The sequence below is a fragment of the Azospirillum sp. UENF 111221 genome (assembly GCF_058780625.1).
Map to the genome: position 1 here is coordinate 504,935 of NZ_JBSNCH010000005.1, position 455,135 is coordinate 960,069.

Annotated in this window: 405 protein-coding genes, 8 tRNA genes, 1 other RNA gene, 24 pseudogenes and 1 riboswitch (2 of these 439 running past the window's edge); of the genes and pseudogenes, 190 read left to right on the forward strand and 248 right to left on the reverse strand. The window is 67.1% G+C overall.

The features are described from left to right. On the reverse strand, positions 1-1,299 hold the beginning of the coding sequence (locus ACWPN3_RS16800) for a serine/threonine-protein kinase (RefSeq protein WP_492240555.1). 1,389 nt of this gene lie to the left of the window's left edge; the window shows 1,299 of its 2,688 coding nt (coding positions 1-1,299); its start codon is at positions 1,297-1,299; its stop codon lies off the left edge, out of view. 298 nt (positions 1,300-1,597) lie between these two features. Between ACWPN3_RS16800 and ACWPN3_RS16805 the strand changes: the two genes are divergently transcribed. Then, a complete protein-coding gene (locus ACWPN3_RS16805) occupies positions 1,598-2,494 on the forward strand; it encodes an aldose 1-epimerase (protein WP_492240556.1) in 897 nt (298 codons plus the stop codon). Here ACWPN3_RS16805 and ACWPN3_RS16810 read toward each other — a convergent pair. Together ACWPN3_RS16810 and ACWPN3_RS16815 are read right to left on the reverse strand one after the other, a co-directional pair. Beyond that, positions 2,491-3,348, reverse strand: coding sequence for a lysozyme inhibitor LprI family protein (locus ACWPN3_RS16810; RefSeq protein WP_492261598.1), 858 nt, complete (start codon positions 3,346-3,348; stop codon positions 2,491-2,493). The two genes, ACWPN3_RS16805 and ACWPN3_RS16810, sit on opposite strands and share 4 nt — an antisense overlap. Positions 3,349-3,464: 116 nt before the next feature. Beyond that, complete coding sequence (locus tag ACWPN3_RS16815) at positions 3,465-4,268, reverse strand: hypothetical protein (RefSeq protein WP_492261599.1); 804 nt, start codon at positions 4,266-4,268, stop codon at positions 3,465-3,467. A 291-nt stretch (positions 4,269-4,559) separates the two neighbouring features. Here ACWPN3_RS16815 and ACWPN3_RS16820 point away from each other — a divergent pair, with 291 nt between their 5' ends. The 3 genes from ACWPN3_RS16820 (at position 4,560) to ACWPN3_RS16830 (ending at position 11,701) form a co-directional block, all read left to right on the forward strand. Continuing rightward, positions 4,560-7,913, forward strand: coding sequence for a transglutaminase family protein (locus ACWPN3_RS16820; protein WP_492240559.1), 3,354 nt, complete (start codon positions 4,560-4,562; stop codon positions 7,911-7,913). 292 nt (positions 7,914-8,205) lie between these two features. Then, the gene (locus tag ACWPN3_RS16825; protein WP_109446268.1) at positions 8,206-10,764 is read left to right on the forward strand and encodes a circularly permuted type 2 ATP-grasp protein; all 2,559 of its coding nucleotides are present in this window, start codon (positions 8,206-8,208) and stop codon (positions 10,762-10,764) included. Between the two features lie 4 nt (positions 10,765-10,768). Further along, positions 10,769-11,701: a transglutaminase family protein gene (locus tag ACWPN3_RS16830; RefSeq protein ID WP_492240560.1), complete on the forward strand. Its 933-nt coding sequence runs from the start codon at positions 10,769-10,771 to the stop codon at positions 11,699-11,701. Positions 11,702-11,737: 36 nt separating this feature from the next. Here ACWPN3_RS16830 and ACWPN3_RS16835 read toward each other — a convergent pair. From ACWPN3_RS16835 to ACWPN3_RS16860, 6 genes are all read right to left on the reverse strand, one after another. Continuing rightward, positions 11,738-12,495 (reverse strand): IS5 family transposase gene (locus tag ACWPN3_RS16835; protein WP_492241372.1). Its coding sequence is split into 2 segments (ribosomal slippage): positions 11,738-12,171 and positions 12,171-12,495, totalling 759 coding nucleotides; the frame shifts between segments, so codons are not numbered across the junction. 43 nt (positions 12,496-12,538) lie between these two features. Next, a complete protein-coding gene (locus ACWPN3_RS16840) occupies positions 12,539-12,946 on the reverse strand; it encodes a response regulator (protein ID WP_492240561.1) in 408 nt (135 codons plus the stop codon). Continuing rightward, positions 12,939-14,510: a sensor histidine kinase gene (locus ACWPN3_RS16845; protein ID WP_492240562.1), complete on the reverse strand. Its 1,572-nt coding sequence runs from the start codon at positions 14,508-14,510 to the stop codon at positions 12,939-12,941. The genes ACWPN3_RS16840 and ACWPN3_RS16845 overlap by 8 nt, the downstream gene beginning before the upstream one ends. A gap of 194 nt (positions 14,511-14,704) precedes the next feature. After that, positions 14,705-16,312, reverse strand: coding sequence for a peptide chain release factor 3 (locus tag ACWPN3_RS16850; protein WP_109051546.1), 1,608 nt, complete (start codon positions 16,310-16,312; stop codon positions 14,705-14,707). 160 nt (positions 16,313-16,472) lie between these two features. Further along, positions 16,473-17,513: an aspartate-semialdehyde dehydrogenase gene (locus ACWPN3_RS16855; RefSeq protein WP_492240563.1), complete on the reverse strand. Its 1,041-nt coding sequence runs from the start codon at positions 17,511-17,513 to the stop codon at positions 16,473-16,475. A gap of 287 nt (positions 17,514-17,800) precedes the next feature. After that, positions 17,801-20,299, reverse strand: a complete 2,499-nt coding sequence (locus tag ACWPN3_RS16860; protein ID WP_492240564.1) for a glycogen/starch/alpha-glucan phosphorylase — start codon at positions 20,297-20,299, stop codon at positions 17,801-17,803. A gap of 241 nt (positions 20,300-20,540) precedes the next feature. On the opposite strand from ACWPN3_RS16860, the gene ACWPN3_RS16865 reads away from it, so the two are divergent. Beyond that, positions 20,541-21,017: a GNAT family N-acetyltransferase gene (locus tag ACWPN3_RS16865; RefSeq protein ID WP_492261600.1), complete on the forward strand. Its 477-nt coding sequence runs from the start codon at positions 20,541-20,543 to the stop codon at positions 21,015-21,017. A gap of 481 nt (positions 21,018-21,498) precedes the next feature. Next, entirely contained in the window at positions 21,499-21,972 is a 474-nt protein-coding gene (locus tag ACWPN3_RS16870) for a sigma-70 family RNA polymerase sigma factor (protein WP_085089358.1), read from the forward strand. 180 nt (positions 21,973-22,152) lie between these two features. Here the strand turns inward: ACWPN3_RS16870 and ACWPN3_RS16875 are convergent, their stop codons facing one another. Then, positions 22,153-23,013, reverse strand: a complete 861-nt coding sequence (locus tag ACWPN3_RS16875; RefSeq protein ID WP_492240566.1) for an SDR family oxidoreductase — start codon at positions 23,011-23,013, stop codon at positions 22,153-22,155. Between the two features lie 365 nt (positions 23,014-23,378). Here ACWPN3_RS16875 and ACWPN3_RS16880 point away from each other — a divergent pair, with 365 nt between their 5' ends. Together ACWPN3_RS16880 and ACWPN3_RS16885 are read left to right on the forward strand one after the other, a co-directional pair. Next, positions 23,379-23,588: an anti-sigma factor family protein gene (locus ACWPN3_RS16880; RefSeq protein ID WP_247872967.1), complete on the forward strand. Its 210-nt coding sequence runs from the start codon at positions 23,379-23,381 to the stop codon at positions 23,586-23,588. 109 nt (positions 23,589-23,697) lie between these two features. Further along, positions 23,698-25,185 carry a hypothetical protein gene (locus ACWPN3_RS16885; protein WP_492240567.1) on the forward strand — a complete coding sequence of 496 codons (1,488 nt, stop codon included), beginning with the start codon at positions 23,698-23,700 and terminating at the stop codon, positions 25,183-25,185. A gap of 46 nt (positions 25,186-25,231) precedes the next feature. Here the strand turns inward: ACWPN3_RS16885 and ACWPN3_RS16890 are convergent, their stop codons facing one another. After that, on the reverse strand, positions 25,232-25,960 hold the full coding sequence (locus ACWPN3_RS16890) for a class I SAM-dependent DNA methyltransferase (RefSeq protein ID WP_492261601.1): 729 nt from the start codon (positions 25,958-25,960) through the stop codon (positions 25,232-25,234). A 55-nt stretch (positions 25,961-26,015) separates the two neighbouring features. Next, positions 26,016-26,699: pseudogene (locus ACWPN3_RS16895) on the reverse strand (tetratricopeptide repeat protein); the annotation flags it as partial. Positions 26,700-27,245: 546 nt separating this feature from the next. Here ACWPN3_RS16895 and ACWPN3_RS16900 point away from each other — a divergent pair. Beyond that, positions 27,246-27,857: a lytic transglycosylase domain-containing protein gene (locus ACWPN3_RS16900; protein ID WP_247872968.1), complete on the forward strand. Its 612-nt coding sequence runs from the start codon at positions 27,246-27,248 to the stop codon at positions 27,855-27,857. A gap of 85 nt (positions 27,858-27,942) precedes the next feature. Then, a complete protein-coding gene (locus ACWPN3_RS16905; RefSeq protein ID WP_109446294.1) occupies positions 27,943-28,785 on the forward strand; it encodes a 23S rRNA (adenine(2030)-N(6))-methyltransferase RlmJ in 843 nt (280 codons plus the stop codon). A 124-nt stretch (positions 28,786-28,909) separates the two neighbouring features. On the opposite strand, the gene ACWPN3_RS16910 is transcribed toward ACWPN3_RS16905, so the two are convergent. The 7 genes and pseudogenes from ACWPN3_RS16910 to ACWPN3_RS16940 all read right to left on the reverse strand — a co-directional run bounded on the left by ACWPN3_RS16910 (position 28,910) and on the right by ACWPN3_RS16940 (position 36,603). After that, complete coding sequence (locus tag ACWPN3_RS16910) at positions 28,910-29,572, reverse strand: phasin family protein (RefSeq protein WP_109446296.1); 663 nt, start codon at positions 29,570-29,572, stop codon at positions 28,910-28,912. Between the two features lie 237 nt (positions 29,573-29,809). After that, positions 29,810-30,805, reverse strand: a complete 996-nt coding sequence (locus ACWPN3_RS16915; RefSeq protein ID WP_109446298.1) for a branched-chain amino acid ABC transporter permease — start codon at positions 30,803-30,805, stop codon at positions 29,810-29,812. Positions 30,806-30,809: 4 nt separating this feature from the next. Then, positions 30,810-31,697, reverse strand: a complete 888-nt coding sequence (locus ACWPN3_RS16920; RefSeq protein ID WP_109452701.1) for a branched-chain amino acid ABC transporter permease — start codon at positions 31,695-31,697, stop codon at positions 30,810-30,812. 119 nt (positions 31,698-31,816) lie between these two features. Beyond that, a pseudogene (locus ACWPN3_RS16925) lies at positions 31,817-33,048 on the reverse strand (ABC transporter substrate-binding protein). Between the two features lie 224 nt (positions 33,049-33,272). Next, positions 33,273-34,565 carry a cation:proton antiporter gene (locus tag ACWPN3_RS16930; protein WP_492240570.1) on the reverse strand — a complete coding sequence of 431 codons (1,293 nt, stop codon included), beginning with the start codon at positions 34,563-34,565 and terminating at the stop codon, positions 33,273-33,275. A 244-nt stretch (positions 34,566-34,809) separates the two neighbouring features. Next, positions 34,810-35,284, reverse strand: a pseudogene (locus ACWPN3_RS16935) (MarR family winged helix-turn-helix transcriptional regulator). A 257-nt stretch (positions 35,285-35,541) separates the two neighbouring features. After that, the gene (locus ACWPN3_RS16940; protein ID WP_492240571.1) at positions 35,542-36,603 is read right to left on the reverse strand and encodes an enoyl-CoA hydratase/isomerase family protein; all 1,062 of its coding nucleotides are present in this window, start codon (positions 36,601-36,603) and stop codon (positions 35,542-35,544) included. A 307-nt stretch (positions 36,604-36,910) separates the two neighbouring features. Between ACWPN3_RS16940 and ACWPN3_RS16945 the strand changes: the two genes are divergently transcribed. The 5 genes from ACWPN3_RS16945 to ACWPN3_RS16965 all read left to right on the forward strand — a co-directional run bounded on the left by ACWPN3_RS16945 (position 36,911) and on the right by ACWPN3_RS16965 (position 41,431). After that, positions 36,911-37,804, forward strand: coding sequence for a diacylglycerol/lipid kinase family protein (locus ACWPN3_RS16945; RefSeq protein ID WP_492261602.1), 894 nt, complete (start codon positions 36,911-36,913; stop codon positions 37,802-37,804). Positions 37,805-37,823: 19 nt separating this feature from the next. Continuing rightward, on the forward strand, positions 37,824-38,750 hold the full coding sequence (locus ACWPN3_RS16950; protein ID WP_492240573.1) for a metallophosphoesterase family protein: 927 nt from the start codon (positions 37,824-37,826) through the stop codon (positions 38,748-38,750). A 116-nt stretch (positions 38,751-38,866) separates the two neighbouring features. Then, positions 38,867-39,871, forward strand: a complete 1,005-nt coding sequence (gene hemB / locus ACWPN3_RS16955) for a porphobilinogen synthase (RefSeq protein ID WP_492240574.1) — start codon at positions 38,867-38,869, stop codon at positions 39,869-39,871. Between the two features lie 90 nt (positions 39,872-39,961). Beyond that, a complete protein-coding gene (locus tag ACWPN3_RS16960) occupies positions 39,962-40,519 on the forward strand; it encodes a YbhB/YbcL family Raf kinase inhibitor-like protein (protein ID WP_492240575.1) in 558 nt (185 codons plus the stop codon). A gap of 51 nt (positions 40,520-40,570) precedes the next feature. Continuing rightward, entirely contained in the window at positions 40,571-41,431 is an 861-nt protein-coding gene (locus ACWPN3_RS16965; RefSeq protein ID WP_492240576.1) for a helix-turn-helix transcriptional regulator, read from the forward strand. On the opposite strand, the gene ACWPN3_RS16970 is transcribed toward ACWPN3_RS16965, so the two are convergent. After that, positions 41,403-42,053: a TetR/AcrR family transcriptional regulator gene (locus tag ACWPN3_RS16970; protein WP_492261603.1), complete on the reverse strand. Its 651-nt coding sequence runs from the start codon at positions 42,051-42,053 to the stop codon at positions 41,403-41,405. The two genes, ACWPN3_RS16965 and ACWPN3_RS16970, sit on opposite strands and share 29 nt — an antisense overlap. A gap of 95 nt (positions 42,054-42,148) precedes the next feature. On the opposite strand from ACWPN3_RS16970, the gene ACWPN3_RS16975 reads away from it, so the two are divergent. Continuing rightward, complete coding sequence (locus ACWPN3_RS16975; protein ID WP_492240577.1) at positions 42,149-43,132, forward strand: aldo/keto reductase; 984 nt, start codon at positions 42,149-42,151, stop codon at positions 43,130-43,132. 58 nt (positions 43,133-43,190) lie between these two features. Here ACWPN3_RS16975 and ACWPN3_RS16980 read toward each other — a convergent pair whose 3' ends face one another. Genes ACWPN3_RS16980 through dapA form a run of 3 tightly spaced genes read right to left on the reverse strand, consistent with a single transcriptional unit; the run spans position 43,191 to position 45,597 of the window. Then, positions 43,191-44,213 (reverse strand): class I SAM-dependent methyltransferase, encoded by a 1,023-nt coding sequence (locus ACWPN3_RS16980; protein ID WP_492240578.1) that lies wholly within the window; start codon positions 44,211-44,213, stop codon positions 43,191-43,193. Between the two features lie 4 nt (positions 44,214-44,217). Continuing rightward, entirely contained in the window at positions 44,218-44,691 is a 474-nt protein-coding gene (gene smpB, locus ACWPN3_RS16985) for an SsrA-binding protein SmpB (protein WP_042704640.1), read from the reverse strand. A 30-nt stretch (positions 44,692-44,721) separates the two neighbouring features. Continuing rightward, positions 44,722-45,597: a 4-hydroxy-tetrahydrodipicolinate synthase gene (gene dapA, locus ACWPN3_RS16990; RefSeq protein ID WP_174472517.1), complete on the reverse strand. Its 876-nt coding sequence runs from the start codon at positions 45,595-45,597 to the stop codon at positions 44,722-44,724. Positions 45,598-45,633: 36 nt separating this feature from the next. Between dapA and ACWPN3_RS16995 the strand changes: the two genes are divergently transcribed. Continuing rightward, complete coding sequence (locus ACWPN3_RS16995; RefSeq protein WP_492240579.1) at positions 45,634-47,619, forward strand: lytic transglycosylase domain-containing protein; 1,986 nt, start codon at positions 45,634-45,636, stop codon at positions 47,617-47,619. Positions 47,620-47,690: 71 nt separating this feature from the next. On the opposite strand, the gene ACWPN3_RS17000 is transcribed toward ACWPN3_RS16995, so the two are convergent. Both ACWPN3_RS17000 and ACWPN3_RS17005 read right to left on the reverse strand, forming a co-directional pair. Continuing rightward, positions 47,691-47,879: a hypothetical protein gene (locus ACWPN3_RS17000; RefSeq protein ID WP_014247578.1), complete on the reverse strand. Its 189-nt coding sequence runs from the start codon at positions 47,877-47,879 to the stop codon at positions 47,691-47,693. Between the two features lie 51 nt (positions 47,880-47,930). Beyond that, entirely contained in the window at positions 47,931-48,116 is a 186-nt protein-coding gene (locus ACWPN3_RS17005) for an entericidin A/B family lipoprotein (protein WP_098739779.1), read from the reverse strand. Between the two features lie 304 nt (positions 48,117-48,420). Between ACWPN3_RS17005 and ACWPN3_RS17010 the strand changes: the two genes are divergently transcribed. From ACWPN3_RS17010 to ACWPN3_RS17030, 5 genes and pseudogenes are all read left to right on the forward strand, one after another. After that, a complete protein-coding gene (locus ACWPN3_RS17010; RefSeq protein WP_492240580.1) occupies positions 48,421-49,779 on the forward strand; it encodes an MATE family efflux transporter in 1,359 nt (452 codons plus the stop codon). A gap of 137 nt (positions 49,780-49,916) precedes the next feature. After that, positions 49,917-52,719: pseudogene (gyrA, locus tag ACWPN3_RS17015) on the forward strand (DNA gyrase subunit A). 23 nt (positions 52,720-52,742) lie between these two features. Beyond that, a complete protein-coding gene (gene coaD / locus ACWPN3_RS17020) occupies positions 52,743-53,321 on the forward strand; it encodes a pantetheine-phosphate adenylyltransferase (RefSeq protein ID WP_109446331.1) in 579 nt (192 codons plus the stop codon). Between the two features lie 128 nt (positions 53,322-53,449). Continuing rightward, positions 53,450-53,525: transfer RNA gene (locus tag ACWPN3_RS17025), tRNA-Lys, on the forward strand. 220 nt (positions 53,526-53,745) lie between these two features. Beyond that, positions 53,746-55,425, forward strand: a complete 1,680-nt coding sequence (locus tag ACWPN3_RS17030; RefSeq protein WP_492261604.1) for a methyl-accepting chemotaxis protein — start codon at positions 53,746-53,748, stop codon at positions 55,423-55,425. Positions 55,426-55,501: 76 nt separating this feature from the next. On the opposite strand, the gene ACWPN3_RS17035 is transcribed toward ACWPN3_RS17030, so the two are convergent. The 3 genes from ACWPN3_RS17035 to ACWPN3_RS17045 all read right to left on the reverse strand — a co-directional run bounded on the left by ACWPN3_RS17035 (position 55,502) and on the right by ACWPN3_RS17045 (position 56,093). Beyond that, positions 55,502-55,578, reverse strand: a tRNA-Arg gene (locus tag ACWPN3_RS17035). A 65-nt stretch (positions 55,579-55,643) separates the two neighbouring features. Then, positions 55,644-55,940 carry an ETC complex I subunit gene (locus ACWPN3_RS17040; protein ID WP_492240583.1) on the reverse strand — a complete coding sequence of 99 codons (297 nt, stop codon included), beginning with the start codon at positions 55,938-55,940 and terminating at the stop codon, positions 55,644-55,646. A 75-nt stretch (positions 55,941-56,015) separates the two neighbouring features. Continuing rightward, a tRNA-Pro gene (locus ACWPN3_RS17045) sits at positions 56,016-56,093 on the reverse strand. Between the two features lie 154 nt (positions 56,094-56,247). Here ACWPN3_RS17045 and ACWPN3_RS17050 point away from each other — a divergent pair. Next, entirely contained in the window at positions 56,248-56,652 is a 405-nt protein-coding gene (locus tag ACWPN3_RS17050; RefSeq protein WP_492240584.1) for a hypothetical protein, read from the forward strand. On the opposite strand, the gene ACWPN3_RS17055 is transcribed toward ACWPN3_RS17050, so the two are convergent. The 10 genes and pseudogenes from ACWPN3_RS17055 to tpiA form a co-directional block, all read right to left on the reverse strand. Further along, entirely contained in the window at positions 56,621-57,853 is a 1,233-nt protein-coding gene (locus ACWPN3_RS17055) for an ABC transporter permease (RefSeq protein WP_492261605.1), read from the reverse strand. The genes ACWPN3_RS17050 and ACWPN3_RS17055 overlap by 32 nt on opposite strands. Continuing rightward, complete coding sequence (locus ACWPN3_RS17060; RefSeq protein ID WP_492240586.1) at positions 57,850-58,563, reverse strand: ABC transporter ATP-binding protein; 714 nt, start codon at positions 58,561-58,563, stop codon at positions 57,850-57,852. The genes ACWPN3_RS17055 and ACWPN3_RS17060 overlap by 4 nt, the downstream gene beginning before the upstream one ends. Positions 58,564-58,582: 19 nt before the next feature. Beyond that, positions 58,583-60,217, reverse strand: coding sequence for an efflux RND transporter periplasmic adaptor subunit (locus ACWPN3_RS17065; protein ID WP_492240587.1), 1,635 nt, complete (start codon positions 60,215-60,217; stop codon positions 58,583-58,585). A 98-nt stretch (positions 60,218-60,315) separates the two neighbouring features. Beyond that, positions 60,316-60,759, reverse strand: a complete 444-nt coding sequence (locus tag ACWPN3_RS17070; RefSeq protein WP_247873133.1) for a DUF192 domain-containing protein — start codon at positions 60,757-60,759, stop codon at positions 60,316-60,318. 114 nt (positions 60,760-60,873) lie between these two features. Continuing rightward, positions 60,874-61,702 (reverse strand): annotated as a pseudogene (gene kdsA, locus ACWPN3_RS17075) (3-deoxy-8-phosphooctulonate synthase). Positions 61,703-61,829: 127 nt separating this feature from the next. Further along, positions 61,830-62,525 carry a dienelactone hydrolase family protein gene (locus tag ACWPN3_RS17080; RefSeq protein ID WP_109449124.1) on the reverse strand — a complete coding sequence of 232 codons (696 nt, stop codon included), beginning with the start codon at positions 62,523-62,525 and terminating at the stop codon, positions 61,830-61,832. Positions 62,526-62,598: 73 nt separating this feature from the next. Continuing rightward, positions 62,599-64,428: an autotransporter domain-containing protein gene (locus tag ACWPN3_RS17085; protein ID WP_492261606.1), complete on the reverse strand. Its 1,830-nt coding sequence runs from the start codon at positions 64,426-64,428 to the stop codon at positions 62,599-62,601. 166 nt (positions 64,429-64,594) lie between these two features. Continuing rightward, entirely contained in the window at positions 64,595-66,226 is a 1,632-nt protein-coding gene (gene pyrG, locus ACWPN3_RS17090) for a CTP synthase (RefSeq protein ID WP_109449128.1), read from the reverse strand. 222 nt (positions 66,227-66,448) lie between these two features. Next, positions 66,449-66,781 carry a preprotein translocase subunit SecG gene (secG, locus tag ACWPN3_RS17095; RefSeq protein ID WP_492261607.1) on the reverse strand — a complete coding sequence of 111 codons (333 nt, stop codon included), beginning with the start codon at positions 66,779-66,781 and terminating at the stop codon, positions 66,449-66,451. Positions 66,782-66,969: 188 nt separating this feature from the next. Then, positions 66,970-67,725 carry a triose-phosphate isomerase gene (gene tpiA, locus ACWPN3_RS17100; RefSeq protein WP_492240589.1) on the reverse strand — a complete coding sequence of 252 codons (756 nt, stop codon included), beginning with the start codon at positions 67,723-67,725 and terminating at the stop codon, positions 66,970-66,972. Between the two features lie 304 nt (positions 67,726-68,029). Between tpiA and mbfA the strand changes: the two genes are divergently transcribed. Then, positions 68,030-68,986: an iron exporter MbfA gene (gene mbfA / locus ACWPN3_RS17105; RefSeq protein WP_492261608.1), complete on the forward strand. Its 957-nt coding sequence runs from the start codon at positions 68,030-68,032 to the stop codon at positions 68,984-68,986. Positions 68,987-69,099: 113 nt separating this feature from the next. Further along, entirely contained in the window at positions 69,100-69,612 is a 513-nt protein-coding gene (locus ACWPN3_RS17110) for a MarR family winged helix-turn-helix transcriptional regulator (protein ID WP_098739700.1), read from the forward strand. 21 nt (positions 69,613-69,633) lie between these two features. Here ACWPN3_RS17110 and ACWPN3_RS17115 read toward each other — a convergent pair whose 3' ends face one another. Beyond that, entirely contained in the window at positions 69,634-69,924 is a 291-nt protein-coding gene (locus ACWPN3_RS17115; protein ID WP_247873134.1) for a hypothetical protein, read from the reverse strand. 168 nt (positions 69,925-70,092) lie between these two features. Between ACWPN3_RS17115 and ACWPN3_RS17120 the strand changes: the two genes are divergently transcribed. Then, a complete protein-coding gene (locus ACWPN3_RS17120) occupies positions 70,093-70,794 on the forward strand; it encodes a response regulator (protein WP_492240591.1) in 702 nt (233 codons plus the stop codon). Next, positions 70,791-72,203, forward strand: a complete 1,413-nt coding sequence (locus ACWPN3_RS17125) for an ATP-binding protein (RefSeq protein WP_109449136.1) — start codon at positions 70,791-70,793, stop codon at positions 72,201-72,203. Before ACWPN3_RS17120 ends, ACWPN3_RS17125 begins: the two co-directional genes overlap by 4 nt. A gap of 147 nt (positions 72,204-72,350) precedes the next feature. Here the strand turns inward: ACWPN3_RS17125 and ACWPN3_RS17130 are convergent, their stop codons facing one another. Next, positions 72,351-73,040, reverse strand: coding sequence for a LuxR C-terminal-related transcriptional regulator (locus ACWPN3_RS17130; protein ID WP_492261609.1), 690 nt, complete (start codon positions 73,038-73,040; stop codon positions 72,351-72,353). A 524-nt stretch (positions 73,041-73,564) separates the two neighbouring features. Between ACWPN3_RS17130 and ACWPN3_RS17135 the strand changes: the two genes are divergently transcribed. Further along, positions 73,565-73,738: a hypothetical protein gene (locus ACWPN3_RS17135; protein WP_492240592.1), complete on the forward strand. Its 174-nt coding sequence runs from the start codon at positions 73,565-73,567 to the stop codon at positions 73,736-73,738. 89 nt (positions 73,739-73,827) lie between these two features. Here ACWPN3_RS17135 and ACWPN3_RS17140 read toward each other — a convergent pair whose 3' ends face one another. From ACWPN3_RS17140 to hflK, 3 genes and pseudogenes are all read right to left on the reverse strand, one after another. Beyond that, on the reverse strand, positions 73,828-75,477 hold the full coding sequence (locus tag ACWPN3_RS17140) for a DegQ family serine endoprotease (RefSeq protein WP_247872838.1): 1,650 nt from the start codon (positions 75,475-75,477) through the stop codon (positions 73,828-73,830). Positions 75,478-75,677: 200 nt separating this feature from the next. Next, positions 75,678-76,614, reverse strand: a pseudogene (hflC, locus tag ACWPN3_RS17145) (protease modulator HflC). Next, complete coding sequence (hflK, locus tag ACWPN3_RS17150; RefSeq protein WP_492261610.1) at positions 76,611-77,870, reverse strand: FtsH protease activity modulator HflK; 1,260 nt, start codon at positions 77,868-77,870, stop codon at positions 76,611-76,613. Before hflK ends, hflC begins: the two are co-directional and overlap by 4 nt. 172 nt (positions 77,871-78,042) lie before the next feature. Here hflK and apbC point away from each other — a divergent pair, with 172 nt between their 5' ends. Then, entirely contained in the window at positions 78,043-79,215 is a 1,173-nt protein-coding gene (gene apbC / locus ACWPN3_RS17155; protein WP_492240593.1) for an iron-sulfur cluster carrier protein ApbC, read from the forward strand. A 39-nt stretch (positions 79,216-79,254) separates the two neighbouring features. On the opposite strand, the gene ACWPN3_RS17160 is transcribed toward apbC, so the two are convergent. Both ACWPN3_RS17160 and ACWPN3_RS17165 read right to left on the reverse strand, forming a co-directional pair. Then, positions 79,255-80,505, reverse strand: a complete 1,251-nt coding sequence (locus tag ACWPN3_RS17160; protein ID WP_492261611.1) for an Hsp70 family protein — start codon at positions 80,503-80,505, stop codon at positions 79,255-79,257. Between the two features lie 107 nt (positions 80,506-80,612). Further along, positions 80,613-81,653 carry an SDR family oxidoreductase gene (locus tag ACWPN3_RS17165; RefSeq protein ID WP_492261612.1) on the reverse strand — a complete coding sequence of 347 codons (1,041 nt, stop codon included), beginning with the start codon at positions 81,651-81,653 and terminating at the stop codon, positions 80,613-80,615. A gap of 206 nt (positions 81,654-81,859) precedes the next feature. Here ACWPN3_RS17165 and ACWPN3_RS17170 point away from each other — a divergent pair, with 206 nt between their 5' ends. From ACWPN3_RS17170 to ACWPN3_RS17180, 3 genes are read left to right on the forward strand one after another with little or no spacing between them, the layout of a single operon-like run. Next, positions 81,860-82,102, forward strand: a complete 243-nt coding sequence (locus ACWPN3_RS17170) for a sulfurtransferase TusA family protein (RefSeq protein WP_109096606.1) — start codon at positions 81,860-81,862, stop codon at positions 82,100-82,102. Positions 82,103-82,150: 48 nt separating this feature from the next. Next, positions 82,151-83,401: a DUF2478 domain-containing protein gene (locus tag ACWPN3_RS17175; protein WP_109096607.1), complete on the forward strand. Its 1,251-nt coding sequence runs from the start codon at positions 82,151-82,153 to the stop codon at positions 83,399-83,401. Positions 83,402-83,433: 32 nt separating this feature from the next. Then, positions 83,434-83,760: a DUF1244 domain-containing protein gene (locus tag ACWPN3_RS17180; RefSeq protein WP_109096608.1), complete on the forward strand. Its 327-nt coding sequence runs from the start codon at positions 83,434-83,436 to the stop codon at positions 83,758-83,760. A gap of 61 nt (positions 83,761-83,821) precedes the next feature. Here ACWPN3_RS17180 and ACWPN3_RS17185 read toward each other — a convergent pair whose 3' ends face one another. Together ACWPN3_RS17185 and ACWPN3_RS17190 are read right to left on the reverse strand one after the other, a co-directional pair. Continuing rightward, positions 83,822-84,430: a glutathione S-transferase family protein gene (locus ACWPN3_RS17185; protein ID WP_492261613.1), complete on the reverse strand. Its 609-nt coding sequence runs from the start codon at positions 84,428-84,430 to the stop codon at positions 83,822-83,824. A gap of 137 nt (positions 84,431-84,567) precedes the next feature. Next, positions 84,568-85,377, reverse strand: a complete 810-nt coding sequence (locus tag ACWPN3_RS17190; protein WP_492240597.1) for a substrate-binding periplasmic protein — start codon at positions 85,375-85,377, stop codon at positions 84,568-84,570. A gap of 400 nt (positions 85,378-85,777) precedes the next feature. On the opposite strand from ACWPN3_RS17190, the gene ACWPN3_RS17195 reads away from it, so the two are divergent. The 3 genes from ACWPN3_RS17195 (at position 85,778) to ACWPN3_RS17205 (ending at position 90,279) form a co-directional block, all read left to right on the forward strand. Beyond that, positions 85,778-88,759, forward strand: a complete 2,982-nt coding sequence (locus ACWPN3_RS17195) for an ATP-binding protein (protein ID WP_492261614.1) — start codon at positions 85,778-85,780, stop codon at positions 88,757-88,759. Then, on the forward strand, positions 88,695-89,237 hold the full coding sequence (locus tag ACWPN3_RS17200) for an Hpt domain-containing protein (protein ID WP_492261615.1): 543 nt from the start codon (positions 88,695-88,697) through the stop codon (positions 89,235-89,237). The genes ACWPN3_RS17195 and ACWPN3_RS17200 overlap by 65 nt, the downstream gene beginning before the upstream one ends. Before the next feature lie 73 nt (positions 89,238-89,310). Then, positions 89,311-90,279 carry a response regulator gene (locus ACWPN3_RS17205; protein ID WP_492240599.1) on the forward strand — a complete coding sequence of 323 codons (969 nt, stop codon included), beginning with the start codon at positions 89,311-89,313 and terminating at the stop codon, positions 90,277-90,279. Here ACWPN3_RS17205 and ACWPN3_RS17210 read toward each other — a convergent pair. From ACWPN3_RS17210 to cobD, 4 genes are all read right to left on the reverse strand, one after another. Continuing rightward, entirely contained in the window at positions 90,242-91,438 is a 1,197-nt protein-coding gene (locus ACWPN3_RS17210; RefSeq protein WP_492240600.1) for a PP2C family protein-serine/threonine phosphatase, read from the reverse strand. The two genes, ACWPN3_RS17205 and ACWPN3_RS17210, sit on opposite strands and share 38 nt — an antisense overlap. Before the next feature lie 3 nt (positions 91,439-91,441). After that, positions 91,442-91,747, reverse strand: a complete 306-nt coding sequence (locus ACWPN3_RS17215) for an STAS domain-containing protein (RefSeq protein WP_109096612.1) — start codon at positions 91,745-91,747, stop codon at positions 91,442-91,444. 101 nt (positions 91,748-91,848) lie between these two features. Further along, a complete protein-coding gene (locus tag ACWPN3_RS17220) occupies positions 91,849-93,129 on the reverse strand; it encodes a GGDEF domain-containing protein (RefSeq protein ID WP_492240601.1) in 1,281 nt (426 codons plus the stop codon). A 310-nt stretch (positions 93,130-93,439) separates the two neighbouring features. Further along, on the reverse strand, positions 93,440-94,558 hold the full coding sequence (gene cobD, locus ACWPN3_RS17225; protein WP_492240602.1) for a threonine-phosphate decarboxylase CobD: 1,119 nt from the start codon (positions 94,556-94,558) through the stop codon (positions 93,440-93,442). A 65-nt stretch (positions 94,559-94,623) separates the two neighbouring features. Between cobD and cbiB the strand changes: the two genes are divergently transcribed. Further along, positions 94,624-95,586: an adenosylcobinamide-phosphate synthase CbiB gene (cbiB, locus tag ACWPN3_RS17230; RefSeq protein ID WP_492240603.1), complete on the forward strand. Its 963-nt coding sequence runs from the start codon at positions 94,624-94,626 to the stop codon at positions 95,584-95,586. Positions 95,587-95,590: 4 nt separating this feature from the next. Here cbiB and ACWPN3_RS17235 read toward each other — a convergent pair whose 3' ends face one another. Beyond that, a complete protein-coding gene (locus ACWPN3_RS17235) occupies positions 95,591-96,202 on the reverse strand; it encodes a hypothetical protein (RefSeq protein ID WP_492240604.1) in 612 nt (203 codons plus the stop codon). Between the two features lie 199 nt (positions 96,203-96,401). On the opposite strand from ACWPN3_RS17235, the gene ACWPN3_RS17240 reads away from it, so the two are divergent. From ACWPN3_RS17240 to ACWPN3_RS17250, 3 genes are all read left to right on the forward strand, one after another. Further along, complete coding sequence (locus ACWPN3_RS17240; RefSeq protein ID WP_492240605.1) at positions 96,402-98,729, forward strand: hybrid sensor histidine kinase/response regulator; 2,328 nt, start codon at positions 96,402-96,404, stop codon at positions 98,727-98,729. A gap of 167 nt (positions 98,730-98,896) precedes the next feature. Next, positions 98,897-101,728, forward strand: coding sequence for a penicillin acylase family protein (locus ACWPN3_RS17245; protein WP_492240606.1), 2,832 nt, complete (start codon positions 98,897-98,899; stop codon positions 101,726-101,728). Beyond that, on the forward strand, positions 101,725-102,939 hold the full coding sequence (locus ACWPN3_RS17250; protein ID WP_492261616.1) for a threonine ammonia-lyase: 1,215 nt from the start codon (positions 101,725-101,727) through the stop codon (positions 102,937-102,939). Before ACWPN3_RS17245 ends, ACWPN3_RS17250 begins: the two co-directional genes overlap by 4 nt. Positions 102,940-102,951: 12 nt before the next feature. Here the strand turns inward: ACWPN3_RS17250 and ACWPN3_RS17255 are convergent, their stop codons facing one another. The 8 genes from ACWPN3_RS17255 to ACWPN3_RS17290 form a co-directional block, all read right to left on the reverse strand. Further along, positions 102,952-103,719 (reverse strand): ABC transporter ATP-binding protein, encoded by a 768-nt coding sequence (locus ACWPN3_RS17255; RefSeq protein ID WP_109096620.1) that lies wholly within the window; start codon positions 103,717-103,719, stop codon positions 102,952-102,954. Next, positions 103,707-104,459, reverse strand: coding sequence for an ABC transporter permease (locus ACWPN3_RS17260; RefSeq protein WP_492240608.1), 753 nt, complete (start codon positions 104,457-104,459; stop codon positions 103,707-103,709). The genes ACWPN3_RS17255 and ACWPN3_RS17260 overlap by 13 nt, the downstream gene beginning before the upstream one ends. Before the next feature lie 30 nt (positions 104,460-104,489). Continuing rightward, complete coding sequence (locus tag ACWPN3_RS17265; RefSeq protein ID WP_492240609.1) at positions 104,490-105,530, reverse strand: ABC transporter substrate-binding protein; 1,041 nt, start codon at positions 105,528-105,530, stop codon at positions 104,490-104,492. A 106-nt stretch (positions 105,531-105,636) separates the two neighbouring features. Next, positions 105,637-105,843, reverse strand: a complete 207-nt coding sequence (locus ACWPN3_RS17270) for a hypothetical protein (RefSeq protein WP_492261617.1) — start codon at positions 105,841-105,843, stop codon at positions 105,637-105,639. Between the two features lie 155 nt (positions 105,844-105,998). Further along, on the reverse strand, positions 105,999-106,286 hold the full coding sequence (locus tag ACWPN3_RS17275) for a DUF1330 domain-containing protein (protein ID WP_109096623.1): 288 nt from the start codon (positions 106,284-106,286) through the stop codon (positions 105,999-106,001). Between the two features lie 99 nt (positions 106,287-106,385). Next, positions 106,386-107,780, reverse strand: coding sequence for an NAD(P)(+) transhydrogenase (Re/Si-specific) subunit beta (locus tag ACWPN3_RS17280; RefSeq protein WP_492240610.1), 1,395 nt, complete (start codon positions 107,778-107,780; stop codon positions 106,386-106,388). 4 nt (positions 107,781-107,784) lie between these two features. Continuing rightward, complete coding sequence (locus ACWPN3_RS17285; RefSeq protein WP_045582195.1) at positions 107,785-108,204, reverse strand: NAD(P) transhydrogenase subunit alpha part 2; 420 nt, start codon at positions 108,202-108,204, stop codon at positions 107,785-107,787. Between the two features lie 26 nt (positions 108,205-108,230). Next, the gene (locus tag ACWPN3_RS17290) at positions 108,231-109,379 is read right to left on the reverse strand and encodes a Re/Si-specific NAD(P)(+) transhydrogenase subunit alpha (protein WP_492240611.1); all 1,149 of its coding nucleotides are present in this window, start codon (positions 109,377-109,379) and stop codon (positions 108,231-108,233) included. Between the two features lie 385 nt (positions 109,380-109,764). On the opposite strand from ACWPN3_RS17290, the gene ACWPN3_RS17295 reads away from it, so the two are divergent. Continuing rightward, the gene (locus ACWPN3_RS17295; RefSeq protein ID WP_012973951.1) at positions 109,765-110,013 is read left to right on the forward strand and encodes a DUF2312 domain-containing protein; all 249 of its coding nucleotides are present in this window, start codon (positions 109,765-109,767) and stop codon (positions 110,011-110,013) included. Positions 110,014-110,065: 52 nt separating this feature from the next. Here ACWPN3_RS17295 and ACWPN3_RS17300 read toward each other — a convergent pair whose 3' ends face one another. Both ACWPN3_RS17300 and phoU read right to left on the reverse strand, forming a co-directional pair. Then, the gene (locus tag ACWPN3_RS17300) at positions 110,066-112,303 is read right to left on the reverse strand and encodes an anthranilate synthase (RefSeq protein WP_492240612.1); all 2,238 of its coding nucleotides are present in this window, start codon (positions 112,301-112,303) and stop codon (positions 110,066-110,068) included. A gap of 290 nt (positions 112,304-112,593) precedes the next feature. Continuing rightward, a complete protein-coding gene (phoU, locus tag ACWPN3_RS17305; protein WP_109452707.1) occupies positions 112,594-113,313 on the reverse strand; it encodes a phosphate signaling complex protein PhoU in 720 nt (239 codons plus the stop codon). A 188-nt stretch (positions 113,314-113,501) separates the two neighbouring features. Here phoU and ACWPN3_RS17310 point away from each other — a divergent pair, with 188 nt between their 5' ends. Beyond that, complete coding sequence (locus ACWPN3_RS17310) at positions 113,502-114,815, forward strand: pentapeptide repeat-containing protein (protein WP_492240613.1); 1,314 nt, start codon at positions 113,502-113,504, stop codon at positions 114,813-114,815. Positions 114,816-114,914: 99 nt separating this feature from the next. Here ACWPN3_RS17310 and ACWPN3_RS17315 read toward each other — a convergent pair whose 3' ends face one another. Beyond that, positions 114,915-115,448: a MarR family winged helix-turn-helix transcriptional regulator gene (locus ACWPN3_RS17315; protein WP_109446337.1), complete on the reverse strand. Its 534-nt coding sequence runs from the start codon at positions 115,446-115,448 to the stop codon at positions 114,915-114,917. 535 nt (positions 115,449-115,983) lie between these two features. Between ACWPN3_RS17315 and aguB the strand changes: the two genes are divergently transcribed. Continuing rightward, entirely contained in the window at positions 115,984-116,892 is a 909-nt protein-coding gene (gene aguB, locus ACWPN3_RS17320; protein WP_492240614.1) for an N-carbamoylputrescine amidase, read from the forward strand. Positions 116,893-116,942: 50 nt separating this feature from the next. Here the strand turns inward: aguB and ACWPN3_RS17325 are convergent, their stop codons facing one another. Beyond that, positions 116,943-117,539, reverse strand: a complete 597-nt coding sequence (locus ACWPN3_RS17325) for a putative metalloprotease CJM1_0395 family protein (protein ID WP_492240615.1) — start codon at positions 117,537-117,539, stop codon at positions 116,943-116,945. Positions 117,540-117,628: 89 nt separating this feature from the next. Next, positions 117,629-118,746: pseudogene (locus ACWPN3_RS17330) on the reverse strand (histone deacetylase family protein). Positions 118,747-119,053: 307 nt separating this feature from the next. Between ACWPN3_RS17330 and ACWPN3_RS17335 the strand changes: the two are divergent. The 3 genes from ACWPN3_RS17335 to ACWPN3_RS17345 all read left to right on the forward strand — a co-directional run bounded on the left by ACWPN3_RS17335 (position 119,054) and on the right by ACWPN3_RS17345 (position 123,197). Further along, positions 119,054-121,804, forward strand: coding sequence for a polysaccharide biosynthesis/export family protein (locus ACWPN3_RS17335; protein ID WP_492261618.1), 2,751 nt, complete (start codon positions 119,054-119,056; stop codon positions 121,802-121,804). Next, entirely contained in the window at positions 121,801-122,595 is a 795-nt protein-coding gene (locus tag ACWPN3_RS17340) for a glycosyltransferase (protein ID WP_492261619.1), read from the forward strand. Before ACWPN3_RS17335 ends, ACWPN3_RS17340 begins: the two co-directional genes overlap by 4 nt. A 134-nt stretch (positions 122,596-122,729) precedes the next feature. Next, entirely contained in the window at positions 122,730-123,197 is a 468-nt protein-coding gene (locus tag ACWPN3_RS17345; RefSeq protein WP_492240617.1) for a helix-turn-helix domain-containing protein, read from the forward strand. Here ACWPN3_RS17345 and ACWPN3_RS17350 read toward each other — a convergent pair. The 5 genes from ACWPN3_RS17350 to ACWPN3_RS17370 form a co-directional block, all read right to left on the reverse strand. Beyond that, complete coding sequence (locus ACWPN3_RS17350; protein ID WP_492261620.1) at positions 123,107-124,156, reverse strand: glycosyltransferase family 2 protein; 1,050 nt, start codon at positions 124,154-124,156, stop codon at positions 123,107-123,109. The genes ACWPN3_RS17345 and ACWPN3_RS17350 overlap by 91 nt on opposite strands. Positions 124,157-124,167: 11 nt before the next feature. After that, positions 124,168-125,169, reverse strand: coding sequence for a hypothetical protein (locus ACWPN3_RS17355; RefSeq protein ID WP_492240619.1), 1,002 nt, complete (start codon positions 125,167-125,169; stop codon positions 124,168-124,170). Beyond that, the gene (locus tag ACWPN3_RS17360) at positions 125,162-126,199 is read right to left on the reverse strand and encodes a glycosyltransferase family 4 protein (protein WP_492261621.1); all 1,038 of its coding nucleotides are present in this window, start codon (positions 126,197-126,199) and stop codon (positions 125,162-125,164) included. Before ACWPN3_RS17360 ends, ACWPN3_RS17355 begins: the two co-directional genes overlap by 8 nt. 263 nt (positions 126,200-126,462) lie before the next feature. Further along, a complete protein-coding gene (locus ACWPN3_RS17365) occupies positions 126,463-127,701 on the reverse strand; it encodes a hypothetical protein (RefSeq protein ID WP_492240621.1) in 1,239 nt (412 codons plus the stop codon). Positions 127,702-127,732: 31 nt separating this feature from the next. Further along, positions 127,733-128,236, reverse strand: coding sequence for a hypothetical protein (locus ACWPN3_RS17370; protein ID WP_492240622.1), 504 nt, complete (start codon positions 128,234-128,236; stop codon positions 127,733-127,735). Positions 128,237-128,616: 380 nt separating this feature from the next. Here ACWPN3_RS17370 and hutG point away from each other — a divergent pair, with 380 nt between their 5' ends. Continuing rightward, entirely contained in the window at positions 128,617-129,441 is an 825-nt protein-coding gene (hutG, locus tag ACWPN3_RS17375; RefSeq protein WP_109446355.1) for an N-formylglutamate deformylase, read from the forward strand. A 108-nt stretch (positions 129,442-129,549) separates the two neighbouring features. Here hutG and ACWPN3_RS17380 read toward each other — a convergent pair whose 3' ends face one another. The 7 genes from ACWPN3_RS17380 to ACWPN3_RS17410 form a co-directional block, all read right to left on the reverse strand. Continuing rightward, on the reverse strand, positions 129,550-131,187 hold the full coding sequence (locus ACWPN3_RS17380; protein WP_492261622.1) for an ATP-binding protein: 1,638 nt from the start codon (positions 131,185-131,187) through the stop codon (positions 129,550-129,552). A 483-nt stretch (positions 131,188-131,670) separates the two neighbouring features. Continuing rightward, entirely contained in the window at positions 131,671-132,153 is a 483-nt protein-coding gene (locus tag ACWPN3_RS17385) for a MarR family winged helix-turn-helix transcriptional regulator (protein ID WP_492240624.1), read from the reverse strand. 223 nt (positions 132,154-132,376) lie between these two features. After that, positions 132,377-133,156: an SDR family oxidoreductase gene (locus ACWPN3_RS17390; protein ID WP_109446359.1), complete on the reverse strand. Its 780-nt coding sequence runs from the start codon at positions 133,154-133,156 to the stop codon at positions 132,377-132,379. 23 nt (positions 133,157-133,179) lie between these two features. Beyond that, entirely contained in the window at positions 133,180-133,902 is a 723-nt protein-coding gene (locus ACWPN3_RS17395; RefSeq protein WP_492240625.1) for an HdaA/DnaA family protein, read from the reverse strand. Positions 133,903-133,915: 13 nt separating this feature from the next. After that, positions 133,916-134,983 carry an AI-2E family transporter gene (locus tag ACWPN3_RS17400; RefSeq protein WP_492261623.1) on the reverse strand — a complete coding sequence of 356 codons (1,068 nt, stop codon included), beginning with the start codon at positions 134,981-134,983 and terminating at the stop codon, positions 133,916-133,918. Continuing rightward, positions 134,980-135,540 (reverse strand): CDP-alcohol phosphatidyltransferase family protein, encoded by a 561-nt coding sequence (locus tag ACWPN3_RS17405; RefSeq protein ID WP_109446365.1) that lies wholly within the window; start codon positions 135,538-135,540, stop codon positions 134,980-134,982. Before ACWPN3_RS17405 ends, ACWPN3_RS17400 begins: the two co-directional genes overlap by 4 nt. Beyond that, entirely contained in the window at positions 135,537-136,862 is a 1,326-nt protein-coding gene (locus tag ACWPN3_RS17410; protein ID WP_492261624.1) for a DUF2066 domain-containing protein, read from the reverse strand. Before ACWPN3_RS17410 ends, ACWPN3_RS17405 begins: the two co-directional genes overlap by 4 nt. Positions 136,863-137,004: 142 nt before the next feature. On the opposite strand from ACWPN3_RS17410, the gene purM reads away from it, so the two are divergent. From purM to ACWPN3_RS17425, 3 genes are all read left to right on the forward strand, one after another. Then, the gene (gene purM / locus ACWPN3_RS17415) at positions 137,005-138,066 is read left to right on the forward strand and encodes a phosphoribosylformylglycinamidine cyclo-ligase (RefSeq protein ID WP_492240628.1); all 1,062 of its coding nucleotides are present in this window, start codon (positions 137,005-137,007) and stop codon (positions 138,064-138,066) included. A gap of 22 nt (positions 138,067-138,088) precedes the next feature. Beyond that, on the forward strand, positions 138,089-138,742 hold the full coding sequence (purN, locus tag ACWPN3_RS17420) for a phosphoribosylglycinamide formyltransferase (RefSeq protein ID WP_109446371.1): 654 nt from the start codon (positions 138,089-138,091) through the stop codon (positions 138,740-138,742). 124 nt (positions 138,743-138,866) lie between these two features. Further along, positions 138,867-139,010, forward strand: coding sequence for an aa3-type cytochrome c oxidase subunit IV (locus tag ACWPN3_RS17425; protein ID WP_109051686.1), 144 nt, complete (start codon positions 138,867-138,869; stop codon positions 139,008-139,010). Between the two features lie 47 nt (positions 139,011-139,057). Here the strand turns inward: ACWPN3_RS17425 and ACWPN3_RS17430 are convergent. The 5 genes and pseudogenes from ACWPN3_RS17430 to ACWPN3_RS17450 all read right to left on the reverse strand — a co-directional run bounded on the left by ACWPN3_RS17430 (position 139,058) and on the right by ACWPN3_RS17450 (position 145,054). Then, positions 139,058-141,707: pseudogene (locus tag ACWPN3_RS17430) on the reverse strand (valine--tRNA ligase). 66 nt (positions 141,708-141,773) lie between these two features. Then, positions 141,774-142,466 (reverse strand): DUF2497 domain-containing protein, encoded by a 693-nt coding sequence (locus tag ACWPN3_RS17435; RefSeq protein ID WP_109446375.1) that lies wholly within the window; start codon positions 142,464-142,466, stop codon positions 141,774-141,776. A 96-nt stretch (positions 142,467-142,562) separates the two neighbouring features. Beyond that, the gene (locus ACWPN3_RS17440) at positions 142,563-143,966 is read right to left on the reverse strand and encodes a TolC family outer membrane protein (RefSeq protein WP_109446377.1); all 1,404 of its coding nucleotides are present in this window, start codon (positions 143,964-143,966) and stop codon (positions 142,563-142,565) included. A 2-nt stretch (positions 143,967-143,968) separates the two neighbouring features. Further along, the gene (locus ACWPN3_RS17445; protein WP_492240629.1) at positions 143,969-144,295 is read right to left on the reverse strand and encodes a rhodanese-like domain-containing protein; all 327 of its coding nucleotides are present in this window, start codon (positions 144,293-144,295) and stop codon (positions 143,969-143,971) included. Between the two features lie 102 nt (positions 144,296-144,397). After that, positions 144,398-145,054, reverse strand: coding sequence for a protein-L-isoaspartate O-methyltransferase family protein (locus ACWPN3_RS17450; protein ID WP_492261625.1), 657 nt, complete (start codon positions 145,052-145,054; stop codon positions 144,398-144,400). A gap of 306 nt (positions 145,055-145,360) precedes the next feature. Here ACWPN3_RS17450 and ACWPN3_RS17455 point away from each other — a divergent pair. The 3 genes from ACWPN3_RS17455 (at position 145,361) to ACWPN3_RS17465 (ending at position 146,256) form a co-directional block, all read left to right on the forward strand. Next, positions 145,361-145,434, forward strand: a tRNA-Cys gene (locus ACWPN3_RS17455). A 231-nt stretch (positions 145,435-145,665) separates the two neighbouring features. After that, a tRNA-Asn gene (locus ACWPN3_RS17460) sits at positions 145,666-145,741 on the forward strand. Between the two features lie 263 nt (positions 145,742-146,004). Continuing rightward, positions 146,005-146,256, forward strand: coding sequence for a hypothetical protein (locus tag ACWPN3_RS17465; protein ID WP_109446383.1), 252 nt, complete (start codon positions 146,005-146,007; stop codon positions 146,254-146,256). Between the two features lie 35 nt (positions 146,257-146,291). On the opposite strand, the gene ACWPN3_RS17470 is transcribed toward ACWPN3_RS17465, so the two are convergent. Continuing rightward, entirely contained in the window at positions 146,292-146,534 is a 243-nt protein-coding gene (locus tag ACWPN3_RS17470; protein ID WP_492240631.1) for a hypothetical protein, read from the reverse strand. A gap of 69 nt (positions 146,535-146,603) precedes the next feature. Continuing rightward, positions 146,604-146,783, reverse strand: a complete 180-nt coding sequence (locus ACWPN3_RS17475; RefSeq protein ID WP_098739756.1) for a hypothetical protein — start codon at positions 146,781-146,783, stop codon at positions 146,604-146,606. A gap of 227 nt (positions 146,784-147,010) precedes the next feature. Between ACWPN3_RS17475 and ACWPN3_RS17480 the strand changes: the two genes are divergently transcribed. From ACWPN3_RS17480 to ACWPN3_RS17515, 8 genes are all read left to right on the forward strand, one after another. Continuing rightward, on the forward strand, positions 147,011-148,039 hold the full coding sequence (locus ACWPN3_RS17480) for a S1C family serine protease (protein WP_492261626.1): 1,029 nt from the start codon (positions 147,011-147,013) through the stop codon (positions 148,037-148,039). A 112-nt stretch (positions 148,040-148,151) separates the two neighbouring features. Then, on the forward strand, positions 148,152-148,763 hold the full coding sequence (locus ACWPN3_RS17485) for an NUDIX domain-containing protein (RefSeq protein WP_492261627.1): 612 nt from the start codon (positions 148,152-148,154) through the stop codon (positions 148,761-148,763). Positions 148,764-148,915: 152 nt separating this feature from the next. After that, positions 148,916-149,917 (forward strand): cysteine synthase A, encoded by a 1,002-nt coding sequence (locus tag ACWPN3_RS17490; RefSeq protein WP_109446393.1) that lies wholly within the window; start codon positions 148,916-148,918, stop codon positions 149,915-149,917. Positions 149,918-149,934: 17 nt separating this feature from the next. Then, on the forward strand, positions 149,935-150,642 hold the full coding sequence (locus tag ACWPN3_RS17495) for an alanyl-tRNA editing protein (RefSeq protein WP_109446395.1): 708 nt from the start codon (positions 149,935-149,937) through the stop codon (positions 150,640-150,642). A 52-nt stretch (positions 150,643-150,694) separates the two neighbouring features. Continuing rightward, positions 150,695-151,582, forward strand: a complete 888-nt coding sequence (locus tag ACWPN3_RS17500) for a rhodanese-like domain-containing protein (protein ID WP_492240634.1) — start codon at positions 150,695-150,697, stop codon at positions 151,580-151,582. After that, positions 151,579-152,013 carry a GNAT family acetyltransferase gene (locus ACWPN3_RS17505; protein ID WP_492240635.1) on the forward strand — a complete coding sequence of 145 codons (435 nt, stop codon included), beginning with the start codon at positions 151,579-151,581 and terminating at the stop codon, positions 152,011-152,013. The genes ACWPN3_RS17500 and ACWPN3_RS17505 overlap by 4 nt, the downstream gene beginning before the upstream one ends. Then, on the forward strand, positions 151,989-152,606 hold the full coding sequence (locus ACWPN3_RS17510) for a GNAT family N-acetyltransferase (protein ID WP_492240636.1): 618 nt from the start codon (positions 151,989-151,991) through the stop codon (positions 152,604-152,606). Before ACWPN3_RS17505 ends, ACWPN3_RS17510 begins: the two co-directional genes overlap by 25 nt. Positions 152,607-152,752: 146 nt before the next feature. After that, positions 152,753-152,995 carry a hypothetical protein gene (locus tag ACWPN3_RS17515; protein WP_246307237.1) on the forward strand — a complete coding sequence of 81 codons (243 nt, stop codon included), beginning with the start codon at positions 152,753-152,755 and terminating at the stop codon, positions 152,993-152,995. 319 nt (positions 152,996-153,314) lie between these two features. On the opposite strand, the gene ACWPN3_RS17520 is transcribed toward ACWPN3_RS17515, so the two are convergent. The 5 genes from ACWPN3_RS17520 to ACWPN3_RS17540 all read right to left on the reverse strand — a co-directional run bounded on the left by ACWPN3_RS17520 (position 153,315) and on the right by ACWPN3_RS17540 (position 158,925). After that, positions 153,315-154,400 carry a pyridoxal phosphate-dependent aminotransferase gene (locus tag ACWPN3_RS17520; protein ID WP_492240637.1) on the reverse strand — a complete coding sequence of 362 codons (1,086 nt, stop codon included), beginning with the start codon at positions 154,398-154,400 and terminating at the stop codon, positions 153,315-153,317. 162 nt (positions 154,401-154,562) lie between these two features. After that, a complete protein-coding gene (locus ACWPN3_RS17525; protein WP_098739765.1) occupies positions 154,563-155,348 on the reverse strand; it encodes an amino acid ABC transporter ATP-binding protein in 786 nt (261 codons plus the stop codon). 30 nt (positions 155,349-155,378) lie between these two features. Continuing rightward, positions 155,379-156,485, reverse strand: coding sequence for an amino acid ABC transporter permease (locus ACWPN3_RS17530; protein ID WP_098739766.1), 1,107 nt, complete (start codon positions 156,483-156,485; stop codon positions 155,379-155,381). A gap of 5 nt (positions 156,486-156,490) precedes the next feature. Beyond that, on the reverse strand, positions 156,491-157,690 hold the full coding sequence (locus ACWPN3_RS17535; RefSeq protein ID WP_109446407.1) for an amino acid ABC transporter permease: 1,200 nt from the start codon (positions 157,688-157,690) through the stop codon (positions 156,491-156,493). 215 nt (positions 157,691-157,905) lie between these two features. Next, positions 157,906-158,925: an amino acid ABC transporter substrate-binding protein gene (locus ACWPN3_RS17540; RefSeq protein ID WP_109047534.1), complete on the reverse strand. Its 1,020-nt coding sequence runs from the start codon at positions 158,923-158,925 to the stop codon at positions 157,906-157,908. A 403-nt stretch (positions 158,926-159,328) separates the two neighbouring features. On the opposite strand from ACWPN3_RS17540, the gene metC reads away from it, so the two are divergent. The 5 genes and pseudogenes from metC (at position 159,329) to ACWPN3_RS17565 (ending at position 162,857) form a co-directional block, all read left to right on the forward strand. After that, positions 159,329-160,507, forward strand: coding sequence for a cystathionine beta-lyase (metC, locus tag ACWPN3_RS17545; protein WP_109446409.1), 1,179 nt, complete (start codon positions 159,329-159,331; stop codon positions 160,505-160,507). Positions 160,508-160,537: 30 nt separating this feature from the next. Beyond that, a complete protein-coding gene (hisI, locus tag ACWPN3_RS17550; RefSeq protein ID WP_109446411.1) occupies positions 160,538-160,972 on the forward strand; it encodes a phosphoribosyl-AMP cyclohydrolase in 435 nt (144 codons plus the stop codon). Between the two features lie 612 nt (positions 160,973-161,584). Continuing rightward, positions 161,585-161,641, forward strand: a pseudogene (locus ACWPN3_RS17555) (hypothetical protein); the annotation flags it as partial. Positions 161,642-161,669: 28 nt separating this feature from the next. Then, positions 161,670-162,233: a calcium-binding protein gene (locus ACWPN3_RS17560; protein WP_492261628.1), complete on the forward strand. Its 564-nt coding sequence runs from the start codon at positions 161,670-161,672 to the stop codon at positions 162,231-162,233. Between the two features lie 138 nt (positions 162,234-162,371). Continuing rightward, positions 162,372-162,857 carry a PRC-barrel domain-containing protein gene (locus ACWPN3_RS17565; RefSeq protein ID WP_109446414.1) on the forward strand — a complete coding sequence of 162 codons (486 nt, stop codon included), beginning with the start codon at positions 162,372-162,374 and terminating at the stop codon, positions 162,855-162,857. Between the two features lie 101 nt (positions 162,858-162,958). Here the strand turns inward: ACWPN3_RS17565 and ACWPN3_RS17570 are convergent, their stop codons facing one another. Together ACWPN3_RS17570 and ACWPN3_RS17575 are read right to left on the reverse strand one after the other, a co-directional pair. Further along, positions 162,959-164,470 (reverse strand): TRAP transporter large permease, encoded by a 1,512-nt coding sequence (locus tag ACWPN3_RS17570; RefSeq protein ID WP_109446416.1) that lies wholly within the window; start codon positions 164,468-164,470, stop codon positions 162,959-162,961. 20 nt (positions 164,471-164,490) lie between these two features. Continuing rightward, positions 164,491-165,030, reverse strand: coding sequence for a TRAP transporter small permease subunit (locus tag ACWPN3_RS17575; protein ID WP_109446418.1), 540 nt, complete (start codon positions 165,028-165,030; stop codon positions 164,491-164,493). A gap of 511 nt (positions 165,031-165,541) precedes the next feature. Between ACWPN3_RS17575 and ACWPN3_RS17580 the strand changes: the two genes are divergently transcribed. Continuing rightward, the gene (locus tag ACWPN3_RS17580) at positions 165,542-167,233 is read left to right on the forward strand and encodes a methyl-accepting chemotaxis protein (protein ID WP_492240638.1); all 1,692 of its coding nucleotides are present in this window, start codon (positions 165,542-165,544) and stop codon (positions 167,231-167,233) included. A 59-nt stretch (positions 167,234-167,292) separates the two neighbouring features. On the opposite strand, the gene ACWPN3_RS17585 is transcribed toward ACWPN3_RS17580, so the two are convergent. From ACWPN3_RS17585 to ACWPN3_RS17600, 4 genes are all read right to left on the reverse strand, one after another. After that, complete coding sequence (locus tag ACWPN3_RS17585) at positions 167,293-168,033, reverse strand: arginyltransferase (RefSeq protein ID WP_492261629.1); 741 nt, start codon at positions 168,031-168,033, stop codon at positions 167,293-167,295. A 70-nt stretch (positions 168,034-168,103) separates the two neighbouring features. Further along, a complete protein-coding gene (locus tag ACWPN3_RS17590) occupies positions 168,104-169,081 on the reverse strand; it encodes an alpha-E domain-containing protein (RefSeq protein WP_109445340.1) in 978 nt (325 codons plus the stop codon). Then, positions 169,078-170,460, reverse strand: a complete 1,383-nt coding sequence (locus tag ACWPN3_RS17595; RefSeq protein ID WP_247872903.1) for a circularly permuted type 2 ATP-grasp protein — start codon at positions 170,458-170,460, stop codon at positions 169,078-169,080. Before ACWPN3_RS17595 ends, ACWPN3_RS17590 begins: the two co-directional genes overlap by 4 nt. Before the next feature lie 257 nt (positions 170,461-170,717). Continuing rightward, complete coding sequence (locus tag ACWPN3_RS17600) at positions 170,718-171,884, reverse strand: flagellar motor protein MotB (RefSeq protein WP_492261630.1); 1,167 nt, start codon at positions 171,882-171,884, stop codon at positions 170,718-170,720. A gap of 344 nt (positions 171,885-172,228) precedes the next feature. Between ACWPN3_RS17600 and ACWPN3_RS17605 the strand changes: the two genes are divergently transcribed. Beyond that, complete coding sequence (locus ACWPN3_RS17605; protein WP_109445343.1) at positions 172,229-172,720, forward strand: flavin reductase family protein; 492 nt, start codon at positions 172,229-172,231, stop codon at positions 172,718-172,720. A 24-nt stretch (positions 172,721-172,744) separates the two neighbouring features. Here the strand turns inward: ACWPN3_RS17605 and ACWPN3_RS17610 are convergent, their stop codons facing one another. Genes ACWPN3_RS17610 through ACWPN3_RS17620 form a run of 3 tightly spaced genes read right to left on the reverse strand, consistent with a single transcriptional unit; the run spans position 172,745 to position 174,059 of the window. Continuing rightward, positions 172,745-173,029 (reverse strand): DUF1488 family protein, encoded by a 285-nt coding sequence (locus ACWPN3_RS17610; RefSeq protein ID WP_492240640.1) that lies wholly within the window; start codon positions 173,027-173,029, stop codon positions 172,745-172,747. A gap of 21 nt (positions 173,030-173,050) precedes the next feature. Continuing rightward, the gene (locus ACWPN3_RS17615) at positions 173,051-173,710 is read right to left on the reverse strand and encodes a DUF6134 family protein (RefSeq protein WP_492240641.1); all 660 of its coding nucleotides are present in this window, start codon (positions 173,708-173,710) and stop codon (positions 173,051-173,053) included. A gap of 46 nt (positions 173,711-173,756) precedes the next feature. Further along, positions 173,757-174,059, reverse strand: coding sequence for an SCP2 sterol-binding domain-containing protein (locus ACWPN3_RS17620; RefSeq protein ID WP_174471972.1), 303 nt, complete (start codon positions 174,057-174,059; stop codon positions 173,757-173,759). A gap of 170 nt (positions 174,060-174,229) precedes the next feature. On the opposite strand from ACWPN3_RS17620, the gene ACWPN3_RS17625 reads away from it, so the two are divergent. The 7 genes from ACWPN3_RS17625 (at position 174,230) to ACWPN3_RS17655 (ending at position 181,976) form a co-directional block, all read left to right on the forward strand. Further along, positions 174,230-175,975 (forward strand): long-chain-fatty-acid--CoA ligase, encoded by a 1,746-nt coding sequence (locus ACWPN3_RS17625; protein WP_492261631.1) that lies wholly within the window; start codon positions 174,230-174,232, stop codon positions 175,973-175,975. A gap of 126 nt (positions 175,976-176,101) precedes the next feature. Next, positions 176,102-176,494, forward strand: a complete 393-nt coding sequence (locus ACWPN3_RS17630) for a MerR family transcriptional regulator (protein ID WP_109445348.1) — start codon at positions 176,102-176,104, stop codon at positions 176,492-176,494. 325 nt (positions 176,495-176,819) lie between these two features. Beyond that, positions 176,820-177,161 carry a thioesterase family protein gene (locus tag ACWPN3_RS17635; protein ID WP_492261632.1) on the forward strand — a complete coding sequence of 114 codons (342 nt, stop codon included), beginning with the start codon at positions 176,820-176,822 and terminating at the stop codon, positions 177,159-177,161. A gap of 39 nt (positions 177,162-177,200) precedes the next feature. Continuing rightward, positions 177,201-177,950, forward strand: a complete 750-nt coding sequence (locus ACWPN3_RS17640) for an electron transfer flavoprotein subunit beta/FixA family protein (RefSeq protein WP_492240644.1) — start codon at positions 177,201-177,203, stop codon at positions 177,948-177,950. Between the two features lie 16 nt (positions 177,951-177,966). Further along, positions 177,967-178,914, forward strand: a complete 948-nt coding sequence (locus tag ACWPN3_RS17645) for an electron transfer flavoprotein subunit alpha/FixB family protein (RefSeq protein ID WP_492240645.1) — start codon at positions 177,967-177,969, stop codon at positions 178,912-178,914. A 108-nt stretch (positions 178,915-179,022) separates the two neighbouring features. Next, positions 179,023-179,913 carry a VOC family protein gene (locus ACWPN3_RS17650; RefSeq protein WP_492240646.1) on the forward strand — a complete coding sequence of 297 codons (891 nt, stop codon included), beginning with the start codon at positions 179,023-179,025 and terminating at the stop codon, positions 179,911-179,913. Positions 179,914-180,020: 107 nt separating this feature from the next. Continuing rightward, entirely contained in the window at positions 180,021-181,976 is a 1,956-nt protein-coding gene (locus ACWPN3_RS17655) for a PAS domain-containing sensor histidine kinase (RefSeq protein ID WP_492240647.1), read from the forward strand. A 23-nt stretch (positions 181,977-181,999) separates the two neighbouring features. Here the strand turns inward: ACWPN3_RS17655 and ACWPN3_RS17660 are convergent, their stop codons facing one another. Continuing rightward, positions 182,000-184,489 (reverse strand): hybrid sensor histidine kinase/response regulator, encoded by a 2,490-nt coding sequence (locus ACWPN3_RS17660; RefSeq protein WP_492261633.1) that lies wholly within the window; start codon positions 184,487-184,489, stop codon positions 182,000-182,002. Positions 184,490-184,790: 301 nt separating this feature from the next. Between ACWPN3_RS17660 and murJ the strand changes: the two genes are divergently transcribed. From murJ to ACWPN3_RS17675, 3 genes and pseudogenes are all read left to right on the forward strand, one after another. After that, on the forward strand, positions 184,791-186,377 hold the full coding sequence (gene murJ, locus ACWPN3_RS17665) for a murein biosynthesis integral membrane protein MurJ (RefSeq protein WP_492240649.1): 1,587 nt from the start codon (positions 184,791-184,793) through the stop codon (positions 186,375-186,377). A gap of 34 nt (positions 186,378-186,411) precedes the next feature. Next, positions 186,412-186,491, forward strand: a riboswitch (SAM riboswitch). Positions 186,492-186,572: 81 nt separating this feature from the next. Next, positions 186,573-187,782: pseudogene (gene metZ, locus ACWPN3_RS17670) on the forward strand (O-succinylhomoserine sulfhydrylase). 84 nt (positions 187,783-187,866) lie between these two features. Next, positions 187,867-188,382 (forward strand): phasin family protein, encoded by a 516-nt coding sequence (locus tag ACWPN3_RS17675; protein ID WP_109096783.1) that lies wholly within the window; start codon positions 187,867-187,869, stop codon positions 188,380-188,382. Between the two features lie 4 nt (positions 188,383-188,386). On the opposite strand, the gene ACWPN3_RS17680 is transcribed toward ACWPN3_RS17675, so the two are convergent. Further along, positions 188,387-189,379 (reverse strand): cation diffusion facilitator family transporter, encoded by a 993-nt coding sequence (locus ACWPN3_RS17680; RefSeq protein WP_492261634.1) that lies wholly within the window; start codon positions 189,377-189,379, stop codon positions 188,387-188,389. A 193-nt stretch (positions 189,380-189,572) separates the two neighbouring features. On the opposite strand from ACWPN3_RS17680, the gene ACWPN3_RS17685 reads away from it, so the two are divergent. The 3 genes and pseudogenes from ACWPN3_RS17685 to ACWPN3_RS17695 all read left to right on the forward strand — a co-directional run bounded on the left by ACWPN3_RS17685 (position 189,573) and on the right by ACWPN3_RS17695 (position 192,153). Continuing rightward, positions 189,573-189,992 carry an OsmC family protein gene (locus ACWPN3_RS17685; RefSeq protein ID WP_492240651.1) on the forward strand — a complete coding sequence of 140 codons (420 nt, stop codon included), beginning with the start codon at positions 189,573-189,575 and terminating at the stop codon, positions 189,990-189,992. 210 nt (positions 189,993-190,202) lie between these two features. Next, a pseudogene (locus ACWPN3_RS17690) lies at positions 190,203-191,198 on the forward strand (YjbH domain-containing protein); the annotation flags it as partial. Positions 191,199-191,364: 166 nt separating this feature from the next. Beyond that, positions 191,365-192,153 (forward strand): YjbH domain-containing protein, encoded by a 789-nt coding sequence (locus ACWPN3_RS17695; RefSeq protein ID WP_492261635.1) that lies wholly within the window; start codon positions 191,365-191,367, stop codon positions 192,151-192,153. Position 192,154: 1 nt separating this feature from the next. On the opposite strand, the gene ACWPN3_RS17700 is transcribed toward ACWPN3_RS17695, so the two are convergent. After that, complete coding sequence (locus ACWPN3_RS17700) at positions 192,155-192,574, reverse strand: hypothetical protein (RefSeq protein WP_492240653.1); 420 nt, start codon at positions 192,572-192,574, stop codon at positions 192,155-192,157. A gap of 344 nt (positions 192,575-192,918) precedes the next feature. Between ACWPN3_RS17700 and ACWPN3_RS17705 the strand changes: the two genes are divergently transcribed. Continuing rightward, complete coding sequence (locus tag ACWPN3_RS17705) at positions 192,919-193,083, forward strand: DUF1328 domain-containing protein (RefSeq protein ID WP_042689062.1); 165 nt, start codon at positions 192,919-192,921, stop codon at positions 193,081-193,083. A 356-nt stretch (positions 193,084-193,439) separates the two neighbouring features. On the opposite strand, the gene ACWPN3_RS17710 is transcribed toward ACWPN3_RS17705, so the two are convergent. Continuing rightward, positions 193,440-194,255, reverse strand: coding sequence for an RNA polymerase sigma factor (locus tag ACWPN3_RS17710; RefSeq protein WP_492240654.1), 816 nt, complete (start codon positions 194,253-194,255; stop codon positions 193,440-193,442). A 666-nt stretch (positions 194,256-194,921) separates the two neighbouring features. On the opposite strand from ACWPN3_RS17710, the gene ACWPN3_RS17715 reads away from it, so the two are divergent. The 4 genes from ACWPN3_RS17715 to ACWPN3_RS17730 all read left to right on the forward strand — a co-directional run bounded on the left by ACWPN3_RS17715 (position 194,922) and on the right by ACWPN3_RS17730 (position 197,671). Beyond that, positions 194,922-195,848 (forward strand): lytic transglycosylase domain-containing protein, encoded by a 927-nt coding sequence (locus ACWPN3_RS17715; RefSeq protein WP_492240655.1) that lies wholly within the window; start codon positions 194,922-194,924, stop codon positions 195,846-195,848. A gap of 201 nt (positions 195,849-196,049) precedes the next feature. Then, positions 196,050-196,385 (forward strand): hypothetical protein, encoded by a 336-nt coding sequence (locus tag ACWPN3_RS17720; RefSeq protein WP_109096787.1) that lies wholly within the window; start codon positions 196,050-196,052, stop codon positions 196,383-196,385. 126 nt (positions 196,386-196,511) lie between these two features. Beyond that, positions 196,512-196,823, forward strand: a complete 312-nt coding sequence (locus ACWPN3_RS17725; RefSeq protein WP_492240656.1) for a hypothetical protein — start codon at positions 196,512-196,514, stop codon at positions 196,821-196,823. After that, positions 196,820-197,671: a methyltransferase domain-containing protein gene (locus ACWPN3_RS17730; protein ID WP_492240657.1), complete on the forward strand. Its 852-nt coding sequence runs from the start codon at positions 196,820-196,822 to the stop codon at positions 197,669-197,671. The genes ACWPN3_RS17725 and ACWPN3_RS17730 overlap by 4 nt, the downstream gene beginning before the upstream one ends. Positions 197,672-197,686: 15 nt before the next feature. On the opposite strand, the gene ACWPN3_RS17735 is transcribed toward ACWPN3_RS17730, so the two are convergent. The 4 genes from ACWPN3_RS17735 to ACWPN3_RS17750 form a co-directional block, all read right to left on the reverse strand. Beyond that, complete coding sequence (locus ACWPN3_RS17735; RefSeq protein WP_492261636.1) at positions 197,687-201,994, reverse strand: translocation/assembly module TamB domain-containing protein; 4,308 nt, start codon at positions 201,992-201,994, stop codon at positions 197,687-197,689. A gap of 104 nt (positions 201,995-202,098) precedes the next feature. Beyond that, a complete protein-coding gene (locus tag ACWPN3_RS17740) occupies positions 202,099-203,166 on the reverse strand; it encodes an autotransporter assembly complex protein TamA (RefSeq protein WP_492261888.1) in 1,068 nt (355 codons plus the stop codon). Then, on the reverse strand, positions 203,111-203,707 hold the full coding sequence (locus tag ACWPN3_RS17745; RefSeq protein WP_492261637.1) for a POTRA domain-containing protein: 597 nt from the start codon (positions 203,705-203,707) through the stop codon (positions 203,111-203,113). The genes ACWPN3_RS17740 and ACWPN3_RS17745 overlap by 56 nt, the downstream gene beginning before the upstream one ends. Before the next feature lie 189 nt (positions 203,708-203,896). Next, positions 203,897-204,151: a hypothetical protein gene (locus ACWPN3_RS17750; RefSeq protein WP_492261638.1), complete on the reverse strand. Its 255-nt coding sequence runs from the start codon at positions 204,149-204,151 to the stop codon at positions 203,897-203,899. A 194-nt stretch (positions 204,152-204,345) separates the two neighbouring features. On the opposite strand from ACWPN3_RS17750, the gene typA reads away from it, so the two are divergent. Then, a complete protein-coding gene (gene typA / locus ACWPN3_RS17755) occupies positions 204,346-206,172 on the forward strand; it encodes a translational GTPase TypA (protein WP_109096791.1) in 1,827 nt (608 codons plus the stop codon). Positions 206,173-206,284: 112 nt separating this feature from the next. After that, positions 206,285-207,958 carry an ABC transporter permease gene (locus ACWPN3_RS17760; RefSeq protein WP_492240660.1) on the forward strand — a complete coding sequence of 558 codons (1,674 nt, stop codon included), beginning with the start codon at positions 206,285-206,287 and terminating at the stop codon, positions 207,956-207,958. Positions 207,959-207,961: 3 nt separating this feature from the next. Here the strand turns inward: ACWPN3_RS17760 and ACWPN3_RS17765 are convergent, their stop codons facing one another. Then, positions 207,962-209,851, reverse strand: coding sequence for a potassium/proton antiporter (locus tag ACWPN3_RS17765; RefSeq protein ID WP_492240661.1), 1,890 nt, complete (start codon positions 209,849-209,851; stop codon positions 207,962-207,964). Between the two features lie 119 nt (positions 209,852-209,970). Beyond that, entirely contained in the window at positions 209,971-210,477 is a 507-nt protein-coding gene (locus ACWPN3_RS17770; RefSeq protein ID WP_109096794.1) for an RT0821/Lpp0805 family surface protein, read from the reverse strand. A gap of 161 nt (positions 210,478-210,638) precedes the next feature. Between ACWPN3_RS17770 and ACWPN3_RS17775 the strand changes: the two genes are divergently transcribed. Beyond that, positions 210,639-210,821, forward strand: a complete 183-nt coding sequence (locus ACWPN3_RS17775; RefSeq protein WP_085089555.1) for a hypothetical protein — start codon at positions 210,639-210,641, stop codon at positions 210,819-210,821. A gap of 19 nt (positions 210,822-210,840) precedes the next feature. On the opposite strand, the gene ACWPN3_RS17780 is transcribed toward ACWPN3_RS17775, so the two are convergent. Continuing rightward, entirely contained in the window at positions 210,841-211,878 is a 1,038-nt protein-coding gene (locus tag ACWPN3_RS17780) for a patatin-like phospholipase family protein (protein WP_492240663.1), read from the reverse strand. A gap of 177 nt (positions 211,879-212,055) precedes the next feature. On the opposite strand from ACWPN3_RS17780, the gene ACWPN3_RS17785 reads away from it, so the two are divergent. Beyond that, a complete protein-coding gene (locus ACWPN3_RS17785; RefSeq protein ID WP_492261639.1) occupies positions 212,056-213,843 on the forward strand; it encodes an ABC transporter ATP-binding protein in 1,788 nt (595 codons plus the stop codon). Here the strand turns inward: ACWPN3_RS17785 and ACWPN3_RS17790 are convergent. The 7 genes and pseudogenes from ACWPN3_RS17790 to ACWPN3_RS17820 all read right to left on the reverse strand — a co-directional run bounded on the left by ACWPN3_RS17790 (position 213,740) and on the right by ACWPN3_RS17820 (position 220,870). Continuing rightward, entirely contained in the window at positions 213,740-214,948 is a 1,209-nt protein-coding gene (locus tag ACWPN3_RS17790; protein WP_492261640.1) for an ABC transporter ATP-binding protein, read from the reverse strand. The two genes, ACWPN3_RS17785 and ACWPN3_RS17790, sit on opposite strands and share 104 nt — an antisense overlap. 1 nt (position 214,949) lies before the next feature. Then, a complete protein-coding gene (locus tag ACWPN3_RS17795) occupies positions 214,950-215,972 on the reverse strand; it encodes a Fe(3+) ABC transporter substrate-binding protein (RefSeq protein ID WP_492240666.1) in 1,023 nt (340 codons plus the stop codon). A gap of 471 nt (positions 215,973-216,443) precedes the next feature. After that, positions 216,444-217,838, reverse strand: coding sequence for a ribosome biogenesis GTPase Der (der, locus tag ACWPN3_RS17800; RefSeq protein WP_109096799.1), 1,395 nt, complete (start codon positions 217,836-217,838; stop codon positions 216,444-216,446). A 41-nt stretch (positions 217,839-217,879) separates the two neighbouring features. After that, positions 217,880-218,305, reverse strand: coding sequence for an outer membrane protein assembly factor BamB family protein (locus tag ACWPN3_RS17805; protein ID WP_492261889.1), 426 nt, complete (start codon positions 218,303-218,305; stop codon positions 217,880-217,882). Then, positions 218,268-219,263, reverse strand: a pseudogene (locus tag ACWPN3_RS17810) (PQQ-binding-like beta-propeller repeat protein); the annotation flags it as partial. The pseudogene ACWPN3_RS17810 and the gene ACWPN3_RS17805, both read right to left, overlap by 38 nt. Before the next feature lie 8 nt (positions 219,264-219,271). After that, positions 219,272-219,916, reverse strand: coding sequence for a tetratricopeptide repeat protein (locus ACWPN3_RS17815; protein WP_492240668.1), 645 nt, complete (start codon positions 219,914-219,916; stop codon positions 219,272-219,274). Positions 219,917-220,228: 312 nt separating this feature from the next. Further along, the gene (locus ACWPN3_RS17820) at positions 220,229-220,870 is read right to left on the reverse strand and encodes a response regulator transcription factor (protein ID WP_109096802.1); all 642 of its coding nucleotides are present in this window, start codon (positions 220,868-220,870) and stop codon (positions 220,229-220,231) included. A 951-nt stretch (positions 220,871-221,821) separates the two neighbouring features. Between ACWPN3_RS17820 and ACWPN3_RS17825 the strand changes: the two genes are divergently transcribed. Beyond that, complete coding sequence (locus ACWPN3_RS17825; protein ID WP_247872880.1) at positions 221,822-222,559, forward strand: response regulator transcription factor; 738 nt, start codon at positions 221,822-221,824, stop codon at positions 222,557-222,559. Between the two features lie 97 nt (positions 222,560-222,656). On the opposite strand, the gene ACWPN3_RS17830 is transcribed toward ACWPN3_RS17825, so the two are convergent. From ACWPN3_RS17830 to ACWPN3_RS17880, 11 genes and pseudogenes are all read right to left on the reverse strand, one after another. Next, positions 222,657-223,466: a methyl-accepting chemotaxis protein gene (locus ACWPN3_RS17830; protein ID WP_492261641.1), complete on the reverse strand. Its 810-nt coding sequence runs from the start codon at positions 223,464-223,466 to the stop codon at positions 222,657-222,659. 1 nt (position 223,467) lies between these two features. After that, on the reverse strand, positions 223,468-224,604 hold the full coding sequence (locus ACWPN3_RS17835) for a cache domain-containing protein (protein WP_492261642.1): 1,137 nt from the start codon (positions 224,602-224,604) through the stop codon (positions 223,468-223,470). Between the two features lie 252 nt (positions 224,605-224,856). Next, positions 224,857-225,192 (reverse strand): tRNA-binding protein, encoded by a 336-nt coding sequence (locus ACWPN3_RS17840; protein ID WP_109452528.1) that lies wholly within the window; start codon positions 225,190-225,192, stop codon positions 224,857-224,859. A gap of 184 nt (positions 225,193-225,376) precedes the next feature. Continuing rightward, positions 225,377-225,811: a phasin family protein gene (locus ACWPN3_RS17845; RefSeq protein ID WP_109096805.1), complete on the reverse strand. Its 435-nt coding sequence runs from the start codon at positions 225,809-225,811 to the stop codon at positions 225,377-225,379. Positions 225,812-225,984: 173 nt separating this feature from the next. Then, the gene (locus ACWPN3_RS17850) at positions 225,985-226,683 is read right to left on the reverse strand and encodes a TetR family transcriptional regulator (RefSeq protein ID WP_109096806.1); all 699 of its coding nucleotides are present in this window, start codon (positions 226,681-226,683) and stop codon (positions 225,985-225,987) included. Between the two features lie 78 nt (positions 226,684-226,761). Further along, on the reverse strand, positions 226,762-227,244 hold the full coding sequence (locus ACWPN3_RS17855; protein WP_492261643.1) for a YbaK/EbsC family protein: 483 nt from the start codon (positions 227,242-227,244) through the stop codon (positions 226,762-226,764). Between the two features lie 11 nt (positions 227,245-227,255). Further along, positions 227,256-228,080 (reverse strand): pyrroline-5-carboxylate reductase, encoded by an 825-nt coding sequence (proC, locus tag ACWPN3_RS17860; protein WP_492240672.1) that lies wholly within the window; start codon positions 228,078-228,080, stop codon positions 227,256-227,258. A 55-nt stretch (positions 228,081-228,135) separates the two neighbouring features. Then, a pseudogene (locus ACWPN3_RS17865) lies at positions 228,136-228,640 on the reverse strand (type III secretion system chaperone family protein). 223 nt (positions 228,641-228,863) lie between these two features. Further along, on the reverse strand, positions 228,864-229,241 hold the full coding sequence (locus ACWPN3_RS17870; RefSeq protein ID WP_492240673.1) for an accessory factor UbiK family protein: 378 nt from the start codon (positions 229,239-229,241) through the stop codon (positions 228,864-228,866). 115 nt (positions 229,242-229,356) lie between these two features. Further along, complete coding sequence (locus ACWPN3_RS17875; protein ID WP_492261890.1) at positions 229,357-230,889, reverse strand: AsmA family protein; 1,533 nt, start codon at positions 230,887-230,889, stop codon at positions 229,357-229,359. Next, a complete protein-coding gene (locus ACWPN3_RS17880) occupies positions 230,886-232,634 on the reverse strand; it encodes an AsmA family protein (RefSeq protein WP_492261644.1) in 1,749 nt (582 codons plus the stop codon). Before ACWPN3_RS17880 ends, ACWPN3_RS17875 begins: the two co-directional genes overlap by 4 nt. A gap of 276 nt (positions 232,635-232,910) precedes the next feature. Between ACWPN3_RS17880 and ACWPN3_RS17885 the strand changes: the two genes are divergently transcribed. After that, entirely contained in the window at positions 232,911-233,093 is a 183-nt protein-coding gene (locus ACWPN3_RS17885; RefSeq protein ID WP_109096811.1) for a DUF4169 family protein, read from the forward strand. A gap of 177 nt (positions 233,094-233,270) precedes the next feature. Further along, positions 233,271-234,083 (forward strand): DUF2189 domain-containing protein, encoded by an 813-nt coding sequence (locus tag ACWPN3_RS17890; protein ID WP_109096812.1) that lies wholly within the window; start codon positions 233,271-233,273, stop codon positions 234,081-234,083. Between the two features lie 63 nt (positions 234,084-234,146). On the opposite strand, the gene ACWPN3_RS17895 is transcribed toward ACWPN3_RS17890, so the two are convergent. Then, positions 234,147-234,344: a DUF1192 family protein gene (locus ACWPN3_RS17895; protein WP_109096813.1), complete on the reverse strand. Its 198-nt coding sequence runs from the start codon at positions 234,342-234,344 to the stop codon at positions 234,147-234,149. Between the two features lie 120 nt (positions 234,345-234,464). Here ACWPN3_RS17895 and ACWPN3_RS17900 point away from each other — a divergent pair, with 120 nt between their 5' ends. The 5 genes from ACWPN3_RS17900 (at position 234,465) to ACWPN3_RS17920 (ending at position 238,234) form a co-directional block, all read left to right on the forward strand. Beyond that, positions 234,465-235,481 (forward strand): NAD(P)H-quinone oxidoreductase, encoded by a 1,017-nt coding sequence (locus tag ACWPN3_RS17900; RefSeq protein WP_109096814.1) that lies wholly within the window; start codon positions 234,465-234,467, stop codon positions 235,479-235,481. A gap of 284 nt (positions 235,482-235,765) precedes the next feature. Further along, the gene (locus ACWPN3_RS17905; RefSeq protein WP_109452530.1) at positions 235,766-236,380 is read left to right on the forward strand and encodes a DUF1013 domain-containing protein; all 615 of its coding nucleotides are present in this window, start codon (positions 235,766-235,768) and stop codon (positions 236,378-236,380) included. 64 nt (positions 236,381-236,444) lie between these two features. Continuing rightward, positions 236,445-237,026, forward strand: a complete 582-nt coding sequence (locus ACWPN3_RS17910) for a UbiX family flavin prenyltransferase (protein ID WP_492240675.1) — start codon at positions 236,445-236,447, stop codon at positions 237,024-237,026. Between the two features lie 135 nt (positions 237,027-237,161). Beyond that, complete coding sequence (locus ACWPN3_RS17915; protein WP_109452532.1) at positions 237,162-237,842, forward strand: carbonic anhydrase; 681 nt, start codon at positions 237,162-237,164, stop codon at positions 237,840-237,842. 131 nt (positions 237,843-237,973) lie between these two features. After that, on the forward strand, positions 237,974-238,234 hold the full coding sequence (locus ACWPN3_RS17920; protein ID WP_098739639.1) for a hypothetical protein: 261 nt from the start codon (positions 237,974-237,976) through the stop codon (positions 238,232-238,234). On the opposite strand, the gene ACWPN3_RS17925 is transcribed toward ACWPN3_RS17920, so the two are convergent. Next, positions 238,210-239,985: a tetratricopeptide repeat protein gene (locus tag ACWPN3_RS17925; RefSeq protein ID WP_492240676.1), complete on the reverse strand. Its 1,776-nt coding sequence runs from the start codon at positions 239,983-239,985 to the stop codon at positions 238,210-238,212. The two genes, ACWPN3_RS17920 and ACWPN3_RS17925, sit on opposite strands and share 25 nt — an antisense overlap. Positions 239,986-240,168: 183 nt before the next feature. Here ACWPN3_RS17925 and ACWPN3_RS17930 point away from each other — a divergent pair, with 183 nt between their 5' ends. After that, positions 240,169-240,582 carry a hypothetical protein gene (locus ACWPN3_RS17930; RefSeq protein ID WP_109452534.1) on the forward strand — a complete coding sequence of 138 codons (414 nt, stop codon included), beginning with the start codon at positions 240,169-240,171 and terminating at the stop codon, positions 240,580-240,582. Between the two features lies 1 nt (position 240,583). Here the strand turns inward: ACWPN3_RS17930 and ACWPN3_RS17935 are convergent, their stop codons facing one another. After that, complete coding sequence (locus tag ACWPN3_RS17935; RefSeq protein ID WP_492240677.1) at positions 240,584-241,030, reverse strand: TIGR02444 family protein; 447 nt, start codon at positions 241,028-241,030, stop codon at positions 240,584-240,586. Positions 241,031-241,050: 20 nt separating this feature from the next. Beyond that, on the reverse strand, positions 241,051-242,145 hold the full coding sequence (locus tag ACWPN3_RS17940) for an ATP-dependent 6-phosphofructokinase (RefSeq protein WP_109096817.1): 1,095 nt from the start codon (positions 242,143-242,145) through the stop codon (positions 241,051-241,053). Positions 242,146-242,418: 273 nt separating this feature from the next. On the opposite strand from ACWPN3_RS17940, the gene ACWPN3_RS17945 reads away from it, so the two are divergent. Beyond that, positions 242,419-242,619 (forward strand): YdcH family protein, encoded by a 201-nt coding sequence (locus tag ACWPN3_RS17945; RefSeq protein ID WP_085089646.1) that lies wholly within the window; start codon positions 242,419-242,421, stop codon positions 242,617-242,619. A 37-nt stretch (positions 242,620-242,656) separates the two neighbouring features. On the opposite strand, the gene ACWPN3_RS17950 is transcribed toward ACWPN3_RS17945, so the two are convergent. Further along, complete coding sequence (locus ACWPN3_RS17950; protein WP_247872882.1) at positions 242,657-243,121, reverse strand: group III truncated hemoglobin; 465 nt, start codon at positions 243,119-243,121, stop codon at positions 242,657-242,659. 216 nt (positions 243,122-243,337) lie between these two features. On the opposite strand from ACWPN3_RS17950, the gene purE reads away from it, so the two are divergent. From purE to ACWPN3_RS17970, 4 genes are all read left to right on the forward strand, one after another. After that, the gene (purE, locus tag ACWPN3_RS17955) at positions 243,338-243,874 is read left to right on the forward strand and encodes a 5-(carboxyamino)imidazole ribonucleotide mutase (protein WP_492240678.1); all 537 of its coding nucleotides are present in this window, start codon (positions 243,338-243,340) and stop codon (positions 243,872-243,874) included. A gap of 46 nt (positions 243,875-243,920) precedes the next feature. Then, the gene (locus ACWPN3_RS17960) at positions 243,921-245,045 is read left to right on the forward strand and encodes a 5-(carboxyamino)imidazole ribonucleotide synthase (protein ID WP_492240679.1); all 1,125 of its coding nucleotides are present in this window, start codon (positions 243,921-243,923) and stop codon (positions 245,043-245,045) included. Positions 245,046-245,600: 555 nt separating this feature from the next. Then, complete coding sequence (locus ACWPN3_RS17965) at positions 245,601-246,791, forward strand: acyltransferase family protein (protein ID WP_492240680.1); 1,191 nt, start codon at positions 245,601-245,603, stop codon at positions 246,789-246,791. A gap of 333 nt (positions 246,792-247,124) precedes the next feature. Further along, positions 247,125-248,876: an EAL domain-containing protein gene (locus ACWPN3_RS17970; protein ID WP_492240681.1), complete on the forward strand. Its 1,752-nt coding sequence runs from the start codon at positions 247,125-247,127 to the stop codon at positions 248,874-248,876. A gap of 47 nt (positions 248,877-248,923) precedes the next feature. On the opposite strand, the gene ACWPN3_RS17975 is transcribed toward ACWPN3_RS17970, so the two are convergent. The 4 genes from ACWPN3_RS17975 to fumC all read right to left on the reverse strand — a co-directional run bounded on the left by ACWPN3_RS17975 (position 248,924) and on the right by fumC (position 251,781). Beyond that, a complete protein-coding gene (locus ACWPN3_RS17975; RefSeq protein WP_492240682.1) occupies positions 248,924-249,139 on the reverse strand; it encodes a hypothetical protein in 216 nt (71 codons plus the stop codon). Between the two features lie 137 nt (positions 249,140-249,276). Beyond that, positions 249,277-249,999: a DUF599 domain-containing protein gene (locus ACWPN3_RS17980; protein WP_492240683.1), complete on the reverse strand. Its 723-nt coding sequence runs from the start codon at positions 249,997-249,999 to the stop codon at positions 249,277-249,279. A 94-nt stretch (positions 250,000-250,093) separates the two neighbouring features. Continuing rightward, positions 250,094-250,300 (reverse strand): ribbon-helix-helix domain-containing protein, encoded by a 207-nt coding sequence (locus tag ACWPN3_RS17985; protein ID WP_109096824.1) that lies wholly within the window; start codon positions 250,298-250,300, stop codon positions 250,094-250,096. A gap of 89 nt (positions 250,301-250,389) precedes the next feature. Next, positions 250,390-251,781 carry a class II fumarate hydratase gene (gene fumC, locus ACWPN3_RS17990; protein WP_492261645.1) on the reverse strand — a complete coding sequence of 464 codons (1,392 nt, stop codon included), beginning with the start codon at positions 251,779-251,781 and terminating at the stop codon, positions 250,390-250,392. Between the two features lie 268 nt (positions 251,782-252,049). On the opposite strand from fumC, the gene ACWPN3_RS17995 reads away from it, so the two are divergent. Next, complete coding sequence (locus ACWPN3_RS17995; RefSeq protein ID WP_492240685.1) at positions 252,050-252,298, forward strand: hypothetical protein; 249 nt, start codon at positions 252,050-252,052, stop codon at positions 252,296-252,298. A gap of 364 nt (positions 252,299-252,662) precedes the next feature. Then, positions 252,663-252,878: a hypothetical protein gene (locus tag ACWPN3_RS18000; protein ID WP_109048389.1), complete on the forward strand. Its 216-nt coding sequence runs from the start codon at positions 252,663-252,665 to the stop codon at positions 252,876-252,878. A 10-nt stretch (positions 252,879-252,888) separates the two neighbouring features. Here the strand turns inward: ACWPN3_RS18000 and ACWPN3_RS18005 are convergent, their stop codons facing one another. Further along, a complete protein-coding gene (locus ACWPN3_RS18005; protein ID WP_492261646.1) occupies positions 252,889-253,398 on the reverse strand; it encodes a GNAT family N-acetyltransferase in 510 nt (169 codons plus the stop codon). Positions 253,399-253,509: 111 nt separating this feature from the next. Next, positions 253,510-254,520 (reverse strand): glycosyltransferase family protein, encoded by a 1,011-nt coding sequence (locus ACWPN3_RS18010; RefSeq protein ID WP_492261647.1) that lies wholly within the window; start codon positions 254,518-254,520, stop codon positions 253,510-253,512. A gap of 446 nt (positions 254,521-254,966) precedes the next feature. Here ACWPN3_RS18010 and ACWPN3_RS18015 point away from each other — a divergent pair, with 446 nt between their 5' ends. Further along, positions 254,967-256,247, forward strand: coding sequence for a lytic murein transglycosylase (locus ACWPN3_RS18015; protein WP_492261648.1), 1,281 nt, complete (start codon positions 254,967-254,969; stop codon positions 256,245-256,247). A 27-nt stretch (positions 256,248-256,274) separates the two neighbouring features. On the opposite strand, the gene ACWPN3_RS18020 is transcribed toward ACWPN3_RS18015, so the two are convergent. Then, entirely contained in the window at positions 256,275-256,829 is a 555-nt protein-coding gene (locus ACWPN3_RS18020; RefSeq protein WP_492240689.1) for a hypothetical protein, read from the reverse strand. A gap of 361 nt (positions 256,830-257,190) precedes the next feature. Between ACWPN3_RS18020 and ACWPN3_RS18025 the strand changes: the two genes are divergently transcribed. The 4 genes from ACWPN3_RS18025 to ACWPN3_RS18040 all read left to right on the forward strand — a co-directional run bounded on the left by ACWPN3_RS18025 (position 257,191) and on the right by ACWPN3_RS18040 (position 266,501). After that, the gene (locus ACWPN3_RS18025; protein WP_492240690.1) at positions 257,191-258,270 is read left to right on the forward strand and encodes a response regulator; all 1,080 of its coding nucleotides are present in this window, start codon (positions 257,191-257,193) and stop codon (positions 258,268-258,270) included. A 259-nt stretch (positions 258,271-258,529) separates the two neighbouring features. After that, positions 258,530-262,033 (forward strand): indolepyruvate ferredoxin oxidoreductase family protein, encoded by a 3,504-nt coding sequence (locus tag ACWPN3_RS18030; RefSeq protein ID WP_492261649.1) that lies wholly within the window; start codon positions 258,530-258,532, stop codon positions 262,031-262,033. 364 nt (positions 262,034-262,397) lie between these two features. Continuing rightward, positions 262,398-264,089, forward strand: coding sequence for a methyl-accepting chemotaxis protein (locus tag ACWPN3_RS18035; RefSeq protein WP_492240693.1), 1,692 nt, complete (start codon positions 262,398-262,400; stop codon positions 264,087-264,089). Positions 264,090-264,449: 360 nt separating this feature from the next. After that, positions 264,450-266,501 (forward strand): ATP-binding protein, encoded by a 2,052-nt coding sequence (locus tag ACWPN3_RS18040; protein ID WP_492240695.1) that lies wholly within the window; start codon positions 264,450-264,452, stop codon positions 266,499-266,501. 13 nt (positions 266,502-266,514) lie between these two features. Here the strand turns inward: ACWPN3_RS18040 and ACWPN3_RS18045 are convergent, their stop codons facing one another. Together ACWPN3_RS18045 and ACWPN3_RS18050 are read right to left on the reverse strand one after the other, a co-directional pair. Next, entirely contained in the window at positions 266,515-268,044 is a 1,530-nt protein-coding gene (locus ACWPN3_RS18045; protein WP_492240696.1) for a sensor domain-containing diguanylate cyclase, read from the reverse strand. 396 nt (positions 268,045-268,440) lie between these two features. Beyond that, positions 268,441-270,330 carry a PAS-domain containing protein gene (locus tag ACWPN3_RS18050; RefSeq protein ID WP_492240697.1) on the reverse strand — a complete coding sequence of 630 codons (1,890 nt, stop codon included), beginning with the start codon at positions 270,328-270,330 and terminating at the stop codon, positions 268,441-268,443. Between the two features lie 393 nt (positions 270,331-270,723). On the opposite strand from ACWPN3_RS18050, the gene ACWPN3_RS18055 reads away from it, so the two are divergent. Further along, on the forward strand, positions 270,724-271,149 hold the full coding sequence (locus tag ACWPN3_RS18055; protein WP_492240698.1) for a hypothetical protein: 426 nt from the start codon (positions 270,724-270,726) through the stop codon (positions 271,147-271,149). Between the two features lie 42 nt (positions 271,150-271,191). On the opposite strand, the gene ACWPN3_RS18060 is transcribed toward ACWPN3_RS18055, so the two are convergent. From ACWPN3_RS18060 to ACWPN3_RS18095, 8 genes are all read right to left on the reverse strand, one after another. Beyond that, on the reverse strand, positions 271,192-274,311 hold the full coding sequence (locus tag ACWPN3_RS18060) for an efflux RND transporter permease subunit (protein ID WP_492240699.1): 3,120 nt from the start codon (positions 274,309-274,311) through the stop codon (positions 271,192-271,194). After that, positions 274,308-275,642 (reverse strand): efflux RND transporter periplasmic adaptor subunit, encoded by a 1,335-nt coding sequence (locus ACWPN3_RS18065; protein ID WP_492261650.1) that lies wholly within the window; start codon positions 275,640-275,642, stop codon positions 274,308-274,310. The genes ACWPN3_RS18060 and ACWPN3_RS18065 overlap by 4 nt, the downstream gene beginning before the upstream one ends. A 42-nt stretch (positions 275,643-275,684) precedes the next feature. Then, a complete protein-coding gene (locus ACWPN3_RS18070; RefSeq protein WP_098739613.1) occupies positions 275,685-276,293 on the reverse strand; it encodes a TetR/AcrR family transcriptional regulator in 609 nt (202 codons plus the stop codon). A gap of 241 nt (positions 276,294-276,534) precedes the next feature. Continuing rightward, a complete protein-coding gene (locus ACWPN3_RS18075) occupies positions 276,535-277,953 on the reverse strand; it encodes a BON domain-containing protein (protein ID WP_492261651.1) in 1,419 nt (472 codons plus the stop codon). Positions 277,954-278,220: 267 nt separating this feature from the next. Continuing rightward, complete coding sequence (locus ACWPN3_RS18080; protein ID WP_098739611.1) at positions 278,221-278,622, reverse strand: response regulator; 402 nt, start codon at positions 278,620-278,622, stop codon at positions 278,221-278,223. Between the two features lie 71 nt (positions 278,623-278,693). Then, complete coding sequence (locus ACWPN3_RS18085) at positions 278,694-279,032, reverse strand: STAS domain-containing protein (RefSeq protein ID WP_492240704.1); 339 nt, start codon at positions 279,030-279,032, stop codon at positions 278,694-278,696. 126 nt (positions 279,033-279,158) lie between these two features. Continuing rightward, positions 279,159-280,340, reverse strand: a complete 1,182-nt coding sequence (locus tag ACWPN3_RS18090) for an ABC transporter substrate-binding protein (protein WP_492261652.1) — start codon at positions 280,338-280,340, stop codon at positions 279,159-279,161. Between the two features lie 242 nt (positions 280,341-280,582). Beyond that, positions 280,583-281,365 (reverse strand): tetratricopeptide repeat protein, encoded by a 783-nt coding sequence (locus tag ACWPN3_RS18095; protein ID WP_247872888.1) that lies wholly within the window; start codon positions 281,363-281,365, stop codon positions 280,583-280,585. 258 nt (positions 281,366-281,623) lie between these two features. On the opposite strand from ACWPN3_RS18095, the gene ACWPN3_RS18100 reads away from it, so the two are divergent. Further along, positions 281,624-282,055 (forward strand): ATP-binding protein, encoded by a 432-nt coding sequence (locus tag ACWPN3_RS18100; protein WP_492240708.1) that lies wholly within the window; start codon positions 281,624-281,626, stop codon positions 282,053-282,055. Positions 282,056-282,434: 379 nt separating this feature from the next. Beyond that, positions 282,435-282,620, forward strand: a complete 186-nt coding sequence (locus ACWPN3_RS18105) for a hypothetical protein (protein ID WP_143273396.1) — start codon at positions 282,435-282,437, stop codon at positions 282,618-282,620. A 60-nt stretch (positions 282,621-282,680) separates the two neighbouring features. Here ACWPN3_RS18105 and ACWPN3_RS18110 read toward each other — a convergent pair whose 3' ends face one another. Further along, positions 282,681-282,863 (reverse strand): hypothetical protein, encoded by a 183-nt coding sequence (locus tag ACWPN3_RS18110; RefSeq protein WP_109096841.1) that lies wholly within the window; start codon positions 282,861-282,863, stop codon positions 282,681-282,683. Between the two features lie 184 nt (positions 282,864-283,047). Between ACWPN3_RS18110 and ACWPN3_RS18115 the strand changes: the two genes are divergently transcribed. Further along, positions 283,048-283,455 (forward strand): RcnB family protein, encoded by a 408-nt coding sequence (locus ACWPN3_RS18115; protein ID WP_492240710.1) that lies wholly within the window; start codon positions 283,048-283,050, stop codon positions 283,453-283,455. Positions 283,456-283,470: 15 nt separating this feature from the next. Here the strand turns inward: ACWPN3_RS18115 and ACWPN3_RS18120 are convergent, their stop codons facing one another. Continuing rightward, on the reverse strand, positions 283,471-285,357 hold the full coding sequence (locus ACWPN3_RS18120) for a response regulator (RefSeq protein WP_109096842.1): 1,887 nt from the start codon (positions 285,355-285,357) through the stop codon (positions 283,471-283,473). Between the two features lie 8 nt (positions 285,358-285,365). Continuing rightward, positions 285,366-287,957, reverse strand: a complete 2,592-nt coding sequence (locus tag ACWPN3_RS18125; RefSeq protein WP_492240711.1) for a response regulator — start codon at positions 287,955-287,957, stop codon at positions 285,366-285,368. 283 nt (positions 287,958-288,240) lie between these two features. Here ACWPN3_RS18125 and ACWPN3_RS18130 point away from each other — a divergent pair, with 283 nt between their 5' ends. Then, a complete protein-coding gene (locus ACWPN3_RS18130; RefSeq protein ID WP_199237541.1) occupies positions 288,241-288,543 on the forward strand; it encodes a cupin domain-containing protein in 303 nt (100 codons plus the stop codon). Between the two features lie 2 nt (positions 288,544-288,545). On the opposite strand, the gene ACWPN3_RS18135 is transcribed toward ACWPN3_RS18130, so the two are convergent. The 7 genes and pseudogenes from ACWPN3_RS18135 to ACWPN3_RS18165 all read right to left on the reverse strand — a co-directional run. Beyond that, positions 288,546-289,058 (reverse strand): hypothetical protein, encoded by a 513-nt coding sequence (locus ACWPN3_RS18135; RefSeq protein ID WP_109096844.1) that lies wholly within the window; start codon positions 289,056-289,058, stop codon positions 288,546-288,548. A gap of 157 nt (positions 289,059-289,215) precedes the next feature. Beyond that, positions 289,216-289,638: a nucleoside-diphosphate kinase gene (gene ndk, locus ACWPN3_RS18140; protein WP_012974418.1), complete on the reverse strand. Its 423-nt coding sequence runs from the start codon at positions 289,636-289,638 to the stop codon at positions 289,216-289,218. A 219-nt stretch (positions 289,639-289,857) separates the two neighbouring features. Then, positions 289,858-290,412 (reverse strand): glycine betaine ABC transporter substrate-binding protein, encoded by a 555-nt coding sequence (locus ACWPN3_RS18145; protein ID WP_492261891.1) that lies wholly within the window; start codon positions 290,410-290,412, stop codon positions 289,858-289,860. Between the two features lie 61 nt (positions 290,413-290,473). Further along, positions 290,474-290,866: pseudogene (locus ACWPN3_RS18150) on the reverse strand (glycine betaine ABC transporter substrate-binding protein); the annotation flags it as partial. A gap of 59 nt (positions 290,867-290,925) precedes the next feature. Continuing rightward, positions 290,926-292,701 carry a choline dehydrogenase gene (betA, locus tag ACWPN3_RS18155; RefSeq protein WP_492261653.1) on the reverse strand — a complete coding sequence of 592 codons (1,776 nt, stop codon included), beginning with the start codon at positions 292,699-292,701 and terminating at the stop codon, positions 290,926-290,928. 44 nt (positions 292,702-292,745) lie between these two features. Continuing rightward, on the reverse strand, positions 292,746-293,873 hold the full coding sequence (gene betB / locus ACWPN3_RS18160) for a betaine-aldehyde dehydrogenase (RefSeq protein WP_492261892.1): 1,128 nt from the start codon (positions 293,871-293,873) through the stop codon (positions 292,746-292,748). Positions 293,874-293,886: 13 nt separating this feature from the next. Next, positions 293,887-294,216 (reverse strand): annotated as a pseudogene (locus ACWPN3_RS18165) (aldehyde dehydrogenase family protein); the annotation flags it as partial. Positions 294,217-294,496: 280 nt separating this feature from the next. Between ACWPN3_RS18165 and abc-f the strand changes: the two are divergent. The 12 genes from abc-f (at position 294,497) to ACWPN3_RS18225 (ending at position 306,500) form a co-directional block, all read left to right on the forward strand. Continuing rightward, complete coding sequence (gene abc-f, locus ACWPN3_RS18170) at positions 294,497-296,392, forward strand: ribosomal protection-like ABC-F family protein (RefSeq protein ID WP_109096847.1); 1,896 nt, start codon at positions 294,497-294,499, stop codon at positions 296,390-296,392. Next, the gene (locus tag ACWPN3_RS18175) at positions 296,389-297,108 is read left to right on the forward strand and encodes an exopolysaccharide biosynthesis protein (protein WP_247872889.1); all 720 of its coding nucleotides are present in this window, start codon (positions 296,389-296,391) and stop codon (positions 297,106-297,108) included. The genes abc-f and ACWPN3_RS18175 overlap by 4 nt, the downstream gene beginning before the upstream one ends. Positions 297,109-297,160: 52 nt before the next feature. After that, on the forward strand, positions 297,161-297,748 hold the full coding sequence (locus tag ACWPN3_RS18180; RefSeq protein WP_492240715.1) for a class I SAM-dependent methyltransferase: 588 nt from the start codon (positions 297,161-297,163) through the stop codon (positions 297,746-297,748). Between the two features lie 42 nt (positions 297,749-297,790). Next, entirely contained in the window at positions 297,791-298,183 is a 393-nt protein-coding gene (locus tag ACWPN3_RS18185) for a VOC family protein (RefSeq protein WP_109096849.1), read from the forward strand. A 70-nt stretch (positions 298,184-298,253) separates the two neighbouring features. Further along, complete coding sequence (locus ACWPN3_RS18190; protein WP_492240717.1) at positions 298,254-299,060, forward strand: YdcF family protein; 807 nt, start codon at positions 298,254-298,256, stop codon at positions 299,058-299,060. A gap of 154 nt (positions 299,061-299,214) precedes the next feature. After that, positions 299,215-300,189 (forward strand): septal ring lytic transglycosylase RlpA family protein, encoded by a 975-nt coding sequence (locus tag ACWPN3_RS18195; RefSeq protein ID WP_109096851.1) that lies wholly within the window; start codon positions 299,215-299,217, stop codon positions 300,187-300,189. Positions 300,190-300,275: 86 nt separating this feature from the next. After that, a complete protein-coding gene (locus tag ACWPN3_RS18200; protein WP_492261654.1) occupies positions 300,276-301,478 on the forward strand; it encodes a D-alanyl-D-alanine carboxypeptidase family protein in 1,203 nt (400 codons plus the stop codon). A gap of 11 nt (positions 301,479-301,489) precedes the next feature. After that, on the forward strand, positions 301,490-302,173 hold the full coding sequence (tmk, locus tag ACWPN3_RS18205; RefSeq protein ID WP_109452556.1) for a dTMP kinase: 684 nt from the start codon (positions 301,490-301,492) through the stop codon (positions 302,171-302,173). After that, positions 302,170-303,288, forward strand: coding sequence for a DNA polymerase III subunit delta' (locus tag ACWPN3_RS18210; protein ID WP_492240720.1), 1,119 nt, complete (start codon positions 302,170-302,172; stop codon positions 303,286-303,288). The genes tmk and ACWPN3_RS18210 overlap by 4 nt, the downstream gene beginning before the upstream one ends. Positions 303,289-303,339: 51 nt before the next feature. Next, positions 303,340-304,890, forward strand: coding sequence for a methionine--tRNA ligase (gene metG, locus ACWPN3_RS18215; protein WP_492240721.1), 1,551 nt, complete (start codon positions 303,340-303,342; stop codon positions 304,888-304,890). Positions 304,891-304,899: 9 nt separating this feature from the next. Continuing rightward, positions 304,900-305,694: a TatD family hydrolase gene (locus ACWPN3_RS18220; RefSeq protein ID WP_492240722.1), complete on the forward strand. Its 795-nt coding sequence runs from the start codon at positions 304,900-304,902 to the stop codon at positions 305,692-305,694. Next, positions 305,691-306,500 (forward strand): MBL fold metallo-hydrolase, encoded by an 810-nt coding sequence (locus tag ACWPN3_RS18225; RefSeq protein WP_492240723.1) that lies wholly within the window; start codon positions 305,691-305,693, stop codon positions 306,498-306,500. The genes ACWPN3_RS18220 and ACWPN3_RS18225 overlap by 4 nt, the downstream gene beginning before the upstream one ends. A 45-nt stretch (positions 306,501-306,545) precedes the next feature. Here the strand turns inward: ACWPN3_RS18225 and ACWPN3_RS18230 are convergent. After that, positions 306,546-307,644: pseudogene (locus ACWPN3_RS18230) on the reverse strand (TRAP transporter substrate-binding protein). A gap of 610 nt (positions 307,645-308,254) precedes the next feature. Here ACWPN3_RS18230 and ACWPN3_RS18235 point away from each other — a divergent pair. The 4 genes and pseudogenes from ACWPN3_RS18235 to ACWPN3_RS18250 all read left to right on the forward strand — a co-directional run bounded on the left by ACWPN3_RS18235 (position 308,255) and on the right by ACWPN3_RS18250 (position 311,063). After that, positions 308,255-309,427 (forward strand): OpgC family protein, encoded by a 1,173-nt coding sequence (locus ACWPN3_RS18235; RefSeq protein ID WP_492240724.1) that lies wholly within the window; start codon positions 308,255-308,257, stop codon positions 309,425-309,427. A 7-nt stretch (positions 309,428-309,434) separates the two neighbouring features. Then, entirely contained in the window at positions 309,435-310,253 is an 819-nt protein-coding gene (locus ACWPN3_RS18240) for an SGNH/GDSL hydrolase family protein (RefSeq protein WP_146208019.1), read from the forward strand. A gap of 26 nt (positions 310,254-310,279) precedes the next feature. Further along, positions 310,280-310,897 (forward strand): annotated as a pseudogene (locus ACWPN3_RS18245) (SGNH/GDSL hydrolase family protein); the annotation flags it as partial. 34 nt (positions 310,898-310,931) lie between these two features. Then, the gene (locus ACWPN3_RS18250; protein ID WP_492261910.1) at positions 310,932-311,063 is read left to right on the forward strand and encodes a hypothetical protein; all 132 of its coding nucleotides are present in this window, start codon (positions 310,932-310,934) and stop codon (positions 311,061-311,063) included. A 39-nt stretch (positions 311,064-311,102) separates the two neighbouring features. Here ACWPN3_RS18250 and ACWPN3_RS18255 read toward each other — a convergent pair whose 3' ends face one another. Both ACWPN3_RS18255 and ACWPN3_RS18260 read right to left on the reverse strand, forming a co-directional pair. Then, positions 311,103-311,486, reverse strand: a complete 384-nt coding sequence (locus ACWPN3_RS18255) for a hypothetical protein (RefSeq protein ID WP_109096859.1) — start codon at positions 311,484-311,486, stop codon at positions 311,103-311,105. Between the two features lie 36 nt (positions 311,487-311,522). Then, positions 311,523-314,063, reverse strand: a complete 2,541-nt coding sequence (locus tag ACWPN3_RS18260; RefSeq protein ID WP_492261655.1) for a sensor domain-containing protein — start codon at positions 314,061-314,063, stop codon at positions 311,523-311,525. A gap of 193 nt (positions 314,064-314,256) precedes the next feature. Between ACWPN3_RS18260 and recO the strand changes: the two genes are divergently transcribed. Together recO and parC are read left to right on the forward strand one after the other, a co-directional pair. After that, positions 314,257-314,979: a DNA repair protein RecO gene (gene recO / locus ACWPN3_RS18265; protein WP_492240727.1), complete on the forward strand. Its 723-nt coding sequence runs from the start codon at positions 314,257-314,259 to the stop codon at positions 314,977-314,979. A 20-nt stretch (positions 314,980-314,999) separates the two neighbouring features. Next, positions 315,000-317,225: a DNA topoisomerase IV subunit A gene (gene parC / locus ACWPN3_RS18270; RefSeq protein ID WP_492240728.1), complete on the forward strand. Its 2,226-nt coding sequence runs from the start codon at positions 315,000-315,002 to the stop codon at positions 317,223-317,225. 56 nt (positions 317,226-317,281) lie between these two features. On the opposite strand, the gene ACWPN3_RS18275 is transcribed toward parC, so the two are convergent. The 4 genes from ACWPN3_RS18275 to ACWPN3_RS18290 are packed head-to-tail and all read right to left on the reverse strand — an operon-like array spanning position 317,282 to position 320,598. After that, a complete protein-coding gene (locus ACWPN3_RS18275) occupies positions 317,282-318,280 on the reverse strand; it encodes a MotE family protein (protein ID WP_492240729.1) in 999 nt (332 codons plus the stop codon). After that, positions 318,277-318,945, reverse strand: coding sequence for a DUF6468 domain-containing protein (locus ACWPN3_RS18280; protein ID WP_109096864.1), 669 nt, complete (start codon positions 318,943-318,945; stop codon positions 318,277-318,279). Before ACWPN3_RS18280 ends, ACWPN3_RS18275 begins: the two co-directional genes overlap by 4 nt. Then, entirely contained in the window at positions 318,942-320,015 is a 1,074-nt protein-coding gene (gene fliM, locus ACWPN3_RS18285; protein ID WP_085089732.1) for a flagellar motor switch protein FliM, read from the reverse strand. The genes ACWPN3_RS18280 and fliM overlap by 4 nt, the downstream gene beginning before the upstream one ends. 28 nt (positions 320,016-320,043) lie before the next feature. Further along, a complete protein-coding gene (locus tag ACWPN3_RS18290; protein WP_492240730.1) occupies positions 320,044-320,598 on the reverse strand; it encodes a flagellar basal body-associated FliL family protein in 555 nt (184 codons plus the stop codon). A 538-nt stretch (positions 320,599-321,136) separates the two neighbouring features. On the opposite strand from ACWPN3_RS18290, the gene flgF reads away from it, so the two are divergent. From flgF to flgH, 4 genes are read left to right on the forward strand one after another with little or no spacing between them, the layout of a single operon-like run. After that, a complete protein-coding gene (flgF, locus tag ACWPN3_RS18295) occupies positions 321,137-321,859 on the forward strand; it encodes a flagellar basal-body rod protein FlgF (protein WP_098739578.1) in 723 nt (240 codons plus the stop codon). A gap of 31 nt (positions 321,860-321,890) precedes the next feature. Beyond that, positions 321,891-322,676 (forward strand): flagellar basal-body rod protein FlgG, encoded by a 786-nt coding sequence (gene flgG, locus ACWPN3_RS18300; protein WP_042700394.1) that lies wholly within the window; start codon positions 321,891-321,893, stop codon positions 322,674-322,676. 54 nt (positions 322,677-322,730) lie between these two features. After that, positions 322,731-323,522: a flagellar basal body P-ring formation chaperone FlgA gene (flgA, locus tag ACWPN3_RS18305; protein ID WP_492240731.1), complete on the forward strand. Its 792-nt coding sequence runs from the start codon at positions 322,731-322,733 to the stop codon at positions 323,520-323,522. Between the two features lie 13 nt (positions 323,523-323,535). Then, positions 323,536-324,300 carry a flagellar basal body L-ring protein FlgH gene (gene flgH, locus ACWPN3_RS18310; protein ID WP_109096866.1) on the forward strand — a complete coding sequence of 255 codons (765 nt, stop codon included), beginning with the start codon at positions 323,536-323,538 and terminating at the stop codon, positions 324,298-324,300. Positions 324,301-324,496: 196 nt separating this feature from the next. On the opposite strand, the gene ACWPN3_RS18315 is transcribed toward flgH, so the two are convergent. The 3 genes from ACWPN3_RS18315 to ACWPN3_RS18325 form a co-directional block, all read right to left on the reverse strand. Beyond that, positions 324,497-324,688, reverse strand: coding sequence for a hypothetical protein (locus tag ACWPN3_RS18315; protein ID WP_492240732.1), 192 nt, complete (start codon positions 324,686-324,688; stop codon positions 324,497-324,499). Between the two features lie 164 nt (positions 324,689-324,852). Beyond that, positions 324,853-325,017: a hypothetical protein gene (locus tag ACWPN3_RS18320; RefSeq protein WP_158285367.1), complete on the reverse strand. Its 165-nt coding sequence runs from the start codon at positions 325,015-325,017 to the stop codon at positions 324,853-324,855. A gap of 85 nt (positions 325,018-325,102) precedes the next feature. Next, on the reverse strand, positions 325,103-325,255 hold the full coding sequence (locus tag ACWPN3_RS18325; RefSeq protein WP_492240733.1) for a DUF1289 domain-containing protein: 153 nt from the start codon (positions 325,253-325,255) through the stop codon (positions 325,103-325,105). A gap of 240 nt (positions 325,256-325,495) precedes the next feature. Between ACWPN3_RS18325 and ACWPN3_RS18330 the strand changes: the two genes are divergently transcribed. Beyond that, the gene (locus tag ACWPN3_RS18330) at positions 325,496-326,641 is read left to right on the forward strand and encodes an ATP-grasp domain-containing protein (protein WP_492261893.1); all 1,146 of its coding nucleotides are present in this window, start codon (positions 325,496-325,498) and stop codon (positions 326,639-326,641) included. Here the strand turns inward: ACWPN3_RS18330 and ACWPN3_RS18335 are convergent. The 3 genes from ACWPN3_RS18335 to ACWPN3_RS18345 form a co-directional block, all read right to left on the reverse strand. Beyond that, positions 326,604-326,822: a DUF6494 family protein gene (locus ACWPN3_RS18335; RefSeq protein ID WP_109096870.1), complete on the reverse strand. Its 219-nt coding sequence runs from the start codon at positions 326,820-326,822 to the stop codon at positions 326,604-326,606. The two genes, ACWPN3_RS18330 and ACWPN3_RS18335, sit on opposite strands and share 38 nt — an antisense overlap. Before the next feature lie 260 nt (positions 326,823-327,082). After that, positions 327,083-327,502, reverse strand: coding sequence for an RNA polymerase-binding protein DksA (gene dksA, locus ACWPN3_RS18340; protein ID WP_012974451.1), 420 nt, complete (start codon positions 327,500-327,502; stop codon positions 327,083-327,085). Positions 327,503-327,775: 273 nt separating this feature from the next. Continuing rightward, positions 327,776-328,201 carry a flagellar assembly protein FliX gene (locus ACWPN3_RS18345; protein WP_109096871.1) on the reverse strand — a complete coding sequence of 142 codons (426 nt, stop codon included), beginning with the start codon at positions 328,199-328,201 and terminating at the stop codon, positions 327,776-327,778. A gap of 230 nt (positions 328,202-328,431) precedes the next feature. On the opposite strand from ACWPN3_RS18345, the gene ACWPN3_RS18350 reads away from it, so the two are divergent. The 6 genes from ACWPN3_RS18350 (at position 328,432) to sciP (ending at position 333,969) form a co-directional block, all read left to right on the forward strand. After that, positions 328,432-329,574, forward strand: coding sequence for a flagellar basal body P-ring protein FlgI (locus ACWPN3_RS18350; RefSeq protein ID WP_109096872.1), 1,143 nt, complete (start codon positions 328,432-328,434; stop codon positions 329,572-329,574). 5 nt (positions 329,575-329,579) lie between these two features. After that, on the forward strand, positions 329,580-329,963 hold the full coding sequence (locus tag ACWPN3_RS18355) for a rod-binding protein (protein ID WP_455177929.1): 384 nt from the start codon (positions 329,580-329,582) through the stop codon (positions 329,961-329,963). Next, entirely contained in the window at positions 329,956-330,465 is a 510-nt protein-coding gene (locus ACWPN3_RS18360) for a flagellar basal-body protein (RefSeq protein WP_492240735.1), read from the forward strand. Before ACWPN3_RS18355 ends, ACWPN3_RS18360 begins: the two co-directional genes overlap by 8 nt. A gap of 271 nt (positions 330,466-330,736) precedes the next feature. Next, complete coding sequence (locus ACWPN3_RS18365) at positions 330,737-332,623, forward strand: flagellar hook-length control protein FliK (protein WP_492240736.1); 1,887 nt, start codon at positions 330,737-330,739, stop codon at positions 332,621-332,623. Between the two features lie 77 nt (positions 332,624-332,700). Further along, entirely contained in the window at positions 332,701-333,453 is a 753-nt protein-coding gene (locus ACWPN3_RS18370; RefSeq protein WP_109096875.1) for a flagellar hook assembly protein FlgD, read from the forward strand. Between the two features lie 189 nt (positions 333,454-333,642). After that, complete coding sequence (gene sciP, locus ACWPN3_RS18375) at positions 333,643-333,969, forward strand: CtrA inhibitor SciP (protein WP_109096876.1); 327 nt, start codon at positions 333,643-333,645, stop codon at positions 333,967-333,969. Between the two features lie 83 nt (positions 333,970-334,052). Here sciP and ACWPN3_RS18380 read toward each other — a convergent pair whose 3' ends face one another. Further along, positions 334,053-334,640: a TetR/AcrR family transcriptional regulator gene (locus tag ACWPN3_RS18380; protein ID WP_492240738.1), complete on the reverse strand. Its 588-nt coding sequence runs from the start codon at positions 334,638-334,640 to the stop codon at positions 334,053-334,055. A 122-nt stretch (positions 334,641-334,762) separates the two neighbouring features. Between ACWPN3_RS18380 and ACWPN3_RS18385 the strand changes: the two genes are divergently transcribed. Next, a complete protein-coding gene (locus ACWPN3_RS18385; RefSeq protein WP_109452562.1) occupies positions 334,763-335,206 on the forward strand; it encodes a MaoC family dehydratase in 444 nt (147 codons plus the stop codon). Between the two features lie 85 nt (positions 335,207-335,291). Here ACWPN3_RS18385 and ACWPN3_RS18390 read toward each other — a convergent pair whose 3' ends face one another. Continuing rightward, entirely contained in the window at positions 335,292-336,380 is a 1,089-nt protein-coding gene (locus ACWPN3_RS18390) for a TRAP transporter substrate-binding protein (protein ID WP_109096878.1), read from the reverse strand. Positions 336,381-336,886: 506 nt separating this feature from the next. On the opposite strand from ACWPN3_RS18390, the gene ACWPN3_RS18395 reads away from it, so the two are divergent. After that, positions 336,887-337,033 (forward strand): hypothetical protein, encoded by a 147-nt coding sequence (locus tag ACWPN3_RS18395; protein ID WP_158285369.1) that lies wholly within the window; start codon positions 336,887-336,889, stop codon positions 337,031-337,033. 83 nt (positions 337,034-337,116) lie between these two features. Here ACWPN3_RS18395 and ACWPN3_RS18400 read toward each other — a convergent pair whose 3' ends face one another. After that, positions 337,117-338,004 (reverse strand): S-methyl-5'-thioadenosine phosphorylase, encoded by an 888-nt coding sequence (locus ACWPN3_RS18400; RefSeq protein ID WP_109096879.1) that lies wholly within the window; start codon positions 338,002-338,004, stop codon positions 337,117-337,119. 75 nt (positions 338,005-338,079) lie between these two features. Then, positions 338,080-338,706, reverse strand: coding sequence for a rhomboid family intramembrane serine protease (locus tag ACWPN3_RS18405; protein WP_492240739.1), 627 nt, complete (start codon positions 338,704-338,706; stop codon positions 338,080-338,082). Positions 338,707-339,000: 294 nt separating this feature from the next. Here ACWPN3_RS18405 and ACWPN3_RS18410 point away from each other — a divergent pair, with 294 nt between their 5' ends. Continuing rightward, positions 339,001-339,798, forward strand: a complete 798-nt coding sequence (locus ACWPN3_RS18410) for an oxepin-CoA hydrolase, alternative type (RefSeq protein ID WP_109096881.1) — start codon at positions 339,001-339,003, stop codon at positions 339,796-339,798. 68 nt (positions 339,799-339,866) lie between these two features. On the opposite strand, the gene ACWPN3_RS18415 is transcribed toward ACWPN3_RS18410, so the two are convergent. Continuing rightward, positions 339,867-341,345: a methyl-accepting chemotaxis protein gene (locus tag ACWPN3_RS18415; protein WP_492261656.1), complete on the reverse strand. Its 1,479-nt coding sequence runs from the start codon at positions 341,343-341,345 to the stop codon at positions 339,867-339,869. Positions 341,346-341,729: 384 nt separating this feature from the next. Between ACWPN3_RS18415 and dprA the strand changes: the two genes are divergently transcribed. From dprA to ACWPN3_RS18455, 8 genes and pseudogenes are all read left to right on the forward strand, one after another. Next, positions 341,730-342,866: a DNA-processing protein DprA gene (gene dprA / locus ACWPN3_RS18420; RefSeq protein WP_492240742.1), complete on the forward strand. Its 1,137-nt coding sequence runs from the start codon at positions 341,730-341,732 to the stop codon at positions 342,864-342,866. Positions 342,867-342,912: 46 nt separating this feature from the next. Then, positions 342,913-345,718, forward strand: a pseudogene (gene topA / locus ACWPN3_RS18425) (type I DNA topoisomerase). Positions 345,719-345,935: 217 nt separating this feature from the next. Next, entirely contained in the window at positions 345,936-346,802 is an 867-nt protein-coding gene (locus ACWPN3_RS18430) for a helix-turn-helix domain-containing protein (protein WP_492240744.1), read from the forward strand. 22 nt (positions 346,803-346,824) lie between these two features. Further along, the gene (locus ACWPN3_RS18435) at positions 346,825-347,547 is read left to right on the forward strand and encodes an AzlC family ABC transporter permease (RefSeq protein WP_492240746.1); all 723 of its coding nucleotides are present in this window, start codon (positions 346,825-346,827) and stop codon (positions 347,545-347,547) included. Then, entirely contained in the window at positions 347,540-347,848 is a 309-nt protein-coding gene (locus tag ACWPN3_RS18440) for an AzlD family protein (protein WP_492240747.1), read from the forward strand. Before ACWPN3_RS18435 ends, ACWPN3_RS18440 begins: the two co-directional genes overlap by 8 nt. A 68-nt stretch (positions 347,849-347,916) precedes the next feature. After that, positions 347,917-348,813 carry a 16S rRNA (adenine(1518)-N(6)/adenine(1519)-N(6))-dimethyltransferase RsmA gene (rsmA, locus tag ACWPN3_RS18445; RefSeq protein WP_492240748.1) on the forward strand — a complete coding sequence of 299 codons (897 nt, stop codon included), beginning with the start codon at positions 347,917-347,919 and terminating at the stop codon, positions 348,811-348,813. Next, positions 348,810-349,229 carry an alternative ribosome rescue aminoacyl-tRNA hydrolase ArfB gene (arfB, locus tag ACWPN3_RS18450; protein WP_109049835.1) on the forward strand — a complete coding sequence of 140 codons (420 nt, stop codon included), beginning with the start codon at positions 348,810-348,812 and terminating at the stop codon, positions 349,227-349,229. The genes rsmA and arfB overlap by 4 nt, the downstream gene beginning before the upstream one ends. 221 nt (positions 349,230-349,450) lie before the next feature. Next, positions 349,451-350,605, forward strand: a complete 1,155-nt coding sequence (locus ACWPN3_RS18455; RefSeq protein ID WP_492261657.1) for an MFS transporter — start codon at positions 349,451-349,453, stop codon at positions 350,603-350,605. A 21-nt stretch (positions 350,606-350,626) separates the two neighbouring features. On the opposite strand, the gene ACWPN3_RS18460 is transcribed toward ACWPN3_RS18455, so the two are convergent. From ACWPN3_RS18460 to ACWPN3_RS18500, 9 genes are all read right to left on the reverse strand, one after another. Further along, positions 350,627-351,922, reverse strand: coding sequence for an O-acetylhomoserine aminocarboxypropyltransferase (locus ACWPN3_RS18460; protein ID WP_492261658.1), 1,296 nt, complete (start codon positions 351,920-351,922; stop codon positions 350,627-350,629). 21 nt (positions 351,923-351,943) lie between these two features. Further along, a complete protein-coding gene (locus ACWPN3_RS18465; RefSeq protein ID WP_492240751.1) occupies positions 351,944-352,465 on the reverse strand; it encodes a CoA-binding protein in 522 nt (173 codons plus the stop codon). Beyond that, positions 352,462-353,268 (reverse strand): enoyl-CoA hydratase, encoded by an 807-nt coding sequence (locus ACWPN3_RS18470; RefSeq protein WP_492240752.1) that lies wholly within the window; start codon positions 353,266-353,268, stop codon positions 352,462-352,464. Before ACWPN3_RS18470 ends, ACWPN3_RS18465 begins: the two co-directional genes overlap by 4 nt. 224 nt (positions 353,269-353,492) lie before the next feature. Continuing rightward, positions 353,493-357,011, reverse strand: coding sequence for a DEAD/DEAH box helicase (locus ACWPN3_RS18475; protein WP_492240753.1), 3,519 nt, complete (start codon positions 357,009-357,011; stop codon positions 353,493-353,495). A 204-nt stretch (positions 357,012-357,215) separates the two neighbouring features. Further along, positions 357,216-357,881, reverse strand: coding sequence for a phosphatase PAP2 family protein (locus tag ACWPN3_RS18480; protein ID WP_492261659.1), 666 nt, complete (start codon positions 357,879-357,881; stop codon positions 357,216-357,218). Positions 357,882-357,987: 106 nt separating this feature from the next. After that, the gene (locus ACWPN3_RS18485; RefSeq protein WP_109449256.1) at positions 357,988-359,382 is read right to left on the reverse strand and encodes a PleD family two-component system response regulator; all 1,395 of its coding nucleotides are present in this window, start codon (positions 359,380-359,382) and stop codon (positions 357,988-357,990) included. Positions 359,383-359,423: 41 nt separating this feature from the next. After that, positions 359,424-359,831, reverse strand: coding sequence for a response regulator (locus ACWPN3_RS18490; protein WP_098739544.1), 408 nt, complete (start codon positions 359,829-359,831; stop codon positions 359,424-359,426). Positions 359,832-360,131: 300 nt separating this feature from the next. Then, positions 360,132-360,848 carry a GGDEF domain-containing protein gene (locus ACWPN3_RS18495; protein ID WP_109449254.1) on the reverse strand — a complete coding sequence of 239 codons (717 nt, stop codon included), beginning with the start codon at positions 360,846-360,848 and terminating at the stop codon, positions 360,132-360,134. 297 nt (positions 360,849-361,145) lie between these two features. Next, positions 361,146-362,174: a 2-hydroxyacid dehydrogenase gene (locus ACWPN3_RS18500; protein WP_492240754.1), complete on the reverse strand. Its 1,029-nt coding sequence runs from the start codon at positions 362,172-362,174 to the stop codon at positions 361,146-361,148. Between the two features lie 108 nt (positions 362,175-362,282). Between ACWPN3_RS18500 and ACWPN3_RS18505 the strand changes: the two genes are divergently transcribed. Continuing rightward, positions 362,283-363,140 carry a cell envelope integrity EipB family protein gene (locus ACWPN3_RS18505; RefSeq protein ID WP_109453023.1) on the forward strand — a complete coding sequence of 286 codons (858 nt, stop codon included), beginning with the start codon at positions 362,283-362,285 and terminating at the stop codon, positions 363,138-363,140. 176 nt (positions 363,141-363,316) lie between these two features. Next, a complete protein-coding gene (locus ACWPN3_RS18510) occupies positions 363,317-363,544 on the forward strand; it encodes a hypothetical protein (RefSeq protein ID WP_109449252.1) in 228 nt (75 codons plus the stop codon). A 73-nt stretch (positions 363,545-363,617) separates the two neighbouring features. Here the strand turns inward: ACWPN3_RS18510 and ACWPN3_RS18515 are convergent. Both ACWPN3_RS18515 and ACWPN3_RS18520 read right to left on the reverse strand, forming a co-directional pair. Continuing rightward, a pseudogene (locus tag ACWPN3_RS18515) lies at positions 363,618-364,902 on the reverse strand (replication-associated recombination protein A). Beyond that, on the reverse strand, positions 364,815-365,315 hold the full coding sequence (locus ACWPN3_RS18520) for a hypothetical protein (protein WP_492261911.1): 501 nt from the start codon (positions 365,313-365,315) through the stop codon (positions 364,815-364,817). Before ACWPN3_RS18520 ends, ACWPN3_RS18515 begins: the two are co-directional and overlap by 88 nt. Positions 365,316-365,439: 124 nt before the next feature. Here ACWPN3_RS18520 and ACWPN3_RS18525 point away from each other — a divergent pair, with 124 nt between their 5' ends. Beyond that, positions 365,440-365,712: a hypothetical protein gene (locus ACWPN3_RS18525; protein ID WP_146208067.1), complete on the forward strand. Its 273-nt coding sequence runs from the start codon at positions 365,440-365,442 to the stop codon at positions 365,710-365,712. Between the two features lie 28 nt (positions 365,713-365,740). On the opposite strand, the gene ACWPN3_RS18530 is transcribed toward ACWPN3_RS18525, so the two are convergent. The 9 genes from ACWPN3_RS18530 to ACWPN3_RS18570 all read right to left on the reverse strand — a co-directional run bounded on the left by ACWPN3_RS18530 (position 365,741) and on the right by ACWPN3_RS18570 (position 373,704). Then, entirely contained in the window at positions 365,741-366,319 is a 579-nt protein-coding gene (locus tag ACWPN3_RS18530) for a YqaA family protein (RefSeq protein WP_492261660.1), read from the reverse strand. 151 nt (positions 366,320-366,470) lie between these two features. Beyond that, complete coding sequence (gene rplQ / locus ACWPN3_RS18535; RefSeq protein WP_109049822.1) at positions 366,471-366,899, reverse strand: 50S ribosomal protein L17; 429 nt, start codon at positions 366,897-366,899, stop codon at positions 366,471-366,473. Between the two features lie 161 nt (positions 366,900-367,060). Continuing rightward, on the reverse strand, positions 367,061-368,077 hold the full coding sequence (locus ACWPN3_RS18540; RefSeq protein ID WP_098739536.1) for a DNA-directed RNA polymerase subunit alpha: 1,017 nt from the start codon (positions 368,075-368,077) through the stop codon (positions 367,061-367,063). 135 nt (positions 368,078-368,212) lie between these two features. Then, positions 368,213-368,611, reverse strand: coding sequence for a 30S ribosomal protein S11 (gene rpsK, locus ACWPN3_RS18545; RefSeq protein ID WP_012974490.1), 399 nt, complete (start codon positions 368,609-368,611; stop codon positions 368,213-368,215). A 15-nt stretch (positions 368,612-368,626) separates the two neighbouring features. Further along, on the reverse strand, positions 368,627-368,995 hold the full coding sequence (gene rpsM / locus ACWPN3_RS18550) for a 30S ribosomal protein S13 (RefSeq protein WP_012974491.1): 369 nt from the start codon (positions 368,993-368,995) through the stop codon (positions 368,627-368,629). Between the two features lie 282 nt (positions 368,996-369,277). Further along, positions 369,278-369,754: a tetratricopeptide repeat protein gene (locus ACWPN3_RS18555; RefSeq protein ID WP_247873140.1), complete on the reverse strand. Its 477-nt coding sequence runs from the start codon at positions 369,752-369,754 to the stop codon at positions 369,278-369,280. 362 nt (positions 369,755-370,116) lie between these two features. Then, complete coding sequence (fusA, locus tag ACWPN3_RS18560; RefSeq protein WP_492240757.1) at positions 370,117-372,258, reverse strand: elongation factor G; 2,142 nt, start codon at positions 372,256-372,258, stop codon at positions 370,117-370,119. Positions 372,259-372,487: 229 nt separating this feature from the next. Continuing rightward, positions 372,488-372,835: a RidA family protein gene (locus tag ACWPN3_RS18565; RefSeq protein ID WP_063634880.1), complete on the reverse strand. Its 348-nt coding sequence runs from the start codon at positions 372,833-372,835 to the stop codon at positions 372,488-372,490. Positions 372,836-372,930: 95 nt separating this feature from the next. Beyond that, complete coding sequence (locus ACWPN3_RS18570) at positions 372,931-373,704, reverse strand: trypsin-like serine peptidase (protein WP_247873139.1); 774 nt, start codon at positions 373,702-373,704, stop codon at positions 372,931-372,933. A gap of 87 nt (positions 373,705-373,791) precedes the next feature. Here ACWPN3_RS18570 and ACWPN3_RS18575 point away from each other — a divergent pair. After that, a pseudogene (locus ACWPN3_RS18575) lies at positions 373,792-374,061 on the forward strand (toprim domain-containing protein); the annotation flags it as partial. A 361-nt stretch (positions 374,062-374,422) separates the two neighbouring features. After that, the gene (locus ACWPN3_RS18580; RefSeq protein WP_492261661.1) at positions 374,423-376,057 is read left to right on the forward strand and encodes a DNA topoisomerase; all 1,635 of its coding nucleotides are present in this window, start codon (positions 374,423-374,425) and stop codon (positions 376,055-376,057) included. Between the two features lie 240 nt (positions 376,058-376,297). On the opposite strand, the gene ACWPN3_RS18585 is transcribed toward ACWPN3_RS18580, so the two are convergent. The 5 genes from ACWPN3_RS18585 to ACWPN3_RS18605 all read right to left on the reverse strand — a co-directional run bounded on the left by ACWPN3_RS18585 (position 376,298) and on the right by ACWPN3_RS18605 (position 378,741). Then, positions 376,298-376,618 (reverse strand): response regulator transcription factor, encoded by a 321-nt coding sequence (locus ACWPN3_RS18585; protein ID WP_492240758.1) that lies wholly within the window; start codon positions 376,616-376,618, stop codon positions 376,298-376,300. After that, on the reverse strand, positions 376,618-377,148 hold the full coding sequence (locus tag ACWPN3_RS18590) for a hypothetical protein (protein WP_492240759.1): 531 nt from the start codon (positions 377,146-377,148) through the stop codon (positions 376,618-376,620). Before ACWPN3_RS18590 ends, ACWPN3_RS18585 begins: the two co-directional genes overlap by 1 nt. A gap of 97 nt (positions 377,149-377,245) precedes the next feature. Beyond that, on the reverse strand, positions 377,246-377,716 hold the full coding sequence (locus ACWPN3_RS18595) for a glycine-rich domain-containing protein (protein ID WP_492240760.1): 471 nt from the start codon (positions 377,714-377,716) through the stop codon (positions 377,246-377,248). Positions 377,717-377,726: 10 nt separating this feature from the next. Further along, complete coding sequence (locus ACWPN3_RS18600) at positions 377,727-378,362, reverse strand: helix-turn-helix transcriptional regulator (protein WP_492261662.1); 636 nt, start codon at positions 378,360-378,362, stop codon at positions 377,727-377,729. After that, on the reverse strand, positions 378,355-378,741 hold the full coding sequence (locus ACWPN3_RS18605; protein ID WP_492261663.1) for a hypothetical protein: 387 nt from the start codon (positions 378,739-378,741) through the stop codon (positions 378,355-378,357). The genes ACWPN3_RS18600 and ACWPN3_RS18605 overlap by 8 nt, the downstream gene beginning before the upstream one ends. A gap of 215 nt (positions 378,742-378,956) precedes the next feature. Here ACWPN3_RS18605 and ACWPN3_RS18610 point away from each other — a divergent pair, with 215 nt between their 5' ends. Then, positions 378,957-379,859, forward strand: a complete 903-nt coding sequence (locus ACWPN3_RS18610; RefSeq protein WP_492240762.1) for a DMT family transporter — start codon at positions 378,957-378,959, stop codon at positions 379,857-379,859. 98 nt (positions 379,860-379,957) lie between these two features. Here ACWPN3_RS18610 and ACWPN3_RS18615 read toward each other — a convergent pair. From ACWPN3_RS18615 to ACWPN3_RS18665, 11 genes are all read right to left on the reverse strand, one after another. Beyond that, positions 379,958-380,032, reverse strand: a tRNA-Val gene (locus ACWPN3_RS18615). A gap of 103 nt (positions 380,033-380,135) precedes the next feature. Then, complete coding sequence (locus ACWPN3_RS18620; RefSeq protein ID WP_492261664.1) at positions 380,136-380,408, reverse strand: HU family DNA-binding protein; 273 nt, start codon at positions 380,406-380,408, stop codon at positions 380,136-380,138. Positions 380,409-380,606: 198 nt separating this feature from the next. Then, on the reverse strand, positions 380,607-383,021 hold the full coding sequence (lon, locus tag ACWPN3_RS18625) for an endopeptidase La (protein ID WP_492240763.1): 2,415 nt from the start codon (positions 383,019-383,021) through the stop codon (positions 380,607-380,609). A 206-nt stretch (positions 383,022-383,227) separates the two neighbouring features. Beyond that, positions 383,228-385,255 carry a methyl-accepting chemotaxis protein gene (locus tag ACWPN3_RS18630; protein WP_492240764.1) on the reverse strand — a complete coding sequence of 676 codons (2,028 nt, stop codon included), beginning with the start codon at positions 385,253-385,255 and terminating at the stop codon, positions 383,228-383,230. Between the two features lie 331 nt (positions 385,256-385,586). Continuing rightward, positions 385,587-386,849 (reverse strand): ATP-dependent Clp protease ATP-binding subunit ClpX, encoded by a 1,263-nt coding sequence (gene clpX / locus ACWPN3_RS18635; protein WP_012974526.1) that lies wholly within the window; start codon positions 386,847-386,849, stop codon positions 385,587-385,589. Between the two features lie 286 nt (positions 386,850-387,135). After that, a complete protein-coding gene (gene clpP / locus ACWPN3_RS18640; RefSeq protein ID WP_098739527.1) occupies positions 387,136-387,762 on the reverse strand; it encodes an ATP-dependent Clp endopeptidase proteolytic subunit ClpP in 627 nt (208 codons plus the stop codon). A gap of 112 nt (positions 387,763-387,874) precedes the next feature. Continuing rightward, complete coding sequence (tig, locus tag ACWPN3_RS18645; protein ID WP_492261665.1) at positions 387,875-389,218, reverse strand: trigger factor; 1,344 nt, start codon at positions 389,216-389,218, stop codon at positions 387,875-387,877. 91 nt (positions 389,219-389,309) lie between these two features. Further along, positions 389,310-389,394, reverse strand: a tRNA-Leu gene (locus ACWPN3_RS18650). Positions 389,395-389,531: 137 nt separating this feature from the next. Next, positions 389,532-391,085: a malonyl-CoA decarboxylase gene (locus ACWPN3_RS18655; RefSeq protein ID WP_492240765.1), complete on the reverse strand. Its 1,554-nt coding sequence runs from the start codon at positions 391,083-391,085 to the stop codon at positions 389,532-389,534. Positions 391,086-391,198: 113 nt separating this feature from the next. Then, complete coding sequence (locus ACWPN3_RS18660; RefSeq protein WP_492240766.1) at positions 391,199-392,662, reverse strand: NAD(P)H-hydrate dehydratase; 1,464 nt, start codon at positions 392,660-392,662, stop codon at positions 391,199-391,201. 199 nt (positions 392,663-392,861) lie between these two features. Further along, positions 392,862-392,937, reverse strand: a tRNA-His gene (locus tag ACWPN3_RS18665). Positions 392,938-393,305: 368 nt separating this feature from the next. Here ACWPN3_RS18665 and ACWPN3_RS18670 point away from each other — a divergent pair. Both ACWPN3_RS18670 and glnA read left to right on the forward strand, forming a co-directional pair. Then, on the forward strand, positions 393,306-393,644 hold the full coding sequence (locus ACWPN3_RS18670) for a P-II family nitrogen regulator (protein ID WP_492261666.1): 339 nt from the start codon (positions 393,306-393,308) through the stop codon (positions 393,642-393,644). A gap of 294 nt (positions 393,645-393,938) precedes the next feature. Next, positions 393,939-395,348: a type I glutamate--ammonia ligase gene (glnA, locus tag ACWPN3_RS18675; protein WP_109050284.1), complete on the forward strand. Its 1,410-nt coding sequence runs from the start codon at positions 393,939-393,941 to the stop codon at positions 395,346-395,348. Positions 395,349-395,394: 46 nt separating this feature from the next. Here glnA and ACWPN3_RS18680 read toward each other — a convergent pair whose 3' ends face one another. Then, entirely contained in the window at positions 395,395-395,718 is a 324-nt protein-coding gene (locus ACWPN3_RS18680) for a hypothetical protein (protein WP_492240767.1), read from the reverse strand. Positions 395,719-395,860: 142 nt separating this feature from the next. Between ACWPN3_RS18680 and ACWPN3_RS18685 the strand changes: the two genes are divergently transcribed. Next, positions 395,861-396,055 (forward strand): hypothetical protein, encoded by a 195-nt coding sequence (locus ACWPN3_RS18685; protein WP_376959702.1) that lies wholly within the window; start codon positions 395,861-395,863, stop codon positions 396,053-396,055. 76 nt (positions 396,056-396,131) lie between these two features. Next, positions 396,132-396,332 (forward strand): hypothetical protein, encoded by a 201-nt coding sequence (locus ACWPN3_RS18690; RefSeq protein ID WP_109449213.1) that lies wholly within the window; start codon positions 396,132-396,134, stop codon positions 396,330-396,332. Positions 396,333-396,415: 83 nt separating this feature from the next. Here the strand turns inward: ACWPN3_RS18690 and gatA are convergent, their stop codons facing one another. From gatA to ACWPN3_RS18710, 4 genes are all read right to left on the reverse strand, one after another. After that, a complete protein-coding gene (gene gatA / locus ACWPN3_RS18695) occupies positions 396,416-397,897 on the reverse strand; it encodes an Asp-tRNA(Asn)/Glu-tRNA(Gln) amidotransferase subunit GatA (protein ID WP_492261667.1) in 1,482 nt (493 codons plus the stop codon). Continuing rightward, entirely contained in the window at positions 397,897-398,184 is a 288-nt protein-coding gene (gatC, locus tag ACWPN3_RS18700) for an Asp-tRNA(Asn)/Glu-tRNA(Gln) amidotransferase subunit GatC (RefSeq protein ID WP_042691134.1), read from the reverse strand. The genes gatA and gatC overlap by 1 nt, the downstream gene beginning before the upstream one ends. 88 nt (positions 398,185-398,272) lie before the next feature. Continuing rightward, on the reverse strand, positions 398,273-398,590 hold the full coding sequence (locus ACWPN3_RS18705) for a hypothetical protein (RefSeq protein ID WP_492240769.1): 318 nt from the start codon (positions 398,588-398,590) through the stop codon (positions 398,273-398,275). Positions 398,591-398,716: 126 nt separating this feature from the next. Then, on the reverse strand, positions 398,717-399,259 hold the full coding sequence (locus ACWPN3_RS18710) for a GNAT family N-acetyltransferase (protein ID WP_492240770.1): 543 nt from the start codon (positions 399,257-399,259) through the stop codon (positions 398,717-398,719). Positions 399,260-399,335: 76 nt separating this feature from the next. Between ACWPN3_RS18710 and ruvX the strand changes: the two genes are divergently transcribed. Then, positions 399,336-399,878, forward strand: a complete 543-nt coding sequence (gene ruvX / locus ACWPN3_RS18715) for a Holliday junction resolvase RuvX (protein ID WP_109449204.1) — start codon at positions 399,336-399,338, stop codon at positions 399,876-399,878. 23 nt (positions 399,879-399,901) lie between these two features. Here ruvX and thyX read toward each other — a convergent pair whose 3' ends face one another. Continuing rightward, the gene (gene thyX / locus ACWPN3_RS18720) at positions 399,902-401,296 is read right to left on the reverse strand and encodes an FAD-dependent thymidylate synthase (RefSeq protein WP_492261668.1); all 1,395 of its coding nucleotides are present in this window, start codon (positions 401,294-401,296) and stop codon (positions 399,902-399,904) included. A gap of 115 nt (positions 401,297-401,411) precedes the next feature. Here thyX and ssrA point away from each other — a divergent pair. The 3 genes from ssrA (at position 401,412) to ACWPN3_RS18735 (ending at position 402,722) form a co-directional block, all read left to right on the forward strand. Next, positions 401,412-401,772: a transfer-messenger RNA gene (gene ssrA, locus ACWPN3_RS18725) on the forward strand. A 77-nt stretch (positions 401,773-401,849) separates the two neighbouring features. Then, entirely contained in the window at positions 401,850-402,347 is a 498-nt protein-coding gene (locus tag ACWPN3_RS18730; RefSeq protein ID WP_109050291.1) for an SspB family protein, read from the forward strand. Between the two features lie 12 nt (positions 402,348-402,359). Continuing rightward, the gene (locus tag ACWPN3_RS18735; protein WP_492240772.1) at positions 402,360-402,722 is read left to right on the forward strand and encodes a TfoX/Sxy family protein; all 363 of its coding nucleotides are present in this window, start codon (positions 402,360-402,362) and stop codon (positions 402,720-402,722) included. A gap of 37 nt (positions 402,723-402,759) precedes the next feature. Here the strand turns inward: ACWPN3_RS18735 and ACWPN3_RS18740 are convergent, their stop codons facing one another. Next, on the reverse strand, positions 402,760-403,455 hold the full coding sequence (locus tag ACWPN3_RS18740; RefSeq protein ID WP_492240773.1) for a COQ9 family protein: 696 nt from the start codon (positions 403,453-403,455) through the stop codon (positions 402,760-402,762). A 24-nt stretch (positions 403,456-403,479) separates the two neighbouring features. Then, complete coding sequence (gene def, locus ACWPN3_RS18745; RefSeq protein ID WP_492240774.1) at positions 403,480-404,040, reverse strand: peptide deformylase; 561 nt, start codon at positions 404,038-404,040, stop codon at positions 403,480-403,482. A gap of 216 nt (positions 404,041-404,256) precedes the next feature. Between def and rpsU the strand changes: the two genes are divergently transcribed. From rpsU to ACWPN3_RS18760, 3 genes are all read left to right on the forward strand, one after another. Beyond that, on the forward strand, positions 404,257-404,460 hold the full coding sequence (rpsU, locus tag ACWPN3_RS18750; RefSeq protein ID WP_012974546.1) for a 30S ribosomal protein S21: 204 nt from the start codon (positions 404,257-404,259) through the stop codon (positions 404,458-404,460). 220 nt (positions 404,461-404,680) lie between these two features. After that, positions 404,681-405,514 (forward strand): 3-methyl-2-oxobutanoate hydroxymethyltransferase, encoded by an 834-nt coding sequence (gene panB, locus ACWPN3_RS18755; RefSeq protein ID WP_109449194.1) that lies wholly within the window; start codon positions 404,681-404,683, stop codon positions 405,512-405,514. Positions 405,515-405,575: 61 nt separating this feature from the next. Next, the gene (locus ACWPN3_RS18760; RefSeq protein ID WP_492261669.1) at positions 405,576-408,077 is read left to right on the forward strand and encodes a ligase-associated DNA damage response DEXH box helicase; all 2,502 of its coding nucleotides are present in this window, start codon (positions 405,576-405,578) and stop codon (positions 408,075-408,077) included. A 23-nt stretch (positions 408,078-408,100) separates the two neighbouring features. Here ACWPN3_RS18760 and ACWPN3_RS18765 read toward each other — a convergent pair whose 3' ends face one another. Beyond that, positions 408,101-408,484, reverse strand: coding sequence for a 2Fe-2S iron-sulfur cluster-binding protein (locus ACWPN3_RS18765; RefSeq protein ID WP_109449190.1), 384 nt, complete (start codon positions 408,482-408,484; stop codon positions 408,101-408,103). 124 nt (positions 408,485-408,608) lie between these two features. Between ACWPN3_RS18765 and pdeM the strand changes: the two genes are divergently transcribed. The 4 genes from pdeM (at position 408,609) to ACWPN3_RS18785 (ending at position 412,810) form a co-directional block, all read left to right on the forward strand. Then, positions 408,609-409,346: a ligase-associated DNA damage response endonuclease PdeM gene (gene pdeM / locus ACWPN3_RS18770; RefSeq protein WP_492261670.1), complete on the forward strand. Its 738-nt coding sequence runs from the start codon at positions 408,609-408,611 to the stop codon at positions 409,344-409,346. Positions 409,347-409,423: 77 nt separating this feature from the next. Next, positions 409,424-410,896 carry a cryptochrome/photolyase family protein gene (locus ACWPN3_RS18775; protein ID WP_492240778.1) on the forward strand — a complete coding sequence of 491 codons (1,473 nt, stop codon included), beginning with the start codon at positions 409,424-409,426 and terminating at the stop codon, positions 410,894-410,896. A 277-nt stretch (positions 410,897-411,173) separates the two neighbouring features. Next, positions 411,174-411,644, forward strand: a complete 471-nt coding sequence (locus ACWPN3_RS18780) for a Fur family transcriptional regulator (RefSeq protein WP_098739505.1) — start codon at positions 411,174-411,176, stop codon at positions 411,642-411,644. Then, positions 411,614-412,810, forward strand: a complete 1,197-nt coding sequence (locus tag ACWPN3_RS18785) for a CobW family GTP-binding protein (protein WP_492240779.1) — start codon at positions 411,614-411,616, stop codon at positions 412,808-412,810. Before ACWPN3_RS18780 ends, ACWPN3_RS18785 begins: the two co-directional genes overlap by 31 nt. Positions 412,811-412,862: 52 nt before the next feature. Here ACWPN3_RS18785 and ACWPN3_RS18790 read toward each other — a convergent pair whose 3' ends face one another. After that, on the reverse strand, positions 412,863-414,866 hold the full coding sequence (locus tag ACWPN3_RS18790) for a M1 family metallopeptidase (RefSeq protein WP_492240780.1): 2,004 nt from the start codon (positions 414,864-414,866) through the stop codon (positions 412,863-412,865). A 37-nt stretch (positions 414,867-414,903) separates the two neighbouring features. Next, positions 414,904-415,521 carry a gamma-glutamylcyclotransferase gene (locus ACWPN3_RS18795; RefSeq protein ID WP_492240781.1) on the reverse strand — a complete coding sequence of 206 codons (618 nt, stop codon included), beginning with the start codon at positions 415,519-415,521 and terminating at the stop codon, positions 414,904-414,906. Between the two features lie 121 nt (positions 415,522-415,642). Here ACWPN3_RS18795 and ACWPN3_RS18800 point away from each other — a divergent pair, with 121 nt between their 5' ends. Both ACWPN3_RS18800 and ACWPN3_RS18805 read left to right on the forward strand, forming a co-directional pair. After that, positions 415,643-416,707: a DUF2125 domain-containing protein gene (locus ACWPN3_RS18800; RefSeq protein ID WP_109449180.1), complete on the forward strand. Its 1,065-nt coding sequence runs from the start codon at positions 415,643-415,645 to the stop codon at positions 416,705-416,707. A 148-nt stretch (positions 416,708-416,855) separates the two neighbouring features. Next, positions 416,856-417,623: a class II glutamine amidotransferase gene (locus tag ACWPN3_RS18805; protein WP_109449178.1), complete on the forward strand. Its 768-nt coding sequence runs from the start codon at positions 416,856-416,858 to the stop codon at positions 417,621-417,623. Positions 417,624-417,668: 45 nt separating this feature from the next. Here the strand turns inward: ACWPN3_RS18805 and ACWPN3_RS18810 are convergent, their stop codons facing one another. The 4 genes from ACWPN3_RS18810 to ACWPN3_RS18825 form a co-directional block, all read right to left on the reverse strand. Beyond that, positions 417,669-418,880, reverse strand: coding sequence for an ATP-binding response regulator (locus tag ACWPN3_RS18810; RefSeq protein ID WP_109449176.1), 1,212 nt, complete (start codon positions 418,878-418,880; stop codon positions 417,669-417,671). A 99-nt stretch (positions 418,881-418,979) separates the two neighbouring features. Continuing rightward, on the reverse strand, positions 418,980-419,429 hold the full coding sequence (locus ACWPN3_RS18815; RefSeq protein WP_455178465.1) for a DNA polymerase III subunit chi: 450 nt from the start codon (positions 419,427-419,429) through the stop codon (positions 418,980-418,982). 32 nt (positions 419,430-419,461) lie between these two features. Continuing rightward, complete coding sequence (locus tag ACWPN3_RS18820; RefSeq protein WP_492240782.1) at positions 419,462-420,970, reverse strand: leucyl aminopeptidase; 1,509 nt, start codon at positions 420,968-420,970, stop codon at positions 419,462-419,464. A gap of 128 nt (positions 420,971-421,098) precedes the next feature. After that, entirely contained in the window at positions 421,099-422,499 is a 1,401-nt protein-coding gene (locus ACWPN3_RS18825; protein WP_492240783.1) for an RsmB/NOP family class I SAM-dependent RNA methyltransferase, read from the reverse strand. Between the two features lie 355 nt (positions 422,500-422,854). Between ACWPN3_RS18825 and mltA the strand changes: the two genes are divergently transcribed. From mltA to ACWPN3_RS18840, 3 genes are read left to right on the forward strand one after another with little or no spacing between them, the layout of a single operon-like run. Further along, positions 422,855-424,054 (forward strand): murein transglycosylase A, encoded by a 1,200-nt coding sequence (mltA, locus tag ACWPN3_RS18830; RefSeq protein WP_492261671.1) that lies wholly within the window; start codon positions 422,855-422,857, stop codon positions 424,052-424,054. Further along, entirely contained in the window at positions 424,051-424,593 is a 543-nt protein-coding gene (locus tag ACWPN3_RS18835) for a GNAT family N-acetyltransferase (protein WP_109449166.1), read from the forward strand. The genes mltA and ACWPN3_RS18835 overlap by 4 nt, the downstream gene beginning before the upstream one ends. A 57-nt stretch (positions 424,594-424,650) precedes the next feature. After that, complete coding sequence (locus tag ACWPN3_RS18840) at positions 424,651-425,415, forward strand: TrmH family RNA methyltransferase (RefSeq protein WP_492240785.1); 765 nt, start codon at positions 424,651-424,653, stop codon at positions 425,413-425,415. 46 nt (positions 425,416-425,461) lie between these two features. Here the strand turns inward: ACWPN3_RS18840 and ACWPN3_RS18845 are convergent, their stop codons facing one another. Further along, positions 425,462-427,993, reverse strand: coding sequence for an HWE histidine kinase domain-containing protein (locus tag ACWPN3_RS18845; RefSeq protein ID WP_492261672.1), 2,532 nt, complete (start codon positions 427,991-427,993; stop codon positions 425,462-425,464). 412 nt (positions 427,994-428,405) lie between these two features. Here ACWPN3_RS18845 and ACWPN3_RS18850 point away from each other — a divergent pair, with 412 nt between their 5' ends. Further along, a complete protein-coding gene (locus ACWPN3_RS18850; RefSeq protein WP_492261673.1) occupies positions 428,406-428,915 on the forward strand; it encodes an NUDIX domain-containing protein in 510 nt (169 codons plus the stop codon). A 166-nt stretch (positions 428,916-429,081) separates the two neighbouring features. Continuing rightward, the gene (locus ACWPN3_RS18855; protein ID WP_492240788.1) at positions 429,082-429,975 is read left to right on the forward strand and encodes a LysR family transcriptional regulator; all 894 of its coding nucleotides are present in this window, start codon (positions 429,082-429,084) and stop codon (positions 429,973-429,975) included. A gap of 32 nt (positions 429,976-430,007) precedes the next feature. On the opposite strand, the gene recN is transcribed toward ACWPN3_RS18855, so the two are convergent. The 12 genes and pseudogenes from recN to ACWPN3_RS18915 all read right to left on the reverse strand — a co-directional run. Beyond that, the gene (recN, locus tag ACWPN3_RS18860) at positions 430,008-431,684 is read right to left on the reverse strand and encodes a DNA repair protein RecN (RefSeq protein WP_492240789.1); all 1,677 of its coding nucleotides are present in this window, start codon (positions 431,682-431,684) and stop codon (positions 430,008-430,010) included. Between the two features lie 8 nt (positions 431,685-431,692). Next, positions 431,693-432,509: pseudogene (locus tag ACWPN3_RS18865) on the reverse strand (outer membrane protein assembly factor BamD). A gap of 126 nt (positions 432,510-432,635) precedes the next feature. Continuing rightward, a complete protein-coding gene (locus tag ACWPN3_RS18870) occupies positions 432,636-433,361 on the reverse strand; it encodes a protein phosphatase CheZ (protein ID WP_247873135.1) in 726 nt (241 codons plus the stop codon). Positions 433,362-433,567: 206 nt separating this feature from the next. Beyond that, complete coding sequence (locus ACWPN3_RS18875) at positions 433,568-434,656, reverse strand: protein phosphatase CheZ (RefSeq protein WP_492240790.1); 1,089 nt, start codon at positions 434,654-434,656, stop codon at positions 433,568-433,570. 113 nt (positions 434,657-434,769) lie between these two features. Next, a complete protein-coding gene (locus ACWPN3_RS18880) occupies positions 434,770-435,135 on the reverse strand; it encodes a chemotaxis response regulator CheY (RefSeq protein ID WP_012974572.1) in 366 nt (121 codons plus the stop codon). Between the two features lie 245 nt (positions 435,136-435,380). Beyond that, positions 435,381-437,432: an aminopeptidase P family protein gene (locus tag ACWPN3_RS18885; RefSeq protein WP_492240791.1), complete on the reverse strand. Its 2,052-nt coding sequence runs from the start codon at positions 437,430-437,432 to the stop codon at positions 435,381-435,383. A 170-nt stretch (positions 437,433-437,602) separates the two neighbouring features. Continuing rightward, complete coding sequence (locus ACWPN3_RS18890) at positions 437,603-438,076, reverse strand: tellurite resistance TerB family protein (RefSeq protein ID WP_109449146.1); 474 nt, start codon at positions 438,074-438,076, stop codon at positions 437,603-437,605. Between the two features lie 65 nt (positions 438,077-438,141). Beyond that, entirely contained in the window at positions 438,142-439,032 is an 891-nt protein-coding gene (locus tag ACWPN3_RS18895) for a 50S ribosomal protein L11 methyltransferase (protein ID WP_492240792.1), read from the reverse strand. A gap of 120 nt (positions 439,033-439,152) precedes the next feature. Further along, positions 439,153-440,349, reverse strand: a complete 1,197-nt coding sequence (locus tag ACWPN3_RS18900) for a hypothetical protein (RefSeq protein ID WP_492240793.1) — start codon at positions 440,347-440,349, stop codon at positions 439,153-439,155. A 178-nt stretch (positions 440,350-440,527) separates the two neighbouring features. Beyond that, complete coding sequence (locus ACWPN3_RS18905) at positions 440,528-440,707, reverse strand: hypothetical protein (protein ID WP_492261674.1); 180 nt, start codon at positions 440,705-440,707, stop codon at positions 440,528-440,530. 302 nt (positions 440,708-441,009) lie between these two features. Beyond that, positions 441,010-441,357: pseudogene (locus tag ACWPN3_RS18910) on the reverse strand (3'-5' exonuclease); the annotation flags it as partial. 157 nt (positions 441,358-441,514) lie between these two features. Continuing rightward, positions 441,515-443,062, reverse strand: a pseudogene (locus ACWPN3_RS18915) (ATP-dependent helicase); the annotation flags it as partial. A 387-nt stretch (positions 443,063-443,449) separates the two neighbouring features. Here ACWPN3_RS18915 and ACWPN3_RS18920 point away from each other — a divergent pair. Together ACWPN3_RS18920 and ACWPN3_RS18925 are read left to right on the forward strand one after the other, a co-directional pair. Next, complete coding sequence (locus tag ACWPN3_RS18920; RefSeq protein WP_492240794.1) at positions 443,450-444,130, forward strand: LuxR C-terminal-related transcriptional regulator; 681 nt, start codon at positions 443,450-443,452, stop codon at positions 444,128-444,130. 325 nt (positions 444,131-444,455) lie between these two features. Continuing rightward, positions 444,456-445,128, forward strand: a pseudogene (locus ACWPN3_RS18925) (LuxR C-terminal-related transcriptional regulator). Positions 445,129-445,138: 10 nt separating this feature from the next. On the opposite strand, the gene ACWPN3_RS18930 reads toward ACWPN3_RS18925, so the two are convergent. Next, a complete protein-coding gene (locus ACWPN3_RS18930; protein ID WP_492240795.1) occupies positions 445,139-445,855 on the reverse strand; it encodes an alpha/beta fold hydrolase in 717 nt (238 codons plus the stop codon). Positions 445,856-446,164: 309 nt separating this feature from the next. Continuing rightward, entirely contained in the window at positions 446,165-446,713 is a 549-nt protein-coding gene (locus tag ACWPN3_RS18935; RefSeq protein WP_492261675.1) for a hypothetical protein, read from the reverse strand. Between the two features lie 266 nt (positions 446,714-446,979). Between ACWPN3_RS18935 and ACWPN3_RS18940 the strand changes: the two genes are divergently transcribed. After that, positions 446,980-447,417 (forward strand): YccF domain-containing protein, encoded by a 438-nt coding sequence (locus tag ACWPN3_RS18940; protein ID WP_109096596.1) that lies wholly within the window; start codon positions 446,980-446,982, stop codon positions 447,415-447,417. A gap of 260 nt (positions 447,418-447,677) precedes the next feature. Here ACWPN3_RS18940 and ACWPN3_RS18945 read toward each other — a convergent pair whose 3' ends face one another. After that, positions 447,678-447,827, reverse strand: coding sequence for a hypothetical protein (locus tag ACWPN3_RS18945; protein ID WP_492261676.1), 150 nt, complete (start codon positions 447,825-447,827; stop codon positions 447,678-447,680). 233 nt (positions 447,828-448,060) lie between these two features. Here ACWPN3_RS18945 and ACWPN3_RS18950 point away from each other — a divergent pair, with 233 nt between their 5' ends. Continuing rightward, on the forward strand, positions 448,061-448,249 hold the full coding sequence (locus tag ACWPN3_RS18950) for a hypothetical protein (RefSeq protein ID WP_492261677.1): 189 nt from the start codon (positions 448,061-448,063) through the stop codon (positions 448,247-448,249). A 9-nt stretch (positions 448,250-448,258) separates the two neighbouring features. On the opposite strand, the gene ACWPN3_RS18955 is transcribed toward ACWPN3_RS18950, so the two are convergent. After that, the gene (locus tag ACWPN3_RS18955) at positions 448,259-449,476 is read right to left on the reverse strand and encodes a DUF3095 family protein (protein WP_492240798.1); all 1,218 of its coding nucleotides are present in this window, start codon (positions 449,474-449,476) and stop codon (positions 448,259-448,261) included. Positions 449,477-449,735: 259 nt separating this feature from the next. Here ACWPN3_RS18955 and ACWPN3_RS18960 point away from each other — a divergent pair, with 259 nt between their 5' ends. Together ACWPN3_RS18960 and mutL are read left to right on the forward strand one after the other, a co-directional pair. Continuing rightward, positions 449,736-450,101, forward strand: coding sequence for a hypothetical protein (locus ACWPN3_RS18960; protein ID WP_109096593.1), 366 nt, complete (start codon positions 449,736-449,738; stop codon positions 450,099-450,101). A 61-nt stretch (positions 450,102-450,162) separates the two neighbouring features. Continuing rightward, the gene (mutL, locus tag ACWPN3_RS18965; RefSeq protein WP_492240799.1) at positions 450,163-452,079 is read left to right on the forward strand and encodes a DNA mismatch repair endonuclease MutL; all 1,917 of its coding nucleotides are present in this window, start codon (positions 450,163-450,165) and stop codon (positions 452,077-452,079) included. A 37-nt stretch (positions 452,080-452,116) separates the two neighbouring features. On the opposite strand, the gene ACWPN3_RS18970 is transcribed toward mutL, so the two are convergent. Both ACWPN3_RS18970 and ACWPN3_RS18975 read right to left on the reverse strand, forming a co-directional pair. Then, positions 452,117-452,356: a hypothetical protein gene (locus ACWPN3_RS18970; RefSeq protein WP_109096592.1), complete on the reverse strand. Its 240-nt coding sequence runs from the start codon at positions 452,354-452,356 to the stop codon at positions 452,117-452,119. A gap of 123 nt (positions 452,357-452,479) precedes the next feature. Next, positions 452,480-453,091, reverse strand: coding sequence for an NAD(P)-dependent oxidoreductase (locus ACWPN3_RS18975; protein WP_492240800.1), 612 nt, complete (start codon positions 453,089-453,091; stop codon positions 452,480-452,482). Between the two features lie 125 nt (positions 453,092-453,216). On the opposite strand from ACWPN3_RS18975, the gene ACWPN3_RS18980 reads away from it, so the two are divergent. Then, positions 453,217-453,654, forward strand: coding sequence for a winged helix-turn-helix transcriptional regulator (locus ACWPN3_RS18980; RefSeq protein WP_492240801.1), 438 nt, complete (start codon positions 453,217-453,219; stop codon positions 453,652-453,654). Here the strand turns inward: ACWPN3_RS18980 and ACWPN3_RS18985 are convergent. Beyond that, on the reverse strand, positions 453,651-455,135 hold the 3' portion of the coding sequence (locus ACWPN3_RS18985; RefSeq protein ID WP_492240802.1) for an alpha-amylase family protein. The gene runs 201 nt beyond the window's last position; only the last 1,485 of its 1,686 coding nucleotides appear in the window; the start codon falls outside the window, past its right edge; the stop codon is at positions 453,651-453,653. The two genes, ACWPN3_RS18980 and ACWPN3_RS18985, sit on opposite strands and share 4 nt — an antisense overlap.

Genomic DNA, 455,135 nt, shown 5'->3' on the forward strand with positions numbered 1-455,135 from the left:
CGGTTCCACCTGCCTCAGGCGGACGGCGAGCTGGCCGGTCTTCACATAATCGTCCACCGCCCGTTCGGCCCTTGCGGCGATCCGCTCGCAGGTGTCGGCCGGCAGCGGAGCGGAGCGGATCGCCGCCAGAGCACGGAGGAAGTCCCGCTCCAGCAGAGCCGTGTCGGGCGTCTGCACCAGCATGTTCTCGATCAGCAGCTCGTTGCAGACGGCGGCCTCCAGCGAGGCGAGGATCTCGTCGGCATGCCGTTCGGCGGCGGAGACCGCGGCGACGCGGGTCAGGTAATGGATGCGGCAGATCAGGTCCGATTGCCCCTCGCCAAGCCCGACGATCGACCGGCGATAGGCGCTGGCTCCCCCCTGCTCCAGCCGGCGCGAATAGCGTACAGTCAATGCATCGGCCATCGCCGCGCCGCCGATCAGCCCGTCGCGGGTCAGCAGATGGCCGACCAGCGTCTTCAGCATCTCCGCCTCCTGATCGAAGGCGCCACGTCCCAGCGGCTGGGGCGCCTTCAACTGGCGGCGGATGCGGTCGAGCACCGCGGCCTTCGCCTGGGGAAGCTTGTTCTGGCGGAACAGGGCGTTCAGCACGCCGACGCGGTTCGGTCCGATGGCTTCCATGCCGATCCGGCCGAACAGCAGGTCGCACAGGGTTCCCAACAGCGCGCCGGGCAGCAGGTTGGAGCCGAACAGCTCCGCACCCGCCGCGGACGAGGCCAGGATGTCGCCGATCACCCCATCGACCGCCGCGGCCAGCCGTTCATCCCGATCCCGCTGGTGCAGTTCCAGCAGCCGGTCCAACTTGCCGTTCCAGCTCTTGAGCTCGACAAGCTCCAGGCCGATGGCGACGCGCAGGTCATAATCCGCATCGCCGGTTGGTGTCTTGCTCCCCTGGGACAGCAGCCAGTCGACGGAGGTGCGGCCGCGCGGCATGGCGGCGAAGGCAACCTGGGCGACCCGGGCTTTTGCCCAGCTCTCGTCCACCGCGGCACGGATGGCGCGGCGGCGAACCTGAAGATCCTGCCCCGGCGAGCGTGCCTGGATCGTCGCGATCCTGGTGATGGCCGCCTCGACCAGGGAGCCCTGCTCCAGGCAGGATTTCAGTGGCTTGGCGAGATGGATCAGCTCCGTCGGCGTCAGAAGCAGCGGGTCCAGATACGACCGCATCGCCACCCCGATCACCAGACGCGCCGGCAGCGCATGGTAATCCGCCAGCGCGCCGCACAGCTCCGCCTCATCGAGCATGGCCATGGCCGGCTGGGGTGTCGGCGTTGCGCGGCTGAGCTGGGGACTGGACACTCAGGGCCTTTCCATCAGATGGCGGATGGTTGCAGCCGGGACGCAACAACAGCGCCGCGCCTGCGTTGTCGATCGAACCGGCGCGCCGCGCCGGTCAGGGCACACCGCCGGAACATACCGCCCGGGAAGCATGGTTGCGCAGCGAGTGTAAATGACGGGTGTACGATACCTGCATTTTTCATCAAAAACACAAGAGTTGTGTCAGCATTGCGCCATGCTGGCCGTTGACTGCGGGGGCCGTTCCCTTCGCTCTTCGCATGTGCGATAAAAAATGGAACGCTGACGATGGGGGAAACGCATGATCCGGAACGGCACCATCATCGCGTTGCGACACGGGCCGATGACTCTCACGGCGGCCCCCCACTGCGGTGGCTCGCTGGCGAGTTGGAGCCTGTCCACCGCCGATGGTCCGGTAGAGCTGTTCCGTCGGGCGTCCGACCAGGCGCTGGCCGGCGATTTCGCCCCCGACATGGCCTGTTTTCCCCTGGTTCCCTTTTCCAACCGCATCGGCGGCGGCCGGTTCGTCTTCCAGGGGCGCGAGGTGAGACTGGCGACCGATCCCGGATCGCCGCACCGCATCCACGGCCATGGCTGGTCCACCCCGTGGAGTGTCGAGGCTGTGACCGACGATGCCTTGCGGATGGGCTTCACCCACCGGGCGGACGATTGGCCCTGGAGCTATCGCGCGGCGCAAACGGTGGCGCTGGACGGCGAGGGCTTGACCGTCACCTTGGATCTCATCAACGAGGCCGACAGCGACATGCCGGCCGGACTGGGGCTGCACCCCTATTTCGTCAAGACGCCGGGCAGCCGGGTGACCGCCGATGTGAATGGCGTGTGGGAGAATGACGAGACCATCCTGCCCTGCCGCAAGCGCCCGCTGCCCCCGGCCTGGGATTTCCGCCACGGCGTGACGATGGACCGTGTGGCGCTGGACAATGGCTTCACCGGTTGGAGCGGTTCGGCGACGCTCGACCGCCCGCAGGAGCGGCTGCGCCTGACCATGCTCGCCGACGGGCCGGCCGCCCACCTGATCGTCTATGTTCCGGCGGAAGAGCCTTACCTGTGCCTGGAGCCGGTCACCCACATGACCGATGCGCTGAATCATCCGCAGGAGCCCGATGCCGGCGTCATCGCCCTGCCGCCGGGCGAACGGCTGTCCCTGACCGTCCGCTTCCTGCTGTCGCGGCTTTAGCGGCAGCGCACGAATTCTGCGGCGAAGGTCGCCGGCGGCTGCATGCGCAGGACCAGCCGGTCGAGGCGCGGCGAATCGGCCGGCAACAGACGCAAGGTCGCCAGGGGTGCCGGTGTGCCTTCCGCCGGACCGGCGGGCAGGAGTGCCACCCCCCGGAGCGGATCGCCGTCGGTCGCCAGCGTACCGTTCAGCGGAAACTGCGGCAGCCGCGCATCCACCGCGTGCAGGCCGCGATCTGCCCCGATCTCCAGATAGGAGCTGCGGCAATCGTCGATGGCGGCGCGGTCGGTCGGATCGGCCTTGGCCCAGCGCCCGGTGAGTGTCGACAGCGCCACCTTGCGGCTGAAGGGCGGGAGGTGCGGCTCGGGTGGGTCGAACCGGCGGGCGGCGGCACCGGCGACGGACAGCGGCAGGTCGCCGACCGGATGCGAGCGCGCCTGCCGCTCCGTCTCCAGCGCGGCCGTGCGCTGGCGAAGAACGCGCAACAGGCAGTCGCTGCGGGTCTTGCCGGCCTTCGAGTTGGCAAGATCGGCCGCGGTCACCTGACAGGCCTCGTCCCGGCGCGCCCGCCAGACGGTCTGGGCGTCCGCAATTGCCGCACGCCCGGTGTCGTCGGTGGTGGCCCCCAGCGCCGCCAGCGCGGCGTCCATCGCCGCACTGGCCTCCGCAAGCTTCGGATCGCGACAGGTCAGCTGCGCCACCGGCGTCTCCGCCGTTTCGCAGCCGGGCGCAGCCGGCGCCGCCGCTTCGGGCGACGGGGTATCCGCCGAAGCCGAAAGGGCGGGGACCGCGGTCATGACCGAGAGCAGGGAGCCGGCAGCCAGAAAACCGCCAACCAGGGACAGGGCGCGCATCGCAGGAAACCTTGGATGGGGAAACGGGACGTCACGAAGCGGGGAAAGCCTCCAGCACGGCCTTGACCTGACGCTGGAAATCCTGGTCGGTGCGATAGCGCGTCACGACCGACTTGTCACGCTCCACGAAAAACAGCATGTCGTCGCGGCTGGGCAGCATGCGCGGGTTGGGCTTGTCCAGCAGCTCGCCATTCCAGTCGAACTCGGGCCATGAAATAGACGGCTCGGGCGAACAGCATGAACAGCTTGTTGTCGGGCGCCAGCTTTTCCCGCCGCAGCAGAGCGAAATAGTAGTAATTGCGTCCGTGGAAATAGCTGGTGTGGATGGCTTGCAACGCGGCGAAGCGCTCGTCGGGACTGTTGACCTTCTTGATCTGCTTTTCCAGCCGGAAGCCGGCGAAAAAGTATTCTCGCGCCTCATGCTCGAAGGAGAAGGGGCTGCCTTTGATCAGCGCCATCTGCTCACCGTAGCGCTTCAGCGCACGGGTCATCAGCAACTCGAGAAAACGCCGTTCCGCCGCATGGGTGTCGGGGATGTTCGGCAGCATCTCGAACACATGGCGCAGATGATAGGGGTGGCGCACGACGACGATGGGAACCGACAGCGTCTTGCTCTTTGCCGGCGCCCGCTTCTCCGCAACCAGCGTGACGGCGGGCGACAGCGACGCCATCGTCGCCTGGATGGTGTCGTACAGTTTCCAGCGTAGGCGGGTCTCCGCCGACTGGCTTCCCAGATTCATCCGGGCAAGAAACCGCTTCACCCGGCTGCCGAAGGTCTCCTTCGGCAGCTTGTGCGTCGGCAGGTTGGGTACGACCAGCGGGTTGCCGAGGATGTCGGCCGGAGGAGGCAGCGGCTTGAAGTTGAAGTATTTGCCGGTGACGACGCCCCGCCCGGCGCCGCCCAAGCCTGCGTCGCCCATACCGCCGGACCCCCGGTTGCTGCCCGTTGATGAAAAAGCCGCCACCGACACCATCCAGACGCGAATCCCCGCCGCAACGCCAGCCCGTTCGCTTAGGATATAAAGGGTAACGCGAACGGAAGAAAGCCGCAGCGCGCGTCACAGGCAACTTCGTGACTTTTTCGCAACTGCGGTAGGGTCGGCGCCGGGGCACCCTGTCGGGGCGGATTTATCGGTGTTACCGTTGCGGTGGCGACCCTGGACCTAACCATGGCGCGAACATCATCGAACAGGCATGAGGCGGGGTTTTCAATGGCGATCCACGTCGCGCTGAACCACAAGACGATCTATCGCTACGACCGGCCGGTCTCCCTCGGCCCTCAGATCATCCGGCTGCGCCCGGCGCCCCATTGCCGGACACCGATCCTCAGCTATTCCCTGAAGGTCACGCCCAAGCAGCATTTCCTGAACTGGCAGCAGGACCCGCAATCGAATTTCCAGGCCCGATTCGTTTTCCCGGAAAAGACCCGCGAGTTCGTTGTCGAAGTCGATCTCGTCGCCGAGATCGCCGCGATCAACCCGTTCGACTTTTTCCTTGAGGAGAAGGCGAGCCACATCCCCTTCGCCTACGAGGACTGGCTGCAGCGCGAGTTGCGCCCCTATCTGGAGACGGAGGTGCCGGGTCCCGAGCTGGCCGCCTACCTGACGGACATCCCGCGGGACAAGACGCCGACTATCGACTTCCTGGTGGCGGTGAACCAGCGGCTTCAGCAGGACATCGGCTACGTCATCCGGCTGGAGCCCGGCATCCAGAGCTGTGAGGAAACGCTGACCAAGCGCACCGGGTCCTGCCGCGATTCGGCATGGCTGCTGGTGCAGATTCTGCGTCACCTGGGGCTGGCCACCCGCTTCGTCTCCGGCTACCTGATCCAGCTGACCGCCGACCAGAAGGCGCTGGACGGCCCGTCCGGTCCGGAAAGCGACTTCACCGACCTGCATGCCTGGGTGGAGGTGTTCCTCCCCGGCGCCGGCTGGGTCGGGCTCGATCCCACCTCCGGCCTGCTGGCGGGCGAAGGGCACATCCCGCTGGCCTGCACCCCCGATGCGTCTTCCGCCGCCCCCATCTCCGGCCTCGTCGACGAGGCGGAGGTCGAGTTCGGCCATGAGATGTCGGTCACCCGCATCTACGAGGCGCCGCGCGTCACCAAGCCCTACAGCCCCCATCAATGGGCGGCCATCGAGGCGCTGGGCCACCGCGTCGACGAGGTTCTGAAGGCCGAGGATGTCCGCCTGACCATGGGCGGCGAGCCGACCTTCGTGTCCATCGACGACATGGACGGCGCCGAGTGGAACACGACGGCGCTCGGTCCGCAAAAGCGCAGGATGGCCGCCGACCTGATCCATCGGCTGATGGCGCGCTTCGCCCCCGGGGGCCTCCTGCATTTCGGCCAGGGCAAATGGTATCCCGGCGAATCGCTGCCGCGCTGGGCGATGACCGTCTATTGGCGCCGCGACGGCGAGGCGCTGTGGGCGAACAGCGACCTGCTGGCGCGCGAGGACACCGATTACGGCCACACGGCGCAGGATGCCGGCGTCTTCCTGATGGCGCTGGCAAAGCGGCTGGGCCTCGACCCGAACCTCGTGCTCGGCGCCTATGAGGATCCCTGGCACTACCTGCGCAAGGAATCGCAGCTTCCCATCAATGTCGATCCACTGAACAGCAGGCTGGAGGACAAGGAGGAGCGAGAGCGGCTGGCGCATGTCTTCACCCGCGGCTTGGCGGAGCCGGTTGGCTTCGTCCTGCCGATCAACCGGCGCATGACCCAGCAGGGCCCGGTCTGGCTCTCCAGCACATGGCCGCTGCGCCAGGAAAAGCTGCTGCTGATCCCCGGCGACAGCCCGGTCGGCTACCGCCTGCCGCTGGGGTCCCTGCCCTGGGTGTCCAAGACCGACTATCCCTATGCCTGGGAAACCGACCCGTTCGAGGATCGCGGCCCCTTGCCGCCGCATCCGGTGCAGCGCCGGCAGGAGATCCGCGGCGCCGTTCAGGAATCCGACCGCGGCGTCCATACCGACAAGCGGATCGCGCAACGCCAGCGCATCATGGCGGAAATCCGCGACGAACTGCCGGAGGACGGCAAGTCGGCCTGGTGGGTGGTGCGCACCGCCCTGAGCTGCGAGGCTCGCAACGGGCGCCTGCACCTGTTCATGCCGCCGATGAGCACGCTGGAAGACTATCTGGCGATGCTGGCGGAGATCGAGGCGACGGCGGTCGAGTTGGACATGCCGGTGGTCATCGAGGGTTACCAGCCGCCGAAGGACCCGCGGCTGAACTCGCTGGCCGTCACCCCGGACCCCGGTGTGATCGAGGTGAACATCCACCCGGCCCACAGCTGGGACGATCTGGTGCGCAACACCGTCACCCTGTACGAGGATGCGCGCCAGTCCCGCCTGGGTGCAGAGAAGTTCATGATCGACGGGCGCCATTGCGGCACCGGCGGCGGCAACCATGTGGTGATGGGCGGCGCCACCGCGGCCGACAGCCCCTTCCTGCGCCGCCCCGACCTGCTGCGCAGCCTGATCACCTACTGGCAGAACCACCCTGCCCTGTCCTACGTCTTCTCCGGCCTGTTCATCGGCCCGACCAGCCAGGCGCCGCGGGTGGACGAGGCGCGCGACGACCAGCTCTATGAGCTGGAGATCGCCTTCAACCAGATCGATCAGGCGGCGGCGAGCGGCAATTGCCCGCCCTGGCTGGTCGACCGGGTGCTGCGCAACCTGCTGGTCGACGTGCAGGGCAACACCCACCGGGCGGAGTTCTGCATCGACAAGCTCTATTCGCCTGACAGCTCCACCGGCCGCCTCGGCCTTGTCGAGTTCCGCGCCTTCGAGATGCCGCCGCATGCGGAGATGAGCCTGACCCAGCAGCTTCTGATGCGGGCGCTGGTCGCACGCTTCTGGAAGCACCCCTACAAAGGCCGTCTGGTGCGCTGGGGCACCGACCTGCACGATCGCTTCATGCTGCCGCACTTCCTCCAGCAGGACATGGCCGACGTGCTTCTGGATCTGCGCGACCATGGCTATCCGCTGGAGGACAGCTGGTTCGCGCCGCACTTCAACTTCCGCTTCCCGGTCTACGGACATGTCAACCAGCGCGGCATCACCATGGAACTGCGCATGGCGCTGGAGCCCTGGCACGTCCTGGGCGAGGAACCGGGCGGCGGCGGCACGGTGCGCTATGTCGACAGCTCGGTGGAGCGGGTGCAGGTCCGCGTCACCGGCCTGATCGACGCCCGCCATGTCATCACCTGCAACGGCCGGCGCGTGCCGCTGATCCCGACCGGGGTGGAGGGCGAGTTCGTCGGCGGCGTGCGGTACCGCGCGTGGCAACCGCCCTCCTGTCTGCATCCGACGATCCCGGTCCATACCCCGCTGATCTTCGACATCCTGGACAGCTGGGCCGGCCGGTCCATCGGCGGCTGCACCTATCACGTCATGCATCCGGGCGGACGCAACTACGAGACCTTCCCGGTCAATGCCAACGAGGCGGAGGGGCGCCGTCTGGCCCGCTTCTTCCCCTTCGGCCACACCCCCGGCCCGATGGACAGCCCGGCGGAGGAACGCAACCCGCAATTCCCGATGACGCTGGATCTGCGGCGGGGCTGAGTCCCGACGACCCGACGGCGTCGGATCGGTCTGCAATTTCCGGCAAGCCGGAGCGTCGCATTGCGCGGCGCTCCGGTTTTTTCGTTTCAGGACATCGGCCTGCGATCATCCATCAATGACGGGATCGCCACGGAATCTTTCCTCTTTCGGATGGATCCCCGGCCCACCGGCCTTGCATCGACGGGCTGGGACGTTCAGACTGTTGCTTCCTTCATAGGCAATACGCACCAGTCAGACCTTGTCCCAGCCCGATCAGCCATTCCGCGCGCCGGCATCCGTGGTCCCGTCCGGGATGCCGCCGGTCCCTTTCACCCAGGGATCGCTGTTCGGCGAGGCCGATGCCATCGGCTATGGTTCCGGACAGGTCTATGACGAGATGGTGAACGGCCAGGGCCGGCTGCGGCCGCACTGGCAGACCTTCATGAGTTCGCTGGGGCCGCTCGATTCCGAACAGATGGCGCAACGCTGGGAGGAAGCGCGGCGGCTTCTGCACCAGAACGGCGTCACCTACAACATCTACGGCGATCCCAACGGGATGGAGCGGCCCTGGCCGCTCGACATGATGCCGCTTCTGCTGCCGGCCCATGAATGGAAGGCCATCGAATCGGGGCTGATCCAGCGGGCGTCGCTGCTGAACGCCATCCTGACCGACATCTATGGACCGCAGACGCTGACCCGCTATGGCCGGCTGCCGCCGTCGGTAATCCATGCCGACCCCGGCTTCCGCCGCGCGGTCCATGGCATCCGGGTTCCGAACGACGTCCATCTGCATTTCTACGCCGTCGACCTCGCCCGTGCACCCGACGGTCGCTGGTGGGTGCTGTCCGACCGTACCCAGGCACCGAGCGGCAGCGGCTATGCGCTGGAAAACCGCGCGGTGATCGCCAAGGTCCTGCCCGACAGCTTCCGCCATTGCCAGGTGGAGCGGCTGAGCGGATTCTTCGACACCTTCAAGGAAACGCTTTTCTCCATCGCGCCGCGGACCAGCGCCGCTGGGCGGTTGCCGCGCGTGGTGCTGCTGACCCCCGGCCCCTACAACGAAACCTACTTCGAGCATGTCTATCTCGCCCGCTATCTCGGCCTGACCCTGGTGGAAGGGGCGGACCTGACGGTGCGCGACCGGACGGTCTATCTGAAGACTTTGTCCGGGCTGGAGCAGGTGGACGTGATCCTGCGCCGGCTCGACGCCGATTTCGCCGACCCGCTGGAGATGCGCGCCGACAGTTCGCTCGGCGTCGCCGGGCTGATCGAGGCGGTTCGGGCCGGCACCGTCGTGATGGCCAATGCGCTCGGCTCCGGCCTGATGGAATCGATGGCGATGAAATCGTCGCTGCCAACGCTGTGCCGCCATCTGCTGGGGGAAGAGCTGCGGTTGCCCGGCGTCGCCAGCTGGTGGTGCGGCAACGATGCGGAACGCGCCTACGTCATCGACCATCTCGACGGCCTGGTGATCAAGCCGGCTTTCCCATCGCTGTCCTTCGAGCCGATCTTCGGCGCCCAGCTGTCGGCCGCCGAACGCTCCGCCCTGACCGAGCGGATCAAGCGCCGCCCCTGGTATTTCGTGGCGCAGGAGCAGATGGCGCTCTCCACCGCCCCGGTCTGGCAGGATGGCCGGCTCCAGCCGCGCCCGCTGGTGCTGCGCGTCTTCCTCTGCGCCACCCCCAGCGGCGGCTATGCGGTGATGCCCGGCGGCCTGACCCGCGTGTCCAGCGAATCGGGACGGCTGGTCGTGTCGATGCAGAGCGGCGGCGGCAGCAAGGATACCTGGATCCTGGCGCCGCGGCGTGCCGACGTGGCAGCCAACCAACCTCGTCCGTCGGCGCTGGCAATGGAGCCGACGGCAAGCGGTGCGCGACCGTCCGCCAACGACTTGCCCAGCCGCGTCGCCGATGGCCTCTATTGGCTCGGCCGCTATGCCGAACGGGCGGAGGGGGCGCTGCGCCTGCTGCGCGCGACGCAAAGCCGTCTGATCGACAGCAACATGCCGGGCGCCACCTTGCAGCAACGCCCGCTGCTCGACCTGCTCGGCTCGCTCGGCATGATCCCCGCGGAACTGGCGCGGGTGACGGAAAGCGGCACCAGCCGCGGCCTGCGCGACGCGCTGCACGCGGCGGTGACGGACCCGGACCATCCGAACAGCCTGCGCGCCCAGGTTCTGAGGCTGCACCGCACCGCCTATTCGGTGCGCGACCGTCTGTCGATGGACATGTGGCGGGTGGTGTCGGCAATCGACCGCCAGACCCAGCAGCCGAAGGGACGCATGGACGCGGCCTCGCTGCTACTGCGGCTGGACGACGCGATGATCATGCTGGCCGCCTTCTCCGGCCTTGAACAGGATAGCATGACGCGGGGGGCCGGCTGGCGCTTCCTCGACATCGGCCGGCGGATCGAGCGGTCGCTGCATATGGTCGCGCTGATGCGCGGGGTCCATGTCGCCGATCTCGACCGCCAGGACGAGCCAATGCAGGCCGCCACCCTGTCGGTGCTGCTGGAGTTGGGCGAGAGCGTGATGACCTATCGCGCCCGCCACCTGACCAGCGTGCTGCGCACGCCTGTGCTGGACCTGCTGTTGGGCGAAGAAGCCAATCCCCGCGCGCTGGCGTTCCAGCTGGCGGCACTCGACCGGCACATGCGGGCGCTGCCCAGCCAGGGCGTCGGCACCGGGACGGACCCGACCGGCGGCGCGCTGGCCATCGTCGCCGCCGCGCGCAACAGCCTGGAACGCACCGACGCCATGGCCTCCAGCGAGGCGCTGCGCACGCTGCTGGACACGTTGGCGATGACGCTGCCGGACGTGTCGAATTTCCTGGCTCACGCCTATTTCAGCCATGCCTTCGCAAGATCGGCCTGACGCGATGACGCCTCCGCCCTCCGCTCCCGCTTCCGGCAGCAGCGGTCTTTCCACCCGCTATCGCCTGCGCCATGCCACAGCCTACGACTATGGCGAGGATGTGCCGATCTCCCACCATCTGCTGCACCTGACCGCCCGGCCGCACCCGCGCCAGCGTATCCGGCGCAGCCTGATGACCATCGACCCGGTCCCGGCCGTGCGGACGGAGCGGGTCGATTATTTCGGCAACACCGTCACCTACGTCGCCGTGCAGGAGCCGCACCGGACTTTCTCCGTCATCGCCGAAAGCGAGGTGGAAGTGTTCGATCCGCCCGCATTGGTGCCCGACGATTCGCCAGCGTGGGAGCATGTGCGCGACAGCCTGCGTGGCCTGACCGGGCCGGACGACGGCGCGGAGATCACGCAATACTGCTTCGACAGCGCGCTGGTCGCTTCCAGCCCCGAACTGCTGGATTATGTCCGGGGCAGCTTCACGCCGGCCCGTCCGGCGGTCGCGGCGGCCATCAGCCTGATGAACCGCATCAACCATGAGTTCGCCTTCGATCCCACGGCCACGACGGTCGCGACTCCGCTGGCGGCCGTGATGCGCAACCGCCGCGGCGTCTGCCAGGACTTCGCCCATATCGCCGTCGGCTGCGCCCGCGCCATCGGATTGCCGGCGCGCTATGTCTCGGGTTATTTGCGCACCCTGCCCCCGCCCGGCCAGCCGCGGCTGGTGGGCGCGGACGTCAGCCATGCCTGGGCCTCTGTCTGGTGCGGGGCAAGCGCCGGCTGGCTCGACATCTGCCCGACCAATGCCTGCGTCGCCAACCGCGACTTCATCACGATGGCCTGGGGACGCGATTACGACGATGTCAGCCCGGCCCGCGGCGTCCTGCTTGGCGGCGCCGGGCATGGCCTGACCGTCAGCGTGGACGTCGAACCGCTGGAAGACTGAAGGGAAACGCCTCAGGCCTCTAGGTCGGATCGACAATCACCTCAGCCAAATTGAGATGCTTGCGAGGCTGAGAAAGCCATTGAAGTGTATTTTCCTGCGGTCGTAGCGAGTGGCGAATCGCCTGAAGTGCTTGAGGCGGTTGAAACATCGCTCGATGCGGTTTCGATGTCTGTAGGCTTCGGCATCATGAGGAATGATGAGCTTGCGAGAGCGGTTGGAGGGGATGACGGCTTTGGCATTCATGGCGGCAATCGTCTCCCGCAAGGCATTGCTGTCATAGGCTTTGTCGGCGAGGACAGCGGCGCCGGACTGCCCTTCCAACAAGGCTTCGGCCTGAGTGATGTCGCCGACCTGTCCGGCGGTGACAATCAAGCGCAGAGGTCGGCCGAGCGCATCGGCCAGCATGTGGATCTTGGTGGTCAATCCTCCTCGGGAACGCCCCAGCGCCTGATCCTTGGCCCCCCTTTTCCGCTCGCCGCCTGCTGATGCGCACGCACGATCGTGCTATCGATCATCAGGTACTGGTTATCCCGGTCGGCAGTCAGCGCCTCGAACACCCGCTCCCAGACCCCGGCGTGGCACCAGCGGCTGAAACGGCGGTGGACCGTCTTCCACTTGCCATATCGTTCAGGCAGATCGCACCAGTGGGCGCCGGAACGGAGAACCCACAGGCAGCCATTGACGAACAGACGATTATCGCCACCCGAGCGGCCGGGATCGCCAACCTTGCCGGGCAGCAATCCTGAAATCCGTGCCCATTGGGAATCCGTCAGTTCGTAGCGTTTGATCCCCATCGACAGCTCCGCCTCAAAATAGCGGAAACCCATGAATCACAACTCAGTCCCGATGGGAACCATGAATGTCGATTGGGCCTAGCGGTATGCCCAGCATACGGTGCAGCGTGGTGCAGATGGTGCGCGGGTTGACCGGCTTGCTGAAGATCTCCAACGGCTTCCAGCGCTCCTGCTTCAGGTCGCTGTCCTCCGTCAGGTAGCCGGTCATCACCACCACCGGCAGGGTGGTGTCGCGTTCACGGATTTCCCGGATCAGCGTCTCGCCATCCATGCGCGGCATGCGCAGGTCGGTCACCAGCGCGTGGATCCGCTCGCTGGCAAAGCGCTCCAGCGCCTCCGCCCCATTGGCGGCGACGGTCACCCGGAAGCCCTTGAAGGACAGGAAGTCCTCCAGCGCCATGGCTGCCAGCACCTCGTCCTCCGCGATCAGGATATGGAACCGATCAGGCATGCGAGAACTCCCTGTCGACTGAGGAGACCGGCTGGCTCGGCAGCGTGATGGTGAAGCGGACGCCGCGGCCTCCCCCCTCCAGATCGACGTTGCGCGCTTCGATCCGCCCACCCATGCTGTCGATGATTCCATAGCCGATCGACAGCCCCAGGCCGGATCCCTTGCCGACCTCCTTGGTGGTGAAGAAGGGATCGAATATCTGTGGCAGCACCGCGGGATCGATCCCACCGCCATCGTCGGTCACCTGGATGACCACGCTATGCCCGTTGGGATCGTCGCCGACCGCCACCATGATGCGTCCCGCTGCTCCACCCGTTGCACGAAGCGCGATGATCGCATCGCGCGCGTTCGAAAACAGGTTGAGGATCACCTGCTCCAATTCAAGTGGCCGTCCGGATACCGCCAGTTGCGCCGCCCAGCCTTTCTCGACGATCTCGATGTCTTCCTGACGATATTGATGGCGGACAAGCTCGACCGCACTCTGAACGCAGTCGGCGGGATGGAAGGAGCGCATGCTGCCGCCGTCCCGCCGGCCAAAGGTGCGGACATGGTCGATCAGCTTGCCCATGCGCTCGGTCTGCTCGATCACCAGCTTCAACGCCTTCTCCGCGCGAGCGGGTTCGAGCAGATTGTCATGCAGCCGGGCCAGGGTGTTTTCCGTCCACAGACGGATGATGTTCAACGGCTGGCTCATCTCGTGCGCCATGCCGGCAGCCAGCGTGCCCAGCGTCGCCAGCTTGGAGGTTTGGATCACCTCTTCCTGCAAGCGCTTGCGTTCGGTCACGTCGCGGCCGCTGCCGAGGATCTGGACGACCCGGCCGGCGGCGTCCTTGACCGGCACCAGCATGGTGTGGAAGACGCGCTGGCCGGCCGGCATGTCCAGCGTCTCTTCGTAATCGATGGCTTTGCCGCTGTCGCGGCAGGAGGTGTAGCGGGGAATGACCAGATCGGCCAGTTCCGGCTTCACCGCATCCCGGACACGGCGATCGCGCATCTGTTCGGGGTCCAATCCGCCGATCCGCGCCAATGCCGGGTTGATGGCTTCATAGGCGAAGTCACCGTCGGGAAGAACCTGGACGATGAACAGCGCCTCGCCCAGGTTGTTGAAGAAGCCCGAATAGCGGGCCTCCATTTCGCGCCGGGTCGCCACCTCCAGCGCCAGCGCGCGGTTGCTGGCCTCAAGCTCCCGCGGGCTGGGCAGGGCCAGCAGGCGCGGCATCAACCACCAGAGCGCCGCCGCCGTCGCCAGCGACGCGAAGGCGGTAATCAGCTTCACCAGACCTTCGAGCACATAGTCGGGTGTCCACAAGGTCCAGACCGACAGGAAATGGGTGGTGCCGCAGGCGATGATGAACAGCGCAAACAGCAGCGCCATCCAGCCGAAGGCCACGTCGCGGCGGCGCATCACGAAATAGATCAGGGCCACCGGAATCGAGAAATAGGACAGGCCGATCAGTACATCCGACGCGACATGCAGCATCAGGATGTCGGGGCGCCAGAGCAGGCAGACCCCATGGGGAACGAAACCGCCGGTGTCCAGAAGCTCTTCCAATCCCACGGCCATGTCCGCCTCTTTCCCAACGGTGCCCGTCCGACGGAGGACGTTGATTATGCGTCGAAACCATCTGACACATCGGCACACGTTCCGCCACCGGACCGACTCCGTCAAGCCGTCAATCCGCTAGGGTGGGTCTTTGAGATTTCTCTACTGAAAGGACGCCCGCTCCGCGGCCAAGGCCACGTGAGCGGGCGTTCGCGTCACGCGGCGGTGTGGACCTTGCGGTTCTGCTCGCGTGTCTTCAGGAAGCGCAGCGCCGGGAAATCCTCCTGTGCGCGGTTCAGGTGCCAGGCGTTGCGGGCGAGGAACACCAGCGCGCCGTCATGGTCCTCGGCCAGGGCCGAGCGGTTCAGCTCGATGAACTTTTCCAGCTGAACCTTGTCGTCGGTCTCGACCCAGCGGGCGGCGTCCAGCCCGGCACCCTCGAATCGAGCGGCGATGCCGTACTCCGCCTCGATGCGCGAGGCCAGAACCTCGAACTGCAGCTGGCCGACGACACCGACGACCCAGTCGGCGCCGGTCAACGGCTTGAACACCTGCGACGCGCCCTCTTCGGCGAAATGCTCCAGCGCCTTGCGCAGGTGCTTCACCCGCATCGGATCGTCGGGGCGGACACGCTGCAACAGTTCCGGCGCGAAGCTCGGCACGCCGGTGAAGCGCAGATCCTCGCCCTCGGTCAGCGTATCGCCGATGCGAAGGCTGCCATGGTTGGGGATGCCCATGATGTCGCCGGGCCAAGCCTCCTCCGCAACCTCGCGGTCGCGGGCAAGGAACAGGACGGCGTTGTTCACCGCCATCAGCTTGCCGGAGCGGATGTGCTTCAGCTTGGCACCGCGCTTGTAACGGCCGGAGCAGAGACGGACGAAAGCAATGCGGTCGCGATGGTTCGGGTCCATGTTGGCCTGGACCTTGAACACGAAGCCGGTGACCTTCTCCTCGTCCGGCTCGACGGTGCGCGGATCGGCGGGCTGCGGGCGCGGCGGCGGGGCATTCTCCGCCAGGCCCGACAGCAGCTCGCGCACGCCGAAATTATTGATGGCGGAGCCGAAATAGATCGGAGTCAGATGGCCGGCGCGATAAGCCTCCAGATCGAAGGCCGGCATCAGGCCGCGCGCCATCTCCACCTCTTCGCGCAGCTTGGCGACGGCGTGGGCGGGAAGCAGTTCGTCCAGACGGGGATCGTCCAGGCCGTTGCACTCGATGCCCTCGTCGATCTCGTCGCCCTTGCTGCGGTCCATCAGGATCAGCCGGTCGCGGATCAGGTCGTAGCAGCCCAGGAAATCGCGGCCCATGCCGATGGGCCAGCTTGCCGGCGTGACCTCCAGCGCTAGCGCGCTCTCGATCTCCGAGATCAGGTCGAAGGGATCGCGCGCCTCGCGGTCCATCTTGTTGCAGAAGGTCATGATCGGCACGTCGCGCAGACGGCAGACCTCGAACAGCTTCAGCGTCTGCGCCTCGATGCCCTTCGCGCCGTCGATCACCATCACCGCACTGTCGACCGCGGTCAGCGTGCGGTAGGTGTCCTCCGAGAAGTCCTCGTGGCCCGGCGTGTCGAGCAGGTTGAATGTACGCCCGTCGAAATCGAATGTCATGACGGAGGCGGTCACCGAGATGCCGCGCTCGCGCTCCACCTTCATCCAGTCCGACTTGGCGCGCCGCTGCTCGCCGCGCGCCTTGACGGCACCGGCCATCTGGATGGCACCGCCGAACAGCAGCAGCTTTTCCGTGAGCGTGGTCTTACCGGCGTCGGGGTGCGCGATGATGGCGAAGGTCCGACGGCGGGAGACGGCGTCCTGAAGTTCGGACATGCGCAGAATCCCGTGACTTGAAGGCGTTATACGGTACGAACGGCGAAAGGGCCGGCAGGCGAAACACGCCCATCGGCCCCCGTCGCATTACATAGCAGTGACTGCCCTGGGATTCCAGAGCCTTGGGATCGGCCCCTGGGATCGACCTTGGCCGGTCGCCTTACAGCGCCAGCTCGGCGATCTGCACCGCGTTCAGGGCGGCGCCCTTCAGCAGCTGGTCGCCGCAGACGAACAGGTCCAGGCCATGGTCGCCGAAGACGATGTTGGTGCGGATGCGGCCGACCTCGACGTCATACTGGCCGGTGGCGTTCAGCGGCATCGGGTAGGCGCCGTTGGCCGGATCGTCCACCACCTTCACGCCGGCGGCATCGGCCAGGACGGCACGCGCGGCGTCGGGCGTGACCGGCTGGATGGTCTCCAGCGTGATGGCCTCGGAATGGGCGCGGTAGGTCGGGATGCGGACGGCGGTGCAGCTGAGCGGCAAATCCGGAACCTCCATGATCTTCCGCGTCTCCCACGTCACCTTCATCTCCTCCTTCGTGTAGCCGTTCTCCTGGAAGGCGTCGATCTGGGGGATCAGGTTGAAGGGGATCGGGTGGCGGAACACGCTGTTGGTGACCGGCTTGCCGTCCAGCTGGTTGCGCGTCTGCTCTTCCAGCTCGGCCATGCCCTCGGCGCCGGCGCCGCTGGTCGCCTGATAGGTGGAGACGATGGCGCGCTTGATGCCGAAGGCCTTGTGCAGCGGACCGAGCGCCACGACGGCGATGGCCGTGGTGCAGTTCGGGTTGGCGATCAGGCGCGACCCGGCGGCGTACGCCTCGCGGAAGACGTGGGCGTTGATTTCCGGAACGATCAGCGGGATGTCGGCGTCGTAGCGGAAGGCGGAGCTGTTGTCGATCACCAGCGCGCCGGCCGAGGCCAGATCCTTGGCATGCGCCTTGGCGAAATCGCCCGACACAGCCAGCAGGACAACGTCGTACCCCTTCACCACCGCGGCATCGAAAGCCGTCAGGGTCAGGGCGCCATAGGGGGTGTCCTGAACCTTGCCGGCGGACCGCTCGGAGGCGAACAGGCCGAGTTCGGCGACAGGGAAGTTGCGGTCGTGAAGGACCTTGACCATCTCGCGGCCGACGGCGCCGGTGGCGCCGACCACGGCGACGCGGAGGGACTTGGAAGAAGCGGAGGCGTTGCTGCTGCTCATGGCGGGGTTCCGTCCTGTCTATCGCACTGTTGATCGGACCGGCCTATCGGTCGTTCGGACAGCGGACCCCGGATACGACGAGGCCCCGTCCGTTGTCCGGCGGGGCCTGCCTCGTGGAAGAAACGCTGGTCGATCCGATCAGCACGCACCACGACGCTGCCCGCCGAAGCGAGTCGCTTTTTTGGTCGTAGTGGTGGTGATGGCCTTGCGGTTCATGACGCCTTCTTATCCGAACGCGCAGGCATTGTAAAGCGCCTGCGCGTTCGCCCTTTCAGAAATTACCGGCTTTACCGGAAGCCCTCGCCGTCATGGCTCGGCTTGACCGGGTGTACGTCCCAGACCTCTCCGGCATACTCGTTGACCGTACGGTCGGACGAGAACCAGCCCATGCTGGCGGTGTTCAGGATGGCCTTGCGGGTCCATTCCTCCGGGTCGCGGTACAGCTGCATCGCCGCGTCCTGCGCCCGGCAATAGTCGGCGAAGTCCGCCGTCACCAGGAAATGGTCGCCGCCGTCGGTCAGCGCCTGGACGATGGGGTGGTAGCGGTTGCGGTCGTCCGGCGAGAAGGCGCCGGTCGAGATCATGTCGAGCGCCCGCTTCAGGCTGGGGTTCGACGCGATCACCTCGCGCGGGTTGAAGCCGCCGCTGGCGCGCAGGTCGTTCACCTCATCCGCGGTCATGCCGAAGATGAAGATGTTGTCCGCCCCTACATGCTCGCGGATCTCGACGTTGGCGCCGTCCAGCGTGCCGATGGTCAGCGCGCCGTTCAGGGCCAGCTTCATGTTGCCGGTGCCCGACGCCTCCATGCCGGCGGTGGATATCTGCTCCGACAGGTCGGCGGCCGGGATGATGATTTCCGCTGCGGTGACGTTGTAGTTCGGCAGCAGCACGACCTTCAGGTTGTCGTGCACCGATGGGTCGTGGTTCACCACCTTGGCGACGTCGTTGATCAGTTTGATGATCAGCTTGGCCATGTGATAGGACGGCGCCGCCTTGCCGGCGAACACCTTGGTCACTGGAACCCAGCTGACCGTCGGATTGTCGCGCATCTCGTTGTAAAGCGCGATGGTGTGCAGCACGTTCAGCAGCTGGCGCTTGTACTCGTGCATGCGCTTGACCTGCACGTCGAAGATGCTGTCGACCAGCACCTCCTCGCCGGTCTGGCGGGCGATGTAGGCGGCCAGACGCTTCTTGTTCTTGCGCTTGGCCCGGCGGAATTCCTCGCGGAACACCATGTCGTCGGCCTTCTCGCGCAGTGCCGCGATCTGCGACAGGTCGGAGATCCAGCCCTCGCCGATGCGGGTGGTGATCAGCTCCGACAGGGCCGGGTTGGCCTGCTTCAGCCAGCGGCGCGGGGTGATGCCGTTGGTCTTGTTGTTGATGCGGTCCGGGAATTCCTCGTGGAAGTCGGCGAACACCGTCTGCTTCATCAGATCGGTGTGCAGGGCCGACACGCCGTTGACCTTGTGCGAACCGAGGAAGGCCAGGTTGCCCATGCGGACGCGGCGCTCGCCGCGCTCATCGATCAGCGACAGGCGCGACAGCTTGGCGTTGTCGCCTGCGGCCTTGGCCTTGGTGCGGTTCAGGAACTTGGCGTTGATCTCGTAGATGATCTGCATGTGGCGCGGCAGCACCCGCTCGATCATCCGCACCGGCCAGGCTTCCAGCGCCTCGGGCAGCAGCGTGTGGTTGGTGTAGGCAAAGGTGGCGCGGGTGATCTCCCACGCGTCGTCCCAGCGCAGGGCGTGCTGATCGACCAGCAGGCGCATCAGTTCGGCGATGCCAATGGCCGGGTGGGTGTCGTTCAGCTGGATCGCCGCCTTGTTGGGCAGGTTCTCGAAGGTGGTGTGGTGCTGCAGATAACGGCGCAGGATGTCCTGCAAGGACGCGGAGGTGAAGAAATACTCCTGCTTCAGCCGCAGTTCCTTGCCGGTCTCCGTCGCATCGTTGGGATAGAGGACGCGGCTGAGATTCTCCGACAGGATCTTCTGCTCGACCGCCTTCATATAGGCGCCGTCGTTGAAGTGGCCGAAGTTGAAGTCGCGGGTGGCGCGGGCCGACCACAGGCGCAGCGTGTTGATCGTCTCGCCGCCGAACCCGACGACCGGCGTGTCATAGGCCATCGCCAGCACGCGGTCGGCATCGACCCAGCGGTAGGCGCGCTCGCCGACGCTGTCGCGGAACTCCTCGACGCGGCCGTAGAACTGGACCGGATACAGCACCTCCGGACGGGCAAATTCCCAAGGGTTGCCGAATTGCAGCCACTGTTCGGGATATTCGACCTGCCAGCCGTTCTCGAAGCGCTGCTCGAACAGGCCGAACTCGTAGCGGATGCCGTAGCCGTAGCCCGGCAGGCCCTGCGAGGCCATGCTGTCGAGGAAACAGGCGGCCAGGCGGCCGAGGCCGCCGTTGCCGAGCGCCGCATCCGGCTCGGCGTCGACCACATCCTCCATCGACAGGCCGAGGCGGTCGAGCGCCTGACGGCACTCGTCCACGATTCCCAGGTTCGACAGGCTGTTGGTCAGCAGGCGCCCGATCAGGAATTCCAGGGAAAGGTAATAAACGCGCTTGGCGTCTTCATGGTAATAGCTGCGGGTCGTGTCCATCCAGCGGTCGACGACGCGGTCGCGCACGGCCAGCGCCACGGTGTGGAACCAGTCGCGGCGCGTGGCGGCGCGGGCATCCTTGCCGACCGAATAAACCAGCCATTCCAGGAACGACCGTTTGAGGCCATCGACATCAAGGCTGCGGCGTTCGATGTCGCGAGATTTGAACCGAGCGTCCATGTCCTGACTTTCTGCGTGAAAGGCCAATAGGAGCGGGCGGCTGGAAGGACGGCGCTCCGTATATGGGGGAAGTGTCTGCCCTGTTGGTTAAGCAAAGCTTTCCCAGATGGAGCATACCGTCGTTTCGCTGTGGTAAAAGGGAGTAGGTTGTCATCCCCTCCCCTATTTCCCACCAACGATGCGTCACGAATCCGATCCTGTCCACTGCGATGCAGCATGCATCGGCATCCGCCGCGCCGAAATGGCCGATATTCCTGCGCTGCTGGCGATCGAGGAGCAGAGCTTCGCGACCGACCGGATGACGCAGCGCAACTTCCGTTACGCGATCCGGCAAGCAAAAGGTATGGTGCTTGTGGCATACCGCCAAGTACCGAAGGTGCAGGAAGCGTCGCTTGCCCATCAGCCCGGTGACTATGGGCCCAGTGCCTATGGTGTTGTCGGTTTCCACGCCGGGACGCCCTTCGCCCGGCTGACCTCCTTCGCCGTGGCCCCCGACAAACGCGGGCAGGGACTCGGCCGCAGCCTGCTCGCCGCCCTGGAGAAAGCCACCGCCAACCATGGCTGCCGCGGCATGAGGCTGGAGGTGCGGGCGGACAATGCTGCGGCAATCGCCCTCTATACTGCCGCCGGCTACCGCCGTTTCTCCGTCTATCCGGATTATTACGAGGACGGAATGGCGGCGCTGCGCTTGGAAAAGCTGCTGAGTCCCGGCCACTGACTGTTGCAGGGTCGCACCGGCATCCGCATTCGATGGTGGTAAGCCCGGCAAGCTGAACCTGGACCGGAATCGCTGGATTCTGCCACCGATGTCACTCTTTCCGAATCCTGCGGTGGAACATCCCCGGCGCACGGTGCGTTTAGCTCCCGACACGATCAACGACGGGCAACAACGGGACCGCCTCAATGACGCCACCGCCGACCGGATCGTTCCGCAACACCCCGCAGGGGCAGCCGACCCGCGCCGGATGACGGGCCGGCCCCTGGGCAGCCGGGAGACCATCCCCAGGATGCCCTGAACGCCCGCACCCTGAACGCTCAAGATCGAAAAAGCACTGTCAGCCCTTCGAACCGGCGCCGCCGCCCGTGCGCGCCGGAAAGCCCAACGCCGTCCCCGCTCCGCGCCCCGCCTGACCGCGACGGGTGCCGCCGCCGACCAGGCCGGCGGGAGACGCACACAGACCGTGGAGGAAGGAAAGACCATGGCGTACTCGTTCGAGAACGAACTGATCCGCTGCATGCCGAACCTGCAGCGCTATGCCTGCAAACTGACCCGTGACGCCAACGCCGCAGAGGACCTGCTGCAGGACTGCTTGGCCCGCGCCTTGTCGCGCCAGCATCGTTTCGAACCCGGCACCAACATGCAGGCATGGCTGACCACCATGCTGAAGAACCTGCACTTCAACAACCTGCAGCGCGACCGCCATGTGACGAAGGTGGAGCTGTGGGACGGCGCCATGTCGGTCGATGCGGCGCAGATGTCGAGGTTGGTTTTCCGCGATGTCGACCGCGCTTTTTCCTCCCTCACCCCCAGCCAGCGCAAGGTCGTCAAGCTGGTCGCCATCGAAGGGCGTCCTTATCAGGAAGCGGCGGAGACGCTGAATGTGTCGATCGGCACCATCCGCTCGCGCCTGTGCCGGGCGCGGGAACGGTTGAACAACCTGATGACCGCCTGATCCACCGGAAATCCTCCACGTCGGCGCCACGTCAGCGCCAAATCGGTCATGAACGCCCTCCGCAGTCCCCTGCGGGGGGCGTTCGCGTATACCCGCCGGGGCCTGGAGACACCGACAGCGTCGGATGACCAGGGGGAAGCTCCGGTGCCGCTGGCGTCGAGGCCTTCCACCTGCTGTCCGTCAGCCATTCACAACGGTGCCGCCATTCGGGTGCAGCACCTGACCGGACATATAAGAAGAGTCATCGGACGCCAGGAACACATAAGCCGGCGCCACCTCGTCCGGTTGGCCGGCGCGCTTCATCGGCACGTTGCTGCCGAACTTCTCCACCTTCTCCTCGTCGAAGGTGGATGGGATCAGCGGGGTCCAGATCGGACCGGGCGCCACCGCGTTGACGCGGATGCCGCGGTCGGCCAGCGACATCGACAGCGACCGGGTGAAGGCGACGATGGCCCCCTTGGTCGCGGAGTAGTCCAGCAACTCCGGACTGCCCTTGTAGGCCGTGACCGACGTGGTGTTGATGATGCAGCCTCCCTCGCGCATGTGCGGCAGCGCGGCCTTCACCATATGGAATTGGCCGAAGATGTTGGTGCGGAAGGTGCGCTCCAGCTGTTCGGCGGTGATGTTCTCGATCGATTTCTGCGGATGCTGTTCGGCCGCGTTGTTGATGACGATGTCGATGCGGCCATGCTCGCCGACAAGCTGCTCCACCGCCTTGCGGCAGATCTCCTCGTCGCCGACGTCGCCGCTCAGGATGGTGCAGGGTTGACCTTCGGCTTCGACCAGCCGGCGGGTCTCACGGGCGTCGTCATCCTCGTTCAGGTACAGGATGCCGACCTTCGCACCCTCACGGGCGTACAGCACGGCGATGGCCCGTCCGATGCCGCTGTCGCCGCCGGTGATCAGCGCAACCTTGTCACGCAGCTTGCCACTGCCGCGATAGCCGGGCCGGGTTTCGGAGGGCTGCGGTACCATGGGACCTTGATGGCCGGGCCGGGTGTCCTGATGCTGGGGCGGCTGCCTGCTTTCCTGTTGAGCCATAGGGATTCTCCTTGGTTGGCAAGCCGTTCGGGTATGGATGGGATGAGTTGCACATTCACAACAAACCCCAATGCACGGCGTTCCTCACAGAAGAGCGCCGGAACAATCGGCGACATTGCCTTGTTACTTGGCCGGGCGACGCGAAAGAGGATGGCAGTGCCGGATTGCTCGCCTCGAAAGTGAGCAATGATCGCGCCGTTTGTCGGACTGGTATGGCGGAGGATCATGCCCATAAGATGGGATAGGGGTCCTTTCGGCCGAACCGTCCGCCAGCGGTGGAGCCACCGGACGTGTCACGGTTGATCGTGTCCCAGGGGAGAACCCCGGCGACCCATCCGGGAACGACAGAGATGAAGCGTGTAACGATGACCGATATAAACGCCTATCTGGACGGCGCCCTGGACGACCGGGAGCGTGCCGAATTCGAGAGCGTGGTCGAGAGCGATCCCGACGCCAAGGCGCTGCTCGCTCAGCATCGCCAGCATGTCGAGGAGCTTCATCGCCTTTACGACCCAGTCCTGAGCGAAGAGGTGCCCTCCCGAATGCTGGAGCTGCTGCGCAAGCGGAACGGCTGACGGCCCTCCGGCGCGCCCCGCGTTATTTTCTCTCCGTCCGGCAGCACATTGCGCTATTGCATGCGGCAGGCCCATCTTTGGGGGAGGGGCCGGTTCGGACGGATGAAGCATGGCGCCCAGACGAGCGGAGCCGAGCATCCTGCTCGGCCCAATCCTGTACTTCCGTGGAGAACAGCGCGACCGCTGGTGGCTGTCGGCGCTGTTCGTTCTGGATGGGGATGTCGAGCCCGACGATCTGCGGGTGGACGGTGTCACCCTGCCCGTCCCGCCGCGTCACCTGATGGTCTGGCGCCGCCGCCAAGTCTGGCGCTTCGACTTCGCCGTTCCCCGCGGCATGCGCGACACCGATGTCACATACGGTTTCCCTGGCGGTCCCCGCTGGAACGTGATCGTTCCGGGCCGTCATTCATTTCCCCGCCTCGCTATTCTTTACGGAAGCGGAACGAGTGAAGATGCCGGTCCCGACGCCAATGCGCCGACCGCTCTCTGGCCGGACCTGATCTCCCGGCATACCGCCGACCGCTATCACCTGTTGGTTCAGGCAGGCGGGCAGATCGATGGCGACGCGGTGATGTCAGCCTCCGCCCAGGCCCGGGGATTGCTGACGGATGCCTCCCGACGGCTCGGCCCCGCCCTGCCCGGTGTGGCGGAGGAGCTGATGACCGCCGGCTTCGACCGGATGCTTCGGGTCTGGAGCGGTGCCGCCGCGGCGTCGGCGCTGGCCTCCATTCCGTCGGTGATGATGTGGGATGGCGCCGATCTCGGCCGTCTGCTGGCGGGCGCCTGGAGCGGCCGGGATGAGGGCGACTCCACATCGCGCAGCCTGCGTCCGTTGCTGATGGCGGTGCGGCGTCAGGTCCAGCTGTTCCAGACCGGGTCGGTGGCGGACAACCCGCCGGATTGCCTGTGGGGGTCCGCCTGCGGAACGCTGGCGCAGGGCTTCGTCCTGGGCGAAGCCGGCCTTCTTGCCCTCGATCTGTGGACCGACCGCAACAGCCGGCGCCTGCTGTCCGAACGGGACTGGAGCCTGCTGCCCGATTGGCTCGACCGCTTCGCCGGATGCCGGCATCTGATCCTGGTCAGCGGTGGGCCGCTTTTGTCTCCAGCCGCCGCCTTGCTCGACCGCCTGGGAAGCGCAATCCCGGACCGGATGCGCAACCGACTTGGCGACCGGCTGGGAGACCGTTTGTCGTCGACCGGACGCCATGCCGATTGGGAGCGGATGCTGCGCACCCTGGGCGATTTTTCCCGGCGAAGTGGCTGCCGAATCACCGTCGCATCGCGTGGCCTTGCAGACGGAGCGGGAGCGCGGGGCGTGCTGCGCGGTGGCGGGCTGGAGATGTGGCAGCTCTTTACCCCCACATTCACCGCAACCGGCCGGCCGGTCGGCTGGCGCTCGCGGCTTGCGGAACCACTGGCGATCCGCCCCGACCATCCCCTGCCGGCCCACCGATTCGAGATGCCGCCCTTTGCGGAAAACGGGCGACGCCTGCTGCGGGGGGCCGGATGGATCGCATGCAGCTTCGATTCGAAGGGTCAGCTGCATGTCCGCTGGTGCCTGCCCGGCGATGGCGGCCGGTACACCCAAGCCATCTGATTAGGGGCATCCGCCAAAGAGAATGTCGAGGTTTGCGGCGCCTCTCCTACGGCGCCGCCCGCTCCACCACGAACAGCAGGCCGGGAACCGGCACGCCTTTCTCCCGGCGCGGAGTGCAGGACTCCATCAGGCGGATCGTGAACCCGGCCATGCCCGCAGTTTCCCGGACATAGCCCTCGGCATGGGCATACCGCCGGGTGGCGCCGAGGACAAAGGGATCGACCGCCGCTTCGTCGGCCAGACGCTCCACGGTCGCGGCGAAACGGCCTCCCGGCGCCAAAGCGCGGGCCGCCGCGGCGAAGACGGCTGCGAGATCGCCGATATAGACAAGGACATCGGCGGCGACCAGCAGGTCCCAGCCGCCGGGCGTCCGCTCCATCGCCTCCACCACGTCGCCGACACTCAACTCATCATAGAGCATGCGCTGGCGCGCCTTCTCGACCATCCTCGGCGACAGATCGACCCCGGCCAGATGTGCGGCAAGCGGTTTGAAGGTCACCCCCGCCAGCCCGGTGCCACAGCCGAGATCGAGAATCCGCAATGCCGCGGCCCCGGGCATCGCCCGGTCGACCGCAGAGCGCAGCAGGTCCGGCGCCGCATAACCGAGCTTGCCGACCAGAATCCTGATCGAAGCGGTCGGCATAGCGGTCGAACAGGGCGCGGACATAGGCGGCCGACAGGTCGGCTCCCTCCCCGGCTTCCAGGGCGGCGATCGACCGTTCGATCGCCGCCGCCTCTTCCCCCTCCGCGCGGTCCCGGGCGTGACGGAGGGCATCCAGGGCCTTCACCGGTTCACGAAGGACAAGCCAGCTGCGCCCCAACGCATGATGGACAGCCGGATCGCCCTCGTACCGGCGGGCGAGCGGCTGAAGCAGTTCGACCGCCGCCAGTGCATCGCCGGAAGCGGTCAGTGCGTCGGCCAGTGCCAGCACGGCATCGCGGTCGTTGGGGCGCAGAGCCACTGCCTCCCGGAACTCCTCCAACGCCTCGTCTGACCGGCCAAGTTCAGCGAGGCAGCGGCCGAGCCCGAGTCGGACCTGCGCCGAATCGCTGCGCTCCGCCGCCAGACTGTGGAAAAGCGCATGTGCAGCATTGATTTCGCCGCACTGCCGCAGCGCATCGGCAAGCATCGACCGCCATCCCCAGTTCCCCGGCTCAAGCGTGACGGCGCGCCGGAAACAGGCTGCGGCCTGCCCCGCCGGACCATGTCCGCCTTCGGCTTCGGCCAGTGCGGACCATGCTTCGCCGTTGGCGGGGTCGACAATGACGGTGGTACGGAATGCCAGCCCGGCACCGGCATGATCCCCGGCATAGAGCCGGTCATATCCATCCCGGAACATTTGATCGAGATTGTAGATTTGCGGCTCGTCGCCGAAGGAGGGATCCGCTGACACGGATGAATGTCCTCTGGTGTCGGGCTTCGGCCAGGGAGATGCCGCCGGCCCGGAGAACCCGCCTCCGCCCGCCATCGGGCCGTCCCGGGCGACGCTGCGGCTCCGCCAATCCCCAGGCATCCGAGTCCCGGGAAATAAGGCGGCGGAGTTTACTGCCGCAACATGCTGCGCTGCGCAAGGGGGGAACGAAAATCCTTCCGAAGTGTGATTCCGGCGACACGCGGTCGCAGTAGCCCTATTTGCGGACCCTGTTCAAAAGGATAGCGGACCCAGCTTGGCTAACCCTATCGTTATCGCCGGGAAATGTGGCAATTCAATGGCTTATTACCCATGTCGAAGGGCCTAAGCCGTCCGTTTCGGAGCCCGGCGTGACATCTGCCGGACGAAAGCTGTGGTATTACCAGGGTGCAAGCGGGTTGACGATGGATCAAATTTTTGGAAGTGTGGCCCCGGCGCCCAATTGGGAGGCGCTGAACATCTGGGTAGGAGGCGGTCGCCGTAAGCAACTCGGTGACCGGAACAACGGCCCCGCGCGGGGGGTCAAACAGCCGCCGTAGAACACGGGGCGACAGCAGAAGGAGGTTTGGGATGCGGGGACGAAATCAGCGCGTAGGCGCCACAGGGTGTGGACGCTTCGCACTGGCTGCGGGACTGCTGACGGCTTCCATGGCTGTCCTGACCGTTTCCGGCACGGCCCAGGCCCAAAGCGCGACCCAGTCGAAGGAAAGCTGCGTCACCCACGCAGTGGAAGCCGAGCAGAAGCTGGGCATTCCGTCCGGCATGCTGGTCGCCATCGCCCTGATTGAGAGCGGCCAGGACGGCGCGCCCCACCCCTTCGCGATGAGCGTCCAGGGTCGCCCCTATTATGCCCGCAACGTCAGCGACGCTGCCCGCCACCTGCGCGACCATCGCGGCCAGCTTCGCAGCAACACCTATGTCGGTTGCATGCAGCTTTCGGTCGCGTCTCACCGAGGCGAGTTCCAGCCGCTGGAAAAGATCGTCGAGCCGCGTGACAACGTGTTTTACGCCGGCCAGCTTCTCGTCCGCTTCCACGGCGAGGAAGGCAACTGGAAGACCGCGCTGACCCGCTACAACGGCAGCTCGGGCCGCCGCGCCCAGGCTTATGTCTGCAAGATCTGGCAGAGCCTGTCCGAACTGGACACGCAGAGCGCCAAGCTGCTCGCCTCCTCCCGTTGTGAAGACAGCGATCCCGTCAGTGTCGCCCCGCGCACCCGCCGCAGCTTCCGCAATGCCCAGCAGGTCGCGGCCATCAACTGACAGCCGACCAACCGATAGCCGTGCTGCGTGAAGGCAGCCGTGAGAGCGCTGGCGCGGCGCTGTCGGATCGGGTAAACCCCGACGCATGAACTACCGCCATATCTTCCACGCCGGCAACCCGGCCGACGTGATGAAGCACGCCGTCCTGGCGCTGATCCTGGATCATCTGCGCGCCAAGCCGGCGCCTTTCTGCGTGCTCGACACTCACGCCGGGATCGGCCGCTACGACCTGACGTCCGAAGCGGCCCGCAAGACGGCGGAGAGCGACGAGGGCATTGGCCGGCTGTTCGGCCATTCCCTTCCGCACCCTGCCCTGGCACCCTATCTCGGCGCCGTGCAGGCGCTGAACCCGGACGGGGCTCTGCGCTGGTACCCCGGTTCCCCCCGCGTCGCCCGCGCGGCCCTGCGCCCGCAGGACCGCATGGTGCTGGTGGAGCTGCACCCTGACGACGCCCACACACTGAAGGCCGAATTCGCCGGAGACCGCGCCGTCGCCGTCCATCAGTCGGATGCCTACGCAGCGCTGAAGGCCCATCTTCCGCCCAAGGAAAAGCGCGGGCTGGTCCTGATCGACCCGCCCTTCGAGCAGCCAGACGAGTTCGCCCGCATGGCGGAAGGGCTGGCGCTGGCGCACCGCCGCTGGTCCACCGGCATCTTCGCCCTGTGGTATCCGATCAAGGAACGCGCGGCTGTCTGGCGGTTCCAGGATGCGGTGGAGAAGACCGGCATTCCGAAAGTGCTGATCGCCGAACTGACCTGGCACCCCGAAGACACCCATCTTCGGCTGAACGGCTCCGGTCTCCTGATCGTCAATCCGCCCTGGCAACTCGACGAGACGCTCAAGGCGATGCTGCCGGCCCTGCACGACGCCCTGCCTTCCACCGGCGGCGGCACGGCGGTCAGCTGGCTGACGCCCGAGGCGTCGTAAGGAAAGCCAATTCGGGGGAAAGCCGGTCCAAGCGCAGAAAAAACCCCGGTCTTGTCGGGCCGGGGTTCAGTCAGGATGGAGACCGTTCGTTATCGATGACGTGCCGTCATCGGCGGCGCGGTGGTCAGAACCGGCGCTCCGCCTGCTGTGCCGCACCTTCCAGTCGGGCATTCAGCTTGCCGATGGCGGTGTTGGCGGTGTTGGCCGACAATTCGGAGATTTTCACGCTGCGGCTGAGGACCAGTTGCATGTTGTCCTTCAGCATGCGGCTCTGCGCGGCGTAGAAATCGGGGACGCTCCGGCTGCGCATCAGGGCGTTCATGCCCTCCGCGTTGCGGGAAGCGACCTCCTGGGCCAACCCCATCCATTCACGCCAGGCATTTTGGAGACCGTCGGCCAGCACGCTGCTGCACTGGGCCATGACGTCCATGGTCTCACGAGTCTGGCTCGCGACCTCGCCCTGGGCTTCCTTGGACAGGCCCAGAGCGCGCTGGAACTGCTCCGACGTACGGCCGGCGGCATCGGTGGCGGAACCCATCGCCGACCTGGCGGCTTCCGCGCCACGGCGGGTCATGTCGGCCCCGGCATCCATCGCCCTCTGTCCGGCATCCAGACCGGCATCGGCAGCGTGGACTCCCGTTTCCGTCGCGGCTCCACCGATCGAGCGCGCGGCATCGGCGGCGCGGCGGGTGGTGGTCTCGCCGGCGCGCGTCAGATCGTCGAGCGCGCCCCTCGCCAGATCGGCGGTGTCGCGCACACCGGGTGTGGTGTCCTTGTCCATAGCCATGCGGGATGCTCCTCGAATATTTTCGTCCGGGATGACGCTTCGTCCCATATCTCGCGTCGGCCATTTATGCTGCACCGCCGAACGAGTTCATTCCTATAACACCAGGAAAACAGAACGTTCCAGGACGCAAAATAATATCGCCGCACACTTTCTTTCGAGGTATGCGATATTTTGAAATCGAACTGTCTTTTGTGTGAAACAGTTCTTATTCGATTTGATCCATCTTAATCAGCGCCGTTATCCGGAGCGGCTCTGCTTTCCAAACCGCGCCTGAATTTCCCCGGCAATGCCGCGGCGGAAGACCAGCACGCAAACGACGAAGATGCAACCGATCACCACCGGCACGGGAAGGCTTGTCGCCGCCAGATAATTCTCCAGTGTCACCACCAGAGCAGCTCCGATCACCGGCCCGGTCAGCGTGCCCATGCCGCCCAGCAGCGTCATCAGCACCACCTCGCCCGACATCTGCCACGTGACGTCGGTCAGCGTCGCCAATTGGAACACAATCGCCTTGGTGCCACCGGCCAGCCCGGCCAGCGTCGCCGACAGGACGAAGGCCATCAGCTTGTAACGCTCGGTGCGGTAGCCCAGGGAAATCGCGCGCGGTTCGTTTTCGCGGATCGCCTTCAGCACCTGCCCGAAGGGCGAATGCACGGTCCGCCAGATGATGGCAAAGCCGATCAGGAAAACGCCCAGCACCGTATAGTACATCGCCAGCGGGTTGTTCAGGTCGAAGACTTCGAACAGCACGCCGCGCGGAACCGCCTGGATGCCATCCTCGCCATGGGTAAAGGGCAATTGCAGGGCGAGGAAGAACACCATCTGGCTCAGCGCCAGCGTGATCATGGCGAAATAGATGCCCTGGCGACGGATCGCGATGCTGCCGAACAGGATGCCGAGGAACGCCGAGGCCGCGGTGCCAAGCAGAATCCCCAGTTCCGGCGACAGTCCCCACACCTTTACCGTATGGGCTGTGACATAGGCGGCGCTTCCGAAGAAGGCGGCGTGACCGAAGCTGAGCAGACCGCCGAAGCCGATCAGCAGGTTGAAGGCACAGGCGAACAGGGCGAAACACAGCACCTTCATCAGGAAGACGGGATAGAGCAGAAAGGGAACCGCCAGCAGCGCCACCAGCACGGCAAGGGCGCCGACCCGCGCCAGCGTCGACCCTGCAGCCGGCGCATGCACGGCCTTCCCGGATGCCTGGACGCCGCTTTGCGAATGAAGGCTCATGCGCTCACCTCTCCCGTCCGAACAAGCCGGCTGGCTTGATCATCAGCACCACCGCCATGATGACGAAGACCACGATGTTGGAGGCCTCCGGGTAGAACACCTTGGTCAGCCCCTCCAGCAGGCCAAGCCCATAACCGGTCAGCACGGCACCCAGGATCGACCCCATGCCGCCGATCACCACCACGGCGAAGACCACGATGATCAGGTTCGATCCCATCAGCGGTGACACTTGGTAGATCGGCGCCGCCAGCACGCCGGCAAGCCCGGCCAACGCCACGCCGAAGGCGTAGGTCAGCGTGATCATCCGCGGGACATTGATGCCGAAGGCCTGGACCAGCACCGGATTTTCCGTCGCCGCGCGCAGATAGGCGCCCAGCTTCGTCTTCTCGATGGCGATCCAGGTGCTGATACAGACAATCAGGGAGGCGACGACCACCCAGCCGCGATAGTTGGGCAGGAACATGAAGCCGAGATTCTGCCCGCCCTTCAGCGCGTCGGGGATAGGGTAAGGCTGCCCCGAGACGCCATACTGGTGGCGGAACGCGCCCTCGACGATCAGCGCCAGCCCGAAGGTCAGCAGCAGGCCGTAGAGATGGTCCAGCTTGTAAAGCCGCGACAGCAGCGTTTTTTCCAGAACCACCCCGAACAGCCCGACGACAAGCGGCGCCAGCAGCAGCGCCCACCAGTAACCGATGCCAAGCTGGGTCAGCAGCAGCCACGCGACGAAAGCGCCCATCATATAAAGCGCGCCATGGGCGAAGTTGATGACGTTCAACATGCCGAAGATCACCGCCAGCCCAAGGCTGAGCAGCGCGTAAAACGATCCGTTGATCAACCCCAGCAGAAGCTGGCCGAACAGCGCCTGGGGCGGAATGCCGAAAATCGTTCCCATCATGAGCGTCGCTCTCCCCAACGGCATCCCCGCCGAACCGGTCCCCCAGGACCGCCGCGGCGGGGATCCCGCTCCGTCACGTCATGGCTTTGTACCGGCCGGCCATCAGTTCGGCACCGTCATTTCGGCAGCTTGCAGCCGCTCTCCTCGAAGCTTGCGAAGGCTTCCTTGCCGGGGATGGTGCGCAGGATTCTGGTAATAGTCCCAAGCACCCTTCGAATTCGGACGGCTTCTTCACGCGGGCCAGATACATATCGTGGACCATGCGGCCGTTCGGCAGGATGGTGCCGTTCTTGGCGAACATGTCGTTGACCGGCATCTCCTTCATCTTGGCGGCGACGGCCGGGCCGTCGTCGGTCCCTGCGGCCTCGATGGCTTTCAGATAATGACGGACGGCGGAATAGCTGCCGGCCTGCACCATCGTCGGCATCTTGCCGTAGCGGTCGAAGAACTTCTTGGACCAGGCGCGCGATTCGTCGTCGCGGTCCCAATAGAAGCCGGTGGTCAGCACCAGATCCTGGGCGACCTGAAGCCCCAGCGCGTGCACGTCGGACAGGAAGATCAGCAGGCCGGCAAGCTTCTGCTGGCCGCCCTGAGTCAGGCCGAACTCCGACGCCTGCTTGATCGAGGTGATGGTGTCGCCGCCGGCATTGGCGAGGCCGACGATCTTGGCGCCCGACGCCTGCGCCTGGAGCAGGAAGGAGGAGAAGTCGGCGGAGTTCAGCGGCGCCTTCACCGAACCGACCACCTTGCCGCCCGCCTTCTTCACCTCGACCGAGGTGTCGGCCTCCAGCTGATGGCCGAAGGCGTAATCGGCGGTGATGAAGAACCAGCTGTCGCCGCCTTCCTTCACCATCGCCTGACCGGTGCCGACGGCCAGAGCGTGGGTGTCGTAGGGCCAGTGGAAGCCGGTGGGGGAACAGGCGTCGCCGGTCAGACGCGAAGTGGCAGGACCTTCCATCAGGAAGATCTTCTTCTTCTCCTTGGTCACTTCCTGTACGGCCAGTGCCACGCCGGAATTGGGCACGTCGACGATCACATCGACGCCGTCCTGGTCGATCCATTGGCGGGCGAGGTTGGCACCGATGTCCGGCTTGTTCTGGTGGTCGGCAGAGATGATCTCGATGGGCTTTCCGAGAATCTTGTTGCCGAACTCCTCCGCCGCCATGCGGGCGGCAATGACCGATCCCTCACCGCCGAGGTCGGCATAGAGGCCCGAACGGTCATTCAGCACACCGATCTTGACCATGTCACCGGACAGCTTGCCCTGCTGGGCCAAGGCAGGCCCGGTGGACGCGACACCGATCGTCAGGGCAGCAAGGGCGGCACCGGCCAGAAGACGTGCGATCATGCGTGAATTCCTCCCCCTCAGCGTTGCATTGCGCATAGTGCGGGCGCCCGTCCGGATTGGATCGCTCGGATCTTTTTGTCCGGCGGGTCCCGGACGGTCGTTCCGGCCTGTCCATTTGGTTTCATCGGAAACCGTCAGACCGTGCGCGCCGTCCATTCCCGTCCACTATGCAGGGGCATCGTCTTGTACGGAAAGCTGAATTTCAGCTTCACAAACAATTTTCATCAAGGATCGGCCGAAACACCCGCTTTTTCCATTCGGCGGTGTATGGAGGCGTCCGGCGACGGTTCGGCGGACTGCCGGCGGCGGTCGATCCGCTGCATGATCGGCGTCACCGTGGTGCCGTGAACGAGAATCGAGAGCAGCACGATCAACCCGGTGATCGCCCACAGCGCGTTCGGCACATCGAATTCCGCAGCGTTCAGCGCATAGGCGATGTAATAGATGCTGCCCATGCCGCGGATGCCGAAGAAACCGATGGCCAGCTTCTCGCCGACCGGCATCTCCACGCCTGTCAGCCCGACCACCCCTGCCACCGGACGCACCAGAAGCAGGATGACCACCGCCGCACCCACGGCGCTCCAGGACAGGGCGTCGATCAGGCCATGCGCAATCGTCCCGCCGAACAGCACCAGCATGATCATCATCATAAGTCGCTCGGTCTGCTCGACGAAGTCGTGCAGGCGCTCGTGATATTCACTGTTGCGCTCCGCGTCGCGCAGGGCGAGCGCGGCGACGAAGACGGCGACGAAACCGTATCCGCTGGCCAGCTCCGTCAGGCCATAGGCGATCAGCGTGATGCCGAGCGATACGAACCCGTCACCGGTCCGTGACAGGTTGGCACGGTTCGGCACCCGAAAAGTGACATAGCCGAGGAACCGCCCGACCAGCCAACCGACACCGACTCCGGCAATCAGCTTCCAGATCACATCCAGCAGCACCCAATGTTCCAGCAGGTTCCAGGGCGGGTTCCCGTTGAGCAGAGCCACGCCGATGGCGAGATGGACGAAGGGAAAGGCCAGACCGTCATTCAGCCCGGCTTCGGACGTCAGGCTGAACCGGATCTCGTCCTCCTCCCCTGATTTCGGCGGGCCGACCTGGATGTCGGAGGCGAGGACCGGATCGGTCGGCGCCAAAGCCGCCCCCAGCAGAATCGAGGCCGGGAGTGGAAAATCGAGCCAGTACCAGCCGATCAGGGCGATCATGAGAATCGACAAGGGCATGGTGATGCCCAGCAGGCGCCACGTGATGATCCAGCGCCGCCAACCGATGCGGCGGTCCAGCTTCAGCCCCGCACCCATTAGGGAAATGATGACGATCAGTTCCGTCAGCCGCTCGGTCGCTTCCGGAAAGGCCAGCGGCTCGGGGTTTTCCAGTTCCAGCGTTCCGAAGACCAGAAAGCCCAAACCGACGCAGATGATCGGCAGGGAAAGCGGCAATTCCCTCAGGACCATCGGCAGCCACGCCACCAGCAGGATCAGGAATCCCAGCCCCACCAACATGACCGTGTAAGACATGCGCCGCCCATTGCCATGATCGCTCCGGCACGGCAAGAGGGCCGCGCCAAGGCCAATCCACGACAACGCATGAAGTCGCGAATGGGTTCAGCTCACACGCAAGAAGGCTTGCGGAATGGACGGTGAAGGTGCCGGCTCAATCGGTCTCGCTTCCCTGCCCCGACTGTAAGGCCGCAATGGGAAGCTTGAACCCGATGCCGCCCGCGGGAGCCGGAACCGCGGGGGCCGTCGCAAAATCGGCCGGTCAGGCCGCCGAGGTCATCGGAAAGCCGCTGTAGTCGAGCGAGGCCGACCAGAACCGTTCCAGCTTGCGCAGGGTCTCGTTCGCCTTGGTCAGTTCCTCGTCGCTGAAGCCGGCCTTTTCCAGGGCGGTCAGATGACGTTCAAACATGACGCTGATCTTCTCGCGCAGTATCCAGGCCCTTCTCCGACAGGCGGACACGGACCGAACGGCGGTCGTGCGGGGAGCGTTCCTGGCCGAGATAGCCGTTCTCGACCATCTTCTTGACGTTATAGGAGACGTTGGAGCCCAGATAGTAACCGCGCGCGGTCAGTTCGCCGACCGTCATCTCGTCTTCGCCGATGTTGTACAGGATCAGGCTCTGGACGTTGTTGATGTCCTGGATGCCGAGCCTGTCCAACTCAGTCTTGAGCACTTCAAGAAAGTGGCGGTGAAGCCGCTCGATCAACAGAATGCTCTCATAATAAGGTTTGCGCACCGCGGTCTCCTTTGGCTCTAACCGGCCGTTCCCCGCGCAAGGACGATACCGGGACCTTAAGGCGAGATTAACCGATCATTCGTCGGCAATCATCTTAATAATTCCAGAAAAAGTCTGGCACAACCCGTCTGTACAGGCCCCTTTCGCAGAGTGCCCCCGGCGAAAGGCTTTCTACCGGGCGGCAGGTCCCGCATAAGCAAAAAGGGGAAGACCACGCAATCGGTGCGTGACCTTCATCCCTTCGACATCGCCTATGGTCAGTCCCGGAACACGAGATCGCCGCCCGACGGTTCGGCGAAGTGACGCTCGACATCCGACGGACCCACATCGGTCAGTTCGGCCGGCTTCCATTTCGGGTTCTTGTCCTTGTCGACCAGGACGGCGCGGATGCCCTCATAGAAATCGTCGCCGGCCAGGCAGGCGAGGCTGAGGCGCAGTTCCTGCACCATGCAGCCTTCAAAATCCAATTTGGCGCCACGGCGCAGGGCAGCCAGCGTCACCTTCAGGCTGGTCGGCGACACCCGGCGCAGGATGGCGATCTGACCGGCCGCCCACTCGGTTCCCTCGGCTTCCAGTGCCTTGACGATGGCTTCGACGCTGTCGAAGGCGTAGCAGCGGTCGACCGCCGCGCGGATGCCGCTCACAGCCGCATCGCCCGCTTCGCCCCGGTGGGCGGCGACGGCTTCGTCGGCAGGGACTCCTGCCGCCAGATCGTCGATCAGCGCGTCGATCCGGGCGCTCGGCACGAAGGCGTCGGCGGCACCGATGGCAAGCAGGTCGGCCGCCTTCAGACGGTCGCCGGTCAGCCCCAGCCAGATGCCGACCTGCCCCGGCAGGCGCGGCAGGAAATAGGTGCCGCCGACGTCGGGATAGAGGCCGATGCCGGTCTCCGGCATGGCGAACAGGGTGCGCTCGGTGACGATGCGGTGGGTGCCGTGCACCGACAGTCCGACGCCGCCGCCCATCGAGATGCCGTCGATCAGCGCGACATAGGGCTTGGACAGGCGCTTGATCAGCCGGTTCAGCACATATTCCTCGCTGAAGAAGGCGCGGACCGGCCCGGTGTCGCCACGCCCCTCCCTGGCGGCCTTGCCAGCCTCATACAGGCTGACGACGTCGCCGCCGGCGCAGAAGGCCTTTTCGCCGGCACCGCGAATCACGACGGCCTTGACCTCCGGATCGGCGTTCCAGGCCCGCAACTGCGGATCGAACAGCCTGATCATGCCCAGCGTCAGCGCATTCAGCGCCTTGGGCCGGTTGAGCGTGACGAGGCCGATGGCGCCCCGACGTTCGAACAGAATCTCAGCAGCGTCGCTCATCGTCTTGTATTTTCTCAATTATCGTTACGAATCGGGCGGTGGCGGGCCTCCTGCGCCATCCCTGCCGTGCATCCTTTTGCGCGTCAGGACGGCAGCGTTGGCCAACAGCGATGATACGGGAGCGGGCGGCGCTGTCAAACCCACCATACGGATCCGGATGTTCGCCCGTGACGGTCCGGCACAGCCAATCAGGAACATCACCGCTCTTGGACCGTTGCGCTCACGCTCTCATCTGAAGACGAGACACCATTCGACTTCTCAGGGAAGGTTAGATGCCGATGCCGCTCAACAGCCTGCCGGGTGCGCCATGAAGATCGGAATCGTCCTGAACCGGCAGGCGGGCTCACTGGTCGATCGGCCTATCGACCGCGCCGAGGCGGCGATCCGCACGGCGTTCGAACGGCATGGTGCGACCGTAGACCTCCATACCGTCGACGGCGCGCAATGCACCGATACGATCCAACGGGTGCTGGACTTCGATGCCGAGGCCGTTGTGGTCGGCGGCGGCGACGGCACGCTGCACAGCGCGGCGAAGCTGGCACTCCCGAAGGGCAAGACGCTGGGCGTGATTCCGCTGGGCACTCTCAATCTATTGGCTCGTGATCTTCATGTTCCGCTGGAACTGGAGGATGCGGCGGAGGCACTGGCCGCGGGGCGAGTCCGCGCCATCGACATTGCCGAGGTGAACGGAGAGCCCTACCTCAACAGTTCGGTTCTGGGCTTCTATCCGCAGGTGGTCCAGGAACGTGAGCGCCAGCGCAAGCAGCACCGGCTGCTGAAATGGCCCGGTGCCGCCGTGGCCCTGGCGAAGACGCTGTACCGCCTTCCGATGCTGGATGTGCGGCTGGAGTGGGGCGAGGGTCCGCGGCGGATGCGCACGCCGATTCTGGTGGTTTCCAACAATGTCTATGACGACGGGTTCGGGCTGGTCCTCTCCCGCCAGGCGCTCGATGCCGGAAAACTCGGGGTTTATGTGGCCCGCGAACGGAACGCCTTTGCAATGTTGCGGTTGATGGGACGTCTGGTTGCGGGTTCGTGGAAGCAGGACGAAGGGCTGGAGACCTATGCGGTCACCAGCCTCACGGTCCACAGCCGCAGGCACCACCTGAAGATGGTCAACGATGGTGAGATCCGGAAACTGCACACCCCGCTGCATTATCGGATTCTCCCCGGTGCACTGAAGGTTCTGGCGCCCGGCTGAGAGAAAGGATGAGGATGGCGTGAAACGGCTCGCTCACATTTCCGACCTGCATTTCGGGCGGATCGATCCGCGCGTTGTCGATGGCCTGCTGGCCGACCTGACCATGCAGGCTCCCGACCTGATCGTCATTTCAGGCGACTTCGTCCAACGGGCCAAGCCGCGCCATTTCGAGGAGGCGCGGGCCTTCCTGCAGAAATTGCCGTTTCCCTACATGGCCGTACCGGGCAATCATGACATCCCGGTTTACAATGTGTTCAAGCGCTTCACCGACCCGTTCGGCCATTACCGGCGCTACATCACCAGCGACTTCAGTCCGCTGCACATCGACGACGAGATCGCGGTGCTGGGCATCAACACCGCCCGCCCCGTGATCATGGATTTTTCCGAAGGGAGGATGAACAAGCGGCAGATCGCGCGGGTCCGCGAGGTATTCTGCGGAATGCCGGACAGGATGTTCAAGGTGCTGTTCACTCACCATCCCTTCCTGCCGCCGCCCGACCTGCCCAAGACCCAGCTGGTCGGTCGCCACAAGCTGGCGCTGCCGGCGTTGGAAAGCTGCGGTGTCGACTTGCTGCTGGCCGGGCATCTGCACAAGGCCTATTCCGGCGACATCATGAGTTTTCACACCCAGGTCGCCCGGTCCATCCTGGTTGCGCAGGCCTCCACCGCCACCTCGACCCGTCTGCGGAACGAGGCGAACGCCTATAACCTGATCACCGTCGCCCATCCCAATGTGACGTTCGAAGTGCGGTCCTGGGAGGGCGCGGCCTTTACCGGCGGACTGGTGTCCAGTTACCGCAAGGAAGGCAATCGCTGGGCTCTACAGACACAGGACACCGGTTTCCGCCCGGTCGGCGCCGACGATTCCGCCGTTGCCGATCCGATGGCGGCGCAATGGGAGTCGGTTGCGCGACAGGCAGGCGGCGAAGCCCATGGCGGGGCATGAACCCTGCGCAAGGCTCATGCCCGGTCCCCAGGGACTGGAACGGCCCCCGCGGCTTGAGTTCACTATGAGGGAAGGCGTAGGATCGCCGCACTCGTTCTAAGTGCGTGGTTCTCCCGATGCCGATCACCCTGCCCGCCGCCTTCCCGCGCACCCGACTGCGCCGCAACCGCGCCGATGCCTGGACCCGCCGTCTGGTCGCCGAGAACACGCTGACCGCCGACGACCTGATCTGGCCGGTCTTCGTGATCGAAGGCGAGAACCGGCGGGAGCCGGTCGCCTCAATGCCCGGCGTGGAGCGCCTGACCATCGACCTGCTGTGCGAGGCAGTGGTGGAAGCCGGTGCGCTGGGCATTCCCTGCATTGCGCTGTTTCCGGTCGTCGGTTCGGAGGGCAAGTCGGAGGATGCGGCGGAAGCCTACAATCCCAAGAATCTGATGAACCGCGCCATCCGCGCGGTGAAGGCCGCCGCCCCCGATGTCGGCATCCTGGGCGACGTGGCGCTGGACCCCTACACGACGCATGGGCATGACGGCCTCCTGCGGAACGGTTACATCCAGAATGACGAAACGGTCGAGGTTCTGATCCGTCAGGCCCTGTCGCAGGCCGAGGCCGGTGTCGACATCGTCGCCCCGTCCGACATGATGGACGGCCGCATCGGCGCCATCCGCGACACGCTGGATGCGGAGGGGTATCAGCTGACCCGCGTCTGCTCCTACGCCGCCAAATATGCCTCCGCCTTCTATGGCCCGTTCCGCGACGCGGTGAATTCCGGCGGCTTCCTGAAGGGCGACAAGACCACCTACCAGATGGACCCCGCCAACACCGACGAGGCCCTGCGCGAGGTCGCCTGCGACCTGCAGGAGGGTGCGGACATGGTGATGGTGAAGCCGGGCCTGCCTTATCTCGACGTCATCCGGCGTGTGAAGGACCAGTTCGCGGTTCCGACCTTCGCCTACCACGTGTCGGGCGAATACGCGATGCTGCGCGCCGCGTCGGGCAACGGCTGGCTGAACTACGACAAGGCTCTGCTGGAAACGCTGATGGGTTTCAAGCGCGCCGGATGCGATGCCATCCTCACCTATGGCGCGGTGGATGCGGCGAGGCTGCTCAAGCAGGGCTGAGCAGGTCGGGATCGTCTTTGAGCCGTTCGGGGCCGCGGAGTGATCCGCGGCCCTTTATCGTCAGGGCATCCCGAACGACGGAGATGCCCGATGACCGCCAAATTTCCCGCCCGCATGGCTCTGCTGGCCGCCCTGCTGCTGGCCGCATCGCCCGCCGCGGCATTCGACCTGCACAGCCCCGACTTCACCGACAAGTCGCTGATCCCCGAGCGCAATGTCTTCGCCGGATTCGGCTGTACCGGCGGCAACCAGTCGCCGGCCTTGAGCTGGACGGCGCCGCCGGCCGGCACGCGCAGCCTGGCCGTCACCATCTACGATCCGGATGCGCCGACCGGCAGTGGCTGGTGGCATTGGCTGGTGTTCAATCTGCCGCCCGACAGCCGTGGCCTACCGGCCGGTGCCGGCGATGCTGCCAAGCCGAACCTGCCCGCCGGTGCCATGCAGAGCCGCACCGACTTCGGCATCTCCGGCTACGGTGGTCCCTGCCCGCCGCAGGGCGACAAGCCGCACCGCTATGTCGTCACCGTCCATGCGCTGAAGGTCGACAGCCTGCCCCTGCCCGCCGACGCATCGGGCGCCATGGTCGGCTTCAACCTGAACGCCGCCAGTTTGGGCAAGGCGACGCTGACGGCCCGTTACGGCCGTTGATCGCCCAAGCCGACCGGCCCTAGACTCGGCCGAGGCCGAAGGATGAATGCCATGGGTCCCGATCTGCTCGCCCGCCTGTCCCGCTTCGCCGCCCGCGATCTCCGTCCCGGCGGCGGCGATCGGCCACACCAGCCGGAACTGTGGGCCTTCATCGCCCACGACCGTGAGCGTCTGGCCGAGGTGCAAATCGAGCGCACCGCCCTGATCGCGGTGCTGGAAGGCACCAAGGAACTGACCGACCAATCCGGCGCAACCCACCGCTTCCCGGCCGGCAGCGCCATGCTGCTGCCGCCGGGCTGGTCCGGGGCGGTGGTGAACGATCCCAGCTACGGCGGACGTTACCGTGCGCTGGTGCTGGAGTTCCCGGCGGAGATGGTCCGGCGCCTTCTGCGTGCCCATGGCACGGACGGGCTGACGCAGCGCAGCCGGCCCGGCGATTGGCATGTCATCCTGACGCCATCCCTGACCGACGCCATCCACCATGCCGCCGCCGGTCTCACCGCCGACCCGCCACTCTCGCCCAAGCTGGCGGAGCATCGCTGCATGGAGGTGTTGCTGGCCTTGCTGGAGGATGGTGTCTGGTGGCTGGGACCGGTGGCGCCGACCGGGACCACCGACGCGGTGCGCCAGTTGCTGCGGACCCAGCCTGACATTCCCTGGACCGCGGAGCGTGTGGCCGGGGCGCTCAACCTCAGCACCGGCACGCTGCGCCGCCGCTTGAGCGATGAGGGGTGTTCGGTCCGCAGCATCCTGACGGAAGAACGGGTTGCCCATGCCCGCGACCTGCTGCAAAGCGAGGGACTGAGCGTGCAGGAAGCGGCGGAGGCCTGCGGTTATGCCAACCGCTCCCACTTCGCCCGCCGCATTAGGGAAGCGATGGGCGTCAATCCGTCGAACCTGCGGGGACGCTGATCGGCGCAGCACCGTAGGCGCGGATCAGGGCTGCGACCGAATTGGCGATCACCGTCTCCGGGTCGGCGGTGACCGGCAGGCCCAGCATGGTCGGCCAGAACAGAACCTCCTTCATGCCGCCCAGCAACTGGGTCGCCACCACATGCGGATCCGGCGCGTTCAATCGGCCGCGGGCATGCTGGGCGGCGATATAGTCGTCGAGCAGTGCATAGGCCTGGCTCTTGCCGCCCTCCAGATAGTCCTGCGACAGCTCGGGAAAGCGCTGGTGCTCGGCGATCACCAGGCGCAGGAGGCCACGCACCTCCGGCCGGCCGGTATGCACCAGCAAGGAGCGCAGGAAAGCCGGCAATGCCTTCTCCGGCGGTTGGTCGTGGCGCAGCAGGCTTTGTCCGTCCTCGCTGCGGAACCCCTCGTAGAGTTCCGATACAACGGCCTGGAACAGCTCCCGCTTGCCGGGAAAGTGGTTGTAAACGGTACGTTTCGACACATTGGCGTCAGCGGCGATGGCGTCCATCGACGAAGCCTCGTAGCCATGTGTGAGGAAAGCGCGTGTCGCCGCTTCCACCACCGCATCCCGTTTGACCGAACCGCGCGCGGCCCCCCCCGCCTGAGACGTTGACATTCCCCACCCTCAAAGTACACTGCACAGTGTAGTGTAGTTGTTGCCGCAGGCTTCCAGGGTAATCCGCCCGGCCGCGGCACGGGAGGGGTAAAGCGATGAAACAGCGCAACATCGGTGGCATTCTCTCGGTTTCCGAAATCGGCCTCGGTTGCATGGGCATGTCGGAGTTTTATGGCCCGACCGACGATGCCCAGTCGCTCACCACGCTGGACCGGGCATTGGAGCTTGGCGTCACCCACTACGACACCGCCGACATGTATGGCAGTGGACACAATGAAACGCTGCTCGCCCGTTTCCTGGCCGGCAAGCGCGACCGGGTGACGCTCGCCACCAAGTTCGGCATCGTCCGCCAGCCCGGCGAGTATGCCCGCCGGGTCGATACCAGCGCGGCTTATGTGGCCCAGGCCTGCGATGCTTCGCTGAAGCGGCTGGGGGTGGAGACCATCGACCTCTATTATGCGCACCGCATCAACCCGGACATTCCGGTGGAAGAGACGGTCGGCGCCATGGCCGATCTGGTCAAGGCGGGCAAGGTCCGCGCGCTCGGCCTGTCGGAGGTGTCCGCGGCCACCCTGCGCCGCGCACACGCCGTCCATCCCATTGCCGCGGTGCAGAGCGAATATTCGCTGTGGACCCGCGATGTGGAGGCTGGGGTGCTGCCGACCTGCCGCGAGTTGGGCGTCTCGCTGGTCGCCTACGCACCGCTCGGCCGCGGCATGTTAACCGGTGCGGTCAGCAGTCCCGACCAGTTTGCCGAGAACGATTTCCGCCGCGTGGCACCACGCTTTGCTGGAGACAATTTCGACCGCAATCTGGCGCTGGTCGAGCAGGTGAAGGCACTGGCGGCACAGAAGGGCTGCACCCCGGGACAAGTGGCGCTGGCATGGCTGCTGGCCCAGGGGCCAGACATTTTGCCGATTCCAGGCACCAAGCGGATCAAATATCTGGAGGAAAATGTCGGCGCCGCAGCGGTGACGCTGACCGTTGCGGAGGTCAAGGCGCTGAGCGATGCGCTGCCTCCGGGAGTGGCGGCAGGGGACCGCTATACAGCTGAAGGGATGCGCGGCGTGAATGTGTAGGACGCGATGACGGAAGATGGGAGGAGGCATCGTCTGCCGCCTCCCATGTCCACATGTCCTACTTCGGCGTTCCCGACCACACTTGGAACTGTGTGGTCTCCATCAACATGTCGCTGTGGCCGAACGCCGCCTTGAACAGCTTGCCGACGCCGGCAGTCCGTTGTGTCACCGCCACCAGGGTGCCGCGCAGCTTCAGATACTGCTTCGTCCCCGCCACCAGCGCGTCGAGCATGCCGAAATCCTCGTCCTTGCCGCGGTGGAGCGGCGGGTTGGACAGGATCAGGCCGAAACGTTCGCGGGCGCCCAGCCCGGCCAAGCCGTCGCTCAGCACCAGTTCGGCGTCCGGCACATTCTGACGGGCGGCGTGCAGGGCCACCGCGTCGATGTCCAGCAGGGTCAGCGGCGCGTCAGGCTGCTGCTCACGCACGGCCCGTGCGATCACCCCGGCGCCGCAGCCGAAATCCAGCACGCGGGTGCCGGCCGCCACCTCCGGCAGCACCTTCAGCAGGCATTCGGTGCCGGCATCCAGATGGCCGTGGGCGAACAGGCCCGGATAGGACACCAGCTCCAGCGTCCGGTCGGGCAGAGTGAGGGTGACGGTCTGCCGCCAATCCTCCAGGGCCCCTTTGGCCGGTGCATCGGTGCGCCGGGTCAGCAGCAGCCGGGCGCGCCGCTTGATGATCAGCGTTTCCGGCTCTTCCGCCAGCCCGTCCAGATGCTTCGCGGCACTGGTCACGCCTTCGTCGTTGCCGCCGGCGATCCACAGCGGGGCACCGGGGGCAAGGCGAGAGGCGAGCGCATGAAGCGCCATCTCGAATCCGGCCCAGCCGCGCGGCAGGCGCAGAACGGCGCCGTTGAACGGCCCCTCCGCCGGCCAGGGCGTGGCAGCCTGCCCGCCTGTGGCGAGACGGTTCCACACCACCACGTCCGCACCGCCATCACGGAGTGCGTCGGCGATGGCGCCGTCACTGTCGAAGGCGACGAGAATCCGGCCCTGCGGCCGGATTTCGGACAGGGCTTCGGCGGCCACGGCGGCGACGGTGGAGTCGCGGTCCGTGGCCCGATTGTCGAGGCGTGCCACCGTATCAACCCTTGTCGCGCATCAGCCGCGCCTTGTCGCGCTGCCAACTGCGTTCCTTCTCGCTCTCGCGCTTGTCATGTTTCTTCTTGCCGGTGGCGAGGCCGATCTCGACCTTGGCATAGCCGCGGTCGTTGAAATAGACCGACATCGGCACCAGCGTGACGCCCTTCTGCTTGATCCCGGCCGCGAGCTTGTCCAGCTCGCGGCGACGGACCAGCAGCTTGCGCGGCCGCTTCGGCTCGTGCTGATCGATGCGGCCGGCCTGGAGATATTCGGGGATGTACGCGTTGAACAGGTACAGCTCCCCGCCCTTCAGACCGGCATAGGCCTCGTTCACACTGGCGCGGCCGCCGCGCAACGACTTCACCTCCGACCCGGTCAACATGATCCCGGCTTCGAGGACATCATCGATGAAGAAGTCGAACCGCGCGCGGCGGTTCTGCGCCGCATATTTTTTTGCTTCCTCGCGCGTCGCCAAATCTCTCTCCTATACGGCCTGTTCCGTCACTCAGGACAACAGGCCGGCTTTGGTCATGGCTCCACGCACGGCGGTACGGGCGGTCTCGGTCGCCGGAACCAGCGGCAGGCGCACCTCGTCGCTGCCGAGGCCGAGCAGGCTGGCGGCGAACTTGACCGGCGCCGGGCTGGTCTCGACGAACATCGAATCGTGGACCGGCGACAGCACGTCGCGCAGGCGGAAGGCCTCCTTCAGGTCGCCCTTGGCCCAGGCGGTCTGCATGGCGGAGCACAGCGCGGGCGCGATGTTCGCGGTGACGGAGATGCACCCCACCCCACCCTGCGCGTTGAAGGCCAGAGCCGTGGCATCTTCGCCCGACAGCTGGATGAAGTCGGGACCGACCTCCTGCAGCAGGCGGGACGGGCGGGACAGATCGGCGGTCGCGTCCTTCACACCGACGATGTTGGGCAGCTTTGCAAGCCGCGCCATCGTCGCCACAGACATATCCACGACACTGCGGCCCGGAATGTTGTAAATGAAGATCGGCAAATCCGCCGCGTCATGGATCGCCTTGAAATGCTGGTACAGACCCTCTTGAGACGGCTTGTTGTAGTAGGGCGTGACCACGAGCGCCGCCTGCGCGCCAGCCTGCTTGGCATGGCGGGTCAGGGCGATGGCTTCGTCGGTCGAGTTGGAACCGGTTCCGGCCATCACCGGAACCTTGCCGCCGGCCGCCTCGATGCACAGCTCCACGACGCGGTTGTGTTCTTCATGGGACAGGGTCGGCGACTCGCCGGTGGTGCCGCAGGGCACAAGACCGTGCGTGCCCTGCGCGACCTGCCACTCCACGAAGGACTGGAAGGCCTTCTCGTCCACTTTCCCGCCCTTGAACGGAGTCAGAAGGGCGACGATGGAACCGTGGAACATGGCTGCCTCCTCAGTCGGCTTAGCTGGAAAAAAGAGTTGCGCACATTATCCCTCCCCGCCGCCCTCGGCAAGAGCGCCCGAACCTCTGTTTTCGCGGGTCTCCTCACCCTTTTCGCGGCGCTTCCCGGCGCCCTTCCCGCCGCGGCGCTGAGCCCGCAGGACATCGCGATCTACCGCGAGGCCTTCAGGCTCGCGAATGACGAGCGTCTTTCGGAAGCGCTAGCCTCGGCGTCGAGCGCGCAAGACCCGTTACCGGCGAAGGTTCTGCGCTGGATCGCGCTCGCCAACCCGGGCGGCGGCAGCTTCACCGACATCGCCGCCTTCATCCGCGAGAACCCGGACTGGCCGAACATGGCGGCGCTGCGCCGTCAGGCGGAAATGGCGATGCCCGACATCCCGCCGGCCGACGTGGTGGAGTGGTTTCGCCAGAGCCCGCCGCAGACCAACGACGGCTTCGTCCGCTATGCCGACGCGCTGATCGCGACCGGCAGCGTGGAGCGTGCGACCACCCTGATCCGCAAGCAGTGGGCCGACGCCACCTTCACGGCGGACGAGGAGGCCACCTTCCTCTCCCATTACACGCCTTATCTGCGCCAGCAGGACCATAAGGCGCGCATCGACCGGCTGCTCTGGGCCAAGCAGGAGGCTCCGGTCCGCCGGATGCTGCCCTTCTTCGACGAAGCCTATGACGCGCTGATCGAGGCGCGCATCGCGCTGGACGGCGACAGTGCGGGCGCCGAGGCGATCCTGTCGCGCGTGCCGCCCAGCCTGCTCAACGACCCGGGCCTGATGTTTGACCGTGCCCGCTATTTGCGGCGCAAGGGCGATGATGCCGGCGCGCTGGAAATCATCGCCCAGGCCGGCACCGACATGGGCCGTCCGCAATCCTGGTGGTCGGAACGGCATCTGCTGGCCCGCCGGGCCATGGAGCGCGGCGACTACAACCTCGCCTACCGGCTGGTCAGCGCCAACGGGATGAGCGAGGGCAGTTCCTTCGCCGATGCGGAGTTCCTGTCGGGCTTCCTGGCGCTCCGCTTCCTCGACAAGCCGTCGGAAGCGTTCACCCACTTCCACAAGCTGTACCGCTCCGTCACCGCGCCGATCAGCAAGGCGCGCGGCGCCTACTGGTGCGGCCGTGCCGCGGAGGCGCTGGGCCAGACCGGGCCGGCACGCGACTGGTACGCCAAGGCGGCGACCTACCCCACCACCTTCTACGGCCAGTTGGCCTTCCGCCATGTCTCCGGGGGTGCCGTAACCCTGCCGACGCCACCGACCGTGTCGAGCGCCGAGACGGCCGCCTTCAACAGGCGCGAGGTGGTGCGCGTTGCCCGCCTGCTGGCGGAGATCGGCGGCAACGCCTCCGATCAGGTGACCGGGTTCGTCCGCCGACTGAGCCTAGACGCCAAGACGCCTGCCGATTACGTGCTCACCGCCCGGCTGGCCAGCGACGTCGGCCGGCGCGATCTGGCCGTTGCCGCCGCCAAGGACGCTGCCCAGAACGAGGTGTTCCTGGTCGAGGCCGGCTATCCGATGATCGATGCCCGTCCGGCCGCACCGGAACTGGCACTGATCCACGGCATCATCCGGCAGGAAAGCACCTTCAACCCCACCATCGTCTCGTCCGCCGGTGCGCGCGGGTTGATGCAGCTGATGCCGACGACGGCGCAGCTGGTGGCGGGGAAGCTGGGGCTGAAGCACACCAACGCGCGGCTGACCTCCGACCCTGGCTACAACGTCACGCTGGGGTCGGCCTATCTGGCCGAGCTGATCGACCGCTTCAACGGATCGTGGGTGCTGGCCATCGCCGGCTACAACGCCGGTCCGAACCGGGTGCGCCAGTGGCTGCAGACCTATGGCGATCCCCGCACGGAGACCATCGACGTGGTCGATTGGATCGAACTGATTCCGATCTCCGAAACCCGCAACTATGTCCAGCGCGTGCTGGAGGCCGTGCAGGTCTATCGTGCCCGCCTGAACGGCGACCGGGCCGAGCCGAACCTGGACAAGGATCTGCGGCGGTAGGCAGGTTTCGTTCGGGGAGGGGAGCGGCGACAAGCCCCCTCCCCCGGACCTTTTACATTACAGCGACACCGTCACGCCGTCGTCGGGTTCGGCATGCCCGGCATCGGCTCGTCGGCCGGCGGAGGGACTTCCGGCAGGATGCCGGGGTTGTCGGGCACCGGATAGGGATCGGGCGTCGTCGGACGGTCGGGCTGCGGCGGGTTCGGGTTGGACGGCGGCGGAATCTCGCCGGGGGTGGACGGCTTCTGCGGTTCGCTCATACGGGAACTCCTTCGCGAGGGTGGTCCAGGGGGTGGCCCTGGGATAACGCGTCAGTCGACGGTCCGTTCAATCGCCCGGCCTCCGGCCTGGACGTCCTGCCCAGCGCCCTCGACCGTGTTGCAGCCGGTCAGCATGGCTGCCAGAGCCATAAGGAAAGTCAGGATCACCATCTCGCGCGCGGGGAACGGGATGGCGCGGGCGGTGGCGCGCTGCCGGCGGTTCTTGGCGTGCTGCATGGTGTCTCTCCGGTCTGGGATGGGGCTGGGAGAAGGGGATGAGCGATTGCGATTGGGCGATGGCCGGGGCGTCGTTGGTCTCTGTTTCTGACAACGCAATGACAGCGGCTTGGTTCCGCACCCCACCTCGCCGCCATGCAGTGAATGCAACCGTCCTTTCGAGGCGACCGAAAACCTTGACGCGGTACGCCCACCGGGCAAGATGACCAGCTTTTGCGCAGTCTGCCCGCTTTCCGGTCAAGCCTTACGGTCCGGCGGCATGGCTCAGGCCGCGACACCACCATCTTCCACCACAGGTTTCGTCATGAGCACCGCCACCCTGCCCGCCCCGGAGCCGTTGCGCGCGCGCCTTGCCGCCCACATCGGCGAACTGCTGCGGCTGGCGGCGCCGGTCATCGTTTCCCGAGCCGGACTGATGGTGATGATGGCGGTCGACACCGCCATCGTCGGCCGTTTCTCCGCCCAGGAACTGGCCTATTACGGGCTGGCCCACCTGCCCGGCAACATCATGGTCGGCACCGGGGTCGGGCTGCTGATGGGCACCGTGATGATCACCGCCCACGCCTTCGGCGCCGGCAGCGATGCAGACTGTGGGCGGGCATGGCGGCGGTCGGTCCCCTATGCACTGCTGCTGGGAGTGCTGTTCGCCCTGGTCTCGCTGCTGGGTGTTCCGCTCTTCCAGGCCGGCGGCCAGACCGCGGAGATGTCCGCCGGCGGCGCCCATGTGTTGGCGGTTCTGGGCCTTGGCGCGCCGGGCATGATGCTCTACATCACCACCGGATTCTTCCTGGAGGGCATCAAACGCCCATGGCCGGGCATGGTCGCCATGGTGATCGGCAACATCGTCAATGCGGCACTGGCCTGGGTGCTGGTGTGGGGCCATGTCGGGCTGGAGCCGCTGGGCGCGGTCGGCTCCGCCTGGGCGACCACCATCGTGCGCTGGGCCATGGGGCTGGGGCTCGTCGCCTATGTCTGGTGGATGCGCGACCATGACCGCTGGCAGGTCCGCCGGCCAGTCGCCGACTGGTGGAGCGGAGCCGCGCGCCAGCGTCACCTCGGCTATGCCGCCGGGCTCAGCATCGGGGTGGAGAGCGGGGCTTTCGGTGGGCTCGGCCTGTTCGCCGGCATGATCTCCCCGCTGGCGCTCGGTGCCTACACGGTCGGGCTGAACCTGACCGCCCTGCCCTTCATGGCGGCGGTCGGACTTGCCTCGGCCACCGCGGTGCGGGTCGGCGTCGCCTATGGCCGCGGCGACCGCAGCGACATGGCGCTGGCCGGCTGGACCGGCCTCGGCGTCACCAGCGCCATCCTGGCCTGCGTCGGCATTCTCTATCGCAGCGTGCCCGACGCGCTGGGGGCCATCTACTCCAACGATCCGCAGTTGCTGGAAGCGGTGGTGCCGCTGATCTCCTTCACCGCCTGGATCCTGATCGCCGACGGTGGGCAGACGGTGATGGCGAACGCGCTGCGCGGCCGGCACGACGCCTGGATCCCGACGGCGCTGCACTTCTTCTCCTACGCGGTGGTGATGATTCCGGTGTCGGCCTTCCTGGTCTTCGGTCTCGGCCACGGTGCCCACGGGCTGTTCGAGGGAATCCTGATCGCCAGTCTGGTATCGGTCACCATCCTCTCGCTCCGATTCGCGTATCTGAGCCGGGGCTGAGCCGGCTTTTCAGCCCCGAATCGTTGTGTGCAATTGCGAGAGTTGCTATATTTCCTGGGCAAAACCTTCGGCCCGCAAGGCCAGTGACTGCCGCGGATTCGTCAAGCGGCGGCGCATACGAAGAATGAGTGTCCTGCTTGAGCAATACGCCCCTTCCTCCCGCCTCCGACATCGCGCCGATCAACATCGAAGACGAGATGCGGAAATCGTATCTCGACTACGCGATGAGCGTGATCGTGAGCCGTGCCCTGCCCGACGTCCGCGACGGGCTGAAGCCGGTGCACCGGCGCATCCTCTACGCGATGAAGGAGGGCGGGTACGAACTCGACCAAGCCCTATAAGAAGTCGGCGCGCATCGTCGGCGACGTGATGGGTAAATACCATCCGCACGGCGACAGCGCGATCTACGACGCCATGGTCCGCATGGCGCAGGACTTCTCGATGCGCCTGCCGCTGATCGACGGCCAGGGCAATTTCGGTTCGATGGACGGCGATCCGCCGGCGGCGATGCGCTACACCGAGGCGCGTCTGGCCAAGGCGGCGGAAGCCCTGCTGGACGACATCGACAAGGACACCATCGACTTCCAGGCCAGCTACGACGATTCGGGCCGTGAGCCCACCGTCGTCCCGGCCCGCTTCCCGAACCTGCTGGTGAACGGCGCCGGCGGCATCGCCGTCGGCATGGCGACCAACATCCCGACCCACAATCTGGGTGAGGTGATCGACGCCTGCTGCGCCTACATCGACAATCCCGACGTCACGCTCGAAGAGCTGATGGAGCATGTGCCCGGCCCCGACTTCCCGACGGGCGGCCTGATCCTCGGCCGCTCGGGCAGCCGGGCGGCGCTGCAGACCGGGCGCGGCTCGATCATCCTGCGCGCCAAGACCCATTTCGAGGAGGTGCGCAAGGACCGCACCGCCATCGTCGCGACCGAGATCCCCTATCAGGTCAACAAGGCCAAGCTGATGGAGCGCATCGGCGAGGTCGTGAACGAAAAGATCATCGAGGGCATCGCCGACCTGCGCGACGAATCCGACCGCGACGGCGTCCGCGTGGTGGTCGAGCTGAAGCGCGACGCGGTACCAGACGTCGTGCTGGCGCAGCTGTTCCGCCACACCCAGCTCCAGACCTCCTTCGGCGTCAACATGCTGGCGCTGAACGGCGGACGTCCGGAGCTGATGCATCTGTTGCAGATCATCACCGCCTTCGTCCGCTTCCGTGAGCAGGTCATCACCCGCCGGACGGAGTTCCTGCTGGGCAAGGCCCGCGAGCGGGCGCACACCTTGGTCGGTCTGGCGGTTGCCGTCGCCAACCTGGATGCGATGATCGAGCTGATCCGCAGCGCCCCCGACCCGGTCTGGGCGCGCGAGGAGATGATGAACCGCGAGTGGCCGGTCCATGACGTCGGCCCGCTGATCGAACTGATCGACGAACCGGGCCGCGGCGTCAGCGAACAGGGCACCTACCGGCTGTCGGAAGTCCAGGCCCGCGCCATTCTCGACCTGCGCCTGCACCGCCTGACCGGGCTGGAGCGCGACAAGATCGGCGCCGAGCTGACCGACGTCACCGACCAGATCGCCGATTTCCTCGCCACGCTCGCCAACCGGCCGAAGCTGATGGGGATCCTGCGCGACGAACTGGTCGAGATGAAGGAGCGGTTCGGCACCCCGCGCCGCACCGAAATCCAGGATCTGGAATTCGAGGCCGACATCGAGGACCTGATCCAGCGCGAGGACATGGTCGTCACCGTCAGCCAGTCCGGCTATGTGAAGCGGGTACCGCTGTCGACCTATCGGGCGCAGAAGCGCGGCGGCAAGGGCCGTTCCGGCATGTCGATGAAGGCGGAAGATGCGGTCAGCGACCTGTTCGTCGCCAACACCCACACGCCGCTGCTGCTCTTCTCGAACCGCGGCATGGTCTACAAGCTGAAGGTCTACCGGCTGCCGCTGGGCAACCCGCAGGCGCGCGGCAAGGCCTTCGTCAACCTGCTGCCACTGATCGACGGCGAGACCATCACCACCGTCCTGCCGTTGCCGGAGGACGAGGCCGCCTGGTCCGACCTGCACGTCGTCTTCGCCACGTCGAAGGGCAACGTGCGCCGCAACCGTATGTCCGACTTCGCCAACATCCGCTCCAACGGCCTGATCGCCATGAAGCTGGAGGAAGAGGGCGAGCGGCTGATCGGTGTCCACACCTGTTCGGAAACCGACGACATCCTGCTGGCGACCCGCGGCGGCAAGTGCATCCGATTCCCGGTCGACGACGTGCGCGTCTTCGCCGGCCGCACCTCCACCGGCGTGCGCGGCATCAAGCTGGCCGACGGGGACGAGGTGGTGTCGCTGTCGATCCTGGCCCATGTCGACGCCACGCCCGAGGAACGCGCCGCCTTTTTCAAGATGAAGCGCGACGAAGGGCTGGAGATGGAGGGCGAGGCCGCTCCGGAAGCCGATGAGGTGCCGACCGACAGCGTCACCCTGTCGCAGGAGCGGTACGAGGATTTGAAACAAAAGGAACAGTATATTCTCACCGTCTCCGACCGCGGCTATGGCAAGCGCAGCTCGTCCTACGAGTATCGCACCGCCGGACGCGGGGGCCAGGGCATCTGGAACATGGAGATGGGCGAGCGTAACGGCTCCATCGTCGCCGCCTTCCCCGTCGAATCGAACCATCAGGTGATGATGGTCACCAACGGCGGCCAAGTGATCCGCATGCCGCTGCACGATGTGCGGGTGGCAGGCCGCAAGACGCTGGGCGTCACGCTGTTCCGCGTGGGGGCGGACGAGCGTGTGGTGTCCGTCGCCACCATCGCCGAGGAAGAAGGCGAGAATGGCGTGGGTGAGAACGGCGTCGGGGAGACTGGGGTCGAGGACGGCGGTGACGCCAACGGTTCGGTCGGGTCGGTCGGCGATGCTGGCGACGCTTCCGGGCCGAACGAATAACGGACGGGCCTAAAGGGGAACCCATGGCGACCAGCCAGACCGAGACCAGCAAGGCCGAGATCAGCAAGGGTCATCGAATTGGTGTCTATCCGGGCACCTTCGATCCGATCACCAACGGTCACATGGACATCATTCAGCGCGCCGCCCGACAGGTCGACCACCTGATCATCGGCGTCGCCCGGAATGCCGGCAAAGGGCCGCTCTATTCCACGGACGAGCGGGTCGCCATGGTTCGCGAGGATGTGGCCGCGCTGAATGCCGGCGGGGCCAGCATCGAGGTGCGGGCGTTCGACAATCTGCTGATGCATTTCGCCATCGAGATGAACGCCCGCGTCATCATCCGCGGCCTGCGCGCCGTCTCGGACTTCGAATATGAATTCCAGATGGCGGGCATGAATGCCCGGCTGAACCCGAAGGTCGAGACGATCTTCCTGATGTCGTCGGAGAAGCACCAGTTCATCTCCTCGCGCTTCGTCAAGGAGATCGGGCGCCTGGGCGGCGACATCCGCCACTTCGTATCTGCCCGTGTCGCCGAACGGCTGGCCGAACGCTTCGCTCTGGAGGCCGGCAACGGCACGGTTCCGACGACCAGCCAGACCTGAACCTTACGACCACGGGCTTGATGCAAAATCCTGCATTTTCCATCAAGCCCGTGGTTGACCTTTCAGGCGCGTCTTTCTATGGTGCGCCCACTTCCGGCGGGGGCCAGTTTCCCACCGCCGCGCTGGATGATCCGGTAGCTCAGTTGGTAGAGCACGTGACTTTTAATCATGTGGCCGTGGGTTCGAATCCCACCCGGATCACCACCCCTTGAAATTTTCATCATGCGCGATCACCGATTTCTCTCAAGCCACATAAACGTGGCATTTTGAGCCGCGCATCGGAAAAATTCGATCCCCCTTCCAGCGTTTCCCTTCATAGGCCATGAAAGGAAATCGATAAGGGTAAGCCCCAATTTAATCTCCTTGTGATTCTATTAAGACTCACAATGATTAGAGATTAAAGGGTTCAGCCATGGATCGGTTGGTGAACGCATCTGTCCGGACGAAGGTGATTGCGGCCTTCTTGGTGCTCTTGATCGGCACTGCGCTGCTTGGTCTGTTTGCGATCAACCGCATGTCATCGGTGAATGACGAAGCGGCGGAGATACGCGACAATTGGTTGCCTTCGGTCGTCGCCGTCTCCGATCTCTATTCGACCTTCTATTCCTACCGGACCGGTGAAGGCGCCTTGATTGCGGTACAGGACGAGTCCGAGATCCGCAAGGAAGAGGAAAGCCTGGAAAAAGTCATCCGATTGATCGAACAAAAGCGCTCAGTGTATGAGAGCATGCTGACACCGGGCTGGGAAACCGAGACCTATCGAAAGCTTGTCGATTCGTTCAATCGGTATTTCACCATCAGTCGGGACAGGTTGCGCCCTCTTGCGCGCAAGAACGACACGGTTGCGATCTCCGGACTGTTTATCGGTGAGTCGCGGCAGGAATTCCGCACTGCCGTGGCGATTCTGGAAGAGCTGGTGAACTTCAACCGGGTCGAGGGAGTGAAGGCTGCGGACAACGGCGCCAAGATTTACGACGTCTCCCGCAACTGGATCATCGCTGCAATCCTCGTGGCGGCTATGACCGGCGTCGGTGCTGCCCTGCTGATCCTCACCGCGGTCGTGAAGCCGCTCCACACGCTGACCGGCACCATGGGCCGGTTGGCGAACCGGGAGATGACCACCGAGATCCCCGGAACGGCCCGCCAGGACGAGTTGGGCTCCATGGCCCGCGCGGTCCAGGTGTTCAAGGACAACATGATCGAGGCCGACCGCCTCGCTGCCGTCGAAGCCGCCGAACAGCAGGCCAAGACACGCCGCGCCCAAGCCATCGAGCAATTGCTCACCGGCTTTGAGAATTCGTCGACCACCGCTTTGCGCACCGTGGCAGCGGCCGCTTCCGAACTGGACGCCACCGCGCACAGCATGTCGGCGATGGCGCAGCAGACCAGCACCCAGGCCACCGTCGTGGCGTCGGCCGCTGAACAGACCAGCGCCAATGTCCAGACCGTCGCCACCGCCACCGAGGAGATGGCCAGTTCGATCCGCGAGATCGGCACCCAGATCGCCCGCTCCGCCGACATCGCCGGCAAGGCGGTGAACGAGGCCTCCCAAACAAGTGACGCGGTCCGCAGCCTCGCAGAAGCAGCGCAGAAGATCGGCGAGGTCGTCGGCCTGATCACCGACATCGCAAGTCAGACCAACCTGCTCGCTCTGAACGCCACCATTGAAGCGGCACGGGCGGGAGAGGCCGGCAAGGGCTTTGCGGTGGTCGCAAGCGAGGTGAAGAGCCTTGCCGGCCAGACCGCCAAGGCGACGGAGGAGATCGCCAGCCAGATCGGCGCCATCCAGCAGACGACGCAGGGGGTCGTGACGGCGATCACCGGCATCGGCGGCACCATCGGCAGCATCAACGACATCACCACCGCCATCGCTGCCGCCATCGAGGAGCAGAGTGCCGCCACCAACGAAATCTCCCGCAACGTCCAGCAGGCCGCAGCCGGGACGCAGGAAGTGACTGGAAGCATCGTTCAGGTGACGCAGGCGGCAGGCGAGGCCGGCAACGCCGCCGGTCAGGTGCTGACCGCTGCCGGCGAGTTGTCCCGGCAGGCAGAACTGATGCGCCGGGATGTCGAATCCTTCCTGGGAGACATCAAGGCCGCCTGACCGCCGGCCTCGCAACCCCAATCAAAAAAGCCCCGCTTGAGCGGGGCTTTTCTTGTTCTGCAACAGACTGCCGAGATGGCGACCCCAGCTGGATTCGAACCAGCGACCTGCCGCTTAGAAGGCGGCTGCTCTATCCAACTGAGCTATGGGGCCTTATCCCGGTTTTCCAGCCGCTTGCCAGTGGCGACTTCGAACCGACGCCGACTTCGCGCTGTCGATCAGAAGCGCGGACGGTCGGTGCGGAAGTTGTCGGCGTAATTGCGCGGACGGACGCGGCGGACAGCAGCCTCCTGGACGGTATAGCTCCAGCCCTCACGCTTCGCGAACGCAATGGCCTCTTCCTTCGTCTCGAAGGACAAGCGCACCTGGTTCAGCGTATCGCCCGAGCTGGTCCAGCCCATCAGCGGCTCCGGACGGCGCGGCGTCTCGATCTCGTAATCCAGCATCCAACGGTGAGTCTTGGCCCGGCCGGATTGCATGGCCGTCTTGCTCGGCTGATAGATCCGGACGTTCATGGCTCGCTCGTCTCCCCAAATGCCTGCCGTTGCGTCCTGGCACCATGGCTTGGACGCGGATTTGTCCTCTGGCGATGGTCGGGGCGCCCGGATTCGAACCGGGGGCCTCCAGTACCCAAAACTGGCGCGCTGACCAGACTGCGCTACGCCCCGTCGCCGCGTTGTGAGATACACGAACGCCACGCCCACGGCAAGCGGACGGGCACTGCTTTCGCGGTCTTTTCCATCCCGCCTGCCTTGTTGGTCGTTCAGTGCGGCATTCGGTCGCTCAACAGCCTGTCGTCAACACCGTTCCGGATCCGTTTCGTTGCCGTCACTCACCCTCGCACCGCTCGCCATCATCCTGTTCGTGCCGGACCTTGCCGACCGGCCGCACCGCCGCTCCGCCATCGACCTCGCCCACGAACTGCTGCGAATGGGTGCGGCGGTGGATGTGGTGGCGCCGATGGGCGGCGGACCGCTCCGCGCGGAACTGGACCCCGCCGTCGGGCAGATCGACCTTGCCAAGCGCCATGCCGCCACATCCCCGCTCGCCCTGGCGCGCATGGTGGCGGAGCGGCAACCGGCGCTGCTGGCGGTTCCGCGGGAGGTGGGCTGGGTCGGCCGGCTGGCGTTGTGGCTGGCACGCAGCACGGTGCCGCTGGTCATATTGAAGGGCGAAGTTGAGGCCGACCTCGCGGCTATTCGTGCCGCAACGCCTCGATCGGGTTGAGGCGGGCAGCCCGTCGGGCGGGGTACAGGCCGAAGAACACGCCGACGATGCCGCTGACCACCACCGCCAGGATGACGGAGTCGATCTGGATCAGCGTCGGCCATCCGGCCAGAGTCGCGACGCCCATGGCGGTGCCGATGCCGAGCGCCACGCCGACTGCGGCGCCGATCAGCGACAGGGTGGTCGATTCGATCAGGAACTGCACCAGGATGTCGCGCCGCCGCGCCCCGATGGCAAGCCGCAGCCCGATCTCCCGCGTGCGCTCGGTCACCGACACCAGCATGATGTTCATGATGCCGATACCGCCGACCAGCAGCGAGACCGCCGCCACGGCGGCCAGCAGGAAGGACAGGGCGCGTGACGAGGCATCGCGGGTCGCCGACACCTCCGACAGGTCGCGCATCCAGAAATCGTCGTCCTGACCGGCAACCAGCCGGTGACGCTGGCGCAGCAGGTCTCGGATCTGCGCTTGGGCCCCGGCCATGTCGGTGCCGTCGCGCATCTTCACCACCATGGTGTGGATGAAGCGCGGGTTGCTTTTCGCCATGCCCGGAATGTTGCGCTTGGCGGTGGACAGCGGCACGAAGATGACATCGTCCTGGTCCTGGCCTTGCGTGTTCTGCCCTTTCTCCGCCAGCACGCCGACGACGGTCAGCGGGGTGGAAAAGACCCGCACCGGCTCCCCGATGGGGTCGCCGCCGCCGAACAGGGTGCGCACCACCGTCTGGCCCAGTACCACCACCTTGTTGGCCTGCGCCACATCCTCGTCCGACAGGCCGCGCCCCGCCGCGACACTCCAGTCGCGGGCATCCATATAGTCGGGCGTGATGCCGAACAGCACGGTACCCCAATTCTGGTTGCCGGCGACGATCTGCAATCCCCAGCGCACCGACGGCGCCGTCACCACCACCCCGGGGATATCCGCCAGCACCGCCAGCGCATCGTCCTCCGTCAGGGAAGAGGCGGTGCCGGCCCCCAGCTTGACCCCGCCGCGGGCGATGCTGCCCTGCCCCACCATGATCAGGTTGGTGCCCAGGCTGGCGATCTGGCGCAGCACCTGATCGCGCGCACCGGCCCCCACCGCGACCATGGCGATCACGGCGGCCACGCCGATGACGATGCCCAGCATGGTCAGCGCGCTGCGCAATGGATTGGCCCGCAGCGAATCGAGTGCTGCACGCAAGGCATCCCAGGCGGTCATGCCGCGACCTCCGGCGTCTGGTTCAGGTCGCCGATCAGCCGGCCGTCACGGAAATGCAGGACTCGGGACGCGAAGCGCGCCACCTCCGGCTCATGCGTCACCAGCACGATTGTGATGCCGCGCCGGTTCAGACGCTGGAACAGGCCGATGATCTCCAGGCTGGTGGAAGTGTCGAGCGCGCCTGTCGGCTCGTCGGCCAGCAGCAGCAGAGGGTCGTTGACCAGCGCGCGGGCGATGGCGACACGCTGCTGCTGCCCGCCGGAGAGCTGGGTCGGCCGGTGCCTTGCCCGCTCGCGCAGCCCGACCGCCTCCAGGGCGGCGAGCGCCCGCTCGACCCGCTGGGCGTGGCCGACGCCGGCGTAGACCATCGGCAGCATGACGTTGTCGAGCGCCGTCTGGCGCGGCAGCAGGTTGAAGGATTGGAAGACGAAGCCGATGCTGCGGTTCCGCACCGCCGCCAGCGCGTCGGAAGATAGTCCGGCGCCCTCTTGGCCCGCCACCTCCTGACGATCCAGCCGGTAGGTGCCCGAATCCGGACGATCCAGGCAGCCCAGCAGGTTCATGAAGGTGGATTTGCCGGACCCCGACGGCCCCATCACCGCAACGAACTCGCCACGCTGGATGACGACGGAGACATCGTCCAGCGCATGGACGATCTGCGGCCCCATGCGGTAATGGCGGGTCAGGCGCTCGACCGCGATCAGAGGCACGGCCTCAGGCTCGGCCGGTTCAGAAGCCAAGGCGCGGTCCCCGGCGGGTGTCGCGGTCGGCGGCGAGGATACCGGTGATGACCTCCTGCCCCGCCCGCAGATCGCCGGACACCACCTCGGTGAAGCTGCCGTCGCCGATGCCAAGCCGAACCGGCACCCCGACAGGGCTCCCATTGCCGGGGCTGGGCACCCAGACGGTCCGCGTCGCTTCGGCTGCCCTGCCGGGATCGACCAGCGACTCGAAGCGGTCGCGCTGCGCCGGGTCGAGCAGTCCGGCCATCCGCTCGAGCGTCGCGGTGCGGATGGCGTTGGCCTCCACCCTGCGGCGTTCCGGATCGCCGCCGTCCGCATCCAGCGCCGCGAAGCGCTCGCGGGCCTCGGCGACCAGGGCGGCGATGTCGCGCCGCTTGGTCTCGTCCAGCTTCAGCCCGTCCGTCACCCGTTTGGCGGAAGCCTCCAGCGCCGCGGCGCCGCGCCCGCCATTCAGGCCGCCGGTGGTCGGTGCCGGCGCCTCGGCGGAAGAATCGACGCCCGGCGGACGAAAGCGCAGGGCGGCATTCGGCAGTTTCACCGCTGATGGCCGCTCGTCCACGGTGATGCGCAGGTTGGCGGTCATGCCGGGCAGCAGGCGCAGCTCCGGATTCTCCACCGTGATGACGACGATGTAGGTGACGACGGTCTGATCCTCCTTCGGCGCCAGCCGCACCTGCGCCACCCGGCCGGTGAAGCTGTCGCCGGGGAAGGCGTTGACGGTGAAGCGCACCGCCATGCCTTCGCGGACCCGGCCGATGTCCGCCTCGTCGATGTTGGCAAGCACCTCCATCTGCCGCAGATCCTGGGCGATGGTGAACAGGGTGGGCGCCGACAGGCTGGCCGCCACCGTCTGGCCGGTGCTGACCGCCCGGTTCACCACCACGCCGTCGATGGGCGAGCGGATGACCGAGCGGTTCAAATCGACACGGACCAGCTGCAAGGCCGCCTCGCGCTGGGCCACCTGGGCACGGGCGACATCCACCTGGGCGGCGGCAACCGCCAGCGATGCTTCGGCTGATGCCGCCGCCGCTTCCGCCTGCCGCTTCTGCGCGCGGGCGGCGATCAGCTGGGCCTGGGCGCTGTGGGCTGCGGTTTCCGCCTTTTCCAGATCGGCGGCGGCGACCACGCCACGGCCCTGCAGGTCACGCCGCCGACGCAGATCACGCTCCGCATCGCGCTGGGCAAGGTCGGCGCGGACGATCTGCGCATCGGCATTGGCGATGCTGGCCTCCGCATTGGCAAGATCGGCCCGTGCCTTGTCGAGCAGGGCCTGCTGCTGGATCAGCGCGGCCTTGGCGGAATCGACATCGGCACCGGCCTGGGCCAGCCGCGCGGCAAGCTGGTCGCCGTTCAGCCGGGCAAGGATCTGCCCGCTGGTGACCCGGCTGTTGAAATCGGCATAAAGCTCGGCGATCTGGCCGGAAAGTTGGGAGCTGACCTCCACCGTCACCAGGGCGCTCATGGTGCCGGTGGCGGTGATGGCACTGACCAGCGGGCCTTGCTCGACCCGCGCCAGACGATATGAGGGACTGGGCTCGGCCCGCGCCAGCACGACATAGGCGGACAGGCCGGCCGCGGCGCTGAGCGCCAGTCCGAGAAAAATCGCCGCCCGCCTGCCCATTGCGCCCCTCCGCACCGCGCCACCCACGCGATGAATCTGGGGGAGTTTACGCGAAAGTCATGGGCTGCGAGCCCTCTTTCAACGGCGGGGCTTTGGCCTCAAGGCTTGGCGATGTCCGGCGAGACCACCCGGTCGCCGGGACGGATGCCGAGCCGCGAGGCCATGCCGCCGTTCAGCTCCAGGATCGCCTTGACCGGACCGTCGGAGTTGACGGAGTCCAACGATTCCGGCACCGCCCGCTCATGGATGTTCACGATGCGGCCGTCGGCGGCGATGAACAGCATGTCGAGCGGGATCAGGGTGTTCTTCATCCAGAAGCTGGCGGGCTGCACCCGATCGTATATGAACAGCATGCCGGCATCGGCGGCCATCGACTGGCGGAACATCAGCCCCTGCGCCTGCTGGCCCGGTGTCAGCGCCAGCTCGATATCGAAGCGGAACTTGCCGCCGCCGGCCGTCTCGACGGTCAGCTTGGATTTCTGGAAGCTCTCCAATGCCAGGGCCGGAAAAGCGACCACCAGCAGCAGGAGTGCGGCAATCACACCCCGAAAACTCCGACCGACCATCATGCATGTCCCCGAAGGCTGACCCGACCCGTGGATGCGGGAGAGGCGCCAGTGAAGCACGGCGCCCCGCCCCAGCCAAATTAAGCCTGTTTAGGACTTCGCCAGACGGTCGAAGGCCTGGAGCTTCGCCAGCAGCGCCGGCATATCCTTAAGCGGGACCATGTTGGGGCCGTCGCTGGGGGCGCAGTCGGGGTTCTCGTGCGTCTCCATGAAGACGGCGGCGACGCCGACGGCGATGGCGGCACGGGCCAGGACCGGCACGAATTCCCGCTGGCCGCCCGAAGTGGTGCCCTGCCCGCCCGGCTGCTGGACGGAATGGGTGGCGTCGAACACCACCGGGAAGCCGGTCTCCGCCATGATCGGCAGCGATCGCATGTCCGACACCAGCGTGTTGTAGCCGAAGCTGGCGCCGCGCTCGCACAGCAGCACGCGCTCGTTGCCGGACGCGACCAGCTTGGCGGCGACGTTCTTCATGTCCCACGGCGCCAGGAACTGGCCCTTCTTGACGTTCACCGCACGGCCGGTCTCCGCCGCGGCGATCAGCAGGTCGGTTCTGGCGGCAGAGGAAGGCCGGGATCTGCAGCACGTCCACCGCCTCGGCGACCGGGGCGCACTGGGTCGATTCATGCACGTCGGTGATGACCGGGCAGCCGAACCGCTCGCGGATTTCCGCGAAGATCGGCAGGGCCTTGTCCATGCCCAGACCGCGCGCGGTGGTGATGGAGGTGCGGTTGGCCTTGTCAAAGCTCGACTTGTAGATCAGCCCCATGCCCAGCGCGCGGGTCATCTCCACCAGCGCGGACGCGGTCTCCATCGCATGGTCGCGGCTTTCCATCTGGCAGGGGCCGGCGATCAGGACGAAGGGACGGTCGTTGGCAATGGTCAGGTCGCCGACCTGAACGGCGCGCGGCGTGGTCATCGGAGTGCTCCAAAACAAATCGAGGCGAGAGGGCGCCGCCCTCCCGCGCTCACCCGACAGGGGTTCGGGCAAGGGTCGGAAGACCCTTGCATCCCACTATTCAGGAAATCGGTCAACGGCGCTGGCGTCAGGCCAGATGCGTCCGGAAGAACTCCACCGTCAGCCGGTTCGCCTCGTCGGCCGCATCCCGGTCGTAATGCTCGCCGCCCGGCCGGGCAAAGGCATGGTCCATGCCCGGATAGACCTTGGCGGTCACCCACGTGTTGTCCTTCACCCCGGCGACCACCGCGTCGCGCTTCTCGGGGCTGGAGAACTTGTCGTTCTCGGCGATGTGCAGCAGCAGCGGCTTGGCGATCTTGTCGGCCTCACCCAGTAGCCCCTCCAGCCCGACGCCGTAATAGCCGACATTGGCATCGGCGTCCGACCGCGTCGCCATCATGAAGGCAAGCCGGCCGCCCAGGCAGTAGCCGACGCTGCCGGCCTTGCCGGTGCAGCCATCCTGCCCGCGCACCCAGGCCAGCGCTGCTTTGAGGTCGTCCACCGCCTTGTCCTGATCCATGCCGTTCAGCAGGGCGAAGGCCTGGTTCCACTCCTCTTGCGTCTTGTCGGTCAGTTGCACGCCCGGCTTCTGGCGCCAGAACAGGTCCGGGCACACCGCCAGGAAGCCCTGCGAGGCGTACCAGTCGCACATCTCGCGCATCACCGCGTTGACGCCGAAGATTTCCTGAATCACGACAAGCCCGCCGGCGGGGGCCACCGTGGGCTTGGCGACATAGGCTGAGAAACGGCCACCATCGGCGGCATCGATCATCACGTCTGACATGGCGCTGCTATCCTCCCGTTGGCAAATCCGCCCCTGATATGGAGCGGACTTGTCCCCGGTCACCTGTCTTTCGTCAGAAACCGACGCTGACGCCGACGAAGCCGCCGTAATCGCGGCGGTTCTCCTCGCCCAGCCTGGCATTCAGGCCCAGCGTGCCGGTCACCGACTCCGCCAGCTTGAAGGAGGCGCCCGCCGTCAGGTCGACATAGCTGCGGTCCGGCTTCGCCACCGCCACATCATAGGCCAGCGTGGAAATGCTGCGGCTTTCCACCGTGATGGAGCGCTGGTCGTCCTTGAACTCCCGGTTCAGCGTCACCTTGGCATAGGGCAGGACGCTGCCGAAATCGTAGGCCGCCTGATAGCCGATGCTGCCGACCAGCGAATTGCGGGTCTGCGAGCGGTAGGTGAAGCCGAACAGGCTGTTGTCCTCACTGAATCCCTCGACCTCGACATGCTGGTATCGCAGGCCCAGCACCGGACCATGGGTCAGCCCGCCGGTCATGAACTCGTAACCGCCCTCGGCACCGATGGAGGCGTTGATGCCCTCGGTGTTGCCGCTGGTGGAATGGTCGGTGCCGTTGATGCTGACGCCACGGCGCAGGTCGTAGTCGGCGAAGCCGATGGAGCCGACGCCGTTCACGAAGGCACCGCCCATGCGGTAGACGCCGTAGCCGCTCAGCACATACTCCCGCTGCTTGTAATCGCCGCCGGTGGAGAAGCTGCCGCGGTAATGCGACGCCGTGCCGGCCACGCCGAGCAGAAGATTCTCGGTGAAGCGCTTATCGATGCCGACGCTGACCGACAGCGGCGTGCCGCGCACCTCCGCCTGACCGCCGGCCCCAGGGTCGCCAGTGCGATCGCTGGTCAGCCGGCCGACCCCGCCGCTGATCCAGGCGCCACTGGTGCCGGGCTTGCGGCTCCACAGGCTGGTCGCCGCCTGGGCCAGGATGGTCGAGGTCAGCCGGTCGCGGGTGTGGATCGGCGATTCGGCGAGCTGGGCGACATTGCCGGGAGCGGTCAGCGCGTTCAGCACAAAGTCCGATACCGCGCGATGCCCGGCGGTGGTCGGATGGACACCATCGGCGAACAGATAGGTCTGCGCCGCGTTGGGCGCCGCCAGCGTCCCGGAGGTGCAGAGCAGCGAACTGCTGGTGGTGCAGGCGGTGCCGGTCACATTGGTGAAGCCGTAGGCCGCCGGATCGGCCACCGCCGCCCGCAGCAGGGAATAGGTGTCGATGGGAATGACCGATACGCCGGCATTCGCCAGCCCCAGCGTGACCAGCTGGTTATAGCCACTGACCAGCTGCGTGATCTGTGCCGCCGCGGCTGAGCCCTGCGCCCGCCCGAACGGCGTCGATCCAATGTCCGGCACCGTCGGTACCAAGATCGTGCGCGCCCCGGCGGCGCGCAGACGCGCCACCTGCGTCACCAGATCGCCGGCGGCCTGCGTCGCCGTCGCCTGTGCGGTGGCGGGGTTGGTGAGTGCCGTGAAGATGTCGTTCGCTCCACCCCAGACGGTGTAGAGCGCATTCGGATCGGCCCGGCCGCCGCTGGAGGCCAGATAGCCGGAGATTCGTGTCGCCACGCTGGGGGCGAGCGCCGTCGGGCCGGTCGCTGGAAAGCCGACCGAGGTATTCACCCGCGCGCCGCCGACCGCATAGTCGGTGCCGCCCCGCGCCGCCGTGGTGGCTGAGGTCCCGAGCGTCCCGGCGACGGTCTCCGCCCACACCGGCCCCGGGTTGGTGGTGAACTTGCCGCCGACGGGCAGGAGCGACTGGAACGCGCCGCTGTCGGTCAGGCTGTCGCCGAAGAAGATGGTGGAGGAGTAATCCGCCGCAACGGCCGGAACCGCGGCGACCGCGGTCAGACAGGTGGCGAGCGCGGCGATCCTGACGCGGTTCATAGCCCTTCCCCGATCATATTGTTTGATTGTCCGATTTTCAGACGATCGTCGCACAAGGGTACCGAACGCGCAAGAAACATGACGTATAGGGAAGGTTGCCGGCAGCAAAAAGCCCCGCCTGTGAGGACGGGGCTTTCCGTAACTGAGGACGGTCGATCTGAAACGGTCAGACCAGCCGGCTCTGATCGATGGCCGCCTTGATGAAGGCGGTGAACAGCGGGTGCGGCTCGAACGGCTTGGACTTCAGTTCCGGGTGGAACTGCACGCCGATGAACCAGGGATGGTCGGGGATCTCGACGATCTCCGGCAGTTCCCCGTCCGGCGACAGGCCGCTGAACCGCATGCCGCAGCGCTCCAGACGCTCCTTGTAGTACACGTTCACCTCATAGCGGTGACGGTGCCGTTCGGAGATATCGGTGGTGCCGTAGACCTCGGCGACCTTGCTGCCGTCCAGCAGCTTGGCCGGATAGGCGCCCAGACGCATGGTGCCGCCCAGATCGCCTACTTCGGCACGGCGTTCCAGCGTGTTGCCGCGCATCCACTCCGTCATCAGCCCGACGACCGGATTGCCCGGCTTGCCCAACTCGGTGGAGCCGGCATCCTCGATCTTCGCCATGTTGCGGGCGGCTTCGATCACCGCCATCTGCATGCCGAAGCAAATGCCGAAGTACGGCACCTTGCGCTCACGCGCAAACTGGGCAGCCCGGATCTTGCCTTCCGTGCCACGGGAGCCGAAACCGCCCGGCACCAGGATGCCGTGGACGTTTTCCAGCCGCTTCACCGCCGCGTCGTCATCCTCGAAGATCTCCGAATCGATCCAGTCGAGGTTGACCTTGACGTTGTTGGCGATGCCACCATGGGTCAGCGCCTCGGCCAGCGACTTGTAGCTGTCGAGCAGGCTGATGTACTTGCCGACTACCGCAATGGTGACCTCGCCCTGCGGCTTGCGCACCCGGTCCATGATGCGGGTCCAGCGCGACAGGTCCGGCTCCTTGTCGGTCGGCAGGCCGAAATAGCTCAGGACCTGGGTGTCGAAGCCTTCCTCGTGGTAGCTGATCGGCACCTGGTAGATCGAGTCGACGTCGAGCGCCGCGATCACCCGCTCCGGACGGATGTTGCAGAACAGCGCGATCTTCTTGCGCTCGTTCTCCGGAATTGGACGGTCGGCACGGCACAGCAGGATGTTGGCCTGGATGCCGACGCTCAGCAGTTCTTTGACCGAATGCTGGGTCGGCTTGGTCTTCAGCTCGCCGGCGGTCGGGATGTAGGGCAGCAGCGTCAGGTGGATGTAGAGCACATTCTCCTGGCCGACCTCGTTGCCGAACTGGCGGATCGCCTCCAGGAAGGGCAGCGACTCGATATCGCCCACCGTGCCGCCGATCTCGATGAGGACGAAGTCCTCGTCGGTGGCGTCGGCGCGGATGAACTCCTTGATCTCGTCGGTGATGTGCGGAATGACTTGGACGGTGCCGCCCAGGTAATCGCCGCGACGTTCCTTCGCGATCACGGTGGAGTAGATGCGGCCGGTGGTGATGTTGTCGCCCTTGCGGGCAGACACGCCGGTGAAGCGCTCGTAATGGCCGAGGTCAAGGTCCGTCTCGGCCCCGTCGTCGGTCACGAAGACCTCGCCGTGCTGATACGGGCTCATCGTGCCGGGATCGACGTTCAGGTACGGGTCCAGCTTGCGCAGCCGCACCTTGTAGCCGCGGGTCTGGAGAAGCGCCCCAAGCGCCGCCGATGCCAGACCTTTGCCCAGCGAAGAAACGACGCCACCGGTGATGAAGATGTAGCGAGTCATGTCCGTCCGAAGAGCTTGAGAGCTGTTCCATGTCCCCTGAGGGGACGGATTTGCCATGTCCCCTTAGGGGGCGGAGTTTTCACGCCCCCCGATGGAGGCGAATGTTCCAGTCCCCGGAGAGCCGCAGCGGCGCCAGCCGCAATCAGCCCTCAAAAGAAAGAGGCGGCTTCGGGGAGGCCGCCTCGCTGTCCGCTTCGCACCCGTGCGCTGGGAACTGTCCCGTTACTGGGACACCGGCGGCGCAGGTTGGGCCGGAGCGGCCGGCTGGGCCGGGGCCGTCGAAGCCGCCGGGCTCGCCGGCAGCGTGTCGATGATCGACGCCGGCCGCGAATGACCGCCGGCCAGGATCGCCAGCACGATGCTGGTGGCGAAGAAGCAGCCCGCCAGAATGCCGGTGGTCCGCGTCAGCAGGTTGGCCGTGCCGCGGGTGCTCATCATGCCGCCCATCGTGCCGCCGCCGATGCCGAGCCCGCCGCCTTCCGACCGCTGGATCAGGATCACACCGACCAGCCCGACGGCGATCAGCAGGTGAATGACCAGAATCACCAATTCCATGCGATGCTCACCCCACACCATCCCAAAAATCGAATAGCGCGCCACAGGCCGTCTTAAGGGCCCGTGGCGCGCGCCCATTGTTTGTACCGCGCCATCGCGCGATATGCCAGCGCCAAAATACCTGAGCCTTATCCGTTGGCGGCATGGCTGACACCGCTTGCGCGCCATGCCGCCAGCGAAGTCCGGCGTCAGCGGCAGGCGGTGCCGATGGCCCAGAAATCGTCGGCCTTCAGCGATGCACCGCCGACCAGGGCGCCATCGACATTCTCCACCGCCATCAGTTCCGCCGCGTTCCCCGGCTTGACCGAACCGCCATAGAGGATGCGGACCTTGGCGGACTCCGCGATCTTGCCGTCCAGCTCGGCGCGGATATGGGCGTGCATCGCCTTCACGTCGTCCGGAGTCGCGGTCTTGCCGGTGCCGATGGCCCAGACCGGCTCATAGGCGATGACAGTGTTGTCGGCCGTCGCATCGGCGGGGATGGAGCCGGACAGTTGCCCCGACACCACGGCGTTGGCTTGGCCGGCATCGCGCTGAGCTTCGGTCTCGCCGACGCAGATGATGGCGACGAGGCCCTCCTTGTGGGCGGCCACCGCCTTGGCGTTCACCACGGCGTCGCTCTCGCCATGGTCGGCGCGGCGCTCCGAATGGCCGAGGATGACGAAGCGGCAGCCGGCGTCCTTCAGCATGGTCGGCGCGACGTCGCCGGTGTGGGCGCCGGACGTCTTCGGCGCGCAATCCTGACCGCCCAGCGCCAGCGGGCTGTCGGCGATCGCCTCGCCCACCGGGAACAGCAGCGGAAAGGGCGGGCAGACCAGCATGTCGAAAGCGACCGGCCCGGCGCCCTTCAGCCGCCCGGCGAGGTCGGAGGCGAGGTCCAGCCCGTCGGCCTTCAACCCGTTCATCTTCCAGTTTCCGGCGATCAGCTTCCGGTTGGCGGTCATGGTCGTTTCCTTCTTGTCTCGGCTTTATATGGGAACTTGTGGAACGTTCTTGGCCTCTCGTGGTCAAAGCCCATAGCAAGCCCGCCGCGGAATTTCCACTCACCCGACCGGCACATCTCCCCCCGAAAGCCATAAGAGACATCTTGTAGCAGTCCCCGGCAGAGGCCGGCCAGACGCCCTCCGGCAAGGCCGGATCACATCCTCGGCGGAGCCGCACCATACGAAGTGCCATGTTGCGGATGCCCCTTTCCGGAATAGCATCATTTGCAGCGCACCAACTCCCCGCGGCGAAGGCCTGACCACGATGAAAAACTTCTCGGACCTGACGGAAAAGGAACTGCTGGCACTCGCCATCGCGCTGGAGGAGGAGGACAGCCGCATCTACGACGAGTTCGCCCACGGTCTTGCCGACAAATACCCGGACACGGCGAAGCTGTTCCGCGCGATGGCGTCGGAGGAAAGCGGGCACCGTCATCGGCTGCTTGAACTGTTCCAGGGACGATTCGGCGACCACATCCCGCTGATCCGCCGCCAGGACGTGAAGGGCTTCGTCGAGCGCAAGCCGGTCTGGCTGACCCGCCCGCTGGGACTCGACACCGTGCGGCGGCAGGCCGAACTGATGGAGGCGGAAACCAAGCGCTTCTACACCCGCGCCGCCGAACGGTCGCAGGACACCGCAATCCGCCAGCTTCTGGGCGACCTGGCGGAAGAGGAACGGCGGCACGAGGCCAAGGCCGAGCGGCTGGAGGCGAAATACGTCTCGCCCCAGGTGCGGGAGCAGGAGCACGAATCGGAACGGCGTCTGTTCCTCCTGCAGATCGTGCAACCGGGTCTCGCCGGGCTGATGGACGGGTCGGTGTCCACGCTGGCCCCGCTGTTCGCCGCCGCCTTCGCCACCCAAAGCAGCCACGAGACCTTTCTGGTCGGCCTCGCCGCCTCCATCGGCGCCGGGATCTCAATGGGGTTCGCCGAGGCACTGTCCGACAACGGGTCGCTGACCGGGCGCGGCAGCCCCTGGCTGCGCGGGCTGGTCTGCGGCGCCATGACCACGCTTGGCGGGCTCGGCCACGCCCTGCCCTATCTGATCCCGCATTTCTGGACGGCGACCGCCGTCGCCATCGCCGTGGTGGCGGTGGAACTGGCCGTCATCGCCTGGATCCGCAACCGTTATATGGACACGCCGCTGTTGTCCGCCGCCTTCCAGGTGGTGGTCGGCGGGCTGCTCGTCTTCGGCACCGGCATCCTGATCGGCAGCGCCTGAGTGCGGGAGGAAAAGCCGTTTTCGGGAACGAGCTTGTTCTTGTAACCGGACGCACGATTGTTTATGTCTGAGTTGCTGTCCTAATTAGAACAAATCGAACCGACCGCGTCGCCATGGCTGACCTTAAAGCGGGTGTGAACCAGCTCTTTCTCCGTGAGGAGGAACTCCGAACCGGGATGGAGCTGCTTTTCTACGCCTATCGCGAATTCACCGCCGAGCCGGACGAAATTCTGGCCGAGATCGGCTTCGGCCGCGCGCATCACCGCGTGATCTACTTCGTCGGCCGTTATCCGAAGATCACGGTGTCGGAACTGCTGGCGATCCTGAAGATCACCAAGCAGAGCCTGTCGCGCGTGCTGGGCGAACTGGTCCGCCAGGGCTTCATCGACCAGCAGACCGGTGCCCGCGACCGAAGGCAGCGGCTGCTGGAGTTGACGGAAAAGGGCGTGGAGCTGGAGCGCCAGCTGTCCGAAACCCAACGCCAGCGCATCGCCCGCGCCTATCGCATGGCGGGCGCCGAGGCGGTGGAGGGGTTCCGCAAGGTGATGATGGGCATGCTGGACGAGGAGGACCGGGCAAAATTCGCGCCGCCCGTTCCCCCTGCCCGTCTTGCCGTCAAACGCTGATCCGGAAAACGTCGAAGCGGATCAGCCGGCTTTCGATTCGATGGTCTCCACCGGAGCTGCGGTTTGGGCCTCCGCCGGGGTTGCCTCGGTCGGCTTGGCTTCGGTTGCGCCGTCGGCCGGCTTTTCAGCGGCCGTCTTCGCCTCGTTGGGATTGCGGCGGCGGAAACCACCCTTGCGGTAAACCACGTTTTCGGAAGCGCCCGGTGGGCATTGAACGATATTCCCGCCCTTTGCCAGGAAGGCACGGGTCATGTCGGCGAGGTCTTGGGCGTCCAGGTCCCGGGGGTCGTTGGACCTGTTGTGGTCGGCCATCGTGATCGCTCCTCGTGTCTCTCGGCCCTCAGCGGAGGGCACATGGAGATTAACACGGATCAAGGCCAAAACGGCCAAGCGCTTACACGACTGCCCGCCATGCATACCCAAGATATGTTCCGCAGGCGCCTCTATGTCGATTGCGGGGAGCCGCGTTATAGTCCGGCCATGACCGAAGATCAGCCCCACATCCTGGTCGTCGACGACGACACCCGCCTGCGCGAACTCTTGCGCAAATACCTCGCCGGCAACGGCTTTCTGGTCAGCACCGCCCGCGACGCCGCCGACGCGCGGGCACAGCTGGGCGGGCTGGCCTTCGACCTGCTGGTGCTCGACATCATGATGCCGGGCGAATCGGGGCTGTCGCTGACCGAATCGCTCCGGCGCGAGCGGGACCTGCCGATCCTGCTGCTGACCGCGCGGGACGAGCCGGACGACCGCATCGCCGGACTGGAGGCCGGAGCCGACGACTATCTCGCCAAGCCCTTCAACCCGCGCGAGCTGCTGCTGCGCATCAACTCCATCCTGCGCCGGCAGGCGGCACGCCCGCCAGAACCGACGGCGCCGCCAGCTGCTCCGGTCCGGCTCGGTCCCCTCACCTACATGCCCGACCGGGACGAGTTGCGCCAGGGCGACGAGGTGATCCGCCTGACCACGGCGGAGGCCAGCCTGCTGCGCATCCTCGCCACCTCGCCCGGCATCACCTTCACGCGCGACGAACTGACCGAACGCAGCAAGGTCGCCGGCAATGCCCGCACCGTCGACGTCCAGGTCACGCGTTTGCGCCGCAAGATCGAGGCCGACCCGCGCGAGCCGCGTTACCTCCACACTGTCCGCGGCGAGGGGTATGTGCTGAGGCCCGATCCGTGACCGCGAGCGGACAGGCCGGAGCCGACAATGCTGCGGCTAGGCGGGCGGCGGCCCGCCGGGCCGAGCGGCGGCGGCGTACACCGTTTCTGAAGAGGTTCCTGCCGCGCACCCTGTTCGGCCGGTCCCTGCTGATCATCGTCACGCCGGTGATATTGGCCCAGGCGGTGGCGACCTGGATCTTCTATGACCGCCATTGGGACACGGTGACGAACCGGCTTGCCTATGCGGTCGCCGGCGACATCGCCACCGTCATCGCCGTGCTGGAACACGACCCGACGCCGGAGGGTCGCGACTGGACGCTGGCCACCGCCGCCCGCACCACCGACCTGATCGTCACCCTGGAGCCTAGCCAGATCCTGCCGGAGCAGCGCCGCCAGCAGAGCGGCCTGCTCGGCGGCCTGCTGGAACGTACGCTGGGCAAGGCGCTGGAGGACCGGGTCGGCCGTCCCTTCACCATCAACACCCGCGTTGCCCATGAATGGTACGAGATCCGGGTGCAGATGGCCGACGGCGTGCTGTCGGTGATGTCGCCGGAGCGCCGGCTGTTCACGCCCACCAGCTACATCTTCATCCTTTGGATGGTCGGATCGGCCATCGTGCTGTTCGCCGTTGCCATCCTGTTCATGCGCAACCAGATCAGGCCGATCAAGCGGCTGGCAATCGCCGCCGATGCGCTGGGCAAGGGCCGCGACGTCTCGAACTTCAAGATGGAAGGGGCGACGGAGGTACGGCAGGCTGCATCCGCCTTCCTGCTGATGCGCGAGCGCATCCAGCGGCAGATCAACCAGCGCACCGAGATGCTGGCCGGCGTCAGCCACGACCTGCGCACGCCGCTGACCCGGATGAAGCTGGCGCTCGACATGATCGAGGATCCCGACCTCGACCCCGAGGTGGAGGAGTTGAAGGCCGACGTCGCCGAGATGGAGGAGATGATCGAGGGCTACCTCGCCTTCGCCCGCGGCGAGGGGACCGAGGCGGTGCAGCCGACCGACCTGACCCGCCTGCTGAACGAGGTCGCCGCCGGTGCCCGGCGCGAAGGAACCGAGGTGACGCTGACCGCACCGGAGGGACTGTCCCTCCCGCTGCGGCCCAATGCGGTCCGACGCTGCATCGCCAACCTGCTGGTGAATGCCGGCCGCCATGCCGGCAGCGCCTGGGTCAAGGCGGACCGGAAGGATGGCGTGATCGAAATCACCGTGGACGACGACGGCCCCGGCATTCCCGCCTATCTGCGCGACGACGTGTTCAAGCCCTTCTTCCGCGTCGACAGCAGCCGCAACCTCGACACCGGCGGATCCGGCCTGGGGCTGACCATCGCGCGAGACGTGGCGCGCAGCCACGGCGGCGACATCACGCTGGACGACAGCCCTTACGGCGGCCTGCGCGCGGTGATCCGGCTGCCGATCTGATGCGATGGGGTGTTTCCATGAAAAAGCCCGCCTTCATTCAGGCGGGCAATTCATGTCATGCAATGACTGCCTCGTCCCCCACCCTCCCTACGTGCAGTAATGCGCAGGCAGGAAAGGTGGGAACGGGGGCAATGGACGAGCGCGTGGTTACTGGTTCGCCGCCGCCGCGACGACATTGGCGCCGGCAAGCTCGCCGCCGATGCCGTTGTTCAGCGCCCAGATGGCGGCCTGGGTGCGGTTGGAGGCGTTGATCTTGCGCAGCAGGCTCTTCAGGTGAACCTTCACGGTGGCTTCCGTGATGTTCAGATGATTGGCAATCATCTTGTTGCTGTCGCCGTTGAGCAGGCAGCGCAGGATCTGCACTTCGCGCTGCGACAAGCCCTTGCGCGACACCGGCATCTCGGTGCCGTTGCCGTTGACGCGGCCGGAGATCAGCAGAGCCGCCAGATGGGTCGGGAACACCTTCTCGCCCATCATCACCAGCTTCAGCGACTGGGCCAGTGCGTCGGACGACAGATCCTTCATCAGATAGCCGTCGGCACCGGCTTCCAGCGCGTTCGCCAGGCGGCGGGTGCACAGGTCGCTGGTCAGAATGACCAGCCGGGTTTCCGGCAGCAGAGCGCGCAGGCGGCGCATGCCGTCGGCTTCCTCGTCGCCGCCATTCTGCAGGTCAAGAAGGACCAGCTGGGGCCGAATGCCGTTCTCAACCGAACCCAGCGCCTCCCGCAGGTTTCCCGCCTCGGCGACGATCTGGAAGGGCGAATTGTCGAGCAGGCGCTTCAGCCCCTCGCGAAACAGCTTGTTCGAGTCGATAAGAAAAGCGCGCACTGAGTTCATCGTCCGCTCCCGCAATTTTGGTCGATCGTCATGACGTCGTGGCCAGGGTGAAGGCCGTTGTACAGAGGAAGGTCCCGACGCATTGGCGATTTGGCGATTACCCCTCGATAGCTTCGGCAGGCCGTTATTTAGGGGGAGGTTACCCCCGTGTCGTGTCCTACGGTACCACTCTCCGGAGTTAAAAGAAGAACGCATTGGGCATATGCGCAAAGCCTCTCCAAGATTTCCGGATCCAAAGATATCACAGCAGCGAACATTGTTATGCGCAAAGGAATTAACTGTTTTGTTAACCACCACTTATTTGCGTATGAGCGTATCTCCTAAGCAATCAATGCCGCAAAATTCTCACACCGGGTTGCTCCGCTCTCTGCCGAGAGGATGACGCCAACAGATACCCCGGATGGAGCATCCGTACTTTCGGCATAGAAGATGCCGCCGCCATCGTCGTAGCCTTGACCCTGCCCGGTCGCGCATGCGCATTTCCGCCGGCTTCCGCCACCCGGCGGAGAGAGGATGAGGACAGGATGGGCTGGCAGATCATCGCCGCCGCCATGGCGGGCTATCTGGTGCTGCTGGGACGCAGTGCCTGGAAACAGGGCGAGTTCCGCCAGTACCTGCGCAGCCTCGCCATCGTCGCCACCCTGTGCGCCCTGCTCGCCGGCGCCGTCGCCCTGGCGATGCTGCTGGACGGAGCATAGGGCACATCGCCAGCCCCTTCTCCGACGGTCCACAAACGAAAAGGGCGCCGGCGGTTTCCCGCCGGCGCCCTTTTGTTGCCCGCAGCCGATCAGCTGAGCGGGATCGCCACGAAGCGCAGGTCGCCCTTTCGGTCGACCAGCAGCAGCACCGACTTCTTGCTCTGCTCCTTGGCCTTCTGGACCTTGGCGGTCACGTCCTCGGGCTTGCGGACCTCTTCCTGGCCGACCTCGATGATGACGTCGCCGGCGCGCAGACCCTTTTCCGCCGCGGTGGAGTTGCCCGCCACGTCGGTGATGACCACGCCCTTCATGTCGGGCTTGATCTCGTACTGCTGGCGCAGCTCCGGGGTGATGGCGGTCAGCTTCATGCCAAGGGATTCGGTCGGCTTCTGGGCCGGGGCCTTGTCCTTCGGCTGCTGCTTCTCGTCCGGACCGGCGGCGAGCAGACCCTGCTCCTCCGCGGCCTCAAGCTCGCCGACCTTGACCTGGACGGTCTGCGACTTGCCCTTGCGCCAGACTTCGACCGGAACAGCCTTGTCGATGGAGGTTTCGGCGACGACGCGCGGCAGGCGGCGCATCTCGTCGATTTCGCGGCCGTCGAACTTGGTCACGACGTCGCCGGCCTGGATGCCGCCCTTGGCGGCCGGGCCGTCGGGGGTGACGGAGGCGACCAGAGCGCCCTTGTGGCCGGGCAGGCCCAGGCTTTCGGCGATCTCCGGCGTGACCGCCTGGATGCGCACACCCAGCCAGCCGCGGCGGGTCTTGCCGTAATCCTTCAGCTGCGCCACCACCTGCTTGGCGAGGTTGGACGGAATGGCGAAGCCGATGCCGACCGACCCGCCCGACGGCGAGAAGATGGCGGTGTTGATGCCGATGACCTCGCCGTTCAGGTTGAACATCGGGCCGCCGGAATTGCCGCGGTTGATCGAGGCGTCGGTCTGGAGGAAATCGTCGTACGGGCCGGCGTCGATGTTGCGCTGGCGCGCCGAGATGATGCCGGCGGTGACCGACCCGCCCAGGCCGAACGGATTGCCGATGGCCAACACCCAGTCGCCGACGCGCATGGCGTCGCTGTCGCCGAAGGGAACGGCGACCAGCGGATGGCTGGTCTTGATCTTCAGCAGGGCGAGATCGGTCTTGCTGTCCTTGCCGACCAGTTCCGCCTTGATGTTGGTGTCGTCCTGCAGGATGACGGTGATCTCGTCGGCGTCCTGAACGACGTGGTTGTTGGTGACCACATAGCCGTTCTTGGCGTCGATGATGAAGCCGGAACCGAGCGACGTCGCCTTGCGTTGCGGCTGGTCCTGCTGCTGCTGGCGGTCGAAGAAGTCCTTGAAGAAATCCTCGAAGGGCGAGCCCGGCGGGAACTGCGGAATCTCCGGCCGCTGGCCCTGCGGACGCTGCGGCGCGTTCTGGCTGGTGGAGATGTTGACGACCGCCGGCAGCAGCTTTTCCGCCAGATCGGCGAAGCTGCCCGGCGCATTGCGGTTCGGCGTTGCAGCTTGAGCCTGGGCCGGAGCGGCAGCGATGCCGCCCATCACGGCGCCGCCGGCCATGACCGACGTCATGCCCCAGACGATGGCTGCGACCAGCGGCCGGACGCCCGCCTTGCGAGGCCGGGCCTCGGCCACGGCGCCGCGCGTGGCGGGTTCGAAGTTGGGTATGCGAATCAACGTGCTCTCCCTACCAGACGTCCGGCCGATTCCATGGACGGGAGCGGCCGCCCAGTTCTGGGCCATATATGTGTTGGGCCAAGAGTATGGCCGCAAGATGGCGTGCCGGTCCAGTCGGCACCAGTGGAAAACTTAAGGCCTGAGTTTTCTTTTGAACTCTTGCTGCGGACCGTCGGTCCAGTGGCTCGCCCGGCCCGACAGCACTGCGGCCGGACCGGGAGAAACCCCGGTCCGGCCGCAAGCCGTTTCGACCCTGTCGCGCGGCGTTACTGCGCCGGAGCGGCCGGAGCAGGGGCCGGAGCCGGTGCGGCAGCAGGTGCCGGGGCACCACCGCCGACCTGCGGGCCGGCGCCGTTGAAGTAACGGAAGAATTCGCCGGTCGGCGACAGCACCATGGTGGTGTCGTTGCCGTTCAGCGACTTCCGATAGGCTTCGAGCGACCGGTAGAAGCCGTAGAAGGCGGGGTCCTGCGAGGTCGCCTCGGCGATCAGCTTCAATGCGCTGTTGTCGCCTTCACCGCGCAGGATTCTGCGCATCGCGCTGGGCCTCGGCGATGATGACCGTGCGTTCGCGTTCGGCGCGCGACTTGATCTGCTGCGACTGTTCCTGGCCCTGGGCGCGGGCCTCGGACGCTTCGCGTTCGCGTTCGGAGCGCATGCGGGCGAAGATCGACTGGCTCGTCTCTTCCGGCAGATCGGCGCGGCGGATGCGGACATCGACGATCTCGATGCCGAAGCGCTTGGCCTCGTCGTTCACCTGCCCCTTGATGTCCGTCATGATGCGGGCACGCTCGTCCGACAGGACGGCCAGCACCGTGACGTTGCCGAGCACGCGGCGCAGGGCGGAGTTGACGATGGAGTTCAGGCGGGTTTCTGCCACCGCCTCGGTCCCGGCGGTCTGGTAGAAGCGCAGCGGATCGTGGATGCGGTAGCGGGCGAAGGCATCGACATCCAGGCGCTTCTGGTCGGCCAGGATGACCTGCTCCACCGGCGGGTCGAGGTCGAGGACGCGGCGGTCGAGCAGCCGGACCTCCTGGATGAAGGGGATCTTCATCTTAAGGCCCGGATCCTGGATCACCCGGCGCGGCTCGCCGAACTGCAGGACGAGCGCCTGCTGGGCCTCGTTGACGGTGAACAGGGCGGACGACGCGACGACGCCGAGGGCGACGATGGCGATACCGGCGATGGCGAGGGTGCGTTTCATGATGCGATCCTCCTCACTGGCCGGACATTGACGGATTCTGGGGCAGCGCGGACAGCGGCTGCGTTCTGCGTGCCGGAGCGCGCCCCCCCCTGGCTGGACGGGGCCTGGCGCGGCGCCTGCTGCTGCGGAGCCGGCGTAGCGTTCGGGGCCAACTGGTTCAGCGGCAGGTAGGGCACGACGTTCTGCGCCGAACCCTCGATGATGATCTTGTTCCGGCCGCGGAAGATCTCCTCCATGGTCTCCAGATACATGCGCTTGGAGGTGACGTCCTTGCTCAGCGCATAGGCCTCGTAAACCTTGCGGAAGCGGTCGGCGTCGCCCTGCGCCAGGCTGACAACCTGCTCGCGGTAGGCCGAGGCCTCCTGCACCAGCCGCTCCGCCTCGCCGCGGGCGCGCGGGATGATGTCGTTGCGGTAGGCTTCCGCCTCGTTGCGGGCGCGTTCGCGGTCGGCACGGGCACGCTGCACGTCGTTGAACGCGTCGATGACCGGCTGCGGCGGGTCGGCCTTCTGCAACTGTACCTGGGTGATCTCGATGCCGGCCTGATACTCGTCCAGCATGGTCTGGAGAAGCTGGCGGGTCGAGGTTTCGATCTGCTGGCGGGCCTCGGTCAAAGCGGGCTGCAGGTCGGTGCGGCCGATGACTTCGCGCATGGCGCTCTCGGCGGCCTTCTTCACCGTCACTTCCGGCTCGCGGATCTTGAACAGGAAGTTGCCGGCGTCCTTGATGACCCAGAACACCGTGAAGTCGATGTCGACGATGTTCTCGTCGCCGGTCAGCATCAGCGACTCGTCCGGCACGTCGCGGTCGTTGCGACCGCCGCCGACGGAGGACCGGTAACCGACCTCGATGCGGTTGACGCGCGTCACCTTGGGCAGCAGCACCGTCTCGATCGGCGACGGCAGGCGATAGCGCAGGCCGGGCTGTTCGGTGCGGGTCCACTCGCCGAAGCGCATGACCACGCCCTGCTCGTCCGCCTCGACGCGGTAGATGCCGCTGGCGAGCCAGATCAGGCCGAGCACGCCGGCGACCAGCGCCACGCCGCGGCCGCTGCCGAAGCCGCCGGGCATGGCACGCCGCAGGCGGTCCTGGCTCCGCCGCAGAAGATCCTCAAGGTCGGGAGGCTGCGGGCCACCGCCACCGCCGCCATTTCCTCCGCCCTGGGGACGGCCCCACGGGTTGCCCGGGCCATTGTTGCCCGGCGGGGGACCCCAGGGGCCGCCACCTCCGCCCCCACCTTGATTGTTCCACGGCATCCGACTCAGTCCCCCTCTGCGATTTGTCCCATCATGTGGAAGCGCAATGGCTTAAGGCCCGCGCATCCCTTTACCGATCTCGTCCGTCGGTCCTATAGTCCCCCATACCCTTCGGCAAGGATTCCACCAACGGATATCCGCCAATATCGGGAAGACAGCGGAGTTTTCAACCATGGCGCAGATCAGCGAAGCTCAAGTCATGCAGGCGCTGAAGACCGTCATCGACCCGGACCGGGGCGGCGACATCGTCAGTTTGGGCATGTTGTCGGGCCTCGTGGTGCGCGACGGGCATGTCGCTTTTTCCATCGAAGTGGACCCCAAGCGCGGCGCGCAGGCCGAGCCCCTGCGCCATGCCGCCGAGAAAGCGGTCGATGCTTTGCCCGGCGTCCTTTCGGTCACCGCGGTACTGACCGCCCATCGCGCGGCGCCGCAGGGTGCGGCACAGAGCCACACGCATTCGCATGGTGGGCAGCACAGCCACTCCCATGGTCATTCCCATGGAGGGGCACCGCAGGGTGCCCCGCAGAACGATCCGCAGAAGCCGCTGGTCCCCGGCGTGAAGGCCATTGTCGCGGTGGCGTCCGGCAAGGGCGGCGTCGGCAAATCGACCACCTCGGCCAATCTGGCGCTGGCGCTGGCGGCGAACGGGCTGAAGGTCGGCCTGCTCGACGCCGACATCTACGGCCCGTCGATGCCGCGCATGATGGGCATTGCCGGCCGGCCGAACAGCCCCGACGGCAAGCGGCTGGAGCCGATGGAGAATTTCGGCATCAAGGTGATGTCCATGGGCTTCCTGGTCGCCGAGGACACGCCGATGATCTGGCGCGGGCCGATGGTGATGAGCGCGTTGCAGCAGATGCTGCGCGACGTGAACTGGGGCACGCTCGACGTGCTGGTGGTTGACATGCCGCCCGGCACCGGCGATGCCCAGCTGACCATGGCCCAGCAGGTTCCGCTGGCGGGTGCGGTGATCGTCTCCACCCCGCAGGACATAGCCTTGCTGGACGCCCGCAAGGGGCTGAACATGTTCCGCCGCGTCGATGTACCCGTGCTGGGCATCATCGAGAACATGAGCTATTTCTGCTGCCCCAACTGCGGCCACCGCACCGACATCTTCAGCCACGGCGGCGCCCGCAAGGAAGCCGACGATCTGGGCATGGAGTTCCTCGGCGAAATCCCGCTTCACCTGTCGATCCGCGAGACCTCCGACCAGGGCCAGCCCATCGTGGTGTCGCAGCCGGACTCCGAGCATGCCCAGGCCTATCGCCGGATCGCGACGCGCCTGTGGGAGAAGATCGGCGGCGGCACCGGCGGCCGTGCGGCACCGCGCATCGTCGTGCAGTGACCGGTCAGGGGTGGGGGGTCGCCTCCCACCCTGTCCCGTTCATCCGTAGCGCCGCAACGCCTCCACCGTCAGCCCCAGGCCGACGGAGCCGAAGATGTTGCCCTCCACCACCCGTGCCCCCGGCGCCTCGGCCAGGATCGCCGCGCGCACCTGGGGCAGAAGCGTGGAGCCGCCGGTCAGGAACACCGCGTCGATGCGGTCGGCGGTCACGCCCGCGTCGGCCAGACAGTCGCGGATGCGCGTGCCGATGCGCGCCGCCAACGAGCCGGTGGCGCGGTTCAGCGCCGGACGGTCCACTGCCAGCGACAGATCGCCGTCGCCCCAATCCAGCGCCAGCTGCGTCGCCTCATGGTCGGACAGGGCGATCTTGGTACGCTCCACTGCCATCGCCAACGCATGGCCCTGGCGATGTTCGACCACGCCGATCAGGCGCCCGATCTTCTCCGGCTCGGCGGAATTGCGATGCAGGCGCTCCAGTTCGGCCATCGCCTTGGCGGTGTAAAGGAAGTTGATCTTCGACCAGGTCGCAAGGTCGAAATAGATGCTCTTCGGCGCCAGCAGCCCGGCACGCTTCATGGCGCTGCCCAGCCCCAGCTCCGGCATGGCGGTGGCGAGGCTGAGGTCGCGGTCGAAATCGGTGCCGCCGACGCGGATGCCGTCGTTGGCCAGGATGTCGCCGGCCCGGTCGGCCTTGCCGCGCCGCTCCGGCCCGATGCGCACGACCGAGAAGTCGGAGGTGCCGCCGCCGATGTCGGCGATCAGCGCCAGTTCCTCGCCTGCCACCTGCTGCTCGTAATCGAGGGCGGCGGCGATGGGCTCGAACTGGAAGGAGACGTTGCGGAAGCCGGCGGCCCGCGCGATCTGGCCCAGCGTCTCTTCCGCCGCGGCATCGCCGGCCGGGTCGCCATCGACGAAATGGACCGGGCGGCCGACCACGACGTCGCCCAACTCGCCGCCCAGCGCCTCCTCCGCCCGCTTCTTCACCAGATCGAGGAAGGTGCCGATCACCGCGCGGAAGCTGATGCGGCCCTTGCGGAGTGCCGTGTCGGCATCGATCAGGTCGGTGCCGAGCATCGACTTGATCGACCGCATCAGACGCCCCTCCACGCCGGACACATAGCCGTCGATGGCGGCCTGTCCGATGGTGGTGCGATCATGTTCAAAGTCGAAGAACACCGCGGTCGGCAGGGTCGTCCGCGTACCGTCCAGCGCCAGCAGCCGGAAGCCGTCCGCATCCTGCACGCCCAGCGTCGTGTTCGAGGTGCCGAAATCGAGCCCGCACGCCGTCATGTCCCGCCTCCTGCCCGGATGACCGGTGCGGCCAGCCGCCGCACCGGAAAAGGGGCGAGCGTATAACGGCTCCCGACCGCCGGATCAAGCACCCTGCCGATCGATCGTCACATCTGGCGCATCGCCCTGCCCGCCAGAGGACGGCTGGCCAGCACCACCGGCAACAGGAACAGGGTCAGGTTGGTCCAGGAGAAGGCATGCCCCTGCCCCTCCACCCTGCCCCGGCCTCTCCCCCTGCCGCGCTCCGGCTGCCGCTCCATCCAGCCGCCGCTTGCGCCCTGAAATTCGGGCATGGCCGCCAGCACGCCGCCAGCCGTGTCGGGGGCGGAGCGGTTCTCGAACATGTCGCGCTCGATGGTGTGAGCGAGCGCCCGCTCGGTCATCTGCGGCGCCATGGCGTTGCCGACGGCGGCGAGACGCCCCTCGGCGCCGACGAACAGCTCGCGCTGGGGATTGGCCGCCAGCGACAGGATGGCCGCGGCGACCTCCTCCGGCGGATGGATCGGGTTCAGCGGCTTGATTGCCCGGCCGGTGTAGTTGGCGGCATGCTGCCACAGCGGGGTGTCGATGGAGGCCGGCATGACCATGCAGACATGGATGTCAGGCTCGTCCACCAGTTCCTGCCGCAGGGATTTGGAGAAGCCGCGCACGGCGAATTTCGCCGCGGTGTAGGGGGTGGCATAGCGCTGGCCGATGTTGGACACCATCGACGCGGTGTTGATGACGATGCCCTCCCCGCGGTCGAGGAAATGGGGCAGCACGGCGCGGCAGCCATGGACCATGCCGAAGAAGTCGGTGCGCACCACCTGCTCGAACACTTCGTCGGGGATGTCCTCGAAACGGCCGAAGGCGATGACGCCGGCATTGTTCACCCAGACGTCGATGCCGCCGAAGGCCTGGATGGCACGGTCGGCGAGAGCCTGCATCGCGCGCTGGTCGGTCACGTCGGTCGGCACCACCATGGCCCGGCCGCCGGCTTCGATGCACTCCTCCGCCACCTCGTGCAGGGCCGCCATCCGCCGGGCGGCCAGGATCACGGCTGCCCCCTGGCTGGCGAACTCCAGCGCGGTCGCCCGGCCGATGCCGCTGGAGGCGCCCGTGATGACAACCACCTTGTCGCTCATAACGCTGCCCGGCCGCTTCGCCATGACCGCCGTCCTTTCATCAAAGTTTCTCAGGGCAAATTCCTTGCTGTTGCGCCGTACAACAGCGCCGGGGCCGGAAAATTTCGGACGTGGGTCGACCGCAGCGCATGCGAATTCCCCGCTGCCGGTGTGGAGATGCGGAGGCGAACCGGCTACAGTCACATGTCCTTGTTAAGGATTTCGTCCTCAACCAGTGTGGAGCGGGCGCGGTGCCGGCGAGAGAGCTTGACGTGAAGGGGCTGCATTGCCCGTTGCCCATCCTGCGCACCCGCGCCCTGCTGAACGGAATGGCCGCCGGGGAGGAGCTGGTGGTCTACGCGACCGACCCGGCCTCCGTCATCGACTTCAAGCATTTCTGCAACACGACCGACAACGCTTTGCTGTCGCATGAAACCCAGCCCGACGAAATCCACAAGACGGTCTTCGTCTACCGCATCCGCCGCGGCGTCTGAGGCGTCCCTCGCCGCCCGTCCGCCGTCCCGCGAAAGGTCCATGCCCAGATGCCGCTTCCCCCCGCCATTCTGCCGCCCCTGCGTCCCGGCGCCGTCATCCATGGGCCCGGCTCCCATGGCGTCGACACGCTGCTGGACGGCTTTTCGGCGGAGTTGAAGCGGCGCGGATTCCGCGTCGGCGGGCTGGTCCAGCGCAACCACGGGCCGGGCGACGATTGCGCCGAGCGGATGGAACTGGTCGATGTCGCCACCGGCCACGCCTATGACATCACCCAGAAGCTGGGCCGGGAATCGCAATCCTGCCGCGTCGATCCGACCGGCGTGGCGGAGGCCAGCCAAGCGATCCGCAATGCCGTCGCGTCGGGTGTCGACCTGCTGGTGGTCAACAAGTTCGCCGGGCTGGAATCGCATGGCGACGGGCTGTCGGACGAGCTGCTGGCCGCCATCGCCGAGGGCATTCCCGTGCTGACCAGCGTCGGCAGCCGCTATCTCAACGAATGGCAGACCGCGACCGGCGGCTTCTGCGACCTGCTCTCCCCGGTGGCCGATGCGCTGTGGCGCTGGTGGGGACCGCAGCGGATGTACCAGGATCTGGTGCAGGGCGTCGCCGATGCCGACGTCCGCCGCGTCGTCACCGGCGACAAATGGGTGGTGGTGGAAACCGCCGATGGCCTCGGCGTCGCCGCAAGGCAGGCGCCGGCGGCAAAGGGCGCAGCAGCGGGCGCTGCAGAGGACAATGCGCAGCGCTGGACCGGGCGGGGCCTGCGCGACCTCGCCGCCATGGCCGCTCAGTCCTGGGATCCGCTGGAGATCGCCGTCGGCGTCGCCGCACTGAACGCGCATTACAACCGGCCAGACGTGACCGGCGTCCCCGGCAACGGGCTGGACCTGTTCGCCTCGGTCGAGGGCCGGGTCGTGGTGATCGGCGGCTTCCCGCAGCTTGCCCGCCGCCTGCCCCGAGCCAAGGTGATCGACATGAACCCGCAGGAGGGCGAATACCCCGAGGCTGCCTGCGACTGGCTGCTGCCGGGCGCCGATGCGGTGGCCATCACGGCGTCGGCCTTCGCCAACCGCACCCTGCCCCGCCTGCTGCGGGTTTCGGCGGGAGCGGAGGTGGCGATGGTCGGCCCCGGAACGCCGCTGACCCCGCGCCTGTTCGATTACGGGATCCGATCGCTGGCCGGTTTCGTCGCCATCGACCGCGAGGCGGTGGTGCGCACCATCGCCGGCGGCGGCGGTTCGCGCGATTTTCATCCCCATGGCCGGATGGTCACGCTGCACCGGCCACCCCACTCTTAACTGAACAAGAATACCGGAGGAGTTGAGATCCCATGGCCGATCTGGACCACCAGACCCGCATCGAACTGGAAGCCGCCGCCTTCCGCGGTCTGGTCGAACATCTGCGCAAGCGCACCGACGTGCAGAACATCGACCTGATGAACCTCGCCGGCTTCTGCCGCAACTGCCTGTCCAAGTGGTATGCGGCGGCTGCCAAGGAGCGCGGTGTCGAGCTGTCCGACGAGGATGCCCGCATCGCCGTCTACGGCATGCCCTATTCCGAATGGAAGCAGAAGCACCAGAAGGAAGCCTCGCCCGAACAGCAGAAGGCGTTCGAGGATACCAAGCCGCTGCACGCCGAGATCAGCGGCCACCGGTAAGTCCCCATATCCTTCACCATGCCCCCTTCCCGCGCCGATGCACGGAGAAGGGGGCAACGCCTCAGGCGTTCACCGAAAAAGGCTGCACCACCGCCTTGAACTCCGCCATCGCCTCGCAGGCGTGGGAGTGGGCGGCGAGCGCCGGCCAGCGGGAGCGGTCGAACACGGCCGGGTGGGCTTCGCCGACGAAGCGCAGGGCGCAGCCGGCGGCGATGTCGGCATGGCCGATGCGGTCGCCGAACCACCAGGGACCGGCGGCGGCGGCGCGGTCGGCCTCCAGCACGTCGAGGACGGCACCGATCTGGCCGGTGCAGCGCTCCATCCACAGATCGGACCGTTCCTTGTGCAGGACGCGTTCGTAGACGAGACTGACCGCCTTGTCGGCCAATCCCGTCGCCAGCGCTGAGAGCTTCAGCGACCGCCGGCGCTCCGGCCCCTGGCGGGCGATGAGCGCGCGGTCCGGTCCGGCGATCTCGTCCAGATGATCGAGGATGGCACCGCTTTCGATCAGCACCTCCCCATCCGCCAGCACCAGCGTCGGCACCCGTTTCAGCGGGTTGAAGCGCGCGACCTCCGCCGCGTCGGAAAAGACCGACCAGGGCCGATGCTCGTACGCCATGCCGTAGAGTTGCAAGGCGACGGCGACGCGGCGCACGAAGGGCGAAGTCATACTGTCCGATCAGAATCATCGATTGTTTCCTTGATGATGGCCCTGACGATGGCCCTGACGATGGATGGGCCGCTGGCTGAATATCCGCATCCATCCTATACCGGATTTGTCCCGATACCGCATTCGTTCAACGCGGTTCAGTCCCGCGCCACGATCGGGGTCAGTTTGTAGCGGGCGGCGATGCTCTCCAGCCGACCATCCGCCTTGATCGCGGCAACGAAGGCGTTGACCCGGTCCAGCCAGCCTGCATCGCCCGGCGCCACCGCATAGGCGTAAGGGGTCGGCTGCACCGGCACGTCCGGCACGATCAGCCGCGCCCAGGGGTGGAAGGCCAGCATGCGCTGTCCATAGGGATAATCGGTCAGGAAAGCATCGGCACGGCCGGACTGCACCTCCTCCTCCCGTTCCTGCGCGCGGGTCACGGCGACGATTCGCGCAGCCTTCATGGCGGAGCGGGCATAGCCGTCCATGTAGGTGTCCTTTTGCACCGCCACGACATTGCCGGTGCGGTCGAGATCCTCCCACCGCTGGATGCCGCCGTTGGTCTGGGTGGTCACCGCATAGATGCCGCTGCGCAGATAGGGTTGGCTGAAGGCGACATGCTGCGCCCGTGCCGGAGTGGCGCCGATGGCGAACATGCCGATGTCGCAGCGGTCGGCCAGCAAATCCTCGATGAAGCGGGGAAAGCTGCTTTCCACCACCGTCAGGCGAACGCCCATATCCTTGGCGAATTCCTGCGCCAACTCCGCATCCAGCCCCTCAAGCGCGCCGGTGCGTGGATTCCGGAACGAGATCGCATAGTAATCGGGCCAGGAGCAGACACGAAGTTGCTTTTGTTCTGCAATTTTCTGAAGTCTCCCGTCCACCGCCATGGTCGGTGACACGATTCCGACCGACAGAATCGACAGAATTGAGAAGCTGACCGCCCAAAGGCCCCGCGTCGCCATGTCACACCTTTCGTTAACCAACCATCGCTGTTCTTTGCGACCTGGAAGCAAGGCCGCAAAACCGCGGCGGTATCTTAGCATCGACCGGTTCACGACGGCAGCGGATGCTTGGCGTCGGGTGTGGGTAGCTGCTATTGTCCCAGGCGCAAACTTCGACCAAGAGGTTGGGCCCAGCGCATTGATCCGACTGCGATCCGGTCGCGGACCGCAGATGACGGACGGGCTCGGACCCATGCAACCTGCGGCTTGGTCGCTCCACCACTTCTGACCGTCCGGAACGAACGTCCTGTCCCCGTCCCCAGTCAAAGCGGATCTGAAGGGTCTCTTCGAAAAGCGGGGCGGAATCATCGCCTTCGCCCTTCTTGCGGTTTTCGCCCTGCTGATCAACCAGGGCCAGCAGTTGATCACAGCGCGCCAGACAGCTCTCGACTCGGCCGAGGCCAGCCTCACCAGCCTTGCCGCGGCGCTGGAGGTCTCGACCACCCGCACGGTGCAATCGGTCGATGTGACCCTGTCCTCCATCGTCGATTCGCTGTCGGACGCCAACTGGACGGGGGAGGACGGCGCACCCGGTCCCGACCTGACGGCCATGCTGACGGACCGGCTGCGCCGGTCGCCCCACCTGCGCGGGCTGACCCTGCTCGACCGCACCGGCCGGATCGTCGCCACCACCGAAGGTGCTTACCCCGCCGCCACCTACCTGACTGAACTGGACGTGTTCCACCAGCAGGCGGCCGCCCAGGGCAACGGGCTGGTGATCGGCGATCCACGCCCGGGACGCAGCCTGATCGACCGCACGCCGGCAGGCGAACGGTCCGGCCGCTGGCTGCTGCCCATGAGCCGCGCCCTGCGCGAGGCAGACGGCACGCTCCAGGCGGTCGTCGTCGCCACCGTCAATCCGGATTACTTCCAGGGCCTGTACCGGGCTGTGCAGGGTGGCGCGGGCGCGGGAATGGGCGACCGGATCGCGCTGTACCGCTATGACGGTACGCTGCTGACGGTCCAGCCGCAGACCGGGACCGAGATCGCCAAATCCTTCGCCGCCACCCCGCTGTTCCGCCATTATCTGCCGCAGGCGGAATATGGCGTGTTCCGCCACTCCGGGGCGGATGTCGACGCCGGCCCGGGAACGCGAATCGTCGCCTACCGGACGACACCGGTCTGGCCGCTGATCCTGACCGTCAGCGTGCGCACGGACACGGTTCTGGCTCCCTGGCGCGACAATCTGCGGATGGCATCGCTGCTGTCCGGCGGCATGATCCTGCTGCTCGGCCTGTTCGGGCTGCTGCTGGCGCGCTCCCTTGCGGCACAGCGCGAACAGGGCAAGGAGCTGGAAGAGACCAATGCCCGCCTGTCCGCCATCGTCGATACCGCGGCGGAGGGCATCGTCACCGCGCGGCCGGACGGTGTGATCGAAGCGGCTAACCCGGCCGCCCATGCCATCTTCCGCTGCGCACCGGGCGAGCTTGTCGGTCGGCTGGTGGTGGATTTCCTGCCGGCGGACAGGCGGGCCGACGTTTCCCGCATGCTGGAAGAGATCGCGCGCGGCCGCCGCACCATGGATCTCGCCACCCGCGGCGAGATCATGGCGCTGCGGGTGGCGGCCGACGAAGCCGGGGATCGGACGGAAGGCTTCCCGCTGGCCTACTCCATGGCCTTGGTGAAGACCGCCGCTGGCCCGCTTTATGCCGCAATCCTGCGCGACCTGACCGAGGAGAAGCGGCTGGAGCACACGTTGCGCGACGCCAAGGAGCGGGCGGAGGACGGCCAGCGCATCAAGATGGAATTCCTCGCGACGATGAGTCACGAGATCCGCACCCCGATGAACGGGGTGATCGGCATGGCCGGGCTGCTGCTCGATACGCCGATGGAGGCCGAACAGCGCACATATGCCGAGACGATCCGCGATTCCGCCGAATCGCTGCTGGTCATCATCAACGACATCCTCGACTTCTCGAAGATCGACGCCGGCCGGCTGGATTTGGAGGTTGGAGAGTTTGAACTGGTGCCGATGGTCGAGAGCGTCGCGGAGATTCTGGCGCCGCGCGCCGCGGCCAAGGGACTGGACCTTGCCAGCTTCGTGCCGCCGGGGCTGCGCGGTCCCCTGCTGGGCGATGCCGGGCGGCTGAGGCAGATCCTGTTGAACCTTGCCGGCAACGCTGTGAAATTCACCGATTCCGGCAGCGTCACCATCCTGTTGAGCGAGGAGCCCGACGAGCGGCAGGACGCGGACGGTCCCGATTCCGGCAAGGCGGAAGACGGCGTCCGTGTCCGGTTCGAGGTGCGCGATACCGGCATCGGCATCCCGGAGGAGGAGCGGCCGCGCCTGTTCGCCATGTTCACCCAGGTCGATTCGTCTCCCGCGCGGCGCCATGGCGGCACCGGCCTGGGGCTGGCGATCTGCAAGCGGTTGGCCGAGTTGATGGGCGGTCGGATCGGCGTGGACAGCGAGCCGGGGACGGGAAGCGTCTTCTGGGTGTCCGTCCCGTTGAAACGCAGTGTCGGCAGCGCCCATCCGCCGTCCCCCATCGGCAATTGGGCCGGGCGGCGCCTTCTGCTGGTCGATGACATCGCCGTCAACCGCGACCTGCTGACCCGGCAGATCGACGGCTTCGGCATCGTCGTCGAGACGGCGGAGAGCGGAGAGCAGGCGCTCGACCGGCTGGTCGCCGCCGCCCGTCTCGGCACGCCCTTCGACGCGGCGATCCTCGATCACCGCATGCCCGGCCTGACCGGACCGGACGTGGCACGGCGTATCCGCGCCATCCCGGAACTGGCCGGCATCCGGCTGGCGCTCGCCTCCTCGCAAAGGCTGGAGGGGCAGGAGCAGGAACGCGCGCCGGTGGACACCCACCTGCCCAAGCCGATCCGTTTCAGCACCCTCTGCCAATGTCTCGCCCGCCTGCTGGAACGGCCCGCGCTGTCGCTGGCTGGCGCCCCGCCTGCGTCCTGGCCCGATGCTGCGCCGGGGAGCGGTCCGGCCGCCGGGACCGTCATTCCGCGTCCGAGCGACAGCACGGCAGCGGTGCCGCCGACCGCCGCAAGAATCGAGCCGGTCTCCAACGGCCAACCGACGCCGCGCGTCCGCGTTCTGGTGGCGGAAGACAATCCGGTCAATCAGCAGCTGACGCTGGCCCTGCTGCGCCGGGCCGGGGTCAGCGCGGAAGCGGTGTCCAACGGCGAGGAGGCGGTGGAGGCGGTGACCGCCCGGCCCTACGACCTCGTCCTGATGGACGTGCAGATGCCGGTGATGGACGGGCTGACGGCGACGCGGCGGATTCCGCCGGCTGTCCGGAGCGGTGGCCCGGATTCCCGTCGTGGCGCTGACCGCCAACGCCATGCAGGGCGATGCCGCCATCTGTCTGGAGGCCGGCATGGATGACTATCTGTCCAAGCCGATCAACGCCCGCAAGCTGCTGGACACCATCGCCCGCTTCATCCCTCCGTCGGAGGACGACAAGAGCGACGGCGGGGGCCCAGCCGCATCGCCACCTAAGGCGACCCCCGGACCCGCCACCGTCAACACCGAGAAGATCGAAGAACTGCGCGACGCGCTGGGCAAGGACGGCTTTGCCCTGCTTCTCGAAACCTTCTTCGGCGACAGCCCGCAGCACCTCGATCTGCTGCGCGCGGCCATTGCACGAAGCGACCGTACCGGCATCGAGCGGGAGGCGCACATCCTGAAGGGCTCGGCCGCAAATGTCGGCTTCGACCGGCTGGCGGGGACCGCTCACATCCTGGTCGACGCCGCCCGCCGTGGCGACCTCGATGCCCTGACCGCCACCGCCGGCGAACGCGTCGCCGACGAACTGTCGGCGGCACGGAAAGCAGCTGTGGCGCTTGTTGCGACTGACGATTGATATCCACAACTGGTAATGCTGCGACGCAGTGCCGCCGGTGATTGTACGATTGCGGCGGTTTCGGTAAAATGCCATGAAATTTCCCCAATCGTGCCCCGAACCGCTGGAGTACACGCCGACCATGGCCGATGCCGTCACCGCTCTGGTCGTCGATGACGAGGAAATGACCCGCGCCATCGTCGCCGGCTATCTGTCCCGCATCGGCTATCGAACGCTGGAGGCGGAGACGAAGGCGCAGGCCTGGGAGATCCTGTCGGCCAGCGGATCGACCATCCATGTCGTGCTGCTCGACCGCCGGCTGTCCGACGGCGATGGGCTGGAACTGTATGAGCGGATGAAGCGCGAGCCGCATCTGGCCGACATCCCCGTCATCGTCCAGACCATCTCCGACAGCAGTTCCGAAATCGCAGCGGCAATCCGTGCCGGCGTCTTTTACTACCTGATCAAGCCCTATGACGGTGCCCTGCTGCGCTCCGTCGTCCGTGCGGCGGAGGAGACGACCGGAAGGCTGAAGAGCCTGCAAGGAGACCTGCGGTCACGCTCCGACGCCATCGGTCTGCTGCGCGACGGGCGCTTCCGCTTCCGCACCCCGCAGGAGGCGCAGAATCTGGCCATCACCCTATCGTCGGTCGCCGCCACCGCTCACAGCCTGACCTTCGGCCTGTCGGAGATACTGGTGAACGCAGTGGAGCACGGCAACCTCGGCATCGGCTTCGAGGCGAAGGGGCGGCTGAAGGCCAGCGGCATGCTGGCGCGCGAGATCGAGGCGCGGCTGGCCGCGGCCGAACATCGCGAAAAATACGCCACCTTGCATGTCGAGCGCACCGACAGCCGCGTGATTTTCACCGTCACCGACATGGGGTCGGGCTTCGATTTCAACCGCTACCTGTCGGTCGATGCCTCGCAGTCGGATGCCACCCACGGCCGCGGCATCGCGCTGGCCCGCATGGTCGGTTTCGACCAGCTCACCTATGTCGGCAACGGCAACCGCGTGGTCGGCATCGTCAATCTGGGCCGGACCGCGGACGGACGCTCCGACTGATCCACAGCACCGTCAGATCGTCGGCCAGCAGCCGGGGCACGGTCGCGAAATAGCGGTCGAGCATAAGGTCCAGCGGCCGCTCCAGCTCATCGTCACCGAGCCCCCGCACCAGATCGGTCACGCCGCCATAGCCAAACATTTCGCCGTCCCAGCCACGCGCCTCGTACAGCGCGTCGCTGAACAGCAGCAGGGTCGAGCCGGGCGGGAAATCCAGGCTGTGGTTGCGGTACCGCGCCCCGCCCGCCAAGCCCAAGGGCAAACCGCAACTCGGCCCCACCTCCAACCCACCGTCCCTCTGGCGGACCAGCGGTTTCGGCGCGCCGGCGGTGGCGTAGACCAGCCGGTCGGCACTGACATCGACCACGGCATAGATCATCGCGGCGAACTGCGCCTCCGGCAAAAGCCCGACCAGCAAACCGTTCAGCGTGCGCAGCGTCTCGGCCGGATCGTCGGCCGGCAGGTCGGTGCGGGCCAGCAGCGTGTGCAGCCGGAAGGTGTTCAGCGCGGCCGCCACCCCGTGGCCGGTGAAGTCGCACAGGAACAGGGCGAAGCGCCGGTCATCGAGTGGACGCGCGCCCCACAGATCGCCGCCCAACTCCGAACTCGATTCGAAGTGGCTGTCCATCGCGATGCCATAGCGCCCTTCCAGCGACCGGCAGGCAGCGGCAGCGGGCAGCAGTCCCAACTGCATCTGCCGCGCCAGCGCCATCCGCTGCATGGCGCCGTGATGGTAGGCGTGCAGGCTGCGGATAACCTCCTGAAGGGAGCGGTCGAGGCGACGCCTTTCCAAATGCACCGACAGGCGGGCGGCCAGTTCTGCCAAAGTCAGCGGACGCGCCAGCAGGTCGGTCGCCCCTGCCCGCATCAGCTCCGCCCGGCGGGAGCCGCTGGCAAAGCGGCCGAGGACGAGGATGGGCACGTCGCGCAGTTGCGCCATCTCCCGCAATCCCACCAGGAGATCGGGGCCGAATCCTGGCAGCCCGGCATGCAGAAGGAGAAGCTGAGGGGGATCGGCCGTGGCTTCGGCGACGGCCTGCGCCAGCCCGTCGCCATCCACCACGGCGACGCGGCGAACCCCCAGCCGGCCCAGGACATCACGCAGCGGCCCGGCGGCGGATGGACGAGGGTGGCCGATGACGACCGGCGGACCGCCGCTCACCGGTTAGAACTCGCAGGGGATGATGGTGTGGAACTCGGAAATCTCGATCAGGTCGCGGACCTGACCGCGCGGATGCTTCAGGCGGAAGGTAATGCCGGCCTGTCTGGCAGCGTTGTTCGCCATCACCAGAAGCCCCAGCCCGGCGGAATCCATGTAATCGACGGCGGACAGGTTGAGGACGCAATCCGCGATGCCTGCCGTCTCCCACTCCCCGAGGATCGTCCGGAAATCGGTGTCGGCTTCGAAGGTGATCTGCCCGCGCATCTCCAGTTCGCGCAGGGTGCCGCTGTCATGCACCGTGTAGTCCATCGCCGCATCCCACCTTGCCAGCCGTCAACCCGACGGCCCGGGCATCGGCGCGTCTCCGCGATCAAGGATAGCATAACGCAGAACAGGAACCAGCCTTCAGGCTACATTCCAGGCTCGAACACCGCCACAAGGTTGCGGCCGAGATGCTTGGCGCGATAAAGCGCGAGGTCGGCACGATGGATCGCCCGCTCCAGCGTGTCGGTCGCCCCCTCCAGCCCGGCGATGCCGATGCTGACCGTCAGGCGGAAGGTGCCGTCCGGCGCCTCGATCGGCATGCGGGCCAGATGGCGGCGCACCCGTTCGGCCACCACACGGCTTTCATCGGCGGTCGCACCGGGCAGGACCACCACGAACTCCTCCCCGCCCAGCCGGCCGAGGATGTCGTATTCCCGCAGGATGGCCTGACAGCCGGCCGCCACCATGCGCAGCGCATCGTCGCCGGTAGCATGGCCGAAGCTGTCGTTGATGCGCTTGAAATGGTCGACGTCGAGGACGAAGACCGACAGCGGTTCGTGGAAGCGATGGGCGCGGGCCAGTTGGGCGCGGGCCATGTCCATGAAGGACCGCCGGTTGAAAATTCCGGTCAGCGGATCGCGCGACGCCATGTCGCGCAGCGCCTCTTCCATGCTGCGGCGTTCGGTGTAGTCGTAGATCCAGGCCAGATTGACCGCCGTGCCCTGGATCACCGCCTGATTGACCGTGAACAGGGTCCAGAAGGGCGACCCGTCGGCCCGCCTGAACTGAACCTCCATGTTGGTGACGCCGCCGCCGCCGCGCAGCCTCTCCAGCACGCGCAGGCGCTGGTGGCTGTCGAGGTAGTAATCACGGGCGCGGCTGCCGATCAGCCTCTCGCGCGGCAGGCCGATCAATTCGGCGAAGCGGGTGTTGACGAAGATGATGCAGCCGTCGTCGCGGCGGGACACCGAAACGCCGATGGGGCTCTGTTCGAGGATGGCTTCAAGCCGTTCCTCGTTCGGATGCAGGTCATTCAATTCCCGGGTGACACCGGCAATACCCGACTCGTCACGGAAGGCGTCCTTGGCCGGGAAGCGGGTCGCCCCCTCCGCCACAAGGACCGGTGCCTCGTACCGGACATTGCCGCCATAGTCCCGCAACGTTCCGGCAGCCGGACTCCCGGCCTGCGATGCATCCTCGTCCGCAAGGATGGCCTGCCGATACACCGCATCGACGTCCGTCACCGTCACCAGCCGCAGGCTTTCCGCCCCTCCTTCGGCCTTCGTGCCGGATGGAAGCGCGGTCCAGGGCGCATCCGCCACCGTCACCCGGCAGACGGATCCGTCGTTCCGCAGCACCCGGTGCGCCCGCGCCGGATCGGCGACCGGACCGCCGCCATCGCAGCTGTCCAGCCCGAACTCGCACAAGCTACGTCCCGGCAACCCGCCCGGTTCGCAGGCCAACAGCGCATGGAGCGCCGGATTCGCGTGATGAATGATCCCCGAAGCCGCAACAACGCAAACCCCGACCGGAAGGCGGTCGAGGATCGACAACGCGGCATCGCGTCCGTCATGCGCATCACGGCCTGAGATCATTGCCATGCAACCCGGAACCGGCATGGCCGAGAGTGTCTCATTGACTTTTGATTCCTCGCAGCGCCGGTGGTTTCCGACAAGGTCGAACTGGAAGGGCCGGACTTCTAAGAACGGTTGAGTGTATAAAATTTTCGGCGATTGTTCAAGACGCGGACATTTTACAAGGTTGCATCGCCCAAACTTGTTTCCGGACAAGTGCGCCATCAAGACGACTCCATGCCGCATCGTCTCCCGGCAGTCCGAAGCGCAGCCAATCCGGCCGGTGCTCGAACCGGCGCACCAGGATCCCGGCCTCGCCCAATGCCCGATAGAGCGCCGGTGCCCGATCGTCCTCGACAAGACGGAACAGCTCCGTCCCGCCGGCCACCTGCAATCCGGCTGCCGCCAGCAGCCGGTCCAACTGCGCGGCGGCAGCGGTCAGGCGGTCGCGCGTGGCAGCGATCCAGCCGCGGTCGGCGAGAGCCGCGGTGGCGATGTTCAATCCCGGACCGGACACCGCCCAGGGTCCGATGGACTCGCGCATTGCCGCCGCCAGATCGATCGGGGCCAGCGCTATGCCGAGGCGCAGCCCCGCCAGCCCGAAGAACTTGCCGAAGGAGCGCAGGATGACCAGTCCCGGCCGGCCGGCATGCGCGGCGGCACTGTCTTCGGGCCGCATATCGGCGAAGGCCTCGTCCACCACCAGCCAGCCGCCGCGCGCGGCCTGCGCCGCGGCAAGCTCCAGCAGCCGGACGACAGGCCAGCGCCGGCCATCGGGGTTGTTGGGGTTGACGACGACCAGCACGTCGGCCTCAACCACGTCCGCCGCCATCCGCACATCGTGGCCGGCCAGCGCCCAGCAACGGGCATGCTCGGCATAGGTGGGTCCCAGCACCGCCACGCTGCCCGGTGCACGCAGCCGCGGCAACAACTGGATCAGCGCTTGCGAACCGGAGGCCGCGGCAACCAGCTCCGCCGATGGCACGCCATAGCAATCGGCCGCCGCCGCACGCAATGCCGCCTCCTCGCCGCGGCCGGGCAGCCGGGTCCAGGCGTCCTGCGGCACCGGCGGCAGCGGATAGGGCCAGGGGTTGATGCCGGTGGACAGGTCGACCCACGGCAGCAGCGCACCGGGAAAGGCGGCACGGGCACCGTCCAGGTCGCCACCATGCAGAAGGACGCCTTCGGTCGCGTCACCCTGCCTCCACGGGTCCGCCACAGGCAGGTCCGACCCAAGCGGGTCCGCCATGTGCGGCTTGGTCGCCGGGCTGTCTTCGGCCATGATCGCGCTCCTCATTTCCCCGTCGCGCGGCCAGCGGGCCGCCCCAATCCTGGAACGTCCCTGCCGTGCCGCTGCATCCTTTCCTGCTCGCCACCGCGCTGATCGTCGAGGCGGCGGTCGGCTATCCCGACCCACTCTACGCCCGCATCCGTCACCCGGTCGTATGGATCGGAGCGCTTATCGCCCAGTTGGACGGCGCACTCAACCGTGAGACCGACGGCTTCGACCGCCGCAAGGCGTTCGGCGTCCTGGCCGTGCTGGTGCTTCTGCTGACGGTCGGCGGAGTCGCGGTGGCGGTGGCCTGGGCCTGCCGGCTCCTGCCCTTCGGCTGGCTGGTTGAGGCGGCGCTGGCGTCCACCCTGCTGGCCCAGCGAAGCCTGCACGACCATGTGGCGGCGGTCGCCAAGGGGTTCCGCACCGCCGGGCTGGAGGGCGCGCGCAAGGCGGTGGCGATGATCGTCGGCCGCAACCCGGCCACGCTGGACGAACCCGCCGTCGCCCGTGCCGCCATCGAAAGCCTTGCCGAGAATTTTTCCGACGGGGTGGTGGCGCCGGCTTTCTGGCTGCTGGTCGGCGGGTTGCCGGGTCTGGCGCTCTACAAGACGATCAACACGGCGGACAGCATGATCGGCCACCGCACCCCGCGGCACGAAGCCTTCGGCTGGGCAGCGGCGCGGCTGGACGATCTGGTCAACCTGCCGGGATCGCGCCTGACCGCCCTTCTGCTGGTCGGTGCCGCCTGGATGACGGGAGGGACGGATGCGCGGCAGGCCTTGGCGTCGGTGAGGCAGGATGCCCACCGTCACCGCTCTCCCAACGCCGGCTGGCCGGAGGCGGCGATGGCTGGCGCGCTCGACCTGCGGCTGGGCGGGCCCCGGGTCTATGGCGACACCCGAATCGAGGATGTCTGGCTCGGCGCGGGACGGACCGCCGCCACGCCGGACGACATCGGCCGGGCGCTGGCGCTCTACCGCCGCGCCTGCGTGCTGCTGATCGCCGGGGCGCTGGTGCTGGCCGTGCTGGGGTGACCGGTCATCCCCGCCCCGCCCGCCGCACCATCAAGGACAGGCGCCGGCCGACCCGGCGCGCGAACTGACGGACTGCGATCAGCAGCCGGCGCGCGGCGCGGGCGGGAGCGGTCTCCTTCAGCCAGGTGAGCCAGGCCGTTACCCGCACATAGCCCCAGGCGAACCAGCCGATGGTCAGCAGCTTCGGCTTGGCGATGTGGAACAGCCGCTCCACCAGGGTGATCTTGACCAGTTCCGCCCCGATAATCACGGCGGCGCCGGCCATGGGGCGGCCCGTCGCGAACAGCCAGGCGCCGACCGGCTTCGCCGGCTCCAGCAGAGCCAAAGGCACAAGCACGAGGACCAGCGACGGATAAGGTCCAAGCCCCGCCACCCATTCTCCGAATCGCGCGAACGGCGGCAGCCGCGCGATCCGGCGGGCGACCGGACGCACCACCCAATAGGCCAATGCGTCCAGCAGGAAATACGCGATCGCGAACAGTGTCGCGACCGGACGCAGCAGGCGGGACAGCAGCCGGCGCGGCGGCGATGACGGCGGCGATGGCGGCGGCAATGGCGGCGGCGGTTCGGGGGAGGCAGGACGGTTCTGCGCCCCGGGAGGGGGAGTGCTGTTCATTGGAAATATTCCGCCGGAGGTCTTAGGTCCCTTCTACCACGAAGGCGAGCCTTTCGTTCGTGGGAAGGGACTGGCACCTTCATCCAAATTGGTTCTGTAAACGCACAATCGAGTCCGCTCCTTCCCCGAACGACCCCATACAACAGCCGAATCGACCGTGCCCGGCCATTATGACCCCCTCCTCGTCGCGTTATCCTATGTGATCGCCGTGTTCGGCGGTTATGTGGCGCTGGACCTCGCCCATCACTCCCGCAGCGGTACGGCAGGCCGATCCCTCGCGTCGGCCCTGGGGAACACGACCGGAAACGGTCCGGGCGACAAACGGCGATTGGCCGGTGCGGCGCTGGCGCTCGGTGCCGGAATTTGGTCGATGCATTTCATCGGCATGCTCGCCTACCGCAGCGACGTGCCCATCGGCTATGATGCCGGACTGACCGCACTGTCCTTCCTGCTGGCCGTCGGCGTTTCGGGAGCCGGCCTGTTTGCGGTAGCGCGCAACCGTGGCAACAACTATTTTAAATTGCCGATTGCGGGCACCCTGACCGGGCTCGGCATCGTCAGCATGCATTATGTGGGAATGGCGGGAATGCGCATGGACATGGACCTGTCCTATGACGTGGTTCTGGTCGCTGTTTCGGTGATCGTCGCCATCGCCGCATCGACCGCGGCCCTGTGGCTGGCCTTCCGGACCAGCCGCCCGCTCCAGCGCGCCGCCGGTGCCGTCCTGCTGGGGCTGGGGGTGGTGACGATGCACTATACCGGCATGGCGGCCGCCGGGATGGAGCCGATCACGGAGCTGAGCGCCGCCGCAATCGGAAGTGCTGACGCCAGCCGCGCCGCCCTTCCCCATGCGGCGTCCCACTCCGGTCATGGCATCGCGCTCTCCTCGTCCCTGCTGGCGATCATGACCGGGATGGGGACGCTGCTTCTGCTGTCGCTGGCGATGCTGTCGTCGCTGCTCGACCGCCGGCAGCAGGCCGAGCGGTCGGCGGAGCAGGAAGCGCGCTACCGTGCCATCGTCGACACCGCGGTGGACCCCATCGTCCTGATCGACGACCAGGGCATCGTGGAGTCCTTCAACCACGCGGCGGAGAAGACCTTCGGCTACCGGGCCGAGGAGGTGATCGGGCGCAACATCAGCATGCTGATGCCGGAGCCCTACCGCAGCGCCCATGACGGATATCTCGACCGCTACCGCCGAACGGGCGAGCGGCGGATCGTCGGGATCGGCCGCGAGGTGGACGGGTTGCGCAAGGACGGCACCACCTTCCCGCTCGACCTTTCGGTCGGCGAATGGAAGGTCGGCAAGCGGCGCATGTACACCGGTATCATGCGCGACATCACCGCCCGCAGAGCATCGGAGGACGCGATCCTGCGCGCCCGCGACGAGGCGGAGGCCGCGAGGGTCGAGGCCTTGCAGGCCCGCGACGATGCCCAACGCGCCGACCGCGCCAAGACCAAGTTCCTGGCCGCCGCCAGCCACGACCTGCGCCAGCCGCTGCAATCGCTGTTCTTCTTCGCCCATGCCCTGTCGGACAAGCTGGAGGATCATCCGGCCGCCCCCCTGCTGGCCAGCATGACCAATTCGCTGAACGGGCTGCGGGTGATGCTGGACAGCCTGCTGGATGTCTCCCGCCTCGATGCCGGGGTGGTGAAGCCCAGCGTCACCGACTTCGCGCTCGGCCCCCTGCTGGAGCGGCTGGCGGAGGAATACCGCATCCGCGCCGCCGAGGCGGGCCTGACGCTGCGCCATGTCCCGACGTCCGCCTGGACCCGCAGCGATCCCGCCCTGCTGGAACGCATCCTGCGCAACCTGATCGAGAACGCCATCCGCTACACAGAACATGGCGACATCCTGGTCGGCTGCCGTCACCGTGGCGGCACGTTGCGGCTGGCGGTGCTGGACCAGGGCATCGGCATCCCCGCCGACAAGACCCAGGACATCTTCCAGGAGTTCACCCAGCTCGCCAATCCCGAGCGCGACCGCCGCAAGGGCCTTGGGCTGGGGCTCGCCATCGTTCGGCGGCTGGCCGGGCTGCTGGAGCATGGGGTGACGGTGCAATCCGCACCGGGACGCGGCAGCGGCTTCTTCCTCGATGTGCCGACAGCGGTTCCGCGCCCAATCCCGAAGCCGGTGCGCGTCCCCGCGGAATTGCCGGACGCCAAGGGGCTGATCGTGGTCGTCGACGACGACACCATCATCCTGCTGAGCATGCGGGCGATGCTGGAGGAATGGGGATACGAGGTGGTCGCCGCGGTGTCCGCCGACGAGGCCATCGCCTCGCTGCTGAATCTCGGCCGGCAGCCGGCGATGATCGTCGCCGACTATCGCCTGCGCGAAGGACGGACGGGGGTGGAGGCGATCCGCGACATCTACGGCGTCTGCGGCGTGCGCGTTCCCGCCGTTGTGCTGACCGGCGACACCGATCCCGCCCGCATCGCCGAGGTCCAGCGCAGCGGCCACCGGCTGATCCACAAGCCAGTCTCCGCCCCGATGCTGCGCGAGATCCTGAACACCGCCGCATAGGGCGGCAGATCGTCCACCCGAATCGGCGGCGGCGGTGCTAAAAAGCGCCCGACTCCACCGAAGCAACCCTGGACGGGCCGGCGGCCGGAAGACTAGCATCCGCCGCCGACCGAGCCTCCCGGCAGCCCCCGCCCGTTGCCGCCCCCCTTTCTCTCCCACGGACCGTGATGCTGCGCCGTTCCCTGATCCGCGCCGGCGAGACCTGCGCTTTCCAACTCCGCGCCGCCCTGGCGCGTGCGATGTCCCGCCCGGCCCCGCCCGTTGCCCCGCCTGCCGCTCCGCCCTATGACGGTTATCCACCGCCGTCCCACCAGACGCAGCAACCCGTCCAGTATCCAGGCACGCCCTATCCAGGCGCCCCCTACCCGCAGGCGCCGCAACAGCCGGTCTATCCGCCCAGCGCTTATCCACCGAACGCTTACCCACCCGGCACTTATCCGCCGGGTAGCTATCCCCCCGCAGCCCATCCGATGGCTGCGCAGCCGCCCGGCCAGCCCTATCCTCAGCAGCCGGTGCCGCCCTACGGCGTGCATCCGCAACCGGTGCCGCCCCCTCGCAACTCCCGGCGCCCACGCCTGCGCCTGCCGCGCGGTCGCTGGGGCAAGGTCGCTGCCGTCGCCGGCGTGCTCGTGCTGCTGCCGCCGGCGGGTCTGCTCGGCACCTATGTGTGGATGCGGGCCCAGCAGCCACAGACCAGCGGCGCGGTCGCCATCCCCGGCAACGGCGCACCGGCCGAGGTCGTGCGGGACAAGCAGGGTGTGGTCCATATCTTCGCCGCGACCGAGCGCGATGCTTACCGCGCGCTGGGCTATGCCCACGCCCAGGACCGCTTGTGGCAGATGGAGACGATGCGCCGGGCCGGGGCCGGCCGGCTGGCCGAGCTGATCGGCACAAAGTACGGCGACTTCGCGCTCCGCACCGACCGGCTGATGCGCACGCTGGGCGTCCGCCGTGCGGAGGAGGCGATGGCCGCCACCCTGTCGCCCGACGCCCGCACCGCCTTCGACGCCTATGCCGAGGGCGTGAACGCCTATCTCGCCACCCGGTCGGAGGCGTTGCCGGTCGAATTCCAACTGTTGCGCCACACGCCGGAGCCCTGGACTGTCGCCGACAGCCTGGTTTGGGCCAAGCTGATGGCGCTGCAACTGTCGGCCAACTACCGCGACGAGCTGTTCCGCTCCCGCATTCTGGAACGGTTGTCGCCGCAACAGGTCGATGATCTGTTTCCGTCGGACGTTCCCGGGTCTCCCACCACGCTGGCGAGCGACCTGCGCGGCATGGATCTGCGGGAAACGGTGCGCCGCACCCTGGCGGCCCTGCCGCAGATGGGCTTCGACACCGCGTCGAACGAATGGGTCCTGACCGGTGCCCGCACCACGACCGGCAAGCCGATCCTCGCCAACGATCCGCATCTGGGGCTGGAGGCGCCGATCCTCTGGTATCTCGCCCGCATCGTGACGCCGGACTTCACCGTCACCGGCGCCACCGTGCCGGGCGTGCCGCTGACCATCCTCGGCCACAACGGCAAGGTCGCCTGGGGCTTCACCACCACCCACAGCGACACCCAGGACCTGTTCGTCGAAAAGCCCGACCCGCAGGACCCGGCGCGCTACCTGACCCCCGACGGCACCCAACCCTTCGAGACGCGTGCCGAGACCATCGGCATCGCAGGCGAGGCGTCGCAGACGCTGACCGTCCGCAGCACGCGGCATGGCCCCATCATCTCCGATCTGGACGCCCCGTCCCTTGACGGCAAGGCGCCCGGTCCGGTGCTGGCGCTGTCCTTCCCCGGTCTTGCCGACGACGATACCAGTGCGGAGGCGCTCTACCGCCTGAACCATGCCGGATCGGCGGAGGGCGTGCGCGACGCCCTGCGCCTGCATGTCGCCCCGCAGCAGAACGTCGTCTATGCCGACGTGAGCGGAGAGGTCGGCTTCATCACCCCCGGCCGGGTGCCGATCCGCCGCAAGGGCGATGGCCGCGTGCCGGTTCCCGGCTGGACCGGCGAGTATGACTGGACCGGCTTCCTGCCCTATTACGCCCTGCCGCAGGCGGTAAACCCTCCGACCGGCCAGTTCGTCAACGCCAACAACGCGGTGGTCGGGCGCGACTATCCCTATCGCCTCGCCACCGAATGGCCGGATCCCTCGCGCGCCAAGCGCATCGTCGAGATGCTGGGCGGTGGGCGCCATTCGGTCGAGGATGTGGCGCGCCAGCAGATGGACATCGTCTCCCTGCCCGCCCGCGACTTCCTGCCGGACCTGCTGAAATACCCGACGCCGCCCGGCCTCGCCAGCGACGCGGCGGCCCTGCTGCGCGGTTGGGACGGCCGGATCGACCGTAACCGGCCGGAACCGCTGATCTTCGACATGTGGCTGCGGGAACTGGTCCGTGCGGTCTTCGCCGACGAGTTGGGTGCCGACTTCGCCTCCTACTGGGACCTGCGGCCGGAGGCGTTGCGCCATGTCCTGAACAACCGGCCGGAATGGTGCGACGACGTTACCACGCCGCAGAAGGAAAGCTGCGCCGACGTGATCGGACGCTCGCTGGAAACGGCGGTCAAGGCGCTGGCCGAACGCCATGGGTCCAGCATGAAGAGCTGGCGCTGGGGCGACGACCACACCGTCGCGCTGGTCCACCGCATGCTGAGCCGCCTGCCGCTGATCGGCGGCAAGGCCGACCTGTCGGTGGAGACCGACGGCGATTTCTTCACCGTCAACCGCGGATCGACCACCATCCGCGACCCCGCCAACCCGTTCCGCCATGTCCAGGGCGCCGGGTTCCGCGCGGTCTACGATCTGGCTGACCTCGACAATTCCCGGTTCGTGATCGCCACCGGCCAGTCCGGCAATATCTGGTCCCGCCACTGGGGCGATCTGGTGACCCTGTGGCGCGATGGCGGTTCGTTGCGTATGGCCGGCGACCGTGGCACGCTGGTCTCGGCAGGGGCGGAGGTGCTGACACTCACACCACGCAACACCGGGACAAACACGAAATGACCATCACGCTGGAGGACGTGCGCGCCGCGGCGGCGCGCATCGCGGGACACCTGCCGCGAACGCCCACGGTTCCGGCTTCCCGCCTGGGGGACATGGCGGATTGCCGGATGCACGTGAAGCTGGAGAACCAGCATGCCACCAGCTCCTTCAAGGAGCGGGGTGCGTTGAACAAGCTGCTGTCGCTGGGCGAGGCGGAGCGCCGCGCCGGCGTCATCGCCATGTCCGCCGGCAACCACGCCCAGGCGGTGGCCTGCCACGCGACGCGGCTGGGCATCCGCTCGACCATCGTCATGCCGGCCTTCACCCCCTTCACCAAGGTGGAGCGGACCGAGAATCTGGGCGCCACCGTCGAACTGCATGGCGAGACGCTGAGCGAGGCAGCCGCCTTCGCCCATGACCTGGCGGCGCGCGACGGACTGACCTTCGTCCATCCCTATGACGACCCGCTGGTGGCCGCCGGCCAGGGCACTGCGGCGCTGGAACTGCTGGAGGATGTGCCGGACCTCGACGTGCTGGTGGTGCCCATCGGCGGCGGCGGGCTGATCTCCGGCATGGCGACGGCGGCCAAGGCGCTGCGGCCGGATCTGGAGATCGTCGGGGTGCAGTGCAGCCTCTACCCGGCGGTGCGTCAGGCGCTGGCTGGCCAGCCGATCACCTGCGGCGGGGCGACCGTGGCGGAAGGCATCGCGGTGAAGGCGCCCGGCGCCCTGACCCTGCCGATCATCCGCGCCCTGGTCGACGACGTGGTGGAGGTGGGAGAGGCCCGGCTGGAGGAAGCGGTCTACCGCCTCGCCACCGTGCAGAAGCTGGTCGCCGAGGGAGCCGGGGCGGCGGCGCTCGCCGCGGTTCTGGAGGATCCGCAGCGCTACCGCGGCCGCAGGGTCGGCATCGTGCTGTCGGGCGGCAACATCGACTCCCGCATCATGGCGCAGGTGCTGATGCGCGGGCTGGTCTATGAGGGCCGCATCGTCCGCCTGCGCATCGGCATCACCGACGCCCCCGGCGCGCTCGCCCGCGTCACCCGCCTGCTGGGCGAGGCCGGCGCCAACATCGTCGAGGTCCACCACCAGCGCCTGTTCCACAATGTGCCGGTGAAGATGGCAGAGGTGGATGTGGTGCTTGAAACCCGCAACCAGACGCATGTCGACGCGCTGATCGCCCGGATGAAGGACGCCGGCTATCCGACCAGCCTGATGATGGAGGTGGGGTAAGTCCCCACCCCGTCAGATGCTGTAATTGTCGGCGATCTCGGAGCGCAGTTGCTCCACCTGATCGCGGAACACCGCCCCATCCCGGCCGGCGCTGTTGCGCACGTCGCGCACCACGCGGGCCGGGGTGCCGCCCAGCACGATGATGCGGTCGGCCAGATGCACCGCCTCTTCCAGATCGTGGGTGACGAACAGAACCGTCTTGCCCGTCTCCTGATGGATGCGGCGAAGCTCGTCCTGCAAATTGTGGCGGGTGATGGCGTCGAGCGCGCCGAACGGCTCGTCCATCAGCAGGATGTCCGGGTCGACCGCCATGGCACGGGCGATGCCGATGCGCTGGCGCTGGCCGCCCGACAGCTCATAGGGCCAGCGGCGGGCATAGCCGTCGAGCCGCACGAGCTTCAACGCGGCTTCCGCCCGGTGCCGCCGCTCGTCGCGGCTGACCGGCAGGCCTTCCAGCCCGAATTCCACATTGCGGATCACCCGACGCCAGGGCAGCAGACGCGAGTCCTGGAACACCAGCCCGACCGGTCGATGGCCGGGGCGCTGGTCCTGGTGGATCGTGACGCCGCCGCTGCGCGCAGTGTGCAGCCCGGCGACGACGCGCAACAGGGTCGACTTGCCGACACCGGACGGGCCGACGATGGCGACGAAGCTGCCGCGCTCGACCGACAGGTTGACGTCGACCAGAACCGGCGGCGCATCCTTGCCGTAGCCGATGGACACGTCCTCGAGGTCGATGACGGAGGCGGTTGCGGTCTTGGAGAGGGTCACCGCTGCCATGAGAGCACCCGCGACTGAACTTGCATGAACAGGAAATCAGACACGCCGTAGAGCAGCGCGATGGTGACCATGTAGAGCACGACGATGTGGGTCGCCAGCAGGCCCGACGCCTCCATCATCCGCATGCCGAGGCCGGAGATGCCGAACAGTTCGGCCGCGACCACGGTCATCCAGCCCTGCCCCAGCCCGGCACGCAGGCCGGACAGGACGCCCGGCAGGGCGCCCGGCAGGATAATCTTGAACAGGCGCGGGATCAGCCCGCCCTGGCCGAAGGCATAGCCAAGCTCGATCAGGTCCTTGTCTACCCCGCGCACCGCGGCGTAGCTGGCGTAGTAGTTGATCCAGAACACCGTCAGCGCGATCAGGAAGGACGCCGCCCCCTCGCTGACGCCGAACCAGATGATGGCGAAGGGAATCCAGGCAATGGCCGGGATCGGGCGCAGCATGCGCACGACCCAGGCCTGGAAGGCGTCCCACTTGCCCCACAGCGCAGCGGCAGTGCCGAACGACACGCCGAGGAAGGTGCCCAGCGACAAGCCGACCAGATAGTGCGACAGGCTGGCCAGCACCATCGCCTGCCAGGTACCGCTCTTGAACTCGGCCAGGAAGGCGGCAGGCACCGCGCTCGGCGACGGCAGCAGCCGGGCCGGCACGACGCCGCTGCGCGCCACCGCTTCCCACGCCAGCAGGAAGACGACGACGCCCAGCGCCGACAGGGCGATCTTGTTATAGGTCTTCATCGGCTTGTCGATGTCCCTCACACGGCCGCCTTACTTGACGGCAGCGTCGTAGAAGCTGAAGTCGAAGGCCTCGGCCACCGGAACGGTTTCGGAAGCCGAACCGATCTCCTTGGTGTAGGCCATCATCTGTTCGACCGCCGGGACGACCGTGTGCGGATCGGCGACGAACTTCGACCCCGGCCCCTTGAAGGCGGCTTCCAGCGTCGCCGGCTCCATCAGGCCCTTGCCGAGATAATTGTTCACGATCTTGGCGGAACCGGCCGGATCCCTGGCGATCAGTTCGACCGCGCGGATGTGGGCCTTGACCAGCGCCTTGATGGCGTCGGGATTCTTCTTCAGCACCTCGGCGCGTGCGGAAACCACGGTGCCGGGCTGGTCCGGGAACATCTGCGCGCCGGTGGCGACCAGCATGACGTTCGGATCCATCTGCTGGGTGACGGTCACCGTCGGCTCGCGGATGGTGGCGGCGTCGAGCGCACCGGCCAGCAGGGCCTGCTGCGTCTTCTCGATGCCCATCGGCACCAGCTCGACATCGGCGGGATCGACCTTCACCACCTTGAACAGCCAGTGCTTCAGCACGGTATCGGGAACCGAGCCCGGCGGCTGGGTGCCGATCTTCGGCTTGCGGCCGGTGTCGGCGGCGAATTTCTTGAAGGACTCCGCGGTCGGCGTGGTGCCCACCGCCTTGGCGAAGGGGCCGCGGGCGGCGACCACCATCTCTTCCACCGCTGAATTGGCGATGACCGAGATGTCGGCACCCTTGGTGCGGGCGACCAGCACGGGAGCGACACCGGCATAGAGCAGGTCGATCTGGCCGGCGGCCATTGCCTGGATCGCGTGCGGGCCGGATTCGAAGCGGGTCAGCTTCAGCGCAATCCCGGCATCCTTGGCCCAGCCCTGCCCATCGATGATGAACAGCGGCGACGCTGCGAGAATGGGAATATAGCCGATTTCCAGCTTCACCGGGTCGGCGGCGTGTGCGGTGCCCGGCATGACGGCAGCGGTCGACGCGGCAGCCGACGCGAGGGCGACCAGGGCGGCAAGGGTGGAGCGACGGGTCAAGCGGAGCATCGGATCGTCCTCGGCTAAGGTTCCGAAGCTATTTAGCACGGTTGCCCGAATGGGGAAGAGAGATTTTCACATAACAGGAAAAGGGAATTAGCAATTTAACACGTTATCATCGTATTATCCTTGGGCCGAAACCGCCTGGAACCGCGGAAAATGTGGGTTCGGCGCGGCGCTGGCGGTTCGGCTTCAGGTCTCGGTCAGCAGGTAGAGCGACACGCCGCAGAGCGAGAACTCCCACCATCAGGATCGCCATGGCGATGCGCGTCCAGAGCGTGATGTGCGAATCGAGCGGGTCGCAGAGATCGTCGTCATCCATGGTCGGGTTTCCGTCACTATGAGGAAGCCGGCGTAAGGCAGCCGCCGGCTTTCGGTGACGGTAAGCGTTAGCGGTGCCGTGTTGCGGCGATGTGTCCCGCGGACGGTTCTGTGTAACGCTTGGTAACGGCTTCCCTGATGGCTACAGGGTGCAGGTTACAGCCCCTCCACCACGATCATCTTGAAATCGGCGGCATCGCGCCGGGCCTCGCGGGCCTTGCGGTATTCCGGGCTGTCGTAAAAGGCCTTGGCAGCCGCCACGTCGGGGAATTCGAGGATGACGATGCGGTTGGGCTGCCACCCACCTTCCAGCACCGCCGTCTCGCCGCCACGGCTGAGGAAGCGTCCGCCGTTCTTGGCGATCGCGTCGGGGGTCAGCGACTTGTAGACCTCATAAGCGACCGGATCGGTCACACGCACGTCGGCGATGATGTAGGCGGTCATCGGTTCCACACCCTCATTGATGGTCTTTGAGCCCAAAAGGAACGGGCGCGGGAAGCCTCGCCTCCCGCGCCCGTTCCGGTCAACCGCTTGATGTGCCGGTCAGGCTTCCATCGCCTTCACCACCTCTTCGGTGACTTTCTTGGCGTCGCCGAACAGCATCATGGTGTTGGGGCGGAAGAACAGCTCGTTCTCGACACCGGCATAGCCGGCGGCCATGCCGCGCTTGATGAAGAACACCGTCTTGGCCTTCTCCACGTCCAGGATCGGCATGCCGTAGATCGGGCTGGTCGGATCGGTCTTGGCGGCCGGGTTGGTCACGTCGTTGGCGCCGATGACGAAGGCGACATCCGCCGTGCCGAAGTCACGGTTGATGTCCTCCAGCTCGAACACCTCGTCGTACGGCACGTTGGCCTCGGCCAGCAGCACGTTCATGTGACCGGGCATGCGGCCCGCCACCGGGTGGATGGCGTACTTCACGTCGACGCCCTCGTGCTTCAGCACATCGGCCATCTCGCGGAGCGCATGCTGGGCCTGGGCCACCGCCATGCCGTAGCCGGGGACGATGATGACCGACTGGGCGTTCTTCATGATGTAGGCGGCATCTTCGGCCGAGCCGGCCTTGACCGAACCCTGCGGGCCCTTGGCAGGACCGCCGGCCGCGGCACTCTCGCCGCCGAAGCCGCCGAGGATGACGTTGAAGATCGAGCGGTTCATGCCCTTGCACATGATGTAGGACAGGATCGCGCCCGAGGAACCGACCAGCGCGCCGGTGATGATCAGCAGGTTGTTCTGCAGCGTGAAGCCGATGCCGCAGGCCGCCCAGCCCGAATAGCTGTTCAGCATCGAGATGACCACCGGCATGTCGGCGCCACCGATCGGCAGGATCAGCAGGAAGCCCAGCGCCAGCGCCACGACGACGATCAGCCACATCGCGACATCGGCGTTCGACTGTACCAGCCAAATGATCAGGATGACGGTCAGCACGCCCAGCGCCGCATTGAGCGGGTGCTGCATCGGGAAGACCAGCGGCTTGCCGGTGACCAGCCCCTGGAGCTTGGCGAAGGCGACGATGGAGCCGGTGAAGGTGATCGCACCGACCGCGGTGCCGAGCGCCATCTCGATCAGCGAGCCCTTGGCGATGGCGCCGCGCAGGCCGATGCCGTAGGCCTCCGGCGAGTAGAAGGCGGCGAGCGCAACGAACACCGCGGCGAGGCCGACCAGCGAGTGGAAGGCGGCGACGAGCTGCGGCAGCGCCGTCATCTCGATCTTCTTGGCGACGACGTAACCGATGGCGCCGCCGATGGCGATGCCGAGCACGATCATCCAGTAGGACTGGACGATGGGCGAGGCCAGCGTGGTCAGGATGGCGATGGTCATGCCGACCATGCCGTAGATGTTGCCCTGGCGCGAGGTCTCCGGGCTGGAGAGCCCGCGCAGCGCCATGATGAAGCAGATGGAGGCGACGAGATAGAGAAGGGCGGACAAGGTTTCCATGGTCTTACTTGCCCTTCTTCTTGAACATGGAGAGCATGCGCTGGGTCACCAGGAAGCCGCCGAAGATATTGACGGACGCCAGGATGACGGCGAGGAATCCCAGGACCTTGGAGAAGCCGAAGCCGGCCGGGCCGGCGGCGACGAGCGCGCCGACGATGATGACCGACGACACGGCGTTGGTGACGGCCATCAGCGGCGAATGCAGGGCCGGGGTGACGCGCCAGACGACGTAGTAGCCGACGAAGCAGGCCAGCACGAGCACCGTCAGGCCGGTGACGAAGAAGCTGCCATGACCGCCGGCGGCCTCCGCGGCGGGCTGCGCCGCGTGCGCGACCTGGGCGGCCAGTTGGTCGGCCTGCTGGCCGAGCGCCGCGAGGTTCGCCTTCAGCTCGGCAATACGGGCGGACAGTTGGGTCTGATCCATTGCGGTAAGTCTCCTCGGGCGCCCGGTCAGCCGGCGAAGGCGGGGTGAACGACGGCGCCGTCGCGGGTCAGCGCGATGGCCTTGACGATCTCGTCGTCCCAGTTGACGACGATGCCAGTGTCCTTGCCGTGCAGCGACGTCAGCAGCGCCAGCAGGTTCTTGGCGTAGAGCAGCGACGCGCTCTCGGCGATGCGGCTGGCATAGTTGGCGTGGCCGACGATCTTCACGCCGTTGGCCGTGGTCACCACCTCGCCCAGCTTGGCGCCCTCGACGTTGCCGCCCTGCTCCACCGCCAGATCGACGATCACCGAGCCCGGCTTCATCGACGCCACATGCTCCGCCGTCACCAGGATCGGCGCCTTGCGGCCGGGGATCAGTGCTGTGGTGATGACGAGGTCCTGCTTCTTGATGTGCTCGGCGACCAGGGCTGCCTGCTGGCGCTTGTAGTCGTCGGACATCTCCTTGGCATAGCCGCCGGCGGTCTCGGCCTGCTTGAACTCGTCGTTCTCCACTGCGACGAAGCTGCCGCCCAGCGACTGAACCTGCTCCTTCACCGCCGGGCGCACGTCGGTGGCCGAGACGATGGCGCCGAGGCGCTTGGCGGTGGCGATGGCCTGGAGGCCGGCGACACCGACGCCCATGATGAAGGCTCTCGCCGGCGGCACGGTGCCGGCGGCGGTCATCATCATCGGAAAGGCGCGGCCATATTCCGAGGCGGCATCGACGACGGCCTTGTAGCCGGCGAGGTTGGCCTGGGAGGACAGCACGTCCATGACCTGGGCACGGGTGATGCGCGGCATGAACTCCATGGCGAAGGCGTTCACGCCGGCATCGGCGTAGGCCTTCACATGGTCGCGGCTGTTGTAGGGATTGAGGATGGCGAACAGCAGCGCGCCCTTGCGGATCAGCGCCAGTTCGTCCTCACCACCTTCCGCAGCGATCAGAGGGCGCTGGACCTTCAGCACGATGTCGGCATCGGCCAGCGCCGAAGCCTGGTCGGCGGCGATGACGGCCCCCGCCGCCTCAAAGGCTGCGTCGGTGATGCTGGAGCCGAGACCGGCCCCGCTCTCCACCACCACGTCCAGTCCCAACCCCTTCAGTTTCTTCACCGTTTCCGGTGAGGCGGCCACGCGAAGTTCGCCCGCACGTCGCTCCTTTGGAATGGCGACTTTCATTAGATAAAACTCCCCTGCCTCAAATACGCCGATCCCGGCATCCCCCATGGGTTATCGGCACAGACGACGCGCATACATGCCGGATCCATGTGACTTTGTGAAGCCGAACCCACCGATGGTAATACCAGCCTATTGGGTGCGCCGCAACAAAGGGAATGGCTGCGTAGGCCTATCGTACGATTGTTTCATCGGAACAGACAAATCAGCCACGGGCTGTTCAAATTCCGGCGACGCTTTCGCTTGTACGAAGGAATTGCCGCGACGCGATGACGCAGCCGTGCCCCTGCCGTGCACCGGCGCGGCACATCGCCGGCTTGCCATTCTCCCCGCCCGCCGATATTGTCCCGCCCCGTTCACGAACACCCCCATCGTTTGAGGTTTTGCCATGTCCGACGTCGGCGGCATCGCGGCGGATCGCCTGAAGTCCTTTGTCGAGCGCATCGAGCGTCTCGAAGAGGAAAAGCGCGGTCTGCAGGAAGACATCAAGGAAGTCTACGCCGAGGCGAAGGGCACCGGTTTCGACACCAAGATCATCCGGCAGATCATTCGCCTGCGGAAGATGGACAAGGCCGACCGCCAGGAGCAGGAAGCCATCCTCGAACTCTACAAGGAAGCGCTGGGCATGGTGGAGTGACGGGTTTCCGCCACTCGCCCAAGCCACAGGATTTACCGAAGCGGCGGCCCCATCAGGCCGCCGCTTCGCGTTCAAGCGCCTCGCCGGCACGCCCCGCCAACGTCCCCATGACGTTGGCGATCAACGCCAGACCGGCCCCGCCGCCAGCACCATCCAAAGTCAGGATCGATTCGGGGTGGAACTGCACGGCAGCCAGCGGCAGCGACCGGTGCTCGATCGCCATCACCGTCCCGTCCTCCGTCTCCGCCGTCACCCGCAGGTCCGGCGGCAGGCTGTCGCGCCGCGCCACCAGCGAATGATACCGGCCGGCCCGCATCCCCTGCGGCAGCCCGTCGAAGAGCCCGCTCCCCTGATGACGCAAGCTTGAAGCCTTGCCATGCATCGGCTCCGGCAGGCGGTCCAGCGTCGCACCGAAATGCTCGACCATGCCCTGCAGTCCCAGGCAGACGCCGAACACCGGCACACCGAGATCGAGCGCTGCCTGCACGCTGCCGCCGACATCGAAATCGGCCGGCCGCCCCGGTCCCGGCGACAGCACCAGCAGGTCGGGCGGATCGTTGCGCAGGGCGGCACGCGCGTGGGTGTGACGCAGCGTCGTGACGCTGGCGCCGGTCTGCCGGAAATAGTCGGCCAGCGTATGGACGAAGCTGTCGTCATGATCGACCAGCAGCACCCGCTTGCCCTCGCCACTCCCTTGCCCGCTCCACCGGACACCGCTCTCAACCACCGACAGCCGGGGGCCGGCACCGCGCACCGCGTCGAGGAAGGCCGACGCCTTCAGCCGGCACTCGGCGTCCTCGGCATCCGGATCGCTGTCGGACAGCAGGGTGGCGCCGGCGCGGACGAAGGCAACCCCGTCCTTCATGCGGATGGTGCGCAGGGTCAGCCCGGTGTCCATCCCGCCGTCGAAGCCGATGCGTCCGAACGCCCCGCCGTACCAGCGGCGCGGCGAATGTTCGGTATCCTCCAGGAACTGCATGGCCCAGCGCTTGGGCGCACCGGTCACCGTCACCGCCCAGGTGTGGGTGAGGAAGGCATCCAGCGCGTCGAAACCCTCGCGCAGCCGCCCTTCCACATGATCGACGGTGTGGATCAGGCGGGAATACAGCTCGATCATCCGCCGGCCGATCACGCGGACGGAGCCGGGTTCGCACACCCGCGCCTTGTCGTTGCGGTCGACGTCGGTGCACATGGTCAGCTCCGCCGCATCCTTGGCCGAGTTCAGCAGCGTCAGGATCTGCGTCGCGTCGGTCAGCGCATTGCTTCCGCGTGCCACAGTGCCGGAGATCGGACAGGTCTCCACCCGCCCCTGGCCGACACGCACATACATTTCCGGGCTGGCGGCGACCAGGAACTCGCCGTCGCCGAGGTTAATCAACGCCTCGTAGGGGGCGGGGTTGGCAGTGCGCAGACGGCGGAAGATCGTGGCGGGGCTGTCGGCGCAGGGTTCGGCGAAGGTCTGGCCGGGGACCACCTCGAACAGGTCGCCGAGGTTGAAGGCCTCCTTGGCCGCCCGCACCACCTGCTGGTACTCGCCGGGGGCATGGTCGCACTCCGCGGCGGCGTTGGTGTCGGGTCGGTAGCCATGGGCCCTCCCGCCACCCGCGACACCCTCAGTCGAGACGCCGTCCACCACGAACTCGTAGGCGAAGCGGCGCGCCACCCCGGCGGCATGGTCGACCACCAGCAGCCGGTCGGGCAGATACAGCACAAGGTCGCGCTGGTCGTCCGGCCGTACCAGCCGGCGGCGGATCGGCTCGAACTGGAAAGCGAGATCGTAGCCGAAGGCACCATAAAGCCCCAGGAACGGCTCGTCCGGGCAGGCGAACAGTGCCATCAGCGCCCGCAGCACGCTGAAAACGGAAGGCTGGCGACTGCGCTCCTCCTCGGCAAAGACCCCGGCCGGACGGCGCACCAGGGCGGTGACCCGGCCGGCAGTGATCTCCAGCCCGACGAGCGCCTCATGCCCGTCCAACGCCCCGGCCACGGCCGGCAGCAGCAGGCGCCCACGCGGATTCAACGCATCGATGCGCACGGTCCGGCCGCGGGCGGTCACCGACAGCGGCGGATCGACGAAGCCCAGCGCCTGGCGCCGGTAGCGGCCGGGCGCCTCCACCCCGCCGGACAGCAGCAGCCCGCGCCGCTCGTCGAGCGCAGTGACCAGCGCATCGACCGCCTCGGCCGGCACCACCGGCTCGGCGGTGCGGTGCAGGCCGAGGCCACCACCGGTCGTGGCCGCGAACGGATCGAGGAAGGCAGGATCGGCAAGGAACAGGTGGGACGGGATCATGACGGCGGTGCTCCGGTTCGGGCGTCTTTTCGGTGACGCCACCCGGTGCTTCCGCCTGCCTGTCCGTTCTTCCGCTGGGCGACCCGCTGTGACGGGTCAGGAAAAAAGGCCGCTCCGGATGCACCGGGCGGCCTTTTGTTTTCAATCCACGCTCACGCGCGTCGCCAGGCCGGCCCGTTGGAGACGGGCCACCACCAATGCTGCGACAGGAGGGGCGAGGACATGTTCATGACCGCAACCGCAACACAGGGCGGGCTGCCTGTCAAGTGCTCCCTTTCAAGCGTTCCCTGTCACACCCGATCCTGCGGCGGGGCGACGGCGTAGCTGCTGAGGTCCTCCTTGCGGCGCTCGTCCGACGGCAGACGGCCCTTGACCAGGAAGCTGATGTTCTCCGCCACGTTGGTGGCATGGTCGCCGATGCGCTCGATCGACTTGGCGGCGAACAGCAGGTGGGTGCAGCCGGTGATCTGCGCCGGCGTCTCCATCATGTAGGTCAGGAACTCGCGGAACAGCGCGGTGTAGGCGGCGTCCACCTCCCCGTCGCGGTCACGGACGGAGGTGGCAAGCTCCGGATTCTGTTCGGTATAGGCGCGGCGCATGTCGCCGATCATCGCCTGCACCATCCGCCCCATGCGGACCAGCGAGGCAACCGGCGGAGCCACCGGCAGGGTCGACAGCGTGACCGCGCGCTTGGCGACCGAGCCGGCGAAATCGCCCATGCGCTCAAGGTTGGAGGCGATCTTCAAAGCGGCGACGATCTCGCGCAGATCCTTCGCCATCGGCTGGCGGAGGGCCAGCAGACGGACGGTCATCGCCTCCACCTCCGCCTCCAGCCGGTCGATCTCGGCGTCGCCTTTCAGCACTTCGCCGGCGATATCGGCATCGGGGCCGGCCAGCGAATCGAGCGCCAGCCCGACCTGCCGCTCCACCAGTATGCCCATGCGGTCGATGGCGCTGCGCAGCGCCGCCAGTTCGGTATCGAAAGCAGCAAGCGTGTGTCCACCCGACATAATCCCCAACTCCTTGTTCTCACTTGGCTGCGACCGGCGTTTCCGCGCCCGGCGCCCCGCAGATGGGGCCTGACGCCGTCGACGCCAAGCCACCGCAGCACTGGAAGCGGCATTAACCTTTGGCATAGATTATTTCGGAACACTGGTCTATCGATGGACCACGCAACCATGCAGACCGGACAGGATCGATGACACCGCACGAGTTGGTTGCCGTGCTGGAAAAGCACGAGCGCTGGCTGAAGAGCAAGTCGGGCGGTTCGCGCGCCAACCTGACCATGGCGAACATGGAAGGGTCGAACCTGTCCGGGGTCAATCTGGCCCAGGGCAAGCTGTCCGGCGCCAACCTGTCCCATTGCGACCTGTCGAACGCCAATCTCAGCACCGCCGACCTGTTCGCCGCGCACCTGACGAAGGCCGACCTGTCGGGCTGCAACCTCTATCGCGCCGACCTGCGCGGCGCCCATATGCGTGGTGCCAAGCTGAAGCGCGCGATCCTCAAGGAGGCCGACCTGCGCGGCGGCGCCCTGCTGTATGGCGGACATGGCGGCAAGAATGGCAAGGGGCTCGATTTCGTCCGCTCCGACCTGTCGGGCACGGATTTCGACGATGCGTCCCTGAACAACGCCAACCTGTCGGGCGCCGACCTGACCGACGTGTCGATGAATGGCGCCGATTGCGAGGGTGCGCTGCTGACCGGCGCCACGCTGATGCGCGCCAGCATGAAAAGCTGCAATCTCGCCCGCGCCGACCTGCGCGGCAGCAACCTGTCGGGCGTGAATTTGCAGGGAGCGGTGCTGCGCGACGCCAACCTGACCGGCGCCATGCTGGCCGGAGCCAACCTGCGCAACGCCGACCTCCAGGGGGCGAAGCTGGAGGGTGCCGATCTGGCCGGAGCCGACACCACCGGCGCCAATCTGGCGCGGTCGGCCGATAATTTCTCGGTCCAGATCCAGCAAGCGCTGCACAGCCATTACACCTGGATCAACACCAATGGGACAATGGGCGCCAGGGCCGACCTGACCGCTGCCGACCTCAGCCACATCGACCTGACGGGGGTCAACCTGTCGGGCGCCAATCTGAAGCGGGCCAATCTCAGCGGCGCCAAGATGCGCGAGGCGCTGCTGATCATGTGCGACATCTCCGAAGCGGTGCTGGACGGCGCCGATTTCAGCGGAGCGATCCTGGACGGCGCCAATCTGCGCGGCGCCAACATGACCGGGATCCGGCTGGACGGGGCAGGAGTCGGCTGGGTCGATATAAAGGGACCGGATGGCCAGCCGACCGGTCGCCTGTGGGCGGCGAACCTGACCGGTGCAAAGCTGACCGGCAGTTCCTGCGTCCGTACCAATCTGCGCGGGGCCAATCTGTCCGACTGCGATTTCAGCAACGCCAACCTGACCGGGGCGATCCTGAGCGACGCCAACATCCGCGACGCGAAATTCACCGGTGCCAACCTGACGGGTGCCAGCCTGCCGCCGCCACCGGACCCGGACGACGATTGACCCGAGAGGCGGCTGATCGAAAGGACGGCCGCTCCGGGCAGGTGTTCCGAGATCGACTGAAACGGGACGGAGGGAGCGGAGGTCCGAAGCGGCCGAGCGCTACCTCTCGTCCCGTCCGCCGCCGTCTTCGCCGTCACGGGCAGCCGCACAGGCGGCGTTGAGGTTGGCGCCGACACGGCGCAGAACCTCCAGAGTCAGGTCCAGATCTGCCGGCGCAATGCCGTCGATGGCGATCTGGGCGATCTCCGACGCGCTGGGCATCATGGTCTGACGCAGGGCCCGGCCCTTGTCGGTCAGAAAGACGTTCATCTTGCGGCGGTCATGGCTGTTGCGCACGCGCTGAACCAGCCCCTGGCTCTCCATCACGTTGACCGCGGTGACCGTGGTCGGCTCCATCATGCCCACGCGGTGACTTAGCTCCCGCTGGGTCAATCCGTCCTCTTCCCACAGGGCACGCAGAAAGAACCATTGCCCCATGCTGACCCCCGACCGCGCGATGCGTGTCTGGAGGGCGCGGGCGAAGGCGCGATTCACGTCCCGGACGACGAACGATAAAGCACCGTCGGCCGAACCGGCCGCGTCTTCCGACTCGCCGGGGCGTTCCGACTCCCACCCCTTGACAGACGCCTCCATACCGACAATCTCTCTGCCGTCGTTCCCGTGCCCACAGCCACCCCAGCCCGCCGGCTGCATTGGACGGACAGCCGCCTGTCGAGGCGACGCCGCCGCAGTGCATCCACCGGGTCCATGCCTGTCTGGTAACACCACCTTGACACGAGTGGGCATGGCTGCGTCATCCAATCATAACGTGTTGTGTGCAAAGCGCAAATCAATTGCGCAGCCACCTGTCACCGGCATGCAATGATATGTCGGTTTTGGTCATCCAAATCACCGGCGGAGTAAGCAGAACACATTCACCGACTCTTCGCATGGCCGACTTGTGTCACGTCCATCTTTTTGGTGCCGTCGGTAGACACCATATCCGCATATGATGATCGATATGATCATTGCCAATTGGATCGTTTTTATTTGGCAATTCGTACAGCACCAGAGCGTTAAATGAATATTTCGCTAAATTGTTGATAATTTCCTTCCGACCACTTGCAACTGCCGCGACCTTTGGTCACACAAGCCCCGAACCGCCCGTTACAGGAGCCGTGAGCCCGCAATGACCGCTTCGCCAACCGCCCCTTCGTCCCGTACCGTCACCGTCGCCGCCACCCAGATGGCCTGCAGCTGGGACCGTGCCGCCAACGTCGATGGCGTCGAATCGCTGATTCGCGAGGCTGCCGCCATGGGCGCGCAGATCATCCTGCCGCAGGAGCTGTTCGAGACCCCCTATTTCTGCAAGGACCAGAAGCAATCGTTGTTCGAACTGGCTGCGCCGGCCGACGGTCACCCGGTGATCGAACGGATGCAAGCCCTTGCGCGGGAGCTGTCGGTGGTCATCCCCATCAGCTTCTTCGAGAGGGCCCGCAACGCCTATTACAACTCGATGGCCATGGTCGATGCCGACGGCAGCCTGCTGGGCATCTATCGCAAGTCCCACATTCCCGACGGTCCCGGCTATCAGGAAAAGTTCTATTTCAGCCCCGGCGACAGCGGCATCCAGGTGTTCAAGACCCGCTACGCCACGGTCGGCTGCGCCATCTGCTGGGACCAATGGTTCCCGGAGACGGCGCGTGTCATGGCGCTGAAAGGGGCGGAGATCCTGCTCTACCCCACCGCCATCGGATCGGAACCGCAGGACTCCTCCATCGACAGCCAGGGCCATTGGACCAGGGTGATGCAGGGCCATGCCGGCGCCAACCTGATGCCGCTCGTGGCCTCCAACCGAGTTGGGGTTGAGCAGGGGGAAAGCTGCGCGCTGACCTTCTATGGCTCGTCCTTCATCGCTGGCCCGCAGGGGGAGATCGTGGCGCAGGCCGACCGCGAGAGCCGGACGGTCCTGACCGCCAGCTTCGACCTCGACCGCATCGCGGCGCAGCGTGCCTCCTGGGGCGTCTTCCGCGACCGCCGGCCAGAGCTGTATGGCGCCCTGCTGACGCTGGACGGCGAAACGAACCCGCGTCGCTGACCGGTCGAGAGGGGAGCTGACACTGGCGACCGGCACCGGCCGCAGCGGCGTCAGACCGTCAGCCCCCTCGCCGTTCCCGAATTGCGTCCGGCATTGCCGAGCCCCTGTACCGCGCCATAGGCGGCGGCAGCGCGTGCGGATGCCGTATCGCCACCTTGCTGGCGCTGTTCCGATTGGGCTTGCAGCTTCGCCGCATCGGCCTGTGCAGCGACTCGCAAATCCTGAGGCGAGGGATCGGCCGGAGCGAGCGCCGCGGCCTTGACCTGCTCCATCTTGGCGACGGTGGCCGCCGGTTCCGATTCGGCGCTGACATCGATCGGCACCTCGCCCGCGGTGGCGTAGTTCTTGCCGTCCGGACCGCGGGTGAAGGTGAAGGAGGCGCCGCCGGCATGGGCACCGCCTGCCGCCTGATGCGCCGCCTCATGCTGGCGGACGCTGGTGTCGGCCTGCTTGAGTTTCTGGACCTGCTGCCGGGCTGCGTCGGACAGGGTGACGCTGTCGGCGGAGCCGCTCTCGCCATCCTGAGTGCCGGATGCTTGAGCACCGGATGCGCCCTTCCCATCCCGCCGCAGCGGTACGCTGCGCGGGGTGGAATAGGGTCCGATCGACGGGCTGGAGATGGAAAGGTCGGCAGCCACCGCCCGCATCCTCACTCAGATGCCGAACTTCCCATCAATTTAGGACGATTCGTCCGCACCGGCAACGGTATGACCATCCCCGCAGCCGTCCCGCTGCCTCAGTTCTGCTCGAAGCCGGTCAGGACATTGGCGACATTGACGCCCAGATCGTCGACGGCATAGCCGCCTTCCAGCACGAACAGGGTCGGCAGGCCGATTCCGGCGATGGCGGCGCCCATGCGCAGGAAATCCTCCGACAACAGGCGGAAGCGGGAAATCGGGTCGCCGCCATAGGTGTCCGCACCCAGCGACAGCACCAGCGCGTCGGCGCCGAACTCGCGGATGCATGCCGCCGCGACGGCCAGCGCCTGGGCGTAGCCGTTCCAGTCGGTCCCCCAGGGCAGCGTCAGGTTCAGGTTGGCACCTTCCCCGGCGCCTGCCCCGGTCTCATCGGCATGACCGCAGAAATAGGGGAACTCGTCGGCCGGATCGGCATGGATCGACAAGAACAGCACATCGCCGCGCTCCCAGAAGATCTCCTGGGTGCCGTTGCCATGGTGATAATCGACGTCCAGCACCGCCACGCGCGCAGCCCCGCCGTCACGCAGGGATTGCGCCGCGATGGCCGCGTTGTTCAGGAAGCAATAGCCGCCGTAGAAGGCGTGGCCGGCATGGTGGCCGGGGGACGGCACAGCGCAAAGGCGCTGCGGTCACCGGCCCGCAGCCGGTCGGCGCCTGTCAGTGCGCTGTCGGCTGCGGATGTCGCGGCCCGCCACGTGCCCGCGGTGATCGGCGTCCCCGCATCGAAAGAGTAGAAGCCGAGCCGCCCGTCGATGGACCGGGGCACCCGCCGCCGCGACATTCCCGGCGCCACCCAGTTCAGCGGCAGCGCGTCGATGTCGGCACCATGCTCCGCCACCCAATCGTCCCAGGCGGTCCGGAGAAAGCCGAGGTAGCCGGCGTCATGCACCCGTTCCAGCGGGTCGATGCCGTGACGGGTGGGCTCCACGACCGGCCCCAGCCCGACCGCCTCAATCCGCGCCCGGACGATGTCGGCACGCGCGGGCTTCTCGTAACAGGGAACGAGTTGGCCGTCGTTGAGTTCGGACCGGCCGGCCTGCAGCCGGTGCTCTTCGCTGTGGATGACGATCACGCCGTTGACTTTCTTGACTGTTTCGCCGCCCCGGAAAGGTTCGGACCGGCGGAAGGCGGCCTCATCATAGCGCCGCCCCGCCATCCATGGATGCCACCCTTTTGCATGGCGCCCCGGACGCAGGCCATTGCCATTCGGCCTATTGCACGCGATAGTGTTCAGCGTCGATCACTCGCGCTGTGCGGGTGATTGCTGGGGTTGTTGGACATCCATGTTGGCTGCTGCGTGCAGGATATTCGCCCGAATTGCGCCCGGGTCGGCGTTGATTCTGTGGGCGTGCGCCGTGTCGGCCGCCGGGCCTGCGCGGAGCGATCCACTATTGCCGCGTCCTCAGCCGGCATCGACGGACTCCCCCCTGGAGGCGGCCTTCTCCATACGTGCGGGAGAACCGTTGCGCCAATTCGGCTATGACCTGTTTGCTTCTGCAACCGATGCGGATTCGACGGCCGAGGCCGCGCCCGGCGCCATCCAGGGCGACTATGTCCTGAACACCGGCGACACCGTCCTGGTCACCCTGCGCGGGCAGAAATCCTTCAGCAAACGCTTCACCGTCGACCGAAACGGCCAGCTGGTGGTGGACGACCTGCGGCCGCTGACGGCTGCCGGCCTGACGCTGGACGTCCTGCGACGTGACCTGTCCGCCACCGTCGCCGCCACCTGGCCCAGCACCGATGCCTTCGCGTCGCTGGCGGAGGTGCGGCGGATCGGCGTGCTGGTCACCGGCGCCGTCCGCCGCCCCGGCCGGCAGGAGATCAGCGCCTTCGCCACCGTGCTCGATGCGCTGTCGGCCGCCGGCGGCGTGGATCGCGGCGGCAGCCTGCGCGCGGTCAGGCTGATGCGGTCCGGCGGTGCGGTCATGGTCGACCTCTATGCCCTGCAAATCGCCGGTGCGACCGGCAATGCGGATATGCCGGTGCGTGACGGCGACCGCCTGTTCGTCCCGCCGCTCGGCGCCACCGTCGCAATTGCCGGACCGGTGAAGCGGCCGGGCATTTATGAATTGCCGCCGGGTGGCGGCCCCTTGTCGGCGTCGGAGATGCGCGACCTTGCCGGTGGCGCGCTGCGGCCCGGCCGCGGCCGGCTTGTGCGATTCGGCATCGGGCCGTCGGGCGAGGAAACGGCGGAGGAGATCGCCGACGCCGACGCCAAGCGGTTCGGTGACGGCGACCTGCTGTTGATCGTGCCGGAACGGGAAGACCGCCGCGGCGAGGTTCGGCTCGACGGACATGTCCTGCGTCCCGGCCCCCGTGCGCTCACCCGGGTTAAATCCTTGCCCGGACTGCTTTCCCGTGCGGACCTGGGCCCATCGGCCTATTTTCCCTTCGCCGCCCTGGAGAGCACTGCCCCAACGACGGCGGCGCGCAGCCTGCGGCCGGTCGACCTGTCGGCCGTTCTGAACGGACGCGACCGCCGACAGCTTTCGGACGGCGACACGCTCTATGTCCTGGGGACTGCCGACGTCGATTTCCTGACGTCGGAGGCGGTGCTGGCTCTGCTGCGCGGCGAACGCCAGCCGCCGCCGGATGCCTGTCCCGGTCTGGTGGCGCTGGCCCGCATCCTGGCGGCGGAGCCGGCCGGTCCCCTCGCCACCGGTCCGCAGGCGCGCGCCGCCGCCACGCTGACCGGTTCCCGCACACCCTGCCCGCCCCTGTTCGCAACGGTGCCGGACCTGCTGCCGCTGGCCCTGCGCCATTCCGTTCTGCGGCTTACCGGTGCGCCGCGGCCCGGTTTCTATCCCGTGGCCGATGGGCCGGAGAGCGCCGGCGCGCGCGAGACCATCGTCGAATCGGAAGCGCCTCACTATGAGCTGCTCGGCCATGTCCGCCGGCCCGGCACCCGCCGTTTGCCGGCCGGTGCCACGCTGCGTCAGGCGCTGGCGGAGGGCAAGGCGCTGAAGCGGGACGTGTATCCGCTGCTCGGCATCGTCGAACGCTATGACCGGCGGACCTTGACCCGCGTCTATCTGCCCTTCTCCCCACAGGAGGTGGCTGCCGGACGCGCCGACCGTGCCATGAGCGACGGAGACCGCATTCACCTGTTCGCCGCCGACGACATCCGCGGCTTGGTGAAGCCCGCCGAATCGAGGACGGACGGCAAGGCGGACGACGAGTCCGAACCGCCGATGCTGGCGGCGGTACTCGATCCGGCCATCGTCGCGGTGATTGGCGAGCGGACCGTCCAGCTGCGTGGCGCCGTGCGCGATCCCGGCGGCTATCCGGTCGCCGACCTCACGCCGCTGGCGGCCTTGGTCGCGGCGGCAGGCGGGCTCTCCACCGACGCCGACCCCACGGTGGCGGAACTGACGGCCGCCAACGGCACGCGTAGCGCCATCGACCTGACCCGCGACGGCGCCCGCAGGATCGGCCCTGGAGATGCGCTGCGGATCAACCCGCGCCCGCAGGCGCTGGAGGCCCGCGCGGTCGCCATCGAAGGGGCGGTGCGCCGTCCCGGCCGCTACGACATCGGCCGCGGTGAGACGCTGTCCTCCCTGATCGCGCGGGCCGGCGGCCTGATCGACGATGCCTATCCGGCTGGGGCCGTGCTGACCCGCGAGAGCGAACGCCGCCGCGAGAGGGAGCAGTTCCAGCTGCAAGCGCGTGAACTGGAGCGCGCGCTGGCGCTGGAGGTGGAGAAGGGCGAGCCGGTGAAGGCGGAGAATGTCGCACTGGCCCGCCAGCTCGCCGCCCAGCTCCGTGCAGCCGAACCGCTCGGCCGCGTGGTGGTGGAAGCGGACCCGGCTGTCCTGCGCAGCCGCCCGGCTCTCGACCCGCTGCTGGAACCCGATGACCGGATCGTGATCCCGAAACGACCGCTGACCGTGGCGGTGTCGGGCGAGGTTCTTCACCCGACCGCGGCACAGTTCGTCAGCGGCAAGGGTGCCGAGGATTACCTGAACGAGGCGGGCGGCCCGACCCGCGATGCCGACACCGGTCGCAGCTTCCTGGTTCTGCCGGACGGACGGGCACGGCCGCTGGCGCTGTCCTCCTGGAACCATCGGGTGGACGTTATCCCGCCCGGGTCGATCCTGGTGGTGCCGCGCGACCCCCGCCCCTTCGACGGGCTGGACGCCACCAAGGCCATCGGCAACATCCTGAGCCAATTGGCGATCACGGCGGCCTCGATTTCGGTGATCACGCGATGACGGCGCCCGCCCCGCTCCGACTCGCCATGCTGACCGTGGTCCGCAACGACCGCGCCGGACTGGCCGACACCTATGACAGCCTGCGCGGGCAGCTCGGTCCCGGCATCGTCTGGCTGGTCGCCGATGGCGCCTCCACCGATGGAACGGCAGAGTGGCTGGCGGACCATGCCGATGTCCCGCTGTGGTGGCGCTCAGCCCGCGACTCGGGGCTGTACGATGCGATGAACGATGCGCTCGCCGCCGCGGGCCGGCTGGGGTGCAGCCATGTGCTGTTCCTGAATGCCGGCGACCGGCTGGCGGAGCCGGACAGCGGCATCCGGCTTTTGCAAGCGATTGCCCGGCATCCCGACTGCGCCCTTCTCTATGGCGATGCGCTGGAGCGGCTGGGTGACGGACGTATCCTGCTGAAGCGTGCCCGCTCCCACCGTTGGGCATCGCTGGGCATGTTCACCCACCATCAGGCGATGATCTACTCCGTGTCGGCACTGGCAGGGCTGCGCTTCGACTCCGGGTACCGGATCGCGGCCGATTATGACTTCACCTTGTCGGTGCTGAAGCGCGGACGGGCCGAACGGCTGCACTGGCCGGTCTGCCTGTTCGCGGCCGGCGGCCTGTCGCAGCGCGACGCAACCGCTGGCAGGCATGAGCAGACAGCGATTCGACAACGGCATTTCGGCCATGGGGCCGCACACGCGGCAATGATCGTCCTGGCTCGACGAGTCGCACTGGCATTGCGCCACCATCTTCCCGCTCTATACGCGAAATTACGTTTCCGATGCCCTGAAACTTAATGTCTTTCGCACTCTTCCTCCCCCTTCCACCCAAACGGACCGTTGATACGCACAAATGGTTGCATAGAATTTACTTTCTGAACTAAGCATTCCCGCGGCGCCTTCCCTCTGGCTTTCCTTTTGAGGTACGACTTATGAGCGCGACCAAGACCAAACTCGCCCCCGCCCACACCCTGTCGCGCCGCGGCGAAGGTCCCAACCCCATCGACATCCATGTCGGAGCCCGCTTGCGGCTTCGCCGGACCCTGCTTGGCCTGAGCCAGGAAAAGCTGGGCGAAGCGGTTGGGATCACCTTCCAGCAGCTCCAGAAATACGAGCGTGGGTCGAACCGCATCAGCGCCAGCCGCCTTTACAACCTCTCCCAGGTTCTCGGTGTGCCGGTCAGCTACTTCTTCGACGACATGCCGTCGCCCGACCAGATTGCCGCGGAAGTTCCGTCCGAAGCGATGAGCGAGACGGACGAGTTCGAATTGATGGCCCGCCGCGAGACGCTGGAACTGGTGCGCGCCTATTACCGGATCGAGGATCCGGGCGTGCGCAAGCGGACCTTCGACCTGCTGAAGGCGCTGGGTGGCGACCGGATCGCGCTGCTCGAAGAATAAGGGTCGCCCGCCGGACGGACAGTCCGGACAGGCTCGGAAGCGGCGCGGATGGACGGGAAACGGTCGAACGCTCCCGGTCCCATTGCCGCCGACCGCATCTTGAGCCCGACCTGCCAATAGTAGAACGCGCGCGCCAGCGCGTGGTCGAGCCCGGCTGCGCCATCGAGGACGCCAAGGCGCAGCACATAGGCATGCAGAAATGCCAAGAGCGGCCGGCCCGGCAGGCGCTGGAAAAGCCGCTTCTGCATACGCCGGCCAAGAAGGGCGCGGAGGCTATGAGGGGCACTGGAGCCGCCATCCGGTTCACCCGTTATCAGCCGCTCCATCCGGCCGTCGGCACGAATCGCCGCCTCCCAGTCGGAATACCGGTTGTGGCGGTCGAACCAGGCCGAGAGCGGCTTGGCATCCTCATGGTCCATCGGGTGGCGAAGCCGGCCGGTCGTTCCGGACACCTGCGGCTGGTAATGCCCCTCGACCTCCCACATCGCGGCGATATCCAGGTCGGGTTGATCGGGAAAGCGCGCGCGCCGACGGTCCAGCAGAGCAAGCTTGCGATTCCAGCAGCCGAAACGCAGCCGCCGGCCGCGGACGACCGGCCTGCCGTCGATCCAGTATGCTGCGCAGGCAGGGCCAGCCGCCATCAGCCGGGCGATCTCCTCAACCAGCTCCGCCGTCAGCCGCTCGTCGGCGTCGACGAACAGAACCCAGTCATGGGCGAATGGCAGAGTATCCAGGCACCACTGCTTCTTCTTGGGATAGCGGCCATTCCAGCGGAAGGGGATCAGGCGGGCGCCATGTGACCGTGCGATGTCCGGCGTGCCGTCATCGCTGCCGCTGTCGACCACGAAACACTCGGCGAATCGGGCGAGCGGCGGCAGGCACTGCGGCAGGTTCGCAGCCTCGTTGCGCGTCATCACCACCACGGAGACCGGGATGGCGGTCATGGCGGGCGCAGGCATGGTGGAAATCCTCATGGCGCCGCCTCCACCCCCGTCGTCCGTTCCCGCAGGGCGTGGGAGACGGACAGGGCGAATCCGGCGGCGACAAGCCCGACCAGTCCGGCCAGCGGAATCACCACGGCCGGGTTCGGCCAGTCCGGCAGGGTGGAGGCAGCCGGCGGCTGGATCATGTCGGCGGCAAAGGGCAGATCGACGCCGATCATCATCGCCACCCGCTCCTGGTCCAGCAGCAGGTCGCTCAGCGCCTGCCGGTGTTCCGCCACGGTGACGGCGCCGAGACGAAGCTTGATATGGGCGATCTGGGCGGCACTGCGCCGCGCCGCCTCCGCCCGCAGATGGGCGTCGGTGGCCGCGGCAATCCGCCCGAGCAACTCCACTGCAATCGCCCGGTCGGGATGGCGGAAGGTGATCCGCCGCATCGGACCCGACCGCAGCATGTCGACAACCAGCCGATCACGCAGGGCGCGCGCCACGCGGTCGCCGTCCGGCTCAACCCAATCCTCGCGGCCGACCATCGCCAGCAATGCCCGCTTCAGCGTCGGGAACAGTCCGGGTGGCGGACTCCAACGCTCCGCCTCCGCGTCCCAGCGCTCGGCAAACAGGGCGCGCAGGATGGCCGGGTCCGCAGCCAGACGGTCGGCCACCGGTCCCGAACCGAACAGCTCAAGATAGCGGGCGAAGTCGGACAGCGATTCATCTCCCGCCCCCGGCTCGGCAACACCGGCGGAGTCACGGCCGTTGAGCGTCGGCACCCGTGCCCCCATCGCGGCGGAGCCGACCCGGGCCGTCGGTCCGATCACCATTGCCGCGGTGTAAGCCGGCGCCACCAGCCACAGAGCCGCCACCGCCAGCGCCAGACCGCCCAACCAACCGCCGAGCAACCAGCACCAGCCGGTCCGCAGGGTGCGAACGAAGCCGCGAAAATCACCCTCCCCTCCGGCCATCGGCAGAGCGAGCGTCATCGCATGCGGCCGAGGCTGGGTGTGACGCGGGGCGATGACGCCGTCAGGCATGGGGCAACGGCCTCCCCAACAGGGGCCGGACGGCGCGGCGTGCCTCGACCAGACGTTGGGCCAACCCGACGAAGGCCGCGGCGGCACGGTCGGCGCTCCAGGCTTCAGCCCTTCTGGCAGCGCACGCCCCCTCCGCTGTGCAGCGGTCGGGGGCGGCGGCATAGGCGCGCACGGCTTCGGCAATGGCGACCCCATCGAACGGGTCGATCACCATGCCGCATCCATCCATATGGGCCGCTGCCTCGCTTCCCTCTGGTCCCAGGAAGAGGCAAGGCCGGCCGGCCGCCTGCACCCCGGCCAGCTTGCTCGGCACCAGAAGCCCCTGCGCCGCCGGGTCCATCGCCACCAGATGCAGGTCGGCGGCGGACAGACACTCCGCCAGCCGGTCGGCGGGCTGCCAGGGAAGCCGGTGCAGGTTGCGCAAACCCGTGAGGCGTGCGGCCTCTTCCACCGCGGCGAATCCCCTGCCCTCGCCGACCAGCAGGAAAATCACGGATGGATCGCTGTGCTGCAGCCGGGCCGCCGCCTCCAGCACGCCGTCCATCGGATGGGCAAGGCCCAACGTTCCGGAATAGGCCACCAGAAAGCGTCCGTCCCCCTCCGTCAAACCCAGTGAGCGGCGGAGGCTGTTGCCGGCCTTCTCCAGGGGACGGATTGCCGGATCGGGCCAGTTCGGCAACAGGGTCACGCGATCCGCAGCCACGCCGGATGCGACGATGCGTTCGCGCATGCAGCGGCCGATCGCGATCACCCCATCCTGCCGCCGCAATGCCCGCGCCATGCCATCCCCGGCGACGCGGAGGAGCAGTTCCGGCATCCGCACGCCCAGCACCGGAAGAAGGTCCGGGTAAAGATCCTGGCACCAGTGCAGCGACGCCGCACCATGGCGCGCAGCCAGAACCGGACCGGCCAGCGCCAGCATCGGCGGATCGGTCATCGTGACGACGAGGTCGTGGCGCGGCAGGCGCAGAGCCCGAGCCGTGAGTTCGGCAAAGCGAATCGAGATAGGCGCGCGTGTCGGGCCGCTCACCCTTCCTTACCCCGCGGCCGGTGCGGACAAGCGTGACCCCGTCCGGAACGGCGCGGTTCGGCACCTCAACGCTGCCCTGCTCGCCATCCGTCACCACCGTCACCCGCCAGCCGGCAGCCGCGATCCGCGCGGACAAATCCGACAGGCAACGGCCGGTCGCCCCGCGGTCAGGCGGGAACACCCGGTTGACGAAAATGATGGACGGTTGGTCGAGCGGCACGGCGCACCGAAGCATGAATTACACGCGAAAGTATGAAGATCCTCTACGGATCAGACAACCCCTTCCTGCACTCGGCCGCCAAAAGCATCAGCGTCAGGATGACGCCGGTGTCGAGGTACTTGAAGCTGGTGTGGAGGCAGAGCGCCATCGCCAGCGGAGGCACCACCGCCAGGGCCAGCGGCGGATCGGCAGCCAGCAGACCGCACCAGGGCCTGACCAGCGCGCCAAGATAGGCCGCCAGCGCCATCATGCCGCACAGTCCGGTCTTCAGCAGGCTGTAGCTCGCCAGCGTGTGGGTATAGCTGACCCGCCAGCCGCCGACCGCCGGGTTGGCGATCCGCGCGCCCCAGCCGTCGCCGAACAGCAGCACCCAGGGAGAGGCGACGGCATGCTCGATCACCGCCGCCGCCTCTTCCCACCGGGCATTGATTCCGGTCAGCCGCGTCTTCTCCGCCGCCTGCTGCCACGCACCGAACAATGCATCCCCACCGACGGCGACCGCCAACCCCAGACCGATCAGCAGAGGCAGGGCCAGCCACGCCTGCCGCCGTGCCCACCACAGGGCGATCAGCGCCAGCGACAGCAGCGCCAGTCCCAGCGCGGTGCGGTGGACCGCTCCGGCCAGCGCGGAAAGGCAGAGAGCCCCGCCGACGGCACCGGGGATCGCGGCAAGCCACCAGCGGAACCGGCCGCCGATGCCGACCAGCGACAAGGCCGTAGCCGGCAGCACCACGGCGGCGAACAGCACCGCAGGCGCATTGAGCAGATAGGCGCCACCATCGGCCATTGCCCGCTGTCCGATGGCGCCGAAACCCCAATCCGCCTGCCGCCACCAGCGCAAGGCCAGCAGCAGGCCGGCAATGGCAAGCCCACCGATCAAGGCCCGCACGGCGGTCCGCCCCGCGGCGCGCAACGCCGGCACCAGAAGCACGGGAAGAAACAGGTACAAGAGGGGCACGACGTCGCGAAGGATATCGACCGGGTCCGACCCCAGCGCCGCCCCGCGCAGCAGCGGCACCCACAGCAGCCAGGCGAATGCCGCAACTGCCACCGGCATCCATTCCATGCCGGACGACATCCATCCAGCGCCGGGGGGCGTCCGCAGCGCATGGCCGCTCGCCACCGCCAGCGGCCATTTCCAACCGATCGACAGCAGGATCAGAAGGCCGATGGACAGTTCCGCCCCTCGCAGTGCCGGCGGCGCCGGCACGCTGAGGCCGCCATACAGAAGCAGGGCTGCCGCCATCGACAGCGCGCCCATCCGTGCGGCGGCCACCGTCATGGCCGCCCCTCGCGGAAATCGGCCGCCTGGGTCAGGCCCAGCGCTGCTCGGCACGGTCCAGACGATAGAACAATCCCTCCTGCGGGCGCAGCCGCAATGTTCCGGTCAGGGTCAGCGGTTCCCGCGTCGCCGGCAGGGCGATGGATGTGTGGACATGCATCATGGTCGCCGGTCCGGGGCTTTCGCAGGCGGGACAGCCCATCGGATTGGCGGACAGAATGAAGCGGTTGTGGCTGGCTCCGTCGGTCAGCGGCACCATGAAACCGCGCACGGTGACCGGACGGCCGTCCAACGCCGATACCTTCACCGGAAATTGCGGATCGCCGGCCAGACCGCCCATCCGCACGGCGCCCAGGTCGCGCCAGATCGCGGTTGACTTGTCCAGCGGCAGATGGAAGGGACTGGCGGGATGGCTCGGCGCCTCCGGCGTCCCGGCAGCCCAAACGGCCCAGCCGGCAATGGGGGCAAGCGCAAGCGGCAACAAAAACTGGCGCCGGCCGGGCATGGCCGTGCCAAGACGGGTGGCGGTGGTCATGGTCGCTTCTCCCCTGCTGCGTTGCTTCGTCACCGGGGCTGCGAAATCGGGGCGCCGTATGTTGTCGAAGTCTTTTGTCCGGTCGCCTGGGAACTATCCGAGGAACAGCTTTGTCCGGTGCGGGGCGACGCCTTCTGCCGGGCGGTCGCCGATTGCGCGAAAGTCTCCGGCAAGCGCAGCTCAAGGTCAACCGGCAATTCTGCCGGGCGCAGCAGGAAATGGAACGCGTAAGGATAGGTTTCCACCGCACCGGCATCCCGACTCTTTCAAAAAAACGCAATCTGTTTGACGGGGTGCGGCACCGCCCGTCATAGTCCCACCGCTGGCCCTGCCGCACTGCACACAGTGTGGCGCAAGCCGTTCCGATGACGAGACGAGCCATGGAAACCTTCCGCTTCCAGCCGGGCGAAACCCCGGTCCTGCTCAGCATTCCGCATGTCGGGACCATGATTCCGCCGGACATCGCCGCAACGATGACGCCGGAGGGACTGGCGCAGCCCGACGTCGACCGTCATCTGGACCGGTTGTACCACTTCGCACCCGCACTCGGAATCGGTTTCCTGACGGCGCTCTGCTCGCGCTATGTGGTGGACCTCAACCGCGATCCCGACGGCGTCGTGCCGCATCCGGGGCAGGATCCCACCGAAATCTGTCCCCTGACGACGTTCGACCGCGCACCGATCTATCGACCGGGACTGGAACCCGGCCGTGCGGAGATCGACCGGCGGGTCGGCGCCTATTGGCGTCCGTATCATGAGCAGATGCGCAGCGAGCTGCGCGCCTTGCGCGACCGCTATGGCGTGGCGATCCTGTTCGACGCCCATTCGGTGCGCAGCGCGGTTCCACGCTTCTTCGACGGCACCCTGCCCGACTTCAACCTCGGCACCGGCGAGGGCAGCAGCGCCGCCCAGCCGCTGGTCGTCCGGCTGATGAACGTGCTTTCGGCATCGGAGCGCTATTCAGCCGCGCTGAACGGCCGTCTGCGCGGCGGTTTCATCATCCGCAGCTATGGCCAGCCGGAAGAGAACATCCACGCCATCCAGCTCGAACTGACCCAGTCGACCTATATGGACGAGGCCTCCCCTTATCACTTCCGCCCGACACTGGCGGCAGAGGTGAAGCCGTCGCTTGAGCGTCTGCTGAGCGTCGTGGTCGAGTGGGCGTGGCAGAAGGCCAGCGGCCAGCGGCGGGCGGCGTTCCTGTAACGCCCCACCGCCTGCCAAAAGACCCGCCATGCAAAAGGGTCCACCATGAAAGAGTGGCCCTCCCCCGTCGCCGGGGAAGGGCCGAAGGACGGCCTGATCGGGGATGGATCAGATCTGGCCGCGCTCGCTGGCCTGACGCATCAGGACATATTGGCGCATCATCTGGTTGCGGAAGCGGTAGCGCTCCATTCCTGGCTCGACCACCGGGGCCAGGACGCCGCCATGGTCCTCACGCGTCAGGCGCTTCAGCAGGTCGAGCGTCGAGGCGCTCGGCAATTCTCCGCTGTCACCAGCCAAGTCCTTGGGATCGAACACGCCATAGGCATCGGCCGGACACAGCGCCGCAGCCAGCAATGCATCCTCCAGCTCGGCCCGGCGGTCGGCAGCCAGCGCACGGGCATAGCTTTCGACAATGCCGCGCTCGGCTTCCTGCAGGCAGCGGGCGACGGCATAGGCCAGATCCGGCCGCTCCACCAGCTTGCTTCCGCGGCTGACGGCGCTGCGCGCCGCATGCAGGCCGAGAAGCTGGGCGTAGTACGGCAGGCCGCGCACGAACTCGGCGATCCGCCGCACGACGTCGGGGGCGAACTCGATGCCGGCATTCTGCGCACCGGCCTGGATCAGGCGGCCGATCTCCTGATCGGTCATCAGCGGCAGATGAACCGGAACAAGCGAGCGCTGGATCGACGGATGCTTACCCAGCAGCTGGTCGAGATTCTCGGCGACGCCGACCACCAGCAGGGTGACCGGGATCGAGCTGTCGGTCAGGTTTTTGAACAGCTCCGCCAGCTTGTTGCGGAAATCCTCGTCCTGGACGCGGTCGTACTCGTCCAGGATCAGCAGCACATGGGTGGCGTGGATGCCCGACAGAACCTCGTTCAGCTCGGTGACGCTGAAGGTGCCGTCCGGCAGCAGCTCGTTCAGGCTGGCGAAGTTGCGCCGCGCCGCGAACGGATTGTCGAGCGCGGAACGGTAGTAGGTCGACGGGATTTTCTTCAGGAAGTGCCTGAAGATGTCCTCGAAACTCAGTTCTCCGCTGCAGGTCAGCTTCAGCGACAGATAGCCTGCCTGCCCCGCGATCTTTTCGATCGCGTTGGCGACGGAGGTCTTTCCGCGGCCGCGGTCGCCATAGAGGATGACGTGCGCCCGCTCCTCTTCGATGGCCGAGATGATGCGGCGCAGCGTGTCGTTGCGGCCGATGAACAGACCGTTCAGTTGTTGCTTCGGCCGGGTCGGCGTGAAGGCTTCGCGCAGAAGGCCGTTCAGCTCCGGCGTCAGGCCCTTCAGCATGGCCGGCGCATTGGCGCCCATGCCGCCGCGATAGCCGCCGTTGACGGACATCGTAAAGCGCGGCAGGTCGTGCTCGCCCTCGGCATCCCTGCCGCCCGGCTGCGGGAACATGTGGCCGCGGCGGTCGCCGGTGGCCTCGTTGTCGATGATGTCGGGCAGCCGCGGCGCGGCCGGACCGCGCATCGTGTCGAATCCGGCACGGGCACCGATGCCGGTGCCGATGCCGCCACCCATGTTTCCGTCCACCGGACGCAGGTGAGCCCCACCGGGCCGGGCAAATCCCGGTCCGTTGGAGAGGCCACCGGCCCCGGCATTGCCCATCCCAGGCCCCGCAACGCCGGGACCGCCCATGCCCGGTCCGCCGGTCAGCGGGTTAAATCCAAGGCCGCCACCGGCGGCCGGCATGCGCTCGTCGGCCACAGCGGCCGAACGACGCTTTCGAAAGAAATTCCGCATCCGTCCCAATCCCCACGCGTTGTCGGCGTTCGCGGAACCGCCCCCCTTTCGGCTTCTCGAATGGGCCGGGGACGGGTCCGCGTGTTCCCGATGTAAGCGCTGCGCCGGCCGGGGTGGGCTGGGATTTCGGATATAATACCGACGCGGCATTCCCCCTTTGGGGACCTCTTCCGAAGGGATGCGCCCCCGAAACCCACGGGCGCATCCCGGCCAACCTCAGCCGATCAGAATCGGCCCGACCGTGGCCCAGCCGTAGAGCACCGCCAGGAAAAAGGCGAGGGTCATGCATTCGCGCAGGAAAGCCAGAACCGACATGCCAACCTCCGTTGTTCGCGTCTTGTTCCAATAGAGCTATCAGAACGGACGAAGAACGGCAACCGGCTAGTTCTGCCTATGTTCCCGTTACGGACTCCAATGTTCCATTCCGGACACAGATCGAACGGACAGGTGGTTAGAAAGTTACGTGTCGAATGCAGGAATCTGTCAGCCCGGATCGGCATCGTCGTAGCGGATCAGATCGGTCCAAGCGCGCTCCAGCCTGCGCAGCGTGCGATAGGTGGTTTCGAAGTCGGCACCGTCGCTGTCGGTGCGCAGCAGCGTATCTGCGCGCGTCGCTTCCAGCTTCTTCAGCGCTTCGCAGGCGGCCAGCCCCTGGGCGGAGAGCTTGAGCCGGGCGGCCCGCCGGTCGCGCTGGGACGGGCTGCGGTCGACATAGCCCGCCTCCACCAGATGCTTCAGATTGTAAGACGCGTTGGAGCCCAGATAGTAGCCGCGCTCCAGCAGGTCGCGGACCGACAGCTCCTCGGTGCCTATGTGCAGCAGCATCAGCGCCTGTGTCGGGCTGAGGTCGGTCACACCGATGCGGGCCAGTTCCATCCGAAGCACGTCGAGGAAGCGCCGGGTGATGCTTTCCATGACGCGGCCAAGGTCGGTGTAGACCGCGGGGGCCGCCACACTCTGCTGCATGCTCATCGTTCCTGTGCCAGTGGCTCGCAAAAGCCGTTGTCCGGTCGCCGCGGCACTGCCGCGTTTTGCCGACCGGCGGACCGGGGAAGCGGCGCCCGAGCCGATGCTCGAGCTCCCCTTCCCGTCGCCGTTTCTTAATGGCCTGTGACGATGGGCGGATTTTATTGCGAATTGGAGAGACAAACTTGAGACGCGGCGGCGTCCCGTCTTCCAATACCGCAGGTTACATCGTGCCGGGGAAGGCTCCACCATCCAGAAGGATGTTCTGTCCGGTCATGAAACCGGAGCTTGCGGCACAAAGAAAGGCACAGGCAGCCCCGAATTCCTCCGGATCGCCGAATCGGCCGGAGGGATTCGACTTGCGCCGCAGTTCCATCTCTTCGTCGATGCTGCGTCCGCCGGCCTTCGCACCGCCTTCCATCGTCTTGCGCAGGCGGTCGGTTTCAAAGGGACCGGGCAGCAAGTTGTTGATGGTGACGTTGTGCTTCACCGTCTGGCGCGACAGGCCGGCGACGAAGCCGGTCAGGCCGGTGCGGGCACCGTTCGACAGGCCCAGAATCGGGATCGGCGCCTTGACGGCGGCCGAGGTAATGTTGACGATCCGGCCGAACCCCCGGGACATCATGCCGTCCACCGTCGCCTTGATCAGGAAGATCGGCGTCAGCATGTTGGCGTCCAGCGCGCGGATCCAGTCCTCGCGGTCCCAGTCATGAAAGTCGCCGGGCGGCGGACCGCCGGCATTGTTGATCAGGATGTCCGGCTCCGGGCAGGCGGCGAGCGCCGCGGCCCGCCCCTCCTCCGTCGAGATGTCTCCGGCGGCGGTGGTGACCGTAACGCCGGTCGCCTTGCGGATCTCCTCGGCGGTCGCCTCCAGCGCATCGGCACTGCGGGCGGTCAGGGTGACATGCACGCCCTCGCGGGCCAGCGCGAAGGCGCAGGCGCGGCCCAGCCCCTTGCTGGCGGCGCAGACGATGGCGCGGCGGCCGGCGATACCCAAATCCATGATCGTCTCTTCCCTTGTCGGTGTCAGAGGGTCGTTTTGGAACCGGATCGTTGCGGTTCCATCCGTTGCAGGTCCGAAAGGACTTCCCGCGCCAAAGGCACGGTCACGCCACGATGGGCGGCCAGCGACGCATGGTCCAGCGCCGCCACCAGACGGCGGGCAAAATCGAGCGACCGCTCCATCCGTGCCAGCAGATAAGTGACGACTTCCATCCCCGGCCGCAACTGGCGGTCGGCGAACAGCTTGACCAACACCGCGGCGAGCAGCGCGTCGTCGGGCGCCCGGACCTCGACCGCCGGCGCGCCCTTGATGCGCGACCGCAGGTCGGGAAGCGTCGTCCGCCAACGCGACGGCGCCTTGCGCGACAGAAGCAGAAGATGGCCCTGTTGTTCACGGGCGAGGTTGTACAGGTGGAACAATGCCTCTTCCCGCTCCGGTCGGCCGGCGACCATGTCGGCATCCTCGACGACCACGGCGTTGGCAGGCACCAGCAGGGACGGGACGACAGCCGTATCGAGGGCATCGCCGCGGGTCACCAGGGCATGGCTGCGGGCGCGCCAGACCTGTGACAGGTGGGTCTTGCCGCAACCCGCGGGTCCGTACAGCGTCAGTGCCGGGGCGGGCCAGGATGGCCAGCGGTCCAGCCACGCCACAGCATCGGCGTTGCTGGGTGCGACAAGGAAATCCTCGCAGCCCATCGCCGTCCGGTGCCCTAGATCGAGCGGTATCTGCGCCGGCAAGCTCATGCGGACACACCCATCAGCGTTCCGCGTCGGTGCCGCGGTAGTACGGGCTCGAGAGATACTGGCGCAAGGCGAAGCGGGTCAACACGCCGATCACCGCGGCGACCGGAACCGCCAGCAGCACGCCGACGAATCCGAACAGGCTGCCGCCGGCCAGCAGGGCGAACATCACCCACACCGCATGCAGCCCGACCTTGTCGCCCACCAGCTTCGGCGTCAGGACATTGCCTTCCACCGCCTGCCCGAACAGGAAGATGCCGATGACAATGGCGACGCGCCAGAACTCGTCGAACTGCAGCAGGGCAAGGCCAGTGCTGGCGACGAAGCCGAACAGGGTGCCGACATAAGGGATGAAGGACAAGAGCCCGGCCATCAGACCGATCACCAGTCCGAAATCCAGCCCTGCCGCCGACAGCGCCAGCGCATAGAAGACGCCGAGCACGACGCAGACAGTCGCCTGCCCGCGCACGAAGCCTGACAGGGTGACGTTCACCTCACGGGCCTGCTCGCGCACCGTCTCGGCATGTTGGCGCGGCAGCCACGAATCGACCTTCCCCACCATCAGGTCCCAGTCGCGCATCATATAGAAGGCGACGACGGGGGTGATGAACATCAGGGTGACGATGTCGAACAGCGCCAGCCCGCCCGACAGGATGCGGGTGACGACGCGGCCGACCAGCCCCGCCAATTCACCCGCGTAGTTGCCGGCGGCGGCACGAAGCCGCTCGACATCGTCGGCCGGCAGGCGGTGGATGAAGCGGTTCAGCGCCGGGATCAACCGCTCCTTCGCCAGCGTCGCATAGTTCGGCAGCACTTCCAGCAGGTGGGAGACCTGCCCCTGCACCAGCGGCAACAGGAGCAGCGCCATCAGCACCATGACCAGCACGAAACCCAGCAGCACCAGCGTGGTGCCGAGCCAACGCGGCAGCCGTGCCGCCTCCAGACGGTCGACTGCCGGGTCGAGCAGATAGGCGATGGCCAGCCCGACCACGAAGGGAAGCAGCATGTCGGCCAGCAGCCACAGCGCCAGCACGAACAGCCCCAGCCCGACCAGCCAGAAGCGGAGCTGCTTCGCCGGCGTCACGGAACGCCGCCGAGCCGGTTGAACAGCAGGGCTCCACGCCGTGCGTACATCACGCCGGACAGCACCGTCGTCACCGTGCAGACATACACCAGCACATCGACCAGCTCCCAGCCATTCAGATGGATGTCCGGCAGCCCCAGCGCCGGCGGCGCCAGCACGGCGGCGGCCAGCGCGATCTGCACCACCGTGTTCACCTTGCTGATGTAGAGCGGCTGCATCGCCAGCGTCTCCTTCAGCGTGAACAGCAGGATGACGCCGCCGATGATCATGATGTCGCGGAACACAACCATCATCGCCAGCCACAAGGGGATGGTGCCGACCCAGGCCAGGGCGATGTAGACCCCGACGATCAGCGCCTTGTCGGCCAGCGGATCGAGATAGCCGCCCAGCACCGTACGCGCGCGGAACATGCGGGCGATGGCGCCGTCCAGCGCATCGGACAGACCCGCGGCGACGAAGAGGGCGAAGGCCCACTCCATCCTGCCGGTGAGGATCATGTACATCGCGGCCGGAACCGCCACGATGCGCAGGAAGGTGATGATGTTGGGTACGCTCACGGTGCGCTCTTCGCCGGCAGCGTTCCCAGGTTGCGCGGCGGGGCGCCCATCGTGCCCACGGCACCCGCATCCATCGGCGCCGACGGCGCCAGCGACGTCGGGGAGGCCATCGGCGCGGCGGAGGACGGAACGGCACCGGCCGACGCGGCACCCGACCCGCGCGGCAGCAGCGTCAATTGCCAGTCAGCCGACGGCACCGGAGCACCGGGATAGCCGGCGGCAACCGGGGTTGCGACGGGAGGCGCGGCATGCGCGAAGCCCAGATCCTGGCGGGCAAGCGCCTGGGCCAGCTGCTCGGGCGCACCGCGATAGGTCAGGGTGATCAGCGCCTCGCTGCGGGTCATCGACATCAGGGTGTTGCGGGTCACCGCATTGACGGCGGACAGGCGCTTGCGCGTTTCCACCCAGTCGTTCACCGCGGTCAGCGGCACGCGGACGAGGGTGTTCTGCTCGGGACCGGTGGCGGTGGTGTGCTCGCGCTTCCACGACTCATCCACCTGGGATCCGACCGATGCGACGGCGCGGTTCAGCAGTTCGTCGGCAGTTCCGCCGCCCTTGACCTGAACCGTCTGGCTCTCGCGCGTCCCGTCCACCCCGTAGCGGGTGACGTCAACCGTCAGGCCGCGGGCCGGATCGGGGCCGTTGGCCGGAAGATCGGTTCGGGCGACCACCACTCCGCCCGCCTTGTAGGCCTGGGCGATGCGGGCGAGCGCGTCGGCGTTGCCGGCGACAGCGTCCTCGCCGCTGATCGCCTGGGCATCTGACAGCTCGCCGTCCGGTACCACCAGCGGCACCAGCGATGCGGCGGGCTGCCGCGCCTCCCAGGCCGCGCGCCAGGGGGTGCGATCCTGCCACAGGATGGTGCGCCCGTCGGTCAGCGTCACCGGCAGGATGACGAAGGGCCGCGACGGCGGCTCCACATACTGGGCGGCACCGCCGCTCTGGCCGAGGGCGTCGCGCACTGCATTGGGCCGGAACCGCACGGTGATGGCGCCGACATAGCGGCTGGCCGACACCTTCTCCTCGTCGATCTCGAAGCCCTGGACCAGCTTGGCGATCTCGCCGTCGGACAGGCGCGGAGGATTGCCGCCGCCGGGAACGAGCCGGCGGTACAGCTCCACCCAGGCCTTGGCCTGCGCCTCGCGGATCGCCTGATCGCGTACGGTGGTCGGGTTGCTGCCGTTGATGTCGACCCGGACGCCGGACACCGCGAAGGGGTCTGCAGCGGACGGAGCGGCGGCAGCGGAAGCGGCGGCCGGCGGCGGGGAACCGGTCTGCGCCCCGGCCGGCCCGGTCATCGTCACGACCAGAGCGGTGGACATGGCAGCAAGACCGGCGAGGAGCGGCGCGCGGCGGCGGTGGAGCATTGCAAAGCCTTCCGATTCGAGTATGTTCGGCCCGAGCCCAAGGCCCGGTATATAGCTCAGCCCAAGCGAGGATACCATCAGCACCCAGTCCTATAACATGTCCGACGCCTACAAGCAGGCCGGTGTGGACATCGATGCGGGCAACGCGCTTGTCGAAGCGATCAAGCCGCTTGCCCGCTCCACCGCGCGTTCAGGCTCCGACGCGGGCCTGGGCGGTTTCGGCGCGCTGTTCGATCTGCGCGCCGCCGGCTACCAGGATCCGCTTCTGGTCGCGACGACCGACGGCGTCGGCACCAAGCTGAAGGTGGCGATTCTCGCCAACCGTCACGACACGGTCGGCATCGATCTCGTCGCCATGTGCGTCAACGATCTGGTGGTGCAGGGCGCCGAGCCGCTGCTGTTCCTGGATTACTATGCCACCGGCAAGCTCGACGTGGCGGCCGGCCGCGACATCGTCGCCGGCATCGCCGAAGGCTGCCGTCAGGCCGGCTGCGCGCTGGTCGGCGGCGAGACCGCCGAGATGCCCGGCATGTATTCCGAGGGCGATTACGACCTCGCCGGATTCTCCGTCGGTGCGGTGGAACGCCAACACGCCCTGACCGGTTCCGCCGTGCAGGCGGGAGACGTGGTTCTCGGCCTCGCCTCCACCGGCGTGCATTCCAACGGCTATTCGCTGGTGCGCAAGCTGGTCGAGAAATCGGGCCTCGGCTACAACTCCGCCTGCCCGTGGGACGCGTCGAAGACGTTGGGCGAAGCGCTGCTGACGCCGACCCGCATCTATGTGAAGAGCACGCTGAAGGCGGTGCGCGCCGGCACGGTCCGTGCCATGGCCCACATCACCGGCGGCGGCCTGATCGAGAACATTCCGCGCGTCCTGCCGGACGGGCTGGGTGTCGTTCTCGACGCCTCGACCTGGACCCTGCCCCCCGTCTTCTCCTGGCTGATGAAGACCGGCGGCATCGCCCCGTACGAGATGGCGCGCACCTTCAACGTCGGCCTCGGCATGGTCGTCGTGGTTCCGGCTGACAAAGCGGCCGAGGCCATCGACATCCTGCGCGAGGGCGGCGAGACGGTCTTCACCGTCGGCACCGTCACCGCCCTGAAGGACGGCGATGCCCGCGTGACCGTCACTGGCATGGACGCGGCCTGGACCGCCTAAGGGACGCCTCAAGGATTCGTTGATGAGCAAGTTGAAGCTCGGCGTCCTGATCTCGGGGCGCGGCAGCAATCTGCAGGCGTTGATCGACGCCTGCGCTGCGCCGGAATTCCCGGCCGAGATCGCGCTGGTGCTGTCCAACAAGGCCGAAGCGTTCGGCCTTGAGCGTGCATCCGGCGCCGGGATCGCCACCGCGGTGGTCGACCACCGCCGCTATCCCGGCGACAAGCCGGCCTTCGAGGCGGCGATGGATGCCGCTCTTCGCGAGGCCGGCGTCGAACTGGTCTGCCTTGCCGGCTTCATGCGCCTGCTATCGCCCTGGTTCGTCGGGCAATGGCACAACGCGCTCATCAACATCCACCCGTCCCTGCTGCCCTCCTTCAAGGGCTTGGACACCCATGAGCGGGCGCTGGCCGCCGGCGTCCGCTTCCATGGCTGCACCGTGCATTACGTGCGTCCGGAAATGGACGAGGGCCCGATCATCGCCCAGGCGGCGGTGCCGGTCCTGCCCGGCGACGACGGCCACAGCCTGGCCGACCGAGTCCTTTTGTCGGAACACAGGCTCTATCCGCATGCCGTCCGTCTGATCGCCGCGGGCCGTGCCCGAGTCGATGGCGATCTGGTGCGGATCGACGGTCCGGTTCCGGACCTTGCGGCCTTGGTGAACCCGCCGCTTTAGGACCCTGTCCTTTCCGATCACCACCCATCCGGCATGGTTGACGGTTCCACTCGGAATCTGTTGCGTTTCTGTGCGTCCGCGTCAAAATTTGCGGGCAAAAGAAACTGTTGGAGGGTTGATCGATATGGCGGCCGTGAGTCCCAACCCGGTCAGTGCGGAGACCGTCCGCTCACATCAGGCGACCTGGATCGCCTTCACCAAGTTCATGAAGCTCAGCATCGCCGGGGTCATCGCGGTGCTCGTGCTGCTGGCGATCTTCACGCTGTAGCGGACGGATGGGAAGGGGGCCTGTAACAAGCCCCCTTCCCCCACACATCAGCCGGCCAGCATCTCCAGCGCCTTCTGCAGCTTGTCGCGGGCCTGATCGGCGGCCTCGCGGCGGTCGCGCTGCTCCTCGATCACCTCTTCCGGAGCCTTGGCCACGAATTGCTCGTTCGACAGCTTGGTGTCGATCTTCTTGATCTCGCCGGTCAGCTTGTCGATCTCCTTGGACAGGCGCGCCTTCTCCTTGTCGAGATCGACGATGCCTTCCAGCGGCAGAACCAGCGTCGTCTCGTCCAGCACCGCCTGGACGCTGCTCTTCGGAACATCGCCCTGGAGCGGCTCGACGCTCGACAGGCGGGCCATGCGCAGGATCAGGTCGCGGTGGGTGTCCAGCCGCTTCAGGCTAACCGCGTTCGGATCCTTCAGCTTCAGCTCGATCTGCGCAGCCGGCGGGACGTTCATCTCCGACCGCATGGAGCGGACCGAGGTGATCAGGCGCACAACCCAATCCATCTCGTCGCGCGACGCCGGATCGACGCTGTCGGCGGCGAACTCCGGCCATTCAGCCGAGATCAGCCGGTTGGCACGCGCCGGCGACAGCTGCTCCCACAGCTCTTCGGTGATGAAGGGCATCAGCGGATGCAGGATGTGCAGGATCTGGTCGAGCACCCAGGCGGTGGTCGCCCGCGTTTCCGCCTTCGCCGCTTCGTCGGTGCCGGCGAGGATCGGCTTGGTGAACTCCATGTACCAGTCGCAGAAGGTGCCCCAGGTGAACTGGTAGGCGGCACCGGCGGCCTCGTTGAACTTGTAGGCGTCGATCGATTCGGCAACCTTCTTCGCCGCATCGGCCAGCGCGCCGACGATCCAACGGTTGACCGTCTGGGTCAGACCGACCGGCTTGTAGCCGGCGACCGGATCGCAGCCGTTCATCTGGCAATAGCGGGCAGCGTTCCACAGCTTGGTGGCGAAGTTGCGGTAGCCCTCGACCCGGTTCACCGCCAGCTTGATGTCGCGGCCTTGGGCTGCCATCGCCGACAGGGTGAAGCGCAGCGCATCGGTGCCGTACTGGTCGATGATCTCCAGCGGGTCGATGACGTTGCCCTTCGACTTCGACATCTTCTGGCCCTTCTCGTCACGGACAAGGGCGTGGATGTAGACGGTGCGGAAGGGCACGTCCTTCATGAAGTGCAGGCCCATCATCATCATCCGGGCGACCCAGAAGAAGATGATGTCGAAGCCGGTCACCAGCACGTCGGTCGGGTAGTAGCGGTCCAGCTCCGGCGTTCTGGTCCGGCCAGCCGAGCGTCGAGAAAGGCCACAGCGCCGACGAGAACCACGTGTCGAGCACGTCGGCGTCGCGCGTCAGTTCGACATCGCTGCCGTAATGGATCTTCGCGGCAGCGCGCGCCTCCTCCTCGGTCTCCTCGACGAAGAAGGTGCCGTCCGGACCGTACCAGGCCGGAATCTGATGGCCCCACCAGATCTGGCGGCTGATGCACCAGGGCTGGATGTTGCGCATCCATTCGAAATAGGTGTTCTCCCACTGCTTGGGCACGAACACCGTCTTGCCGGTCTCCACCGCCTCGATGGCGGGCTTCGCCAGGGTCGCGGCATCGACATACCACTGATCGGTGAGCCACGGCTCGATGGCGACGCCGGAGCGGTCGCCGTGCGGGACCATGTGGGTGTGCGGCTCAATCTTCTCCAGAAGCTCAAGGGCTTCCAGCTCGGCGACGATTTTTTTGCGCGCCTCGTAGCGATCCAGCCCGCGATAGGCCTCGGGAACGTTGTCGTTCAGCCGGGCATCGCGATCCATGATGTTGATCTGCTCGAGCCCACAGCGCTTGCCGACCTCGAAGTCGTTGAAGTCGTGGGCCGGCGTGATCTTCACGGCACCCGAACCGGTCTCCGGATCGGCATACTCGTCGCCGACGATGGGGATCAGGCGGCCGACCAGCGGCAGGCGGACCATCTTGCCGATCAGGTCCTTGTAGCGCTCATCCTCCGGATGCACCGCCACGCCGGTGTCGCCCAGCATGGTTTCCGGACGGGTGGTGGCGACCACGATGAAGCGGCCCTCTTCCCCGTCGATGGGGTAGCGGAAGTGCCAGAGGTTGCCCTTGATCTCCTTCTGCTCGACCTCGAGGTCGGAGATGGCGGTGTGCAGCTTCGGGTCCCAGTTGACCAGCCGCTTGTCCTTGTAGATCAGGCCCTGGCGGTGCAGTTCGACGAACACCTTGCGGACGGCGCGGCTCAGCCCCTCGTCCATGGTGAAGCGTTCGCGCGGCCAGTCGGGCGAGGCACCCAGGCGGCGCAGCTGGCGGGTGATGGTCCCGCCCGATTCGGCCTTCCACTCCCAAACCTTGTCGATGAAGGCATCACGGCCGAAATCGTGGCGGGTCTTGCCGTCCTTCGCCAGATTGCGCTCGACCACCATCTGGGTGGCGATGCCTGCATGGTCGGTGCCGGGCTGCCACAGGGCGTCGCGGCCGCGCATGCGGTTGTAGCGGGTCAGCACGTCCTGGATGGTGAAGGTCAGCGCATGGCCCATGTGCAGGCTGCCGGTGACGTTCGGCGGCGGCATCATGATGGTGTAGGGCTTGCCGTTCCCCTGCGGCTGGGCGGCAAAGGCGCCAGACTCCTCCCACAGGCGGTAGTGCTTCTCCTCGACCTCGGCGGGCCGGTACGTCTTTTCCAACATCACCACGAACTTTCGCTAGAAACGTCTCAACCAGGGCTCAAAAAAGCGGGTCTCGGAAAGACAGGATCAGAACTTCTGTGACCGCCGGATCATGCGGTCGATCTCCTGCTGGACCAGCCGCTCGACCACCGTCGGCAGATTCTCGTCCAGCCACTCCTTCAACAGCGGCTTCAGCAGTTCGCGCACCACCTCTTCCACCGTGCGGATGCCGATGGGCATCGGGCCGATGGACAGGTCGTCGCCCAACTCGCGCGCCAGATGGGTCAGGTGGTGCGAGGCATCCTCCGCCGTCCGGCGGGAGATCAGCCCGGCATCCGGATCGACCGCGCGGCGGCGCGGACGCGGCGGGGGCGGCGGCTCGTCATCCTCGAAATCGTCGAAGGCCGGCATCGGCCGCCGGGCGGCAGGACGCGGCGGCGGCATCGGTTCGGGCTCCGGCTCTTCCCAGCGCGGCGAGGGCGGAGGGGGAGGTGACGGCTCCGGAAAGGCCGGTTCCTCCGGCCAGGGGTCGGGATCGGGCTGGCCGAAGTCGGGCCGCTCGTCCGGTTCATCCTCCACCATCTGGGTCAGTTCCAGAACGTCGTCGTCCTCCTCCACCATCGGGGGTGGCGGGGGCGGCGGCGGAGGGGGCGGCGGAGGTGGAGGCGGCGAAGGCGCCTGAGTTTCCGATTTGGCAGGCTCGCCGTCCTCGGAAATGATCCGCCTGATGGAGGCGAGGATTTCCTCCATCGAAGGTTCTTGCTGGCCCTTATCGCTCATCTTGGCAACCCGAGACGTCAACCTGCCCCAAACCTAGGGCAGGGCTGGCAAAAAAGCCATAATACAAAAACGGCCCGCTTTCGCGGGCCGCTGCATTCATTCGGTCACCGAAGTTCCGAACCACTTGCCCCGCGTCTTGTCGTAATTCGCGGTCGGGTCGTATTTCTGAACCGGCAGGTTCAGCCGGTCCGCCGTCAACTGTCCGCTGGATGCCAGTACATTGAAGGCCGCGACCATTTCGTCGTGCTGGGCACGGACAAGGAAGACGCGGGCGTTCAGCAGTTCCTGTTCCTGGTTCAGCACGTCGAGCACGGTGCGCGAGCCGACCTGCGCCTCCTGACGGACGCCTTCCAGGGCGATCTGGGCCGCCTTGATCTGCGCCGAGTAGGACTCGATGCTGGCGCGGGCCGTCTGCAGGGCCTGCCAGGCGCTGACCGCCGATTCGGTCACCTGGCGGCGGGACTCCTCGATCTGCAGGCGGGCCTGGTTGGCGGTCTGCTTGGCCTCGCGGACCAGGGCTTCCGGCTGGCCGGCCTGATAGAGCGGGATGGTCACCTGGGCGGTGACCTGCGCACTGTCGGAGCGGTTCAGGTCGATGCCGGAAGAGCGGCCCGGATCGTATGTGCGGGTGCCGCTGGCCGAGAGATTAACCGACGGCAGCAGGCGGCCGTACTGCTGGTCCACCGCCTCGCGCTGCGCCGCCTCGGTGTAGGAGGCGGACAGGACGTTCGGGTTGTTGGCACGGGCAAGCTCGACCAGCTCGTCCAGGTTCTTCGGCAGGCGGAAGGCTGGCTTCGGCGCCTTCAGCTCGCCGGGAGCGGCGCCGACCAGACGTTCGTAGGTGGCGCGGGAGGCGCGCAGCGTGCCTTCGGCCGAAATCTTGGAGGCGATGGCGGCCGACAGGCGCGACTCGGACTGGCTGACGTCGGTGCGGGTGTATTCACCGACGCGGAAGCGGTCACGGGCGGCGTCCAGCTGGCGGCGCAGCACCTGCTCGTTGTTTGTCTGCAACTGCAGGATGGCCTGGTTCTGGACGATGTCCAGATAGGCCTGGGCGGCGGCCAGCAGAACCGACTGTTCCGAGGCGATCAGGGTGGCGCGCTGCGCCTCGACCAGCCGCTCGGCGCGGCGGACGGCCGGGGCGACGGTGGCGTCGTAGATCGGCTGGGTGGCGGTGACGCCGACGCTCTTGGCGTTGGCTTCCGAGCCGGTCGAACCGCCGTCGAACTTGCTCTCGCCCATCGAGCGGGAGATGCCGGCGGTCACGCGGGCGGTCGGACGGTAGCCGGACAGCGCCTGGGGCACGCCTTCGTCGACGGCGCGCAGGCGGGCGCGCTGGGCGCCGATCGTCGGGTTGTTGGCATAGGCCTGGGCGAGGGCCTGTTCGAGGGACTGGGCCTGGGCCGTACCACCGCCGGTCACTGCTGTGCCCATCGTAGCGGTCAGGGTCAGGGCCGTAGCCAGCAGCCAGCGGCGCGCAAAACGGCTTCGCACGGTCATGTTCAGTAGACCTTCATGTTCGGGTCGATTCGGCGCGCCCAGGCATCGACACCGCCATCCAGGTTGATGGCGCGGTCGAAGCCCCTGGAACGCAGCCACATGGTGACCTGCGCGCTGCGGCCACCGTGGTGACACACGACGACGACATCGCGGTCCTTCGGCAGCTCGTCCACCCGACCGGGAAGCCCGTTCATCGGGATGTGCAGGCTGCCGTCGATGGCGCACAGCGCAAACTCCCACGGTTCGCGCACGTCGAGGACGACCGGTTCGTCGCCGGCCTGGCGGCGGCGGTCCAGTTCTTCCACCTCGATCTCAAACGGTGCGGCCATGGTTGCTCACTTTCGTGCAAGGGCGACGGCGACGGTAGCGCAGAACCGCGCAGAGGTAAACTGCACGGTTCAGTTCAAGACCACTCCAACCGGCGAATCCGGTCAGAACACGAAGGAGGCCTTCTTTTCAAAGCCCGGCAGGGCATGCGGCTGGGCCTCGAACAGGATGCGGCTGGACACCACGCCGGCGGTGCGCTGGAACAGCCGGACCTCGCCGACGCTGCCCTTGCCCTGGACGATGGCGACCAGACGCCCGCCTTCCGCCAGCTGGTCGGTCAGCGAAGCCGGCACCTCCGGAACGGTACCCTCGAGGACGATCACGTCGTAAGGGGCGTTTTGGGCGTACCCCTCCGCCAGCGGACCGGTGACGGTCTTGGCATTGGCGATCCCCTGCCCGGCCAGCGCCGCGGCCGCGGCCGCGGTCAGCTCTTCGTCGCAATCCAGGCCGACCACCGACGAGGCGAGCCGCCCCAGCACCGCGGTGGAATAGCCGCCTGCGGCCCCGACGTCGAGCACGCGGTCGGTTTCCTGCACGGCAGCAGCCTGCAGCATACGGGCGAAGACCATCGGTTCCAGCAGGAAGCGGCCCTTGCCGATGGGGAGATCGTCGTCGACATAAGCGACGCCGCGCGCCGACGAAGGAACGAAGGCTTCGCGCGGAAGCTCAGACAGGACATCGACGAGACGTTGATCCGTCACCTTGTTGGGGCGGATTTGTCCCTCGACCATGAAATAGCGTGCGGCGGCGAAATCGGTCATGGCGGTCGCTTATTGATGTGTTGTGACGACACCGGCACCAAGCCGCACAGCGAACGGCTTTCTGCCATGGCGGTATATAGCCGCAAAGGCTTGGCGAACACAACGTCACGAGCGATAGGCGGGCGGGCTTTGCCGAAGGCCGGGAAAACGGCAGGCCGGGACGTCGACTAAGGAGCGGTCATGCCGGTCCGATCGACGATGTTCAAAAATCGTCACCATTCGCCTTGACCGCTCCGTTCCAGGCCGCTATACCACCGCTCCACACCGAGGGCGCACCGGAAACGGCGCGCCGGTGCCGGTCAGGATGGCGCGGTGGCAGAGTGGTGATGCAGCGGACTGCAAATCCGTGTACGTGGGTTCGATTCCCGCCCGTGCCTCCATACCTGACAGCAGTATAGATTACGACCGGAACAGTCGAACGCAGCCCCGCTCCCAGCGGGGCTTTTTGCGTTTGGGCCTTGTTTTCCTTTGCAGAATGGCCGTCGGCCACCCCTTTGCCCGCCGCCGAAAGAAAATTCACTTTTCTGTCGGAATTGGCTTGGCAGGTCCGAATGGTTCGGCTATACACCCGCCACGCCAACAACGGCGGCGGCCGAAAGGTCAGTCACCGATCCCGGTTAGCTCAGTTGGTAGAGCAGCGGACTGTTAATCCGCTTGTCGCTGGTTCGAGTCCAGCACCGGGAGCCAGATCGAAAAGGCCGGATGCCACACGCATCCGGCCTTTTTGTCTTTCTACACTCTTGCAGCTTGACTGTGGCCCTTAAGTAACCGAATTCGGTTTAAAGCAGTTGGGCTAGGACTGACGGTGCCCCGCCACGGCATGAACTAGTCCCAAAAGACGATCCTGCCCTGCCGGAAGCGAAATGCCGCGCGCGTCTGCACAGGGTTAGACTTGATAACAATCCGGGCCGAGCCTTGGGCCGGGCGTCTCCAGCCGATGGAGGACCGCCGTGCTTCTGCCATTCCAATCCGAACATTTCCGCACCGCCCCTCCGGTCGGCAGCACCGGCAACCGCTCGTCGGAATCCGACGAGCGTCCGGTCCGGACAATTGACTGCGTCACGGCAATGCTGCTGTTCCTGGTTGCCGTGCTGGTCGCCCTGCTGGCTTTCAGCGCCGATTGGACCGGGCCTGCCGCCGACCGCAATCCGCAGGCCTACGAGAACACCCCGGTTCTGGTGATCCCGCCAAATCCGCGCTGAACGCTCGGGAGCAAGGCACCGGTCATCGAGGCGCCCTACTCCACCAGATCGTCATAGATGCTGTCGTCGGACTCCGATGGGTCGCCCCCCACCGCGGCAACCGCCACCCGCTTCCATTCCCCGCACCAGTCGGTGGACAGGGTGATCGGGAAGTCGCCTTCCGGACTTCGCGGGGTCACCACCGGCGGATAGCGCCGGCAGGTTCCCTTCGGCCCGCGCTGGCGGAGCCCCTGCCCCTCCCAGAAGCGGCAGGTGTAGCAGGTGTCGAGTTGCTTCATCGCGGACCGCTCTCCTTAATGATGGCCGGCTTCAGGTCGGTCGGCCATTCGGGCCCGCTTCGCCCTCCGTCAGCCGGTGGAGGGCGGCTTGGCAGGCCGCATCGTGTCTGCGCATCTGGCGTAGTACGACTTGATGTCCGCGTCCAGAACGCTGCGGCGGCGTCCCTCCTCGGACCCCTCCGGTGCATCGCTCAGGCGCTGGAACTCCTGGACGGCCTGTTCCAGCTCCTGTTCGCTTTCGATGGGCATGTTGTCTCCTTTCCCCGTTGATTGCGGGACCCGGACAAGACAACAGCGACCGACGGCGGTATGTTTCCATCACCATGGTCGCGCTTGTGGTGGACGACCGTGCGATGACGGCTTGATGAGCCGCGACTCGAACGCAATGTCATGCTTGTGTCACCCGAGTCGCGACGGACAGGGCCGCGCGGCGCCGGGGGTGCCCTTGGCCCTGCCTTGCGCGGGAGTGCGGCGTCATGCGGGTCGTCTCAACACCGGTTGTGCCGCGTCTGGCGGCGACCGTCCTTTTCCTGATCGGCCTGCAATTGGCCGTCCCCGGCATTTCCCCGGCCGAAGCGGCGGAGTCCGCGCAGCTCGACCCGGAACGTGTCGTCCGTTCCGTCGTCGGCATCACCGCGACCGTGCCGGCGGACAGCCAGAGCGCCCGCACCCTGGGCACCGACCGCGAGGGCAGCGGGGTCGTCATCGACGGTTCCGGCCTGATCCTGACCATCGGCTATACGGTGATGGAGGCGTCGCAGATTCAGGTCATTGCCGCCGACGGACGCAGCTATCCCGCCAACATGGTGGCCTACGACCCCGTCAGCGGCTTCGGGCTGCTGCGGGCGGAGATGGGGTTTTCGGCCCCCTGGCTGCGGCTGGCCGGTCCGGGCGCGGTGAAGGAGGGGGATACCCTGCTGGCGCTCAGCGGCGGCGGCAATCGCGGAGCCACCGCCGTGAAGGTGGTCGGAAAGCGGGAGTTCGCCGGCTATTGGGAATATCTGCTGGACGAGGCGCTGTTCACCTTCCCGCCGATCCGCGCCTTCAACGGCGCCGCCCTGGTCAATCGCGACGGCCGGCTCGTCGGCATCGGATCGCTGCTGGTGGCGGAGGCGGTGGAGGGGCGCAGCCTGCCCGGCAACATGTTCGTGCCGGTATCGGCGCTTGAGCCGATTCTGGCCGACCTTCTGGCTTACGGACGACGGCAGGAGCCCGCCCGTCCCTGGCTGGGTGTCACCCTGCGCGAAGAGATGGGGCGGTTGCTGGTGGAAAAGGTTTCGCCTCGCAGCCCGGCCGAGTCGGCCGGCCTGCGCACCGGCGATTGGATCGTCGGCGTCGGCGGGCAGCGCTTCAATGGACTGGCGGATTTCTACCGCAAGCTCTGGGGGCTGGGGCCGGCCGGCATCGTCGTTCCGCTCGAGGTGATGCGCGGTTCCACCCTGACCCCGGTTCCGGTGACCTCGGCCGACCGCGTGCGGTTCCTCAGGCTGAACCCGACCCTGTGATGCCTGCCCCTGAGCTGCCCCACCAAGGGCCGGGTGCCTTCCCGGGTGCTTGTGGATGGCGTGCCGGCGTAGCACCTTGTGGGAAACAGCCATCCATGGACCCACGCCGATCATGAACCATCCCGACATCGAGATCCTCGACAAGAAGACCCCCTACAAGGGCTTTCTGACCATTGACGTCTACCGCCTGCGCCACAAGAAGTTCGACGGCACCTGGACCGACGTGCTGCCCCCGCGCGAGGTGTGCGACCGCGGGGCCGCGGTGGGCGTCCTGCTCTACGATCCCGATCTCGACAGCGTGGTGATGATCGAGCAGTTCCGCGTCGGCTCCGCCGCGGCCGGCGGCCCGGCCTGGATGACCGAGATCGTCGCCGGCATGGTCGGCGAAGGCGAGAGCCCGGAGGAGGTTGCGCGCCGCGAATTGATGGAGGAGGCCGGCTGCGCCATCCGGGAGATCGAGCAGCTCTGCGATTATTACGTCAGCCCGGGCGCCTTCACCGAGGTCGTCACCGTCTTCTGCGGCCGGGTCGACAGCCGCAACCTCGCCGCGACCGGCGGCCTGGAGGAGGAACATGAGGACATCCGCATCATGGCCCTGCCGGCCGACGAGGCGATCCGCCTGATGGACGAGAACCGTCTGCGCAATTCCGTCGCCATCATCGCCATCGGCTGGCTCGCCCGCCACCGCGAATCCCTGCGCAAGCGCTGGCTGGGTCAGGGGTAGGGCGCGGGGCGTTCTAGGCTCCCAGGCTCCACCGCTTAATTCACGCACATATCTCGTTCAATGCAGCATTTCACACTCCTCGCCTTGAAAGCGAAGCCCTGTGCCCTGATAGTATCGGCAGCAATCCACACCTGACTTTGGGAGTACTCGCCTTGGACATCCGCAACGGCTTCATCGGCGCCATCGGCAACACGCCGCTGATTCGCCTGGAAGGGCCATCGAAGGCGACGGGCTGCGAAATCCTGGGCAAGGCGGAGTTCCTGAACCCCGGCGGGTCGGTGAAGGACCGTGCCGCTCTCGCCATCGTCCGCGACGCGGAAGAGCGCGGGCTGCTGCGACCCGGCGGCACCATCGTCGAGGGCACGGCGGGCAACACCGGCATCGGGCTGGCGCTGGTCGGCAATGCGCTCGGCTATCGCACCGTCATCGTGATGCCGGAAACGCAGAGTCAGGAAAAGAAGGACATGTTGCGCCTGATCGGCGCCGACCTGCGGCTGGTCCCGGCAGTCCCCTATTCCAACCCCGACAATTACGTCCGCTATTCCGGCCGTCTGGCCGAGGAGTTGGCGAAGACCGAGCCGAACGGCGTCGTCTGGGCCAACCAGTTCGACAACACCGCCAACCGCGAGGGTCACCGCACCACCACCGGACCGGAAATCTGGGACCAGACCGGCGGCAAGCTCGACGCCTTCACCTGTGCGGTGGGAAGCGGCGGCACGCTGGCCGGCATCGCGCTGGCCCTGAAGGAGCGGAACCCGAACATCCGCATCACGCTGGCCGACCCGATGGGCGCCGCCCTGTTCAGCTACTACACCAACGGTGAGCTGAAGTCGGAAGGCAGTTCCATCACCGAGGGCATCGGCCAGGGCCGCATCACCGCCAACCTGGAAGACGCGCCGATCGACGATGCCGTGCAGATCCCCGACGAGGAGGCGCTGCCGATCGTCTTCGACCTGATCAAGACCCAGGGTCTGGTGCTGGGCGGCTCATCGGGCATCAACATCGCCGCGGCCATGCGGGTGGCGCGCGACCTCGGCCCCGGCCACACGGTGGTGACCATCCTGTGCGACGGGGGTCAGCGTTACCAATCGAAGCTCTTCAATCCTGACTTCCTCCGTGAGAAGAATCTTCCTGTGCCAGACTGGCTGGCCTGACTCTCTTCGAGGGGGATATGGACGCGCTTTTCCGTGAGGACGCCTACGCCCGCAACTGCGTCGCCACCGTTACGACGGTGGACGAGCGTGGCATCCGGCTCGACCGCACCGTCTTCTATCCGACCGGCGGCGGCCAGCCGGGCGATACCGGCGTCCTGCGTTTCGACGGTTTCGAAGTCCGCATCAAGGACACGGTGAAGGGCGACGGCGGTCCCGACGACGTCATCCATGTGCCGGAAGACGGGCAGGAGCTGCCCGGCCCCGGCACCGCGGTGGAGGCGGAGATCGATTGGGAGCGCCGCCACCGCCACATGCGCATGCACACTGCCCTGCACCTGCTGTGCGCGGTGGTGCCGGGCTCGGTCACCGGCGGGCAGATCGGCGCGGACAAGAGCCGGCTGGACTTCAACGTCCCCGCCGAAGCGCTGGACAAGGACGCCATCACCGAGGCTGTGAACCGGCTGATCGCCGCCGACACTCCCGTCGGCACCCGCTGGATCACCGACGATGAGATGGCGGCGCAGCCGGACCTGGTCCGCACCATGTCGGTGAAGCCGCCGACCGGCAGCGGCCGGGTGCGCCTGCTGGATGTGGAGGGCGTCGATTTGCAGCCCTGCGGCGGCACCCATGTCGCCCGCACCGGCGAGATCGGCGGAATCGAGGTGACGAAGATCGAAAACAAGGGCAAGCAGAACCGGCGCGTCGTCATCGCGCTGAAGGATTGAGCCCATTTCGCCGATCCGTTGCCCGACAGCCCCCTCTTCAAGGACGCGCAGCATGAGCGACAGCATTGTTGAAGCGCTGACCGGCCCCGTCATCTCCACCGACTGGCTGGCCCGCAATCTCGGCCGGCAGGGCCTGAAGGTTCTCGACGGGTCCTGGCACATGCCGGCCCTGAAGCGCGATATCCGGGCGGAGTTCGCGGCGTCCCATATCCCGGGCGCGCGTCTGTGCGACGTCGATGAGGTGGCGGCGCCGAACACCGCCCCCATGCCCCACATGGTCCCGGACGAGGAGAGCTTCGCCGCGAAGATCGGCGCGCTGGGCATCGGCGACGGCGACAGCGTCGTCGTCTATGACAGCGCCGGCATGGCGACCGCCGCGGCGCGTGTCTGGTGGCTGTTCCGCCTGTTCGGTTTCGACCGGGTGGCGGTTCTGGACGGCGGCCTGCCGAAATGGCTGGCGGAAAACCGCCCGGCCGAATCGGGCGAAGCCGCTGCGGTCCAGCCGGTAGTCTTCACGGCGCACAAGCGGCCGGACCTGATCCGCAGCGCCGATCAGGTGCTCGCCAACATCGATGCACAGGCCGATCAGGTCGCCGACGCCCGTGCCCAGCCGCGATTCGAAGGTGCAGTGGCCGAACCCTGGCCCGGACGGCGCAGCGGCCGCATTCCCGGCAGCTTTAACCTGCCCCACACCGACCTGATCGACGCCGACAGCAAGACCCTGCTGCCACCGGAGATCATCGTGCAGAAGGCGCGCGCAGCGGGGCTGGACCTCGACCGTCCGGTGGTCGCCTCCTGCGGCAGCGGCATCACCGCCTGCGTCATCGCGTTGGGGCTCGCCACCGCCGGCAAGCCGGACGTGGCGATCTATGACGGCTCCTGGGCCGAATGGGGTCTGCGGGAGGATCTGCCTCTGGAGACGGGGCCGCGGCAGCCGTGAGCGGGTCTATCACTGTCAGGTCCTGCGCAGCGGAGGATCGCGACGCCGTCGTCGCGCTATGGACGGCCTGCGGCCTCGTGGTGCCGTGGAACGACCCGGCAGCCGATTTCGCGCTGGCACTGTCGAAGAGCAGTTCGACGGTGCTGGCCGCCATCGAGAGCGGGCGGATCGTCGCCACCGCCATGGTTGGGCAGGACGGGCATCGCGGCTGGATCTATTACGTCGCCGTCGATCCGGCGTTGCAGGGCCGGGGACTCGGTCGCCGGATGGTTGCGGAGGCGGAGGGTTGGCTGGCCGCGGCCGGCATGCCCAAGGTCCAGCTGCTCGTCCGCGAGACCAACCAACGGGTGCTGGCCTTCTATGAGAGGTTGGGCTATGCCAGATCGCCCGTCACGATGATGCAGAAATGGCTGACCAACCCTTCTCCCTGACCCGCCCCGCCGTGCCCGCCGCCAGCCGGCCGGGCCATCTGCCGGTGATCGTCACCTATCTGGAGATGACGGCGCCGCCGGCCCATGCGCCGGTGCGCCAGCCGTCCGGCAACCTCACGCTGGTGCGCTCCAATCCGCCGAGCTGGTCCTTCTACCGCTATCTCTACGACACGGTGGGCGAGCCCTGGCTGTGGCACGAACGCCGCCGCATGCCGCGCAAGGAGCTGGAGCGCTCGATCCTCGACCCGCGGGTGGAGGTGTGGGTGCTGTATGTCGACGGCACGCCGGCCGGTTACGGCGAACTGGACCGGCGGACACAGGAAACCGACCTCGCCTATTTCGGGCTGATCCCCGACTTCATCGGCCACAAGCTGGGCCCCTGGCTGCTCGACACCATCATCCGCAAGGCGTGGGACGGCGGCGCGACGAAGCTGGTCGTCAACACCTGCACCTTCGACCATCCAAAGGCCCTGCCGCTCTACCAGAGCATGGGTTTCGTCCCCACCCGCCATGTCGCCCGCGAGGTTCGCGACCCGCGGCTGGACGGTGTGCTGCCGCGCAGCACGGGGGATCATATTCCGCTGGCGGGGTGAGGCCGGGGAAGCCGGCACACCTCTCCCCTTGACCACCCCGACCAACGCGCCCCATCTACCGCGGAACGCCGGAACCCCGTGACGGACCGGCGCGTTCCTTCAGACAGGCGGAAGCTCCGCCATGACGAGCGTGAGGTGGGGCCTTGATGGGTTGGATCATTCGGACGCTGGTGTTGTGCTTCATCGTCGGCTTCGTGCTGTCGTTCCTGCGCATCGATCCGGCCAGCATCCTGACGAACAGCTGGCAGACGGTGCAGGACATCGCAGCACTGGTCATCGAAGCCGGGAGTTGGGCCCTGCCCTACATCCTGATCGGTGCGGTCGTGGTGGTGCCGCTGTCGCTGATCGGGCTGGTCATGCGCTGGAACCGCTCGCGCCCGCCTTCCTGAATCCGGACAAAAAAACAGGAGGCACCGGAACCGGAGCCTCCTGTGAAACAGGGAGGGTTAGAGACAGCCACAGGTCTACGCCCGATCACCCCGTCCTGCGTTGATGCAGGTCAACCGACCGGCACTTTCCCGGACCCTGACTGAAACTTCCGGCCGAAAAAGAAAAAGCCGGAGCCATCCATGCGGATGCTCCGGCTCAGTGATACAGGGAGGTTTAGAGACAAGAGGGACCTTATGTCGAAACGCATAGGTCGTTCGTTGATCTGAATCAAAATCCCTGAATTTTTTTGTAAGCCACCCGCATCGTCCGCCGCTGTGCTCAGCCGAGAATCTCCGCCAGCGCCACCACCAGCGCCTTGTTCTCCTCCTCGCGGCCGACGGTGATGCGCAGGCAGTCCGACAGACCATATTCGGTCACTGCCTTCACCAGGATGCCGCGGTGGGCGAGATGGTCGATGACCGCCTGGGTGCCCAGCGACGGATCGGTCGGCACGCGGGCCAGCACAAAATTGCAGACGCTGGGATAGACGCGCAAGCCCACCCGTTCCAGTTCGCGCGACAACCAGGGCAGCCATTGCGCATTGTGGGCGAAGGTCGCCTCTTCATGCCCGGCGTCGCTCAGCGCGGCGGCGGCGGTCAGCTGAGCGGGCAGCGAGACGTTGAAGGTGCCGCGGATGGCGTTCACCGCCTCGATCACCGTCGCCGGACCATAACCCCAGCCGACCCGCAAGCCCGCCAAGCCATGCATCTTGGAGAAGGTGCGGATCAGCATGACGTTGTCGCAATTCTCGACGATCTCGGTCCCGTCGCTGTAGTCCGGCAGGCGGCAGTAATCGGCATAGGCCGAATCCAGAACCAGCAGCGTGTGCGACGGCAGCCCGGCGCGCAGCCGCTGCACCGCGTCGGCCGGGATGTAGGTGCCGGTCGGGTTGTTCGGGTTGGCGAGGAAGCAGATCTTGGTGCGCTCGCTGGCGCGGTCGATCAGCGCCTCGACATCCACCACCATGTCGCGCTCCGCCGCGATGACCGCGGTGGCGCCGGCGGCGCGAATCGCCTTGAGGAAGCCGCGATAGCCACGTTCGTGGCACAGCACCTCGTCACCGGGCCCGGCGAAGGCCTGTGCTACCAGATGGATCAGTTCCTCCGATCCGGCGGTGCAGACGACGTGATCGAAATCGATGGAATGGCGGCGCGCAATGGCGTGGCGCAGCGGTTCCTGGTCCCAGTCGGGATAACAGTGGATGCGGGTCGCCGCCTCGCAATAGGCGTCCAACGCCAGCGGGCTCGGGCCTAGCGGATTGTGGGTCAGCGAGAGGTCGATCCACCGGCGGCCGTCGCGTGGAGGGCGAGCGGGACGGTACGGCTTGATCTGGCCAACGCTGGGACGGGGGCTGAGCAGGTCCATAACCTCGGTCTCCGGTAGCGGATCGGTCGAACAGCACGTCAGGCGACCGATTGAACCGCAAACCGGTGCGCGACGCCACAGGACATTGCGCCGCGCACCCTAAGTCGAGGTGTTTTGTTTCCGGATGGCAGGCCGAACGGAACCGCCGGCCTGCCGACCGTCTCAGTGGTTTAGAATTTGGCTGAGGAAGAGGCGCGTGCGGTCCGATTTCGGATTGGAGAAGAACGCGTCCGGCGTGTCCTGCTCCACGATCTCGCCGCGATCCATGAAGATCACGCGGTCGGCGACCGACTTGGCGAAGCCCATCTCGTGCGTCACGCACAGCATGGTCATGCCGTCCTCGGCCAGGCCGATCATGACGTCCAGCACCTCCTTGACCATTTCGGGGTCAAGCGCGGAGGTCGGCTCGTCGAACAGCATCACCTTCGGGCTCATGCACAGCGACCGCGCGATGGCGACGCGCTGCTGCTGGCCGCCCGACAGCTGGCCGGGATACTTCTTGGCCTGCTCGGCGATGCGCACCCGCTTCAGGTAGCTCATCGCCCGCTCTTCCGCTTCGGCCTTCGGCATCTTGCGGACCCAGATCGGCGCCAGCGTGCAGTTCTCCAGCACGGTCAGGTGTGGGAACAGGTTGAAGTGCTGGAACACCATGCCGACTTCGCGGCGGACCAGCTCGATGTTCTTGAGGTTGTTGGTCAGCTCGATCCCGTCGATGACGATCGTGCCCTTCTGATGCTCCTCAAGCCGGTTCAGGCAGCGGATCATCGTCGATTTGCCCGACCCGGACGGGCCGCAGACGACGATGCGTTCGCCCTTCTGGACGCTGAGGTTGATGTTCTTCAGGACGTGGAACTCGCCGTACCACTTGTTGACGCCCGTGCAGCGGATGATTTCCTCGCCGCTGAGGGCGTGCTTCGGCTTAGCTGCCTGGGACATGGCCTGGGACATGGGTTCTCGTGTCTCCCTTGACGGCGAGGATCAGCGGCGGTGGCCGCGATTGAGATCGCGTTCGAGCTTCTGGCTGTACTTCGACATGCTGAAGCAGAAGATCCAGTAGATCACGCCGATGAACAGATAGGCCTCGCGGTAGAAACCGCGCCAGGACGGATCGGACAGCGCGGCCTTCGCCGTGCCGAGCAGATCGTACAGGCCGATGATGATGACCAGCGAGGTGTCCTTGAAGAAGCTGATGAAGGTGTTCACCAGCGGCGGGATGGCGACGGCCAGCGCCTGCGGCAGGATGATCTTGCGCATCTTCTGCCAATAGCCGAGGCCCAGCCCGTCCGCCGCCTCATACTGCCCCTTCGGGATCGCCTGCAGGCCGCCGCGGATCGCTTCCGCCATATAGGCGGCGGCGAACATGATGAAGGCGATCTGCGCACGCAGCAGCTTGTCGATGGACACGCCGTTCGGCAGGAACAGCGGCAGCATCACCGACGCCATGAACAGCAGGCTGATCAGCGGCACGCCGCGGATCAGCTCGATGTAGGTGACGCACAGCACCTTGACCGCCGGCATGTTCGACCGCCGGCCCAGCGCCAGCAGGATCGACACCGGGAAGGCCACGGCCAGACCGATTACCGACAGGATGATGGTCAGCGGCAGGCCGCCCCACAGCGTGTTCTCGACATAGGTCAGGCCAAAGACGCCGCCCCACATCAGGACCGCCACCAGCGCCAGCCCGGCGGCCCAGACCAGCCCGAACCACGGCTTCCAGAAGCGGCGGTCACAGCTGGCCACCAGCAGGGCGATGAAGACGGCGATGGTCACCAGCGGCCGCCACTGCTGTTCCCACGGGAACATGCCGAACATGATGAAGCGCAGCTTCTCGCTGATGAAGCCCCAGCAGGCGCCGCCGGCATCCTGACGGCAGACGGTCGATGTCGCGTCGAAGCCGTGGGCGCGGAACAGCAGCCAGTTCATGAAGGGCGGGATCGCCGACGCCAGCAGCCCCAGGACCAGAATGGTCAGGATGGCGTTGTACCAGCTGTTGAACAGGTTGTTGCGCAGCCACGCAATCGGGCCGACGGTGTTGGCCGGCGGACGTTCGTCCGGCAGGCCGACGCTTTGCACGTTGTCGGTCATGGCCGTTACCGCTCCACCAGCGCGATGCGCTTGTTGTACCAGTTCATGAAGATCGAGATGCTGAGGCTGATGACCAGATAGGTGCCCATGATCATCGTCACGCCTTCGATCGCCTGGCCGGTCTGGTTCAGCGTCGTGTTGGCGATGGACACCAGATCCGGATAGCCGATGGCCAGCGCCAGCGAACTGTTCTTCGTCAGGTTCAGATACTGGCTGGTCAGCGGCGGCACGATCACGCGCAGCGCCTGGGGCAGGATCACCAGACGCAGCGTCGGGCTGCCCGGCAGGCCGAGGGCACGCGCCGCCTCGGTCTGGCCCCAGTTGACCGCCTTGATGCCGCTGCGCACCACCTCGGCGATGAAGGCCGCAGTGTAGAGCGTCAGGCCGGTCAGGATGGCGAAGAATTCCGGAGAGATGGAGGCGCCGCCGGTGAAGTTGAAGCCTGCCAGCTTCGGGACGTCCATCGCGAGCGGCGCGCCGCCGGCGAGCCAGGTCAGGATGGGCAGGCCGATGATCAGGCCGAGGCCGGCCCAGCCCGCCGGGAACGGCTGCCCGGTGCGCGCCTGCCGTGCCCTGGCCCAGCGCGACACGCCCCACGCGGCGACGATGCCGACCAGCAGGGCGATGCCCATGTTGGTCCAGACCGGATCGGGCGCGGGCACCGGCACGCGCAGACCGCGCTGCGACAGGAAGACGCCCGGAATCGGGTTCAGCGCCTGGCGCACCGGCGGCAGGCCGTCGGACACCAGCGCGTACCAGAAGAACAGCTGCAGCAGCGGCGGGATGTTGCGGATGATCTCGACATAGGTCGAGGCCAGCTTGGCGATCAGCCAGTTGCTGGACAGGCGGGCGACGCCGATGATCGTGCCGATGATCGTCGCCAGGATGACGCCGATGATCGACACCTTCAGCGTGTTCAGCACGCCGACCAGAAAGGCCCGGCCATAGGTGTCCTTCGGCGAATAGTCGATCAGCGACTCGCCGATGCCGAAGGCCGCTTCACGCTCCAGGAAATGGTACCCGGTCGCGATCGAGCGCCGCGCGAGGTTGTCGAGCGTGTTTGAAATCAGGAACCAGCCGACCAGGACGACCGCGCCGACCACCAGGATCTGGTAGACGATGGCACGGAACGTCGGGTCGCTGAGGGAAAACGATACGCCACCCGGCGGCGGAGCGCCTTGGGTGGTCCGGGTCTCGGTCGCCACGGACTACTCTCCCCCAACCATCGCGCCCCACACGGTGCCCACGCGGTCCCGGACGTTCTTCCGGGCATTTCCCACACCGTAGGGGATGCGACATGTCTCCCAAATGCGGCCCCCTGCGCAGGCGCTTCGCTGGCGCCTTTCGCGACCGCTCCCAAAAGAACCGGAAGGCCGCCCCCGGCAAAGGGCTGCGAGCGGCCTTCAGACGGTGACGTGCCTTACCGGAACGGCTGCGCGTACATCAGGCCGCCCTTGGTCCACAGCGCGTTCAGGCCGCGCTCCAGCTTCAGCGGGGTGCCCGGGCCGACGTTGCGGTCGAAGATCTCGGCATAGTTGCCGACTTTCTTCACGACGTTGTAGGCCCACTTCTCATCCAGGCCCAGGGCCTTGCCCATGCCCGGCGAGGTGCCGAGGAAGCGCTGGATGTCCGGGTTCTTCGAGTTGGTGAACTCGTCGACATTCTTGGAGGTGATGCCGAACTCTTCCGCCTGGATGGTGGCGAAGACGGTCCACTTCACGATGTCGAACCACTGGTCGTCGCCATGGCGCACGGCCGGGGCCAGCGGCTCCTTGGAGATGACTTCCGGCAGGATGACGTGGTCGTCGGGAACCGGGGCGACGCCGGCGCGGGTACCGGCCAGGCCGGACACGTCGGTCGTCAGCACGTCGCAGCGGCCGGCGAAGTAGGCGGCGTTCACCTCGTCGTTCGACTCGATGACGACCGGGTTGTAGGTCATGTTGTTGGCGCGGAAATAGTCCGCGAGGTTCAGTTCGGTCGTGGTGCCGGACTGGACGCAGACGGTGGCGCCGTTCAGCTCCTTGGCGCTCTTCACGCCCAGCTTCTTCGGAACCATGAAGCCCTGGCCGTCGTAATAGGTGACGGGGGCGAAGTTCAGGCCGACCGAGGTGTCACGGGTCAGCGTGGCGGTGGTGTTGCGCGAAAGCAGGTCGACTTCGCCCGACTGGATGGCGGGGAAGCGCTGCTGGGCGGACAGCGGGGTAAACTTGACCTTGTTGGCATCGCCGAAGATGGCGACGGCGACGGCACGGCAGTAATCGACGTCCAGGCCGGTCCAGTTGCCGGCGCTGTCGGGGTTGCCGAAGCCCGGAAGGCCGGCGTTCACGCCGCACTGCACGAAACCGCGCTGCTTGACGGTGTCCAGCGTGGCAGCACCGGCAACGGCGCTGGCGGAAACGACCACGGCCGCTGCGGCGGCGGCCAGGAACCCTGACTTCATATTATGAACTCCACCCTGTTCTTGCGTTCTTCGCTTTGAGCGGTCTGATGACGCGCTTGGTCACGCCGGCTCCATAATCCAACCGGAACGACCCTGCCGGACCGATCCGCCTGACAATCCGGCGGACCGATCCCCATTGGAGCCGTCCTGTGAGGATCGCGACGCAGCCATGCGCGTGGGACAAGAGTGTATCAACTTGATCCGGCTTGTCGAATCCTCTGTGCATTGGTGGTGTTACCAGAACATCCCGTCCGATGACGGCCGTTGCGCGCAATCCGCGATGGCGGCTGGGCGTCCGGGGTGACACAATGTTCGGCCGCGCCCTCCCCGCCCGCCCCGGGGTTCTCCCGGCAACGGCGGACTCGGACGGGACGGATTGCCGCTCCAGCCAAACGGACAGTCGATGAAGGACGTCACCAAGGACACGATTCTCGTGCATGCCGGCCGCGACCCGCGGAACAACCACGGCATCGTCAACCCGCCGGTCTATCATTGCTCGACCGTGCTGTTCCCGACCTTGGACGCGCTGGAGGAAAGCGACCGCAACACGCTGGAAGGCGTGCATTACGGTCGCATGGGCACGCCCACCACCTTCGCCTTCGAGGAGGCCGCGGCCGAGCTGGAAGGCGGCTACAGGTCGGTGAATACCGGCTCCGGCCTCGCCGCCATCGCCATCGCGCTGTCCGCCTTCACCAAGGCCGGCGACCATGTGCTGATCACCGACAGCGCCTATGGCCCGACCCGCCGCTTCGCCAAGGAGACACTGATCCCCTATGGCGTGGATGTGGAATTCTACGATCCCTGCATCGGCGCCGGCATTTCCGCCCTGCTGCGGCCCAACACCAGCGTGGTCTTCCTCGAATCGCCGGGCTCCCTGACCTTCGAGGTGCAGGACGTTCCGGCCATTGCCGCCGCCGCCAAGACGGTCGGCGCCACGGTGATGATCGACAACACCTGGGCGACCCCGCTGTTCTTCCGCCCTTTCGACCATGGCGTCGATCTGTCGATCCATGCCGCGACGAAGTACATGGTCGGCCATGCCGATGCGATGCTGGGTGTCGTCACCTGCCGCGACGAGGAAAGCTGGACCGCGGTGAAGAAGACCGCCACCCGCTTCGGCGTCTGCGGCGGGCCGGACGACCTCTATCTCGGCCTGCGCGGCCTGCGCACCCTGTCGGTGCGCATGCGCCAGCATCAGGAGAGCGCGCTGGCGCTCGCCGACTGGCTGGCGGCCCGGCCGGAGGTAACGCGGGTGCTGCATCCCGCCCGTCCCGAATTTCCCGGTCACGAGCTGTGGAAGCGCGACTTCACCGGCTCCAGTGGACTGTTCTCGGTGATCGTCAATCAGGTGCCGCGCAAGGCGCTGGCGGCGATGCTGGACGGGATGGAGCTGTTCGGCATGGGCTACAGCTGGGGCGGCTTCGAGAGCCTGATCCTGCCGACGCGGCCGGCGGCGGTGCGTTCCGCCACCCGTTGGACCGATCCGGGCCAGGTTCTGCGCCTGCACGCCGGGCTTGAGAGCCCCGACGACCTGATCCGCGATCTTGAGGCCGGCTTCCGGCGGATGGCCGCCGCCCTTTGAGCGCGGCGGACAGTTGAGGAGTGATTTGCCATGACGGATACACCGTCGACCGGGTCCGGCCCCTTTGAAGAGGTGCTGGCCGCCATCCGCTTCACCGACGATGGGTTGGTGCCAGCCATCGCCCAGGCCGAGGGCAGCGGCGAGATCCTGATGATGGCCTGGATGAACCGCGATGCGGTGGTCGAGACCCTGTCAACCGGCCGCGTCTGCTACTGGTCGCGGTCGCGCGGCGGGCTGTGGCGCAAGGGAGAGACCTCCGGACAGGTGCAGCGGCTGAAGGATTTCCGGGTGGATTGCGACGGCGACACCCTGCTGCTGATCGTCGAGCAGGACGGCGTCGCCTGCCACACCGGCCGGCGCAGCTGCTTCTATCGTGCTTGGCGAGACGGAAAGCTGGAGACGATCCAGGCGGTAGAAACCGATCCTTCCATCCTCTATGGCGGTCATTCGCACAGCCACGGCTGAGAGACCCGCTTTGAAGGGAGGGCCTGGAAGGAAGCCGATTCGCCACGGCGGGTGCGATTGTTGATCCACATCAAGGCGACACCCCTGCCGAAGGGTATACACACCTTCTTGTCTCTAACCCTCCCTGTATATGACTGCACCGGGCGCTCCTTTGGACGCCCGGTTATTTTTTGCCATGAGGGCTGCATCCGAAACTTCGGACGGCGACTGGCGCGTTTGCGCCAAGGATCCTCTTTCGGACGATCCGTTCCGACAGCCCGTTCGGTCGGTGGCCTATCGCCTCTCCTCCCTCTGCATCGCCTTCGTCAGCCGAACCTGTGCCGTTCCGCAGCTCAAAACCTGTCCATATGGGAGAGAAAGTCTTTATTCAGTCACAGAAAGATCCTGCTTTCGGCCACAAAAACAACGAATGAAGAAACAGTTCATTTCTTTAATTCGATCAAGTTTCAATTATCTGTGTCATCTCATCCAACCCCCTTTGTATTGCCCCTTTATCGCTTTTCGACCGCCCGGGGCCCATGGTTAACATCTGGTTAATCGTTAACAGCACGTTAACGGCACTGATGGAGAGACGCCATGCGCCAGTTCTGGGGGACTTCGAACAACGACACCATGACCGGCACCGCCTTTGATGACCGTCTCGACGGTCTGGATGGCGACGACCGTATCAACGGCGCCGGCGGAAACGACCAGCTGTATGGCGAACGGGGAAATGAACTCGCTGATCGGCGGCCTGGGCAACGACCAGCTGCATGGCGGAGACGGCAACGACTGGCTCGGCGATCCCTATGGCGGCAACGAGGCCGGCAACGATTCGATGTGGGGCGATGCCGGCAACGACCAGCTGTTCGGCGGTGACGGCAACGACTGGCTGGACGGCGGCACCGGCGACGACATCCTGAAGGGGATGCGCGGCGACGACACCATGATCGGCGGCGCCGGCAACGACACGCTGTATGACAGCTATCGCGACGGCGGTGCCGACCTGTTCCGACCGGGCACCGGCGACGACACGATGGTCAGCTACACCGACGGCCAGGTCGACCGCTTCCTGATGGAGCAGGCGACCGGCGGCTTTGGCCACGACACCATCAGTTACTTCGAGCGGGGGATCGACCAGATTGAATTCCATGGCTACACCGCGGGCCAGATGTCGCTGACCTCGAGCGGCTTCCAATCGACCTTCACCTTCGCTGACGGCTCGTCTCTGACCGTCGATCAGGTCGGGCTGACCGCCGGCCACGATTTCATCTTCACCTGACCTGTCCGGCTCCCCCTGTCCGGAAGGAGGTCTCCCGTGGGCGATGGGGTCACCCCGTCGGCGCGGGGGACCTCCGGCCACGCTCGTGTTGTTGTGGGAGCGGACACTTCCGCGCCGTCAGCAAAAAGGCCAAGAACGATGGACCACCGCCGCCTTTCCCTGCGCACACTCTTCCCCGCCCTGCCGGCCCTGGCTCTCCTGCCGGTTCTGGCGTTGGGTGCCTGCGCCAGTTCCGACATGGGCGGCGTCCCGTCGGCAGAGGTCGCGACCCAGCCTCCGGTGGAACTGGTCGGGCTGACCGTGCAGACGCCGGATGGCCGCCGCATCCTCGGCAACGTCACAGACCTCGTGATCGGGCCGACAAACCGGGTAGAGCAGGCGATCATCACCGTCGGCGCCCCCCGTTTCCCGAACGAGCACAAGGTGACGGTCGCCAGCGACAATCTGCGCTATGCCCGCAACCGTCAGGCGGTGATCCTCACCGGCATGACGGCGGAACAGTTCGCAGCGCTGCCTCCCACCGCGGGAAGCGACCGCATGGTGTCGCTCGGCAACGCCGGGGTGGTTCTGCCCGCCGGCACCGCCCCGACCAACTGGGCCGGGGCGACGACCCCGACGCGCTGACCCTTTCCCAATCGGAAACGCACAATAAGAAAGGGGGCCGGACGAACCGGCCCCCCTTTTGCTGCCCAGATTTCACTGTCTGGCTTTTGCGACGCTTCCCACTACTTGCCCTGAAGCTGCTTCATGATGTCGTCCGCCGGGCTCTGCTCCGATTGGCCAGGAGCGCCGAAGGGCGGAGCCACATCCTGATTGTCGAAGGCCGGAATCTCGATCTTCACGTCGTTCAGGTTGATCACCGGTCCCTTGTCGCGGCCGGCATCGACCAACTGCGGGAAGCCGATGACGAGACCGACCATGATGATCTGGATGATCACGAAGGGCACCGCACCCCAGTAGATCTGGCCGGTGGTGATCTTCCCGATCTTCCTGCCGGTGACCTTGTCGATGTAGTCCATCTTCGGCGCCACCGACCGCAGGAAGAACAGCGCGAAGCCGAAGGGCGGATGCATGAAGCTGGTCTGCATGTTGACGCCCAGCAGGACACCGAACCAGATCAGGTCGATGCCAAGCTTGTCCGCCACCGGTCCCAGCAGGGGGACGATGATGAAGGCCAGCTCGAAGAAATCGAGGAAGAAGGCCAGGACGAAGACCAGGATGTTGCAGACGATCAGGAAGCCCAGCTCGCCGCCCGGCAGGCCGATCAGCAGATGCTCCACCCAGAGGTCGCCGTTGACGGCACGGAACACCAGGCCGAACACGGTCGAGCCGATCAGGATGAACACCACGAAGGACGACAGCTTGGCAGTCGCGTCCATCGCCTGACGCATCAGGTCCCAGCCGAGTTGCCGCTTGGCCAGCGCCAGCAGGATGGCGCCGGCGGCCCCCATGGCGCCGCCCTCCGTCGGGGTGGCGATGCCGATGAAGATGGTGCCCAGCACCAGGAAGATCAGAACCAGCGGCGGAACCAGCGAGGTGATAACCCGCAGCAGCAGCTTGCCGCCGCGCAGCGTACGGGCTTCCGGCGGCAGGGCCGGAACCATCTCCGGCTTGATGATGCTGGTCAGCAGGATGTAGCCGGCATAGAGCGCGGTCAGCACCAGGCCGGGGATCAGGGCGCCGGCATACATGTCGCCGACCGACCGGCCAAGCTGGTCGGCCAGCACGATCAGCACCAGCGACGGCGGAATGATCTGGGCCAGCGTGCCCGACGCCGCAATGACGCCCGACGCGATCCGGCGGTCATAGCCGTAGCGCAGCATGATCGGCAGCGAGATCAGACCCATGGAGATGACCGAGGCCGCGACCACGCCGGTGGTCGCCGCCAGCAGCGCGCCGACGAAGATCACCGCATAGGCCAGTCCGCCGCGGATCGGACCGAACAGTTGCCCGATGGTGTCGAGCAGATCCTCGGCCATCCCGGATCGCTCCAGAATCAGGCCCATGAAGGTGAAGAAGGGAATCGCCAGCAGCGTGTCGTTGCGCATGATGCCGAACACGCGTTCCGGCAGCGCCTGCATCAGCGCCGGGGTCAGCAGACCCAGCTCAATGCCGATCAGGCCGAACACCAGACCGTTGGCCGCCAGGGCGAAGGCGACCGGAAATCCCATCAACAGGAAAATCACCAGGGCGCCGAACATGACCGGCGCCAAATTGGCGGATATGAACTCTACCATCTGGGGGGCGCTCCCGGTCCTTAGGAATGGCTGTGCATCTTCTCGCCGGGCTCGTCACGATGGCCGGTGAGGAAGGCGATGCGCTTGATCAGTTCCGACACACCCTGTGCGGTGAGCAGGAAGAAGCCGACCGGGATCAAAAGCTTCGCGGGCCAGCGGATCAGGCCGCCGGCATCGCTCGACATTTCGTTGGTGTGGAAGCTGTCCCAGAACATCGGAAGCGACAGCTTCAGGATCAGGATCGTCATCGGGAACATGAAGACCAGGATGCCGAAGATGTCGACCCAGGCCTGGACGCGGCGGGAGAAACGCCCCAGCACGATGTCGATGCGAATGTGTTCGTTGCGCAGGAAGGTGTAGCCGGCGCACAGCAGGAACACCGCCGCGAACAGGTACCATTGCAGCTCCAGCCAGGCATTGGAGCTGATGTTGAAGGCATAGCGGATGACCGCGTTGACCGAGCTGACCACCACGGCGACCAGCACAAGCCAGTAGGCGAGCTTTCCGATGCCTTCGTTCACGGCATCGATCAGCCCGCTTAGTCTGAGCAGACCTCTCAAAGGAGAAACCTCCCTGTTGCGGGGGCGCGGCCTTCGCCGTCCCCTTTTGCTTTTGTTGCAGCCGCATAGGCACGGCAGGTCGCAACCCTCTCTCGTTCGGAGGGTATATCAAAAGATAGGATTTGAAGGGACTATTCCTTTCCCGCCCTCCAGCGGCAAGGGCTACGTTGGAGCTACGTATAATCCCGTAGATCTCTGTCTTCCAAGTTGGGGCCGGACCGTGTCCAAGGCACGGAAACCGCAGGCGTTTTGCAAAATGCAATCCGCATATTGCCAAATCGCGATAATCCAAGACGCATCCCGTGATCAAGGGAAGCAGATAGAATATTGGATTCAAACAATATTTGATCCACAGGCATTGCAATGCCTTGTGGCGCGCCTTTTGCTCAATTTGCGGAGAAGGCGAGCGCACACGCCTCACTTCCGTAAGGGTTGAGAATCCAGGCGAACCAGACCCTCTTATTCGGACGAAATGAAGGTCGAGAGAAACCTCAGATCAGGAGCACCAGCCATGGCATTGATTTCGAACATTTCAGTTAAGTCACGGACGATTCTTGCGATCCTAATCCTTCTGCTATGCACGGCTGGTCTCGGCGTCTTTTCTTTGACCAAGCTCTCGACAATCAACGAAGAAGCCGCTGATGTACGCGACAATTGGCTGCCATCGGTCTCAGCAATTTCCAGACTTTACACAACCTTTGACTACTATCGCACATTGGAAGGCGCTCATCTGATCGCATCCACCGATGACGATATTAGGAGTGAGGATAAGGCGCTTCTGGAAATCGCCGACAGGATCGAACAGCGGCGGATGGACTACCAAAAGCTTTTGACACCGGGCTGGGAAACCGAGACCTACCAGAAATTCGTCACGAGCTATCAAACCTACATGAAAATCAGCCGGGAGCAGCTTCTGCCGTTGTCGCGCAAGAACGACAATGATGGTGCCGGCGCCATATATCGTGGTTCGTCGCGGGATGAGTTCCGGACCTCCAAAGATATTCTTCAGTCTCTGATGGACTTCAACACAGCGGAAGGCAAACGTGCGGCCGACCGCGGTGAACAGGTCTACCAAACCAGCAAGCTGTGGGTCACCGGCATCCTTGTGCTGGTCGTTGTCATCTGCGCAGGCGTGGCCTGGATGATAGTCAGCACGGTGATCCGCCCGATTCAGGAGATCACGTCGATGATGGGGCGCCTTGCCGACCGCGACATGACAGTTTCCATCGACGGGACCGGTCGTGGCGACGAGTTGGGCGCCATGGCACGCGCGGTCCAGGTGTTCAAGGACAACATGGTCGAGGCCGACCGCCTCGCTGCCGTCGAAGCCGCCGAACAGCAGGCCAAGACACGCCGCGCCCAAGCCATCGAGCAATTGCTCACCGGCTTTGAGAACTCGTCGTCCACCGCTTTGCGCACCGTGGCAGCGGCCGCTTCCGAACTGGACGCCACCGCGCACAGCATGTCGGCGATGGCGCAGCAGACCAGCACCCAGGCCACCGTCGTGGCGTCGGCCGCTGAACAGACCAGCGCCAATGTCCAGACCGTCGCCACCGCCACCGAAGAGATGGCCAGTTCCATCCGCGAGATCGGCACCCAGATCGCCCGCTCCGCCGACATCGCCGGCAAGGCGGTGAGCGAAGCCGGCCAAACCAGCGACGCGGTCCGCAGCCTCGCCGAAGCCGCGCAGAAGATCGGCGAGGTGGTCGGCCTGATCACCGACATCGCAAGTCAGACCAACCTGCTCGCCTTGAACGCCACCATCGAGGCAGCACGGGCCGGTGAAGCCGGCAAGGGCTTTGCGGTGGTTGCAAGCGAGGTGAAGAGCCTTGCCGGCCAGACCGCCAAGGCGACGGAGGAGATCGCCAGCCAGATCGGCGCCATCCAGCAGACGACGCAGGGTGTCGTGACGGCGATCACCGGCATCGGCGGCACCATCGGCAGCATCAACGACATCACCACCGCCATCGCTGCCGCCATCGAGGAGCAGGGTGCCGCGACCAACGAGATCTCCCGCAACGTCCAGCAGGCCGCAGCCGGGACGCAGGAAGTGACTGGAAGCATCGTTCAGGTGACGCAGGCGGCAGGCGAGGCCGGCGACGCTGCCGGTCAGGTGCTGAGCGCCGCCGGTGACCTGTCCCAGCAGGCGGAACTGATGCGCCGGGATGTCGAAAAGTTCCTGAGCGACATCAAGGCCGCCTGACGGCAGGTGTCAAAGGACATCGCCGCCGAAACGGACGCCGGCGATGTCCTTACTCCGCGTCACCGTCGGGCACGATGTCGAACTCGGCGCCAGCCATCCTCACCCAGGCATTCCAGCGGGTGGAACTTCGCCTTGTAGGCCATCTTGCGGCTGTGGGCGATCCAATAACCCAGGTAGACATAGGGCATGCCAGCCAGCCGCGCCCGTTCGATCAGGCCCAGGATCAGGAAGGTGCCCAGGCTGCGGCGATCCTGGGCCGCGTCGTAGAAGCTGTAGACCGCAGAATAGCCGTCCGACAGCCGATCGGTCAGCATGCAGCCAACCAGCTGTCCACGCTCGTCGCGCGCCTCCAGCAGGTTGGTGTCCGCCCTGCCCTCGTCGACCATGGCGGCGAAATCGCCCATCGCCATGCGGGCCATGTCCGAGTCGCCATGCCGGGAATTCTGGTACAGAGAGAACAGCCGGTACTGCTCCGACGTGGCGTAGGCCGGCCTTTCGCTCAGCGTCACCCCGTCATTCAGCTTCAGCACCCGGCGCTGCGACCGCGTCGGCACGAAATCCGAGACCGGCACGCGCACCGGCACGCAGGCTTGGCAGTTGGGGCAGACCGGGCGATAGATGATGTCGTGGCTGCGGCGAAAGCCGGCCCGCGACAGGGTGGAGTTCACCTCGGTCGCATAGGGACCGATCAGGCGGGTGAACAGCTTGCGCTCCACACGTCCGGGCAGATAGGGGCAGGGCATCGGCCCCGACCGGAAGAATTGCTGCAATGGACGCTGCGGCGGCTGGATGACCGACATTCTGAGCGACAACCACCACGACGGTGACGAGGAGGCGGAGGAGCGCGAAGCTCCCCCGCCGGACCCGAGCTTACTGCGACTGGCTCTGAACTGCCAGAGGAGGCTGGACGCCGAAGAAGGCTTGCGCGATCTCCGTGGTGACGACGCTCAGCTGCAGCTGTATCCAGTCGAGGTACTCGTGCAGCCCGTCGCGCAGCACCGCATCGATCGGACGGGACAGCAGGGCGGCCAGCAACTCGTCCACCCGCTCCATCGCCGCCGACCCGCCGCGCAGATCGTAGCGCGAGCGCATCCGCGTCAGCACGCCGTCGATCTGCCGCACGCACATCACCACCGAGCGCGGGAACCCCTCGTTGAACAGCATGAAGCCGGCGACGGTGGCCGGCGACATGCCGCGGGGATAGACCCGGCGGAAGGCGTGATAGCCGGCGGTGCAGCGCAGGACCGTCGTCCACTGGCTGACGTCCAGGGTGGAACCGACCTCCACCGGCGACGGAAGCAGTGTGTGGTACTTGATGTCGAGCAGGCGCGTTGTCTGGTCCGCCCGCTCGATATACTTGCCCATCTGATAGAAGTACCAGCCCTGGTCGCGGTAGAAGGTGCCCTCGGTGATGCCGGTGTGGGTCTGGCACTCTTCCTTGATCCAGGTGCAGACCTTGGACAGGTTCTGTGTCGCCACGTCCTTGACCGACATCTCCAGCAGCTTGTTGTGGAACACGTTGATCTGCGTCCACATCTCCGTCGAGATCCAGGGGCGCAGCGTCCGCGCGTTCTCCCGGGCCATCCGCAGCATCGACAGCAGCGAATTCCGGTTCTGCGGATCGAACATGTAATAGTGGATCACCGCCTCCGCCGTTGGGCGGTCATGGCGGCTGAAGAAGTCCTTCTCGTCGGCGTTCAGCTGGACGATGGAGAACCAGTTGGTGGCCCCGCGGGTGTCGCGCGCGAAGGTCTCGTGCACGTCGAGGATGCGAGCGAGATTCTCGGCCCGCTCCATGTAACGGGCCATCCAGAAAATGCACTCGGCGTAACGGGACAGCAGGTTCATGCCGCACCACCTTCCAGAACCCAGGTGTCCTTCGAGCCGCCGCCCTGGGACGAATTGACGATCAGCGTGCCCTTCTTCAACGCCACGCGCGACAGGCCGCCGGGCAGGACCCAGCTGCTCTTGCCGGTGATGGCGAAGGGGCGGAGATCGACGTGGCGCGGTTCGATGGCGTCGTCGCAGACGGTCGGGCACACCGACAGGTCGACGACCGGCTGGCTGATGTAGTTGGACGGATCGGCCAGCAGCTTGGCCCGGCAATCCTCCAGTTCCGCCCTGCTGGCGCGCGGGCCGATGGTGATGCCGTAGCCACCGGCCTCGCCCACCGGCTTCACCACCAGATCGGCCAGATTGTCGAGCGTGTATTGCAGGGCATCCGGCTCGCGGCAGATGCGGGTGTCGACGTTGGGGATGATCGGATCCTGGTCCAGGTAATATTTGATCATCCGCGGCACGTAGCAGTAGACCGCCTTGTCGTCGGCGACGCCGGTGCCGATAGCGTTCGCCAGCGCGACGTTGCCCTTGCGGTAGGCCTCCAGGATGCCGGGCACGCCCAGCAGGCTGTCGGGGTTGAAGGCCTTGGGATCGAGGAAGGCATCGTCCAGCCGGCGGTAGATCGAATGGACCGGGGCCAGGCCGTTGGTCGTCTTCATGAAGACGCGGTCGTTGTCGACCACGAGGTCGCGGCCCTCGACCAGCGGCACACCCATCTCGCGCGCCAGGAAGATATGCTCGAAATAGGCGGAGTTGTAGGTGCCCGGCGACAGCAGGACCACCTGCGGATCGTCGACCGGCGCGATCTCCACCATGGCGTCCAGCAGCTTGTGGCCGTAATTGTCCACCGGCCGGATGCCGATGTCCTGCATCAGGTCGGGGAAGACCCGCTGCATCATGTGGCGGTTCTCCACGACATAGGAGACGCCGGACGGAACGCGGCCGTTGTCCTCCAGCACGCGGAAGGTGCCGTGGCGGTCGCGCACCAGATCGGTGCCCATGATGTGGATGTAGGTGTTGAAGGGAACGTCCAGCCCGATCATCTGCGGGCGGAAATTATGGTTCCCTTCGACCAGATCCCGGGGGATCACCCCGTCCTTCAGGATCTTCTGGTCGTGATAGATATCGTGCAGGAACAGGTTCAGCGCGGTGACCCGCTGCTTGACGCCCGCCTCCAGATGCTTCCATTCCGGTGCGGAGATCACCCGCGGGATGACGTCGAACGGCAGGATGCGGTCGACGGCGTCCTTGTCGGAATAGACGATGAATGTGATGCCGAGATTGTAAAGCTCCCGCTCCGCATCCTGCGCGCGGCGGCGCAGTTCATCGAAATCGAGTGCGGCCAGCCTTTGGCGGATGAGCGCCGTATGTTCGGCCGGCAAATCCATGGCTCCGAACAACTCGTCGAAGTACAGGCCAGGATTGTATGATGACAACAGGTCGGACGGTTTGCCCTCGGGTACGCTCACAGACTCCCCCGCGCTTGTATCTGACCGATCATCGCGGGCCGGGCGGCATCGCCCCGGCCATGTCGCATTGTGCAGGAAGTATGACGCATCGCCGCGCGCTTTGAACAGGGCAAACGCGCGTACCGTTGTGCGACGCAGTGACAAAGCAAGAATTCGGACGCGAACGCTTCCGGAAATTAGCGCCAAAGTACCGGCGGTGCAGAAGTCTTATCGTGCTTTGGTGGGGGCACCGCCGCCGCCGGACTGGCCGCCGGCCGAAGGCGCCGCCTGGGTCTCGCGCAGCAGGACCATGGTGATGCGCCGGTTGCGCGGGCTGTTGGGCTGATCGGCGACAAGCGGGTCGCGGTCGGCCTTGCCGACGACGTCCTGGATTCGCGTCGGATCGATGCCGCCGGCCAGCAAGGCGCGGCGGGTGGCGTTTGCCCGCTCGGTCGACAATCCCAGTTGTCGCGGCCGGAGCCGGCGGGGAACGGCGAACTGTCGGTATGGCCGCTGATCGACAGCTTGTTGGGCAGCTTGGACAGCGCCTTCGCCACCTGCTGCACCAGCTGGCGGGTTTGTGGGTACATCTGGCCGGAACCGCCGGGGAACATCGACACGCGGTCCTGATCGACGATCTGGATGCGCAGCCCCTCCGGGGTCTGGTCTATCATCAGGTTCTGCGCCAGTGGTTCCAGTTCCGGCACCGACTGGATGGCCTGCCGGATCTCCGTGGCGGCCTGCTGGAACTGGCGGGCCTCCTTGGCGGCGCCCTGGAGGCTGTCCATCGCCTCCTTCACCCGCTCTCCGAAGTCGGACAGCTTTTCGCCGGGCTTCTGGCCGGGGATGCCCAACTGCTTGGCCATCTCCTCCATCCGCTTCTGGAATTCGGCGCGGGTTTCGTTCGGCTTCTGGTCGGCGACGTCGGCGTCGGGTGCCGCACCGCTGGCCGACTTGCCGGGACCGGTGCCCTGGCCGGGGCCGGAGGTCGATTCGGTCGGGTCGTCGGCATCCTCGGTCTGCTGCGCCGAATAGCCCGGCGGCCCGGACACCGGCACGTCCGCCGACATCGGCGAGCTGGGAGAGACCTGCGCCCCAGGCACGGTTATGGTCTTGCCGCCCAGCATGCCGCCGGAGCCGGACTGCTCGCGGCTGACCGAGACCGGCGAGAAATAGTCGGCGATGCCCTTGCGCTGATCCGAGGTGGTGACGTTCAGCAGCCACAGCAGCAGGAAGAAGGCCATCATCGCGGTGACGAAGTCGGCATAGGCCACCTTCCACGCGCCACCATGGTGGCCGCCGTGCCCGCCCTTCTTCTTCTTGATGATGATCGGCCGCTCGTCGCCGCCGGAATTCCCGCTCATGCCCTGGCCGTGGCGAATGGTTCACAGCCCGAAGGCCGATTTCCCGTATGCGATTTCTGGGCGCGGCGCCGCGGTGAAAGCAGCGGCCGGCCACTGCGGCAGAACCCTGACCGGGTTTCATTAGAATCCGTTTAACGACGTTGTCGGGGCCGGAGATGCCGTGGAGATGCAACGGAGGTGAGGTGGAGATGCGGCTTGCACCGGGTGACGTGCTGGATTAATTCCCGGTATTTCCTACCTTGTGTGTCACCTTCACCGCCACCGGAGGCGTGTGCCCCACGCCGGCCCTCCTGCCCACGCTGCTCCTCCACCCTGCCCCATCCAGGCCCACACGACAGGACGTCATGATCACCGACCAGCCGATCGATCCCCTTGCGTTCCGTTCCGCCCTCGGCTGCTTCGCGACCGGGATCGCCGTCATCACGACCATCGCGCCCGACGGGCTGCCGCTGGGGGTCACGGTGAATTCCTTCTCGTCCGTGTCGCTCGACCCGCCGCTGGTGCAGTTCTGCCTGGGCCGCGCCGCGATGTCCTTCGAGGCATTCAAGCTCGCTCCGCATTTCGCGGTGAACATCCTGGCCGCCGATCAGGAGGAGCTGTCCAACCGCTTCTCCCGCCGCGACCTGCAGGAGCGCTGGACCGGCCTGGAGACGACCACCGGCCGCGGCGGCGTGCGCCTGCTGACCGGCTGCCTCGCCACGCTGGAATGCGACCGCGAGCATCTGCTGGACGGCGGCGACCATGTCATCGTGCTGGGCCGCGTCCGCAAGCTGACCTCGCGCGACAGCGGCGACCCGCTGCTGTATTTCCGCGGCCGCTACGCCCGCCTGGGCTGAGCGCGTTTCTCAGCCGGCCGCGACCTACCCCGCCGCGCGGTGCAGGTCGCGGCCGGTGAGGTGGATGTTGGCATCGGGGTCGAGCGCGCGGGACATGATCCGCTGCTCCGTCGCCCGCTCGAACAGCGGACGGTTCATGCAGACCTGCTGAACCGCCTCGTCCGGCTTGGGCGTGTGGCCGACGATGCCCTGCAAGGTGCGGCGGGTGACGAAGACCCGGCCCTGATACTCCCCGACCTGCACCGCAAATTCCACGGCGTCGGCCTCCTCGTTCCAGATGGGGTCGTCGGGAAACAGGAAGATGGGCATCGGGTCCTCAATCGGCGTGAATCACTTCAGGACATAGGTGATATCATAGCCGCTGCGTTTGAAGCGGGTCTTCAGCAGCGTGCCGTCCGCCGCATACCAAAGATCGCGTTCCACATCGCCCTCGATGCGGTGATGGGCGGCCTCCAGCGCCTTGCCGCCGGCTTCCACCGTCTCCGCCCCGACCTTGCGCGCCGCCACCTTGTAGGGCGCCGCATCGATCACCGACAGCAACTCCCTGTGCTTCAGCACATCCGGCGTCCACAGGGTCAGCGGCAGGACGCCGGCCGGCACCTGCTGGACCTTGCCGTCCACCGTCAGGCGATAGCCGCCGGCATCGCGCGCCATCTCGATCTTGTGCGGCGTGCCGTCATCGTCGGTGGTGGCGGTCATCGATTCGAGCACCGCGCCCTTCCACATCTCCTCCCGCTTGTGGTCGTAGCGGAAGTTGATGAACAGCACCTTCACCCGCGTGGTGGCGGTGACGGTGACCCTGGTGCGGTCGCCCCCCTGGGGCTCGATCTTCACCTGCTCGCTGCCGATGGGATCCTCGCCCATCAGGATCTGGTAATTCAGCGTGCGTGCCGCACCCTGCGCGCAGGCGGAGCCTGGCAGGCCGGTCAGCAAGGTGGCCGCCATCAGGGCAGCCGACAGGGTGGCGCATTTCGTGCGCGTCGTCGTCATGTGGGTTTCCTCCCGGTTGGTCTTTCTGGCGGCTCTTCCGGCCTGCTCAGTCGTCCAGCAACTGCGCCAGCTTCATCGCGACGCCCATCGAGCCCTCGACCTTCAGCTTGCCCATGGTGAAGGCCAGCATCGGGTTCAGCTTGCCGTTGATCAGCTTCTGCAGGTTCTCCGGCGAGATGCGGATGGTGCAGTCGGCCTCGGCATCCTCGCGGCTGATGCTGATCGGGCTGGCACGGCCATCGACCCGGATCACCTCGCCCTCCTTGCCCAGCAGGAAGCGGACCGAGGCGTTGAGCGAGCGCAGATCGCCGCTGCGGCTGCGCAGTTCCTGCAGAATGTCGTCGACCATGAAAGCGTGCCCTCAGGATTGTTCGTAGGACTGGCCTTGACAGTAGGCGCGCATTACGTTTACGTCAACGTCATAACGAAAGCGTTTCAGACGCCCGACGCCCCGTTTGCCGCCTTTTGGTGCAGGCTGCCAGGCGATCCGGAACGCGCCACCGCCAAGGGGAGCGAACCATGCCCGAGCCGCTTGCGCAGAGCGCCAACCTGCCCACCGCAGCCGTAGACGTTGCCGCCGATGATGCCGCCCATCCCTGGCTGACGCACTATCCGAACGGGATCGCCTGGGACCAGCAGTTCACGCCGATGCCGCTGCACATGCTGTTCGAAGAGGCGGCCGGGCGCTATGCTGATCGTCCCTGCCTGGACTTCCTGGGCCGCCGCTACAGCTATGCCGAGGTTCTGGATCTGGTGAACCGCGCCGCCCGCGGCTTCCAGGATCTCGGCGTCGGGCCGGGGGTGCGGGTGGGCCTGTGCCTGCCGAACTGCCCGACCTACGTCATCTCCTATTTTGCGGTGCTGAAGGCCGGCGGGACCGTCGTCAACTACAACCCGCTCTATGTCGAGCGGGAACTGGAGCACCAGATCACCGACTCGCAGACCGAGATCATGGTGACGCTGGACCTGAAGCAGATCTACCCGCGCGTCGCCGCGATGCTGGCGCGCACGCCGATGAAGCGCATCGTCGTCTGCCGCATGGCGACCATCCTGCCGGCGGTGAAGAAGGCGCTGTTCAGCGTGCTGAAGCGCGGCGAACTTGCCGCCGTGCCGCGCGACGACCGCCATGTCGACTTCAACAGCCTGCTGGCCAATGACGGCAAACTGCGTCCGGTGCGCATCGACGGGCTGCGCGACGTCGCCGTGCTGCAATACACCGGCGGCACCACCGGCGTGCCGAAGGGCGCGATGCTGACCCACCACAACCTGCTGTCCAACGCCAGGCAGGTGCAGGCCTGGTTCCCCACCGTGGCGCTGGGCCAGGAGCGCATGCTCGCCGTGCTGCCCTTCTTCCATGTCTTCGCCATGACGGTGGTGCTGAACATGGGGCTGGCCTGCGGTGCGGAACTGATCATGCTGCCGCGGTTCGAGACCGAGCAGGTCCTGAAGACCATCGCCAAGCGCAAGCCGACTCTCGTCCCCGGCGTGCCCACCATGTACAAGGCGCTGCTGGGCCACCCGCAGGTCGCCCGCTATCCGATGACCTCGATCCGCTACTGCATCTCCGGCGGCGCGCCGCTGCCGATGGAACTGAAGCGCCAGTTCGAGACGGCGACCGGCTGCGTGCTGATCGAAGGCTACGGCCTGTCGGAAGCCTCGCCGGTCTGCGCCGCCAACCCGCTGAGCGGCGTCAACAAGGAAGGGTCCATCGGCCTGCCGCTGCCCGGCATCTCCATCGAGATCCGCGATCTGGAAGACCCGACCCGCAGGCTCGGCATCGGCGAGAAGGGCCAGGTGGCGATTGCCGGCCCCAACGTGATGGCCGGCTATTGGGGCCGGGCGGAGGAGAGCGACCGCACCGTGATCGACGGCTTCCTGCTGACCGGCGATGTCGGGACGATGGATGAGGACGGCTACGTCTTCCTGCTCGACCGCTTGAAGGACCTGATCATCTGCAGCGGCTACAACGTCTATCCGCGCGTGATCGAGGAAGCGATCTACCAGCATCCCGACGTCGTTGCCGCCTGCGTCATCGGCCTTCCCGACGATTATCGCGGCCAGACGCCGAAAGCCTTCGTGCAGTTGAAGCCGGGCGCCAGCATGACGGTTGAGGCGCTGCGCGACTTCCTGCGCGACAAGATCTCCCGCATCGAGATGCCGACGGCCATCGAGTTCCGCGACGAGCTGCCCAAGACCGCCGTCGGCAAGCTGTCGAAGAAGGAGCTGATCGCCGAGGCTCAACAGGCCCTGTCGAACGGAGCATGACCCCAACTTCCAGCTGCGTTGCCACCATGACATGGACGTAAAGGGAAGCCTTATCACGCGACGGCAGCTGTGCTACCAAACGGAAGGCGCACTGTGCCGAACACGAACAAAAAGGCCTTCCCAGGGATGGAACAGCTCTACACGGTCAACCAGCTTGCGGAGGAGCTGGGCATCACTCCGCGGGCCCTGCGCTTTTACGAGGTCAAGGGACTGCTGGCGCCCAACCGCGTCGGCAACAACCGGGTCTATACGAAGCGCGACCGCGCCAGGCTGAAGCTCATCCTGCGGGGCAAGCGCCTGGGCTTCTCGCTGGCGGAAATCCGCGAATATCTCGACCTCTACAACGTCAATGGCGGGGTCGAGCAACAGAAGAACCTGTTGAAGCGCGTGCAGAAACGGCTGAAGGACCTCGCCCAGCAGCGCGAGGACTTGGAAACCACCGTGCAGGAACTGCGCGACATCGAAGAGCAGGTCAACAACACCCTGGCGGAGCAGAAGTCCGCCGTGAAGGACAGCTGACCGGCCGGGCGCCCCCAGGCGCTCCGGTCGGCCCTATGAGGGGGATCGGAGCATGATGGGACAGCAATGGCTGCGGGCGGCCTGCGATGCCCTCGGGGTGAAGGGCGCGACGAATGGCGGGACGGGAGACGGGGGATGAACCTGATCTTCCGCCTGCTGACGGTTGTCGTCGCCGCCATTGTCGCCGCATGGCGCGGCCGCCGCGCCGGGCTGCTGGATCCGTCGGCGCTGCGCTTCCGGGTCTGGCCGACCGACCTCGACATCAACCTGCACATGACCAACGCGCGCTATTTCAGCGTGATGGATTCTGGGCCGCACCGACCTGATGATCCGGGTCGGGCTGGGGCCGGCGATCCTGCGCAACCGCTGGCAGCCGGTGCTGGGCGGAGCGACCATCCGCTACCGCCGCTCGCTGCGTCCGTTCCAGCGCTTCACCCTGGTCAGCCGGGTTCTGTGCTGGGACGACAAATACATCTTCATCGAACACCGCATGGAAACGCGGGGCGGGCTGGCGGCGCTGGCCGTCGTCCAGGGTGCTTTCGTCGACGCGACCGGCGTGGTCGCCCCGGCCGAGGTGCTGGCCGCACTCGGCACCACGGCGGCCTCCCCGCCGTTCCCCGATGCGGTCGCGGCTTTGCGCGGACAGGTCCTGTCCGCTGTTGCATGAGCCTTAACAAGAACACCATCCGAGAGGAGACACGTCATCATGAAGGTGCTGGTGCCCGTGAAGCGGGTCGTCGACTACAACGTCAAGATCCGGGTGAAGACCGACCAGTCCGGCGTCGAGACGTCGAACGTGAAGTTTTCGATGAACCCCTTCGACGAGATCGCCGTCGAAGAGGCGGTTCGTCTCAAGGAAGCCGGCAAGGCGACCGAGATCGTGGTGGTGTCCATCGGCCCGGCCCAGGCCCAGGAGACGCTGCGCACGGCGCTGGCCATGGGTGCCGACCGCGCCATCCTGGTGCAGACCGACGTGACGACCGAACCGCTGGCCGTCGCCAAGGTCCTCAAGGCGCTGGTCGAGAAGGAGGCCCCCAGCCTCGTCATCCTCGGCAAGCAGGCCATCGACGACGACTGCAACCAGACCGGCCAGATGCTGGCGGCGCTGCTCGGCTGGGGCCAGGGCACCTTCGCCTCGAAGATCGCCGCCGGTGACGGCACGGTCGCCGTGACGCGCGAGATCGACGGCGGGCTGGAGACGGTGAATCTCAAGCTGCCGGCGGTGGTCACCGCCGATTTGCGCCTGAACGAGCCGCGCTATGCCTCGCTGCCGAACATCATGAAGGCGAAGAAGAAGCCGCTGGAGACCGTCACGCCGGACAGCCTGGGCGTCGACGTCACGCCGCGGCTGAAGACGGTGAAGGTCGCCGAGCCGCCGAAGCGTCAGGCCGGCATCAAGGTACCGGACGTCGCCACGCTGGTCGACAAGCTCAAGACCGAAGCCCGCGTGATCTGAGGGGAATGAACTGACCATGGCCAACATTCTCGTCATCGCTGACCACGACGGCGTCTCGCTGAAGCCCGCCACGCTGAACGCCGTCACCGCCGCCGGCCAGATCTCCAAGGGGATCGGGGGCGATGTCCATATCCTGGTCGCCGGCAAGGGCGCGCGAGGTCCCGCCGAGGCAGCATCGAAGGTGGCCGGCGTCGCCAAGGTGCTGCTGGCCGACGATGCCGCCTACGAGCATCAGCTGCCGGAAGACGTCGCCCCGCTGGTGGTGTCGGTTACCAAGACTGGCTACGGCCATGTGCTGGCCGGCGCCACCTCGGTCGGCAAGAACCTCCTGCCGCGCGTCGCCGCACTGCTGGACGTCGCCGCCATCTCCGACATCACCGCCGTGGTCTCCGCCGATACGTTCGAGCGGCCGATCTACGCCGGCAACGCGATTGCCACCGTGCAGTCGGCCGATGCGGTCAAGGTGATCACCGTCCGCACCACCGCCTTCGAGACCGCAGCATCCGAAGGCGGTTCGGCCGCCGTCGAGCAGATCGCGGGTGCCGGTGCCGCCGGGCTGTCGAGCTTCGTCTCGGCCGAGCTGACCAAGTCGGAGCGTCCGGAGCTGACCGCCGCCCGCGTGGTGGTGTCGGGCGGGCGCGGCATGCAGTCGGGCGAGAACTTCCCGCTGCTGGAGGCCCTGGCCGACAAGCTGGGTGCCGCGGTCGGTGCGTCGCGCGCCGCCGTGGACGCGGGTTTCGTGCCGAACGACTATCAGGTCGGGCAAACCGGCAAGATCGTGGCGCCGGAGCTGTACATCGCCGTCGGCATCTCGGGTGCGATCCAGCATCTGGCCGGCATGAAGGACAGCAAGGTCATCGTCGCGATCAACAAGGATGAGGAAGCGCCCATCTTCCAGGTCGCCGATTACGGCCTCGTCGCGGACCTCTTCAAGGCCGTGCCGGAGCTCCAGCAAGCGCTGTGACCGAAGGGCCGGGCCTTCCGCTCGGGAAGCCCGGCCGCTTCGCGCTTGCCGCGGCGGGCCGGCTGTTCTATCGCTGGCGGAAGAGAAACCCGACAGCGGCAGGACGCCATGAGCATCGACGGCATCACCGGACTGGACCATCTGGTCATCGCGACCCGCGACCTGGACGCGGCGCGCGACGCCTACGCCCGGCTTGGCTTCACCGTGACGCCGCGCGGCCACCACACCCAGTTGAAGTCGGCCAACCACACCATCCTGTTCCCGACCGGCACCTATCTGGAGTTGCTAGGCATCGAGGAACAGAGGCCGGTCAACGCCCATTACTCCGCCTTCCTGCGTCAGCGCGAGGGCATCGCCGCCATTGCACTGAAGACGCCGGACGCCCGCGCCGCCGTCGGGCCGCTGACCGCCGCCGGCTTCCCGGTGTCGGATCCCGTCGATTTCGGCCGGCCGGTGGAGTTGCCGGGCGGCAGCCGCGATGCAACCTTCACCATCACCCAGATCGACCCGGCCACGACCCCGGCCGGCCGAATCTTCCTATGCCAGCACCACACGCCCGATCTGGTCTGGCGTCCCGACCAGCTGGAGCATGCCAACAGCGCCACCGGGCTGGAGGCGCTGGTCATCGCCGCCGCCGATCCCGATGCGGTCGCCGCGACCTATGCCACACTGCTGGGCGGCACCGTCACCGTCCGCGGCTCCGCCCGCATGGTGGTGCCGGCCGGGTCCGGTGACGGTCAGGTGCCCGTTCTGGTCGCCACGCCCGACCGCCTGCATTGGGCCTGGACCGCCGATCCCGCCTTCGCCACGGCCACCCTGCCCTTCTTCGCCGGCTTCGTCGTGCGCGTCGCCGATCCGGTGAAGGCCCAGCAGGCGTTGCAGAAAAGCAAGTTCCCGACGGTGGTCGGAGAGGGCGTGATGCGGGTCGGATCGGGCAGCGCCTGCGGCGCCATGATCGCCTTCGCCCAGGGCTTCGACCTCGACAGCCTGATACCCTGAAATTCGCGACGATTTGCGCCGAATTGGGCATAGGTCCCGCTGAATTGCTTGTGTAGTGTCCGCCGACAGTTGCGCCCATGGATCGGGCGCGGACTGTGGAGATGCACATGACGACAGCGGGTCAGGCGATGGACGTGACGGGGGCTCCGGAGCAGGAGACCGGTTCCGTACCGGCGACGCCCGGCCCATCCTCCGCATCATCCTCCGTGCTCCCGCTTTTCGATGCCCTGCCCGTCGCCGCCCTGCTCCGCGAGCCCGACGGGCGGCTGAGCGGCAATCGCCGCTTTCTCGACCGCTACGGTAACACCGATGCCTTCACCGCCGACCTTTCCGATGCCGTCCCCGGCGACGAGCGGGACGTCAGCGTCCAGTCAGCTGGCGGCGAGCCCCGCGACCTGCTGGTCCGCGTCGGCGGTCCGCCCTGGATCGCGACGGTGGAGGACGTCACCGAGCAGCGCCGCACCGCCCGCGGACTGGAGCTGGCAACCGAGAATCTCGAAGAGGCCTGTCACACCGCCAAGCTCGGCTACTGGGAATACGGCATCCAGTCCGGCGAACTGGTGCTGAGCAACGCCGGGCTGGCGGTGCTGGGCCATGAGCGCGACCGCTTCGCCGGGGGATTCGACGGCCTGCTGGGCATCCTGCACCCCGACGACCGGCCGCGCTTCGGCAACATGCTGGAAAGTGTGGTCGGCAATCCCCAGCGCGTCTATGTCGAATACCGCGTCCACGACCGTGACGGCCGCGTCCGCTACGTCTCCGCCTCCTGCGCGCCGCGGCTGGATGCGCAGCAGCGGCTGACCCATGTCTTCGGCGTGCTTATGGACAGCACCGAGCGGGCGGAGGCCGCGGCCCAGCTCGAGGCCGCCAAGCTGCGCCTGGAGGAGGCCTACCGCACCGGCCATCTCGGCTATTGGGAGTATGGCATCCACAACGGCACTCTGGTGTGGAACCGCGAGGCCTTCGGCATCTACGGCCAGGATGCGGACCGGTTCGAGCCGACCTTCGACAATCTGCTGGGCATCCTGCATCCCGACGACCGCATGTCCTTCGGCAACATGCTGGAAAGCGTGATCGGCAACTCGCGCCGCGTCTATGTCGAATACCGGGTGATCGATCCGGCGGGAGAAATCCGCTACGTCTCCTCCTCCTGCGCACCGCGCTTCGATCTGGACGGGCGCCTGACCCACCTGTTCGGCGTCATGCTGGACACCACGGAGCGGGCGCGGGCCGCCGACGCCCTGCGCGCGGCCAAGGACCGGGTGGAGCAGGCCTATCGCGAGTTGCAGGCCGCCCAGGACAGTCTGGTCCAGACCGAGAAGATGGCATCCCTCGGCCAACTCGTCGCCGGCGTGGCGCACGAAGTGAACGGGCCGGTCGGCGTGGCGCTGACCACCGCCTCCCACCTGCTGAGCCGGGCGGAGGACGTGAAGCGCCAGTTCGCCGCCAGCGCCCTGACCCGCTCGGCCCTGGCCGGCTTCCTGGAGGTGGCGCAGGAGGCCGGGCAACTGCTGGTCGGCAACACCGAACGCATCGCCGCGCTGGTCCACATGTTCAAGCAGGTGGCGGCCGACCAGACCGGAGACGAGCGCCGCACCTTCTACCTGCGCGAATACACCGAGGACGTGCTGCTGAGCCTGCACACACAGATCGGCTCCTCCGGCCACCGGGTGGAGCTGGCCTGTCCGGAGGCGCTGCAACTGGAAAGCTTCCCCGGCGCCTTCGCCCGCGTGCTGACACATCTGGTGCGCAATTCGCTGACGCATGCCTTCCGGCCGGAGCAGAGCGGACGTATCACCATCGACATCCATGCCGACGGCGACGACTGGATCGAGGTGGTTCACAGCGATGACGGGCAAGGGATCCTGGAAGCAGACCTGCCCCGGATATTCGACCCCTTCTTCACCACCGCGCGCCATGCCGGATGCGTCGGGCTGGGACTGCACATCGCCTACAATCTGGCGACACAGACGCTCGGCGGCCAGTTGAGCGTCCGCAACAGCCCCAGCCACGGCGCCGTCTTCACCCTGCGGGTGCCGCGACAGGCACCGGATCTCGGCTGATCCCGGCTGCCGCCCGCCGCCGGTCAGGCGACGGTCTGGCGTTCGCGCCGCAGCGGTTCCAGCGCCTCGGCCACCGCGCGGCGCAGATCCGCGGCGATCACCGGCTTGTGCATCACGCGGAAATTGCCGGCCTCCGCCTCCTGCGCGCGGGCGGGGGCGGTGTCGCCGGTGACGAGGATGCCCGGCAGGATGCGGCCCAAGGCCAGCCGCACCTCGCGGATGGCCTCCGTTCCGGTGCGGCCGTCGCGCAGGCGGTAATCGGCGACGATCAGGTCGGGCGCCGGCCCGCGGTTGGCGAGGTCCAGGGCCTCGGCGCAGGATTCGGCCGCCATGACGCCATAGCCCCACTCGGCCAGCATGGCCCGCAGCCCTTCACGGACGATCATGTCATCCTCGATCACCAGCACCGTCGTGGCGAAAGCCGGACAGGGAGAGCATGGAGCGGGGGCCGGTTTCGCCGCCGGGGGATCGGCAACGGGAAGCTCGACCGCAAAGACCGACCCTTCTCCGGGTGTCGACCGCACCGTCACCTGATGGCCCAGCATGACCGACAGCCGCCGCACCACCGCCAGCCCAAGTCCCAGCCCCTGGTCGCGGTTGCGGCTGGCGTTGCCGACCTGCACGAACTCCTGGAAGATGTCCTCCTGTTGGTCGGCGGGAATGCCGATGCCGGTGTCCCACACCTCTATGCGCAGCATGTGGCCGCGGCGGCGGCAGCCGATCAGGATGCGGCCCCTGTCGGTGTAGCGCAGGGCGTTTTCCACCAGATTCTGCAGGATGCGGCCGAGCAGCATCGGGTCGCTGCGCACATGGATGCTGCTCGGCACGATGTGCAGGAGCAGTCCCTTCTGGACGGCGACCGGCCGGCTGTTGGCGGCGACGCGGTCCATCACCTCCGCCAGCGCGAAGACCTCGACCTCCGGCACCACCGCGCCCGCCTCCAGCCGGGAGACGTCCAGCAGTCCGTCGAGCAGCATCTTCAAGGCGCCGAGCGCCCGCTCCATCGTGCCCAGGACATTGCGGGTCATCGGGTCGCTGACGCGGCTCGACAGCACCTCCATCAGCAGCATCAGCGACTGCACCGGCTGGCGCAGATCGTGGCTGGCGGCGGCCAGGAACTTGGACTTGGCGACATTCGCCCGGTCGGCCTCCCGCCTCGCATCGGTCAGCGCCGCCTGGGCACGCTTGTGTTCGGAGATGTCGCGGACGGTGGCGATCAGGCTGACCAGCCGGTTGTCATGATCGCGGACCGGCGACGCGCTCAGCTCCAGGCAGCGCGGCCCTTTCGGGTCCGCCCCCTCCCCGTCCGGGTCGGACCGGGTCAGTTCCACCCGCGCATCGCGTCCGACGACGATGGCGTCGCGCAAGGGCTGCAAGGCAGCACGGTCCCTGGTCGCCCGTTCCAGCGCGGTCAGGGCGCCGCTGCCCATCAGGGCGGAAATCGGCGCACCCAGCAACTGTTCGAGCGCCGGATTGACATAGACGATGGGCATGCCCGGCTGGGTAGCGTCGGCGATCATGATGCCGTCGTTGCTCCAGGCCAGCGCCCGGTTGCGCACGCGCAGCGCCCGGTCGGTGTGGCGGCGCCATTGCAACTCGACAATGAAGGCGATGACGAACAGCAGGATCACCACCGTGGTGGCGACCGCCCAGCCGATGTAGAGGCGGGCATTGTCGCGCCAGGGACCGAACACGGTCTCCACCGATTTACCGACGATGGCGACCACCGGATAGTCGGGCGCCGACCGGAAGGCGGTGATCCGCTCCACCCCGTCGACCGGACTGACCATGCGGATGTGGCCGACGGGTTGCTGCCTGATCGCCTGCCACAGTTCTGTGTTGGTGGTTCCCCGCCCCGTGACGCTGGTGGCCCCCGCGTTGCGGGCGATGATGACGCCGTCCGTCCGCAGCAGCGTCGCCGCACCGTCGGCCGGCAAGCCGAGCACGCGGTAGTAGCGGGCGAAGGATTCGACCGGAATGTCGGCGACCGCAATCCCGGCGAATGTGCCGTCGGCATTCTCCAGCCGGCGCGAAACCGGGATCAGCGGATCCTGCGTTTCGGACGATGCGTAGGGCATGCCGATCACCAGCCCGCGCGGCGCGGCGTCGCGGGCGATGCGGAACTCGTCGCGGTCGGTGATGGCACCCTGGAAGGTGGCCCGCCCCCCGCCCATGGTCAGCAGGCCCGAAGTGTCATAGACGCGAACCCCGACCACCAGGCCCTCTTCAAAGGCCCGCCGGGAATCCAGGCGCATGGAGCGGTTGCGCTCGGTGTTGGCGATCAGGTCCAGCAGCAGGTCGTCGACGCGGCGGAAGGTGGAGACCGCATGCTCCTCCACCAGACGGGCCACGACGGCGGTCTTCTCATGGGCGGTCAGGTCGAGCAAACGCTCTTCCCGATGGAGGCGGTCGAGCAGAATCCACCACAGGGCGGCGATGGCCAGCGCAACCGCCATGGCGGGCAGGACCAGACGCCCGCCGAAACCGGAAAAAAGCCAGAGCGCCCGCTTCACGTATACCCCGAACGCAGTGGATCGTCCGCCGGCCGTGTCCATCGCCAGGAAAGCGGACGCCCGCGGCAGGCGGACGCAAGCATGCCGCAACGCAGATGCCGACGCAACGCCGTAACCGGCAAGGTGGCACCGGTGGACAGTTGCTCCACCCATGCAGGCCACCCCCCAATTTCTCTCGTCTACAGCGTTCCGAGACACGCTCCGGCGCACCGGACCGCTGGGGCGCTGGGCATGCCCGGCGGCGCCAACCGCGCCGAAAAGCTGGCTTTGCCGCGCTGCCGCAGCCGGCTATACCGCCGCGATGAGCTTCGCACGCGCCATCGCCACCGTCGGCGGACTGACCCTGTTGAGCCGGCTGGCCGGCTTCGCACGCGACATTTTGACCGCGGCGGTGCTGGGCGCCGGCCCGGTGGCCGACGCCTTCTTCGTCGCGCTGAAGCTGCCCAACCTGTTCCGCCGACTGTTCGCGGAGGGCGCCTTCGGCGTCGCCTTCGTCCCGCTGTTCGCCGCTGAGCTTCAGACCCGCGGGCGCAGCGCCGCCATCCGTTTCGCGGAGGAAGCGCTGGCAATGTTGCTGGCCATGCTGCTGCCCTTCACGCTGGCGGCCATCGTCGCCATGCCCTGGTTGATGCACGGGCTCGCCCCCGGCTTCGTCGACGAACCGGCCAAGTTCGCCCTGGCGGTTGATATGGCGCGGCTGACCTTTCCCTACCTGGCGCTGATCTCGCTGGTGGCTCTGCTGGGCGGGGTTCTGAATGCGCTCGACCGTTTCGGACCGTTCGCCGCGGCGCCCATCGCCTTCAACCTGACGCTGGTGGCCGCCCTGCTGATCGCCCCGCGGCTGGGTCTGGAACCCGGCACCGCCATGGCGGCGGCGGTGACGCTGTCGGGGGTGGTCCAGGTCGCCTGGATGGCCTGGGCCTGCGCCAAGGCCGGGGTGGTGCTGACGCTGCGCCCGCCGCGGATGACGGAGGGGATGCGGCGGCTGTTCCGGCTGATCGGCCCGGGCGCCATCGGTGCCGGGGTCATGCAGATCAACCTGTTCCTGAACATCGTGCTCGCCTCGCTGCTGCCGTCGGGCGCGGTGTCGTTCCTCTATTATGCCGACCGGCTGAACCAGATGCCGCTGGGCGTCATCGGCATCGCCATCGGCACCGCCCTTCTGCCGGTGCTGGCCCGCCATGTCGCCGCCGGGGACGAGCGGATGGTCCGCCATTACCTAAGCCGCGCGCTGGAGTTCAGCCTGCTGCTCGGCCTCCCGGCCGCGGTGGCACTCGGCGTGGCGGGGACGCCCATCGTCGCCGTCCTGTTCCAGCGCGGCGCCTTCGGTCCGGAGGAGGCGCACGCCACGGCGATGGCGCTCGCCGCCTATGCCATCGGCATCCCGGCCTATGTGATCGTGAAGTCGCTGAACGCCGCCTTCTTCGCCCGCCACGACACGGTCACCCCGGTGCGCGTCGCCGTCATCGTGACGGTGGCGACCGCCCTGCTGGCTCTGGTTCTGATGCCCTGGCTGGGCCATGTCGGAATCGCGCTGTCCACCGGGCTGACGGCCTGGCTGGATGTCGCCCTGCTGGTGGCGGCGATGCGCAAGCGCAGCCTGTTCGACCTGGATGAGCGCCTGAAGCGCCGCGCGCCCCGGATCGCGGCGGCTGCGGCCGGCATGGGGGCCGCCCTTCTGGCGGGCGGGCATGTGCTGGCCCCCTGGCTGGACGCGCCTTCCACCGCAGTGCGGTTCCTGGCGCTGGCCTTGCTCGTCTCTGGCGGCGCTGCGGCTTTCGGCGCGCTGGCGACGCTGCTGGGCGGGGCCAATCCGGGAGACGTTAAAAGTATGCTGTCGAAATCCTCCTCCCCACAAGGGGCAGAGGAGACGGCACGTCATGGCTAGCCCCTCTTGACGACGGTCATAGGCAGTCGTACAAGCGGATCCACGTGGTGATTTGGTCGACCGGCTTGCGGGCCACGTAAAACAACCCGCTAAAAAGGTCCGAGCCGCGTCCGCGCCTCGACCCGATCGGTCGGGGCTTTTTTTGTTTGCGGCCGGCCTTGCCCCACCGGCGATCATCAGGGAGAGAGTCGCGGAATGTCGCGCACCGATCATCGCAATCCGAACGTCACGGGGCTGCGCCCCCGCTCCAAGCTGGTCCATGGCGGCATCCGCCGCTCGCAGTTCGACGAAACCTGCGAGGCGCTGTACCAGACCTCCGGCTTCGTCTACGGCTCGGCGGAAGAGGCGGAGAACGCCTTCGCCAACGACGGCGCGCGCCACGTCTATTCCCGATTCCGCAACCCGACCTCGGCGATGTTCGAGGACCGGCTGGCCGAATATGAGGGTGCGGAATGGGCCTATGCCACCGCCAGCGGCATGGCCGCGGTGCATGGTGCCCTGATGAGCGGCCTGCGCACCGGCGACCGGGTGGTGGCTCCGCGGGCGCTCTTCATCTCCTGCTACTGGATCCTGAAGGATTCTGTGTAGCCGCTACGGCATCGAAACGGTGTTCGTCGACGGCACCAACCTGGCGGAGTGGGAAGAGGCGCTGTCGAAGCCGGCCAAGGCGGTCTTCCTGGAAACCCCGTCCAACCCCGGGCTCGAGGTCGTCGATCTCCGGGCGGTCTGCGATCTCGCCCATAAGGCGGGCGCGGTGGTCGTCGTCGACAATGCCTTCGCCACGCCGGTGCTCCAGCGTCCGTTCGACTTCGGCGCCGACGTCATCATCTATTCGGCGACCAAGCACATCGACGGCCAAGGCCGCTGCCTGGGCGGCGTCATCCTGGCCAAGGACAAGAAATACGCCTCGGAGGTCATCCATCCCTTCCTGCGCAACACCGGGCCGACCATCTCCCCCTTCAATTCCTGGCTGCTGCTGAAGGGGATGGAGACGCTGGAGCTGCGCGTCCATGCCCAGTCGGCCGCCGGGCTCCAGGTCGCGGAGTTCCTGGAAAGCCACCCGAAGGTGGCCCAGGTGCTGTACCCGCTGCTGCCCAGCCACCCGCAATACGATCTGGTGCGCAAGCAGATGACCGGCGGCGGCAACATGCTGTCGGTCTTCCTCAAGGGTGGCAAGACCGAGGCGTTCAACACGCTGAACGGCCTGCGCATGGTGATGATCTCCAACAATCTGGGCGATTCGAAGAGCCTGATCACCCATCCCGCCACCACCACCCATTGCAAGCTTACGGATGAGGAGAAGGCCGCCGCCCGGATCGAACCCGGCCTGCTGCGCCTGTCCGTTGGTCTAGAGGATCCCCAGGACATCATGGAAGATCTCGACCGCGCGCTCGCCGAGGCGTAAAGATCGTGCCGGAACTTATGTTGCAGTGCAGCGTTGACCCTGCAGTCAGGTTCCGGCAACTATTTCTTCAGAGAGGCGACGCCCATGTCACGAGAGAATGCCGGCAATGGCCACCCCACCGACAGGCTGATGGCGGTGGCGGGCCAGCTCACCAAGACCGGCCTTCGCGGTGGCGAAATGGGCGTCGCGGCGGCGCAGACCATCGGATACCGCACCGCGATGATGACCGCGGCGCTGTCGAACCCCATCGACTTCGCCAATCCGGAATTCATCCGCATGGGTGCTGAAAAGGTGGAGGCGGCAGTGGAAGCCTTCCACGCCGTCGCCACCGGCATCGGCGAGTTCGGACAGGCCTGGATCACCATGATCACCAAGCAGACCCAGGCAGCCGCCACCACCATCGGCGGCCTCGCCAGTTGCAAGAACCCGGTAGAGATCATCGATGTCCAGCAGCGCCTGCTGGCGGATGTCGTCGATGCCGGCATCCATGCCAACCTGCGCCTGATCGAGGCGACGGCCTCCCTCGCCGCCGCCGGCATGAACCCCGCTTATCGCAAGGTGCGCGCCAACGCCCGCCGCCTTGCCCGCGAACAGGCCTGACCGATCAAACCACGTCCGCGGGAGCAAGACGGCAACAGCTGCCGTCATGCTCCACCTGGATGGTAGCGTGGCCGATGCCGAAGCGGTCCTTCAGCACCGTCGAGATGCCCAGCAGCAGCGCGTCGTCCTGCCCAATGCCTGGACGGACGAGATGGGCGGTCAGGGCGGTTTCGGTCGTGCTGATCGGCCATATGTGCAGGTCATGCACGGCGGTGACGCCGGGCAGTCCGGCCAGATAGCGCTCCACCCCCGTCCGGTCGACGCCGTCCGGCACCGCGCCCATCGCCAAGCGCACCGAATCACGCAGCAATCCCCAGGTGCCGCCAACGATGACCAGGGCGATGAGGATGCTGGTTACCGGATCCAGCCACAGCCAGCCGGTGAAGCGGATTAGCAGCGCCGCCACCACCACGCCCAGCGACACCGCCGCGTCGGCCGCCATGTGCAGATAGGCGCCGCGCAGATTGATGTCGTGCTTCTGCCCGCCCATGAACAGCCAGGCGGTCCAGCCATTGATGACGATTCCGACCGCCGCAACCACCATCACCGTCGTTTCTCCGACCGGTTCCGGATCGGCAAGGCGGTTGACCGCCTCCAGCAGGATGGCGCCGACGGCGATCAGCAGGATCATGGCATTCAGCAGCGATGCCAGGATCGAGGCGTTGCCGAAGCCGTAAGTATAGCGTCCCTGCGGAATTCGCCGCCCGAGCCACACCGCTCCCCAGGCCAGGAGCAGTCCCATCACGTCGCTGAGATTGTGCCCGGCGTCGGCGATCAGGGCGGTGGAGTTGGCGATCAGCCCATAGACCGCTTCCACCACCACGAAGCCGATGTTCAGCAGCGCCCCCAGAGCGAAAGAGCGGTCGTAGCGCACCGGCCCGTGATGGTGTTGATGGCCGGCATGGCCGTGATCGGAATGGCCGTGATCGGGGTTGTCATGCCCTGCATGATCATGGTCGAGGTTGGTCGAACCGCCATAGGAATGGCCGTGCGGCATGATGATGGGTCCCGTCGTCGGATTGTGCATCGCAGCGCACCGGAGTTTGGGCGCTCATGGTCCCTTGGACAAGCCCGACATGGAAGGCACGCCCCCTTGCACGGAACGGCGCAGTGCGCCTCTTGCGCAGATCCATCGCGGCGCCTAGCTTCGCGCGGTCACTCACGATCAACAGTGAACGAAGGAAATGGTCATGAAGGCGCGCGTCACCTGGGTGGACGGCAAGATGTTCGTCGGCGAATCCGGCAGCGGCCATGCCGTGGTGATGGATGGCGCCGTCGAAGCCGGTGGCCGCAACGCCGGCATCCGGCCGATGGAAATGCTGCTGATCGGCATGGGCGGCTGCACCTGCTTCGACGTGGTAATGATCCTGGAAAAGGGCCGCCAGCAGATCACCGACTGCGTCGCCGCCATCGAGGCGGAGCGGGCGGAAACCGACCCGAAGGTCTTCACCAAGATTCACGTCCACTTCACCGTGACCGGCCGCAAGCTGGATCCGGCGAAGGTCGAGCGCGCCATCGCCCTGTCGGCGGAAAAATACTGCTCGGCTTCCATCATGCTGGGCCAGACCGCGGCCATCACCCACGACTTCGACGTGGTAGAGGCGCCGTAAGGAGGCGACTCCATAGCTTTTCAGTTGCATCCATACGCATGACTCGCGAAGGATCGGGCACCTGCTCCGAACTTTCGCGATCATCGCGTGCGCCCCTTCCTTATCGCTTTCCTTCTTCCAATGCTCACCTCCCCCGCTTTCGCCGGAGAGACAGGGGTCAGCCTGTCCGACTGGGGTGGGATCGGGCTGTTGCAGATGCCGAACGCCCGGATGGCGCCCGACGGGTCGATGAGCGGCGGGTTGACCGCGCTCGGCGATCTGCATCGCCATTACTCGATCTCGGCCCAGCTGCTGCCCTGGTTGGAGGTCACCGGCCGCAATAGCGCTTATCCCGGCTATTACGGCCTCAGCGAACCCGGCCTGGACCTGAAACTCCGCCTGCGGCGGGAGGATGAGCATGGGCCGGCAGTCGTGGTCGGCGGACGCGACGTCACCGGCTCGGGGTTGGACCTGCCGGGCAAGGGCCGCTTCGCCGGCGAATACCTCGCCCTGTCGCGCCGCTGGTGGGATGTGGACCTGACGCTGGGCATGGGTTGGGGGACGCTGGGAGAGGCCGGCCAGCTGCGCAACCCGCTGCGTTTTCTGGGCGGCCGGTTCCGCCGTGACCGCGACCCCTCCGCCTGGCCGATAACCCGCGGCCCCAAGGTATGGTTCAGCGGCGAGCGGGTGGCGCTGTTCGGCGGTGCCGAGTGGCATTTGCCGGTCGACGGTCTGAGCCTGAAGCTGGAATCCTCCGGCGACCACTTCCGCGCCCAGCGGCAGGATGAACCGGGCTTCGATCCCGGCAGCCGCTACAGCGTGGGCCTGTCCTGGCGTCCCACATCCTGGGCCGATCTGGGCGCGGCCTACGAGCAGGGACGCCGCTTGATGCTGCGGCTGTCGGTCCGCTTCGATCCGGCGGTGGATGCCGACAAACCCGACCGCCCTCCCCCTACCATCGGCCCGCGCCCCTCCGCCGGCTCGGCCTTGTCCGCCGATGCCATCGCCCTGGTGGCCCGCAGCCGGGGCCTTCCCGTCCGCTCGGCCCGGATCGAGGGAGAGCTGGCGACCCTGTGGCTCGACCCGGCCGGGAGCGGACGGATGCCGTTGGCACGCGAGGTCGGCGATGCCGCCCGCCTGCTTGCCGATCTCGCTCCGCCCGGAGTTGAACGGCTCCGCATCGTCACCGGCGCCATAGGTCTCGACGCGGCGGCCGTGACCTTGTTCCGCCGCGACCTGGAACGGGCCGCAAACCATCGCGGCAGCGCCGAGGAGATTCTGGCAAACCACGCAACTTGCCCCGGCAGCCGAACCGCCGCCCGACTGGCACCCCTCCCTCGATCTCTCGACCCGGCTCGTCGCCACCTTCGATCTGGCGGAGCTGGGAACGCCATTGGCCCAACGCACCCACACGGACGTGATGCTGCGGGCGGAGCCGATGCGCGGGCTGGTGCTGGGCGGCGGGCTGCGCATCAACGCGCCGAGCGATCTGCAACTGCTGGACACCAATGCCCTGCCGGCGGAACAGCCCGTGCGCAGCGATCTGCCGCGTTACGCCGACCGTCGGATGTCGCTCGACCATGCCTATGGGGCTTGGCTCGCCCGCCCGGCGGATGGACTGACCACCCGGCTGTCCGCCGGCCATCTGGAGGAGATGTATGCCGGCATCGGTGCCGAGGCGCTGGTGCAGCCGCTCGCCGCCCGCTGGGCGCTGGGCCTCGACCTCAACCATGTGTGGAAGCGGCGGCCGGACAGCCTGCTCGGCTTCGACCGCACCGACGCCCGCGGCACCGGCCATGCCAGCGTCTATTGGGAATCGCCGGGGGCCGACACCACGACCGCGCTTCGGCTCGGCCGCTATCTCGGCGGCGACTGGGGTGGCACGGTGGAGGTGATGCGCCGCTTCGACGGCGGCATCGGCCTGAAAGCCCATGCCACCTGGACAGAAGGGCCGGACGGCGCGCAAAGCCGGTTCGGCGGAAGGATGGATTGGGGATTGGCGCTGGTGGTGCCCATCGCCGCTTCAGGCTGGCTTCCGGTCGGCGGCACGGTGGAGACGGCGGTGCGTACGCTGGGCCGCGATGCCGGGCAACGCCTGCAACAGCCGCTGCCGCTCTACGATCTCCGTGTGCCGGGAGGCGTCGGCCGCCTCGCCGGCACATGGGCGCGACTGCTCAACTAGATCAACGGATCGGCTTGCTGCCCGGTGTTACGACTGGATTGGCGGCCGGCGTTGTCGAAGAGTTGCGCGGGTCGAGCACCACCGTCGTCCATTGCCCCTGCGGGGTCATTGCGTTGGCGACATAGCGGTCCCCGTCCTTGCGGAAGTCGCGCACCGAGACATAGCCGGCGGCACTGAGCTGGTTGAGCAGCGTCGTCTGTTGCAGTTCGATCGGCTTCTGTCCCCGGCCGCGGCGTCCGGCGAGATCGGATGAGCTTCCTCCCGCGGAGCCGGTCAGGCTGGAAAGATCGCTGCCGGTGCTGCCCGAATGGTTCTGGCTCGAATAGGTGGAATAGCTTTGCGAATAGGTCTGCTGCGCCATCGCCACCGGAACCATAGCGACTGAGGCGGCCATTGCCGCCAGGATCAATCCGGTCTTCATCGGGTCCTCGCTCGTTGTCGTCCCCCATGGCCGGCGGGTGCCGGACCTCTCATCAAACGGAAACGCGCAGACAGCCCCGTTGTTGCATAAATGCCAGTCCGCACCAGCCCTGCGGCGCTACGATACTCCGGCCGATCAGATACAGGGAACATCGTGCCTACGGCGTTGTTCTGATCTTCGAATGCCGCCGCACCGGCTCTGCTTACCTTCACCCCGCCCCGACTTGCATGCCCAAGCAGAGGCCAGGAGATGGAGACGACGGGACGGCGGATGCGGCCACGACTTGTCTCATGCGTGACGCCGGCGGTCCTTGGTGACTATTCGGCCGAGCGAGGGAGGGTATGATGCTCTATTGGGCTCTCGTTTTCTTCGTCATCGCGCTGATCGCCGGCGCGCTCGGGTTCGGTGGAATTGCGTCGGCCAGTTCCGGTATCGCGCAAATCCTGTTCTTCCTGTTCCTGGTCCTGTTCGCCATCAGCCTGATCATGGGTCTGGTCCGGCGACGTTAGACAGGCTGCCGAACCGGCCGGCCTAAGGTTCCCGCGGTACGGAACCTCCTTCGGGCCGGCCGGTTGATCGCAGTATCTCCTGAGGCTGCAAGACTTTCTCCTCCAGAGATGCCGTCGGTGCAGCTATGCCCCGACATCGTCTCGATCGTCCCCGCCTCCGGCGGCGTCCGTAAGGGCGCCGCCGTTCTTTTTTGCTTGCGGTCTTCCATCCACGGCCGACTGCGACGGACAGAAGACGGACAGACATGGAAACGGGACGCCCGGCCACCGGGCGCCCCGCAGAAATCAACACATGCCGGAAGTTGACGAAGACGCGCCCGCCACGATCACGCGTTGGGCAATCAGGCGTCGGGCAATCAGGCGTCAGCCGCGTCCGACGGGCTTTCCCCTTCCATCAGCAGGCGGAGGGCGCGGCGGCCGCGCGACAGGCGCGACTTTACCGTGCCGATGGAAATGCCCAGGATGTCGGCCGCCTCGTTGTAGGAGATCCCTTCCAGCCCGATCAGCAGAACCACCTCGCGCTGCTCGTTCGGCAGCAGGGCCAGCGCCCGGCGGAGGTCGCGCAGCTCCATCCGCACAAACTGCGATCCCGGGGCGGCACCGATCGCGGCCTGCGCCTCCGCATCGATATCGACGACCGGCTGGCGGCGGCGCACACCGTTGATGTGCAGGTTGCGCAGGATGGTGAACAGCCAAGCCCGCAGGTTGGTGCCGGGGCGCCACAGATGCAGGCGCGACAGGGCGCGTTCAAGGCATTCCTGCACCAGATCGTCGGCCAGGGTGGCGTCGCGCACCATCGCACGGGCGAAGCGGCGCAGGCGCGGGATTTCCTCCTCGATCTGGCGGATCACCGCCGGGTCGGGCGGTGCGTTGGGGTCGGGGCGGAAATCGTCCTCCGCGGCGGCCTGGACAACCGTGTCGGCGGTGTCGGCACGATCAACATCGGTATCGACATCGGCCGGGGCTTCGTCGATTTCGGTGTTGGCTTCGGCCATCTCGGCCTCCGCATGGGCAGTCAAATGGGTCTCCATCCCGGCATCGGCTGTGTTTTGGTCAAGATATGTCGGCAGGCGGTCCGAACGGGTCCGGCCAACGGCCTCGGCGCCGAAGGGCACCGGCCCGGCCGGGACCAGCTGTCGGTGGCTCAAGGTGGTCGCGACGTGGTTCGCCATCGGTGAAACGATGCCTCCTTCAATGCCGTTCGCCACGGCTGCTCTCCGCGTCTTCATGCGGATGGCTTTGCCGGGGCCTCCGGCGCGACGGCCCCGGACAATGGATGGTCTCCGTCGTCCGGGGTCGTCGAATTCGCAGCCGATTATCTGGCCCGATCCGTACTTAATGAGCGCACAAAGGAGCTGCCAGTTGGGAAAAAGGCTAATGGGTCATACAATGGAGACAGCTAACCCCTAGAGTACCCCCGCTATCCCACACCAATCACCGTTAGGGCATTGGCTTAAAACATGGTCGTTCGTTATTTCTCCAATTCGATTGGAGGACGCATGACCAACGCGAAAAGAAAAAGACCGACCGACAGCAGTCGATCGGCCTATGTATTTTTTATTGGCGGCGCCACATCAACCTCTTACGGTGATGTATTCTCCGGCAGCCGCCCTTCCGTTTCGGCTTATGCCGCTATGCCTGGCACCCGGCCAATTGGGTGCGGCAGCGTCCTCCCTGAAAACTCTGCTTTTGACCTTTTGATGGTCTCCGAAAGCTCGAAGAAAATCATACAGGGGGGTCCGGTGGAAGACCACACGAACCTTTGCGGTACACCGTCCGCGTTTCGCGCTTCATCTCCCCTGCAGGGCAATGCCAGCCGGCGACCCCGCGGTGCGCGCATGTCGGCACTTGCCGCAGCAGTACTCCTGCCTTGCCTGCTGGCCTCGGCACCGGCCAGCGCCGGGATTGCAGAGAAAACGGTCGCCGCCCTGGAGGCGTTGGCCAACAAGGGCAGCGCGCGTGCCCAGTATGAACTGGCACAGCATTACGAACGTGCCGACGGGGTGAAGGCCGATCCGCGGCTGGCCTTATCGCTCTATTGCCGGGCTGCCCGCCAGGATTACTCCGATGCCGCGCTGATGGCCGGGCGCATGCACATGGCCGGCCTGGGCGGCGTGTCCAAGGACGCCGACCTCGGCCGTGCCTGGCTGCGCAAGGCCGCGGCACTGGGCAACGAGCAGGCGGAACGTCTGGTCGGAAGCGCCGGAGGCACGGTGAAGACGCCCGACCGCTGCGAGCCGCCCAATCTGCGCTGGGGCATCATCCGCAAGCCGCCGGCGGAAATCCGCGCGATGGTTCAGAAGATGGCGCCGACCTACGGCCTCGATCCCGATCTGGTACTCGCCGTCATCGCGGTGGAATCCGGCTATCGCGTCGATGTCGTCTCGAACAAGAACGCCCAGGGGCTGATGCAGCTGATCCCGGAGACGGCGGAGCGCTTCGGCGTGTCCGACCCGTTCAATGCGGAACAGAACATGCGCGGCGGCATGAAGTACCTGCGCTGGCTGCTGGCCTACTTCAACGGCAACGTCGCCTATGCGCTGGCGGGCTACAACGCCGGAGAAGGCGCCGTGCTGCAATACAAGGGCATCCCGCCCTACCGCGAGACGCAGGATTACGTGACCAAGATCCGCGGGATCTACGCACAGACCTATCACCCATTCAACCGCGACATCGTACAGTCGGCCGGCCTCGTCAGCAGCGCGCGAGAGGAAGTGGCCGAGCTGTCGCTTTCGACCAAGGCGCGCAGCAGCGGAAAACGATGAGAACGGAAGATTGCGACTCGGAAAAATGCGACTCGGGCGACTCGGGCAGCGCTTGGTTAACACTTTGGTTATAAACTGACGATTACCCTCGGGGAACGACGGATTTCGCAAGCGCTGGCGCCCTTCGGGACGCCTTCCCGCGTCACCCGCCAGTGTCTCACCCGCAACGTTTCATCCGAACGTTTCCCGAGGACCTGCCCGATGCCCATGGCCGCCGACGTCGACACCATCGAACGCACCTCCATCGTCGCCTACACCCTGCTGAACGAGCTTCATGAAGTCCTGGCCCTGCCCAAGGCTCCGGACGACGTCACGCTGGGCATCCTGATGGGCATGGCCATGTTCCTCGACGACAAGGTCGGTCCGATGCGCGCCAAGCGCCTGATGGCCGAGGCGCCGACCATCGTGCTGAAGACGGATGCCCACGTCACCGCCGACCAGACCCAGCGGATCATGCCGGTCCTGCGCGCCTTCGGCGATCACCTGAAGGAACTGCGCATGAAGGCGGAACGCCCGGTCACCGGCTCCGTCGGCTGACCGCAGCTGCCTCCCCGGTTGTTTCTTCGACAGCGGACCCGGCGCCAGCTCGGCGCCGGGTCCGTTGCGTCCATGGATTGTCAGACTGCTTGACCATCGGGTGAAATGGGCGGAAGCTTTGCGCCCATGGACTGGTTCACCGGGATCAGCATCGTCGCCATCGCGGCCGGCGTGACCGTCAGCCTTGTCGTGCTGGTGGCCGTCGGATCGATCCGCCGCAGCCAGAACGAGGCGGCGGCCCGCCAGTCCCAGCAAATCCGCAAGCTGACGGAGACGGTGGCGACCCTGTCCCAGCAGCAGCAGGCGGCGCAGACCCGCATCCAACAATTGACCGACGCAAACCGCAAGCTGTCCGACGAGCTGTCGGCCCTGGGCGAGCGGTTGAGCGATGCCGACACGGTCCAGCGTGTGGCCGGCACGGCGAGGCTTCTCCATTGACCGCAACCACCCGTCCCGATGCCGCCATGCCTGATGCCGGTCGCGAGCGCGACCGCTGGGCCGCCAGTGCCGATGCCTGGGACCGCTGGGCCGATCCGATGGCCGATCTGGCCGACAAGCTGAACCGCTCGCTGCTCGATGCGGCGGGGCTGGTCGAGGGGAACCGCCTGCTCGACCTTGCGTCGGGTGCGGGGGAGCCCGCCTTGAGCGCCGCGCGCCGGGCCGGTGCCGATGGGTTGGTGGTCGGAAGCGATCTGGTGCCAGGCATGATGGCCGGCGCCGTCCGCCGCGCCCGGAGCGTGGAGGGGCCGGCACCCGCCTTCACCGCCGCCGACATTACCACCCTGCCCTTCGCCGACGCCGCTTTCGACGGAGTAACCTGCCGCTTCGGCATCATGTTCGTGCCGGCGGTGGACTCTGCCCTGCGCGAGGTGCGGCGTGTCCTGCGTCCCGGTGGCAAGGCGGCCTTCATGGTGTGGGGAACGCGCGCCGGGAACGGCCTGTTCGCGGAGATCGGCGACGCGGTGGCCGACCATCTCGGCGACGATGGCAGCCTGGATCCGCTGTTCCGCTTCGCGGCACCGGACCTTCTGTCCGACCTGATGCGCGCCGCCGGCTTTGCAGAGACATCGGAAACAGAGCTGACCCCGGTGCGCAAGGCGCCGGCCAGCCAGCCCTTCTGGCGTGCCGCCCTCGACATGAGCTTCGGCCACCGGCTCGGCGGATTGACTGCGGAGCAGCGAAATGCGCTGGAGACCGACATCGCCCGTCGCTTCGACGCCAGGGCGGTGGACGGCATCGTGCCGGTGCCGTCGCATGCGCGGATCGTGGTCGGGGTGGCGGGTTAGCGCCGCCCCCTCCCGTCAGTAATCCTTCTCGTAGACCACGCCGAACTTCGTCTCGGAGTTGGCGCCGACGGATGCCGTGCCCTTGAGGTTCTTGGTGATGTCGACCTCGACCTTCGCCCGGCTCTGGTTGGCGCCGATTCCCTGCTCGACACCGACATAAACGCGGTCGCTGACATAGCGGCCGGCCTGCACCGCTCCGCCCTTGCCGTTCTCACCCTGGGTGAAGTCCAGCCGGTCGACGCCCAGGCCGCGGCGCACCTTGTCCAGGATGCCGCCGCCTCCGCCGCCGACTCCCGCCAGCGCCGCCGCGGACTGGGCAAGCTGCACCGCCTCCGCCGCGCTCAGATCGCCCACCGACTTGCCGAAGAGCACGCCGGCCAGCACCTCGTCCTGCGGCAGTCCCTGGGGCGAGGTCAGCTCGATCTTCGGCTGGCGGGCGGTGCCGCTGACCACCACGTCGGCGGTGATGCCGTTGGCGGTCGCCTCGGCCAGCAGGTCGAGCCGCGGGTCGATGGGCTGGGTCCCGTCGAAGTCGAAGATGCCGCGCTTGAACTCGAAATTCTTGGCCAGCAGGTTCAGGCTGCCTTTGAGGATGTTGAAGCGGCCGGTCACCTCCGGCGCCGCAGCCGTTCCCTTGACGCGCAGATTGCCGGCAAGCTCCGCGTCCAGCCCACGGCCGCGGACGAAGATCTGGTTCGGCGCGTTCACCGTCATGTCCAGCGCCAGGACAAAGGGTGTCGCGGCCGGCGGCGCTTCCGCCGGCTGGGGCACGCGGCGGGTGCCGCCGGCGGTGGACACCTGGGTGGTCCCACGGGCGCGACGGCCCTTGCCGACCTCCGTCACCTTCAGGTCGACGACGTTTGCCGGCATGCGGTCGGGCACTTGGATCTCGGCGCGGCGGATGTCCAGCGGCCCCGCCAGCCGGGCGTTGGCGAAGCCGCCGGTCAGGGTCAGGTTCGCCCCGATCTCCGCAGTCACCAGATCGATCTCCACCAGCCGGGCATTGTCGGCCTGGACCGCGATGTCGAGCTGGCGGTCGGCGGGAGCACCCGGACGGATGACACCGCTGGCGCTGATCGCACCACCGTTGCGCGTCCGGCCGCGGAAGCTCTGGATGGTGAAGACGTCACCGTCGCCGACCAGCCTCGCCTCGATGTTGGTGATCACCGCACCCGATGCCCGGTTCTCGTAGCGTCCGTTCGCCAGCACCACCGACCCGCCAAGCGACGGCTTGCCCACCGTCCCGCCGGCCCGCACGTCGAGCTGCAGCGATCCGCGCGCCCGGTCGCCGGAGGCGGCGAGCAGGTCGTTCGCCAGCGACAAATCCACCGTGCCGTTCACCGTCGCCTCAAGCGCCCCATTGGACGGCACGCTGACGGCATAGCTGTCGGGGTTCATCACCAACGGAAGCGCGGCGCTGGCGGTCAGCGTGCCGGCATTCTTCGGCATGGCGATCCGGCTGTTCAGCGACAGCCGGCGGTCGCGCCATTGGGCGTCCAGCGTCGCGTCGATGCCCGGAAGCCCGGCCTGCGTCGTCTGCTGCGCTTTCAACCCGCTGACCCGCAGGGTGGCGTCGGCGCGCGGGTTGCGCAGGGTGCCGCCCAGCGACGCCCGCGCGTTGGCGACGCCGTCCAGCGCCAGCGTCGGGCTCGCCAGCTTCGCCAGGGCGAGCGGCAGGCGGTCGATGGTCAGCTCGCCGCTCAGCCGGTCGCCGTTCAGGCCGAGGTCGGCGGCCAGCCGGGCATTGCCCGACGACAGCCGCAGCTCCTTCACCTCATACCGGCGGTCGGCCAGCAGGATGGTCGCCGGGGCGGTGGTCCGCAGATCCTCTCCGGCATAGCGCGCCTGCAGGCGGTCGAGCCGGATACGCGTCACCTGCCCTTCCCGCGTCAGATTGCCGGCAAGATCGAGCGCAACGGGCTGGGCGCCCGCTCCGGCGGCATTGGCCTGGAAGCCGGCCTTCGCCAGCGACCCATCGAGAGAGGCCGTGACGCTGCGCAGCTCGGTGCCGGCGGCATTGCCGTCGGTCATCTCCACCCGTGCCTTGCCGCTCGGGGTGCCGAGCGCATCGGCCACATCGGCCTTGGCCGTCAGCCGGCGGGCGGTGAGCAGTGGTCCGCCTTCCCCCTCGACCCGCAGATCGCTGGCGTCGGCGGTCAGGTTGGCCGCCTGCTTGCCGCCCTTGCCGTCCAGCGCCAGGGTGAAGCTCGCCCCGCCGCCCAGCGGCATGCCAGCCAAAGCCGACAGGCCGTTCAGGTTGGGCAGCTTGCCCTCCAGCCGCCCGGTCGCGAGCAGCGTGTCGAGCGCCACCTGCGCCTGTCCGGTGATGCGGTTGTTCCCGTTGGCGACGGTCAGCCCGTCAAGCCGCAGCGTCTGCTCCCGCAAGGCATAGCGCCCGTCCACCGACAGCGGCGTCTTGTCCAGGTTGGTCCGCGCCGAAACCGTGCCGTTCGGCGTTGCCGGCAGTCCGGCGGCGGTCGCCTTGACCTCCGTGGCGCCCAGCCGGCGCCCCTGCACCACGAGGTCGCGGGCGGTCAGCGTCGCCTGCGCCTCGATGGCGTCGAGCGGGCCGCGGGCGGTCGCCTCCAGAGTCGCCGCTCCCTCCATGGGTGTGCCGAGCGCGCCGCCCAGCGGCTCCAGCTTCGCCACGGTCAGGGTGGTGCGGGCATCGACCTTGTTGTCGGCCAGCGCCGCGTTGCCGGTCAGCTTGCCGTTGCGGCCATCGACCGTCAGGTCGGTCAGGCGCATGGCGCCGTCCGGCTCCATCCTGGCGGCCAGCGCCAGCGTCGCCTTGTCGCCCAGCACCGCATCGGCAGGCGTGCCGGTGGACAGCCGGTCGAGGCTGCCGGTCAACTCGGCGGTCAGCGTGCCATCTGCCCCGCGCTTCACCGGCCCCGACAGCGCCACCGCACCGGCCAGCGGCCGGCCGGCGAGGCCCGACAGCGGGGCGAGGTCGTCGGCGTTCGCGCCCAGCGTCAGGTCGACCGTCTGGCCCCAGCCGCCGACGGTACCTTTCGCTTCGGCCCGTGCCGCCGCAGCGGTCACCGCCAGCGTCTCCAAGCCGATCCGGCCGCTGCCGGTGTCGAGCTGTGCCTTGGCAACCAGAGTCGTCTCCGGTCCGGTCAGGCGGGACAGCGCCGGATCGTCGGCAGCAAGGTCGCGCAAGGTGGCGTTCACCGCGACGTTCAGCGCACTCAGCGCCCCTTCCGCCGAGCCTTCCACCACGCCTTCGCGCCAGGACAGCGGCACCAGCGGATGCAGGGTGGAGTCCGGCCCGGCCTGCAAGGTCCAGCGCAGGTTCAGGTTCTTGTAATCGGCGGCGACATCGCCGTTCACCGTCGCGTTCGCCGCGGCGACGGTCAGCGCCAGCGGACGCAGGCTGATGGCCCCGGACGGCGCCCGCAGGACGGTCGCGTTCAGCGTCGGGCTGGGGCCGATCAGCGGCACCACCGTATCGCCGGTCAGCCCGGCGATCAGCGGCGCGACGTTGCCGCCGGCCGCCAGCGTCAGTGCATGCCCTTCCGGCCCCTTCTTGATGGTCGCATCGGCATTCAGCGTGCCGGTGGGCGATGCCGCCTCGCCAGCCATGGCGGTCAGCTTGCCCGCCCAATCGTCCAGCGTGCCGTCACCCTTCAGCGTCAGTTCGACCGGCGGCAGGCCGGGAATCGACAGCGCACGGGCCATGACGCCGCCTGCGGGTTCGGACGCATCGACCGACAGGTTCAGCGTGTTCTTGCCGGGGTCGAAGACGGCGACCAGATCGGCCTTGCCCGGCTTGTCGTCGATGCGCGCCACGGACAGGTTGGTGTTCAGCGCTCCGCCACTGTGCTCCAGAGCCAAAGCCCCGGCGATGCGCAGCACCGCCGGCTCGCCAAGCAGCGCCGGCGCCAGCTCCAGCCGCTCCACCACCAGCTTCTTCAGATCGATGTCGACAGGCAGGCTGGGCAGCAGCGGGGCGTTGGGATCGGACGGTGCGGCCGGCTGGGTGCTGACCGGCGCGCGGGTCACCACCACGGACGCCGCCTCCAGCGCGTCGATCCTGGCGCTGCGCAGGAACAGGGCGGACGGCGACATCACCACATGCAGCCTGTCGATGGTCAGCCAAACTCCCTGGCTGTCGGACAGCGTGACGGTCGCAATGGTGAAATCGGTGGGGATGCTGCCTTCGATGGCGCCCAGCTTCAGATGCATGTCCGGCGATTCTACGGCACCCTCGATCTTCTCGACCAGCCAGTCGCGGGCGGTATCGCCGGCGAACAGCGAGAAGGCCCGAGCGGGCTGCGAGCCGGCCAGCAGGCCGGCAAGGATCGTCAGACCGACCAAGAATAAGCGAACCGCCGTCACACCATGCCCTTTCACCAGCACCATCTTCGTCTCAACCGCAATAAACGCTCATCGTCCCAAAGGATTGGGACGAAAATGCGCCATCAGAACGCCTGACCCAGGCTGAGATACAGCTGCCAGCGCGAATTGCCGCTGGCGGGATTGAGCGGAACGCCGACATCGACGCGCAGCGGGCCGAAGTCGGTGTAGTAGCGCAGCCCCAGTCCGGCGCCGACGCGCAACGGCTCGCTGAAGTCGGGATAGGCCTTGTCATAGACGGTGCCGGCATCGACGAAGGGCACCACGCCGATGCTCTCCGTCACCTTGATGCGCAGTTCCGCCCCGACCTCGAACAGCGACCGGCCGCCGACCGGATCGTCGTAGCGGTCGCGCGGCCCCGCCTTCTGGAAACCGTAGCCGCGCACCGAACCGCCGCCGCCGGCATAGAAGCGGTGATCCGGCGGAATGTCGCTCAGCGACGTGCCGAGGATGCTGCCCAGACCGATCCGGCCCGCGGCGACATAGCGCCCATCCTTGCCGAGATCGTAGTAGGTGGAGCCGTTCAGCAATATCGAGGTGAAGGGCGACTTGGTGTCGCCGCCCACCGGGAACCAGGGCGTCACCTGCAACGACGCCCGCTGGCCGGAGGTCGGGTTCAGCAGATTGTCGGTGCCGTTCCAGGCCGCCCCCAGCGGCACGCCGATGAAGGAGGTCTGATAGGTGGTGTCCTCCGTCCGCACCCGGCCGCGCTCGCCGGCCACGCCATAGCTGACGGTCAGCTGGTCGGTTAAAGGCCGCTCCAGCTTCACCGTCAGTTCGGACGCGACGCGGCTGTAGGCCGGCGGCTGGTCGTTCACCACGGCGAAATTGACCACCAGCGACTGCTTCACCGCCAGGAAGTCGGGCTTGCGGAAGTTGACGCTGAAGCGCAGGTCCGGCAGGTCGTTGCCTTTGCTCGACGTACCGCCGCTTGAGCCGGCGACGCGGCCGACATCGACGCCGACGCGAAGCTGCTCCGCCCCGCCGAACAGGTTGCGGTGGCCCCAATAGGCGTTGGCGCCCACCCCGTCCTGCGTCGAATAGGTGACGCCGCCGCCGATGAAGCGGCGCTTGCGCTCACTGACCGAGACGATGACCGGCGTCACGCCGTCCGGCCCCGGCTCGTCCGCCATCCGCACCCGCACGGTGTCGAAGACCTGGAGGGCGGCGATGTCCTGACGCGCCCGGTCGGTGGCTCCGGGGTCGTAGACCTGCCCCTCCTTCCAGGCGAGACGCCCGCGCACCGAGATCCTCGTCGACCTTCTCCAGCCCTTCGACGCGGGTGGCGCCATAACGGGTGAGCGGACCGGGATCGACGCTGTAGGTGACATCCATCGTGCGGTCGGAATGGTCGACCACCACCTCGCGGTCGGGCACCTTGGCGAAGGCATAGCCGCGCTTGCTCAGCCGGCCGACCAGTTCCGATTCGGCGTCCAGCACTTTCTGCGCGATTGCGGGGGCACCGGCGACGAGGCCGAGATCGTCGGTCGCGACCTCCTTCGGCAGGGTAGAAGCACCCGTGGCGTTGGCCGCGCCGCGCACCGTCACCGACTTTATGTGATAGAGCGGCCCCGGCGTCACCGCGACCGTGACCTTGACCGGGGGGAGCCTGTCCGCCCGCAGGCAGGGTGCCCGCCGCCGGATCGTCGATGCGGATGTCCAGCTTGGCGTCATAATAGCCGGCGGAGCGCAGCGCCGTCTGCAGACGGTCGCGGTCGCTGTCGGCCCGCCGCTCCAGCCCGATGAGCGAGGGCGGATGGTCGTCCTTCAGCTCCACCAGGGTCGAGGCGTCGCGCAGCGTGCCGCGCAACCCCTCATCCTCGACGCCCGTGATCTCCACCTCATAGGCGATGCCAGCCGGCCTCACCTCCTCGTCCGGCGGCACGGCGTCCGGCAGGGCACCCTCCAGGCGGCGCCGCGGGCACGGCGCCGGGGACGCTGTCGGGCGGCGAAGTCGCGGGCATAGCCGGCGTCGGCCGGGCCCAGCATCAGCAGGGCGGCGACCAACGGTGCGGCGATCGGGGCCTTGAGCGGAGCGGCTGCAATCCTCGTTGCAGCGGCCGCGCGGCGGCGGGAAGCGGAAGCGAAGCGGATCATCGTCCCCAATGTAAGGGCCATTGACGCATGGCTCCATCCCGGAAATTCGCCCTAGACCAAAGGGTACAACGCTTGCGTTTTTGCCACGGATCCGATATATTGCGCCGCAACAGTTTCCCCGACAGCGCCCACCGATTTCTTTCGGCGGGCCTTTTTGTTGTTTGTGGCATGACGCTGCTGCGTGTCGGGGGTGCCCTTGCGAGACCGAAGGCTCCATGAATCTCCGTAACGTCGCTATCATCGCCCACGTCGACCACGGCAAGACCACGCTGGTCGATCAGCTCCTCAAGCAGGCCGGCTCGTTCCGCGAGAACCAGCAGGTCGCCGAACGCGCCATGGACTCCAACGACCTGGAGCGTGAGCGCGGCATCACCATCCTGGCCAAGTGCACGTCCGTTCTGTGGAACGACCTGCGCATCAACATCGTCGACACCCCGGGCCACGCCGATTTCGGCGGCGAGGTGGAGCGCATCCTCTCCATGGTCGACGGCGTCGTCCTGCTCTGCGACGCGGCCGAAGGCCCGCTGCCGCAGACCAAGTTCGTGCTGGGCAAGGCCCTGAAGCTCGGCCTGCGTCCCATCGTCGTCATCAACAAGGTGGACCGTCCCGACGGCCGTCCGCACGAGGTGCATGACGAGGTGTTCGACCTGTTCGCCTCGCTCGACGCCTCGAACGAGCAGCTGGACTTCCCGACCCTGTTCGCCTCGGGCCGCAACGGCTGGGCGACCACGGATCTGGAGAACGGCGCCCGCGAGACGCTGACCCCGCTGTTCGAGCTGATCCGCGACCATGTCCCGGCCCCGAAGGTCGAGGAAGACCTGCCCTTCAGCATGCTGGCGACCACGCTGGAAGCGAACCCGTATCTGGGCCGCATCCTGACCGGCCGCATCCTGACCGGTTCGGTCAAGGTCAACATGGCCGTCAAGTCGATGAGCCGCGACGGCAAGCTGATCGAGAACGCCCGCATCAGCAAGGTGCTGGCCTTCCGCGGCCTGGAGCGCGTTCCGGTGGACGAGGCGCATGCCGGCGACATCGTCGCTCTGGCCGGCATGACCAACACCACGGTTGCCGACACCATCTGCGCGCCTGAAGTAGCCGAGCCGCTGTCGGCCCAGCCAATCGACCCGCCGACCCTGGCGATGACCTTCTCGGTCAACGACAGCCCGCTGGCCGGCCGCGAGGGTGACAAGGTCACCAGCCGCATGATCCGCGACCGCCTGTTCCGCGAGGCCGAAGGCAACGTGGCGCTGCGCATCTCCGACACCGAGGGCGGCGACGCCTTCGAGGTGGCCGGCCGCGGCGAACTGCAGCTGGGCATCCTGATCGAGACGATGCGCCGCGAGGGCTACGAGCTGGCGATCAGCCGTCCGCGCGTGCTGTTCAAGACCGATCCGCTGAACGGCCAGCGCCTGGAGCCGATTGAGGAAGTCGTCGTCGACGTCGACGAGGAGTTCTCGGGCACCGTCGTCCAGAAGATGTCGGAGCGCAAGGCCGACCTGATCGAGATGCGCCCGTCGGGCGGCAACAAGACCCGCATCGTCTTCCATGCGCCGTCGCGCGGCCTGATCGGTTATCAGGGCGAGTTCCTGACCGACACCCGCGGCACCGGCATCATGAACCGCCTGTTCCATGGCTACGCCCCGTTCAAGGGCGCCATTGCGGCTCGCCGCACCGGTGTCCTGATCTCCAACAGCGACGGCACCGCGGTGGCTTACGCCCTGTGGAACCTGGAAGATCGCGGCCCGATGCTGATCGATCCGGGCGTGCCGGTCTATCAGGGCATGATTATCGGCGAGCACACCCGCGGCAACGACCTTGAGGTCAATGTCATCAAGGGCAAGCAGCTGACGAACATCCGCACCACCAGCAAGGACGAGGCTGTCCGCCTGACCCCGCCGATCCAGATGACCCTGGAAAAGGCGCTGTCCTACATCTCCGACGACGAGCTGGTGGAAGTGACGCCGAAGTCGATCCGCCTGCGCAAGCGCTACCTCGATCCGAACGAGCGCAAGCGCCACTCGCGCGCCGCCGAAGCCAGCTGATAACCGTTCGCATATAGGTTAGAGTACCGGCGGCGCTTGCCCCCTGACAGGGAGCAGGCGCCGTCTTCTTTTTGCACCCTGATTTTTTGAACCGATGCGAGGATGTTTCCGCATGGCGATGGCGACAGACGCGAAGTCCCCCGGCTCCCCGTCCTTCTCACCCCGCCATCTCTGGGCACGCATCGGCACGACGGGGCTGTTCGCCCTGATCCTCGCGCTGCTGATCGCCCTGCCGATCCTTGCCGTCTTCGTCCAGTCCGCCGGCGTCTCCACCGATCTGTGGGGTCACATGGCGCGGACGGTGCTTCCCGGCTATATCTTCAACACGGTGATCCTGCTGGGCATCGTCGGGATCGTCACGCTGGTGACCGGCGTGGCCTGCGCCTGGACCGTCACCATGCACGACTTCCGCGGACGCGGGGTCCTGCAATGGCTGCTGCTGCTGCCGCTCGCCATGCCGGCCTATGTGCTGGCCTACACCTACACCGACTTCCTGCAATTTGCCGGACCGTTGCAGTCCTTCCTGCGCGCCAGTTTCGGCTGGCGGCGCGGCGACTATTGGTTCCCGGACATCCACACCGCCTGGGGTGCGGGGCTGGTGCTGTCGTCGGTGCTGTATCCTTACGTCTATGTCCTGACCCGCGCCGCCTTCCTCGAACAGTCGGTCTGCGTGCTGGAGGCCAGTCGCACGCTGGGCTGCACTGCCTTCGGCGCCTTCCGCCGCGTCGCATTGCCGCTGGCCCGGCCGGCGCTGGTGGCCGGGGTCGGCTATGCGCTGATGGAGACGCTGGCCGACTTCGGTGCGGTCCGCTATTTCGGCATCGACACCTTCACCGTCGGCATCTACCGCACATGGTTCGCGCTGGGCGATCCGGCCGCGGCGGCGCAGTTGGCGGCCGTCCTGCTGCTGGTGGTGCTGGCGCTGGTCGGGCTGGAACGGCTGTCGCGCGGCAAGATGCGCTTCCACCAGACCACCGGCCGCTACCGCGCCCTGCCCGCCCCGCGCCTGTCGGCCCGCGGCACAACGGTGGCGTGGATCGTTTGCCTGACGCCGGTGCTGTTCGGCTTCCTGCTGCCGGGTGCCGTGCTGATCCGCATGATCCTGCGCGGCGGCATCGAACTGACGCTTGCCCGCTTCACCGACCTGACCGTGAACACCTTCATCCTGGGCGCCAGCGGCGCGGCTCTGGTCGTCGCGGTGGCGCTGATGGTGATCCATGGCGTGCGCCATGACCGCAGCGGCTTCGCCACCGGCGCCGCACGCCTCGCTTCGCTCGGCTATGCCACGCCGGGCACGGTGATCGCCGTCGGCATCCTCATCACCGTCGGTCTGACGCGCGACTGGACCGGTTGGCCGATGGGGGCGATCCTCGGCACCACCATCGCCGGCATCCTCTACGGCTACCTGATCCGCTTCTTCGTCGTCGCCTATGGGCCGCTGGAGTCGGGCTTCGCCAAGATCGGCCCGAATCTGGAAGGGGCGGCGCGCTCGCTCGGGCACACGCCGTTGCAGGTGTTGCGCCGGGTCCATCTGCCGCTGCTGCGCCCCAGCCTGCTGAGCGCCGCCATGCTGGTCTTCGTCGACATCACGAAGGAGCTGCCGGCGACGATGATCCTGCGGCCCTTCAACTTCGACACGCTGGCGATCGAGGCCTTCCGCATGGCCTCAACGGAGCGTTTGGACGATGCCGCCCTGCCCGCCCTGGTGATCGTTCTGGTCGGCCTCGCCCCGGTCATCTATCTCAGCCGCACCATCGCGGCGTCGCGGCCTGGGCACCGCGACTGACCGTCAGACCTCCGTGCGGCTTTCCACCCGCTCTTCGTGACGAGCCTCCGCCGCCGGGATGCCCGTCCGGCACGCCCGCTGCTTTTCGCGTTCCTTCCAGCGGCGAAAGGACTGCTCGTTCCACCAGCCGCGCAGCCGCCCGCCGATATCGATGAGCCGCTGATAGAGCGGCCGGCGGCGGCTGGTCACGCGGGCCGGCTCCAGCGCCAAGCCGACGGAGGTGATGATGTTGTCCTCCATGTCGCGCACGATCAGCTCGACGCCGCCCATGCGTACCCGGTCGCCCAACTCGCAGGAACCGCCGAACTCGTTGCGCAGCAAGTCGCTCAGCGTCAACCGAGCGTTGGGCAGCGACAGCGGCAGCCCGTACATCTCGGCGATCTGCTCTACGGTCGCGTCCGGGCTCAGCACCAGATCGCCGTAGAATTCCCGGTCGTTCTGGTCGAGCGCCCGGCTGCCGCCATAGAGCCTGTCGATCAGGGTCAGCCGATGCTGCGGCGTGAAGAGATAAACATGGTCGCCGGGCTGCAACGGCTTCGCCTTGTGCAGTGGCACCACGGCACCCGAGCGGATGACCAGCGACGGCCTGGCCCAGCGCGGCATGCGCTGCCCCCTGGCCGCCGGGCTCTTGGCGTGGACGGTGTAGGCCACCAGCTCCTGGTCGGCATTGCCGGGAAGCTCCAGTTCCACGCGCTCCACCGGGCCGCGGCGCGGGGGAACGATCAGTTCCAGCGCCCGCGCCATCGTGCCGATGGTCGAGCCCTGCACCAGCAGCGACACCACCACGACGATGAAGGCGGTATTGAAGATCAACTGCCCGTTCTCCAGCCCGCCCAGCACCGGCACCAGCGCCAGCAGGAGCGATACCGCACCGCGCAAGCCGACCCAGGCGATGAAGCTGGTCTCCCGCACCGAGAAGCGGAAGGGCAGCAGGCACATCCACACCGCGGCAGGGCGGGCGACGACGATCAGGACGAAGGCCACACCCAGCGCCGGCAGGATCATCCCGGCGAATTCCCGCGGCGTGGCGAGCAGCCCCAGCATCACGAACATGACGATCTGGCTGAGCCAGGTCAGCCCGGCATGGAAACGCCGCAGCTCAAGCGCACCGCGCAGCTTGACGTTGCCGGCATAGAGCCCGGCGGCATAGACGGCGAGATAGCCGCTGCCGCCCATGACGTTGGTGACGGCGAAGATGAACAGGGCGAAGGTCAGCGTCACCACCGGATTCAGCCCGGCTTCGAAATTCGCCTTGTTGATGAAGGTCACCAGCAGCCAGCCGCCGGCCAGCCCCATCACCCCGCCCAGCGAAAAGGCCAGCACCAGTTCGCCGACGATGGCGATGGGGGACGCCAGACCGTGGGTCGCCGCCTCCACCAGCAGGATGGTCACCATGATGGCGACCGGGTCGTTGCTGCCCGATTCGATTTCCAGGGTGGAGCGGACGCGGTCGCGGAGCGTGATGCCGCCGACGCGCAGCAGGAAGAAGACCGCCGCCGCATCGGTGGAACTGCACGCCGCCCCGACCAGCAGCGCCTCCCCCCAGGCCAGCCCCATCAGGTAATGGGCGGCGATCCCCACCACGCCGGTGGTCACCGCCACCCCGACCGTCGCCAGCGTCATCGCCGGCCAAGCTGCGGCCTTGTAGCTGGCGAGCTTGGTATCGAACCCACTTTCGAATAGGATCACGGCCAGCGCCATCGATCCGATCAGGAAGGCGGAGCCGGCATCGTTGAAGGAGATGTGGCCGATCCCATCCTCGCCGGCCAGCAGGCCGATGCCGAGGAAGATCAGCAGCAGCGGCGCACCGACCCGCAAAGCAAGATAGCTGGTCAGCACACTGACGATCAGCAGGGTCGATCCGATGAGGATGATGTAGCTGACCGCCTCCATAAGCCCCGCACGCCGTTCTTATTGGGCCGCCATCCGGCGGAACTCCTTGATTTTGACGGCAACTCCCCACATCCGCAAGGAGTAGGACCCGGAGGCGGTCATTCGGATAGGCTGTACGCTTACGATACCAGTCTCCAGCTTCCGTCAGCCTGACGGCAGGCCGTGCCGCGCGCGACCTCGGTCCTGCCCTCGATAACGACCGTATGATTGTAGTCGCGGCAGGTCTGGCCGTCGGTGCCCTGATAGGTCCTCACCGGCTGGATGGTGCCGCTGTTGCCGGACTGCGGGTTGTTCCAGGTGATGGTCTGGTTGTTGGCGACCGCGCGCTCCTCCGCGTCCGACGCGCGGTTCTGGTCGGCAGGACTGAAGTGCCGGGCCAGCTGCTGGCCGGCATAGGCGCCGACCAGCGTGCCGATGGCCGTCGTCGCCAGCTTGCCCGCGCCGCCGCCGAAGCGCGAGCCGAGCAGGCCGCCGGCGACGGCGCCACCCAGCGTGCCGACGGTCTCCGACGTGTTCATCCCGCCGATGCCGCCGCCGCTGTTGTTGCCGGTCTGGCAGGCGCCGAGCGACAGAGCCGCGACCGCGGCGATGGCCGTGACGCGCAACCTGTTGGTCATGGTCCGCATGGTGGTTCCCCCGTATCAACGTTTCACGGTTAAAGTCCGGTCAACGCTTATGGAGAGAAGAAGTTCCCCCAAAGAAGCAGGACCAAAAGATCAGGGGGCGATGGAAGCAAAATGCGTTTTCGCGTGTTTAGAGACCGAACAGTCAACACGTGGAGGGTAGTATGATGTCCCGTTTGCGTCTGATCGGTGCGGTGTTCGCGCTCCTTTCCGTCACCGCCTGCTCGACTGGCGGCGTGGTCGGCGGTGCGGCCGGTGCGGCCGGCGGATACGCCGTGGACGGTACCCGCGGCGCCGTGATCGGCGGTCTGGGCGGTGCGGCGCTGGGCACCGCCATCGATCACTAAGACTGGCCGCCAAAAGGCCTCAGTCGCGCACCGGTGCACGCGTCGATTCGCGCGGACCGGTGGCGAAGACGGCGAGCGCGTCGTGCAGTTCCGGCAAGACGCGCTCCACTGCCGCCTCACCCTCGCGGATGCAATCGTCGGCCCGGTCGAACTCGGTCAGCCCGATGTGACCCAGCCGCGGCACGATGTGCACGTCCGGCGGATCGCCGGCAAGCCGTGACCGGGTGATGCGGTCGGTGACGATGCTGAGCGACGAGACCATCACGCCGAACAGGCTCGGCCCCTCATAGTCGCGGCGGAAGATCCGACGCGTCAGGGCGCCGATGCCGCTCGGCGCGCGATGGTCCGGCGTCTCGTCCTCGACCAGCCGCAACAGGTCGAATCCTGCGGCGGTCGGCACGCTCGATCCGGGCTTGCGCGCCTTGCCGAGGATATCGCCGGCCAGATTGACGGCGATCACCATCTGCGCGCCCAGCGCCCGGCAGGCCGACACCGGCACCGGGTTGACCAGCGCACCGTCGATCATCCAGCGCCCGTCGATGGACGCCGGCGGAAACACCCCCGGCAGCGAGAAGGACGCCCGCATGGCGTCGACCAGTTCGCCGCGTTGCAGCCACACCTCGTGGCCGGTCACCAGATCGGTGGTGACGGCGGCATAGGGGCATGGCAGTTCCTCGATCCGCACGTCGCCCAGATGCAGGCGCAATTCGGCCAGCAGCCGGTCGCCGCTGATCAGTCCGCCGCTCTGGCGCAGCCGCAGATCCAGATAGCCGACGATCTTCATCCGGGTCAGCGTGCGCACCCACTCTTCCAGCGTGTCGAGCTTTCCCGCCAGATGGACGCCGCCCACAAGCGCCCCGACCGAGGAACCGCAGACGATGTCGGCCTCGATGCCATAGCGCTTCAGCGCCCGCAGCACCCCGATATGCGCCCAACCGCGCGCCACGCCGCCGCCCAGCGCAAGACCGATGCGCGGACGCCGCGCGCTCCCGCCACCATTGTTACCGGCAGTGTTGACGCCATTGATGCCGCCATTCAGGCTGGTTCCATTCGGCATTGGCCTTCCCCCCATCCCCGGCGGCACCGATGTTCGCCGCCCCGATCGTCAGCATCCTCGTACGGAATCGGTAAAGGAAGCCTGTGACCAGCACCGGCGGCGGCACGTCGACCGGTGGACAAAGCCGAAGCCCATGGGCTAAGCCATCCCCATCGGACAAGATGATCGGATGCGACCGTGACGAACAAGAGCGGCAAGCCCCTGCGCCTGGATGCGGCGACCGAACGGCTGGCGGCCCGGATGTGGCGCGAATGGGTGCGCCCCTATCGCGGCAAGCTGCTGATGTCCTTCGTACTGATGGCGGTGGTGGCGGCGACCACCGGCGCCTATCCGCTGCTGATCGACCGGTCCTATGCCATGTTCTCCGCCCAGGACCGCGGCATGCTGCTGGTGATCCCGCTCGCCATCGTGGCGGTGACGATCATCAAGGGCGTGTCGCTCTATTCCCAGACGGTGGTGACCAGCGACATCGTCCAGCGCATCATCGCCGACGTCCGGCTGGCGATGTTCACGCACCTGCAAACCGCCGACATGGCGCAGCTTCACGCCACGCCCACCGGGTCGCTGACCTCGCGCTTCATCAACGACGTCGATCTGATCCGCAATGCGCTGACCCGGACGCTGACCGGGCTGGTGCGTGACATCCTGACGGTGATCGCGCTCGTCGGGTCGATGTTCTATCTCGACTGGCTGCTGTCGCTGATCGTCTTCATCATCTATCCCATTGCCGCCGTTCCCATCGTGCGGATCGGCAAGCGCCTGCGCCGTGTCTCCCGCGACACCCAGGCGCAGATGGGCGACATGACCTCGCTGCTGACCGAAAGCCTGTCGGGCGCGCGCATGGTCAAGACCTACAACCTCGAAGACTATGAGCGCGCCCGCGCCGGCCGCGCCTTCCACGAGAACTATCTGCTGACGATGAAGGCGGTGCGCGCCCGGTCGCGCATCGACCCGATGATGGAGGTGCTGGGCGGCGTCGCGGTGGCCGGCGTGATCGCCTTCGCCGGCTATCGCATGACGATGGGCGAAGGCTCGGTCGGCGCCTTCTCCGGCTTCGTCGGCGCGCTGCTGATGGCGGCCCAGCCGGTGCGCGCCATCGGCACGCTGAACGCCGCGTTGCAGGAAGGGCTTGCCGCCGCCCAGCGCATCTTCGAGCTGCTGGACCAGCAGCCGACCATCGTCGAGCAGCCGGGCGCCAAGCCGCTCTCCGTCTCCACGGGCGCCGTTGCGCTCCGCGGCGTCCGCTTCTCCTACGAGGCCGGGGCCGACACGCTGAAGGGGATCGACCTCGACGTGCCGGCCGGCAGCACGGTGGCGCTGGTCGGGCGCAGCGGCGCCGGCAAATCGACTGTCTTCAACCTGATCCCCCGCCTCTACGACGTGACGGGGGGCGAGGTGCTGATCGATGGCCAGGATGTCCGCGGCGCCACCCTGCGCAGCCTGCGCGGTGCCGTGTCCATCGTCAGCCAGGACACGGTCCTGTTCAACGACACGGTGCGGGCGAACATCTGCTTCGGCCGGCTCGATGCCGGGATGGATGACGTGATCGCCGCCGCCAAGGCAGCCGCCGCGCACGACTTCGTGTCGAAGCTGCCGGAGGGCTATGACACGGTGATCGGCGACCGCGGCGTGAAGCTGTCGGGCGGCGAGCGCCAGCGTCTGGCGCTGGCCCGCGCCTTCCTGAAGGACGCGCCGATCCTGCTGCTGGACGAGGCGACCAGCGCGCTGGACAGCGAATCGGAACGTCTGGTGCAGGCGGCGCTTGAACGTCTGACGGAGGGGCGCACGACGCTGGTGATCGCCCACCGTCTGGCGACGGTGCGCAATGCCGACCGGATCGTGGTGATGGAAGGCGGCCGCATCATCGAACAGGGCCCGCACGAGGCGCTGCTGGCCGCCGACGGGGCCTATGCCCGGCTGTGCCGGCTGCAATTCGGCGAGGACGAGGTGCGGGCGGGGGCCTGAGGCCTCCCGCCCACATCCCCGTTACCCTGCCGGAAACACCATCGCCCGCTCGGCGGCCATCGCGGCGGACAATTCCTCGCCGGCCCGCACGTCGACATGGCCGGGCAGGCGCGCATGGATCTCCGATCCGGCCAGATCCAGGCACACCCGCGTCGCCGGCCCGAGGAAGCTGGAATGGCGCACCCGCACCGGAACGGCGTCGGGCCGGGTGCCCGGTGGAAGCAGTTCCAGAATCCTCGACCCGGCAGGCGACCTCGACCTTCGTTCCACCGGGCAGGCCGGGGGCCATGATCCGGCCGAGCGGTGTGACGATCTGCCCGTCGCGCACCGTCGCTTCGAAACGGTTCACTTCGCCGAACAGGCGGGCGACGAAGCTGTTGGCCGGGCGCTGATAGAGGGTCACCGGCGTGTCGGCCTGGACGATGCGCCCGGCCTCCATCACCACGACGCGGTTGCCCATCTCCATCGCCTCTTCCGGGTCGTGGGTGACGACGACGGTGGCGATGCCGCTGGCGCGGATGATCCGCACCACCTCCTCCCGCACCGACCGGCGAAGCTGCTCGTCCAGTGCGGAGAACGGCTCGTCCAGCAGCAGGACCTTGGGGTCGCGCGCCATGGCGCGGGCCAGCGCGACCCGCTGCTGCTGGCCGCCCGACAGGGTGTGCGGGTAGGCGTCGGCATAGCGGGTCAGCGCCATGGTCTCCAGCAACTCGTCCACCCGGCGGCGCCGTTCGGCGCGCGGCCGGTCGGTCTGGCCGAAGGCGATGTTGCCCGCCACCGTCAGGTGCGGGAACAGCGCGAAGTCCTGGAACATCATGCCGACCGGCCGCTTTTCCGGCGGCAGCGACCGGCCCGCGGTGGCGAGCACCTGCCCGTCCACCGCGATCTCGCCCTTCTGAACCGCCTCGAGCCCACTGATCAGGCGCAGCAAGGTCGACTTGCCGCAACCGGACGGGCCGACGATGCACACCACCTCGCGCGGGGCGACCGACAGCGAGACGCCGTCGACCGCCGTCACGCCGCTGTCGGCGCGACCGTAACGGTGGGTGATGCCGGAGAGGACGACCGAGGGGGACAGGGCGGACGGGGAAAGGGCTTCTGTCATCTTACTTCCAGCCGGCACGGTCCATGATGCGCAGCGCCTGCGGCGTGTGGGCGGCGAAGGAGGCGGCGTTCACCTCAGCCGCCTTGAAGCTGCCGAGTTTCACCAGTTCCGGATGCGGCTGAACCGCCGGGTTGACCGGATATTCCATGTTGCCGTCGGCGAACTGGCGCTGGGCCTCCGGGCTCAGCAGATATTCCAGCAGCTTGCGGGCGTTCTCCTGGTTCTTGGAGGTCTTCACCACGCCGGCGCCGCTGAGGTTCACATGGGTGCCGCGGTTGCCCTGGTTGGGGAAGATCACGCCGATCTTGGACGCGACCTCACGGTCCTCCTGCTTGGCCGAGGTGATCATCTTGCCGACATAATAGGTGTTGGCGATGGCGAGATCGCCTTCGCCGACCGCGACCGCCTTGATCTGGTCGGTGTCGCCGCCCTGCGGCGGGCGGGCGAGGTTGGCGACGAGGCCCTTCACCCACTCCTCCGTCTTCTCCTCGCCCAGCGCTTCGATCATCGAGGCGGTCAGGGCCAGGCTGTAGGGATGGGTGCCGCTGCGGGTCAGCACGCGGTGCTTCCATTCCGGCTTGGCGAGATCCTCGTAGTCCTTGATCTGCTCCGGCTTCACCCGGTCACGGGCATAGACGACGATGCGGGCGCGGCTGGACAGGCCCCACCAGGCGCCGTTCGGGTCGCGCAGGTTGGCCGGGACCTTGATCGCATCGAGCTGAGGCGAGGTGACGGAGCCGAGCAGCCCTTCCTTGGCGGCAGCGGCCAGACGGCCGGCATCGACGGTGATGAACAGATCGGCCGGGCTGCTGGCGCCTTCCGACTTCATGCGCTGGATCAGTTCGTCGTGGTTGCCTTCAATAATGTTGACCTTGATGCCGGTCGACTTGGTGAAGGTTTCATAGATCGCGCGGTCGGTATTGTAATGTCGGGAATTGTAGACATTGACTTCCTGCGCTTGCACGGAAAAGGCGGTCAAGGCACCGACGGCAAAAGCGACCCCAGCGATCTTATCGATGAACATCCATCACTCCCGGACTGCGAATGGCTCTCAATTTCATGAGAATGGATATCAGTTGCAGGCTTCGCTGTCGAGACGGGATTTATCCTGGGGACGGGCAATCGCATGGCGCGATGCCGGCCCCCCCATCACTGAGGGCCGCTATCAAATCAATTGTAGCGATGATCGATGGCGAGGCCCGGACGGCCTGGCGACCGCAATGAAGGGGTTGGATCGGGCGATTGAGGCGGCGGCGTCCAAATTTCAGGAGCAGGCCGGCGGACAATCGCCTTTGGGTAGCCGGGACTGGGCGGATACCAGCGCCTGCCCAATCAACGGGGACGCTTCCCATCGACACCATGTAATGCCGCCCTACAGGCGGACGCAGGTCATCGCGACACTTTGTGTGGAGCGTGACCGTATCAGATCGCGCTCCACAACTTTACCAGTGCTGGTCGTAGCCCTCTTCCCATCGGGAAAAAGGGAACATCGGGATCAATCGTCCGCGTACGGATTCTTGCCCTTGCGCAGCAGCAGGCGCACCGGCACACCGGGCATGTCGAAGCTCTCGCGCAGATGCGTCGTCAGGTAACGCTGGTAGCTTTCCGGCAGGTCCAGCGGCTTGTTGACGAAGAGTGCGAAGGTCGGCGGACGCGTCTTCACCTGGGTGACGTAACGGATCTTCACCCGGCGGCCTTCCACCAGGGGCGGCGGATGGTGGTCCAGAACGCCCTCGATCCAGCGGTTCAGCTGGGCGGTCGGAATGCGGCGGTTCCAGACCGTATAGGTCTCCAGCACACCGTCCAGCAGCGTGTCGAGCTTGTGGCCCTTCAGCGCCGAGATGGTGACGACCTTCACGCCCTTGATGTAGCCGAGCGCTGCCTCAAGCTTGTCCTCGACCTGACGCAGCGCCATGGCGCGGTCCTCGACCGCATCCCACTTGTTGACGGCGATCACCAGGGCGCGGCCCTCGGAGATCACCAGCCGGGCGATGGTCAGGTCCTGCTTGTCGAGGATGGCGGCGGCATCGACGACCAGCACCACGACATTCGCCATGCGGATGACGCGCAGGCTGTCGGCGACCGCCAGCTTTTCCACCTTCTCGTCGACGCGGGCGCGGCGGCGCATGCCGGCGGTATCGACCAGCTTGAAGCGCCGGTCGCGCCACTCCCAGTCGACGGCGATGGCGTCGCGGGTCATGCCGGCTTCGGGACCGGTCAGCACGCGTTCCTCGCCGAGCAGGCTGTTCAGAAGCGTCGACTTGCCGACGTTCGGACGGCCGACGATGGCGATCTGGATCGGCTTGCTGCGATCCTCCTCCGGCTCGGGCTGGTCGCCGATGGGGATGGAGGGGTCGAAGCCGTCATCGGCATCCTCGGCCTCGTCGGACTCCTCCGGCGGAGCGTAGGGCAGCAGGGCCTCGACCAGATCGGCCATGCCCTCGCCATGCTCGGCGGACAGCGGGATCGGATCGCCCAGGCCGAGTTCGTAGGATTCGAACATGCCGGGCTGGCTGGCCTTGCCCTCGGTCTTGTTGGCGACCAGCAGCACCGGGGTCTTGCCCCGGCGCAGCAGCTTGGCGAAATGGCGGTCCAGCGGGGTGATGCCGGCGCGGGCGTCGATGATGAACAGCGCGACATCGGCACGGGCCAGGGCCTGCTCGGTCTGGCGGCGCATACGCGCCTCCAGGCTGTCGTCGGTCACATCCTCCAGACCGGCGGTATCGACCACCGTGAAGGACAAGCCGCCGACATGGGCCGGGGCCGAGCGCCAGTCACGGGTGACGCCCGGCGTATCGTCCACCAGGGCCAGCTTCTTGCCGGCCAGACGGTTGAAGAGGGTCGATTTGCCGACATTCGGCCGACCGACGAGGACCACGGTGAACGACATGGGGCCAAAGGCCTTTCACAACAGACGGAGGAAATCCGCGATCAGCGGAACGCGACGAGCGTTCCGTTGTCGCACAGCACATAGAGAGTGTTGTTGGCAACGACCGGAGACAAGTAGGAACCGGTGGGCAGCGAACGGGTCACCTCGACCTTGCCGTCGGACGGCGACAGGCCGAGCAGCTGGCCGTTGGAACCGGCGACCCACAGGCGGCCGCCCGCCATCACCGGGCCGGACCAGACGATCGGACCGGACCTGTCCTCCGGATCCTTGAAGCGGGCGAGCGGCGCCACCCAACGGACCTTGCCGTTCTGGCGGGCCACAGCGACAACTTCCTGGTCGTTGGTGACGGTGAACAGGTAATCGCCGGCCAGCCAGGGGGTTCTGGACGCCGCCGATCTCCGTTTCCCAGATGCGGGCGCCGATGCGCTCGTCGATGGCGACCATGCGGCCGGAATGGCCGATGGCATAGACGGCGCCGCGGTCGACCACTGGCAGGCCGCGGATGTCGGCCAGATTGCTCAGCGCACCGGTGCGGCGGATGTTGGCGAGGCTGTCCTGCCAGGCGACACGGCCGTTTTCCGGACGCAGGCCGAACAGCTCGCCCGAGGAATAGGGGGAGACGACCAGTGTGCCGGTCGCGGCCGGGCTGGCGGCGCCGAGCAGGCCGGCGGTCTCCAGGATGCCCTGCTGCGACCACTGCACCGCACCATCATCGGTGGACAGCGCGATGGTCTGGTTGTCCAGCGTGATGACAAGTACACGGCCGCCAGCAACCGTCGGCGCACCGCGGACCGGGCCGGCGATGCGCTTGCGCCACAGCACCTTGCCGCTGCCGGCGTCGAAGGCCAGCACCTCGGCGAAGCCGGTGGCGGCGTAGACGCGGCCGTCGGCATAGGCGACGCCGCCGCCGGTGGCACCGCCGCGCTCGTTCTCCGGACGGGTGTCGAAGCGCCACAGCGACTGGCCGCTGCGCTCGTTCAGCGCGGTGACGTGCGAATCGGCATCCATCGCGAAGATGCGGCCGTCGGCGATCACCGGCGTGCCGAGCAGAGCGCGCGAGCTGCTGGACCCGGCGCCGATATCGGCGCGCCAGGCGTCGGACGGGCTGGCCGACAAGGCGAGATTGCCCAGCACATGGTCCGATGTGCCGCCCGGCTGCGCCCAGGCCGCATTGGCGACCGGCGGCGGCACGGTGACGGCGGTGGCGGCGAGCTGAGCGTCCGGTTCCACCTTCCGCTCGCGCTGGAGCACGGCGACCCGCTTGCCCGGCAGGGGAGGATCGGGCGTTTTGCCCATCCAGCTGTCGATGGTATCGCAGCCGGCGAGCAGGACGGTCAGCAGCGATGCCGAGAGCAGCGCGGCGCGGCGGATCGAACCGGCCATCGCGGTCTTCTCGGTCTTGGTCTTCTCGGTCTTGGTCTTCATGGCGCGGGTCAGCCCTTGCCGTAGAGGGAGGCGAGATCGGCGGCGCGGCCGCGCACGCCCGACGGGGCCTGCTGGTCATCCGCCAGTTGCTTGTAGAGCGTGCGCGCCTTCTCGGTGTCGCCGGCACGGGCGGCCAGCATCGCCGTCAGCTCGCGCGCCGAGAAGCGCCAGGGGCTGGTGTCGGCGGTCAGCGGCTGCAGCTTCGCGGTCAGCTGCGCCGGGTCGCCGCTGTCGGCACGCTGCATCACCCCCATCAGGGTGGCGAGGTCGCGGTACTGGGCAGGCACGGAGGCGTTGCCGGCGATGCCGTCATAGACGGTCGCGGCATCGGCGCCCTTGCCCTGACGGATCATCAGCGCCGCGGCGTTGAACTGGGCGATGGCGGCGAGGCTGGGATCGGCGGAACCGGCGAACGCGGCAAGCGCGTCGATACCCTTCTCCGGCCCCTGGCCGCTCTGCGAGATGGCGGTGACGAGGGCGGCGGTCTGCTCCTGCTTCTTCTGTGCCTGCCAATGGCGCCAGAAGCTGTAGCCGCCGGTGCCGGCGACGACCAGGACGGCCGCGGCGATCATGGCGCCGCCATACTTTTTGAACAGGTGCTCCGCGCGGTCCCGGCGCAGATCCTCGTCGACTTCGCGGAAAATATCGCTCATGGCGCTGCGGTGGCGTCCTTGCGGTGGCGGCTTCGCGCACGGCCCGGATGGCGGCGCGGGTCAGGCGGAACCCTGCCGGACGGCAAGCCGGACGGACGATTCCACGAGATCAAGAGGGGCGGATAGCATCGGGCAACCCGCCCGGTCAAGAGGCAGGCTGTCTCGCGGGCCGGGGATGAGGTCGCAGGCAAAAGAAAATGGGCCGCGAAGGCGATGCCCCGCAGCCCAGTCCCACGATCCGGACGTGCCCCGGACCGGTCGATTCCCATTGGAACGCTTCGGTGCGGCCTACGCCGACCTGATCTTGACGGCTTACGCCGACATGGCGGCGGCGGCGATGACGGCCTGGGTGCGGTTCTTGACGCCCAGCGACTTGAAGATGGCGGTGACGTGGATCTTCACCGTGCCTTCCGACAGGCCCAGCTCATAGGCGATCTGCTTGTTCGACTTGCCGAGGCGCAGGCATTCCAGCACTTCGCGCTGGCGCTGGGTCAGGCCGTAGCCGGCGTTGCGGTCGGACATGTCGACGGTCCGGCGGCGCGGGGCGGCGTCCATGCTGGCGGTCAAGGCGCCAGGCGGCAGGTAGATGCCGCCCGAGAACACGAGGTTCAGGGCACCCATCATGACCTTCACGCTGCTCGACTTCGGGATGTAGCCGGTCGCGCCATGGTCGAGCGCGCCGCGGATGTCGCCCAGCGCTTCCGACGCGGAGATCACAACCACCGGCACACCCGGCTGCAGAGCCTGGATCTCGCGCAGGCCGTCGAAGCCCGGCCAGTTCGGCATATGCAGATCCATCAGGATGATGTCGAAGGTGCCGCTGGTGCGGCACTGCTGCAGAACCTCGTCGAAGGTGCCGGCTTCCACGAAGCTGGCATCGCCCTGCAGTTGTTCCAACAGACGCCGCAGGCCTTCGCGGAACAGCAGATGGTCGTCCCCGATCAGAATCTTCATGGTCCCCGTCATCCTCGCTCGCCGGCCCTTGCCGGTGCCGTCCGCTTTGCGGACGACCGCCCGTCAGGGCTTGTTGTCAATCTCGGCCCGGTGCGCCCCCGCGGCACCCGGGTAACCGATTTCATTCCGCCTGCACGGCTTGGTGGCCGATTTTTGCTGCATCCCCTTCGGGCATCGGCCGGAAGGCTGTCTGCCGTTGTGGGGCTGTTCTTCTCTGTGTTGAGTATCTGATACCACGATCGGAAGGGGCGCTGTATCCCGACAAGGGCCATAGGTCATTCGAAGCCGCCACCTTCCTTCGAGGCACCGTTCGTCATGCGACCCACAAGAAACGGCTCTGCCTAAGGTCATAGAGTCTATTGCGTCTGCGAATAGAGTTATCGCGCACATCCATTGGATTCATTCGATCCGGACGGGTTCATTCAAACAGAGACCCGCTCTCTCCATTATCGACGGGAATTTATCTGGAACCTTGCCATCTTTGCGGCGTTCGTGTGGCAGGGATGCGGCTAATCCCGATTCGAGCACGCAATAGAGGAGGAAAAAGCGGTTGCGAAACCGAAAGGATAGTCCTGAAGGATGCCTGTACCAACGCGCATTCCCGTGTGACCCGGCCAGCACACATCATTCCATAGGTGTTACCGTTTCGAAACCTGAGACGACCAACAAGGAGACGGGAAGCGATCTTGGCTGATCATCCATCGCCTGATTTACGAAGAGCACCAATCATTTCTAAATCACGCGGTGCGAACAGGACTTCCCGAACCCCGACAAGGAGGGAGTGTGCAGTCCGCACGCAAATACTTTCATCCCTGCAATATTCCCCAACGACGTGACCCAATCCATGACGTGCCTGGGCCAACCGGCCGGTTCCTCATCAACCCTTAGACGCAGGCGGCAATGCCCTGAGCCGGGCCGGCCGTGGATGCCTCCTCCAGACAGAGCTGACCCATGCACACACACCATGAGTACGCCCATGAGAAAGCATCTCACCAGACCCGCAACGCGGTGACTCCCATGCATGTCTGCCTGATCCTCGACAACAACGCGCTGACCGAGAACGTGGTCCAGCAGCTCGACCGGGGCGGCCGCCATCGCGTCACGGTCCTGCACGACATCGGGGAGCTGACCCAGAGCGCACTGACGCCGGATGCGATCCTGATCGGGTTGCAGCAGTTCACGGCGCTGCGCGAGAATGAACCGATGGTCTATCTGCGGCTGTCGCGCCGCTCACGGATCGTCGTCGTGCTGTCTTCCCGCGAGCTGCTGGACGCCGCCCATATCCTGGCCTTCGCCGACGCCTGGGTGTTCGAGGATCTCAACGTCGACCGCATCAACGAATTGCTGGACCTCGGGCTGGAAGGCCATTGCCTGATGCCCAAGCAGTTCCTGTCGCGCCTGGGCGTGGACGAGATCCGGCTGACGCTACTGCCGCGCCTGTCCGATCCGGAATTCGAGACTCTGCGCCTGCTGGGCGAGGGCATGAACAACCGGACCATCGCCAACGCGCTGGACCTTTCGGAAGCGGTCATCAAGTCGATGGTGCGCAGCGTGCTGTCCAAGCTGCATTTCCGCAACCGCACGGAGGCGGGCGTCTTCGCCGCCCGTCAGCAAGCCGCCCTCGAGCAGGCGCGGACCGGCATGACCCCGCCGCACGTCCACGCCGCCGTCCGCCGGGCCGGGGCCTGACTGCCCCCGAAACTGAGATCGGAACCGCGCCGGTGCCGTCAGGGATCCGCGCGGTCCGTCACCGCTCCCCGGGCGCGACCCATCCGGACAGCCGGCATCAGGCCGTCAGGCGGCGCCCGGCCATCGCCCCTTCGAAGCGGTCGAAGCGGGCATCGAAGGCCTGCCGGTCGATCTCCGACAGCCGGAAGCGGATGCGCACCACCCCCTCCTCACGGTTGAAAGCCTCGAAGGGCAAGGCCACGCCCAGGCTGTCGAATAGTAGGGTGCCGCGTGTGCCGACCGCATCGGCCTCGGCAAGCGCAGCACCATGGCGGGAGATGTCCAGCAGCCTGACGGTCAAACGGCCCTCCGGCGCCTCCACGGTGCAGGGCGCCTCGACGCGGTAGCGCGGCAGGCTGCGGCGATCGACATCGTCGGTCGCCGTGCGCACGGCGCGGACCAGCACATGCATCAGCTCGTCGATGCTGTGGGTCACCTCCGACGCGCCGGCGCGCAGCACGTCGGCCCGCTCCTCCGTCACCTTGGCCTCGCGCGACACCTCGTCGATGCGGGTCGACACATCGGTTGCGGCACCGGCGGTCTGGGCGACGTTGCGCGAAATCTCCTGAGTGGCGGACGCCTGCTGCTCCACCGCGGCGGCGACCGTGCCGGAAATGGCGTCGATCTCGCCGATGGTGCGGCTGATGTCGCGCACCTCCTCAACGCTGCGGGCAGTGACCGACTGGATCTCGGCGATCAGGCGCGAGATCTCCTCGGTCGACCGAGAGGTCTGGTTGGCGAGATTCTTTACCTCTCCCGCCACGACGGCGAAGCCCTTGCCCGCCTCCCCTGCCCGCGCCGCCTCGATGGTGGCGTTCAGCGCCAGCAGGTTGGTCTGGGCGGCGATGCCCTGGATCAGTTCGGCCACATCACCGATGCGGCCGACGGCCGAAGACAGCGAACTCGATGGTGGCCTCGGTCCGGTCGCTGGCGGCGACGGCGGCGCGGGTGACCCCGGCCGCATGGCCGACCTGGGTGCCGATCTCCTCGATGGAGGCGGAAAGCTGCTCGGCGGCCGACGACACCGCCTGGGCGTTGCTGAGCGCCTGGGCCGCGGCGGCGGCGACGTTCTGGGCGTTGGCGCCGACCAGCCCGGCCGACTTCGCCATGGCGCCGGCATTGTGGTCCATCTCCTGGGTGCGGGCGGCGACCCGCTCCACCGCATGGCGGCTTTCCGACTCCACCGTATCGGCCATCGACTGCAGGGCCCTGCGCTTCTGTGCCTCCCCTTCGACGCGCTGGCGCTCCTGTTCGGCGCGCAGGCGCTCGGCCTCGGCCATGCCGTCACGGAAGACCAGGACCGAGCGCGACATGGCACCGATCTCGTCCAGCCGGTCGGCGCCCGCCACCGTGGCGGTCAGGTCGCCCGACGACAGGGCGGTCATCACATGGCTGAGCTGGCCCAGCGGACGCAGCAGTCGGCGCGACACCAGATAGCCCGGAACAGCCAGCACGACGGCGCACATCACCACAAGCATGGTGGCGAAGCGCATGCTGTCGTCAAAGGTCTTGAAAACCTCCGCCTTCTTGATGCCGACATAGAGGATGCCGACCGGGTTGCCGGACGCATCCTTGATCGGATCATAGGCGGCATAGTAGGGCTCGCCCAGGATCTCGACCATGCCGCGGAAAGGGGTCCCCCGGCGCAGCACCGAATCGTAGGCCGGCCCCTGCGCCAGCGTCGTGCCGACGGCACGGCTGCCATCGGCGGCGGTGACGTTGGTGGCAATCCGGCGGTCGCCCAGGAACAGCGTGGCGGTGCCGCCGGTGATGCGCTTGATTTTGTCGACCACCAGATTGTTGTCGTTCATCACGACACCGTCCAGCAGCAGCTTCCCGTCCGCGACGGAGAATCGGCCGCCGCGCTCCTGCAACGACGACCAGGCGATGTCCATGCTGAGACGCTGCATCTCGATCGCCTGCCGTTCCAGATCGCGGACGATCACCTGTCCGATGGCGAACAGGATCGCAGTGCTGAGGACCAGCATGCCGACAAGATTCAACACGGTGACTTTCGTGGAAATCGAAAGCCGGCCGACGAAGGAGCGCATGACGTTCATCATTACCAACCACCGGATGATCATGTTGCAAATGCTGGTTCACAGTCACGTGCAGCATGTCATCCGGAATTGGATTGGCGTCATATGATTTAAATCAAATGCAGCACTTCGCCTGTCACGATTATGTCATATATCTGCGAGCCGCCGCCGTTCGGTTCTTTCTAACCCACATGCTTTGCAAAAATGACTTAACCGGTTTCAGAACAGCCGGGCTCCGTCCGGCACCGCGTGATCCGGGCCGACCAGAACCACTGCACCCTCGGCATCGGGCAGGCCGAGGCACAGCACTTCGCTGGTGAAGGGGCCGATGCGTTTGGGCGGAAAGTTCACCACGGCCAGCACCTGCCGGCCGACCAGGGCATTGGCTTGATAGTGGCTGGTGATCTGGGCCGAACTGCGCTTGGTGCCGATCTCGCCGCCGAAATCGATGGTCAGCTTGTAGGCCGGCTTGCGCGCCTCAGGAAAGGCTTCGACGGCGCGGACGGTGCCGACGCGGATGTCGACCTTGGCGAAATCGTCGTAGCTGATGGTCATGACGGGTCCGATGCGGTTCTGGCAATCCGCGCCAGGGTAGCGCGCCAGGGCCGGCATCGGAATGGGCAAGCGCACGCGGCCTCCATCAAACCAAAGCGGAGGCCGACCGAGACTTACGCCGCGAACGAAAAAGGGGCCGCCGATGGCGACCCCTCTTCGTGGAAATCCGGCTGACCGGAAAGGATCAGGCCTTCGCCTTGGCGATGGCGGCCTTGACCTCGTCCAGGCTGTCCGAGACGCGCTTGGTCAGGATCTCAGCGGCTTCGGTGTTCGACTTGGCGATCATCTCGCTCAGCTCGCGAATGTTCGACAGAGACTTCTCGAAAGCGGCCTTCACCAGATCGGCCTGCTTGGCGGCCTTCTCTTCCGGGGTACCGGCAGCCGTCAGCTCGCCGACGGCGCGGTTCACGTCCTCGGCGACGGTGCGCAGAACCTCGGCCTGACGGCGGACGATGGCCTGGAAGCCTTCGAAGGCGAGCTGGTTGGCGGCGGTAACCGCCTCGATGTTGCGACGCTGGCTGGCGATGATGGACTCGACGTCCACACCCGGAACCTTCAGGTCGCCCATCAGCTTGGACGGATCGAATTCGAGGAAGGGGTTACCGCTGATCTTGGCCATGTTTCTCATCCCAGCATCGGTGTTTGCTGCCCGCATCTGAATACGGGCATGTTGCGTCGCAACATTACAGAAGCAGACTATGCAGAGTGCCGAAAAGTTAGTCAATCCGCTTTTTTGCGCCGCAGCATAACCTTGGCGGGAAAAACTCCCCGCCTCGGATCGCCGCACCGTTGCTAAATGCCTGATGCCATAGACTCTGTTCCCGCTTGCTTGCCGAGCGGCCCGGGCCGCTTGGTCCAGCGGCAGAAGGTCGCGCCCCAGCGTTCCGCCCCGCGCAGGGCGTTGTCCAGCGCCGCCATGGTGCGCGAGAGGTCGGCGGTGTCGTCGTCGAGAAACACCCGCATGACGCGGGCATGGACGGTGCCGAGGCCGGCCACGAGTGCCGCCCCGCCACGCCGGTCGGGATCGATCCCCGCCGCACGCAGCATCCAGGCCATGGAGCGGCCGAAGGTGCAGGTGAAGGCAAGTGCCGCCGCCGGATCGGCCGGCAGGTCGCGCACGACGGACCGCAAACCCTCACGGTACGGACGAAGCGCGTCGAAGCGGCGCATCATCACGTCGAACAAGCGGTCGCGGGCCGATTCGGTCGGATCGACGGGAGTGTCGCCGGCCAGAACGGTGGCGTCGGCGACGCGCGATACCGCCGCCAGCACGTCGGAGCGCCCACGATAGCGATGATGGAATCGGGACAGCGGGATGCCGGCGGTATGCGCGACCTCCAGCAGGCCGACGCGCCGCCAGCCCTTCTCGGCCGCCAGCCCCATCGCCGCCGCCGCAACAGAGCGGTCGAGCGCATCGGAGTCCGCCAGATCGACTGTTGGATCGGAGCGGAAGCTGTTGTCTTCAGGCTTGTCGGACGACATGTCGGACATGGCACCACCTCCAGGCGACAGGGATTGCCTTATAAGGTGGTGCGTGGACGGGCGAACGTCACCCGTCCAACCGTTCAATCATGCCTTGCGGACAGCTTCCACCCGGCCACCGGTCATGCTGACCAGATCGGCGGGGGTCAGGCGGAAAACTGCATTGGGCGTACCGGCTGCTGCCCAGATGATTTCCAGCCGCAGCAGGTCGTCATCGATCATCACCAGCGGCGGCACGGCATGGCCGATGGGCGGAACGCCGCCGATGGCGAAGCCGGTCGACTCGCGGACGAACTCCGGATCGGCACGCTCGATCTTCTCGCCGATCAGCCGGCCGACCGCCTTCTCGTCCACCCGGTTGGCGCCGCTGGCGACGATCAGAACCGGGCGACCGGTCTCCTTCGTGCGGAAGATCAGCGATTTGGCGATCTGCGCCACCGTGCAGCCGACGGCGTTGGCGGCATCCTCCGACGTGCGGGTGCTGCCTTCATGCTCGACCACGCGATGGCCGAGGCCGATGCTGTCGAGCAGGGCCTGGACGCGGGCGGCGGACGGGCTGAGCGCCGTCATGGCCGCGCCTCTCAACCGGCCAGTTCGCGCGACCGCCGGGCGGCGGCAGCGATGGCGGCGGTCATCACCGGCTGCACGCCCTCCGGCGCCATCAGCACCTCCAACGCGGCCTGTGTGGTGCCGTTCGGGCTGGTCACCGCCTTGCGCAGATCGGCGGCCTCCTGCTGCGGCGAGGCGTCGAGCAGGGCGCCGGCACCCGACACGGTGGCGCGGGCCAGCCGCATCGCCAGATCGGCCGGCAGTCCGGCGGCCTCGCCGGCCTTGGCCATCGCCTCGACTAGGAAGAAGACATAGGCCGGGCCGCTGCCCGACACGGCGGTGACGGGATCCAGCAGCCCCTCGTCCTCCACCCAGGCGACATCGCCGACGGCCCGCAGCAGGCGGTCGGACAGGGCGCGCTGGCCGGTACTGACCCGGGCATTGGCGACGGCGACGGTCATGCCGCGGCCGATGGCGGCCGGCGTGTTGGGCATGGAGCGGACGACGACCGCCTCCTCCCCCAGCAGCCGTTCGAAATATGCGATGGTCTTGCCGGCGGCGACCGACAGGAAGACCGTGCCGGGGCCGACCAGGGCGCGGTAGGACGGCAGCGCATCCTCCATCACCTGCGGCTTCACCGCCAGGACGACCACATCGGGAATGAAGCCGTCCGGCAAGGCGTCAGCGGCGGATGCCAGGGTGACACGGGTGTCGCCCGCCACCGATTGCGGCAGGCCGGCGCGGTCGACCACCACGACGCGCGACGCGATCCCGGCGGCGAGCCAGCCGTCCAGCATCGCCCCACCCATCTTCCCGCAGCCGACCAACAGCAGCGACGCACCCGATTCCGCCGTCATGACCCCTGCCCCTCTCCGGTTCGCCAGGGCTTTCCCGCCCAGGCTTCTTGTCTTGTCACGCTTCGCCCATGGTGTCGAGAATGGCGGCGGACACCGCCTCCGACGCCGACTTTCCGCCCCAGATCACGAACTGGAAGGCGGGATAGAAGCGCTCGCATTCCGACAGGGCGATCTCCACCAGATCCTCCAGCTGCTCCACCGCAGCGCCGCGCGCCCCGCGCAGCAGCATGGTTCTGGCGGAACATCGGCGTATGCTCCTCCGAGCAGACGTCGAAATGGCCCAGCCACATGCGGCCGTTGACCTCGGCCAGTAGCTCGGCGACGGCGGTGCGGCGGGCGGCCTGGACCTTCATGTCGAACTGGCAGGAGAACTGCATCGCGGCAACGTCCGGCTGCCAGACGAAATAGAGCCGGTAATCGCACCAGCGCCCGCCGATCTCGACGACCAGCTCGTCGTCGGTGGCGCGGTCGAAGGGCCATTCGTTGGCAGTGACGATTTCCTCGACCACGTCGAGCGGATTGTGGGCGGAAGTGGTGGTCTCTACGGCGACTGCCGACATGTCCGCGTCCTCCTGTGAAGGCGCTATGGGCGGTACCGTTCACCCGGACCGAAGAGACGCGCCGACGATAGCGCGCGGTCCGGGCCAATACCCCAAGATGATGAAAAAACGGGCTGAATCGAGGGCGAGACTGGCGCCGGCGCACACCCATCCGGCCGCGGGACGCGGCGCGGACAGGGACGACGGGAGGGGGCGTCGGGTATGCGGACGGCGGCGGCGACGCTCAGGCGGCCGGGGTGGCCTTGCTGCCGGGCTTGCCCTCTTCCGGCGTGACACCGGCCGGATCGGCCTCGACCACGGCAGGGACACCGGCGGCCTCGACGGCGACCGGCAGCGGTGCCTTCGCGGCGCTCAGCGATGCTACGGTCGCCTCAAGGGCGGCCAGCCGCTCGGCCATCACCTCCTGCTCCTCGCGGGCCTTGGCGGCCATGGCGCGGACAGCCTCGTATTCCTCGCGGCTGACGACGTCCATCCGCGACAGAATACGTTCGAGCTGGGCACGGAGCTGGCCTTCGGCCTCTTCGCGCAAGGACGAAAAGGCGCCGAGCGCGCCACCCGCCACACGGGCGAGATCGTCCAAAATCCTGTTGTCCACCTGCATCGCTCTGACTTCCGGTTACCGTTCGTTCATTATGGACGCCGCACGCGGCGACTTCAACGCCCTTGGCCGTGTGGGCAGGCCGTCAATTTCGCTGGGGCATTACTCGCGCCGGCCGTCATTTCGCAGGCGCCGCGTTGAAGCGGTCGCGCAGCGCCTTCAGGTCCAGGGTCTGGGTCGGGGCAGCCCAGGGGCCGGTCATGCGCAGGGTGAGCGGCGGCAGGTCGCCGTCCGTCTTTACCTTCAGGGTTAAACCCAGATCCACCTGCTCCTCGGCCAGCGAGACGGTGCCGGCCAGCGTGCCGTCGGCCGGCGCGGTGGTCAGACGGGCGTCCTCGGTGCGGATCACCCCGTTGTCGATGGCGAAACGGGCGTCGAGCCGGTCGAGCTTCGTTTCCCCACCCTGGAGCGCACCGGCGACCGCGGTCAGCACCTCCTGCGTGCGTTCCACCCCGGCAAGGCGGCTGCGCAACGCCGCAAGGTCGACGCCGCGCAGCACGCCACCCGACGCCACCGCCCGGCCGCGGCCGGTCAGGCTGCGCAGCAGCGCGTCGCCATGGCCGCTGCCCGACAGGGTCACGTCGAGGTCGACGGTGCCGCCACTGAGGCCGAGCCCGGAAAGGCCGGACAGCGCATTGCCCGTGTCGGCCTTGATGACGGTGAGATCGGCGTCGAGCTTGGGCGCCTGCCCGGCCGCGGTGGCGAGACGGCCGCTGAGACCGATCTGGCCGCCCTGCCACTCGCCGTCCAGCTGTTCCAGGGTCGCGACGCCCTTGGACAGGGTTGCCCGCAGCGCCGGCTGGGCGATGCGCTGCCCGCCCACCGTCAGGGAGGTGGAGGTCAAGCCGAGGCGGCCGTCCAGCGACTGCATCCAGGCGAGGTTGGACAGCGGGTCTGCCGGCGTTGCGGCGGGATCGGCAGCGGCGTTGGCGGGACGCCCGGCACCGTCGCCGACCAGCGGGGCGTTGCGCAGCCGGTCGAGGTCGAGGTCGCCGGTCTGGATGTCGGCCTGGAAGGCAGGGCGTTCAGCCTTGTGGTCCAGCACCAGCTTGCCGCGCAGGGGCACGCCGGCGACCAGCCCCTGGAGGTTGTTCAGGGCAGGAGACGCCGCCGAACCCGACAACTCGCCGTAAAGATCGAGCGGGCCATAGGCACGGGCCAGCCCGGTGTCAGTGAACAGGGCGGCGATCCGCCCCATCTCCGGATGGGTGAGGCGGAGCTTGAGGTCGGCGCTGGGCGTGCGGTCCAGCCCGAGCAGAACGCCGCCGGCCTCCAGCGTGCCGCCGAGCATGCCGGCCGAGGCCTCCACCGCCAGCCGCTCGCCGTCGCCGGCCAGCCGCGCCTTGGCGCTGACGGCGCCCAGCCGCTCCGGCACCGGCAGGCCGCGCGGCCAGGACACGGCGCTGGGCAGGCCGCCCAGCGACTTGGCGTCGGCCGTCAGGGCGAGGTTCACGCCGCGCAACGGGATCAGGCTGGCGACCTGGCCGTCGATGCGGGCCTGGAGACCGGCGATGTCGTCCACCTTGGCCTCGCGCACCGTCAGGGCGCCGGAGGCGACCGTGGCGTCGAGGCGCAGCCCCTGCACCGGCAGTCCGCCCACCGTCAGCTGCCCGACCCGCAGGTCGAGGTTGGCGTCGGCAATGCCGATCATGCGCTGCGGCGTCTGGGCGGAACCGGCAGAGCCGTTTGCGCTCCCATTGCGCGGGCCGACGGCGCGATTGGTCGGCTGGGCAGCGGTCTGGGAGGGCGCCAGCGAGGGCGCCTGGGCGGTCGCGGGATCGGCCGGCAGGTAGCCGTCCAGATTGAGGCGGTCGAGTTCCAGCCGGGCGCCGAAGGCGGGACGGCCGCGGTCGACATAGGCGATGGCACCGCTGAGGCGGCTGCTGTCGAAGCGGAAATCGAGGCCCGACAGCTCGAAGCGGTCGGCATGGCCCTGGAGACGGCCCGACAGCGAGGCGCGGCGCAGCCGGTCGGCCGGAACGCCATGCAGGTCGAGCTTCGCCCAGTCCAGCAGGGCGCGCAGGTTGTCGGCGTTCGCCTCCATCCGCACGTCCAGCGTCGGCTGCCCCCCGGCGTCGTCACCTCTCCCGCCGCGACGAAGTCGGAGCCGCCGGGCAGCAGCGCGCTGATCCGGTCGATGTTCAGCCGGCCACCGGACAGGCTGGCCTCGATCCGGCCCTGGCGCACCACGCCGCGGTTGTAGGCGATGGCATCGACGGCGACGTCCAGCTTGGCCTCCACCCCGGCCGGCAGCACGACGGACAGGGCCGGTGCCTTGGCGGCGCCGGACGAGTCCGCGGTGCCGGACGCGGCGGATGGGGTGGAGGCGGTTTTGCCGCCGTTGCGCGCGCCCTGGGCCAGCCAGGCATCGAGGTCGAGGCGGTTGACGGCGAGGGTCAGTTCGGTGCGCGGCTCCTCGCGCTTGGCTGGATCGCCGGCGCGGAGCGTTGCGTTGCCGGTGGCGCGCGTGTCGCCAAGCTGCGCTTCCAGCCCGGAGAAGGTGGCGAGGCTGGTCCCCGCTTCCACCGTCGAGCGCAGGCTGAAGGGCTGGGCCAGCGCCGCCGGAGCCCAGGAGGATTTCTGGGAGTCGATCAGCTTGGCGAAGTCGCTGCCCTCGGCGCGCAGATCGCCCTGGACCTTCGACCCGCCTCCGCCACTGCCCCCGCTGTTGCCGCCGCCGGTCAGAATGCCGGCGAAGCGCAGGGTGGCGTCGGTGTGCGGCATCGACAGGGTGGCGCGCACCGGCACCGCCGCTCCTTCGGTGAAGCGGCCGGCGGTCGCCTCGCCATGCAGGGGCAGGCCGCGCAGGCGAAAATCGCCCTGAATCTGGAAAGGGCCGTTCAGGCTGCCGGCGGCGATGCGGGCGCTGAGGCCCGCCACCGTCTCGGTCCGGCCGTTGCGGTCGTCACGGTAGATGATCGTGCCGTTGTCGATCAGCACCTGATCGAAGCTGACGGCGGAGACCAGCCCCTCGGCCGCCCCCAGCCCGTCGCCGCCGCGGGTACCGGCGGTGGACAGGTCCCAGTTGATGCGGCCGTCCTTCAGCACCTCGACCACGAAGATAGGTTCGACCAAAGCGATGCTTTCGACCTGGATGCGGCCGCCCAGCAGCGGGCCGAGCGCCACCCGGGCGTCGAGCTTCTTCAGGCGCACCATGTCAGGTTCGGCGGCGCCGGCGGCGTTGGCGAGCCGGGCGTCGCGCACCGTCAGCGCCGGCGACGGCAGCAGGGTGAAGCCGACGTCGCCCCGCAACTCCACCTGCCGGCCGGTCGCCTGCGACACCCGTTCGGCGATGATGCCCTTGTAGGCGTTCCAGTCGATGAGGCTCGGCGCCGCCAGCAGCAGACCGGCCGTAACCGCCAGTCCGGCCAGTGCAGCGATCAGGATCTTCTTCACCGGGTTTCCGCCTTCCCTGCGACCGGCCCTGTCGTCGGCCGCGCCCCTTTGCCACGTCTATACAAAGACCAGTTCCCCCACCCACCGCACCGTCCGCTTCCGGTGCGCGCCATCCTTCGGTAAGCTAGCGCCCGCAGAAGAAACAAGCAATTTGGGCAATCCCACGGCCAAGTCGGGATCTGCCCGGATTTTTCGCAAAGTTTTTTCGTCCCGCCGCCCGCCGGAATTGGCCGTGCGGCGCCGAACCCCCTGAAAACAGCCACCGGAGACCGTGCCATGGGCGACGTGGTCAACCTCAACCGTTTCCGCAAGACCCGCGACAAGGCGGAACGCACCAGGGAAGCGGAGGCGAATCGGGCCCGATTCGGCCGCACCAAGGCGGAGAAGGAGCGCGACCGCAAGGATGCCGAGCGACGCACTCAGGCTTTGGATGGGCATAAGCTGGATGGGGAGGACTGACCGCATAAGCCGAAAGCGCGGTAAAGACCAAGCTGGGGAGTGGGAATAACCTCCGCTTTTTTGTTACTATTGGATATGCCGATAGTTCCCTATTGCGACTATCAGGGCGGCTGTGTGACAGTGCCGGTCATGGGCGCCGGCGGGCGCTTTCCTAGGGTGATGGGGAGGGCCGTCTTCATGGTCGACATGACGTCTTTTCGCGGTTCGGTGCAGACGCCTCAGACGCAAACCCCCAACTGGCTGCCGGCGATCCGCTCGGTCGAGATGGACCGGCCCTGGGTCTGGCTGGCGTCGGCTTGGCAGGACATGATGGCCGCCCCCGGCATCAGCTTCGCCTACGGCGCTCTGGCGGTGATCTCCAGCCTGGTGCTGGTGGTCGGGCTGGCGACGCTGGACATGGAATATCTGCTGCTGCCGATGGCGGCGGGCTTCATGCTGGTCGGGCCGCTGTTCGCCGTCGGGCTCTATGAGACCAGCCGCCTGCTGGAACTGGGGGAACGGCCGACCTTCGGCAAGGTTGTCGCCGCCTATCGCCGCAACGGGGTCCAGATCGCCGGGATCGGCATGGTGCTGATGCTGGCGCTGCTGGCCTGGATCCGTGTCGCCTTCCTGATCTTCGCCCTGTTCTTCTCCGGCGAACCGCCGGCGCTGGACCAGCTGGTCGACCGCATCTTCTTCTCGGCGGAGACCATCCCCTTCCTGCTGACCGGAACAGTGTTCGGCGGGATCATCGCGACGGCGGTGTTCTCCATCGCCGTAGTGTCGGTGCCGATGCTGCTGGACCGCGAGACCGACGTCTTCACCGCCATGGCAACCAGCATCGCGGTGGTGCGTGCCAACGCCAAAGCGATGATCGCCTGGGGCTTCCTGATCGCCTTGTTCATGAGCGCCGGGATGGTCACCGGCTTCCTCGGGCTGGCCATCGCCCTGCCGGTCGTCGGGCATGCCTCCTGGCATTGCTACCGCGATCTGGTCGGCATCGGGCGGTAAAGTGGGGCAACCCTCTCCGCAAGCAGGCAAAGCCCCTCTCCCCCGGCGGGAGAGGGGCTTTTTTCACCCCTTCTTGAAGAAGGCCTCGGCCGCGGATTTCTGCGCCTGCTTGGCGGCGATGGCCGCGCGGGCCCGGGTGATTTCCGCTTCCAGCGCGGCGATGTAGGCCTCGATCTCGGCCACGCCCATCACGGTCAGGTCCTTGGGTGCCGGCTTGGCCTTGCGCGGCTCCAGATCCTCGAAACGCTCGTCGATGGCCATGATCGGGCCCCTCCCCCTGCCGTGTTCTCAGCTCTTGGTCCGGCTTGTCAGGCCGGTTGCGCAAATCTACCTTTCGGGCCTGACATTGCCAAACAGACAAAAACGGAAGGGACGACCGCCATGGGTCTAAGCTTGCCCGACAGCATGCGCTGCGTCGAGATCACCCAGCCCGGCGGGCCGGAGGTTCTGCGCCCCGCCCGCCGGCCCGCCCCGGTGCCCGGCCCCGGCGAAATCCTGGTGGAAGTCGCCGCAGCCGGCGTGAACCGCCCAGACACGCTGCAGCGCCAGGGCCGCTACGACCCGCCGCCGGGTGCATCCGACCTGCCGGGGCTGGAACTGTCCGGCACGGTGATCGCCATCGGCGACGGGGTGGAGAGCTGGGCCAGCGGCGACAGGGTCTGCGCGCTGGTTGCCGGCGGCGGCTATGCCGAATATTGCGTGGTGCCGGCGGTGCAGGCCCTGCCCGTCCCAAGCCCGCTGTCGATGGTCGAGGCGGCGGCAGTCCCTGAAACCTTCTTCACCGTCTGGACCAACGTGTTCGAGCGCGGTGCCCTGAAGCGTGGCGAGACCCTGCTGATCCATGGTGGATCGAGCGGCATCGGCACGACCGCCATCCAGCTGGCCAAAGCCTTCGGCGCGACGGTGTTCACCACCGCCGGCAGCGACGACAAGTGCCGCGCCTGCGAGGAGTTGGGGGCCGACCGCGCCATCAACTACAAGACCGAGGATTTCGTCGCGGTCATCCGCGAAGCGACCGGCGGTCGCGGCGTCGATGTCGTTCTGGACATGGTCGGCGGCGACTACATCGCCCGCGACATCGACATCATGGCGGTGGACGGCCGTCACGTTTCCATCGCCTTCCTGCAGGGGGCGAAGGTGTCGCTGAACATGGCGCCGGTGATGACCAAGCGGCTGACGCTGACCGGATCGACGCTGCGCGCCCGCCCGGTGGCGGAGAAGGGCCGCATCGCCACGGCGCTCCGCGAGCATGTCTGGCCGCTGCTGGAGACCGGCGGCATCAAGCCGCAGATCCACGCCACATTCCCGCTGGACCAGGCGGACGAGGCGCACCGGCTGATGGAAAGCAGCGCGCATATCGGCAAGATCGTGCTGACGGTGGGACCGGACGCCGCCTGATTTTGCGCTTTTCTTCGCCGCTGCGGCGCCGTCGGGCTTGCCATCCGCTGCCAAGACAGGTTAGCAGAGGCGAGCGGGCGGCCGGGATTTCCCGGTGCGCCTGCGCAAGCATGCTTACGCGGACCGGTATTCGCCCTATATCGTGGTGACGAGAATGGGGCGGCCGCCCCCGGAGTCGCGAAGCCGGGTCGCGAAGCCGCCCCGCGCCGCATAACCAGTTAGAACGGCCGGCCGCACCACCCGCCAGCGGGTGCGGCCGGTAAAGAAGTTTGTCAGGAGGGATGATGGCTCTGCCCTTGATGCCGAAAGCGACAGCCGTCTGGCTGGTCGAGAACACGTCCTTGTCCTTCGAGCAGATCGCCGCCTTCTGCGGCATGCATTCGCTGGAAGTCCAGGCCATCGCCGACGGCGAGGTCGCGGTCGGCATGGTGGGGCTGGACCCCATCGCCAACGGCCAGCTGACCAAGCAGGAGATCGAGCGCTGCGAGAAGAATCAGGATCTGCGCCTGAAGCTTCTGGTCGCCGACCTGCCGCAGGTCGCCTCCCGCTCCAAGGGTCCGCGCTACACCCCGATCACCAAGCGCGGCGACAAGCCCGACGCCATCGCCTGGCTTCTGAAGCACCATCCGGAGCTGTCGGATGCCCAGGTTTGCCGCCTGATCGGCACCACCAAGCCGACCATCGCCGCGGTGCGCGACCGCACCCACTGGAACGTCGCCAACATCAAGCCGCGCGGCCCGGTGATGCTGGGCCTCTGCTCCCAGCGCGAGCTGGAAGAGGCGCTGGCCCTGGCGATCCGCCGCGGCGGCGTGCCGCGCGCGCCGGAGGATGCCGCCGAGGACTTCTACGGCGAAGGTCGCGAGGACGACCGCTATTCCGAACAGGAAGACGCGCACTGAGGGGGGTGTCCCTCTCCCCGGGCGGGAGAGGGAATACCGCTTGAAGAGAGCTTGGAATCCGGCCATGACCGATCCCACCATCCCGCCGCCCCGGCTCGTCGTCGGCATCAGCGGCGCGTCGGGAGTGATCTACGGCATCCGCATGCTGCAGACGCTGCGGCGGATCGGCGTCGAATCGCATCTGGTGGTCAGCCGGTCGGCCGAGGTCACGCTGGCGCACGAAACCGCCATGAAGGTGGCCGAGCTGCGGGCGCTGGCCGATGTCAGCTATGCCGCCGCCGACATCGGCGCGGCCGTGTCCAGCGGCAGCTTCCGCACGCTGGGCATGGTGGTCGCCCCCTGCTCCGTCCGGACGATGAGCGAGATCGCCAGCGGCGTCACCTCCACCCTGCTGACGCGGGCGGCGGATGTGGCGCTGAAGGAACGGCGCCGGCTGGTGCTGATGGTTCGGGAGACGCCGCTGCATCTCGGTCACCTGCGCACCATGACCGCGCTGGCCGAAATGGGGGCGGTGATCGCGCCACCTGTCCCGGCCTTCTACGCCAAGCCGCAGGGCATCGACGATCTGGTCGACCATTCCGTTGGCCGGGTGCTCGACCTGTTCGGGCTGGACGCCGGCAACCTGCGGCGCTGGGGCGAGGAATAGCTGAGACACCTGACCCGCGGCGGTCGCCCAACAGGTGGCTTGGAGCGCGGGCACAATGCCGTTATACCGCTGTCGATGCACCACGACGCGGAACCGGCATCGCCGCCGGCCGGCGCCAAAGGGGAAAAGCCCATTATGCCCTTCAGCAGCAAACCGTCCGAGCCCATCCGCCAGCTTCTGGCCGGCATCAAGGCATTCCGCGCCCGCTATTATGAGCGGCGCCCCGACAGCATGCGGCAACTGGCGACCGAAGGGCAGCACCCGGAGGTCCTTCTGATCGGTTGCTCCGACAGCCGCGTCGACCCGGCGCTGCTGACGATGGCCGAACCCGGCGAGATGTTCGTCGTGCGCAACGTCGCCAACCTCGTCCCGCCCTACCAGCCCGACGGCGCCTATCACGGCACCTCGGCCGCCATCGAATATGCGGTCAAGGCGCTGAAGGTGTCGGAGATCATCGTGCTGGGCCATGCCAAGTGCGGCGGCATCCAGGGCCTGATCCGGCTGCGCGCCGGGCAGAAGGCGGAGGATGATTTCGTCTCTCCCTGGGTGTCCATCGCCGGCTCCGCGCTCGACCCCTATGTCGGGCCGGAAGGCTCCGAACAGGCGCGCGCCGATGCGGAGAAGCTGCAGAACACCCCGGCGGTGATCGAACGCGCCGCAGTGCGCGCGTCGGTCGAGAACCTGATGACCTTCCCCTTCGTGCGCGAAGGGGTGGAGGCCGGCACGCTGAACATCCATGGCTGGTGGTTCGACATCGAGTCGGGCGAGATGTGGGCGATCCATCCCGTCACCCGACTGTTCCAGCCGGTCGAGTGAGCGGCTCGGCGAGCCGTTTCAGGCCAGGAAGCGTTAACCCGAGCGCCGGCACGGGATTTGCTGGCCCCCTGCCCTGTTGAGGGCGAAGGAAAAACTCTCCTTCGCAATCCTCATAAGGGAAAGGGACTGCCATGAAGACCGCGCTCCGCTTCGTGATCGTCGCCGCCGTGCCGCTGGCGCTCGCCGCCTGCAACCAGACCAGCAGCAACAGTGGCGGTGGACTGTTCGGCAACAGCGGCGGCGGCGGGCTGTTCGGATCGGGAAATTCCGACTCCTACGCCCGCAACGGCCGCTGCGACGACCCGCGCTACAACACCTCCAACGGCGGCCACGCCGAGGCCGGGACCGACGATTACGACTGCTCCCGCTACGGCAACGGCCTGAAGCGCTGAGCCAGCGCCGCCAGCTCGGCGGCCATGCGCCTGGCGACCGCAGGCCAGTCGCCGGGCGCCGGCTGCCGGAACAGGCGGGCTGTCGGATACCAGGGGCTGTCGTCACGGCCGGTCAGCCAGCGCCAGTCCGCCGAGAAGGGCAGCGCCACCCACAGCGGCACGCCCAGCGCGCCGGCGAGATGGGCCGGCCCGGTGCAGGACGACACCACCAGATCCAGGTTCGCCATGATCGCCGCGGTGTCGGCGAAGTCCGAGATGGCGGTCCCCAGATCGGTGAAGCTGTCCGGCAGGACGCTCTCGGCAAGGCCGGCGCGTCCCGGCCCCATCTGCAATCCATAGAACCGGCAGCCCGGCACATCGAACAGGCCGCGCAGTCCGGCGAGCCTCGGCGAGCGCTCCTCGTCGCCGGGGAAGCGCGGGTTGCCGGCCCAGACGACGCCGACGCGCAGCCCGTCCCGCCGCCCCAGCCGCTCCCGCCAACGGGCGATCCGCGCCGGGTCAGGGCGCAGGTAGGGGGTGTCGGCGGGCACGCTGTCGAGATCGGTGGCGAAGGCGCGCGGCAGGCTCATCAGCGGAGATTCGAGATCGAAAGGCGGCAGCGGATCGCCACGCGCGATGATCTCCGCCGCCCCCTCAAGCCCGGCCATCAGGGGCATCAACGGCCGCTGCACCTCCAGCACCACCCGGCCGCCGCGGGCCGCCACCAGCGGGACATAGCGCAGGAACTGCAGCGTGTCGCCCAGCCCCTGCTCGGCATAGAGCAGGATGCTGCGGCCGTTCAGCGGCTCGCCCTGCCACAGCGGCTGAGGGAACGGCCGCCAGGGCGGATCGGCATGGGCGTCACGGCGGCGCCAGTCGAACTCTGGCCAGCCGCCCCGGTAATCGCCGGCCATCAGCCGGGCGAAGCCGAGATTCCAGTGCAGACCGACATCCTCCGGCCGGTCGGCCAGCGCACGCTCGAACTCGACGGCAGCCTGCGCCGGGCGGGCCATGGCGACCAGGGCGATGCCCCGCGCCGCATGGACCGACGGGCCCGGTCTCAGGCTCTCCGCCGCGGCGAAGGCCTCCAGCGACTCCGGGAAGCGGGCGAGCTTGGCCAGGACGGCGCCCAACACCTCCCACGGCTCGGCGGCAGTGCGGTCAATGGTCAGCGAGTCACGGGCGGCGGACTCGGCCTCCATCCGCCGACGTTGGACTGCCAGGGCGGCGGCAAGGGTCGCAAGTGCAACAGCAGACCGGGCGTTCAGGCCCAACGAGCGGCGGGCACAGCGTTCGGCCGCCCTTGCATCGCCGCAGGACAGCAAGGCGGCGGCCCGGTTCGCCAGCGCATCGGCATGATCGGGCGCCAGGGCCAGCGCAAGGCCGGCGGCCGTCAGCGCGGCCGGCACCTGTCCCAGCCGGCGCAACGCGCCGGCGCGGCTGGCATGGGCATCGGCGAGGTCCGGCATCAGGCGCAGCGCCCGGCCATAGTGCCGCACGGCGGCGTCGAGGGCGCCGGCGGACTGCTCGACTCCGGCGAGGTTCGACAGCCCGCCGGCCCCGTCGGGACGCAGCGCCACGGCAAGGCGCAGGCACCGGTGCGCCGCCGCCTGACGGCCAGTCTGCGCGGCGAGCACCCCCAGAAGCTGCATGGCGTCGGCATATTCGGGGTCGGCGCCGAGGATTCGGCGGTAGATGTCCTCCGCCTCCGCCACGCGGCCCGCCTGATGGTGGTCCAGCGCGATCAGCAGAGCCTGTGACAAAGTAACCATCGGGTCTCTTATAAGATGACGGGCTTGCTACCGGGATCCGGATCATGCCCTTCCGGCACCCGGCCGGTCCAGCCGGGCCTACGTCTGAAATCGTCGCAAACGGTCACAGAATTGGGTTTTTCCCTGGATTGTCATGATGCTGACCCATCGTTATTGTCCGCGCCGTTCTTCGAGGAGCGGATCATGACCACCCGCCCAATCCGGGCACTCTGCCACTCCGGCCTCCGCCGGGTTACTCTCGCCGCCGCCCTGACCGTCTGTTTCGGGATCGCCGCCGCGCAGGCCAATGAGGGCGCCAAGCCGAACGGCTGCCCATGGGCCCAGGATGTGACGCTGGAAATCAACGGCAAGACACTGACCCTGAAGCAGGATGCCTTCACCACCACCAGCCCCGAACCGCTGGAGATCGAGCAGTTCAAGGTGTTCCCGTTGATTGACCAGTTGAAGCTGCGCATCATCGGACCGAAGGGACGCGAATGGGAGGCGGCGCTGACCCGCCTGGTCAGCGGCAAGCGGTGCAGCGCCTTCTATGCCGGCAAGCCGGTGCTGGTGTCCAACACCGTGCGCGATCCGAACGAACTGATCCTGAACCGTTAGATCAGTCCCCCAGCATTCCCAGCAGGTCATCCAATGCCGGGTCGCCGCCGGGCACCAGCAGCGCCATGTTGGCGGCGGCAAGCTCAACGCCGCCGCCCGGTTGCGGGATGAAGCCCGCCGTGGCGAACAATCGGTCCTGCTGGACCCGCTCGGCCTCCAGTTCCGCGGCCTTCATGCGCCGGTAGAAGACCTCGTCCTCCGCTTTGGCACGGCGGCGCAGGGCGCGGAGCGGACGCACCACCTCGTCGCGCCAGCCGGCGACCGCCTCGTCGAGGCGAACCAACTCCTCGGCCGACAGGCGGATGCCGCACTCCAGGCCGGCCCAGGCGGCGAACAGCAGCACATTCACGTCGACCCCGCGCCGGTCCTGAAGGGACAGGCAGCAGGCCGGTACCCCCGGCCGCCCATAGACGGCCAGGGAAAAGTCCCAGAAGGGATTTGCGGACATTCCGCCCATCGCCACAAGGATCAGTCGCCGAAGCTGATGTTCAGGCCGCGGGCCGTCTTCACCAGCGCGCCGTCCAGCTCGACGCAGGAATAATGCTCGATCGCCTCGGTGATCGGCACGTCGATGACGCCGCGGTTGGACCAGGCGACCATGCGGTTGAACTTGCCCTCCGCGATCAGATCGACGGCATGGACGCCGAAGGCCGACGCGATCAGGCGGTCGCGCGGGCTGGGCATGCTGCCGCGCTGGACGTGGCCCAGCACGGTGACGCGGGTTTCAGCCCCGGTGGCGTCGGCGATCTTCTCGCCGATATAGTCGCCGATGCCGCCATAGCGCTTCTCACCGCCCTGAAGGATCTTCTTGACCCCGGTGCCTTCCAGCGTCTTCACCGCTTCCGACACCACGACCAGGGCGAAGTTGCGGCCGGAGTCGCGCACGCTCTGGATCTTGGCGGCGATGCTTTCGATGGAATAGGGGATCTCCGGGATCAGGATCACGTCGGCCCCGCCGGCGATGCCGGCCGCCAGCGCGATGTGTCCGGCATCGCGGCCCATCACCTCCAGCACCATCACGCGGTGGTGGCTGGCCGCGGTCGGCTGCAGGCGGTCCAGCGCCTCCACCGCCACGGCGACGGCGGTGTCGTAACCGACCGACACCTCGGTCTTGCCCAGGTCGTTGTCAATGGTCTTGGGCACGCCCACCATCGGGAAGCCGCCCTTCTGCGCCAGCTTGTGCAGGATGGCGAAGCTGCCGTCGCCGCCGATGCCGATCAGCGCGTCCAGCCCGAGTTCGCGGTAGCCGCCAATGATCTCGTCGGAACGGTCCTTCAGCGTGCCGTCGGGCATCGGATAGGCGAAGGGGTCGCCGCGGTTGGTCGTGCCCAGGATGGTGCCACCCTGGCGCATCATGTGGCCGTCGACAGAGCCGAGATCGAGCGTCTGGTACTGCACCGGGCGCTGGAGAAGGCCTTGGGTGCCTTCCTTGATGCCCAGCACCTGCCAGCCATAGCCGGTGGCGCGGTGGACCACCGCACGGATGACCGCGTTCAGCCCGGCGCAATCGCCGCCGCTGGTCAGGATGCCGATGCGCTTGCCGGCTTTATTAGGGGCAGTCATTGAGGGTTTCCCGTCCCGTTCGCCTGTTCATTGAAATGGACCACCATGTTACCGGATCAGAACTTTCCCGCAATCGTTGCCCGCATCCGCAAAGGGGGCATTGCGCCCGCGGCACCCATCCGCAACTACTTCAGGCATGCCAAAGGTCCGAGCCAGCGGTTTGGCGGTGCGGTACCGCCGGAAATCTGGTATAGTCCGGCCCGCCCAGCCAAAGGGTCACCCGCAAGAGCACCCCCGACCCACCCGGGGCAACGGCCATTCCTAACGGGCGCGATGAACGAGCAAGAGATTTTGAAGGAAAAGCTGGCGAGCTTGCGCAGCGAGCACCGCGACCTGGACGATGTCATCGCCCGGCTGGTCGAACGTGCGCCCTACGACCAGTTGCAGATGCAACGGCTGAAGAAGCGCAAGCTGATGCTGAAGGACCAGATCATGGTCCTAGAGAGCCGGCTGCTGCCGGACATCATCGCTTAATCATTCCCTCTCCCAGGACGGGAGAGGGAGAACCTCGTCACCCCTTCTTGGGCACGGTGAAGAACTGGATGCCCATCTGGAAGCTGCGGGCGATGTTCTCGGCCTTGCCGATCAGGAAATTGGCGCCTTCGGCCGGCAGGACCTCGTGGGCGGTCTGGCGGAACAGGCCCAGCCAGCGTTCAAAATGCGGCGGCTCCAGCCCCAGCGAGATGTGGACCGGCATCGGACGCCCGTCGTAGCGCTGGGTCAGCAGGGCGATGGACGACCAGAAATCCATCATCTTGCGCAGGTGCGGCTCCCAATCGGTGATGGCACGGCCAAAGATCGGGCCAAGCTCCTCGTCCTTCATGATCTTGCCGTAGAAGGTCCGCACCAGCGTCTCGATCGACGCCTCGTCGATGCCGACGGCGGCCATCCGTTCCTCCGCCATGGCGGTGCGGATGTCGCGGTGTTCCTTGCGCTGGGTGTCGCCGAGGTCTTCGCCGGAAACGGGGTCGGTCATGCGATGGGTCCGCCGAGTGAATTGAGCAGGGTCTATCCGGTCCATATAAGGCGGCACCATAAAGTGGAACCATGTTCCGCCGGAAGGGCCGGAATGTCGCAGCCGCAGGGTGGGATTCGTGGCACGCAGGCGCTGAGGAACGGCGCCGCCTCTGGACAGAAGCCCGACTCTTCCTATAATGCGCCGCTTTCCGGACCTTGAGGAAAGCGCCAGGCCGTGACCGCCGACCACTCCCCCAACAGCACCGCTTCGGCTGCCGGCGTCCAGCCGCTGGTCGGCATCATCATGGGCAGCCAGTCCGACTGGACGACGATGAAACACGCCGCCGACACGCTGGCGGCGCTGGGCGTCCCGCACGAGGTCCGCATCGTTTCCGCCCACCGCACCCCGCACCGGCTGGTGGAATACGCCACCACCGCCAAGGCGCGCGGGCTGAAGGTGGTGATCGCCGGGGCCGGTGGCGCCGCCCATCTGCCGGGCATGGCCGCGTCGATGACGCCGCTGCCGGTCTTGGGCGTGCCGGTCGAAAGCCACGCGCTGAAGGGCATGGACAGCCTGCTGTCCATCGTGCAGATGCCGGGCGGCGTGCCGGTCGGCACGCTGGCCATCGGCAAGGCCGGCGCCATCAACGCCGCCTTGCTGGCCGGCTCTGTCATAGCATTGATGGACCCGGCGGTGGCCGACGCGCTGGACGGTTGGCGCGCCCGCCAGACCGCCGCGGTCGCCGAAGCCCCCGTCGACGATCCTGCCTGATAACTGGCCTGATCACTGGCCCGGACAACTTGAAAGCCTCACCGTCATGACCGGCACCCCATCCGGCACTCCCCTGCCCCGCCTCGCCCCCGGCTCCACCATCGGCATGCTGGGTGCCGGACAGCTCGGCCGGATGACGGCGCTGGCCGCGGCACGTCTGGGCTACAAGACCCATGTCTACGCCCCCGACGCGTCCGACAGCCCGGCGGCGCAGGTCAGCGCCGCCGCGACCGTCGCCGGCTGGGACGATCTGGAGGCGCTGGAGCGCTTCGCCCGCTCGGTCGATGCGGTGACGCTGGAGTGGGAGAATGTGCCGGTCGCCACGGCCGAGCATCTGCGCCGCTTCACCAACCTGAACCCAGGCCCGAACGTGCTGTCGGTGGCGCAGGATCGCATCGCGGAAAAGAGCTTCGTCAACGCGCTGGGCATCGCCACCGCTCCCTGGCGCGCCGCCAACAGCGCCGAGGAGGTCGCCCGCGCGGTGGCCGAAGTCGGTCCGCGCTGCGTGCTGAAATCGACGCGGCTCGGCTATGACGGCAAGGGCCAGGCCCGGCTGGACAGCGGCAGCGATCCGGCTGCCGCCTGGGCTAGCATCGGCGGCGGCAAACCCGGCGTGGAGGGCATCGTCGAGGGCTTTGTCACCTTCGCCTGCGAAGTGTCGGTGATCGTCGCCCGCGGCGCCGACGGCGCGATGGTCGCCTATCCGGCGGTGGAGAACCGGCACAAGGACGGCATCCTCGACGTCACCATAGCACCCGCCGCGCCGGAAAAGGTGTCGGCGGCAACCGCGGCGGAGGCCGACCGCATCGCGCGGCGCATCGCCGAGGCCCTGGATCTGGTCGGTGTGCTGGCGGTGGAGATGTTCGTCACCGCCGATGGCGCCGTGCTGGTCAACGAGATGGCGCCGCGCCCGCACAATTCCGGCCACTGGACCATGGACGCCTGCGCCACCTGCCAGTTCGAACAGCTCGTCCGCGCCGTCTGTGGCCTGCCGCTGGGCTCGGTGGAGCGGGTGGCCGATGCCGAGATGACCAACCTGATCGGCGACGACGTGCTGAGCTGGCCGGAATTGCTGGCCGAGCCCGGCGCCCGGCTGCACCTGTACGGCAAGGCGGAAGCCCGGCCCGGCCGCAAGATGGGCCACGTCAACCGGCTGTTCCCACGGCGCTGACGCCGGCACCGTGGCAGAAGCCGAAAGGCCCCGCGACCGGCACGGTCGGCGGGGCCTTTTCTATTTGGACGGAGGCTCGGTCCCGTCGCCACCGACGTGCAGCCACTGCACGCGCTGCGCCGGCGGATGGACATCACCGGTTTCTCGGCCGCGACGGGACGGCTGGAGAATGGCGGTTGAGCCTGCCCGGCTCAAGGCCGAAAGAGCGCAACCTGAAGGCGCAAGCAGCGTACCGCTTCCAAGACAATCAAACGGTGTTTCAGGCTCCAGCCAGATATGGTGCCGCTCACAACGGGTAGGGCCGCCCGCGGCCGGACAAATCCGCGGTCCTCAGGAAGCGGGCATTCCATCGCCACAACCTTTCGGAGGTAATCACCGGCTGGCGTTCGGAATAAGCCTGATTTCCGCTTTTTGGTTGCGGTTCCGACATTTACGTTCAGCCAACGGTAATCGGGCGAATAATCCCCATCGCCAAGCAAATATCACCTTTTGCAGCAAAAATATCGGCAGCCAGCGTGAAATGGTTGAGACAATACGCCAATCTGGAGATCCGAAATGCGCTTTCCAGTTCTCGACGGCTGGCGCGGCTTATGCGCCGTGTTCGTCGCATTATTTCACTTCAACGCTTCAGGACATTTCTACCTCGTTCCGTTCGTTCGCGGTAGTTATTTGTTTGTGGATTTCTTTTTTGTCCTCAGCGGTTTCGTCATCACCCACGCGTATATCCACCGCTTAAACTCGACCGCGGACGGCAGGAATTTTCTGGTCAGACGCCTTGGCCGGGTCTGGCCGCTGCATGCCGCCACCCTGATCGCCTTCATTCCGCTGGAGATCGTGAAGGCATTGGCGGTCAGCGGCGAGACGGCTGCCTTCACCGCCCGCTTCGCGCCTTCCTCCATTCTCAGCAACCTGTTCCTTGTGCATTCCCTAGGCATCGAGGACGGGTTGACCTGGAACATTCCGAGCTGGTCGATCAGCGCCGAGTTCCTCGCTTACGTCACCTTCGCAGCGCTCTGCCTGCTGGCCCGCCGCACATGGCTGGTGACGATGTCGGCGGTGGCGCTGTCGGCAGCCGGAGCCTTCGTGGTCATGGGATGGTCCGACCAATACATAGACACCAGCTTCGACTTTGGATATTTCCGCTGCCTCTATGGTTTCTTCACCGGCCACGTGGCGTATCGGCTGTTCCAGGCGGCCCGCGGCACCGGACTGTCCAGGCTGTCGTTGCGGTGCCCGACAGCCGGGTCGCCGATAGCCGGACTGAGCGAGGGGCTCAGCCTTGCCGCGGTGATCGTCTTCGTTGCAACGGCGCGCGGGAATGCCCTGTCCTATGCCTCCCCCCTGCTGTTCGGTTTGGTCGTTTGGGTGTTCGCCTTTGAAGGCGGGGTGATTTCCCGGCTGCTGGCGATGCGGCCTTTCCAATGGCTGGGCGCCCGCTCCTATTCCGTCTACATGGTGCATGCGCTGGTCATCGCGCTGTACGAGAAGGCGGCGGTCGCAATGCAGAGGCTGTCGGGCCAGCCGATGTTCATCGAACAGGCGGCCGACGGCGCTGAAGACCGGCTGATCTTCTTCGGTGCCACCTGGATGATGGATCTTCTGGCGCTCGCCTATCTGGGGACGGTGGTCGCGGTCGCCAGCCTGACCCACCGCTTCGTGGAGATACCCGGACAATCCAGCTTCAACGCCTTGCTGCTGAAGCGGCGCAAGCCTGCGGTCCGGCCGGCGACGGTGGAAGTTGCCTGACCTGCTTAACCATGTTGCATGACGAGGCGACTCTGGATCAAAGACCCGATGGGGTCGCCTGTTCATGCCTGACGCCATCGACAAATATCATTTCGACACCGGAACGATTCAGTCAATTTCTTGGTGACGTTGCCAATCGCAGTCATGAGCATCCGGCAAAGTTACTTCGGGTATTTTGCATTTACGAAATAGATGTCTCAAATTGCCGCGTTCGAGCCGGACGAAGGTCATTTCCCATCGATGCGGCTTTTATCTCGTATCAATATTGGTTACTCTCTGTTGCATTCAGGAAGAAACTCTCTAAACTTTGATGTAATTTGTAGTCGGATGACGATGCCCTTGTCGCAGGAAAGCGCAGGTCGCTCCCCTCCCCCGATCGGACCGGCCGTCACCCCGGCCTCCGGTGCGGCCGGCCATCGCCGTCCACAGTCCAGCCGCGACCGCGACCGCTTCGTCGGTTTTGCCTTCGCCGCCGCCGATCTGCTGATCGAATCGGACCCCCACGGCAACATCCTGTTTTCCGCCGGCGCCCGCTGCCGGCTGACCAGGGGCGAGGTCGGCGGGCTGGTCGGCAGCAACCTGATGGAGGTGGTGGCCCCCGGCGACCGCAAATACGTCCATGTCCTGTTCGACCGCATCCGCGAAAAGGCGCGGATCAAGCCATCGCGCGTGATGTTCCAGGCCTTCGACGGTCAGCAGTTCCCGGCACTGCTCGGCGGCTGCCGGCTCGATTCCTGTCCCGGTTCCCTGTTCCTCACCGTGCTGCTGACCGCTCCGGCCCGTGGCAACGGCGGCAGTGGGTCGGTGACGGCGGCCCAGGGTGAACTGCTCGACCAGTGCGGCTTCGCCGGCATCCTGGAGGAGCGCATCCACGCTGCGCGCGAACGGGGACTGGAGCAGGGGCTGACCCTGCTGCTGGTCGAAGGCTTGCAGGCGATGGTGGACTCGATGCCGGAGGGAGCGGCGGCGGAGGTGCGCGAGGGCATCGATGCCTATCTGCGCGGCATCTCCGCCGACGGCGACAGTGCCGGACAGCTGACCGGCGACCGCTACGGCATCGTGCATGCCGCCGACATCGACGGGCGCGAGGTCCAGGGCCACATCGCCCAGATCATCGAGGCGGCGGGCGGTGCCCTACCCGGCGGCATCCGGTCCTGGACGCTGGACATGGCCGACGACCGGCTGGACGCCGCGGATGCCGCCCGCGCGCTGGTCTACACCGTGCAGGCCTTCGCCTCTGCGCAAGGCGGCGAGTTCACCATCTCCAGCCTGGAGGATGGTGCCAACCGCCTGATGGCTGGGGCGGTGGAGCGGATCGGGCAGCTGCGGGCCACCATCGACAACCGCGACTTCGTCGTCGTTTACCAGCCGATCGTCGACATCGGCACCGGTGCCGTCCACCATCTGGAGGCGCTGACCCGGGTCGAGGGGATGAGTTCGCCGGCCGACTTCATCACCTTCGCCGAGGATGTCGGGCTGATCTACGACTTCGACCTGCTGCTGACCCGCACGGTGCTGGACACGCTGCAGCAATTCCGCAAGGAACCGAAGCTGCCCGATGTGGCGATCAACCTGTCGGCCAAGACGCTGATGAGCCCGATCTTCTTCAAGCAGTTCCAGTCGGTCGTCGCCCCATACGGCGATCTGGCCTCGAAGCTGCTCATCGAAGTGACGGAAACCGTCGTCGTCACCGACATCGCCAAGCTGAACGAGGTGTTGCAGAAGCTGCGCGAAAGCGGCTTCCGCATCTGCCTGGACGATGTCGGCGCCGGCTCCACCAGCTTCCAGTCGCTGTACGGCATCCAGGCCGACTATGCAAAGATCGACGGCAAGTTCGTCCGCGGCGCCGTGAACAGCCCGCGCGACATGGCAATGCTGCGCAGCATGGTCGATGTCTGCCGCCAGCTGGGACTGGAGCTGATCGGCGAGCAGGTGGAGGAGACGGTGCACGCCGAGCTGCTGAACGGCTTGGGCGTGTCCTTTGCCCAGGGCTTCCTGTTCAGCCGGCCGTCGAGCGACTTCGCCTATTTCGCCAAGGACTGGTCGAAGGTGCGCGGCGGCGGCAAGGTGCTGCTGAAGGGCTGAGGCGGAGGGACTGGCGGGCGCGGACCTGCCGGACCGCCGGTCCGGCCTCAGGCGAGAACCGCCGACCGGCTGAAGCCGCTGAACACGCCCATTTCCTCGATGCTGTGGACTTGGTCGAGCCGATGACGGGCCGCGTTCAGAAGCTCCCGGTTGCGCGCCAGCGTGTCGCGGCCGGCATAACCGTCGCGCAGATGCACACGGTTCAGCAAGGCTTCCGCCTGGTCCAGGGCTTCCATAATGGTCACTGCAGTATCGGCGTCCATCGTCGTTCCCTTGTTCGCTGCGTCGCACCGGCAAGCTGTCGTGCGCTCCTCAATGACCCGACCTTAGCCGCCGCAACTCGCCGCCAGGTAGAGGACGTTTGGTCGCATGTACAAGATAACGTGTTGGATTTTATTCGTTATTTTGCTTTGCTTGACTCGTTTCTCTCCAACCATTGGGTCTGCACGCGGATGACCTTCTCGGTTGCGGAAAACGCCTGCCGGCGGGTGAGAACGAAAACGACGCCGCTGGACGCGGCGATCAGCGGAATCGGGCCGATGATCCAGACCAGGGCCGCCAATGCGAAGTAATAGGCGCGGATGCCCCCGTTCAGCGCGACGATGGCCAGGGTCAGCGCCTCGCTGATGGTCCGGGCGATCTCCCGGCGGTCCTGCGGCGGCACCGGCGGCATCGGCGCGGAGCCGATCAGGGCGCAGCAGTAATTGTACTGGCGCAGCGCCCAGGTGAACTTGAAGAAGCCGAAGGTGAAGATCACCACCATCAGCAGCATCTTGATCTCGAACATCTGGTGCGAGGTCGGGACGGCGAAGGACAGGTCCGAAATCACCTGCTGCGCCCGCTCCGCCGCACCGAAGGTGCCGATCAACCCGGCCAACACCAGCATGTTGGTGGAGGCGAAGAAGGTGCAGCTGTGCATGGTATGGCCGAACAGCTGCGCGTCCATGATGCGGTTGTCGCGCTCCAGCATCCGCTCGATCCAGTGGCGGCGCACGATCCGCAGATGCCGGTTCACAACGTTGCGGTTGGACAGCAGATGGTCCTGGGTGACGGTGAAGCCGACCCAGGAGCCGATGAACCAGACGAAGGCGACGATGTCGAGCGTGGTGACGTCTGGCGGCATGGCGGCGGGGTCTTGGCAAGGTGACGGGGGGAGCAGGCACCCGTGTACGCCGGCAATGGGCGGGTGTCCACCTGCGGGTATCCGAGAGGCCCCCCTACTCCCCGCGCGCCTGCACCGCTTTCAGCACGTGGACACGGATGGCGCTAGACAGGTTGCCGGTCCGGGTCTGGTCGATCTCCTCGATCAGGGCATTGACCGACAGGCCGCGGGACTGCGCCACCGATTTCAGGGAGTCCCAGAACTCTTCCTCGAGGGAGACGCTGGTGGGATGGCCGGCGATCAGGACCGAACGCTTCTTCATGGTCACTCAACGCATCGCAGTGGGAGATGGGGGTGGTCAGAGGAAGGCCGGCGCGGCCGGGATAACTCACCCCCACCCTAACCCCAAGCTTAGCCTGGACCAACCATCCGTTCGGGGCGAACCCATTGATCGAATTGCTCATCCGTCAGGAGTCCGAGTTCCCGCCCGGCCTCCTTTAGACTTGTCCCTTCCTTGTGGGCCTTCTTGGCGATCTTCGCCGCATTGTCATAGCCGATGTGCGGGTTCAGCGCCGTCACCAGCATCAGGCTGTCCGACACCAGCTTGGCGATGCGCTCGCGGTTGGCCTCGATTCCCACCACGCAATTGTCGGTGAAGCTGGTCGCGGCGTCGGCCAGCAGGCGGATCGACTGCAGGACGTTGAAGGCGATCACCGGCTTGAACACGTTCAGCTCGAAATGGCCGGTGGCGCCGGCGACGGTCACGGTGGTGTGGTTGCCCATAACCTGGGCACAGACCATCGTCATCGCCTCCGACTGGGTCGGGTTGACCTTGCCCGGCATGATGGAGGATCCCGGCTCGTTCTCCGGCAGCGACAGCTCGCCGATGCCCGAGCGCGGACCGGATCCCAGGAGGCGGATGTCGTTGGCGATCTTCATCAGAGACACTGCCAGCGTGTTCAGGTGGCCGTGCACGTCGACCAGCGAATCGTGGGTTGCCAGCGCCTCGAACTTGTTCTCTGCGGTGACGAAGGGAAGGCCGGTGAAGGCCGCCACCTCCTTGGCGAAGGCTTCGGCGAAGCCCGGCTTGGCATTCAGGCCGGTGCCGACCGCGGTGCCGCCCTGGGCCAGCCGGTAGAGCTGCGGCAGCGCGCCCTTCACCCGGCCGATGCCGTAGGAGATCTGGGCGGCATAGCCGGAGAACTCCTGCCCCAGCGTCAGCGGCGTGGCATCCTGGAGATGGGTGCGACCGATCTTGACGATGTCCTGGAAGGCGTCGGCCTTGGCGTCGAGCGCCGTGCGCAGATGCTCCAGCGCCGGGATCAGGCTGTGCACGATCTCGTCGGCCGCCGCGATGTGCATGGCGGTGGGGAAGCTGTCGTTCGACGACTGCCCCATGTTGACATGGTCGTTGGGATGGATCGGGGTCTTCGCTCCCATGGTGCCGCCCAGCCGCTCGATGGCGCGGTTGGCGATCACCTCGTTGGCGTTCATGTTGGTCTGGGTGCCGGACCCGGTCTGCCAGACCACCAGCGGGAAGTGATCGGCCAGCCGGCCGTCGATCACCTCGTCCGCCGCCTCCATGATGGCGGCGCCGAGTTTCGGATCGAGCACGCCCAGCTTCATGTTGGCGGCGGCGGAGGCACGCTTCTGGATGCCCAATGCGCGCACCAGCGGCACCGGCATGCGCTCCCCGCCGATGCGGAAATTCTGAAGCGAGCGCTGGGTCTGAGCGCCCCAGTAACGGTCGGCCGGAACGTCTATGGGGCCGAAGCTGTCGGTTTCGGTGCGGACACCGCTCATGGTCGGACCTTTCCTGATCGCCGCTTTTCACGGGTGGAACGGGTTGCAACTGCCCCCGCCCCGCCTGATCTTTGCGGTGGACACCGGAACGGCAAGGGCCGGGACTGCGCAGGCCAGGGACACGTTCAAAGCGGGAGCTTGAGCGACTCGGCGGAAATCCTCGCTGTTCACTCGAATTTGTTCTTGTTGCGTTCGCCGTTCTTCCGTACGCTTTCTTTAACGATCCGCCGCAGGACCAGCGGCTGTCGACAGCGATTGGGGGAACAGGATGGACGATCTGGCACACGACCATATCCGCGCCTTCATTGCCCGGACGCGCGTTGCGGAGATGAAGAGCCGCGGCTGGCGGGTTCTCGGCCCCGGCGAGGAAGGCTCCCTGCTGATGGAAGGCCCGATGCCGACCGGCCGGGCCGTGATGCTGGAGGAGCCCATCGGCGGGCTTTTCGGCGATCTGATCGCCCGCGCCATGGCGCGCGCCGACGCCCGCGACCGCACCGCCACACGCCGCGCCGCCTGATCGACTTTTTCGGGAATTAGCATTTTCAGGGGGTTGTGACTGTCCAACCGGATGGGCGGGACTGCACCCTTTGGTGGTCCCTCCCTCCAATTCCCTCGGGCGGTCTGAGCAACCGGACATAGCGGTGCGTGTTGTCATCATGCATGCTACCCGCCGGGGCATCCGACGGGGATCATTGCAGCAGGACTTCAGACGGCGTCATAGACGTTTTGAGGTAACTCTTCGGGGCTGCCTTAGATAACGCGACCATAGATCGGAAGTACCCCCGAAGATACTACCTGCCGCATAGTCCCGTTAGGAAGTCTTTAACTCACTCAATGGCTTGATAGGGCCATCGGGAACGCTCAGGCCTAGGGAGATTTACATGATCGGCGCCGTCAACTCGAAGAAGATCACCTCCTCCTCCGCGGCCCATATCGCGCTTCTCGACCAATTCATTCGACTGACGCAAGACACCATCGTCGAACAGGACGATGCCTTCGTCCGCGACAGCTTGGTCGATCTTCTATCGAACCTGCGCAGCGAGCGTGCCGATTATGCCGAGATCATCGGCGCGTCCGCTCTGAACCGCGCCGTCTGATCCCCGCCTTTCAATCTTCCCTGGCACCGTCTTCCGCTGCGAGGTTGGACAGGGCCTCCCCGGTCAGGCGGTAGGGAAGCCATTCCCTCATCTGGCGGAAGCCGACCCGGTCGTAGAATCCACGAGCCGGGTTCCAGTCCAGAACGCTGAGATCCACCCGGCGGTAGCCGCGCTCCACCGCGCTTTTCGCCACGGCGGCCAGCAGCTTGCGGCCGACGCCGTAGCGCCGGGCGTCCGGCGTGACATCGAGATCCTCGACATAGAGACCGGGCCGCCCCTCCCAGGTGGAGAAGTTGCGGAAGGCCAGCGCGAAGCCGACCGGCGCGCCGTCCAACTCGGCGATCAGCGCCTCGAACACCGGCTGCGGCCCCCAGCCGTCTCGGCGGAAATCCTCCTCGGTCGCCTTGACCGCATCGGCCTCGCGCTCGAACTCCGCCAGTTCGCGGACGAAGCGCAGGATGGTCGTGCAATCCTCCTCGACGGCGGGGCGGATGGTGACGGTCGGCAACGAAGGCGGCATCGGAGGCGGGCTCCCTGAAAATTTGCCAAATGGCATTGGGCGCAAAACGAAACGGGGAGCGGACCATAGCCCGCTCCCCGCATTTTCGCACTCCCGATAAACCGGAAGCCGTCAATCGTCGCCGCCGCCCTTAAGGTCCAGGATGCTGCGCAGTTCCTGCACACGCCGTTCGGCGCTGTGTTCGGCCAGCACCCGCTTGCGCGCCCGGCGGCCGAGGTCGGTCAGGTGGTTGCGCGGCAGCATCATCGCCGTGGTCACGTCGTCGGTCTGCGCCGCCACCAGAATCTCACGGCCGGGCTCGAAGAAGCTGTCCAACCCCTCCCACCGGTCGGCGACGATGGCGGCCCCGCAGGCGGCGGCCAGGAACAGCCGGGGCGACGGGCACCAGCCGATCCGTCGCTCGTCGTCGCGGGCCAGCGTCAGCGCGAGGCTGGCCGAAGCCAGCACATCGGCATGACGCACCGGGTCGAGATCGGGGAAGGTCAGGATGTTGGTGGTGCGCGGCACCCCGTCGGGCAGATCGGCACCGACCAGTGCGAAGCGCCGGCGGGTCAGCCGTTGGGCCGGGTCGATGAAGAATCTGTCCAGACCCTCGCGGATGCCGTCCGGCCCGCCGACGATGCAGCAGAGATCGGCCAGATACTCTCGCTTGAAGTCGCCGGGCTTGTCCTCCTCCGGCACGACCCAGGGGTAGAGCGGCGCCACCGACTCCGCCCCCGCCTTGGCACGATAACGGTCCAGCGCCGGCCCGCCGCAGGAGGCGAGCACCATGTCGAAGCCGGCCAGCCCGTCGGCCGGCAGATGCTCCACCGCCTCTCCCGCCTCCAGCGCCGTCAGGCTGACCGCAGCCTCCGGATCGTAGAGCACGCGGCGCGGGGTCCTGGACTGGCGGACGAGGTCGGCGGCGGTACGGGCGTCCGGCCCCTGCGCCACCACCAGCGCCACGCCGGCATCGTCGGCCTGGGCCGCAGCCGCCACCGCCACCTCGTCCCAGGCGCCGTAGGACAGCACCTCGCCGCCGGGAATGGTCCAGGGGACGGAGGGGCCGGGGCCGGTGCGCTCAACCGCGACGACGCGATGGCCGCGGATCGCCAACCCATGGATCAGCGCGCGCCAGCGCATGCTGTGCCCGCCATCCTGGCGGTACCCGCTGGTCAAGCCTCTGTTGGTCAAGCCCCCGTTGGTCAAGCCGAGGATCACGATTTTCATGGCTTCGGCACCCTTGGCGTTCCGCGGCGGGAAGCCGCTTCCCGATGGAAGCGCTCCCGGATCAACGCGATTGGAGAAGGTGGTGTTCCGGCTTCCGGTCCCGTCCCGGCAGCCCTGCCCAAGACGAACTCAACCTGGACAAATCCGGCCGGGTTCGGCGCCTGGAGACAGGGCTTTGCCGGACGGGATTTGCGAAAGCGTTGCATTGAAATTTGATATGGACCGGTCCGGCGGCCCTGCAAGCGTATACCCCTCGCAATAGGCGTTTCCCCGATAGGGCTGCCCATTTGACGGTTGAGCCTTGCGGCCGGGGGCCTTAGGGTCACGGCCCGGTTTCCCCTCCGATCACGGTCGAGCGCATGCGACTTCCGTTCCGTCATCCCGCCCGCCTCCTTCTCGCCACGCTGCTGATGGCCGGCTGCCAGAGCACCGGTGCCACCGCACCGGTCGCAACCGGAGCCGCAACCTCGGCGTCCGGTACCGCGACGGCGGCCGTCCAGCCCGTGGCGCAGCAGCCCGCCTCCTTCCCCGAATGGCTGGCGGCGCTTCGTGCCGAGGCGCTGGGCCAGGGCATCCGTCCGCAGACCTTCGACCGCGCTTTCCAGCGGGTGAAGCTGTCCGACCGAGTCGTAGAGCTGGATGGCGCACAGCCCGAGTTCACCCGGCAAGTGTGGCAGTATTTGGACAGCGCCGTGAATGAAAAGCGCGTCCAGGACGGCCGTCAGAAGTTGCAGGAGCATGCGGCGTTGCTTTCCCGCATCACCCGCCGCACCGGCGTTCCGGGAGAGATCCTGGTCGCCTTCTGGGGGGTGGAATCGGACTTCGGCAAGTCGACCGGCAACTTCTCGGTCATCGACGCGCTGACGACGCTGGCCTTTGAAGGCCGCCGCGCCGCCTATTTCCGGTCGGAGCTGCTGGCAGCCCTGCGCATCCTCGACTCCGGCGACATCGCGCCGGAGCGGATGACCGGTTCCTGGGCCGGCGCCATGGGCCAGACCCAGTTCATGCCGACCGTCTTCCTGCGCAACGCGGTGGACGAGGATGGCGACGGCCACCGCGACATCTGGGGCAGCATGCCCGACGTGCTGGCCTCCACCGCCAAGTTCGTGCTGGCGAATGGCTGGCGGCAGGGAAAGTCCTGGGGACAGGAGGTGCGGCTGCCCGACGGCTTCGCTTACGATCAGGCGGAGCTGAGCATCACCAAGCCGCTGTCGGAATGGCGCCGGTTGGGTGTGCGTCCGCTGGACGGCGGCGATCTGGGCGGCGAGGGATCGGCGGCGATCCTGGTGCTGGCCGGGCATCGCGGCCCTGCCTTCCTTGTGCGGGACAATTTCCGCGCGATCATGCGCTACAACCCGTCGACCAGCTATTCGCTGGCCGTCGCCATGCTGGCCGACCGCATGACCGGCAAGCCCGGCGTCCGCGGCCCCTGGCCGCGCGAGGAACAGGCGCTGAGCCGCGACGAGCGCATCGACCTGCAACAGCGGCTTGCATCGCTAGGGCTGGAGCCGGGTGCCGCCGACGGCATTGTCGGGGCGAACACCCGCAACGCGGTGCGGCGCTTCCAGGCGTCTGTCGGCGAGATCCCGGACGGCTTCGCCACCAAGGCCCTGCTGGAGCGGCTGCGCCAGCGGTCGTGAGGATAAGGCCGTGACGGGTGGCTGAGGCTATTGTCCAGCTACCCCCTCGCCCCCCATGCCGCCGCGCAGCAGGCCCCAGGCGGCCGGCAGCAGGAACGCTGCAATCCCGGCGCCGACCAGCGCGTCGGGCGCTCCGTCCAGCAGCAGCCAGCTTGCCGCCAGCCCCAAGAGGCCGGCGCCGAGCGGCAGGACATCCTTGCGCGAACACAGCCAGATCGCCCGCAGGCTCAGCCTGCCGCGCCGGCCGGCGAACAGCAGGGTCGCGGTCGCCACCGTCACGCCGATGGCCAGCAGCAGGGCCAGACTGGCGAGCGGCACGTCGGGGATCGCCATGCCGGCGATGCTGCGCCCGGCCGTTACCACCAGCGCAACCGCCGCAACACCCATCGCCGCCCCGTGCAGCATCGACAGGCGCGCATGCCAGTCCGGCCGGCGCCCGAGCCCGACCAGCGTCACCGCATGACCGGCGGCATGGTTCAGCACCAGCAGGGCCGCACCCCACAGGGTGACCGCCTGCGTCGCGTTGGCGGAGGCGAGCAGCAGGGCGCCGAGCAGCCCGTTCACCACCATCGCCATCCGCATGGTGTGCTTCAGATCACCCGATCCGCCGGAAAGACGGGATGTTCCACCGCCACAGGATCCACCACCGCATCCGCCGCTCATCGCACGCCCCATTTTGAAACCCGACAGGGAAATCATAGGAGCGGCGGAAGCGTGCGTCCATCACCATCAGAGATTTCTGATATGTGCCGATCTCACCCGTCCGGTATCGAAAGAGGTGTCCGACCGCGCGGGCTACCCATTCGAACTGCGGCGGGGATAACCCGGCCCACCCAACGGTGCATGGGCTGTCTCATTGGGCGCTTACCCGTCCCCCTCCATGAAAAGCGGGCCGTCGAGGCGGATATCGGGACAGACACAGCCGCATCATCGGAACCACTCCATGACGAAGCGTCCCGCCTCCCCCATCAAGATCCTGATTGTCGACGACAACCCGCTGTTGCAGCGGGCGTTGAAGGACATGCTGGGGCTGTGGGGCGTCGGCCAGATCACCGCGGTCGGCAACGGGCAGGAGGCCAAGGACGCGCTGCGCCGCGAGGTCTACGACCTGATGGTGACGGACTGGGTGATGGAACCGGTCGGTGGCGCGCAGCTGGTCCAGTGGATCCGACAGTCTCCGGGCAGCCTGCGGCCCGGCATGCCGATCATCGTGCTGACCGCCAACGCCGACCTCGCCACCGTGCGCAGCGCCTGGGATGCCGGCGCCGATTCCGTGCTGGCGAAGCCGGTGCCGGCCGCGACCCTGGCCCGCCGCATCGACGCGGTGCTGAACCGTCGCGACGGCTCCCTCCGGACGGGAACTGCCGAGCCGGGACGCGATGCCGCCCGTCCGGCGGCCAACCCGGCCGGTCAGGGCAGCCCGTCGACCACCAGCCTGCCTTCCCCGCGGCCGGCCACGCCGCGCCCGGCGGCGAGCGGGATGGCGCATCTGCCCCCTCCCGCAACGCCACCCACGACACCGACGAACCCGGTGCCGCCGACCCCGGTACCGCCGACTGCGGTTCCGGCCTCCGCCATGCCGCCCGACCGTGGCGCCGCCACCATGCGCAGCGACGACCCCAAGCGGATGCGGATGCTGCTGGCGCTCGACAAGCTGGAGGCGGCAATCGAGCGGCCCGACCCGATCGGCAGCCGGCTGCGCCATGCCCTGTCGGATGTGCAGATCGCCACAGCCGGAGATTCCGCCGCGTCCTCGGTCGTCGCGTCGCTGTCCACCTGCGTCACCTGGGTGGAACCGGACATCGAAGGCTATGTCGATGCGCTCCAGGCCCATGCCGCGGCCCTGCGCTGGCTGGCGGGTTCGGACGGCGGCGCCCAGTCGATGGCGGTGGCGCTTTGCCTGATCCGCACCCTGCGGGCCAGCGTCCGCACGCTGGCGGCCCGAGGCCAGAGCGACTTCGGCAATTGGCCGGAAGGCGGCAGCCCGACCCCTCCGGGCAAGTCCCCCCTGACGGGGCGCTGAGTCCCTTCCCATATCGTCTGGTGACGATCTGGGCGAGAGAGGGACGGAGAGGGAATTTCCGCAAGGCAGGGCATTCCATACGCTCCGTTACGGAAGACCGGCGGTTGCCGCGCCGTTCCTTGCTTTTTGCAGGACGGCCGGCCGCAGCCGTTGCGATATAAGACAGCCTTCATTACCTTTTTGCCCAGCGAACAAATCGGTTCCCCAGCACTCCGTCCAGGAGTTTGCCAGGCTGCCGACCGATGGGAGGAAATGAAGAATGGCGCTCGCAACAGTGTCTCTCGAAGACAAGTACGCGCTCGAACAGGGGCGTGTTTACCTCACCGGCACCCAGGCGCTGGTGCGCCTGCCGATGATGCAGCGCCAGCGCGACCTTGCCGCCGGGCTGAACACCGGCTGCTTCATTTCCGGCTATCGCGGCTCGCCGCTGGGCGGCTTCGACCAGAATCTGTGGAACGCCCGCAAATTCCTGGAAAAGAACCACATCCAGTTCCAGCCCGGCGTGAACGAGGAGCTGGGCGCCACCGCGGTCTGGGGCAGCCAGCAGGTCGGCATGTTCAAGGGCGCCAAGTATGACGGCGTCTTCGCCATGTGGTACGGCAAGGGCCCCGGCGTCGACCGGTCGGGCGACGTGTTCAAGCATGCCAACGCCGCCGGCACCTCCCGCCACGGCGGCGTGCTGGTGCTGACCGGCGACGACCACAACTGCAAGTCCTCCACCTTCCCGCACCAGTCCGAACACGCCTACATGCACTCGATGATCCCGGTGCTGAACCCGTCGGGGGTGCAGGAGATCCTGGATTACGGCCTGATCGGCTGGCAGATGAGCCGCTATTCCGGTTGCTGGATCGCGATGAAGACCATCGCCGAGACGGTGGACACCTCGGCGTCGGTCTACATCGACCCGCACCGCGTCTCCCCCATCGTCCCTGCCGACTTCCCGATGCCGCCGGGCGGCCTGAACATCCGCTGGCCCGACCCGCCGCTGGAGCAGGAATACCGGCTGATGAAGCACAAGCTGTACGCCGCCCTGGCGTTCGCGCGTGCCAACAAGCTGGACCGGGTGGTGATGGAGAGCCCGCGTCCGCGCTTCGGCATCGTCACCACCGGCAAGAGCTATCTCGATGTCCGTCAGGCCTTCGACGAGCTTGGCATCACCGAGGAGATGGCGGCCGACTGGGGCATCACCGTCTACAAGGTCGGCATGCCCTGGCCGCTGGAGCGCGACGGCGTCCGCCACTTCGCCGAGGGTCTGGAAGAGATCGTCGTGGTCGAGGAGAAGCGTGCGGTCATCGAGAACCAGTTGAAGGAACAGCTCTACAACTGGAACCCCGACGTCCGCCCCAAGGTGGTCGGCAAGTTCGACGAGCAGGGCGAATGGATCCTGCCGAGCGCCGGCGAGCTGACGCCGGCGCAGATCGCCGTGGTGATCGGCCGCCGCCTGCAGCGCTTCATCGAGAACGAGAACCTCGCCCGCCGCATCGCCTTCCTCGACGCGCAGGAGAAGCAGAAGGCCCATGTGGCGCGCGTGGTGCGCAAGCCGACCTTCTGCTCCGGCTGCCCGCACAACACCTCCACCGTCGTGCCGGAGGGCAGCCGGGCGCTGGGCGGCATCGGCTGCCATTACATGGCAACGTGGCTCGACCGCTCGACCGACACCTTCACCCAGATGGGCGGCGAGGGCGTGCCGTGGGTCGGCCAGGCCGCTTTCACCGACGAGAAGCACATCTTCGCCAATCTCGGCGACGGTACCTATTTCCATTCCGGCATCCTGGCGATCCGGCAGGCCATCGCCGCCAAGGTGAACATCACCTACAAGATTCTGTTCAACGACGCGGTCGCCATGACCGGCGGCCAGCCCTTCGACGGCACGCTGACGGTGCAGTCAATCGCCAACGTCCTGCGGGCGGAAGGCGTGCAGCGCATCACCGTCGTCAGCGACGAGCCGGAGAAGTACGGCATCGGCAACGGCCTGCCGCAATTCACCACCGTCGAGCATCGCGACGATCTCGACCGCGTGCAGAAGGAGATGCGCGAGGTCCCTGGCGTCAGCATCCTGATCTATGACCAGACCTGCGCCACCGAGAAGCGCCGCCGCCGCAAGCGCGGCAAGATGGTCGACCCGGCCAAGCGCGTGGTGATCAACGAGCTGGTCTGCGAAGGCTGCGGCGACTGCTCCGCCAAGTCGTCCTGCGTGTCGGTGATCCCGCAGGAGACCGAGTTCGGCCGCAAGCGCCAGATCGACCAGTCGAGCTGCAACAAGGATTACTCCTGCACCAAGGGCTTCTGCCCCAGCTTCGTGACGGTGGAAGGCGGGTCCTTGCGCAAGCCGAAGCCGGCCGCAGCGAAGTCGGCCGACGCCACAGCCCTGCCCGCCCCCGCCGTCCCGGCCTTCGACAAGACCTGGAGCCTGTATGTCACCGGGGTCGGCGGCACCGGCGTCGTCACCATCGGCGCGCTTCTGGGTATGGCCGCGCATATCGAGGGCAAGGGCGTCGGCGTGCTCGACATGACCGGGCTGGCGCAGAAGGGCGGTGCGGTCACCAGCCACATCCGCATCGCCAACACGCCGGAGGACATCCACTCCGTCCGCATCGCCGCCGGCGGGGCCGACGCGGTGCTGGGCTGCGACCTGATCGTCGCGGCGGCAGGCGACGGCCTGTCGAAGATGACCGCCGGACGCACCCGCGCCGTCATCAACACCCATGACAGCATCACCGCCGACTTCATCAAGAAACCGGACATGGTGATCCCGGTCCGCGATCTGGTCGGCGACATCCGCAAGGCCTGCGGCGGCGAAGCCAATGTCGATGCCTTCGACGCGACCAAGCTCGCCACGGCGTTGCTGGGCGACAGCCTCTACGCCAACCCGTTCCTGATGGGCTATGCTTGGCAGAAGGGTCTGATCCCGCTGAGCGAGGAGTTGATCATCAAAGCCATCGAGCTGAACGGCGTGGCGGTGAAGCTGAACCTCGACGCCTTCCAATGGGGCCGCCGCGCCGCCGTCGATCTGGCGTCGGTGGAAGCCGCTGCGAAGCCTCAGGAGGTGGCGCAGGCCGTGCAGTCGCTGCTGCTCGATCAGCGCCGCCAGTCCGGCAGCCTGGACGAGGTGATCGAGCGCCGCCACCGCTTCCTGGTCGATTACCAGGACGCCGCCTATGCCGCCCGCTACCACGCGCTGGTCGATTGGACCCGCCGGACCGAGCAGCAGAAGGTGCCCGGCTCCACCGCGCTGACGGAGGCGGTCGCACGCGCCCACTTCAAGCTGATGGCCTACAAGGACGAGTATGAGGTGGCGCGGCTCTACACCGACAGCGGCTTCGTCGAGAATGTCCAGCGCATGTTCGAAGGCGACTGGAAACTGACCTTCCACATGGCCCCGCCGGCGATGGGCGAGACCGGAGAGGACGGCGGCGAACCGAAGAAGAAGAGCTTCGGTCCGTGGATGCTGCCGGTCCTGCGCCTGCTGGCCAAGGGCAAGCGTCTGCGCGGCACCCGGCTCGACCCGTTCGGCCGCACCGCCGAGCGGCGCCAGGAACGCCAGCTGATCGCCGACTATGAGGCGGTGGTGGGCGAGCTGCTGAACGGCCTGACCCGCGAGAAGCTGGATCTGGCGGTGGAGATCGCCAGGGTGCCGATGGAGATGCGTGGCTACGGCCCGGTGAAGGCCCGCAACGTCACGGCGGCGAAGGCGAAGGAGGCCAAGCTGCTGGCCGACTTCCGCGCCCCGGTCGCCGCCCCGCAGCCGCTGGCGGCAGAGTGAGGCAGTCCTGAGGCGGTGCAGGCAAACAAATGAAGTTTGGAGAAGCCCAAGCGATTGGGCTTCTCCGCACAATGCTTTACCTACCAACCCGTCAGCCACGACCAAAGTCTCATAGCGAAAGCCGCAGTATCTGCTAATGTTGGAAATGCGAGTAGCGTCGCAACCCCATTTCAGAAACGTCACGGGTTTCGGGTTGAAGTGACGAAATGCGGCATAGCCATTAAATACTTCTGAAATTCCCGGACGGAATTCGCTGCTGCAAGGCGATTTCCGACCGAATTCGCTGCAACTTGGCTCGATAAGCTCAAAGGCATACTACAGTATGGTGAGGGGAATATTCCTCCCGCCAAAAACGAGCCGGCCCATGGGCACCCTGCTAACCCGCATCAGCATCAGCCGCAAAATCTCCGCCATCGTCATCTTGATGGCGTTGATCGCGTCCGTAATCGGCACCATCGGCTTCCTCGCGATCCAGACCTTCGGCGGCAGGGTCGATGACATCCAGATCCGCTCGCAGCGGGCGCTGCTCGCCGAACAGGTCAGCAGCCTGATCTACAAGACGGTGATGGACAGCCGCGGCCTCTATGCCGTCAAGTCGAAGGACGACGCCCAGCTGTTCAGCAAGGGGATCAGGGAGTCGACTGAATCGATCGGCAAGCGGATGGCGGAGTGGGAACGTCTGCTGACGCCCGACCGCAAGGCCGACTTCCAGAAGATGGTGGCCAGCGCCAACGAGTTCGTCGCCATCCGCAACGAGGTCGCCCGGCTCGGCGTCGAAGTCTCTCCGGAGGCGGCGCAGAAGCACGGCGACACACCGGAAAGCCGGGCCAGCCGCACCGCGCTGGGCAAGTCCCTGGAGGCGGCGGCACAGCGGAACATCGACAGCATCCAGCAGGCGAACGACGAACTCGACGCCTTCAGCACCCACATGATCACCCTGATGCTTGTCGTCGGCATCGGCGGCATCGGCCTGGCGGTCGTGGTCAGCGTCGCCGTGTCGCGCTCCGGCATCGTCAAGCCGATCACCGGCATCACCGGGACGATGTCCCGCCTCGCGGATGGCGACCTGTCGGTCGAGGTGGCCGGCAAGGACCGTGACGACGAGATCGGCGGCATGGCCCGCGCTGTCGAGGTCTTCCGCCAGAACGCGCTTGACCGTGCCCGCATGGCGGCGGCCGAGGAGGCGGAACGGCTGGACAAGGAGCGGCGCACCGCCGCGGTGGAACGGCTGGTCGCCGGCTTCGACAGCAGCATGTCGGGCATCCTGCGCACCGTGAGCGCCGCCGCCACTGAACTGGACGCCACTGCACAGAGCATGTCTCACACCGCCGAACAGACCAACAGCCAGGCCGCCAGCACGGCCGCCGCCGCGGAGCAGGCCTCGGTCAACGTGCAGACGGTGGCGTCGGCGACCGACGAACTGACGGCGTCGATCTCGGAAATCAGCGCGCAGGTCTCGCGCTCCACCACCATCGCTGCCCAGGCGGTCAGCGAGGCGGACGCGACCAACCGGCAGGTCCAGGGGCTGGTCGAGGCGGCCCAGCGCATCGGCGACGTGGTGAAGCTGATCACCGACATCGCCAGCCAGACCAACCTTCTGGCACTGAACGCCACCATCGAGGCGGCCCGTGCCGGCGAGGCCGGCAAGGGCTTCGCCGTGGTGGCCAGCGAAGTAAAGAATCTCGCCACCCAGACCGCCAAGGCGACGGAAGAGATTGCCGGCCAGATCCAGGCGATGCAGCAGGCGACCGGCGAAGCCGCAAACGCCATCACCGGGATCGGCGGCACCATCACCACGATCAACGATATCGCCACCTCCATCGCGTCGGCCATCGAGGAACAGGGGGCCGCGACCGGCGAGATCGCCCGCAACGTCCAGGAGGCGGCGCGGGGAACCGAGGTGGTGACGGCGAACATCGCCGAGGTCAGCCAGGGCGCCACCCAGACCGGCAGTGCGGCGACCCAGGTGCTGGGGGCCGCGGGCCAACTGTCGCGGCAATCCGAACAGATGAAGATCGAGGTCGAACGCTTCCTGGCCGGTATCCGCGCGGCGTGAGGGCATTGCAGAGGACGGGAGAATGTGCCCGCATCCTCCACCGCCGATGGGACAGGTGAGTAAAAACGCGAACTTCCAGTCTTGAAAAAAGGGCAGCTTCGGCTGCCCTTCCGCTTCGGGAAATGGAACGGTCGGAGCGGCCGCCCAATGCCTCTGCGGTTGCATATCCCTGAGCAGTTTTTTCCCGGAGACTGCGCCATTGCATGGGGCATCTGTCCCAACCCATAGTCTGCCGGGGGATTATCCTTTTCGCATATTTATTACGTCGAATTGCTCTCGAGCGCCTGCCGGCCGATAGAACAGGGCGCCGGAGCTTGTGGGTCCGGCGGGACGAGGGAGAGTCGAGTGGCGGAACATCGGTTGACGTCTGAGCTGTCGGACCGGAGCGAGGACCGGTATCGCGCTCTGTTCAACGCTCTGGACGACGGGTTCTGCATCATCGAGTTCAGCGAGGATGCCGACGGCAACCTCACCGATTACATCCACATCGAGGCCAACGACGGGTACGAACGCCAGACCGGCATCCGCAACATCGTCGGCATGGCGGTGCGCGATCTGGCGCCGGCCGAGGCGGATGGCTGGATCGAGCTGTACGGCAATGTCCTGCGCACCGGCGAGCCCATCCGATTCGAGCGCCATTTTGCACTGGTGGATCGTTACATCGAGGTGTCGGCGGCAAGGCTGGAACCGGCCAGCCTGCGCCAGGTCTCCGTCCTGTTCCGCAACATCACCGCGCGGCGCCACGCGGAAGAGGCGTTGCGCGTCAGCGAGGCGCTGGCGCGGGAGAATGTGCAGCGCGTCCAGCTGGCACTGGCGGCCGGCGCCATCATCGGCACCTGGAATTGGGACCTGCCCGCCAATCGTTTCACAGTGGACAAGCCGTTCGCCGAATCCTTCGGTCTCGACCCCTCGCTGGGCCGCGACGGGCTCAGCCTGGAGCAGGTGGTCACCAGCGTCCACCCGGACGACAAGCCGGGGCTGCTCGCTGCCATCCAGGAGGTCATCGCCCGCGGCGGCGCCTATGCCCATCAGTATCGGGTCAAGCGGTCGGACGGGAACTATTACTGGATCGAGGCGAACGGACGGGTCGAGCACGGGCCCGACGGCACGCCATTGAGTTTCCCCGGCGTGCTGCTGGACGTCGAGGAGCGCCGCGCGGTTGAGGCCGAGCGCGACAGGGCGACGGCGGCGCTGCGCGCGCTGAACGAAACGCTGGAACAGCGCGTCGCCGAACGCACCGCCGAACTGATGCGCGCCGAGGAGCAGCTGCGCCAGTCGCAGAAGATGGAAGCGGTCGGACAGCTGACCGGCGGGTTGGCGCACGACTTCAACAACTTGCTGGCCGGCATCTCGGGCGCCCTGGAACGCATTGCCGCCCGCGTCGATCAGGGCCGCGTAAACGAGCTGGACAAGTTCATCATCGCCGCCCAGGGCGCGGTGCGGCGTGCGGCGGCGCTGACCCACCGGCTGCTCGCCTTCTCCCGCCAGCAGACCCTGGCACCGAAGGCGGTCAACATGAACCGGCTGGTCGGCGGCATGCTGGATCTCGTCCAGCGCACGGTGGGACCGGGCATCCAGGTGGAGATGGTCGGCATGTCCGGGCTGTGGGCGACGATGGTCGATCCCTCCCAATTGGAAAACTCGCTGCTGAACCTCTGCATCAACGCGCGCGACGCCATGCCGAAGGGCGGCCGGATCACCATCGAGACCGGCAACCGCTGGATCGACCATGAAGGGGCGCGGCAGCAGGACATGCAGCCCGGCCAGTATGTCTCGCTCTGCGTGTCGGACAACGGTACCGGCATGACGCCGGACGTGATCGAGAAGGCCTTCGACCCCTTCTTCACCACCAAGCCCATCGGCCAGGGGACCGGGCTGGGTCTGTCGATGATCTATGGTTTCGCCAAGCAGTCGGGCGGGCATGTGAAGATCTATTCGGAGGTCGGCGAGGGCACCATGGTGTGCCTGTATCTGCCCCGCCACCGCGGCGAAGCGGAAGAGGAGGAGATGCGCGAGGAGCCGGCCACGACCCTGCCGGCACGGCAGGGCGAGACCGTTCTGGTGGTGGACGACGAGCCGAGCCTGCGCCTGATGGTGATGGACCTGTTGAGCGACCTGGGTTATGCGGCAATCGAGGCGGCGGACGGTGCAGCCGGCCTGCGGGTTCTGCAATCGGGCGCGCGCATCGATCTGGTGGTGACCGATGTCGGCCTGCCCGGCGGCATGAACGGCCGCCAGATGATCGATCTCGCCCGCGTCGGCCGCCCGAAGCTGAAGACGCTGTTCATCACCGGCTTCGCCGAGAACGCGCTGCTGAACAACGGCCAGCTCGAACCCGGCATGTCGGTGCTGACCAAGCCCTTCGCCATGGATGTGCTGGCGGCGCGGATCCGGGAACTGATCGCGGGGTGAGGCTGCCGGACAGTCAAACCGGAAGCGTGTGGTTTCCCTCAACCATGGAGCGATTGCGACCACCGCGCTTTGCGGCGTAAAGCGCATGGTCGGCATTGTTCAAGATATCGCTCACCGAAGCCGAGTCTCTGTGTGAGCAGGCGATTCCAATGCTGACCGTTAACGAGACCGTCCGCCCCTCCCCTGCATCGATGCATGTCCTCGATACCGCCTGCCGCATGTCTTCGGCCAGGGAGAGAGCCCCGTTCACATCGGTTTCGGGAAGAAAGACGGCAAACTCCTCGCCACCGATCCGGGCGAATGTGTCCGTCTCGCGCAGACGCGTCTTGATTGTATTGGCAAGGGCCACGAGCACCGCATCGCCGACACCATGGCCATGCGTGTCGTTGATTGCCTTGAAGTGATCGACATCAAGAATCAGCAGGCTGAAAATTCTCCTGTAACGCCGATGCCGGATCAATTCGGCATCGGCTACGGTCATGAAACGGCGTCGATTGGCGATTCGGCAAAGCGGATCGGTTTCAGACAGGACAACCAGTTCCTCTTCCCTCATTTTCAGGCACGCGTGCGCAACCGCCAATTCATCATGGGCAGTCCGCAATTCGGCGTTCATCGTCTGCTCGATTACATATTCATGCAGGACCGCGCGTATCGCCAAGGCGGACGCCAGGGACGCCAGCGCCAACAGGAACGTCCCGGCGCCGACGATCAGATAGGCGGTCGACAGCGCTTGATCCGACCGGGCGAATGCCGCTTCCTTATCGAAAAGTGCGACGGCGACCAATCCATAGTCGCGAAGCTTCTGGTAGCCTACGAAGCGCTGAACCCCGTCGACGGGACTTTCTGCCTCGTACACGCCGGCGTCGGGAGCAAGTGCGCTCATGTAAGGGCGCGAACCGATCACGGTGCCGAAATATTGCTCCTGGTAGATTCCCCCAACCACCCTGGACAGGATCGCTCCGTCGTACCGCGACAAGCCGATCGCGTCTCTTTCTCCGAGCAGGACGCTGTTTGAAAAATTCGCGAGATAGGAAGGATCGACGGACAGAACGATCACCCCATCGAATTCCCCTTGTTTGTTGATGATCTTGCGGGTGAATTGGATCGACCATTTACGGGACACACGCCCGAGAACCGGCTTGCTAATGTACAGAAAGTCGCGCTTGTCCTCCAGATGGATCCGAAAATGCTCTCTGTCAGACAAGTCAATCGGCTCGGTAACTTTACTCAAGTTTGAAAATATCAGGAACCCGTTTTTGTTCACTACCGAAACCTGAAATAGATATTCTGGCATAATGATGGAAGATGCGCTCTTTACGATCGAATCCAGAGGAGCATGCCCCTCTCTATATTCGCTTAATATTATCTGAGATGTCTGATCGATTTTCTGGATGATCCTGAGCACATACTCACTATACGCCTTCGACGTCATGAGGACGTTGCTCTCAGCCATCTTCTGATCAAGATTCCGGTAATCCCTGACATTGTCGAAGGTGATAATACACAAAGATGACGCCGAAAAAACGAAGGCAATCGCAATCACGGAGATCCATACCCTCAGATGGAAACGAGCTTTCCCTCTCGCCGGCAAGATTTTTCCTCTCTAGAAAATCAATCAATCACATCTTATTAATATTTATGGAATCAGGTGCGTTTCAATAAGGGAGGTCACCAATTTTATTTATATAATTCTCATGAAAACATACTCTGGATACATTTTCATTCATGCTTTGAATTTTTTGTTTTTCGATGCAGGTAATTTTCCACCCGGCCATGCCCTGCATCTACATCCAAAGACTGAAATCAGATCATTGTTCTTTAATGAATTTCAACCTCGCGAACGTCGCGCTTCAGTTCTTCCAAGCATCCGACCGGCATAGGAAGCACGTCGCTGCCTGAATTTCCTCAACAGCGGCCGTCCGCAAAATCAGAGAACGGGCTAACCGTCGAACCGCACCGGAAAACGCAGCACGAACCGCGTTCCCGTCCCGCCGTCATCCTCCAGCGAGATGCTGCCGCGCATCGTGCCGGTCATGATGTTGGCGCAGATGCTGAGGCCCAGCCCGCTGGCGCCCATGCCGCGCTTGGTGGTGAAGAAGGGCTCGAAAATGCGGGGGCGGTTCTCGGCGGGGATGCCCTTGCCGTCGTCGGCATAATGCATCTCGATCCAGCCGGACGGCTGTTCGCGGGCGGTGAGCAGGATGCGGCCGGTCTCGCCCTCGTCATAGGCATGGACCAGGGCATTGATGATCAGGTTCGACAGCACCTGCGCGAAGGAGCCGGGATAGCCGTCGACGATCAGGCCGGCGGGAATGTCGAGGTCGACCGTCACGCGGGTCCGGCGCAGGCGGGGCCTCAGGCTCAGCAGCACCTCGTCGACATAGGCGGCGAGGTCGAAGGGGCGGCGCTCGCCGCTCGCCTGGTCGGAGGCGACCTGCTTGAAGCTCTGGATCAGGCCGGTGGCGCGCTCGACGTTCGACAGGATCATCCGCGTCGATTCCCAGGCGACGTCCAGGAAATCCTGGAAATCGCTGCGGCGGATGCGGTTCTCCTCGAACAGGGCGCGGATGCGGCCGACCTCCTCGCCCAGATGGGAAATGGCGGTCAGGGTGACGCCGATGGGCGTGTTCACCTCATGCGCGACGCCGGCGACCAGTTGGGCCAGCGAAGACAGCTTCTCCGCCTGGATCAGGCTGGCCTGGGCATCGCGCAGTTCGGCCTCCGCCCGCTTGCGCGCGGTGATGTCCAGCGCCACCGTGACGATGTGGGTGACCTCGCCCCCCTCGTCGGTCAGCGGCATCTTGGTGGTCAGCCAATCGCGCATCGCGCCGTCGCCGTCGGGGGCGCGGTCCTCGTGGAAAGGAACGCCCTGGCTGCTGTCCACCACCAGCCGGTCGAGCGCCGTTGCACGCTCGCTCGCAGGGCCGGGAGGCGGGGCGGCGGCGGGACCGTAGGTCTCGCGGTAGAAACGGTTGGTCAGCCGGACCGTGCCGTCGCGATCCTTCACGTCGATCAGCGCCGGGATGGCGTCAATCACCCCGGTCAGGATTTCGCGGCTCTGGCGCAGCGCCTCATCGGCGATGACGCGGTCGGTGATGTCGGTGAAGGTCCGCACCTGCCCGCCGTCCGGCAACGGCACCACCCGCACCTCGATGAAGCGGCCGTCACCCTGGGGGCGGGCATAGACGAACTCCTGCTCAGGCCGCCCCAGACGGTCCATCAGATAGCGGGTCTTGGCGTCCAGATCGTGGCCGAAATCGGGGGCTCCCACCGGCATGGCGACCAGACCCGAAGCGATCTGATGGCGCACGATGTCGGACAGCGCCGGCTTGCCGCACATCACCTCCTCCGACACGCCGAGGATGTCCAGCGCATGGCGGTTCCAGGCAATGTAGTGCAGGTCGCGGTCCAGCAGGACGATGCCCTGCCCCATATTCTCCAGCGTCAGACGCAGCATGTGGCGCTGCGTCGCAAGGTCATCCTCCGCCCGGCGGCGCTCGGTCACGTCGGAATAGGTGCGGACGAATCCGCCGGCGGAGGTCCGGCGGGTCCGCACCTCCAGCACGCGGCCGTCGGGGCGGCGATGCTCATAGAGCGGCGGATCGGCCCGGCGCGTCCGTTCAAGATGACCGGCCGCGAGGACATCGGGGTCGCCCGGTCCATACTCGCCGCGGCGGGCGAGGTAATGGACCATGCGGGCATAGTCGTCGCCCGGCATATAGCCCGTCGGCACGTCGAACATCTCGTAGAGCCGGGGGTTGATCACGCGAACCCGGAGGTCGGGATCGACCAGCATCACGCCCTGGTCCATCTGGTCCAGCGCAAGCACCGCAAGATCGTCGCCGGCAACGGGTTCCTGTCCGGGCAAATCAACCGCAGGTGAATGGTTCGTCGGGAGGTCGGGGATCCGGGCTGGCAAGGTCGGCGCGCCATCCATCGTTACGCGTGTCCACAATCGAACGTCCCACTGTAACAGCCACGGCCCATCCTGCCGAGCCTTCGTCTGCATCACCGCATCACAACCACGCAACATTTATGGGACATTTTAAGTATTTCGGAACCTTTGCCGCACTAGCCTGTTTCGGGTGGCGACAGGTTTGTGCAAGATCGTCCGATGAGCGATACTATGCCGCCCTGCATTCCGCTCACCCCGCGTTTCCTGCTCCCGTGAGGTAACCGCCCCTTGTCCGGATTGGCCGCCCTTCCCGCACCGACCAGCGCGATGCCCAGTTCGGGCCTTGCGAAGCTGCGTCAGATGCTGGCGAGCGATGCTGCGGCGGTCCAGCCGATCCGGCGCGTCTCTGGTGATGAGGAACGCAAGCGCGGCAAAGAGGGCACCGAGGCGACCGGCGACGCCCTGCAGGGCAGCGGCCGCGCCGACGGAGAGTCGACGGCGACACGGGCGCGGAAGGCTGCCGGTTCGTCCGGTGGGTTTGCCATCGGCGGTGCGGCGGAGGAATCCAGCCCGGTCAATGGCGGCCCGGTTCCGCTGAACGCTCTTCCCAACGCCGGCTATGTCGCCCAGAGCATCCATCAGGAGGCCATGGGCAGCGGCCTGACCATCGAACCCTGGTCCGAAGCCATCGACGCCTACCGCCGCGCCGATGCCGGGGTCAACACGCCGATGGTCACCCAGATCGCGGTGTGAACGCCCCTCTCCCAAGGCGGGAGAGGGAAATCCACGCGCCCCTCAGTCGTCGCCGCCCGCCGGCATCGGGCCATGGGGAATGTCCGCCTTGCGGCCGCGGAACAGGTTGCTCATGAAGTGACCGAAATCCTCCATGTAGAGGTAGAGCGACGGCGTGATGTAGAGCGTCAGAACCTGCGACACGCACAGCCCGCCGACGACGGCGAGCCCCAGCGGCTGGCGTAGTTCCGCTGCCGCGCCATGGGCGATGGCGATGGGCAGGGTGCCCATGATCGCCGCCATCGTCGTCATGATGATCGGGCGGAAGCGCAGCAGGCAGGCCTGCTCGATGGCGTCGCGCGCCGACATGCCGTTGCGCCGGGCATCCACCGCGAAGTCGATCATCATGATCGCGTTCTTCTTAACGATGCCGATCAGCATCAGGATGCCGATGATGGCGATGACGCTGAGTTCGACATCGAACAGCATCAGCGTGGCCAGCGCGCCGATGGCCGCCGACGGCAGGCCGGACAGGATGGTCAGCGGGTGGATGAAGCTCTCGTACAGCACGCCCAGCACGATGTAGATCACCAGCACCGCCGCGGAGAGCAGCAGCGCCTGACCGGCCTGGGCATCCTGGAACACCTGGGCGGTGCCGGCGAAGCCGGTGGTGATGGTGGGCGGCAGCCCCATCTCCCGCTCCGACGCGCGGATCAGGTCGACCGCCTGCCCCAGCGAGGCGCCGGGCGCCAGGTTGAAGGACAGGGTGACGGCCGGAAGCTGTCCCTGGTGCGCCACTGCCAGCGGGCCGGCGGTGCGCTCCACCCGCGCGAAGGCGTCGAGCGGAACCAGCTTGCTGGTGGTGGTGGAGCGGACATAGATGCGCGACAGCGAACTGTCGTCGCCCTGGTATTTCGGCTCCAGTTCGATCAGCACCTGATAGTCGTTGCTGGGGGTATAGATGGTCGAGACCTGCCGCTGGCCGAAGGCGCTGTACAGGGTCGAGCGCACCTGATCGACGCCGAGGCCCAGCGTCGCCGCCTTCTCGCGGTCGATGTGGACGTAGGCCTGCGGGTTGTTGAGCTGAAGGTCGCTGGTCACGTCCTGCAGGATGGGGATGCCGCGCAGCGTCTGTTCCAGACGGCCCGACCACTGGTACAACTCGTCGAGGTCGAGGCCCTGGATTGTGTACTGGTAGAGGCTCTTCGACGCGCGGCCGCCGATGCGCAGGTTCTGCACCGGCTGCATGTAGACCGCCATGCCGGGGATGCCGTTGACCTGCCGACGAATCTGCTGGATCACCTCGGTCGCCGACGGACGCTCGTCACGCGGTTTCAGGGTGATGAACATGCGGCCCTGGTTGCCAGTGCTGCCGCCGACGCCGACGGAGGAGATGACGTCGACAACCGCCGGATTGGCCTTGATGATGGCGGCGACCTGCTGCTGCCGCTCCGCCATCGACGGGAAGGCAATGTCAGCCCGCGCCTCGGTCGTCACCTGGATCTGGCCGATGTCCTCGGTCGGGAAGAAGCCCTTCGGGATCGCCTGGTAGAGCAGCGCCGTGCCGATGACGGTGCCGATCATCACCAGCCCCATCAGCGGGCGGTGGCGCAGGGTCCAGCGCAGCGTGCGGGCATAGCCGTTCAGCACCGCGGAGAAGCCGCCCTCCAGCATGCGGCCGAACCAGCCCTCCTTCTGGTCATGGGCATGGGTGAGGAAGCGCGAGCACATCATCGGCGTCAGCGTCAGCGACACGAAGGCCGAGGCGCCGATGGACATGGTGACGACCAGGGCGAACTCGTGGAACAGCCGCCCGACCACGCCGCCCATCAGCAGGATCGGGATGAAGACCGCGACCAGCGACAGGGTGATCGACAGGATGGTGAAGCCGATCTCGCGCGAGCCCTTGATGGCGGCCTCGAACGGCTTCATTCCCTCTTCGACGTAGCGGACGATGTTCTCCATCATGACGATGGCGTCGTCGACCACGAGGCCGACCGCCAGCGTCAGCGCCATCAGCGAGATGTTGTCGACTGAGAAGCCCAGCAGATGCATGCCGCCGGCCGTCGCGATCAGCGAGATCGGCACGGCCAGCGCCGGGATCAGCGTCGCCGACAGCCGGCGCAGGAACAGGAAGATCACCATGACGACCAGCACGATGGTCAGGCCCAGCGTGAACTGCACGTCCTCCACCGCCTGACGGATCGATTCGGAGCGGTCGTTGACCACCTGGATGGCGGCGGCGGCGGGAAGCTGGGTCTGGAAGACCGGCACCAGTTCGCGCACGCGGTCGACCACGTCGACGGTGTTGGCGTCGGGCTGGCGCTGGACCGCCAGCATGATGCTGCGGGTGCCGTTCAGCCAGCTGGCGGTGCGGTCGTTCTCGACGCTGTCCAGCACCTGCGCCACGTCGCCCAGGCGGACGGGCGCGCTGTTCCGGTAGGCGACGATCAGCTGGCGGAAGGCGGCGGCGTCGGGAAGCTGCGGGTTGGCGGCGATGACCAGCTGCTGCTGCTGGCCGGTCAGGGTGCCGACCGGCGTGTTGGCGTTGGCGGCGGCCAGCGCCTTCTGCAACTCGTCGATGCCGATGCCGCGCAGGGCCAGGGCGTTGGGGTTGACCTGCACCCGCACCGCGTATTTCTGCGAGCCGTAGATCTGCACCTGGGCGACGCCCGGCAGGGTGGCGACCTTGGGCTGGATCAGCGTTTCGGCGATGTCGTTCAGCTGCGCCAGCGGCAGGGTCGGCGAGTTCAGCGACAGGAACAGGATCGGCTGGTCGGCCGGGTTGACCTTGCGGTAGCTGGGCGGGGTCGTCATCTCCGCCGGCAGTCGGCGCTGGGTGCGGGCGATGGCCGCCTGCACGTCTGCCGCCGCCGCGTCGATGTCGCGTTCCAGCACGAACTGGATGGTGATGCTGGTGTTGCCGAGCGTGCTGTTCGACGTGATGGTGTCGATGCCGGCGATTGTCGAGAACTCGCGCTCCAGCGGGCTGGCGACCGACGCCGCCATGGTCTCCGGCGAGGCGCCCGGCAGGGTGGCGGTGACGCTGACCACCGGGAAATCGACCCGCGGCAGCGCCGCGGTGGGCAGCTGGCGGTAGGCCGCCAGACCGCTGAGAACCAGGGCCGCCGTCAGGAGAATGGTCATCACCGGACGGCGGATGCAGAGTTCGGAGAGGTTCACGTGGCACCCCCGGTGCTCTTGCCCTCGGCGGACTGGCCGCTGGCCGCCCCGTTGGTTGCCGTGCTGCGGGCGGCGTCCTGGGTGGCGGAACCCTGCTGGCGTCCGCCCTCGGCGGTCTCGCCGCCGCCAGGAGAGCCGGCTGGGGCGGCGGGCTTGCCGCCGGCCTTCTCGGTGATCTTCGCGCCGGGGAACAGGCGCGACTGGCCATCGACCACCACCCGCTCGCCCGCCTTCAGGCCGGAGGCGACGACGCTGAGGCCGCCATGGCTGCGCTCGACGGTGACCGGGCGGACCTCGACCGTTTCGTCGGCCTTGACGACATAGACGAAGCGGCCCTTCTGCCCGGTCTGGACGGCAAGGTCGGCGACGGTCAGGGCGTTCTGCTCAACGCGCAGCGTCAGGACGGTGTCGACGAACTGGCCGGGCCACAGGCGGGTGTCGGCGTTCGGAAACTCGCCCTTCACCAGGATGGTGCCGGTTTGCTGGTCGACCTGGCTGTCGACGAAGGACAGCTTGCCTTCCGCCTTATCGCCCCCCGGATTTTGGCCATGGCCGCCGGCGATGGTGGCGGTCACGGGAAGCGAGCCGCTGGCCATCGCGGCGCGGATCGCCGGCAGATGCTTTTCCGGGACGTTGAAGGAGACGTTGATCGGGCGCAGCTGTGTCAGGGTGACCAGCGGGTTGGTGTCGGCGGCGCGGACCATGGTGCCGACCTTGGCGGCGACGGTGCCGGTGCGGCCGTCCATCGGGGCGGCGATTTGGGTGAAGCTGAGCGAGACCTTCGCCGCCTCGATCGCCGCGAGGTCGGCCTTGACCGTCCCCTCCAGCGCGTCGGCGGTGGCGACCGCGGCGTCATAGGTGGTGCGGGAGATGGCGCTGGTCCGCACCAGCTCCGCATAGCGCTTCACGTCGCCCTTGGCCTTTTCCAGATTGGCGCGGTCGCGCTCCAGATTGGCCTGGGCCTGACGCAGCTGGGCGTCGAGCGACCGGCTGTCCAGGGTGAAGAGCGTATCGCCGGTCTTCACCTCCTGCCCTTCGGTGAAGTTGACGGTTTCTACCGCGCTGTCGACGCGGGCCTTGATGGCGATGGCGGCGATGGGCTGGACGCTGCCGATGGTGACGATCTGTTCGGGCACCGCCTGAGCCGCCACCGTCTGCGTCACCACGGGAACCGCCCGGCCGGCACCGGCCGGAGCCGCCCCCTTGGCTTGCGGCTTCTGGCCGTCCGCAGCCGTCCTGCCATCCGCCCCGGCATTGTGGGTCGCATACCAATAGTACCCGCCGCCGCCGATCACAGCGGCCAGCAGCAGGACCAGGAAAAACCGTCTCATCCGATGGGACTCCAAACGCCGGAGCCAGGGGCCGGCACAGGCTTAGATAAAGGGGGGCAGATTGGTGATGCCGGACATCAGGATATCGATGACGGAGCGCTCCAGCGCCTCACGCGGGCGTTCGCCCAGCTGCATGATGCCGCCGCGGACCATGCCGATGATCAGCAGCGGCACGACCTCCAGGTCGATCTTGCGGAACTCGCCGGACGCCATGCCGTCGGCCAGCACCTGCTGCAACGCGGTGGCGGTGCGCTGGCTGCGGCGGCGCAGGATGCGCCGGGTGCGGTCGGCCAGATCGGACTGGTCGCCGCCCAGCAGCTTCAGCGTCTGCAACTGCTCGCTCAAGGTGTCGACCAGGGCCGAGACCATGGCGGACAGCCGGACCGACGCCGGCACCTGCTGCGGCGCCAGTTCGGCGTTCAGCTTGTGCTCCAGCCCGCCAAGCGCGCGTTCCAGCGATTCCAGATAAAGCTCTTCCTTGGAGGGGAAGTAGCGATAGAGCGTGGCCTTGCCCACGCCCGCCCGTTTCGCCACCTCTTCCACCTGGACCGAGGCATAATCGCGGCCGGCGAAAAGCTCCGCCGCGGCATTGAGGATCACCTCGCGCCGCCGAGCGCGCCAGTCGGGTATCTCTTCCGCATCAAGAGGCATGAATGGAACTCACGGGTTTCAAAAACTGACGATAGTCGAGATCCTTAGAGTGTCAAGGAACCTGTTTCCAATAAAAATGAATTCGGCGTCATGTGGTGGAACTGTTTCCTTTCCATGACCGGATCGGGCGGATTGACGGCCCCGAGACCGTAAAAAAGCGCGAAGCCCGACCTGCCCAGGGGGGAATTACCTGGGAGGCCGGGCTTCGCGCCCATTCAATCCAAAGCGGTGACGGGAGGCGTCAGCTCCGCGTGGTGGGGGTGCGGCCGATGCCGGTCGAGCCGGTCACGCCGGTGGTCGAGCCTGCCATCGAACCGGTGCCCGCCGATGCGCCGGCCGGGCCGCCGCTGGTTCCGGCGCCGACGCCGGCAGCAGTGCCGGCGCTGGTGGTGTCGGAACCCTGGAGGCCGCCTGTCGTCCCGCCCATCGACGACGAGGTGCCGCCGGGGGTTGAGCCGGTGCCACCGGCATTCGCCATCGCCGAGGCGCCGGCGCCGGTCGAACTGCCCCAGTTGGAACCACCCTGGCTTCCGGCCTGAACACGGACGCGCAGGTTGTTCTGCACATGCGACACGCCGGAGACGAACTCGGCAACATCTTCTGCCCGGCGCTTGGTGTTGCGGTCGGGGACCATGCCGGTCAGCGTCACCTCGCCGCCACTGACCGCCACCTCGATGTCGGAGGCGTCGATGTAGGCATCGTCGGTCAGCCGGTCGCTGACATCCTCGCGCACACGCTCGTCGGACCGGCTGTAGCCCCGCGGGCCACGGCCGCGATGCTGGGAGGCACGCGCTTGGTCCTCGTGCCGGCGGCGTTCCGCGTCGTCATCGCCGAACCAGGAGGCGATCTCGTCGCCGGCCTGTTCCCAGAAGCCGCGCTGTTCGCCCCGGGAGCGACTGCGGTAATTGTCGCGCTCATAGCCTGCGCCATAGCTGGTGGCGGAACTGCCGCCGAGATCGCGCCGGCTCCAGTCGCCGCGGTTCCAATCGCCACGGTCCCGGCCGGAGTCGTAACCGCCGCCATAACCGCTGGATTGGGGACCGTAAGGGCGGGATCCATAATCGCGGTAGCGCTGGTCGCTGCTTTCGGAGCTGCGGCCGCCGTAATTCCGCTCGCCATAGGGGCGGACGCCATAATCGCGGTCGCGGTAATCGGCGCTGCCGACATCACGGCTGGTGTAGTTGCCTTCGGTTCCGGCGTTGCCGGCCCCGGCATAACCGCCATAGCCGCCGGAGCCCGACCGGCCGCCATAGCCGGCCTCATAGCCGCCGCGGCTCATGTCGCGCCCGCCGCCGAAGTTGCGATCATAGACCCGCTCCATCTCGCGGGAATTGTCGCGGCGGTTGTCTTCGTAATGGGAATCGCGGCCGTAACCGCCCGATTCGTTGCCGACACGTCCGCCATAGCCGGCGTCGCGGTAGTCACGGCCCTGCTCGTCCTGATGGCGGTGGGCCTGGGTGCGATACATGCTCTCGCGCTGTCGGCTGTCTTCCCCGCCCTGGGCGCGGTTCCAGTCCCCTTCCTGTTCACGGCTCCGGTCCTGACCATAGATGCCGGTGCGGCTCGGCCCCTCGCCCCAATCGCGGTGCCGGTTGGGTTCACGGTCCTCGTCGCGCCAGTCGCGGCCCTCGCCACGCCACCGATTCTCGTACTGCGCCATCGTGGTCGGCTCCCTCTTTTCAGGATTCTTGAATGGGCGGGGCGGCGTCACGCATGGCGTCGCCACGCCCGTCTGTCCCGAACAACAGGGGCGGTCAAACGGCGTTCCGGAAATTCAGTGGCCGATCACAGGGAAAAGGGAGAGTTCTGGCACGGGGCTTGCGGAGGGGAGCACGGTTGGTTCCACGCATCACTTACGGCTTCGGCGCTTCATGCACCGAAGCCGTTTTCTTTTGCGCCCTTTTATTGGGCAAAGACTTCAATCTGCTTAATTTGGCAGCGACTGGTCGAGCAGACGGGCAACCGCGGCCCCCAACTCCTCGTTGAGGAAAGGTTTGTATATGATCTCATCCGCATTGAACATGCGGGTCATCTTCAGCAGATAGCCGGCCGGCATGTTGGGCGCACCGCCGGACATGGCGAGGATCTTCACGTCCGGCTGGGTGCTGCGGGCAGCCTTGATCAGTTCGATCCCGTCCACCTCCGGCATCAGCACGTCGGTGACGATCAGGTCGAAACTGCGGCGGTCGAGGGCGCGGATCGCCGCCCGCCCGTTCTCCGCTTCCGTAACGTCGAAACCGCGCCCCTCGAGATATCCGGCGACGGACAGCCGCACGGCCGGCGAATCCTCGACGACCAGGATGTTGGGGCGATTGGCACTTCCCATCATGCACCCGGCTCCTTTTGGGAACCGCCTTATCGAAAAGCCGGCCGCGGCCGGCGGAAGTCTGCGCGCGCCCCTCACCCACCCACTGCCGCAACGGCCGCAGCCGCATCGGCATGGATCTGGAACAGGGACGAAAATCCGCTGACATCGAACATCTCGCGGATATTCGGCGCCATCGCGGACAGGACGATCGAGCCGCGCTTCGCCCGGGCCGCCTTGGCGGCGACCAGCAGGGAGCGAAGCCCGGCCGAACTGATGTAGGCAAGCTGGGCCATATCGACAACAATCCGCGTGCCCTCATCGCCGATAACGGACATCAGAACGCGTTCAAATTCGCCTGTGCTGCCGCTATCGATACGTCCGACCGGGTGCAACACAATGACGCCATTTTCCGTTCGCTCGGCAATGTGCATACCCGGCTCCCGCCATATCCTTCCAGGCCTCCGGTTATAGCATGTCGGCGGAGTGCCGACGATGCCTTCGCAGCGCAGCAGGAACCGCACTTATCGCGCCTCTCCGCCATCGGCAGGCCCAGCGCGTCATAGGCGACCAAGGCCGTCTTGCGAAAGATGTGGGCGAGCAGGTCCCAGTCCTCCGGGTCCAGCAGGCGGACGGCAGCCACCGCGCGCCGCACCGCCATCCAGGGAAATGGCGTCATATGGCGGGGCTGCGGGAGGTGGGACGCTCATGACTCGATGATTTCGGCGAAGTTCAGCAGGCCGATGGGTGGGTAACAGTCGAGAGCCCGCGCGGTGGCCATGTTGATGATGACGGAGAAGCGCTTCAGCGTTTCCACCGGGATGTCCGCCGGGTCGGTCTGGTCGATCAAGAATCTGCGCCGCCTTGAAGGCGGTGAAGTGGCCGATGCCGTAGGCGCTGTTGGCCAGCGCCAGCATCGCCTTGTCGGTGCGCACGATCAGTTCGGTCGCCGAGAAGGTCGGCAGCCGCAGGCGCAGCGCTTCGGCCGCGACGACAGAGCGGTTGTGAAAGGCGATGAAGGTGTCGGGGCCGATATACAGCACCTCCGCCCCGCGGCCCGCCACCCGGGCCAGCGCATCGGGAACGGCGGCAGCGACCGGCTCGCCACGGTCGTTCAGCGGCACCGGTTCCTCCACCAGGTCCAACCCGCGCAACGCCATCTCCGCGCGCAGCCCCTCGATGGTGAGGACGGAATTGCGTTCCTGCGGGTTGTAGACGATGCCCAGCCGCCTGATCGGGCGATAGGCAAGAATGGTGCTCAACTGCACTGCGATGGGTGCGATGTGGATGGTGCCGGTGACGTTGCGCCCCGGCCGGCCGAGGTCGGGCACGATCTTCGCGTCCACCGGTGCGGCGACGAAAGTGAAGACCACCGGAATATCGGTGACGTGGCGGCGCGGATCGGCATCGTCGAAGGGACCGACGATGCCACGGGTCTGGGGCGTGCCGAAGCTGTAGACCAGATCGGGGCGGGTGTCCTTGATCTCCTCCACGATGGCCGGCAGGCGGGCGGGATCGCCGCCGGTGTCGCGGATGGTATAATCGACCTTCAGCCCATGGCGGTCCAGATAGTCCTTGAAGCCGTATTCGTTGTCGCTCTCGCCCCGGCCAAGAACCATGGTGATGCGGAAGGCCGGCACCGCCGCCGCGAGGGGAAAGGCCGGCAGCAGCAGACCGCCGGCGGCAAGGCCCAGGAGAGAGCGGCGGCGGATGCCGTGAAATTCGTCTCCGAAACGCCTCATGGTCATGCCTCCTGCGGCCGGACCGCGGGAGCGGCCCTGCCGGGCGCGCCGTCCGGCCTCATGGCACGCCGCCGTCATGAAACGCCGATGCATCAGCCACGAGCCGACCGAAGCTCCATCGTCATCCGCCCGGCGTCCCTTCGCAGGGCGCTACCCCTCAGATGAACCGCGATTCCGGCGGAGCTTGCAAGCGGTTTCCCAGATTATTCTAATATATCAGATCGGCGGCCATCCTGACGGCCTCAGCCGGGCGGCATCGCGTCGGCATGGGCGTTCCGCATGGGGATTTCCTGCATGCGGCGCTGTTCCGGCCGCCATGGTGCCGCATCGTCCTCATCCTCCGCGGCGTCCGAGTCCTGGGACATGTCCGGGCGCAGGTCGGGGAGGACGGTTTGCCGCAGTTCGGCCAGTGCCAACAGCGCGTCGCGGTCACCGGCCGCTGCCGCCGCCTGAAGCCAAAGGGCAGCTTCGGCCGGATCGCGGGCGGCGCCGACTCCCTCACGCAGACACAGGCCAAGGCGGTATTGCGCGGCTGGGTGCCCCTGTTCGGCGGCGGCACGCAGCCAGCGAACCGCTTCGGTCTCGTCACGGTCGATTCCGCGGCCGTCGAGCAGCAGCAGGGCGAGGTTGACCTGGGCGGGAGCGGAGTGCTGGAGCGCGGCAAGCCGGTACCACAGTGCCGCCTTGGCCGGATCGCAGGGCACGCCGGCGCCATGTTCGTGCATGTAGCCCAGATTGTTCTGCGCGCCGACATCGCCCTTGGCGGCGGCGCGGCGATACCAGGAGACCGCCCGGCGCGGGTCGGGCGGTACGCCGATGCCGTTGGCGAGCAGGAAGGCAAGCATGGTCTGCGCCGCGACATGGCCCTGGCGGGCGGCCCGGCGGTACCAGATAACCGAAGCGGCGACATCGGCCGTCCGCACGGCCTCCGCCAGCCGGTATTGCGCGTCGCTGTCGCCCAGTTCGGCCTTCATCCGGGTCCAGAGCGTGGGCGTGGCAAGCATGGGTGTGGCAAGCATGGACATGGCGCCGGCACCTTCGTCGATTGTCCCCCGGGGTTCCGTTCCACCAACACCGCGCGAACCGGCTTTATTCCGGTCGCCGCAGCGTTGTGGCCGAACCCCTTCACCCGAGTCTGTCCCCCTGCCGCCGCCCGTTCAACCTCCCCAGCCGGCGGTCGAGGAATTGTCACGCCGACGCCATCGGTTAAGAATGACCATCCCTTCGCGCCCCCGCGATACCCGGAGGCATAGGGGAAAAAGTGGGGCCGGGAGGCGGAGCGGATGGATGGTGCAGCGGCGAACCGCCTGGAGATGGTCCTGCGCAGCGACCTGTCGGAACTCGGCCGGCTGGCCGCCGCGGTGGAAAGCTTCATCGCGCGCAACCGGTTGTCCCCTGACCTCGCCTTCCGCTTCACGCTCTGCCTCGATGAACTCGTCACCAACATTGTTTCGCATGGCCGCGGCGGTGGCGGCGGGCATGGAATCCGTGTGCGGCTGGAAACCGATGGGCTGGAACTGCGGGCTGAGGTGGAGGACGATGCCGACGCCTTCGATCCCTTCGCCGAGGCCCCTTCGCCGGACCTAGGCGGCGATCTGGAGAGCCGGCGGATCGGCGGGCTGGGCGTTTTTCTGGTCGGCAAATTGATGGACCGCGCCAGCCACCGGCGGGAAGGCGGCCTTAACCTGACGGTGCTCGCCAAGCGCATCGCCTGACGGCCGGCGGCGGAGCGCAACCGAGAAGGGCAGCCTGGGAACAGTCCCGTTTCAAAAAAACTTCATGGAAGCCTTATCCGCCTGGGACTCCGATCCGGGCAACGCCCTGATCGCCAAGTCCCCAATGTTGTCGGGGGCATATAGATGGATTGGCGAACCTTACACGCTTTTCATCAAATGCCGGCGAGTTGCCTTCCATGACAATCCGGCAAAGCAGAGCGTTTCGCTCTGCAACAAACCGACACATGACAAGGGGATCAAATTCTTGCACTATTGTGGATAGCCCCAGGTTGCGGCCGGGACCGACCGTTCGGGTAAGCCGATGCGGACCGGGGCAGGAGCATGGAAGGCGGACGCTAACGTGTGGAGTCGACGCATCATGACAGGGACGCAGTGCCAAGAGGCACGGCTGCGCCTTGGCTGGTCGACACGGATGCTGGCGAACAAGGCTGGCGTTCCGTGGTACGCCGTGATGAACCTCGATTACGGCACGGGTGAAGTCGACCCGGCCATCGTCGACGCGCTCGCCCGAGCCTTCAAGCAGGCGGGGCTGGAGCTGCGGTGACGGAAAGCCCCTCTCCCGGGAAGGGAGAGGGACCGGTCTCCACTCCGCCAACCCGTTCCCTCAGCTCGTTTTCCCGGCCTTGCCCTTCTCCGCCGGACGGTCGATGTGCTTGGCCGATTCGGTATCGGGGGTGATCGGCTTGCCGGTATCGGACACCTCCCTGGCCGCCTCGAGCGGGTCGGCGATGTCGCGGTCGGGCTCGTTGGACAAGATCTTGCCGCTGTCGGGTTTCCGGTCTGCCATGGGATCGCTCCTTCCGTCGGATGGTTCCATCACAACAGGCGGCTGCCGACATTCGTCCCGGATACACTCTGTTACCGAATCCATCACCGCCGGACACAGGCCGGCAACGAAGGTCAGCCATCCTGATCGCCATGGACGCCCCCGGCCGAGACCGGGGAGCGCCGGACGCGATAGGATGGACAGCATGAAAAAGACCCTGCTCGCCGTGGCCGCCGTTATCCTCGCCGTAACCGCGGCGACCGGAACGCCCGCAATGGCCCAGGGATGGCAGCCCGGCCCGGACGACCGCCCGGCCGGCCACCAGTACCCGCAGCCGCAGCAGCCCCGCGGGTACGATCATGGCCCGCGGTACGAGCACCCCGGCCGTCAGCCGGTCCATCGCCCCGGTCCGCCGAAGGCATATGGCTGGCGGGCCGGCGAGCGTCTGCCGCAGGAGTGGCGCGCGCCCCGTCATGTGATCGCACGCCCCGCCGCCTATCACCTGCACCGCCCGCCGCGGGGCCATCGCTGGGTCCGCGCCAACCATGATGCCGTGCTGGTCGTTTCCGCCAGCGGCATCATCGTGGAGATCATGCCCGGCCTGTTCCGCTGACCGGAGCACTCGCCCCTAATCGCCAAAACCCTTCTGCGCCAGGACCAGGAAGATCTTCTCCTCCAGCTGGTCGGGCGTGAAGGGCTTGGCGATGTAGCCGCTGACCTGATGGGCAAGCGCCTTCTTCACCGCATCCAGCGTCGCCAGCGCCGTGACCATCAGGAAAGGCAGGTCGCCGCGGGTCTCGCGCACCTGCTTCAGCAGGTCGAGGCCGCTCAGCCGCGGCATCATCCAGTCGCAGACGATCAGGTCATAGGCCGCACCGTCGGCCTGGAAGCGCTCCAGCGCCTCCTGGCCGTCGGCGGCGGTGACGATGTGGCCGATGCCCAGTTCCTGGAGGACGGAGGTGACGAAGGCTCGCGGCCCGGCCTCGTCATCCACCACCAGGACGCGGTGGGAGGACAGGTCGATGAAGGGCACGCCGACCATGCCCAGCGCCTGCCGCAGCCAGTTGGCACGCGCCAGCCGTTCCTTCGGCCCCGGCGCGTTCAGAAGCACATGGCGGACGAAGCGCGGCCGGTGGCAATGGCGGTAGAGCACGCGGGCCACCGCCAGCCGGCTCTTGCCGGAGCAGAAGGCCCCCTCCCCGGCCAGCCGGACGATGTCGAGAACGGTGTCGGCCGGCGGATCGTCCTTGGCCTGGATCAGCGGGGTCAGCACGCGCTGGGTGCGCAGGAAGGCGTTCTGGATGTCGTCGAGCTGGCCGCCGAGATACTCGCGCTCCTCGTCGGGGAAGGCGCTGGACAGCACGAGGCGCTGAACCTCCGCAAGCCCCTTCAGCTTCTCGTTCCGGTCCTTCCAGCAGTCCAGCAGCCGGCCGGCGAAGTCGCGGCTGTCGAAGAAGCTCTTCAGGTAATCGGCCACCGCCTTGGCTGCGGTGGGTGACAGCGGCATCTTCTGGAGCACGAACAGGATGCGCAGCTTCTGCACGAAGTTGCGGCCACGGGTGATCTCCGGGACCGTGTCCTCGTTGACCAGCAGGGCGGTGCGGCGTTGCAGCGCCGCCTCCGTCCGCGCACCGCCGACATAGGCGCCCTCGCGGTCGCGCAGGCGGGCGGACAGGTCGCTCAGCGCCAGAATCTCGCGCTGCACCGCCTCGATGCCGAACATGTCGCCGGCGCTGGCGATGGTGAAGCAGGCGGGCTTGGCCATCTCGCGGCGGAAGGCGGCGGCCAGCGCGTCGCGCAGGCCCGGCATCGGCACCCGGCGCATCACCGCATCCAGCCGGCGGAACACCGATGGGGCGTCGTCCGCCATTGGCCGGTCGGTGGCGATCAGCGTCACGATCAGGTCGATCAGGGTGGTGAAGGGCGCATCCCGCGCACAGGACGCGGTGCCGGCGTCGCTCAGCAGGATCTCTCCCAGCAGCCGCTCCACCGGCGCCAGCGCGTCGGGATGCTCGGTGGTCTCGGCGAGGTTCAGCAGCGCCTCAGCCTTCTCGGCGAAGTTGCGGCAGACGGCGATATGCTGGGTGACGGCGGCGTCGAGAAGGAAACGGCCGAGGAAGCCGCCGACGGACAGCAGTTCCGCCGCCGTGCCGGGATAATCGGCGGACAGGAAATCGGGCGGCGGATGTTCCTTCACCCGCTCGCGCGTCAGCCGGGCGATCTCGTTGACCAGCGGCGTCATGCCGCCCTTCCGGTCCATCGCCCGCTCGGCCTGCGTCAGGATGGCGACGAAGGTGGCGGTGTTGGACAGCCCGGTCTGGTGGCGCGGGTGGTGCAGCAGCTCCGTGGCGGTCAGCGCGTTCTCGTCGAGGAAGCGGCGGCAGAAGCGGCCAACTCCGTCCCGGCCGGCCGGCGTGTAGAAGTCGGCCGGCTCGCGGCAGGCGGCAGGGGCCGAACCCTCCGCCTCCTCCAGGACCGGTTCCGCAGCGGGGATGTCGTGGCGGGACTCCTCCATCTCCGCCCTCACAGGGCCAGCAGGTCGCGGAGCGCGCCGAGCAGCCGCTCGGGCGCCACCGGCTTCATCACGATCTGCCGCCCCTCCTGCGCCGTCAGCCCGGCCGCCGTCTCGCGCGAGGCGTAGCCGGTCAGGAACAGGATGGGCAGAAGCTGGTTGCGGGTCTCCAATTCGCGGGCAAGCTCCAGCCCGTTCATCCGCGGCATCGACACGTCGCTGACCACCGCATCGAACAGACCGCCGGCCTCGTCATAGCGGGTCAGCGCCTCCTGCCCGTCGGATGCCTCCACCACCGTGCAGCCGGCCTCCTCCAGCACGAGGCGGAGGTAGCGGCGCACCGAGTCCTCGTCATCGACCAGCAGGATGACCGCGCCCTCCCCCTCCGCGACCTGCAGGGGGTCGAGCCCAACCGGCGATGCCGGCGGTTCGATGGCGGGCAGATAGAGCGCGAAGGTGGCACCCTGCCCCTCCTCGCCCTCCAGTTCGACCGAGCCGCCTGACTGCTGCGCCGTGCCGTAGACCATCCACAGGCCGAGTCCTGTGCCCTTCCCCGGTTCCTTGGTGGTGAAGAAGGGCTCCCAGACACGGTCGCGGATCTCCGCCGGCACGCCCGTCCCCTGATCGCTGACGCGGATCGCGACGTAGCGGCCCGGCTTCAGGCCGCGGTGACGCGCAAAGAAGGCGTCGTCCGGCGTCTCCACTGCCAGGGCGATGGTCAGGGTTCCGCCATGGGGCATGGCATCGCGCCCGTTGAGCGCGAGGTTCAGCAGAGCCTGGTTCAGCGTCACCGGGTTGACCAGCGCGTGCGCGCTTTCGTCATCGGCCGAAATCGTCACGTCGATGCCGGCGCTGAGCAGGGGTTTCAGGAAGACGCGCAGGTCGCGCACCAGCGGAGCGACGGCGACCACCTCGCGCTCGTCGGTCACCCGGCGATGGGAGAAGTCCAAGAGCTGCGCAGTCAGCGCCGCCGCCCGCTCGGACGCCTTGGCGATCTCCTGCACGCAGGTCAGAACGCGGTCGGGATCGGCCGGATTGCGCTCCGCCAGCCGGGCGAAGCCGCCGATGGCGGTCAGCATGTTGTTGAATTCATGGGCGATGCCACCGGCCATGCGCCCCACCGCCTCCATCTTCTGGGCGCGCTGAAGCTCGCCCTCCACCCGGCGGCGGTCGGTGATGTCGTTCAGCACCAGCAGCACCGCCGGCCCGCCGCCATAGACGGCCTGACTGGCCGCGACCTCCAGCCGGCGGCGTTCGCCGGTCGGGCGCAGGGCGTCGCATTCCAGCCGGCGCTCCTCCCCCTCGGCAGCGGCGGCGAGCGTCGCGGCCAGCGCCTCGCCCCCCGTCCCATCGTTTTCCAGAAATCCGGCCAGCAATTGGCCTTCCAGCGCATATGCCGCGGTGCCGAGGATCGCCGCGGCGGCCCCGTTGGCGAAGCGGATGGCGGCGCGGTCCCAGATGACGATGCCGTAGGGGGCCAGCTCGACGAGCTGGCGGTAGCGCAGCTCGCTCTCGCGCAGGGCGCCGACGGTCTGTTCCAACCGGGCGGTCTGGCCGGCCAGCTCCTCTTCCCGCGTCTTCAACTCGGTGATGTCCATCAGGATCTTCACCACGCCGCCGGTGCCGGTGGCATGCTCGCTGATGCGGTACCAGCGCCCGTCGGACAGCCGGCCGTCGACCGGGGTGGAGTGCTGGAGATGACGGGTCAGCCGCTGCTCCACCCAGGCGCCGATGTCGCCGCCGCCCTCGTAGCCGCCACGCTCGGCGGCGGCGTGCAGAATCTCGGAGAAGCTGCGGCCGGGGGTCAGCATGTCGGCGATGGTGGGATAGGCGCGGCGATACTGCTCGTTGCAGATCAGCAGCCGGCCGTCGGCGCTGAACAGCACGAATCCTTCCGACACGCTGTCGATGGCGTCATGCACCACCGCCTGCATGAAGCGCGCCTCCACCAGAGCCAGTGTCTCGGCGGTGGCATCGACACCGCAGCCGCGATAGCCGCGGAAGCGCCCGTCGGCCCCGCGCACCGGTACGGCGCTGAGCCGCAGCACGAGGTCGCGCCCATCCACCCCCTCAAAGCTCACCTCGAGATCGCGGAAGGACCGGCCGGCCTCGATGTCGGTACGGTATTCCGCCCAGGTCGCCTCGTCGGTGACCAGAAGCCCGAGGTCGAGAAGGGAATCGCCGAACACCGTCCGCGGATCGCAGCCGAGCAGCGTGGTAAGCCCGCCCGACAGCGAGAGATAGCGATGGTCCGACCCGGTTTCCCAGAACCAGCCGGGCGTCACGGCGGAGAAGTCGCGGAAGCGGTCGCGCAGCACCTCCAGCTCGTCCGTTGCGCGACGCAGAGCGGCGTCGGAGCGTGCCAGAGCGGTGGCGGTGGCTCCGGCACGCCGGGCGCTCCACAGGGCCAGACCGCCGGCGGCGGCCAGCGCGGCGGCGACCGGCCAGCCGACCTGCCCGCCCGCAGACAGCGCGGCCAGGGCGCCGATGCCGGTCAGCCCGGCCAGCAGGCCGGGAAACGAGGCGGAAAGACCCGACGGACCGGACACCGGTCTGGCGGCACCCCCGGTGGGATGCGGTCGGTCGGTGCCTGCAACGTCCACGGGGCCTCCGTCGGTCCGAAAGGGTGGCGGAAGAGTAGTTGTCCGGTGACATCATCACCGGATCGTCCCGTCTTAGGCTGTCAGGCGTTAACAGCAGGTTTAGTAGCTAAGCTTTCGTACAGCCACGACGGCCTGAAGCGGTAGCGGCGAAGGAGAGGAGATCCGGGAGGCCGCAAAACACGTAAAAACCGGTTGCCGTTCCAAAGCCGGCCGGTTTCAAGAGGACCATGCCATGCCGCCCATGACGACTGGGACCACTCCCGAGGGGCCCCCGAAGGCAGACGTGATTACGTGGAGCAACCTTCCGGCCCAGACCGCCGAAGGGGTGGAGCGCCGCAGCCTTCCCGGCACCGGCGCATCGCTGAAGCACATCGTCATCAAGGCCGGCACGGCCGCCCCCCGCCACAACCACCCGCAAGAACAGTTCGTCATCGTCGTGGAGGGCCGCGCCCTGCTGACCTGCGAAGCGGGACCGGTGGATCTGCGGCCGGGCATGGTCATCCGTTTCGACCCCGGCGCCTGGCACAGCGCCGATTTCGTCGAGGATACCGTCCTGATCGAGGTGACTTTGAACCCGGCGGGGTGAGGTCAGACGCCGATATCGATGTCGATCTCGTCGTCGTCTTCCGGCGCCCGGCCCAGCAGCAGGTCGGCGGCGTCGAGCGTCAGCGCTTCGACCTCCTCGTTGCGCTCCTCGTCGGGCAGGCGCAGCGCGTGCATCAGCTGGGTCGCCAGATGGATCAGCATGGCGCGGACGCAATCGTCTTCGGGATACTCCAGCGCCACCACGTCCTTCAGGAAGGCGCCGAGCTGGTCCGGCGAATTCCAGGGATGGGCGATGACGCTATCGAAGCCGCTGGTGCCGAGGAAGACGGAGTTGAGCGCGATGGCCTGACGGTTGATGCCGTCGACCGCCTCGTCCTGGTCGAGATTGCCCTGGAGAACCTGATTGAACGCGTCCAGGCTGAGGTCGATGAACTGGCGGACCAGCAGCTGCACCACGGACTCGTCGGACAGGTCGTTGCGGGCCTGCGGCTGGGTCAGCACCGGCAGCGGTTGCAGCAGCGCCGCGATGATCGGCTTTGCGGATTGGGATTCCATCGCGGGCAACTCCTGTCGGGATCGACCCCGGCAATCGGCGGGGCAAAAGGTTCACGGCTCCCGATACTGCCAGAGCCTGACGCAAAACGCAAAAAAGGCCGCCCCCTCGCGGGAGCGGCCCTTTCGCCAAGCCTGACGGGAAGTCAGGCCCGAAAGATCAGCCCACCAGCTCGATGCCGGCGAAGAAGAAGGCGATCTCCTGGGCGGCGGTCTCCGGGGCGTCCGAACCGTGGACCGAGTTGGCCTCGATCGACTCGGCGAACTCCTTGCGGATGGTGCCCTCGGCGGCGTTGGCCGGGTTGGTGGCGCCCATGATCTCGCGGTTGCGGGCGATGGCGTTCTCGCCTTCCAGGACCTGCAGGACCACCGGGCCGGAGATCATGAAGGAGACCAGATCGCCGAAGAACGGACGCTCGCGGTGCACGCCGTAGAACTGCTCGGCCTGGGCCTTCGACAGCTGGACGCGCTTCTGGGCAACAATGCGCAGGCCGCCGTCTTCGAACTTGGCGTTGATCTTGCCGGTCAGATTGCGGCGGGTGGCATCGGGCTTGATGATCGAGAGGGTCCGTTCGACGGCCATGGTGGTGACTCCTGCGGGAATGGGGCTTTTCGCCGATTGAAAAACACGCAGGCGCCGCCGGATGACCGGGGCGCCGGATGGGCGGCTTTATAGAGGCGCTTTTACGGCGCGGCAAGGCGTTCGTTTGGGGCCGGGTTCCCCCATCCCCGCAAAAATACGGCCGCGATGGCATCCCAACGCGGCCGGAGTTGAGGAGGCTTTGGAAATGCAGGCGTCAGGTCAGGACTTGGCAGCCCCCAGCTTGGCCTGCGCGGCGGCCAGACCGTCCTTGCCGTCCAGCGTGGTGACGCCGGACAGCCAGGTCTTCAGAATGCCGGGATTCTTCTTCAAGTAATCGGTCGCCACCGCTTCCGGCTTGCGGCCGCCGTTCATGATGCCGTCCATCACCGCATTCTCCATGTCCACGGTGAAGACCAGATTGGACAGGAACTTGCCGATGTTCGGACAGTCGGCGGCATAGCCCTTGCGCACATTGGTGCTGACGGTGGCACCACCGTAATTCGGGCCGAACCAGTCGTCGCCGTCGGACAGATAGGTGATGTCCATCGTCTTGTTCATCGGATGCGGCGCCCAGCCCAGGAAGGCGATCCACTTCTTGGCCCGCACCGCGCGCTTGACCTCGGCCAGCATGCCGGCCTCGCTGGACTCCACCATCTTGAAGTCCTTCAGCCCGAAGGCGTCGGCTTTCAGCATCTTGTCGATGATCAGGTTGCCGTCGTTGCCGGCCTCGATGCCATAGATCTTGCCGTCCAGCTTGTCCTTGTACTTCGCCAGATTCCTTGAAGCTCCTCAGCCCGGCCTCGGCGGCGTAGGTGGGAACCGCCAGCGTATATTTGGCGCCCTCCAGGTTGACGCGCGTCACCTCGACCGAGCCGTCCTCCAGCACCGGCTTGATGAAGGTCTCCATGGTGGGCATCCAGTTGCCGAGGAAGACGTCCAGCGATTTGGTCTTCAACCCGAGATAGACGACCGGCACCGACGAGACGCTGGTGGTCGGCTTGTAGCCCAGCGCGTCGAGCGTGACGGAGGCGAGCGCCGTCGTCGCCGCGATGTCGGTCCATCCCACGTCGCCGAAACGCACCGCCTTGCAGGATGCCGGATCGGCGGCCTGTGCCGTCCCCGCCGTCAGGGTGGCGGACCCGGCCGCCAGCATCAGGCCGACGGCAAATGTGGAGAATTTGGCGGCGGAGAATTTACCGGCAGAGAATTTACCGAATGTCTTGGCCATGTCCCTGTTCTCCTTGCTTGTGGTTATCGTTGCCGTCTTTGTCGTGGGGCGCGCGGGTCTCAGGCCCGCAGCCGCTGGTCCTTCCGAATCTCCTTCTGCGTCATGGCGGCCTCTGCGACGTAATAGGGCACGTCGGCGCGCGGCAGCGGCGGTCGGCCGCGCACCGCGTCGGCCAGCTTCTCCGCCATCATGATGGTGGGCGCGTTCAGGTTGCCGGTGACGATGCGCGGCATGATCGAGGCGTCGATGACACGCAACCCTTCCAGCCCATGCACCCGGCCCTGCCCGTCCACCACCGCGCCATCGTCGGTCCCCATCCGGCAGGTGCCGCAGGGGTGATAGGCGGTCTCGGCGTGATGACGGACGAAGGCGTCGAGGTCGGCGTCGGTGACGCAATCGGCGCCGGGGCTGATCTCCTCGCCGCGATAGGGCGCCAGGGCGCGCTGCCGCATGATGTCGCGGGTGATACGGATGCCGGCGCGGAACTCCTGCCAGTCCTGCGGGTCGGCCATGTAGTTGAACAGGATGCTGGGCGCCTGCCCCGGATCGCGCGAGCGGGCATGGACGCGCCCCTTGCTGGGCGAACGCATGGAGCCGACATGGGCCTGGAAGCCGTGCGCCTCCACCGCGTTGGTGCCGTTGTAGCTGATGGCGACGGGGAGGAAATGGTACTGGATGTTGGGCCAGGGCACATCGTCGCCGGTGCGGATGAAGCCGCCGGCCTCGAACTGGTTGCTGGCGCCGATGCCGGTGCCCAGGAACAGCCATTCGGCGCCGATGGCCGGCTGGTTCCACCATTTCAGCGCCGGGTAGAGCGACACCGGCTGGCGGCAGTGATACTGGATGTACATCTCCAGATGGTCCTGGAGATCGCCGCCGACGCCCGGCAGGTCGATCACCGTCTCCACCCCCAGCTCGCGCAGCAGCGGCGACGGCCCGACGCCCGACCGTTGCAGGATCGCCGGCGAGGCGATGGCCCCGGCGCATAGCAGCACTTCCCGCCGCACCCGCACCGTGACCGGCGTGCCGTTGCGCAGATAGGCGACTCCGACAGCACGCCGTCCGTCGAACAGGATGCGGTCGGTCAGCGCGTGGGTGACGATGGTCAGCCCCGGCCGTCCCCGCGCCCGGTCGAGATAGCCACGGGCCGTGCTGCACCGCCGCCCCTGCGCCGTCACCGTCCGGTCCATCGGGCCGAAGCCCTCCTGGCGGTAGCCGTTCAGGTCGTCGGTACGGCCATAGCCGGCCTGCGCCCCGGCCTCCACCATTGCCTCATACAGCGGGTTGACGCCGGGCTTGGCGGTGGTGACGAACAGCGGACCGTCGCCGCCATGGTAGGCGTTGGGGCCGACGTCGCGCGTCTCCGCCTTGCGGAAATAGGGCAGGCAGTCGAGATAGCTCCAGTCCTCCAGACCCGGCAGCCCGGCCCAGCCGTCATAGTCCAGCGCATTGCCGCGGATGTAGCACATGCCGTTGATCAGCGACGACCCGCCCAGCCCCTTGCCGCGCCCGCACTCCATCCGGCGGTTGTCCATGTGCGGTTCGGGTTCGGTCTCGTAGGCCCAATTGTAGCGGCGGCCCTGGAGCGGGAAGGCCAGCGCCGCCGGCATCTGGGTGCGGTAGTCCAGCCGGTGATCGGGCCCGCCCGCCTCCAGCAGCAGGACGCTGACGCCGGCATCCTCGGTCAGGCGGCAGGCCAGCACGTTGCCCGCCGACCCGGCGCCGACGATGATGTAGTCATACTCGCGCACCGCAGAGGCGATGGAGGGCATGGCATCGGGCATGGCGGTGCCGTTCTCCGGCGCAGCGGCCCCGGAGGTCGGTTGGTTCGACATCGAACACCCCTTCTATAAAAAGCGGGCTTCCGTGAAAGACGGTCTCAGAACACCGAGGCGTAGGGTCCCAACTCGACCTGGACCGACTTGAGGCGGGTGTAATGGTCGAGCGTTTCGACCCCGTTCTCGCGGCCGACGCCCGACTGCTTGTAGCCGCCGACCGGCATCTCCGGCGGCGATTCGCCCCAGGCGTTGATCCAGCAGATGCCGGCCTCCAGCCGGTGGATCACCCGGTGGGCGCGGGCCAGATCGTTGGTGACCAGCCCGGCGGCGAGGCCGTAGCTGGTGGCGTTGGCCCGCCGGATGACCTCCTCCTCCTCGTCGAAGGTCAGGATCGACAGGACCGGGCCGAAGATCTCCTCGCGCACGATGGTCATGCCGTCGTGGCAATCGGTGAAGACGGTTGGAGCCACATAGGCGCCGCGTGCAAAGACGGCGCCGTCCGGAACCCCGCCGCCGGCCAGCAGCCGCGCCCCCTCCGCCTTGCCGGCCTCGATATAGCGCAGCACCTTGTCGCGGTGGGGGAAGCTGGCGAGCGGGCCGAAATTGGTGGCGAGTTCCAGCGGATCGCCCATGCGGATGCGGCGCACGCGGGCCAGCAGCCGCTCCTCGAACGCCGCCGCGATGCTGCGGTGGACGAAGACGCGGGTGCCGTTGGTGCAGACCTGGCCGGAGCTGTAGAAGTTGGCCATCATGGCGATGTCGGCGGCGCGGTCGAGGTCGGCATCGGCGAACACGATCAGCGGCGATTTGCCGCCAAGCTCCATCGTCACCTCCTTCAGGGTCGAGCCGCCGGCCGCCGCCATCACCCGCTTGCCGGTCTCCACCCCGCCGGTGAAGGACAGCTTCTCGATGCCGGGATGGGCGGCCAGCAGGGCGCCGACCCGGCCGTCGCCCTGGACGACGTTGAACACGCCGTCGGGCAGCCCGGCCTCGCTGTAGATCGCCGCCAGATGCAGGGCGGTCAGCGGCGTGACCTCGCTCGGCTTGAAGATCATGGCGTTGCCGGCGGCCAGCGCCGGTGCCGATTTCCACAGCGCGATCTGGATCGGGTAGTTCCAGGCACCGATCCCGGCCACCACCCCCAGCGGCTCGCGCCGGGTGTAGACGAAGGAACTGGGACGCAGCGGGATCTCGCCGCCCCTCCAGCGCCGGGGCGAGGCCGGCGTAATATTCCAGCACGTCGGCCCCGGTGACGATGTCGACCGCGCGGGTCTCGCTCAGAGGCTTGCCGGTGTCGAGCGTCTCGATCTCGGCCAGCGCGTCGTTGCGCTCGCGCAGCAGGGATACCGCCCGGCGCAGCACCCGCGCCCGCTCCATCGCCGTCATCGCCGCCCACACCGACTGCCCGGCGCGGGCGCTGTCGACAGCGCGGTCCACGTCCGCGGAAGTCGCCTGCGCGACCTCGGCCAGCACCTCCCCGGTCGCCGGGTTGACGGTGGCGAAGCGTTCAGCCGCCCCGTCCTCGACGGGACGACCATGGATGTGATGGGCCAGACGTCCGAACCGCGTCATGTCGCGTCTCCCTGATCCGAGATCCCGAAGGTGCAGTGGATCGCAGCAATTCGATTGCCCGATGCAGCGTGATTTTTATTGATTGAACGTTCAATTAAAAAAGAGCCGGTGGCGATTCCGTTCCTTGAATTGGTCGTGTTCAAACAAACCGGATGGCCGGCACCAGGCCGAAGCAGGTCGGAACGCGCCGCCCTGCGCGGGACAAAGCCGTGCCATTCGCGCGCCATTCGCCCTGCCCCGCTTCAAATCGGCGGCCCCTCGTGCTACATCCTCGCGCGCTATGCTGCACATCAATGACCTGACCTTCCGCTTCGGCGGCCGAGTGTTGTTCGACCATGCGACGGCGGTGGTGTCCAAGGGACACCGCGTGGCGCTGGTGGGACGCAACGGCACCGGGAAATCGACCCTGCTGAAGCTGATCTCGGGACAGCTGCAAACGGATGCCGGCGCCATCACCCTGCCGGCCGGCATGCGGATGGGCATGGTGGCGCAGGAGGCCCCCAGCGGGCCGACCACCCTGATCGACGCCGTGCTGGCGGCCGACACCGAACGCACCGCCCTGCTGGCGGAAGCCGAGACGGCGACCGACCCGATGCGCATCGGCGAAATCCACGCCCGACTCGCCGACATCGAGGCGCATTCCGCCCCGTCGCGCGCCGCGCAGGTGCTGTCCGGCCTGGGCTTCGACGCCGAGGCGCAGCAACGGCCCTGCTCCGACTTCTCCGGCGGCTGGCGCATGCGCGTGGCGCTGGCCGGCGTGCTGTTCTCCCGCCCCGACCTGCTGCTGCTGGACGAGCCGACCAACCACCTCGACCTCGAAGCGACCATCTGGCTCGAGGGCTATCTGAAGAACTACCCGCACACCATCCTGCTGGTCAGCCACGACCGCGAGCTGCTGAACGCGGTGCCGAACACGACGATCCACATCGACCAGGGCAAGCTCGTCACCTACAGCGGAAACTACGACCAGTTCCTGGCGCAGCGCCGCGCCAACCAGGAACGGCTGGCCTCGATGGCGGCCAAGCAGGATGCGCGGCGCAAGCACATGATGGCCTATGTCGACCGCTTCCGCTTCAAGGCCAGCAAGGCCCGTCAGGCGCAAAGCCGCCTGAAGCTGCTGGAGAAGATGCAGTCGATCACGCTGATGGAGGACGATCCCGAGGTCGTCTTCAACTTCCCCGCCCCGGACGAGCTGGCGCCGCCGCTGATCGCGCTGGAAGGGGTCAGCATCGGCTATGGCGAGAAGGTGATCCTGCGGCGGGTCAACCTGCGCATCGACATGGAGGATCGCATCGGCCTGCTGGGTGCCAACGGCAACGGCAAGTCGACGCTGGTCAAGCTGCTGGCCAACCGGCTCCAGCCGATGGCCGGCGAGATGCGGCGGCCGTCCAAGCTGCGCATCGGCTATTTCGCCCAGCATCAGGCCGAGGAGCTGGACCTGTCGCTGACGCCGATCCAGCAGACCCAGCGCATCATGCCGCTGGCGCTGGAGGAAAAGGTGCGTGCCCATCTCGGCCGCTTCGGCTTCCCCCAGGTGAAGGCGGAGACCAAGATCGCCAGCCTGTCCGGCGGCGAGAAGGCGCGGCTTCTGCTGGCGCTGATGAGCCGGGAAGTCCCGCACATCCTGATGCTGGACGAACCGACCAACCATCTGGACATCGACAGCCGCGAAGCCCTGATCGAGGCGATCAACGATTTCCCCGGTGCCGTCATCGTCATCAGCCACGATCCCCATCTGATCGAGATGACGGTGGACCGGCTGCTGCTGGTCGCCGACGGCACCGTGCAGGCCTATGACGGCGATCTGGACGACTACCGCCGCTATCTGCTCGACCGTGCCAAGGCGGAGCGGGCTGTTGCCAAGGCGGGCACGGATCGCGACACCGGGCCGAACAAGAAGGACCAGCGCCGCGCCGCCGCCGAGGCGCGGACTGCTCTCGCCCCGCTGAAGCGCAAGGCGACCGACGCCGAGGCGCTGGTGACCAAGCTTGCCGAGGAGAAGCGCAAGATCGAGGCGAAGATGTCCGACCCGGCGCTCTACACCGGCCCGTCCGACAAGCTGACCAAGCTGCAGATCGAGCTTGGCACGGTGGAGAAGAAGCTGGCGACCGCCGAGGAGACCTGGCTGGAGGCGCTCGAACTCTACGAGAGCGCCGCGGCGGAGGCCGGCGTTTGAACGCCCACAGGCACATCGACAACTCCGACGGCAACGCCCAGGCGGAAATGGAGCGGTCCGGGATGGAGCGTGACGGCACGATTGCCCTGCCCACCGTCTGCGATGGGGAGGAGGAGGAGCGCACGTCGGACGTGCTGGCCCGCTTCCGTGCCAATCTGCCGGCGGGACGGGTCACGCTGGGCGACCTGATCCGGGCGCTGGGCGACCGCTCGCTCGGCACCATCCTGCTGGCGCTGTCGCTGCCCACCATCGCCCCGGTGCCGCTCGGCGTCTCCTGCCTGTTCGACCTGCCCATCGTGCTCTACACCGCGCAGATGGCCTTCGGCCGGCGCGGGGCCGGGCTGCCGGACTGGCTGCTGCGCCGCTCCATCGGCACCAGGCTGGCGGCGCGGACGCTGGACGCCGCCATGCCGCGGCTGGTGTGGATCGAGCGGATGCTGAAACCGCGGCTGCACCGCCTCGCCCGCATCGACCAGGAGCGCTGGTTCGGGCTTCTGCTGTTCATCCTGACGCTGACCTGCATCGTGCCGCTGCCGCTGACCGGCTGGCTGCCGGGCTTCGCGCTGGTGCTGATCTCGCTGGGGCTGATCGAGCGCGACGGCGGCGCCATCGGCATCGGGCTCGGGCTGACCGCCGCGGCGCTGGTATTTTTGACCCTGGTGGCGAGCAGCCTGTCATACGCAGGTCACCAACTTCTGGCAGCAACTCTGCATTAGGACGGCTGCATCGGAACCATGGGTGCAGGCCGTCCCGATCCAGGGAGGCCCCATGACCGAAACGGCACCCGCCACGCTTTCCGAATCCTGGCTGTTCTTCCGCCGCTGGCTGGCCGATCCCTGGGCAATGGGGTCGGTCGCCCCCTCCTCCCAGGCCCTGCGCCGCCGAATCATCCGCGAGATCCGGCGCGAGCCGGACGAAGCGGTGGTTGAGTTCGGCGGCGGTACCGGCCCGATCACCGCAGCGATGCTGGAGGCCGGCATCCCGCCCGACAGGCTCTACAGCTTCGAGATCGACCCCGACCTCGCCCGCCATCTGCGCGTCCGCTGCCCCGCCGTCACCGTCATCGCCGACGATTGCCGCAAGGCGCCGGAACTGCTGGGCGAGGCGCTGTGCGGCAAGATCGGCACGGTGGTGATCGGCATTCCGATGATCACCTTCCCGCTGGAGTTCCAGCGCGAGGTGCTGGATGCCACCTTCCGCATCCTGCGGCCGGGCGGGCGCTTCCTGCTCTACAGCTTCATGCCGCACTCGCCGCTGAACCGCAAGGCGCTGGGGCTGACCGGGGAGCGGCTGGGCTTCACTTTGCAAAATCTGCCGCCGGCATCGGTATGGGGATACCGCCGCGCCGGAGAGTGATAGGGTCCTCCGCCCGGCAACCCACAACCAGCGAGAGCCTCCATGAAGTTCGGCTACACGATCCTCTATGTTCCCGACGTCGCGGCGTCGCTGGCCTTCTTCGAGAAGGCCTTCGGCCTGAGCCGGCGCTTCCTTGCCGAGACGGGGGATTACGGTGAGCTGGACACCGGCTCCACCACCCTGTCCTTCGCCAGCCAGGAACTGGCGCTGTCGCACCACCCGGCCGGCTATGTGTTCGCCAGCGCCAGCGAGAAGCCGCTGGGCGTCGAGATCGCGCTGGTCACCGGCGACGTGGAGGCGGCGCACGCCACGGCGCTGGCCGCCGGCGCCACCGAACTGGCGCCGCCGAAAGCCATGCCGTGGGGCCAGACGGTGTCCTTCCTCCGCTGCCCCGACGGCACGTTGGTGGAGCTGTGCACGCCGGTCGGCGGCTGACGGCAGCGGGGCCGGCGCGGTTGCCCCGCCCCGGCCGCCGCGCTTATGGTCCGCCCTCCCGTCCACCATCATGAGCCTGCCGGCGATGTCCTTCATCCTGTCGAAGCTGCTGTGGGGCGTCTTCGCGCCCGGCAATGCCCTGGTGCTGGCGGTGGCGCTGGGCGCGCTGATGCTGCGGACGCGGCGCTGGCAGCGCGCCGGACGACGGCTGGTCACGCTGGCGGCGGTGCTGCTTCTGCTGGTGATGTACACCGGTCTCGGTGCGCTGGTCGCCCTGCCGCTGGAGAACCGCTTCCCGCGGGCGGAGCCGGAGGGGCGGGTCGACGGCATCGTCATGCTGGGCGGCGCCCTCAATCCGCCGATCACCGCCGACCGCAGCGACCCGTCGCTGAACGACGCGGCCGAGCGGATCCTGGGCTTCGCCGACCTCGTTCGCCGCCATCCGGAGGCCAAGGCAGTCTTCACCGGCGGATCGGGCCGGCTGCTGGCGCCGGACCTGAAGGAGGACGTCACCGCCCGCGCCGCCCTGCTCCAGGCCGGCATCCCCGCCGACCGCGTGCTCTACGAGGATCAGTCCCGCAATACCTGGGAGAATGCGGTCTTCAGCAAGGAGATGGTCAAGCCGGCGCCGGGCGAACGCTGGATCCTCGTCACGTCGGCCATGCACATGCCGCGGTCGGTCGGCATCTTCCGCGCCGTCGGGTGGGAGGTGATCCCCTACCCCGTCGATTACCGCACCAAGCATGACGCCACACCCTGGCTGCGCTTCGAGTTCGGACAGAATCTGGTGATCCTCGACGACGCGGTGCGGGAATGGATCGGGCTGACCGCCTATTGGCTGATGGGCCGCACCGACAGCCTGTTCCCCGGCCCCTGACGGTTCGGCACCCGCCCGGCGCAAGTCGGGCCGGAGTCCGGGCTGTGTCATCGTACCGCCGCCGCGTTCGAGCCATTGGCGCGGCGGTGCCACTCCGCTAGAGTGCCGCCGCCCTGGCGGTCGGGCCGGGTTGGGGAAAGAAGGAAATTGGCGGATGCGTCGCTGGCGCGGGGTGAGCAGGGTCGTCGTGCTGGTCGGCGTGACAGCGCTCGCCGCCTGCGCGCAGAAGCCCGCCGGCACCGGCCCGGGCCTTCCGACCAGCGGCATCTACAAGGTGGGAAAGCCTTATCAGATCAACGGCGTCTGGTATTATCCCAAGGAAGATTTCAGCTACGACGAGACCGGCATCGCCTCGTGGTACGGCCCCGGCTTCCATGAGAAGAACACCGCCAACGGCGAGATCTACGACCAGAACGAATTGACCGCCGCTCACAAGACGCTGCCGATGCCGAGCCTGGTGCGCGTCACCAACCTCGACAACGGCCGGTCCATCGTGGTGCGGGTCAACGACCGCGGCCCTTACGCCAACGGCCGCATCATCGACATGTCGCGGCGCGGCGCCCAGTTGCTGGGCTTCGACGGTCCCGGCACCGCCAAGGTGCGCGTGCAGATCCTGGCGGAGGAAAGCCGGGCAATCGCCGCCGCCGCGCGCCAGGGCACGCCCGCCCCGCTGCTGGCCGAGGTCGACGGCCCGCCGCCGAAGGCCGCTCCGCGCGGCCGGATCGAGGTGAGCGGACAGTCCACGGCGCTGGCCGCCTCCCTCTCCCCCTCCGCCGGCACTCCCCGTGCGCCGGTGGTCGGCGCTCCCGTTCCGCCGCCGGCCACCGTCGCCGGCAGCATGGCCGAGGGCCGCTTCGTGCCGGCCCCGGTGGTGGCTCAATTGCCGGTGAAGGCGCATGAGGCGATCTATGTGCAGGTCGGCGCCTTCGGCAGCGAGGAGAATGTGGCGAAGGCCCGCGCCCGCCTGTCCTCCATCGGCCAGCGCGCCAGCGTCAGCCAGACGCGGACAGCCGGCCTGACCCTGCACCGTGTCCGCGTCGGACCGCTGGACAGCGTCGACAGGGCGGATACCCTGTTGAACCAGATCATCCAGGCCGGCCTTACGGAGGCCAAAATCGTGGTGGATTGATCCGGCCACCCGACTTCACCCCCGGCGTTCCCTATGAGCGCCAGCGACCCTATGCCTGTACCGAGTGCCCTTGGAGGATTGTTGCCATGAACGCTGTTGTCGTCCCCCTGTGTGCCGTTTTCGGCCGTTCCGTTGCTGCCTCGATCGGAATGGCGGCCGGAATAGCGATGGCCGGGGCCACGATTGGCGCCGGCTTCACCGCGGTCCCGGTCCAGGCCGCGACCCTCGACACCATCGCCAAGCAGGCGATCCTGGTCGATCTGACCTCTGATACCGTGCTGTTCGAGAAGAACGCCGACGAACGCATGGCGCCCTCGTCGATGAGCAAGATCATGACCGCCTACATGGTGTTCGAGGCGATCAAGGGCGGCCGCCTGACGCTGGAGAGCACCCTGCCGGTCAGCGAGCGGGCCTGGCGGATGCAGGGCTCCAAGATGTTCGTGGAGCTTCACAACAACATCAAGGTCGACGACCTTCTGAAGGGCATGATCGTCCAGTCCGGCAACGACGCCTGCATCGTGCTGGCCGAGGGGCTGGCCGGGTCGGAGCAGTCCTTCGCCGAACAGGCGACCAAGCGCGCGAAGGAGCTGGGGCTGAAGAGCAGCAACTTCGCCAATGCCACCGGCTGGCCCGACCCCAACCACTACATGACCGCCCGCGATCTTGCGATCCTGGCCGAACGGCTGATCAAGGACTTCCCCGAATTCTACAAGTACGATTCGATCCGGGAGTTCAGGTATCACGGCATCACCCAGGGCAACCGCAACCCGCTGCTCTACCGCAACATGAACGTCGACGGGCTGAAGACCGGCCACACCGATGCAGGCGGCTACGGCCTGACGGCGTCGGGCGAACGCGAGGGGCGCCGGCTGCTGCTGGTGGTCAACGGCCTGCCCAGCATGCAGGCGCGCGCCGACGAATTGGCCCGGCTGATCGAGTGGGGCTTCCGCGAATTCGCCTCCTACACCCTCTACAAGGGCGGCGAGACCATCGAGCAGGTGCCGGTCTGGCTGGGCGAGCAGGACATGGTGCCGGTCGCCGTGCCGCAGAACCTGAGCGTCACCATGGCCCGCGCCGACCGCCCCGGCATGAAGGTGTCGCTGGTCAGCAACGCCCCGGTCGCCGCGCCGATCAAGAAGGGCGACACGGTGGGCAAGCTGGTGATCTCCGCCCCCGGCTTCCCGGGCAAGGAGGTGCCGGTGGTGGCCGCCCAGGATGTGCCGAAGGCCGGCATCTTCGGCCGCGCCTTCGCCGCCGCCAAGTATCTCGTGTTCGGCAACAGCCTGTGACCGTGACGACGATGCCGACCGCTCCGGCCCCCTCCGCCAAGCGCGGCCGCTTCATCACGCTGGAAGGCGGCGAAGGGGCCGGCAAGTCGACGCAGCTACGCCGGCTGGCCGAGACCTTGCGGGACTCCCTCCGCGTCCGCGGCGTCGAGCTGGTGCCGACGCGCGAGCCGGGCGGATCGCCGGGTGCGGAGGAGATCCGCGGGCTGCTGGTGACCGGCGAGACCGGCCGCTGGAGTGCCACCACCGAGGCGCTGTTGCACACCGCCGCCCGCCGCGACCATCTGGAGCGCACGGTGTGGCCGGCGCTGGAGGCCGGGCATTGGGTGCTGTGCGACCGCTTCTTCGACAGCACCATGGCCTATCAGGGCTATGGGCTGGGGCTGGGGCGCGATCTGATCGAGACCTTGCAGACGGCGGCGCTCGGCGGCTTCCGTCCCGACCTGACGCTGATCCTCGACATCAAGGTGGAGACCGGCCTCCGCCGTGCCGTGGCGCGCCATGGCGGCGAGGACCGCTATGAGCGGATGGACGTCGGCTTCCACCAGCGGCTGCGTGACGGCTTCCTCGACATCGCGCGGCGGGAACCGGAGCGCTGTGCGGTGATCGATGCCGATGCCGACCTCGATACCGTGCAGGCACGCATCCGGGACACCGTCGCCACCCGCCTGGGACTGGCCCAAGGGCTGGCGTCGTGAGCAAGGCGCGCACCCCGGCTCCGGCAGGCCCTGCCGCGGAAGAGGCGCTCGCCCCGCGGCGCAACCCGGATCTCGTCGGGCATGAGGAGGCGGAGCGGCTGCTGCTTGAGGCGTGGAACTCCGGCCGGCTGCCGCACGCCTGGCTGATCGGCGGCACGCCGGGCATCGGCAAGGCGACGCTGGCCTTCCGCTTCGCCCGCTTCGTCCTGGCCCAGGATCCGCCCGGCGACAGCCTCTTCGGCGGAAGCGCCCCGGTCACCTCGCTTCACATCGGTCTCGACCATCCGGTGTTCCGCCGGGTGGCGTCGGGCGGCCATGCCGACATGCTGACCATCGAACGCCAGCGCGACGAGAAAAAGGGCCGGCTGAAGCGTGACATCGCCGTCGACGACGTGCGTAAGATCGGCCCCTTCCTGCGCCGCACCTCGGCGGAAGGCGGCTGGCGCGTCGCGGTGATCGACGGCGCCGACCGCATGAATCTCAGCGGCCTGAACGCGATCCTGAAGATCCTGGAGGAGCCGCCGCCCGGCGCCCTGCTGCTGCTGGTCAGCGACAATCCCGGCGGCATGCTGCCGACCATCCGCTCGCGCTGCCGCAAGCTGACGCTGAAGCCGCTGGCCGAAGACACGGTGATCGACCTGCTGGGCCAGCACCGGCCCGACATCGCCGCCGACGACCGCCCGGCGCTGGCCCGCCTGTCGGAGGGCAGCGTCGGCCGCGCCATCGACCTTGCCGATGCCGGTGGCCTTGCGCTCTACCGCGAGATGATCGGGCTGCTGTCGGACCTGCCGCGCATCGACATCGTCGCGGCGCACGCCTTCGGCGACAAGCTGACCCGCAAACAGGATGACGGGATGTTCGAGACGGCGACCGAGCTGCTGGTCTGGTGGCTGGCCCGCTTCGCCCGCTCGCTCGCCCGCGGCTCCTGGCCGGCGGAAGTGGTGCCGGGCGAAGCCGCCCTGATGACCCGATTGGCGAACGCCCGCGGTCTTGAACGTTGGGTGGAGGTGTGGGAAAAGGTTCAGCGTCTTTTCGCGCGCGCGGAATCCGCAAACCTGGACCGCAAGCAGGTGGTCCTGAACGCCCTGTCGGCGCTGGAAGCGGCAGCCGCCTAGCGTTATTTCAGAACCTGCCGGTTGACCCTGACTTGAAAGAAAGTGCCGCAAATGGCCGGGCCGAAGACCTTCTACCTGACGACGCCGATCTATTACGTGAACGACGTGCCGCACATCGGCCACGCCTACACGACGCTTGCCTGCGACGTCCTTGCCCGGTTCATGCGCCTCGACGGCTATGACGTGAAGTTTCTGACCGGCACCGACGAGCACGGCCAGAAGGTGGAGAAGTCGGCGGAGAAGGCCGGCATAGCGCCGCAGGAGTTCACCGACCGGGTGTCGCAGAACTTCCGCGATCTCGTCTCGCTGATGAACTATTCCAACGACGACTTCATCCGCACCACCGAGCCGCGCCACGTCAAGTCGGTGCAGGCACTGTGGACGGTTCTGAAGGATCGCGGCGAGATTTATCTCGGCTCCTACGCCGGCTGGTATTCGGTCCGCGACGAGGCCTTCTACGGCGAAGACGAGCTGACCACCAATGCCGAGGGCAAGAAGATCGCCCCGACCGGCGCCGAGTGCGAATGGGTCGAGGAGCCGTCCTACTTCTTCAAGCTCTCGGCTTGGCAGGACCGGCTGCTCGAGTTCTACGAGCAGAACCCGGATTTCATCGCGCCGGCCGGCAAGCGCAACGAGGTGATGTCCTTCGTCAAGTCCGGCCTGAAGGACCTGTCGGTCAGCCGCACCACCTTCAAGTGGGGCATCCCGGTGCCGGGCGACGACGCCCACATCATGTATGTCTGGCTCGACGCGCTGGCGAACTACATCACCGCCGTCGGCTATCCCGACACCACCGGCGACTATGCCAAATACTGGCCGGCCGACCTGCACATGGTCGGCAAGGACATCCTGCGCTTCCACGCCGTCTACTGGCCGGCCTTCCTGATGGCCGCCGGCCTGCAGCCGCCCCGCCGCGTGTTCGCCCATGGCTGGTGGACCATCGAAGGCCAGAAGATGTCGAAGTCCTTGGGCAACGTCATCGCCCCGGACTCGCTGGTCAACACCTATGGCCTCGACCAGACCCGCTATTTCCTGCTGCGCGAAGTGCCGTTCGGCAATGACGGCGACTTCTCGCACAAGCAGATGGTCAACCGGATCAACGGCAACCTCGCCAACGATTACGGCAATCTGGTGCAGCGCGTCCTGTCGATGATCGGCAAGAACTGCGCCGCCGCCGTGCCGACGCCGGGTGCGTTCACCGAGGCCGACAACGTCCTGCTCGGTGCCGCTTATGGCATGCTCGACATCGTCCGGGCGGAAATCAGGGCGCAGGCCTTCCACAAGGCGCTCGACGCCATCTGGGCCGTGGTCGGCGACGCCAACCGCTATGTCGACGAACAGGCCCCGTGGGCGTTGAAGAAGACCGACCCGGCGCGCATGGCGACCGTGCTCTATGTGCTGGCCGAGACGATCCGCCATCTGGCGATCCTGACCCAGCCGGTGATGCCCGACGCCTCCGCCAAGATCCTCGACCTGCTGGCGCTGGGTCCGGATGCGCGCGGCTTCGGCACGCTGGGTCCGTCGGGGGCGCTGGCAGCCGGCACGCCGTTGCCGACGCCGCAGGGCGTCTTCCCGCGTTACGTCGAAGAACCGAAGGCCTGAGTTCCCCTGATGCTTGTCGACAGCCATTGCCATCTCGACTTTCCCGATTTCGCCGAAGAGCTGGACGCGGTCGTCGACCGCGCCCGGCAGGCCGGCATCGGGCGGATGGTCACCATCTGCACCTACATCAGCCGCTTCGACCGCATCCTGGCGGTGGCGGAACGCTATGACGACATCCTCTGCACGGTGGGGGTCCATCCCCACCAGGCGGCGGAAGAGTTCGCCATCACCACCGTCGACAAGTTGGTCGAGCTGTCGCGCCATCCCAAGGTGATCGGGCTGGGCGAAACCGGGCTCGACTATTTCTACGACAAGAGCCCGCGCGACCAGCAGCAGGAGTGTTTCCGCCGGCACATCCGCGCCAGCCTGGAGACCGGCCTGCCGCTGATCATCCACACCCGCGACGCCGACGACGACACCATGCGCATCGTCAAGGAGGAAGCGGCCGGCCAGCCGGTGAAGGGGCTGCTGCACTGCTTCAGCTCCGGCCGGGCGCTGGCGGAGGAGGCGGTGGAGTACGGCTTCACCCTGTCGCTGTCGGGGATCGTCACCTTCAAGAAGTCGGAAGAACTGCGCGCCATCGTGAAGGACGTGCCGCTCGACCGCATCCTGGTGGAGACGGACGCGCCCTATCTGGCGCCGATCCCCTTCCGCGGCAAGCGCAACGAGCCGGCCTATGTCGCCCACACCGCGGCCTGCGTGGCGGAGGTGAAGGGCGTGTCGGCGGAGGAACTGGCCCGCGTCACCACCGACAACTTCTTCCGCCTGTTCGCCAAGGCCGCCCAGCACACGGCCGCTGCATGAGCGAAGCCGGCGCATCACCCGGTGCTGCGCGCGTAACCGTCCTTGGCTGCGGCGGATCGCGCGGCGTGCCGGTGATCGCCGGTGTGCCCGGCGGCCAGTGGGGCCGTTGCGACCCCGCCAATCCGAAGAACCGGCGCATGCGCCCGTCGGTTCTGGTCGAGCGGGACGGCGTTTCGGTGTTGGTCGATACCTCCCCCGACCTGCGGCAGCAGTTGCTCGACAGCGGCTGTGCGCGGCTGGACGCCGTGCTGTGGACGCACCAGCATGCCGACCATTGCCACGGCATCGACGAGCTGCGCGAGATTTGCCGCAACATGCATGCGCCGATCGACGCCTATGGCTGGGACGAGCATCTGCGCGACATCGAGGTCCGCTTCCCCTACTGCTTCGATCCTCTGCCGGAGGGCTATCCCTTCTACCGGCCGGTGTTGAACAGTCACCGGATCGACGGGCCGTTCAGCGTCAGAGGGATGGAGATCACGCCGTTCGAGCAGGACCACGGCTATATGCGGACGGTCGGCTACCGGTTCGGCAGCTTCGCCTATTCGACCGACGTGGTGCGGCTGGACGACCGGGCCTTTGACGCGCTGGCCGGCGTGGACACCTGGATGGTCGATTGCGGGCGGATCGAGCCGCCGCATCCGGTGCACGCGCATCTGGCGCTGACGCTGGAGTGGATCGAGCGAGTGCAGCCGCGGCGGGCCTATCTGACCCACATGGACAACACGATGGACTATGACAGCCTGCGGCGGATTCTGCCGGAGGGGGTCGAGCCGGCATATGATGGGCTGGTGATCGAGGTCTAGGTCTCGCACGGGAGGGGGCGGAAATTCACCCCCTCCCAGCGATGCTTACTTCTTCTTCTCAAGCGGCGGGGCCGCATAGACGAAGCGGTCGAAGCTGTATTCGGCGACGCGGAACCACAGATACTCTTCCTCGCGGAACTTCTTCCACGCGTCGTAGATCTTGCGGAACTTCTCGTTCTTCGCCGCTTCGTCCTCGTACACCTCGATGGCGGCCTGATAGCAGGCCTGCATCACCTCGTTCGGGAAGGGACGCAGCTGGGTGCCGCTGGCGACCAGGCGCTTCAGCGCGGTCATGTTCTGGACGTCGTACTTGCCCAGCATGTCCAGCGTCGCGTCGGCGCAGGCCGCCTGCAGAGCCGCCTTGTAGGTGGGCGGCAGCGATTTCGAACTTCTCCTTGCCGAACAGCATGGAGACCTGCGGGCCGCCTTCCCACCAGCCGGGATAGTAGTAGTATTTGGCGACCTTCTGGAAGCCGAGCTTCTCGTCGTCATAGGGGCCGACGAACTCGGCGCCGTCGATAGTGCCCTTTTCCAGCGCCGGATAGATGTCGCCGCCGCCGATCTGCTGCGGCACGACGCCGAGCTTGGCCATGATGGTGCCGGCATAGCCGCCGATGCGGAACTTCAGGCCCTTCAGATCCTCGACCGTCTTGATTTCCTTGCGGAACCAGCCGCCCATCTGGGTCCCGGTGTTGCCGGCGCCGATGGAGACGAGATTGTGGCCGGCGAAGAACTCCGCCATCAGCTCCTTGCCGCCGCCATGGGTCATCCAGGCGTTCTGCTGGCGGGCGTTCAGGCCGAACGGCATCGCCGCATCGAAGGCGAAGGTCGGATCCTTGCCGACATAATAGTAGGAAACGGTGTGGCCGCACTCGATGGTGTTGTCCTTCACCGCGTCCAGAACCTGGAGCGCCGGAACGATTTCGCCAGCCGCGAAGACGCGGATCTGGAACTTGCCGTCCGTCAGCTCGGCCACGCGCTTCGCCACGAACTCAGCACCGCCATAGATGGTGTCGAGGCTCTTGGGGAAGCTGGAGGCGCAGCGCCACTTGATCTCGGGCGCGGACTGGGCGATGGCGGGGGCGGCAAGCGTGCTGGCGGCGACGCCCACACCGGCGGAGGTCAGAAATGCACGACGTTTCATCCGGAAGCTCCCTTGTCCATTCTCGTTATGTGTTCTTGTCGCCGGACCGGCGGACACCCCGCGCTGGGGGCGGCCGGGCCGCACCCGTCAAGGCCCGGTCCCTCACGGGACAGGACGAAACCGGGTGAGCGGGGAAAGCGGGAATGAGTGGGATGCACGCTCGACCAGCCCGGACAGCGCACCGCGGGGAACCGCGGAACCGGCGGACCCCGGCGCAAAGCGCCCCCGTCCAGTCCCGCGGCTTCCCGTCGTTGGTGTGCGTTTCCTCCCGTCCATCCGGGTTTGCCGCCGGCCTTCCGGCCGATCCGCCCCAGCTTTCTTTTGCTGTCCGGATTATGCAGGAAGCAAACGGTCCGGATCAAGTGCGAACGGGAATTGAGGTCTGTATTTCAGAGGTTTAAGGCTGCGGCGCGAAGCCGCGGGTTCCATTCAACCATCGGCCCCGACAATGGCGCTATCCCATTCCCGACCCGCTCGGCACTTAATGTCTCGACTCCGGCGGCCGCACCCCCATCTTTTGCAAGGCGCGCCCCGGGAACCGGGCCCGGCTGAATTGTTGATGAGGGCGGAGCAGACACTTGCGGGTAGAACGGCCATGAAAGGCGCGGCCATGAGGGAAGGAACTGCGGCGCAGAGCGGGAACGAGACGGCGGCACGCGACCTCCGGCTGGACTTCTTCCGCGGTCTGGCCCTGTGGTTCATCTTCGTGAACCACATTCCGGCCAACCAGATCTCGTGGGCGACGCCGCGGAATTTCGGGCTGAGCGACGCCACGGAGATCTTCGTCTTCATCTCCGGCTACACCGCCGCCCTGGTCTATGGCCGCACGCTGGACCGGCAGGGAATGCCGATGGCGGCGGCACAGGTGCTGCACCGCTGCTGGACGCTGTACGCCACCTACATCATCCTGTTCTTCGCCTACACCGCGCAGATCGCCTACACCGCCCGCGCCTTCGACAGCCCGCTTTTCGCGGAGGAGATGGGCATCGCTGGCTATTTCCAGGACCCGGTCACCGCCCTGACCCAGGCCATCCTGCTGAAATTCCGGCCGGCGAACTTGGATGTGCTGCCGCTCTACATCGTGCTTCTGCTGGCGATGGCGCTTCTCCTGCCGGCGCTGCGCCGCCGGCCGCTGGGGGTGCTGGCGGGATCGGCGGCGCTCTATCTGGCAGCGCGGCAATGGGGGTGGAACCTGCCGACCTACCCGGACGGCGGCGTTTGGTACTTCAACCCCTTCACCTGGCAGTTCCTGTTCGTGCTGGGCGCGTCGCTGCAGTTCCAACCGGATCTTCGGACGGTGCTGACCCGCTTCCGCCGTCCGGTGGCGGTCGCCGCCGGTGCGGTCCTGCTGGCCGGCCTGTTCCTGACGCTGTCCTGGAAATTCGCCCCGCTGCATGCGCTGATCCCGGTGTGGCTGACCGAGATCCTCTATCCCATCAGCAAGACCGACCTCGATCCGCTGCGCCTGCTGCATTTCTTCGCGCTGGCCTATCTGGTGCTGTGGCTCGTGCCGGCTGGGGCGTCCTGGCTGCGGGGATCGCTGGCCGCCCCGGTGCTCGCCTGCGGGAAGCAGTCGCTGCATGTGTTCTGCCTGGGCGTGCTGTTGTCCTTCGCCGGCCAGACGGTGCTGGTCCATGTCAGCGGCTCGCTTTCCGCCCAGTTCCTTGTTACGGTGCTGGGCATCGCCATGATGGTGCTGATGGCGCGCTTCCTGAACTGGTACCAGTCGGCGGAGCGGGCGCGGCGCCACCGGGTTGCCGCCACGACGAAGATGGGCACATGAGGGGTGCATGGCGAGAAGGCAGGGGCAAGGGCGGGGACGGCGATTGCTGACCGTCACGGCGATCCTGCTGGCGGCAGCGCTGTTCGTTTCGCCCGATCGCACTCTGGCTGGCCAATCCGCCGCACCGTCCGTCGATCCCGCCTGTGCCGTGCCGGAGTCAATCCTCGCTCCCGGCGGCGTGCTGCCGCGGGTCTCGGCGCAGCTTGCCGCCGGCCGGCCTTTGTCGGTCCTGGTCGTCCATTCCGCGAAATCCCCGCCCAAGCCCGGCATCCCCGGCTATCCCGCCCGGCTTGAAGGCGAATTGAAGCGCCGCCTGCCCGGCCGCGAGGTCAGCACCGCCGTGCTGAGCCTGCCCGGCGAGGCGGCCCCGGCGATGGTCGCCCCACTGACCCAGGCGGTGGAGAACCAGAGGCCGGCGCTGGTCGTCTGGCAGACCGGCACGGTCGACGCCATGCGCAGCCTGGATCTGGAGAGTTTCGGCACTGCGCTCCAGTCAGGCATCGCCGAGGTCCAGCGCCGCGGTGCCGACATCGTCATCATGGACATGCAATACAGCATGCACACCGCGCAGCTGATCGATTTCACACCCTACGTATCCTACATGTCCTGGCTGTCCCAGAGTTCCGACGTTTTCCACTTTCCCCGCTACGACATCATGCGGCATTGGGTGGAGGACGGCCGGGTCGATTTCGCCGACGAATCGGACGAGGCGAAACGGCGTTCTTATGAATTCGTTCACCAATGCATCGGACAATTGCTGGCACAAAGCGTCGCGACGATGATCGACCCTCTGTCGATCGGCCGGCGCACCGGAGCGAGCAATTGAGGTCTGTCCTGCCGTCCGCCGTCCGCATGCTGTCGCTGATCGCCACTCTGACCGCCACCAGCTTGGCCGCCGCCAACCTGGCCGTCCCCGGTCCGGCCCAGGCGGCTGAGTCCGCGGCCCCCGCCAACTGCCAGCTTCCGCGGAGCGAGTCCGCCCTGACGATCCCGCTGACGCAGCTGTCGCAGCGCATCGCGACGGGAGCGCCGATCCGCATCGTCGCCATCGGCTCCTCCTCCACCGCCGGGGCAGGGGCGAGTGCGCCGGACATGGCCTATCCGGCCCGGCTCGACCATTACCTGAGCGAGCGGTTCCGCAACGCCGACATCGTGGTGCTGAACCGCGGCATCAACGGTGAGACCGACGACCAGACCGAAAAGCGGATCGAGGCCGACGCGCTGGGCGCCAAGCCCGATCTGGTGATCTGGCAGGTGGGGGCGAACACGGTGCTGCGCGACGGCGACCAGTCCTTGAGCGAGCAGTCGGTCCGCCAGGGGGTGGCGCAACTGCGCGCCGCCGGGGTCGAGGTGGTGCTGATGGACCTGCAATATTCCCCGAAGATGCTGGAAAAGACCGGCGTCGCCCCGATGCTGACCCGCATCGCCGGGATCGCCAGCGACAACCGCGTCGGGCTCTTCCACCGCTTCGATGTGATGAAGTCTCTGGTGGAGACTTCGCGGGATGACCATGGCCGATCTGATCGGGCCGGACGGCGTCCATGGGAACGACGCCGGATACGACTGCGTCGCCCGCATGCTGGCGGTCGGGATCGAGGACGCGGTGAGCGTCCACAACAGCGGGCTTCAGCGGTAACCGAAGCGGGGCGGACCTCCGCCCTGCAGCGCTCCCCCTTCAGCGCTGCATCATCGCGCTTTCCTTGCCGCAGAGGAAAAACACCTTCGAGTAGACCTTCAGCAGCGCATCGGTCAGCGCCTGCACCTCGGGGCTGCCCATGGCGCGCGGCTTTGCAGGGTCGACATGCAGGACGCAGCTATCCTTCACGTCGTTGAAGGCGGCCAGCGCATGGATGCGGTCGGGGCGGAACTCGTCGGGGAAATTCTCGTCCATCAGCCAGAAGCACTGGAAGTTCCGGCAGGATTGCGGCCGCTCCTCGTAGATCGAACAGCCCTTGCCCTGGTCGCAGGACGCGCACCACTTGGCGGAGGGCTTCTTCAGCTCGGGCACGCCCATCAGCTTGCAGCACAGGGTGCATTCACCGCAGGTGCGGTCGGACATCAGGCAAACTCCAAATAACGACGGCTCGCAGCGGCTCTACGCCGGTGCTGGCAGGGCGACGTGCTCATCCTCGGCGGCCAGAAGCCGCTCCACCGAGTCCGGCAGGGCGGGACGGGCGAAGTGGTAGCCTTGGGCGTATTGGCACAGACCGCGCAAATACACCGCTTCGTCCGCCGTTTCCACCCCTTCCGCCACGCAATCCAGCCGCAAAATGGTGGCAAGGCCGGCAATGACCTGGACGATGGCGGCGTTGCCCTCCCCCGTCGACACCGCGCGGACGAAGCTGCGGTCGATCTTCAGCACATCCACCGGCAGCTTGTGCAGATAGGCCAGCGACGAATAGCCGGTGCCGAAATCGTCAATCGACAGCCGAACGTCCATGTCGCGCAGGCTCTGCATCAGCATCCGGCATTCGTCCGGATCCTGGACCAGCAGGCTCTCGGTCAGCTCCAGCTTCAGGCTGGAGGGCGGGATCGCCACCGCGTCCAGCAGATCGCGAACGGCGCCGACGATGTCGTCGTCACGGAACTGGCGGGTTGAGACGTTGACGCTCATGAACAGCGGCACGGGCCTGGGAAAGCGCGCCTGCCACGCCGCCAGCTGCCGCACCGCCTCTCCCAGCGCCCAGCGGCCCATCGGCGCGATCAGCCCGGTCTCCTCGGCCAGCGGGATGAACTCCAGCGGAGACACCAGGCCGCGGTCTGGATGGTTCCAGCGCATCAGCGCCTCGAAACCGGCGATGGCACCACTCTCCAGCAGGACGATGGGCTGGTAATGCAGGCAGAGCTGCCCCTGTTCCAGCGCGGCGCGCAGGTCGGCCTCCATGCGCATCGCGGCCATCGCCTGCCGGCGCAGGTTGGCGTCGAACACGTCGATGCGCGCCCGCCCGCCGCTCTTGGCGCGGTACATGGCGAGGCTGGCGTCGCGCAGCATGTCCTCCGCCCGCTCGTAGCCGGTCTGGCTCAGGGCCACGCCGATGGAGGCGGTCAGCACCACGTCATGCCCCTCGGCCAGCGTCACCGGGCGGGAGATGGCGCGGGCCATCCGCTCCGCCGCCTCCAGCGCGTCACCGGCATCGTCCATCTCGTCCACCAGCACGGCGAACTCGTCGGCGGACAGGCGGGCCAGCGTATCGCCGACGCGGCGGCTGACGTCCAGCCGCTCGGCGACGATGCGCAGCATGCGGTCGCCGGCGCTGGTGCCGAGCGCGTCGTTGATCGCCTTGAAACGGTCGAGGTCGATGATGATCGTGGCGAAGGGACGGGAGCCGGCACGGCGGTTGCGGTCGAGCGCCTGCCCGATGCGGTCCAGCAGAAGCGTGCGGTTCGGCAGGCCGGTCATGCTGTCGTGGACGGCGTTGAACAGGATTTGCTGTTCGGCCTTCTTGCGCGCCGTGATGTCGGTCATCGAGCCGGCCATGCGGACGGCAAAGCCTTTGTCATTGCGGACGGCCAGCCCGCGCACCAGCATCCACATCTCCTGGCCACCCTTGCCGCGGATGCGGAACTCCTGCTGCAGGTGCGGGCGCTCGCCGACCAGGTGCAGGCCGATCGCGGTGCGCAGCCCGTCGAGGTCGCCCGGCATGACCCGGCTGAACCATTCGTCGACGGAGCCGGCGATCTCCGCCTCCTCGAAGCCGAGCATCGCCTTCCAGCGCGGCGAGTAGTAGACCTCGCCGCTGTCGATGTGCCAGTCCCACAGCCCGTCGGCGGCCCCTGCCGCGGCGAGGGCGTAGCGCTCCTCGCTCTGGCGCAGGCGCTGCTCGGCGGTCTTGCGGTCGGTCACGTCGGCCTGGCTGCCGACGAGGCGGATCGGCTTGCCCGCGGCGTCCAGAACGGCGATGCCGCGGCAGGCCATCCAGCGGATCGCCCCGGCGGCGTTGCGCATGCGGTATTCGACTTGGAAGGCCGCTTCCGCCTCGCTTTCCGATTCTGGCCCTGCCCGGCCGAGGGAGGCCATCGCATCGGTCAGGATGGCGCGGTCGGCCGCCAGGATGCGGCCCAGCCACTCCTGCGGCTCGTCGGTCAGATCCGCCGGCGAGAGCCCGAGAAGCGAGGCCCATCGCGGCGAGTAATAGACGCGGTCGGTGACCAGATCCCAGTCATAGAGCCCGTCATTGCTGGCCGCGGCGGCGAGCGCGTAGCGTTCCTCGCTGCGGCGCAGCTCCTGTTCGGCATGCTTGCGGTCGGTGATGTCGGCGACCGACCCGACCAGCCGGATCGGCTCGCCCGAATCGTCCATCACCGCCATGCCGCGGCAGACCAGCCAGCGCCAATGCGGCTTTGCCGCAGCGGACGCATCGGCGCGGCGGACGCGGTGTTCGATCTGGAAGGGGACGGACAGCCCGACCATCTGCGCCTCGAACGAGGCATGCAGCCAGTCGACGTCCTCCGGATGGACCAGCGAAAGCCAGTCGTTCGGCCGGTTGGACTCGCGGCTGGGATCGCCCTGCGGCAGCCCGAGGAAATCCTTGAAGCGGGGGGAGAGGTACAGCGTGTCGCTGCGCAGGTCCCAATCCCAGACGCCTTCGGTTCCGGCCTTTTCCGCCAGCAGATATCGGTCGATGTTGGTGTTCAAGACCCCTCGTCGGACCCGTCGGCGGTCAGCGATTGGTGGGGCCTCCCACCGTTGAGGGTCCGATGGTATGGGCTTTTTGGTGAAGAAACCATAAATGCTCCAAGCACGCCGTTATCGCGGTTGCCGAGGGTTCCTTCCGCGAAATTTTTTCCTATATTAGGATAGCTCGCCACTTCTTCCGAAACCGGCACCGATGGATTGGTCCGATCAGGGAATCGTTCTGTCCTCCCGTCCCCAGGGGGAAGGGTCCGCCGTCGCGACTTTGCTGACGCGCGAACACGGCCGCCATGCCGGGATGGTTATGGGCGGACGCTCGGTGCGCCAGCGCGGCACGCTGGAACCGGGAACGCTGGTCCATGCCCGCTGGCGCGGCCGGCTGCCTGAGCATCTCGGCCATTTCACGCTGGAGTCGGTGAAGGGCTATGCCGCCAATTTCTTCGACGATGCCCAGGCGCTGGCCGCCCTGATCAGCGCCTGCGCGCTGGTGGAGGCGGCGCTGCCGGAGCGGGAGGCGCACCCTGCCCTGTTCGACGGGCTGCTCGCCCTGTTCGGCCTGCTGGACGGGCCGGCCTGGGCGGAGACCTATGTACGGTGGGAGATCGGACTGCTGGCCGAGCTTGGATTCGGCCTCGACCTCGACCGCTGTGCGGTGTCGGGGGCCAACGACTATCTCGCCTATGTCAGTCCGCGCACCGGCCGCGCCGTGACCGCATCGGTGGGAGAGCCCTACCGCGACCGTCTGCTTCCCCTGCCCGATTTCCTGGCCGGGCGCGGCGGCGGCGGGCCGGCGGCTGTGGCCGACGGGCTGCGCCTGACCGCTCATTTCCTGGAACGCCACGTGCTGAACGGGCCGCTGCCGCCCGCGCGTGAACGCTTAAGAGAACGTTACGCGAACGCGGTAGCGCGTTCGGCCTGAAACTGCTAGACCCCATCATCATGAAGCCGCAAAATCCCGCCTCCGAAATCCTGGAAAAGCCGCTGGCCGACGCGCTCGGCGAGCGGTATCTCAGCTACGCGCTGTCCACCATCATGTCCCGCTCGCTGCCCGACGTGCGCGACGGGCTGAAGCCGGTGCACAGACGCCTGCTGTTCGCTATGAGCCAGCTCCGGCTGGAACCGACGACGCCGCCCAAGAAATCGGCCCGCGTCGTCGGCGACGTGATCGGCAAGTTCCATCCGCACGGCGACACCTCCGTCTACGACGCGCTGGTGCGGCTGGCGCAGGACTTCTCCGTCCGCTACCCGCTGGTCGACGGCCAGGGCAATTTCGGCAACATCGACGGCGATAACGCCGCGGCGATGCGATACACCGAAGCCCGCCTGACCGAGGTCGCCAAGGCGCTGCTGGAGGGCATCGACGAGGACGCCGTCGATTTCCGCCCGACCTATGACGGCGACGGCGACGAGCCGGCGGTGCTGCCCGCCAACTTCCCCAACCTTCTGGCCAACGGGTCGAGCGGCATCGCCGTCGGCATGGCCACCAACATCCCGCCGCACAATGTCGGCGAGATCTGCGACGCGCTGCGCCACCTGATCAAGCACCGCGACGCCAGCATCGAGACGCTGGTCGGCTTCATGCCCGGCCCGGATTTCCCCACCGGCGGCGTACTGGTCGAGTCGCCGCAGAATGTGATCGAGGCCTACCGCACCGGCCGCGGTGCCTTCCGCCTGCGCGCCCGCTGGGAGGTGGAGAAGCTCGCCCAGGGCACCTGGCAGATCGTCGTCACCGAAATGCCCTATCAGGTGCAGAAGGCGCGGCTGGTCGAGAAGATCGCCGAGCTGCTGCTGGCCAAGAAGCTGATCCTGCTGGACGACGTGCGCGACGAATCGGCGGAGGACGTGCGTCTCGTCCTGGTGCCAAAGACCCGCAACGTGGATCCCGAGGTGCTGATGGCCTCGCTGTTCCAGGCCACCGACCTGGAAATCCGCTTCTCGATGAACATGAATGTGCTGGGCGCCGACCATGTGCCGCGGGTGATGAACCTGCGCGAGGTGCTCCAGGCCTTCCTCGACCACCGGCACGAGGTGCTGGTCCGCCGCTCCAACCACCGGCTGAAGCAGATCGACCATCGCCTCGAGGTTCTCGGCGGCTATCTCGCCGCGTACCTGAACCTCGACGAGGTCATCCGCATCATCCGCGAGGAGGACGAGCCGAAGCAGGAGCTGATCCGCGCCTTCACCCTGACCGACGTGCAGGCCGACGCCATCCTCAACATGCGCCTGCGCAACCTGCGCAAGCTGGAGGAGATGGAGATCCGGCGCGAGCACGAGGCGCTGACCACCGAGAAGAATGGCCTGCTGGAGCTGCTGGGCGACGAGACCCTGCGCTGGAAGCGGATCGCCGAGGGCGTGGCCGAGATCAAGAAGAAGTTCGGCGCCGGCGCGCTCGGCAAGCGGCGCACCGACGTGGCCGACGCGCCGACGGTGATCGAGGTGCCGCTGGACGCGCTGGTGGAACGCGAGCCGGTGACCGTGATTTGCTCGGCCAAGGGCTGGATCCGCACGGTGCGCGGCCACCTGACCGACGCCGAGGCGGAGGATGTGAAGTACAAGGACGGCGACGCGCGCGGCTTCATCGAGCGGTGCGAGACGACTGACAAGCTTCTGGTCTTCGCCAGCAACGGCAAGTTCTTCACCATCGGCGTCGACAAGCTGCCGCGCGGCCGCGGCTTCGGCGAGCCGGTCCGGCTGATGATCGACCTCGGCAACGACGTCGACATCGTCGACCTGTTCCGCCACCAGCCCGGCCGCACCCTGCTGGTGGTGTCGGAGGATGGCCGCGGCTTCCGCGTCGAGGAGGCTGAGGTGCTGGCGCAGACCCGCGCCGGCAAGCAGGTGCTGAACCTGGAGGACGGCAAGTCCGCCCGCATCTGCCAGCCGGTGAGCGGCGATACGCTCGCCATCATCGGCAACAATAGGAAGATGCTGGTCTTCCCGCTGGAGCAGGTGCCGGTGATGACCCGCGGCAAGGGCGTCCAGCTTCAGAAGTACAAGGACGCCAGCGTCGCCGACGTGAAGACCTTCACGCTGGCCGAGGGACTGAGCTGGAAGAACGGCGAGCGCAACTTCACCGTCAGCGACCTGACCGGCTGGATGGGCGACCGCGCCGGCCAGGGCAAGATGCCGCCGAACGGCTTCCCCAAGAACAACCGGTTCCTGTAAGAGCTGTAACTGGAAAAAAGCGCCCTCTCCCACCGCGGGAGAGGGCGTCTTTGTTTTTACTTCGGCGTCGTGACCGTCGCCGTCAGCGGCACGCGGCGTTCGACCAGGGCCGAGGTGACCTCCTTGGCCTTCACCGGATCCATGGCGGCCAGGATCGGCGCGGTCTTCTGTTCCTTCATCTTCTGGATGACGCCCAGCAGCACCGGCATGTCGAGTTCCTCGAAGATGCGGGCGGCTTCCTTCGGCTTCATCGTCTCGTAGATCTTCACCAGGCTTTCCAGCTGGGCCGACTGCTTCTCGTCGCCCTGGGCCATCAGCTTCTGGATGTCGGAACGGGTCTTCTCCATTTCCGCCACCTTCTGGTCGATCCGCTTCTCGGCAGCAGCCAGCAAGGCCTCACGCTGCTCCATCTCCTTGGTGCGGCGCTCGATCTCGGCGCGGCGTTCGGCGAAATGCTGGAGCAGTTCCTGATTGTCGATAGGACCGAGCGGTGCCAGCGGCGCATTGGCCGCCGGTGCGTTGGCCGGACCGCTGGAGCCGCCGGGAGCCGGGGGAGCGTCCTTGCCGGCCGGCTTGGTGGTCGCGGCGGGAGTCTGCCCGGCCGCCGTCTGCCCAGCCGCCATCTGGATGGGCGGCGTCGCCGGGGTGGAGCCCTGCGGCCCCTGGGCAAGGCTGACCGGGAAGTCGGGCAGGCGGGCGTCATGGGTGGCGAGGCGCCACAGATCGCCGACCCGCACGCCCAGCATCAGCACCGCGACGAAGATGGTCAGCGGCAGCAGACGGAAACGGGCGCCGCGCATCCGCGCCCTCAGCCGCTGGGTCAAAGGCACCCGCGGCGTCGCCGGCTTGCGCGCCTTGGCCTTCGCCTTGCCCTTCTTCGCCGGCACCTTTCCCGCCGCAGAGCGGACGGCCGGCAGTTGCGCCTGCTGGGCCTGTTGGGCGGCCAGCGTGGGAGAGGTGCGGACGCCGGTCGGGGCGGCGCCAGCCGGGCGGATCACGACCTTGGGTTCGCCGCCCGCCGCAGCGGGCCTGCCGTCACTGGTGCGCATGGTCATCCAAGCCCCTTGCCGGCGTTCTCGATAGCCTGAAGCAGTTCGCGTTCGGCCCGCGACAGGCTCTCCCCGTCACGAGTAATGGGGTCACGGGCGATGGGCTCGCGTGCCTCGGCCGGCGGTTCGGCGCGGGCGGCGGCCCGGCGCGGCGGCGCGTCCAGCCGAGGCGGCGGCGGGGCGTGGTCGTCATGGTCGTGGTCATCCTCGACCGGCAGGCTGCGCAGGGCAGGACGCGGCGCCACCAGCGGCGCCTTTGCCGGGCTGCGCGCGGCTAGAACCGGGGCAACCGCCACGGAACGGCCGCCATCACGCCCGCTGTCGCGGCGACCGCCATCGCGACCGCCGTCACGCTCGCCGACGCCGCCCAGCCGGTTGGCCAGCGTGTCGCCCGCCTCGATCATGAATTGCAGCTCATCACGCAGGGCCTGTGCCTTGATCACCGTGCGCTGGAGATCCTCGCCGGTGTCGCCCGCCGCCTTCTTCAGCGTGCGCACGCCGGTCTCTGCCCGCCCCATCGCGTCGTTCAGGCCCTGGATCAGTTCGGCCATCTCGCCGCGGCTCTCGCGCAGCGCGATGATCTGCCGGTTCAGGATGATCGCATAGGCGATGGTGGCGGCCAGCAGGCCGACCATCACGACGTCGATGATGATGGAGACCAGCGGACTCATAACCTCATGACCTCCTGCTTGGGCAGTTCCTTTTCCAGGCGGACGGCGATGTGCCCGCCCTTGCGCCCCATCCGCCCCTGGAACATCGACACGTCGCCGCAGCGCAGTTCTATCGCGCCGTCGGGGGTGGCGTTCAGCAGGATGCGGGTGCCGACGCGCCAGTTCAGCACGTCGTGCAGCGTCATCGTCACCTCGTCCAGCACGGCCGACAGATCGACGTCCGTCACCATCAGCTCGGAAGCCAAGTGGGTTTCCCAGATCGAGTCACGGCCGAACTTCTCGCCCATGAACATCTGAAGCAGCAGCTCACGCACCGGCTCCAGCGTCGCGTAGGGGATCATCAGCTCCAGCCGGCCGCCGCGATCCTCCATGTCGATGCGCAGCTTGACCAGCACGGCGGCGTTGGCGGGACGCGCGATGGTGGCGAAGCGCGGGTTGGTTTCCAGCCGGTCGAAGCGGAAGGTGACGGGTGACAGCGGATCGAAGGCGGCGGACAGGTCGGACAGCACCACATGGACCATGCGTTCCACGAGGTTGCGTTCGATGGTGGTGTAGGGACGGCCTTCGATGCGCATCGCCGCCGTGCCGCGCCGGCCGCCGAGCAGCACGTCGACGATGGAATAGATCAGCGCGGAGTCGACGACCATCAGGCCATAATTGTCCCACTCCTCCGCCTTGAACACCGACAGCATCGCCGGCAGCGGGATGGAGTTCAGGTAATCGCCGAAACGCACCGAGGAAATCTGGTCGAGGCTGACCTCGACGTTGTCGGAGGTGAAGTTGCGGAGGCTGGTGGACATCATGCGGACGAGGCGGTCGAAGACCACCTCCAGCATGGGCAGGCGTTCGTAGTTGACCAGCGCCGAGTTGACCAGCGCCATGATGCCGGAGTTGTCGCCGTCGCCGGCGCCACCCTGGTCGAAGCCCAGCAGGCTGTCGATCTCGTCCTGGTTCAGGACGCGGGTCGACCCGCCGCCGCCCATGTCGCCGACATCGCCGCTGTCCTCGGCCAATGCGGCCCATTCGGCGGCAAGCCGTTCTTCTTCGCTCAGTTCACCGGTGTCGCTCATCGGCCCCTATCCCCACCTGACCGGGCCCTCACTGGACCAGCATTTCCTTGAACAGCACGTCCTTCACCTTCACCGGGAACGCGGCGGCGGTGATGCGCAGAAGCAGTTCCTGGCGCAGCCGGTACATGCCGGCCGACCCGCGCAGATCCTCCAGGCGCAGCTCGCGCAGGTAGACCTGGAAATTGTCGATGATGCGCGGCAGCACATGCTCCACCGCCCCGACATCCTCCGGCTTCGACAGCTGGATGGAGATCTTGATCTTCAGGAAGGCCGGACGCTTGTTGCCGGTGTTCAGGTTCACCAGCATGTCCGGCAGGTCATAGAAGATCGGGGAGGCATGGGCGGCGTCGCCCTTGCCGGCCTCGGCCCCATGTTCGCCTTCCGCAGACGCGGCATGCTCCCCCTCCTCCGCCGGCTTCTCCTTGCCCAGCAGCCCGTCGAGCAGACCGGAGAAGTAAACGCCGGCACCGGCACCGATCAGCAGGACCAGGGGCAGAACGACGAACAGCACCAGCTTCTTGCCGCTGAATTTCTTCCGGGGCAGGCCGTCGGTCAATTCACCGGCATCGGTTTCGGCAGCCATGACATCCTGGGATCGTTCGAGGTACGCAACGGCTCAGGCATGCGCCGCCTGACAGGCTCAAAGCTACTTTTGGGATAGTTAATAACTCCTTTCGAGTGGGGAATGGACCGCCCCGGACGGGCAGGTTTCCCCCATCTGTCACCATTTCGGCACGGTTCTTGATTGGGACTGCCCGGCGATCCGCGCCCGCAGTGCATCCGCCTTCCGGTCGGAGCGCAGCCGCGCCCGGAGTCCGCCCCCGGCAGCCCGCCGTCCCCATTGGTATTGCCCTTGGGATTGCAGGCCCGCCCCACTATCGCCCCGCCGCCCCATCGTGCGGCGGGAACGGGAGAAGTCTGCCCGGCGACACCCGGCAAGGAACGCCTTCCCCCGGCAGATTCTGCCCGGCATCCCCTACCCCACCCGGCGGGAACGCTTCCCCCTTGTCCGTATTCCGCAGATTCCAAGGCTTCGGCGAAATTGGCACGGCGCCTGCAATACCCCTTTCGCCGGTCGGACGCTGTCGTTCGATCCGTTCGCAAGGTGAAGAGGCCGCAAGATGGAAAATTCGATCTACGTCGCCCTGTCGCGCCAGATGGCGCTGCAACGCCAGCTGGACGTTACGTCGAACAACATCGCGAACATGAACACGACCGGCTACAAGAACCAGCGGATGCTGTTCACCGAATATCTGGAAAAGCCCGGCCTGCACGAGAAGGTCAGCTTCGTCCAGGACCGCGCGGTGGTGCGCGACCTGTCCAACGGCCCGATGACGCAGACCGGCAACCCGCTGGATCTGGCGCTGACCGGCCAGGGCTACTTCACCGTCGATACCGCCAGCGGCCCGCGCTACACCCGCGCCGGCAATTTCCGCCTGAACGACCAGCGCCAGCTGGTGGATGCCGGCGGCTTGCCGGTGCTGTCCAACAACGGCCAGCCCATCACCATTCCGGCCGGCACCAGCGACGTGAAGGTCAGCGGCGACGGCACCGTCGCCACCGAGCTGGGCCCGGTCGCCAAGCTGAACATCGTCACCTTCAAGACCGAGCAGCTGATGACCGAGGTCGGCAACGGCCTGTACGTCACCGACGAGCAGCCGCAGCCGGCCCCGGTCGAGACGAAAGTGGCACAGGGCTTGCTAGAAGGTTCCAACGTGAAGCCCGTGGTCGAGATGACGCAGATGATCGACATCCAGCGTCAGTACATGTCCGCTCAGAAGATGATGGACAACGAACACGAGCGCATCCGCACGATGCTTCAGCGTCTGGGCCGCACCGCCTGATCCAGACCGACGACGAGAGGAGAAGACCAGAATGCGCAGCCTCGCCATCGGCGCCACCGGCATGATCGCCCAGCAGCTCAACGTCGAGACGATCTCCAACAACATCGCCAACTCGACCACCACCGGCTACAAGAAGCAGCGGGCCGAGTTCCAGGACCTGCTGTACCAGAACTTCCGCCGCATCGGCTCGACCTCGTCGGATGCCGGCACCGTGGTGCCGACCGGCGTGCAGGTTGGTGCCGGCGTGCGTGTCGCCGCGGTGGCCCGCGTGCTGGAACAGGGCAACCTGAACATCACCGACAACAAGCTGGACGTTGCGATCAACGGCTCGGGCTACTTCCAGGTGACGCTGCCCAGCGGCGACACCGCCTACACCCGCGCCGGCAACTTCAAGCTGTCGCCGGAAGGCATGATCGTCACCGCCGACGGCTATCCGATCCAGCCGAACATCACCGTCCCGACCAACGCGGTGGACATCTCCATCAACTCGTCGGGCGAGGTGCTGATCAAACTGGACGGCCAGACCGCCACCCAGAATGTCGGCCAGATCCAGCTCGCCACCTTCGCCAACGCCGCCGGCCTGGAAGCCACCGGCGACAACCTGTTCATGGAGTCCGGCGCGTCCGGCCAGGCGGTGACCGGCAACCCCGGCGCTCCCGGCTTCGGCCGCGTCACCCAGGGTGCGCTGGAGACCTCCAACGTCAACGTCGTGCAGGAGATCACCACCCTGATCACCGCACAGCGCGCCTACGAGATGAACTCCAAGGTCATCAAGACCACCGACGAGATGATGCAGCAGGCCAGCCAGATGAAGTAACGCCGCCGACATCGCCGGCGCCTCGCTTCAGCCTCCACATCGGGAACCACCGCCATGATCCGCCCCCTCGCCACCCGCCGCCTGCCCGCCCTGCTCCTCGGTGCCGCCCTGCTGACCGGTCCGGTCATGGGGTTCGGCATCGGGCCGGCCGACGCAGCCTCGGCGATGGCTCCGGCTTCGGCCGGTCAGGGACTGGCGCCCGACGTGGTGTACGGGATGCCGCATGTGGAAGCGGTCCTGTCGGATGCGCTGTCGCGGGTCATCACCGCCGGCCGGCTGCAGATGGAGCTGGACAGCCGCGCGGTGGAGCTGCGCGCCCCCCAGGGCGCCGGCGGGCTGGCGGTGGAGAACCTCTATTACAGCCCGGTCCAGGGCCGTTTCGCCGCCGAGATCGTGGTGACCGGCAGCCAGGTCCGCCTGCCGGTGTCGGGCCGCGCCTTCGGCGTCGTGCAAATCCCGGTGCTGTCGCGCCGGATCATCCCCGGCGACGTCATCGGCCCGGGCGACATCGACTGGCAGGATGTGCGCGCCGACCAGACCACCAGCGACACCGCCGCCACCGACGCGCAGCTGATCGGCATGACGCCGAAGCGCGGCGTGTCGACGAACCAGCCCGTCCGCCTGCGCGATCTGCAATCGCCGCGCATGGTCGACAAGGGCTCGATGGTCACCATCACCCTGACCACCCAGTCGATGACGCTGACGACCCAGGGCAAGGCCCTGCAGGACGGCGGCAAGGGCGAGGTCATCCGCGTCGTGAACACCCAATCCAACCGCATCGTCGAAGCGACGGTCGCGGGCCCCAACGTCGTCGCCGTGGCAAAGCCCGGCATCATCGCGCAGTAAGGAGAAAGCTCCAATGTCCGCCACCCTGACCGCCCGCCTGATCCGCCTCGCGATGATCGCCACCGCTGCCACCTCGCTGACCGCCTGCGGCGCCGCGTCGCGCATCGCCGACATCGGCAAGGCTCCCGAGATGAGCGGCATCCAGGACCCGCAGGCCCGCACCGGCTACCAGCCGGTCAGCCTGCCGATGCCGACCCCGCTGCCGACGGAGCGCAACCCGAACTCGCTGTGGCGGACCGGTGCCAAGGCCTTCTTCAAGGACCAGCGTGCGGCCAAGGTCGGCGACATCCTGACCATCAACATTTCCATCGCCGATCAGGCCAAGCTGTCGAACGAGAGCAAGCGGTCGCGCGCCAACACCGAAAAGGCCGGCATGCCGAGCCTGTTCGGCCTGGAAGGCGCCACACTGAGCCGCGTCCTGCCGGCCGGCGCCTCGGCCGCCAGCCTGGTGGATTTGTCGAGCGACACCAACAACGACGGCAAGGGCTCGGTCGACCGCAACGAGAAGATCGAGCTGAAGGTGGCGGCGCTGGTGACCCAGACCCTGCCCAACGGCAATCTGGTCATCCAGGGCCACCAGGAGGTCCGCGTGAACTACGAGCTGCGCGACCTGCAAATCCATGGCGTGATCCGTCCCGAGGACATCACCGCGCAGAACACCATCAGCTACGAGAAGATCGCCGAAGCCCGCATTTCCTACGGCGGCCGCGGCCAGATCAGCGACGTCCAGCAGCCGCGCTACGGCCAGCAGCTGTACGACATCATCATGCCGTTCTGAGGATTGTCGGGGTAACGGCGACGCATCCGAGGGCCATGGCGGGAGGCACCCCTCCGTGGCCCTGGGGTGCGTCAGGAACCGCCGCGGTCCCTGCGATGCGCTGCTGCCGGATGGGAAATTGCTGCCGGCCGGAGGGTTGTGCCGGGCCGATGTTGCCGGGCCGCCATTTCCTGCAAAGCCGATGCGCTGCGCCGCTTCAGCCTTCCAGCGACCGCGGCGATCCCGCAGTGAATCCATCCATCGTGCCGATGGCCATGTTGCCGCCGACCCGCGCCAAAGCCGGACCGATGAGTTCGGTGGCGCGGCGGTAAGCCTCGCGCTGGGCGACACAGTCGATCAGGTCCGCCGCGTTGGTAGCGCTCTGGGACAGGGTGAGGCCGCTCGTCATGGGTCGTCTCCCTCATCCCGGCCATGATCGGCCGGTCGAGGATGACCATAGGCTCCACTCAAACCGCCCGCTGTTGCGTGCATCACGTTTCCGGCGCGACACCGTCAAACGAAACGGCCCGGCCCCTCATCGGGAGCCGGGCCGTCTCATCGCCGGTCGTCCGCTTATTGGTAGCCGCCTTCGCGGGCACGGTCCTTGGCGGCTTCCTCCTGCGCCTTCACGGTCTCGCTGCTGATCGTGCCGCCCCCCTCCTTGTTGGCATCGGCGGGCTTCTGCGGTTGGTCGTCGCGGGCGGCGTCGGCGGGTCGCTGGTTCGGCTGGTCGACCATGATGCTGCTCCTCGATGAGTCTTCGTCTGGCGATGACGAGGACAACAGCAAAGTCGGAAGATCGTCGCGGACTGGTCCGACCGCCTCAGCCAGCGGGAGACTCGGGCTTGGCATCGGCATCGGCATCGGCATCGGCGCGCTCCAGGGCGGCGTTGATCTGATCCAGCGTGCGGCCGCAACCGGTACAGACATCGCCGTCGATGGCGCACATGCCCAGGCAGTCGGGATCGTCGCTCATGGAACTGGCTTCCTTCGGGATTGGCGCTCAGCGGCCATCCCTAACCGAAAGGCTGCTTTGCCTCAAGCGGTCCGGTTCTAGGACAGCGGCTGCCAAAACAGGGGGTTTCCCATTCCTCGCATGCCTGTTGAGACAATGTACGATGTCGGCAGCAGTGTCGATTGCCGATAAAACGATCAGGCTTTAAACCACCATCCTGTTTTCTCCCACGCGAAGGTGTGCATGCCCACGGCATTGCTGGTGTCCTGCGCGATGTATCGTTACGGTACCGCGAGAATGCCTGCCGCGTTGAAGGCGGCAGGGTTTCGTGTGTTCGTCATCTGCCCGAAGAACTCCCTGCTCGAGTTCTGCGACCAGATCGACGGCCGGCATTGCTTCTCTTCCGAATTGGCAGCAGACGACCTGACCGTGATCGCCGCGCGGGCGGCGGCACAGTTCCGGGCCGACATCGTCATCGGCTGCGAGGAATCCGCCGTCCGCGTGCTCGGCTTGGCGGGACGGTTGCAGGAACGGGTAAAGGTGGACAGCGCCGACGCCCGCAATCTGCGGTTCGTCCAGGCTTGGTGCAGCGACAACTCCTGGGAAGAGAAGCGGTCTCGCTGTGTTGAAATGGCGGCGGCGGCGGGCATCCGGACACCGCGTCAGGTCGCCGTCGATCCGCAGCGTACCGCTGCGGCCGATCTGGCCGGGCTTGGCGAACCGCTTCTGCTGAAATACGACGGCAGTTCGGCCGGCCGCGGGGTGTTTTTCGCATCCTCCACCAAACAGGCGATGGCCCTGGCGGCAAGCCGGTCGGCGGAACACCCGGACCAGCAGGCGGTCGCACAGGAATTCTTGCGCGGACGCGCAGCGTCGGTATCATTCTGCGCGCTGGGCGGGAAAATGCTGGAAGCCTTTGCCTACACGGTCCTGCGTCATGAGCCGGCCCCCTTCGGCCCGGCATCCGTGATCGAACTGACCCCCCATTCCGGGCTGATCGACATGGCCCGCCGGATGGTGGACATGACGGGCTATTCCGGATTCGGCGGCATCGACGCCATTCTACCGGACGATGGCGGCCCGCCGGTTTTCCTGGAGTTCAATGCCCGGCCGACCCAGACAACCCATCTCGGCAACCTGGCCGGCAGCGACCTGTGCCGGGCGATGGCCTGCGCCCTGGCTGGGGAACCCTATGACGCGGTCCTCGGCCGAACCTCAGGCCGGCAGGTTGCGCTGTTCCCGAGCGAATGGGTCCGCGATCCCAACAGTCCCTACCTGACCTCGGCCCACCACGATGTGCCATGGACCGAACGCCGGCTGACCGCCGCGATCCTGACCGTTACCCCGCATCTCCATGGCACCCGGGCCATCACTCCGGCGGCTGTTCAAGCGACAGCTCACCCGTAACTTCGTGCGTCAAGTCGATACCATCGACCGTCAGCACCATGCGGGCCGACAGAGACTTCACCCCGTCCAGCCGGCCTTCGGCCAGCGCGCGGCCGACCGCAAGCTCGATCTCCCGCTGCGAGGTGACGCCGACCTGCTTCAGGAACTTACGCAGGTCGAGGTTTAGGGTCTCGTTGTCCATGGCTGCCCTCCCGGCTGGGAACCGTCGTTTCGAATGACGTTCCGAACCCCGTGAGGACGGCTTGGTTCCATCGCCGGCCCTGATGCCAACGGATGCAAGGCGGCGGCAACAGGCCAGAAACGACGAAAGCGCCGGTCGGGACCTGCGCTTTCCATCCGTTCGGTGCCATCCGTCCCATGCAGTGCCGACGCGACGCACCGCCCTGCCCCCGGTGAGCGGCACTGTGCTGATCGTCTGCGGGACCGGAAAACGGCGCGGCGTCAGTCGTCGCGCTGGGTCCGTTCCATCCGCTCGTGACGCTCCTGGGCTTCAAGGCTCAGCGTCGCGATCGGTCGGGCATCGAGCCGGCGAACGGAGATGGGATCGCCCGTCTCCTCGCAATAGCCGTAGCTGCCGTCGACCAGACGCTCCAGCGCGGCGTCGATCTTGGAGATCAGTTTGCGTTCGCGATCACGCGTCCGCAGCTCCAGCGCACGGTCGGTCTCGGCCGAGGCGCGGTCGGCGATATCCGGTTCCTGGATACCGCCTTCCTGGAGGCTGTTCAACGTGCCGGTGGATTCCGCCAGCAGTTCCGCGCGCCAGCGCAGCAGCTTCTGGCGGAAATACTCCCGCATGATCGGGTTCATGAACTCCTCGTCTTCCGACGGGGAATAGTTCTGGGGCAGAAGCGGCGACGTCATCCGAAAGCATCCAGCGAAAAAGGGGTGATCCGGGCGGCGCGGAGTATAGGCACGCCACGGCACGACCGCAACCCATTGGTTCGCCCCCGCAACGACCAAACAAGCCCTTGGAATAAAAAAGATTTGTCAGCGTTGCAGATTCGCCGCCACCTGCTGGCGGCCATGCACGGGCGAATCCGGCCACCGCATGGCTCTCTCATCGGCGGCTCCCCGCCCCACAGGCGCTCGCGCCCGAATCAACGCTTGAAGCGGCCGCAAAAGCGACCGGTCAATTCAGGAGGTCAGCTTCGCCAGTTCGACCTGGGCGCGCAGGTCGATCTCGTCGAGGATTTCGGCCAGCCCCGGATCGTCGACCTGGGCACGGCGCGTCTGCACCACCTTCGCCAGATCGGCCAGCTTCTGCACCGACAGCGTGCCGGACAGCAGCCCGTGCTGGATTTCCTCCAGACGGTCAAGCATCTCCTCCGCCCGCATCTTGCCGCGGGACGCGCGCGCGGTGGCGTCGTCGGTGACGTCAACCTCCTGCAAGGCCAGCACGCCCGAAACACCGGCGGAGGCGGCGGTGCCGCTGACGCCGTGGGCCGAGCCGGTCTCTCCCACCAATTGCTTGGAGAAGGCCGCGCCGGACGAGCCTTCGGCCTTGCCGGTGCGGCGGACAGACCCACCGCCGCGTATGTTTCCGGAGCCTTCGACTTTCATGATCCGTGCAACCGTTTGCAGTAAAGGATTCGTAAACGCGCACACAGTAGATGGATCAACCTTAACATCCGGTCAAGGCTTGCCGCAATCGGGCAAAAATTGCCGGCCGGCTGTGACCGAAAGGCGCCATAGTCCGGGCGTTTTTCAGGACAGGCACCGAAAGCCGCCGCTTACGGTCTCTGGCACGGCGTTTGTATAGGGATGGGCACGAGTTCAGGAGTGTCCGCGTCATGATCCCCACCGCCTTTCGCCTTCTGCGCCGCCGTGCCGTCCTGGCCGTGCTGACCGCCCTGCTGGCGTTCGGCATTCCGGCCGCACCGGCACTGGCCGCATCCGCCCGTATCAAGGACATCGTCGATGTCGAAGGCGTGCGCGACAACATGCTGATCGGTTACGGACTGGTGGTGGGCCTGAACGGCACCGGCGACAGCCTGAACAACTCCCCCTTCACCGAGCAGAGCCTGACCGGCATGCTGGAACGGATGGGCGTCAACACCCGCGGCACCAACCTGCGCACCAAGAACGTGGCGGCGGTGATGGTGACGGCGACGCTGGGCGCCTATGCGGCGCAGGGCACGCGCATCGACGTCACCGTGTCGGCGATGGGCGACAGCAAGAGCCTGCTGGGCGGCACCTTGCTGGTCACCCCGATGATGGGCGCCGACGGCGAGGTCTATGCCGTGGCGCAGGGGCCGATCGCCGTGTCGGGCTTCACCGCCCAGGGCCAGGGAGCCAGCGTCACCCGCGGCGTGCCGACCTCCGGCCGCATCTCCTCCGGCGCCATCGTGGAGCGCGAGATCCAGTTCTCGCTGGCCGAGCTGCCGGTGCTGCGCCTCTCCCTGCGCAATCCCGACTTCACCACCGCCCAGCGGGTGGCGACCGCCATCAACATCCAGCTGCGCGGCAACCGCGCCCAGGCGACTGATCCGGCCTCCGTCCTCATCAACGTACCGGACTCGCGCCGCGGCGACGTGGTGGGGCTGGTGACGGAGATCGAGCAGCTGCGCATCACCCCCGATCAGGTCGCCCGCGTGGTGGTGGACGAGAAATCCGGGGTGATCGTGATGGGCGAGAATGTCCGCATCTCCACCGTCGCCATCGCCCAGGGCAACCTGACCATCCGCATCACCGAAACCCCGCAGGTCAGCCAACCCGGCCCGTTCAGCCAGGGGCAGACCGCGGTGGTGCCGCGCACCGATATCCAGGTCGACGACCAGTCCAACAACCGCCTCGCCGTGATGAATTCCGGGGTGACCTTGCAGGAGTTGGTACAATCCTTGAATGCGCTTGGAGTGGGACCGCGGGACATGATCGCCATTCTCCAGTCGATCAAGGCCGCCGGAGCCCTGCAAGCCGAGATCGAGGTGATCTGATGTCCATGAGCCCCGCCCTTTCCACCGCTTCGGCCGCGCGCAGCGCACCGCCCGCCTCGTCGCTGGTGGAGCGCGCCCAGGCCGCCGGGTTCGGCGTGCGCACCCTGGCAAAGATTTCCGATCTCGAGGCCAAGATCGACCCGGCAAAGCTTGCCCAGATCCGCAAGTCCGCCAACGAGTTCGAGAGCCAGTTCGTCTCGCAGATGCTGGGCCCGATGTTCGAGGGGATCGGCACCGACGAGACCTTCGGCGGCGGGCGCGGGGAAGAGATGTTCCGCCCGATGCTGATCGAGCAGTTCGGCAAGCAGATCACCCAGCGCGGCGGCTTCGGCATCGCCAATCAGGTTTACGGAGAGCTTCTTCGCGCCCAGGAGGCCAGCCATGGATAAGGTCGACGTTCGTTTCCCCCAGCAGCCCAAGCCGGCCGCCAACCTGCCGAAGAACGCCCAGGAACGCGCGGTCGCGCTGATCGAGCTGATGGGCCGCCTGACCGCCCTGCTGGAACGCGAGGCCGCCGCCGTCCGCGCCCGCCGCCCGGCCAAGGAACTGGCGCAGGTCGTCAAGGACAAGCAGCCGATGACCCTGGTCTATGAGGAGATCAGCCGCATGCTGCGCGTCGACCGCGAGGGGTTGGTCGCCCTGCCGCAGGAGTTGAAGACGTCGCTGAAGGACGCCACCGGCAGGCTTTATGCGGCCACCGCCGACAATGCCGAGGCCCTGCGCATCGGTGGCGAGGCGCAGAAGGTGATGGTCGACACCGTGGTGACCGTCATCACCCGCCAGCAGAAGGCGCCGACCACCGCCTATGCCGCCCACATGGGTGGCGGCCGCGGTTACTCCGCGCCGCCCAGCGGGCCGCGCACCTCGGCGGCGCTGAATACCCGGCTCTGATCCGATCAGCCTCCATCCATGACTGCCGAGCTTTTCGGACGGCCACCTCTCTCCACGGGGCGGCCTTTTTCTTTTTGTGCCCGCAGCCTGCGGCAAGAAAGGCCCCGCACCCGGCGGAATTTGCCGGTCTTGACCGTGCGATGCGGCGGGAACTGCCGTCCCAATCCTACGCCGGCAGGCCCGATGACGGGGAGCCGAGGTTGGCCCGTCCGTTGCATTGGTCCCAGCGCATCGCCGTCGGTGCGTTCCGCCGTCCCTGAGAGGCCCTTCCATGGAAGTCCAATCGAACAAAATCGCCGCGTCCTTGTTCGACGGTCTCAGCCAGTCCCAGCAGACGCAGGGGACTGGGACGAAGAACGACCTGTTCTCCAAGATGATGGACCGCATGCTGACCGATGCCGCGGCGCGCAAGCGCGAGCAGGCCGACGCGGCAGCCCGCGACTCCGCAAAAGACGCGGCGAAGGAAGCGGCGAAGGACGCCGCCAAGGAGGCTGCAAAGGATGCCAGGGACGCCCGCGCCGCAGAGGCCCAGCGCCGGCAGCCGGTGCGCACGGAGCCGAAGCCCGACCTGACCCGCGACCGGACCGCTGAAACCCGGCGTCGGCAGGATGCCGCCGATGCGACGCGCGCGGCCGAGCCGAAGGCCGGCAAGAACGACGACCCGAAGGTGCAGGCCCGCCAGGAGGACCACCGCCCGGCCAAGGCCGAGAGGCCGGCCAAAGACCTGTCCAGGACCGACAAGGCCTCCGGCAGCCCGGATAAGGTCAATGCAGATAAGGCGGGAGCGGACAAGGCAGATGCGGCGACAGCCACCAGTACCGCCGATGCCAAGGACGCCGCCGCGACCGATGAGTCCGCCTCGGCCGACGCCGCGGCACAGGGTGAAACCATGGCCGACGCCGGCGGTGAGGACATGTCGGATGACGCCGCCGAGGGACAGCCCACCGACCAGCCCACCGACCAGCCGCTGCCGCCTGTCCAGCCCATGGCGCAGCAACCGATCCCGCAGGCGAGCGACCTGATCCTTGCCGGCCTGATGCCGGCCGGACAGACGAAGGCACCGGACAGCACCGACGACGCGGCCGGCGGTGCCGACACCCCTGCAACCGGATCGGCCGCGCCTGTCGATCCCACCGCCCAGCTCGCAGCCCAGCTTGCCCAGGCGCAGGCCGCTGCCACAGGTGCCTCGGCGGCCGGTCAGGCGGGTGCGGAAGCCGCGGCGAAAGCCGGCGGCAAGACCGCCGCAGTCGGCGGCGATGCCGCCCAAACCGCGGATGCAACCCAGGCCGAGCCCGGCGCACGGCCCGACGCCGAGGCCCTGCCGACCGACGACACCGCCCTGCCCGACCGCTTCGCCGATCTGCTGGCCGCCGCCAAGGCGAAGGTCGGCGATGCCAGGCAATCCGGCAAGCATACCGGAACCGAGGGCGGCAGCCGGAACGATGCCCAGCCCCAGGCGCAGACCGCGATGCAGCAGCCGACCCCACCCACAGCGCCGGCCATGCCGGTGGCGGAAACAGTCGCGGCAGCCGCGACCGGCACCGCCGCCAAAGCCCTGGAGGGTATCGGAGGCATTGACGGAACCGCCGCGACCGGCGCTTCCGCCGCCAGCCCGCACACCCATCCGGCGCTCGCCGCGATGGAAGGGATCCATGCCGGCATTCCCGGCCTCGACCAGCCGCAGGCCGCCACCGCGACCCTGCGTCCGTCGCGCGGCGCCGGCATGCCGATGGGCGTGCATGACCAGATCGCCGTCCACATCAAGAAGAGCGTCGCCGACGAGGTCGACCAGTTAACCATCAACCTGCATCCGGCCGAACTGGGCCGGATCGACATCAAGCTGGACATCGGCGCCGATGGCCGGGTCAATGCGATGGTTGCGGTGGAAAAGGCACAGACGCTCGAACTTCTGCAACGCGACAGCCGCGGGTTGGAACGCGCTTTGCAAGACGCTGGATTGCAGACGGACGCCAACAGCCTGAACTTCAGCCTGCGCGGCGAAGGCAATCCCTTCGCAGGCGAGGGCCGGGGCGACGGCAAGGGGACCGGATCGGGCAAGCGCGGCCACGGCTTCGGCGGTGGCGGCGACGATGACGGGTCCGATGGAGCCGTCTACACCGCGACGCTCGGCGACGGGCGCGTCGACATCCGCGCCTGAGCGGGGCCGGCCGACCCGGCCGCATCCCACCGTCGCATCAGAGATTCCGGCCGACAGGGCCATAAAGGACGACCGCCATGACCACGACCACCAACACCACCAACACCCCGACCGTGAACCAGTACGGCACCTATTCGGGTGGTCTTTCCAAAGGGTCGAAGACGGCGACCGAAACCTCCAAGACGCCGCAGACCGATGCGGAAAAGACGGCATCGGCCACCAAGGGGCTGGGCGACAATTTCCAGACGTTCCTCACCATGCTGACCACGCAGATGAAGAACCAGGATCCGCTGAAGCCGCTCGACACCAACGACATGACCAAGCAGCTGGTCGATTTCGCCAACGTCGAGCAGAACATCGGCACCAACAGCCGCCTGGACAAGCTGGTGCAGTTGCAGTCGGCCGGCACCGCTTCGACCAACCTCGCCTATCTCGGCCGGACCGTCGCCTTCGAGGGCGACAATTTCCAGTACTCGCAGGGCATGACGCAGGCGCCGCTGGGCTATGAGCTGGCGACCTCGGCCAAGTCGGTGCGCGTCGACATCCTGGACTCCAACGGCAACATCATCCGCTCGATGCCCGGCGAAACCACCGCCGGCACCAAGCATGCCGTCAGTTGGGACTTCAAGGACAACAACGGCCGCGCGGTGCAGCCCGGCACCTATCGCATGAACGTGGCGCCGGTGTCCGAGAACAAGAACGACACTATCAAGACCACCACCTACACCTTCGGCACGGTCGCCGGTATCGGCAACAACAAGGACGGCGAGACGGTGCTGAACATCGGCGCCAGCGAAGTCCCGCTATCGAAGCTGACCACCGTCTACTGACCCGGATCCGTTGTACCGACCGATTGCCGCAAGCCTGGACGGATGGGCCGCCGCGACCGCCCTGTCCGTTCGGGTGAGCAACTACCACCCGATAAAAAGTTAACCCTTTCGTTTAGGCATTTGTTAAGTGCCGGCGCATACAGTACCCCGAAATCGTGGAATCCACAGTTTGGGTTGGAGCGTCCGCGCATGGCACTCATCGAATTCGACATCGGCGACGACTCAGCAGCCGGTGCATCGGTCATTGGTCCTGAGGGGCGTCCCATGACCGAAAACGACCTTCCCCCGCCCGACACCAAGCGTTGGGTGATGCGCCGCAAGGCGGAAGTGGTCGCTGGCGTCCGTTCGGGCCTGATAAGCCTGGAGGAAGCCTGCCGCCGCTACACGCTGTCGGTGGAGGAGTTCCTGTCCTGGCAGAGGCTGATCGACAGCCACGGGATGCGCGGCCTGCGCGCCACCCGATTGCAGGACTATCGTCCCGGCCAGGCGGTGCGCGACCGCATCGGCGCCGACTGACGCAACGTGCCGGCTTGAGGAAGCGCCGTGGGTCCGTCCTGCGGCGCTTTCTTGCGTTAGATGTATCGCCAAGCCTCGGGTGATTATTTCTCCGCGCAGGCCCCATCGATCAGGGCCGCAGCCGCACTCGCCACCGCCTCGTTGCCCGGCCCCAGATCCAGCGCGCGGCCGGCGGCATAGGCGCCTTCCATCAGAAGCTGCAACTGACCGCACAGCCGGTCCGGATCATCGGCGCCCGCCGCGACCGCCATCGCATGCAGGCGGTCGCGGACCATGCGCTTATGCGCCAGCGCCAGCGCCCGTGCGGGGTTGGCGGGATCACGAAGTTCGGCGGCAGCGGTCGTGAAGGGACAGCCCTGGAATTTCGGATGATCGATCCAATGGCCGAGCGCCATGAAGATCGCCTTCATCTGGGCGCGCGAATCGCCAGGGTGGCGCGCAGTCACCCGGTCCCACCAAGCGGCGTGCTGGACCATGCTGCGCTCCAGATAGGCGCAGACCAGATCGTCCTTCGATGCGAAATTCCGATAAAGGCTCATCTTCGCGACGCCGGACCGGGCGATGATCGTGTCGATGCCGACCGCGCGGATGCCCTCGCGATAGAACAGCTCTGCCGCGGTGTCGAGAATCCGTTCGCGCGCCGGCCTCCTCTCGCCTTCGACTCCACCCATCCGCCAACCCCCACCCGTTCACAACGGCCGGGTCCAAGCCCGGCATTGACAATGATACAGACCTGTCTCTACCATCGCAATGAAGAGACAGGTCTGTATCATCAAGAATGGAGTTCCGGGGGATGCGCTATTTCGAGGATGTCGCGGTGGGCGACCGCTTCACTGGCGGACCGGTCACGGTCGATGCGGCGGAAATCGTCGCCTATGCCGAAAAGTTCGATCCGCAGCCATTCCACCTGGACGCCGAGGCGGCGAAGGACACGCTGTTCCGCGGACTGGCTGCCAGCGGCTGGCACACCGCCGGGATGACGATGCGGATGATCGTGGGAAGCAACGCCGAGTTGGCCGGCGGCTATATCGGCATGGGGGTTGACCAGATCAGCTGGCCGCGCCCGACCCGTCCCGGCGACGTGCTGCGCATTGAGATGGAAGTTCTGGAGGCCCGGCGTTCCGCCAAGCGGCCCGACCAGGGCGTGCTGCGGGTGAAGACCACCACCCTCAACCAGAACGGCGAGGTGGTGCAGACCATGATCGCCAACCTGCTGGCCCCCGGCCGTCCGGCCTGACGGGAACAGGCGTAAAAGAAAGCCCCCGCATCCGGGACAGGATGCGGGGGCTGCAAACGTCAACCTATGCCGTCAACACTGACCGTCAGCGCTTCAGACCGGCGGTGAAGGCGAAGTTGTCGAAGGAGTTCTCGGCCACCCGGAACCACAGATATTCGTCGTCGCGGAACTTCTTCCACGGCTCGTAGATCTTGGCAAACTTCGGGTTGGTCTTGGCAGTCTCTTCATACAGTTCGGTCGCCGCCTTGTAGCAGGCTTCCATCACCTCGCGCGGGAAGGGCCGCAACTGAGCGCCGCCGGCGACCAGACGGCGCAGAGCCGCCGGGTTTTCCGCGTCGTACTTGGCGTTCATGGTCAGGTTGGCCTCGAAGCAGGCGGCTTCCAGAACGGCCTTGTACTGCTTGGGCAGCTGGTCCCACTGCTGCTTGTTGACCAGCAGCGAGACGTTCAGCCCGCCTTCCCACCAGCCCGGATAGTAGTAGTACTTGGCGACCTTGTTGAAGCCGAGCTTCTCGTCGTCGTAGGGTCCGATCCACTCGGCGGCATCGATGGTGCCCTTTTCCAGCGACGGGTAGATGTCGCCGCCGGCGATCTGCTGCGGCACCGTGCCCAGCTTGGCCAGCACCTGCCCGGCGAAGCCGCCGATGCGGAACTTCAGGCCCTTCAGATCCTCGACGGTCTTGATCTCCTTGCGGAACCAGCCGCCCATCTGCACGCCGGTGTTGCCGGCCGGGAAGTTCATGACACCATAGCCGTCGAAGAACTCGCGCAGCAGGGCCATGCCGCCGCCATTGTAGATCCAGGCATTCTGCTGGCGGGCGTTCAGGCCGAAGGGCACCGTCGCGTCGAAGGTGAAAGTCGGATCCTTGCCGACATAGTAATAGCTGGCGGTGTGGCCGCACTCGACCGTGCCGTTCTGCACCGCGTCCAGCACCTGCAGACCGGGAACGATCTCACCGGCGGCGAAGGGGCGGATGGTGAATTTCCCGTCGGTCGCGGCGGCAACGCGGGCGGCAATGGTGTCGGCGGCACCGTAGATGGTGTCCAGGCTTTTGGGGAAGCTGGACGCCAGACGCCAATGAATCTCCGGCTGGCTCTGCGCGATGGCCGGGGCCGCAAGCGTGCTGGCGGCGACGCCGACACCGGCGGAGGTCAGGAAGGAACGACGCTTCATGAACGTTTCCTCATCGTTATGGCCATGGCGCCGGTTGAGCGATGACGCCACTTGCCGAACAGAAGACACTATGGTGTCCGAACAATCCTAGAAATCGCAACGTCTACCCGACAATTCGTTAAATTGCATAGCTTCCATTCCGGTTTTATTTCGTCGCGTAAAAAATACAGTGCGCTCACGCGACTGGAGCGGCGCCAAGTGGTCATCGCTCTATCCGGGATTTTTCAAAGCAATGCATCGCGGGATGGCATGGCAATCCTGTATCCGCTCTGGCGAGCAGCCATCAGCCGTATCGATCAACCGCGGAACCGTCTTGTCGTTGCCTGAATGGTTACATGTACCGATGATATATTCGACAGGCGAAACGGCACCCACCCCTACTTTCGTTCATGGGCTTGGCCGTGACGACCTTGCGATGCCAACGGTTCCGCCGACGGCGTTCGCCCACCCATAAGGGCGAACAAATGCATTCACATGCAACTTCCGGATCCAGCCGATGGTAATGCTTGGCATGTTTGCGCGGCGGTCGGGGCGGCGGAACGGCCACCGCCCGCGCCGCACTGACGGAGGGCAAGAGGATGGACAAAATCCTCACTCTCCTGATCCTGCTGTTGCAGGTGGTCAAGCTGCTGCTTGAGCACCTGAACCGCTGATCGGGCGGCCGTGCCGGGGGTTACGGCCCCGGTACGCCCGTTCCAAAAAATAGTGCCTTTTCACCCCCCCCCCCGGCAACCGCTCAGCCCAGCGTGCGCTTCACGATCAGCGACAGCTTTTCCAGCATCGCCGGATCGCGGTGGCCGGGAGCCGTCATGATGGCGTTATCGAGCGCCGTGTGGCAGCCCTGGACGCATGGCCCCTCGCGCCGCGCCACCTTCGGTGCCAGCGCCGCCACCAGGGAGCGGGCCTTGCCGGCATTGGCGACCACCACGCGGATCACCGCATCGACCGAGACATGGTCGTGCCCCTCGTGCCAGCAATCGTAATCGGTGACCATGGCGACGGTCGCGTAGCACATCTCCGCCTCGCGGGCGAGCTTGGCCTCCGGCATGTTGGTCATGCCGATGACGTCACAGCCCCAACTGCGGTAGAGGTTCGATTCGGCGACTGTGGAGAATTGCGGCCCCTCCATCACCATGTAGGTGCCGCGCCGCTGGTGCGGAATGTCCAGCTCGGCCAGCGCCTCCTCGATCAGGTCGCCCAGCCGCCCGCAGACCGGATGGCCCAGCGCCACATGGGCGACTAGCCCGCTGCCGAAGAAGGTCTTGTCGCGGGCGAAGGTGCGGTCGATGAACTGGTCGATCACCACGAAGGTGCCGGGTGGCAGATGCTCCTTCAGCGAGCCGACCGCCGACACCGACAGGATCTCGGTCACGCCCAGCTGTTTCAGCGCATGGATGTTGGCGCGGAAGTTCAGTTCCGACGGCGGGATGCGGTGGCCGCGGCCGTGGCGCGGCAGGAAGACCAGCTTCCGGCCCGCCAGTTCGCCGGTCAGCAGTTCGTCGGACGGCTCGCCGAAGGGGGTCGTCACCTTGACCCAGCGGGTGTTCTCCAGCCCGTCGATGTCGTACAGGCCGCTGCCGCCGATCACGCCCAGAACAGTCTCGCCACTCTTGCCGTCGCTCATGAACCGCCGTCTCCCGCTGAAGATCGCGCGAGTATTTCGGTGACCGGCGTCGAATGCAACCGCTCAAGGCACTTTCTAAAGTCCGCCGATCACCCGGCTTCGCCCGGGCAGGATCAGCACAGCGCCCAGAAGCAGCCCCGCAGCCAGTCCGCCGGCGTGAGCACCCCAGCCGACCTCGGCCAGCGGGGACTCGGCGCTCAGCGGCACAAGTGTCATCGCTGCGTTCAGCAGCGCGAAGACCAGGATCGCCCCCTGCACCAGCCGCCGTGGCAGGCGCCGCGACAGCAGGCCCGCGCGCGGACGCATCCACAGGAAGGCCCCCATCAGCGCGCAGATCGCCCCGCTCGCGCCGATCAGCGGCGCCATCCGGTCGGCGGTCAACAGCCCCTCCGTCAGCGCAGCCGCCACCGTTCCGGCGAGGAACAGCAGAAGATAGCGGAGATGACCGACCTGCCGCTCCACCGCATCGCCCAGCAGCCACAGCACCGCCATGTTGGACAGCAGATGCGTCAGGTCGCCGTGAACCAGCACATGGCCGAACAGCCCGCGCCACAACGCTCCGGTGGGCAGCGGCCCGGCCAGTTCGACCGTTCCGAAGAAATAGGCGGGGACGAAGGCGAAGGATTCCGGCGGCAACCGCAGGACGAAGGCCAGCACGCAGGCGAGGATCATGGTGCGGTTGGCATAAGGCGGAACGGCCATGGCGGCGATCGGCCCCCCTTTCCCGCCCCGGCCATGCCGGTCCGCCGCCAGCGCCATGCCCTGCCCCCCGCAAGATCAGGTGCCGCATTCCGACGCCGTCATGGCTTTGCGCGGCGATAGGTCTCACCCCAATGTAGGAAGGGGTATTTCGGAAAAACAGCGGTTTCCCACGGCATCGGGGACGCTCCTATACCGGTCGGACGGATTGGAGCGCCGCTCGCGGGCTGGCACAGTCATTCCACCATCCGGCGAGGATCGGTCTGCCGGACAACGACAACCGGGGAAGAAACGACCATGAACGAACGTCAGGATACCGGCAGCATGACTGTGGAACGCCAGGGCCGAGTCATGGTGCTGACCATGAGCGACGCCGGCACCCGCAACGCGCTTGGCTTGAAGATGATGTCCGCCGGCCGCGATGCGCTGGATGAGGCGACACACGACCCCGGCATCGGCGCCATCGTGCTGACCGGCGCCGGTGGAGCCTTCAGCTCGGGCGGGCATCTCAACAACCTCTATCACCATGGCAGCCGGTCACGGTCGGAGAACCGGGACGGCATCGAGCGCTTTCACGGCTGGGTCCGCGCCATGCGCGAATGCCCGAAGCCCATCGTCGCCGCAGTCGAGGGTCCGGCGGCCGGTGCCGGCTTCTCGCTGGCGCTGGCCTGCGACCTGATTGTCGCGGCGGAGGACGCGCAGTTCCTGACCGCCTATGTCAAGGTCGGGTTGACCGCCGACGGCGGCGCCTCCGCCTCCCTCGCCCGCGCGCTGCCGCCGCAGCTTTATGCGGAATTGATGCTGACCGGCGGCCCGGTCGACGCCGCGCGTCTGCATGCGGCCGGCGTGGTCAACCGCGTCACCGCCCCCGGACAGGCGCTGGCCGGGGCAATCGCCTGGGCCGGAACCATCGCCGAAGGGCCGAGCGGCGCGATGGGCCGGGCCAAGAAGCTGATGGAACTGGCCTATGGCAGCTTCGCCACCCAGCTTGCCCGCGAAAGCGACCTGTTCGTCGAAGCCCTGCACCATGGCGAGGCGAAGGAGGGCATCACCGCGTTCTTCGAGAAGCGGCCGCCGACATTCCACAGGCGCTGATGGATACGAACAGCCGGGCGCCGTGGGATGCGGCGCCCGGTCTTCGTATCCATCGGCGCACCCGTGCATCACCGCACGAGAACGTGCGCCGCCTCCTTGGTCCGTTCGACCGCGCCGGCCACCTGGCTGACCGCGGTGGAGATGGCGGCGACGTTGGAGGTCACTGTCCCAACGGCGGCCGACGCGCTCTGCATGTTGGACGACATGTTCTGCGTGACGGCGCTCTGCTCCTCGACCGCCGACGCCGTGCCGGTCACATGCTCCCGCACCACCGCGACGGCCTCGCGGATGGCGCTCAAGGCGGTGGCGACTTCGGTCGAGGTCGACTGGATGCCTTCGATCTCGGCGGAGATCTGCTCGGTCGCCTTGCCGGCCTGGTTGGCGAGGTTCTTCACCTCGGAGGCCACGACGGCGAACCCCTTGCCCGCCTCTCCGGCGCGGGCCGCTTCGATGGTGGCGTTCAGCGCCAGCAGGTTGATCTGGCCGGCGATGCTGTTGATCATCCCGACGATGCCGTTCATCGCCTGGGCCGCCGCCGCCAGCCGGTCGGTGCTTTCCGCCACCGTCACCGTGCGGTCGAAGGCGCCGTCGGTCGCCGCGCGGGCGCGGGTCATGCTCTGGGAAATCTCGGCAATGGAGGCGACCAGTTCCTCAGCGCTCGCGGCCACCGCCTGGACACTGGCCGAGGTGGAGCCGGCGGCGTGGCTGGCCGAGTCCGCCTCCTCCATCGACAGGCGGAGCGCCTGATCGACCTCACCGAAATTCTTATCGATCATGATCTTTAGGTTGTTCAGCAACGAGACCTGCGCGGTCACGTCGACGGCGAACTTGACCACTTTGACCACCCGCCCCGTTTCGTCGAGAATCGGGTTGTAGGCGCCCTCGATCCACACCGGCTTGCCGGATTTGGCGATCCGCTTGTACTGCGCCGCCTGAAATTCGCCCCGCCGCAACGTTTCCCAGAAACGGGCGTAGTCCGCACTGTCGCGGTAGGCGGTTTCGACGAACATGCTGTGGTTCTTGCCGACGACCTCGTCCAGGCGATAGCCCATCACCTTCAGGAAATTGTCGTTGGCCTTGGTGATGATGCCTTCGGTGGTGAACTCGATCACCGCCTGCGACCGGTTGATCGCCGTCATCTGCGCGGCATAGTCGAGGTTTTGCAGCCGATCCTTGGCATCGGCCCATTCGACGACGAAACCGATGCGCTGGCCGTCCTCGGTCAGCGGCGAGACCAGCAGGTCGAACTGGTGCCCGCCGACCTTGATGGTGGCGCTGTGCGGCTTGGTCAGCGCCGCCAGCATGCCGCGTTGATGGCTGGGGTTCTTGTGGAAGACGTCGATGTTGCTGCCGACCAGGCGACTGACGTCCAGGCGCGGCAACTCCTTGCGCAGATCGCCCTCCGCCTGGCGCAGCAGCCCGACCACCGCGGGGTTGACATGGACGATGGTCAGATCGGCATCCGCCACCATCACCTTGGCGCGCAGCGCATCGAGCGCCGCCATCTTGCGCTTGAGCGCAAGAGTTCGCTTTCCCCGTCCGAACATCGCTCCCCCACGTGAGTACTCTATTATGTATGCGAATAATAGCGATAACCGCAGAGGTTTCCATAAGAATAAATCTGTCAGGTTGTGACAATTTTCATGATCCATGAAGCATCCAGATGCCATGTAACGCGAGTAACCATAGACTTTTTGCATAGATCTCAAAGATGAATTAAAGCTAATATCTTGGTTCCAACTTGGCGGATGGAATTTCGTTGCCGCACCAGAATAAGATTGTTTCGCAACGGCGCGCCGCTACCCCAGACCGATGGCATTCCCGCAGACACGGCTCTGCCGACCCATGCAGGAGCACAAACATCGAATTCAGGGCGAAATAACGCGAATGTATGTTGAACGAGCCGATAGCAGGTTGTAAATGTTTGCCGCATGACACAACCGCGCCGCCCTTTGACCGATGCCGAACGGCTCGACTGGATCCGCCTCATCCGGACGGAGAATGTCGGGCCGATCACGTTTCACCGCCTGCTGGACCAGTATGGCAGCGCTGCCAAGGCGCTCGACATGCTGCCGGATCTGGCGCGGCGCGGCGGGCGGGCCAAGCCGCTGCGCATCGCCGCCAAGGCGGAGGCGGAGCGGGAGATGCAGGCCAACCGCCGCTTCGGTGCCCGGCTGCTCTGCGCCTGCGAACCGGACTACCCGGAACCCCTGGCCGCGGTGGACGACGCGCCGCCGGTGATCTCGATCATGGGGCATGCCCATTTGCTGCAACGGCGCGCGGTCGCCATCGTCGGAGCGCGGAACGCCTCGCTGAACGGCAAGAAATTCGCCGAGTCTCTGGCGCGGGAGCTTGGGGCGGCCGGGCTGCTGGTGGTCTCCGGCCTGGCCCGCGGCATCGACACCGCAGCCCATGCCGGTTCGCTGGCCAGCGGCACAGCCGCGGTGCTGGCAGGCGGCATCGACGTCGTCTATCCGCCGGAGAATGAGGGGCTGTACCGCGACATCCTGGCGCAGGGCGTGGCGGTGGCGGAAAGCGCCATCGGCACCCAGCCGCAGGCCCGCCACTTCCCCCGCCGCAACCGCCTGATCTCCGGCCTGTCGCTGGGGGTGCTGGTGGTGGAGGCGGCCTTGCGCTCCGGCTCGCTGATCACCGCGCGGATGGCGCTGGAGCAGGGACGCGAGGTGATGGCGGTGCCGGGCTCCCCGCTCGACCCCCGCTGCCATGGCACCAACAACCTGCTGCGCCAGGGCGCCACGCTGGTGGAGCGCACCGACGACGTGCTGCGCGCCATCGAAACCCTGCGCCCGCCGACGCTGGCCGAACGGCAGCCCAACCTGTTCAGCGCACCCGCCCTCACCCATGGCCGAGCGATGGAACCCGACGAATCCGACCTTGCCAAGGCGCGTGCCGTGGTGCTGGAAAACCTCGGCCCCTCGCCCGTCACCATTGACGAACTCGTTCGCGGGTGCCAATTGTCCGCTCCGGTGGTGCTGACCGTGGTTCTGGAACTTGAGCTTGCCGGCCGAGTCCAGCGTCTTCCCGGTCATCAGGTCTCTCTCGCCTGATCGGCGCCGCCTTGGTTTGAGTGGGCATACGCGAAGGGCTGGTTTCTTGCCGGGCAGCAACGTCGTCATCGTCGAATTGCCGGCCAAGGCGAAGACCATCAACAAGTATCTGGGCGACGACTACACCGTCATCGCCAGCTTCGGCCATGTCCGCGACCTACCGGCCCGGGACGGCTCGGTGCGCCCGGACGAAGACTTCGCGATGGAATGGGAGCTGGGCGACCGCTCAAAGCGCCACATCGACGAAATCGCCAAGGCGGTGAAGTCGGCCGACCGCATCTACCTCGCAACCGATCCGGATCGCGAGGGAGAGGCCATCGCCTGGCATCTGTCCGAACTCCTTCGCGAAAAGCACCTGTCCGACAACCGCGACGTCCAGCGCGTCACCTTCAACGAGATCACCAAGTCGGCCGTCCAGACCGCCATGGCCAACCCCCGCGCCGTGTCGCAGGAGCTGGTCGACGCCTATCTGGCGCGCCGCGCCCTGGACTATCTGGTCGGCTTCACCCTGTCGCCGGTGCTGTGGCGCAAGCTGCCGGGCTCCAAGTCCGCCGGCCGCGTGCAGTCGGTGGCGCTGCGCCTGATCTGCGAGCGCGAAGTCGGAGATCGAGGTCTTCAGGCCGCAGGAGTACTGGTCGATCGCAGTGGGCTTCACCACGCCGGCCGGCTCTGCCTTCACCGCGTCGCTGACCCAGCTGGACGGCAAGCGCCTCGACAAGTTCGCCCTGCCCAACCGCGAGGCCGCCGAGGCCGCGGTGGCGCGGATCCGTCCGCAGGCCTTCGCCGTCTCGACGGTGGAGCGCAAGCAGAGCCGCCGCAACCCGTCGCCGCCCTTCACCACCTCCACTTTGCAGCAGGAGGCCTCGCGCAAGCTGGGCTTCGGCGCCACCCGCACCATGCGCACGGCGCAGAAGCTGTATGAAGGCGTGGACATCGGCGGCGAGACGGTCGGCCTCATCACCTATATGCGAACCGACGGCGTCAGCCTGTCGCAGGAGGCCATCGACGGCGCCCGCGGCCTGATCGGCACGCAGTATGGCGAGCGCTACGTCCCGGCCCAGCCGCGCGTCTACAAGACCGCCGCCAAGAACGCCCAGGAGGCCCACGAGGCCATCCGGCCGACCGACCTGCACCGCCGCCCCAACTCGGTGGCCGGCTATCTGGAAAGTGACGAGCTGCGGCTCTATGAACTGATCTGGAAGCGCACGCTGGCCAGCCAGATGGAAAGTGCCGTGCTGGACCAGGTGGCGGTCGACATCGCCAGCCCGTCCAAGGACGTGGTGCTGCGCGCCACCGGCTCCATCGTCGTGTTCGACGGCTTCCTGAAGGTCTATCAGGAGGACCGTGACGACGCGGCCGAGGATGACCAGCAGGAACGCCGGCTGCCGGCCATGGACCAGGGCGATGATCTCTCCCGCGGCGACATCGACCCGGAACAGCACTTCACCCAGCCGCCGCCGCGCTATTCCGAAGCCAGCCTCGTCAAGAAGCTGGAGGAGCTGGGGATCGGCCGCCCGTCCACCTATGCCTCGATCCTCCAGGTGCTGCAGGACCGCAATTACGTGCGGCTGGACAAACGGCGCTTCATCCCTGAGGACCGCGGCCGGCTGGTCACCGCCTTCCTGGAGAACTTCTTCCACCGCTATGTGGAGTACAACTTCACGGCGGAGCTGGAGAACCAGCTGGACGAGATCTCCGACGGCAAGATCGACTGGAAGACCGTCCTGCGCGATTTCTGGACCGCCTTCGACGTGGCGGTGAACGGCACCAAGGACCTGACGATCACCCAGGTGCTGACCACGCTCGACAACGAGCTGGGCGCCCATTTCTTCCCGGCCGCCACCGAGGACGGCCATGACCCGCGCGTCTGCCCGGTCTGCCGCGAGGGCCGGCTGGGGCTGAAGCTGGGCAAGATGGGCGCCTTCATCGGCTGCTCGCGCTATCCGGAATGCCGCTACACCCGGCCGCTGGCCGTCGCCAACGACGAGAACGGCGAGGCGCAGGAAGGCCCGCGCGAGCTGGGCAACGATCCGGAGACCGGCCTGCCGGTGACGGTGCGCCGCGGTCCCTACGGCGCCTACATCCAGCTCGGCCCGGCGCCCGCCGCCGCTGCCCCGCCGGTGGAGGAGCCGCCCGCAGAGGAGCCTGCGGCGGACGGCAAGAAGCCGAAGGCGAAGAAAAAGAAGAAGGACGAGGCGCCGAAGCCCAAGCGGGTGTCGCTGCCCAAGGGCATGGCCGCGGCCGACGTCGATCTCGACACCGCGCTGAAGCTGCTGGCCCTGCCGCGCGTCATCGGCAACCATCCGGAAACGGCCGAGGAGATCAGCGCCGGCATTGGCCGCTTCGGTCCCTACCTGAAGCATGGCAGCGTCTATAAGTCGCTGACGCCCGACGACGACGTGCTGACCATCGGCATCAACCGCGCCGTCGACCTGCTGGCCGGCGCTGCCAAGAAGGCGTCGGCCCCGGCCAAGACGCTGGGTGACCACCCGAAGACCGGCAAGCCGATCACCATGGGGTCGGGCCGCTTCGGGCCTTATGTGAAGCACGCCAGCGTCTACGCCTCGATCCCCAAGGGGACCGAGCCGGACAGCGTGACGCTGGAGCAGGCGCTGGAACTGATCGACGCCAAGGTCGCCAAGGATGCCGCCAAGAAGGGCGGAAAGGCGGCCAAGGACGCCGAGCCGGCCAAGGCCGACGGCGCCGAGACGGAGAAGCCAGCCAAGGCGAAGGCACCGGCGAAGGCTGCGGCCAAGAAGCCGGCCGCCAAGAAGGCGACCAAGGCCAAGGCTGCGAAGGATGCACCCGCCGAAGCCGCCGCGCCGAAGAAGAAGACCGCGAAGGCGTCCTAACCGCCTTCGCCACCCTGGCAGTTCCCCCTCCTCCCATCGGGAAGAGGGGGATGATCGCGCGCGACTGTAACCGGACGATATCGGCCAAGCTGACGCTGTGTAACAGTGTGTAACGCGCCACCCGCATGAGGCGCCTGCCAGCAATCCTGTCCAAGACGACCGGGGCGCCCGCCTGTTAGACTGCGGCATGGACCAGCAATCCGCGTTAGATCCTTCATTGAACCGGACAGCAGCCGGCGGCGGCGACTTCGCCCGGCTGTGGCGGGAGGCGCGTTTCGACGGCATGGAATGCCTGAACGCCCGCTTCCAGCGCCACAGCTACGCCCCGCACACGCACGAGACCTATGTGGTCGGCGTGATCACCGCCGGGACCGAGCTTTACCGCTGCCGCGGCACCGAACGGGTGGCGCGGGCCGGACAGGTGGTGGTGCTGGATCCCGAGATCCTGCATGACGGCCGCCCGGCGGCGGACGGCTATGCCTACCGCATGTTCTATCCCTCGGTGACGCTGTTTGAACAGGCGATGGCCGACGCGCTGGGCCGGCCTGCGGCGCCGCATTTCTCCGCCATGGAACTGGACGACCCGGAGTTGTTCCAGATCCTGCGCGGCCTGCACCATGGGTTGGAGGGGCCGTACCGCGAACCGTTGCGCACCGACACCGACGCGCTGCGCGCCTTTACAGCATTGGCGTTGCGCCATGGCGATCTGACGGCGCGGCCGCGCGAGGCGGGGCGGGAACCGGCGGCGGTCCGCCGCGCGCGGGAATATCTGGATGCCCATCTCGACAGCGCGGTCGAACTGGCCGATCTGGCGGAGGCGGCCGGGCTCAGCCGCTTCCATCTGCTGCGTGTCTTCCGGGCTGCGGTGGGCACGACCCCGCACGGCTATCTGACCGACCGGCGGGTCGCCCAGGCCAAGCGGCTGCTGGCGGGGCAATTGCCGCTGGCAGACGTGGCACTGGCCTGCGGTTTCTGCGATCAGGCGCATTTCAACCGGGTGTTCAAGGGACGGGTCGGCGTCTCCCCCGGCCAATACCGGCGCGGCAGCAATCCGATCCAAGACGCGCCCGCCGCCGCAGCCTAGCTTCCTCCCTATGAGCACAGACATGAGCACGGGCAGCTTCGCCGTACCGGCATCCCCGCGGCAGGACTTCGCGTCGGGTGTCGTCCATAGCCTGCCCATCGTGGCGGGCGCCATTCCCTTCGGCTTCCTCCTGGGCAGCCTCGCCGCCAAGGCCGGCCTGTCGGCGCTGGACATGGGGCTGATGAGCGCCCTGGTCTTCGCCGGCAGTTCCCAGTTCGTCGCGGTCGAGCTTTTGGACAAGGGCAGCGCCGGGCTGGCGGTGGTCGGCGCCATCCTGCTGGTCAATCTGCGCCACCTGCTGATGGGGGCGACGCTGGAGCCGCGCTTCCGCGGCGTGCCCCGGGCACGGGCGGGGCTGGCGCTGTTCTTCATGACCGACGAGCAGTGGGCGCTGGCGCTGCGCCGCGGACCGGAGTTGTCGCTGGCCTATTGGTACGGTGTGGCGGCGACGCTCTATCTTGCGTGGCTGTCCAGCACGGTGGCCGGGACGCTGGCCGGCGCGCTGATCGCCGACCCCACCGCCTGGGGATTGGATTTCACCTTCATCGCCGTCTTCCTCTGCCTGCTGGCCGGGTTCTGGCGCGGTATCGGATCGCTGCCGCCCTGGCTGGCGAGTGCCGCTGCGGCGCTGGCCGTCCATGCGCTGTCCACCGGCGGAACCTGGCACATCCTGGCCGGCGCCCTGGCCGGCGGGGCGGTTGCGGCCCTCCAAGCGAAGGGGCAAGGGAGGACCCGCAATGCCTGAGGCCCTGAACCTGGACTGGAGCGTCTTCGCCATCGTGCTGGCAGGAGCGCTGGTCACCTGGATGACGCGGATCGGCGGGCCGTGGCTGATCGCGCGGGTGCGGCTGGGTCCGGCGGCGAATGCGGCGCTGGAGGCGACGCCCGGCGCGGTGCTGGTCGCCCTTGTGGCGCCGGCCGCCCTGTCGCGCCCATCCGACGCGCTGGCCGCCGCCTTCGTCTGCCTGATCGCCCGGCGCGTGCCGATGGTGGTCGCGGTGGCGGCCGGCGTGGTGGCCGTGGTGGTGCTGCGCCGCCTGATGTGATCTCCCAATGGGCCCCTGTTGCAAACTGCCGTCTGGTGAAGCGCGCGGGGGTTGCCTATAAATCGGGGATGACCGACCCGATCTCCGCCCCCGCCGCTCCCGCCCCCGCTCCGGCAGCTTTCGACCCGCACGCCCTGCCGCCGCTGCGCGACGTGATCGCGCGCTTCGGGCTGGAGGCGCGCAAGTCGCTCGGGCAGAATTTCCTGCTCGACCTGAACCTGACGGGGCGGATCGCACGCTCGGCCAACCTGCCGGCCGGCACCACTGCCATCGAGGTCGGTCCCGGTCCCGGCGGCCTGACCCGCGCGCTGCTGGCGACCAATGCCGTGAAGGTCATCGCCATCGAACGCGACCGCCGCTTCATCGAAGCCCTGGCCGACGTCATCGAGGCCGCGCAGGGCCGCCTGACCATCGTCGAGGCCGACGCCCTGACGGTCGATCCGGAGGATCTGGCACCGGCCCCGCGCGCCATCGTCGCCAACCTGCCCTACAATGTCGCCACTCCGCTCCTGCTCGGCTGGCTGGCGCGGATCGAGGCCTATGTCAGCCTGACGCTGATGTTCCAGAAGGAGGTCGCCGACCGGCTGGTGGCGAAGCCGGGCAGCAAGGCCTATGGCCGGCTGTCGGTGATCACGCAATGGCGGTCCGACGCCCGCGTGCTGTTCAACCTGCCGCCGCGCGCCTTCACCCCGCCGCCCAAGGTCGAATCGACGGTCGTCCACCTGACTCCGCGCGCCAACCCGGAGCCGGCCGACTGGCGCGCCCTGGAGCAGGTCACCGCGGCCGCCTTCGGCCAGCGCCGCAAGATGCTGCGCCAGAGCCTGAAGTCGCTGGGCAATGCCGAAGCGCTGCTGGAGGAGACCGGCATCACCCCGACCGCACGGGCAGAGGAGATCGACGTTGCCGGCTTCGCCGCGCTGGCCCGCGCCTTCCGCGCCCGCAACCCACTTGAGAGCCCGGCATGATCCGGGTCAACCCCCGCATCAGCCTGGACGAAAGCGAGTTGCAGGAGGAGTTCGTCCGCGCCTCCGGCCCCGGCGGCCAGCACGTCAACAAGACCGAGACGGCGGTCCAACTGCGCTTCGACGTGCGCCACTCCCCCAACCTGCCCGATCCGGTGCGCTACCGGCTGGAGCGGCTGGCCGGATCGCGCCTGACCCAGGACGGCGTGCTGATCCTGGTGGCCGACCGTCACCGCTCGCAGATGCGCAACCGCGAGGACGCGCGCGAGCGCCTGATCGACCTGATCCGCGAAGCCGCTGCCCCTCCCCCGCCGCCCCGCCGCCCAACCAAGCCGACCAAGGGTTCCAAGGAGCGGCGGCTGGAAGGCAAGGCCAAGCGGTCGGAGGTGAAGAAGATGCGCGGGAACGTGCAGGACTGAGCCGGACACTCACCCGGCATGCCCGCCATGAGACAGGCGCATTGGACGGTTCAACCATCCCGTGCCAGCCTTGCCTTTCGCTTGCCTGTAAAACATTCCCCCGCGAGGACAAATCCGGGGCCGGAGACGTTCGATGAAGTCATCCATCCGCCAGCGCCGCCCTGCCGTCGCCGACTTCGGCCCGGCTGTCCGTCGGCTTCGCCTGGGTCGGGCATTCGCTGATGCACATCGTCTCGGCTCTGTTCCTGACCATCGTGCTGGCGCTGGAGACCGAGTGGAAGCTGTCCTATGACGAGCTGATCCGGCTGTGGACGCTGGGCGCCTTCATGATCGGGCTCGGGGCGCCGCTGGCCGGCTGGCTGGGCGACCGCTGGAGTTCGGCCGGCATGATCGCCGTCTTCTACCTGATGACCGGCGGCGGGGCGGTGCTGGCCGGGCTGTCGGACGGGCCGGAGATGCTGATGTGGTCGCTGGCCCTGCTGGGGCTGGGGGCGTCGATCTACCACCCCGTCGGCATGGCCTGGATGATGGCGAACGCCGAGAACCGCGGCAAGGCGATGGGCTGGCTCGGCCTGTTCGGGACCTTCGGCGTCGCCACCGCCGCGGTGGTCGCCGGCAGCCTGACGCAATGGCTGAACTGGCGCATGGCCTTCATCATCCCCGGCGCGATCTGCCTCGTGCTCGGCGTCGTGCTGGCCCTGCTGATGATGACCGGCGTGGTTCAGGACCGCCATGCCGACGTGAAGCCGCAGCCCAAGCCGTCGCGCGGCGACGTTGTGCGCGCCTTCTTCGTGCTGTCGCTGACCATGGTCTGCGCCGGGCTGATCTTCAACGCCATGCAGGTGGTGCTGCCCAAGCTGTTCGAGGCGCGGCTGGGCGGCTGGCTCGGCAGCGGCACGCTGGGGGTCGGCGGGCTGGTGACGGCGGTCTACCTGATCTCCGCCCTGCCGCAGATGATCGGCGGCGTGCTGGCCGACCGGCATTCGCTGAAGCGGGTCTATGTCCTTTGCCTGCTGGCCCAGATTCCGCTGATGGCCGCGGTGGCCGTCCTGGCCGAGCTGCCGCTGGTGGCCGCCGCCGCCTTCGTGGTCATCGCCTCGCAGACGCAGATCCCGGCGGAGAACATGCTGCTGGCCCGCTACACCCCGGACAAGCACCGCGGGCTTGCCTATGGCGCAAAATACATCCTGTCCTTCGGCGCCGGCCCGCTGGCCGTCCAGCTCGTCGCCTGGGTCTATGAGCGTACCGGCGACTTCACCATGCTCTATCTGACCCTGTCGGTGCTGGCCGCCATGGCCTTCGCCGCAGCCCTGCTGCTGCCGGACGACCGCCGCAAGGCCGAACCGGTGGCGGAGCCGGTGCCGGCGGCGGAGTGACCCGCCGCCGGACTTGACCGGTTACGCCAGCGTCTTGTTCAGCGCCCGATCGAGGTCGGCGATGATGTCCTCCGGCGTCTCCAGCCCGATGGACAGGCGGATCACGTCAGGACCGGCGCCGGCCGAGGCCTGGGCCTCCGCCGACAGCTGGCGGTGGGTGGTCGAGGACGGGTGGATGATCAGCGAGCGGGCATCGCCGATGTTGGCGAGGTGGCTGAACAGCTCGACGCTCTCCACCACCTTCACACCGGCCTCGAAGCCTCCCTTGACGCCGAAGGTCAGCACCGCACCGGCGCCGCGCGGCAGGTACTTCTGCGCAAGCGCACGGTACTTCGACAACTCCAGCCCGGCATAGCTGACCCAGCCGACCGCCGGATGGCTTTCCAGGAACTGCGCCACCTTCAGCGCGCTGTCGGCATGGCGCTGCATGCGCAGCGGCAGCGTCTCGATGCCGTTCAGCGTCAGGAAGGCGTTCATCGGCGCCTGGCTCGGCCCGAGGTCGCGCAGGCCAACGGCATGGCCGTGGATGGTGAAGGCGAGATGGCCGAAGGTCTCGTGGAAGCGCAGGCCGTGATAGCCGGGGTCGGGCTCGCTCAGCGCCGGGAACTTGCCGGACTTGCTCCAGTCGAACTTGCCGCTGTCCACCACCACGCCGCCGACCGAGGTGCCGTTGCCGGACAGGAACTTGGTGGTCGAATGCACCACCAGCGTGGCGCCCCACTGGATCGGGTTGATCAGGTAAGGAGTCGCCAGCGTGTTGTCGACGATCAGCGGGATGCCGGCCTCGTCGGCGATCCTGGCGATGGCCTCGATATCGGTCACCACGCCGCCGGGGTTGGCAAGGCTTTCGACGAAGATCGCCTTGGTCTTCTCGGTCAGCGCCGCCTTGACGTTGTCCACCGTATCGGTGTCGACGAAGCTGGGCTGCCAGCCGAAGGCGCGCGGGAAGCTGATGCCGAGCTGGTTCAGCGAGCCGCCATAGAGCTTCTTCGAGGCGACGATGTGGTCGCCCGGCGCCATCAGCGGGAACAGGGCCAGCAACTGCGCGGCATGGCCCGACGAGGTCGCGGTGGCGCCGGCGCCGCCTTCCAGATTGGCGAGACGCTCTTCCAGCACCGCCACCGTCGGGTTGGTCAGGCGGGAATAGATGAAGCCGACCTTCTGCAGGTTGAACAGCGAGGCGGCATCGTCGACATTCTCGAAGACGAAGCTGGTGGTCTGGTAGATCGGCGTCTGGCGGGCACCGGTCGCCGGGTCGGGAGCGGCGCCGGCATGGATGGCGCGGGTCTCGAAGCCGAAGCTCTTCTGCTCAGTCATCTGTGTGATTCCCCCATTTTTTCAGATCAGTTTTTTGAACGATTTCGTCGGCGCCCTGCGGCGCGTCACCAGCACGTTGGAATTGACCCCGATCCGGCCGATCTCGCCATAGAGGCGCTGGATTTCCATCTTGGGGCAACGGTCCATCACCACGGTCAGGCCGGCGGCCTGGGCCCGTGCCGCCGCCTCGTCGTTGCGCACGCCAAGCTGCATCCACACCACCTTGGCCCCGGCGGCAATCGCCTCGTCCGTCACCCCGCCGGCGGCAACGGAGTTGCGGAAGATGTCCACCATGTCCGGCGGCTCCGGCAGATCCTTGAGGCTTGCATGGACGGCCAAGCCGAGGATGGTCTGTCCCGCCATCTTCGGATTGACCGGGATGACGGTGTAGCCCTTGTCGCGCAGGTACTTCATCACGAAGAAGCTGGCCTTCACCGGATCGGCACTGGCGCCGACCACCGCGATGCTCTTCGCGCTTTCCAGGACGCCGCGCAGGAAGGCGTCGGTGTAGTCGGCCGGCTCGGTAATCCTGGATTCGCTCATTGCCCGCACCAGACCGGCGTGCGCTTGCCGAGGAAGGCGTCGATGCCCTCGGCGGCATCCTGCGCCATCATGTTCTCGGTCATCACCTTGGCGGCGTAGGCATAGGCGCTTCCCGCGTCCAGATCGATCTGGCGATAGAAGGCCTCCTTGCCGGTGGCGAGAGTCAGGGGCGACTTCGACGCGATCTTGGCGGCGACGCCGGCCACCACCTCGTCCAGCTGGTCGGCCGGCACCGCGCGGTTGACGAGGCCGATGCGCTCCGCTTCCTCGGCATCAATCAGGTCGCCCAGCAGCAGCATCTCCATCGCCGCCTTGCGCCCGACAGCGCGGGTCAGCGCCACCATCGGCGTCGAGCAGAACAGCCCAATGTTGACGCCCGGAGTTGCGAAGCGCGCGCCCTCCTCGCAATAGGCCAGATCGCAGGTCGCCACCAACTGGCAGCCGGCGGCGGTCGCCACGCCGCGCACCTTGGCGATCACCGGCTGGCGGATGCGGTTGATCGTCAGCATCAGGCGCGAGCACTGGGTGAACAGCGCCTCGTACAGGTCACGCGACGGGGCGGCGCGCATCTCCTTCAGGTCGTGCCCGGCGCAGAAGGCCCCGCCGGCCCCGGCCAGCACCACGGCGCGTACGGAGCGATCCTCGTCGATGGCGTCTAGCGCATCCTGCAACGCCGCCATCAGCCCGACCGACAGCGCATTGCGCGCCTTCGGCCGGTTCAGCGTCAGCGTGGCGACCCCGTCGCGGTCCTCGCGCAGGACCAGCGGAGCATGGGGATCGTGGGTGGTGACTGCGGCGCTCATGGTTGTTGTCCTCCCGTGCGTCTTCGGCTTCCGGATTTCGGTTGCGCACCGCGGGCAGCTTAACGCGCCAAGCCTGCAGGCAACACGGGGAACCTGCAAGGCAGGGAGGATGAGACGACATGCTGCAGAGGATTTCAACAAGGATCTCTGTAGAAAACTTTTGAAGTCTTCTTATGAAGTAGGTTTTCGGAAGCAACACATACCGGCGGGAAAGCGAATACCCACTACTCCTCGTCGCCGTCACCGAGCAGATAGTCGATGTCGCCGCCATCCAGTGCGCTGACCAGTCCCTTGCCCTCGATGGTGGCGTCGGACAGGCTGCCCTTGCGGCGCTGGAGGTCGAGAATGCGCTCCTCTACCGTGTTGGCGGCGATCAGCTTGTAGACGAAGACCGGCTTGTCCTGGCCGATGCGATAGGCGCGGTCGGTCGCCTGATCCTCGGCGGCTGGGTTCCACCAGGGATCGTAGTGGATCACCGTGTCGGCGGCGGTCAGGTTCAGGCCGCGGCCACCGGCCTTGAGGCTGATCAGGAAGACCGGGACCTCCCGGTTCTGGAAGCGGTTCACCGGTTCGGCGCGGTCCAGCGTGCGGCCGGTCAGCTCGACATAGGGAATGGCGGCCTTCTCCAGCTCCAGCTTGATCAGGTCGAGCATGGTGGTGAACTGCGAGAAGATCAGGATGCGCCGGCCTTCCGGCACCATCTCCTTCACCATCTCGGTCAGGGCGTGCAGCTTGGCGCTCGGCCGTGCCTTGCCGCCCAGCGCCGCGATGGATTTCAGCAGGCGCGGGTCGCAGCAGACTTGACGCAGCTTCAAAAGCGCGTCGATCACCGCGATGGCGTTCTGCCCCAGCCCCTTGCCGCTGGCGGCCAGCGCCGCACGCACCGTCTCGTTCACCGACAAGCGGATGGTCTCGTAGAGGTCGCGCTGGTCGCGTTCCAGGTCGATGCGCACCACCACCTCGGTCTTCGGCGGCAGCTCCTTCGCCACCGCCTCCTTGGTGCGGCGGAGCAGGAATGGGCGGATGCGGCGCATCAGCAGGTTGGCGCGGGTGTTGTCGCCGCGCTTCTCGATGGGCACGCGGTAGCGCTTGCCGAACTCCTTGCGGTCGCCCAGCAGGCCCGGCATCAGGAAGGCGAACTGGCTCCACAGCTCGCCCAGATTGTTCTCCACCGGCGTGCCGGACAGGCAGAGCCGATGCCGCGCCGGCAGCGCCGCCACGGCGCGGGTCGCCTTGCCGTCGGGGTTCTTGATCGCCTGCGCCTCGTCCAGCACGATCATGTGCCAAGTCAGCCGCTTCAGCAGATCGACGTCGCGCGCCACCACGCCATAGGTGGTCACCACAATGTGGGCGCGGTCGATTTCCGACAGCTTGCCGTGACGGTCGATGCCATGCAGCACGACGACGCGCAGATGCGGGGTGAAGCGCTCCGATTCCGCCACCCAGTTCGGCACGAGGCTGGTCGGCACCACCACCAGGCAGGGCTCGGTCAGCCGGCCCTCATGCTCTTCCATGGCGATGTGGGCCAGTGTCTGGGCGGTCTTGCCGAGACCCATGTCGTCGGCCAGGATGCCGGCGACGTTGTTGGCGCGCAGGCTCTGCATCCAGGCAAGGCCGCCGCGCTGGTAGTCGCGCAGCTCGCCCTTGAAGCCCGGCGGCGGGGTCATGTCGCCCGGCATCTCGTCGGCGCGCAGGCGCTGGAGATAGCCGTCGATCTGCGCCGTCTCGTCGCCGCGCCGGGCGATCAGGTCGTCGATGTCCAGCAGCGAATCGGCCTCGGCCAGCGGCACCTTCAGCCGGTCGCCGCTGCTGCGCCCGCTGTCCAGCATCGCTTCCAGCACGCTGAGCAGCCGCTCGATCCGCTCCGCCGGCAGGGCCAGCACGTTGCCATCGTCGAGAACGATGTGGGCGCGGCCGTCGATGATGCGGGTGGTCGACAGGCCGCCCTTCTCCACCAGCCGGGCCAGGATCGGCAGCAGCGGCTGGCGCTCGCCGTCGATCTCGACACCGACATCCAGGTCGAACCAGCCATCGCCGGCATCGCGCACGGCGACCTCGACCTCGGCGCCCGGTTCGATCACCTTGGTGCCGAAATCGGCGCCGACCTCCATGATCCAGCCGGCCTTGGTCAGGGCGGGGACCTCGTTGGTCAGGAAATGCTGCCAGCGCTCCTCGACGTCCCGGCCGGTCAGCCAGTGGACGCGGGAGCCGCGGGCGTTCAAGGCGCCTTTCGGCGGCTCGATGCGCGCCTGGGCGAATCCGAGGCCGGACAGCCGGTCCAGCGCCGCCTGCTCGTCGGCCTTGTCGCGGCGGACGAAGGTGACCTCGTTGAACTCATCCTCGTAGCGGGCGAACTGGCGCTGGTCGTCGGGCTCGATCTCCACCGCATTGCCGGGCTCGCCATAGTCGAAGGACAGGCGCAGCACGTCGACCAGCCCATCGGCCGGCGTCACCACGCGGCCAAGGCGGGCGATGATGCGGGGGGAGCGCTCGACGATGGCCGCGGCATCCGCCGCTCCGCTGCGCACGCCGGGAATGCCGCTGTCGCGGAAGCTGGGCGTGGAAATGGACGGAGGTGGCGGAGCGATGCGCGGCATCGACGCGACACCACCGCGCGACGGACCGAACAGGCGCGACGGGGTGGCCTTCGACGGCACCGGCGGCGGCGGCGGGGCGGGCGGTACCGGCTTGGCCTTCGGCACCTCCACCACCTGGAGATCGACCGGGAAGACGGTGCCGGTGGCGCTGTCGACGCACCAGTAGGACTGGCCCTTCACCAGCACGCTGCGCTCAGGCAGACCGGTCGGGCGCAGCTTGCGCGTGGCCGGGTCGCGGAAGGTGCGGACGGTGCGGCCCGGCGCCTCGGCCAGCGGGGTGCCGTCGCGCCAGCGCAGGCGGCCGGTGGAGAGCAGACGGCGCAGCAGGCGGTCCACCGCCTCGCCCCGGCTCTTGGCGACGGGGGTGCGCTCCGTACCGCCGCCGCCGAGTAGCCGGGCGATGGCGCGGTCGGCATCGCCGTCCAGCGAGCGCGGCGCCTTGGCCAGCACGTCGCGCGGGGTGGCGGGGCTGCCGTCGGCCTCCCCCTCCGCCACGAACTCCGCCAGGATGTAGCAGGCCACATCGCCCTGCCCCGGCTCCAGCGTCCAGCGCAGGCTGCGCACCGGCTCCGGCTTCGGGGCCGGAGGTGGCGGTGGGGGTGGCGTCACGCTGCGGACCGGCGGCGGAACCGGCGGACGGACCAGGGTGAGCGGGGGCTTGGGAGCAGCCGGCGGCACAGGAGGCGATGCGGGAGACGGCGCCGATGGCTGTACGGTGGCCGCAGCGGCCGGCGGGGACGCGAGCGGAACCGGAGGTGGCGGCGGCGGGGCGAGCGGCGCCTTCACGTCGGCCACGTCGAACAGGGAGGCGCGGCGCCATTCCGGACGGCTTTCCAGCGCCAGCATCGCCGCCGCCGCCATATGGGCGCAGGCGTTGCGGCCACAGGAACAGGTGCGGTCGAGCACCACGCCGCGCTTGCCCTGAACCGGGGTCACCGTCACCGACAGCCGGCGGCCGAGGTCGCTGACCTCCGCCTCGATCCGGTCGCTGCCGGGCGCACCCAGCGCCACCGCACCCGTCATCATCAGCGTGCGGCCGCGCTGCAGCGTCTTGGCATCGAAGACGCGCGTCAGGTCATCCTGACCGAAGGGGACGGCGGCGCCACCCGACGAAGGGCCACGCGGCAAGGCATCGAAGAGCGACATGCGGTGCGGGGGTGACCAGGGCAGTTTGGATGGGTTGGGCGCGAAAACGGAACGGAACGGAAACGGGGCGTCGGTATAGGATCTTACGCAGCGCAGCGCAAGCCTTTGGCTTGAGCAGTGACGTGAACGGCGCCGTGTTGCCGGGACCGTGCGCGGCCGTCCGTCATAACACAGGACGCCGCCGGCTTCACCCCGGTTGGTGAGTTATCCGCGGCTGCCGGGAAACACGCGGCCGGCCAGCTCGCACAGGCCGGCCCCGCTGCCGAGCTGATGGGCGGCCCAGCGGATGGTCCCTTCGACGAAGGACGGGTCGCCGGCATGGACCAGCAGGGCGAGCCCGAGCACCATCGCACCCGCCAGCCAGGGAGAGGGACGCAGCCGCGGGGCGCCGTCCTTGCGGCTGCTCCACAGGAACAGCAGGGCCGACAGCCCGCCGATGGTCAGCCCGGCCACCACCTCCGCCCCGGAATGGGCAGAGACGGCGACGCGCGAGGCCCCGATGGCCAGCACCAGCGCCACCGCCGCCAGCGGCAGACCGATGCGCAGCCAGCGCGATTTAGCATTGCGCGCGGCCAGTGCCGACACCGACCCGTAGAAGACGGCGGAAAAGGCAGCATGGCCGCTGGGGCTGATGAAGCGGTCACCGGCGAACAGCGAGGGGAACAGCGGAAAGTCCGGCAGGCCGCAGCCATGCCCGATCAGCTTCAGCACGACCATCGCGCCAAGGCAGAGCGCCAGGGCCAGCAGCCAGCGCAGCGCCAGCGGCGCCGAGTGGTGCCGCCACAGCGCGGTCGCATAGAGGGCGGACAGTGGAACGAGGAGGCTGCTGCTGCCCAGATGGGTGATGGCGCCGCTGGCGGTGGCGAGCATCGGATCCCCAATGATGCCGGTGGAAAGGAACGGCTTTGCCACATGGTGCGGCGCAGCAGGGACAGCAAGGGGACGAAAAAGGGGTGCGGACGCCTGGGTCCGCCCCTCAACCTTCCAGCTGGTCGGCGCGGGCGTCGGCGATCACGCAGTTGCGGCCAGAGCGCTTGGCCTCGTACAGCGCCTCGTCGGCCCGGCGGACCAGACCCTCGGCGGTATCGCCCAGCCGGCCGCCGATGGAGATGCCGATCGACACCGTCACGTTGATTTCGCCGCGGTCGGCCGAGACGGCGAAGGGGAAGTCGGCGATGCGCGAGCGCAGGCGCTCGGCGACGATCAGCGCCGCTTCGCCGTCGGTGTCCGGCAGGATGACGATGAATTCCTCGCCGCCCAGCCGGGCGACGAGGTCGAAGGTGCGCAGGTTGCGGCTGGCGCGTGCGGAAACCTCGCGGAGCACCTCGTCGCCGATGGCGTGGCCGTAGGTGTCGTTGACCACCTTGAAATGGTCGATGTCGAACATCAGCACCGACACCGGCTTGTGGCTGTCGATGGCGCGCTCCAGCAGCCGGGGCAGATGGGCGTTGACGTAGCGGCGGTTGAAGACGCCGGTCAGGCTGTCGGTCAGCGCCATCGACAGGCTCTGCTCGTAATTGGAGCGCAGCCGTTCCTGATAGCGCTTGCGCCGGATCTGGGTGCGGGCGCGGGCCAGCAGTTCGTTCCGGTCGACCGGCTTGATGACGTAATCGTTGGCGCCGAGTTCCAGCCCCTTCGCCACCTGCCCAAGGTCGCCGTCGTCGACCATCAGCAGGATCGGCACCTGCCGGGTGCGTTCGTGCGAGCGCAGCTGCGAACAGAGCCGCAGCCCGTCCTCGTTCAGCAGGGTCAGGCTGACCACCACCAGATCGAGCGGGCTGCCCAGCGCCCGTTCCAACGCCTTGGCGCAGGTGTCGGCGGAGGTCACCGTGTTGTGGTCGCGCTCCAGCGTGTCCGTGATCTTTTCGAGGTCGAGCGCGGAATCCTCCAGCACCAGCACGCTTGCGCGCTCGAAGGACTCGCTCAGCATGGTGCCGCTGCGCTCGATGACCCCGAACTGGCCCGACGTGGTTTCGCGCAGGCGCCACTCGTCCATCATCATCTTCAGCCGCACCAGCGAGCGGACGCGCGCGAACAGCGCGATGTCGTTCACCGGCTTGGTCAGGAAATCGTCGGCTCCCGCCTCAAGCCCGCGGACGCGGTCGGCTATGTCGGACAGCGCCGTGACCATCACCACCGGGATGTGCATGGTGGCGGGGTCGGAACGGATCTTCTCGCAGACCTCGAACCCGTCCATGCCTGGCATCATGACGTCCAGCAGGACGATGTCGGGCGATTCCGTCCGCACCATCTCCAGCGCGTCGGGTCCGTTGAAGGCGGTCAGCACATTGAAGTATTCGCGCGTCAGCTTTGCCGCGAGCAGCTTCACGTTGGGCAAAACGTCATCGACAACAAGGACACGCGCGGACATCGGAAGGGAAATCCTGCAGAATTGGTACAGATGAAAGCGACTTACCCGAGAAACTTCTTGACCGTTTCAAGAAATTTCACGACCGAGATGGGCTTCGCCACATAATCCTCGCAGCCGCCCTGACGGATTTTCTCTTCGTCGCCCTTCATGGCGAAGGCTGTGACGGCGACGACCGGAATGCTCTTCAACTCCGGATCGTCCTTGATCCAGCGGGTGACCTCCAGCCCCGACACTTCGGGAAGCTGGATGTCCATCAGGATCAGGTCGGGACGATGCAGGCGGGCCAGACGCATCGCCTCCATGCCTTCGCGGGTCTGCAGCGTGCCATAGCCGTGGGCCTCGAGCAGGTCATGAAAGAGCTTCATGTTCAGCTCGTTGTCCTCGACGATGAGGACGGTCTTGGTCGGCTTACCACCGGTCTCCAATGGTCCGCACGGCTCCGCTGGCATGCATCCTCCCTGGGTGTGACCCCCGCGTTCACGCTGTCCCGTTCACGCGGTCCGATGCCGCACCGTGCGCACCGCGGACGCGCTCCCCCGGCCGGCGGGCCGAAGTCGCGGTTGCGGGACCGCAGATCCGGTATACCCCCTTTCTGATTAGGTCGCGACGGTTAAATAGTCGTTACCGAACCGCTCGCCGGCATCCCTTATCGGACTGCGATCACCCTGTCGGGAAACGGAAAACCGCCCGCGGCGGACGCGGGCGGTCTCGATTGTCCGGAACGGCAATGACGGGCAGCGCCGGCCTTCTCAGGCCGCCCGCTTCGCCTTGCGCTTGGCGTCGCGGCGGCGGGCTCCCTTGGCGCCATACATCATGGCGTCGGCGCGGCGCATCACTTCGTCCTCGCTGTCCTCGGCGCCATAGGGCTGGGTGCCGACGGAGAAGCGGACCGGCAGGCTCTGGCCACCCCACTCCACATGGGTGGCATCGGCGATGGCGGCCAGCTGGCGGGCGCGGGCGAGGCCGTTGGCGGTGTCGGTGTTGGTCAGCAGCACGGCGAACTCGTCGCCACCCAGCCGGGCGACGACATCCTCCTGCCGGACATTGCCGACGATCATGCGGGCCACCTGCCGCAGATAGGCGTCGCCGGCGACATGGCCATGGGTGTCGTTGATGGCCTTGAAGCCATCCAGGTCGATCATGACCAGCAGCCCGCCGGCGGTGCCGGTGCGCCGGGCCGAGGCCAGTTCGCGCCGGAAGTGGCTGTAGAAGCCACGCCGGTTCAAGAGGCCGGTCAGCTCGTCCGTCATCGTCAGGCTTTCCAGGTAGGCGATGCGCTCCTGCAACTCGACGATCGTCTCCTTTGCCTCGGCGAGCAACGCGATCGTCTCGTCCAGCGTCTGGCGCTCTGTCCCCCGCAGAAGCCCGACGCGCGAGGCCAGCGCGACCGGTGACCAGCCTGCCGGCACGTCGAAACGGTCGGCGGCATGATGCTTCAGGTCCAGGGCGGCGACGATGGCGTTCATGGGGTCGGCTCCTCAGATGAAGGTCGGAACACTTCGCCTTTCTCCAAGCAACCCCCGTGCCAACCCGTCGCACCCCGGAGATACCAAGCATTTTATGCATTTCCGGCGGATTGCGCCGGTGGATCATTCGGCAGGGGTGGAGCCTCTTTCCCACCAGACCGGAATCTTCTGCCCACTCCAATCGTTCGGGGGAGGAAATCCCTGCCGGGAGTGCCGGGCAAAGGATCGCTGGCAGGATATCGCAGCCAGTGGAGGGCAGGCAGCGGAGGGCGACCGGCAAAAGGCTCCACCCTCCCTTCACACCACCCGGTCCGGCGCCGGCCGGCCGGCCGTCACCGCGTCGACATTGTCCAGCGCCTTGAACCCCATGGCGTTCCGCGTCTCCACCGTGGCGCTGCCCAGATGCGGCAGTAGGAAGGCGTTCGCCAGGTCGCGGTAGCCGGGATGCAGGTTCGGCTCGTTCTCGAACACGTCGAGCCCGGCCGCCGCGAGGCGCCCACGCTTCAGCGCGTCGATCACCGCGCCGTCATCCACCACGCTGCCGCGCGCGGTGTTGATCAGGATGGCGCCGGGCGGCAGCCGCTCGATCCGGTCGGCGTTCAGCCAATGTCGGGTTTCCGCCGTGGCCGGGAAATGAAGCGACAGGACATCGCACACCGGCAGCATCGCCTCGGAATCGGCATGATAGATGGCGCCCAGTTCCAGCTCCGGGGCCAAGCGGCGGCGGTTGCTGTAATGGATGGCCATGCCGAAGGCGCGGGCGCGGGCCGCCACCGCCTGTCCGATGCGGCCCATGCCGACGATGCCAAGCCGCTTGGCCCCGACATGGGTGCCCATCAGCTGGGTCGGTGTCCAGCCGGTCCAGGCATTGGCGCGGATCATCCGCTCGCCCTCCGAGGCGCGCCGCGCCGCCCCCAGCAGCAAAAGCAGGGCGATGTCGGCGGTGGCGTCGGTCAGCACGTCCGGCGTGTTGGTGACGGTCAGGCCGCGGGCGCGCGCCGCCTCCAGGTCGATGTGGTCGGTCCCGACCGAGAAGGTCGCCAGCACCCGAACGCTCTGCGGCAGGGCGGCGATGGCGGCGGCATCCAGCCGGTCGCCGGCACAGCAGAGCACGGCATCGGCCCCGGCCTCCGCGGCGCGGGCGGCGATCTCCTCGCCGCTGAAGGCGCGGTCCTCCGGATTGAGCACCGCCCGGTAGTCGCGCGACGCCCGCGCCTCCACCGCGTCGGGAAGGCGGCGGGTCAGCAGCAGCACGGGGCGCCCAGCGGAGCGGGAGACGGGACTGTCCGACTGCGTCACGGGCTGCACCTCGGCAGGGCTTGTCATTCCGGCGGTTCCCTTCCATTGATAGGACATTCGGGTGGCGGGCCTTTCGGACCGCGGCAAAAACACCCATACTCCACCAAGAGCCGTCAATCACCTGTGGATCCCGTCTTGCTCGACCGTCTCTCTGCCCTCCCGGCAACCGTTGGTGCGGTCTTCGCAGCCGCCGTTTCCGCCGGTGCGCTTCTCGCGGCCTCCCCTGCCCTGGCTCAGCCGGCCGCGACCTCGCTGGCGGCGGTGGCGGCCAAGATCCAGCCCCACCGGGCGATCTACGCCATGTCGCTGGGGTCGGCACGCAACGGCTCGAAGGTCAGCGACGTCCGCGGCCGCATGATGTTCGAATGGGCCGACGCCTGCGACGGCTGGACGACGGAGCAGCGCTTTCAGCTGCGCTTCGTCTACAGCGAGGGCGAGGACATGGCGATGAACACCAACTACACGACGTGGGAGGCGAAGAACGGCCTGCGCTACCGCTTCAACGTCCGCAAGCTGGTGAACGGCGAGGTCGACGAGGAGGTGCGCGGCGAGGCGAACCTGGGCGAAGGCGGCGGCGGCAGCGCCCAGTTCACCAAGCCCGATCCGCAGGAGATGGAGTTGCCGGCCGGAACCATGTTCCCGACCGCCCACACGCTGGCGATCCTGGATCATGCCGAACGCAAGGAGCCCTTCTTCACCCGCACAATCTTCGACGGCTCCGACGCGGAGGGCCCGACCGAGGTGTCGACCGTCGTCGGCAAGCCCGGTGCGCCGAAGGATTCGGCCAAGGATCCGTTGCTGAAGGTGGGCAAGGCCTGGCCGGTCCGTATGGCCTTTTTCCCGGTGCAGAGCGATTCGGCCCAGCCGGAATATGAGATGAGCCTGCATCTGCTGGAAAACGGCATCGCCGAGTCCATGCAGATCGACTATGGCGATTTCACCGTCAACGCCGTGCTGGAAAAGATCGAGGCTCTGCCGAAATCGGGGTGCTGAGAAGCCGGTCGGCCGAGGGGGCCGGCCGTGACATTTCACCCAGCATTTACCGGCCTATGGGATATTCGACGGTTTCCCTGTTGATCGCGACTTGTTGCTGCGTTTAACTGTCGGTTGAATTTTGCGCAACAGGCCGGCGCCTCCATGGGCGACCGGCCGTCCGAGGGTTTTCCGTCATGAGCAAGAAGCATGTCCAGATCGGGCAGGTTTTCCAACCGGTCGGCAGCGCCGCCGGCCGCGGTTGGCGGGTGACGGCAACGGTCAACCTGCTGGGCATCCCCCACGCCCGCGTCGTCAGCACCGAGGACGAGGGCGTCTCGAAGACCCTGAGCTGTTCGGTCCTCGCCGACACCAGCCATTACCGCCTGATCGCCTCGGCCCCGGCCGATGGGATGGCGGCGTAAGAACCACTTGTTTTCGGGCAAGTCATTCGCCCTGTCCCGCGCGTCGGCGTAGGACGGGGCGAAATCGCTTTGCCTATTCCTCTCCCCGCCGGTCGCGCAGCTTGGCCCAATAGTCCAGCCGCTTGCGCAGATCGCGCTCGAAACCGCGCTCCACCGGCTGGTAGAACTCGCGCCGCGCCATCCCGTCGGGAAAATAATTCTGGCCGGAAAAGCCTTCCGCCGTGTCGTGGTCGTACTCGTACCCCTTGCCGTAGCCGATGGTCTTCATCAGCTTGGTCGGCGCGTTCAGGATATGCTTGGGCGGCATCAGCGAGCCGGTCTCCTTCGCCGCCCGCACCGACGCCTTGTAGGCGGTATAGCCGGCGTTCGACTTCGGCGCCGTCCCCAGATAGATGACCAGCTGTGCCAGGGCCAGTTCGCCCTCTGGGCTGCCCAGCCGTTCATAGGCCTCCCACGCGGCAACCGCCTGGGTCAGGGCGTTGGGGTCGGCCAGCCCGATATCCTCCACCGCGAAGCGGGTCAGACGCCGCGCGATGTAGCGCGGGTCCTCCCCACCGTCCAGCATGCGGCTGTACCAGTAAAGCGCAGCGTCGGTGTCGGATCCGCGCAGCGACTTGTGCAGGGCGCTGATGAGGTTGTAGTGCCCTTCCTGCGACTTGTCGTAGAGCGGGGCGCGGCGCTGGATGGTGGCGGCGAGCGCGTTGGTGTCGAGCATTGTCTCGCCCGGCAACGCGAACAGTTCCTCGCACAGGTTCAAGCAGAAACGGCCGTCGCCATCGGCCATCGCCTTCACCGCGGCCCGCGCGTCGGCGTCCAGCGGCAGCGGCCGGCCCATCTCGACCTCGGCCCGCGCCAGCAGCTTCTCCAGCGCGGTGTCGTCCAGCCGGTTGAGCACAAACACCTGTGCCCGCGACAGCAAGGCGGCGTTCAGCTCGAAGGACGGGTTCTCGGTGGTGGCGCCGACCAGCGTGACGGTGCCGTCCTCGACGAAGGGCAGGAAGCCATCCTGCTGCGACCGGTTGAAGCGATGGATTCTCGTCGATGAACAGCAGCGTCCCTTGCCCCGCCACCCGGCGGGCCCGCGCGGCGTCGAAGACCTTGCGCAGATCGGCGACGCCGGAGAACACCGCCGACAGCGGCTCGAAATGCAGGTCGGTGCTGTGGGCTAGCAGGCGGGCGATGGTGGTCTTGCCGCAGCCGGGCGGCCCCCACAGGATCATGGAGGCCAGCCGCCGCGCCGCGACCATGCGGCCCAGCGGTCCCTCGGGCTTCAGCAGATGGTCCTGCCCGACGACCTCGTCCAGCGTGCGCGGGCGCAGCCGGTCGGCGAGCGGACGGGGAGCCGCCGCCGAGAACAGCCCGGCATCCCCGCCCGACTCGCCGCGTTTTGCCATGACCGCCGCCTCAGCGCACCGAGGTGCAGCGCTGGTAGCACTGCCTCAACTGATAGCTGCAATTGTCGGTCGGGCTGAAGGGAGTCGAAGTCGGTGCGGTCGATGCCACCCTGGTTGCGGGCCGCGACCGAATCCATGCAGGAATTGTGGCTGCGCTCGCACTGGGCTTGGCAGGACGCACCGGCACCGGTGCCCCCGTCGATCCGCAGCGACTGGTCGTCGGCGCCGGCACGCGGGGTGGACGGTCCCGGGACCACGGTGACGGTGGGCGCCGGGCCGGCGGCGGGGCGCGAGGCCGGATCGGCGCAGGCCGACAGACCGAGCAGGGCCACGGCCACAAGCGGGGCAACGAGACGGACCGGACGGAACATAGCCACGACGGCTCCTATTGTTCTTGTTGTGGAAATGGCCTTTGGCATGACGGAATGCCACACCCCTCTGGACCATCCCCCATTCGGTCCCCACTATGCCGATATCGGCATCAAGAAGGGAATGACTGAAATGACACCGGAATCGGACGGCAGACCGACACGCAACCGGCCGCGCCACCGGTCCTTGCGGCTGCTGCTTGCGCTGCTCGTCCTCGGCCTCGTCATGCTGGCCTCGCGCGTGCTGGCCCTGCCCAACATCGGCATGGGCGAGATGATCGTGCCGCTGCTGGGCGGTCTGTTCGTGGCGGTCGCCATCGTGCTGATCGTGCGCCGCGACCGTGCCGACCGCGACGCCCTGCCGCCGTCCCGGCGGGACCGCCAGGACCAGGGCATGCCGGATTGATCGGCCTGGACTGATCTGGAGGGCCCGGTTAGACGAACTTGAAGCTGAGGAGGCCGCCGACCACCACGACCAGCAGGACGGTGGCCACCAGCATCAGGCGCTTTTCGATGATGTGCTGAACCTGCGGACCGTAGAAGTGCAGCAGGATGGCGATCATGTAGAATCGGGAAAAGCGCGCGACGATGGAACAGAGGATGAAGACCGTCAGGTCGAGATGGGCGAAGCCGGCGGTGATCGTCAGCAGCTTGTAGGGGATCGGCGTCACCCCCTTCAGGATCAGGAACCAGGGGCCGAACTCGGAGAACATCTCCTGGAAATGCTGGAAGAACTCCTGCGCATTGTAGAAGTCGATGATCATCCGCCCGACGCTCTCGAACAGATAGAAGCCGAGCGCATAGCCCAGCATTCCGCCGAGCAGCGACGCAAAGGCGCAGATGTTGGTGTAGAACCACAGCCTCTTCGGCTTCTCCAGACACATCGGCACCAGCATCACGTCCGGCGGCAATGGGAAGAAAGAGCTTTCGGCAAAGGAAATCGCCGACATCCACCAGACGGCATCGTCGCGGGCGGACAGGCGCTGGAGGCGTGTGTAAAGAGAACGCAACATTTGACCGGCCACAAATGAGAAAACCCTTCCTCCGGCGAACCGGAGGAAGGGCTTAATATATCACCGATATCGGCGATCCCGTCCTGTGCGATACGGGGCCCTGGGACCCGATGCCGCACAGGGCGTGAGACCGGCGCGATTGCCGGTCATGTTACTCGGCGGTCTCGCCTTCGGCCTCGGCGACGTCCTGCGTCGGGCCGGAGTTCTGACCCTTGGCCGAAACGTCACGCTCGACCAGCTCGAACACCGCCATGTCGGCGGCGTCGCCGTAGCGGAAGCCGGCCTTCAGGACGCGGCTGTAGCCACCCTGACGGTCCTTGTAGCGGTCGGCCAGGACGGTGAACAGCTTGGTCACCGTCTCGTTGTCGCGCAGCTGGGCGAAAGCCAGACGACGGTTGGCCAGGCCACCCTTCTTGCCGAGCGTGATCAGCTTGTCGACGATCGGACGCAGGTCCTTCGCCTTCGGCAGGGTGGTGGTGATCTGCTCGTGCTTGATCACCGCGTTCGCCATGTTCGAGAACATGGCCTTGCGGTGGCTGCTGGTCTTGCTGAACTTACGTCCCGAAACGCCGTGACGCATGGCGGTCCTCCTTCATGGCATGGCCCCCCTCGGGGAGCCGATCGTGAACCCCGCCGCCCAGTCGTAATGCTGGTACGGCAGCCGGGTCGGGCCGTGGCGGCCCTGGGGAATGCGCCCCTCCCGCCCGGAGGCGGACGGGGCGCGGCAAAATGCTGAGATGCTTAGTACGGCTCTTCCAGACGCTTGGCCAGCTCTTCGATGTTCTCCGGCGGCCAGTTCGGGATTTCCATACCGAGGTGCAGGCCCATCTGGGACAGCACTTCCTTGATCTCGTTCAGCGACTTGCGGCCGAAGTTCGGGGTGCGGAGCATTTCCGCCTCCGTCTTCTGCACCAGATCGCCGATGTAGACGATGTTGTCGTTCTTGAGGCAGTTGGCCGAACGGACCGACAGTTCCAGCTCGTCCACCTTGCGGAGCAGGTTCTTGTTGAACGGAACCTCCTCGTGCTTCTCCTCGGAGACGGCGTGCGTCGGCTCCTCGAAGTTGATGAACAGCTGCAACTGGTCCTGCAGGATGCGGGCGGCGAGAGCCACCGCGTCGTCCGGCTTGACCGAACCGTTGGTCTCCACCGTCATCGACAGGCGGTCATAGTCGGTGACCTGCCCGACGCGGGCATTGTCGACCTTGTAGGACACCTTGCGCACGGGCGAGAACAGGGCGTCGATCGGAATCAGGCCGATGGGCGCGTCTTCCGGACGGTTCTGGCTGGCCGGGACGTAGCCCTTGCCGGTCTCGACCGTCAGTTCCATGTTCAGCCGCGCGCCGTTGTCCAGCGTGCAGATGATCAGTTCCGGATCCATGACCTGGATGTCGGGACCGGTCTCGATCATGCCGGCCTTGACCTCGCCCGGGCCTTCGGCACGCAGGCGCATGCGCTTCGGGCCGTCGCCGCCCATGCGCAGACCCATCGTCTTGATGTTCAGGACGATGTCGGTCACGTCCTCGCGGACGCCGGGGATGGACGAGAACTCGTGCAGCACGCCGTCGATGTGGATCGACGTGACGGCGGCACCCTGCAGAGAGGAGAGCAGGATGCGGCGCAGCGCGTTGCCGAGCGTCAGACCGAAGCCGCGCTCCAGCGGCTCGGCGACCACGGTCGCGAAGCGGTCGGCGTCGTCACCGGGCTGGATGTCCAGCTTGCTCGGCTTAATCAGTTCCTGCCAGTTCTTCTGAAGCACGGATAGACCTCAAGATGCCATCGGGTGAACACGAACCCGCGGGGCCCGAGCCGTTCCCATGCCGAGGGGGCCGCGATGGCTGCGGCCCCCTGTCCCGGAACGGTCGTTCCCCGCGGGTGCGGAAACAGAACTAAATCAGACGCGACGCTTCTTCGGCGGGCGAACGCCGTTGTGCGGGATCGGCGTGACGTCGCGGATCGACGTAATCTGGAAGCCGATCGACTGCAGGGCGCGGAGCGCGGACTCACGCCCCGAACCCGGACCCTTCACTTCGACTTCCAGGGTCTTCATGCCGTGTTCCTGGGCCTTGCGGCCAGCGTCCTCGGCGGCGACCTGGGCAGCGTAGGGCGTCGACTTGCGCGAACCCTTGAAGCCCATGGTGCCCGACGACGACCAGGCAATGGTGTTACCCTGCGCGTCGGTGATGGTGATCATCGTGTTGTTGAACGAGGCGTTCACATGAGCGACGCCGGCGGTGATGTTCTTGCGCTCGCGACGACGCAGGCGCTGAGAAGCGGCGGAGGGCTTGGCCATTTTGCGTTCGTCCTCTTACTTCTTCTTGCCGGCGATCGGCTTGGCCGGACCCTTGCGGGTGCGGGCGTTCGTGTGGGTGCGCTGGCCGCGGACCGGCAGGCCCTTGCGGTGACGCAGGCCACGGTAGCAGCCCAGATCCATCAGACGCTTGATGTTCATGGCGACTTCGCGACGAAGATCGCCCTCGACGCGGTAGTCGGCGTCGATGGTCTCGCGGATCTTCAGGACTTCGTCGTCCGTCAGCTCGTTCACGCGACGCTCGGCCGGGATTTCCAGCTTCGCGCAGATTTCCTTGGCCTTGAAGGGGCCGATGCCATGGATGTAGGTCAACCCGATCTCCACGCGCTTCTGCGCGGGGATGTTGACGCCAGCAATACGCGCCACGCTACTCTCCTCAGTCTCGATATCTCAACGGCAGCCCGTCGGGCCGCCTACACACCGAGCAAATCCCGCCCGACACAAGGCCGGGGCCGGGAACGCACAATGTTACCCGCCACCCACGCAGGGCGGCGAGAGGGTGCGACTATAGGAAAACCCTGGAACTTGTCAAGACCGATTGCGGGCAACGTCCGGACACCCCGTCATGCGGCGCAGCCCCGTGCATCAACGGCAGCCGCGATGGGCTTGCAGCGGCACCAGGAATGACGGATGGCGGACCCGGTCGTTCTACAGATCGGTTCCCGCCCGGCGATTGCGGATCGCATCGGCCTGCGCCCGAACCCGCGTCAGATGCGGATTGATCTTCAGCGCCGCGTCGAAGGCGCGCAAAGCAGGCTTCTCATCGCCCAACGCCAGATACACCAGCCCCAACTCCACCAGCGCTCCGAAATGGCGGGGCTCCAGCGACAGCGCGTGATGCAGGTCCAACATGGCGCCGCGGTAGTCGCCCAGCATGTAGTGGGTGGCGGCGCGCTTGTTCCACCCTTCCGCATAGGACGGGTCGCGGGCGACCACGGCGTCGAAGGCGTGCAGGGCCGAATCATAGTCGTCGCCGTTCAGGCTGTTCACCCCGGCACGCATGTCGCGCACCATCACCGGGTCGGGATGATCGAGCCAGAAGTCCCAGATATGCTCCTCCACCGATTCGGCATAGGTCGCGTCGGTGGTGGTGTTCAAAGCCTGGAAAAGACTGTCCAGACGCATGTTCCCCTGCCCTGCCCCGGCCGGTACCCCGAGGGTCAGCGTCAAAAGCACAGTCAAGGAAAAGAAGCGTCGAATCGTCATGCTCCAAATTTGGGCACGGATTCGACAAACTGCCAACTATTTTTTGGTTGCAAAACGATAATGAATTGGTCATTGGCCGCCGCCCCGGCGCGTTAGGCTGCCGACCTATGTCCCTTATGCCGTCGGTGCAGGCGAAGGGTCGGCCTGGAACGGAAGGCCTTATGCCCCTGTTTCCATCCTCCGCCCCTTGAAACGGCGAACGGCCGGCGGATTGCTCCGCCGGCCGTCTGCTTTACCGGATGTCTCCCGATTGCCAGCCCCGAAAAGTCGGAGCCAAGCGATCAGGCGGCCTTGTTGCGGCCGGCCACGATTTCGTCGGTGACGTTGCGCGGCACCGGCTCGTAGTGGCTGAACTCCATCGTGTAGGACGCACGGCCCGAGGTCATGCCGCGCAGCTGGCCGATGTAGCCGAACATTTCGTTCAGCGGGACATTGGCCTCGACGGCGATGTTCGACCCACGCTCCAGCTGGCCCAGGACGGTGCCGCGACGACGGTTCACGTCGCCGATGACGTCGCCCAGGTAGTCGTCGGGGGTGACGATCTCGACCTTCATGACCGGCTCGAGCAGGATCGGGCCGGCCTTCGGCAGAGCCTCGCGGAAGCAGGCCTTGGCGGCGATTTCGAACGTCAGGGCGTTCGAGTTGACGTCGTGGTACTTGCCGTCCACCAGGCGGGCGCTGAAGTCCACAGTCGGGTAGCCGGCGAGGACGCCGTCTTCCTTCTGCATCTCCAGACCCTTCTTGACCGAGGGCACATATTCGCGCGGAACCGTGCCGCCGACGGTCTCGTCGAGGAACTCGAAGCCCTCGCCCCGCTCGCGCGGCGCGAAGACGATCTTCACCTCGGCGAACTGGCCCGAACCGCCGGTCTGCTTCTTGTGGGTGTAGGTGTATTCGACCGGCTTGGTGATCGTCTCGCGGTAGGCGACCTGGGGCTTGCCCATGTTGCCTTCCACGCCGAACTCCGTGCGCATGCGGTCGAGCGTCACTTCCAGGTGCAGCTCGCCCATGCCGCGCAGGATGGTCTGGCCGGTTTCACGGTCGGTCTCCAGGCGGAGCGACGGATCGGCGCGGACCATCTTGCCGAGCGCGATCGAGAACTTCTCCTGCTCGCCCTTGGTCTTCGGCTCGACCGAGACGCTGATGACGGGGTCCGGGAAGCGCATGCGCTCCAGGATGACCGGCGCGGAGGCGTCGCACAGCGTGTCACCGGTCTCGGTCTCCTGCAGGGAGACGAGCGCGATGATGTCGCCGGCGCGGGCTTCCTCGATCGGGTTGGCGTCCTTCGCGTACATCTCGACCATGCGGCCGATCTTCTCGCGCTTGCCGCGGGTCGAGTTCAGGATCGACATGCCCTTGGTCAGCACGCCCGAGTAGACGCGCACGAAGGTCATCGAGCCGTAGGTGTCGTTCAGCACCTTGAAGGCCAGCGCCGAGAAGGGCGCGTCGTCGGAGCTGAGACGCTCGCCGTTCGGGTTGCCGTCCTCGTCCACCGTCTTGATCGCCTCGACGTCGGTCGGGGCCGGCAGCAGATCGACGACCGCGTCCAGAACCTGGCAGACGCCCTTGTTCTTGTAGGACGAGCCGCAGAGCACCGGCGTGAAGGCGCTGGTGATGGTGCCCTTGCGCAGGCAGGCGCGCAGCACGTCGGCCGACGGCTCCTCACCGCTCTCCAGATAGGCTTCCATCGCCGCGTCGTCCTGCTCGAGCGCAGTGTCGACCAACTCGGCGCGCAGCGCCGGGATGCTGGCGATGTTGTCGAGGTCTTCCTTGACGCTCAGGTTGAGCTTCTGGGCGAGATCGTCAGTGATCTCCCAGATCTCCCACTTGGCATCCTTGTCGTCCGAGAACCAGACATAGGCCTTCATCTCGACCAGATCGACCATGCCGCGGAAATTGTCTTCCGAGCCGAGCGGAACCTGGATGCAGACCGGACGCGCGTTCAGGCGGCTCTTGATCATGCTGACGCAACGCTGGAAGTTCGCGCCCGAACGATCCATCTTGTTGACGTAGCAGATGCGCGGCACGTTGTAGTTGTCGGCCAGACGCCAGTTGGTCTCCGACTGCGGCTCCACGCCGGCGACGCCGTCGAACACCACCACCGCGCCGTCGAGCACGCGGAGCGAGCGGTTCACCTCAATGGTGAAATCCACGTGGCCCGGGGTGTCGATGACGTTGATCTTCTTCTCGCGCCAGAAGGTCGAAACCGCGGCCGACTGGATGGTGATGCCGCGCTTCTGCTCCTGCTCCATGTAGTCGGTCGTCGTCGACGTCTTCAGATCCTTCGTCTCGTGGACGTCGATGATCGTGTGCTTGCGACCGGTGTAGTACAGAATGCGCTCGGTGGTCGTCGTCTTGCCCGCGTCGACGTGGGCGATGATGCCGATGTTCCGAATGTCAGACAGTGGCGTTTGGCGCGGCATGTTGCGGTTCCATTGCAGTAACGCGACAACCGAAGCGCGACCGTCAGGGGTCGTCCGCTTCGGCGGCAGAGGTTGGTCGGGGTTTTACGGGCGATCTGTTAAGGCGTCATTAACATTCCGTAAACCGACAAGCAATTTGTCGGAATATTGAAGCGCGCGGCCCTCACAGCGTTCGGGCCACGCCGGCACACCCCAACCGAGGCTGCCGGGTCGCCCCGTTTCCGCCGCCTTATTTAGCAGCGGTGACCTGAATTTCAACGAGATACTGGGGTGCGGCCAGCTTGGCTTCCACCGTGGCGCGGGCCGGCGGATTCGCCGGATCGACCCAGGCGTCCCAAGCCTTGTTCATCGCGCCGAAGCTGGCGATGTCGGCCAGATAGATGGTGGTCGACAACAGCTTGCTCTTGTCGCTGCCCGCTTCCGCCAGCAGGGCGTCGATCTGGGCCAGGATCTGGATGGTCTGACGCTCGACGTCGGGCGTCGGCTCGTCGGCGACCTGACCGGCGAGATAGACCGTGTCCTTGTGGACGACCATCTGGCTCATGCGCGGTCCGGTGTGGAAGCGCTGGATCGACATGACGGAAAGACTTCGGGTTCCGGGGGCTGAAAAAGATGCGGGTACGTCTATGCCATTCGGGGCCGCGCGCGAAGAAAAAAATGCGCCTCCGCCGCTCAGGGCTGACCCGCGGCGGTATCCTTCGCCAAAAGTGCGGCGAAACGCGCCGACGGGACCGCAAAATTGCGCACGGCCGGTGCGTTTCCGGCGGCGACGCCGACTCCAGCGACCGCCCACCCCCCGCCATTCGCCGCGTCGCTTGCCCCGCCGTTCGCCCCGGCGCCGCGCACCGTCCGCACCAGCAGCGGCCCGCCGCTGGTCCCGCGCGTGGCATCGCAGTCGTGCACAAGAAGCCCGCCGCTTTCCCCCAGCAGATGGCAGGCGCTGTCGGCCATCAGGATCTGCGCCCGATCCTGGCTGTAACCGCCGAGCATCAGCGGCGTGCCGGGCCGCAGCGGCGCCTCGCTGACGGGGAGCGGCGGCACCTGGTCCGGCGCCGGTTCCGCCAGGGTCAGCACCGCCCAGTCGCCGGCGAGCATCGGCGCCGCCGCAGCCGGGTCGTAAGCCGGGTCGGTCGCCACCCGCGCCACCGTGACATGGCGGGTGAATGCGCCGCGGTCATAGCCGAAGAGGACATGCAGCGACGACGCCTGGAGGAAGCGCCGGGTACGCGGATTGAACAGGCAATGGCCGGCGGTCACCACCGTGCGCCGGCCGACCAGCGCCCCGGTGCAGCGTCCGGCCAGGTTGGTCTGCACCCGCACCACGCTGCGCCAGGGATCGGCGGCCGCGTCGACCGGTACCCGCCGGTCGCCCGGGCCAACGCCGGGCAGCAGCGGCCGCTCCGCATGGGCTGCAGGCACGCCGGCCAGCATCGCCAGACCGGCCAAGGCCGCGGCAACAGCACCGTGCCGAAAGCCACGCCGACCGCGCGCATGTTCTTGCTCCGTTTCCTTCAATCCCGTATCCTCCGGCGCATGGCGACGCTGATCATCACCGAGAAATCCAGCCAGGCGAAGGACCTGCGCGCGGCCCTGGGCGACCGCTACGGCCGCATCCTGCCGGCCGAGGGCCATCTGCTGCGCCTTGCCGAGCCTGACGAGGTCGACCCGGCCTGGAAGCGCTGGTCGTCGACCCTGCTGAAGCCGGACGGTCTTTATCCGACCCGGCCCGACCAGGGCGGCAACAAGGCGGCGAAGCTGCAGGCGATCACCGCCGCGCTGCGCGGCTGCGACGAGGTGATCCTCGCCACCGACTGCGACCGCGAAGGCCAATTGATCGGCCAGGAAATCCTGGAGCATGTCGGCTATCGCGGCAAGGTGCGGCGCGCGCTTTTCACAGCCCAGGATCCCAAGACCCTGCGCGACGCCTTCGCCACGCTGAAGCCGAACGACAGCATGCGGCCGCTCTACGAGGCCGCGGTGGCGCGCCAGCAGGCCGACCAAATTTACAACCTGTCGCTGACCCGCACGGCGACCAAGACCCTGCTGGCCCCCGGCACCCGCGGCGTCATCGGCATCGGCCGGGTCAAGACCCCGACGCTGGCCATCGTCTGCCTGCGCGAGCTGGAAGATCCGCAACTTCAAGCCGGAGGATTATTTCGAGGTGGTGGCGACAGCCACCGTGGCCGAGGGCAGCTTCCAGATGCGCCATGCCCCGGCGCCGAAGGACCGCATCAAGGACCGCGCCGCCGCCGAGGCCATCGCGCGTGCCGCCGACACCCACCGCGGACCGTTGACGGTCACGGTGGAGGAGAAACGGCAGGCACCGCCCAAGCTCTACGACCTTCCGTCGCTGCAGAAGACCTGTGGCCAGCGCTGGGGCTGGACCGCCGACCGTACGCTGGCAGTGGCGCAGGAACTGTATGACGGCGACGGCAAGAAGCTCATCACCTATCCGCGCGCCGAGGCGCGATACCTGTCGGAAAACCAGATCGCCGATGTGCCCGCCATCGTCGGGGCGCTGACCCGGCTGCGCGGCTTCGCGCATCTGGACAACCACATGGATATTCGGCGCCCGGTGATCCGCAAGGGCAAGTCCGGCCATTTCTGCGACAAGGCGCTGGAAGGTGTGTCGCACCATGCGGTGATCCCCAATGTCAATGTGCTGGACGATTTGGAATCGCGGCTCTTCCGGCTGACCGATGACGAGAAGCGGCTGTTTGCGCTGATCTGCCGGTCATACCTTGCGGCGGTGATGCCGGATTACGAGTATCGCCAGACCAGCGTGACCATGCCGGTGCCGGTGCCGACGCCCGGAGGCATCAAGCCGGTCGCCTTCCGCGCCGTCGGCCGCATCCCGCTGAAGCTGGGCTGGAAGGCCGCCTTCGGTTCGGCCGAATCCGACGGCAAGCCGGAGGAGGAGACCGAACAGACCTTGCCGCCGCTGACCGACGGCGAACCGGCGACGCTCAGCGATCCCAAGGTGGAGGCCAAGCGCACCCAGGCGCCGCCACGCTACAACGAAGGCACGCTGGTCGATGCCATGCAGAATGCCTGGAGGTTCGTCGAGGACCCGGCTCTGCGCGACCGGTTGAAAGAGGCCAAGGGCATCGGCACCCCGGCCACCCGCGCCGAGGTGATCAAGGGTCTGCGCAAGCAGAACCTGCTGGGGGCGGACGGCAAATGGCTGGTGCCGACCCCGGCCGGCCTGCATCTGTTCGAGACCTTGCGCGCCGCCGCCCCGACCCTGGTCGATCCCGGCACCACAGCACTGTGGGAAATGAAGCTGGACGAGGTGGTAACCGGACGCGCCGATTTCCGCCGCGTGATCGACGCCATCGCCAGCGAGGCCGACCGGCTGATCGGTGCGCTGGTCGGACAACGCGGCACCGCGCTCGACCTCGGCCTGCCTGCCCCGAAGGCACGATTCTCCCGCCGCGGCACGACCGCAAGGGGGAAGACGGTCCGCGGCGTTCCTACGGCACCCGGTGATGCAGCGAAGCCGGTGCGTCGACGGACGCGCAAGGCAACGGCATCCACCGACGGAGAGGCTGTGGCGCCGAAGCCGCGGCGCACCCGCAAGGCAAAGGCCGATGGCAGTGCCCCGCCGGCTGCCGCCATTTCGGAAAGCACTCCGGTTGCCGACGCGCCCAACTCCGACGCCCGGCGTCGGCGCGAACCGACCGAGCGCATGGTCGCCTTCGCCCGCAGTCTCGCCGAGCGCAAGGGCATCGCCCTGCCCGACCCGTGCCTGCGCGATTTCGATCAATGCCGCGGCTTCCTGGATCAGCACGCCCGCTGACCGCCTATTGATAGCCGCGTGAACGGTTGTGCGATCAGCTGGATTTGCGTGGTTTCAGCCAGATTGCCGTCCCCTCAAGAGGGCACCCTTCATCAACACCGGCCGCCATGTCCTGCGGCAGTACCAGTTCCCGTACGATGCCAGGCAAGGCTGTTTCGGCATGAGGGACCAGCCGACCCCCTGCGGCGAAGAGTGACCGCAACAAGGGGGCGCCCACCCGGCGCCTTCGCAGCGCGGCCGTTATCGCGGGACCTTATGGCCGCTGCTCCACACGGCGGCCTCCCAGGCGCGGCCAAGTTCGAAGAGACCGGAACATCCGAGCTTTTCCATGACGCGGGCGCGATGGCACTCCACCGTCTTGAAACTGATGCCGAGATCGGCCGCGATGGCTTTGGAGCTTTTTCCGGCAACGAGGCGCACCAGCACGTCGACCTCGCGCGCCGTCAGCCGACCAAGACGTGCCATCATATCCCGTCCGCGGGATTGCGACGCCCCCACGTCCGCCTCCAGGGCCGTACCGACCGGTGCGCGCAGCCGCGTGGAAAGCTCGATGCAGGGCATCAGCATTGCCTCACCGCCATGGATGTCAGGGAGCGGACGGCCGCGACGTAGGCAGCCTCCAGCGTCGGCTGAGGGGTGGACTGCAGGCGGAAGCGTGTGGAGTCGGCGCAATGGGCGACAAAGGCATAAGCGGTGCCGCGCTCCACGTTGCGCAGGATGTCGGCCTTTATCGCGGTGATGGGCGATCCCGGGCGCCCCGCGCGATCACCGACCACGCGGCCACGCGCCGCATGCATCAACTGAGCGATGGCAACTTCGATCGTCAGGTCACCCGGGCCGCCGGGGATGGAGTCGCTGCACCGCTGTTCGAGCATGGTCGCCCTCGCCTCGCATCGCTCGGCATCTTCCAACAGCATAGAAAGGGTTCCGGGCGAGGAGCCGCCGATCAACGCCAGCGCGTCTGCCCGATCATCAGCCGCTCGCCGTCGAAGCTGGTCGATGGATAGGTGATCGATATACGGCAATTGTGCTTCGGGCATGCTCTTACCCTTGCACCCGCCGCCTACGGCGGTATGCTGGCGGTTGATCATCGTTGCTTCCTAGGGCTTCGGTTGATCGTCTGGGCTGGCTGACCGACCCGGAGAGGGCGCCCGCTTGTTGGCGCAAGCGGGCGCCCGTCAGCCGCGATCAGGCGACCTGTCGGATGATGGGATCCTCGGGGTCTTCGCCCTGCTCCAAGGGACGGTTGCAGAGCGCAGCCATGTTCCACTGCTTGCCACGGTTGGCTTCACGGGCTTCCGGGTCACGATCCAGGAAGATTCCGAAATGCTTGGCAGCCAGTTCGACAGTCTTCGACCAGCCGGCACGGAATTCGTCAGTGCCATAGGCATCCGGCCAGTGGTGAAGCATGCGCCCGAAAGCCCGCTCGCAGAACGATGCATAGGCGCGGGTATCGAGGATGAAGGCATGCCATGCCGGCTCCATGCCTTCCCAGGCCACCAGGCAGGTCGGTGCGTCGAGGTGCATGGCATTCAGAACCATGAAGGCCCGCAGGTGATCGGCCGACTGCGCCGCTTCGTTCTCCGAAAGACCATCACGCACCATGTGAGCAATCACGCGCGAGAAATCGTAGTTCTTCACATATTCAAGGTTCGCCATATTGCTTCCTCTATGAATTCAATGGCGGAATGCCACCGAATAACGTTGCCGCCCGTGTTACGACACGGGCGATATCCTGTTGTCCTCCGACGGCAATCTTTTCCTTCGACGTGGCGATTTGCCGCCGGACCGTACCCAGCTTCCGATCGAGCGCCACCGCGATCTGCTCGGCGCACTCCCCAGCCGCGACACGCACGGCGACCTCGGCCTGCGTCTTCGTCAAACCGAAGGCGGAGATCAGTATTTCCTGCAGAGGCTCCGGCCGGGCGAGGTCCTGCATGACGACGATGGCCTGCCCCGCTCGCGCAGGCATCACCGCGACGAGTTGGACGGCGACGCCGTCGCAGATCGGGACGAGGGCCTCACCGCCGTGGCCAGCCGCCACCGACGCGATGGCCTGGTGCAGGCGCACCGCACTTTGCGCATCCCCGCAGGTCAGCCGATTGCCAAGTCCGCGCTCCAGCACATCGCCGATGCGCAGACGGCGCACCATGAGCGAAGAGCTGTCAATCAGCCGGGCATCGGCGGTTACGACCGCCGCAGCCACCCCCATCCGCTCCAGCAACGCCGCCATCGTCGCCTGAGCCCGGTTGCGCATCGAAAGCGCTTGCAGACTCGGCGTGGACGAGTCGTCGACGTCATACACGGAAGGTCGAACCGGCACCCAGAATCTGTGCGTTCCACTCGGCGCTCAGCCCGGTGTGATACCGGTCATACGGAACGCCGTCGTAGTTGCGGCGAAATTGGAAGCTCAGTTCTCTCGCCCGCGCCATCTTTGCGTAGGCGAGGTGTGCTTCCGGGTCGGCAAGGATGGCCGGCTCGGTGATCCGGCCGCGCTCGACGCCGACTTGAAAAATGTCGTCGAACGTGATGAGTGTGGACCAGTCGTGCTGGTGATGCAGCTCCCGAGCCTCCGAATTCGCGAACACGACGACGTTACGCTCATAAATCAGGATCGCTCCCCGAACATCGGCAGCGGTTCTAATCAATTCGCAAAGCTCTGTCGGGATCTCGGTTGTGGCCATGGGATTCCGGAGTTCTCAAGTGGCAAATCCACATTGCCAACGCTACTCACGGGTGGCACCATCAAAATGGCAATTTTGCCACCGAGCGGCAATTTTCGGGACTTGTACACCAGAACTGTTGCTGCCGCGCAACGGGTAGAAAGCGGCAAACAGTACCGCAACAGGTAATTGCATACCCGGCAATGCGCGTTTGGTGTGAAATGAGGTTTTCAGGCATGCGAATCGCGACGAATGGCAGTGTCGCTGCCGCTTTATGGGCTGTGGGCTCTGTTGTCGCATTCTGTGCCGGCAGCGCTGCGGCGAAGCTGCTTGGAACGAAGCTGCCGGCCATAGAAATGACGTTCATACGGTCTCTGGTCGCCGCGGTCATGGTGGCCGGAACATGGCGGCTTCTGGCCAACCTCAAAATGGCGCGGGATCTGCCGGGACATGCCATACGCTGCCTGTTGGGGGTGATTGCGATCTTTGGCCTGCTCTATGCCGTGACCGTTCTCCCATTGGCACTGGCGATGGTTCTCTACATCAGCCGGACGTTGATGATGCCCATCGCCGGTCGGTGGATGTTGGGGGAAAGATCGGGACCACTGGTGTGGAGCGCCGTCGTGCTGGGCTTCGCGGGCGTCCTTCTATCGTCCTGGCCGGAGATACAAGCCCCTGACTCGCGCTTGGGTATCCTGGCCGCCCTGACCGCCGCCGTCGCCTCCGCCGGATCGCAGACAACCGTCCGCAGGCTCACCCGCACCAACTCGGCGCCACTGATCGTCCTGATCTACAGCGCCGCCGCCGTCATCGGCACACTGCCGGTCGCCCTGCCGTCATGGGTGACGCCGCCTCTCACAGACTGGCCGGCTCTTGTAATACTGGGGCTATGCGCCGCCGGTGCGCAGCTTTTCGCCGCTCGCGCTTTCGCTCTGGCTCCCGTCGGCGTGCTGGCGCCTCTGGATCTGCTTGGCGTGCCGGTCGGGGCCATAATGGGCTGGCTTCTGTTCGGCGAGGTGCCGGGGGTCCTGGCGGGGGTCGGCGGGATCTTCGTCCTGCTGGCGGCTCTGATAGTGACAATCACCCCCGAGAAAGCCGCAGGCCTCCGCCGTCCGGTTGAGCAGCTCGCGAAAGCATGACATTCATGTATCTCGCGGTGATCCACCTAGTTGTCACCTAGATACGGCAAAGGCCCCTCGGAGGGGCCTTGGAATTACCGCTAAGTCATTGAAAAAATTGGTGGGCGATGAGGGGATCGAACCCCCGACATTCTCGGTGTAAACGAGACGCTCTACCGCTGAGCTAATCGCCCGAACCGGACAAGCCTTCGCACTCAAAGGCAAGCCGGCCGGGTGGTGCCCGGCCGGCCGCACTATGCCCTGAGCGGGCCAAAAACTTCAAGCGCTGATAAGCGCTTAGTTCAAGGCGTCCTTCAGAGTTTTGCCGGCCTTGAACTTCGGCTGCTTGGACGCCGGGATGTCGATCTTCTCGCCGGTGCGCGGATTGCGGCCTTCGGTCGCGGGACGCTCAGCGACCGCGAAAGTGCCGAAGCCGACCAGACGGACCTCATCACCGTTCTTCAAGGATTTGGCAATGCTGTCGAACACGGCGTCGACGGCCTTCGTGGCGTCGGTCTTGGACAAACCGGACGCTTCGGCAACATGCGCCACGAGATCGTTCTTGTTCACGCAATCCCCCTTCGAAATTCAGCAAATACTGAAAGACAAAAGCCGCCCCAGGACTTTTCGTCCACGACTTTTTGGAAGCAAAGGATAAGCACAGCGCTTGCCGCCCGTCAATTCCCGACGGGCGGCAAAGCGGCTCTTGTCCCAAAAGTCACGCCCGAGGGCGGCGGTCACGATCGGATCGCGACCGCCGGTCCCGGATCAGTGACGCAGAGCCTCGCCGTCGGCACCCTTCTCCTGAGCCTTCGCCGCGGCCGCCTCGACCTCCGGCTCGGTCCACTCGATGGGCTCCAGCGGACGGACGAGCGCGTTGCGCAGCACCTCGTCCACCGTGCCGACGGGCATGATCTCCAACCCGCGCTTCACGTTGTCCGGGATGTCGGCAAGATCCTTCTCGTTGTCCTTCGGGATCAGCACATGCTTGATGCCGCCGCGCAGGGCGGCCAGCAGCTTCTCCTTCAGGCCGCCGATCGGCAGCACCCGGCCGCGCAGCGTGATCTCGCCGGTCATCGCCACATCCTTGCGCACCGGAATGCCGGTCAGCACCGAGACGATGGAGGTGGCCATGGCGACACCGGCCGACGGGCCGTCCTTCGGCGTGGCGCCTTCGGGAACGTGGACATGGATGTCCTTCTTCTCGAACAGCGTCGGCTTGATGCCGAAGGCGGTGGCGCGCGACTTGACGTAGCTCTCGGCCGCCTGGACCAATTCCTTCATCACGTCGCCCAGCTTGCCGGTGGTGGTGACGCGGCCCTTGCCGGGCAGGCCCACGGCCTCGATCGACAGCAGCTCGCCGCCGACTTCGGTCCAGGCCAGACCGGTGGTGACGCCCACCAGATCCTCCAGCTCCGCCTCGCCATAATGGAAACGGCGGACGCCGGCATACTTGTCGAGGTTGCGGCGGGTGACCGCGACCTTGGCGTTGCCGCCGCTCTTCAGCAGGATCTCCTTCACCGCCTTGCGGCAAAGGTTGGCGATCTCGCGTTCCAGCGAACGGACACCGGCTTCCCGCGTGTAGTAGCGAACCAGATCGCGCAGCGCGTCATCGGAGATGGTGAACTCGCCCTTCTTCAGGCCGTTCGCCTCGATCTGCTTCTCGATCAGGTGGCGCTTGGAGATCTCGACCTTCTCGTCCTCGGTGTAACCGGCGACGCGGATGATCTCCATGCGGTCCAGCAGCGGCTGCGGCATGCGCATCGTGTTGGCCGTGCAGACGAACATCACGTCGGACAGGTCGTAGTCGACCTCCAGGTAATGGTCGTTGAAGGTGCCGTTCTGCTCCGGATCCAGGACCTCCAGCAGGGCCGACGACGGGTCGCCGCGCCAGTCGGCGCCGAGCTTGTCGATCTCGTCGAGCAGGAAGAGCGGGTTCGACGACTTCGCCTTCTTCATGCCCTGGATGACCTTGCCGGGCATGGAACCGATATAGGTGCGGCGGTGGCCGCGGACCTCGGCCTCGTCACGAACGCCGCCCAGCGACATGCGGACGAAGTTGCGGCCGGTGGCCTTGCCGATCGACTTGCCGAGCGAGGTCTTGCCGACGCCGGGCGGTCCGACGAGGCAGAGGATCGGTCCCTTGACCTTGTTCATGCGGTTCTGGACGGCGAGATACTCGAGGATGCGCTCCTTGACCTTCTCCAGACCGTAATGATCGTCGTCCAGCACCTTTTGGGCCAGCTTCAGGTCACGCTTCACCTTGGTGCGCTTCTTCCACGGAATGGACAGCATCCAATCCAGGTAGTTGCGGACCACGGTGGCCTCGGCCGACATCGGGCTCATCGACCGCAGCTTCTTCAGCTCGGCGAGCGCCTTCTCGCGGGCTTCCTTGGAGAAGCGGGTCTTGTTGATCTTCTCTTCCAGCTCCGCCGATTCGTCGCGGCCGTCCTCGGTCTCGCCGAGTTCCTTCTGGATCGCCTTCAGCTGCTCGTTCAGGTAGTATTCGCGCTGAGTCTTCTCCATCTGCCGCTTGACGCGGTTGCGGATGCGCTTTTCCACCTGCAGCACGCCGATCTCGCCTTCCATGAAGGCATAGACCCGCTCCAGACGCTCCGACACGGTGGCGCATTCCAGCAGCTGCTGCTTTTCCGGAATCTTCAGCGCCAGATGCGACGCGACGGTGTCGGCCAGCTTGCCGGCTTCCTCGATCTGGTTGATCGAGACCAGCACTTCCGGCGGGATCTTCTTGTTCAGCTTGATGTACTGCTCGAACTGGGAGACGACGGCGCGGCTCAGCGCCTCCAGCTCCTGGTTCTCGCCGGTCTTTTCCTCGACCAGCTCGGCCTGGGCCTGGAAGAACTCCTCATTGTCGGCGAACTTGGTGATGGCGGCCCGCTGGCCGCCTTCCACCAGCACCTTGACGGTCCCGTCCGGCAGCTTGAGCAGCTGCAACACGGTGCCGACGGTGCCGACGCTGTAGATGTCGGCCGGAGTCGGATCGTCCTGCGCAGCGTTCTTCTGGGTGACGAGCAGGATCTGCTTGTCATCCTTCATCACGTCTTCCAACGCGCGCACGGACTTCTCGCGCCCGACGAACAGCGGCACGATCATGTGGGGGAAGACCACGATGTCGCGCAGCGGCAGGACCGGGTAGAGGGCACCACGGGAGAGTTCGATCATGGGCAGGGCCTCAATGAATGGATCGCCGCCAGCCCGGAATGGGCCTGACACAGCCCCCGCCTCGGGTTGAGCGCGGAGATCGCCTACGGCACCCGACTAACGTGGCACACGGCCCTGCGGCCTTCAAGGGGCTGACAACCCCCAAGGGCGGTTTCCAAGCCGCAACCTGGCAGGAAACCGCCGCTTCCCTCCCCGTTTTTGCCGGATCAAGCGGTTTTGAGGCGGTTCACATAGCCATCGACGGTCGTACGCAGGGTTCCGGCCTCATGCGACAGGCCGCGCGATGCGGTCAGCAGCTCTCCGGACGCGACGCGCGTGCTTTCGGCGGTGGAAGCGACCTGTCCGATGCTGCCGGACACCTCCACGGTGCCCTGGGCGGCCGCCTGGATGTTCCGGGCGATCTCGCGGGTGGCGGCATTCTGCTGCTCCACCGCGGCGGCGACGGCCGACGCCGCCTCGCTGATCGCGGCGACGGTGCGGCTGATGGCGTCGATGGCGGTCACCGCACTGCCGCTGACGTCGCGAATCTCCCCGACGCGAAGCTGGATGTCGTCGGTGGCCTTCGCGGTCTGGCCGGCCAGATTCTTCACTTCGCTGGCGACGACGGCGAATCCCTTGCCGGCTTCACCGGCACGGGCGGCCTCGATGGTGGCGTTCAGCGCCAGAAGGTTGGTCTGGGAGGCGATGGAGCTGATCATATCGACCACCGAGCCGATGCCGGCGGCACGGTCGGCCAAGGTCGCGACGATCCCGGCCGTGCTGCCGGCCTCGCGCACCGCATCCTGGGCGATCCGGGACGCGTCGTCGATCCGGCGGCTGATCTCCCCGATGGAGGATTGCAGCTGCTCCGCAGCGGCCGCGACCGTCTGGATGTTGCCGTTGGCCAGTTCCGAGGCGGATGCCACGGAGGACGAGAGGGACGAGGCGCTTTCCGCAGCGGACGACAGGCGTTCGGAGTTGCTGCGCACGGAGTCCGCCGTGGCGGACAGATGTCCGACCACAGATTCGAGCTGCGCCACGAAATCCTGGGTCGCCCGTTCCATGGCGCGCCGGTTCTCCTCGCGCTGCTCCAGTTCCGTCCGGCGGCGGGCTTCGGCGTCGTCGGCCCCGCGGGCGCTGGTTTGCAGCACGTCGATTGCCGCGGCCATCTCGCCGATTTCATCCGAGCGGTTCCGGTGGAGGACGTCGAGGTCACGCCGGCCGCCGGCAATCGCACCGACGATCCGGGCCAGTTCGACGATGGGGCGCGAGGCCCGGCGCGTGATCGCAACCGCCACACCCAGCAATGCGCCGAGCCCGGCGACGATGATTCCAGCCGCCAGCATCAAATGACGCAGAGCCGAGGCCTGATGGCTGTCGGCCAGTTCCCGCCCGACGGCGAAGCCGGCGTCGCGGATCACCAGCAGGTCCTGCAGCAGGGGCGAGGCCGAGCGGCGCCATTCCGCACCGTCCAAATCATAGGGCCTGCCCGCCCGCGATGCGGTCAGAACGCGGGTCTTGAAGCCGCCGAAACCCTGAATGTAGCCTTTTCGGGCAGTCTCCAGCGCCATCCGCAGGGCCGGCTCCATCTCGCCGGTGACGATATCGTCCTCGACCGACTCCCAATTGGCCGAGATCCGCCCCTCCAGCGTCATCGCCTCCGCTTCGGCCTCAGGGGTCATCGGCTTGCCGGTTCCCAGTGCGCGCAGATAGAGGACCGACTGCTGGCCGGCCATCTCCCGCAATTGGGCGGCGCGAACCGCGATGTCGGCCCGGTCGCCGACGGTGGCATCAAGGTCGTTCAAGCGATGGCCGAGTCGGTTCATCGTCACCCCGATCTGGCTCGTGACCTTGACCATGCCGGCGAAGAACTGCGCCGAGGCGTCCGTCGGGCGACCGGACCGGTCCTTCACCAGCCAGCCGTCGACCTGGGCGCGGACGGTCGCCAGACTGTTGCCCAGGGCGGCGGTCTCGTCGGCGGACTTCGGGTCGCCCAGCGCCTTGGCGGCGGCAACGTAGCGGGCGAGCGCAGTGTCGGACTGTGCACGGGCTTTCTTGAGGGAGTCCCGGCCACCGTCGTCGATCGCCGTTCCTGCCGTCAGCGGCAGGTTGACGACGCCGCGCTCGAGCGCCATCGCCTCGTTCACAGCGGTGGCGGCGCCCAGCACGTCCACCACGTCCCTGGCAGCGGATGCCCGGCCGGCCGAGTTGATTTCCTGCACCGCAAGCCAAGTGGCCGGAACCGAAGCGACCACTCCGACGCACGCCAAGCAAACGTAAAGGAAACTGCGTATTTTCATTTCCCGCTCACCGCAATATTCGTGCGTAAACAATGGATAGCGGTGATGCCAAGCCCGGAATGAAGGCAGATCATCCACCCTACCCAATGTCTCTGCACCGACATTACGGCGTTATCTTTTTATATTCGTTAAATTTGTTGAAGTTATTCTCTTTTCCAACGGTTTACATCCGATAAGACCAATGCAGAGAATGGTTTTATTGGGATCCGCGGCGACAATCGGAAAAAGAAAAAGGGACGCCGAAGCGTCCCTTTTTTAGATTTCCGCACCGGGAAAACCCAGACGGTTATGCACCAGGCGCTTCGCTGCGCCGTTCCGCATGGACGTAAAGCGGCTTGGCCCGCCCTTCGACCACTTCCTTGTTGACCAGGATGCTCTCGATGCCGGTCAGGCCCGGCAGATCGAACATCGGATCGAGCAGGATGGCTTCCATGATCGACCGCAGGCCGCGAGCGCCGGTCTTGCGGGCAATCGCCTTGTGGGCGATGGCGCGCATGGCGTCCTCGGAGAACTCCAGATGGACGTCCTCCATCTCGAACAGGCGCTGGTACTGCTTGACCAGGGCGTTCTTCGGCTTGCTGAGGATCTCGACCAGCGCCGCCTCGTCCAGATCGGACAGGGTGGCCAGAACCGGCAGACGGCCGATGAATTCCGGGATCAGGCCGAACTTCAGCAGATCCTCGGGCTCGACCTCGTGCAGGATCTCACCGGTGGCGCGCTCGTCGGCGGAGCGCACATCGGCGCCGAAGCCGATGCTGGTGCCCTTGCCGCGCTGGGCGATGATCTTGTCCAGGCCGGCAAAAGCGCCGCCGCAGATGAACAGGATGTTGCTGGTGTCGACCTGCAGGAATTCCTGCTGCGGATGCTTGCGCCCGCCCTGCGGCGGCACGGAGGCGACGGTGCCCTCCATGATCTTCAGCAGGGCCTGCTGCACGCCCTCGCCCGACACGTCACGGGTGATCGACGGGTTGTCGGACTTGCGGCTGATCTTGTCGACCTCGTCGATGTAGACGATGCCGCGCTGCGCCCGCTCGACATTGTAGTCGGCGGCCTGGAGCAGCTTGAGGATGATGTTCTCGACGTCCTCGCCGACGTAACCGGCTTCGGTCAGCGTCGTGGCGTCGGCCATGGTGAAGGGAACGTCGATGATGCGGGCCAGCGTCTGGGCCAGCAGCGTCTTGCCGCAGCCGGTCGGGCCGATCAGCAGGATGTTCGACTTCGCCAGTTCGACGTCGTTGTGCTTCGTCCCGTGGGCGAGGCGCTTGTAGTGGTTGTGCACCGCCACCGACAGCACGCGCTTGGCGTAGGACTGTCCGATGACGTAATCGTCGAGCACCGCATGAATGTCGCGCGGAGTCGGAACCCCGTCGCGGGACTTCACGAGGGTCGTCTTGTTCTCCTCGCGAATGATGTCCATGCACAGTTCGACGCATTCATCGCAGATGAACACCGTCGGACCGGCAATCAGCTTGCGGACCTCGTGCTGGCTCTTGCCGCAGAAGGAGCAGTAGAGCGTATTCTTCGAATCGCCGCTGCTGGACTTGCTCATCGGTACTCCGTCATCTCGCGGGAGGCGTGGCCCCTGGGGCCATGCCCGTTCGCGGCGCCCCCCGACGCCGGTCCTACTCAGGTTATCGCGGACGGCGTCCGCGACAAGGTCATGCGCCGTTTTGGCGACGCATCACGATCCGCATAGCCGGGTCCCTTGCGAGACTCTCCCCATTCGGGACCGGTTCCTTATCGGAACCGCTCCATGACCGGATCGCGTCACCGCCATTCAACAACAGCGTCACGACCCGATCAACCCTTTGTTGGGAGGGCCGAGGACCCGCGGCTCACGAATGGTGGTCGACGCCCGGGCGCTTCTCCACCACCTCGTCGATCAGACCGAAGGCCTTCGCCTCTTCCGGCGACATGAACTTGTCGCGCTCCATGGCGGTCTCGATGGTGTCGAGGTCCTGCCCGGTGTGCTTGACGTAGATGTCGTTCAGACGCGAGCGCAGCTTCAGGATTTCCTGGGCCTGGATTTCGATGTCCGAGGCTTGGCCCTGGGCACCGCCAGACGGCTGGTGGATCATGATGCGGCTGTTGGGCAGCGAGAAGCGCTTGCCCGGCGCGCCGGCGGCCAGCAGAAGCGAGCCCATCGAGGCAGCCTGGCCCATGCACACCGTCGACACCTGCGGACGGATGTACTGCATGGTGTCGTAGATGGCGAGGCCGGCCGATACGTAGCCGCCCGGCGAATTGATGTAGATCGCGATGTCCTTGTTCGGATTTTCCGACTCAAGGAACAGCAGCTGCGAGCAGATCAGGCTGGCGACGGCGTCGTTCACTCCGCCGATCAGGAAGATGATCCGCTCCTTCAGCAGGCGCGAATAGATGTCGTACGCGCGCTCACCCCGGTTGGTCTGTTCGATGACCATCGGGACCAGAGCATTCATCTTCGGCTCGAAGTCGTACATGTGTTCTTCCCTGCCCCCGCAGTTGGCTGAACCGGTGATCGTTGCCGGCACGGAACCACATATAGGAACCTTTGGGGGCGGATGGTAGTCCGCCCCCACTCCTTTTGGGGAGTTAGGCGGCCGCAAACTCGTTGCCGGCCTCGTCCTCGTCCTTCGTCAGCTCTTCGACGCTGACGGTCTTCTCGGTGACCTTGGCCTGATCCAGGATGTGGTCGACGACCTTGTCCTCGAAGATCGGGGCGCGGAGGTTCTCGAGCGCCTGCTGGTTCTGCTTGAAGAACTCGAACACCTGACGCTCCTGACCGGGGAAGCGGCGGGCTTCGTTGATCAGGGCACGGTTCACCTCGTCCTGGGTGACCTGGATGTTGTTGCGGCGGCCGACTTCCGACAGCAGCAGACCCAGGCGGACGCGGCGCTCGGCGATCGAGCGGTACTCGGCCTTCAGCTCGTCCTCGGACTTGTCGGCGTCCTCGCCGGCGGTGCCGTTCTTCAGCTCTTCCTGCAGGCGAGCCCAGATGCCCTCGAACTCGATGTCGACCATGCCGGCCGGCACCTCGAAGGAATGGGCCTCGGCCAGCTTGTCGAGCAACTGGCGCTTCACGCGCAGGCGCGACAGGCCGTTATACTCGCCCTTGATGCGGTCGCGGATGGCTTCGCGCATCTTCTCCAGGCTCTCCATGCCGAACTCCTTGGCGAGTTCGTCATTGACCTCGGCCGGGACGTTCTTGCGCAGCTCCTTCACGTCGACCTCGAAGACGGTCGCAGCACCCTTCAGGCGCTCGTGCGGGTAGTCTTCCGGGAAGGTGACGTTGACGGTGCGGTGCTCGCCGGCCTTGACGCCGACCAGCTGCTCCTCGAAGCCCGGAACGAAGCGGCCGGCACCCAGCTCCAGCGGGTAGTCCTTGCCGTCCATGCCTTCCAGCGCCTCGCCGTCGACCGTGCCGGCGAAGTCGATCACGGCGATGTCGCCGGTCTCGGCAGCGCGGTCCTCGGTGACCGGGGCCTGGGTCGAGTGGGCGGACGCCAGACGGGTGACCGCCTCGTTGACCGCCTCTTCGCTCACCTCGGCGACCGGCTTCTCCAGCTCCAGGCCGGTGAAGTCGCCCGGCTCGACGTCGGGCAGCAGTTCGACCGCCATCTTGTAGGTGAGGTCGCCGCCGTCCTCGTACTTCTCGACCTCGATCTTCGGCTGCAGGGCGACGCGCAGGCCGCGCTCGCTCAGCGCCTGGCGCGAGCTGTCGGAGATGGCGTCTTCCAGCACCTCGGACAGCACGCCGCCGAAATAACGCTGCTTGATCACGGTGACCGGCACCTTGCCCGGACGGAAGCCCGGCAGCTGGACCGTACGGCGCAGCTCTTCCAGCTTGCCGTTCACCTTCTCTTCGATGTCCTTGGCGGAAATGACGACCTGAAATTCGCGCTTGAGGCCGTCGGTGCTGGTCTCGGTGATGTTCATCGGAACGAAAGCCTATCTCGTTGGTCCGGCCCGGCGGCGCCCGTCCGGGCGGCCCGAATCCGTGTTGTCCATGCGGTCCAAGGTGTTGCCATGGTGCGGGCGAAGGGACTTGAACCCATACGACCGAAGTCACTGGAACCTAAATCCAGCGCGTCTACCAATTCCGCCACGCCCGCGTTCATGGCAAAGGCAGCCGCGACGGGTGCGCAAACACCCGCCGGACCGCCGGCGAAGTCCGGTCTATAGCACAGCGCGGCGGAAGCAAACAGGCAAATTGGACCCGCCCGAGAGAGTGGGGCCCGGTCTTTTCGCGTCAGCCGCCGGCCTTGCCCCCCGCCTTGCTCCCTGCCCTGTCCAGCGACCGCACGGCGGACGAAGTGATGATGCGCCCCTCGCCGGTGTAGGCCTCGTGGTTGGCATCGATCTCGCCCAGCCGGTAACGGTAGTTGATCATCATCCCCAGTGATTGTTTCAGCCCTTTGGCCGACCTGTCGGCCAGCCAGTTCAGCCGTTCCATCCGGGCACCGTTGGTCAGGTGGAAATGCGCGACCGGATCCAGCGCACGGGCGCGGCCATGGCCCTTCGCCTCCTGCACCGTGGTCAGGTAATGGACGCCCAGCCGCATCAGCGGGCCGCGCAGGCGCTTCTGCAACTCCTCGTCCTCCGCCCAGCCGGGACCGGCGAGTGCGCGGGCGAGCAGCGGCGATTCGTCGGTCCCGACACCGCCTTCGGTGGAGGCATCCGCATCGGCCACCCGATCAAGTTCGGCCAGCCGCTCGGCGATGCGCTCGGCTTCCGCATTGGTCAGCAGGGCGTCGCCGTCGCGGTCGAGCACACGGTCGAACCAGCGCCGGAACCCAGGAATGGGCGACAGTGTGGCGTAGCAGGTGATGTTGGGAAACTCGGTCGCCAGCCCGTCGACCACCCGCTTGATCAGGAAATTGCCGAAGCTGATGCCTGCCAGCCCGACCTGGGCGTTGGAGATCGAGTAGAAGATGGCGCTGTCGGCGCTCTTGGGATCGCAGACCGGGGCGGTCGGGTCGAGCAGAGCCTGCACATTGTCCGACATGCCCTGGACCAGGGCCACCTCGACGAAGATCAGCGGCTCGTGCGGCATGCGCGGGTGGAAAAAGGCGAAGCAGCGCCGGTCCGAATCGAGCCGGTCCTTCAGGTCCTGCCAGCCGCTGATCTCGTGCACCGCCTCGTATTTGATCAGCTTTTCCAGCAGCGAGGCCGGGCTGTCCCAGGTGATGCGGTGCATCTCCAGGAAGCCGACATCGAACCAGGCGCGCAACAGATTCTTCAGATCGTCTTCCAGCGCCTGAAGCAGCGGTTCGCCGCGCGCCATCTCCATCAGCTCGGCGCGCAGATCGACCAGGAACTTCACCCCTTCCGGCAGGGCGTTGAACTGGGTCAGCAGCCGCAGGCGCGGCGGTTCCAGCGCGCGGCGCAAGGCCCGTTCGGCATGGCCGCGGGCCACCGGATCGGCCGCCGCCTGGAAGGTCGCCATCGCGTCCATCACCGCATCGCGGTCGACGTCGAAGTCGCGCGCGAGCATCAAAAGGAAATTGCGCCGTCCCTGCGGATCGAGCGCCAGATAGGTGCGGCCGAGCTGGGCGGCACGGGCACGGGCGGAAACCTCGCCGCCGCGCGATTCCAGGCAGGCCTCGATCTGCTCCTTCAGGCGCTCGGCGTCCTCCTTGGGCAGATGGGTGCGCGGCGGTGCGCCGACGGCACCGCGGGCCGAGGCCGCGATCTCGCGCCAGCGGGTGCGCAGGTTGTCCAGCGCGCGGTCGAGGAAATTGGGCTGCGCGGCCTGGGATGGCGGCACAGGCTCCAGGATGGTGGTATCGGGTGCGTCGCTCATGACCCGGAGTCTGGCCCTGCCGACGCTCTGCCGCAAGGGGGCGCGCGGACGCCGTCGTCGGGGGTACCGCCAACGTCGCATCCAATCCGCCCCCAGCCTGTCCTTGGCCGGGGTTATCCCTGCGCCTTCAACGCCTTCAGCACGCCGGGCAGCGCGCCGGCAAGATCGTCGGAGATCAGGCCGGGACCGAGCGCGCGCCCGGCCTCGCCATGCAGCCAGACGGCGGTGCAGGCGGCCTCGAACCCGTCCATCCCCTGTGCCAGCAACCCCAGAACGATGCCGGCCAGCACGTCGCCGGTTCCCGCGGTTGCCAGATCGGGAGGCGCGTTGACGTTGACCACGGCACGTCCGTCCGGAGCGGCGACCACGGTATCGGCGCCCTTCAGCACGACGACCGCGCCGGAGCGCGCGGCGGCGGCGCGCACCCGCGACAGCTTGTCGCCGTCCATGCCCACCGAATCGCCGAACAGCCGGGCGAACTCCCCCTCATGCGGGGTGAGGACACAGCGCTGGTCGAGCCGGTCGAGCAGCTCGTCCGCCGACTCGGCGAAGCTGGTCAGGGCGTCGGCATCCAGCACGCAGGCGCGGCGGGTGTCCAGCGCGGCCATCACCGCGGCGCGGGTCTGCGCCCCCCTTCCCGCCCCCGGCCCGACCAGAACCGCATTCCTGCGCGAGTCCTGCAGCAGCCGGGCGAAGGCGCCGGCGTCCTCCAGCGGATCGACGATCACGCTGGCGCAGCCGGCGGCATAGACCGGAAAGGCCTCCGGCGGACAGGCAATGGTGACAAGCCCCGCCCCGGCGCGGAGAGCGGCAACCGAAGCCAGCCGCGCCGCGCCCGTCATCCGCGCGCCGCCCAGCACCACCGCATGGCCGCGCGCATATTTGTGGCCGTCCAGCGCCGGCCAGGGGAAGCGGTGGCTCCACAGCGACGGCTCGTTGACCGCGGTCTGCGGCGCGATGCTGTCCAGCACCCGGTCCGGAATGCCGATGTCGGCGACCACCACCTCGCCGCACAGGGTGCGTCCGGGCAGCAGCACATGGCCGGGCTTGCGGCGAAAGAAGGTGACGGTCAGCGCCGCCTGCGGTGCGGCGCCCAGCACCCGGCCGCTGTCGCCATGCAGGCCGCTCGGCACGTCGACGGCGACGACGGTGCGGCCTTCCATCGCCTCGACAATGGCGCGGGCGACGCCGTCGAGCGGCCGGGTCAGGCCTGCGCCGAACAGCGCATCGATGACCAGGGGGTTGCCCTTCAGGATATAGGGATCGGCCGCCTCGATCGGGCCGGGCCAGCGCTCCGCCGCCACCGCGGCATCGCCGGTCAGGGCCGAGCGGGTGCCGAGCAGCGCCAGACGGACCGGCCAGCCGGCCTCCAGCAGCAACCGGGCGATGACGAAACCGTCGCCGCCGTTGTTGCCGGGGCCGCAGAGCACGGCGGTCGGATGCGGCGCCCAGCGCTCGCACACCGCCCGAACCACGGCGGCGCCGGCAGCCTCCATCAGGGCCGGACCGGGCACGCCGGCGGCAATCGTCAGCTGGTCGGCCCGATACATCTCCGCGACGGACAGAAGCTCATCCATCCCCCACTCTCCCCACCCCTGGCCGACCCTGGCTTGCCTTGCCGTTTCCTCTGCGGGCGAAGATGCGCACGCACGCTCTACCCGTAGGCGATGTCTCACCCCGGGAAAACCCATGTCGACATGCACAAACGTCCGCGACGGCGGTTAAGCCGTGCGGACGTTTATAGAACAGAATTCTTCCAAGACGCGAAGAAGATGATGGGGCGATGGATGGGACTCGAACCCACGACCGCTCGGACCACAACCGAGAGCTCTACCAACTGAGCTACCACCGCCGCCGTCAGCGTTTCCGCCGTCGGGAGCCGCGTTATGCTCCACCGCGGCTGGCCGGTCAAGCGGCTTTTTCACGAAAAGCGAAAAAACTTCTTTAGGAGCGGAGCGGCACCCCTTTCTCCCGTACGATCGGGCCTTTGAACGCCGGTTGGCGCGGAGCGCTTGCGCCAGTTGCACAAATATTGTTCACTCCGCTGAATCCTTCGGCAGCACCCTGCCCCATCGGACGGCATCCGACCGTCTTATGACCAGCGTCGATGCCGCCGGACCGGATCGGCCGAATGTGGCACGCTCCATGCTTACCGTCGTCGCTGTCGGCAGTGCCGTGGACGGTGCCTGCCGGCGTTGGCACCTCGTACACGAGAGACCCATGAAGAAGATCGAAGCCATCATCAAGCCGTTCAAACTCGACGAGGTGAAGGAGGCCCTTCACGAAGTCGGGATCAAGGGGATCACCGTCACCGAAGCCAAGGGCTTCGGCCGCCAGAAGGGCCACACGGAGCTTTACCGCGGCGCGGAATACGTCGTGGACTTCCTGCCGAAGGTGAAGATCGAGGTGGTGATGGAAAACTCCCTGGTGGAACGGGCGATCGAGGCGATCCAGCAGGCCGCGCATACCGGCCGCATCGGCGACGGCAAGATCTTCGTCACGCCCGTGGAGGAAGTTGTCCGCATCCGCACCGGTGAGAAGGGCGCCGACGCGATCTGATCGCGCGACGTCCTGGCCCCCACCGGTCCGACCGGCCTCCCTCCGACCAGCATCCGCCAACATGCGCCGATTTCCCCTCCCCCTCCTGCCGGCTCCTGCCGCACACCTCGCCGAACGGCCGAAGGCCGCCTATGGCGAACGTGCGACTTTTTGGGTTGGCGCGTTGTGCGGGGAAGAAAGGCGTGAGATAACGTCCGCCGCGAGCGCCGCCCTCCGCCGCCAAAGCCCCGTAGGGGCTTCGACAGCGGCTTGACGCAGCGGGATCCAACCCTCTTAAAGCGTGGAAAAAGAGACATGTCCGACATCAGCAAGGTCTTCGACCTGATCAAGGAACACGACGTCAAGTACGTGGACCTGCGCTTCACCGACCCGCGCGGCAAGCTGCACCACACCGCTCAGCACGTCTCCACCATCGACGAGGACGTGTTCGAAGACGGCATCATGTTCGACGGTTCCTCGATCGCCGGCTGGAAGGGCATCGAAGAGTCGGACATGATCCTGAAGCTGGACCCGACGACGGCCGTGATGGATCCGTTCGCCGCCCAGCCGACGCTGAACATCCTCTGCGACGTGTACGATCCGGGCACCGGCGGTTCCTATGCCCGTTGCCCGCGCGGCATCGCCAAGGCCGCCGAGCGCTACACCGCTTCGGCCGGCATCGGCGACACTGTCTTCTTCGGCCCGGAAGCCGAATTCTTCGTGTTCGACGACGTGAAGTACTCCGTCGACATGAACAAGGTGTCGTACGAGTTCGCCTCGGACGAGGGTTCCTACTCGTCGGGCAAGGACTATGAGGACGGCAACCTGGGCCACCGCCCGGGCACCAAGGGCGGCTACTTCCCGGTCGCTCCGGTCGACAGCTGCAACGACCTGCGCGCCGAGATGCTGAGCGTCCTGGCCGAGATGGGCGTTCCGGTCGAGAAGCACCACCATGAGGTGGCTGCCGCCCAGCACGAGCTGGGCATCAAGTTCGACACGCTGGTCCGCACCGGCGACAACATGCAGTACTACAAATACGTGGTGCACAACGTCGCCCACGCCTACGGCAAGTCGGCCACCTTCATGCCGAAGCCGGTGTTCGGCGACAACGGTTCGGGCATGCACTGCCACCAGTCGATCTGGAAGGACGGCCAGCCGCTGTTCGCCGGCAACCAGTACGCCGACCTGTCGGAGCTGGCGCTGTACTACATCGGCGGCATCATCAAGCACGCCAAGTCGCTGAACGCCTTCACCAACCCGTCGACCAACAGCTACAAGCGCCTGGTCCCGGGCTATGAGGCCCCGGTCCTGCTGGCCTACTCGGCCCGCAACCGTTCGGCGTCCTGCCGCATCCCGTACGTCGCCTCGCCGAAGGGCAAGCGCGTCGAGGTCCGCTTCCCGGATCCGTCGGCCAACCCGTACCTGGCCTTCGCCGCCATGCTGATGGCCGGCCTGGACGGCATCCAGAACAAGATCCACCCCGGCGACGCGATGGACAAGAACCTGTACGACCTGCCGCCGGACGAGCTGGCCAAGGTTCCGACGGTTTGCGGCTCGCTGCGCGAGGCGCTCACCGCGCTGCGCGAGGACAACGAGTACCTGCGCAAGGGCGATGTCTTCTCGGCCGACATGATCGACGGCTACATCGACCTCCGCACGGAAGAGATGATGGCCTTCGAGACCATGCCGCACCCGATCGAATACAAAATGTACTACTCGGTCTGATGTTGCCTCGCGGCGTCCGGCAACGGGCGCCGCGGCCGGTTACGCATCATTCCAAAGCCGCTCCCGGTCCGCGCCGGGGGCGGTTTTCTTTTTTGGCCTGTTCGGTCCAAGCGCCGACATCCGGCACGCATCCCTTGCGCTCCGCGCAGTCCGCCTTCGCGCAGTTGCAGGCGGGGAACTGGCAGCCATCGCCGTTCAGGTCGGTTGCCCGCACCGCAAGGTCATAGCGCACGCCGCGCATGATGGCCGGCCCGGCGGTGCTGTAGCGTTCGTAATGCTCCACGACATGGCGAACGCGGGTGAGCAATTCGCGCCGTTGATCGTGTCCCGGATCCATGCTTACGCCCCCAATCGCCATGATTGCCGACATCTACAGGGACGCTGGAAAGCCCTCCCCTGTTCCGCCATCCAAGCGCAGTACGGCGCATGGACGAGGATAGAGAGCAGGAATGATGCAGCGGTCCGGCTGTTGCCACTGCAGTGATCAAGTTGGCTGACCAAGACAGGAGAGCATGATGGACCGCGATAAGCTGCGCCGCGTCGCAAAGGCGCTGGGCGACGTCCGCCTTTACGAAAAGCATCACACCGGCGAACTGATCACCATGCGACTGCGCGACTCCCTGGCCGACAACCCCGGCTATGACGAGGAAGAAGTGGACAAGACGCTGCTGGAACTGGCGCGGGTGGCGCTGGAGGCGGCGGAATAGCGGGGCCGGGGGGTGACGATGCGGCCGATGGCCTGTTGGTGGGGATGAACCGAGCCAACGAAGGGAGCAAGCCGTCATGGCCGACGAGAAGACCTCCGATATGCCGCAGACTGACCGGTCCGCCAGCGACCGTCCGGCGACCAAGCCGATCCCGGTGACGCCGGCGGTCGAACCGATGAGCGACAAGGACGAAGCGCCGCCGGGCACGCCGGGGACTGGCGAAAACATCGATCCGAAGACCGGCGAGACCTATGTTCAGGGCATCGGCGGGGCGTAAGCGCCCCGACCAATCCCATTCCAAACGAAGAGGGCCGGCTCGCAGGAGCCGGCCCTTCCGCTGTCAAGCTGTCAAGGCACGCGTCACGCCACGAAGGGCGGAACAGCGCTGAAATTGGCGGCCTTTTCGACGACCTGACCGACGCGCAGCAGCGTCTCCTCGTCGAACGGGCGGCCGATCAGCTGGAGGCCGAGCGGCAGGCCGTCGGCACCGAGACCAGCCGGGACCGACATCGCCGGCAGGCCGGCGAGGTTGATCGGAACGGTGAAGACGTCGTTCAGGTACATCTGCACCGGATCGTCCATCTTCTCGCCGATGGCGAACGGCGTGCTGGGGGCGGTCGGCGTCAGGATGACGTCGCAGCTCTTGAACGCCTCGTCGAAGTCCCACTTGATGCGCGTGCGCACCTGTCGGGCCTTGTTGTAATAGGCGTCGTAATAGCCGGCCGACAGCACATAGGTGCCGATCAGGATGCGGCGCTGCACTTCCTTGCCGAAGCCGGCGCCGCGGGTGTTCTCGTACATCTCCTTGAGGTTGCCGCCCTCGACCCGCAGGCCATAGCGCACGCCGTCATAGCGCGCGAGGTTGGACGACGCCTCGGCTGGCGCGATGATGTAGTAGGCGGCCAGCGCGTATTTGGTGTGCGGCAGGCTGACCTCGACCGGCTCGGCACCGGCCTCCTTCAGCCAGGCGATGCCCTGCTCCCACAGCGCGGCGATCTCGGCCGACAGGCCCTCGACACGGTATTCCTTGGGAATGCCGACGCGCAGGCCGCGGATGTCGCCGGTCAGGGCGGCGCGGAAGTCCGGCACCGGCATATCGACCGAGGTGGAGTCCTTCGGATCGAACCCACACATGGAGCGCAGCATGATCGCCGCATCCTCGACCGTGCGGGTCATCGGCCCGGCCTGATCCAGCGAGGAGGCGTAGGCGACGATGCCCCAGCGCGAGCAGCGGCCGTAGGTCGGCTTGATGCCGACGGTGCCGGTGTAGCCGGCCGGCTGGCGGATCGAGCCGCCGGTGTCGGTGCCGGTGGCGCCCAGTGCGGCACGCGCGGCGATCACCGCGGCGGACCCGCCCGACGACCCGCCGGCAACGATCTTCCTCTCCCAGGCACCCGGCGCGCCGGGGCTCCACGGGCTGACCGTCTCGCCCTGATGGGCGGTGATGGTGGCGGAGCCCATGGCGAACTCGTCCAGGTTCACCTTGCCCAGCATGACGGCGCCGTCGCGCCACAGCTGGGAGGTCACCGTGGACTCATACTCCGGCTTGAAGCCGTCCAGGATGTGGCTGCCGGCGGTGGTGGCCACACCCTTGGTGCAGAACAGGTCCTTCACCGCAATGGGCAGGCCGTCCATCGGACCGGCGGTGCCCTGCGCCCGGCGCTCGTCGCTGGCCTTGGCCATCGACAGGGCGGCATCGGGCGTCTCGGTGATGAAGATGTTGAAGGGGCGCACGGTCTCGACCGCGCGCACATGCGCCTCGGTCAGCTCGACCGCGGTGAACTCCTTCTTGGCGAGGCCATCCAGGGCCCCGGCCATCGTCAGATGCGTGAGCGCCGTCATCACTCGACCACCTTGGGCACGACAAAGAAGCCTTCGGCCGTTTCCGGACCGTTCGACAGGACCTGCGCGGCATAGCCGCCGTCGGTGACCTCGTCCTTGCGGCGGCGCAGCTTTTGCGCAGCGACGCTGGTCATCGGCGGCACGTCCTTCGTGTCGACCTCGTTGAGCTGTTCCACGAAGGTCAGAATCTGGCTCAGTTCCCCAGCCAGGGATTCCAGTTCCTCGTCCGGCACCTTGATGCGGGCCAGATGCGCGATCTTGGCCACCGTGGCCTTGTCGAGCGACATGCCTCTACTCTCTTCCAAAACATTGGAAATCGGCCGCGAAGCTAGCACCCGCCGGCTTCATCCGCAACGATTGCGGCCATTCCGCCGCTCAGAAGGCGCCGGCATCGCCTTTCGCAAGCCCGGCAGCCAGCACCAGCGGGCATCCGCAGGACGGGCATTGGGTGCGCTGCAACGCCTCCACCACCCGCGCGTCGGGGAGAAGGACGCCAAGTGTCTTCTCCACCGCGGCGATCTGGCGCTTGTGGTCGGTGCTGGCGCCGCAGGCGGCATCCAGCATCGCGCCATAATCGGAACTGGACTGCGCGGTGATCGCCTTGGCCCCACCGGCGGCAAACAGCCCGGCACCGCCGGCGACAAGTCCGGCCAGCACCGCACGCCGGCTCGCATCCGCGCCCAATTTGCTCATCCGTCCGCTCCGTCGATGGTTCGGGCCACGCAGCAGCCGCGCACGAGGCAGCCGCGTCCACAGGCGACCGACTATACGCCTCATGTCCCGCCCCGCCAGCGGCCCTATCATTAAATATTCGGAAGGTCAGGCGGCAATGGGAACGACCGAACGCCAGGTGGCGTGATCCATGCGCAGTTTGAACAGCGCGATCGGCTGGCCCCAGGGGGTCACCCGCGTTTCCAGCGCGACGGGCGCCATGCCCAGCTTGGCATAGAGCAGCAGGGCCGGAGTGTTGGTGTTGAAGCAGTAGAGCGTCAGTTCGGGCAGGTGGTGATGGTCGAAGGCACGGTCGATCATGGTGCGCACCAGATATTCGGCGATGCCGCGCCGGCGCAGGGCCGGATCGACGCTGACATTGCCGATGCTGGCGGTGCGGCCATCCTCGAAGGTGGCATAATTGGCATAGCCGACCACACGCTCCCGTCCGTTCTCCGCCAGGGTGATGACGGTGGGGTCGCGGCGCATGCCCAGCGTCGCCCGGACCTGATCCGGGGTCAGCGGCCAGACCGCCCGCGGGAACAGGAAATACAGCTCTTCGGCCGTGCGGGGAAAGCCGCAGATCGTCGGGATGTCGGCGTCGGCAAGCGGCCGGTGCGACAGGAGGGCTTGGGGGAAGGCGCTGCTCATACTTAGAAGAGTAAGTATCTTTGAGATCAACTCAAGCAATCTTGCGGTGACAAGGCTGCGGCCCTATGGTCGGGCGATGATCCACACCCTCTCCGAACTCGCAGCCCGGCTGGGCAAAAACCAACGATTGCTCGGCCTTGACGTCGGCACCAAGACCGTCGGGCTGGCGGTGGCCGACCCCGGACTGATCGTCGCATCCCCGATCGGCACGCTGAAGCGCACCAAATTCACCCAGGACGCACGCGAGCTGGGCAAGACCATCCGCGACTACAGCATCGGCGGGCTGGTGGTCGGATTGCCGCTGAACATGGACGGGACGGAGGGGCCGCGTGCCGAGTCGGTGCGCGCTTTCGCCAACAATCTGCTGGAGCGCTCCGACCTGCTGGGCTGGGAGGCGGAGATCGCCTTCTGGGACGAGCGGCTGTCGACCTCCGCCGTCGAGCGCTTCATGATCGGTGAGGCCGACATGACCCGCAAGCGCCGCGACGAGGTGGTCGACAAGATGGCCGCCGCCTACATCCTCCAGGGCGCGCTCGACATGCTGGCCAACCAGCGCCGCCTCGCCGCCGAAGCGGACGAAGACGAGCGGGACGACGAAGACCACGACGCCCGCGACTGACCGCGGCCCCGGCGGCGGTTCGGTCAGGCCTGGCGTTCGGGCTGTAGCAGAGCGGCACGGCGCAGCAGCTTGGACGGGTCGACCCCCTGCACCAGCAGCAGGGCGCTTGACTTGACGAGAGCGGCCGGCGAGCCGGGGGTCAGCGCCAGCGCGCGACAGTAATAGCCCTCCGCCAGATCGGCGTGGCCGGCAGCGGCCAGCGTCTCTGCCGCCGCCAGCAGGCCGTCCATTGCCATGGCGAGATCGCCGTCGAGGTTCAGCGCCCCGGCGAAGGACTGCACCGCACCCGGCAGATCGCCCTGGCTTTCCAGCACCAGCCCATAGGTGGCCCACCAGACGGCGACGCCGGGGCGTGCGGTGATGGCTTGGGCGATCAGTTCCTGCGCCTCGGCCCAGCGGCCGGCCTGCGCGGCGATCAGGCCTTGGCGATAGATGCTTTCGGCCTGATCCGGCGTCATCGGTCCGACTTTCCTCTTTAAGACTTCGCTGCGGCCGAGCTGGTCCATCAGCTCGCGCCATTCGCGCTTGGACAGGCCGCTGGCCTCCTGGCTCACCGGCTCGCCGGCCAGCAAGCGCTTCACCACGTCCAGGCCGGTGCGCGACAGATGGGCGCCGCCCATGCGGTATTCGGTGAAGGAGTCGAAGACCGCCGGAACCCAGCGCTTCACCACGTCCAGCATCGCGTCGGCATAGACGCGAATCTCATACTGGGCATGCGCATCGGCACGCAGCGACAGGAAGTGCAGAAGGTTGTGGAGATCGACCTTCCAGTACCACTGCGTGTAGTAGTTCAGCGACAGGTTCATCCGCGCCAGCTCGCGCGCCAGCCCCTGGCGGTTGGGATCGATGACCGAACCGTCCTCACGGTGGTTCAGCATCTCCTCATAGTGGCCGTAGGCGCGTTCGGAATCCTCGCGCAGCAGCCGCATCACGTTGGCGGCCTCCTCGCCCTCCAGGACGTCGCCGCGGCCCTGGCGATTGACCACGGCCTGTGCGCCCAGCTGTTCCGGCGCCGGCACGTAGAACTCGCGGTCGAGGATGGAGTAGCGCGCCGAATATTCGTTCACGTTCGCGGTGCGGTGGCGAATCCACTGGCGGGCGACGAAGATCGGCAGCTTCACATGGAACTTGATCTCGCACATCTCGAACGGGGTCGAGTGGCGGTGGCGCATCAGATACTTGATGAGGCCGGAATCCTCGCTGACTTTCTTGGTGCCCTTGCCATAGGACACGCGCGCCGCCTGCACGACCGCAGCATCGTCGCCCATATAGTCGATGACGCGGACGAAGCCGTGGTCCAGCACCTCCAGCGGCTGATAGAGGATGTCCTCCAGGGCCGGGACGGTGGCGCGGCGGGTGGTGGCGGTGACGGCGCGCAGGCGATCGATTTCGTCGCGCTGCTCGGGCGTGATCGGCATGGTGACTCCGGGGTTACGGTGGCGGCTGTATTAACAGACCACATGCGGATCGGGAACGGTGAACGAATGGTTTCCCCCGCGTCACCGCAACGCATTTGGCGATCACGTCACACAGGCCCTTCCCTTGCCGGGCGGGAGTGCCTATATTCGCGACGTCGGTTCGCCGACTATGGCGATAAACGCCTTGTGGAATAAGCGTTGTGGACCCGGGGGCGGTACCCGGCGCCTCCACCAACCATACACCGGACTCGTTGACCGGGGTCGTTGGGGGCGAAACAGGATCGACACGCGTAGTAAAGGCATGGTTTTCGCTCGGCATGGTTCCGCCGTTATCGGGCCGTTGCAATAGTTGCCAACGACAACGTTGCTCAGGCTCGCCTCGCTGCCTAACGGCGGCTGGTAGCCTAAACCTAATCCCCGAGGGTTAGCGCCTAAGGGTGGGGCCGTGGGCCGCCTAGCAACAGAAGGCCCACACCTCTTCCCAGCGTTTCGTGCCGGCCCTTGGCCAAGGCGGGACGCAAGACCGATCGCGTTACCAGGGACCCGCCCAAGCATGCCGAAAGAGCAGCTCCGCTATGACCGGATGGTCGAAACCGCGTTGCGCGGCGTTGTCCGCGACGCGCTGACCGAGGTTGCCGAGCGCGGCTTGCCGGGCAATCACCATTTCTACCTGACCTTCCGCACCGGCTTCCCCGGTGTCGAGATCCCGGATTACCTGTCCTCGCAGTATCCGAACGAGATGACCATCGTCCTCCAGTTCCAATATTACGGGCTGGATGTGACGGACGATCATTTCGAGGTCACGCTGAGCTTCAACAACGTGCATGAGCGGCTGGTGATTCCGTTCGCCGCCATCACCACCTTCGCCGACCCGTCGGTGAATTTCGCCCTGCAGTTCCAGCCGCTGGCCGCCGCCGAATCGGCGGAGGTCGCGACCATGCCGCCCCGCGCCGCCGCCGAGCGTGCGGAGGAGAAGGCAGAGGAAAGTGCCCCGGCCGAAGAGCCGAAGCGTGGCGAGGTCGTTGCCCTGGACGCTTTCCGCAAAAAGTAACCGTCCGAACAGATGCCCGCCCAGCTGCCCAGTGAGTATGTCGCGACACTTTGCGAGATGCTGGCGCCGCTGGGCGATGTGCGTGTGCGCCGCATGTTCGGCGGCTACGGCCTGTCCATCGACGGGCTGACCTTCGCGCTGGTCGCCGACGAGGTCCTGTATTTCAAGGCCGATGACGTGAACCGCGCATCCTTCGCGGAACTGGGCCTGGAGCCCTTCCGGCCGATGCCGGACAAACCCACCACCCTGTCCTACTACCCGCCCCCCGATTCGGCTTTCGACGACCGCGATGACCTGCTGCCCTGGGCCCGGTCGGGGTTCGAGGCGGCGTTGCGGGCCGCAGCGAAGAAGGCCGCAAAGGCGAAGCGGAAATAGAACGCCCTCTCCCGCCTCGGGAGAGGGCGTATTCCCCTCAGATATTCTCGGCCATATGGACCGTCGCGTTGCTCGCCTGGGCGCCGGCGGTGCGCTGGCGCATCTGGCGGGCGAAACGCAAGGGGTTGGGAATGAGGTTCAGCATAGAGCCGAGCTTGCCGACCGACGAGGTCGCCTTGCCCACCGCCATCACGTCGGCCAGACGGCGGTCGATGAAGGCGCGGGTCTCGGCATGGTCGTCCGACTTGTCGTCCAGCCAGTAGAAGGTGGAGGAGCTGACCACCGCCGCCAACAGCGCCCGCTTGGTGTAATGGTTGTAGTCGGTCGAGCTGTCGCCGGCGGCGAACCACATGGCATCGACCGTGCGGTAAAGCAGCCGCAGGCCGAGCGCCACATTCTGCGGCATGGCCAGATAGGACAGCTGCCGGCGCTTGGCCTCGCGGTACGGTTCCAGAACTTCGAAATAGGTGCGGACGGCCAGCGAGATGCGCTCGCGCACCTTCATCTCGGCCAGCGGCTGGGCCTCCAGCCGGTCGAGCATCTGGCGGTCGGCCCAGTCGGCGAAATGCTCCACCGCATCGGTGACGCCGCCGGGGAAGGCGCGCAGCAGCGCCGACGGCTCATGCCCCGCCATCTGGGTGCCGTCGCGCAGGGACTGCAGGCTCCAGCCGTCGAAAACGACGTTGGGCAGGCTCGCCACCAGGATCTCGTCGCGAAGCGTGTCGATGCTCATAGCCAACTCTCCCTGCGCCGGCCCTCAGGTCCGGGACGGCGCGTCGGTGTCACGAGTCGCCGCGGCCAGCGCGGCGTTGAGGTGATGCATCTCCTCGGTGCAGACCAGGAGCTGCAGATCGTCCATGCGATCAAGATAGAGCACGCCGTCGAGGTGGTCGACCTCGTGCTGGACGACGCGGGCATGGAACCCCGACGCCTCCCGCTCGATCCGGGCGCCGTCCAGCCCATAACCGCGGTAGCGGATGCGCTTGTAGCGTGGCACCAGCCCGCGCAGGCCCGGAATCGACAGGCAGCCTTCCCAGCCAAGAACCTTTTCGTCGGTCAGCGGCTCGATCACCGGATTGACCAGGACGGTGTTTGCCACCTCCTCCCCCTCGCCGCGGTCGGCGGGAACACGAAAGACGATGATCCGGCGCGGCTCGGAGATCTGCGGAGCGGCAAGGCCGACTCCGGGCGCGTCCAGCATGGTGGCGATCATGTCGGCCGCCAGCCGGGCGACTGCCGGATCGGTCGGGTCGGCGATGGGCTCCGCGATCTTGCGGAGTACGGGATTGCCCATACGGGCGATTGGAAGCACTGGCATGTCTCTATATCTGGAGTGTGGGCACCGCCGGGGCAACCGTTTCCTGTGGGTCCCAACCGGGCTTATGGCCGGGCTCATGCTGGTGAACCGAAGACTCCCCTTCACAAAGGCGTTGGGTCGTGCTACACACTGCGCCCACACAAGGGGTGCGCCCGCCGCGCATGCCTATTTGTTGCCTTGGCGCAACATGCTTCACTTGGAAGGGTGACGGTTAACGTGCAAGTTCTGGTCCGAGATAACAACGTCGATCAGGCCCTCCGCGCGCTCAAGAAGAAGATGCAGCGCGAGGGCATTTTCCGTGAAATGAAGCTCCGCCGTAACTACGAGAAGCCCTCGGAGAAGCGTGCGCGTGAGAAGGCTGAAGCGGTGCGTCGCACCCGCAAGCTGCTCCGCAAGCGGATGGAACGCGAGGGCTACTAATCGTCGGTCGCGCTTAGCGACTGCGAAGGGCGCGTGTGATGCGCGCCCAAGACCCCTTGTGTCTTGCACCCGACCGTCCCGCGAACCTCGCGTGGGCGGTTTTGGTGTATCTGCGCCATTTTTCTTGGTCCGACTGTGCGTCGGCCAAGCGTATTGAATGGTCAGCGAGCTGGACCGCCCCCCTTCGGCCCGCTGCAGCCAGCCTTGGAAAGGCCCGATCATGAGCGCTTCCAACCTCACCGCCCGTCATTCGGTCCCGGCGCTGCGCGCCCGCAAGGGGGGCGAGCCCATTGTCTGCCTGACCGCCTACACCGCCCCGGTAGCCCGCCTGCTCGACCCGCATGTCGACATCCTGCTGGTCGGCGATTCGCTGGGCATGGTGGTCTATGGGCTGGACAGCACGCTTCCGGTAACGCTCGACATGATGATCGCCCATGGCGCCGCCGTGGTGCGCGCGTCGGAGCGCGCCTGCGTCGTCGTCGACCTGCCCTTCGGCAGCTATCAGGAAAGCAAGGAGGCGGCCTTCCGCGCCTCCGCCCGCGTGATGGCGGAGACCGGCGCCCAGGCGGTCAAGCTGGAAGGCGGCATCGAGATGGCCGAGACGGTCGCCTTCCTGACCGCCCGCGGCATCCCGGTGATGGGGCATGTCGGTCTGACGCCGCAATCCGTAAACACGCTGGGCGGCTACAAGGCGGTCGGCCGCGACGCCGAGGCAGCGGAGCGGATCGCCGACGACGCCCGCGCCATCGCCGAGGCCGGCGCCTTCACCCTGGTGATCGAAGGCACGATGGAGCCGCTGGCCCGCCGCATCACCGAAGAGGTGGCGATCCCCACCATCGGCATCGGCGGCTCGCCGGCCTGCGACGGTCAGGTCCTGGTCACCGACGACATGCTGGGGCTGTTCGGCGCCTTCCAGCCGAAATTCGTCAAGCGCTACGCCAATCTGGGCGAGACGGTCGGCGAAGCCGCCGCGACCTACGCCGCCGAGGTGCGGGCCCGTTCCTTCCCCGGACCGGAGCATTGCTTCGGGATGAAGAAGGCGGCAGCGGTGTAACGCCCTCTTCCACACTTTCGTTCTTTCTACGTTCCAGGCGATCCGGTACAGTCCGGCCGTCATGGATGCATCCCCCCCTGCCTTGATCCCGCCCAACGTCGCCGCGTGGTTCCGGTCGCGCGGCTGGGCACCCCACCCGCATCAGGTCGCGATGGTGGAGGCAGCGGAACGGGGCGAAAGCGCGCTGCTGATCGCACCGACCGGCGGCGGCAAGACGCTGGCCGGTTTCCTGCCCTCGCTGATCGAACTGGCGGAACGGCCGCGCGAGGGGCTGCACACCCTCTACATCTCGCCGCTGAAGGCGCTGGCGGTCGACATCCAGCGCAATCTGGAACAGCCGATCGCCGAGATGCGGCTGCCGATCCGGGCGGAGAACCGCACCGGCGATACGCCGGAGGCCAAGCGCCGGCGCCAGCGCACCCATCCGCCGCACATGCTGATGACGACGCCGGAAAGCTTGGCGCTGCTGCTGTCCTACACCGACGCCGACAAGCTTTTCCGCACTCTGCGCTGCGTCATCGTCGACGAGCTGCATGCGCTGGCAGGATCCAAGCGCGGCGACCTGCTGGCGCTCGGTCTGGCCCGGCTGTCGCGGCTCGCCCCCGCCGCCCGCCGCGTCGGGCTGTCCGCCACGGTGTCTGAACCGGAACGGCTGCTGGCCTGGCTGTCGCGCCGCGGCCGGCATGACGGAAGCGACTCCGACGACGTGCGCCTCGTCCTCGGCCGCAGCGGCGCCCAGGCGGAGGTCGAGATCCTGACCTCGCAGGAACGGGTGCCGTGGGCCGGCCACATGGCGATGCATGCCATGAAGGAAATCTACGAGCGCGTCCGCCGCCAGCGCACCACCCTGCTGTTCGTCAACACCCGCGCCCAGGCCGAGCTGGTGTTCCAGGCGCTGTGGCGGGTCAACGACGACAATCTGCCCATCGCGCTCCACCACGGCTCGCTGGCGGTGGAGCAGCGCCGCAAGGTCGAGGGCGCCATGGCGCGCGGTGAGCTGCGGGCGGTTGTCGCCACCTCCTCGCTCGATCTCGGCATCGATTGGGCGGCGGTCGATCTCGTGGTACAGATCGGCGCGCCGAAGGGGTCGAGCCGGCTGGTCCAGCGCATCGGCCGCGCCAACCACCGGCTGGACGAGCCGAGCCGCGCCCTGCTGGTCCCCGCCAACCGCTTCGAGGTGCTGGAATGCCGCGCCGCGCTGGAGGCGGTGCACGACCACACGCTGGACGGCGAGGCGCCGCGGCCGGGCGGGCTCGACGTGCTGTCCCAGCATCTGCTCGGCATGGCCTGCGCCGCCCCCTTCCTGCCCGACGAGCTGTATGAGGAGGTGGTCTCCGCCGCCCCCTATGCCGCAATGACGCGCGACGAGTTCGACGACGTGCTGGATTTCGTCACCACCGGCGGTTACGCGCTCGGCGCCTATGACCGGTTCCAGCGTTTGAAGCTGCGCGAGGACGGCCGGATGGCGGTGGCCGGCCCGGCGGTGGCGCGGCAATACCGCATGAATGTCGGCACCATCACCCAGGAGGCGCTGCTGCGCGTCCGCCTGAACCGCGGCCCGGTGCTGGGCGAGGTGGAGGAGTATTTCATTCAGGGCCTGACGCCCGGCGACACCTTCCTGTTCGCCGGTCAGCTGTTGAAATTCCTCGGCGTGCGCGAAATGGAGGCCCAGGTCGCCAAGGGCGGCACCGGCGATCCGAAGGTTCCCGCCTATGCCGGCGGGCGGCTGCCGCTGTCCACCCATCTGGCCGAGCGCGTGCGCGCGATGCTGGCCGATCCGCGCCAGTGGGACGGGCTGCCGGAGGATGTGCAGGAATGGCTGCGGCTTCAGCGCCACCGCTCGGTCCTGCCCAACCGCGACGGGCTGCTGGTCGAAACCTTCCCCAAGGCGGGAAAGCAATTCCTGGTCGCCTACGCCTTCGAGGGACGGAATGCGCACCAGACGCTGGGCATGCTGCTGACCCGGCGGATGGAAAGGGTCGGGCTGGGGCCGCTGGGCTTCGTCGCCACCGACTATGTGCTGGCGGTGTGGTCGCTGCGCTCGCCAACCGACATGGACGCGCTGTTCGACCAGGACATGCTGGGCGACGATCTGGAAGCCTGGATGGACGAATCGTCGATGCTGCGGCGGACCTTCCGCAATGTGGCGCTGATCGCCGGAGTGATCGACCGTCGCCATCCGGGACAGGAGAAGACCGGGCGGCAGGTCACCTTCTCCTCCGACCTGATCTATGACGTGCTGCGCAAGCACGACCCCGGCCATGTGCTGCTGCGGGCGACGCGGGCCGATGCGGCCGGCGGGCTGACCGACATCCGCCGCCTGTCCGATTTCCTGGCGCGGGTGCGCGGGCGTATCACCCACAAGAACCTCGACCGCATCTCTCCCCTGGCGGTGCCGGTGATCCTGGAGATCGGCCGCGAGCGGGTGGACGGCAGCGCCACCGATGAGCTGCTCGCCGCCGCCGAGGCCGAACTGCTGGCCGAGGCGATGCCGGAACTGGCTCCGCCGCGGCCTGCGAAATTGGAAACGCGGCGCCCGCAGCAGGGACGGTTGTCGTTGTGACGCCGCCCCATGCCGACCGCAGGTTACTTGCGCAGTTCCGGCTCCACGCCCGGTTCGCCGCTGAACTCGACAAGAATGGTCTCGTCGCGGACGATGAACTGGCAGGCCAGACGGTAGGGCGGCGGACGATGGGCGTTCTCGGCCGCCTCCAACAGGTCCCGGTTCAGCTTGCCGTTGACGGACAGGGTAACTTTCTCCTTTTCGGTCAGATCGATGGCCATCGGAGTCTTCCCGTCGAGATAGGTCACCTTGACGAGGCAGGATCCGCACTCGCCGTCCTGGCACTGGAACGGGATCGGGATGTCGTGCTTCTTCGCCAGCGCCAGCAGAGTGCCGGTGTCGCCGGCGACCGCGTAGACGGTCATGTCCTTGGGCAGCGTCAGGCCGGTGAACGTCACTGTGGCCATGGGTATCCTCCGGGTATGGTTGTGATCCGCCATGCCTCCACGGCGGCGGCCCGTCCGGCTGCAAACATCATGCCCACAACTTTTCCATGGATATTGGCCGATTCCGATGATCGCCGGTAAACGAATGTTGTCAGCTTCCCCCCAAACTCTTGGCTCCGGCTGTCAGGGCGATGACAGCCGCGCCGCACTGACCTTCCTCAGCGCCGAACTGCTGGCCGATCCGTCTGGCGCGCTGCTGTGGCCGGCGGAGGGCATTCTCGCCGTCGCCGACCTGCATCTGGAAAAGGGATCCGCCTTTGCCGCGCGCGGACGGATGCTGCCGCCCTACGACACGCGGGCGACGCTGGACCGGCTGGCCGGGCTGATCGCGACTGCGCGGCCGGCGCGCGTGCTGTGCCTGGGCGACAGCTTTCACGACCGCAGGGCCGCGGAGCGGATGGACGCGGCGGACGTTGCACGGCTGCGCGCCCTGACCAATTCCGTCGCCGACTGGGTGTGGATCACCGGCAACCACGATCCCGAACCGCCGCAGGGCTTCGGCGGCCGGGTGGTGGAAGAGCTGTCCATCGGCCCGCTGACCTTCCGGCACGAGGCCGAGCCGGGCGCCGTCGGCGAGTTGTCGGGCCACCTGCATCCGGCCGCCGCGGTGGCGCTCGCCGGGAGGCGGGTGCGCGAGCGCTGCTTCGCCCATGACGGGGCCAAGCTGATCCTGCCGGCCTTCGGCAGCTTCACCGGCGGGCTGAACGTGCTGGACGCCGCCTTCGACGGGCTGCTGGCGCCGGGGTTCGAGGTACTGATGACGGCGCGCGGCCGGGTCTACCGCTTCCCCTGCGCCCGTTTGTCGCCGGACCGCGCGCGCTGACTCGGCCGAATGCTCTGGCCGAAGCGTGAGCGCAGCCTATATCGGGTGGTCCGGAGACATCCAACCGAGCGCTGTGCATGTCCGCCTCTCCCATCATCGTCTGGTTCCGCAACGACCTGCGCCTTGCCGACAACCCGGCGCTGACCGCCGCCGCCCAGGCTTCCACCGAGCGCGGCGCGCCGGTCATCCCGCTCTACATCCTGGAAGAGGAGACCGGCGACCCCTGGCCGCTGGGCGGAGCACAGCGCTGGTGGCTGCACGGCAGCCTGGAACGGCTCGCCACCTGCTGCGCCCGCCACGGCTCGCCGCTGGTGCTGCGCCGGGGCGAGCCGGGGGCGGTGCTGGAAACGCTGATCGCGGAAACCGGGGCGGAGTGCGTGCTATGGAACCGCCGCTACGCCCCCGCCCAGACCGCCCGCGATGCGGCGATCAAGGAGCGGCTGAAGGCACGCGGTGTCGATGCCCGCAGCTTCAACGCCGGACTGCTGGCCGAACCCTGGACCGTCAAGAACAAGAGCGGCGGCCCGTTCAAGGTCTTCACCCCCTTCTGGCGCCACCTCTCCGCCACACTCGACCCGCCGCTGCCGACCCGCGCCCCCGCTGCGCTGACAGCGCCGAAATCCGCACCGGCCAGCGACGCGCTCGAAAGCTGGGCCCTGTTGCCGGCCAAGCCCGATTGGGCCGCCGGCCTGCGCAAGCGCTGGGTGCCGGGGGAGACGGCCGCGCGGTCGCGGCTGGCCGATTTCCTCGACGGGCCGGTCGGGGTGTATGGGACGGAGCGTGATCGGCCGGACCATCCCGGCACCTCGGCCCTGTCGCCCTATCTGGCCTTCGGGGAGATCGGGCCGCGGCAGGTCTGGCACGCCGCCCGCCATGCCGCCGACGCCCGGCCGGAGCTGGCGCCCGGAGTCGAAGTCTTCCTGCGCGAAATCGGCTGGCGCGAATTCCAGCATCATCTGCTTCACCATGCGCCGGAGCTTCCCGACAGCCCGCTCGACCGCCGCTTCGCCGACTTCCCCTGGCGCGAGGACGCTGCCGGCCTGCGGGCCTGGCAGCGCGGGCGCACCGGCTATCCCATCGTCGATGCCGGCATGCGCCAGCTGTGGGAGACCGGCTGGATGCACAACCGGGTGCGGATGATCGTCGCCTCCTTCCTGATCAAGGACCTGCTGCTGCCCTGGCAGGAGGGCGAGCGCTGGTTCTGGGACACGCTGGTCGATGGCGACCTGGCCCAGAATGCCGGCAACTGGCAGTGGGTGGCCGGCTGCGGCGCCGATGCCTCTCCGTTCTTCCGCGTCTTCAATCCGGTCCTGCAGGGCGAGAAGTTCGACCCCCAGGGCGATTACGTCCGCCGCTATGTGCCAGAACTTGACCGGCTGCCGCCGCGCTGGATCCACCAGCCCTGGGCGGCACCGACCGAGGTTCTGCGGCAGGCCGGCGTCAAGCTGGGCGACGATTACCCGCACGCGATCCTCGACCATGCCGTTGCGCGCGACCGGGCGCTGGCCCTCTACAACGAGCGCAAGGGCAAGGCGGAGACGGAGGATTGACGGGCAATCTTCATCGAACGGTCACCGGCACGCCCGCAAACGGTCACGCCGGCCCGTTATCGTGCCAACAGCGGCCCGGTGCGGCCGCCCTGCCCGTCCCAAATGGGCCAGCGAGAAGGACGTCGACCCCTGCCCCGCGGTCGTGCCACGTCCCGGCTCTTGAAAAAGACGGCCCCAAGAAAAACAATCGCCACTCGGCAAGGCGGTCCCTCCCCCGGGGCCGCCTTTTCCCTTGGCCGGGTTGCAACGGCCGACAGGGTGTTATAAAGTAACACCCATGTCCGCGCTTCACGACCACACCCACTGCATCGCCGATGCCCTGACCCGTGCCGACGCGCTGTGCGCGGAGCGGGGGGCGCGGCTGACCGCGCTGCGCCGCCGCGTGCTGGAGCTGGTGTGGTCCAGCCACCGGCCGCGCGGCGCCTATGCGATCCTGGAGGATCTCAGCCAGCAGGAGGGCAAGGCGGCCGCACCGCTGACCGTCTACCGCGCGCTGGAGTTCCTGGTCGAACAGGGGCTGGTACACCGCATCGAATCGCTGAACGCCTATGTCGGCTGCGCCGCACCGGGGGATGTCCATTCCGGGCAGTTCCTAGTGTGCGAGGCCTGCGGCGACGCCGCCGAGATCGACGATCCGGGTGTCGGCGCCGCCATCGACGCCGCGGCGGCCGGGCGCGGCTTCCGTGTCCAGCGCCCCACCGTCGAGGTGCGCGGCCTGTGCAAATCCTGTCAGGAGAATCCCCGTTGAGCGCTCCCGCCGCCCCTCCCGCCCGTCTTCCCGTCTCGGTGCTGACCGGCTTCCTCGGCAGCGGCAAGACCACGCTGCTCCAGGCGCTGCTGCGCAACCCGGCCATGGCCCGCACCGCCATCGTCATCAATGAGTTCGGCGAGGTCGGGCTGGACCATCTGCTGATCGCCAAGGCGTCGGAGAACATGGTGCTGATGGACAGCGGCTGCCTGTGCTGCACCATCCGCGGCGATCTGGTCGACACGCTGCGCGACCTGTTCCTGAAGCGGGTGAAAGGGGAGATCCCCGATTTCGACCGGGTGGTGGTGGAGACGACCGGCCTCGCCGACCCGGCCCCGATCATCCACACCCTGATGTCGGACCCGCTGCTGGCCGCCCGCTTCCGCCTGGACGGCGTCATCGCCACGGTCGATGCGGCGCACGGCTCGCTCCAGCTCGACCGTCAGCCGGAAAGCGTGAAGCAGGCCGCCGTCGCCGACCGCATCGTGCTGACCAAGACCGACGTCGCCACCCCGGCGGCGACCGTCGCGCTGATGCAGCGCCTCGCCGCCATCAACCCGGCCGCCCCGGTCATTCCCGCCGCCCATGGCGACATCGATCCGGCCAAGCTGTTCGATGCCGGTCTCTACAATCCGGAGACCAAGAGCCCCGACGTCGCCCGCTGGCTGCGCGAGGAGGCCTATCGCGACGAGCAGGCCAAGGCGCATGAGCATCATCATAGGCATCACGACCACGGGCACGAGCATCACGACCATGATCACCACGGGCATGATCACGATCACGACCATGGCGACCATTGCGATCCCGATTGCGGCCATGAGCATCATCACCACGACGCCAACCGCCATGACGACCACATCCGCGCCTTCTGCATGGTGATCGACCGGCCGATTCCCTGGAACGGCTTCGTCGACTTCATGGAGGCGCTGATCGCCCAGGCCGGCGAGAACCTGCTGCGGGTGAAGGGCCTGCTGAACGTTCAGGAAAGCGAGCTGCCCGTGGTCGTCCACGGCGTCCAGCACATGTTCCACCCGCCGGTCCGCCTGGAGGATTGGCCCAGCGACGACCACCGCACCAAGCTGGTCTTCATCACCCGCGACGTCGGCCAGACGGTGATCGAACCGCTGTTCAACGGTCTGGTCTGGGGCGAAGGGAAAGAGGGATAAGGTCGAAGGCGGGGCGCCACACCCGCCGCAGGTTTGGCGCCCGCTCCCTCTTCTACCGCCCCACCACCCGGCGCAGCGGGCTGTCGCCGGCGGCCCACACGCCGCGATCCACCGCCTTGGCCCCCTCGAACACCAGCCAGCTCTGCCGTCCGTAATGCGGCAACGGCCGGAGCAGCGCACGCAGGGCCTCGGCATCGGCTCCCGACACCACCAGAGCCGTCCGCCCGTCCGCCGCACGCGACACCCACACCCTGGCACTGCCGCGCCCGGCCAGTTCCGCCGGCACCGGCGCCAGCCCGCGCCGCGCCAGTTCCCGCGCCACCGCCGCGTCGGTCCCCACCAGCAGCAGCGGTGCAGCCTTCTTGTCGCCGCTCTCCCGGCCCGTAGCGTCCATCAGACGGCCAGCCAGCGCCCGCGCCGCCTCCGCCGCGTCACCATCCGCAACGATCACCCGCTCGGCACCCGGGCGAAGGGTGACGTCGCGCAGGATCGGCGGCGCTTCCCCCGGCGCCAGACGGCGGAACAGGTCGAAATCGGGGTCGACCGACACAGCCTTTACCGCCGCCTTGGCAGGCAGCCGCAGTGTAACCTGCCGGCCGTCGAGGCGGACGCTATGGTCCTCCACCCCGGCCGCGGTCTCCAGCCGCACCGGCACCGCCAGGGCATAGGGCGCGTCGGCCTCCTGCCGCAGGGTCAGCAGCACGCCGTCGCCGTCGGCGCGGACATCCGCCAGGGTCAGCATCGGCGCACCCCGCCGCTCCACCCATTGGCCGAACAGCCCGCCGAGGTCGCGGCCGGACGCCGCCTCGAAAGACCGGCGCAGGTCGGACCAGCCGGCAGCGCGGAAGGCGAAGCCGCTCCAGAATTTGTGGATGCCGGCGTCGAAGGCGTCGCGGCCGATCTCCGTCTCCAGCATGTGGAACAGCATCGCCGCCTTGCCGTAGCGGACGATCTGCGAGGCATCGTGCGTCTTGGACTGGAAGTCGGTCAGCGGCCGGTCGCGCTCGGCCGGCAGGGCGGCATAGTCGCGCAGCCAGTCGAGCCGCATCGCCCGCGCCGCGTCGCTGCCGCGCGCCTGGGCCGCCGCATAGTCGGCCATGTAGGTGGTCAGCCCCTCCGCCCAATTGCCGCCCTCGCCCACCCGGACACCGTTCCCCCACCAGTTGTGCATGATCTCGTGGGTCAGCGACTGGCTGCGGATGAAGGGCAGCGGCAGCACGGCGCGGCCAATGGCGGTCAGGCCAGGAAAGCCCAGCCCGACCGGCGGCGGAACCGAGACGATGCTGAATCCGTCGAAGGGATAGGCACCGATGCGCGCCGCCCAGGCCGCAATCGCCTGCTCCGACAGTTCGAGATAGCCGTCGGCCAGCCCGGCCTGCTCTGGATGGCGGTAGAGCCGCAGGCGCAAGGCCCCTGCCCTCCGCTCCTCCACCGTCCAGGCCCCGGCGAACACGGAGGGCTCCTCGACGCTGCGCTCCTCCGTGAACACCGCGCGGTAGCCGCCGGCCTCACTCACCTCCTCCACCAGCCGGCCGGTGGCGACCGCGACATAGGGAGACGGAACCCGCACCGACAGGCGCCAGCTCGGTGGCTCGTCAGTGGCCGAGGCCGGATCGGGCAGCCAGCCGCCCTGCCCCGGCAGGAAGGCGCCCTCGCCATCCAGCGCCAGCCCGGTGCCGGCGGCGAAGCCCGGCAGCCGCCCGCCATAGCGGATCGTTACCGCCTCCGCCCCTTCCGGCACCACCAGCCGCAGGCGGTCGCCGCGACGGTCCACCGGAACCGGCCTGCCGCCCGCCCGCACCTCCTGCACCGTCAGGGCCGGGTCCAGCCGCAGGGACTGGGCTCCGGCCGGCAGGGTCAACCGGTCCACCGCCTCCATCCGTCCGGCGGCAGGATCGAGCATCAGCTCGATGTCGTGATGCAGCGGAGCGGCACCGGCCGGGGCGACCATGCCCAGGCACAGCATCGCTCCCACGAAGGCCAGAGCCGGGATGCGGACATTCGTCATGCCCATGAAGATGGTCGCCCGGACAGCGGAGCGCCAGCGCGACGTCACGCCACGCTGATGCCATCCGCCGCGGTAAACGGCCGGATCACCCCGGAACGCCACGCACCCGGTCATACAGCTTCGACAGCCGGGCGTCGCAGATGCCAAGCTCCTTCAAATGCTCGACCGTGTTGGCGAGGTAATCGATGTTGGGGCCGCGCTGGCCGCAGCAGTCGGCGATGCGGCAGACAACCGACGCCTCGTCCAGACCGCGGCAATATTGCGGATGGCCGCGGTCGACGATGAAGCAGCAGGCGCTGACCGAGTCCAGCCCCTGCGCCGCCCCCTGCGCCGGCCGGCTGTCGCGCAGCCGCACCCGCAGCATCTTCGGCAGATAGACCCGGTTGTCCATCTCCCGCTCCCACAAATAATCCAACGTGGCCGGCACATCGGTTGCCGCCACCCGGAAGACGATGCCTCGGCAGGAGCCGCCGCGGTCCAGCCCCAGCACCAGCCCCGGCCGCTCCGGCGTCCCCCGGTAGCGGTGGGAGGCGACGCAGAAGCTGCGGTGGTATCCCGGCAGGGTCGCCGCATGCCGCTCCACGAAGGGGAAACCGGGGTTCCACATCAGCGAGCCATAGCCGAAGACCCACAGGTCGGCACCAGGCTCGACGGCGATGTCGTGCGTCCAGGCGGGATGCGGAAGCGAGGAGTCGGGGGCCATTGAGGGTCGCTGAGGAAGATCGCTGGGAAAATGCGCAGGGAAAGACAGAACCAAATCGGCAGCCACCGAGCCTAGCATGCGGGTTCCGGGGTCGCTATAACGGTACGGAGATGGAACGGACATGCCACCGATGCAACCCAACGCGCTTTCTGCCACGCCCCGCCGCCTGCTGACCGGCCGCCGGATCGCGACCATCCTCGTGCTGATGATGGTGCTGCTGCCGGCCGTCGCCTATTCGCTGTGGTGGTGGCAGGCGGCCCGCACCGTGCGCGACGGGCTGGAGAACTGGGTCGCCGACCAGCGCGCCAACGGCGCGGTGGTGGAGCATGGCGGACTGACCGTCCACGGCTTCCCCTTCACCCTGCGGGCGGAACTGGACAAGCCCCACCTCGCCACACGCGGCGCCGAGTGGCAGGGCGCGCGTCTGGTGGCGGAGGCCGCCCCATGGAACCCCACCCGCATCGCGCTGACCTTTCCCGGCGAACATCGCCTGTCGGTCGTCCAGCCCGGCCAGCCGCCGGTCGACATCCTGGCTCCGAATGGCGGAAACGGCGACCTGACCATGCGGATGTCGGGCACGCTGGAACGGCTCGCCCTGCGCTTCACCGGCCTGACCGCACAGGTCGCGGGTCAGACGGTACCGGTCGCCGCACTGGACGTCGGCGCCGCCCAACCGGAGCAGCCGCCGGCCGAACGCGGCATCGCCGGCCTGACCCTGACCCTGACCGCCGACGGGCTGACCCTGCCGGACGGCATGCCGCCGAACCTGGGGCGCGAGGTGAAGCGGACCGAGCTGACCCTGCGGGTCATGGGAACCCCGCCGCGGCCGGAGCCGGCCAGCCTGTCGGCCTGGAGCCGCGACGGCGGCACGGTCGAGGTCGACCGGCTGGCGCTGGACTGGGGGCCGCTGGCGGCTGTCCTGTCGGGCACGCTGGCGCTGGACGCCCAGTTGCAGCCGCAGGCGGCGCTGACCGCGGAGATCCGCGGCGCTCCTGCGATTCTCGACGCGGTGAAGCCGATGATGCGCCCGAACGAGGCGGCCATCGCCAGGACCGTGCTGACCATGCTGGCCCGTCCGACCGGCCCGAACGGCGAGCCGGTGGTCACCGCCCCGGTCACCGTGCAGGACCGGTCCCTGTTCGTTGGGCCGCTGCGTGTCGCCGCCCTGCCCAAGCTCGTCTGGTGACAAAAACGGGGCAGACCCTGTCCGAACGGCGGAAATGCAACACCTGCCGGGACGCATGACGGTTCCGTGACCGGGGCATCTTGTTTCACACGGCGCATCGGGTCAAATTGACGCAGTCCTTGTCGCGGCTGCCATGGTGCGTCGGTCGATGTGTCGGTTTCTTGCCTATTGCGGCGAGCCCGTGTTCCTGGAAACGCTGGTCTGCACGCCCTGTCATTCCCTGATCGAACAGTCGATGCACGCCGCGGAGGCGAAGACCGAGACCAACGGCGACGGTTTCGGCGTCGGCTGGTACAGCGAGCGGACCGAGCCCGGCCGCTATTGCGAGATCCGCCCGGCCTGGTCGGACGAGAATCTGCAATCGATCTGCAGCCATGTCCGCTCCCACCTGTTCTTCGCCCATGTGCGGGCGGCGACCGGCACCGCGGTCAGCCGGGCCAACTGCCACCCCTTCAAGGCCGGGCGCTTCCTGTTCATGCACAATGGGCAGGTCGGCGACTGGCCGCGCCTGCGCCGCCGGGTCGAGGCGATGATCCCGGACGAGCTGTACAGCACCCGCACCGGCACCACCGACAGCGAGGCGATCTTCCTCGCCGCGCTCGGCCAGGGATTGGAGCGGGATTCGGTCGGCGCCTTCCAGCGCGTGCTGCACGCCATCCGCGACGAGATGCGGGCGCTGGACATCACCGCTCCCCTGCGCTTCACCGCAACCTGGACCGACGGCGACCGGGTGTGGGCGGTGCGCTGGGCGTCCGACGACAAGCCGCCGAGCCTCTATTGGCGCCGCGGCGAGAACGGGCTGGTCGTGGTGTCGGAACCGGTCGATTCCCAGCGCGACCAGTGGCGCCCGGTACCGCCCAGCGGCGGGCTGGTGGCACGCGTCGGCGCCGCGCCGGAGATGTTCACCTTTCATTGAGCAGCCAGGATCGGGGAGGGAAGCGTCCGGCTCTCTCCCCTTCCCTTACAGCAGCCGGTCCTTCGGCAGCAGGATCGTCACCGCCGTCCCGCGGCCCGACACGCTGTCCAGTTCCACCCCGCCGCCATGCAGCTCGGCGAAGCGCCGCACGATGGGCAGGCCGAGCCCAACCCCTTCATGCTGGCGCACCAGAGAGCGTTCGGCCTGGGTGAAGGGGTTGAAGATGCGGCCCATCAGTTCGGTGGGGATGCCCGGCCCGTCGTCGCGCACGGTCAGCCCGACAAACTCGCCACGATCCTCCACCGTCACCGCGACATGGCCGCCGGACTGGGTGAACTTCACCGCATTGTCCAGCAGGTTCAGCACCATCTCGCGCAGCCGCCGGCGGTCGATGCGCATGCGGAAGGACGGACAGGGCTGGACGGTCAGCGACAGCTGCTTGCCCACAGCCTTCGGCGCCAGCATGTCGGCGCAGCCGGCCAGCAGTTGCGGGATGTTGACGTCGCTCTCCTGGATCTCGATGGAGCCGGTGGAGCCGCGCGTGTAATCGAGGATGTTGTTGACCATGGTCAGCAGCGAGCGGCCGCTTTCCTCGATCAGCTTCACATATTCTAAATAATCGGGATGGCCCAGCTTGCCCATCCCCTCGGCCGCCAGCACGTCGGCGAAGCCGATGATGGAGTTGAGCGGGGTGCGCAACTCGTGGCTCATCACCGCCAGGAAGTCCAGCTTGGCGCGGTCGGCCTTGCGCGCCGCCTCCAGCGCGTCCGACAGCTCCGCGGTGCGTTCCGACACCCGGTGTTCAAGCTCGCGGTTCTGTTCGGCGGCGCGGCGGTAGAGCTTGCGGATCTCCACCATGTTGCGGACACGGTGCAGCAGTTCCCAGGCGATGAAGGGTTTGGTCAGAAAATCGTTGGCGCCCAGTTCCAGCGACTTGCGCCGGGTTTCCTGATCGGTCTGGGCGGTCAGCACCAGGATCGGCACGTAATCGTCGCCGAAGACCGGCTTCAGCCGCTCCATCAGGTCGAAGCCGCTCATGTGCGGCATGCGGATGTCGATCAGCAGCAGGTCGAACGGTTCCGCCGCGCAGAGGTCGGGAACCTTGCGCGGGTCGGTCTCGCCGCGGACCCGGCTGTACCCGTCATGGCTGAGGATTTCCCGCAGGAGTTCGACGTTGGACGGGTTGTCGTCCACGATCAGGATGCTCGCGTCCTTGACCTGCTGGGCGAGCGCCGGGTCGATCTGGCTCCTGTTCATCGGAGCATGCACCTTTGAACCGTCCGCATAGGCAATCAATTTTGCTTCTGAACGGATCGAATGCAATGGAAATGAGCGGACACCGTCAAAGGCCGCCGCTCAGGCGCGCTTTTCCCAACCGCCCCGGTCGGTCTGCTGCCAATAGGTCAGGCTGTGGCCGGCTGCCTTGCAGGCCTTCCAGCGCTGGCGGGCGGCCAGCACCGCCTCCTCGTCGTTGCCGTCGAACAGGTCGCAGACGAGGTCGTAGCCATCCATCCGGTCGCTGACGCAGCCATCCACCGTGACCAGCACGGTGGCGCTGTTCGGATTCTCGTCGGTGTCGGTCAGCCACACCGGCTGGCGCTCGGCGAAGCCGTCACGCGCAGCCCCGTGCGGCAGGAAGGAGCCGGGATCGTAGGTCCACAGATGCTGGTTCAGCATGTCCACCCGCTCGGCCGAGCCGGCCAGCACGACGGCACGCCAGTTCCGCTCAAGAACCTTCTCCAGGATCTTGGGCAGCGCCTGTTCCATCGTGCGCCGTTGCAGGTGGTAGAAGCGGACTTCGGTCATGGCCCCTTCACGCACGCATCAAGCCTTTGCCATCAGGCTTCGTGGAAGTCGGCCACGAAGCGGTCGAGCAACCGCACGCCGAAGGCCGACGCGCCCTTCGGAACGGTAGCGCCGTCCTTCTTCGCCCAGGCCACGCCGGCGATGTCGATGTGCGCCCACGGCGTGTCGTTGACGAAGCGCTTCAGGAACTGCGCGCCGACGATGCTGCCGGCGCCGCCGCCCGAACCGGTGTTCTTCATGTCGGCGGCCGGCGACTCGATCTCCTTGTCATAGGCGTCGTTCATCGGCATGCGCCACACCGGCTGGCCCACCTTCAGGCCGGCGGCCGTCAGGTTCATGGCAAGATCGTCGTTGTTGCAGAACAGGCCGGCATGCTCGTGGCCGAGCGCCACGATGATGGCGCCGGTCAGGGTGGCGAGGTCGACCATCAGCTTGGGCTTGTAGACGTCCTGCGCGTACCACAAGCAGTCGGCCAGCACCAGGCGGCCTTCGGCGTCGGTGTTGATGACCTCGATGGTCTGGCCCGACGCCGAGGTGACGATGTCGCCCGGACGCTGCGCGGTGCCGGACGGCATGTTCTCGACCAGCCCGACGATGCCGACGGCGTTGACCTTCGCCTTGCGGGCGGCCAGCGCGTACATGGTGCCGATCACGGTGGCGGAACCGCCCATGTCCCACTTCATGTCTTCCATGCCGGCCGCACCCTTGATCGAGATGCCGCCGCTGTCGAAAGTCACTCCCTTGCCGATGAAGGCGACCGGACGCTTGTCGTCGGCCTCCGGGTTGCCGTTCCAGCGCATGACGACCACGCGCGGCTCGCAGGCGCTGCCCTGGGCAACGCCCAGCAGGGCGCCCATGCCGAGCTTGCGCAGCTTCTTCTGGTCGAGGATCTCGACTTCGACGCCGAACTGTTCCAGCTCCTTCGTCTTCTCGGCGAGGCTTTCCGGATAGATGACGTTGGCCGGCTCCGACACCAGATCGCGGGTGAAGCGGATGGCGTCGGCCAGCGTATCCAGCTTCTTGAAGGCCGACTTGGCCGCACCGTCGTCCTCGACCAGCAGCGTCAGCCTGCGCAGGCTGGGCTTCGGCTCCTTCTTGTCGGACTTCTTGTCGTTGGTGCGGTACTTGTCGAACTTGTAGGAGCGCAGCTGCGCGCCGAAGGCGATCTCGGCCGCGGCGGATGCCGGCGACAGGGCGGTCCCCTCCGGCAGCTCGACCAGCAGGGCGGCCTCGTCGGCGGCCTTGTCGAGCTGCACGGCGATGGCGCCGCCGGCGGACTGGAGAACCAGATCGGTCAGGTCGGCGTCCTTGCCGATGCCGACCAGCAGGATGCGGTCAAGCTCGGTCCCGGCCGGGGCGAGCAGCGTCAGCGTCTCGTCCTTCTTGCCGTTGAAGCGGGCGGCGGCCATGGCGCGGGCCAGCGCCCCGCCGGTCTTCTGATCCAGCTCGCGCCCGATCGGGCCGAGGCTGCGGTCGGCGGCGACGGTCACGGCCAGCACGCCGGAGGCCGGCAGGGACAGCTTGGCGAAGGAGAACTTCATCTGGTCCTCTTGAGGGGTTGGGCGAACGCGCCCGGATTGTCTCAACGGCGGAAAGCCTACCCCACCGATAAGGAGCGCGCCACCCCGGCTGTCAAGGGTGGGAGGGGGAGACGCCCCCTCCCCCTCGCTCACGCATCGATCGCCTTGCCCAGCTCGACCGGATCGACCTCGCCCTGCTCGATGCCGACGTCCGAAACGCTCTCCTCCGACACCGTCTCCTCGGCGCGACGTTCCAGCACGGCGGCGAAGAAGCCGTCGGTGTCGTGCTTGGCCGGTGTCAGCCGCAGGTACGGACCGTCGACCGGCGGCGGCGCGCCGGCCTCCTCCTCCGCCCAGACCTCGGCGACCGGCTTGACGATGAAGTCGTGGTGGGTCTGCAGGAAGGCTTCGACCTGCGCCTCGTTCTCGTCATGCAGCATGGAGCAGGTGGCGTAGATCAGCCGCCCGCCCGGCTTCACCAGACGCGCCGCGCTGTCGAGGATGTTGGCCTGAAGCGGCAGCAGCTGCTCCAGCCCCGGACCCAGCTGGCGCCAGCGGGCGTCGGGGTTGCGGCGCCAGGTGCCGGTGCCGGAGCACGGCGCATCGACCAGCACGCGGTCGAACTTGCGCTTGTGGCGCTTCACCCAGGGATCGCGCTCGCTGGTCAGCGGATGCGCCTCGATGTTGTGCAGGCCGGCGCGGCGGAACCGCTCGGCGGCGCGCTTCAGGCGCTTGTCCAGCACGTCGCAGGCGACGACGCGGCCCTTGTTCTTCATCAGCGCGGCAACGGCCAGCGTCTTGCCACCGGCCCCGGCGCAGAAATCCACCACCTGATGGCCGGGCTTGGGCGCCACCGCCAGTGCCACCAGCTGCGAGCCCTCGTCCTGGATCTCGACCAAGCCGTCCTTGAAGGCATCGACGCTGCCGAGCGGCGGACGGCCCTTCACCCGCAGGCCCAGCGGCGACCATTGCGTGGTTTCCGCCGTGATCTGCGCCTTGGCCAGCGCCTTGATGGCACTCTGCTGGTTGGCCTTCAGCGGGTTGATGCGCAGGTCGAGCGGAGCCGCCTCCAGCAGCTTCTCCATCTCGACCCCGAAGCGGTCGCCCAGCGAGGCGCGCATCGGCGCTTCCGCCCACTCCGGACATTCCACCCGCACCGTCTCCGGCATGTCGGGATGTTCCATCGTGTGGCTTTCCAGCTTGCCGACCATCGCCAGTTCGTCGTCGGTCAGGCGGGCCGGGGCGAACTTGCCGCCACTGAACATCTCCAGCACGACGCCGGCGTTGCGGTTCTCCTCCAGCAGCAGATAGGCCAGGACGCGGGCGCGCGGAGTGGGGCGCTCGTAGCCGCCGCGCTCGATCCACCAGCCGAGCCGGGCATGGCGGCGCAGGATCGCGTAGGCCATCTGGGCGATGGCGGTACGGTCCTTCGAGCCGATGTAGCGGCGGTTGCGGAAATAGGCGCTCATCACCGCGTCGGCGGGGCGAGGGGTCTCGTCGATCTCGGTCAGCAGATCGATGACCGCCTGGAGGCGGGCGGCGGGTGTCATGGCGTCTGGTCCCTTGGGGTGTCACATGGCGGCGAACAGGACCGGCCGCCCGCATGTTCCCCCTTGCGAGTGGGGGACGGGATGCAAATCGCGGACGGTCCTTCACGTATGGGCTGTCGATACCGCGTTTGCCGCGTTCTGTCACGTCCTGCCGCCGCGCGGCAGCTCCGCTTGGCCCCCGAGCGGCTCTGTCGCGCCCACGCCCGTGACAAGCAGACGCGACCTATCCGAAAGTGCAGGTTGGGGATTGACGACTCGGGGTAACCACCGGCACAAACAATCGGGTGATGTGACCTTGTCGTGACCGGACCGCCAGGGCGGGAGACCGGTCGGAGGTCTTCGACGGACAGATCGGATGCTGGTGGCGGAGTGCGCGATGGCGGCTGCGGCTGGGGTGACGTGTGCGCGTGACGTGAGGAAAGCCGCCGGCCGCGGCCTGCGGATGGCGCTGATCGGAGGGCTGCTGGCGACACTGGCGGCCTGCGCCGGCACCGCCCCGACGGTGGACGGGCAGCGGCGGACCGCCCAGCGCCCGACCTGGGATCAGGTCTCGCCCGATTTCCGCCACCTCGCCGGCTGGATCGACGACGACCACGCCCAGGCGGTCCCCGCGGTGCAGCGGACCTGCGGCTGGGTGAAGAACCAGCCGCCGGGCAAGTCGCTGGGGCAGTTGCGCGCCGCCGGCACCACCGACGATTGGCGCGCCATCTGCGCCGCCGCCCGCGACCTGCCCCCCGGCGACAGCGAGGCGGCGCGCCGCTTCTTCGAGACCTTCTTCACTCCCCGCGACGTCAGCAACGGCGAGAACGGCCTCTTCACCGGCTATTACGAGATCGAGCTGCGCGGCAGCTGGACCCGGACCGAGCGCTACAACGTCCCGCTCTACCGCATGCCGGCCCGCGGCAAGAACGGCATGCCCAGCCGCGCCCGCATCGACAACGGCGCCTTGAAGGGCAAGGGCCTGGAACTGATGTGGGTGGACGACCCGGTCGACGCCTTCTTCCTGGAAATCCAGGGTTCCGGCCGGGCGATCATGGCCGACGGCTCGGTGGTCGGCATCCATTACGCCGGCCAGAACGGTCACAGCTATTACCCGATCGGCCGCCATATCATCGACATCGGCGACGCCACGCCGGAACAGATGTCCTTGCAGACGATCCGGCGCTGGCTGAAGGACCATCCGGCCGAGGCCCAGCGGGTGATGAACCTCAACCCCTCCTACGTCTTCTTCAAGGTGAAGCCCGAGGTTGGCGCCCGCGGCGCCCGCAACATGGAGCTGACCCCCGGCCGCAGCCTTGCGGTGGATGCCGAGCATATCCCGCTGGGCGTGCCGCTGTGGCTGGAGGTGCGCGACGCCCCGGTTCCGGGCGGCGCCATCAACCGGCTGGTGATGGCGCAGGACACCGGCGGCGCCATCAAGGGGCCCGTGCGCGGCGACCTGTTCTGGGGCCACGGCCCGCAGGCGGAGGAAGGGGCCGGCGTGATGAAGGCGCGCGGTCACTACACCATGCTGGCGCCGCGCAACCTGTCGGTCGAGACCGCCCAACGGAAATGACCGCAGAGGACCGCATCCGGCTGGAACGGCTGACCGCCCTGCCCGACCGTGGGGCGGCCCTGGCGGCATTGGAGGAAATCTTCTTCGCCTCCACCACCCGGACGGAGTTCGCGTCCGCTGCCGAGCGCGCCGCCTTCCTCGCCACCTGGACCGGCTGGTTCGTGGATGAGGCACCGCAGGACATCTGGATGGCGGTGGCGGCCGACGGACAGGTCGTCGGCTACCTCACCGGCTGCAAGGACAGCGCCGGCTCGGTCGAACTGGCCCGGCGCATCCCGAAATACGAGGTCTTCGCCGATCATTTCGCCGCCTACCCCGCCCATCTTCACGTCAATGTCCGGCCGGGATGGCGGGAACATGGGCTGGGGCGGCGGCTGGTCGACCGGTTTGCCGAGGATTGCCGGGACGACGGCCTGCCCGGCGTCCATCTGGTCACCGCCGTCTTCGCCCGCAATGTCGAGTTCTACCAGCGCGCCGGCTTCACCGACGCCTGCCAGCGCGGCCCCCTGCTGTTCCTCGGCCGCCGCCTCAACACCTGACTTCCGCGGCGCTGCTGTGCTAGGCAGGGACATCTCCCTGCCGGAAAGCCTGCTGCCATGACCCGTCTGCCCCTGCTGATCGAAAGCCCGCAGAATCCTCAGTTCAAGCTGTGGGAATCGGCGCTGGAAAGCCGTGGGCTGAAGAAGAACGGCAAGTTCCTGCTGGCCGGCCTGAAGACCGTTCCCGAGGCATTGCGCCAGCATCCCGCGCGGTTCGAGCGCGTGCTGTTCACCGACCCGGCGCAGATCGCCTCCTGGCGGCTGCCGGCGGGAGTGGAGCCGGTGCAGCTGGCGCCTGCCCTGTTCCGCATGCTGGATGTGTCGGGCACCGGCTTCCCGCTGCTGGTCGGCGCCGTGCCGAAGATGCCGGCCATCGATTTGTCGCAGCAGCCGCAGGGGCTGGAACTGCTCTGTGCGCTGGGCGATCCCAGCAACCTCGGCGCCCTGCTGCGCAGCGCCGCGGCCTTCGGCGTGTCGCGGATCGTCCTGCTGGAAGGGGCGGCGCATCCCTTCCACCCCAAATGCCTGCGGGCGGCGTCGAACGCGCAGTTCACGCTGACCATGCTGCGCGGACCGCGCTGGACGGCGGTGAACGAGGCGGCCGGGCCGCTCTACGCCCTGGACGGCGGGGGAGAGGACCTGACCCGCTTCGACTGGCCGGCGGACATGCGGCTGATCCTGGGCGAGGAAGGCCAGGGCGTGCCTGCCGACTGCCCGGCGACGCGGCTGTCGGTGCCGACGACCGGGGCGGTGGAGTCGCTGAACGCCACCGTTGCGGTCAGCGTGGCTTTGTTCGCGCGCTATGCGGCTGTCAAGGGATAGGCGGGGACCGGGAGAACAGGCGACGGTGGTTCGCTGACCGGGCGCCCTACCCCATCACCGACGCCAGCACCTGGACCACCTGATCCGACCCGTAGGGCTTCTTCAGCACCGGCACATCGGCGAACCGCTCCGGCACGGCGGCGCTCTCGCCATATCCCGTCGCGAACACGAAGGGGATGCCCAGTTCCCGCAGCCGTTCGGCGACCGCGACCGACGTCTCGTTGCCCAGATTGATGTCCAGCACGCCGACCACCGGCGGGTCATCGTCGATCAGGCGCAGGGCATGGCGGACGCTGGCGGCGGTGTTGACGCGGCTGGCGTTGAAGCTCAGCAGCACATCCTCCGTCGCCATGGCGATGATCATGTTGTCCTCCAGCAGCATCACCGGGCCGCCGATGGAGAAATCGGCAGCCGGAACCGGCAGGCTGCGCCGGTTGCCGGTGGGAAGGCTGTCGGCGATGGTGACGAACCGCGCCGGGATCATGAAGCGGGCACGCAGGCCGGACAGGGCATAGGTCACCTCCGCCTCGCCCTGCAGGTCGTGCGGGACCGAGCGCTCGATCACCGTGGTGCCGAAACCGGTGCGCGACGGCGCCCGCACCGGTGGGCCGCCATTCTCCTGCCAGTCGATCAGCAACCGTCCGCCCTCGTCGATCGACCAGTCGGCCTCGACCCAACCGCTGCTGTCGCTGAGCGCGCCGTATTTGGCCGAATTGGTGGTCAGCTCATGCACCACCAGCGCGAAGACGGAGAAGGCCTGCGGCGCCAGCAGCACCTCCGGCCCGGTCAGCCGCACCCGCTCGCTCTTTGCCGACAGATAGGCGCCGATCTCCGCCGCGATCAGGGCTCGCAGCGAAGCCGGCCCCCAATTGTCGGCGGTGATCTGGTCATGGGCGCGGGCCAGCGCCTCGATGCGGCCGGCGACGATGGCGGCAAACTGCTGTACCGTTTCCGCCCCCAACTCGCTCTGCCGCACCAGGGCGCGGACGAGGCTGAGGATGTTGCGGACGCGGTGGTTCAATTCGGCGATCAGCAGCTCCTGCCGCTCGGTCGCCTCCTTGCGGGTGCGGCCGGCGACGTCGGCCAGCCGCAGCACCACCTCCAGCAGGGTCACCCGCAGCGATTCGGCGTTGCGCTCGTCCAGCTCGGTCCAGGGCTTGGAGCGGCCATGAACCGTCTCCTTCCAGGCCTCGAAGCTCTTACGCGGGGTCAGGCGCGGCCCGTTGGGACCGTATTGCGCCGGCTTGGTCGGGTCGCCGCCCCAGGTGACGGTGCGGACCAGCTCCTTGCGGAAGAAAACCAGATAATCGCGCGGCATCCGCGACACCGGAATCGCCAGCAGGCCGCAGGCCCGCTCGGTGAAGTCGCGGGCCGGCGGATGCACCGTCCCAAGCTGGTCGGTCAGATAAATCTTGCTGGGCGGCGTCCGGTGCAGGAACCGCATGACGCCCAGAGTCTCCTCCCGCGTCGGCGTCTCGCCTTCCATATGCAGCTGGCCGTCGATGCAGCAGGCGAAGCCGTCGCAATCGATCAGCGCCCGCAACTCCGTCGCGAAGCTGACCAGGCTGTCCAGCGGCAATTCGCTGTCGGCCAGCATCGACATGATGCGGACATGGGCGCGGCGGGCCTGCGCCTCCTGCTGGCTTTCCTGCTCGCGCTCCCGCCCCTCCAGCAGCAGCGAGACCATCTGGCCGAACAGTTCGGCGGTGGTCCGGCGCTCGAAGGAGAGCGAGCGGGCATGGCGGTGGTGGCAGGCGAACAGGCCCCACAGCTTGCCGTGCCGCAGGATCGACACCGACAGCGAGGCGTTCACCCCCATGTTGCGCAGATATTCGACATGGATCAGCGAGACGCTGCGCAGCAGGCTGAGCGACAGGTCCAGCGGCTGGCCCATCGGATCGACCGTCGGCACGATTGGCACCGGCGGCGCGTTCACGTCGGAAATGCAGCGCAGCCAGCTGCGCTCATACAGGCGCCGGGCCTGCTGCGGAATGTCGGAAGCAGGGTATCGCTGGCCGAGGAAGCTGCCGATGCCATGCACCGCCGATTCCGCGATTACCTCCCCCGCTCCGTCGTCGGCGAAGCGGTAGACCATCACCCGGTCGAATCCGGTCAGCGCCCGCATCTGGCGCGCCGCCTCGCGGCAGAAACCGTCGAAGCCGCGGGTGTTCTGGACCCGTGCGATCATCGAGCGCAGCAACGATCCCGAATCCTGCGGCCCCTCGCCCTCGCTCGGTTCCGCCTCGATGACGATGGTGGAGCCGGACAGATGGACCGCCACGTCGCAAACCGGGGCGATGTCCGACAGATGGACGCTGAAGGCGCGCTCGACGCTGCCGTTGATGTGGGCGACCTGCAACCGGCCGCGGATGGTGTGCAACGCCTCGCCTGAAATGAAGGCCGCCAGCGGATGCCCCAGCAGATCGTCGGGTTCGACACCCAGCCAGCGTCCGATGTTGTCCGAGACATGGACGACGATCCAATCGGCCGTGACGGCGATCAGGAAACCGGTCGGTTGGATCAGGCCCAGCTGGTGGATGGGCTCCCGGTCGCAATCGGTGAGGTCGACAGACCCCATAGGAACCGGCCCACTCATCGAACGAAGACTTCAGACAAACGCGACCTCTAGCGGAAGCTGGACCGGCGTCGTTTGTCACGCGCAGCCGAGGGAATTCATCAACAATTTAGGCAGGAGTCTGGAACGCTGCAACGCTCCAAAATGGCTATTCCTACGTTCTAATTAAAGGCCGTTAACTTAACATAGGATAAGATTTGCAACGTGCTTGCGTATGATAATGACCATCAGAGCTTGGCTGCACCGGCAGCGCTCTCGCTTCGCCGCAACTTTTCTTCAACTGCAAATAAACATCGTTGCCGAAGGTCGGCGGCAGCCATAAATTTCCGCAAGGGGCCCTTTCATCTTCGGCAGGCTGCCCACAAGCTGCTCATGACGCAGGGTAACGGTCGTTCAATGACCATCGGGATGCGCCATGACAATCCTTTTCCCTGCCGACGATTCCATTGCCTCGGACGAGCGCATCCGCATCCGCAACGTCACGCTGCTGTCCGACGACTGGTATGTTCTGAAGAAAACCACCTTCGACTATCGACGGAGTGACGGCAGCTGGCAGACCCTAAGCCGGGAGACGTATGACCGCGGCAACGGGGCAGCCCTGCTGCTCTACGATCCGACCCGCGGCACTGTACTGCTGACCCGGCAGTTCCGCTTCCCGGCTTACGTCAACGGCCATCCGGAACCGCTGCTGGAGGTGTGCGCCGGCCTGCTCGACGACCGCAGCCCCGAGGAGGCGATCCGGGCCGAGGCCGCAGAGGAGCTGGGCGTGACCGTCCAGGCGCCGCGCCGGGTGTTCGACGCCTTCATGAGCCCCGGCTCGGTGACGGAGCGGCTGGCCTTCTTCGTCGCCGAATACCGCGCCGCCGACCGCAGCGAGGGGGCGGACTCGCCGAGGAGGGCGAGGACATCGAGGTGGTCGAGTTGACCTTCGCCGATGCCCTTGCGATGGTCGGCAGCGGGGCGATCCTGGACGGCAAGACCATCATGCTGTTGCAGTACGCCGCCCTTCACGGCCTGTTGCCGCGGTGACGGCATTCCCCCGCCCCGCCAGGCCGGAAGGATTGGGACCAGGCGATTCGGACGGGGACTGGATGATCGACGACGGCGACCTCGACTGGGAGGACATCCGCGCCTTCCTGGCCACGGCACGGTGCGGCAGCCTGACCGGTGCCGCCCAACGGCTGCGGTTGAGCCCGCCGACCCTGGGCCGCCGGCTGAAACGGCTGGAGGACGCGGTGGGCGGTCCGCTGTTCGACCGGCTGCCCAACCGGCTGGAGCTGACGGCGCTCGGCCGCTCCGTGCTGGACAGCGCCGCGGCCATGGGCGATGCCGCCGCTGCCTTCGCCCGCAACGCCGACCGGCTGGCCGCGACGGCACAGCCGGTGCGGGTGACGGCGACGACCTCCGTCTCCGCCTTTCTCACCCTGCATCTGGCCGAGCTGCTGGCGGAGACCGGCGCCGACCTGACCATCCTCAGCACCCGCAACACCCTGAATCTGGCCCAGCGCGAGGCCGACATCGCGTTGCGCATGGACCGGGTGCCGCCCGAAGGCGACCTGGTCACCCGCCGGCTGGGAGCCTTCGGCTTCACCCTCTATGCGATGCGGGGGCTGCGCGACGACTGGTCCGGACGTTGGGACGGCGCGGCCGTGGTCGGGCTGCCGGAGACACGGCGGCGGCCATCGCAATCCGGATGGGTGGACGATACGGTCCGGGAGCGCGGCGCCCGCATCGTCGCCCGGCTCAGCGAACTGCCGATGCGGCTCGATGCCGCCCGGCGCGGGATGGGGCTGACGCTGCTGCCCTGCGTGCTGGGCGATGCCGAACCGGCGCTGGTCCGCGTCGTCGATCCGCCGGCCGAGCTTCGCGAAGACGTCCATCTGCTGGTCCACCGCGACCGGCGCGATGCTCCGGCCGTGGCCGCGGTGGTGGATGCCCTCGTCCGGCTGTTCCGCCGCCATGCCGAGGCGCTGGCAGCGGAATAGCCTTTCTTTTCAAAAGCGCACGCTCTGAGGGATCAGCCGCGGCCGGCGATCAGGCTGTCGGCGGCGGCGCGGGCCTCGGCGGTGACGGTGGCGCCGGACAGCATGCGGGCGATCTCCTCGCGCCGCTCGTCGCCATCCAGTTCGGCGACGCCGGTGGTGACCTGCTCACCCTTCTGCGACTTCTGCACCTTCAGATGGACGGCACCGCGCGCCGCGACCTGTGGGCTATGGGTGACGACCAGCACCTGCAGGCCATGGCCCAGCGTTTCCAGCCGTTCGCCCACCGCGGCGGCGACGGCGCCGCCGATGCCGGTGTCCACCTCGTCGAACACCAGCGTGCCGACGGTGGAGGTCTGGGCCAGCACCACCTTCAGCGCCAGCATGAAGCGCGCCAGCTCACCGCCCGAGGCGATCTTGTTGAGCGCCCCCGGCGGCGAGCCTGGGTTGGTCGCGACCTGGAAGGCGACGCGGTCGATGCCCGCAGCGCTCCATTCCGACTCGTCGACCGGCTCGACCAGCGTGCGGAACTTCGCCTTCTCCATCTTCAGCGGCGCCAGTTCGCCGGCAACCGCAACGTCCAGCCGGCCGGCGGCCTCGCGGCGGGCGGCGCCCAGCGCTTCGGCCGCCTTGTGGAAGACGGCGCGGGCCTGTTCGGCTTCCTTCGCCAGCTTGGCCAGCAGGTCGCCCTGATCCTCGATCAGCAGCAGGCGTCCGGCCATCTCCTCCCGGAGGGCGGCCAGCGCATCGACATCCACGCCATGCTTGCGGGCGGCAGCGCGCAATGCAAAGAGCCGCTCTTCCAGCTTTTCCAGCGCCCGCGGGTCCATGTCGACACCGCTGGAGACGGCCTGGAGGGCGGCAATCGCCTCCCCCGCCTCGGTCGCCGCGCGGTCGAGGGCGGCGATCACCGGATCCAACGTGCCGCCGGCCCGGTCGGCGATGCGGCTGAGCGTGCGGATGGCCGAGGACAGGGCGCGCTCGACGCCACGGTCGCCCGACAGTTCGGCATAGGCGGCATTCATGCCGTCGACCAGCTTTTCGCGATGCATCAGCACCGCGCGGGTCTCCGACAGTTCCTCCTCCTCGCCGGCCTTGGGGGCGAGGGCGTCCAGTTCGGCCACGGCGTGGCGGAGATATTCCTCTTCGGAGCGGGCGCGGGCGATGTCGGCGGCGGCGGAATGGCGCGCATCCTCCACCTGCCTCCAGGCACGGTGGGACGCGGCGACCTGCGCCGCCTGGGCCGACAGGCCGGCATAGGCGTCGAGCACGCCGCGGTGGGTCTGCGGGTTCAGCAGACCATGGGTGTCGAACTGCCCATGCACCTCGACCAGTTCGGCGCCCAACGTCTTCAACAGGCCGACGCCGACCGGCTGGTCGTTCACCCAGGCGCGGCTGCGCCCATCGGTGTTGACGGTGCGGCGGATCACCAGTGCACCATCGCCGGAATCGGAGTCGAGCCCCTGTTCCTTGAGGATGGCGAAGGCCGGGTGGTCGCCCGAAAGCTCGAACTCCGCAGTGACGGCGGCCTGATCGGCGCCGTGGCGCACCAAACCCGAATCCGCGCGTGCACCGAGGGCCAGCCCCAGCGCGTCGAGCAGGATCGACTTGCCGGCACCGGTCTCACCGGTCAGGGCGCACAGGCCCTTGCGGAAGGACAGGCTCAATCGCTCGATCAGGACGACGTCCCGGATCGTCAGCGACACGAGCATGGAGCGTCCTAGAACAGGGAGTTCCAGGCTCGATTGAGCCACGACTTCTCGTTTCGCTCGGGACGCAGATTGGCGTCCACCAGCAGTGCGTAGCTGTCCGTGTACCATTCGCTGCCGGGGAAGTTGTGGCCGAGCACGGCCGCGGCGGCCTTCGCCTCGTCGGTCACGCCCAGCGCCAGATAACACTCCACCAGACGGTGCAGCGCCTCAGGCACATGGGACGTGGTCTGGTAGTTTTCAACGACGGCGCGGAACCGGTTGATCGCGGCGGTGTACTGATGCTGACGCAGGTAGAAGCGCCCGACCTCCATCTCCTTGCCGGCAAGGTGATCGTTGGTCAGGTCGATCTTCAGCTTCGCGTCGCGGGCATATTTGCTGTCGGGGAAGCGGCGGACCACCTCCTGCAGGGCGTCGAGCGCCCGGCGCGTCATCCGCTGGTCGCGGCGCACGTCGGTGATCTGCTCGTAATAGCACAGAGCCCGCATGTAATAGGCATAATCGACATCCGGGCTGCCCGGATGAAGCTGGATGAAGCGGTCGAGCGCCAGGATGGCGTCGTCGTACTTCAGATCCTGGTATTGGGCGTAGGCGGCAAGAAGCTGCGCCTTGCTGGCCGCATCCGCATAGGGATGCTGGCGCTCCACCTCGTCGTAGAGCTTCGCGGCCTTCTTGTAGGAACTCCTCGCGCATCGCCGCGTCGGCTTCCGACATGAGCTGGTCGGCCGGACGCTCGACATAGGCGTCCTCCTTGGTGGAGGAGCAGGCGGAGAGGGCGGCGGACAGGAGGATGGCCGTCAGCGGCAGGCGGTACGGGCGAGGAAGCATCGTCGTCTTGGGCGCTTTCGAAGTTGCCCCTGTATAGCACGCCGGGGTAAGGGCGCCGCAAGCGGTAACGCGGGGGTGGGCGATATGCCCCTCCCCGCCCGCGACGGAAATCGGATCGGAAGCGCCTCAGCCGAACAGCGCGTCGATGTCGGCCTGGCTGATGTTGCCGCTGTCGGGCGTCGCCTCGGCCGGACCGTGCAGGTCCAGGTTCTCGTCCTTCTTGGTGACGGACGGCGGCAGAGGCATCGCCTCGAACTCGCGCCTGTTCCACAGGCCCATCATCGCGTCGACGCGTTCCTCGATGAAGGACATGGCGCGCACGACCTTGGTGATGCGCTGGCCGGTCAGATCCTGGAAGTTGCAGGCCTCATAGATGCGGACGATCACATCGACCATGTCGTTGACGCGGTCGTTGTGATAGCCCTCCGGCAAGGACGACTTCAGCTCCGACACCACCTCTTCCAGCTCTTCGGCGCAGGCCATGATGGTGTTGGTCGCGGCCTCCGTCGCGGCGACGACGGCGCCCAGTTCCTGGCTGGCCTGCTGGAACTTGTCGTCGCCGGCCAGCGGGTGGCGGATGGCGGCCATCTCCACCTTGGTCGCCTTGATCCGGCCGGAGATGTCGGCGATCTCCACCTGGATCTGGTCGATCTGCGCCGCGTCCATCGCCAGGAAGCGGTCGAGCTTGGCGCCCAGGTCGCTGACGGCGCGCAGCACCTCGGTGTTGTCGGCCTGAACCACCTGCGTCGGCACCGGAAGCGCCGCCACGGCGGCGCCATCTTCGATCAGTGCCTGGAACGGGTGCCCGGATTTGCGGGCTTTCTGAAGCTCGGCCATGAAGGGCTTGGTCATCTGCTTCATCCTCGGTCCCGCCTCTCGGAAACGGCCGCCTTGTGGCCTGTGGTGATGGATGTCTGGTCGCGCGTCGGTTCTGCGTTCTGATCGGCTGACCGTGCCTCATCCGGCCATCGGCGGGCTGGGACGGTCAATCCGGTAAACCCATGAGGTTCTGTCGGCACAGGCTGTCGGTTCGTAAGCCGCCGGCTTGCGGCCGGCCCTTACCCGAACAGGGCGTCGATGGCCGCCTGATCCAGCGGGGGCGGCGGTTCCGCCGCCGCGGGCGGCGGGGGCGGGGCGGGCTTGGAGGCGGCCTTTGCCTTCGGGGCGGCGCCCGGCGGCTTCGGAACCGGCTTCTTCGCGGGAGCGGGCGCATCGAACATGCTGTCGATACCGGACTGGCTCGCCACCGCGGGGGCGGCTGCCGGCGCCGGAGCATCGAACATGCTGTCGATGTCCGCCTGGCTGGCCTTGACCGGAGCAGCCGCGGGTGCCGCAGCGGGGGTGGGCGCGTCGAACATGCTGTCGATGTCGGCCTGGCTCGACTGCACCGGCGCCGGTGCCGGCGGCGGCGGTGGCGGCGGAGCGGCCGGAGCCGGACTGTCGAACATGCTGTCGACATCGGCCTGGCTGACGCCATGGCCATCCAATTGCGGACCGTTCAGCAGATGGGCATCCGGACGGGTGTCCGTCTGCTCTTCCTTGACCATGATGCCGGCCAGCCCGTCCTCGCCCCAGATGCTGATCATGGCCATGACGCGCTGTTCGATGTAGCGGAGCGCGTTGACGACCTTGCTGGTGCGCTGGCCGGTCAGATCCTGGAACGAACAGGCGGTGAAGATGTCGTTCACCTGGGTGTCGATATCGCTGCAGATCGCCGGATCGGCGCCGCCGGCCCGCAGCTTGCCCGACAGATCCATCAGCCGCTCGGCGGCGTTCAGGATTTCAAAGGACGCACGTTCGGTGGAGATGACGATGGCGTCCAGCTCGTTGGTCGCCGACAGAATCTTGTCGCCCGACCCGTCGGGGGGACGCAGCGCCGCCACCTCCCGCCTCGCCTGCTCGATCGAGGCGGCCATTTCCATCAGCTCGCGGCGCAGAACGCCGACATGCTTGCCGGCCTCCACCGCTTCGTTCTGCCGGCTCCAGGAGTCGCGGAACTCCTGCAGCATGGCGCGCACTTCCTCCGTCGCGGCCCCGAGGGACCGCCGGTGGAGCCGCCGCAGGAATGCCCTGCCCTTCGCCGATCGGGCAATGGCGTCCTCGATCTGCTCGAACTCTTCATCGGACAGCTGCGGAAGCTGCTCCAAACCGGTCCACTCCCCAAACTGGATCAGCCGGCCGCCCTGCTGACCCGGGCGGCCGAACCGGGCGCCGGACGGCGGGTGCCGTCCTTGCTACCCCACATCGCTAAGCCCGAAGATCAGCCGCCGATGACGGCCTGGATCTTTTGCTTCAGCGTGTCGGCATTGAAGGGCTTGACGATGTAGTTGTTCACGCCGGCCTGCTTGGCGGCGATGACGTTCTCGGTCTTGCTCTCGGCGGTGACCATGATGAAGGGCGTCGCCGCCAGCTTCGCGTCCGCGCGGATTTCCTTCAGGAGCTGCAAGCCGGTCATCGGCTCCATGTTCCAGTCGGAGATGATGAGGCCGAACTTGCTCTCACGCAGCTTCGCCAGCGCCGACACGCCGTCGCCGGCCTCGTCGATGTCGGTGTAGCCGATCTGGGTCAACAGGTTCCGCACGATGCGCCGCATGGTGGCGTAATCATCGACGACGAGGATCTTCATCTAGACGTCTCCGCAATAATCCGTTGCCGGTGTCTGACCGGCCGTTACGCCCACCCGGCGCGGGGGCTGCGCCGTAATCCGGGAAGTGATGCCGACTGTAGTGCCCTAACTGCCGCCAAAAGTCATCCCCTTGGGTCACACTGAAGCAGCTGAGTAAAGAACGTGTTACCACGGGCGGCAACATCTTGCGGAATCAGGGGCGCCCCCAGCCCCAAGCCGCAATTTGATACAGCCGCCCGCTCGGTTCACAGGGGTGCGGTCGCCCGATCCAGCCAGCGGCGGGCCGCTTCGTCGAGCAGCGGCGACAGCGACTCGCGCACGTTTGCATGATAGGCATCGACCCAGGCGGCCTCGGCATCGCTCAGCAGCGGCCGCTCGATCAGCGCACGGTCGATCGGCACCAGGGTCAGCGGCTCGAACTCCAGCATCGGGCGCTCCGCGCCCGCCAATTCGCCTTCCGGCTCCACCGGCTGGACGACGATCAGGTTCTCGATGCGGATGCCATAGGCGCCGGTCTTGTAATAGCCGGGCTCGTTGGACAGGATCATGCCCGGCTGCAAGGCGACGGTGTTGCCGACCTTCGACACCCGCTGCGGCCCCTCATGCACCGACAGGAAGCTGCCGACGCCATGGCCGGTGCCGTGGTCATAGTCCAGCCCCGCCTGCCACAGCGGCAGCCGAGCCAGCACGTCCAGCTGCGAGCCGGTGGTGCCGCGCGGGAAGCGCGCGGTGGACAGGGCGATGTGGCCCTTGAGCACACGGGTGAAGCGGTCGCGCATCTCCGCCGCCATCGCCGGGTCGGGCTCGCCGACCGCCAGCGTGCGGGTGACGTCGGTGGTGCCGTCCAGATACTGGGCGCCGCTGTCCAGCAGGAACAGGCTGCCCGGCTCCAGCCGGCGGTCGGTCTCCGGCGTCACCCGGTAATGGACGATGGCGCCGTTCGGCCCGGCCCCGGCGATGGTGTCGAAGCTGACGCCGCGGAAGCGCTCGTTCTCGCGCCGGCAGGCCAGCAGCCGCTCCACCACCGCCAGTTCGGTCAGCGTGCCCTTCGGCGCCTCTTCGGAGAACCAGTGCAGGAAGCGGACGAGGGCGGCGCCGTCGCGGACATGGGCGGCGCGGGTGCCGTCCAGTTCCGCCGCGTTCTTGCAGGCCTTGGGCAGGGCGCAGGGGTCGCCGTCGCGCTCCACCCTGGCGCCGGCCAGATGCAGCCGGTCGACGATCCAGGCCGAGGTGCAGGTCGGGTCGGCCAGCACGCGGGCGGAACCGCGGGCGACGGCGTCGAGCGCGGCGCCGAACTCCTCGACCGGCCGCACCTGCACCCGATTGCCCAGATGGGCGCGGGTCTGCGGCGCCAGCTTGCGCGGGTCGAGAAACAGCTCCACCGACGCATCGGCGGACAGGATGGCGAAGGACAGCGGCAGCGGCGTGCAGGGCACGTCGGCGCCGCGGATGTTCAGCAGCCAGGCGATGCTGTCCGGCTGGGTCAGCACGGCGGCGGCGATGCCCTTCTGCCCCAGCTCGTCGGCCAGCCGCGCCCGCTTGTCGGCGGAGCTTTCGCCGGCGAAGGCCTCGTCCTGCGGCACCACGGGGGTAAGCGGCGCCGGCGGCTGCCCCTGCCACACCGAATCGAGCGGGTTGTCCTCGCACGCCACCAGCAGGATGCCGGCGCGCTCCAGGGCGGCGCGGGTCTTCTCCACCCAGCCGATGGTGTGCAGCCAGGGATCGAAGCCGAAGCGTCCGCCTTCGGGCAGCGCCGCGACGATCCAGTCGGCCAGAGGGTCCTCGATCAGATGCCTGTACTCGTACAGGTCGGCAGGCACCTCGCTGCGGACCTGCAGGGTATAGCGGCCATCGACGAAGATCGCGGCACGGTCGGCTGTCACCACCGCGTTGCCGGCCGATCCGGTGAAGCCGGTCAGCCAGCCCAGCCGCTGGGCGCGCGGCGGCACATATTCGCCCTGATGCTCGTCGCCGCGCGGCACGATGAAGCCGTCGAGGTCACGGCGCTTCAGCGCGGCGCGCAGATCGTCCAGCCGCTGCGCCGGGCCGGGATTGGCCGTCGGCGCCTCGGCGGCGAGCTGCGCTTTCAGCGCGTGGAGTTGTTCGCTCAGGGCCGGCGGGAGGTTTTCGCCAACCAGGACGGCCCAGGCGGCGGGTTCCTCTCCCTCCGGCGCCGCCAGCACGCCGGCCAGCAGCGCGCGGACATCGGCGGGAGACCGGCCGGTCCCGGCCTCGGTCAGCAGGGTCGCAAGGGCGTCGTCGCCGCGATAGGCAGCGGAGGGAATCGCGCTGGGCACGGAACCTGTTCCTCGGAAGAGTGAATCCTGTGGACACAGGCTAGGCACCCCGCCGGCCCTGCGCAAGCGGCGGGGTGGTGGCTATGCCGGTTGGAGTGGGCCGGTTGGAGTGGCCCGGTCGGGATGGGCCGGTTGGGATGGAAGCGCGGTTCCGGCTTCCACCCGATCCGTCACACCGGCAGCCCGGCGTCGTCCGGCAGCCCCAGGCGCGCCAGCACGCGCTTGCGGGCCTCGCCACGCTCGACGTCGGAGATGTGCAGCAGGCCGCCGATCCGGCGCAGCAGGCTCGATTCCAGATCGTTCAGCACGCCGTCGGCGTAGGCGACCTCCCACAGCATCTCGATGATCCAAAGGCGGTGGCCGGGCGGGCAGCGGTCCATGATGACGCTGACGTAGCGGAGATAGGGCGAGACGTCCTCGGTGTCGAACACCGCGGCGGACAGCAGGTCCTGCGCCTCTTCCTCGCTCAGTTTGAAATGGCGGCGGACGACCGACAGGATGCGGTCGCGCTCGGCCTCGGAGATGGTGTCGTCGGTACGCGCGGCCTCGACCATCAGGGCGGCGGCGGCGGCCTGCAGGGCGTCCTCACCCGGCTCGGCGCCGTCATGCTCGCCCGTGAACAAGGACCGGATGCGGTTCAGCATGGTTGCTCCCCAGAAACGTGTCGGAACATCGTCCCTATGGGAAGTCGCATCACGGCCCTTTGGTTTCAACGCTTCACCACAAGAGTGGTCCATTCCCCAACCGGGATGCGCGCGACCAGCCGCAGGCCCTGGTTGCGGTGAGCCTGGATGACGTGGCGTTCCTGGCGGTTCAGCAGGCCGGCCAGCACGGCATAACCACCCTTCTTCAGGTGGCGGCGCAGCTGCGGCGCCATGCGCGACAGCGGGCGGGCCAGGATGTTGGCGGTGATCAGGGTGTAGGGCTTGTGCCGGCCGACGATGCGGGTGTGATAGCCGTCGCCGCCCTGGGAGCGGATCATGCCTTTCTGCCCGTTCAGCGCCGCGTTGATGCGGGTGACGCGCACCGCCTCCGGGTCGATGTCGACCGCCGTCACCGGCACGCGCCAGCGCTTGGCAACGGCCAGCGCCAGGATGCCCGAGCCGCAGCCCATGTCGAGCGCGCCGCGCCGGCCGCCGCGCGGCAGCTTCAGGTGGCGCGACAGCCGGTCGAGCGCCTGGAGGCAGCCATTGGTCGAGCCATGCTCGCCGGTGCCGAAAGCGGTGGCGGCATCGACCAGCAGCGGGATGCTGCCGGCCGGCACGATGCCCTCATGGTGGGAGCCGTGGACGAAGAAGCGCCCGGCACGAATTGGCGGGAAGCCCTGGTAGCTGTGCGACACCCAGTCGATCGGCGGCAGGTTCTCGACAGCCAGCCGCGGCTCCTCGATGCCCAGGGCCTTGGCCAGCACGGCGACGCGCGACTGCAAACGCGCCTCGTCCGGGGCGCCGTACAGGGTCGCCTCCACCAGCCAGTTGCCGCCTTCCTCAAGTTCAAAGGTCGACACCGCATCGGCATGGTCGCCCACGGCTTCGGCAAAGGCGGGCGCATGGGCTTCGGGAACGACCAGCGCGATGCGCCAGAGCGGGGTTTGCGACATGACAGGGGCTTTCCGACGACGACGCGAGAACAGAAGCGGCGTTTTTAGCATCAAGCCCGAAAGAGACCAAGGATTCCGGAGCCCGTCCCGTTTCGAGGAAAACCCTTAGCGACAGTCCTTCTAACGACCTGCCAGCCGGTCGGCGATGTCATGCATGCCCTGGGCGCGCAGGACCGACTGGCGATGGCGCAGCAGGCGGCGCTCCAGCGCCTTTTCCATGGCCGCTCCGCCGAGCGTCGCGCCGTCCGCCCCCTTCAACCGGGCGGCAAGGTCATGGGTCAGCACCGTCTCCACCTTGGCATCGCGGCGGTCGAGCGGCTGGTCGCCGGCGATGCTCTGGCGCAGGCGCTCCACAAGGACGGCCCGGCTCTGCGGCAGGCGGCCCTCCAGGGCAAGGCGGCAGACCCGGCGCAACGAGGGGGCCATCGTCGCCAGCGCCGGGTCGGGATCGCGGTCGAACAGGGCGTCGGCAAGGGCGCAGAGCCCGGCATGCAGGCTCGGCTGCGCGCCCAGCAGTTCCTTGACCGTGTCGGCGGACCCCATGATGTCGGCGATCACGCCGTCGAGCAGGACCAGATGCCGTGGCTCGACATCGTCGCCGATCAACGCCAGCAGTATGTCCAGCTTCCCGGCGAGCGGACCGCCGGCCTCCAGATGCTGGGACAGCAGCACGAGGAACAGCGAGTCATGGCCCTCATGCCCGACCGCTTCGTCGATGGCGCTGCTGGTGCCCGGCAGGTCGGCGGCGTTAAAGTGCGGCAGCCGGCGCCGTTCCGCCAGGGCGTCGCGGGCAGCCCCGGTTACCGCCTCCACCAGTTGGCGCAACTCGCGGGCACGCGCGGCGTGGGAAACACCATGGATCTCGGCATGGTGACGGGCGGCGGCATGGATGGCGGCGCCCAGCAACGCCCCCTGCTCCTCCAGCCGGCGGAACAGCGGCCAGGAATGCAGCAGCTCGGTCGGGGTGATGCGCTGGGCATCCAGATAGGGGCGCAGCAGCCGACCGATCACCACCCGGCTCTCGAACCCGCGCAGGTCGTCCGGCGTGCGGCAGAAGGGCGCACCCTCCGCAGTGCCACCCAGGGTCAGGCCCTTGCGCTGGGTCTGGGGCACCGTCTTGTGCAGGATCACCGTTTCCAGCGACAGGCCGGCGACGGTGCGGAACTTCACCACCTTCGCCTCTTCCACGCCCGTCGCCGCCAGTTGCGAGCGGGCGGCCGACAGCGCCGACTCCTGGTCGGTATAGGCCCCCTCGATGCGCCAACGGCCTTCGCGGCGGCTCTGAACCTCGTAACTGACGCTGCCCGTTCCGAACACGGTGGTTGGCCTCCGGCTCCGTTGCACCGCTGCGATCTTGGGCGGCTGCGGCTGCTGCGGCTGTGACGGCCGTCACAGTGCGGCAAGCCGTCCACAGTGCCGTGTCCCGGCATAGCCCGTCTTGCCGGCGGGCGCAGCCTAGGGCCGGCCCGCCTTGTCGGCGGGCAGGCATTGTGACTCAGCCCGCCTTGTCGGCGGGGACGACGAAGCTGTCCATCACCTTCTTGTTGCCGGAATGGTCGAAGTCGATCTCCAGCTTGTCCTCCGACACGCCGACCACGGTGCCGTAGCCGAATTTCTGGTGGAAGACACGCGCGCCCTCGGCGAAGGGCGCATCGGGCCGGGGCCGCGGCGCCACCGCATAGGCGCCCTGGTCCAGCGTGATCGTTCTTGGGCGCGGGCGCCTGGCGGGTGGAGCCGCGGAACTGGAAGCCGCCGGCCCCGTAGCCCCCCGCCCCGCCACCGAAACCGCCGCGCCCGCCGCCGCTGCCGGCGAACAGGCCGTTGGCCGCCTCGGCCTCGACATTGTCCTGCGGGATCTCCTCGACGAATTGGGGATGGGATGGCGCTGACCCAGTTACCGTAGAGCCGGCGGTTGGCGGCATGGCTGACATAGGCACGGCGGCGCGCACGGGTCAGGCCGACATAGGCCAGCCGCCGCTCCTCCTCCAGCCCGGCGATGCCGGTCTCGTCCAGCGCGCGCTGGTTGGGGAACACGCCCTCCTCCCATCCCGGCAGGAAGACATGGTCGAACTCCAGCCCCTTGGCGCCGTGCAGGGTCATCACCGTCACCTGCTCGATGCCGGCGGCCTCGGCATTCTCCATCACCAGCGCGACATGTTCCAGGAAGCCCGGCAGGTTCTCGAACTCCGCCATGGCGGTGATCAGTTCCTTCAGGTTCTCCAGCCGGCCGGGAGCCTCCGGTGTCTTGTCCTCCTGCCACATGCGGGTGTAGCCGGACTCGTCCAGGACGGTGCGGGCAAGCTCGGTGTGCGGCACCGTCGCCATCAGCGTCCGCCAGCGGAAGACATCCTGCAACAGCCCGCGCAGGGTGGCGCGCAGCTTCGGCTTCAGCTCGTCCGTTCTCGGTCAGCGCCCAGCCGGCTTCGGTCAGCGACAGCCCGCGGGCGCGGGCGGCGGTGTAGAGGCTCTGCATCGCCGCTGGACCGACGCCGCGCTTGGGCAGATTGACGATGCGCTCAAAGGCCAGATCGTCGTCGCCGGAATTGACGACACGGAAATAGGCCAGCGCATCGCGGATTTCCTGCCGCTCGTAGAAGCGCGGGCCGCCCAGCACCTTGTAAGGCAGGCCGAGCGTGATGAAGCGTTCCTCGAACTCGCGGGTCTGGAAGCCGGCGCGGACCAGCACGGCGATCTGCGCCAGGGAGGTGCCCTTGCGCTGGAGGGTCTCGATCTCCTCGCCGACCCAGCGCGCCTCCTCCTCGCCGTCCCACACCGCCTTGACCTTGACCGGCTCGCCGCCGTCAGCCTCGGTCCACAGCGTCTTGCCGAGACGGCCCTGGTTGTTGGCGATCAGACCGGAGGCCGCCGCCAGGATATGGCCGGTGGAGCGGTAGTTCTGTTCCAGCTTGACGATGGTCGCACCGGGGAAGTCGGTCTCGAAGCGCAGGATGTTGCCGATCTCGGCACCACGCCAGGCGTAGATCGACTGGTCCTCGTCGCCGACGCAGCAGATATTCTTGTGCGCCTGCGACAGGATCCGCAGCCACAGATACTGCGCGACGTTGGTATCCTGATACTCGTCGACCAGCAGATATTTGAACTTCCGGTGATATTCCGCCAGCACGTCCGGATGGTTCTGGAAGATGGCGAGGTTGTGCAGCAGCAGATCGCCGAAATCGCAGGCGTTCAGGGTGCGCAGGCGCTCCTGATAGGCGCGGTAGATCGCCACCACCCGGCCGCCCGCCACATCGCCGCCGTCGGCGTCGCCGAGCCGGTCGGGCGTCAGGCCGCGGTCCTTCCAGCGCTCGATGGCGCCCAGCACCTGGCGGGGCGGCCACTTCTTGGAATCGATGTTCTCGGCTTGCAGCAGTTGCTTGATCAGGCGCACCTGATCGTCGGTGTCGAGGATGGTGAAGTTCGACTTCAGCCCGACCAGCTCGGCATGGCGGCGCAGGATTCGGGCGGCCAGCGCATGGAAGGTGCCGAGCCACCAGCCCTCCGGTTCGATCCCCATCAGATGGCCGACACGCTCGCGCATCTCGCGGGCGGCCTTGTTGGTGAAGGTCACCGCCAGGATCTGGAAGGCGGCGGCGCGGCGCGTCATCAGCAGATGGGCCAGCCGGGTGGTCAGCACCCGGGTCTTGCCGGTGCCGGCGCCGGCCAGCACCAGGACCGGTCCGTCCAGAGCCTCGACCGCCGCCCGCTGTGTCGGGTTGAGCCCGTCCAGATAGGCGAAGCGCTGCGCTGCCGCCGGGAATCCCGAAGCGGGACCGGCGGCGGGAGCGGCGTGGCTCAACGGATCATCATCATAAGCGTCTGACATGGCGTCCCGGCCTGGGGATGGACGAAAGGGAATGGACTGAAAAATCGGGTCGAGCGTGCGAATGCTCTGTCGCGGCTGGAACGTATACAGCACAGAACGCCCCGGCACGACCCCCGTCGATGGCGGCCTACCCCGCCCGGCGACGGAGAGCGGCACAGCCAGGCTTATGCCTAATGGCAAATTTCCGGGATATAGGACTCCAACCATCGGGCGATGACGTAGTTCTGCCCAGCTGAGGCCCTTCGTCAGGAAAGTCACCCAACACTATCATTCAGTGTCCTTACGAAGTCACGGCACGACCGTTAACGATTTCCCCTTTTCTGTCACAGACAGTTATTCCACCCGACCAGGGCAAACTCCATTATGTCCTCTTCTTGTCTTATCCAGGCTTACGGCATATGCCCATTGCTCGACGCGAAATTTACCTAAGCGAAATTTTGCGCGGCGCAAATCGGGGGTATCTATGGATCACAAGGAGGCACCCCCGAACCCTGAGGGGAGCGGACCGGACGCAGGAGCGGAAGGTCGGGGATGCCTCCGAAGCGCCACCCGGCGCCACTTTGATCGGAACGGAACAAAAGGCGGGCTGAGACCATGGATGCCATCAACGTTTTCCTCATCGATGCCAACAAGCTTTTCCGTGAGGGCATGAAGCGTCTGTTCGAAGGCACCCCCTTCAACGTCGTCGGCGAGGCCGGCAGCCTGCGCGAGGGTCTGTCGACGCTCGGGACCGGCCGGAACCCGGACCTGATCCTCGTCGACCTGCCGAGCGGCGCCGACGAGGAAGTCGAGGCGATGCGCAGCCTGCGCGAAGCTCACCCGTCGATCCGGATCGTGATCCTGACCAACGACCTGGAAACCCGCCGCCTGTCGGCCGCGCTCGGCGCCGGCGCCGGCGGCTACCTGCTGAAGGACATCGCCTGCGAGGCGCTGATGCAGTCGCTGAAGCTGGTGATGATGGGCGAGAAGGTGTTCCCGACCCACCTCGCCGAGCTGCTGGTCAGCGGTCGCACCGAGGACATGGGCGCCGAACTGCCGACCCGCCGCAAGGGCCTGTCGCAGCGCGAGGTGCAGATCCTGCGCTGCCTGCTGAATGGCAACAGCAACAAGATGATCGCCAACCATCTGAGCATCACGGAAGCCACCGTGAAGGTTCACCTGAAGAGCCTGCTGCGCAAGATCAACGCCTCCAACCGCACCCAGGCCGCCATCTGGGCGCTGAACAACGGCATCGGCGACCAGGCCGCGGAAGCCGGCGTCGCCGCCACCGTCTGATTGCCGCCCGATCCGACGGATCGGTATACCGCTCTGCCGAAAGGCCCCGCCCGCCTTCCGTCCCGGCCGTCCGCCCCTTCCATCCGGGGCAGGCGGCCGGCGGAGCGGGACGTCGCCTTTTGCAGCACGCTTCCGTTTCTGCAGGCCGTCCGGGCAACACGCGGCAAAGCCCAGAGACCCATGGCCGGCGAAGACGGCAGGCATAGAGGAAGCGGTCTAAGACCAAAAGCGAACTACAGCGTGAGAATGGACGTGCTTATGTGAACTGCGGGCCGATGACGCCATCCCGGCGTGAGATTGCCGCAACCTTCTGGAAATGCCCGCGATGAACGTGCTGATCGCCGACGATCACCTGCTGTTCCGAGACGGTCTGCGCCGACTCCTGGCGCAATTCGACGCCGACATGACGTTTTTCGAGGCGAGCACCTATGACGAGGTGCGGGCACTCTGCGACGGCACCAGACCGTTCGACCTGATCCTGCTCGATCTGGGGATGCCCGGCTGGACCGGCTTCTCGGCCCTCGGCGACATCCATGTCAACCTGCCGAAGGCGCTTCTGGTGGTGGTGTCGGGGTCGGAAAAGCGGTCCGACCTGCTGGCGGCCCTGGAAAACGGCGCTGCCGGCTATATCCCGAAATCCTCCAGCGCCAAGGTCCTGCTGGGCGCCTTGCAACTGGTGCTCGCAGGCGGAATTCTATCTTCCCGAACAGGCCATCCGCGGCGCCGACCGTGTCGAGCAGACGCATGGCGGCTATGGCGGGCACGGTTCCGGCGAGGCGATGGACGACAATGCCGGGATGGGCAATGCCAACGGCGACCAGTTGACGCCGCGTCAGCGCGACGTCCTCGCCCGGCTGCGCGACGGCAAGTCGAACAAGCAGATCGCCCATGAGCTGGGGCTGACCGAAGGCACGGTGAAGGTCCATGTCACCGCCATCCTGCGGCATCTCGGCGTCCGCAACCGCACCCAGGCCGCGCTGACCGCGCAGAGCCTGTAAGGCCCCCGCCCTACCGCTGCGCCCGCTCCACGGCGGAGACCAGCGCCAGCAGGGCGCCGCGCAGTTCGGCCGCATGGGTGCGCGGGCGGATGGCGGCGGCGTCGGACACGGCGACGACCGTCAGGGTGCGGCACCCCGTCAGCCCGCTTTCGAGCCGCGTGAACAGCCCGGCCGGTTCGCTGCCCTGCATCAGGGTCACCGGCACCCGCACCGCCGGCAATTCGGATTCGAGGTCCCCGAGATCACCCGTCGGCATCGGCGGCAACGGCCGGCCGAAACAGGCGGCGAGCGCGTTCCAGCGCCGCCGCATCGGCGATTCGGCGCCGACATCGTCGACGATCATCACGCCGCCGACCTGTTTCGGGAAATCCAGCGCCGCGGCGATGGCGAGCGGCGCCGTCACCGCACCGGCGACCAGAACCGGCCGGCGCCCGCCACGCTCCACCAGCAGCGGGCCCAGCACCGGCGAGAGCATCGCCGCTCCGGCGGCAGCCGGCACGGTCAGCCATTCCTGCCCCGCCGGAACATTGTCCAGCAGGCGCCACCACGCCCCCTTGCCGGGATGAAGGAAGATCACCCGCCGCCCGGATGGATCGCCGGCACGGTCGGCCGTGCGGTCGCCGATCCATGCAGCACCCACCCCGTCCGCGGTCAGACCGTTCACCGGACAGCGGGCGGTGTCAGCCCGTCCGGCACGGACGGTGGAAGGCTGGGTGTGAAAGAACACGGTCGGATCCCCGATGGTGGCGTTCCGCGATGGGACCGTCCCACCGCCGAACCCAACCGTAACGATGCCGAACCGAAGTCGTCCCGTTCGATAAATCGGGCAAAACCCTGAAAAGGGGCCAAAACCCCACCCTGCCCGCAAAAGGTTTCAGCCACCATCGAAACACGACAAAAGCAAAGCAAATTCCATGACTTGCCGACCGGCTGCCGTCCGCTTTCGATCACAGGCGGTCGGCCTGCCGATCACCGGCCCATCACCGGTCCGACCACTGGCCCAACCACTGGCCGAGTCAACCGGTACGGCGTCCGGTCAGTGCAGCGTCACCTCCTCGCCTTCGGGGTCGGGGGCGACCGCCAGGGGGCGGCGCAGTTCGCCGACCAGGCTGCGCCATTCCGGCGCTCCACCCAGCTGTTGCAGCAACTGTGCGGTGAAGGCGAAGACTGCGGTCTCCAGCGGCCCGTTGTCCTCCGCATGGGCGTTGACGGTCAGGCAGGATTCCGCCGCGCTCTCGAAAATGGCGGCGGCGGCGCTGGCGCCCGGTCCGGGATCCGGCAGCGGGACAGCCTTCGGCTTTTCTCCGCTGACGCGCAGGCGCGACAGGTTGTCGGCCAGCAGGCGGGTGCGGATGGCGTTGTCGACGGCGGCGGCCATGGTGTAGCCGGCCTCTTCCTCGACGGTAGCGCGCAGGATGCGCAGACCCGCGATCAGTCCGCGGACCACGTCGCCATTGCCGCCGCGCTTGGCCGCAGCCGCGACGGCGGTGCCGAGGATGGCGGCGACCACCGGCGAGAGCGATTTGCCCTCGGCCGGCATGTTCGGCGCGTCGGCGCCGGTGTCGGTGTTCAAAGCCTCGTTCATGCGGCCTCCGATCCGTGTGATCCGGAAGGCGGCCCGCCGGCGGTGCTGCCGGCAATGGGCCCGTCCGGATGCGTCGTCGATGATGCCTGATTCGGATCTGTGGACCGTACGGATCCGGTTCAAGGCATGGATGGCATGAGGCTCCCCCTCTTTCGCGCCGCCGGACGGGGTGCCCCATCTTCGCATCTGCCGATATCTGTCCGGCCCACCTCTAGGCGCACCGTATGAGCATCCCCACATCTGCGGCGAAAGGGAGGGTTCCTGTCATGCCTCTGCTCAGTCTTCTCCTCAATCTGCTCTGGCTGGTCACGGGCGGCATCTGGATGGCGCTCGGCTGGGTGCTGGCCGCGGTTTTGATGGCCTTGTCCATCATCGGCCTGCCCTGGGCCCGGTCCGCCCTGACCATCGCCCATTACACCCTGCTTCCCTTTGGACAAACCGCCGTGCGCCGGGATGAGTTCCGCGGGCGCGAAGACATGGGCACCGGCGCGCTCGGCTTCATCGGCAACATCGTGTGGTTCGTGCTGGCCGGCTGGTGGCTGGCGCTCGGCCATCTGGTCGCGGCGGTGGGGCTTGCCATCACCATCATCGGCCTGCCCTTCGCCTGGGCGCATCTGAAGCTTGCGCTGTTGGCGCTGTGGCCGGTCGGAACCGAGATTGTGCCGTCGGATGGCGTCGAACGGCGGGTGACCGGCCGCATCTGATCCCCGACTGAGGCATTTCCGACAATTTTATCGAAACCGCACGGCCCCCGCATTCCGGTGCGCAGGAGTCCCACGCCTCTCCCGTACTGCCTCTTGTGAGGCTATCCGTTGGAGAGTGCCATGTCGGTATCCATGGTGAGTGCGTCGGCCGTCGGCCAGACCTATCAGCGGCCCCAAGGGCCGGGTAAAGAGATCCGCGAGGGCATCGACAGCTTGAAGAAGGCGGTGGAGTCCGGCGACATGACCGCCGTCCAGTCCGCCTACGACTCCCTGTCGAAGCTGCAGTCCGACAAGCAGGGCGGCAGCAGCGGGTCGAGCAGCGGGTCATCAACCACCAGTGCCAGCACCGGAAAGGACCCGCTGTCGAAGCTGCTGTCCAGCGTGGGAGAGGCGCTGAAGAGCGGCGACATCGGCCAGGTCCAGCAGGCGATGTCCAAGAACGGCCCGCCCAGCGGCGGTCCGGATGGTGCCGGCGGTCCAGGCGGAGGTCCCGGCGGAGCGGGCGGCCCGCCGCCGAACGGTCCGCCGCCGGGCGGCGAGGGCGGATTCGACGAGCTGCGCAGCACCGTCGGCAGCCTCGCCCAGTCCTTGCAGTCCGGCGACGTGTCGGGCGCCCAGGACTTCGCTGTCGGCTCTGTCGGATATGCTGAAGAGCGCCTCCGACAGCGACAGCGGAGACGACGACAGCGGCTCCACCGACTTCCTGGGCACGCTCAAGAAGAATCTCGCCAGCCTGAGCAGTTCGCTCGGTTCCGGCGATATCTCCGGCGCGCAGAGCCTGTTCGCCAGCCTGACGCCGCGCGGTTCGCAGGGCGTCGACATCACCGCCTGACCGGCTCGGTCACGACAGGGCGGCGGCGGGCTCCGGTTCCGTCGCCTGCCCCGCCTTTTCCCGCGCCTTCATCGCCTTCAGCATGACCGAGGCGCGCCAGAAGCCCAGCCCGGCCCCATCGACGAAATGCACATGACGGTCGGCCGTCACGTCGCCGACCAGACAGGTGACGGTGGTCGCATCGGCCCGCGCGGTGCCGTAACGGATCGAGCCGGCCTGCGCCGCCTGGGCCAGCAGCGTCTCGATGGCGTCGGCCTCCCCCTCCGTCACGTCCAGCACCAGCCGCGGCCCGCCGGCCGATTTGCGGAAATCGGTGCGCTCCGCCATGTGGCGGCGGTAGCGCTGCGGATCGAAATTGCCCAGCGACAGGCCCAGCCTAAGCAGCAGGACCAGCAGTCCCGACCCGGCCAACGCCGTGCCCACCCGCCGGACGCGCGTGCCCAGACTTGGCCCAAGACCGGCGCCGGACCGGCCGCCGCGCGCCTCCATCAGCAGGGAGCGCCAGTCCGGCGGCCAGCGCGCCTCCAGCCGTTCCCCAACCCCCAGCGGTGCAGCCCCGACGGTGGGCACGATGGCCTCGATGGCGCTCTGGACGCGGGCAAGCTCCAGCAGCCCCGCGGCTCCCGGATCGACCGCATCGACGATCACGCACAGCACGGTTCCGCGCCGCGGCGGCACCGGGTTCCAGCGGCAGGAGACCGACTCCAGCCCGGGCAACGGACCCTGCTGCGGCGGCAGGCGCCAGCGCGCATCCTCCTTCACCCAGGCATCGGCCGCCACCACCCCGGCACCGAGGAACAGGCCGAAACTGTTGCCGTTGCCGACATCGTGCAGCGCCGCCATCACCTCCAGCCCCTGGTCGAGCAGCGCCTGCACCGGCACCAGCCCGACGCGCAGCGGCACGTCCATCACCTCCGCCGACCAGTGGGCGAGTGCCGACAGCGCCGCCCGCGCCCCATCCTCCCGCCCCGGCGGCACCGCGGCGATGGCGCCGTCGCCACCGAACTGGCAGGCGGCCGGCTCCTGCCCGATGCGCACCGCGTCGGACAGCACCGCGACCACCCCGGCGGCGACGAAATTCACGTCGCGATGACGTCCCTTCTCGGCAAGCTGCGTGCTGCCGGTGACGTCGGCAACCGCCAGCGACCACCCCCCGTCGAGCGCGGCGTAACGCCCAGGATCCGACGCCTCCGCGGCGAAATCGCGAATCACCGGCAACAATTGCATGGCGGTTCCCCCCAACAGGCGGCAACTTGACGAGGTCGAAGCATAGCATGACCGCGGACGAAGCGGCAGCAAGGGGGAACCCCGAAAGTCACGGCCCCATCGGGGAAGCGGGCATCGCCAATGCGCAGTGCAGGCAGGAAAATTACCGGGCCGTAACGAATGCTTACGTCATTAACCGTTGTTAAACGATGTGCCCCCAAAACTGTCTGAATATGTCGGTATGGTTTCAGGGTTTCGGAACAAGAGGACGTCGCTCTTCATGTCTTGGCTGTCGAAATTCTCTGGAGGCAACAAAGAGCCGGGCGGCGCGAAGTCCGCAGCCGAACCGCGCAGGGAGCGCCCCTCCACCCCGCCGAAGATCGTCATCGATCACCATGAATATGTGCCGGAGGAGTTCGTCATCGGCTCCTTCCGCATCCGTCCCTATGACGGCGACCTGATCGCCAAGCAGAAGTTCGATTTCCGCCTGCAGTTCGACATCGGCGGCGATCCGGTGGACGTGTCCTGCATGGGCCTCGTGGTGAAGCTGACCGAGGAGGCCGGCCTCGTCGCCCGCTACCAGCCGCCGCAGCCCTTCTACGAGCGCAAGCTGGTCGACTACATGAAGGCCCTGAAGGGTCTGTAACGCATACGGCGCCGCCCGAAGATGGTGGTGTCGGCGGTCGGCAGCCCCTATATCTATGCGCATGCCGATCCGTCTTCTTCCTGAAACGCTCGTCAACCGCATCGCCGCCGGCGAGGTGGTCGAGCGTCCCGCCGCCGCCGTGAAGGAGTTGGTGGAGAACGCCATCGATGCCGGCGCCACCCGCATCGACGTGGTGGCGCGCGACGGTGGCAAGTCGCTGATCGCCGTCACCGACGACGGCTGCGGCATGACGCCGGACGAGTTGGCGCTGGCGGTCGAACGCCACGCCACCTCCAAGCTGCCGAGCGACGACCTGCTCGACATCCGCTCTCTCGGCTTCCGCGGGGAGGCGCTGCCCTCCATCGGCGCCGTCAGCTGCCTGACCATCACCAGCCGCGCCCGCGACGCCGACAGCGCCTGGAGCCTGACGGTCGATGCCGGTGCCAAGGGATCGCCGCAACCGGCGGCGCTGGCCCAGGGCACGCGGATCGAGGTGCGCGACCTGTTCGCCGCCGTGCCGGCCCGGCTGAAATTCCTCAAGGCATCGCGCACCGAATACGACCACATCGCCGATTGCCTGGAACGGCTGGCGATGGCCCATCCCGGCGTCGCCTTCACGCTCAGCGACGGCGGGCGCGGCGGCCTGCGGCTGAGTGCGGCACAGGGCGATTTGCTGGACGCCCGGCTGACCCGGCTGGGCGCCCTGATGGGCCGCGATTTCCAGGAGAACGCCGTTCCGGTGACGGCGGAGCGCGAAGGCGTGTCGCTGGCCGGCTGGATCGGCCTGCCGACCTTGCACCGCCCAACCGCCAAGCATCAGCACCTGTTCGTCAACGGCCGCCCGGTGCGCGACAAGCTTATGGTGGGGGCGGTGCGCGCCGCCTACGCCGATTTCCTGCCGCGCGACCGCCACCCGATGCTGGCGCTGTTCCTCGACATCGACCCGCAGGAGGTCGACGTGAACGTCCACCCGGCCAAGGCCGAGGTGCGTTTCCGCGACCAGGGTCTGGTGCGCGGCCTGATCGTCGGCTCGCTGAAACACGCGCTGGCCGAGGCCGGACACCGCGCCTCCACCACCGTCGGTCTCGCCACGCTGGGCGCCCTGCGGCCGGAACCTGCCGGCGACACCGACAGCGGCTTCACCCCCTCGCCCCTTCCCTACGGCCGATCCGGCGGCGGGTCGAGCGGGGGCGGTTGGGGCGGCTCCTATACGCCCACATCCGTGCCGCGCGGTCTGGCGGAGCGCTCCGCCGCCTTCCAGGCGCCGACCCAGTCGGGACTGCCGCCGCTGCAAGGCCGCCTCAGCGGCTTCGGCAACGGCTTCGCCCCTGCGGCCCGCCCGCCGGAATACCGCGCCCCCGACCCGGCCGCCCACAAGCCCGAGCTGCCACCCGACAGCCACCCGTTGGGTGCGGCGCGGGCGCAGGTCCACACCACCTACATCGTGGCGCAGACCCGCGAGGGCATCGTCATCGTCGACCAGCACGCCGCCCATGAACGGCTGGTCTATGAGCGGATGAAGACCGCCTTGCTGGAAGGCGGGGTGAAGCGCCAAGCCCTGCTGATCCCGGAACTGATCGAGCTGGACGAGCCGTCCGCCAACCGCCTGCTCGCCCGCAGCGCCGAACTGGCCGAACTCGGTCTGGTGATCGAGGGCTTTGGCCACGGCTGCGTCATGGTGCGCGAGGTCCCGGCCCTGCTCGGCCAGTCCGACGTGAAGAACCTGATCCGCGACCTTGCCGAAGAACTGTCCGAACTTGGCGACGCCCTGTCGCTGAAAGAGCGGCTGGAAGAGGTCTGCGCGACGATGGCCTGCCATGGCTCCGTCCGCGCCGGCCGCACGCTGAGTGTCGACGAGATGAACGCCCTGCTGCGCCAGATGGAGGCAACCCCGCACAGCGGGCAGTGCAACCACGGGCGGCCGACCTATGTGGAGTTGAAGCTGGCGGACATCGAAAGGCTGTTCGGGAGGAGGTAGACCGGCAGTTCCGCTGCCGGCCCCCGGTTGCCGGAACTCACCCCTTCAGGATCACCGCGATCATGATGGCGGCAAAGCTGACGATGGCGACCGAGCCGACGATGATGCTGGCCAGCATCTGCGCCGAGATGTAGGAGCCGGCGACAGTCCCGGCGATCCGTGCCATCCCCTCGCGGCCTCCCTTCGACATGGTCGCCCCAGGGTGTCCGCAGGACGGGCAGGATGGAGCTTCGGTGGAGATCGTGTGGCCGCAGGCGGCGCAGGGGATCAGAGCCATTCCGTTCCTTCCCATGTCTTGTCTAGCCGGGCTTGATCTGCCCTTGCCGAAGACATGGGAGGATAATGGAAGATTGCAGCCCCCTGCTCCGGACAACCTACTGGAGAGATACCCCGGACGTGATCAGTACCCCACCGTAAAGCGCTTGCGCTCGTGCTTCGGCGTCTCGATCTCGTCGACCAGAGCCACCGCGAAGTCCTCGTAGGAAATCCAGCTGCGGCCGGTTTCGTCCGCCAGCAGCCCGTCGGCCCCCACCCGGAACTTGCCCGTCCGCTCGCCCAGCACGAACTCGGCCGACGGCGACAGGAAAGTCCAGTTCAGGGTCGGCTCGCCCTTCAGCCGGTCGAGGAACTCGGCGCCCTTGGTGGCCTCGGCCTTGTAGATCTCGGGGAATTCCGGCAGGTCGAGAACGCGCACGCCCGGCGCCACCTCCAGGCTGCCGGCGCCGCCAACCACCAGATAGCGCGGCACGCCGGAGGTCTTCACCGCGCCGATCAGGCTGTCGGCATCGCCCATCAGGAACATCACGGCGCTGACCACCGCGTCATGGCCGGCCAGCAGCGGGGCGAGCGTTTCCGCGTCGTTGGCATCGCCGGCCTTCACCGTCAGGCCGGAGGCGGCGGCAACCTTGGCCGGATCGCGGACGATGGCGGTGACGCTGTGGCCGCGGCGGAGCAGTTCGGCCTGGATGCGGCTGCCGGCACGGCCGGCGGCACCGATGATGGCGACGTTCATGGCGGATGTCCTCTGACTAGGTTTCCAATAGTGACTTGATGCCGTTTTGGAAATCTGGTGTAAAGAAGGCACCTTTTCGTGACATGGTCACTTGCATGTAACCGCCGGCCTGGGAGTGGATGCGGATGGACAGGACCTTGCTGGGGCTGGGCGGCAAGCGGCCGTCGGAAATGGACCAGTTGCCCGACGCCTATGCCTCCGCCTGTCCGACGCGCCAGGCGCTGGACCGGATCGCCGACAAATGGACGGTGCTGATCCTGGGATTGCTGGAAAGCGGGCCGATGCGTTTCAACCAGCTGCGCCGCGAGATCGAGGGCATCTCGCAGAAGATGCTGTCGCAGACCCTGAAAAGCCTGGAGCGCGACGGGCTGGTCAGCCGCAGGGCTTTCGCCACCGTGCCGGTCACCGTCGAATATTCGATCACCCCGCTGGGCGCCACCCTGGCCGAAACGCTGGTGCCGCTGCGGATGTGGGCCGAGACCCACATCGCGCAGATGCTGGAAGCCCGCGCCGCCTATGACCGCAGCGAGGACGACGCTCCGGTGCGGCTGGACGTCGCCTAAACCTCCTCGCCGGGCTTGCCGTCCCCCTCCGTCCGCCGCAGCAGATAATCCAGCCCGCCGACCCGGAACCAGCGATAGCCATAGGCCTCCATCACCAGATGGTGACGGCCCTTCGCGTCGGGCTCGCTGTGGTCTTCCGACAGCAGGTTGACCAGCCGGCAGCCCTCGCCATGGCCGTCCACGTCCAGCACGATCTCGCAGGGCTTGTCCGACAGGTTGTGCAGGACGACCACCCCGTTGTTCCGCCAGTCGTAGCGCAGGGCCAGCACCTCCGGCCGGCCGGTCTTCAGGATTTGGAAATCGCCCCAGCCGATTTCCGGACACTCCTTGCGCATGCGGATGATGCGCTCGGTCCAGTTCAGCAGCGATTGCGGGTCGCGGCGCTGGAAGGCGGCGTTGATCCGTTCATAGCCGAAGACACCGCCGCCGATCACCGGAGTTTCCGGATCGTCGGACTTGGTGAAGCCGCCATGCGGCTCGTCCGACCATTGCATCGGCGTGCGGGCGCAGTTCCGTTCAGGCAGCGACAGGTCGTCGCCCATGCCGATCTCGTCGCCATAGCGGATGACCGGCGTCCCCGGCAGGGTGAACATCAGGCTGTAGGCCAGCTCGATCCGCCGCCGGTCGGCGTTCAGCATCGGCGCCAGCCGCCGGCGGATGCCGCGGTCATAGAGCTGCATCGACTTGTCCGGCCCGAAGGCGGCGAACACCGCCTGCCGTTGCTCCTCGGTCAGCCGGCCCAGGTCGAGTTCGTCGTGGTTGCGCAGGAAGGTGCCCCATTGGGCGGTTGCCGGCCGCGGCTTCGTCACCTCCAGCGCCTTGGCGAGCGGCCCGGTGTCGGCGGTCGCCAGCGCATAGAACAGATGCTGGTTGACCTGGAAATTGAACATCATGTGGCAGCGGTCGCCATCGCTGCCGAAATAGTGCAGGTCGTCCTCCGGCAGGATGTTGGCCTCGGCCAGCAGCATGGCGTCGCCGCGCCGCCACTGCACGAACTCGCGGAAGCTGCGCAGCATGCCGAACTGCTCCTTCGGCTCGGTGACGTCCGCCCCCTTCTCCGCGATGATGAAGGGCACGGCGTCCATGCGGAATCCGGCGACGCCCAGCTGGATCCAGAAGCCCATGATCTTCAGCAGCTCGGCATGCACCTCCGGATTGGCGGTGTTCAGGTCGGGCTGGAATTTGTAGAAGCGGTGGAAGTACCAGGCCTTGGCTTCGCGGTCATAGGTCCAGGTCGATTTCTGCACGCCGGGAAAGACCATGCCCTGGTCGGCATTCTCCGGCTTCTTGTCCGACCAGACATACCAGTCGCGATATTTGCTCTCGGGATCGCTGCGGGCAGCCTTGAACCAGGGATGCTGGTCGGAGGTGTGGTTGATCACCAGATCGATGATCACCCGGATGCCGCGCTGTTCGCAGGCATGGGTGAACTCGACGAAGTCGCCCAGCGTGCCGTAACGCGGATCGACGTTGTAGTAATC

Coding starts and splice junctions, on each gene's coding strand:
- ACWPN3_RS17115 (WP_247873134.1), bottom strand. CDS start 69,924: ATGGCCGACCACAACAGGTCCAACGACCCCCGGGACCTGGACGCCCAA.
- ACWPN3_RS18315 (WP_492240732.1), bottom strand. CDS start 324,688: ATGACGAGCGGCCTCACCCTGTCCCAGAGCGCTACCAACGCGGCGGAC.
- metG (WP_492240721.1), top strand. CDS start 303,340: ATGGCCGGGCCGAAGACCTTCTACCTGACGACGCCGATCTATTACGTG.
- ACWPN3_RS18490 (WP_098739544.1), bottom strand. CDS start 359,831: ATGCCAGCGGAGCCGTGCGGACCATTGGAGACCGGTGGTAAGCCGACC.
- ACWPN3_RS16845 (WP_492240562.1), bottom strand. CDS start 14,510: ATGGCCGTGGGATTGGAAGAGCTTCTGGACACCGGCGGTTTCGTTCCC.
- ACWPN3_RS18760 (WP_492261669.1), top strand. CDS start 405,576: ATGGATGCATCCCCCCCTGCCTTGATCCCGCCCAACGTCGCCGCGTGG.
- ACWPN3_RS17760 (WP_492240660.1), top strand. CDS start 206,285: ATGGCGATGGCGACAGACGCGAAGTCCCCCGGCTCCCCGTCCTTCTCA.
- ACWPN3_RS17250 (WP_492261616.1), top strand. CDS start 101,725: ATGACCATCACGCTGGAGGACGTGCGCGCCGCGGCGGCGCGCATCGCG.
- ACWPN3_RS18180 (WP_492240715.1), top strand. CDS start 297,161: ATGACCGAAACGGCACCCGCCACGCTTTCCGAATCCTGGCTGTTCTTC.
- ACWPN3_RS16805 (WP_492240556.1), top strand. CDS start 1,598: ATGATCCGGAACGGCACCATCATCGCGTTGCGACACGGGCCGATGACT.
- ACWPN3_RS17885 (WP_109096811.1), top strand. CDS start 232,911: ATGGGCGACGTGGTCAACCTCAACCGTTTCCGCAAGACCCGCGACAAG.
- ACWPN3_RS18810 (WP_109449176.1), bottom strand. CDS start 418,880: ATGAACAGGAGCCAGATCGACCCGGCGCTCGCCCAGCAGGTCAAGGAC.
- ACWPN3_RS17765 (WP_492240661.1), bottom strand. CDS start 209,851: ATGGAGGCGGTCAGCTACATCATCCTCATCGGATCGACCCTGCTGATC.
- ACWPN3_RS17345 (WP_492240617.1), top strand. CDS start 122,730: ATGAGCGCGACCAAGACCAAACTCGCCCCCGCCCACACCCTGTCGCGC.
- ACWPN3_RS17005 (WP_098739779.1), bottom strand. CDS start 48,116: ATGCAGCACGCCAAGAACCGCCGGCAGCGCGCCACCGCCCGCGCCATC.
- ACWPN3_RS18485 (WP_109449256.1), bottom strand. CDS start 359,382: ATGTCCGCGCGTGTCCTTGTTGTCGATGACGTTTTGCCCAACGTGAAG.
- ACWPN3_RS18035 (WP_492240693.1), top strand. CDS start 262,398: ATGGGCACCCTGCTAACCCGCATCAGCATCAGCCGCAAAATCTCCGCC.
- ACWPN3_RS17440 (WP_109446377.1), bottom strand. CDS start 143,966: ATGACCGTGCGAAGCCGTTTTGCGCGCCGCTGGCTGCTGGCTACGGCC.
- ACWPN3_RS17645 (WP_492240645.1), top strand. CDS start 177,967: ATGGCCAACATTCTCGTCATCGCTGACCACGACGGCGTCTCGCTGAAG.
- ACWPN3_RS16930 (WP_492240570.1), bottom strand. CDS start 34,565: ATGTCTTACACGGTCATGTTGGTGGGGCTGGGATTCCTGATCCTGCTG.
- pyrG (WP_109449128.1), bottom strand. CDS start 66,226: ATGACTCGCTACATCTTCATCACCGGTGGCGTCGTTTCTTCGCTGGGC.
- ACWPN3_RS18975 (WP_492240800.1), bottom strand. CDS start 453,091: ATGAACGTCGCCATCATCGGTGCCGCCGGCCGTGCCGGCAGCCGCATC.
- ACWPN3_RS17775 (WP_085089555.1), top strand. CDS start 210,639: ATGATGTCCCGTTTGCGTCTGATCGGTGCGGTGTTCGCGCTCCTTTCC.
- ACWPN3_RS18390 (WP_109096878.1), bottom strand. CDS start 336,380: ATGAAGCGTCGTTCCTTCCTGACCTCCGCCGGTGTCGGCGTCGCCGCC.
- ACWPN3_RS18825 (WP_492240783.1), bottom strand. CDS start 422,499: ATGACACCCGCCGCCCGCCTCCAGGCGGTCATCGATCTGCTGACCGAG.
- ACWPN3_RS18890 (WP_109449146.1), bottom strand. CDS start 438,076: ATGCTGAACCGCATCCGGTCCTTGTTCACGGGCGAGCATGACGGCGCC.
- phoU (WP_109452707.1), bottom strand. CDS start 113,313: ATGTCGGGTGGACACACGCTTGCTGCTTTCGATACCGAACTGGCGGCG.
- ndk (WP_012974418.1), bottom strand. CDS start 289,638: ATGGCCGTCGAACGGACCCTCTCGATCATCAAGCCCGATGCCACCCGC.
- ACWPN3_RS17435 (WP_109446375.1), bottom strand. CDS start 142,466: ATGAGCGATAAGGGCCAGCAAGAACCTTCGATGGAGGAAATCCTCGCC.
- ACWPN3_RS17395 (WP_492240625.1), bottom strand. CDS start 133,902: ATGAGCTTGCCGGCGCAGATACCGCTCGATCTAGGGCACCGGACGGCG.
- ACWPN3_RS18525 (WP_146208067.1), top strand. CDS start 365,440: ATGACACCGGAATCGGACGGCAGACCGACACGCAACCGGCCGCGCCAC.
- ACWPN3_RS17900 (WP_109096814.1), top strand. CDS start 234,465: ATGGGTCTAAGCTTGCCCGACAGCATGCGCTGCGTCGAGATCACCCAG.
- ACWPN3_RS18345 (WP_109096871.1), bottom strand. CDS start 328,201: ATGAAAGTCGAAGGCTCCGGAAACATACGCGGCGGTGGGTCTGTCCGC.
- ACWPN3_RS17370 (WP_492240622.1), bottom strand. CDS start 128,236: ATGACCACCGCCACCCGTCTTGGCACGGCCATGCCCGGCCGGCGCCAG.
- ACWPN3_RS17930 (WP_109452534.1), top strand. CDS start 240,169: ATGACCACCCGCCCAATCCGGGCACTCTGCCACTCCGGCCTCCGCCGG.
- recN (WP_492240789.1), bottom strand. CDS start 431,684: ATGCTCGTGTCGCTGACGATCCGGGACGTCGTCCTGATCGAGCGATTG.
- rpsK (WP_012974490.1), bottom strand. CDS start 368,611: ATGGCCAAGCCCTCCGCCGCTTCTCAGCGCCTGCGTCGTCGCGAGCGC.
- ACWPN3_RS17470 (WP_492240631.1), bottom strand. CDS start 146,534: ATGAAGCAACTCGACACCTGCTACACCTGCCGCTTCTGGGAGGGGCAG.
- ACWPN3_RS16865 (WP_492261600.1), top strand. CDS start 20,541: ATGGCCGATATTCCTGCGCTGCTGGCGATCGAGGAGCAGAGCTTCGCG.
- ACWPN3_RS16910 (WP_109446296.1), bottom strand. CDS start 29,572: ATGGCTATGGACAAGGACACCACACCCGGTGTGCGCGACACCGCCGAT.
- fumC (WP_492261645.1), bottom strand. CDS start 251,781: ATGAGCGGTGTCCGCACCGAAACCGACAGCTTCGGCCCCATAGACGTT.
- ACWPN3_RS18495 (WP_109449254.1), bottom strand. CDS start 360,848: ATGAACGCCATCGTCGCCGCCCTGGACCTGAAGCATCATGCCGCCGAC.
- ACWPN3_RS18655 (WP_492240765.1), bottom strand. CDS start 391,085: ATGAGCGACGCACCCGATACCACCATCCTGGAGCCTGTGCCGCCATCC.
- ACWPN3_RS17475 (WP_098739756.1), bottom strand. CDS start 146,783: ATGCCCATCGAAAGCGAACAGGAGCTGGAACAGGCCGTCCAGGAGTTC.
- ACWPN3_RS17855 (WP_492261643.1), bottom strand. CDS start 227,244: ATGACGGCGCTCAGCCCGTCCGCCGCCCGCGTCCAGGCCCTGCTCGAC.
- ACWPN3_RS17725 (WP_492240656.1), top strand. CDS start 196,512: ATGGACTGGTTCACCGGGATCAGCATCGTCGCCATCGCGGCCGGCGTG.
- ACWPN3_RS17450 (WP_492261625.1), bottom strand. CDS start 145,054: ATGACCGATTTCGCCGCCGCACGCTATTTCATGGTCGAGGGACAAATC.
- ACWPN3_RS17055 (WP_492261605.1), bottom strand. CDS start 57,853: ATGACCGCCTGGGATGCCTTGCGTGCAGCACTCGATTCGCTGCGGGCC.
- der (WP_109096799.1), bottom strand. CDS start 217,838: ATGTCGTTCACCGTGGTCCTCGTCGGTCGGCCGAATGTCGGCAAATCG.
- ACWPN3_RS18845 (WP_492261672.1), bottom strand. CDS start 427,993: ATGGGGTCTGTCGACCTCACCGATTGCGACCGGGAGCCCATCCACCAG.
- ACWPN3_RS17910 (WP_492240675.1), top strand. CDS start 236,445: ATGACCGATCCCACCATCCCGCCGCCCCGGCTCGTCGTCGGCATCAGC.
- ACWPN3_RS18080 (WP_098739611.1), bottom strand. CDS start 278,622: ATGATGGGAAGTGCCAATCGCCCCAACATCCTGGTCGTCGAGGATTCG.
- ACWPN3_RS16840 (WP_492240561.1), bottom strand. CDS start 12,946: ATGCCTGATCGGTTCCATATCCTGATCGCGGAGGACGAGGTGCTGGCA.
- hflK (WP_492261610.1), bottom strand. CDS start 77,870: ATGCCGTGGAACAATCAAGGTGGGGGCGGAGGTGGCGGCCCCTGGGGT.
- ACWPN3_RS18410 (WP_109096881.1), top strand. CDS start 339,001: ATGAACGAACGTCAGGATACCGGCAGCATGACTGTGGAACGCCAGGGC.
- recO (WP_492240727.1), top strand. CDS start 314,257: ATGGATTGGTCCGATCAGGGAATCGTTCTGTCCTCCCGTCCCCAGGGG.
- ACWPN3_RS17825 (WP_247872880.1), top strand. CDS start 221,822: ATGCACACACACCATGAGTACGCCCATGAGAAAGCATCTCACCAGACC.
- ACWPN3_RS18460 (WP_492261658.1), bottom strand. CDS start 351,922: ATGACTGAGCAGAAGAGCTTCGGCTTCGAGACCCGCGCCATCCATGCC.
- ACWPN3_RS16820 (WP_492240559.1), top strand. CDS start 4,560: ATGGCGATCCACGTCGCGCTGAACCACAAGACGATCTATCGCTACGAC.
- ACWPN3_RS17890 (WP_109096812.1), top strand. CDS start 233,271: ATGGTCGACATGACGTCTTTTCGCGGTTCGGTGCAGACGCCTCAGACG.
- gatA (WP_492261667.1), bottom strand. CDS start 397,897: ATGACGGCGCTCACGCATCTGACGATGGCCGGGGCCCTGGATGGCCTC.
- ACWPN3_RS18385 (WP_109452562.1), top strand. CDS start 334,763: ATGCGCTATTTCGAGGATGTCGCGGTGGGCGACCGCTTCACTGGCGGA.
- ACWPN3_RS17000 (WP_014247578.1), bottom strand. CDS start 47,879: ATGAGCGAACCGCAGAAGCCGTCCACCCCCGGCGAGATTCCGCCGCCG.
- ACWPN3_RS17845 (WP_109096805.1), bottom strand. CDS start 225,811: ATGGCCAAGATCAGCGGTAACCCCTTCCTCGAATTCGATCCGTCCAAG.
- ACWPN3_RS18780 (WP_098739505.1), top strand. CDS start 411,174: ATGTCCGCGCTTCACGACCACACCCACTGCATCGCCGATGCCCTGACC.
- ACWPN3_RS17380 (WP_492261622.1), bottom strand. CDS start 131,187: ATGCGGAATTTCTTTCGAAAGCGTCGTTCGGCCGCTGTGGCCGACGAG.
- ACWPN3_RS17315 (WP_109446337.1), bottom strand. CDS start 115,448: ATGGAGGCGTCTGTCAAGGGGTGGGAGTCGGAACGCCCCGGCGAGTCG.
- mutL (WP_492240799.1), top strand. CDS start 450,163: ATGCCGATCCGTCTTCTTCCTGAAACGCTCGTCAACCGCATCGCCGCC.
- ACWPN3_RS18435 (WP_492240746.1), top strand. CDS start 346,825: ATGAGCACGGGCAGCTTCGCCGTACCGGCATCCCCGCGGCAGGACTTC.
- ACWPN3_RS18290 (WP_492240730.1), bottom strand. CDS start 320,598: ATGGCTGCCGAAACCGATGCCGGTGAATTGACCGACGGCCTGCCCCGG.
- ACWPN3_RS17355 (WP_492240619.1), bottom strand. CDS start 125,169: ATGCCTGACGGCGTCATCGCCCCGCGTCACACCCAGCCTCGGCCGCAT.
- ACWPN3_RS18960 (WP_109096593.1), top strand. CDS start 449,736: ATGTCTTGGCTGTCGAAATTCTCTGGAGGCAACAAAGAGCCGGGCGGC.
- ACWPN3_RS18100 (WP_492240708.1), top strand. CDS start 281,624: ATGGATGGTGCAGCGGCGAACCGCCTGGAGATGGTCCTGCGCAGCGAC.
- ACWPN3_RS17520 (WP_492240637.1), bottom strand. CDS start 154,400: ATGGACCTGCTCAGCCCCCGTCCCAGCGTTGGCCAGATCAAGCCGTAC.
- ACWPN3_RS17770 (WP_109096794.1), bottom strand. CDS start 210,477: ATGCGGACCATGACCAACAGGTTGCGCGTCACGGCCATCGCCGCGGTC.
- ACWPN3_RS17780 (WP_492240663.1), bottom strand. CDS start 211,878: ATGCCGAATGGAACCAGCCTGAATGGCGGCATCAATGGCGTCAACACT.
- ACWPN3_RS17600 (WP_492261630.1), bottom strand. CDS start 171,884: ATGAGCGGGAATTCCGGCGGCGACGAGCGGCCGATCATCATCAAGAAG.
- ACWPN3_RS16815 (WP_492261599.1), bottom strand. CDS start 4,268: ATGGGCGACGCAGGCTTGGGCGGCGCCGGGCGGGGCGTCGTCACCGGC.
- ACWPN3_RS17130 (WP_492261609.1), bottom strand. CDS start 73,040: ATGAACTCAGTGCGCGCTTTTCTTATCGACTCGAACAAGCTGTTTCGC.
- ACWPN3_RS17995 (WP_492240685.1), top strand. CDS start 252,050: ATGGACGATCTGGCACACGACCATATCCGCGCCTTCATTGCCCGGACG.
- dksA (WP_012974451.1), bottom strand. CDS start 327,502: ATGACGTCGCCGCTTCTGCCCCAGAACTATTCCCCGTCGGAAGACGAG.
- pdeM (WP_492261670.1), top strand. CDS start 408,609: ATGTTGTCAGCTTCCCCCCAAACTCTTGGCTCCGGCTGTCAGGGCGAT.
- ACWPN3_RS18500 (WP_492240754.1), bottom strand. CDS start 362,174: ATGACAAGCCCTGCCGAGGTGCAGCCCGTGACGCAGTCGGACAGTCCC.
- ACWPN3_RS17950 (WP_247872882.1), bottom strand. CDS start 243,121: ATGACCGACCCCGTTTCCGGCGAAGACCTCGGCGACACCCAGCGCAAG.
- tig (WP_492261665.1), bottom strand. CDS start 389,218: ATGAACATCACCGAGACCAGCACCGACGGCCTCAAGCGCGAATTTCAG.
- ACWPN3_RS18105 (WP_143273396.1), top strand. CDS start 282,435: ATGACAGGGACGCAGTGCCAAGAGGCACGGCTGCGCCTTGGCTGGTCG.
- ACWPN3_RS17235 (WP_492240604.1), bottom strand. CDS start 96,202: ATGAACAGCACTCCCCCTCCCGGGGCGCAGAACCGTCCTGCCTCCCCC.
- ACWPN3_RS17715 (WP_492240655.1), top strand. CDS start 194,922: ATGTCGGCACTTGCCGCAGCAGTACTCCTGCCTTGCCTGCTGGCCTCG.
- ACWPN3_RS17850 (WP_109096806.1), bottom strand. CDS start 226,683: ATGTCCGACATGTCGTCCGACAAGCCTGAAGACAACAGCTTCCGCTCC.
- ACWPN3_RS18740 (WP_492240773.1), bottom strand. CDS start 403,455: ATGAGCATCGACACGCTTCGCGACGAGATCCTGGTGGCGAGCCTGCCC.
- ACWPN3_RS18510 (WP_109449252.1), top strand. CDS start 363,317: ATGAGCAAGAAGCATGTCCAGATCGGGCAGGTTTTCCAACCGGTCGGC.
- ACWPN3_RS18365 (WP_492240736.1), top strand. CDS start 330,737: ATGGAAGTCCAATCGAACAAAATCGCCGCGTCCTTGTTCGACGGTCTC.
- ACWPN3_RS17445 (WP_492240629.1), bottom strand. CDS start 144,295: ATGGCCGCACCGTTTGAGATCGAGGTGGAAGAACTGGACCGCCGCCGC.
- ACWPN3_RS16970 (WP_492261603.1), bottom strand. CDS start 42,053: ATGTCAACGTCTCAGGCGGGGGGGGCCGCGCGCGGTTCGGTCAAACGG.
- ACWPN3_RS16810 (WP_492261598.1), bottom strand. CDS start 3,348: ATGCGCGCCCTGTCCCTGGTTGGCGGTTTTCTGGCTGCCGGCTCCCTG.
- ACWPN3_RS17290 (WP_492240611.1), bottom strand. CDS start 109,379: ATGAAAGTCGCCATTCCAAAGGAGCGACGTGCGGGCGAACTTCGCGTG.
- parC (WP_492240728.1), top strand. CDS start 315,000: ATGAAGCCGCAAAATCCCGCCTCCGAAATCCTGGAAAAGCCGCTGGCC.
- ACWPN3_RS18955 (WP_492240798.1), bottom strand. CDS start 449,476: ATGCAATTGTTGCCGGTGATTCGCGATTTCGCCGCGGAGGCGTCGGAT.
- ACWPN3_RS17640 (WP_492240644.1), top strand. CDS start 177,201: ATGAAGGTGCTGGTGCCCGTGAAGCGGGTCGTCGACTACAACGTCAAG.
- ACWPN3_RS17085 (WP_492261606.1), bottom strand. CDS start 64,428: ATGAACCGCGTCAGGATCGCCGCGCTCGCCACCTGTCTGACCGCGGTC.
- ACWPN3_RS18400 (WP_109096879.1), bottom strand. CDS start 338,004: ATGAGCGACGGCAAGAGTGGCGAGACTGTTCTGGGCGTGATCGGCGGC.
- ACWPN3_RS16855 (WP_492240563.1), bottom strand. CDS start 17,513: ATGAGCAGCAGCAACGCCTCCGCTTCTTCCAAGTCCCTCCGCGTCGCC.
- ACWPN3_RS17065 (WP_492240587.1), bottom strand. CDS start 60,217: ATGGGCAGGCGGGCGGCGATTTTTCTCGGACTGGCGCTCAGCGCCGCG.
- ACWPN3_RS16905 (WP_109446294.1), top strand. CDS start 27,943: ATGAACTACCGCCATATCTTCCACGCCGGCAACCCGGCCGACGTGATG.
- ACWPN3_RS18880 (WP_012974572.1), bottom strand. CDS start 435,135: ATGAAGATCCTCGTCGTCGATGATTACGCCACCATGCGGCGCATCGTG.
- ACWPN3_RS17975 (WP_492240682.1), bottom strand. CDS start 249,139: ATGGACGCCGATACTGCAGTGACCATTATGGAAGCCCTGGACCAGGCG.
- ACWPN3_RS17980 (WP_492240683.1), bottom strand. CDS start 249,999: ATGCCGCCAGACGTCACCACGCTCGACATCGTCGCCTTCGTCTGGTTC.
- ACWPN3_RS18085 (WP_492240704.1), bottom strand. CDS start 279,032: ATGCACATTGCCGAGCGAACGGAAAATGGCGTCATTGTGTTGCACCCG.
- ACWPN3_RS18250 (WP_492261910.1), top strand. CDS start 310,932: ATGACCATGGCCGATCTGATCGGGCCGGACGGCGTCCATGGGAACGAC.
- ACWPN3_RS16920 (WP_109452701.1), bottom strand. CDS start 31,697: ATGGGAACGATTTTCGGCATTCCGCCCCAGGCGCTGTTCGGCCAGCTT.
- purM (WP_492240628.1), top strand. CDS start 137,005: ATGTCCGACGCCTACAAGCAGGCCGGTGTGGACATCGATGCGGGCAAC.
- ACWPN3_RS17610 (WP_492240640.1), bottom strand. CDS start 173,029: ATGCCCATCTTCCTGTTTCCCGACGACCCCATCTGGAACGAGGAGGCC.
- ACWPN3_RS18980 (WP_492240801.1), top strand. CDS start 453,217: ATGGACAGGACCTTGCTGGGGCTGGGCGGCAAGCGGCCGTCGGAAATG.
- ACWPN3_RS18940 (WP_109096596.1), top strand. CDS start 446,980: ATGCCTCTGCTCAGTCTTCTCCTCAATCTGCTCTGGCTGGTCACGGGC.
- dprA (WP_492240742.1), top strand. CDS start 341,730: ATGACACAACCGCGCCGCCCTTTGACCGATGCCGAACGGCTCGACTGG.
- ACWPN3_RS17175 (WP_109096607.1), top strand. CDS start 82,151: ATGCCGCTTCCCCCCGCCATTCTGCCGCCCCTGCGTCCCGGCGCCGTC.
- ACWPN3_RS18475 (WP_492240753.1), bottom strand. CDS start 357,011: ATGTCGCTCTTCGATGCCTTGCCGCGTGGCCCTTCGTCGGGTGGCGCC.
- coaD (WP_109446331.1), top strand. CDS start 52,743: ATGGCGACCAGCCAGACCGAGACCAGCAAGGCCGAGATCAGCAAGGGT.
- ACWPN3_RS17965 (WP_492240680.1), top strand. CDS start 245,601: ATGCGCTTTCCAGTTCTCGACGGCTGGCGCGGCTTATGCGCCGTGTTC.
- ACWPN3_RS16915 (WP_109446298.1), bottom strand. CDS start 30,805: ATGAGCCTTCATTCGCAAAGCGGCGTCCAGGCATCCGGGAAGGCCGTG.
- ACWPN3_RS18120 (WP_109096842.1), bottom strand. CDS start 285,357: ATGGAGGAGTCCCGCCACGACATCCCCGCTGCGGAACCGGTCCTGGAG.
- ACWPN3_RS17620 (WP_174471972.1), bottom strand. CDS start 174,059: ATGGTCGACGACATTCTGCAGGAACTGCGCAGCCGCAGCGGCGATCTG.
- ACWPN3_RS18370 (WP_109096875.1), top strand. CDS start 332,701: ATGACCACGACCACCAACACCACCAACACCCCGACCGTGAACCAGTAC.
- ACWPN3_RS17120 (WP_492240591.1), top strand. CDS start 70,093: ATGACCGAAGATCAGCCCCACATCCTGGTCGTCGACGACGACACCCGC.
- ACWPN3_RS17080 (WP_109449124.1), bottom strand. CDS start 62,525: ATGTCAGACGTGATGATCGATGCCGCCGATGGTGGCCGTTTCTCAGCC.
- ACWPN3_RS17275 (WP_109096623.1), bottom strand. CDS start 106,286: ATGACCGCCTACATCATCGCCGACGTGCGTGTGACCGATCCGGTCGCT.
- ACWPN3_RS18735 (WP_492240772.1), top strand. CDS start 402,360: ATGCCCGCCCAGCTGCCCAGTGAGTATGTCGCGACACTTTGCGAGATG.
- ACWPN3_RS18255 (WP_109096859.1), bottom strand. CDS start 311,486: ATGTCCGACCGCACCTGCGGTGAATGCACCCTGTGCTGCAAGCTGATG.
- ACWPN3_RS17135 (WP_492240592.1), top strand. CDS start 73,565: ATGGGCTGGCAGATCATCGCCGCCGCCATGGCGGGCTATCTGGTGCTG.
- hutG (WP_109446355.1), top strand. CDS start 128,617: ATGGAAACCTTCCGCTTCCAGCCGGGCGAAACCCCGGTCCTGCTCAGC.
- ACWPN3_RS18325 (WP_492240733.1), bottom strand. CDS start 325,255: ATGAGCGACGATCCCGACTGCCTGGGCATGTGCGCCATCGACGGCGAT.
- ACWPN3_RS18800 (WP_109449180.1), top strand. CDS start 415,643: ATGCCACCGATGCAACCCAACGCGCTTTCTGCCACGCCCCGCCGCCTG.
- ACWPN3_RS17920 (WP_098739639.1), top strand. CDS start 237,974: ATGAAGACCGCGCTCCGCTTCGTGATCGTCGCCGCCGTGCCGCTGGCG.
- ACWPN3_RS18660 (WP_492240766.1), bottom strand. CDS start 392,662: ATGGATGAGCTTCTGTCCGTCGCGGAGATGTATCGGGCCGACCAGCTG.
- ACWPN3_RS16960 (WP_492240575.1), top strand. CDS start 39,962: ATGACCGCCAAATTTCCCGCCCGCATGGCTCTGCTGGCCGCCCTGCTG.
- ACWPN3_RS17565 (WP_109446414.1), top strand. CDS start 162,372: ATGGACCACCGCCGCCTTTCCCTGCGCACACTCTTCCCCGCCCTGCCG.
- ACWPN3_RS18730 (WP_109050291.1), top strand. CDS start 401,850: ATGCCGAAAGAGCAGCTCCGCTATGACCGGATGGTCGAAACCGCGTTG.
- ACWPN3_RS18585 (WP_492240758.1), bottom strand. CDS start 376,618: ATGCCCTGCATCGAGCTTTCCACGCGGCTGCGCGCACCGGTCGGTACG.
- ACWPN3_RS17805 (WP_492261889.1), bottom strand. CDS start 218,305: ATGCCATCGGCCATTCCGGCCGCATGGTCGCCATCGACGAGCGCATCG.
- ACWPN3_RS16900 (WP_247872968.1), top strand. CDS start 27,246: ATGGCTGTCCTGACCGTTTCCGGCACGGCCCAGGCCCAAAGCGCGACC.
- ACWPN3_RS17875 (WP_492261890.1), bottom strand. CDS start 230,889: ATGATCGGCATTGCCGACGCCAACCTCGACCTGCGGGTCGGGCAGCTG.
- ACWPN3_RS17560 (WP_492261628.1), top strand. CDS start 161,670: ATGGCGAACGGGGAAATGAACTCGCTGATCGGCGGCCTGGGCAACGAC.
- ACWPN3_RS17540 (WP_109047534.1), bottom strand. CDS start 158,925: ATGAAGTCAGGGTTCCTGGCCGCCGCCGCAGCGGCCGTGGTCGTTTCC.
- purN (WP_109446371.1), top strand. CDS start 138,089: ATGAGCAAGTTGAAGCTCGGCGTCCTGATCTCGGGGCGCGGCAGCAAT.
- ACWPN3_RS18095 (WP_247872888.1), bottom strand. CDS start 281,365: ATGTCCATGCTTGCCACACCCATGCTTGCCACGCCCACGCTCTGGACC.
- ACWPN3_RS17750 (WP_492261638.1), bottom strand. CDS start 204,151: ATGGCCCTTACATTGGGGACGATGATCCGCTTCGCTTCCGCTTCCCGC.
- flgA (WP_492240731.1), top strand. CDS start 322,731: ATGATCCGCCCCCTCGCCACCCGCCGCCTGCCCGCCCTGCTCCTCGGT.
- ACWPN3_RS18000 (WP_109048389.1), top strand. CDS start 252,663: ATGATCGGCGCCGTCAACTCGAAGAAGATCACCTCCTCCTCCGCGGCC.
- ACWPN3_RS18355 (WP_455177929.1), top strand. CDS start 329,580: ATGAGCCCCGCCCTTTCCACCGCTTCGGCCGCGCGCAGCGCACCGCCC.
- ACWPN3_RS18415 (WP_492261656.1), bottom strand. CDS start 341,345: ATGTTCGGACGGGGAAAGCGAACTCTTGCGCTCAAGCGCAAGATGGCG.
- ACWPN3_RS17190 (WP_492240597.1), bottom strand. CDS start 85,377: ATGGCGACGCGGGGCCTTTGGGCGGTCAGCTTCTCAATTCTGTCGATT.
- ACWPN3_RS18220 (WP_492240722.1), top strand. CDS start 304,900: ATGCTTGTCGACAGCCATTGCCATCTCGACTTTCCCGATTTCGCCGAA.
- ACWPN3_RS18555 (WP_247873140.1), bottom strand. CDS start 369,754: ATGCGTCTGGACAGTCTTTTCCAGGCTTTGAACACCACCACCGACGCG.
- ACWPN3_RS18015 (WP_492261648.1), top strand. CDS start 254,967: ATGCGACTTCCGTTCCGTCATCCCGCCCGCCTCCTTCTCGCCACGCTG.
- ACWPN3_RS16880 (WP_247872967.1), top strand. CDS start 23,379: ATGACCGATATAAACGCCTATCTGGACGGCGCCCTGGACGACCGGGAG.
- ACWPN3_RS18820 (WP_492240782.1), bottom strand. CDS start 420,970: ATGAAGTTCTCCTTCGCCAAGCTGTCCCTGCCGGCCTCCGGCGTGCTG.
- ACWPN3_RS18970 (WP_109096592.1), bottom strand. CDS start 452,356: ATGGCTCTGATCCCCTGCGCCGCCTGCGGCCACACGATCTCCACCGAA.
- rsmA (WP_492240748.1), top strand. CDS start 347,917: ATGACCGACCCGATCTCCGCCCCCGCCGCTCCCGCCCCCGCTCCGGCA.
- ACWPN3_RS17260 (WP_492240608.1), bottom strand. CDS start 104,459: ATGAAGACCTATAACAAGATCGCCCTGTCGGCGCTGGGCGTCGTCGTC.
- ACWPN3_RS18705 (WP_492240769.1), bottom strand. CDS start 398,590: ATGAGCAAATTGGGCGCGGATGCGAGCCGGCGTGCGGTGCTGGCCGGA.
- ACWPN3_RS17655 (WP_492240647.1), top strand. CDS start 180,021: ATGACGACAGCGGGTCAGGCGATGGACGTGACGGGGGCTCCGGAGCAG.
- ACWPN3_RS17915 (WP_109452532.1), top strand. CDS start 237,162: ATGCCCTTCAGCAGCAAACCGTCCGAGCCCATCCGCCAGCTTCTGGCC.
- ACWPN3_RS18185 (WP_109096849.1), top strand. CDS start 297,791: ATGAAGTTCGGCTACACGATCCTCTATGTTCCCGACGTCGCGGCGTCG.
- tmk (WP_109452556.1), top strand. CDS start 301,490: ATGCCGACCGCTCCGGCCCCCTCCGCCAAGCGCGGCCGCTTCATCACG.
- lon (WP_492240763.1), bottom strand. CDS start 383,021: ATGATCGAACTCTCCCGTGGTGCCCTCTACCCGGTCCTGCCGCTGCGC.
- clpX (WP_012974526.1), bottom strand. CDS start 386,849: ATGAGCAAGTCCAGCAGCGGCGATTCGAAGAATACGCTCTACTGCTCC.
- arfB (WP_109049835.1), top strand. CDS start 348,810: ATGATCCGGGTCAACCCCCGCATCAGCCTGGACGAAAGCGAGTTGCAG.
- ACWPN3_RS17410 (WP_492261624.1), bottom strand. CDS start 136,862: ATGTCCACCGCTCTGGTCGTGACGATGACCGGGCCGGCCGGGGCGCAG.
- dapA (WP_174472517.1), bottom strand. CDS start 45,597: ATGTTCCACGGTTCCATCGTCGCCCTTCTGACTCCGTTCAAGGGCGGG.
- ACWPN3_RS17790 (WP_492261640.1), bottom strand. CDS start 214,948: ATGACAGAAGCCCTTTCCCCGTCCGCCCTGTCCCCCTCGGTCGTCCTC.
- ACWPN3_RS18920 (WP_492240794.1), top strand. CDS start 443,450: ATGGATGCCATCAACGTTTTCCTCATCGATGCCAACAAGCTTTTCCGT.
- ACWPN3_RS18440 (WP_492240747.1), top strand. CDS start 347,540: ATGCCTGAGGCCCTGAACCTGGACTGGAGCGTCTTCGCCATCGTGCTG.
- ACWPN3_RS17205 (WP_492240599.1), top strand. CDS start 89,311: ATGAAATTTCCCCAATCGTGCCCCGAACCGCTGGAGTACACGCCGACC.
- ACWPN3_RS17425 (WP_109051686.1), top strand. CDS start 138,867: ATGGCGGCCGTGAGTCCCAACCCGGTCAGTGCGGAGACCGTCCGCTCA.
- ACWPN3_RS18360 (WP_492240735.1), top strand. CDS start 329,956: ATGGATAAGGTCGACGTTCGTTTCCCCCAGCAGCCCAAGCCGGCCGCC.
- ACWPN3_RS18835 (WP_109449166.1), top strand. CDS start 424,051: ATGACCGCAGAGGACCGCATCCGGCTGGAACGGCTGACCGCCCTGCCC.
- ACWPN3_RS18005 (WP_492261646.1), bottom strand. CDS start 253,398: ATGCCGCCTTCGTTGCCGACCGTCACCATCCGCCCCGCCGTCGAGGAG.
- ACWPN3_RS18590 (WP_492240759.1), bottom strand. CDS start 377,148: ATGATCAACCGCCAGCATACCGCCGTAGGCGGCGGGTGCAAGGGTAAG.
- secG (WP_492261607.1), bottom strand. CDS start 66,781: ATGGAATTGGTGATTCTGGTCATTCACCTGCTGATCGCCGTCGGGCTG.
- ACWPN3_RS18065 (WP_492261650.1), bottom strand. CDS start 275,642: ATGAGACGGTTTTTCCTGGTCCTGCTGCTGGCCGCTGTGATCGGCGGC.
- ACWPN3_RS17265 (WP_492240609.1), bottom strand. CDS start 105,530: ATGCTCCGCTTGACCCGTCGCTCCACCCTTGCCGCCCTGGTCGCCCTC.
- ACWPN3_RS18350 (WP_109096872.1), top strand. CDS start 328,432: ATGATCCCCACCGCCTTTCGCCTTCTGCGCCGCCGTGCCGTCCTGGCC.
- ACWPN3_RS17350 (WP_492261620.1), bottom strand. CDS start 124,156: ATGCCTGCGCCCGCCATGACCGCCATCCCGGTCTCCGTGGTGGTGATG.
- ACWPN3_RS17580 (WP_492240638.1), top strand. CDS start 165,542: ATGGCATTGATTTCGAACATTTCAGTTAAGTCACGGACGATTCTTGCG.
- def (WP_492240774.1), bottom strand. CDS start 404,040: ATGCCAGTGCTTCCAATCGCCCGTATGGGCAATCCCGTACTCCGCAAG.
- tpiA (WP_492240589.1), bottom strand. CDS start 67,725: ATGACCGCCAACCGGAAGCTGATCGCCGGAAACTGGAAGATGAACGGG.
- ACWPN3_RS18670 (WP_492261666.1), top strand. CDS start 393,306: ATGAAGAAGATCGAAGCCATCATCAAGCCGTTCAAACTCGACGAGGTG.
- ACWPN3_RS17630 (WP_109445348.1), top strand. CDS start 176,102: ATGGAACAGCTCTACACGGTCAACCAGCTTGCGGAGGAGCTGGGCATC.
- ACWPN3_RS16870 (WP_085089358.1), top strand. CDS start 21,499: ATGGCGTACTCGTTCGAGAACGAACTGATCCGCTGCATGCCGAACCTG.
- ACWPN3_RS18465 (WP_492240751.1), bottom strand. CDS start 352,465: ATGAGCGAATCCAGGATTACCGAGCCGGCCGACTACACCGACGCCTTC.
- ACWPN3_RS17705 (WP_042689062.1), top strand. CDS start 192,919: ATGCTCTATTGGGCTCTCGTTTTCTTCGTCATCGCGCTGATCGCCGGC.
- ACWPN3_RS16965 (WP_492240576.1), top strand. CDS start 40,571: ATGGGTCCCGATCTGCTCGCCCGCCTGTCCCGCTTCGCCGCCCGCGAT.
- ACWPN3_RS18895 (WP_492240792.1), bottom strand. CDS start 439,032: ATGTCGCAAACCCCGCTCTGGCGCATCGCGCTGGTCGTTCCCGAAGCC.
- ACWPN3_RS17515 (WP_246307237.1), top strand. CDS start 152,753: ATGGGTTGGATCATTCGGACGCTGGTGTTGTGCTTCATCGTCGGCTTC.
- ACWPN3_RS17595 (WP_247872903.1), bottom strand. CDS start 170,460: ATGGATTTGCCGGCCGAACATACGGCGCTCATCCGCCAAAGGCTGGCC.
- ACWPN3_RS18870 (WP_247873135.1), bottom strand. CDS start 433,361: ATGACCAAGCCCTTCATGGCCGAGCTTCAGAAAGCCCGCAAATCCGGG.
- ACWPN3_RS17605 (WP_109445343.1), top strand. CDS start 172,229: ATGATCACCGACCAGCCGATCGATCCCCTTGCGTTCCGTTCCGCCCTC.
- ACWPN3_RS17970 (WP_492240681.1), top strand. CDS start 247,125: ATGCCCTTGTCGCAGGAAAGCGCAGGTCGCTCCCCTCCCCCGATCGGA.
- panB (WP_109449194.1), top strand. CDS start 404,681: ATGAGCGCTTCCAACCTCACCGCCCGTCATTCGGTCCCGGCGCTGCGC.
- proC (WP_492240672.1), bottom strand. CDS start 228,080: ATGACGGCGGAATCGGGTGCGTCGCTGCTGTTGGTCGGCTGCGGGAAG.
- ACWPN3_RS17180 (WP_109096608.1), top strand. CDS start 83,434: ATGGCCGATCTGGACCACCAGACCCGCATCGAACTGGAAGCCGCCGCC.
- ACWPN3_RS17300 (WP_492240612.1), bottom strand. CDS start 112,303: ATGATCCCGTCCCACCTGTTCCTTGCCGATCCTGCCTTCCTCGATCCG.
- apbC (WP_492240593.1), top strand. CDS start 78,043: ATGGCGCAGATCAGCGAAGCTCAAGTCATGCAGGCGCTGAAGACCGTC.
- ACWPN3_RS18530 (WP_492261660.1), bottom strand. CDS start 366,319: ATGTTGCGTTCTCTTTACACACGCCTCCAGCGCCTGTCCGCCCGCGAC.
- ACWPN3_RS18470 (WP_492240752.1), bottom strand. CDS start 353,268: ATGAGCGCCGCAGTCACCACCCACGATCCCCATGCTCCGCTGGTCCTG.
- ACWPN3_RS17310 (WP_492240613.1), top strand. CDS start 113,502: ATGACACCGCACGAGTTGGTTGCCGTGCTGGAAAAGCACGAGCGCTGG.
- thyX (WP_492261668.1), bottom strand. CDS start 401,296: ATGCCGATCACGCCCGAGCAGCGCGACGAAATCGATCGCCTGCGCGCC.
- ACWPN3_RS16945 (WP_492261602.1), top strand. CDS start 36,911: ATGAAGATCGGAATCGTCCTGAACCGGCAGGCGGGCTCACTGGTCGAT.
- ACWPN3_RS18240 (WP_146208019.1), top strand. CDS start 309,435: ATGGCGAGAAGGCAGGGGCAAGGGCGGGGACGGCGATTGCTGACCGTC.
- ACWPN3_RS16885 (WP_492240567.1), top strand. CDS start 23,698: ATGGCGCCCAGACGAGCGGAGCCGAGCATCCTGCTCGGCCCAATCCTG.
- ACWPN3_RS17530 (WP_098739766.1), bottom strand. CDS start 156,485: ATGACCGACAACGTGCAAAGCGTCGGCCTGCCGGACGAACGTCCGCCG.
- betA (WP_492261653.1), bottom strand. CDS start 292,701: ATGTCGAACCAACCGACCTCCGGGGCCGCTGCGCCGGAGAACGGCACC.
- ACWPN3_RS18480 (WP_492261659.1), bottom strand. CDS start 357,881: ATGCTCGCCACCGCCAGCGGCGCCATCACCCATCTGGGCAGCAGCAGC.
- ACWPN3_RS18815 (WP_455178465.1), bottom strand. CDS start 419,429: ATGACCGAAGTCCGCTTCTACCACCTGCAACGGCGCACGATGGAACAG.
- ACWPN3_RS17215 (WP_109096612.1), bottom strand. CDS start 91,747: ATGGACTACACGGTGCATGACAGCGGCACCCTGCGCGAACTGGAGATG.
- ACWPN3_RS18685 (WP_376959702.1), top strand. CDS start 395,861: ATGATGGACCGCGATAAGCTGCGCCGCGTCGCAAAGGCGCTGGGCGAC.
- ACWPN3_RS18950 (WP_492261677.1), top strand. CDS start 448,061: ATGCTGAAGAGCGCCTCCGACAGCGACAGCGGAGACGACGACAGCGGC.
- ACWPN3_RS18455 (WP_492261657.1), top strand. CDS start 349,451: ATGCACATCGTCTCGGCTCTGTTCCTGACCATCGTGCTGGCGCTGGAG.
- ACWPN3_RS17680 (WP_492261634.1), bottom strand. CDS start 189,379: ATGCCGCACGGCCATTCCTATGGCGGTTCGACCAACCTCGACCATGAT.
- ACWPN3_RS17700 (WP_492240653.1), bottom strand. CDS start 192,574: ATGAAGACCGGATTGATCCTGGCGGCAATGGCCGCCTCAGTCGCTATG.
- ACWPN3_RS18190 (WP_492240717.1), top strand. CDS start 298,254: ATGAGCCTGCCGGCGATGTCCTTCATCCTGTCGAAGCTGCTGTGGGGC.
- ACWPN3_RS17815 (WP_492240668.1), bottom strand. CDS start 219,916: ATGAGCGATATTTTCCGCGAAGTCGACGAGGATCTGCGCCGGGACCGC.
- ACWPN3_RS17340 (WP_492261619.1), top strand. CDS start 121,801: ATGACGGCGCCCGCCCCGCTCCGACTCGCCATGCTGACCGTGGTCCGC.
- ACWPN3_RS17390 (WP_109446359.1), bottom strand. CDS start 133,156: ATGGATTTGGGTATCGCCGGCCGCCGCGCCATCGTCTGCGCCGCCAGC.
- ACWPN3_RS17795 (WP_492240666.1), bottom strand. CDS start 215,972: ATGTTCATCGATAAGATCGCTGGGGTCGCTTTTGCCGTCGGTGCCTTG.
- ACWPN3_RS18610 (WP_492240762.1), top strand. CDS start 378,957: ATGCGAATCGCGACGAATGGCAGTGTCGCTGCCGCTTTATGGGCTGTG.
- ACWPN3_RS18795 (WP_492240781.1), bottom strand. CDS start 415,521: ATGGCCCCCGACTCCTCGCTTCCGCATCCCGCCTGGACGCACGACATC.
- ACWPN3_RS17245 (WP_492240606.1), top strand. CDS start 98,897: ATGCTGCGCCGTTCCCTGATCCGCGCCGGCGAGACCTGCGCTTTCCAA.
- aguB (WP_492240614.1), top strand. CDS start 115,984: ATGACCGCTTCGCCAACCGCCCCTTCGTCCCGTACCGTCACCGTCGCC.
- ACWPN3_RS17185 (WP_492261613.1), bottom strand. CDS start 84,430: ATGACTTCGCCCTTCGTGCGCCGCGTCGCCGTCGCCTTGCAACTCTAC.
- ACWPN3_RS17615 (WP_492240641.1), bottom strand. CDS start 173,710: ATGACGACGACGCGCACGAAATGCGCCACCCTGTCGGCTGCCCTGATG.
- ACWPN3_RS17010 (WP_492240580.1), top strand. CDS start 48,421: ATGAGCACCGCCACCCTGCCCGCCCCGGAGCCGTTGCGCGCGCGCCTT.
- ACWPN3_RS17280 (WP_492240610.1), bottom strand. CDS start 107,780: ATGGAAACCTTGTCCGCCCTTCTCTATCTCGTCGCCTCCATCTGCTTC.
- ACWPN3_RS17635 (WP_492261632.1), top strand. CDS start 176,820: ATGATCCGGGTCGGGCTGGGGCCGGCGATCCTGCGCAACCGCTGGCAG.
- ACWPN3_RS18710 (WP_492240770.1), bottom strand. CDS start 399,259: ATGAGCAGCGCCTTCCCCCAAGCCCTCCTGTCGCACCGGCCGCTTGCC.
- ACWPN3_RS17590 (WP_109445340.1), bottom strand. CDS start 169,081: ATGAACCTGCTGTCCCGTTACGCCGAGTGCATTTTCTGGATGGCCCGT.
- ACWPN3_RS16825 (WP_109446268.1), top strand. CDS start 8,206: ATGCCGCCGGTCCCTTTCACCCAGGGATCGCTGTTCGGCGAGGCCGAT.
- flgG (WP_042700394.1), top strand. CDS start 321,891: ATGCGCAGCCTCGCCATCGGCGCCACCGGCATGATCGCCCAGCAGCTC.
- ACWPN3_RS17255 (WP_109096620.1), bottom strand. CDS start 103,719: ATGGCAGCGGTGACCCTCTCCAAGACCGCAACCGCCTCCGTCATCGAC.
- ACWPN3_RS17140 (WP_247872838.1), bottom strand. CDS start 75,477: ATGGCCCAGAACTGGGCGGCCGCTCCCGTCCATGGAATCGGCCGGACG.
- ACWPN3_RS17570 (WP_109446416.1), bottom strand. CDS start 164,470: ATGGTAGAGTTCATATCCGCCAATTTGGCGCCGGTCATGTTCGGCGCC.
- ACWPN3_RS17870 (WP_492240673.1), bottom strand. CDS start 229,241: ATGCAGGTGGACAACAGGATTTTGGACGATCTCGCCCGTGTGGCGGGT.
- ACWPN3_RS18840 (WP_492240785.1), top strand. CDS start 424,651: ATGACCCGTCTGCCCCTGCTGATCGAAAGCCCGCAGAATCCTCAGTTC.
- ACWPN3_RS17650 (WP_492240646.1), top strand. CDS start 179,023: ATGAGCATCGACGGCATCACCGGACTGGACCATCTGGTCATCGCGACC.
- mbfA (WP_492261608.1), top strand. CDS start 68,030: ATGAAAAACTTCTCGGACCTGACGGAAAAGGAACTGCTGGCACTCGCC.
- ACWPN3_RS18855 (WP_492240788.1), top strand. CDS start 429,082: ATGATCGACGACGGCGACCTCGACTGGGAGGACATCCGCGCCTTCCTG.
- mltA (WP_492261671.1), top strand. CDS start 422,855: ATGCTGGTGGCGGAGTGCGCGATGGCGGCTGCGGCTGGGGTGACGTGT.
- ACWPN3_RS17510 (WP_492240636.1), top strand. CDS start 151,989: ATGGCTGACCAACCCTTCTCCCTGACCCGCCCCGCCGTGCCCGCCGCC.
- ACWPN3_RS18235 (WP_492240724.1), top strand. CDS start 308,255: ATGAGGGAAGGAACTGCGGCGCAGAGCGGGAACGAGACGGCGGCACGC.
- ACWPN3_RS17270 (WP_492261617.1), bottom strand. CDS start 105,843: ATGGATGACGACGATCTCTGCGACCCGCTCGATTCGCACATCACGCTC.
- ACWPN3_RS18935 (WP_492261675.1), bottom strand. CDS start 446,713: ATGAACGAGGCTTTGAACACCGACACCGGCGCCGACGCGCCGAACATG.
- ACWPN3_RS18765 (WP_109449190.1), bottom strand. CDS start 408,484: ATGGCCACAGTGACGTTCACCGGCCTGACGCTGCCCAAGGACATGACC.
- ACWPN3_RS18200 (WP_492261654.1), top strand. CDS start 300,276: ATGAACGCTGTTGTCGTCCCCCTGTGTGCCGTTTTCGGCCGTTCCGTT.
- ACWPN3_RS17585 (WP_492261629.1), bottom strand. CDS start 168,033: ATGTCGGTCATCCAGCCGCCGCAGCGTCCATTGCAGCAATTCTTCCGG.
- ACWPN3_RS17165 (WP_492261612.1), bottom strand. CDS start 81,653: ATGGCGAAGCGGCCGGGCAGCGTTATGAGCGACAAGGTGGTTGTCATC.
- ACWPN3_RS18025 (WP_492240690.1), top strand. CDS start 257,191: ATGACGAAGCGTCCCGCCTCCCCCATCAAGATCCTGATTGTCGACGAC.
- ACWPN3_RS18405 (WP_492240739.1), bottom strand. CDS start 338,706: ATGGCCGTTCCGCCTTATGCCAACCGCACCATGATCCTCGCCTGCGTG.
- ACWPN3_RS18945 (WP_492261676.1), bottom strand. CDS start 447,827: ATGTCGCCGCTCTTCAGCGCCTCTCCCACGCTGGACAGCAGCTTCGAC.
- typA (WP_109096791.1), top strand. CDS start 204,346: ATGAATCTCCGTAACGTCGCTATCATCGCCCACGTCGACCACGGCAAG.
- ACWPN3_RS17720 (WP_109096787.1), top strand. CDS start 196,050: ATGCCCATGGCCGCCGACGTCGACACCATCGAACGCACCTCCATCGTC.
- metC (WP_109446409.1), top strand. CDS start 159,329: ATGAAGGACGTCACCAAGGACACGATTCTCGTGCATGCCGGCCGCGAC.
- ACWPN3_RS17365 (WP_492240621.1), bottom strand. CDS start 127,701: ATGACGGTGGCCGCCGCACGGATGGGCGCGCTGTCGATGGCGGCAGCC.
- glnA (WP_109050284.1), top strand. CDS start 393,939: ATGTCCGACATCAGCAAGGTCTTCGACCTGATCAAGGAACACGACGTC.
- ACWPN3_RS18320 (WP_158285367.1), bottom strand. CDS start 325,017: ATGGTCGACCAGCCGAACCAGCGACCCGCCGACGCCGCCCGCGACGAC.
- ACWPN3_RS18775 (WP_492240778.1), top strand. CDS start 409,424: ATGTCCGCCTCTCCCATCATCGTCTGGTTCCGCAACGACCTGCGCCTT.
- ACWPN3_RS17895 (WP_109096813.1), bottom strand. CDS start 234,344: ATGGCCATCGACGAGCGTTTCGAGGATCTGGAGCCGCGCAAGGCCAAG.
- ACWPN3_RS18195 (WP_109096851.1), top strand. CDS start 299,215: ATGCGTCGCTGGCGCGGGGTGAGCAGGGTCGTCGTGCTGGTCGGCGTG.
- ACWPN3_RS16975 (WP_492240577.1), top strand. CDS start 42,149: ATGAAACAGCGCAACATCGGTGGCATTCTCTCGGTTTCCGAAATCGGC.
- ACWPN3_RS16860 (WP_492240564.1), bottom strand. CDS start 20,299: ATGGACGCTCGGTTCAAATCTCGCGACATCGAACGCCGCAGCCTTGAT.
- cobD (WP_492240602.1), bottom strand. CDS start 94,558: ATGGCCGAAGACAGCCCGGCGACCAAGCCGCACATGGCGGACCCGCTT.
- hisI (WP_109446411.1), top strand. CDS start 160,538: ATGACGGATACACCGTCGACCGGGTCCGGCCCCTTTGAAGAGGTGCTG.
- ACWPN3_RS17675 (WP_109096783.1), top strand. CDS start 187,867: ATGTCACGAGAGAATGCCGGCAATGGCCACCCCACCGACAGGCTGATG.
- ACWPN3_RS18690 (WP_109449213.1), top strand. CDS start 396,132: ATGGCCGACGAGAAGACCTCCGATATGCCGCAGACTGACCGGTCCGCC.
- ACWPN3_RS17525 (WP_098739765.1), bottom strand. CDS start 155,348: ATGTCCCAGGCCATGTCCCAGGCAGCTAAGCCGAAGCACGCCCTCAGC.
- ACWPN3_RS18055 (WP_492240698.1), top strand. CDS start 270,724: ATGCCCAGTTCGGGCCTTGCGAAGCTGCGTCAGATGCTGGCGAGCGAT.
- ACWPN3_RS17485 (WP_492261627.1), top strand. CDS start 148,152: ATGAACCATCCCGACATCGAGATCCTCGACAAGAAGACCCCCTACAAG.
- sciP (WP_109096876.1), top strand. CDS start 333,643: ATGGCACTCATCGAATTCGACATCGGCGACGACTCAGCAGCCGGTGCA.
- ACWPN3_RS17925 (WP_492240676.1), bottom strand. CDS start 239,985: ATGGTTACTTTGTCACAGGCTCTGCTGATCGCGCTGGACCACCATCAG.
- fliM (WP_085089732.1), bottom strand. CDS start 320,015: ATGAGCGACACCGGTGAACTGAGCGAAGAAGAACGGCTTGCCGCCGAA.
- ACWPN3_RS17500 (WP_492240634.1), top strand. CDS start 150,695: ATGAGCGACAGCATTGTTGAAGCGCTGACCGGCCCCGTCATCTCCACC.
- ACWPN3_RS18030 (WP_492261649.1), top strand. CDS start 258,530: ATGGCGCTCGCAACAGTGTCTCTCGAAGACAAGTACGCGCTCGAACAG.
- ACWPN3_RS18565 (WP_063634880.1), bottom strand. CDS start 372,835: ATGTCGATCCAGCGCTTCCACACCGGACCGCGCATGAGCCAGATGGTC.
- ruvX (WP_109449204.1), top strand. CDS start 399,336: ATGATCCACACCCTCTCCGAACTCGCAGCCCGGCTGGGCAAAAACCAA.
- ACWPN3_RS18605 (WP_492261663.1), bottom strand. CDS start 378,741: ATGGCCACAACCGAGATCCCGACAGAGCTTTGCGAATTGATTAGAACC.
- ACWPN3_RS17385 (WP_492240624.1), bottom strand. CDS start 132,153: ATGCAGCAGAGTGTGGCGGCCCCCGCGGTCTACACCGACCTTGGCCGC.
- ACWPN3_RS16875 (WP_492240566.1), bottom strand. CDS start 23,013: ATGGCTCAACAGGAAAGCAGGCAGCCGCCCCAGCATCAGGACACCCGG.
- ACWPN3_RS17820 (WP_109096802.1), bottom strand. CDS start 220,870: ATGAAGATTCTGATCGGGGACGACCATCTGCTGTTCCGCGAAGGCCTG.
- ACWPN3_RS18805 (WP_109449178.1), top strand. CDS start 416,856: ATGTGTCGGTTTCTTGCCTATTGCGGCGAGCCCGTGTTCCTGGAAACG.
- ACWPN3_RS17625 (WP_492261631.1), top strand. CDS start 174,230: ATGCCCGAGCCGCTTGCGCAGAGCGCCAACCTGCCCACCGCAGCCGTA.
- ACWPN3_RS17840 (WP_109452528.1), bottom strand. CDS start 225,192: ATGACCATCAGCTACGACGATTTCGCCAAGGTCGACATCCGCGTCGGC.
- flgH (WP_109096866.1), top strand. CDS start 323,536: ATGTCCGCCACCCTGACCGCCCGCCTGATCCGCCTCGCGATGATCGCC.
- ACWPN3_RS18010 (WP_492261647.1), bottom strand. CDS start 254,520: ATGCGCTGGCGCGCGCTGATCCATGGGTTGGCGATCCGCGGCCATCGC.
- hemB (WP_492240574.1), top strand. CDS start 38,867: ATGCCGATCACCCTGCCCGCCGCCTTCCCGCGCACCCGACTGCGCCGC.
- ACWPN3_RS18680 (WP_492240767.1), bottom strand. CDS start 395,718: ATGTCGGCAATCATGGCGATTGGGGGCGTAAGCATGGATCCGGGACAC.
- ACWPN3_RS18090 (WP_492261652.1), bottom strand. CDS start 280,340: ATGAGGCGTTTCGGAGACGAATTTCACGGCATCCGCCGCCGCTCTCTC.
- clpP (WP_098739527.1), bottom strand. CDS start 387,762: ATGTACGACTTCGAGCCGAAGATGAATGCTCTGGTCCCGATGGTCATC.
- ACWPN3_RS18335 (WP_109096870.1), bottom strand. CDS start 326,822: ATGGACAACGAGACCCTAAACCTCGACCTGCGTAAGTTCCTGAAGCAG.
- ACWPN3_RS17325 (WP_492240615.1), bottom strand. CDS start 117,539: ATGCGGGCGGTGGCTGCCGACCTTTCCATCTCCAGCCCGTCGATCGGA.
- ACWPN3_RS17285 (WP_045582195.1), bottom strand. CDS start 108,204: ATGGATCAGACCCAACTGTCCGCCCGTATTGCCGAGCTGAAGGCGAAC.
- ACWPN3_RS18110 (WP_109096841.1), bottom strand. CDS start 282,863: ATGGCAGACCGGAAACCCGACAGCGGCAAGATCTTGTCCAACGAGCCC.
- ACWPN3_RS17685 (WP_492240651.1), top strand. CDS start 189,573: ATGAAGGCGCGCGTCACCTGGGTGGACGGCAAGATGTTCGTCGGCGAA.
- ACWPN3_RS18380 (WP_492240738.1), bottom strand. CDS start 334,640: ATGGGTGGAGTCGAAGGCGAGAGGAGGCCGGCGCGCGAACGGATTCTC.
- ACWPN3_RS17905 (WP_109452530.1), top strand. CDS start 235,766: ATGGCTCTGCCCTTGATGCCGAAAGCGACAGCCGTCTGGCTGGTCGAG.
- ACWPN3_RS18070 (WP_098739613.1), bottom strand. CDS start 276,293: ATGCCTCTTGATGCGGAAGAGATACCCGACTGGCGCGCTCGGCGGCGC.
- murJ (WP_492240649.1), top strand. CDS start 184,791: ATGAGCTTCGCACGCGCCATCGCCACCGTCGGCGGACTGACCCTGTTG.
- flgF (WP_098739578.1), top strand. CDS start 321,137: ATGGAAAATTCGATCTACGTCGCCCTGTCGCGCCAGATGGCGCTGCAA.
- ACWPN3_RS17960 (WP_492240679.1), top strand. CDS start 243,921: ATGACCGGCACCCCATCCGGCACTCCCCTGCCCCGCCTCGCCCCCGGC.
- ACWPN3_RS18135 (WP_109096844.1), bottom strand. CDS start 289,058: ATGGAATCCCAATCCGCAAAGCCGATCATCGCGGCGCTGCTGCAACCG.
- ACWPN3_RS17160 (WP_492261611.1), bottom strand. CDS start 80,505: ATGACGGCGTGCGGGCTCGATTTCGGCACCTCGAACACGACGCTGGGC.
- ACWPN3_RS17935 (WP_492240677.1), bottom strand. CDS start 241,030: ATGTCCGCAAATCCCTTCTGGGACTTTTCCCTGGCCGTCTATGGGCGG.
- ACWPN3_RS16830 (WP_492240560.1), top strand. CDS start 10,769: ATGACGCCTCCGCCCTCCGCTCCCGCTTCCGGCAGCAGCGGTCTTTCC.
- ACWPN3_RS17480 (WP_492261626.1), top strand. CDS start 147,011: ATGCGGGTCGTCTCAACACCGGTTGTGCCGCGTCTGGCGGCGACCGTC.
- ACWPN3_RS17295 (WP_012973951.1), top strand. CDS start 109,765: ATGTCCGACGTCGGCGGCATCGCGGCGGATCGCCTGAAGTCCTTTGTC.
- rplQ (WP_109049822.1), bottom strand. CDS start 366,899: ATGCGTCACGGCGTTTCGGGACGTAAGTTCAGCAAGACCAGCAGCCAC.
- ACWPN3_RS17495 (WP_109446395.1), top strand. CDS start 149,935: ATGGACGCGCTTTTCCGTGAGGACGCCTACGCCCGCAACTGCGTCGCC.
- ACWPN3_RS17745 (WP_492261637.1), bottom strand. CDS start 203,707: ATGACGCCAAGCTGGACATCCGCATCGACGATCCGGCGGCGGGCACCC.
- ACWPN3_RS18225 (WP_492240723.1), top strand. CDS start 305,691: ATGAGCGAAGCCGGCGCATCACCCGGTGCTGCGCGCGTAACCGTCCTT.
- ACWPN3_RS18275 (WP_492240729.1), bottom strand. CDS start 318,280: ATGACCATGCGCACCAGTGACGGCAGGCCCGCTGCGGCGGGCGGCGAA.
- ACWPN3_RS17740 (WP_492261888.1), bottom strand. CDS start 203,166: ATGGCGGACGAGCCGGGGCCGGACGGCGTGACGCCGGTCATCGTCTCG.
- ACWPN3_RS18595 (WP_492240760.1), bottom strand. CDS start 377,716: ATGGCGAACCTTGAATATGTGAAGAACTACGATTTCTCGCGCGTGATT.
- ACWPN3_RS17710 (WP_492240654.1), bottom strand. CDS start 194,255: ATGGCGAACCACGTCGCGACCACCTTGAGCCACCGACAGCTGGTCCCG.
- ACWPN3_RS16850 (WP_109051546.1), bottom strand. CDS start 16,312: ATGTCCGAACTTCAGGACGCCGTCTCCCGCCGTCGGACCTTCGCCATC.
- ACWPN3_RS18020 (WP_492240689.1), bottom strand. CDS start 256,829: ATGCGGATGGCGATGGTGGTGAACGGGCTGCTCGGCGCCCTGCTGCTC.
- ACWPN3_RS17945 (WP_085089646.1), top strand. CDS start 242,419: ATGAACGAGCAAGAGATTTTGAAGGAAAAGCTGGCGAGCTTGCGCAGC.
- ACWPN3_RS18115 (WP_492240710.1), top strand. CDS start 283,048: ATGAAAAAGACCCTGCTCGCCGTGGCCGCCGTTATCCTCGCCGTAACC.
- abc-f (WP_109096847.1), top strand. CDS start 294,497: ATGCTGCACATCAATGACCTGACCTTCCGCTTCGGCGGCCGAGTGTTG.
- ACWPN3_RS18850 (WP_492261673.1), top strand. CDS start 428,406: ATGACAATCCTTTTCCCTGCCGACGATTCCATTGCCTCGGACGAGCGC.
- gatC (WP_042691134.1), bottom strand. CDS start 398,184: ATGTCGCTCGACAAGGCCACGGTGGCCAAGATCGCGCATCTGGCCCGC.
- ACWPN3_RS17985 (WP_109096824.1), bottom strand. CDS start 250,300: ATGAAGAAGCGTTCGGTCCTGATCGCCGGCCATCCCACCAGCGTCTCC.
- ACWPN3_RS16890 (WP_492261601.1), bottom strand. CDS start 25,960: ATGCCCTCCGTCACGCCCGGGACCGCGCGGAGGGGGAAGAGGCGGCGG.
- ACWPN3_RS18280 (WP_109096864.1), bottom strand. CDS start 318,945: ATGAGTCCGCTGGTCTCCATCATCATCGACGTCGTGATGGTCGGCCTG.
- fusA (WP_492240757.1), bottom strand. CDS start 372,258: ATGCCGCGCCAAACGCCACTGTCTGACATTCGGAACATCGGCATCATC.
- ACWPN3_RS16940 (WP_492240571.1), bottom strand. CDS start 36,603: ATGAGCGACGCTGCTGAGATTCTGTTCGAACGTCGGGGCGCCATCGGC.
- ACWPN3_RS17040 (WP_492240583.1), bottom strand. CDS start 55,940: ATGAACGTCCGGATCTATCAGCCGAGCAAGACGGCCATGCAATCCGGC.
- ACWPN3_RS17110 (WP_098739700.1), top strand. CDS start 69,100: ATGGCTGACCTTAAAGCGGGTGTGAACCAGCTCTTTCTCCGTGAGGAG.
- ACWPN3_RS17940 (WP_109096817.1), bottom strand. CDS start 242,145: ATGACTGCCCCTAATAAAGCCGGCAAGCGCATCGGCATCCTGACCAGC.
- ACWPN3_RS18075 (WP_492261651.1), bottom strand. CDS start 277,953: ATGGCGCAGTACGAGAATCGGTGGCGTGGCGAGGGCCGCGACTGGCGC.